Genomic DNA, 451,431 nt, shown 5'->3' on the forward strand with positions numbered 1-451,431 from the left:
GTGGTGCCGGCGGCGCATTAGTTTCGATTTGTTACCGGTCGGAACGAAGGGCGCCGCCACCGGGTCTGCTTTCTTTGACACGTAATTTGCCGAGGGGCCGCGCGATGAAGGCTCCCGGCACTCGGGAGAAATTCGTGAACCTGGATGTCGACCTGATCCGCCAGTTCCTGCTGGCCCATGACCAAACCATCATCACCTGGCTGGTGGCGGGATTGCTGATGATGCTGCTGGCGCGCTTCGAACTGCGCCGCGCCGTGCGCCGCTCGGCGCAGGCGATGTCCGAATCGGTGGCCACCACCGTGGCGGCGTGCGTGCCCGATATCGCCCACGCGGTGCAGTCGGCTGCGCCCGCGGCGGCGGCCGAGCCGGTGGAACAGCAGCGCGCCGATGCGCTGCGCCGGCTGGCGCTGGATACCGTCGGCGCGGTGATGACGCGCGGCCGCTGGCTCGACGAACTGGGCAACCTGCGGCTGGCCGATGACGCGCTGCTGCCCGGCCAGCGTGCCGGCGGCGCCGACCCGCTGCTGGTGGTAGCGCCGCAGCCGGTGGTGCAGGCCTACCTGGGCGCGCAGCGCGTGTTCGAGGACGAGGCCGCCCAAGTGCAGGGGCTGCGCCGCGACGCCCAGAGGCTGCAGGAATCTTTGCACGCCCTGGACGCCGAAGCCGCGCATATCGAGCACGAAACCGGCAGCATCGTGCTGCGTTTCGAGCAGGTCAACGCGCAGGCCGCGCAGGGTGTGGATGGCGGCGATTACCAGCGCTTCCTGATCCAGAAGTACAACACGCTGGGCCAGCGCGAGAAGGAGATCGCACAGGAGCGGGGCCGGCTGCAGGCCGAAGCCCGGCACCGCGCCGATGCACTGGCCGAGCAGGCCCATGCCGCATCGCAACGCTACCGCCGCGCGCTCGCGCCGCTGATGGACCAGTTGCGCGCCGCATGGGGCCATGGCGATTCGCCGCAGGTGTTCGATACCTGGCAACGCAGTACCGATCCTTTCTACATCCCACCACACAGCGCACCACACAGCGCACCACACAGCGCGCGCGACGCCGCATAAGGGAAGATGGAGCAGGGCAGCGCGGCGCTTTCGCGTGGCAAGCGGGCGCGGCTGCGCTATCCTTGGGTTTGTCCTATCGCCCAGTCCCATGCCCTACAAGATCCCGGAATCCGTGCTGGTGGTGATTTACACGCCAGATCTTCAAGTCCTGCTGCTGGAACGCGCCGACCGCCCCGGCTTCTGGCAATCCGTGACCGGCAGCCTCGATACCCTGGATGAACCGCTGGCACTGACCGCGGCGCGCGAAGTGGCCGAGGAAACCGGCATCATCGCCAGCGAGCACCAGCTCACCGACTGGGGCCATTCGATCCAGTACGAAATCTACCCGCAGTGGCGCCACCGCTACGCCGATGGCATCACGCGCAATACCGAACACTGGTTCGGCCTGCGCGTGCATGAGGTGCTGCCGGTGACGCTGGCGCCGCTCGAACACCTGCAATACCAGTGGCTGCCATGGGAGCAGGCCGCGCAGCAGTGCTTTTCCAGCAGCAATGCGGAAGCGATCCGCCAGCTCGCCTGGCGCGCTGAAGGGGCTGAAGGGTCCGGCGGGCGGCAGGCGGCGTGCGGAGCGCAGCCATGAAGCTGCGCGTGGTCACCTACAACATCCACAAGGGGGTGACCGGCATCTCGCGGCGACCGCGCATCCAGAACGTGCGCGCGGGCCTGCATGCGATGGATGCGGACATCGTGTTCCTGCAGGAAGTGCAGGACCGCAACGACCGGCTGGTGGCGGCGGCGCTGTTTGATCCCGAGCACACCCAGCTCAACTACCTGGCCACCGATGCCTACCCGCATTCCGTCTACGGGCGCAATGCGGTCTATGAGCACGGCCATCACGGCAACGCGATCCTGTCGCGCCATCCGATCCTGATGTCCGAAAACCTCGATATTTCCGATCACCGTTTCGAACAGCGCGGGCTGCTGCATGCGGTGGCCGATGTCCATGGCATCGAAACCCACCTGATCTGCGTGCACTTCGGCCTGTTCGCCCGCAGCCGCGCGCGCCAGGCCGAGGCGCTGGTCGAGCGCGTGCGCACCGTGGTGCCGAACGGCGTGCCGCTGGTCATCGCCGGCGATTTCAACGACTGGAACCACCGCCTCGACGCGCAGATCTGCAATACGCTTGGCGCAGTGGAGGCCTCGCACGCGCGCGGCGGGCGGCTGCACACTTTTCCCAGCCATATGCCGTGGTGGCAGCTCGACCGCATCTATGTGCGCGGCTACGAGATCGAGCGTGCACACGCCCTGACGGGCCGCGACTGGGCCCAGCGCTCGGACCACGTGCCGCTGGTGGCGGAGCTGGGCCATCCGCAGGGCGAAGGGGACGTAACGCCGGCACCGGCCGACAAGGCGGCCTGAAGCCGCGGCGTCAGCGTCCGACGGCCGGGTAGTCGCGGATAAAGGCGAACACCGCCTGCGTGTCGTTCAGATCCAGCACCGGCAGCGAGGTCATTGCCGAGACCGCCGCCGGCTCGTCGCTGGCCACGGCCACCACGCCCGGTACCTCGTCCCACAGCGGCGTGCGTCCCAGCGCCGGGCGGTAGACCTCCAGCTTCGGGAAATCACTGCGCTTGTAGCCCTCCACCAGCACCAGGTCGGTATCCGGCGGGAGCACCGCCAGCGCGTCGTCCAGTTCGGGCGAGGGCACCGCTTCCGGGTAGTGGCGCATCAGCGTCAGATGGCGCGCGCCGACCAGCACGACATTGGCGCAGCCGGCCTCGCGCATGCGCCAGGAATCCTTGCCGGGCGTGTCGGGATCGAAGCCGTGATGGGTGTGCTTGACGCCGGCCACGCGCAGGCCGGCGGCGACGAAGCAGGGAATGAGCTGGTCGAGCAGCGTAGTCTTGCCGCTGCCGGACGAGCCGGTAATGCCGAATACCTTCACGATCGGTTCCGTTGGGGCGTCTTTGGTCGGATGCCTGGCGAGATGGCCCGCCGGCAATGCATCGGCATCGACGATAGCAGAGATGCGAGGGCAATGTGCACGCGGCGCCTTCCGTCGGGAAATCTGTCCGATAATCTCGGCATGTCACGGATATCCCCCTCCGCCCCCGCCGCGCGTCCAGGGGCTCCGGCGGACCGTGCGGCCGGCCAGACCGCGCACGACCTCGCCGCCGCCGCCGATGCCGCCATGCGCGACCCGGCAGCCCATGGCGATCCCGCGCAGCGCCACCGCATGCTGCGCTGGACCTGGCGCCGCGGCAGGCCCACCTCCGGCAACACGGTGCGGCTGCTGCGCGGCGGCCAGGACTTCTTCCCGGCGCTGATCGCCGCGATCGACCAGGCCGTGTTCCAGGTGATCCTGGAAACCTACATCTATGCTGATGACGAGGTTGGCCGCGCGGTCAGCGACGCGCTGATCCGCGCCGCCGCGCGCGGCGTGTCGGTGCGCGTGACGGTGGACGGCTTCGGCGCCGGCGACATGCCCGCCGAGATGGCCGAGCGGCTGAGCGCCAGCGGCGTGCAGTTGCGCGTCTACCGCGTGCTGCGCGGCTTCCGGCTGGCGCGGCGCCACCTGCGTCGCCTGCACCGCAAGCTCGCGGTGATCGACCGGCGCGAGGCCTTTGTCGGCGGCATCAATATCATCGACGACCACAACCACGGCCCGTTCGAGGGAGCCAATCTCGGGCCGCGCTACGACTTCGCCGTGCAAGTGAGCGGGCCGCTGGTGGACCACATCGCGCTGACCGCCGAGCGGCTCTGGTGGCGGCTGTCGCTGCGCGACGTGCACGGCAGCGACCGCGCCGCCGCGGTGGCCGAATACCCTCTTGTCACCGACCTGCCGCCGCGACCGGAGCCGCAAGGCGGCGTGCGCGCGGCGCTGCTGCTGCGCGACAACCTGCGCAACCGCCGCACCATCGAGCGTGAATACCTGCGCGCGCTGGGCGCCGCGCGCCACGACGTGATCCTCGCCAACGCCTACTTCCTGCCCGGCCACAAGATGCGCCGCGCGCTGCTGGCCTGCCGCCGGCGCGGCGTGCGCGTGCGACTGCTGTTGCAGGGGATGGTCGAATACCGGCTGCAGCACTACGCCACGCACGCGCTGTACGCTTCGCTGCTCGAGGCCGGCGTCGAGATCTACGAATATGCCGACAGCTTCCTGCATGCCAAGGTCGGCGTGGTCGACGAAGCCTGGGCCACGGTGGGATCGAGCAATATGGACCCGTTCAGCCTGCTGCTGGCGCGCGAAGCCAATGTCGCCGTTTATGATGCGGCCTTTGCCGCGGAGCTGCGCGCGGCGCTGGAGCGCGCCATTGCGCACCGCAGTGTGCGCGTGATGCCCGAGGTGCATGCGCGCCGCTCGCCGCTGCACCGGTTCGCCAACTGGTCGGCCTATATGTTGTTGCGCCTGGGTGTCATCATTGCGGGCGTGACCGGCCGCTACTGAACGACGCCGCAGTGTGCGTTTGCTGCCATGCGACAACGGTTCCGCTGCGATGCGGCTGAAACCGGGTGCTGCGCAAGCGGTGACGGACATGCTGCATTGCAGTCCGTTTAGAAACACCGGTCTAATTAAAAGCTTGATGGTCGACTGCTGCGCCAGAATAATCTGAACGACCGTTCTTTTTTGGCTTAGACTGCGTGCATTCGCGGTATGCACCGGCAAATCCGCCGGTCGGCCGCAAGCAAGAAATGCAACGTCAGGGTCATACGCGATGCCGCAGCAGGGCACCGCAGAACGGAGAAAAAACATGCGACACCAGTCAGCCCGTCTCGAATCCGCCGCCGCTTCCCCCGCGCCCATGCGCAAGGGTGAGATGACGCGCGTGGCGATTTTGGATGCCGCACTGGAACTGTCGTCCCGCGACGGGCTCGAGGGTCTGACCATCGGCCTGCTCGCGGAACGCATGCAGATGAGCAAGAGCGGTGTCTTCGCGCACTTCGGTTCGCGCGAAGACCTGCAGGTGGAGGTGGTGCGGGAGTATCACCGCCGGTTCGAGCAGGAGGTCTTCTACCCTTCCTTGCAGGAACCGCGCGGACTGCCCCGGCTGTGGTCGATGGTGCGGCGCTGGATGGAGAAGCGCATCCAGGAAGTGACGACGGGATGCATCTACATCAGCGGCGCCGTGGAGTACGACGACCGCGCCGGCAGCCTGGTGCGTGACGAACTGGTCAAGAGCGTCACCATCTGGCGGGCAGCGATCACACGCGCCATCAACCAGGCCAAGGAAGAGGGGCACCTGCGCGCGGACTGCGATCCGCGCCTGATGCTGTTCGAGATGTACAGCCTTGAACTAGGCTTGCATCATGACGCCCGTTTCCTGCGCCTGCCTGACAGTGCCGAGCTTGCCATGGTCGCGCTCAACAAACTGATTCAGTCTTACCGTACCTGAGGTCGCCGGTCGGGCCGTCGCGCGCAAGCGGGGCGGGCGGGTGGCGGCATCGCACAACTCCAAGGAGTCTCAGATGGGCCAGTACACCGCACCGTTGCGCGACATGCAGTTCGTGCTCCATGAACTGCTCGGCGCCGAAGCCGAACTCAAGGCGATGCCGCCGCACGCGGACATCGACGCGGACACCATCAACCAGGTCATCGAGGAAGCCGGCAAGTTCTGCTCGGACGTCGTGTTCCCGCTCAACCAGGTGGGCGACCTTGAGGGCTGCACCTACGCCGGCGACGGCGTGGTCAAGGCCCCCACCGGCTTCAAGGAAGCCTATCAGCAGTACGTCGAGGCCGGCTGGCCTGCGCTGGCGTGCGACCCGGCCTTCGGCGGCCAGGGCCTGCCGATCGTGGTCAACAACGTGGTGTACGAGATGTTCAACTCGGCCAACCAGGCGTGGACCATGTACCCGGGCCTGTCGCACGGCGCGTATGAGGCGCTGCATGCGCACGGCACGCCCGAGCTGCAGCAGGCCTACCTGCCCAAGCTGGTGTCCGGCGTCTGGACCGGCACCATGTGCCTGACCGAGCCGCACTGCGGCACCGACCTGGGCATCCTGCGCACCAAGGCCGAGCCGCAGGCCGACGGCTCCTACCTGCTGACCGGCACCAAGATCTTCATCTCCGCGGGCGAGCACGACCTGGCCGAGAACATCATCCACCTGGTGCTGGCCCGCCTGCCGGACGCGCCGGGCGGCACCAAGGGCATCTCGCTGTTCGTCGTGCCCAAGTTCATTCCCGATGCCAGCGGCAACCCGGGCGAGCGCAACGGCATCAAGTGCGGCTCGATCGAGCACAAGATGGGCATCCACGGCAACGCCACCTGCGTGATGAACCTGGACGGCGCACGCGGCTGGCTGGTGGGCGAGCCTAACAAGGGCCTGAACGCCATGTTCGTGATGATGAACGCCGCCCGCCTGGGCGTGGGCGCGCAGGGCCTGGGCCTGACCGAGGTGGCGTACCAGAACTCGGTCACCTACGCCAAGGACCGCCTGCAGATGCGCGCGCTGACCGGCCCGAAGGCGCCGGAGAAGGCCGCCGACCCGATCATCGTGCACCCCGACGTGCGCCGCATGCTGCTGACGCAGAAGGCCTATGCCGAGGGCGGCCGCGCCTTCAGCTACTGGACCGCGCTGCAGATCGACCGCGAGCTGTCGCACCCGGACGAAGCCGTGCGCAAGCAGGCCGGCGACCTGGTCGCGCTGCTGACGCCGGTGATCAAGGCCTTCCTGACCGACAATGCCTTCACCTCGACCAATGAGGGCATGCAGGTGTTTGGTGGCCACGGCTACATCTCCGAATGGGGCATGGAGCAGTACGTGCGCGACGCCCGCATCAACATGATCTACGAAGGCACCAACACCATCCAGGCGCTGGACCTGCTGGGCCGCAAGATCCTGGGCGACATGGGCGCCAGGATGAAGGCCTTCGGCAAGATCGTGCAGGAGTTCGTGGAAGAAGAGGGCACCAACGAAGCCATGCAGGAGTTCGTCAACCCGCTGGCCGACCTGGGCGACAAGGTGCAGAAGCTCACCATGGAAATCGGCATGAAGGCGATGGGCAATGCCGACGAAGTGGGCGCCGCCGCGGTGCCGTACCTGCGCGTGGTGGGCCACCTGGTGTTCTCGTACTTCTGGGCCCGCATGGCCAAGATCGCGCTGGAGAAGGAAGGCAGCGGCGACAAGTTCTACACCGCCAAGCTGGCCACGGCGCGCTTCTATTTTGCCAAGCTGCTGCCGGAAACGGCCGCCGAGATCCGCAAGGCGCGCGCCGGCTCGGCCACGTTGATGGCGCTGGACGCAGACCTGTTCTGATCTGACCTGCATGGCCGACCCCTTCTGAGGGTTGCTCCCCTCTCCCAAAGGGAGAGGGGAGCAACCACCCAGCAATGGAAAAGCCCACACTCTCATCTCAACGCTCACTAATCTAGGAGCGCGCATGTCCAATTTCATCGTCAAGAAAGTCGCCGTGCTGGGTGCCGGCGTCATGGGGGCGCAGATCGCCGCCCACCTGATCAACGCGCGCGTGCCCGTGGTGCTGTTCGACCTGCCCGCCAAGGAAGGCCCGAAAAACGGCATCGCGCTGCGCGCCATCGAGAACCTGAAGAAGCTTTCGCCCGCGCCGCTGGGCATCAAGGACGAGGCCGGCCTGATCCAGGCGGCCAACTACGAAGACGACATCGCCCTGCTGAAGGAGTGCGACCTGGTGATCGAGGCGATCGCCGAGCGCATGGACTGGAAGCACGACCTGTACAAGAAGGTGGCGCCGCACCTGGCCACGCACGCGATTTTTGCGACCAACACCTCGGGCCTGTCGATCACGTCGTTGTCCGATGGGTTTGATGCGGACCTGAAGTCGCGCTTCTGCGGCGTGCACTTCTTCAACCCGCCGCGCTACATGCACCTGGTCGAACTGATTCCGACCGCGACCACGCAGCCGGAGATCCTCGACCAGCTGGAAGCCTTCCTGACCACCACGCTCGGCAAGGGTGTGGTGCGTGCCAAGGACACGCCAAACTTCATCGCCAACCGCGTCGGCATCTTCTCGATCCTGGCCGTGTTTGCCGAGGCTGACAAGTTCGGCATCCCGTTCGACGTGGTCGACGACCTGACCGGCTCCAAGCTGGGGCGCGCCAAGTCCGCCACTTTCCGCACCGCGGACGTGGTCGGCCTGGATACCATGGCGCACGTGATCAAGACCATGCAGGACAACCTGCACGACGACCCGTTCGCGCCGGTGTACAAGACCCCGGCCGTGCTCAAGGGCCTGGTCGATGCGGGCGCGCTGGGCCAGAAGACCGGCGCCGGCTTCTACAAGAAGGAAGGCAAGGCGATCAAGGTGCTCGACGCCAAGACCGGCCAGTACGTCGAGTCCGGCAAGAAGGCCGACGAGATCGTCGTGCGCATGCTGAAGAAGGAACCGGCCGAGCGCATCAGGCTGCTGCGTGAATCGACCAACCCGCAGGCACAGTTCCTGTGGTCGGTGTTCCGCGACGTGTTCCACTACATTGCCGTGTATCTGGAGCAGATCGCCGGTTCCGCCGCCGATATCGACCTGGCGATCCGCTGGGGCTTCGGCTGGAACTCGGGTCCGTTCGAGGACTGGCAAGCGGCCGGCTGGAAGCAGGTGGCCGAGTGGGTGAAGGAAGATGTGGAAGCCGGCAAGGCACTGTCCGCCGCGCCGCTGCCCGCATGGGTATTCGAAGGTCCCGTGGCCGAGAACGAGGGCGTGCATGCCGCCGCCGGCTCGTGGTCGCCGGCCACGCAGTCGTTCGTCGCGCGCAGCACGCTGCCGGTGTATCAGCGCCAGGCGTTCCGTGCCTCGCTCAAGGGCACGGCCGAGATGGATCCGCGCAAGGCCGGCCGCACCATCGAAGAGAACGACGCCGTGCGCATCTGGGTCAGCGAAGGCCAGGACGACGTGCTGGTGGTCTCGTTCAAAAGCAAGATGAACACCATCGGGCCGGACGTGATCGACGGCCTGACGCGCGCCATCGACCTCGCCGAGGCGGCCTACAAGGGCGTGGTGGTGTGGCAGCCGACCTCGCTGCAGCTCGGCGCGCCGGGCGGCCCGTTCTCCGCGGGTGCCAACCTGGAAGCGGCGATGCCCGCCTTCATGATGGGCGGTGCCAAGGGCATCGAACCGTTCGTCAAGAAGTTCCAGGACGGCATGATGCGCGTCAAGTACGCCTCGGTGCCGGTGGTGTCGGCGGCGTCCGGTATCGCGCTGGGTGGCGGCTGCGAGTTGATGCTGCACTCGGCTGCACGCGTGGCGGCGCTGGAAACGTACGTGGGCCTCGTCGAAGTTGGCGTAGGCCTGGTCCCGGCTGGCGGCGGCCTGAAGGAAGCCGCGCTGGCAGCCGCTCGTGCCGTACAGGCAGCGGGCAGCACCAACTACCTGCAGTTCCTGACCAGCCGCTTCCAGAGCGCGGCGATGGCCAAGGTCTCGGCCTCGGCGTTGGAAGCGCGCCAGATGGGCTACCTGCAGCCGTCCGACAAGATCACCTTCAATGTGCACGAACTGCTCTATGTGGCGCAGAACGAAGTGCGTGCGCTGGCCAACGCCGGCTACCGCGCGCCGCTGCCGACGTTGATCCCGGTGGCCGGCCGCTCCGGCGTCGCCACGATCAAGGCGTCGCTGGTCAATATGCGCGACGGCGGCTTTATCTCCGCCCACGACTTCCTGATCGCTACCCGCATCGCCGAAGTGGTCTGCGGCGGCGACGTCGAGGCAGGCTCGCTGGTGAGCGAGGAATGGCTGCTGGCGCTGGAGCGCAAGGCCTTCATCGACCTGCTCGGCACCGCCAAGACGCAGGAGCGCATCATGGGCATGCTGCAGACCGGCAAGCCGGTGCGCAACTAATCAGGCAAGCGAGGAACCGACATCATGAAACAACTGCAAGACGCATACATCGTTGCGGCCACCCGCTCGCCGATCGGCAAGGCCCCCAAGGGCGCGTTCAGGAACACGCGCCCGGACGACCTGCTGGCCACCATCCTGAAAGCCGCCGTGGCGCAGGTGCCCGACCTGGACCCCAAGCTGATCGAAGACGCCATCGTCGGCTGCGCGATTCCTGAAGCGCAGCAGGGCCTGAACGTGGCCCGTATCGGAGCGTTGCTGTCCGGCCTGCCCAACACCGTGGGCGGCATCACCGTCAACCGTTTCTGCGCCTCGGGCGTGAGCGCGGTGGCGATGGCGGCCGACCGCATCCGCGTGGGCGAGTCCGATGTGATGATCGCCGCCGGCGTGGAATCGATGAGCATGGTGCCGATGATGGGCAACACGCCGTCGATGTCGCCAGAGATCTTCACCCGCGACGAGAACGTGGGCATCGCCTACGGCATGGGCCTGACCGCCGAGAAAGTGGCGCAGCAATGGAAGGTCAGCCGCGAAGACCAGGACGCCTTCTCGCTGGCCTCGCACCAGAAGGCCATCGCCGCGCAGCAGGCGGGCGAGTTCAAGGACGAGATCACGCCGATCGAGATCGTCGAGCGCTTCCCCGACCTCGCCAGCGGCCAGGTCAGCGTGAAGACGCGCACCATCGCGCTGGACGAAGGCCCGCGCCCGGATACGTCGCTGGATGGCCTTGGCAAGCTGCGCCCGGTGTTTGCCAACAAGGGCAGCGTCACCGCCGGCAACAGCTCGCAGACCTCGGACGGCGCCGGCGCGCTGATCCTGGTTTCGGAAAAGATCCTCAAGCAGTTCAACCTGGTGCCGCTGGCGCGCTTTGTCTCGTTCGCGGTGCGCGGCGTGCCGCCGGAGATCATGGGTATTGGCCCCAAGGAAGCGATTCCGGCCGCGCTGAAGGCCGCGGGCCTGACCCAGGACCAGATCGACTGGATCGAGCTGAACGAGGCCTTTGCCGCGCAGTCGCTGGCGGTGATGCGCGACCTGGAGCTGGATCCGGCCAAGGTGAACCGCATGGGCGGCGCGATTGCGCTGGGCCACCCGCTGGGTGCGACCGGTGCGATCCGTTCGGCTACGGTGGTGCATGCGCTGCGCCGCCATAACCTGAAGTACGGCATGGTGACAATGTGCGTCGGCACGGGCATGGGCGCGGCAGGGATCTTCGAGCGCGTTTAAACGCGCCAGCGGGACGGCCGGGGGGCCGTTCCGCCCTTCTGTCAGGTGAGGAAAGCAGGACCGGGGCTGCCGCCCGCGACGCGGGTCACCAGGTAGGGGAGACAACAATATGCAGGAGACAGCTATCCTGGCCGATGCCGCGTGCGATCTGCCGTGCGACGTCATGGCCGAGCTGAAGGTCCACACCATTCCATTCCGCATCCGCGCCGGCGAGCATTTCGTCGCCGACACGCGCGATGAGGCGGCGCTGCCAACGCTCTACGAGCAATACCTGGTCGGCCGCCAGGACCACTACGCCGAATCGATCCCGCTGCTCGAGCGCGAGCTGGAAGAACACCTGCTGCGCAACGTGGTGGCCCACTGCGACCGCGCCATCCTGTTCACCATCGCCAGCGCGCGCAGCAAGCTGTATGCGCATGCGACCGGAGCGGTGATCGGCACTGTTGCGCGCAGCGTGCGCCTGCGCAAGGAAGCAGGGCGTTCAGGCCTATTCGACCTGACCGTGATCGATACCGGCGCGATTGGCCCGGGCCAGGCATTGATCGTACGCGAAGCCGCGCGCATGGCCGCCGCCGGCGCCAGCCCGCAGGCGGTGCAGGAAGCGGTTGAAACGCGCCTGCGCGATGCGGCGCACATGTTCCTGGTGCCCGACGAACTGCTCTACATGTACACGCGCGCGCGCCAGAAGGGCGAAGGCAGCATTACCTGGGGCCGCTACGTGATGGGCAGCGCCTTCAATATCCGCCCGGTGGTGCGCATGCACCGCGGGCATACCGAGGCGATCGCCAAGGCGCGCGGCTCGGAGGAGGGGGCGCGCCGCGTGTTGCAGCATGCCGAGCAGTGCCTCCGCGGCGGCGACTTGCTGGTGCCGGCGATCTCGGTCTGCTACGCCGGGCCGCTGGACGCGGTGCGCGCGATGCCGGCCTACCAGTCGCTGGAACGCACCGCGCGCAGCGGAGGCGTGGAACTGATGCTGGCGCCAATGAGCCTGACGGTGGCGCTCAACGTCGGTGCGCGCGCGTTCGCGCTGAGCTATCTTTCCGAGTCGCCGCCGCCTTTCGAATAACCCTCCAGCAATGCATCCACAGACGAGGTAACCATGAGCATCCTTACCAGCATCGAGCAGGGCATCCTGACGATCGAGTTCGACCGCATCGACAAGAAGAACGCCATTACCGCGGCCATGTACCAGGCCATGGCCGACGCGTTGCGCGCGGCCGAGACCGACCGCAACGTGCGCGCCATCCTGCTGAGCGGCAAGCCGGAGGTTTTCACCGCAGGCAACGACCTGGAAGACTTCATGCAGCGCCCGCCCACCACCGGCGCGGGCGCGGAATCGGCACCGGTATTCCAGTTCCTGTACCAGATCAGCCATGCCACCAAGCCCATCGTCGCGGCGGTAAGCGGTGCTGCGGTGGGCGTGGGCACCACCATGCTGCTGCATTGCGACCTGGTCTATGCGTCCGACACCGCCAAGCTGTCGCTGCCGTTCGTACAGCTCGGACTGTGCCCCGAGGCCGCGTCGAGCCTGCTGCTGCCGCGTCTGGTCGGCTACCAGCGTGCTGCCGAGAAGCTGCTGCTGGGCGAAGCGTTCAGCGCGCAGGAAGCACTGGAGATCGGGCTGGTCACGCGCGTGCTGCCGGTCGTCGAACTGCACGACTTTGCACGACAACAGGCGCGCAAGCTGGCGGCACTGCCGGCGTCTTCGCTTCGCGAGACGAAGCGGCTGATGAAGGCGGGCGATGTGGCCGAAGTGGAAAAGCAGATGGCCGATGAAGGCGCGGTGTTCCGGCGCATGCTGGTGGCGCCGGAAGCGAAAGAGGCGTTTGCGGCGTTCTTTGAGAAGCGGAGGCCGGATTTTACGAAGTTTGAGTAAGGCGCCCTGCGTCCATCCAATCTCGCTTGTTTTCTTCCCTCCCGCTTGCGGGAGGGAGGAGAAAACCGCTGGTGGTTTCAGGCTTGCCAGCCGCTTCCTCAAGCCGACGGCAACACCCTCGGCTGGCGCGACTCATCCGTCGCCACATAAGTCAACGTAGCCTCCGTCACCTTGACGATCTCGTTGCTATGACGCATCCGCTGCGCATACACCTCCACCGCAACCGTGATTGACGTGCGCCCGGTCTTGACGATATCGGCGTAGAAACTCACCAAGTCCCCAACAAACACCGGGTGCTTGAACAGGAACGAATTGACCGCCACGGTCGCCACGCGTCCTTGGGCGCGCTCCACCGCGGGGATCGACCCCGCAATATCCACCTGCGCCATGATCCACCCGCCAAACACATCGCCATGCACATTGGCATCGGCAGGCATCGGCACGACACGCAGGGCGGGGTTCTTGCCGGCAGGCAGGGCAGGGACGGTATGGGGAGCATTCATGGCGATGTGCGGGTGAACAGCGGAAGGAGGGAGGCGCGGGCCGGGGCGAAAAACCCTTCGCCTGCCGCGCAACGCGATCTCTGCGACAATCGCGCATTGGCCCGAATTCTAACGTATGCGCCGCTATTCCACGACCGCCGAGCAGGCCCCCGACCCCACTTCCGTCAAGCTGTTTCCCGGTCAGCGCGCCCCCCGCAGCGACTGGCAGACGGTGCGCAACCTGCTGCCCTACGTCTGGCACTACAAGTGGCGCGTGATGCTGGCGCTGGCGTTCCTGGTGGCCGCCAAGGTGGCCAACCTGGGCGTGCCGGTGCTGATGAAGCGCCTGATCGACAGCATGAACCTGCACGCGGGCGATCCGCGCGCGCTGCTGGTGGTGCCGGTGGGGCTGATCGTGGCCTACGGGATGTTGCGGCTGTCGGCGACGCTGTTCACCGAGTTGCGGGAGATCCTCTTTTCCAAGGTCACGCAGAGCGCCGTGCGCGAGATCGCGCTGCAGGTCTTCCGCCACTTGCACGCGCTGTCGCTGCGCTTCCACCTGGACCGGCAGACCGGCGGCATGAGCCGCGACATCGAGCGCGGCACGCGCGGGATCCAGTCGCTGATCTCGTATTCGCTGTACAGCATCCTGCCCACGCTGGTGGAGATGGGGCTGGTGATCGGCTTCTTCATCCTGCATTACGACATCTGGTTCGCGGCGATCACGGGCTGCGCATTGGCAGGCTACATCGTCTTCACCATCGTCGTGACGGAATGGCGCACGCATTTCCGCCGCAAGATGAACGAGCTGGATTCGCGCGCCAACCAGAAGGCGATCGATTCGCTGCTCAACTTCGAGACCGTCAAGTACTTCGGCAATGAAGAGTACGAAGCGCAGCGCTACGACGAGAACCTGCGCAAGTACCGCACCGCCGCGATCCGCTCGCAGAACTCGCTGTCGTTCCTCAACTTCGGCCAGCAGACCATCATCGCGGCCGGGCTGATCCTGATCCTTTGGCGCGCCACCGTGGGCGTGGTCGATGGCAAGCTGACGCTGGGCGACCTGGTGCTGGTCAACACGCTGATGATCCAGCTCTATATCCCGCTGAACTTCCTTGGCGTGATCTACCGCGAGATCAAGCAGGCCACCACCGACATGGACCGCATGTTCGTGCTGCTGGGGACGCACCAGGAGGTGGCCGACACGCCTGGCGCGCAGCCGCTGCAGGTCAACGGTGCGCAGGTGCGTTTCCGCGACGTGCGCTTCAGCTACGAGCCCGATCGCGTGATCCTGGATGGCGTGGATTTCACTATCGCGGCCGGCACCACCACCGCGGTGGTGGGGCACAGCGGTTCGGGCAAGTCGACGCTGGCGCGGCTGCTGTTCCGCTTCTACGACGTCAATGATGGCGCCATCGAGATCGATGGCCAGGATATCCGCGCGATCACGCAGGACAGCCTGCGCCGGGCCATCGGCATCGTGCCGCAGGACACGGTGCTGTTCAACGACAGCATCTTCTACAACATCGCCTACGGCCGGCCCGAGGCCAACCGCGACGAGGTCATTGCCGCCGCGAGTGCCGCGCAGATCGACAGCTTTATCCGCGAGCTACCGCAGGGCTACGACACGCCGGTGGGCGAGCGCGGCCTGAAGCTGTCCGGCGGCGAGAAGCAGCGCGTGGCGATCGCGCGCACGCTGCTGAAGAACCCGCCGGTGCTGGTGTTCGACGAGGCCACCTCGGCGCTGGACTCGCGCACCGAGCAGGCGATCCAGGCCGAGCTGATGCGGCTGGCGCAGAACCGTACCACGCTGCTGATCGCACACCGGCTTTCCACCGTGGTCCACGCCGACCAGATCCTGGTGATGGACCGCGGCCGCATCGTCGAGCGCGGCACGCATGCCGAGTTGATGCGCGCGCGCGGCCGCTACGCCGAGATGTGGGACATCCAGGCGCGCGCCGCGGCGCAGGGCGGCGAGGCCGTCGGCGCGGATGCGCTCGCGGTCGACGTGGGCGACGCGACGCAGGACGCCTGAGGGCATGGCCAGCCGTGCCGGCCGCGCCTGACAACGCGGCCAGGCAGGTGACGCACCCCCCGGCGCCGGTGGATAATCCGCGTCATGGAAATCAAATGGCTTGAAGACTTCGTCAGCCTGGCCGAGACGCACAGCTTCTCGCGCTCGGCCGAACTGCGCCACGTCACGCAGCCGGCGTTCTCGCGCCGGATCCAGTCGCTGGAGGCGTGGGTCGGCACCGAGCTGATCGATCGCTCGAGCTATCCCACCAGCCTGACGGCGGCCGGCAAGGTGTTCTACGAACAGGCGCTGGCGATGCTGGCGCAGGTCAGCGAGACCCGCGCGCTGATGCGCGGCCAGCGCTCGGCCAATGCGCAGGTGCTGGAATTCGCGGTGCCGCATACGCTGTCGCTGACCTTCTTCCCCGAATGGCTCAAGGCGCTGGAGCGCAAGATCGGCACGCTGCCGTGCCGGCTGCGCGCGCTCAACGTCCATGACGCGGTGCTGATGCTGGTGGAGGGCGGTTGCGACCTGGTGATGGTCTACCACCACGCGCGCCAGGCGATCCAGCTCGACCCGGCCCGCTACGACATGCTGGTGCTGGGTACCGAGCGGCTGTCGCCGTACAGCGTGCCGGACGCCGCCGGCAAGCCGCTGTTCCGGCTGCCGGGCACCGACAAGAAGCCGGTGCCGTTTCTCAGCTACACCCCCAACGCCTTCCTCGGCCGCATGGTCGAGCTGCTGCTGGCGGACACCTCGGAAGCGCTCAAGCTCGACAAATGCTACGAGACCGATATGGCCGAGGCGCTCAAGGTGATGGCGCTGGCCGGCCACGGCATGGCCTTCCTGCCTGAAAGCGCGGTGCGCGAGGACGTCGCCGCCGGCCGGCTGGTGCGGGCCGAGTCGGCGCGTGGGCTGCCGCTGTCGATCGACATGGAGATCCGGCTGTACCGGGAGCAGCCGGGCGAGAACGGCGGCGAGCGGCGCGGCGCCGGGGCACGGCGCAAGCGCCAGCTGGTCGACCAGGTGTGGTCGACCCTGTCGGCGGGCCAGATCACCCCGGGGGGCATTTCCCAAGGATGACAAGGTTATGCAGGTTTTGCATGACCGGATGAGCAAACGGCATTGGATTCGGGCCCGGCGCCAAGCCTAAGCTTGCGGGCATTCTCCACACCGGAACCAACTGATGTCTTCCGCTGCACCGACCAATCCCGCTATCGCCAAGCACGCACTCCCGTCTTACCTCAATGCCGACAATCTCGGCCCCTGGGGCATCTACCTGCAACAGGTCGACCGCGTCACGCCTTACCTGGGCTCGCTGGCACGCTGGGTGGAAACCCTGAAGCGCCCCAAGCGGGCGATGGTCGTCGACGTACCCATCGAGCTGGATAACGGCACCATCGCCCACTACGAGGGCTACCGCGTGCAGCACAACCTGTCGCGCGGCCCGGGCAAGGGCGGCGTGCGCTTCCACCAGGACGTGACCCTGTCCGAGGTGATGGCGCTGTCGGCCTGGATGTCGGTGAAGAACGCCGCGGTCAACGTGCCCTACGGTGGTGCCAAGGGCGGCATCCGCGTCGACCCGCGCACGCTGTCGCACGCCGAACTGGAACGCCTGACCCGCCGCTATACCAGCGAAATCAACATCATCATCGGGCCGAGCAAGGACATCCCGGCGCCGGACGTGAACACCAACGCCCAGGTCATGGCCTGGATGATGGACACGTACTCGATGAACTCCGGCAGCACGGCCACCGGCGTGGTGACCGGCAAGCCGATCTCGCTGGGCGGTTCGCTGGGCCGTCACGAAGCCACGGGCCGCGGCGTGTTCGTGGTCGGCTCGGAAGCCGCGCGCAACCTGGGCCTGGAGATCAAGGGCGCAAGCGTGGCGGTGCAGGGCTTCGGCAATGTGGGCGCCGTGGCCGCCAAGCTGTTCCATGAGGCCGGCGCCAAGGTGGTGGCGGTGCAGGACCACCGCACCACGCTGTTCGACCCGGCCGGCCTGGACGTGCCGGCGCTGATGGAATACACCTCGCACAGCGGCACCATCGAAGGCTTCCGCGGCGAAGTCCTGCGCACCGAGCAGTTCTGGGAAGTCGACTGCGACATCCTGATCCCGGCCGCGCTGGAAGGCCAGATCACGGCCAAGAACGCGCCGCTGATCAAGGCCCGCCTGGTGATCGAGGGCGCCAACGGCCCGACCACCCCGGAAGCGGACGACATCCTGCGCGAGCGCAATATCCTGGTGGCGCCGGACGTGATCGCCAACGCCGGCGGCGTGACCGTGTCCTACTTCGAGTGGGTGCAGGATTTCTCCTCCTTCTTCTGGACCGAGGAAGAAATCAACCAGCGCCTGGTACGGATCATGCAAGAGGCCTTCCGGGCAATCTGGCAAGTGGCACAGGACAACAAGGTGACGCTGCGCACGGCGGCGTTTATCGTGGCCTGTACGCGGATCCTGCAGGCGCGCGAGATGCGCGGCCTGTATCCCTGATAGCGGGATCGGGTCGAACCGGGATGCGATGCGGAGCACTGGCATGGTGCGTTGCAGCAATCCTCCCGGGTCGCCAGGAACATGACCGCCAGACGCGGCCTCCGGCATATGCCGGAGGCCGCGTTGTCGTATCCGGAAGCCGTGCACAGCTATTGCCCTGAATCGGGGTTCTAGGAGAAAACCCAGTTGTATTGCGGCGGATGCTGCGCAATACTGTTTCATCAGTGGGGGTTTTGTCTCTAGAATCCCGCTTTCTCTTCATGGTCAAGGAGATGTTATGAATTTTGCCAAGTTGGCTGCCCTGATGATTGCCGGGGGTGTGATGTGCGGGACGGCACAGGCAGCTGAACAACTGACGGGCACGCTCAAGAAAATCAAGGACACCGGCGTGATCACGCTGGGCGTGCGCGAGTCGTCGATCCCGTTCAACTACAACCTGGGCGGCGTGCGCCAGGTCGGCTATTCCTACGATATCAACACGAAGATCGTGGAAGCCGTCAAGGAACAGCTGAAGGTGCCGAACCTGCAGGTGAAGGAAATCCCGATCACTTCGCAGAACCGCATCACGCTGCTGCAGAACGGCACCATCGACATGGAGTGCGGTTCGACCACGAACAACGTCGAGCGCCAGAAGCAGGTCGCCTTCACCAACTCCATCTTCATCATCGGCACGCGCATCATGGTGAAGAAGGACGGCGGCATCAAGGACTGGGCCGACCTGAAGGGCAAGAACGTCGTCACCACCGCCGGCACCACGTCGGAGCGCCTGCTGCGCAAGATGAACGACGACCAGAAGCTGGGCGTGAACATCATCAGCACCAAGGACCACGGCCAGTCGTTCCTGACGCTGGAATCGGGCCGCGCGGTCGCGTTCATGATGGACGACGCGCTGCTGTACGGCGAGCGCGCCAAGGCCAAGAACCCGGCCGACTGGATCGTGGTGGGCAAGCCCCAGTCGCGCGAGTCCTATGGCTGCATGATCCGCAAGGATGATCCGCAGTTCAAGAAGCTGTCCGACACCGTGATCGCCGGCATGATGAAGGACGGCTCGATCAACACGCTGTACACCAAGTGGTTCATGCAACCGGTGCCGCCGAAGGGCCTCAACCTGGACTTCCCGCTGTCCGAAGACATGAAGGCGCTGTTCAAGACGCCGAACGACAAGGCGCTGGACTGACCTGACGGTGACAGCAGTGCGAAACGGAAGGCATGTCCTTCCGTTTCTTTTTGAGGACGCAACATGAACTACATCTGGCATTGGGAAGTATTCCTCGAACAGGCCGCCCAGAACGAGACCTACCTGGACTGGATGATTTCCGGGCTGAAGGTGACGCTCGCGCTGGGGCTCTCGTCCTGGGTCATTGCCCTGGTCATCGGCTCGGTGCTCGGCGTTTTGCGCACCGTGCCCAACAAGTGGCTGGCGGGCATCGCCGCCACCTATGTGGAAATCTTCCGCAACATCCCGCTGCTGGTGCAGCTGTTCATCTGGTATTTCGTCATGCCCGAGCTGCTGCCCGGCGGCGAGGCGATCAAGCAGATGAACCCCTTCGCCCAGCAGTTCATCGCGGCAATGCTGTGCCTGGGCACCTTTACCGCGGCGCGGGTCTGCGAGCAGGTGCGCTCGGGCATCAACTCGCTGGCGCGCGGGCAAAAGAACGCAGGCCTGGCGATGGGCTTCACGCTGCCGCAGACGTACCGGCACGTGCTGCTGCCGATGGCCTTCCGCGTGATCGTGCCGCCGCTGACTTCCGAGTTCCTGAATATCTTCAAGAACTCGGCAGTGGCGTCGACCATCGGCCTGCTGGAGCTGGCGGCGCAGGGCCGGCAGCTGGTGGACTACACCGCGCGCCCATATGAATCGTTCATCGCGGTGACGCTGATGTACGCGCTGATCAACGTGACGGTGATGCTGATCATGCGCTGGGTCGAGGCCCGCACCCGCGTGCCCGGCTTTATCGGCGGCAAGTAAGGGGGCGCCATGGCTTATTCATTCGATTTCACCTCCATCAACGTCAATACGCTCGAGGTGCTGGGCGAGGGCATGATGGTCTCGCTCAAGATCACCGTTACCGCGGTGGTGGTCGGGATCATCTGGGGCACCATCCTGGCGATGATGCGGCTGTCGTCGTTCAGGCTGCTGAACTGGTTTGCGCAGGGCTATGTGACCATCTTCCGCTCCATCCCGCTGGTGATGGTGCTGCTGTGGTTCTTCCTGATCATTCCGCAGGTGCTGCAGAACCTCTTCAACCTGTCGCCGGCCACTGACCTGCGTATGACCTCCGCGCTGGTGGCGTTCGCGCTGTTCGAGGCGGCGTACTACTCCGAGATTATCCGGGCGGGTATCCAGAGCGTGTCGCGCGGGCAGATGTTCGCCGCGCAGGCGCTGGGCATGACCTATGGACAGTCGATGCGGCTGGTGATCCTGCCGCAGGCGTTCCGCAACATGGTGCCGCTGCTGCTGACCCAGGGCATCATCCTGTTCCAGGATACGTCGCTCGTCTATGTCAGCGCGCTGGCCGACTTCTTTGGCCAGGCCTATGGCATCGGCGAGCGTGATGGCCGTATCGTCGAGTTGCTGCTGTTTGCCGGCCTGGTGTACTTCCTTATCTGCTTCTCCGCTTCGCTGCTGGTCAAGCGTTACCAGAAAAAGGTGGCTGTATGATCGAAATCAACAATGTCTCCAAGTGGTATGGCGCCTTCCAGGTGCTGACCGACTGCACCACCAAGGTTGCCAAGGGCGAAGTGGTGGTGGTGTGCGGCCCGTCCGGTTCGGGCAAGTCCACGCTGATCAAGACCGTCAATGCGCTCGAGCCGTTCCAGAAGGGCGACATCCTGGTCGACGGCACCTCGGTGGGCAATCCCAAGACCAACCTGCCCAAGCTGCGATCGCGCGTGGGCATGGTGTTCCAGAACTTCGAGCTGTTCCCGCACCTGTCGATCACCGAGAACCTGACCATCGCGCAGATGAAGGTGCTCGGCCGCTCCAAGGAAGAGGCCACCGCCAAGGGCCTGAAGTACCTGGAGCGCGTGGGCCTGAAGGACCAGGCGGCGAAGTATCCCGGCCAGTTGTCCGGCGGCCAGCAGCAGCGCGTGGCGATTGCGCGCGCGCTGTCAATGGACCCGATCTGCATGCTGTTCGACGAGCCGACCTCGGCGCTGGATCCCGAGATGGTCAACGAAGTGCTGGACGTGATGGTGCAGCTGGCGCACGAAGGCATGACCATGATGTGCGTGACCCACGAAATGGGCTTCGCGCGCAAGGTGGCCAACCGCGTGATCTTCATGGACCAGGGCAAGATCGTCGAAGACGCCGACAAGGAAGAGTTCTTCGGCAATATCGACGCGCGCTCGGATCGGGCGCGGCAGTTCCTGTCGAAGATCCTGCATCACTGACCGGCCTGGCCTTGCAAGCAAAAGGGACGCCTCGAGGCGTCCCTTTTTGCATGATCCAACCAGCGCCTCACGTGCAGGCCGTATTGGCCGCATTCTTCGCCTGCACCTCCGGCGGAATCGGCACCGTCAGCGTCATGGTCGGCCGGCCGTCCTCGAACATGATCAGCTCGCCCGGTGCGAAGCGGGTCCAGGTCTCGTTGTCGGTCAGCGGCTGGGTGGCGATCACCGCCACGCGGTCGTCCGGCGTGGTGACCTGGGCGAAGTCGATGGACAGGTCGGCGTCGATCAAATGCGCGGTCGAGAACGGCCACTGCCGCACGATGTAGTACAGGTGCGTGGAGCAGTGCGCGAACTGGGCCTGGCCGTTGCACAGCAGGTAGTTGAACACGCCGTGCAGCGTGATCTCGCGCGTGATGTCGGCCAGCGCGTGGCACAACTCGTTCAGCGGCGGCTGTGAGCCGGGGAAGCGCTTGCGCAGGCCCTGCATCAGCGTGCAGAAGGCGAGTTCGCTGTCGGTATCGCCCACCGGCTGGTAGACGCCGGACAGGAACGGGGAGAAACCTTTCAGGTCGCCGTTATGGGCGAAGATCCAGTGCCGGCCCCACAGCTCGCGCATGAAAGGGTGGCAGTTCTCCAGCAGCACGGTGCCCTGCGTGGCCTTGCGGATATGCGAGATGACGTTCTTGGACTTGATCGGGTAGCGCTTGATCAGGTCCGCCACCGGCGAGGTGCCGGCGGACTGGTTGTCGATAAACAGGCGGCAGGCCTTGTCTTCGAAGAACGCCACGCCGAAGCCGTCGGCGTGGTGGTCGGTCAGACCACCGCGGGCGGCGAAGCCGGTGAAGGAGAACGTCACGTCGGTTGGCGTGGCGCAGTTCATGCCTAGCAACTGACACATAGCGGGGCACCGGTCGGCAGCAGGCTGCCGCTTTGCAATAGAATGCAGACATTATCCCGCGCGTTCGGGCCGCTGCCAAGCGCGCTCCAGGCCGCGCGCGCCACGGCCATCTGCTCGTACCTCCCCAAAGAACTATGCGCCAATACAAGATTGCCGTGATTCCCGGAGACGGAATCGGCACGGAAGTCATGCCCGAGGGCATTCGCGTGATGGATGCCGCGGCACGCCGCTTCGGCATCGACTTCCAGTGGGACCACTTCGACTTTTCCAGCTGCGACTACTACGCGCGCCACGGCAAGATGCTGCCTGACGACTGGTTCGACACGCTGGTGAAGTACGACGCCATCTATTTCGGCGCGGTGGGCTGGCCCGATACCGTGCCTGACCACGTTTCGCTGTGGGGTTCGCTGCTGCAGTTCCGGCGCTCGTTCGACCAGTATGTGAACCTGCGCCCGGTGCGGCTGATGCCGGGCATCAGGAGCCCGCTCGCCGGCCGCCAGCCGGGCGACATCGACTTCTACGTGGTGCGCGAGAACACCGAGGGCGAGTACTCCAGCATCGGCGGGCGCATGTTCCCGGGCACCGAGCGCGAGATCGTGGTGCAGGAAACCGTGATGAGCCGGATCGGCGTCGATCGCATCCTGAAGTTCGCCTTCGAGTTGGCGCAGAAGCGCCCCAAGAAGCACCTGACTTCGGCCACCAAGTCCAACGGCATCTCGATCACGATGCCGTACTGGGACGAGCGTGTCGAGGCGATGGCGGCCAGCTATCCCGGCATCAAGGTCGACAAGTACCACATTGATATCCTGACCGCCCACTTCGTCCAGCACCCTGACTGGTTCGACGTGGTGGTGGCCAGCAACCTGTTTGGCGACATCCTGTCCGACCTGGGCCCGGCCTGTACCGGCACCATCGGCATCGCGCCGTCGGGCAATATTAACCCGGACCGCACCTTCCCCAGCCTGTTCGAGCCGGTGCATGGCTCGGCCCCGGACATTGCCGGGCGCGGCGTGGCCAACCCGATCGGCCAGATCTGGTGCGGCGCCATGATGCTGGAGCACCTGGGCCATGACGATGCCGGCGCCGCCGTGCTGGGCGCGATCGAGAAGGTGCTGGCCGCCGGGCCGGAGCATGCGCCGCTGACGCGCGATATCGGCGGCAAGGCCGGTACCGCCGACCTGGGCCGCGCCATCGCGGAGGCACTGTGAGCGCCGGTTTCGCGGGCGATCCCCGCGCCTTGCTGCTGGAAAGCTTCCGGGCCGCCGTGGCGGCGGCCGATCCGCTGCAGATCGTGGCACAGCACCTGCCGCCGCCCCATGCGGGCGGGCGCACGCTGGTGGTCGGCGCGGGCAAGGCCGCCGCGTCGATGGCCGCGGCGGTGGAGCGTGCCTATGACGGCAAGGCCACGCTGGAAGGGCTGGTGGTCACCCGCTACGCGCACGGCATGCCGACCGACCACGTGCGCGTGATCGAGGCGGGCCACCCGGTGCCCGACGAGTCCGGCGAGCAGGCCGCGGCCGAGATCCTGGCCAGCGTGCAGGCACTGACCGAGCACGACCGGCTGCTGGTGCTGGTCTCGGGCGGCGGATCCAGCCTGCTGTCGCTGCCGGCCGAAGGCATCCCGATGGCCGACCTGAAGGCCACCACCAAGGAACTGCTCCGTTGTGGCGCGCCGATCACCGAGATGAATATCGTGCGCAAGCACATCTCGCGCATCCAGGGCGGGCGGCTGGCACAGGCGAGCCGCGCGCCGGTGACCACTCTGATCGTCTCGGACGTGGCCGGCGACGATCCCAGCGCAATCGCCTCGGGCCCGACCGTGGCAGACCCCAGCACCTTTGCCGAGGCGCTGGAGATCCTGCGCCGCTACGGCGCGCAGGTGCCGGCCAGCGTGCAGTTGCACCTGGAGCGCGGTGCGCGCGGCGAGGTGCCGGAGACACCCAAGCCGGGCGATGCGCTGTTCGAGCGGGTCGACAACCGCATGATCGCGACCGCCCACGGCAGCCTGGAGGCGGCCGCGGCGCTGTTCCGCGAACGCGGCATCACCCCGGTGGTGCTTGGCGATACCGTGACCGGCGAAGCGCGCGAAGTGGCGCGGGTCTACGCCGCGCTGGTGCGTGAGATTCGCGCGTACAATGCCCCGTTTGCCGCGCCCGTGGTGCTGATTTCCGGGGGTGAGTGCACGGTCACTTTGCCTGCCGGTGGCGGCGCGAAGGCGCGCGGCGGGCGCTGCTCGGAGTTCCTGCTGTCGCTCGCGGTCGAACTGGGCGGCATGCCCGGCGTGCACGCGATCGCGGCCGACACCGACGGCATCGACGGCTCGGAAGACAACGCCGGCGCACTCGCCGACCCGACCACGCTGGCGCGCGCCGAAGCCGCCGGCCTGCCGGGGCAGCGCCAGCTCGACGCGCACGACGCCTGGGGCCTGTTCGACGCCATCGGCGACCTGGTGGTCACCGGACCGACCCGCACCAACGTGAACGACTACCGCGCCATCCTGATTCTCTGATTTCGACGAACGCCTGCCGCCGCCCGGCGGCCGGCCCAAGCAAGCCATGACCCAGAAGCTCACCATCACCCGCCCGGACGACTGGCACCTGCACCTGCGCGACGGCGCTGCGCTGGCCGCCGTGCTGCCCGACACCGCCCGCCAGTTCGCGCGCGCCATCATCATGCCCAACCTGAAGCCGCCGGTGACCACGGTGGCGCAGGCCCAGGCCTACCGGGCCCGCATCCTGGCCGCGCTGCCGGCCGGCATGCAGTTCGAGCCGCTGATGACGCTGTACCTGACCAACAACACCACGGCCGAAGAGATCGTCGCGGCCAAGGCGAGCGGCTTCGTGCACGGCGTCAAGCTGTATCCGGCTGGCGCCACCACCAACAGCGACGCCGGCGTGACCGATATCCGCCGCTGCTACGCCGCGCTGGAAGCGATGCAGCGCGAGGGCCTGCCGCTGCAGGTGCACGGCGAGGTGACCGATCCGAGCATCGATATCTTCGACCGCGAAGCCGTCTTTATCGAGCGCGTGATGACGCCGCTGCGCCGCGACATGCCCGAGCTCAAGGTGGTGTTCGAGCACATCACCACCAAGGATGCTGCCCAGTACGTGCTGGAAGCCAGCGGCCCGGTCGGCGCGACCATCACCGCGCACCATCTGCTGTACAACCGCAACGCCATCTTCACCGGCGGCATCCGCCCGCATTACTACTGCCTGCCGGTGCTCAAGCGCGAAACCCACCGCGAGGCGCTGGTGGCGGCCGCCGTCTCGGGCAGCCCGCGCTTCTTCCTTGGCACCGACAGCGCGCCGCACGCGCGCGGGCTGAAGGAACACGCCTGCGGCTGCGCCGGCTGCTATACCGCGCTGCATGCGATGGAGCTGTATGCCGAGGCCTTCGACGCCGCCGGCGCGCTCGACAAGCTGGAGGCTTTCGCCAGCTTCAACGGTCCCGCCTTCTACGGCCTGCCGCGCAACACCGGCACGCTGACGCTGGAGCGCGAGGACTGGGAACTGCCGGCCGAGTTGCCCTACGGCGACACCACGCTGGTGCCGCTGCGCGGCGGCGAGACGCTGCGCTGGAAGGCCCGCTGAGGCCTTGCGCATGCAGGCTTGCGCGGCGGACGAACCCTTCGCCGCTGCGCTGGCCGGGATCGACTGGTCCCGGCCGTGGTTCCAGCCTTTTGCCGTGCAAGGCGCCGCACTGGCCGCGGCGGTGCAGGGCGGCGCCGACCTGCGTGCGCTGCTCGACGCGCAGGCTGATGCGCTGGACCTGCGCAACGCGCGCGGGCTGCCACTGCGCTTTATCGCCCAGCAGGCCCTGCCGGATGGCAGCGCCTACGAGGCGCATATCCACGCCACCGGCGAAGTCCCGACCCGGGACAGTCTCCACGATTTCTTCAACGCGCTGATCTGGCTGCATTTCCCGCGGACCAAGCGTTTGCTCAACGAGGTCCAGGCCGAGGTCATCGCCCGCGAGGGCGTGCAGACCACGCGCGGCGGCGTGCGCGACGCGGCCACATTGTTCGATGAGAACGCGGTGCTGTTTGTCACTACCGACGCGGGACTGGCCGATGCGCTCAAGGGGTTTGCATGGCAGCGGCTCTTTGTCGAGAACCGGCCCGCGTGGGGTGAGTCCTGCGCGGTAGTGCCGTTCGGGCATGCGCTGCTCGAAAAGCTGGTGCAGCCATACAAGGCGGTAACGGCGCATGCGTGGGTACTGCCGCTTGCTCCGGGCGCGGTGGCAGACGCGACGCTGGACGGTGTGCTGACCGAATCACTGAAGACAGCAGTCCATGCCGGTGCGCTACGCGGCGGGCGCAGCTTCGCACCGCTGCCGGTCATGGGCGTCCCCGGCTGGTGCGACGCGAATGCAGCGCCGGATTTCTATGCCGACACCACGGTATTCCGCCCGGGACGGCGCCGCGACCTGGCCGCGGGCTGACGGCAGCGACCTTCGCCGTGATTCGGTGTTAGACTGCGGGCCGCAAAGCAGGCTAGGCAACCGCTGCCTGCACCGCAAGGTGCAGGGGGAGGAAAGTCCGGACTCCATAGGGCAGGGTGTTGGCTAACAGCCATCCACGGCAACGTGCGGAATAGGGCCACAGAGACGAGTCTTCCCACCGGGTACGCCCGGTAGGAAGGGTGAAACGCGGTAACCTCCACCTGGAGCAATCCCAAATAGGCAGGCGATGAAGCGGCCCGCTGAGCCTGCGGGTAGGGAGCTGGAGCCGGCTGGTAACAGCCGGCCTAGAGGAATGGTTGTCACGCGCCGCAAGCCGCAAGGCGGGCGGCGCGCACAGAATCCGGCTTATCGGCCTGCTTTGCTTCTGTCTTCGGCATGACCCGGCCGCCTGCGCGGCGCACCGGGTTTGCGACATCCCCTCAGCCTTCGACGATTTCCAGCGTGTGCGTGATCTCGGCCGTCTTGGCCAGCATGATCGACGCCGAGCAGTACTTCTCGTGCGACAGCTTGATCGCGCGCTCGACCGTGGCGGGGTTGAGATTCTTGCCGGTCACCACAAAATGGAAGTTGATGCGGGTGAAGACCTTGGGGTCCTCGCCGGCGCGCTCGGCCTGCAGCTGCACGCTGCAGCCGGTCACGTCCTGGCGGCCGCGCTTGAGGATCAGCACCACGTCGTAGGCGGTGCAGCCGCCGGTGCCGAGCAGCACCATCTCCATCGGCCGCGGCGCCAGGTTATGGCCGCCGCCCTCGGGCGCGCCGTCCATCGCAACGATATGGCCGCTGCCGGTCTGGGCGACGAAGCTCATGCCGTCCGCGCCCAGCCATGTTACTTTGCATTCCATTTTGTTCGTTCCTGTCGTTTGTATTGTGAGTTTCCGGTCACAAGCGAGTGATATCGAATCTTGCAATTCTGAGTATATGGCATCGTCAAGTTTGGGCCCGGGATGCCGATATCCTTAGGAAATCTGAGGGTTTCCTCTAATCTGACAGCTTGGTGATGCCGTCGCGATGTAGTTAGTTTGTTGATTTAAAACGGAATTCTAGTCTTTGGCAAAGATTGTCCCGCTTTCCGCAATATGGAATTGCATTTCGCAGTACAGATTTCACTTGCATCCGGGAAAACCCCATGTATAATTTCAATCATTGAACGACGGCGCTGACAGCGCGCCAGAGTGCGAAAGCGAAGCCTCCCGGCCAAGCCCTCCGCACCGCCCGCAGGCTCCCGTCGATCTCCAAGTGTCTCCTCCACCCTCCTCCTTTGGTGGATTCAAACCCAAGCTCAACGGCTTGGGTTTTTTTTCGCCCCTACGGTCCGGCTAGACGGCCGTCGGAAAGTGCCCGAGGCTGCCCAGGCGCGGCGCCAAGCCGCAACGATCTTGACGAAAAGATCAGTCTTTGCTTGTGCCACTCCGGCAGGCGCCAGTATAATCGACGGCTTTTCCGTCATGCCCGCGGAAGAAGAAAGCAGGACCAGGCCAGTCCCAGGGACCGGCCACAAGACTTGCAGGGGCGAGTACAAGCCTTCGCGAGTCGGATTACGGGCACGAACCAATAGTCAGGAAAAATCATGAAGACCTTTTCCGCCAAGCCTCATGAGGTAAAGCGCGACTGGTACGTGATTGACGCGACGGACAAAGTCCTCGGCCGTGTCGCCAGCGAAGTGGCACGCCGTCTGCGCGGCAAGCACAAGCCGGAATTCACTCCGCACGTCGACACGGGTGATTACATCATCATCGTCAATGCAGCCAAGCTGCGTGTCACGGGTACCAAGGAAACGGACAAGAAGTACTATCGCCATTCGGGTTACCCGGGCGGTATCTACGAAACGACGTTCGGCAAGATGCAGCAGCGTTTCCCGGGCCGTGCCCTGGAAAAGGCTGTGAAGGGCATGCTGCCGAAGGGTCCGCTGGGCTACGCGATGATCAAGAAGCTGAAGGTTTACGCCGAAGCCGAGCATCCGCACGAAGCGCAGCAGCCCAAGGCGCTGGAAATCTAAGGAGGCCAATCCATGATCGGTAACTGGAATTACGGTACTGGCCGCCGCAAGAGCGCTGTGGCTCGTGTCTTCATCAAGTCGGGCAAGGGCGACATCGTCGTCAACGGCAAGCCCATCAAAGAGTATTTCGCTCGCGAAACCTCGCTGATGATCGTGCGCCAACCCCTGGAACTGACCGCCCACGGCGAAACGTTCGACATCAAGGTCAACGTGACCGGCGGTGGCGAAACCGGCCAGGCCGGCGCAGTGCGCCATGGCATCACTCGTGCCCTGATCGACTACGATGCGACCCTGAAGTCGGCCCTGTCGAAGGCTGGCTACGTCACGCGCGATGCACGTGAAGTGGAACGTAAGAAGGTCGGTCTGCACAAGGCGCGTCGTCGCAAGCAGTTCTCGAAGCGCTGATGCGTTTTCGCGGATCCGGTACTGCCGGATCTTGCGAAGCCGGAAAAAACCGCACGCTGGTCGTGCGGTTTTTTTTCGTCCGTGTGGGTACGAAAACGCAACAGCCTGCTGAAATAGCGGATTGGCCGCCATACTTTTGTGGGGTATTCGCTGCACGCGGATACAATCACGCCCTGTCGCCAACGGCAAGCCGTCTGCCGCTGGCGATTGCGCCCCGGTCCGGAGGGCCCGGTACGAACCAGAGAGGAGTGAGAGCGATGCTGTTTTCGAAAAAGAAAGGCCTTTCGATCGATACGCTGCTCGGCGAAGACACCGCCATCGACGGCGACCTGATGTTTGCCGGCGGCCTGCGCCTGGACGGGCGCGTGCGCGGCAATATCACCGCGGCGCCCGGCAAGCCGAGCATGCTGGTGGTCAGCGAAAAGGGCATGGTCGAAGGCGAGATCAGCGTGGGACACCTGGTGCTGAACGGCACCGTCAAGGGTCCAGTGCAGGCCACCGACCTGCTTGAACTGCAGCCAAACGCCCGCGTACTGGGTGACGTGCGTTATGCGGCGCTGGAAATGCACCAGGGCGCGCTGGTGGAGGGCCGCCTGATGCCGCTGGCGCAAGGCGAGATCAAGGTGCTGCCGAACCTCGTCGAGGCGGGACCGGTGACCGATGTGACGGAAGCGGTGGATAGCGCTGCGGGCAAGGACAACGAAACTCCCACGGACGAGTCCAGTCCTACTGAAAAGGTCGCCTGAGCGGCTCCCGATACGCCGGGAATCCCTTGAAAACACAGGGTTTCGGCACGATCTTCCAGTAGCGCTTAGAATACAGTCGTATCTAAACAGGAGAACACCCCATGAACGCAGTCGCAGAGGCACCCGTTACCGAGGACGTGCCGGCACCGTTCGTCTTTACCGACAGCGCCGCCGACAAGGTCAAGCAGTTGATCGAGGAAGAGGGCAATGCCGAACTGAAACTGCGCGTGTTCGTGCAGGGCGGCGGCTGCTCTGGCTTCCAGTATGGCTTCACCTTCGACGAGGAAGTCAACGAAGACGACACCACCATGGTCAAGAATGGCGTCACCCTGCTGATCGACTCGATGAGCTACCAATACCTGGTTGGCGCCGAGATCGACTACAAGGAAGACATCAACGGCGCCCAGTTCGTGATCAAGAACCCGAATGCCTCGACCACCTGCGGTTGCGGCTCGTCGTTCTCGGTCTGACCCGCCCGGTCCCAGGAAAAACGCAGCTTCGGCTGCGTTTTTCTTTTGCGGCGGCGGATTACCGCGCGGCGCGCCAGACCACCGGGAACCAGTCCTCGCGCATGCGTTCGCCGGTCTGCTGGCCGATGCCGGGGAAAGGCGGTGAGGTGCGGCCGGGCCGCTGCATGAAACGCACGTCGTCGCCGAGGAAGCGTGCCGAGAACGCGCGCCGCCTGCCGGTGCCGGTGTTGCCCGCGGCGCCGTGCACGGTGCGGAAGTCGAACACCACCGCATCGCCTGGCTCCAGTTCGGGCGCGTGCAGCGTATGGCTGCCGTCCTCCACGTCGGGCATTTCCATAAAGGTATCGTCGCCACTGTAGAAGTTCTCATTGCTGGCCCAGCGCTTGGGCCGCACCAGCCGCGGCCAGCGGTGCGAGCCGGCCACCACGCGCAGCGTATTGGCCTGCGTCACCGGGTCCAGCGGGATCCAGTAGCTCGCGGTCTGGGTGCCATCAACGCAGTAATAGGGCAGGTCCTGGTGCCAAGGCGTGGGCTTGGCCGTGCCGGGCTCTTTGACCAGGATGTGTTCATGGAACATCTGCACCGCCTGTGACTGCATGATGCGGCCGGCGATCTCCGCCGCCGCTGACTGGCGGATAAAGGCATCGAACGGGGCGATGCGCTGCCAGTTGCAGTAGTCCTCGAAGAAGCGGCCGCTCTCGCCGGGCCGCACGTTCTCGATGGCAAAGGGACCGGGCTCGGCCAGGTTCTGTGCAAAGCCATCGCGCAGGCGCTCGACCCACTCCGCGAACACGCCGCGCAGCACCAGTACGCCGTCGCGCTGGTAGGTATCGATCTGTTCTTTTGTGATGTCCATGCCGGGGGCTCCGTGTGGGGATTCCGGTCAGTATCGACACCCGGCAAGGATAGGAAAAGCATATATTTCCTATGTTGCGATATAGGAAATCATGATTGCTTTCTCTTTCCGCCAGCTGGAATACTTCGTCGCCGCCGCCGAGCACGGCAGCATCAGCGCCGCGGCCCGCGCGCGCCATGTGTCGCAGCCGTCCGTGTCCACCGCGATCGCACAGCTCGAAGACACGCTGGGCGAGCCGCTGTTCAAGCGCCAGGTCAGCCGCGGGCTGGTCCTGACGCCGGCCGGCCAGCGCCTGCTGGGCCGTGCGCGCGACATCCTGGCGCTGGCGGCAGGCCTCACCGCCGACGATGCCGGCGCGGGCCTCAGCGGCCAGTTGTCGCTCACCTGCTTCCAGGACCTGGGGCCGTATTTCGTGCCGCGCCTGCTGGCGGGGTTCCGGCAGCGTCATCCAGGCGTATCGGTCACGCTGTTCGAAGCCGACCTTGCCACCGTGCACCGCTCGCTGCAGGCCGGCAAGGCCGAGCTGGCGCTGACCTATGACCTCGGCCTCGACGCGCGCACCGAGCGCCGCACGCTGGCGCAGTTGCCGCCCTATGCGCTGCTGCCCGCCAGCCATCGGCTGGCGCATGGCGCGGACGTGAGCTTGGCCGACCTCGCCGGCGAGCAGCTGATCCTTGAGGACATCCCCCAGACGCGCGAGTACTTCCTGTCGCTGTTCTGGGCGCACGACCTGCATCCGACCCTGCACCAGTACACGCAGACCTTCGAGATGCAACGCGGGCTGGTGGCGCACGGCTATGGCGTGGCGCTGTCGTGCACGCGCCCCGCCGGCGACCACAGCTACGACGGCATGCCGATCGCCTGCCTGCCGCTGCGCGAGCCGGTGACGCCGCAACGCGTGGTGCTGGCGCGCTCGCCGGCGATGCGGGCCTCGCCGCTGGCGCAGGCGTTCATGGATTGGGTGGAGATGGGCGGCGCAGCGCCGCAGGCGTAGCGCTCAGCGCGGATAGATCGCGCCCAGCACGCGCGGCCCGGCGGCGCCGGTCACGGTGGGCACGTTGCCCGGCAGGCGCAGCACGCACTGGCGCGCCAGCCAGGCAAAGGCGATGGCCTCGACCTGCGAGACGGGCACGCCGTAGTCTTCGGAAGTTTCGATGGCTACGCCCGGCAGCGCCTGCGCCAGCCGCACCATCACGTAGGCGTTGCGGGCCCCGCCGCCGCAGACGATCAGGCGGCGCGCCTCGGGCGCATGCGTGCGCACATCGCGCGCGATGGCCTCGGCGGTCAGTGCCGCCAGCGTGGCCTGCACGTCGGCGGGTGGGAGATGTTGGAACGATGCGAGACGGGCTTCGAGCCAGCCCGGATGGAACAGGTCACGCCCCGTGCTCTTGGGCGGCGGCGCGCTGAAATAAGGCTCCGCCAGGCACTGTGCCAGCAGCGCCGCGTCGACGCGGCCGCTGGCTGCCCAGTCGCCGTTGCTGTCGAACGGCAGCCCCTGGTGGCGTCCGATCCAGTAGTCGAGCAGCGCGTTGCCCGGGCCGCAGTCGAAGCCGCTGACGGCGCCGCCCGCAGCGGGCAGGATGCTGATGTTGGAAATGCCGCCGATATTGCACGCGACGCGGGTCTCGGCATCGCTGCCGAACAATGCGTGGTGCAGCGCCGGCACCAGCGGTGCGCCCTGGCCGCCGGCAGCCACGTCGCGGCTGCGGAAGTCCGCGACCACGTCGATGCCCGTCAGCTCGGCGAGTCGTGCCGGATGCTGGCTCTGGCGCGTGTAGCCGATGCCGTCGTACAGGCCCGGCCGGTGGCGGATGGTCTGCCCGTGCGCGCCGAGGGCGACGACCGTATCGGCCCCGACCCGCGCCTCGCGCAGCAGCATGGCCACGCAGTCTGCATAGACCTTTGCCAGCGCATTGGCGGCCAGCGCCTCGCGATGGATCTCGTCCTCGCCCGGCTGCTGCAGGGCGGAGAACGCCGCGCGCAGGGTTTCTGGAAACGGCTGGCTGGCAGCCGCCAGTACCGCAGGCCGTGCGCCGCTGAAATCCACCAGCACGGCATCGGCACCGTCCATGCTGGTGCCGGACATGATGCCGATGTAACGTTCGCTGCCAGTCGCGGCCAGGGTCACGGTCAGTTGGAGGCGGTCAGCACGTTGTAGGTGCGCAGCGCATTGATGCGGCTGAGCAGCCCGCTGGTGTAGGTCTGGAACTCCTGGCGCGACTTGCCGCTCAGCGCCGGCGATTCCATCAGCGTGATGGTCAGCGGGTTCTGCGGCACGTCGTTGAAGCGGAACTCATAGTGCAGGTGCGGGCCGGTGGCCCAGCCGGTCGAGCCGACATAGCCGATCAGCTGCCCCTGCCGCACCGGCTGGCCCTGGCGCATGCCGGCAAAGCCGGACAAATGCGCGTAGTAGGTCGAGTAGCCGTTGGCGTGGTTCAGGATGACGATATTGCCGTAGCCGTTCTGCTGGCCGACGAACTCGACCACGCCGTCGCCGGTGGCGAGCACCTTGGTGCCGGTCGGGGCCGCAAAGTCCACGCCCTTGTGCTGGGCCCAGTCGTGATGCAGCGGATGCTCGCGGCCGCCGAAGCCCGACGACACCCGCGAGAACTCCACCGGCGAACGCAGGAACGGCCGCTTCATGCTGCGCCCGTCGAAGGTGTAATAGGCGCCAGTGCCGTCCTTGCTGTCCTCGGGCGAGAACCACAGCGCCTGGTGCAGCTGGTTGCGGTTGATCAGCTCGACTGCGATCACGCGGCCGTTGCGCACGAAGGTGCCGTCGCGAAAGCCCGCTTCGTAGATGATGCGGAAGCGGTCGCCGCTGGCGATATCGTGGTGGAAGTCGATCACGCCGGAGAAGATCGACAGCATTTGCTGCACGACCTCGTCGGGCACGTTGGCCGCGTCCATGGCCTTGAAGAAGCCGCCGCCGGAAATTGCGCCGGAGGCCATCTCGTATTGCACGTCATTGTCCACGCGCAGGACCTTGGCCTTGTAGGTGGCGTTGGTGTTGTCGACGGCCGGGCGCACGCGTTCGATCACCAGCTCGCGCGAAGCCGCGGCGTCGCCGCCGAGGTTGGCCTGCAGCGACACCAGCATATTGCTTTCGTCGATCTCAGCCTGCACCGCCTGGCCCGGGTTCAGGTTGAACAGGCCGCGCGCGGTGGGGTTCTTGACGATAAAGGCCTGCGCATCGGGATCGTCCACGCCGAGACGGCGCAGCAGGCTGCCAATGGTGTCGCCGCGCTGCATGCGCTCTTCGCGCACGTAGACGGCCTCGGAATCGGTAAGCTGTTCGAGTTGCTCGCGCACGTCGGGCATGCGCAGCGTCTGCTGCGTGCGCGGGGCGAGCGGATCGTCAAAGGCGCTGCGTGGTGCAACGCCCATCGCCGCGGCCATGCCGAGCGTGAAGATCGCGCCCACCGAGGCCGTCAGTTGCTTGCGCCGGCGCGCATGCTGGGGGTTGGTCGGGTCAACGAGAACCACCAACTCGCGCGCGAAAACTTCGCGGAGTCTGGACCACATCACGTAAAATTCAACCTTGGTCTGAGCACCGCTGCCGGAACGATGTGTCTCGTCTGCCTTCCTCCCCCGAGGTGCGGCGCGTGCTGTTCACTTATTGGCCACCGGCATTACTGCAATGATTTCGCAGCAACAAGAAGTGGCGGGTGGCGCACTGGAAAGCCTTCCGCTGGCGCCCGGGAACGCGGATTATACCAAAATCCTGTCTTGGCGGCTGTCGGAATCTTTCCTAAAATTTCATGTTTTTCAAAGACTTACGTCATGACTGAAGTTTCCCAGGGCCCCGAGGCCAAATACCCCCTGACGCCGTCGGTGATGCAAGCCCTGGAAGTCTCCAGGCGTGGCTGCGACGAACTGCTGATCGAATCCGAATGGGCGCAGAAGCTGGCGCGCAGCGAAGCCACCGGCGTGCCGCTGCGCATCAAGCTGGGGCTGGACCCGACCGCGCCGGACATCCACATTGGCCATACCGTGGTGCTGAACAAGCTGCGCCAGCTGCAGGACCTCGGCCACCAGGTCATCTTCCTGATCGGCGATTTCACCTCGACCATCGGCGACCCGTCGGGCCGCAACAGCACGCGACCGCCGCTCACGCGCGAGCAGATCGAGGCCAACGCGCAGACCTACTACCGCCAGGCCAGCCTGGTGCTTGACCCCGCCAGGACCGAGATCCGCTACAACAGCGAATGGTGCGATCCGCTGGGCGCGCGCGGCATGATCCAGCTGGCCGCCAAGTACACCGTGGCGCGGATGATGGAGCGCGACGACTTCACCAAGCGCTTCCGCTCCGGGATCCCGATTTCCGTCCACGAGTTCCTCTACCCGCTGATGCAGGGCTACGACTCGGTCGCGCTGAAGTCGGACCTGGAGCTGGGCGGTACCGACCAGAAGTTCAACCTGCTGGTCGGGCGCGAGCTGCAGAAGGAATACGGCCAGGAGCCGCAGTGCATCCTGACCATGCCGCTGCTGGTGGGCCTGGACGGCGTCGAGAAGATGTCCAAGTCCAAGGGCAACTATGTCGGCGTGACCGAGGCGCCCAACGAGATGTTCGGCAAGCTGATGAGCATCTCGGACGACCTGATGTGGCAGTACTTCACGCTGCTGTCGTTCCGGCCGATGAACGAGATCGAGCTGATGAAGCAGGAAATCGCGCAGGGCCGCAACCCGCGCGACTGCAAGGTGATGCTGGCGCAGGAGATCGTGGCGCGCTTTCACAGCCAGGCCGATGCCGAAAAGGCGCTGGAAGACTTCAACCACCGCGCGCGCGGCGGCGTGCCGGACGATATCCCGGCGGTCAGCCTGACGGGCGCGCCGCTGGGCATCGCCCAGTTGCTCAAGCAGGCCAATCTGGTGCCGTCAACCTCGGAAGCCAACCGCAATATCGACCAGGGCGGCGTCAAGATCGACGGCGCCACGGTCAGCGACAAGGCCACCAAGGTTGCCGCTGGCACCTACGTCGTGCAGGTCGGCAAGCGCCGCTTCGCGCGCGTCACGCTGGCCTGAGGCGGTCGGGATGATCGCACTGATCCAGCGGGTGGCACAGGCTCGCGTGACGGTCGAGGGGCGCACCACCGGCGAGATCGGCGCCGGCCTGCTGGCGCTGGTCTGCGCCGAGCGCGGCGACACCGAGGCGCAGGCCGAGCGGCTGCTGGCCAAGATGCTGTCGTACCGGGTGTTTTCGGACGCGGCCGGCAAGATGAACCTGCCGGTGCAGAACATGGACGGCAACGGCAACCCGGGCGGGTTGCTGGTGGTGTCGCAGTTCACGCTGGCGGCCGATACCAACAGCGGCACGCGCCCGAGCTTCACGCCGGCGGCGTCGCCAGAAGACGGCAAGCGCCTGTACGAGCATTTCGTGGCGCAGGCGCGCGCTGCGCACCCGCACGTGCAGACTGGCGAGTTCGGCGCGATGATGCAGGTCAGCCTGGTCAACGACGGCCCGGTCACGTTCTGGCTGCGCGTAGCGCCGGCCGGGGCGGGCCAGGCGTAGCGGCGCGCGCGCCGCACGGATTCCAAGTTGCCGCGCCCTGGCGCGGCACCAAGACAGGAGAGACAAATGAAACTCTGGAGCAAGTCCTTCAACGACAACGCGCCGATTCCCGGCGAGTTCGCCTTCTGCGTGCCCGACGCTGCTGCCCATGTGGCCCTGTCGACCAACCGCAACCCCGACCTGCACTGGGAAGATGCGCCGGTTGAGACGCGCTCGTTCGTGCTGATCTGCCACGACCGCGACGTGCCCAGCAAGGGTGACGACGTCAACCAGGAAGGCCGCGAAGTGCCGGCCTCGTTGCCGCGCGTGGACTTCTTCCACTGGGTGCTGGTCGATATCCCGCCCGGCCTGACCTCGATCGCGGCCGGTTCGCACAGCGATGGCGTGATCGCGCGCGGCAAGCCCGGCCCCGAGGCCACCGGCGGCACCGCCACCGCGGGCGGCCTGCGCCATGGCATCAACGACTACACCGGCTGGTTCGCCAGCGACGCCGACATGAAGGGCGACTACTACGGCTATGACGGCCCGTGCCCCCCGTGGAACGACACGCTGCTGCACCACTACGTGTTCACGCTGTACGCGCTGGACATCGACCGCCTACCGCTGGACGGCACCTTCACCGGTGCGCAGGTGCGCGAGGCGATCCAGGGCCACGTGCTGGCGCAGGCCAGCCTGACCGGCACCTATACGCTGAACCCGAAGCTGGCGAAATAACGCCGGGCCGCCGCCGGCGCGAGCCGCGCGGCACAGGCCTCAAGGAAACCGAAGGAAACGGCATGTCGCAAAGCCCCGGGCTGCATTCACTGGCCTATACCCACCTGATCGTGATCCGCCATGGCGAGACGGCCTGGAACCGGGAGCGCCGGCTGCAGGGCCAGCTCGACATTCCGCTGAACGACACCGGCCGCGCCCAGGCGCGCGCGCTGGCCGCCGCGCTGGCGGGCGAGCCGATCGATGCGGTGTATTCGAGCGACCTGTCGCGCGCGATGGAGACCGCCACGCCGCTGGCCGAGGCGCTCGGCTTGCAGGTGCGGCCCGATCCGCGCCTGCGCGAGCGCAGCTATGGCACGCTGCAGGGCAAGACTTACGCCGAAGTGGCCGAGCACCTGCCCGAGGATTTCGCCCGCTGGCAGGCGCGCGTGCCGGACTACGCGCCGCCTCAAGGCGAGTCGCTATTGGGTTTCCACGAGCGCGCCGTCGAAGCCGCGCTGGCGCTGTCGCGCCGGCATCCGGGCGAGCGCATCGCGCTGGTGGCGCATGGCGGGGTGCTGGATTGCCTGTACCGCGAGGCCACGGGCATGACGCTGGAGGCGCCGCGTCAGCATGAGCTGCTTAACGCCAGTGTCAACCGGCTGCGCAGCGACAGTTCGCATCTGACGCTGGCGCAGTGGGGGGATGTCAGCCATCTGGAGAATCTGGCGCTGGATGAGGTGGATCGGCGGGTGCCGTAGGCGGCGGTGTCTCATGCACCGCGGGTTTGCTCCCCTCTCCCGCTTGCGGGAGAGGGAGAACACCTTGCTCAGGCTAGTTCGGGGGGCTTTGGCGCACCCAAAACCGCTGTCCTTTTCGGCGCTGGCGCCTCAAACCCTCACCCTGAACGGCGTGAAGTTCGTATTCCGGTCAAACCAGTCCTCGTTCTCCGCCCGCTTCAGAAACCCCACCACCTTGTACGTCACCGGCGTCATCACCACCTCCCAGCCGGTCTTCAGCACATACTGCGCCACCGCCACCTGGATCACCTTCTCCAGCGGCCAGATCCCATAGAAGGCGATCACATAGAACAGCGACGAATCTACCAGCTCCCCGGCCAGCGTGGAGCCGATCGTGCGCGTCCACAGCCAGCGCCCGCCGGTCCACAGCTTCATCTTCGCCAGCACGTAGCTGTTGGTAAAGCTGCCGCAGCAGAACGCGATCAGCGAGCCCAGCGCGATGCGCCAGGTGTTGCCGAACACGTCCTGCAGGCTCTTCTGGTAGTCCGCCATGAATGGCGCCACCGGCATGTTCAGCACCACCAGGCTCATGAAGGTGGCGAAGGCCAGCGCGGCAAAGCCGGCCCAGACCACGCGCCGGTCGCGGCCATAGCCGTAGACCTCGGTCAGCACGTCACCAAAGATGTATGAGATCGGGAAGAACAGCACCCCGGCGCCGAAGGTCACCGTCCCGATCAGCGGCAGCGTCACCTGCGCCGCCTTGGCCGCGCCGATCAGGTTGGAGCACAGCAGCACGGTGACGAACGCCACCATGACAAGGTCGTAGTAGCGGTAGACGCGCCCGGCCTGGGCCGTGCTGGCGGGTATGGCGGACATGGGGGCTCCCGGTCAGGTGCGCTGGAGCGCACGGTGTTTTGGGCGCGATTATGCCAGCGAGGGTCCGTTACTGTCGGCGGGAGGGCGCAGGACAAAAAAATCCCGGCCGCAGCCGGGAAACTCGTCCTTGGAGAAATCAGGTCAGGCCGGGCAGCCCCGCGGGCGCCCGCTGCCCGTATCAGATATTCAGCTTGGAGATCTTGGAACCGTTCAGCGACACATCGAACATCAGCCCCGCGTTGGTCTGCACGAAGCCGACCACCGGCTGCTGCGTGGTCAGCGTGTCGAGCTGGCCGTTTGCGCCAATCTTGGCCAGCGCCACGTTGGCATCGGCGCCAGCGGTCCAGCCTTTGCTGTTGAGGAATTTGTTGTACGCCTCCGGCGTCATGAACATGATGACGACGGACTTGGACTGGCCGCCGGCGGTCAGGCCTACCGAAGCCTGGGCGGTGCTGTAGTAGCCCACCGTCGAGCCTTGGGAGCGCAGCGCGCCCTCGCCATACTCGCCGCCGACCACGAGGCCGGCCGAGATCACGCGCGGGAACACCAGGACGCCCTGCGCGCGCTGAGCCAGCTCGCGCGAGCCGTTGGCCGAGGAATAGAGCCGGTTCAGCGCGCCATCGACGCCCGCATCGATCTCTTTCTTCTTGGCAGCCGGGTCGCTCGAGGCGCTGGTGCCGGTGGTGCTGCAGCCCGCGGCCATCACGGTGGCGACAAGCAGGCCCGAGCCGGCAACCCGGGTAACAAAATGGCGACGATTCATAGGTAACCTCCTGGTAGAAAAGTACCGCGCCCGGCGCGGCGGCTCAGTTGGCTGTGGCCGACGCCGGCGCCTTGACCGTAATGGCCACGACTTCGCGGTAGACGACCTTGGCCATCTGGCCGCGCTTGATCTTGTTGAGGTCGATCGCCGGGTCCTCGATCTTGACGGTGCGCAGGGTCTCGCGCGGGCCGCGGAAGGTGATGAGCTTCTTGGCCGGATCGATCTTGGTGATTTCCGCAGTCACGGTGGTGGTGACCTCGCGCATGATGCCGGGCTTGCCGCCTTCGGCCGCGCGCGAGGTGCGTTCGACCTGCTCGGCCAGCGCCGTGGCCTTGCTGTCGATCGGCTCCAGCGATGCCACCACGGCGGCGCCCCGAGCCACGGTGACGATGTCGCCCTTGCGCACCTGGCCGAAGTTGCGGGCTTCGTCGCCGGCGATCAGTTCCACCACGTTGCCACGCGGGCCCTGCACCAGCACGGCCTTGGAGTCGGGGTCGATATCGATGATCTTGCCGCTGATCACGGCCTCTTCCGCCACCATGACGGGGGCGGGCGTGCGCTGGGCATAGGCGCTGCCCATGGTCAGGACGGCGCCCGCGATGGCGGTGGCAAGGAGTGTGGAATGACGGCGGATGCTGCGGCTCATGACTTTCCTCAGGGTGGGAATCAGGTCATAACGGCACCGCTTACCAGCCGGCGCGGTCATCGGAGGCACCTGTCAGGTGCTGATGAAGCCATTGTGGACAATCGACCACGGCCCAGCAATCCACTTCGAAAAAATTTGGGGGGCGAAATTAAAACGTTTAATTGGCGCCCGCATGGCCTCTGGAAGGGGCGGGGGAGAGCAGTCGCCGCCGCGCCGCCGCTACCGCCGCGGCTGGCTTACTGGCCGTCGAACAGCTCGCCGGCGCCGCCGGCCTGGGGGGAGGCCAGCCCGAAATGCCGGTAGGCCGCGGCGGTGGCTACGCGCCCGCGCGGCGTGCGCTGCAGGTAGCCCTGCTGGATCAGGTAAGGCTCGAGCACGTCCTCGATGGTGTCGCGCTCCTCGCCGATGGCCGCGGCCAGGTTGTCCACCCCCACCGGGCCGCCGCCGAACTTGTGCAGCACGGCCTCCAGCAGCTTGCGGTCCATCAGGTCGAAACCCACGCGGTCCACGTCCAGCATTGCCAGTGCGGCGTCGGCCATCTCGCGCGTGATGGTGCCGTCGCCCTTGACCTCGGCGTAGTCGCGCACGCGGCGCAGCAGCCGGTTGGCGATACGGGGCGTGCCGCGCGCGCGGCGGGCGATTTCCAGCGCGCCGTGCGGGTCGATGCGGGCGTGCAGCAGTTGCGCCGAGCGCGTGACGATGCGCGCCAGCTCCTCGGCGGTATAGAACTCCAGCCGCGCCACGATGCCGAAGCGGTCGCGCAGCGGATTGGTCAGCATGCCGGCGCGGGTGGTCGCGCCCACCAGCGTGAACGGCTGCAGGTCCAGCTTGACCGAGCGGGCCGCCGGGCCTTCGCCGATCATGATGTCGATCTGGTAGTCCTCCAGCGCCGGGTACAGGATTTCCTCGACGACCGGCGAGAGCCGGTGGATCTCGTCGATGAACAGCACGTCGTTGGCTTCCAGGTTGGTCAGCAGCGCGGCCAGGTCGCCCGGGCGCTCCAGCACCGGGCCTGAGGTCTGGCGCAGGCTCACGCCCATTTCGCGCGCGATGATGTGGGCCAGCGTGGTCTTGCCCAGCCCGGGCGGGCCGAACAGCAGCACATGATCCAGCGCCTCGCGCCGGTTGCGCGCCGCGTGCATGAAGATATCGAGCTGCCCGCGCACCTTTTCCTGGCCGACATATTCGTCCAGCAGCTTGGGCCGCAGCGCGCGCTCGTACGCCTCCTCCTGCGACGAGGCGGGGGTGGCGGAGATCACGCGGGCGGGGGCGGAAAGCTTGTCGGTTTCGATCATGGCGGTCAGGGACCAAACAGCGGCAATAACCCCGTCATTCTACGCCTCAGCCCTTGGACAGCGACTTGAGCGCCAGCTTGATGCCCTCGGACACGCCGGTTCCGGCCGGCACTTGCTTGATCGCCAGGGCCGCTTCCTTCTCCGAATAGCCCAGCGCCAGCAGCGCATTGAGCACGTCGATGGCGCTGTCGGGCACCACCTGTGCCCCCGGCACGTGGCCAAGCTCAGCGCCCAGCTTGCCCTTGAGTTCCAGCATCAGCCGCTCGGCGGTCTTCTTGCCGATGCCGGGCACGCGCGTGAGCCGGCCTGCCTCCTGCAGCGTGATTGCCTGCGCCAACTCCGATACCGACATGCCCGACAGCACCGCCAGCGCCATGCGTGCGCCGATGCCGGTGATCTTGATCAGCTCGCGGAAGGTGTTGCGTTCCGAGGCGGTGCCGAAGCCGTACAGCAGGTGCGCGTCCTCGCGCACGATCAGCTGCGTCAGCAGCGTCACCGGCTGGCCCACCGCGGGCAGGTTGTAGAAGGTGCTCATCGGCACGTCGACCTCGTAGCCGACGCCGTGGCAGTCGACCAGCAGGTGCGGGGGATTCTTCTCGATTAGGGTGCCGGCGATGCGTCCGATCATGGTGCGGTGTGGTGTGTCAGGTAGGGGATGGGGCGGCCGCAAGTGTACCCCGCGGCCGCCTGCCGGCCTCAGCGCGCCGGCGTATCGACCGCGCGCCGGCCCAGCGCCGGGTCGTCGGTGAAGAAGCCGTCCACGCCGGCGGCGATGAAGGCCTGCACCTCGCGCACCATGCCGGCGGGGCTGCGCGTGGCGTCGTCCCCGCCGGTCTGCAGCGCCTTGGGCAGGAAGCTGTTTTCCGGGCGGAAAGTGTAGGGGTGGACGAAGAGGCCCGCCGCATGCGCGTTGCGGACTACCGCCGTTGGCGCAGCCAGCGCGCCTTGCGCATCGCGCGGTACCACGCTGCTCTTCTCCGGGCCAATGCCGTCGGCGTAGGCCGCCACTTCGCGCAGGCCAGTCGTGCTCAGCATGTCGTCGAAGGTGCGCGGGTCGCCGGCCAGCTTCCAGTCGGCGGGGCCCTTGCGCGGGTTGCCGACCAGTTGGACCAGCTTAACGTTGGGCAGCCCGCGGCCCAGCGTGCGCCGCATCGCGCGCAGGCTGCCGCTCTCGAAGCACTGGATAAAGACCGGTGCCTGACGCAGGTAGGGCTGCGCGCGTACGGCAGCCGCCAGCTTGTCTTCGAGCGGCAGGCCGATGCCGCGGAAATAGCTCGGATGCTTCAGCTCGGCATAGATGCCGATGGGTTTGCCGGTGCGCAGCGAGGCCTGCTCGGCCAGGCGCACGATCTCGTCGAAGGTCGGCACTTCGAACTGGTCGTTCAGCCGCGCATTGGCCGGCCGCACGCGCGGGATGCGCTCGCGTGCGCGCAATGTCTTGAGCTCGGCCAGCGTGAAGTCTTCGGTGAACCAGCCGGTCAGGCGCTCGCCGTCGATGACCTTGGTGCGCTTGCGCTCGGCAAACTGCGCCAGCTCGGCGACGTTGGTGGTACCGGTGATGTCATTCTCGTGGCGCGCCACCAGCACGCCGTCGCGGGTCATCACCAGGTCGGGCTCGATCACGTCGGCGCCGTCCTCGATCGCCTTGGTGTAGGCGGCGAGCGTGTGTTCGGGGCGCAGCGCGCTGGCGCCGCGGTGCGCGATCACCAGCGCCTTGGGCTTTTCCGCAGCGGGCGGCGGTGCGCTCGGGGTGGGTGCCGGAGCCGGTGCCGGCGGCGCGGGCTTGTGGCGCGGCGCGGTGGCGCAGCCGGCGAGCAGCACGGCGCAGGCCGCGGCGGCCGCGGCCGGGAACAGCCATCGTCGGGAAGCAGGGAAGATGAGGCCGGCGGCGCGCGAGCGCGGCGCGCTCAGTCGGGACTGGCTTGGCATGCAGCGTTCCTGTGGAAAGACGAATGCCCGATTGTAAGAGACGCGGGCCGGGCGACCCCGTAATCGGCCAATCAGCCGATCAGCCGGCCTCGGCGCACACGCATGCCCTTGCGCACCAGGTCGGGCGCCAGGCCCGCCAGCGTGCCCAGGGTATCGCCGCCATTGGCATGGCAGATCGCCACGCCGAGCGCATCGGCCGCATCGCTGCCGGGCTGGCCGGGCAGCATCAGCAGCCGCGTCACCATCTCCTGAACCTGCGCCTTGTTGGCGCGGCCATAGCCGACCACCGCCACCTTGAGCTGCAGCGCGGTGTACTCGAACACCGGCAACCCGTAACTGACCAGCCCGCAGATCGCCGCGCCGCGGGCCTGGCCGAGCAGCAGCGTCGATTGCGGGTTGACGTTGACGAACACCTTCTCGATCGCCGCGCAGTCGGGCGCGTAGGTACGGGACACTTCGCTGATGCCGTCGTACAGCGTCTTCAGTCGTTCCGGCAGCGGCGAATTGCCGTCGCTCCTGATCGTGCCCGAGGCTACGTAGGCAAGCTTGTTGCCGTGCTTCTCGATCACGCCGAAGCCGGTGGTGCGCAGGCCGGGGTCGATGCCTAGGATTCGCATGGGCTGGGTAGGGTGGATGCCGTCGCTAGTGTATTGCTTTTTGCGCCGGCACCTAATGCAAAAAGCGGTTTCGCTTTCCCTTGCAGGAGAACGAAACCGCTTCGGGAGCCGGCGGTCTTGCGCTGCAAGACCAGCGAGCTGGCCAGTGCTCAGTGGCGGAAGTGGCGCGTGCCGGTCACCACCATGGCGATGCCGCGCTCGTCGGCGGCGGCGATCACTTCGTCGTCGCGCATCGAGCCGCCCGGCTGGATCACGCAGGTCGCGCCCGCGTCGACCACCACGTCCAGGCCGTCACGGAACGGGAAGAACGCGTCCGAGGCCACCGCCGAGCCGGCCAGCGTCAGGCCGGCGTTCTGTGCCTTGATGCTGGCGATGCGGGCCGAATCCACACGGCTCATCTGGCCCGCGCCGACGCCCAGCGTCATGCCGCCGCCGCAGAACACGATGGCGTTGGACTTGACGAACTTGGCCACGCGCCAGGCGAACATCAGGTCGTCCATTTCCTTCGGGGTCGGGTGACGGCGCGTCACCACGCGCAGCTCGGACGGCTGCACGTTCTTGGCGTCCGGGCTCTGCACCAGCAGGCCGCCGCCGACGCGCTTGAAGTCAAACTGGTTGATGCCCTTGCCCAGCGGGATCTCGAGCAGGCGTACGTTCTGCTTGGCCGCGAACACGGCACGCGCGCCGGCGCTGAACGACGGGGCGATCAGCACTTCGACGAACTGCTTGGCCACGGCTTGCGCGGCGGCTTCGTCCAGTTCGACGTTGAAGGCGATGATGCCGCCGAAGGCCGAGGTCGAATCGGTCTTGAAGGCCTTGTCATACGCTTCGAGCGCGTTCGCGCCCAGCGCCACGCCGCACGGGTTGGCGTGCTTGATGATGACGCAGGCGGCGCCCGTGGCGGCATCGAACGACTTGACGCATTCCCAGGCGGCGTCGGCGTCGGCGATGTTGTTGTACGACAGCTCCTTGCCCTGCAGCTGCACGTAGTTGGCCAGTGCGCCGTCCACGGCCTTCAGGTCGCGGTAGAAGGCGGCCGACTGGTGCGGGTTCTCGCCGTAGCGCATTTCCTGCACCTTGTCGAAGGCCAGGTTCAGCGTCTGCGGGTAGGCGCTGCGGCCCTGGTGCGACTTGTCGGCACCCAGGCTGGTCAGGTAGTTGGTGATGGCGCCGTCGTACTGCGCGGTGTGCGCGAACACCTTGGTGGCCAGGCGGAAGTTGGTGTCATAGCCGACGCTGTTGCCGCTGGCGCGCATTTCGTCCAGCACCACCGCGTAGTCGGCCGGGTCGACGATCACGGTCACGTCGCGGTGGTTCTTGGCCGCCGAGCGCAGCATGGTCGGGCCGCCGATGTCGATGTTCTCGATCGCGTCGGGCAGCGTGCAGTCATCCTTGGCCACGGTCTGCTGGAACGGGTACAGGTTCACCACCAGCAGGTCGATCGTCGGGATGTTGTGCTCGGCCAGCGCAGCCATGTGCTCGGGCAGGTCGCGGCGCGCCAGGATGCCGCCGTGGACCTTGGGGTGCAGCGTCTTCACGCGGCCGTCGAGCATTTCCGGGAAGCCGGTGTAGTCGGCCACCTCCGTCACGGGCAGGCCGCTGTCGGCCAGCAGCTTGGCGGTGCCGCCGGTGGAAAGCAGCGTGACGCCGAGCGCATTCAGTTCGCGCGCGAAGTCGACGATACCGGTCTTGTCGGAAACAGAGAGTAGGGCTTGCTTGATCATGGCTGTGGGAGATGCTTCAAATTCAAAGTAAACCGTGCTGCTGCAGCTTCTTGCGCAGCGTATTGCGATTGATGCCGAGGTAGGCGGCAGCCAGCGACTGGTTGCGCTCGGCGCGCAGCATCACGGCCTCGAGCAGTGGCCTTTCCACCGCCTCGAGCACCATGTTGTACATATTGGACGGCTCTTCGCCGTCCAGGTCGCGAAAGTACGTGTCCAGGCTTTCCCGGATGCACTGGTCGATAGCGTTGCGGCTCATGCGGCAAGCAACTCCCCGTTTTTGTTGTTGTTCGCTTCGTCTTTTTCGTTTGCCTGCGGTGCGGCGTCGTCCACGTACACCAGCCGGTCCGAGAACTGCGCCTGCTCGTCGAAGAACGCGTTGACCGCTGCCAGTTGCTCGGTGGTGGATTCCAGCGTGTTCATGCGATGGCGGAACAGGTTCGCGCCGCGCAGCCCGCGCGTGTACCAGGCAATATGCTTGCGCGCGGTGCGCACGCCGGTGAACTCGCCGTAGAAGGCGTAGTGGTCCTCCAGGTGCGCGTTCATGATCGCGCGGATCTCGGCCACTTCCGGCGACGGCAGCAACTCACCGGTCTTCAGGAAGTGTTCGATCTCACGGAACAGCCACGGCCGGCCCTGCGCCGCGCGGCCGATCATGATCGCGTCCGCGCCGGTCAGTGCCAGCACCTCTTTGGCCTTGTGCGGCGTGGTGATGTCGCCGTTGGCGACCACCGGGATCGAGAGCGCTGCCTTGACCGCGGCAATGGTCTCGTACTCGGCGTCGCCGTGGTACAGGTCGGCGCGGGTGCGCCCGTGGATGGTGAGCATGCTGATGCCCGCGTCCTGCACCATGCGCGCGATGCGCAGCGCGTTGCGGTTCTCGCGGTTCCAGCCGGTGCGGATCTTCAGCGTGACCGGCACGCGCTCGCCGACGGCGGCGACCACCGCCTCGACGATGCGCACCACCAGCGGCTCGTTCTGCAGCAGCGCCGAGCCGGCGGCGACGTTGCACACCTTCTTGGCCGGGCAGCCCATGTTGATGTCGATGATCTGCGCGCCGCGGTCCACGTTGTAGCGTGCGGCCTCGGCCATCATCGACGGTTCGGCGCCGGCGATCTGCACGGCGATGGGCTCGACCTCGCCGGCATGGTTGGCGCGGCGCATGGTCTTCTCGCTCTTCCACAACTGTGCGTTGGACGCCACCATCTCCGAGACCGCATAGCCCGCACCGAGCTGCTTGCACAGCTGGCGGAACGGCCGGTCCGTCACGCCCGCCATCGGGGCGACGAACAGGTTATTGCGGAGTTGATGCGGTCCGATCTGCACGATTGGGCGGTGGTGGTGTGGCGATCCTGCGGGCCATGCCGTCCTTGCCGCGCGTTTTGCGCCATGAGGGAACCGGACAGCCTGCTTTGAAACGGAAGACGAAACGGTAAAACATGCCCCTGCCGAAACTGCGGCCGGCGGTGGATCGGGGCATGTGCGAGGGCAGGATTCTACCGCCAAACGGCCGCGACTGCCCAATATTTGAGCATCCATGACCGTTTTGCAGACAGAACGTGGCGCAAATGCCGCCGCATGGGCGGCGCCGGGGCAATGATGGCGGGGCGGGCGGGCGGACCGTTGCGCGGGGCGGGGCAATTCGCTTGCCCCTGGCGGAGCCACCCCGCGCGTGGCGCCCGCGCCACTGGCGCTGGCTCAGCGCCGCATGCCGAACATCATATGGCGCGCCAGTGCGTGCCGCAGCGGCGGCAGGCAGGCCAGCGCCGCCAGCGACGCGCCCCGGGCATGGGCGGCCAGCGGGTAGGAGACGCCGAACAGGCGCGGCAGCAGGTCGGTGACGCCGATCGTGACCGCGCGGTCCAGCCGGTGCCGGCTGGCAAAGGCCTGCAGCGCCTGCGGCGTACAGGCGGTGCGCAGCGAGTCGGCCAGCGCGAACGCATCGCGCAGGCCCAGGTTAAGCCCCTGGCCTGCCACCGGGTGCAGCGTCTGCGCCGCATTGCCGACCGCGGCCACGCGGCCGTTGACGGTGACCGGCGCGGCGTTCAGCCCCAGCGGAAAGGCATGGCGCTTGCCCGCCAGCGTGAAATGTCCCATGCGGTCGCCGAACGCCTTGCCCAACTCCTCGGCGAACTCGGCTTCGGGCAGCGCAATGCGGCGCGCCGCCTGTTCCGACGGGCAGCACCACACCAGCGCGTAGCCTTGCACGCCGTGCTCGTCGTGCGGCAGCAGCGCCAGCGGGCCTTCCTCGGTAAAGCGCTCCCAGGCCCAGCCCGGCTGCGGACGCGAGCAGGCGACATGGGCGATCACCGCGGTCTGGCGATAGTCGCGCGTGCGCGCGCCGCGCCCCTGGTGCGCGGCCTGCTCGTGGAACAGCCCGCCCTCGGCCTGCACCACCAGGCACGTGGCAAAGCGCGCCAGCTGGCCGTCGTGGGCGGTGCCGGTCAGGTGCACGTGGCCGGTATCGGCGTCATCCGCGGCGCGTGGCAGCGGATCCTGCTCGATCTGGTCGATGCGGGTCTCGAACACGCGCAGCAGACGGTCCTCCCCGGCGGCCTGCGCGGCGCGGCCGAGAGCGCGTTCCAGCACGTCGCAAAGCTCGCCATAGCGCACCACGTAGCCGAGCGCCGGCACGTCGTAGTCGTCATGGTGCAGCCGTACGTGGCCGAAGCGGCCGCGCTGCGACACATGGATATGTTCGATCGGGCTGCCGGCCACGGGCCAGGCGCCGATCTGCTCCAGCAGCTGGCGGCTGCCGTGCGACAGCGCGATTGCGCGCGGGTCGCGTGCGGCGCGTGCCGGCGTGGCGGCATCGATCAGCGTGACGCGCCAGTCGGTGGTGTGCAGCAGCTGGCAGGCCAGCGCCAGCCCGACCGGGCCGCCGCCGACGATGGCGATATCGCGGATATCAGCTTGCGCTGCCGGCATTGTTGCTGCCTCCTGCATCGCCTCCCGCATTTGCGCCTTCAGTGCCGGCCCCGGCGCCGCGCTTCCAGCAGATCGCGTCCGAGCGCGACTTGCCGGCCGCGGCATCGCGCAGCGCATTGTCGAGCTTCTGCTGGTTGAAGCCCGGCAGCGCGCGCAGCCGCTCGACCAGCTCAGCATGGTTGGCGGCATCGAGCGGCACCACGCAGCCCTGGCCGCTATCCTCCGCGCCGATCAGGATCAGCCAGGCGTTGCCGGCCCATGGCGCACGGTTCGACACGCGCACCACCGCGCGCTCGAGGATGTCCCACGCGACTTCCTCGCGCTGGCCGTCGGGGCGGTGCACCACCACGCGGTCGTCATACAGGTTGATGATGAAGGGGTCGGACGGATCGTGCCGGGTCCCGGCATTGCTGCCGGCGGTGTCCTGGCCGGGAAAGATCCTGCGCAGCCAGCCGATCATCGCGGGTCTCCGGAAGCAGGTTGTTGGTCGCGCATCAGCGCCTCGATTTCGTCGGCGCGCACCGGCACGCCGCGCGTGATCAGCTCGCAATCGCCGTCGGTGACGATGGCATCGTCCTCGATGCGGATGCCGATATGCCAGTAGCGCTCGGGCACGTCCTCGGCCGGGCGCACGTAAATGCCGGGCTCGATGGTCAGCACCATGCCGGGCTGCAGCGGGCGCCACGGGCGCTCGCCTTCACCGGTGTGGCTGGCCACGCGGTATTCGCCCACGTCGTGCACATCCATCCCGAGCCAGTGGCCGGTGCGGTGCATGTAGAAGCGGCGGTAGCTGCCGCTGGCGAGCACGTCGTCGAGCGTGCCTTCCTTGTTGCGGTCGAGCAGGCCGGTATCGAGCATGCCCTGCGCCAGCACGCGCACGGCGGCGTCGTGCGGCACGTTGTAGGGGACGCCCGCGCGGGTTTCGGCGATGGCGGCTTCCTGGGCGGCCACCACCAGGTCGTACAGCTCGCGCTGCGCCGGCGAGAAGCGGCCCGACACCGGGAATGTGCGGGTGATATCCGAGGCGTAGCCGTCCAGCTCGCAGCCGGCGTCGATCAGGCACAGGTCGCCGTCCTTCAGCTCGGCCGGGCCGGCGCGGTAGTGCAGCACGCAGGCGTTGGGGCCGGCCGCGACGATCGAGTTGTAGGCCACGCTCTGCGCGCCGTGGCGACGGAATTCATAGAGCAGCTCGGCTTCGAGGTGGTACTCGCGCAGCCCGGCGCGCGTGGCCTGCATCGCGCGCACATGGGCGCCGGCGGAGATTTCGCCGGCCCGGCGCATGATGGCCAGCTCGCCCGCGTCCTTGAACAGGCGCATCTCGTCGAGCAGCTTGCGGATATCGAGCGCGACCGAGGGCGCGGCCACGCCGGCGCGGCCCTGCATGCGCACGGCGTCCATCCAGCGGCGCATCTGCACGTCGGTGCGGGTCGAGTCGGCGAGCGGGTAGGCCAGCTGGGCGCGGTTGGCCAGCAGCGACGGCAGCGTGGCGTCGATCTCTTCGACCGAATGCGCTTCATCGAAGCCGAATGCGGCGCGCGCGCCTTCCGGGCCGAAGCGGAAACCGTCCCAGATCTCGCGCTCTTCGTGCTTGGGGCGGCAGAACAGGATGCTGCGGTCGGCGTCGGCGGGGTCGCCGGGCGCGCCGGCCACCAGCACCAGCACGGCCTCGGGCTCGGTAAAGCCGGTCAGGTAGTAGAAATAGCTGTCGTGCCGGTACGGGTAGTCGCTGTCGCGGTTGCGCATGGCTTCCGGCGCGGTGGGCAGGATCGCCACGCCACCGCCACCGGCGCGCAGGTGCTGCAGCACACGGGCGCGGCGGTCGCGACAGGCGGCGAGGAGGGCGTTGTCGGGTGCGGACATGTCAGGGCCTGGATGAGGAGGATCAGGCCGATTCTACCGCCGCTGGGCGTCCCGCTGCGTCGGTGGAGCGAAAGCCGTGTGGCGCGGCGGGGTCCTGGCGTGCGCGCTAGCGCCCTTGCGCGGCGGCGCGGGCGGGTACCAGCGAGGCATCCAGCTCGGCCAGCTGCCCCGGCGTCCCCACGTTCTCCCAGCGCCCGTCAAAACGCTCAGCGCTTGCGGTGCCGGCAGCGATGGCGGCGTGATAGGTCGGCGTCATCGCCACCCGGGTGCCGGGCGCGATGGCGGTGAAGAAGCGCGTGTCATACAGCCCGATGTTGCCGAAGGTGAGCCGTTCGCCATTTGCCGGATGCTCGTCCAGCGACAGCCGGCCTTGCGCATCCATCGCGAAGTCGCCGCGCGGATGGAACGGCGGGTTCGGCACCATCACCAGGTGCATGCGCGGCTCGGCCGCGCCGGCCAGCCCCGCGGCGCGCGGCAGCAGCGCGCGGAAGGCGTAGTCGCAGAAGATATCGCCGGACACGGCCAGGAAGATCTCGCCGCGCTCCGGGGCGTGCGACAGCAGCGGCAGGGCCTTGGCGATGCCGCCGGCGGTTTCCAGCGCCTCGCCTTCGGGCGAGTATGCAATGCGCACGCCGAAACGGCTGCCGTCGCCCAGCGCCGCCTCGATCTGCTCGCCCAGCCAGGCGTGGTTGATGACAATGTCGCGCAGGCCGGCACGCGCCAGCGCCTCGATCTTCCAGACGATCAGCGGCTTGCCGCCCACCGCCAGCAGCGGCTTGGGACGGCTATCGGTCAGCGGCCGCATGCGGTCGCCGCGGCCGGCGGCGAAGATCATGGTCTTTATCAAAACAGGGCCTCCAGGGCGAGCAGCGTGGCCATGCCGCCGGCAATGGTCCAGCCTACGCTGCGGGTACGTGCGGCAATCAGGATGGCGACCACGCCGGCCACCAGCCGCGCGTTGGTCGGGCTCAGGGCGAGCTCGCCGTGCTGCATCAGCAGGTCGGGCGCGATCAGCGCCGACAGCATGGCCGCCGGCACGAACTGCAGCGCGGTGCGGAACCACGACGGCAGCCGCACGCGGCCTTCCACGGCGATAAACGACAGGCGGATCAGGAAAGTGGCCAGGCCCGCGGCAAGGAAGACCCACAGCAGGGTCATCGAATTCATGCAGCCTCCTTGCCGGCCGACCCGGCATGGCTGGCTGCACGCGGACCCGGGCGGTTGCCGCGGCCCAGCACCAGCATGCCCACGGCAATGCCGCCAAGCGCAGCCACCATCAGGCCGAGCTTGTGCGGCAGGCTGTAGCAGGCCACCGCCAGCACAGTCGCAGCCAGCGCTGCGGCCACGTGCGAACGGTGCTTCAGGCCCGGCACGATGATGCCGATGAAGGTCAGCGGCAGGAAGAAGTCCAGCGGCCAGTCGCGCGGCACCTGCGCGCCGACCAGCACGCCTGCCAGCGTCGACAGCTGCCAGCTGGCCCACAGCGCAAAGCCGCCGCCAAAGTAATACCAGTGGCGATACTGCGCACGCGGGCCGGTATCACCCAGCCGGTGCGTCATCGCGGCGAAGGCTTCGTCGGTCAGCAGGTAGGCGATCAGCGCCTTCCAGCGCCGCGGCAGGTGCGCCAGCGTGGGCGCGATGGTGGCGGAATACAGCGCGTGGCGCAGGTTGACCATCGCCACCGTCAGCGTGATCACCACCGCCGGCGTGCCGGCGGTCCACAGCTGGGTCAGGATCATCTGCGAGGCGCCCCCGAACACGATCGCGCTCATGGCGCAGGCCAGCCAGGCGGGCATGCCGGCACCGACGGCCAGCACGCCGTAGATCAGCCCGAACGGCACCACGCCCAGCAGCATCGGGGCGAGGGCGCGCGCGCCGGCCAGCCATTCGCCGGCGGCGGTGATGGCGGGCGCGCCATCGGGGTTCGGGCGGTTGGCTTCAGGCACGGCGCGTCAGAAGGTGTAGCCGGCCGGGCTGGCCACGCCTTCGAGCGCGTCCAGCAGCCGGATCAGCTTGCGCAGCTCAGTGTAGCGGCCGGCCACCTGGCGCGTGTACTTGAGCACCAGCGGCAGGTTGGCCAGGTAGCCGTCCTTGCCGTCGCGATGGTACAGGCGCGCGAAGATGCCCAGCACCTTCAGATGGCGCTGCAGGCCCATCCACTCGAAGTCGCGGTAGAACTCGCCGAAGTCGGCATTGACCGGCAGGCCGGCCTTGCGCGCGCGCTCCCAGTAGCGGATCAGCCAGTCCAGCTGCTGCTCCTCGTCCCATTCGATATAGGCGTCGCGCCACAGCGAGACCGCGTCATAGGTAATCGGGCCGATCACCGCGTCCTGGAAGTCCAGCACGCCCGGGTTGGCGCCGCCGTCGAGCACCATCAGGTTGCGCGAGTGGTAATCCCGGTGCACGTAGACCTGCGGCTGCGCCAGGTTGTTGGCAAGCAGCGTGTCCATCACTTCGCGCAGGTCGGCCTGCTGACCGTCGCTCAGCGTGGCCCCCAAATGTCTGGCTATATACCACTGCGGGAACAGGTCGAGCTCGCGCTGCAGCAGGGCGCGGTCGTAGGCCGGCAGCTCGCCAGGGCGCGTGGCGGCCTGGATGCGCACCAGCGCGGCGGCGGCGTCGGCATACATGCCGTGGGCGGTGGAATCGTCCAGCCGCGACAGGTAAGTCTGGCTGCCCAGGTCGGCCAGCAGCAGGAAGCCCTGCTCCAGGTCCTGCGCCAGCACCGTCGGCACGCTCACGCCGGCATCGCCGAAGCGCTTGCACACATGGATGAACGGACGGCAGTCCTCGTGCGCCGGCGGCGCGTCCATCACGATGGCGGTGGGGTGCGCCGGATGGCCGGTGCTGACGCGGAAATAGCGCCGGAAGCTGGCGTCGGCCGAGGCGGGGGCGCAGGAGTCAGGATCGGCGGACCATGCCGGTCCGAGTCCGGACACCCAGGCCTTGAGCTGGTCCAGGCGCGGGTCGTGGGGGAGAGCTGCCATACAGGAGGGGCGCGGAAATAAAGAAATGAAACCGAACGTAAGCCGGAAGAGGAGCTTTGGTTGCCCCGTATAATACCCGACCAGACCCGGGCGCCGGGCGGCCCCCGGGAGGGGCCTTTCGGTGCCCCGCAGCCTGCTCCCGGCGGGAGCTGGCGGCTTGCAGGCGGGCCGCAGCCGACGCCGAGACTGACAACCCGTGCGAATGACCGAACAACGACGAACACCGAATAACAGGGCCTTGCCTTCGCCTGCCATCGGCGCCGCCCCCCGGGCCAGGCGCGCCGCCGGCCTGCACGCGGGCGCGCTGCGGCCGCTGGTGCTGGCCATGGCCGGCTTGTCGGCCGGGGCCCAGGCGCAGATGTCCAGCTCGGCGATCCCCGACCTGGACCAGGCCGAGCCGGTGTTCGAAGCCGCGCCGGCCGTGCCCCAACTGCCCGCGGTCTCCGGCGAAATCGTGCCGCGGCTTGCCGAGCCCCCCACGAAGAGCGAGCCCGATTCCAACGCTCCCGTCTTTATCGAGGGCGACCGCATGACCGGCTACAGCGAGCGCGGGGTCGAGCTCGAAGGCCATGCCGAGCTGCGCCGCGACGGCGGCGTGATCAAGGGCGACAAGCTCAGCTACGACCAGGACACCGACGAGGCCTTCGCCCAGGGCAACGTGCGCATGTCGCGCAGCGGCACGCTGGCGGTCGGCCCCGAGGCCCGGGTGAAAGTCGAGGCCAACGAAGGCTACATGCTGTCGCCGGACTATTACTTCCAGCAAACCGGCGGCACCGGCAAGGCCGAGCGCATCGACTTCCTGGACAAGGATCGCAGCACCATCAAGCGCGCGTCGTACACCACCTGCTCGCCGGACAATGCCGACTGGTACTTCAGCGCGAACCAGATCGACCTGGACAGCGACCGCCAGGTGGGCGTGGCTTACGGCGGCGTGCTGAATTTCTTCGGCGTGCCGGTCGCGGCGGCGCCGGTGTTCAGCTTCCCGCTCAACGACGATCGCCGCAGCGGTTTCCTGCCGCCGCTGATGGGCTACGGCTCGCGCTCGGGCTTCGACCTGACGACGCCGTACTACGTCAATATCGCGCCCAACCGCGACCTGACGATCTACCCGCGCCTGATGACCGAGCGCGGCCTGCAACTTGGCGGCGAGTACCGCTACCTGGGCCAGGGCTACTCCGGGCGCGTGCGCGCCGAGTTCCTGCCCGACGACCAGAAGACCAACTCGAACCGCTGGGCCTACTCGATCCAGCACAACCAGAACCTGGCCAAGGGGCTCAACGCCTACCTGAATATCAACCGGGTCTCCGACGACCAGTACCCGGACGATTTCAACCGCAGCGTGGCGCAGTCCGCGCAACGCCAGTACCTGCAGGAAGGCGGCGTCACCTACAACTGGCAGGATTTCTTCCTGATGGCGCGGGTGCAGAAGTTCCAGACCCTGCGCCCGAGCGAGCCGTCCTACGAGCGCGTGCCGCAGCTCAACGGCAAGTACCTGCGCTATGACCTGGGCGGCTTTGACGTGCAGGTCGAAGCGGACTACACGCGTTTCCGCATCCCGCTGACGTCCACCGGCTTCCAGCAGCCGCAGGGCGAGCGCATGTTCATCCAGCCGAGCATCAGCTACCCGATCGTGCGTGCGGGCTGGTACGTGACGCCGAAGGTCACCTTCAACGCGACCCAGTACCAGATGGAGTCGGCCACCAACACGCCGACCGCGCAGGACAACTTTTCGCGCGTGCTGCCGACCGTCAGCCTGGACTCGGGCATGACCTTCGAGCGCGATGCGCCCAGCATCAGCCGGATGTTCGGCGTGAACTACGTGCAGACGCTGGAACCGCGTTTGTTCTACGTCTACACGCCGTTCCGCGACCAGAGCCAGTTCCCGCTGTTCGATACGGTGCAGTCGGACTTCGGCTACGGGCAGATCTTCAGCGAGAACCCGTTCACCGGCTATGACCGCATCGCCGACAACAACAAGCTGACCGGCGGCCTGACCACGCGCCTGATCGAGGCCGATACCGGCATCGAACGCTTCCGCGGCACCATCGCGCAGCGCTACGACTTTACCGGGCAGCGCGTGCAGATCAACGGTACCGTCGCCGATCCGAAGCCGGGCGCCTCCGACCTGCTGGCGGCCACCACCATCCAGATGTTCCGTGGCTACTATCTGGACATGGGTGTGCAGTACAACCTGGATACGGACCGGATCAACTATGGCAACGTGGCGTTCGCGTACCGCCCGGAGCCGCGCAAGGTGATCAATGCGGGCTACCGCTATCGTCGCCCGACCACGGTGACGGACAATACCGCGATCGACCAGTTCGAGGTGTCGGGCCAGTGGCCGATCACGCGCCGGGCCTATGGCATCGCGCGCTTTGCCTTCGACCTGGCCGCCAGCCAGATGGTCGACACGCTGGCCGGCATCGAGTACGCGGCGGACTGCTGGGTCGGCCGCGTGGTCTACCAGCGTTTCCGCAACACCACGCAGGGTTACACCGGGCGGGTCTTCCTGCAGGTGGAGTTCCGTGGCCTTTCCAAGATCGGTTCCAACCCGTTGAATATCCTCCGCCTGAACGTGCCGGGCTACGAGCCCGTGACCGCCAAGCCGGTGCCAACGACCCAGTTCGATCACTATGAATGACGGATTAAGATGAAACGTCAAGAATTCGCTGTGTTTTCCTTTCTCCTGACGTCGTGGCACCGCCTGCTGCTGCCCGCCGTGCTGGCGGCGCTGGCCCTGCCCGCCGCCGCCCAGCTCAAGGCGCCCGGGGCGTCGCGCGCCACTGGCATCTTCGTGCCGCAGTCCTCCGACGTCACCGCGCCGGCGAGCCAGCCCAAGCTGGGCGTGCCGCAAGCCGGCGGCCAGAAGCGTTCGCAACTGGTCGACGAAGTGGTCGCGGTGGTCAATAACGGCGTGATCACGCGGCGCGAGCTGCTCGACCGCGCCGACGAGATCGAAGGCCAGCTGCGCGCCGCCGGCCGCCCGGTGCCGCAGCGCCCCGACCTGCTGGGTGAGGTGCTGGAGCGCCTGGTGATGGAGCGCGTGCAGATCCAGGCCGCGCAGGACGCCGGCATCCGCGTGACCGACCAGGAAATCGACCGCGCCATCGAATCGGTGGCGCAGCAGAACCGCATGAACGCCACCGAGCTGCGCCGCCGCGTGGAAGGCAGCGGCATGACCTGGACCAAGTACCGCGATGAGCTGCGCAAGCAGGTGCAGGTGATCCGCCTGCGCGAGCGCGAGGTCGATTCGAAGGTGCAGGTCTACGACGGCGAGATCGACAACTACCTGGCAGCCCGCGGCGGCCAGGGCGCCACCGGCGGCCCGACCGAGTACAACGTGGCGCAGATCCTCGTGCGCGTGCCCGAGAACGCCTCGGACGCGCAGAAGCAGGCACTGCGCGCCAAGGCCGAAGGGTTGCTCAAGCAGGCCCAGGGCGGCGCCGATTTCGCGCAGCTGGCGCAGGCCAATTCCGAAGGTGCAGAGGCCGCCCAGGGCGGTTCGATGGGCTTCCGCGAGATCGGCCGCCTGCCGACGCAGTTCGCCAATGCGGTGGTCGACCTGCAGGCCGGCGGCGTTGCGCCGCAGGTGGTGGAGAGCGCCGCCGGCTTCCACGTGGTCAAGCTGGTGGCCAAGCGCGCGGGCGCGCCATCCGACCCGGCCGCGGCAGGGAAGATCACCCAGACCCAGGTGCGCCATATCCTGATCCGCACCGGCCCCAACATGCCCGAGGCCGAGGCGCGCCGCCAGCTCAGCACGCTGCGCGACCGCATCACCCACGGCGGCGATTTTGCCGACGCGGCCAAGCGCTTCTCGCAGGACGGCTCTGCGCAGAACGGCGGCGACCTCGGCTGGGTCTCGCCGGGCGAGCTGGTGCCCGAGTTCGAGCAGGCCATGAGCCGCCTGCGCCCGAACGAGATCTCGGAGCCGGTGGTCACGCAGTTCGGCGTGCACCTGATCCAGGTGCTGAACCGCCGCGAGACCGAGCTCTCGCCCGAGAAGCAGCGCGACTTTGCCCGCGCGGAAGTCCGCGAACAGAAGCTGCGCGCCGCGTATGATGACTGGGTACGCCAGCTGCGCTCGCAGGCGTACGTGGAGTACCGCGTCAACCGCCAGCGCTGAAGCGCGCGCCGGATCTGCCCCGACCTGCCATGCCCGACCCCCTAGCCCTGGCCATCTCGACCGGTGAACCCGCCGGCATCGGCCCCGATATCACCATCGGGGCGTTGCTGCAGCTCACCGGCGCCAACAACGGCGGCAATGGCGGCAGCGGGCACTACCGCTTCCATGTGCTGGGCGATGCCCGCCTGCTGGCCGATCGCGCCGCGGCGCTGGGCGCCACCCACGCCTGGGAGCGGCGCATTGCCGACGGCGATGTGGTGATCGAGCACATCCCGCTGGCCGTGGCGTGCGAGCCCGGGCGGCTCGATGCGCGCAACGGCCGCTATGTGCTGGCGCTGCTGGATGCCGCCATCGCCGGCTGCCGCGCGCATGGCAAGCGCGCGCCCCGATATGCAGCGATGGTCACGGCGCCGGTGCAGAAGAGCACCATCAACGACGCCGGCGTGCCCTTCACCGGCCATACCGAATACCTGGCCGAGAGCGCCCGCGTGCCGCGCGTGGTGATGATGCTGGCCGGCCCGCAGCCCGCGCACGACGGCGCCATGCTGCGCGTGGCGCTGGCCACCACCCACCTGCCGCTGCGCGCGGTGCCCGACGCGCTTTCCATCCCGCTGCTGCGGCAGACGCTGACGATCGTCGACGCCGACCTGCGCCGCTACTTCGGCATCGGGCGTCCGCGCATCCTGGTGACGGGGCTGAACCCGCACGCCGGCGAAAGCGGCCATATGGGCCGCGAAGAGATCGACATCATCGAGCCGGCGCTGGCGCAGGCGCGGGACGCCGGCATCGACGCGCGCGGCCCGTACCCGGCCGACACGCTGTTCCAGCCGCGCCACCTGCGCGATGCCGACTGCGTGCTGGCGATGTACCATGACCAGGGGCTGGCGCCGCTGAAATACGGCACTTTCGGCCACGGCGTGAACATCACGCTGGGGCTGCCCTTTATCCGTACCTCGGTGGACCACGGCACCGCGCTGGACCTGGCCGGTACCGGCCAGGCCGAGCACGGCAGCATGATCGAGGCCATCCGCAGTGCGGTCACCATGGCCGGCCACGCCAACGGCCGGCACCCCGGCGGCAACGGCGCTACGGGCCATCCCGCCCATACCAGTTCCGGCATGCAGCCGCCATGCTGAAGCCGGACGAATAAACCCCATGCGTTCAAACGTGCACCAGGGCCATGTGGCCCGCAAACGATTCGGGCAGAACTTCCTGGTCGACGACACCATCATCCACGGCATCGTCAATGCCATCAGCCCGCAGGGCGACGACGTGCTGGTCGAGATCGGCCCCGGCCTGGGTGCGCTGACCACCCCGCTGCTCGAACGGATCCCGCAGATGCAGGTGGTGGAACTCGACCGCGACCTGGTCGAGCGCCTGCGCCGCCGCTACGGCGAGCGCCTGCAGGTCCACGCCGGCGATGCGCTGGACTTCGACTTCGGCAAGCTGGAGGTGCCCGGGCGGCCGCTGCGCATCGTCGGCAACCTGCCGTACAACATTTCCAGCCCGCTCCTGTTCCACCTGATGGAGTTCGCCGATCAGGTGCGCGACCAGCACTTCATGCTGCAGAAGGAAGTGGTGGAGCGCATGGTGGCCGAGCCCGGCAGCAAGGCCTTCGGGCGGCTGTCGATCATGCTGCAGGTCCGCTACTACATGGAGCATGTGCTCGACGTGCCGCCGGGCAGCTTCAACCCGCCGCCCAAGGTCGATTCCGCCGTGGTGCGCATGATCCCTTGGCCGCGCCACCCCGATGGCCGGCTGCGCTCGCCGCATGCCGATTGCGACATTACCGTGCTGGGCGACGTGGTTACCGCGGCGTTCTCGCAGCGGCGCAAGGTGCTGCGCAATACGCTGTCGTTCCTGCGCGACCAGGTCGACTTCGACGCGATGGGCTTCGACCTGGGCCGCCGTGCCGAGGAAGTGCCCGTCGGCGAGTATGTCGAACTGGCCCGGCGCCTTGGTGGTGCAGCGCCAGGACAGGCCGGACAGGCCGCCTGACGCATCCGAATTCCGAATTTCCCGCGACTCTTTCGTGCAAGACCGTCCCATGACAGCCCAGACCCAAACCAACCGGCGTCCCGTGATCCTGACCGGCGACCGTCCCACCGGCCCGCTGCACCTCGGCCACTATGTCGGCTCGCTGAAGAGCCGCTTGGCGCTGCAGGACTCGCATGAGCAGTACCTGCTGCTGGCCGACACCCAGGCCATGACCGACAACGCGCACGATCCCGACAAGGTGCGCCGCAACGTGCTGGAAGTGGCGCTGGACTACCTGGCCGTCGGCATCGACCCGGCCAAGACCACCATCACCGTGCAGTCGCACCTGCCCGCGCTGGCCGAGCTGACGCTGATGTACCTGAACTTCGTCACGGTGGCGCGGCTCGAGCGCAACCCGACCATCAAGGAAGAGATCCAGGCGCGTGGTTTCGGGCGCGATATCCCGGCCGGCTTCCTGTGCTACCCGGCCTCGCAGGCCGCGGACATCACCGCCTTCAAGGCCCACGTGGTGCCGGTGGGCGAAGACCAGGCGCCGCTGATCGAGCAGACCAACGAGATCGTGCGCCGCATCAACCACCAGGTCGGCCGCGACGTGCTGCCCGAGTGCAAGGCCCTGATCCCCGAGTTCGGCCGCCTGCCCGGCGTGGACGGCAAGGCCAAGATGAGCAAGTCGATGGGCAACGCGATCGCGTTGGGCGCCTCGCCCGAGCAGATCAAGGCCGCGGTGCACAGCATGTACACCGACCCCAACCACCTGCGCGTGTCGGATCCGGGCCAGGTCGAGGGCAACGTGGTCTTCACCTACCTGGATGCGTTCGATCCCAATACCGAGGAAGTCAAGGGGCTGAAGGAGCACTACCAGCGCGGCGGCCTGGGCGACATGGTGCTCAAGCGCCGCATCGAGGGCATCCTGCAGGACATGCTGGCCCCGATCCGCGCGCGTCGCGAAGAGCTGGCCAAGGATCCGGACTATATATTTGACATCCTGCGCACGGGCACCGAAAAGGCGCGTGCGCTGACCCAGCAGACGCTGGACGAGGTGCGCGACGCGCTGGGGATGTTCTCGTTCGAGGCGCGCCGCTGAGGCGCGAGCAGGGCGGCGGCCCACGGCCGCCGCGGTGATAGCAGTACCCGCGGCCGCTCAGGCGCGGCGGTTGACCAGCACGATCCCCGCTAGCACCAGCAAGGCCGCCACCGCAAAGCGCGGCCCCACCGCGTCGTGCATCAGCACCACGCCGAAGGCCACGCCAAACAGCGGCGTCAGGAAGGAAAACACCGACAGCCGCGACGCCAGGTAGCGCCGCAGCAGCCAGAACCAGGTCAGGTAGCTGGCAAAGGCGATCAGCACCGACTGGTAGAACAGGCTCGCCAGCACCACGCCATCGATCTGCACGGTCGCGGTCTGGCCCGCGGCCACCGCCATCGCCAGCAGCATCACCGCCGATACCGCCAGCTGGTACAGCAGCGTCTTGCTGGCCGGTGCGCTCGCCAGCGGGCTGGCGCGCACCACCACGGTGGTCGCCGCCCACAGCGCTCCCGCCAGGATGCCCAGCGCATCGCCCAGCAGCGTACCGCCATGCGCGGACGGCGTGGCGATGCCATCGGCAAACGCGAGCGCCATCCCCACGAAAGCCAGCGCCACGCCCAGCCATTGCCCGGTGTGCAGCCGCTCGCCGGGCACCACGAAATGCAGCCCCAGCGCGGTGAAGATCGGTGCGGTGTACAGGAACACCGCCATGCGCGAGGCCGTGGTATGCCCCAGCCCGACGAAGATGCAGAAAAACTCGGCGCCGAACAGCAGCCCGGCCAGCAGCCCGGCGTTGAACGTGCCGTCGCGCCGCCAGATCGGCGTGCCGCGCCAGGCGGCAAAGCCGAACACCAGCAGCGCCGCCACCGCCGAGCGCACGCCGGCCTGCAGCACCGCGCCCATTAGCGGCGCGGTCACCTTGATCACCACCTGTTGCAGGCCCCAGGCGGCGCACAGCACCACCATCAGGCCCACCGCCATGCCGTCAAGCGGCCGGCGGGTCAGGGTTTGGGCGTCCACGGCCGGGACGCTCAGGGACGGCTGGCGTCGCGGGTGGAGTGGCGCTCGATCAGCTCGATCTTGTAGCCGTCCGGGTCTTCGACGAAGGCGATCACGGTGGTGCCGCCCTTGACCGGACCGGCTTCGCGGGTGATCTTGCCGCCGGCAGCGCGGATGCGCTCGCAGGCTGCCGCGGCGTTGTCGGTTTCCAGCGCGATATGGCCGTAGGCGGTGCCCAGGTCGTACTTGTCGACGCCGTAGTTGTAGGTCAGCTCCAGCACCGCGGTCTCGCTCTCCGGGCCGTAGCCGACGAAGGCGAGGCGGTACTTGTATTCGGAATTGTCGCTCTCGCGCAGCAGCTGCATGCCGAGAATGCGGGTGTAGAAATCGATCGAGCGCTGCAGGTCGCCGACGCGCAGCATGGTGTGGAGGAGTCGCATTTGAGGGGCCTTCAGGCGTTGTACGTATATGAAGGCGCCATTTTAGTGCGTTTGCGGGAAACGCACCGGCGAGCGGGCGCGCGGCGCCCGGCTCGCTCAGAATGTCGGCAACAGCTCGGGCGGATGCGCACGCAGTTGCGCCCGCGCGTCGCGGAACTCCGGGAAGATCGATTCCACGGTCTCCCAGAAACGCGGCCCGTGGTTCATCTCTTTCAGGTGCGCCAGCTCGTGCGCCGCAACGTAGTCGATCATCGACAGCGGGAAATGCATCAGCCGCCAGTTCAGCCGGATCTTGCCATCGGCGGTGCAACTGCCCCAGCGCGTCGCGGCCGAGGTCAGTGCAAAGCCGGAATGACGTACGCCGAGCTTGTCGGCATAGACCTCCAGCCGCTCGGGCAGCAGCCGGCGCGCCTGCTGCTGCAGCCAGCCCTGCACGCGGTCCTTGATCTGCTGCTCGTCGGCATGCCCGGGCAGTGCCAGGTGCAGCATGCGGCGGTCGGCGTCGAACAGCAGCCCGCCGATCGGCGATTCCAGCGCCAGCGTCAGCGGCTGCCCGAGGAAGGGCAGGCTGGCGCCGTCGCGCCACTGCACCGTGGGCAGGATGCGGCGCGACTCGCGGTGGCGCCACTCGCCCATCTTGTTGAAGATCCAGCGCTGCTTTTCCAGGATGGCCGATTCGATGTCGGCCAGCGTGACCCAGCGCGGCGCGGTGATCGACAGCCCGCGGTCGTCGATGGTGAAGCCGATGGTGCGGCGCGACGAGCGCTTGAGCGTGTAGTGCAGCGGGCGCTCGCCGATATGCAGCAGGCGCGCGTTGGGTTGCGGCACCGGCCAGGCGGTCAGTTGCGGCGGTTCCTGGGCGAGCGGGGCAGCAGGCTGCGGCGCGTGGGCGGTTTCCGCCAGCGGCAGCTCCAGCTGTGCGCCGTCGGCGTCGGTGGCGGGGCGCAGCAGCTTCATGCGGCTGGCTCGCTCCGGAGTTCGCTACGGTAGCTCTCGGCGTCGATGCGGCGCATGTCGCGCTCGATCCATGCCGCGACTTCCTGGTTGAGCTGGTCGGCGGTCTTGTTGGCCGAGGCGATCGGCGGGCCGACCGAGATCGTCACCGTGCCCGGATACTTCAGGAACGAATTGCGCGGCCACATGCGGCCCGAGTTGACGGCCATCGGCAGCACCCAGGCACCGGTTTCCACTGCCAGGCGCGCGCCGCCGCTCTTGTAGCGCGGCCTTTCCTCGCCCGACCGCGTGCGCGTGCCCTCCGGGAACATGATGATCCAGGCGCCTTCGGCGAGCCGCTCGCGGCCCTGGCGCACGGCCGAGGCAAAGGCGCGCGTGCCTTCCTTGCGGTTGATATGGACCATCTTCAGCATGCCCAGCGCCCAGCCGAAGAACGGCACCAGCAGCAGCTCGCGCTTGAACACGAAGCACAGCGGCTTGGGCATCAGCGCCACGTAGGCTACCGTCTCCCAGGCCGACTGGTGCTTGGACAGCAGCACCACCGGCTTGTCGAGCATGCGGTCCATATGCTCATGCCCTTCGATGCGGTAATCGATGCCGCAGATGCCGCGCGCGGCCCGGATCACCATCCGCGGCCAGCCGCGCACGAAGCGGAAGCGCTGGTCGGCATTCATGAAGGGGAACACCAGGAAGCAGGCGCACGCGTAGGGCGGCGTCAGCACCAGCAGGTACAGCGCAAACAACAGGGAACGGAGAAACGTCATGCGGGGGGCGCAATTAGGGAAAAGGTGCGGGCGGTCAGCCGGCGTTCTGTGCGGGCGGGCGCTCGGCGCCGTCGTTGCCGGTCAGCCAGCGCGCGAACGCGCGCAGGTCGTCATGCACCCGCGTGCCGGGCGGCAGGCCGCCCTTGTCGAGGGTCTTGCGGCCCTTGCCGCTGAGCACCAGGTGCGGTGCGCAGCCGATCGCGACGCCGGCTTCCAGGTCGCGCAGCGAATCGCCCACGATCGGCACGCCCCGGAGCTCGATGCCGAAGCGCTCGCTGATCTCCTCGAGCATGCCCGGCTTGGGCTTGCGGCAGTCGCAGCCGTCGGCCGCCGTATGCGGGCAGAAAAACACCGCGTCGACACGCCCGCCCACGCGCGCGAGCGAGGTGTGCATCTTCTCGTGCATGGCGTTGAGCGCGCTCATCTCGAACAGCCCGCGGCCGATGCCGGACTGGTTGCTGGCGATCACCACGCGAAAGCCGGCCTGGTTGAGCGCGGCGACGGCTTCCAGGCTGCCGTCGATGGGCACCCATTCATCGGGCGTCTTGATGAACTGGTCGCTGTCGAGGTTGATCACCCCGTCGCGGTCCAGGATGACGAACTTGGGCGGCGTCTGCGGCATGTGCGGCTCCGGTGTGGCTGAGGCTGGCGCTGCTCAGGCGGCCAGCTTGGAGATGTCGGCCACGCGGTTGGCCAGCGTATGCAGCGAGGCCAGCAGCGCCAGGCGGTTGGCGCGCAGCTGCGCGTCCTCTGCCATCACCATCACGTCGTCGAAGAAGCGGTCGACCGCTTCGCGCAGCTGCGCCAGGTCGCGCAGCGCGGCGGTGAAGTCGCCGCTGGCAAAGGCAGCTTCCACCGCCGGCCGCACGCGCTCGATGGCGGCATGCAGCACGCCTTCAGCCTCTTCCTGGAGCAGCGCCGGGTTGACCGCGCCGACCGGCTCGGTGTTCTTGCGCAGGATGTTGGTGATGCGCTTGTTGGCGGCGGCCAGGGCTTCGGCCTCGGGCAGCGCGGCAAAGGTTCGCACCGCTTCCATGCGGCCGAGGATGTCGTGCAGCGTGTCGGGGCGCAGGCTGACCACGGCCTCGACCTCGTTGGTGGTGTAGCCCTTGTCCTTCAGGTAGCCGCGCACGCGGTCGTACAGGAAGTCGGTGATGGCCTCGGGCGCCGGCTTGACCGCGGCGACGCCGGCAAAGGACTGCTGCGTCAGCGCCAGCAGCGAGGCCATCGACAGCGCCAGCGGCTTCTCGATCAGCATGCGCAGGATGCCCAGCGCGTGGCGGCGCAGCGCGAATGGGTCTTTCTCGCCGGTGGGCTGCAGGCCGATGCCCCAGATCCCGACCAGGGTTTCGAGCTTGTCGGCCAGCGCCACGGCGGTGCTGACGGCGCCCTCGGGCAGCGCGTCGCCGGCAAAGCGGGGGCGGTAGTGTTCGGAGCAGGCCAGCGCCACGTCTTCGGCTTCGTCGTCGTGGCGGGCGTAGTAGGTGCCCATGGTGCCCTGCAGCTCGGGGAACTCGCCGACCATGTCGGTCAGCAGGTCGGCCTTGGCCAGCTCGGCGCCGCGCATCGCGGCGGCCTTGTCGGTCGGCACGCCGGCAGCGTTGAGCGCGTCGGCGATATGGCCGGCGATCTGCTGCAGGCGCTGCACCCGATCCAGCTGCGTGCCGATCTTGTTGTGGTAGACCACGCTGGCCAGTTGCGGCACGCGCGAGGCGAGCGTCTTCTTGCGGTCCTGGTCGAAGAAGAACTTGGCATCGGCCAGGCGCGGGCGCACCACGCGCTCGTTGCCGGTGATGATCGACTGCGGCGTCTCGGTGGCCAGGTTGGACACGATCAGGAAGCGGTTGCGCAGGTGCCCGTCGGCATCGGTCAGCGCAAAGTACTTCTGGTTGGTCTGCATGGTCAGGATCAGGCATTCCTGCGGCACTGCCAGGAAGGCTTCCTCGAAATGGCAGGCGTAGACCACCGGCCATTCCACCAGCGAATTGACCTCGTCCAGCAGCGACTCAGGCATGATCACCTGGTCGGCGCCGGCTTCGGCCAGCAGCGCGGTGCGCATGCGCTCGCGGCGCTCGGCATAACTGGCGACCACGCGGCCGGCGGACTCGAGCTGCCTGGCATAGTCGTTGGCATGGGCGATCTCGATCGCGCCATGCGACAGGAAGCGGTGGCCCTGGGTCAGGTTGCTCGCCTGCAGGCCCAGCACCGACACCGGCAGGATCTCGCTGCCGAACAGCGCGATCAGGCTGTGCGCCGGGCGCACGAAATTCACCGTGTTGCCGTCCGGGCGCTGGTAGCTCATTACCTTGGGGATCGGCAGTTTGGCGATGGTGTCTTCCAGCGCCGCCTGCAGCCCGGCGGCCAGCTCGGCGCCGCGCGCGGTGTAGCGGTAGAAGAAGGCCTCGGCCTTGCCGTCGGAGGCGCGCTCCAGCGACTGCCAGTCGATCTCGGCCACGCCGACGGACTTGGCCAGCGCGGCCAGTTTCTTGGCCAGCGGCGGGGTGGGCTCGCCGTTGGCGCCGAGTGCTACCGACAGCGGCAGGACCTTCTCGCGCTGCTCGCGGTCCGGCGCGTTGCGGCGCACGCCGGAAACCAGCGCGGCCAGCCGGCGCGGCGTGGCGAACGGCGTCACGGTGGCGCCCGTCTCAAGCAAGTCGCGCTCGCCCAGGCCTGCGAACAGGCCCTGCGCGAAGGCGTCGCCCAGACGCGCCAGCGCCTTGGGAGGCAGCTCTTCGGTGAACAGTTCGATCAGCAGCGAGTCGGTCATGGGTTGCGACATGAATCGTATCCAACAGGTTGTAGCGCGCGTCGCTGGATCAGCAGCGCGGCGAAAGATTAGGTTCCACTCCGGACAGCAGCCACAGGCCGTTCTGTTGCCGGAATTGCAGCGTGGTGTAGGCGCATTGCGCGGCCGCCGCGGCGCTAGCCGCGCCGTTGCTGCCGCCGCGGCTGCCCGCGGCCGGGAAGCGCGCATCGATGCGGCGCTGGCGTTTGTCGTAGCGGATCTCGTCGATGCGCCCGCCCACCCAGAAATCGATCTTCGGCGGCAGCTGCGCGGCCGAGTAGTACGTCTTGACCTTGCGGCGGGTGCGGCCGTCGCGCGTTTCCACCTCGACCCAGGTCAGCGGATAGCGGATCGCGCTCTCATAGGCGCGCAGCGGCACGCGGTGCCAGCCCAGGTCGCGCTGGCCGGACAGGTCGCACGAGAACGAGCGCACCAGCTGCGTCCACTGGTCGAGCGAATTCAGTGACGGACGCCAGTGGCGCGCCATGGCCAGTTGCAGCGCCTGCGGGTCGGCCTCGCACACATTGCTCAGTTCCGCCGGCAGCAGCAGCGCCTGCGGGGCGGGTGCGGCCTGCGCGCGCGCGCCGGCGGCATTGCCCGCGGCGGCCAGCGCGGCGAGCGCCATGGCGCAGCACAGCGCGCTGCGCGCCAGTTGCGTCATGCCTTGGCTCCGCCGTTGGCCCTGTTGCCGCCACACATCGGAAAGCCGAGGGCTTCGCGCGAGTCGTAGTAGGCCTGCGCCACCGCGCGCGACAGGTTGCGGATGCGGCCGATATACGCCGCGCGCTCGGTCACCGAGATCGCGCCGCGCGCATCCAGCAGGTTGAAGGTGTGCGCGGCCTTGAGCACCTGCTCGTAGGCGGGCAGCGCCAGGCGCGTGCCGGACGCGGCCTGGCCTTCCTCGCCGCCTTCGCCATTGCCCATCAGGCGCTTGGCCTCGCCTTCGTGCTCGGCGAAATGGCGGAACAGGATTTCGGTATTGCTGTGCTCAAAGTTGTAGGTCGACTGCTCGACCTCGTTCTGGTGGTACACGTCGCCGTACGTAAGGCGGCGCGTCTCGCCGTTCTCGACCCATTCGGTCCAGACCAGGTCGTAGACGTTCTCGACCTTCTGCAGGTACATCGCCAGGCGCTCGATGCCGTAGGTGATTTCGCCGGTGATGGGCTTGCAGTCGATGCCGCCGACCTGCTGGAAGTAGGTGAACTGGGTCACTTCCATGCCGTTGAGCCAGACTTCCCAGCCCAGGCCCCAGGCGCCCAGTGTGGGGTTCTCCCAGTCGTCCTCGACGAAGCGGATGTCGTTCTGCTTCAGGTCCAGGCCCAGCGCCTCGAGCGAGCCCAGGTACAGCTCCAGGATGTTCTCCGGCGCGGGCTTGAGCACCACCTGGTACTGGTAGTAGTGCTGCAGGCGGTTGGGGTTCTCGCCATAGCGCCCGTCCTTCGGGCGGCGCGACGGCTGCACGTAGGCGGCACGCCACGGCTCGGGGCCGATCGCGCGCAGGAAGGTGTGCACGTGCGAAGTCCCGGCGCCGACCTCCAGATCGATGGGTTGCAACAGCGCGCAGCCCTGCCGGTCCCAGTAGGCCTGCAGGGTCAGAATCATTTGTTGGAAGGTCAGCATATGAAGACTAGGTAGAGGCGCCCGGGGCGATGGCGCCGCCCGGCATGGTGGCCGCGCAGCGCGTGCCGTGGCCGCCGCATACGGATTTCGCCAAACCCTGAATTCTATCGGCTTTTTGGCCGGGCGCCCCGTTTGGCGGGGCCGGGGAGGGGGCCGATCGAACTTCCGGGAGCCCGCCGGATGTCGGCCTTACGCAACGCTTCGGGAAAATACCGACCCGTTTTTCAAGTGGATCGGGCGCTTGCCGATAAAGTTTTTGTATACAGTATGAGTAAGCAACCCGTTCGAGCGTTGCGATTGACATCCGTGCCGGCATGGCTGGCACGGCCGGCTGACTGCTTCAGGCAGCGGCCGGTTGTCGGTGACTGATTATCGATGGGGACTTTGACCATGACACTTCTTTCTCGCAAACCTTACCTGGTCGCAATCGCGGTCATGATCGCCGCGGCCGCCGTGTCGGTGGCGACCGGCCTGATGGGCTGAAGCGGCCCACGCGAGCCGCGCGAATTGCGCGCCTTGCGCCTATAGCGGACCCGGAAGCGCAGCGGCGATCCCGCCGCCTCCGGCGCCCTCAGCTTGCCCGGCGCACCCGCCAGGCAGCCACCCCCAGCACCAGCGCAAACAGCGCCAGCACCGGCGCATTCCCCCAGCGGATATAAGGCGTCAGCCCCTGCATGCCCTGCACCTCGGCAGTGAGCGTGCCGACCGTGAAGGTCGGCAGCCGCGCCTGCACCGTGCCGTCCGGGCGCACCACCGCGGTCATTCCGGTATTGGTCGAGCGCAGCATCGGCCGGCGCGTCTCCAGTGCGCGCATGCGCGAGATCTGCAGATGCTGGTCCAGCGCGATGGTGTCGCCGAACCAGGCCAGGTTGGTCAGGTTGGCCAGGATATTGGCCGGCGCCACCTGCTGGCGCAGGGTTTGCGCAATCTCCTCGCCGAACAAATCCTCATAACAGATATTGGGCGCCACGCGCACGCCGCGCACCGGCAGCGGCTCCTGGTCGAGCCCGCCGCGGCGGAAGTCGCCCAGCGGCATCTTCATCATGTCGACGAACCAGCGGAAGCCCAGCGGGATGAACTCGCCGAACGGCACCAGGTGGTGCTTGTTGTAGCGGTACAGCCGCTCGGTCTGCGGCCCGATGCCGAACACGCTGTTAGTGAAGTCCACCGGCGAATCCGCACCCGCCGCGCCGAACAGCACCGAGGTGCCGCTGCCCAGTGCGAAGTCGCGCACCGCCACCGCCACCTCGACCGGCAGCTCCTGCAGGATCACCGGGAAGGCGGTCTCGGGCGTCACCACCAGGTCGGCCGGCTGCGCGGTGATCATGTCGCGGTACAGCTCGAGCGAACGCTGGATGCCGGCGGCCTCGAACTTGATGTCCTGCGCCACATTGCCCTGCAGCAGCCGCACCGACAGCGGCTTGCCGGCGGGCGTGGTCCACGCCAGCGGTGCCAGTGCCGCGCCCGCCGCGGGCAGGATCAGCGCAAGCGCCAGCGCCGCCAGCGCGCGGCCGCGCGCGCCCTGGCCCAGGCTGCGCACCGCGGCTGCCAGCAGCGCCGCCACCGCGGCCGCCAGCGCGCCGATGCCGTAGACGCCGGCCAGCGGCGCAAAGCCCGCCAGCGGGCCGTCGGTATGGGCATAGCCGCCCGACAGCCACGGGAATCCGGTGAACACCACGCCGCGCAGCCATTCCGTCAGGCCCCAGGCGGCGCCGAACGCAAGCGCCGCCAGCAGCCCGGCCTGGGGCAGGCGCGCCGTCAGCCGGTGCCACAGCGCGCCGGCCAGCGCGGGCCACAGCGACAGGTAGCCCGAGAACAGCACCACTGCCAGCGCCGCCATCCACGCCGGCATCTCACCGTAGACGTGCATGCTGATATAGAGCCACCAGATGCCGGACAGGAACCAGCCCAGCCCGAAGGCAAAGCCGGTGGCCGCGGCCATGCGCGCGCGCGGCGCATCGGCCATCAGCGCGGCCAGGCCCGCCAGCGACAGGATCTGCAGCCACCACCAGTCATGCGGGGCAAAAGCTTGCGTATGGGCGATGCCGAGCACGCCGGCCAGCAGCAGCCGCGCCATGGCGGCGGCGCGCGACCGCGCTTGCGTGCCAGGCACGCCGGCAGTGTCGGCGTCGGCAGCGGCGGCGCCGTTGAGGATCGGGGCGGGACGCTTCATGCGCCGGCCACGCTCAAGCTGTCGGATTGGGATTCGCGGTGCACCTGCAGCAGGTGTACCTGCCGCGCGTCGGCGCGCAGCACTTCGAAGCGGATCGGCGGCAGGGTGATGATCTCGCCGCGGTGGGGCACATGGCCCACGTGGTTGGACAACAGCCCGCCCACGGTATCGACGTCGTGGTCGGAGAAGGCGGTGCCGAAGGCCTCGTTGAACTGGGCGATCTCGGTCAGGCCGTGCACGCGCCAGCTCCCGTCGGGCATCGGCAGGATATTGTCCTGGTCCTCGTCGAGGTCGAACTCGTCCTCGATATCGCCCACGATCTGCTCCAGCACGTCCTCGATCGTCACCAGCCCGGCCACGCCGCCGTACTCGTCCACGACGATGGCGATATGGTTGCGGTTGATGCGGAATTCGCGCAGCAGGATGTTCAGGCGCTTGGACTCGGGGATGAACACCGCCGGGCGCAGCGTTTCGCGCAGGTCGAAGGCGGGGTCGGTGTAGTAGCGCAGCAGGTCCTTGGCCAGCAGGATGCCGATGATGTTGTCACGGCTGCCTTCATAGACCGGGAAGCGCGAGTGCGCGGTCAGCTGCATGAACGGGATGAAGGTCTCCGGCGCGTCGGCGATGTTGACCATATCCATCTGCGCACGCGGCACCATGATGTCGCGCGCGGTCAGTTCGGAGACCTGGAATACGCCCTCGATCATGGAGAGCGAATCGGCATCGATCAGGTTGCGCTCGTGCGCTTCCTGGAGCACTTCAAGCAGTTCCGCTCGGGTGTCCGGTTCGGGGGAAATCAGGTCTGACAGGCGTTCGAGAAGCGATCTGGGACGATCGGTCTGCCTCAGATAGGCGGGCTTCGAACTGGGATAGGGGTCGTTCATTTCGCGGCGAGCGCGTGGTGGAGATCGTCTGAAGGATACACTAAAAGCCTGACCGTCCCGTGACGGTGGGCGGGCCGCCGACGCCGCAAGTGATGCAGGCAGCGCCCGTCAGGACGCCGCCTGTGCGGGCGGCATCACGCGGTCGCGATGCGCTCCGCAAGATAGGGATCGGCATAACCCAGCGCCTGCAGCGTTTCGGTCTCGATCGCCTCCATTTCCTCGGCCTCGGCCTCGTCCTCGTGCTCATACCCCTGCGCATGCAGCACGCCGTGCACGATCAGGTGCGCATAGTGCGCTTCCAGCGGCTTGTGCTGCTCGCGCGCCTCGGCTTCCACCACCGGGCAGCACAGCACGATATCGCCCGTGACCGGGTCCTCCTCGTTCTCCGCATAGGCAAAGGTCAGCACGTTGGTGGCGTAGTCCTTGCCGCGATAGGTGCGGTTCAGCGTGCGGCCTTCTTCCTCGCCGACAAAGCGGATGGTCAGCGTGGCGTCGGCGTACAGCGCCGACTTGACCCAGGTTTCGATCTTGCGGCGCGGCGGCAGGCCGGCGCGCTTGCCGACACCGTCGCCATTCTGGATCTCGAGTTCCAGGGCGGGCGGGGTGGCCGGGGTGCCCGTGGTGGTGACCACCGGCGTGGCGGTCACGGCCACCGACAGTGCGTCATGGTTGTCCGGGCGCACCAGCAGGCCGGCCTGCTGGTTGGTATCGGTATGCTCGGCCAGCAGCGCGAGCACGCCGTCGGCGGCCTGCGACAGGTCCAGGGTGATGCTGCGGCCGTCGGGCAACTGCACGCGCAGCGCGTGCGCGGCGCTCTTGCGCGCGCGGCCTTCGTTATCGAACAGGGTCAGGCTGACGCCGGAAGACTTGGATTTCTGGGATTTCAATTACGCGTCCTTGTGCTGGGCGTGGTATTCGTCATAGGCATCGACGATGCGCGCCACCAGCGGATGGCGCACCACGTCGATGCTGGTAAAGCGGGTGCAGGCGATGCCGCGCACGTCGCGCAGCACGTGCTGCGCCTCCACCAGGCCGCTCTTCTGGCCCTTGGGCAGGTCGATCTGCGTGATGTCGCCGGTGATCACCGCCTTCGAGCCGAAGCCGATGCGCGTGAGGAACATCTTCATCTGCTCGGGCGTGGTGTTCTGCGCCTCGTCCAGGATGATGAAGGCATGGTTCAGCGTGCGCCCGCGCATATAGGCCAGCGGCGCGATCTCGATCATCTGGCGCTCGAACATCTTCTGCGTGCGGTCGAAGCCGAGCAGGTCGTACAGCGCGTCATACAGGGGGCGCAGGTAGGGATCGACCTTCTGCGCCAGGTCGCCGGGCAGGAAGCCCAGGCGCTCGCCGGCTTCCACCGCCGGGCGCGTCAGCACGATGCGCTTGACCGCATCGCGCTCCAGCGCGTCGACCGCGCACGCCACCGCCAGGTAGGTCTTGCCGGTGCCGGCCGGGCCGATGCCCATGGTCAGGTCGTGCGACAGGATATTGCGCAGGTAGTCGCGCTGCGCCACGGTGCGGCCCTGCAGGCCGGGGCGGCGGGTGTGCAGCACCGGCGATTCGTCGCCGATCTCGCGCTCTTCGACATCGTCGCCGTTGCCGGGCAGGTAGCTGCCGTGGGCGGACAGCTGGCGCGTTTCCACCAGGCCTAGCTGCACGTCGTCGATCGACAGCGGCGTGCGCGCCTGGTTGTAGAAGCGCTCCAGCGCCGCCGCGGTGTCTTGCGCATTGTTGCCGCGCACCGTCATGCGGTGGCCGCGCCGCTGGATGGTCACGTCGAGCGCCTGCTCGATCTGGCGCAGGTTTTCGTCGAGCGGCCCGCACAGGTTTTGCAGCCGGGTGTTGTCGTCCCTGGGGGCGACGAATTCTGCGGAAGGGATCTTCATCGGTTGGCGATGGCCTCGCTGAAACCTGCGTGGATTACTGGCGTACCACGATCTCGCCGCGCAGAGAGTGCGGGAACGCCTGCGTGATGCTGACATCGACCAGCTGGCCGACCAGCCGGTCGCGGCCGGCCTGGGGCACGCCCGGCAGCGCGAAGTTGACCACGCGGTTGTTCTCGGTGCGTCCGTGCAGCTCGGTCGGGTCCTTGCGCGCGGGCCCTTCCACCAGGATGCGCTGCACCGAGCCGACCATGTTCCGGCTGATGCGCTGCACGTTTTCCTCGATCGTGGCCTGCAGCCGTTGCAGCCGTCGCAGCTTGACTTCGTGCGGGGTGTCGTCGTGCAGGTTGGCCGCGGGCGTGCCGGGGCGCGGGCTGAAGATAAACGAGAACGAGGTGTCGTAGCCGATCTCCTCGATCATCGCCATCAGCTTCTCGAAGTCGGCATCGGTCTCGCCGGGGAAGCCGACGATGAAGTCCGACGACATCGACATGTCCGGGCGCAGCACGCGCAGCTTGCGGATGATGCTCTTGTACTCCAGCACGCTGTAGCCGCGCTTCATCGCCATCAGGATGCGGTCGGACGCATGCTGCACCGGCAGGTGCAAATGGTTTACCAGCTTTCCGCAGCGGCCGTACAGCTCGACCAGGCGCGAGGTGAATTCCTTCGGGTGGCTGGTGGTGTAGCGGATGCGCTCGATGCCGGGGATCTCGGCCACGTACTCGATCAGCAGCGCAAAGTCGGCGATCTCGGTGGTATCGCCCATCTTGCCGCGATAGGCGTTGACGTTCTGGCCCAGCAGCGTGACTTCGCGCACGCCTTGCTCGGCCAGGCCGGCGACTTCAGCCAGCACGTCTTCGAACGGGCGCGACACTTCCTCGCCGCGGGTGTAGGGCACCACGCAGTAGCTGCAGTACTTGGAGCAGCCTTCCATGATCGAGACAAAGGCGCTCGGGCCATCGACGCGTGCCGGCGGCAGGTGGTCGAACTTCTCGATCTCGGGGAAGGAGATATCCACCTGCGACTGGCCGGTGCGCTGGCGCCGCGCGATCAGGTCGGGCAGGCGGTGCAGCGTCTGCGGGCCGAACACCACGTCGACATACGGCGCGCGCGAGACGATGCTGGCGCCTTCCTGGCTGGCCACGCAGCCGCCCACGCCGATCACCAGATCAGGCTTGACGGCCTTGAGTGCCTTCATCCGGCCCAGTTCCGAGAACACCTTCTCCTGCGCCTTCTCGCGCACCGAGCAGGTGTTGAACAGGATCACGTCGGCGTCTTCGACGTTGTCGGTGGGTTCCAGCCCCTGGCTGGCGTGGAGGACGTCGACCATCTTGTCCGAGTCGTACTCGTTCATCTGGCAGCCGTACGTCTTGACGAAAACTTTCTTCATATGCCGATCTCAGTGGTTGACCTGGGGGCATCAGGGTGTTGCAACAACGCGGCCGGCGCGTGGGGCACGCCGGTCGCACTTCTGGGGCGAACTTCAAGGGGGACTACGATTTTGCTTTCAGCGCCTTCTGTTCGGGCTCGCTCAGCACCCAGGCCGTCAGCAGTTGGCCGTACAGGTCCAGCTTGTACCGCACCGGCAGCTTCTGGCCCGCCACCGCGGTCTTGGCCAGCAGCTGGTTGTCGGTGCCGAACAGGCGCAGCCCCGGCGCCACGCCCACGGTCTTGCCGTCCAGCGTGGCCGTCTGCGGCGCGCCGGCCGACGGTGTGGCGATGACCAGCTTTGCCGCCTGCGCATCGTCCGGGATCACCCGCACCGGCTGGGCCGCCGCGCTGGCCGCGCCGAGCAGCAGGGCGCCGGCGCAGGCCAGCGCACGCCTCCGCCCGCGCGAGGGTTTGACAGACTCCGGCGCCTGGCGGCGCGCATCATGACCTGCTGGCATGGGGGGAACTCCGACAAAAAGGACGAAGCGTTGGCGGGATCGCCCGAAGGCGGGCGCAACCCGCCATTTTACCCGCTCTTTTCCCCGCTGACGGGCCTGGCGATGCGGGGATCGGGTTTGTGCTCAGAACAGGCAGGATGCCTCTTGCAGCACACGCTGCTTGGACACCGTGCCCATCAGTTCGCGGCTGGTGGTGTCGCGCACCAGCGGGATGCGGTTGATGCCGTGCTCGGCGAACACCGCCAGCGCGTCGCGCAGCCGCGAATCGGGTGTCAGCGCCGGAAAGTCGCGCTCGGCCAGTGCCAGTACGTCATCCGGCGCGCCCTCGCGCTGGGCGCGCTGCAAGGCATGGATCGACAACGCGCCCAGCAGGCGGCCGTCAGGTTCCACCAGATAGAGATAGCGCGTGCCGGTTTCGGCGAACTTGTCCGCCGCCGCGCCCAGCGTGGCGTTGGGGTCGAGCACGGTGTCGGTCGGGTCGCACAGGCCGGCCAGCGTCAGCGTGCGCGCATGCTCGGCCGCGGCCGAGGCTTGCGCGCGCTCGGCGATCACGCTGTACAGCGACAGCGTCTGGCAGCGCGACGCCGTGTAGTACGCCGCCACCGCGCCGATCATCGACGGCAGCAGCAGCGCCGGCGCCAGCGTCATCTCGAACACCATCAGCACCGACATCAGCGGCGCCTGGCTGGTGGCGGCCAGGAAGGCACTCATGCCGACCAGCGGCAGCAGCGGCGCCGCGCCGGCCGCCGTCCCCTGCATCCCGATCGCCAGCAACTGCCCGAGTGCCGCGCCGACGAACAGCGAGGGCGTGAACACGCCGCCGACCGCACCCGAGCCCATGCTGATCACGGTCGCCACCAGCTTGGCCAGCAGCACGCCGGCCACCGGCACGCTCAGCGGCTGCTCCTGCAGGATGGTCTGGATGGTGGAGTAGCCGTTGCCCACCACCTCCGGCACCGCCATCGCCAGCACGCCGACCAGCGCCCCGCCAAGCGCCAGCCGCGCCACCGGCCCGCCTGGCACGCCGGCGAAGCGGCTGCGCGCAAAGCCGGCCGCACGCATGAAGAGCGCGCCCGCGATGCCGGCGGCCACGCCCAGCGCGGCCGCGGCCAGCAGGATGTGGGGGCGAAGGTCGGGCGCGATGTCCAGGCCGGGATAGAGCGGCTGCAGGCCGCCGTGCCACTGGCTGACCATGGCGCCGGCCACCGACGCGAGGAACAACGGCATCAGCCGCTGCACCGCTAGTGCCCCGAACACCACTTCGGCAACGAAGACCGCGGCGGAAAAAGGGGTGTGATAGACGGTGGCGAGGCCCGCCGCGGCACCGCATGCGGTCAGCATGCGCCGCATATTGGAGCCGCCGCCGCGCTCCAGCCGCGTCGACGGGAACAGCGAGCCGCACAGCGCGGCCAGCTGGATCATCGCGCCTTCCTTGCCGACCGAGCTGCCGCTGACGATCGAGAAGAACGACGACAGCGCGCGCAGCAGCGTGATGCGCACCGGCAGGCGGCCGCTGCCATTGGCCACCGCCTCCATATAGTCAGTGGCGCCGCGGTGGCTGCCGGCCAGGCGGTTGGCCAGCACCAGCAGCGCCCCGGCGAGCGCGCCACCGACCGCCGGCACCACCACGCGCCACACCAGCGCCAGCGTGGCGAAGACGGCAACCACGTCGGCGTGGCTGGAAAACAGCACCACGCCGGCGCCTTCCAGCGCCTCCTTGAATAAAGTGGTGGCGATGGCCGCGACGATCCCGACCGGGATGGCCGCGAACAGGGTAACTTCCTGGTCTTCGAGGAATCGCAAGCGCATGGCGGCTTTCCGGGGCGCCGGGCAGGGCCGGGCAGGGGGCCGGGATAGTGGCCGGGGGAGGCAGCCATGATAGCGCAGCGCCACCCGCTCCGGACCAGTGTGCGCCGCCGTGCATACGGGCCTGGGCCATGTGCAGAACCGGCTCGCCCCGGGCTGGTACACTAGCGACCTTTCTTGCGCGGCCGGGCCCCGATGGTCCCGCCAGGCTGGCCCCCGGCCACTTTCGCCCTTTTCTGATCCGATAGCGCTATCGATTACACGAGCCATCCGGCGTTAGGCGCACCACGTGCGCAGCGATGGCCGAAGCAGCAATTCATGTCTTTCTCTGAACTCGGTTTGTCCGAAAAGATTGTGCGTGCCGTGGCCGAACAGGGCTACACCACGCCGACCCCCATCCAGGCCCAGGCGATCCCCGCCATCCTCAAGGGCGGCGACCTGCTCGCCGGCGCCCAGACCGGCACCGGCAAGACCGCCGGCTTTACGCTGCCGATGCTGCAGCTGCTGTCTGACACCGCCGCGGCCCGTGCCGCCAATGGCGCGCCGCGGCCGGCCCGGGTGCCGGTGCGCGCGCTGGTGTTGACGCCCACGCGGGAACTGGCCGCTCAGGTCGAGGAGAGCGTGCGCAACTACGGCAAGTACCTGCGCTTGCGCTCCATGGTGATGTTCGGCGGCGTCGGCATCAACCCGCAGATCGAGCAACTCAAGCGCGGCGTCGAGATCGTGGTGGCCACGCCCGGCCGCCTGCTGGACCACGTGTCCCAGCGCACCATCGACCTGTCGCAGGTGGAGCTGCTGGTGCTCGATGAAGCCGACCGCATGCTCGACATGGGCTTCATCCATGACATCCGCAAGATCCTCAACGTGCTGCCGGCCAAGCGCCAGAACCTGCTGTTCTCGGCGACGTTCTCGGACGATATCCGCGCGCTGGCCGACCGGCTGCTGAACAACCCGGCCTCGATCGAGGTGGCGCGCCGCAACACCACCGCCGAAACCGTGGACCAGCGCGTCTACCCGGTGGACCGCGAGCGCAAGCGCGAACTGCTGGCCCACCTGGTGCGCCAGCATGACTGGCACCAGGTGCTGGTGTTCACGCGCACCAAGCACGGCGCCAACCGCCTGGCCGAGCAGTTGACCAAGGATGGCCTGTCGGCGCTGGCGATCCACGGCAACAAGAGCCAGTCGGCGCGCACGCGCGCGCTGTCCGAGTTCAAGGCCGGCACGCTGCGCCTGCTGGTGGCGACCGATATCGCCGCGCGCGGCATCGATATCGACCAGCTGCCGCACGTGGTCAACTTCGACCTGCCCAACGTGCCGGAAGACTACGTGCACCGCATCGGCCGCACCGGCCGCGCCGGCGCCGAGGGCGAGGCGATCTCGCTGGTCTGCGTGGACGAGCATGCGCTGTTGCGCGATATCGAACGGCTGATCAAGCGCAAGCTTGAGCAGACCGCGCTGCCGGGCTTCGAAGTCGACCCCAGCATCGCGCCCGAGCCGATCCAGAAGGGCCGCCAGCAGCGCGGCGGTGGCGGCCAGGCACCAAGCCAGGGCCGCGGACGCGGCCAGGCACGTCCGGCCGGCAATGGCGCCGAAGGCGAGAGCGCCCCACGCCAGCGTCCTGCGCGCGAGCCGCGCCAGGGGCAGGGCGGCCAGCCGCAAGGCCAGCCGCGCACGCGCGCTGCCGAAGGCGGCTCGCGCGGCAACGGTTCCGGCAACGGCAACCGCACCGGCCAGCCCGCCGGCGCGCGTAGCCCCGCCCCGCGCCGCGACGGCCAGGACCCGGCGCGCGGCCAGCAGCGCGCCGCGGCCCAGCCCGCGCGCCCGGCGCACGACGCCGCGCCGGCTCCCGCACGCAACCGCCGCCCCGCGCCGCAGGCCGCGCTGCTCGGCGGCAACCGCAAGCCGGCGCGCTGAGCGGACCAGGCTGACACCATGCACGCGTCCGACGCCCCGGCCGACCCCGGCGTACCCTACGCTGGCCTGACGCCGGAGCTGATGCTGGACGCGCTCGAAGCCGCCGGCCTGCGCCCCGATGGGCGCCTGCTGGCGCTCAACAGCTACGAGAACCGCGTCTGGCAGATAGGCATCGAGGATGCCGCGCCGGTTGTCGCCAAGTTCTACCGCCCCGGCCGCTGGACTGACGCGGCCATCCTCGAAGAACACGCCTTGGTGCAGCAACTGGCCGATGCCGAGATCCCGGCCGTGCCCGCCATGGCGCTGGCGCCGGGCCAAGCCGGTACGCTGCTGCACCACGCCGGCTTCCGCTTCGCGGTATTTCCCCGCTGCGGCGGCCGTGATCCCGCGCTGGACCGCTCCGACACGCTGACCTGGCTCGGCCGCTTTATCGGCCGCATCCACGGGCTCGGCGCCGCGCAGCCTTACCAGGCCCGCCCCGCACTCGACCTCGACACCTTCGGCATCGCCCCGCGCGACTGGCTGCTGGCCAGCGGCTGCATCCCCGCCGACCTGCTGCCCGCGTGGCAGTCGGTGGCGGACCTGGCGCTGGACGGCGTGCGCCGCTGCTACGAGCGCGCCGGCGATGTGCGCCTGCTGCGCGTGCATGGCGACTGCCACCGCGGCAACGTGCTGTGGATCGACGAGGACGACGCGCGCGGCGGCACTCACGGTGCGCCGGGCCCGCATTTCGTGGATTTCGACGACAGCCGCATGGCACCGGCCATCCAGGACATCTGGATGCTGCTCGAAGGCGACCGCGCGGCCATGCAGGACCAGCTGGCCGATATCGTCGCCGGCTATGAAGACTTTGCCGAGTTCCGCGCGCGCGAGCTATGGCTGGTGGAAGCGCTGCGCACACTGCGGCTGCTGCACTACAGCGCCTGGCTTGCCAGCCGCTGGGCCGACCCGGCGTTTCCCGCCGCCTTCCCGTGGTTTGGCACGGCGCGCTACTGGCAGGACCGGATCCTGGAATTGCGCGAACAGGTGGCGCTGATGGACGAAGCGCCCCTCTGGGGCGCTTGAGGTTGAGTCGCTGGCACCTCTGACGGTGCCGGTTTTCCTGCCGCTCAGATCATCCCTTTTTTTCCGGCGCTTTCACCAGCAGCACCGGGCATTGCGCCTGCGCCAGCACGCGCCCCGCCACCGAACCAATCACCGCATCGAAGAACGAGCCGCGCCCATGCGTGCCCATCACGATGGCCTGCGCATCGACCGAGCGCGCATAGGCGACGATCTTCTCCGGCGCAAAGCCGTGTAGCGCGTGCCGCTCGAATGGCACATTGGCCGCCGCCAGGATGTCGCACACGCCGACCATCGCCTTGTCGCTGGCTTCCCTGTGCCAGTCGTCGATGGTTTCCTTGCTGACAAAGGCGCGCACCTGGCCGCTCACTTCCGGCGCCACATGCACGACATGCACGGTAAAACCGCTCTGCAGCAGCTTGCCTTCGGCGATAAAGCGCGCCGCGGCGTCGCTGAAGGCCGAGCCGTCGGTGGCGAGCACGATATTGGTCATGACGGAAATCTCCTGGATGGGGGCTGTCGGACGAGCCAGGTTAAGGAACACCGCCGCATGGCGGGGATCGGTGAATACGGGCGGCGCAGCGGTGCGGCGCCGCCGCCATCTGGAACCATCATGGCAGGTAGTTTCCTGCTCGGACACGATTTAGATCAAGTTGGTTCGGAAATCGGCGATGCGGCAGTGCGATAGCCGGACGCCGCCTTCGGCATGACAAATACGTCAACCTGCCTGAAACATTTGGCCATTGCCGCGCCGGCGCCGTGGCGCGTAGCATGCTCCCGAGCCCCCCGCGCCCGCTGGCGCGGCGCATCCGACCATCCAACCCATAGCGAATACAAGCCGCCACCGCGCCCATGGCGCGGGCGGACGGCGACCCTGGAGACAACGATCATGAGTGAGCAAGGCATGCTGCCCCTGCGCGGCATCAAGGTGGTGGAGTTCGAAGGCATCGGCCCCGGCCCCTTGTGCGGTGCGATGCTGGCCGGCCTGGGCGCCGAGGTCACGCTGGTGACGCGCCCGGTCGCGCCGGACGCGCGCCGCATCCTGCGCGGCCAGCCCGTGCCGGCCGAGATGGAACTCGAGCATGGCAAGCGCGTGGTGCAGTTGAACCTGAAGTCGCCCGAAGGCGTAGCCGCCGCGCTGGACCTGGTCGCCGGCGCCGATGCGCTGATCGAAGGGCTGCGCCCTGGCGCGATGGAACGGCTCGGCCTGGGCCCCAAGGCCTGCCACGCGCGCAACCCGCGCCTGGTCTACGGCCGCATGACCGGCTGGGGCCAGACCGGCCCGCTGTCGCAGAGCGCCGGCCATGACCTGAACTACATCGCGCTGACCGGGCTGCTGTCGATGGCCGCGCGCGACGACGCGCTGCCGATGGTGCCGCCGACGGTGATGGGCGATGCCACCGGTGCGCTCGGCCTTGCCTTCGGCCTGACCAGCGCGATCCTGAGCGCGCGCGCCAACGGCGAGGGCTGCGTGGTCGATGCGGCGATCACCGATATCGTCGCCATGCTGGGCTCGCTGGTGCAGGTCTCGCGCGCCGCGGGCACGCTGGGCGGTCCGCAGCCCAGTCCCTTCCACGATTCGCCGTTCTATGACGTCTACCGTTGCGCCGACGGCCGCGCCATCACGCTGGGCGCGCTCGAGCCGCAGTTCTACCGCGAGCTGCTCGAGCGGCTGGAGCTGACCGACATCGACCCGGCAGCGCAGTACGACCGCACCCTGTGGCCGGCGGTCAAGGCTCGCATTGCGGCTTGCATCGCGGCGCAGCCGAGCACGCACTGGGAAGCGGTGCTGGGCGGCACCGACGTGTGCTTCGCGCGCGTGCTGACCCTGGACGAGGCCGCACGCCATCCGCACAACCAGGCGCGCGGCACCTATCGCCTGTACCAGCAGGACGAGCGGGAGGTCCCGCGCTCGGCACCGGCGCCGCGCTTCCTGCCAGCCGGCACGGAGTGACCGCCGCGGCCATTCGCACCGGTTCGGCTACCATGCGCTATCCCCTTGCACCGGAGACACATGCCATGGCCGAACCCACCCAACCTTCCGCCTATACCCCGACGCCCGCCTTCGAGGCCGGCCTTGACGTGCGCACCGAGGTGCTCGGGCCCACCCACGTCCAGCGCGCGCTGGACGCCGCCGCGCAGCAGGGCGACACCAGCCTGCAGCAGCTCGTCACGGAATTCGCTTGGGGCACGGTCTGGACCCGCGAGGGCCTGGACCGCAAGCAGCGCAGCCTGGCCACGGTGTCGATGCTGATCGCGCTGAACCGGCCGCAGGAACTGGCCGGGCACCTGCGCGGCGCGCTTGCCAACGGCGTCACGCCACGGGAGCTGCGTGAGCTGATGGTGCACAGCGCGGTCTACTGCGGCTTCCCCGCGGCGCTGGACGCCAGCCGCAAGCTCACCGAGGTGCTCGACGCCGCCAACGGCTAGCCCATTGTCCGCTACGGAACCATCCGACGGCGGCGCAGAGATTGCTGCAACCGCGCAGCGAGGATTCGGCGCTTCAGGACTGGGGAGGGCCCTTAACCTTGGCAGCAAGCCACACTGTCAAGGAGCCCGAAATTGCATCACGCGCTGATCGTCGACGAACCCTCCAGCTTCCGCGCGACCTTGTCCGCCCGGCTCGCCACCGAGCTGGACGCCGACCGGGTGCTGGAAACGGAGGGCATGCCCGAAGCCTTCCGCCTGGTGCGCGAGCACCAGGCCGGGGCTGGTGCTGGTCGATGCGGAATGGTTCGGCTACCCCGGCACCGAGTTCGTGCGGCGCATCTCGGCGGCGTTTCCGATGGTGCATGTGCTGGTGCTGTCCGGCAGCGATACCACGCTGGCGCCGGTGCGCGCGCTGCGCGCCGGCGCGCACGGCTTCGTCGCCAAGCAGCGCGGGCTCGCCGAGGTGCTGCAGGCGGTGCGCGGCGTGCTAAGCGGCTACCTGGTGTTCCCGATGCAGACGCTGGAGGCCGCGCGCCAGATCGGCGAGGAGCAGGATGCCGGTGCCGCGCCTGAGCAACCGCGAGGTCACCATCCTGCAATACCTGGCGCGTGGCCATTCCAACAAGTCCATCGCGGCCGAGCTGCTGATCAGCAGCAAGACCGTCAGCACGCACAAGGCCAATATCATGGCCAAGCTCAATGTCGGCTCGCTGGTGGAGTTGGTCGACTATGCGCGCCGGCACCAGATGGTGTGGTGAGCAGCGCCCTGAGTCTGAGGTGCGCAAATTGCGTCGGCCCACGCCGTTTTGGGGGGTGGGCCTGGCAGCCGGCTGCGTGCCGGCGCAGCTCAGGAATACGTGATCGTGTACAGCACGCTGGAATTGGCGGCGCCGACGGTGGCGGCACCGGTGGCGACGTACCGCACGGTGCACTGGTTGCGCCCGCTGCCGCCGGGCATCGCGCTGGACGGTGCGCCGCGCCATCGCGCCAACGCGGGTAGACTGTGGTGGTGTACGACGAATGTGACCCGTCCGCTCGATGCCTCTGATCCTGACTGCGGCAGCACCCCACACCGGCGCCACCTCAGCGGCCACGGCTGCCCGAAAACCTTCCGTTCTGGCTGCGCACGAGGCCGCCATGCGTGGCCGCGGCGCGTGGCTCGCGCGCAGTCTTGCCGCCGCGGTGCTGGCCTGTGCAGCCGCGGCGCTGGTGCCGGTCGCATTCGCGCAAGCGCCGGCGCAGGCGCCGGCGACGGTGCAGGGGCCACTGTGGTTCGCCCAGGGACGCCCGGTGCCGGAAGCCCGCCAGGCGGTCGACGCGCTCGCCGGTGTCGCCGCCGATGGGCTGGATCCCCGCGACTACGATGCCGACGCGCTGCGCCAGGCGGTGACCCAGGCGGCCACCGGCCCCGTGCTGCCACCCGACGCCGCGGCGCGCCTCGATGCCGCGCTGACTGGCGCGATGGAGCGGATGCTGGCCGACCTGCACGCCGGCCGCGTCAACCCGCGCGCCGTCCACGCCAACTTCAGCCCGCAGGCCGACCGCCCCTTCGACGCCGCCATGGTGCTGCGCGATGCCGTGGCGCAGCACCGGCTCCCCGACGCCGTCCAGCAGGCCGCGCCGTCATTCCCGCTGTACGGCACGCTGCGCCAGGCGCTGGGCCGGTATCGCGAGATCGCCAGGCAGCCGGTCTGGTTGCAGCCACTGCCGGCGCTGCCCGGCAGCAAGCTCACGCCGGGCCAGCGGTGGGCTGGCAACGTGGCGCTGGCCGCCCGCCTGGCCGGACTGGGCGACCTGCCGGGGGGGACGCCGGTGCCGCCGCGCTATGAAGGCGCGCTGGTCGACGGCGTCAAGGCGTTCCAGTCGCGGCACGGCCTGCAGCCCGATGGCGTGATCGGGCAGGCCACGCTGGCGCAGCTCAACGCACCCATCGCCAGCCGTGTGCGGCAGATCGAACTGACCATGGAGCGCATGCGCTGGACGCCGCTGGACGGTCCGCGCATGATCGTGGTCAACGTCCCCGAGTTCATGCTGCGCGCCTATGAAGTGCGCGACGGCAAGCTCGATATCAAGCTGGAAATGAAGGTGATCGTCGGCAAGGCGCTCGATACGCGCACGCCGCTGTTCAGTGAAGACATGCGCTATATCGAGTTCAGCCCGTACTGGAACGTGCCGCCGTCGATTGCCAAACGCGAGACCATCCCGCGCCTGCGCCAGGACCCCGGCTACTTCGACCGGCAAGGGCTGGAGTTCGTGACCGGCGACGGCAAGGCGGTGACCACGCTGTCAGAGGAGAACCTGGACGCGGTGCTCAATGGCCGCATGCGCATCCGCCAGCGCCCCGGCCCGGCGAATGCGCTGGGCGACATCAAGTTCGCGTTCCCCAACAACGAGAACATCTACCTGCACCACACGCCCACGCCGCAGCTGTTCAAGCGCGACCGGCGCGACTTCAGCCACGGTTGCATCCGCGTCGAGACGCCGGTTGCGCTGGCGCAGTTCGTGATGCAGGACATGCCGGAGTGGACCGAAGCGCGCATCCGCGATGCGATGGCGAGCCGCAAGTCGAAAACCGTGCGCCTGCAACAGCCCTTGCCCGTGGTGCTGGCCTACGGCACGGTCATCGCGCGGGCCGATGGTCGTGTATCCTTTCTCCCTGACATCTACGGTCACGATAAATTGCTGGACAACGCGCTGCGGCAACGCACCGGGCGCGCCACGCCGCCGGCACTCGCACGCGCCAGGGGCTCGACGCCATGAGGCGCGACTCGCACATCTAGAGGAAGTACCATGACTGATGCGACGCGCAAGGCACGCCGCCGCTTTCTTCATACCACCGGGACTCTGGCGCTGGCCGCGGGCCTGATGCCGCTCGCGCCGCGCAACGCGCTGGCCAGCCTGCCGGATGGACGCTCGCTGGCAAGCCTGGCAGACGCCCGTAAGCTCACTTTCGACCATACCCACACCGGCGAGCATATTTCGCTGATCTACGCCGTGGGCGACCGCTTCCTGCCGGATGCGCTGAGTTCGCTCAACGGCTTCCTGCGCGACCATTATTCCGGCGCCGTAGGGGTGATCGATCCGCAGCTTTTCGAGGTGCTGTTCCGCGTGCGCCGCGAACTCGCCACCGACAAGCCGTTCCAGGTCATCTCCGGCTACCGCAGCCCGGCTACCAACTCGCGGCTGCGCACCTCGCGCGGCGGCGGCGTGGCGAAGCACAGCCTGCATATGGACGGCAAGGCCATCGATATCCGCGTGCCGGGCGTTGCCCTGTCCGATGTGCGCGATGCCGCCAAGTCGTTGCAGGCCGGCGGCGTCGGTTTCTACCAGGGCGAGCAGTTCGTCCACCTCGACACCGGCCGCGTGCGCTACTGGTAAGCCGGCAAGCCGGTCTTTGTCCCGGGCCCTTGTCGCGGCCTTTGTCCTCTCTTTGCTTCATTCGCCCGCATGCGCCGGGCGAACGCTGACCTGCCTCCAGGGCGGCTGACGCCGCCGCAATTCCCCTTCCTGCCTTCCCATTGACCTCGCCCGCGCAAGCGGCGGCGCAGCATTGCATTTGCTTACTCAACTAAATCATATATATGAGTTGGTTGACATGGATCATACCGTTACCTATGATCAGTTCACCGACGAACCATACCGAGGAGACAACGATGATTCATGTAGTGCTGCACGACGCGAAGGACACCGTGGCGGTAGCCGTGGTGGAGGGGATCCAGTCCGGCACCACGCTGAATGCCTGGATCATGGATGAAGACAAGATCGTGACCGTGAAGGCCCTGCAGCCGATCCCTATCGGGCACAAGGTGGCGCTGCGCGACATGGAGCCCAACGACACCGTCTACAAGTACGGCATCGACATCGGCAAGGTGGTGGCACCGATCAAGGCGGGCGAGCACGCCCATGTGCACAACATCAAGACCAAGCGCTGGTAAGCCGGCGCGCGCGCTTCCTCTCATCTCCCCACCAAATATCAGAGACCCAAGCCATGTCCGTGATCGACCAAAACACCACCTTCTGGGGCTACCGCCGCGACAACGGTCGCGTCGGTGTGCGCAACCACGTCATCATCCTGCCGCTGGATGACCTGTCCAACGCGGCCGCCGAGGCCGTCGCCGTCGCGATCAAGGGCACCATGGCGATCCCGCACCCGTATGGTCGCCTGCAGTTCGGCCCGGACCTCGACCTGCATTTCCGCACGCTGATCGGCGCGGGCAGCAACCCCAATGTCGCCGCGGTGGTGGTGATCGGCATCGAAGAGGGCTGGACCAAGAAGGTCGTCGATGGCATCGCCAGGACCGGCAAGCCGGTGGTCGGCTTCGGCATCGAAGGCCATGGCGATCACAACACCATCATGCGCGCCTCGAAGGCGGCGAAGGAATACGTGCAGTACGCCACGGCGCTGCACCGCGTGGAGTGCCCGATCAACGAGCTGTGGGTATCGACCAAGTGCGGCGAGTCCGATACCACCTCGGGCTGCGGCGCCAACCCCACCGTCGGCAATGCCTTCGACAAGCTCCATCCGCTCGGCACCACGCTGGTGTTCGGCGAGACCTCGGAGCTCACCGGCGGCGAGCATATCGTCGCCGCGCGCTGCGCCAACGACGAGGTGCGGCACCAGTTCATGGCCATGTTCGAGCGCTACCAGGGCATGATCGACCGCTGGAAGACCTCGGACCTGTCGGAATCGCAACCGACCAAGGGCAATATCGCCGGCGGCCTCACCACCATCGAAGAGAAGGCACTGGGCAACATCCAGAAGATCGGCAAGAAGTGCACGGTCGACGGGGTGCTGGACAAGGCCGAGGAGCCGACGCATCCGGGCCTGTGGTTCATGGATTCATCATCGGCCGCTGCCGAGATGGTGACCCTGTGCGCAGCCGCCGGGTACGTGGTGCATTTCTTCCCCACTGGTCAGGGCAACGTGATCGGCAACCCCATCCTGCCGGTGATCAAGCTGTGCGCCAATCCGCGCACGGTGCGGCTGATGAGCGAGCACATGGACGTGGATTGCTCCGGCCTGCTGCAGCGCGAGCAGACCCTGGACCAGACCGGCGACAAGCTGCTCGAGTGCATGCTCGCCACGATCAACGGTCGCTGGACGGCTGCGGAGGCGCTCGGCCACCGCGAGTTCGTGCTGACCCGCATCCACGAGTCGGCATGATGAAGCGCATCTGCATCAGCGAGTTCATGGACTCGGCCGCGGTGCAGGTGCTGCGCCCGGGCTTCGACCTGCAGTACGAGCCGGCCTGGGTGGAGCGCCGCGCCGAGCTGCTGGGTGCGTTGCCCGGAGCGCACGCGCTGATCGTGCGCAATCGCACCCAGGTCGACGCGGCGCTGCTCGAGCGTGCGCCAGCGCTGCGCGTGGTCGGGCGGCTCGGGGTCGGGCTCGACAATATCGACGTCGAGGCCTGCCGCGAGCGCGGCATCCGCGTGATACCCGCGGCCGGCGCCAACGCGCGCTCGGTTGCCGAGTATGTGGTCACCACCGCCGCGATGCTGCTGCGCGGCGCATACGCCAGCAGCGCCGAGCTGGCCGCCGGCCAGTGGCCGCGTGCGCGGTTGTCGGAGGGCAGGGAGGCGCTCGGCAAGACCCTGGGCCTGGTTGGCTTCGGCGACATCGGCAGGCAGGCGGCGGCGCTGGCGCAGGCCTTCGGCATGCAGGTGGTGGCCTGCGATCCGATGCTGGCGTCTGACGACCCGGTGTGGGCGCGCACAGGCGTGCGCAGCGTCTCGCTCGACACGCTGCTGGCGCAAGCCGATGCGGTCAGCCTGCATGTACCGCTGGTCGCCGCCACCCGGCACCTGATCGATGCGCAGCGGATCGCCGGCATGAAGCCGGGGGCCGTGCTGATCAATACCGCGCGCGGTGGCGTGGTCGACGAGGCGGCGCTGGCGCAGGCGCTTCGCGACGGGCACCTGGCCGGTGCGGCGCTCGATGTCTTCGAGCGCGAACCGTTGCCCGCGGACAGTGTGCTCGCGGGCGTGCCTAACCTGATCCTGACCCCGCATATCGGCGGCGTGACGCGCGAGGCCAATGTGCGGGTCTCGATGATGATCGCGCAGCAGGTGCGGCAGACGCTGGAGGCCCTGTCATGAGCCGCATGCCGATGACTGAACTGGGGCGGCTGGCCAACGCCGCATTGCGCCGCGCGGGAGCGAGCGAGCTGCAGGCCGGTGCCACGGCCACGGCGCTGGTGCGGGCCGATGCCGTAGGGCTGGCGTCGCACGGCGTGTCGCGCGTGCCGATGTACGTCGCGCACCTGCGCGAGGATCGTGTCGACGGCAGGGCCAGGCCCGCGGTGCGGTCCGCCCGGGCCAGCGCGGCGCTGGTCGATGCGGGCTGCGGTTTCGCCTTCCCCGCGTGCGACCTGGCTATCGCCGAGGCGATGCGCCGCGCCAGCGAAACCGGCGTGGGCGTCGCGGCTGTCACCAACAGCCACCATTTCGGCGCCGCGGCGCTACCGCTGGATGCCGTCGCGCGGGCCGGCATGGTGGGGATCGCGATGGGCAACTCGCCAGCGGCAATGCCCGCATGGGGCGGGCGGCGCCCGCTGTTCGGCACCAATCCGATTGCCGCCGCCTTTCCGCGCCGGGAACGCTCGCCGGTGGTGATCGACCTGTCGCTCTCGGAAGTGGCGCGCGGCAAGATCATGGTAGCGGCGAAGCAGGGCAAGCCGATCCCGCTCGGCTGGGCGCTGGACGAGGCTGGCCAGCCGACTACCGATGCGCAGGCCGCGCTGCGCGGCTCGATGCTGCCCGCAGGCGGCGTCAAGGGCGCGATGCTCGCGCTGATGGTGGAGTTGCTGGTGACATCTCTGGCGGGTGCGCAGTTCGGCGCCGAGGCCGATTCATTCTTCAGCGATGCCGGCAATCGCCCCCGCATCGGGCAACTGTTCATGGTGCTGGACCCTGGCGCCTTCGCCGGCACCGACGCGTATGCCGAGCGCGTCGAGGCGCTGCTGCAGGCGATGCTGGAAGACGAAGGCACACGCCTGCCCGGCGCGCGGCGCGATGCCGCACAGGCCGATGCCGGGGCCAATGGCATTGAGGTTCCCGACGCCTTGCTCACCGAATTGCGCGCGCTCGCAGGCGAGGAGGGCCGCGCCTAGAAATTCATTCCACAACGACAGCGGACCCGCGACGACGGGGCCGGCAACCACAAAACGGAGACACAGCATGTATCGAGGTTTGATTCGCACCGCGCTCAGGTACGGTACCGGCGCTCTGGTCGTGTTGTCCGCAGTATCCACGCTGGCCGGGCTGGCGTCCGCGCCCGCGGCGGCGCAGGGGAACGCGCAGGCCTCCGTGCCCGCCAGCGATTATCCCGGCAAGCCGATCCGCTATGTCGTGCCATTCTCGGCCGGCGGGCTGACCGATATCATGGCCCGGCTGGTGGGGCATCAGCTGTCCGAGGAGTGGAAGCGGCCCGTGGTCGTCGACAACAAGCCCGGCGGCAACGCCAATATCGGCGCCGACCAGGTCGCCAAGGCGCCGGCCGATGGCTACACCTGGCTGGCGGTCACGCTGACCCATGCGTCCAATGTCACGCTGTTCCCCAAACAGCCATTCAGCATGCAGAAGGACCTGGTGCCCGTGGCGCGCATTGCCTCGTCGCCGATGCTGGTGGTGGTGCCGGCCAGCTCGCCGATCAAGTCGATGAAGGACCTGGCCGCCGCGGCACAGAAGGGCAAGCTCAATGCCGGCTCCAGCGGCAACGGTACGCCGCCGCACCTGACCATGGCGCTGTTCGAAAGCCAGACCGGGACCAGCCTCACCCATGTGCCGTACAAGGGCGGCGCCCCGTCCATGACCGACCTGATCGGCGGGCAGATCGACGTGGTCTTCTCCAACTTCCCGGAGTCGCTGGCCTATGTGAAGGGCGGCAAGCTGCGCGCGCTGGCGGTGACGACGCGGGATCGGCATCCGCTGCTGCCCGATGTCCCCACCGTGGCCGAGGCGGGATTCCCCGACCTGATCGTCGAGAACTGGACCGGGCTGATGATGCCGGCGGGCACGCCCAGGCCGATTGTGGACAAGGTGTCGGCTTCGGTGGCGCGCATGCTGCAGGCCGACGCGCTGCGCGAGCGCATCGTCGCGGCGGGCTTCGCTCCGGCGCCGCAGACCAGCGGGCCCTTTGCCGAGTACTTCAACGGCGAGGTGACGCGCTGGGCGAAGCTGATCGAAGAGAAACATATCCGCGCGGAATGACAGCGGCTGGCCGCCCAGGCGCTCCGGTATGCTCCGGTATGATCTGGCTTATCTAGATGAATCGACCCGCGCAGCCAGCCCCGCGAGGCAGGTGGCGGCGCGGGAACTCGGACAAGGAATTCAAGGTGGGTGCCAGATTTGATGCCGGCAGTGCGATCGGCGGGATCCTGTACAAGGATGTGAAGCAGGCCATCCTGTCCGCGCTGGCGGAGGGCGAGTGGAAGCCGGGGGAGGCCATCCCCTCAGAGCGCAAGCTGATAGAGCGCTTTGGCGTTTCGATCGGCACCCTGCGCAAGGCGATCGACGAGCTGGTGGCCGAAGGCATCATGATCCGCCACCAGGGCCGCGGCACCTTCGTGGCCACCCATCGGCAGGAGGACCACTTCTTCCGATTCTTCCGGATCGTGCGCCAGGACGGGCATCGCGAATATCCCACGGTACGGCTGGCGAGGTTTCGCCGCGCCAGGGCGGACAAGGAAGAGGCGGCCGCACTGGCGCTGGCGGTGGGCGATCCCGTGTTCCGCTTCACCAATGTGCTGTCGCTGGAAGGCGCGCCGATGATGATCGACGCCATCACGGTGCCGGAGGAGCGCTTCAAGGGCCTGACCGAAAAGCAGCTGCGCGAGCGGCCCAATACGCTCTACAACTTCTACCAGGACGCCTTCGGCATCAATATCATCCGTACCGAAGAACGCCTGCGCTCAGCACTGGCCGACGAGGACGATCACGCCTTGCTGGGGGTCGCCGTCGGCAGCCCGCTGCTGAAGATCCTGCGCGTTGCCTCGTCGTATCACGACGAGCGGATCGAGTATCGCGTGTCGCGGCTGGATACGAGCCGGCACGAGTTCACGTTGTCGCAGCCGTAAAGCCATCATCGTCACGCGGCAGGCCAGCACCCTGCTGTGTGACACCTTCAGCGATTCGCCAAAGAAAAAAGCCGCGAACCCATGCGGGATCGCGGCTTTTTAAATAGATGGTGGCGAATCAGGGACTCGAACCCCGGACCTGCGGATTATGATTCCGTCGCTCTAACCGACTGAGCTAATTCGCCAACGAAGACTGAGATTATACCTGGCCTTTCTAGGCTGTCAACACCTTCTTGCAAGGTTTTTTGAAGCGCCGCGCGGCCGCAGGCAACCGCCTAAAAAAACGGCAGGCCGGATGGCCTGCCGTCGTCGTTGCCGGTCGAGCCGGCGTCAGTCGTTGGCGTAGATGTTCACGTCCTTGGTCTCACGGACGAACAGCGCGCCGATCACGAAGGTGATGGCCGCGATGATGATCGGGTACCAGAGGCCGTAGTAGATGTTGCCGTTCTGGGCCACCAGCGCGAACGAGATGGTGGGCAGCAGGCCGCCGAACCAGCCGTTGCCGATGTGATACGGCAGCGACATCGAGGTGTAGCGGATGCGGGTCGGGAACAGCTCAACCAGCATGGCGGCGATCGGGCCGTACACCATCGTGACGTAGATCACCAGGATGACCAGGATCACCAGCACCATGATCGTGTTCATCTGCGCCGGGTCGGCCTTGGCCGGGTAGCCGGCGGCGGACATGGCGCCGCTCACTTCCTTCTTGAACGCCGCGATCTGGGTCTTGCTGGCGTCGTCGAAGCTGTGGCCGTTGGCAAGCTTGGCGTCGAAGGCCTTGATCTCCTTGTCGCCGATCTTGACCGTTGCCACCGTGCCGGCCGGGGCTTCTACCACTTCATAGCTGGCCGAAGACTGGGCCAGGGTGCGCTTGGCGATATCGCACGAGCTGCGGAAGTCGATCTCGCGGGCGATCGGGCTGCCCTGGAACGAGCACTGCTTCGGATCCGCGGTCACCACGATCTGGGCGCTCTGCTGGGCGCGCTCCAGCGCCGGGTTGGCGTAGTGGGTCAGCGCCTTGAACAGCGGGAAGTAGGTCAGCACGGCCAGCGCGCAGCCTGCCATGATGATCCACTTGCGGCCGATCTTGTCGGACAGCGCCCCGAAGAAGATGAAGAACGGCGTGCCGATCACCAGTGCGCCGGCAATCAGCAGGTTGGCCGTCTTGGCATCGACCTTGAGTACCTGGGTCAGGAAGAACAGCGCGTAGAACTGGCCGGTGTACCAGACCACGGCCTGGCCGGCGGTCAGGCCGAGCAGGGCCAGGATCACGATCTTCAGGTTGCGCCACTGCGCGAAGGACTCGGTCAGCGGGGCCTTGGAGGTCTTGCCCTCTGCCTTCATGCGCTGGAACGCCGGCGATTCATTCATCGACAGGCGGATGTACACCGATACGCCGAGCAGCAGGATCGACAGCAGGAACGGGATGCGCCAGCCCCAGACTTCGAAGTTCGGGCCGGTCAGCTCGCGGCACAGCAGGATCACGATCAGCGACAGGAACAGCCCCAGCGTGGCGGTGGTCTGGATCCACGCGGTATAGGAGCCGCGCTTGCCGTGCGGCGCGTGCTCGGCCACGTAGGTGGCGGCACCGCCATACTCGCCGCCAAGCGCCAGGCCCTGCAGCATGCGCAGCGCGATCAGGATGATCGGAGCCGCCCAGCCGATCGTGGCATAGCCCGGCAGCAGGCCGACGATGAACGTCGACACGCCCATGATCAGGATCGTCACCAGGAAGGTGTACTTGCGCCCGATCATGTCGCCCAGGCGGCCGAACACCAGTGCGCCGAACGGCCGCACGATAAAGCCGGCGGCAAACGCGAGCAGCGCGAAGATGAAGGCCGAGGTCGGATCCAGTCCGGCGAAGAACTGCTTGGCGATGATCGCCGCCAGCGAGCCGTAGAGATAAAAGTCGTACCACTCGAACACCGTGCCCAGCGAAGAGGCAAGGATCACCTTGCGCTCTTCGTGGGTCATCGGTGCGTTCTGCGCGCCCCTTCCGGGCACCGCGACGTTCTGCACGTTTGCCATCTTGTCTCCTCCGTCTGGAATGAATCTCGGGCAAGGCGCGGCGACGCGGGAAAGGCCCGTGCCGCTGGCCGGGGAGCCTGAGTTGCAGTGGATTGTGGGAGGCGAAACTTACTGAGTTCTGACAGATTCGCGCGCAAAAAGGCCGAAATAATCGGGGTATACGCTAGCGGTGCGCGGTGCCTGGCATGCTGCGACGCACTCGCTTTCAGCCGTGCGATGGCTTCGGTGCGCGATTTACCGGCGTGCGGCTATGCAGCATCGATGCCTGCGCCGCGCGAAGCACCCTGCGAAGGGAGGGGGGCGGGCACGGCCTCGCTGTCGGTCGCCCTGTCAGCTTCGTCGTCGGCGCGGTTCATGCGCCAGGCATAGAGCGCGGCCATCAGCACGTACACCACCAGCGCGCCCTGGGCGCCGACCCAGAACGAGAACGGCCAGCCGAAGAAGTCGAAGCGCAGCTCGCGCGCGAACCATGCCACCACGAAGGTGACCACGAACCAGACGCACAGCAGCCCGGCGATCCAGCGCAGGTTGCGATGCCAGGCCTGGCGCTGGCGGGCATCGGGACGATAGGGGATCTGGCTCATTCTGCTGGCGGCTCGGTGGGGCGCCGCAGCGTCACGCGGAAATGCGCGCCCGCGAGCCGCGGCGATTGCTGGTAGACGTGGTCGGAAATCTGCACATCGCCGCCGTGCTGCTGCACGATCTCGCGCACGATGGCCAGGCCCAGGCCGCTGCCTTCGGTATTGGTGCCGAGCACGCGGTAGAAACGCTCCATCACGCGTTCGCGCTCGGCCGGCGGGATGCCCGGCCCGGTGTCTTCCACGTCCAGGTAGGCGAAGGGCTCGAATGCATCGGCGCTGACACGCACGGTGGCATGGCCGCCGCGCGGCGTGTAGCGGATGGCATTGTCGAGCAGGTTGTTCAGCATTTCGGTCAGCATCAGCCGGTTGCCCTGCACCATCACCGGATGGTCGCTCGCATCGAGCCCCAGGTCGATCTCGCGCGCCCAGGCCTGCGGCAGCCAGTCCTTGACCACCTCGCGCGCCAGCGCCGACAGGTCCAGCGCCGCCATGCCGCCGGAGCCGGCCAGGTTCTCCATGCGCGCCAGCGACAGCAGTTGCGTGACCAGGTGCGCGGTGCGCTCCGAGCTGCCGGCGATCTGCGCCAGCGAGCGCCGCAGCTCTTCCGGCGACTGCTCGCGCTGGGCCAGCTCGGCCTGCATGCGCAGCCCCGCGAGCGGGGTCTTCATCTGGTGCGCGGCATCGGCGATAAATCGCTTTTGCGTCTGCACCGACTGGTCCAGTCGCGCCAGCAACTCGTTGAACGAGCCCACCAGCGGCGTGATCTCCTGCGGCGCGGCGCGTTCGTCGATGGGGCTGGTGTCGCCCGGGTTGCGCGTGCGGATGCGCTGCTGGATCGCAGTGAGCGGCGCGAGGCCGCGCGACAGCCCGAACCACACCAGCACCACCGCCAGCGGCAGGATCACGAACTGCGGCAGGATCACGCCCTTGATGATTTCGTTGGCCAGCCGCGCGCGCTTGTCCAGGGTCTCGGCCACCTGTACCAGCACCGGCTGCGTGCCGCTGACGTGCTTGAGGTCGATATAGGTATAGGCCACGCGCACGTCGTTGCCCGCCACGCGGTCATCCCGCAGGGACACCAGGCCCGCATGGCCCTGGTCTTCCTCGGACGGCAGCGGCAGGTCGTGGTCGCCGGCGATGTACTCGCCGCGCTTGCCCACCACCTGGTAGTAGATGTTGTCGGTCTCGTCGGCGCGCAGGATCTCGCGCGCCGACAGTGGCAGCTGCAGCGTGACGCGGCCGTTCACCTCGCGCACCTGCTGCGACAGCACGATGGCGCTGGCCTCCAGCGCGCGGTCGAAGGGGCCGTTGGCGATCGACTTGGCCACCAGGTAGGTCACCGCGATGCTCATTGGCCAGAGCAGCAACAGCGGCGCCAGCATCCAGTCGAGGATCTCGCCGAAGAGCGAGCGCGGCGCCGGATGCGCGGTGCTTTCTTCCAGGTGCGGCAGCGCGTCGGCCAGTTCCTGGTCGGCGGCCTCGGCGTCGGGCGCCGCGGTGGGGGAGGGGGGCGGCGCCGCGCGGTGCGGGCGCCGCCAGGGCAGTCGCAGCAGGCTCATCTCGACGGTGTGGCCTCAGGTCCGGTCGCGGGTTCGCCTGCGGAGAAATGAAATCGGCGGACGGGGTTTGTCAGTGTTGGGCAGCGACGGCCGGCTGGAATTTCTCCAGGCAGTAGCCCAGCCCGCGCACCGTGGCGATGCGGATGCCGCCCACCTCGATTTTCTTGCGCAGCCGGTGCACGTAGACCTCGATCGCGTTGTTGCTGACTTCCTCGCCCCACTCGCACAGGTGGTCCACCAGCTGCTCCTTGGATACCAGCCGGCCGCTGCGGGTCAGCAGGATTTCCAGCAGGCCGGTCTCGCGCGCGGACAGGTCCAGCATCTGGTCGTTCAGGTAGGCGATGCGCCCGACCTGGTCGTAGGACAGCGGCCCGTGGCGCATCAGCGTGGCGCCGCCGCCGGCACCGCGCCGCACCAGCGCGCGCACGCGCGCCTCCAGCTCGGACAGCGCGAAGGGCTTGGCCATGTAGTCGTCGGCGCCCAGGTCCAGGCCCTTGACGCGCTCGTCGACGCTGTCGGCGGCGGTCAGGATCAGCACCGGCAGCATCGCGCCGCGCGCGCGCAGGCGCTTGAGCACCTCCAGCCCGGACATGCGCGGCAGGCCCAGGTCCAGGATCAGCAGGTCGAAGGTCTGGGTCGACAGCGCCGAATCGGCTTCGAGGCCATTGGCGACGTAGTCGACGGCATAACCCGAGTGGCGTAACGAGCGCGTCAGGCCATCGGCCAGCACGTCGTCATCTTCGGCGATCAGAATGCGCATGGTTTGTCTCCACCTGGCCGGCAGAGCCGGCGCCGGGAATCGGATGAACCGGGCGCGATGGGGCTTGCCAAGCATACTGTTTTTTTATACAGTACCCGCAATTCCGCACGGGCTGCCGGGCGCGTCATAATTTGCATGTCCGCAGCGTGGCCGCGCAGTTTGTCGGGCCCGCGGCGCTGACTCCGGAAAAGCCGGGGCCGCGCCACATGCGGCCTATTTATACACCATTGATTCAAGGACGACCATGGACGACAAGAAGGCAGGTGCCGGCGTGAGCGCCGAGAAGCAGAAGGCGCTTGCCGCCGCGCTCTCCCAGATCGAGAAGCAGTTCGGCAAGGGCTCGATCATGCGCCTGGGCGACGGCGAGGTCGAGAAGGACATCCAGGTGGTATCCACCGGCTCGCTCGGCCTGGACATCGCGCTGGGCGTCGGCGGCCTGCCGCGCGGCCGCGTGGTCGAGATCTATGGTCCGGAATCGTCGGGCAAGACCACGCTGACGCTGCAGGTCGTGGCCGAGATGCAGAAGCTGGGCGGCACCTGCGCCTTTATCGACGCCGAGCACGCGCTGGACGTCAGCTACGCCAACAAGCTGGGCGTCAACGTCGGCGAGCTGCTGATCTCGCAGCCGGACACCGGCGAGCAGGCGCTGGAAATCACCGACGCGCTGGTGCGCTCGGGCTCGATCGACCTGATCGTGATCGATTCGGTGGCCGCGCTGGTGCCCAAGGCCGAAATCGAAGGCGAAATGGGCGATTCGCTGCCCGGCCTGCAGGCCCGCCTGATGAGCCAGGCGCTGCGCAAGCTGACCGGCACCATCAAGCGCACCAACTGCCTGGTGATCTTCATCAACCAGATCCGCATGAAGATCGGCGTGATGTTCGGCTCGCCGGAAACCACTACCGGCGGCAACGCGCTCAAGTTCTACGCCTCGGTGCGCCTGGATATCCGCCGCATCGGCTCGATCAAGAAGGGCGACGACGTGATCGGCAACGAGACCAAGGTCAAGGTGGTCAAGAACAAGGTGTCGCCGCCGTTCCGCGAAGCCTTCTTCGACATCCTCTACGGCCAGGGCATTTCGCGGCAGGGCGAGATCATCGACCTGGGCGTGGACGCCAAGATCGTCGAGAAGTCCGGCGCCTGGTACAGCTACAACGGCGACAAGATCGGCCAGGGCAAGGACAACGCGCGCGAATACCTGCGCGAGAACCCGGACATTGCCGACGAGATCGAGAACAAGGTGCGCGCGGCGCTGGGCGTGGTGGCGATGAACCCCGTCGCGGCGGAAGTGGTGGAAGGCTGACCCCCGCCAGCGGCCGCTGCAGCAGCCGGAAGGCCGGAGCATCGCCGATGCGCCGGCCTTTTTGCTTTGGCTGCATGACGCAGTGCCAGCCCATGCCAATGCCCTGACCCCTCGATGGCAACCCGTCCCCCGCTTTCCCTCAAGGCCCGCGCCGTCGGCTACCTGTCGCGCCGCGAGCACAGCCGTACCGAGCTGGCACGCAAGTTGGCGCCGCATGCCGAGTCGCCCGAGCAGCTCGAGCAGTTGCTGGACGCGCTCGAGCGCGAGAACTGGCTGTCCAACCAGCGCTTTGCCGACAGCCTGGTGCACCGCCGCGGCGCCCGCTATGGCACCGCCCGGGTCATGCAGGAAGCCAAGACCCACAAGCTGGGCAGCGAACAGCTGGGCGAACTGCAGGACCGGCTGCGCGCGACCGAGGCCGAGCGCGCGCGCGAGGTCTGGCGCAAGCGCTTCGGCTCGCCGCCGGCCACGCCCGAGGAGCGGGCCAAGCAGGTCCGCTTCATGGTGGCGCGAGGGTTTTCGCGTTCCGTGGTCGGCAAGATTATCCAGGGGGCGGACGAAGAGTACGGGGACGAGACTTGATACGTCGGTGCTCAAAGCCTCTCATTTTTCTGCCCGATTACCTGCACGGGCGGAAGGGTGTTTTCGCTGCATTGCGCCATTAGTCGTGGCTCCGCAGCCACGCCGCTGTCGTGCGCGACACCACGTAAATCCCCGTTACGGCTGGTGCGTTGCGGAAATACCTCGCGCAATGGCGCGCGGCCCGTGGTCGGCCGACAATGCGGGGCGACAGTCGCCGCACAAGGATGTTCCCGGGCAACGCGGCGCGGCATGTTAAACTCCCCAGGTTATTCGGTGCTCCGGCACCGCCGTTCCCGAGCCCCCAGCGTTTCCGTTATTCCAGCCTGGCCATGCCTCTGTCCCAGCCCGTCAACCGCTCCCCGCGCCACCGCCGTGCCATCACGGCCGATGCGTACCAGAGGGAGGACGGCCTGTGGGATATCGAGGTGCGCCTGACCGACACCAAGCCCCGCGACATCGAACTTGCCGGCGACCGCATCCGCCCGCTGGGCCAGCCCCTGCACGACCTGTGGCTGCGCATCACGATCGACGAGGCAATGACGGTGCTGGATGCCGAGGCCTGCTCCGACTGGGTGCCGTACCCGTCGCAGTGCGACACCATCGGCCCGGCCTACCGCAAGCTGATCGGCCTGAACCTGCGCAAGGGCTTCCGCAAGGCGGTGCGCGAGCGCCTGGGCGGCATCAACGGCTGCTCGCACCTGACCGAGGCCGCCGGCGTGCTGCCCAGCACGGCGATCCAGGCCTTTGCCGGTGAAGTCATCAGTATCCGCGACAACGGCGAGGACGATCCGAATCCGGAGCCGCCCTATCAGTTGAACGGCTGCCACGCCCTGCGTTTCGATGGCGAGGTGGTACGAGAGTTTTACCCGCGCTGGTATGGTCACCAGCCGACGCCCAAGGCACGGGCCGAGGCAGCACCTGCCGTCGCAACCGCGCCTCAGGCGCAGACCGCGGCCAATGGCGACCGCGGCAATCACGGCAATGACGCTGTCCCGGCCGACCGGCCAACCGGCACCTCCGGCTGATTCTCAGGATCGGCCAGCCAGACGAGAGATTTCGTCTCCTTTTTCAGATTCTTCCCTTCTACCTTTTACGCCTACCCGAAAGGAAACACGCATGAATATCCATGAGTATCAAGGCAAGGAAATCCTGCGCAAATACAATGTGCCGGTTCCGCGCGGCATCCCCGCGTTCTCGGTTGACGAGGCCCTGAAGGCCGCAGAACAGCTCGGCGGCCCGGTGTGGGTTGTCAAGGCTCAGATTCATGCGGGTGGCCGCGGCAAGGGCGGCGGTGTCAAGGTTGCCAAGAGCATCGACGACGTCAAGACCTACGCTTCGAACATCCTGGGCATGCAACTGGTCACGCACCAGACCGGCCCGGAAGGCAAGAAGGTCAACCGCCTGCTGATCGAAGAAGGCGCCGACATCAAGAAGGAACTGTACGTTTCGCTGGTGGTGGACCGTGTTTCGCAGAAGGTCGCGCTGATGGCCTCGAGCGAAGGCGGCATGGACATTGAAGAAGTCGCTGCCCACACCCCGGAAAAGATCCACACCCTGATCATCGAGCCGTCGGTTGGCCTGACCGACGCTGAAGCCGACGACATCGCCCGCAAGATCGGCGTGCCCGACGCGAGCGTGGCGCAAGCCCGCCAGGCCCTGCAAGGCCTGTACAAGGCGTTCTATGAAACCGACGCTTCGCTGGCCGAAATCAACCCGCTGATCCTGACCGGCGACGGCAAGGTCATCGCCCTGGACGCCAAGTTCAACTTCGACTCGAACGCGCTGTTCCGTCACCCGGAAATCGTCGCCTACCGCGACCTGGATGAAGAAGACGCCAACGAAATCGAAGCCTCGAAGTTCGACCTGGCCTACATCTCGCTGGACGGCAACATCGGCTGCCTGGTGAACGGCGCCGGCCTGGCCATGGCCACCATGGACACCATCAAGCTGTTCGGCGGCGAGCCGGCCAACTTCCTCGACGTGGGCGGCGGTGCCACCACCGAGAAGGTGACCGAAGCCTTCAAGCTGATGCTGAGCAACCCGAACGTGCAGGCCATCCTGGTCAACATCTTCGGCGGCATCATGCGTTGCGACGTGATCGCCGAAGGCGTGATCTCCGCGTCCAAGGCCGTGCACCTGACGGTGCCGCTGGTCGTGCGCATGAAGGGCACCAACGAAGACCTCGGCAAGAAGATGCTGGCCGACTCGGGCCTGCCCATCATCTCGGCCGACACGATGGAAGAAGCCGCCCAGAAGGTGGTGGCCGCTGCCGCTGGCAAGTAAGCCGTCGCACGAACGCAACCATACGCGAACGCGAGCGGTGCGCAGGCGCTCCCTTGAGCCCTTGCGCGCGCCGCTCGTAGCCAAGCAAAGGATTACAGCATGTCGATTCTGATCAACAAAGACACCAAGGTCATCACCCAGGGCATCACCGGCAAGACCGGCCAGTTCCACACCCGTGGCTGCCGCGACTATGCCAACGGCAAGAACTGCTTCGTCGCAGGCGTGAACCCGAAGAAGGCCGGCGAAGACTTCGAAGGCATTCCCATCTACGCCAGCGTCAAGGACGCCAAGGCCCAGACCGGCGCCACCGTGTCGGTCATCTACGTGCCGCCCGCAGGCGCCGCCGCCGCGATCTGGGAAGCCGTTGACGCCGACCTGGAACTGGTGGTCTGCATTACCGAAGGCATCCCCGTGCGCGACATGATGGAAGTCAAGGACCGCATGCGCCGCGAGAAGAAGAAGACCCTGCTGCTGGGACCGAACTGCCCGGGCCTGATCACGCCGGACGAAATCAAGATCGGCATCATGCCGGGTCACATCCACCGCAAGGGCCGCATCGGCGTGGTGTCGCGCTCGGGCACGCTGACGTACGAAGCCGTGGGCCAGCTGACCGCGCTGGGCCTGGGCCAGTCGTCGGCTGTCGGCATCGGTGGCGACCCCATCAACGGCCTGAAGCACATCGACGTGATGAAGATGTTCAACGACGATCCGGAAACGGACGCCGTGGTCATGATCGGTGAGATCGGCGGTCCGGACGAAGCCAACGCGGCCAACTGGATCAAGGACAACATGAAGAAGCCGGTGGTCGGCTTCATCGCTGGCGTGACCGCGCCTCCGGGCAAGCGCATGGGCCACGCCGGCGCGCTGATCTCGGGCGGTGCCGATACCGCCCAGGCCAAGCTGGAAATCATGGAAGCCTGCGGTATCAAGGTGACCAAGAACCCGTCGGAGATGGGCCGCCTGCTGAAGGCGATGCTGTAAGTCGTACCTCGCCATTCCAGCGAGCGCTGGAATGACGAACCAGGCAAAGCCCCTGCCCGCGCGGGGGCTTTGTCTTTCTGGCGGACGTTTCAGCGTGGCTTCCGGCACGAAACATTACAGAATTGAAATCTAATCGAAAGGTTCGTGCGGTAAACAGTCATGTCCGTGTTTTGAGACATCCGAAACCCCGTCAGATGACGGGTTTGCCACCTATAAAATTCGAGGAGCCCTGCCGTGGAACTGCTGTCTTCCACCACATTCTGGATTGCGTTGGGATCGATCATCCTGACCAACATCGTCCTGTCCGGCGACAACGCGGTGGTGATCGCGCTCGCCTCGCGCAACCTGCCGCCCGCCCAGCAGAAGAAAGCCATCTTCTGGGGCAGCGCCGCCGCCATCATCATGCGCGTGGTGCTGACCGTGGCCGCGGTCAAGCTGCTGAGCCTGCCCTACCTGAAGATCGTGGGCGCAGTGCTGCTGGTCTACATCGGCGTGCAACTGCTGACCGGCGATGACGACGAGGAAGGCCACGACGGCAAAGACAATATCTGGGCCGCCATCCGCACCATCCTGATCGCCGACCTGGTGATGTCGCTGGACAACGTGGTCGCCGTGGCCGCCGCCGCGCAGAAGGGCCCCGAGGGCAGCCAGCTGATGCTGCTGATCATCGGCCTGGGCCTGTCGATCCCGCTGATCGTGTTCGGCAGCACGCTGCTGCTGAAGGTGATGGAACGTTTCCCGGTCATCATCGTGCTGGGCGCCGCGCTGCTGGGCTACCTGGCGGGTGAGATGCTGGTCAGCGATCCGGTTGACGCAGCCTGGTTCGAGGTCCACGTGCCGCATGCCCACCTGGTATTTGGCGCTGCGGGCGCGATGCTGGTGGTGATCATGGGCAAGCTGCTGAGCCGCCGGTCGGCGCAGGCGGCCTGACGGGGTCTTTGCCGAGGCGAGAAGGGCGGCCTGCTGGCCGCCCTTTTTGTTTGCGGTTGGCGAGGCCCCTGTCGGTGGGGTGGACAACTAACTCATGTGAGTGATCGCACATTTTGTCGCTTTGCCGGGTGGTAAGGGGCGCAGGTGACAAATTTTGGCGCTCGTGGCCGACAAGCCCCTGCCGGGTGACGAATTTTGTCGCTTTTCACCTCATACGGATGGGGATGCCGCTGGCACACTTACTGCTCAATGGTTCCCGCGTCACGAAACCGAAGACGTGCAACGCTCAACCAAAATCTCTTCGAGGGGTCAAATCATGCAACGGGTACAACAACTGAAGAAGCTGGGCCGTCGAGTCCAGAAGGGCTTTACGCTGATCGAACTGATGATCGTGGTGGCGATCATTGGTATTCTGGCGGCGATTGCGATTCCGCAGTATCAGGACTATGTGACGCGCTCACGTTGGTCGGACAACATTACGTCCGTTGCGGCGCTGAAGATGGCGATCGCACAGTGTCTGCAGGAGAATAGTGGCACGATTGCTTCTTGCGATACCGTCGCCCTTCTTACGACTGCTGTTGGTTATCCTGGCATCCAGAACCCGCCTAACGGCACTGTGGCTGTCACGCCGGCAACTGCGGCGATCGTTATTACTGGCGCTGCCGCCTTGGCTGGCTGCAACGTAACCTTTACCCCGGCCGTTGGCACCAACGCTGTGACGTGGACCGCCGGGAATAGCGCTGGCTGCACCAGGGCGCAGACTGGCGTCTAAGCGACGCAGGAACCTCCAGGAAAAAGCGCCTTCGGGCGCTTTTTCTTTATCCACGCCCCAAGCTATCATGCGCCTTTTCCCCTAAACAGGCGCCCCGATGCAGCCGTCCAGGCCCTTCCTACCGTCGGCCGCCCTCATCGCAGCAATCGTCGCCCCGCTGCTAGTCTCCCGGCACACTCTGCCGCTCGCGACGTTCTATGGCGAATGGATCGCAGCACTGTGTGCCATCGCCGTCTTCGCCGTCCATGCGATCCGCAAGCCCGCCGTTGCGACGGCGGAAGGCTTTGTGTCGTTACCGTGGGTCTCGTTTCTGTTCCTCTGGTTAACCGCCATCAGCCTCATTCTCGGCGCCCTCGGCCGCCCTGACATCACCGGCAGCCGCACCGTCACGGTCCTCACGCTGATCCTCGGCGCCACAGTGACCTGCGCCGCATGGTGGCACCGCCGCGCGACAGCAACGAGCACGCAGGATATCGGCGATGCCTTCGCCACCGCCTTCCTCATCGCCGGCCTGCTCGGCACCGTTACGCAGTGGGTGCAACTGTTCCATCTCGAGACCCGCGCCTTCGGCCTCGTCTCCACTTACTTCTACGACGACAACCGCCGCCTGTGGGGCAACCTGAACCAGCCCAACCACCAGGCCACGGTGCACGGGCTCGCGCTGGCGGCAACCGTGTGGCTCGCTTCGCGCGGCAAGCTTCGTTTTCCGATGTGGCTCACGGCAGTCGCACTGCTGGAGAGCGGAATCGTCTTGTCTGGCTCGCGCACCGGCGTGCTGCACGTCGGCCTGGCCGCAGTCTACGCGCTGGTCGCAGCCTGGCTGGCGCGCGGTACACCGCGCGAGGCGGACCCGATGCGGCGCGCGTCGGGACTGGTGGTGGCCGCGGTAGTAATCGTCGTGATGCTGCTGGTCCTGCAACCGGCGATCCGCGCAGCCGGCCAGCTGCTTGACTGGCGCCTGTTCGACACCATCGCGCAGCTCGAAGCCAAGGACCAGATGTCCGCACGCAGCGCACTGTGGTCGCATGCCGTGGCGATGTTCCGCGCGCACCCGTGGTTCGGCGTGGGCTGGGGCGAGTTCGGCTGGTCACAGTTCCTGCAGTTGCCGCAGGTCGGCATGAAGGTCGAGATGGCCCTGCATGCCCACAACGCCATGCTCGACCTGCTGGCAAAGACCGGTATCGCCGGGACGACCGGCGTCGCGGTCATTCTTGCCACCTGGCTGTGGCGCGTGGTGCGGGCGAGGCTGTGGAAGGCCGATGCCGACGAGCGCCGCCAGACCGTGCTGATGCTCGCCTGGCTGGCGATGCTGTGCGCACATTCGATGCTCGAATACCCGCTGCACTACCTGTATTTCTTCCTGCCGTTCTGCTTCCTGCTCGGCTGGCTGGAGCCATCGGGCTTCGGGTACTGGCGCATGCCGGTGCCGTTGGCGCGGGGACTCACGCTCGCGTTCGCCGTGGTCGCCGTGACAGTGCTGGCGACGATGTGGCAGGACTATCGCCGCGCCGAGGCCCGCGAATACGCGACCGGCGTGGCCCGCAACGCACTGCCAATGCCGCGCTTCTGGTTCCGCCAGCATGCGCAGGCCGATGCCGCGGGGCAGGCCGCCATCACGCCGGACAACGCGGCTGAACTGCTGCCCGCGCATATCGCCGCGGTGCACCTGCTGCCGACGCCGACGATGATCTCGCGCACCGCCTGGCTGCTGGCGCTGACCGGCGATCCCGCGCAGGGCCGCCTGTGGATGGAGCGGCTGCGCTGGTACTACCTCGGCGATGAAGTGGCGCAGTACGCGGCGATCGCGCAGGCGTGCCGCGAAGTGAAGCCGGAGCAGCGCCCGCAGGCGTTCTGCGCGTGGGTCAGCGACCGCTCGCGCCGGCTGTCGGAATGGAGCCGCCGGGACTAGTAGTACGGGGCGTAGTAGGCCGGCGGCGGGGGCGCGTAGTAGTAACGCGGCGCCGGAGCCGGAGCCGGCGCCGCGGCCACGCGACCGGCTACCGGCACGCGGTTGCCGCTGGCGTACATGCACTGCACGTAGGCGGCATCGTATTGCCGTTGCGTGCCGTAGCCTGCGTACTGCGCATTGCCGGCCCCGAACGCGGCGCCGGTCAGCAGGCCCAGGCCCGCGCCCACCGCCGCACCCGATCCGCCATCGAAGGCCGCGCCGGCCGCCGCGCCCAGCGCGGTGCCGACCACGGCGCTGCCGACAGCCGCATTGTTGGCGGCCTGCGACGACGAGACGCCGCCCACCTGGCCAAGCGCGAACTGGCGGCAGTTGTAGTCGTCGGCGCGGAACTGGTCGAAGCTCTTGCCGGTGCCCGGCAGCGCCATCACGCTGGGACCCGAGGGCATTACGACGCAGGCGCCGAGGGTCAGGGTGGCCACGGCCAGCGTGGCCCGGATCAGGGCATGCATGGTGTCACCCCGCGTCAGGAGTTGGGCGGCGGTTGGGCCGGTACGCGCTGCCAGCCGCCGGGACAGGACTGCACGTAGGGGTAGTAGCCTTCGGGCTGGTTGCAGTGGTACCACCAGCCCTGATCCTGCGGCACGGCGCTGTCCGGGCCGGGGGCCGGCACCGGGCCGTTCGGGCCCTGTTCGATGTACTGCGGTGGCGCCGCGGGCACGGCGACCATCGGGGGCGGGTAGTAGTAGGGAGCCGGGTAGGCGTAGGGGTAGCCGCCATAGAACACGCCGGGCCCGAAATAGAGGCCCACGCCGACGCGCGTGCGCGTCTGGACAAAGCCGCCGCGTGCGTCGCTATCGTGCCAAACGGCATCGTGGAAATCGGCCCGCCCGGCGAGGGCGGCGCCGCTCGCGGCCGTCGCCGCCAGTGCCAGGGCCAGCTGGCAGAGCATGCGCCCGTTCATGGTATTCACCTCATCCCCGCACGCGCCATATGGCGCGCCACGGGCAGAGACCGCCGGCCGCGAATTGCGCCGGCCCGCAATCGTATTGAATACCAAATTGTCACGCGCCGGCGCCGGCGCGGCGTACGTGGAAATGCGGCGTTACCTTTATTACCGGGGAACGACAGTGGCGTAAGACGGTGTGATACGGCGCAACGGGGCGCGTGAGTCTCGGGCCAATGGGAAGCATTGCTGGCGGCTGGTTTGTCCCCTGAATGCTTCCCACTGCCTTGCTGCTATTCAGCAAACAGGTCTGGGCCAAACACTTCGTAGTGAATGCGAGCCTCATGGATGCCCAGGCTCTTGAGCGCATCATGCTGCATGCGCATAAACGGGATCGGACCGCAGATGTAGTAGTCGGCATCGGGCAGGGAAACCGATTTCTCAATCAGCTTCACATCGACCAGTCCCGGGAAATCGTAATCCCGCCCTTGCGCATCCTGAGGCAGCGGCTGGTCGTAGAACACAAAGAGATCAAAGTTCTCGTATGCCTTAGCCGCCTCACGTAGTCGGTCGCGCATAGCGTGTACTACACTATTGCGTGCGCCATGAACGAACACCACGTGGCGCTGCGGGTCCTGTATGGCCCGCTTAAGCATGCTGATCATCGGTGTCAGCCCCACGCCGCCGCTGATCAGCACAATCGGTGTCTTGGCGTTGACATCGATATGGAAGCTCCCATACGGCGCCGCCAGCTTGACCTCATCCCCGACATTGACGTGATCATGCAGCAGGTTCGAGACATAGCCCGGTGGCTGCGTCCCGCCAGCTTCACGTTTGACGGAGATCCGATAGCTGCGCCCGTTTGGCATGTCCGACAGGCTGTACTGGCGAATCTGCTGCAACCCGAGCGCGGGCACATCCATCGCGACGCTGGTGTATTGGCCGGGTTCGAAGTTCAACACCGGACCACCATCGACCGGCTCAAGGATGAATGACGTGATCACGTCGCTTTCGGGGCGCTTCTCGCGAACCACAAAGGTGCGCCATCCCTTCCAGCCACCCGGTTGCTCCGAAGAACGCTCATATAGATCGCTCTCCATGCCCATCAGGACATCGGCCAGGTTCCCGTAGGCTTGCGCCCATGCCGAAATGATTTCCTCGTTTGCGGCGTCGCCCAGGACTTCCTTGATGGCCGCCAGCAGGTGTTCCCCAACAATGGGGTACTGTTCCGGCCTGACGCCGAGGCTCGCATGCTTGTTGGCAATGTTCTGCAGCACGGCCATCAGGCTGCTCGGGTCCTCGATATTCTCCGCATAGGCGTAGACCGCCCGTGCCAGCGCCTGCTGCTGCTGGCCCTGCTCCTGGTGGGCCATGTTGAACACGTTCTTCAGTTCGGGATGCGCTTCGAACATGCGTTTGTAGAAGCACTTGATGATGTCGAAGCCGTGTTCGGCCAGCACCGGTGCAGTGGCCTTTACGATGTCCTTCGTCTTCTGGGTCAACATGGTCGATCTCCTTTGCGCGGGCGTGGGGGGGCGCCAAATCGCGCGGGGCTGGACGGTGGCCTGCCTCGTCGGTTTGATCGATGTAGTCTAGGTGAGAGGTTCCTGACGGAGCAACGAAGCCGTGGTAATGGACGAGATCGAAGTCGGCTTCGCTGAAGCACTTCCGCGTCTCGCTATTACGATTTACCCCGATACGGGACGTAAGCCGGTTCTCGTAGACTGAGGCCTAAGTCGGAACGAACTTAGCCAAAGGCGGCCACCCATACGGGCCGCAACCCCACGTCTACTTCGTTCCGACCCCCTTTCCACCAACCCGCTTCGGCGGGTTTCCTGTTTGCGCTTCCTGGTTTTGCCGCGAGCCGGGGGATCGCCGGATCAACTACTTAGTGCCGCCCGCCACCCAGTCGCCCGACTTGCCGCCGTGCTTCTCCAGCAGCTTCACATTGCCCATCACCATGCCCCGGTCCACCGCCTTGCACATGTCGTAGATCGTCAGCAGCGCCACCTGCACGCCGGTCAGCGCCTCCATTTCCACGCCGGTCTGGCCGCGGGTCTCGGTGCGCACGGTGCAGGCGACGGTGGCGGCCGCTTCGTCCAGCGCGAACTCGACCGCGACCTTGGTCAGGCCGATCGGGTGGCACAGCGGGATCAGGTCGGCGGTGCGCTTGGTGGCCATGATCGCCGCCACGCGCGCGATGCCCAGCACGTCGCCCTTCTTGGCGCTGCCGTCGCGCACCAGCGCAAAGGTGGCGGGTTGCATGGTGATGGTGCCGGTGGCCACGGCCACGCGGTGCGTGCTGGCCTTGTCGCCGACGTCGACCATATGGGCTTGTCCGGCGGTATCGAAATGGGTGAGCTGGGACATGGCAGAATTTCCGGCGGGACTTCGGGCGGGTGGCCTTCGGTGTGTGAGAGAACCATCCGATGGGAACGGCTACTGGAGGCCGCTATCATAGCAACATGCCAAAACACCCTTCGCTTCGCAGGTCTGCCGCACGCGGCCGTGACGCCGCGGCGGACGCCGTTCCTGGCGGCTGTGCGTCACATCGTGGCGATGGCGGCGCATGGGCGCCCTGGCGGCGGCCGCTGGCGGCGCTGCTGGCGCTGACCTTCGCGGCGCCGGCATGGCCGCAGGGTACGCCCCGGACGCCGGCGGCAGCGGGCACGCCGGCCGCGACGACAGCCGTCAGCCGCCCACCGCCGGCACCGGCGCCGACGGTCTCGTCGGAGGCCAGCGACCAGGTCTACGACAACCTGAACCGCAGCATAAAGGCCGGCCAGAAATCCGAGTTCGGCCTGCGCACCAACAATCCCGTGGTGGAAGCCGGCGGCGTGCAGCTGCCGGACATGGGCGACCCGTCCACCGCCTCGCTGTCGCCGGATATGGAAAAGCGGCTGGGCGACCGCTTCATGCGCGATATCCGCCGCGACCCGCTGTACGTGTCGGACCCGCTGCTGTCCGACTACCTGAACGCGCTCGGCTACCGGCTGGTGCAGGCCGCGCGGCGCCAGAGTATTTCCGGCTCGACCGGTGCCGGCACCTTTGCCACCGGCTTCGACCTGTTCGCGGTGCGCGACCGCAGCATCAACGCCTTTGCCATGCCGGGTGGTTATATCGGCGTGCATACCGGGCTGCTGGTGCAGTCCGACACCGAGTCGGAACTGGCCTCGGTGCTCGGCCATGAAATCGGCCACGTGATGCAGCGCCATATCGCGCGCGGCATCACCTCGCAGGACCAGTCGATGTGGATCGCGCTGGCTTCGATGGTGCTGGCGGGGCTGGCCGCCACGCGCAGCCCCGATGCCGCGGCGGCGCTGGCGATGGGCGGGCAGGGCGCGGCCATCGCCAACAAGCTGTCGTTCTCGCGCGGTGCCGAGCGCGAGGCCGACCGCGTCGGCTTCCAGATCATGACCGCGGCGGCCTTCGACCCGCAGGGCATGCCGGACTTCTTCATGCGGCTGCAGCGCGTGTCCGGCACCGCCGAGAACTCGGTGCCGTCCTATGTGCGCACCCACCCGCTGACCTCGGAGCGGATCGCCGACATGCAGGACCGCGTCAGGCATGTCAGCGAACGCAAGGTCGCCAATACGCCGGAGTACGAGTTCGCGCGGATGCGCGCGCGCGTGATCCAGGAGTCGTCGCCGGGCGAGTTGCAGAACCTGCGTTCCGCGCTGCGCGCGCAGTTGCCGGGCGCGTCGGCGGTGCGGGCGCCGGCGCTGCACTACGGTATTGCCTTTGCCGAGCAGCGGCTGGGCCGCTACCCCGCCGGCGAGCAGGAGCTTGCCGAGGCCCGGCGGCTCTATGGCACCATCCCCGGCGCCAGTTCCGGCAGCCCGATGCTGGATGTGATGGCGGTCGAACTGGCCCGCGCGCAGGGCCGCGTGCCCGAGGCGCTCAGCCAGGCCAGCGCGTCGATGAAGGCCTTCCCGCTGTCGCACGCGGTGTCCGTGGTCTATGCCGAGACCCTGGTCGGCTCAGGCCGCTATGACGACGCGGTGCGCTTCCTGCGCGAACGCACGCGCCAGGAAACCACCCGCAGCGAATGGTGGGAGATGCTGGCGCGCGCCTACGCGGGCCAGGGCAAGCGGCTGCAGCAGCACCAGGCGTTGGCCGAGAAGTATGCGATGGACGGCGCCTACCAGGCCGCCATCGAGCAACTACAGATCGCGCGCAAGGCCGGCGACGGCGATTTCTATGCGCTGTCGGAAGTCGATGCGCGGCTGCACCAGTTGGAGCGCCAGTACCGCGAAGACAAGCAGGACAGCAAGGGCATACCGAACTGACAGCGGGTACCGCCGCCTTTCACACTGCATTCAGCACTGCGTTCAGGCCGCCGGCGGCTCCGGCTGGCGTACGAAGCCGAAGCGCTTCGGCACCTCGTCCTCGGCGATCGGCTCGATCGGCAGGTCACGGCCGGCGTGATGGAACACGCCCAGTTCGGTGCCGCAGGCCTCGCCGTGCCACGTGCTGGCGCCGCTGAACAGTTCCAGGTCGTGGTCGTGCAGCAGCGCGGCCTGCAGCGCCGGCGCGGCATCTGCCGCCATGCCTTCCACGGTGCCGGCCAGCACCACGTTGCCATGTTCGTCGGCGTAGCAGGCTTGCAGCGCAAACGGCTGCTGCGTGGTCGTGCGCAGCGTGCCCTCGTGCAGCCGCACGATCCACGGCGCATAGGCCAGCGACACGAACACCCGCTGCGGCCCGTTCTGGAAGAACCAGGCGCCGCGCTCGTCGCACAGGTAGTTGCGTTCGATGAAGGCGACCAGCGCCTCGTGGCGGATCGGATCGCCCGAGAGCCCGTGCTCCTGGGCGTACTCGTTGCGCAGGCGCCACTGGCCGCGCCGATCCAGCGCGAGCCAGCCGTAGGCGTTGGGCACGTTGGGCCAGCGCGCCATGGCTTGCCTGACGATCTCGTCCATGTTCTGTCTCCTCTGCGGGCGGGCGGCGGTACCGCGCCCGCCTCACATCATGCTGTCGAAAAAGCGCAGGATCCGCGCCGGCAGCCATTCGATATGGCCGCCGAACTGCCCGGCGGGCAGCAGCGGCAGGTGGCGTCGCCAGCTGGCGTCCGGGGTCATGAAGCCGACATGGCCACCGTGCTCGGGCTGCTCCAGCCACACCTGCGGGCTGACCTCGGCCGGGCCGGGCAGGTGCCGGGCCGGCATGAAGGGGTCATTGCGTGCGTTCAGCACCAGCGTGGGCACGGCGATCTCGCGCAGCACGGGTTTGCTGGCGGCGCGGCGCCAGTAGTCGTCGGTATCGACAAAGCCATGCAGCGGCGCGGTGACCACGTTGTCGAAGGCGTACAGGTCGCGGCTGGCCAGCATGGTGTCGCGGTCGAACAGGCCGGGGAACTGCTCCAGCTTGGCCAGCGACTTGCGCTTGAGCGTCTGCAGGAACATGCGCGTATAGACCATGTTGAAGCCCACCGACAGCGCCGCCCCGCCTGCCGCCAGGTCCAGCGGCGCGGAAATGGCCGCCGCCGCATGCACATGGCTGGCGGCGCCACCTTCCTCGCCCAGGAAGCGCAGCAGCGCGTTGCCGCCCAGCGAGATGCCCACCACCAGCAGTTTGCGCCCTTCGGCGCAGTGATGCCGGCGCATGCGCTCCAGCACCCAGCGGATCTCGGCGGAATCGCCCGAATGGTAGAAGCGCGGCGCCACGTTGAGCTCGCCCGAGCAGCCGCGGAAGTGCGGGATCACGCCCTGCCAGCCGCGCACGGACAGCGCATGCATCAGCGCCTGCGCATAGTGGCTGCCCGAGTCGCCCTCGAGGCCGTGGAACATCACTACCAGGGGCGAATCGGGCTCGACGGCGTGGGTGGTCCAGTCCAGGTCGATGAAATCCTGGTCTGGTGTGTCCCAGCGCTCGCGGCGGAATGTCACACGCGGCGGCCGGCGGGTGAAGCGGGCGGGGATGATGGTCTGGGCGTGGCTGCCGCGCAGCCACCAGGGCATCGTCATGCCGTCGCCGTAGCCATGCGCCGGCGTGAGGGAGGGAGAGGAATCCACCTGCACGGCGTGCGGCAGGCGGTGGTGCGGAAGCTGCGTCATGCCGGCTCGGTATTGCAGCAGGCCGCGGCGCGGCCGTGCGGGTTCAGTGCAGCGCCTGCCCCGGCGCGGCCGCCACCGCGGCGACCTGCACGGCGTTGGCCGGGCTGCAGTGGATATGCGCCAGGCGCCAGCCTTCGTGGTTCTGCATCAGCACATAGGTGGTGTGCACGAACAGGTCGGCCTCGACGCGGTCGCTGCCAAAGCGCAGCGCCTCGGTCACGTCGAAGATCGACACGGCCATCGAAGCATGGCTGCTGGTTTCGATGGCATCGACCAGCACCGGCTGCTCCTCGAGCAACTGCGAGAACGCCTGGCGCAGTTGTTCGTGGCCGATCAGGCGCTGGCCGTCGGGCAGCACGCAGGTGATCGAGTCCTCGTCCAGCCACAGGCGCAGCGCGCCGTCGGCATCGCGCAGCTTGAGCGCTTCGCGAAAGGCTTCGACGATGTCTTCGGCGGAATCGAACAGGCGGGCAAAACGAGGCATGGTGGCAGTGTCAGGGGTCTTCAGGGCTGCGGCCGGGGCCGGTGCAGCAGCGTGCGCAACTCGACGAACACCATTTCTGGTTCGATTTCTTTCAGGCAGCGCAGGTGCCCCAGCGGGCACTCGCGCTTGAAGCACGGACTGCACTCCAGCTGCAGCCACATGATACTCGCAGCCTGTGATAGCGGCGGCGTGTGGCGCGGATCGCTCGAGCCGAATACGGCCACCTGCGGCCGGTTCAGCGCCGCCGTGACGTGCATCAGGCCGGAGTCGTTGCAGACCGCGGCCTCGGACAGCGCCAGCAGGTCCACGGCGTCGTCCAGCGAAGTCTGGCCGCAGAGGTTGCGCACGAACGGCGCTTCCTTGACGATCTCGTTGGCGATCTCGGCGTCCTTGGCCGAGCCCAGGGTGATCATCTGCGCGTACGGGTAGGAGCGCCGCAGCATCTGCGCCAGCTTGGCAAAGTGGCCGGCCGGCCAGCGCTTGGCCGGGCCGAACTCGGCGCCCGGGCAGAACGCGATCACGCGTGCGTGCGGCGCGATGCCGAAGCGCTCGGCGGTGGCCGCCACGCGCGCCGGGTCGACGCGCAGGCGCGGCTCGGTCAGGTTTTCAGGCAGGCGCGCGCCGGGCTTGAGCGCCAGGCGGGCGTAATGCTCCACCATCGGCGGGCGCTTGTCGCGCGGCGGGTTGGCGTGGCGGATGTTGAGCATGCCGAAGCGCGCTTCGCCGCGATAGCCGATGCGCAGCGGGATGCCGGCCAGCCACGGGATCAGCGCCGACTTGAGCGAGTTCGGCAGCACATAGGCGAGATCGTAGCCTTCGTTCTTGAGCTGCTGGGCGAACATCAGCCGCGCAGACAGCTGCAGCTTGCCGTGCGCGAGGTCGGACGGGAACACGCGGCCGATCTCGGGCATGCGCGCTAGCACGGGCGCCACCCACTTGGGCGCGAGGGCGTCGATGACCAGGCGCGGATGGCGCGCCTTGAGCAGCGCGAACAGCGGCTGCGCCATCAGGGCGTCGCCGATCCAGTTGGGGGCGATGACGAGGGCTTTCTTCATGGGCGGGGCGCTTGGAGCCGGCACGCCGGCGCGGACGCCGGGAACGCCGACGCTCCGGGCCGCCTGTGGGCGGCGGCCCGGAGCGTCAGGGTAGTGCGAAAACCGGCGGCTCGGGTCAGTGGTGGCCCTTCAGCACGGTGCCCGGCTTGAGCTTGTAGACGGTACCGCAGTAGGGGCACTTGGCCTCGCCGGTGTCCGCCACGTCGAGGAACACGCGCGGATGGTAGTTCCATGCCGGGGTGTTGGCGGTGGGGCAGTGCAGCGGAATGTCTTCAGCGCCGATTTCGATGATGGTGGCGGTTTGCGTCATGGTGTTGCGGGGAGTCAAGCTTATTGTTCGATGAAACAGCGGGTGTGCCGCGCCCGCAATCACGGGCGCATGGCGCAAAAGGGCTGGAAGCCGGTGCTCAGACCAGCGTCAGCCACTTCTTGTACTTTTCTTCGGTGCCGCCCACGGCGGCAAAGAACGCGTCCTGGATCTGCTTGGTCACCGGGCCGCGGCGGCCTTCGCCGATGATGCGGTCGTCCAGTTCGCGGATCGGCGTGACTTCGGCGGCGGTGCCGGTGAAGAAGGCTTCGTCGGCGCAGTACATCTCGTCGCGGGTGATGCGCTTTTCACGCACCTCGATGCCCAGGTCGCGCGCGATGGTCAGCGTGGCGTCGCGGGTGATGCCGTCCAGGCATGAGGCCAGGTCCGGGGTGTAGATCACGCCGTTGCGCACGATAAACACGTTCTCGCCCGAGCCTTCGCTGACGTAGCCCTCGGTGTCGAGCAGCAGCGCTTCGTCGTAGCCCAGGCCGGTGGCTTCCTGGTTGGCCAGGATCGAGTTGATGTAGTAGCCGCTCGCCTTGGCGCGCACCAGCGACACGTTGACGTGGTGGCGGGTGAAGGAGGAGACCTTCACGCGGATGCCGCGCTCCATGCCTTCCTCGCCCAGGTAGGCGCCCCACGGCCAGGCCGCGATCGCCACGTGGATGGTGTTGCCCTTGGCCGACACGCCCAGCTTTTCCGAGCCGATCCACACCAGCGGGCGGATGTAGCAGGATTCCAGGTTGTTGGCGCGCACCACTTCGCGCTGGGCGGCTTCCAGGGTGGCCTCGTCGAAGGGCATGACCATCTGGAAGATCTTGGCCGAGTTGAACAGGCGGCGGGTGTGCTCCTTCAGGCGGAAGATGGCGGTGCCTTCGGGGGTCTTGTAGGCGCGCACGCCTTCGAACACGCCCATGCCGTAGTGCAGCGTATGCGTCAGCACGTGGATCTTGGCGTCGCGCCATTCGATCAGCTTGCCGTCCATCCAAATCTTGCCGTCGCGATCCGCCATCGACATGTCTATTCTCCCAGCGCCGTCAAATTAGCAAAAACGACATTGTAAGCCGCGGGGGCATGGGTCACAACGCGATGCAGGCGTTGCGGCGGTCTAGAATCCTCTTTTCCGGGCGTTTGCCGCATTTCGGACGCCATTTCTTGCTGTTCCCGCCGTTGTTGCACGTTCCCACATCCCAGAACCGCCGTGCCTTTGACCACACATCCCGGCCATGACGACCTGCCCGAACCCGGCGAGGACGGCGCCAGCCCAGCGCCGGGCCGCGACTGGCAGCAGGCGCTGGCAGCACTGCGGGCCCTGGCCGGCGCCGAACCCACAGCAGGCGCCGAGTCCCGGCGCCTGCTGTGGGCCCTGACGCTGGACGCCGACGGCGCGCCGGGCACGATCGAGCCGCTCGAGCAGGTGCGCGGCGCGCGCGGCTGGGGCAAGCCGAAGCCGGTGCCGCTGGCCCGGGTCGCCGAGGACGACCGGCTCGAGCCGTGGGATGCCCGCGTGGCGTGCGCCATCCGCCGCGACCAGTCGCACAACCGGCGCTATGTGCTGGACCGTGCCGCCGCGGTGATGGCGTTGGTGGGCCACCCGGGCGTGGTGCTGGCGCATGCGCCGTCGCAGACGCTGGAGATGGTGGAGGACGCGCCCGCGCTGGAAGCCGTCCACAGCGCCGGCCGCTACGTGCTGCGCATCTTCCCGCCGGTGCGCGAGGCGCCGGCGATGGAGGCCTACCTGCCCGCCGCCGCGCGCCAGGAGGCCGAGGCGCTGCGCCAGGTCACGGTGGTGCGCGACGGCCCGCACCGGCTGCGGGTGATCCGCTACACCCCGGCGCAGTTCGATGCCGCGCGGCTGGTCGGTGACGGCCTGGCGATCCCCGCGGACGGCCAGGCCCAGCTTGACCAGACCCTGCGCGCGCTGGCAGGCCACTTCCAGGTCCATGCCGACCAGGCAGTCGGCACGCGGGCGGTGGAGGCCGAGACGCGGCTGCGCGCCGAAGTGGCGCCCGTGGCCCGCGGCATCTCGCTGCGGCTGGTGGTGACGCCGCTGGGCCCGCTCGGGCCACGCCTGGCCCCCGGTGCGGGGCGCGAGCGCCTGATGGCCGCGGTGCGTGGCGAGACCCTGGCCACGCAGCGCGACCTCGAGGCCGAGCTGGCGAGCGTGGCCGAGGTCTTCGCCGCGCTGCCGGTGCTGGTGACCCAGTCGCCGCCGGGCGGCGAGTACACCTGGACCCTGGACGATCCCGAAGACGCGCTGTCCGTGCTGGAAGCACTGCCCGGACTGCCCGCGGTGCAGTCCGTGGAATGGCCGCGCGGCAAGGAGATCCGCGTGCTGCCGGCCGACCTGCCGCAACTCGGCGTGCAGATCGAAAGCCGCGGCGCGTGGTACCGGCTGGCGGGCGAGCTGCGCGTGGCCGAGGGGCTGGTGCTGGAATTGGGCAAGCTGATCGACTGGACCGGCAGCCAGGCCGGGCGCTTCGTGCCGATGGGGCAGGGCGTCTACGTGGCGCTGACGCGCGCGCTGCGCGGCCGGCTGCGCGACCTCGCCGGCGTCGGCGAGCGCGTCCCTGACGGCATCCGCGTGCCGCAGATGGCCACGCCGTGGCTGGACGACGTGCTGGCCGGCGTTGGCATCGACCCCGATGCGCACTTCCGCCAGCGCATCGCCCGCCTGCGCGCGGCGCGCGAAACCGAGATCGCGGTGCCGCCGACGCTGGCGGCCGAACTGCGCCCCTACCAGGAGGCCGGTTATCGCTGGGCCATGACGCTGGCCGCCTCGGGCCTGGGCGCCTGCCTGGCCGACGACATGGGTCTGGGCAAGACGCTGCAGGCGCTGGCGGTGCTGGTGGCGCGCGCCGGCGGCGGCGCCGCGCTGGTGATCGCGCCGACCTCGGTGTGCGGCAACTGGGCCGCCGAGGCGCGCCGCTTCGCGCCCACGCTCAACGTCCATGTCTACGCGGAAGGCGAACGCGAAACCCTGCTGGCCCAGGCCGGTCCGCATGACCTCGTGATCGTCTCGTACACGCTGCTGCAGCAGGCGCGCAAGGACTTCTGCGCGCGCGACTGGAACACCGTGGTCGCCGACGAGGCGCAGGCGTTCAAGAACGCGGTCACGCGGCGCGCGCAGGCGATGTACGAGCTGCCGTCAGGCTTCCGCATGGCGCTGACCGGCACGCCGGTGGAGAACCGGCTGGCCGAGCTGTGGTCGGTGATGCGCTTCTGCAACCCGGGTTTGCTGGGCTCGCTGGCGCGCTTCAACGAACACTTCGCCAACCCGATCGAGCGCGGCGGCGTGCGCGAGGCGCGCCAGCGGTTGCGCCGCATGATCGCGCCCTTCGTGCTGCGCCGGACCAAGGCGCAGGTGCTGGACGAACTGCCGCCACGCACGGAGCTGGTGATCCGGGTCGAGCCCGAGCCGGTCGAGGCTGCCCACTACGAGGCGCTGCGCCGCCAGGCCCAGACCGAAGCCGAGGCCGCGCTGGCGCGCGTGGAAGCCGCGCGCAAGGCCACCCAAGGCGCGCCGGCGGGAGCACGGGCGCGCGCCCTGGCGCAGGCCCAGCACCAGGCGCAGGCACGCATCCACGTGCTGGCGCAGCTGATGCGGCTGCGCCGCGCGGCCTGCGATCCGCGCCTGGTCACGCCCGAGATCAGCGGCCAGCTATCGGAGGGCGCCAAGCTGCGCGCCTTTGTCGACCTGGCCGGCGAGCTCGCCGCCAGTGGCCACAAGACGCTGGTGTTCAGCCAGTTCGTCGATTTCCTGCAGCTGCTGCGCCAGGGGCTTGAGTGCGCCGGGCTGGCGCTGCAATACCTGGACGGGGCCACCCCCGCGGCCGAGCGCACGCGCCGCGTGGCCGCCTTCCAGGCGGGCGAGGGCGATGTCTTCCTGATCAGCCTGAAGGCCGGCGGCTTCGGCCTGAACCTGACCGCGGCCGACTACGTGATCATCGCCGACCCGTGGTGGAACCCCGCCGCCGAAGACCAGGCCATGGGCCGCGCGCACCGCATCGGCCAGCAGCGCCCGGTGACGGTGTACCGGCTGATCAATGCCGGCACCATCGAGGAGCGCATCGTCGACCTGCACCGCGACAAGCGCGCGCTGGCCGACGGCCTGCTGGAAGCCGACGACGACAGCGCGGCGGGCACGGGCGCGCCGTTGCCGGAGATCGACGAACTGGTGGGGTTGCTGCGGCGCTGACCGGTGCGGTGCGGGACGCTGTGGTGCACCATATGCCCGCACGGCATACCCTCAAGCGAACTTGGTCGTTTGGTTTTGGCAGGAACCTTGCTATCTTGTGGCGCTGGCCCGGGGCTCAGATCCCGGCCGGCCCCTTGTTCAGTCCTGACTCTTTCCGACGGTGCCCCCATGCCTAATTCGTCCCGCCTGCTTCCGCGCTTGTCCTTCCGTTCCGCTTCCCGCCTGGGCGCCGGCCTGGCCGCGCTGTGCGCCGCCGCCGCCGTGACCGGTCCGGCGCGCGCCCAGGGCCCGGGCGAATGGCCGACGCAGCCGGTGACGATCCTGATGGGCTTTACCGCCGGCTCGGGCGTCGACATCGTCGGCCGCACGCTGCAGGAATCGCTGCAGAAGTCGCTCAAGACCACCATCATCTACGACTACCGGCCCGGTGCCGGCGGCAACGTCGCCTCCGAAGTGGTGGCGCACGCCAGGCCGGATGGCTACACGCTGCTGCTCGGCACCGCCGCCACTCACGGCATCAACCCGGCGCTGTACAAGAACCTGCCGTTTGATGCCGAAGCCGATTTCACCCCGGTCGCGCCGCTGGTCGAGGTTTCCAACGTGCTGACCGTCAACCCGGCCGTGATCGACGTGAAATCGGTCAAGGAATTCATCGAGAAGGTCAAGGCCAACCCCGGCAAGTACAACTTCGCGTCCACCGGCAACGGCACCGGCACGCACCTGGCGTTTGCCGAGTTCAACGCGCGCGCCGGACTCGACATGGTCCACGTGCCATACAAGGGCGGCCCCGATGCGCTGCAGGCGGTGGTGAAGGGCGAGGTCTGCTGCATCTTCAACCAGGTGCAGAGCGTGCTGCCGCAGTACCGCGCCGGCAAGGTGCGCCTGCTGGGCGTGACCACCAAACAGCGCGTGCAGGTGATCCCCGACGTGCCGACCATCGCCGAGAGCGGCGTGCCGGGCTTCAACAGCACCATCTGGTTCGGCTTCTTCGGCCCCAAGGGCCTGGACCCGAAGATCGCGCGCAAGATCAATGACGCGGTCAAGGTGGCGCTGGAAACGCCGGCGATTCGGCAGAAGCTGGTTGACGCCGGCAACACGCCGCGGGTTGAGACGGTGGATCAGTTCAAGGCTACGGTGAAGGCGGATCGGCAGAAGTGGGCGGGGGTGGTTAAGACGGTAGGGGCGTCGGTTGATTGAAGGGGGGGCCGTCGAGCATCTACCAGATGCCAACCGCAGAGGTGGCCGTCGCGCAGCTACGAGATGCCGGCCGCAGCGGAGGGCCGTCGAGCACCTACCAGATGCCTGCCACAGGCACAGCTTCAGCACGAAGACACCCCAACCCAATCCCCCCTTACCCCCTAACCCCCAACCGCGTCAACAAATGCGCCAACTGCGCCTGCGTCCCCGTCGCAGTCTTGGTAAAAATCGCCTTCAACTGCGTGCGCCCAGTCTCCCGCCGGATGCCGATCAACTCACACGCCTCGGGCAGCCCGATGCCCGATGACAACTGCATCGCCAGCCGCGTTTCCGCCGGCGTCAGCCCGTAGAGATCGCGCAGCACGGCCGGCAGCGTCACCGGCGCGATGCCGGGTTCGTGGATCGCCACCAGCACGGTCGGGCGCTGCCAGTCGATGGCCAGGTGATGGGCCGGCGGCAGTGGCAGCAGGATGATCTGCGCCTGGCGGCCGGCGCCGTCGACCGCGCGCAGCGCCTGCGCCGGCTGCGGGTTGGCCGGGTCGGACACGGCGCGCAGCGCCTCGGCGAACGGGCGCGACAGGCGCCATTCTTCCTGGCGCAGGCCCGTGGCAGACATCGCCGCGGCGCTGGTTTCGATCGACACCGCGGGCAGCAGCCGCCGCACCCAGGCTTCGCCGATGCTGTTGGTCAGCAAGGCCTTGCCGTCGTCCTGGAACACGATCACGCCAAAGGGCAACCGCTCCATCAGCTGGGACGAGGCATGCGCCAGCGCCGACACCTGGTGGGTGCGGTCGCGCAGCGCGATGGCGTGGCGCACGTGCGGGATCACCCAGTCGAGCGCGCGCGCATCCTCGGGCGAATAGTGGTCGCGGCCCTGCGGGCGCTGCAGCGACAGGAACACCTCGTAGTGCGGCTTGCGCTCAACCAGGCAGGCCATCAGCGATGACAGCCCGAACTGGCGGAAGAACTCGCCATAGAAGGGCGAATGCCGCATCGCATACGCGCCCAGCTCGCGCGAATCGATATACCAGGTGCCCACCGACATGCGCGGCGCGAACGGCAGCGCCGGGTCGATGGCTTCGTAGTACTCGTGATAGGCGGCCACTTCTTCCGGCACCTGGTTGATTACCTGGTTGACCAGCACGCGCTCGTGGACGGTGTCCAGCACCACCAGCGCGGCATGCACGCTGTCGCTGGCCTGGCACAGTGCGCCGAGGCTGCGCTGCCAGGCCTCGGCATCAAAGATTCCCTCGTACAGCGCGCGAATGGTCTCGTGCATCTGTGTGTCGCTCATGGGTTCCCTTCTTCTTTTTTGTATTTTTGGTACTTTTCGAGCCTGGTAACGTGCCGGGGGCCGGCCGCCGGATCGGCGCCGGCTGGCACGCCTGGCGTGCTCCAGACGGTGAGCTGGGGACGCCCGTCAGGCAGGCGGCGCGCCCCCCTCCAGCGCCGCACCCAGGCGCGCCAGCAGGTGGGTCAGCTGGGCCTGGCTGTTGGTGCCGGTCTTGTGGAACACGGCCTTGAGCTGCGTGCGCGCCGTTTCATGGCGGATGTTCAGCTGCTGGCTCGCTTCGGGCAGGCCCTGGCCGGTGGCCAGTTGCGTGGCCAGCCGGGTTTCCGCCCGCGTCAGGCCGTAGAGGTCGCGCAGCACGGGCGCCAGCAACAGCGGCGCGCTGTCCGCCTCATGCACCACCACCAGCGCCGCTGGCTCCTGCCACTGCTCGGCAAAGGCATGCGAGGGTGGCAGCGGCAGCACGATCACCTGCGCGGTGGTGCCGTTGCCGTCGCTGGCGCGCGCGGCCTGCGCGGCTACCGGGTGCTGCGGATCACAGGCGGCCTGCAGCATCTCGGCGAAGGGGCGCGACAGGGTCCATTCGGAGACCTTGCCGGCCGGGTCCAGCCGCCGCACCCAGCGCTCGCCGGCGCGGTTGCTCAGCAGCACCTGGCGCTGTGGCGAGAACACCAGCAGCGCAAAATTCAGGCGCTCCACCAGCTGCGTCGACAGGCGCGCCAGCACCGTCAGCCCCAGCGTGCGGTCGCGCATCGCCATGGCGCTGCGCATATGCGGGATGATCCAGTCCAGGCCGCCGGTATCGCCAGCAGAGAACAGCGGCTGCGTGCGCGCGCGCTGCATCGAGAAATAGACCTCATAGTGCGGCTGGCGCGCGACCAGGCAGGCCACGTAGGAGTGCAGGTCGAAGCGATGGAAGAAATCGCGGTAGAACGGGTGGCGCGCCATTGCGCCCTCGCCCAGTTCGCGCGCGTCGATATACCAGTCGCCCGGCCGCATGCGCGGTGCGAAATGCTTGGCCGGATCGATGGCCTGGTAGTCCGACTGGTATTCCGTAAACAGCTCCACCACCGGATTGACGATTTCGTTGACCGTGACCTGGTCGCGCACGGTGTCCCAGACCATCATCGAGGCGTGGGCCGTGCCGGCCAGTTCCGTCAGGGTGCGCAGGCTCTGCTGCCAGGCACCGGGATCGAGAATGCCCTCGTACAAGCCACGGATCGCTCCGTGCATGTCGGCTTCTTTCATCTGACTACCCCCTGCATTCGCGACAAAAATGCGCGGTCCCGGCGGTGCGCCCCCGCGCACGCCCGGATGATTATTGTTATTTCCGCTTTCTTTGTTCTTATGGCCGCTATCGGGGCGGCTCTGCATTGGCTACGTGTCTGATCTAGCAGACGTTGCATACATTACCGCACTCGGGGGAACACGGGGGTATCCCCAGGACCCTTCTTCGGTGGGGGTGGGATGCCCCGCGGTGCGGAAGGTCGTTACGGTTGTGCCGGTAGCGGCACACGGGAAGGCGATTCAGCCCGGAATCGGCAAAGCGTTGACCGCGATCAGGTAAAATGCCCGTTTCCCCGATTTTTCAGCGAAATCTCGCGCCAACCACCGCCATGACCTCTGTCCTGCGTCTTTCCGATCTGATTTCCCAAGGCAAAATCTCCGGCAAGCGGGTGTTTATCCGCGCCGACCTGAACGTGCCACAGGACGACGCCGGCAATATCACCGAGGACACCCGCATCCGCGCCTCGGTGCCCGCCATCCAGGCGTGCCTGGACGCCGGCGCGGCGGTGATGGTCACGTCCCACCTGGGCCGCCCGACCGAAGGCGAGCTCAAGCCCGAGGATTCGCTGGCACCGATCGCCACGCGCCTGTCCGAGCTGCTGGGCAAGCCGGTCAAGCTGGTGCAGGACTGGGTCGACGGCGTCGAAGTGGCGCCGGGCCAGGTGGTGCTACTGGAGAACTGCCGCGTGAACAAGGGCGAGAAGAAGAACAGCGACGAGCTGGCGCAGAAGATGGCCAAGCTGTGCGACGTCTACGTCAACGACGCTTTCGGCACCGCCCACCGCGCTGAAGCCACCACCCACGGCATCGCCAAATACGCCCCGAGCGCCTGCGCCGGCCCGCTGCTGGCCGCCGAGATCGACGCGCTGGGCAAGGCCCTGGGCCAGCCGGCGCGTCCGCTGGTGGCGATCGTGGCCGGTTCCAAGGTCTCGACCAAGCTGACCATCCTGAAGTCGCTGGCCGACAAGGTCGACAACCTGATCGTCGGCGGCGGCATCGCCAATACCTTCATGCTGGCTGCCGGCCTGAAGATCGGCAAGTCACTGGCCGAAGCCGACCTGATCGGCGACGCCAAGGCCATCATCGACATCATGGCCAGGCGCGGCGCCTCGGTGCCGATCCCGGTCGACGTGGTGTGCGCCAAGGAATTCAGCGCCACCGCCGCGGCCACCGTCAAGGACGTCAAGGACGTGGCCGACGACGACATGATCCTCGACATCGGCCCCAAGACCGCCGTGCAACTGGCCGAGCAGCTCAAGGCCGCCGGCACCATCGTCTGGAACGGCCCGGTAGGCGTGTTCGAGTTTGACCAGTTCGGCAACGGCACCAAGGTGCTGGCCGAGGCCATCGCCGATTCCAAGGCGTTCTCAATCGCCGGCGGCGGCGACACGCTGGCCGCCGTCGCCAAGTACGGCATTGCCGACCGCGTGGGCTATATCTCGACCGGCGGCGGTGCGTTCCTGGAATTCCTGGAAGGCAAGAAGCTGCCCGCGTTCGAAGTGCTGGAACAGCGCGCTGCAGGCTGACGCATCCGCCGGCCCCGGCGGCATGCCACATCCCCGCGCCTCCCGGGACATCGAGCTCTGAACAAGGAATTCCGCGCATGACTCGTTCTACCAAGATCGTTGCCACCATCGGCCCCGCCTCCAGCTCGCTGGAGGTGCTCACGCGCATGATCGCGGCGGGGGTCGACGTGGTGCGGCTGAATTTCTCGCACGGCACCGCCCAGGACCATATCGACCGGGCCAGCATGGTGCGCGAGGCCGCGCAGGCGTGCGGGCGCGAAGTCGCCATCATGGCCGACCTGCAAGGCCCCAAGATCCGCGTCGGCAAGTTCGAGCACGGCAAGATCACGCTGAAGCCGGGCGATCCCTTCATCCTCGATTCCAACTGCCAGCTCGGCAACGAGGAGCGCGCCGGTCTGGACTACCAGGACCTGCCGCGCGACGTCGGCCCGGGTGACCTGCTACTGCTCAATGACGGCCTGATCGTGCTGGTGGTGGACCGCGTGTTCGGCACCGAGATCTTCACCACCGTGCGCGTGGGCGGCGAGCTGTCCAACAACAAGGGCATCAACCGCCAGGGCGGCGGGCTGTCGGCGCCGGCGCTGACAGCCAAGGACATGGACGACATCAAGACCGCCATGGCCCTGGGCGCGGACTACGTTGCCGTCAGCTTCCCCAAGAACGCCACCGACATGGAAATGGCGCGCCAGCTCGTCGCCGTGGCCGGCCAGCCGCACGGCCACAAGGCCCGCATGATCGCCAAGATCGAGCGCGCCGAGGCCATCCATCCGGGCGTGCTGGAAGAGATCCTGCAGGCCTCCGACGGCATCATGGTGGCGCGCGGCGACCTGGCCGTGGAAGTGGGCAATGCCGCCGTGCCGGCGCTGCAGAAGCGCATGATCAAGCTGGCGCGCGAGGCCAACAAGCTGACCATCACCGCCACGCAGATGATGGAAAGCATGATCGTCAACCCGGTGCCGACGCGTGCTGAGGTCTCGGACGTGGCCAACGCCGTGCTGGACGGCACCGACGCCGTGATGCTGTCGGCCGAGACCGCCGCCGGGCGCTACCCGGTGGAGACCGTCGAAGCCATGGCCGCGGTCTGCGTCGAAGCCGAGAAGTCCGAGGTGGTGCAGCTCGACACCGATTTCCTGAACCAGACCTTTTCGCGCATCGACCAGTCGGTGGCGATGGGTGCGCTGTTCACGGCCTATCATTTGCAGGTGAAGGCGATTGCCGCGCTGACCGATTCCGGCGCCACCGCATTGTGGATGAGCCGGCACCGCATCCATGTGCCGATCTATGCGATGACGCCCAACCTGGCCTCGCAGCGCAAGATGCAGCTGTACCGCAACGTGGTGCCGCTGCCGTTGCAGTCCAGCGCCGACCGCGACACCGCGCTGGAGCAGGCGGAAGAACTGCTGCTGGCGCAGGGCGTGGTGCAGCGCGGCGATTTCATCGTGCTGACCATCGGCGAGCCGATGGGCCAGCCGGGCGGTACCAATACCCTGAAGATCGTCAGGGTAGGTAGCTGATGGTGATGGTGAAGCCGTGTGTGCCATGCCCGACTGAATGCCCGCGCGAGATGCGCGAACATGGCGCCGCCGGCAGGCTTGGGCAATAAGCGCCGACAGAAGAATACGCAGAGACACCCCATTTTTATTTAGGAGTTAGACATGCCACTCGTATCGATGCGCCAGCTGCTGGACCACGCTGCCGAGAACAGCTACGGCCTGCCGGCCTTCAACGTCAACAACCTCGAGCAAGTGCAGGCCATCATGCAGGCCGCCGACGAGGTCAACGCTCCGGTGATCATGCAAGCCTCGGCCGGCGCGCGCAAATACGCCGGCGAGCACTTCCTGCGCCACCTGATCGAGGCCGCGGTCGAGGCTTATCCTCATATCCCGGTGGTGATGCACCAGGACCACGGCCAGTCGCCGGCGATCTGCCAGGGCGCGATCGACCTGGGCTTCTCGTCGGTGATGATGGACGGTTCGCTGCGTGAAGACGGCAAGACCCCGGCCGAGTACGAGTACAACATCGACGTGACCCGCAAGGTGGTGCAACTGGCCCACGCCGTCGGCGTGACCGTCGAAGGCGAACTGGGCTGCCTGGGCTCGCTCGAAACCGGCGAAGCCGGCGAAGAAGACGGCATCGGCGCCGTAGGCGTGCTGGACCACTCCATGCTGCTGACCGATCCCGAGCAGGCCGCCGACTTCGTCAAGGCCACCCAGCTCGACGCCCTGGCGATCGCCATCGGCACCTCGCACGGCGCCTACAAGTTCACCCGCAAGCCGACCGGCGACATCCTGGCGATCAGCCGCATCAAGGAAATCCACGCCCGCATCCCCAACACCCACCTGGTGATGCACGGCTCGTCGTCCGTTCCGCAAGAGCTGCTGGAAGAGATCCGCAAGTTCGGCGGCGACATGAAGGAAACCTACGGCGTGCCGGTCGAGGAAATCCAGGAAGCGATCAAGTACGGCGTGCGCAAGATCAACATCGACACCGACATCCGCCTGGCCATGACCGGCGCGATCCGCCGCTTCTTCGCCGAGAACCCGAGCAAGTTCGACCCGCGCGAATACCTGAAGCCGGCCCGCGAGGCCGCCAAGCAGGTGTGCAAGGCCCGCTACATCGCCTTCGGCTGCGAAGGCCAGGCCAGCAAGATCAAGCCGATCGGCCTGACCGACGTCGCACAGCAGTACAAGTCGGGCAAGCTGGCGCAGGTCGTGCAGTAATGTCCCTTGTCCGCCTTCCACGCAAGCGGAAGGCGGATTGCAGTTCCGGCCGCCGCGGCACGCTTCCAGCGCCCGGCGGCTTCGCCGTTTTATCGGAACCATCATGTCCAACGCTCTCTACCAGTCCTCCATCAATTCGCTGCCGCTGCTGGGCCACGGCAAGGTGCGCGACAACTACGCCGTCGGCGACGGCAAGCTGCTGATCGTCACTACCGACCGGCTGTCGGCCTTCGACGTCATCTTGGGCGAACCGATTCCGGCCAAGGGCCGCGTGCTGAACCAGATGGCGAACTTCTGGTTCAAGAAGCTGGCGCACATCGTGCCGAACCACGAGACCGGCATCGCCCCGGAAACCGTGGTCGCGCCCGAGGAAGTGGAGCAGGTCAAGGGCCGCGCCGTGGTGGTCAAGCGCCTGAAGCCGATCCTGGTGGAAGCGGTGGTGCGCGGCTACCTCGCCGGCAGCGGCTGGAAGGACTACCAGGCCACCGGCAAGGTGTGCGGCATCCAGCTGCCGCCGGGCCTGCAGAACGCGCAGAAGCTGCCCGAGCCGATCTTCACCCCGGCCGCCAAGGCCGAGATGGGCGAGCACGACGAGAACATCTCGTTCGCCGAGGTCGAGGCCCGCATCGGCATCGCGCTGGCGCGCAAGATGCGCGAGATCTCGATCCGCCTGTACAAGGAAGCGGCCGAGTTCGCCGCCACGCGTGGCATCATCATCGCCGACACCAAGTTCGAGTTCGGCCTGGACGACAATGGCGTGCTGACGCTGATGGACGAGGTCCTGACCGCCGATTCGTCGCGCTTCTGGCCGGCCGATTCGTACCAGGTCGGCACCAACCCGCCGTCGTTCGACAAGCAGTTCGTGCGCGACTGGCTTGAGGCCGTGCGCATCGACGGCAAGCCGTGGCCGAAGACCGCGCCGGCGCCGAAGCTGCCGGACGACGTGGTCGAGAAGACCGCGGCCAAGTACCGTGAGGCGCTGACGCGGCTGACGGGCGAAGAACTGCAGTAAGCCATGGCCGTCGTTCCCGCGCGTGCGGGAGCGACCATCGAAGGAACAGATAAAGTGAGCAAGCAAGACAAGCCGCTGGTCGGCGTGGTGATGGGCAGCAGTTCCGACTGGGACGTGATGCAGCACGCGGTGGCCATGCTGAAGGATTTCGGCGTGCCGTTCGAGGCCCAGGTGGTGTCCGCGCACCGCATGGCCGACGACATGTTCCGCTATGCCGAGAGCGCGCGCAGCCGCGGCATCCGCGCCATCATCGCCGGTGCCGGCGGTGCCGCGCACCTGCCGGGCATGATCGCCGCCAAGACCATCGTGCCGGTGTTCGGCGTGCCGGTACCGTCCAAGTACCTGCGCGGCGAGGATTCGCTGCTGTCGATCGTGCAGATGCCCAAGGGCGTGCCGGTCGCCACCTTCGCCATTGGCGAGGCCGGTGCCGCAAACGCCGCGCTGCACGCGATCGCCACGCTGGCCACCACCGATGAAGCGCTGGCCGCCGCGCTGGAAGCCTTCCGCGCGAAGCAGACCGAAGCCGCGCGCGCGATGACGCTGCCGCTGTAATTCTTCGCGCAGTCCTTCTCCGCCCCATACGGAACCGAGCAATGCCCACCGATATCCATCCCTACCTCTCCGAAGCCCACACGCCGGAATCGCGCGCCGAGTTCGGCGTCGACCGTCCCGACGCGCCCATCCTGCCCGGCGCGTGGCTGGGCATGCTGGGCGGCGGCCAGCTTGGCCGCATGTTCACGCATGCGGCGCAGGCCATGGGCTATCGCGTGTGCGTGCTCGATCCGGACCAGGATAGCCCGGCGGGCGTGGTGGCGGACAAGCATATCTGCGCCCAGTACACCGACGAGGCCGCGCTGGCCGAGATGGGCAAGCTGTGCGAGGCGGTGAGCACCGAGTTCGAGAACGTGCCGTCGCTGTCGCTGGACCGCCTCGAGCAGCTCGGCGCCTTCGTCGCGCCGCGCGGCTATTGCGTGTCGATCGCGCAGAACCGCATCGGCGAGAAGAAGTTCTTCGCCGCCTGCGCCGAACGCACCGGCGTGCCCACGGCCCCGCACTGGGTGATCCAGCACGACGCCGACGTCGACCAGCTGCCCGACCACGTGCTGCCCGGCATCCTCAAGACCGCGCGCATGGGCTATGACGGCAAGGGCCAGGCGCGCGTGAAGACGCGCGACGACGTGCGCGCCGCCTGGAAGGCGATGCAGCACGTGCCATGCGTGCTGGAGCAGATGCTGCCGCTGGCCTATGAAGTGTCGGTGCTGGCCGCGCGTGCCGCGGACGGTTCCACCGCCACCTGGCCGCTCGCCGAGAATGTGCACCGCGACGGCATCCTGTTCTCGACGGAAATGCCGTCGACCAGCGTTTCGCCGGAAATCGCGGACCGCGCGCGCGCCGCCGCCGCGGCCATCGCCACCGAGATGGGCTACGTGGGCGTGCTGTGCATCGAGTTCTTCGTGCTGACCGACGGCTCGCTGGTCGCCAACGAGATGGCGCCGCGCCCGCACAACTCCGGCCACATCACCATGGACGCGTGCGAGACCAGCCAGTTCGAGCAGCAGGTGCGCGCGATGGCGCGTCTGCCGCTGGGCAACACGCGCCAGCACTCGGCCGGCAAGATGCTGAACCTGCTGGGCGATGTGTGGTTCGAGTTCGGCCTGGAACGCACCCCCGCCTGGGACGAGGTGGTGGCACAGCCCGGCGCCAAGCTGCACCTGTACGGCAAGAGCGACGCACGCCCGTCGCGCAAGATGGGCCATATCAACTGCGTGGGCGAGCATGCCGAAGCGGCCGACGCTGCCTTTGCCGCTGCGGCGCAGGCGCTGCATATCCCCCTCTGAAGCCAGACTCCAAGGAACACGATGTCGCCGCGCATACCCACGGCCGCTGAACTGGACGAAGCCGTCCGCCTGCTTGAGGCCGGGGAACTGGTCGCCTTTCCCACCGAAACCGTCTACGGCCTCGGCGCCGACGCGGAGAACCCCGAGGCGGTCGCCCGCATCTTCGCGCTCAAGGGCCGGCCCTCGAACCACCCGATGATCGTGCACGTGGTCGACGGCGCCGACATCGGCTACTGGACCGACGAGGTCCCCGAGGCCGCGCAGAAGCTGATCGACGCCTTCTGGCCCGGTCCGCTGACGCTGATCCTCAAGCGTGCCGCCCATATCCACGCGGCGGTGGCAGGGGGCCAGGACAGCATCGGCCTGCGCTGCCCGTCTCACCCGGTGGCGCAGACCCTGCTGTCGCGCTTCAAGCGCGGCCGTGGCGGCATCGCGGCGCCGTCGGCGAACAAGTTCGGGCAGGTCAGCCCGACTACGGCGCAGCATGTGCGCGACGAGTTTGGCGATGCGGTGTATGTGCTGGAAGGCGACGGCGTCGAAGTCGGGATCGAATCGACCATCGTCGACCTGTCGCGGCTGGACCAGGGGATTGGGCCGGTATTGCTGCGCCCTGGTGCGATTACTGCCGCGATGATGGCGGAGGTGTTGGGGGAGGCGCCGTTGCCGCCCGACGCCGCGGCGCCGCGTGCCTCCGGCACGCTCAAGGCCCACTACGCTCCGCATACGCCGTTGTTGCTGGCCGATGCGCAGTCCGCTTCCGCGCATCTCGCAGCGCTGCCGGAGGACGCCCGTGTGGCGTGGGTCGGGCGCGCGCCCTTGGCGGACCAGCGCTGTACCTGGGTGCAGGCGCCTGCGGATGCTGCGGCCTTTGCGCGGGAGTTGTATCGGCTGCTGCGCAAGCTGGATAAGCAGGGCTACACGCAGCTGATGTTCGAGCCGCTGCCGGAAGGGCCGGACTGGGCCGGCGTGCGCGACCGGCTGGAGCGGGCAGCTGCGGCGTTCGCAGGGTAGGGCCCCGGCACAGGCGTCACGCAAGCGAAAACGGCTTCGCGCTCCATCGGAGGCGAAGCCGTTCTATTTTTTCCCCGCAGGCTCGGCGGTATCAGCCGCCAAACAGCCGCAACCCCGTATAAACCGCCATCCCCACCGCAATCATCCCCACCATCTTCCTGGTCAGCAGGTAGAACAGCGTAGCCGCAACCCCCGCCATCAGCTTGTCGTTCGACAACGCCACCGTGAAGTGCCCTTGCCACGTCATCAGGTCCGGCAGGATGATCGCCGCCAGCGCCGCCGCCGGCGCATAACGCAACGCGCGCTGGAGCCGGTCCGGCACGGTGACATGCTCGCCGGCCATCAGGAACAGCGCCCGCGTCACCACGGTCACGACGCCCATGCCAACGATGGCAATCCAGATCTCGCCATGGCTCATGCGCGGTCTCCCGGTGTTGTCTGCGTCGAGGCTGCCCGCGCGATTGCCCTGGTCTTGCGCCGGCGGCGGATCCCCCGCAATGCCGCGCGCGCTGCAAGGTCATCACTGGCCATGCCGGCAGCAATCGCCCCCACCACCGCCACCACCAGCCCGAGCCGGTATGGCAAGTCGAAGCACAGCAGCGCCAGCACCGCCGAAATCACCACCGCCATCAGCGTCGAGCGCGAACTGATGGTGGCGATCATCACCGGGATCAGCGCCAGCGTGCCCGCCACGCCCAGCCCCCAGCTGTCGGGGAAGAGACTGGCCAGCACGATGCCGATGACCGACGACACCTGCCACATCGCGAAGTTGGTCAGCGCCATGCCCCAGAAGTAGCCTTCCTTGCCGGGCTCATAGCCCGGCGTGCTGTACTTCTGCATGAAGTAGACGAAATGCAGGTCGCCGTTGAAGAAGCCCAGCACCGTGCGCCGCGGCAGCGTCAGGTAGCTGAAGTGGGGCTGCATCGCCGCGCTGAAGATCACGAAGCGCAGGTTGACCATGGTCGCGGTCAGAAAGACCGTCCACAGCGGCAGCCCGGCCGCGAACAGCGGCAGCACCGCCAGCTGCGCCGAGCCGGCGTAGACCAGCAGCGACATGCCGATGGCTTCGGGCACGGTCATCACGGATTTGCTCATCGCCACGCCGGTGACCAGGCCCCAGGAAAACACCGCGGGCAGGGACGGGGCAAAGTAGTGTGCGCCGGCGATAAAGCCGGCGCGTTCGGCGGGTGCGAAGCGATGCCAGAGGCGCAACCACACCGAGGGTTGTCGGGAAGTCATGTCTGAGGAAGAGGGGGCAATGCGGGCCCGGGGCCGAGGGCCCGCCCGGAAGGCTGCCGCCGCAGGACGCGGTAGGCACCTTGCCATTATAGGGGGGGATCGCAGCGTGGTAAGTGGCCGCTTAACAAAATGCCGCCCGGCGTTGGCGGCAGGCCACGGCCATCCCCCGCGGCCTGTCATCGCGCGGCGTCAGGGTGCGCCGCGGTACACCCACTGCATCAGCGCGTCGTGCGCCTCCTGCGCCTGCGACGCGTTGGGGTGGTTGATCATGCTCACCACCACATAGCGGCCGCCCTCGGCCGAATCGACATAGCCGGCCAGGGCGCGCACGTCGGCCAGCGTGCCGGTCTTCAGGTAGCCGCTGCCGGCCGCGTCGGCGCGCGTCAGCCGGTTGCGCAGCGTGCCGTCGACGCCCAGGACCGGCAGCGAATCGATCAGCACCGGGCCCACGTTGCTGGCCGCGGCCTGCTGCAGCAGGCGCGCCATGTCATAGGCGCTGATGCGTTCCTCGCGCGACAGGCCCGAGCCGTTGTCTAGCACCAGGCCGGGCATTTCGAGGCCCTGGCGCGCCAGCCAGCGCCGCACCACGCGTACGGAGCGCTCGGTACTGGCCGGCCCGCCGCGGTCGATCTCGGCGCCGATGGTCAGGAACAGCTGGCGCGCCATCACGTTGTTCGAGAACTTGTTGATGTCGCGCACGATGTCGGCCAGCGGCAGCCCGTAGTGGCGCGCCAGCAGCGCCGCGCCGCGCGGCACCTGGCCGCTGCGCAGCGCGGGCACGTGGGTAAAGCGCCCGCCGGCGCGCTGCCATTCGGCGACGAAGCCGCCCCAGGTAAATTCCGCATGGGAGAGCGTGGCGATATTCAGCACCTGCTCGCCGCAGCCGCTGGAATAATCGCCGGCAAAGGACGCCAGCACGGTGCCGTCCGGCTGCGCCGCCACGGTCGGGCCGGCGCTCGATTGCCAGTCGCCGCAGCGGCCGTTGGTCAGCGTCAGCCGGTTGTCGAGCTTCAGTTGCGCCAGCGCGGGCGTGACGTTGACCGCCACGGTCTGGGTGGCCGGGTCCGGCGTCAGCGTGAACGACAGCGTCTTGAAGGCATAGAGCAGCGCATCCGGGCCGACGTTGTAGGCGCGCTGCACCTCGCCGTCGATGGTGCCGTTGCCGTCCAGGCCATCGGCAAAGTAGCTGCGGTCCAGCACCAGGTCGCCGTTGATGGTGGTGGCGCCGCCGGCGCGCGCGCTGGCCACCAGCTTGGCCATTTCCTCCGGCACCAGCTTGGGATCGCCGCGCCCGCGCAGGTAGACGTTGCCGTTGACGGTGCCGTCGCCGGTGGGCTGGGTGTCGGCGTAGAGCGAGGTCTGCCAGCGGTAATCCGGGCCTAGCAGCTGCAACCCGGCGAAGGTGGTGACCAGTTTCATGGTCGAGGCCGGGTTCATCGGCTGCTGGGCATTCCAGCTGGCGCGCGCGGCGGGCGCGCCCATCCGGATCACGTAGAAGCTGGCGGCCGAGGCCGGCACACCGGCGCGACGCAGCGCGGCGGCCACCTGCGCCGGCACGCCGGCTTGCACCAGCGCCGGGTCGGCGGCGCGGGCGGCTTTTCCTGTCTTGGTCGCCCGCTCTGCCTTGGCGGCTTTGGCGGCCTTGGTGGCACTAAGCGCCTTGGCCGGCGGCTTGGCCAGCGCCGGCGAGAGGGCGGGGCCCGCCGCCAGCAGCAGGGCAGCAGCAAGGAGGGGCGACAGGCGGCGCAGCAGCGCGCCAGGTCGCAATGCGGTTGGCGTGGCGGTTGTTCTTGGCATGGCGGCCATGTTAACGCATGCAAACCGCCAGCCGGATGACAGCAGGCTTGCCCGCTACGCCGTCAGCCGGCACGCGGCGGTGCCAGCCGTGCCAGCAGCGACTTCAGCGTAGCCTGTTCCGCCTCGGTCAGCGCCGAGCCGACATGCGCATCGTGCTCGACCACCGCCTGCGTGGCGGCTTCCAGCGTGCGGCGCCCGGCCGGGGTCAGCACCAGGCTGTAGGCGCGGCGGTCGCCCGGCGCCGGGCGGCGCGCCACCAGCTTCATCTCCTCCAGCGCATCGACCAGCAGCACCGCGCCCGAGCGCGCAATGCCGAGGATGCGAGCCAGCTCGGTCAGCTTCAGGTGCGGGTTGCGCGAGATGATCACCAGCGCCGAGAACCGCGGCGGCGTGATCTGCCACTGCCCCAGCGACACCACGAAGTCTTCGTAGATGCGGATCTGCGCGCGGCGGATGGCGTAGCCGACCAGGCTGTCGAGCACGCCATAGTCCACGTTCGGCACATGGGGATCGAAGCCGGTGTCGGCCCCCGTGCCCGCGGGATTGGGGGCGAGCGGGTCCTGCGCCTTGCGCCGCGTGCCGGCGGCGCCTGCGCCACTGTTGTTGCCTGCGGTGGCGGGTGGGTCGCCGGATGCGTCGGGATTCATTTGAGGAGCTTCCAGTTGCCGTTATCGATGGTCAGCATAACGCGGCCGCGCTGGTCAAAGCCATAGTGGTCTTGCGCGCTGAAGTTCAGCACGCCGTGCGAGACCACGATGTCCTTCTCGGTCTCCAGCGCGTGGCGCAGCGCCTGGCGGAACGCCGGCGTGCCCGGCTTGGCGTGCCTGAGCGCCACCGGCACGATCCGCTCCAGCACCAGTCCGGCATCGTAGGCGTGGGCGCCGAACTGGGTGCGGGTGTCGGCGCCGTACTGCTTCTCGTAGCGGGTGACGTAGTCCAGCCCCGGCTTGCGCACGGGGTCGCCCGCGGGCAGCTGCTCCGGCACGATCACCGGTCCGGCCGGCAGGATCGCACCGTTGACCATGCGCCCGCCGATGCGGATCAGGTCCTTGGTGGCCGCGCCGTGCGTGTGGTAGATGGTCCCGCCGTAGCCGCGCTCGCGCAGCGTGGTGTGCGGCAGCGCCGCGCCGGTGCCCGCGCCGGCGATCAGGATGGCGTCCGGCTTGACGGCGATCAGCTTGATCGCCTGCGCGGTCACGCTGGTATCGGCGCGGCCGTAGCGCTCGGTCGCGACCAGGCGGATGCCGTTGGCCGTGGCCGCGGCGGTGAAGTCCTTCAGCCAGGTCTCGCCATAGGCGTCGGCAAAGCCGATAAAGCCGATGGTCTTGACGCCGTTGTTCTTGGCGGTGGCGGCCACGGCATTGGCCATCAGCCGCACCGGCTGCGCCAGGCGGAAGGTCCAGGCGCCGCGGCCGGGCTTGAGTTCGATCGGCGAGAACGCGAGCTGCACGGTCCGGCTTTCGTCCGCGACCTCGGCGATGGCGATCGACGGTGCGACGGCCGACGAGCCGAGGATGATGTCGACCTTGTCCTCGGCGACGAAGCGGCGTGCGACCTTGGCGCCTTGCGTGGGGTCGGAGGCGTCGTCCAGCACGATGTAGCGCACCGCTTCGCCGCCGATGCGCTGGGGCAGGTAGGGCAGGGAGTTCTTTTGCGGGATGCCCAGCGATGCCGACGGGCCGGTGGTGGACAGGCTGATACCGACGGTGATGTCGGCCAGGGCGGTGCCGGTGCAAAAGGCGAGGGCGGCGGCGAGCGCCAGGCGGGTGAGCTTGGTAGGGGGCAGGGGCACCATGGTGTCTCCTCTGTCTGAATGGTCTTGTGTGTTTCTCAACCGCTTGTTTGCTCCCCTCTCCCGCTTGCGGTAGGGGCGGGGGAGAGGGAGAACACCTTGCTTAGGCTAGCTCGGGTGGCTTTGGAGCACCGGCCTATGTGTTGCCCTGCATCGACTGCCGGTCGAACCCCGCCAACTGCTTGTAGCGCAGCGAAATCGCCTCCAGCTCCGCACGCGGAATCACCTGCCCGATATCGGCAAAGCCCTGCGGCGCGCGTTCCTCGGCGAGCTGCATCACCTGCTCAGGCCCGTTCATCCGGTTGCGCAGCACGATACCCGCGGTGCGCGGCAGCCGCTCGGCCTCGTACTCGCGCAACGCGTAGCCGGTGTCGGGCGTGCCAAGCAGGCTGTCGACCAGGTAGCGCGCATCCAGGATCGCCTGCGCGCTGCCGTTCGAGCCGATCGGGTACATCGGGTGCGCGGCATCGCCCAGCAGCGTGACGCGGTCGAAGGTCCAGCGCGGCAGCGGGTCCTTGTCGACCATCGGGAATTCATAGATCGCTTCGGCGCCGTCGATCAGCGCGGGGATGTCGATCCAGTCCCATTGCCAGCCGGCGAAGGCGGCGCGGAACACGGATTTGTCGACCTGCTTGTTCCAGTCGCTGCGCGGCGGCGGGTTGGGCACACTGCCGGGCACGCTGTCGGGCACGCGCAGCTCGGCGATCCAGTTGACCAGCGAGCGGCCCTGGCGGCGCAGTGGTTCCGAGATCGGATAGGCAACGAACTTCTGGTCCTGGTGCCCGGCCATGAACATCGAGCGGCCGTCCAGGTAGGGCGGCGCCTCGGTGACCGCGCGCCACAGCATGCGGCGCGAGAAGCGGGGCGCGTCGCCGGTGGGATAGAAATGCCGACGCACCGCGGAGTGGATGCCGTCGGCGCCGACCAGCACGTCGGCGCTGGCCTCGATCTCGGCGTCGTCGTCGCGGCGGCGCAGCCCGAAGCGCACCGGCCCGCCCGCGCCGGTATCCAGCACGGTTTCGAACGCATGCCCGGTATGCACGGCGCCGTCACCGAGCCGTTCGACCACGGTGCGATGCAGCAGCATCTGGAACTCGCCGCGATGGATCGAGAACTGCGGCCAGTCGTAGCCGGCCGCGAGCCCGCGCGGCTCATGCCAGATGCGCTGGCCGAGCTTGTTGTAGTAGGACAGGGACGAGGTTTCGATGGCGAGTTCCGCCAGCGCATCGCGCAGCCCCAGCTCGGACAGGATGCGCACGGCGTGCGGCAGCAGGTTGATGCCCACGCCCAGCGGGCGCAGCGATTCGCTGGCTTCCCACACTTCGGCCTCGATGCCGTGGCGATGGCACAGCAGCGCCAGCGTCAGTCCGCCGATGCCGCCTCCGGCGATTGCGATCTTCATGGTGTCTCCTCGCTTGCAGGCGATGCCGGTGCGCGAGCGCAACGGCATCGAGTCCGGTCGAATCGAATTTTGTTATGGAGTATAACAATTCGACCGCGCGCAGCAAGGTGGGGAAAGCCCCGGAAGTGACCTGTCCGGGGTCAGGAAAAACCCGCGCTCAGCTCAGCGCCGCGCCGTCGGGCTTGGCCGTCGCGCGCTTCAGCGACGGCACCGGGAAGACGATGTCGTAGACCCAGTTGTACACCAGCGCATAGACCATATAGAAGCCGGCCACGGCGATATCCATGATCAGCGCGTCGAGCAGGCTGATATCGAGGTACCACGCCAACGACGGCAGGAACACTACCAGCAGGCCCAGTTCGAACAGGATCGCGTGCAGCACGCGCACCAGCACCGACTTGCGCAGCTGGCCGGTGATGCGCAGCATCGCCTTGTCGAACAGCAGGTTGTACAGGTAGTTCCAGCCGGTGGCGATCAGCGAGGCGACCGCGCCGATCAGGCCCATCTGGTGCAGATCGTAGCCGAACGCCCAGCTCGCCAGCGGAGCGAAGAGCAGCAGGCCGATCGCCTCAAAGCCGATGGCGTGGCGGATACGGTCCCGGGTGTTGCGCATTGGGTTCCTCCTTGCGGGGCAGAAGTACAGACCGGGCCAAGTCTATCTGCTGGGCAGGGATTGCCAAGTTGGATACTATCGGCATATCCGATAGATGCCCCGATGAGGCGCCGCATGAGTCTCTCACTCGATCAACTGCAGGCCTTCGTTGCCGCCGCCGATACCGGCTCTTTTTCCGCCGCCGCGCGCCGGCTGGGCAAGGCCCAGTCGGTGGTCAGCGCGGCCGTGTCCAACCTGGAGATCGACGCCGGCAATGCGCTGTTCGACCGCACTGGCCGCTACCCGGTGCTGACGCCCGCCGGCGAGCGCCTGCTGGCCGAGGCCCGTGTGATCCTGGAGCGATGCGAACACTTCCGCGGGGTCGCCAAGAGCCTGGGCGAGGGCGTGGAGACGCGGCTGGTGCTGGCGGTCGACGAGCTCTATCCCGAAGAGACGCTGGGCATGCTGCTGGAGGAGTTTTCCAGCCGCTTCCCCGCGGTCGAGCTGGAACTGCTGTTTCCGCTGATGGAGGACGTCAGCCGCCTGGTGCTGGAGGGCGGTGCCGATCTCGGCATCATGTGGCGGCAGGAGGTGCTGCCGCCCGCGCTGGGCTTCCATGCGCTGGGCTGGGTGCCGATGCAGATCCTGTGCGCGCCCGAGCATCCGCTGGCGGGGCAGCGCGTCGACTGGGAAGAGCTCAAGCGCTATCGCCAGCTGATGGTCGCGACCCGCACCGACAGCGAAGAGAAGATGCGCCTTCGCGTCGCTGCCGACGTGTGGTGGGTGGAAAGCCAGTGGGTGATCGTGGAGCTGGTCAAGCGCGGGCTGGGCTGGGCCTTCGTACCGTGGCACGTGGTGGCCAATTCGCCGGCCGCGGCGCGGCTGGTGTCGCCGCCGCTGGCGTTCCAGCAGCAGGACTGGCCGGTGGCGATGGAGTTGGTGTGGCACAAGCAGCGGCCGCTGGGCAAGGCCGCCACCTGGCTGCGCGAACGGATCTGCCGGCAGCCGCTGCCGCGCGCGCCGGCCGACGTCCCGGGAGAGAGCCCCGGCGCTTCCGCCTAGCGCTGGCCCACCGTGGCAGTGGCCGCGTCCCTGGTGCTTCCCGTGGTGGGGTCCCCCAGCGCCTGCGGATGCCAGCCGCCGCCCAGCGCCTTGATCAGCACCACTGCCGCCGTGTACTGGCGGCCGGTGATGGACAGCGCGGTGCGTTCGGCAGTGTAGGCGCTGGTCTGCGCGGTCAGCACGTCGAGCAGGCCGGCGGTGCCGGCGCGGTAGCGGTTGTTGACCAGCACCAGCGCCTCGCGCGCCGAGCGCAGCGCGTCGTTCTGCACCACCGCTTCCTGCTCCAGCAGCCGCTGCGCGGCGAGGTTGTCCTCGACTTCCTGGAACGCCGTCAGCACGGTCTGGCGGTAGTTGGCCACGGTCTGGTCGTAGACGGCCACCGCCTGCGCCTTGGCCGCGCTGCGCAATCCGCCGTCAAACAGCGTGCCTGCCAGCCCGCCGCCGATCGACCAGATGCGGTCGGGCAGCGACATCCAGCGCGCCAGCGTGCTGGCGGTCAGCCCGCCGCTGGCCGACAGCGACAGCGTCGGATAGTAGGCCGCCTGCGCCACGCCGATCTGCGCATTGGCCGAGGCCATGCGGCGCTCGGCCGCGCCGATGTCTGGGCGGCGCTCCAGCAGTTCCGACGGCACCGCCGCGGGAACGAGCGGCGGCGCGGCACGGAAGTCGTCGGCGGCCAGCGTCAGCGCCGCGGGCGGCTTGCCGACCAGGATGGCGATGGCGTGCTCGAGCTGCGCTCGCGTGATCTGGATATCGATCTGCTGCGCCTGCGCGCTCTTGAGCTGGGTTTCGGACTGCAGCACGTCCGAGCGCTGCGCGGTGCCGGCGGCGTACTGGTTCTGCACCAGTTGCAAGGACTTCGCGTAATCCGCCACGGTGCGGTCCAGCAACGCCTTCTGCGCATCGGCCACGCGTAGCAGGAAATAGCTCTGCGCCAGCGTCGCCTGGGTCGACAGCAGCGTCGATGCCAGGTCGGCCTGGCTGGCCTGCGCGCTCGCCTCGCTGCTTTCCACCTGGCGCCGCACGCGGCCCCACACGTCGATTTCCCAGGTCGCGCCCAGCGTCGCGCTCTGGCCGTTGAGCGTATTGCCGCCGGTGCCGCGCGCGCGCGAGGCCCCCGCCTGCGCGTCGACGATCGGGAAAAAGCCGGCGCGCGCCGCCTGCAGCGCGGCCACGGCCAGGCGGTACTGCGCCTCGGCGGCCTTGATGTTCTGGTTCGAGATCTGCACCTCGGACATCAGCGCATCGAGCTGGCTGTCGCCGAACACCGTCCACCAGTCGGCGCGCGTGGTCGCGTCCTGCGGCTCGGCAGTCTTCCAGTCGCCGCGCCAGGCGGTGGCGTCGGCCGTGCTGTCCGCAGTGCCTTCCTTGAACGCCTCCGGCACCGGCGCGTCCGGGCGCTTGTAGTCAGGGCCGACGGCACAGCCGGCCAGCAGCAGCGCGCACGCCAGCGGCACCGGCAGGGCATGGGTCAGCAGACGGGTAAAAACAGTCATAGCGAGAGTCTCTGCAAATCTAGACGGCGGCCGCCTGGTCCGGCGTGCCAGTGCCACGGCGGCGCTGGCGCCAGGCCTTGACCTTCAGGCGCCAGCGGTCCAGCGTCAGGTAAACCACCGGCGTGGTGTACAGGGTCAGCAGCTGGCTCACCACCAGCCCGCCGACAATGGAGATGCCCAGCGGCGCGCGCAGCTCGGCACCGTCGCCGCGGCCGATCGCCAGCGGCACCGCGCCCAGCAGGGCGGCCATGGTGGTCATCAGGATCGGGCGGAAGCGCAGCAGGCAGGCGCGGTAGATCGCGTCGCGCGGCGACAGCCCTTCGCGCCGTTCGGCGTCGATGGCGAAGTCGATCATCATGATCGCGTTCTTTTTCACGATGCCGATCAGCAGGATCACGCCGATCAGCGCGATGATGCTGAAGTCCGTTTTCGACGCCAGCAGCGCCAGCAGCGCGCCCACGCCCGCCGAGGGCAGCGTCGACAGGATCGTCAGCGGATGCACGTAGCTTTCATACAGCACGCCCAGCACGATATAGATCGTGATCAGCGCCGCCAGGATCAGGACCGGCTGGCTCTTGAGCGAGTCCTGGAACGCCTTGGCGCCGCCCTGGAAGTTGGCGCGCAAGGTCTCCGGCACGCCGATGCGCGCCATCTCGCGCGTGACGGCATCGGTCGCCTGCGACAGCGACATGCCCTCGGCCAGGTTGAACGAGATCGTCGACGCCGCGAACTGCCCCTGGTGGTTCACGCCCAGCGGCGTGCTGGTCGGCACCACGCGCGAGAACGCCGCCAGCGGCACGCGGTTGCCGTTGCCGGTAACCACGTAGATGTCCTTGAGCGCGTTCGGGCCCTGCAGGTATTCCTGGCTCAGCTCCATTACCACGCGGTACTGGTTGAGCGGGTGATAGATGGTCGACACCAGCCGCTGGCCGAAGGCATCGTTGAGCACCGCATCGATCTGCTGCGCGGTCACGCCCAGACGCGAGGCCGCATCGCGGTCGATGATCACCGAGGTCTGCAGGCCCTTGTCGTTGGTGTCGGTATCGATGTCCTCCAGCCCCTTCAGGTTGGATAGCGCTGCCCGCACCTTGGGCTCCCACACACGCAAGACCTCCAGATCGTCGGACTGCAGCGTGAACTGGTACTGCGAGCTGCTCTGCCGCCCGCCCACGCGGATATCCTGCACCGACTGCAGGAACAGTCTCGCGCCCGGCTCCTTGGCCAGCTTGTCGCGCAGTCGCGCAATGATCGCGTCGGCGGATTCCTTGCGCTCGGACAGCGGCTTGAGCGTGACGAACATCTGCCCCGTATTGCGCTGCGAACCGCCGGTAAAGCCGGTCACGTTCTCCACCGCCGGATCCGAGCGCACGATCGTGATAAAGCTGTCGAGCTTGCCGCGCATCGCCTGGAACGAGGTGGCCTGGTCGGCGCGGATAAAGCCGATCAGCCGGCCGGTGTCCTGCTGCGGGAAGAAGCCCTTGGGCACGATCACGTACAGGTACACGTTGAGCGCGATGGTGGCGATCAGCACCAGCCACACCAGCGGGCTCAGGCGCAGCGCCGTGGACAGCGAGCGCGCATAGCCGTCGTGCAGCCACTGGAACATGCGCTCGGTGGCGCGGAAGAAGCGGCCCTGCTTCTCCGGCTCGGGCGGACGCAGCAGCCGTGCGCACATCATCGGCGTGGTGGTCAGAGACACCACCAGCGAAACCAGGATCGCCACCGACAGCGTGATCGCGAACTCCTGGAACAGCCGGCCCACGATCCCGCCCATCATCAGCAGCGGAATGAATACCGCGATCAGCGACAGGCTCATCGACAGCACCGTGAAGCCGACCTCGCGCGCACCGCGCAGCGCCGCGGCGAGCGGCTTCATGCCTTCCTCGATGTGGCGAGAGATATTCTCCAGCACCACGATGGCATCGTCGACCACGAAGCCGGTGGCAATCGTCAGCGCCATCAGCGACAGGTTGTTCAGCGAGAACCCGGCCAGGTACATCACCGAGAAGGTGCCGATCAGCGACACCGGCACCGCCACACTGGGGATAAAGGTGGCGCGCACATTGCGCAGGAACACGAGCACCACCATGATCACCAGCGCCACCGAAATCATCAGCGTGTGCTCGACCTCGCGCAGCGAGGCGCGGATGGTGGGCGTGCGGTCCATCATCACGTCCATCGAGATCGCCGCCGGGATCATCTTCTGCAGTTGCGGCAGCATCTCGTTGACGCGGTCGACGGTCTCGATGATGTTGGCGCCCGGCGAGCGGTTCAGCACCAGCAGCACCGACGGCTTGCCGTTGGCCGAGCCTGCATTGCGGATGTCCTGCACCGAGTCGACCACATTGGCCACGTCGCGCAGCCGCACCGGCACCGCGAACGAATTGGGCCCGCTGGTGGCGCTGGTGCCGCCGGTGGCGCCGCTGGTAATGGTAGTGGTGCCGCTGCTGGTGGTCAGCGTGGTCACGGTCACGCCGTTGACCACCTTGGTGCTGACGCCGCCGCTGGCGGCGGCGTTGGCGGTGCTGGCAATCAGCGCACCCGCCGACGTCGACGAGAAGGTCCCCGGCGTGGCGTAGCGGATGATCAGCGGCATGTAGTCTTCCGCCTTCATTGCCTGGTCGTTGGCGTAGACCTGCCAGTTGCTGGTGGTGTTTTCCAGCGTGCCCAGGGGCCGGTTGGCGTTGGTCGCGCTGATGGTGTTGCGCACGTCCTCCAGCGAGATGCCGTAGTTGTTCAGCGCGGTGGGATTCAGTTCCACCCGCACAGCCGGCAGCGACGCGCCGCCGATAGTGACCTGGCCCACGCCCTCCACCTGCGACAGCTTCTGCGCCAGGATGGTCGAGGCCGCGTCATAGAGCTGCCCTCGTGTCATCGTCGGCGAGGTCAGTGCGATGATCATGATCGGCGCGTCGGCCGGGTTGACCTTGCGGTAGGTCGGGTTGTTGGGCAGGCTGGTCGGCAGCGTGGCGCGCGAGGCATTGATCGCCGCCTGCACGTCGCGCGCGGCGCCGTCGATATTGCGCGACAGGTCGAACTGCAGCGTCACGCGGGTCGAGCCGAGCGAGCTGCTCGACGTGATCTCGGTCACGCCAGCGATGGTGCCGAGCGCACGCTCAAGCGGCGTGGCCACGGTGGCGGCCATCGTTTCAGGACTCGCGCCCGGCAGCGAGGCCGACACCGAGATGGTGGGGAAGTCCACCTGCGGCAGCGGCGACACCGGCAGCAGCCGCAGCGCGGCAAGCCCCGCCAGCAGGATGCCGAGCGTCAGCAGCGCGGTCGCGACCGGCCGGTGGATAAAGGCAGCGGAGAGGTTCATCGCTGCACCGGCTCCTGCGGGCCAGGCGGTTCGTCACCCGTGCCGCCTTCCTCAGGATCGCCGAAGCGCCGCTTGCGCCAGCCCTTCACGCGCGTGGCCACGCGGTCGAACGCCAGGTAGATCACCGGCGTGGTGAACAGCGTCAGCACCTGGCTGACCAGCAGGCCGCCCACCATGGTCACACCGAGCGGCCGGCGCAGCTCGCTGCCGATGCCGGAGCCCAGCATCAGCGGCAGTGCCGCCAGCAGGGCCGCCATGGTGGTCATCAGGATCGGGCGGAAACGCAGCAGGCAGGCCTGGAAGATCGCGTCGCGCGGGCGCATGCCGCCCTCGCGCTCGGCCTCGAGCGCGAAGTCGATCATCATGATCGCGTTCTTCTTGACGATACCGATCAGCAGGATGATGCCGATGATGGCAATGATGCCCAGGTCCTGCCCCGCCACCAGCAGCGCCAGCAGCGCGCCCACGCCCGCCGACGGCAGCGTCGACAGGATGGTGACGGGATGGATGGTGCTTTCATACAGCACGCCCAGCACGATATACATCGTCACCACCGCGGCCAGGATCAGCCACAGCGTGTTCGACAGCGAGGCGCGGAACGCCAGCGCGGCGCCCTGGAAGCTGGTCTGCATCGAGATCGGCAGGCCCAGCTCCTGTTCGACCTTGGTGATCTTGTCGACCGCGGCGCCCAGCGATTCGCCGTGCGCCAGGTTGAACGAGATCGTCGCCGCCGGGAACTGCCCCTGGTGGTTGATCACCAGCGGGCCGGTGCGCTCGGTGATGCGCGCGAACGCGCCCAGCGGTACCTGGCCGCCCGAGGAGGAGGGCAGGCGCAGGTCGGCCAGCGACTGCGGGCTCTTGCGGAACTCGGGCATGGTCTCCAGCACCACGCGGTACTGGCTCGACTGCGTGAAGATGGTCGACACCAGGCGCTGGCCGAAGGCACTGTACAGTGCGCTGTCGATCACCGCGGTGGTGATGCCGAAGCGCGCCGCGGCGTCGCGGTCGATATCGACATAGGCGCGCAGGCCGTTGTTCCGCTGGTCGCTGGTGACGTCGCGCAGCTCGGGTTCCTGGCGCAGGCGTTCCACCAGGTTCGGTACCCACGTGGCCAGCGTCTCGGGATCGGGATCTTCCACCGTGAACTGGTACTGCGTGCGCGACACCTTGTCTTCGATGGTCAGGTCCTGCACCGGCTGCGTGAACAGCGACACGCCGCCCAGGTCGTGCACCGCCTGCTGCAGCCGCTGCGTGACCACTTCGATGGGGTCGCGCTCGCCCTTGGGCTTGAGGTTGATCAGCATGCGCCCGGCGTTGAGCGTGGTGTTGGTGCCATCCACGCCGATAAACGACGACAGGCTTGCCACGGCCGGATCCTGCATCACCACCTTGGCCACCGCGTGCTGCTTGCGCGCCATGGCGTCGAACGAGGTGGTCTGCGCGGCCTCGGTGATGCCCTGGATCACGCCGGTGTCCTGCACCGGGAAGAAGCCCTTGGGCACCAGCAGGTACAGCAGTCCGGTCAGCACCAGCGTGGCCACGGCCACGACCAGCGTCGCCTTCTGGCGATCGAGCACCCACTCCAGCGCGCGGCCGTAGCGCTCGATCACGTTGTCGAAGAAGCGGCCGGTGGAGCGGTGGAAGCGCGACAGCTTTTCTTCCGGCACGTGGTGCAGCAGGCGCGCGCACATCATCGGCGTGAGCGTCAGCGACACCACCGCCGAGATCAGGATCGACACCGCCAGCGTGATCGCGAACTCGCGGAACAGGCGTCCGACCACGTCGCCCATGAACAGCAGCGGGATCAGCACCGCCACCAGCGAGAAGGTCAGCGAGATGATGGTGAAGCCAATTTGTTTAGAACCCTTCAGCGCCGCCTCCATCGGCGAATCGCCTTTCTCGATGTAGCGCATGATGTTCTCGATCATCACGATCGCATCGTCGACCACGAAGCCGGTGGCGATGGTCAGCGCCATCAGCGTCAGGTTGTTGATCGAGAATCCGGCCATGTACATCACGCCGAAGGTGCCGACCAGCGACAGCGGCACCGCCACGCCCGGGATGATGGTGGCGGGGATGTTGCGCAGGAACAGGAAGATCACCAGAACCACCAGCGCGATCGCCAGCAGCAGTTCGAACTGCACGTCCTCGACCGAGGCGCGGATGGTGGTGGTGCGGTCGGTCAGCAGCTGCACGTGGACCGAGGCCGGCAGCGCGTTCTGCAGCTGCGGCAGCAGCGTCTTGATGCGGTCCACCACCTCGATCACGTTGGCACCCGGCTGGCGCTGGATATTCAGCACGATCGCGGGCTTGTCGTTGGCCCATGCGGCCAGGCGGCTGTTCTCGGGGCCGTCGACGATCTCGGCCACGTCGGTGATGCGGATCGGCGCGCCGTTCTTGTAGCCCAGGATGATCTGGCGGTACTCGTCGGCCGAGCGCAGCTGGTCGTTGGCGTCGATGGTGGAGGCGCGCGCGGGCCCGTCGAAGCTGCCCTTGGCGCCGTTGACGTTGGACGACCCGATCGCGGTGCGCAGGTCGTCGATCGACATGTCCAGGGAAGCCAGTGCGGTCGGGTTGGCCTGGATGCGCACCGCGGGGCGCTGGCCGCCGCTGATGGTGACCAGCCCCACGCCCTGGATCTGCGAGATCTTCTGCGCCACGCGCGTGTCGACCATGTCCTGCAGCTTGGGCAGCGGCATGGTGTCGGAGGTCATGGCGATGGTCATGATCGGCGCGTCGGCCGGGTTGACCTTGCTGTAGACCGGCGGCATCGGCAGGTCGGACGGCAGCAGGTTGCTGCCGGCATTGATCGCGGCCTGGACCTCCTGCTCGGCCACGTCCAGCGGCAGCGTCAGCTCGAACTGCAGCGTGATCACCGAGGCGCCGCCCGACGAGGACGACGACATCTGCTTCAGGCCCGGCATCTGGCCGAACTGGCGCTCCAGTGGCGCGGTCACCGACGAGGTCATCACGTCCGGGCTGGCGCCGGGGTAGAGCGTGGTGACCTGGATGGTCGGGTAGTCCACTTCGGGCAGCGCCGACAGCGGCAGCAGCCGGTAGGCCACCAGCCCGGACAGCAGGATGGCCAGCATCAGCAGCGCCGTGGCGACCGGGCGCTCGATGAAGAGGCGTGAGGGGTTCATGCGGCGTCCTTACTGCTGCGTGCCGCTGGCGGGCGGGGCGCTGGCGCCGGCCTGGCGGTGGCGGCGGTGTTCCGCCGCCGCGCCCGACGCTGCCGCGCCGCTGGCATCGCCGTGCGCACCGCTGGCGCCGCCAGCGCCGCCACCATCGCGGCGCCGGCCGCGTGCGCGCGGCTGGCTGGCCGGCACCACCGCGGCGGCGCGCGCGGCCGGGTCCACGGCTTCGACCGTCATGCCTTCCTTGAGTCGGTCGGCGCCGTCGATGACCACGCGCTGGCCCGGCTCCAGGCCCTTGAGCACCGCATTGCGGCTGCCATCGCCCGGCCCGAGCGTGATCACCTGCACCTTGACCTTGCCGCTGTCGTCGACCGTGTAGACGAACGTGCCCTGCTGGCCGCGCTGGATCGCCGCCACCGGGATCACGGTGGCGTCCTTGAGCGTATCCACGCGCGTGCGCACGTTGACGAACTGGTTCGGGAACAGCATGCCGTCGGCATTGGGGAAGACCGCCTTGAGCTTGACCGTGCCGGTGGTGGTGTCGATCTGGTTGTCGGTGGTCAGCAGCGTGCCTTCTCCCAGCTGGTTGCGCACCTGGCGGTCCCACGCCTGCACCGGCAGTTCTTCGCCGGCATTGAGCTTCTTCAGTACCGACGGCAGGTTGTCCTCGGGGATGGTGTACATCACGGCGATCGGCTGGATCTGCGTGATCAGCGCGATGCCGTTGGTGTCGCTGGTGTTGACGATATTGCCCGGGTCGACCTGGCGCAGGCCGATGCGGCCCGACACCGGCGCCACGATCTTCGTATAGCCCAGCTGCAGGCGCGCGTTGGCGACATTGCCCTGGTCGGTCTTGACCACGCCCTCGTACTGGCGCACCAGCGCGTCCTGGGTATCGACCTGCTGCTTGGAGATCGAGTCCTGGCCCAGCAGCGTGCGGTAGCGCTGCTGGTCGAGCCTGGCGTTCTGCAGCAGCGCCTGGTCGCGCGCGAGCTGGCCCACGGCCTGGTCCAGTGCCGCCTGGAACGGGCGCGGGTCGATCTCGGCCAGCACGTCGCCGGCCTTGACCATCTGGCCTTCCTTGAACAGCACCTTCAGCAGCGGCCCCGACACCTGCGCGCGCACGGTGACGTTGGACACCGGCGTGACGTTGCCCAGGCCGTTGAGCACCACGTCCATGTCGCGCCTGGCTACCTCGGCCACCACCACCGGCGAGCGCGGCATGCCGGCGCCGCCTGGGCCCCCGCGTGCGCCGGGCCCGCTGGCGCCACCCGGCGCGCCCGCCGTGCCGGCCGGGGCCGGGCTGCGGTGGGCGTACCAGTACCAGGCGCCGCCGGCCAGCAGCAGCACCAGCAGGCCAATATAGAGCCCACGCCGGGCCGGGCGCCGGGGCGGCTTGCCTTCGGGCGGGCGCGAAGACGGAGGAGGCGAAGCGGGGGAGGGAGTAGGTTGGCCTTGTTCGGGGTTGGACATATCCGCAAATCCTGGGAGCGGCGCGCGCGGCGCGCCGGCAGTGTTCGGCTGGCAAGTGGCGATGCAGCAGTATGCCGCAACGCAAACAGCACCGGCCCGGGAGCGCGCCTGGGTGCTGCGCGGGGCCGGCGGCGGGCCGCCAAGTGCCGTGCGGCGCGCATACGCGTGGCGCCGAAGGCAAGTCATGCCGCAAGGATAATGTGCGGGGCCGGGCGCCCGTATTTCCGCGCCTGGCGGTTTTATTACAGCGGATTACCAGCGCCCCGGGTGTAACCTCCGGAAACAAAACCGCCCGGCCAATCCGGCGTGTGCGCCGCCCGGGCTGACTATCATGTGCCTATGCGAACGAACCAGCCTACCCAGATCCTCGTCGTCGACGACGATCCCGAACTCCGCGACCTGCTGCGCGAATACCTGACCCAGCAAGGTTTTGCCGTCTCGGTGATGCATGACGGCGACGGCCTGCAGGCGCGCCTGGAGCGCGAGCGCCCGGCGCTGATCGTGCTGGACCTGATGATGCCCAAGGTCGACGGCCTGACCGCGCTGCGCAACCTGCGCGCCAAGAACGACGATATCCCGGTGATCCTGCTGACCGCGCGCAGCGACGAGATCGACCGCATCGTCGGCCTGGAGATCGGCGCCGATGACTACCTGGGCAAGCCGTTCTCGCCGCGCGAGCTGCTGGCGCGCATCAACGCCGTGCTGCGCCGCAAGCTGGCGCGTCCCGCGGCCGCGCCCGAGGACCGCGAATCGGTCGCCTTCGGCCCCTTCCGCGTCAATTTCCGCCAGCGCACGCTGCAGCGCGCGGGCCAGCCGCTGTCGATCAGCGATACCGAGTTCGCGCTGCTCAAGCTGCTGCTGATGCATCCGCTCGAAGTGCTGTCGCGCGAGCGCATCGTCGAGCTGATGTACGGCAGCGCCAGCGGCATTAGCGACCGCGGCATCGACGTGCAGATCTGGCGCCTGCGCCGGCTGCTCGATGAAGACGCGCAGCGCCCGCGCTATATCCAGACCGTGCGCGGGCGTGGCTACACCTTCGTGCCCGACGAAGCGGAAGAGATGTCCGCGGGGCTCCCCGAATAAAAGCCGCGGCGCCCGCCCCCTGGCGCCGCGTGCCACCAGACCCTGCTACCCGATGAAGTTGCGACGTATCGACACCCTGTTCGGCCGCATTGCCCTGCTGATTGCTGCCGTGCTCGTGATCAGCCATTTCTCCTGGCTCGCCATCCTGCGCATGGACCGCCGCCAGCAGCAGGTCGACTACTCCGTCGAGCAGATGCTGTTCCAGCTCGACAGCATCGAGCGCGCGCTCGATGCGCGCCCGCCGGCGAAGCTGCCCAGCCTGGTGGAGACCGCCAGCACCGCCAGCGCCGAGGAGCTCGCCACTGTGCCCAAGGGCGGGCGCTCGCGCCGGCTGGTCGAGCAGTTCATCTCGCGGCTGCCGCAAGGCACCGAGATCCGCCTCGAGGACGAGACCACGCCGCGCATCTGGATCAAGCTGCCGGACCGCGCCAACTGGATCGCCATGCCGATCCTGTGGGTTCACAACCCGCCGCCGGACAACCGGCTGGTGCCGGGCGTGATGCTGGTGGTGGGCGTGGCAATCGTGTTTGCGGTGCTGATCGCGTGGCAGATCCAGCGGCCGGTGCGCGACATGGCCAATGCGGCCGAGCTACTGTCGCGCCAGCACGCGGTGCCGCCCTTGCGCGAGCGTGGACCGCACGAGCTGCGCCAGCTGATCGAGCGCTTCAACCGCATGGTGGCCGACCTGGCGCGCATCGACCAGGAGCGCAACACCATGCTGGCCGGCATCGCGCATGATTTGAAGACGCCGCTGGCGCGGCTGCGGCTGCGCGCGGAGATGCTGGCCGATCCCAAGGCTGCGGCAGGGGTCACGCGCGACGTTGAGTCCATGTCGGCGATCGTCGAGCAGTTCCTGAGCTTTGCGCAGACCAGCGAATCGACCGCGCGGCCGGTGCCGGTGGACAAGCGTGTCAACGAGCTGGCCGCGTCGCTGGCGGAGCAGGAGCGGCAGGTGGTCCTGTCATTGGGCGCGGGCGAAGGCTTCCGCATGATCGCCACGCAGCTCGACCGCATCGTCGGCAACCTGGTCGACAACGCCTATGCGTATGGCAAGCCGCCGGTGTGTATTGCCACTACGCGCACGCCCGAGGGCTACCTGCTGGTGGTGGAGGACCATGGGGCAGGCATCCCGGACGAGGACAAGGAGCGCGTTACGTTGCCCTTCGTGCGGCTGGACCCGGCACGCGGGGGGAACGCGCATTCCGGGTTGGGCCTGGCGATCGTGGACCGGCTCGTGCGGCAGGCAGGGGGGAAGCTGAACCTGGTGAATGCCGACGGTGGCGGGTTCCGGGTGGAGATGCTGTTCGGGGGAGCCGAAGCGTAAGGCTCAGACCTTCTTCTTCTCACCGATCCGGCTTTCCTTCCCAGCCAGCAGCTTGGCGATATTCTGCCGATGCCGCGCGATCAGTAGCACGCTGATCAGGGAGATCGCCCCGGCCATGATGTCGACGCCGTTCATCAGCACATGGAAGAACGGCGCGAAGATCGCCGCCACCAGTGCCGCCAGCGACGAATAGCGGAAGAAGAACGCAATGATCAGCCACGTGGCCAGCGTGCCCAGGCCCAGGATCGGGTTGATCGCCAGCAGGATGCCGGCCGCGGTGGCCACGCCCTTGCCGCCGGCAAAGCGGTGGTACACCGGGAACAGGTGACCCAGGAATACCGCCAGCGCCACCATGGCCAGGCCGGTCTCGTTCAGGCCGTAGGCAGGGCCGAAGCGCGCCGCCAGCCACACTGCCAGCCATCCCTTCAGTGCATCCCCGATCAGCGTGAAAATCGCGGCCTTCTTGTTGCCGGTGCGCAGCACATTGGTGGCGCCGGGATTGCCTGAGCCGTACGAGTGCGGGTCGGGCAGGCCCATCAGCTTGCTGACAACGACAGCGAAGGAAATGGATCCGATCAGGTAGGCGGCGAGGGCGAAAAGCAGGTTGGCCATGTGTAGTGGGGTGTTTTCGGGCTGGCGCGATTGTAGCGCGGCGGCGGGGTCGCTATGTCCGTGTCTTCCCGGATTTGCATCGAGGGACCCTTCGAATGTCTGGCGGCAGCGCCGTACCCCGCTGGATGTCCTGTACTCCGGAGTGGTGTGGCGTTCACTCGCGCGGTGGCTTGCGAGATATCGCTGACAAACGTCAAACATTCAAACCATAGCATCTGATATTTCCGCATCCCGGCTATTGGCGGCCGTTTCATCATGTGCGCCGCTGTATGGCCCGTGTGCCCTGTGCGAAGTCTCGCATCGGTGCCGGTTCCTTTTCCTGATTGTTCCCAGAAATCCCCAGCATGAATCACGCCTTACGCCGGCTTGCCAGTCGGTCCCCGGCATGTCGCGCCCTGGCCGCGCGGCCCATTCCGCTACTGTCCATCAATGCCCGGTTCGGCCGGCGCACGCTGGCCCTGTCTGCCGCCACCACCTTGCTCGCCTCCGGCTACGCAGTGGCCGGCGCCGTGGATGGCGGCACCGTCAGCGGCAACAACACCAATATCGCCATCGGCACCGGCGCGAGTTCGACCAACGCCACCAGCGAGCCGAGCATCGCCATCGGCGTAGACAGCAGGTCTACCGATGAGGCCACCGTAGCCATCGGCTACGACGCCTGGGCGATCGGCCAGCGCGGCCTCGCCCTGGGCGGCAACACCACGGCAGCCATGGATGCCGTAGCCATCGGCAGCGGTGCGCAGGCCAACTACAACAATTCGCTGATCATCGGTTCGAACACCTATGACACCAATTCCTGGGCCACGGCTTTCGGTAGCGGTTCGCGCGCGGGCCAGTTCGGGCTGGCGCTTGGCATCGAGGCGGATGCGACGGCCACGCATAGCATCGCTATCGGCCGGCAGACCGTCGCGGCGGAAGAAGCGGTCTCCCTTGGCAACCAGTCGGGGGCGACGGCGAAGGATGCGGTGGCGGTCGGCTTCAGCGCAAGGGCCGACGCTGTCAACAGCGTGGCGCTGGGCGCGTATTCCGTGGCCACGCCGATGACCAATGCCACGGCGTTCAACCCCAACCCCGGCTTTGCGCTCGCCGGCCTGGTGCCGGTGGGCCAGGTGTCGGTCGGCGCGCCCGGCGCGGAACGCCGGCTGACCAATGTCGCGGCAGGCGCCGCGCTCACCGATGCGGTCAATGTGAGCCAGCTGCAGTCGGCGTTGAGCACAATCACCCCGGTCGCCGATATCTATGCACAGTTCAACAGCCAGATCAGCGCGCTGGAACAGCAGATCACCAACGTAAGCACCGCCCAGGGCGTCGATGCCCTGTATTTCCGTGCGGATGGCAGCCAGACCAGCGCCGATGCGGCCCACGCCGCGCCGGGCACGCACGGCGTGGCGGCAGGCGCGAATGCGGTGGCCGCTGCAGACCGCAGCGTCGCCGTCGGCAACGGTGCCAGCGCCAACGCCGCGGGCGCGGTCGCGCTGGGCGCGGGCGCTTCCGCCACGGCCGCTGGCAGCGTGGCGCTGGGGGCCGACTCTGTCGCCACCCGCGAGAACACCGTATCGGTGGGCGCGGCCGGCAACGAACGCCAGATCACCAACGTGGCAGCCGGCACGGCGCCGACGGATGCGGTCAATGTGTCGCAGCTGCAGTCGGCGCAGGCCGATACGATCAACGCGGCCAACACCTATGCCGACCGCCAGGTCGCCGATGTGCGCCGCGACAGCTACGCCGGCATCGCGTCGGCCATGGCGATGGCCAGCCTGCCGCAGGCGGTGCTGCCGGGCCGGGGCATGCTCGCCATGGCGGGCAGTACCTATGGCGGACAGTCCGCGATGGCGTTGGGGCAAGTGAGCAGCCCCTTGTAAACTGCTTATAGGTGTGCAATTATTATCACTCATGAGCATACTTGCTAAAGTTACGATGAAGGAGGCGTGCGCGATGCTGGGCATCCACCCTGGCACGCTTCGCCGATGGGAGTCCGACGGGAAGATCTCCGCCGATCGGACTCCGGGTGGTCATCGTCGCTATAATTTGACCGCTCTAATGGAGTTGGCCGGCAAGAAGGTCGAGGAAGCAGAGCGCGGGCGTACTACGCTCGCCTATGCGCGCGTTTCCAGCCACGACCAGAAGGCCGATCTGGAGCGTCAGTGCCAGGTGCTGGAGTCGTTCTGCGCTGCGAAGGGATGGCCCTTCGAACTCATCCGGGATCTCGGCTCCGGCATGAACTATGAGAAGAAGGGCCTCAAGCAACTGCTCAAACGTATCTGCGCCGGAGGCGTTGATCGGCTTGTCATCACACACAAGGACCGGCTCTTGCGATTTGGTGCAGAGCTCGTTTTTGCTCTGTGCGAGCAATTCGGAACGGAAGTCGTCATCATCAATGCCAAAGGCGATTCGACGTATGAGGAGGATCTTGCCTGCGACGTGCTTGAGATCATTACCGTCTTTTCGGCGCGCCTCTATGGCAGCCGTTCCCACAAGAATCGTCACGCCATGAAAGCCCTGAAAGAGGCTGCAGATGCCATTCAAGAGGGCTGATCCCACCACTATCCAGTTCGCGAGGAAGGTCCGTCTGGTGGTGGACGCTGATGCTGCGGGCAAGCTCGACGGGCAATCCAAAATCTGCAACTGGCTATGGAATCGACTCAAGGACGAAGTCGAGACGCGCATGGCGGAGTTGTCCATCGTCGGCGGCTATGGCTATCTTGATGAGGCGCGAACCAAGAAGCTCCTGTCGGAGGTCTATTCCGAGATCGGGCTTCGCAACCTCGTGCCGCCGCTCAAGGAGCGTCATCCGTTCTTGCGCTGTGTGTTTTCTTCACCGCTGAAGAATGTCGCGCTGCGCATGGCCAAGGCCATTGCCTCGCATCGAAAGTCGAAGAATGGACAGCGCTGCGGCCCAGACGTGGGCTGGGTCAAGTACAAGGCATGGGCCAAGCACTGGATGAGCCTGGAATACGACGAGCCAGGCAAAGGCTGGAATGTTTCCCAGTTCGGTTGGCTCAACCTATCGTTCGGCGCGAACGCGCAAGGACAGCGGCTGTCGCTGCGCCTGAAGATGGAGAAGACACCCAAGGAGATCGCGAGCGCTCGCACTTGCCGGATCGTCCGCGAGGGCCGCGACCGCTATTTCGCTGTGTTCACGCTCAAGGGGCAGAAGAAGGCCAGGCAACGCGGCACGCGCGTGGTCTACATCGATCCGAACCTGAAGAACTTTGGCTACGCTCTGGATACTGAGGGGCGCGCCTTCGAATTGTCCAATCTTGAGAAGTTGAAGGAGTCGGAGCGCATTCTCGATCGGCTAACGAGTCTGCGTGACCGGTGCATAGCAAAGTCGCTGTGGGTAGATACCGTCCACGGCGATGGCACGGTGTCGACGCATTGGCGTCCCAGTCGCCGCTGGAAGCGTTTGGACGACGCTGTGGAGCGAATGCAAACCAAAGTGCGAGAACAGAAAAAGCACTTCATGTATTCGCTGGCGAACCAGCTCTGCAGGCACTACGACGTGATTGGGATCGGCAACTACGTGCCGGAGAACACCAACCACGGCAAGGGCCGCAAATACAACCGTGCGGTAAGAAACAGAACGATGCACGGTGCATTCAAGGACATTCTCTCGTGGGTCGCGACGCGCTCCAGAAAGCATGCGCTGGTGCTGGATGAAACCGGCACCACGCGAACGTGCCATGCGTGTGGTCACGTTGTCGAGGGCGGGATAGCGCCCGCAATTCGGGAGTGGGATTGCCCGGGCTGCGGCACCTGCCACCTGCGCGACGAGAATGCCTGTCAAAACGGTCTGCGGCGGCTGCTGACGCAAGTCGGCGACGCTGTGGACTGCTCCCATCTGCCCTGCTCGGGCCCCGTTCAGATTATCGGGCGGTGTGATTGGCGATTCCATCCGCAAGGATGGACGGGAGTCCCGAGAGGGGGCGCCAATGTGAATTCAATGCGCCTGCCGGAGTACCGGCAGCGAATGCGCGCGTTACCGCGCGCTCGGGTTGGTGACCGCGCGTCCAAATCTGCAAAGACGTCGCCATCAGCGATGCGTAGGCTTGCTTAGATTTGGAAGAGCGGCTTCGCGCATGTCAGACAGCGGTAACTGGGTCTACAAGGCCAACGCCACCGCGGCTACGCACGGCAGGTATGGCGTCGGGGTCGGGGCCGGCTTTCACTGGTAGCGCGCCGGCCGGGCGGCAGCTCAGTCAGGCAGCGCGCATTGCACGGGTTTGGCATCGACCAGCCCCGGCAGCAGCTTTGGGTCCAGGCTGACCAGGTAGCCGCGCCGGCCGCCGTTGATGTAGATGCGTTCCAGCTCCAGCACGGTCGCTTCCACATACACCGGCATGCGCTTGCGCGTGCCGAACGGCGAGGTGCCGCCCACCATGTAGCCGCTGTGGCGCTGCGCCACCTCGGGTTTGCACGGCTGCACGCTCTTGCAGCCGATCTGGCGCGCCAGGTTCTTGGTCGAGACCGAGCAGTCGCCGTGCATCAGCACCACCAGCGGCTGCGCGCGCTCGTCTTCCATCACCAGCGTCTTGATGACATCGTGCTCGGGTACGCCGAGCTGGCGGGCCGATTCGCCGGTGCCGCCATGCTCGACGTATTCATAGGGATGCTCGCCGAAGGCCACGCCGTGCTTGCGCAGGGATTGCGTGGCCGGGGTTTCGGAGACGTGCTTGTTTTTGCTCATGTCCTGGATGCCGCTCAGCCGCGCGGGTGGTGCTGCTGGTGCAGCTCGCGCAGGCGTTCGCGCGCGACGTGCGTGTAGATCTGGGTGGTGGAGATGTCGGCGTGGCCCAGCAGCAGCTGCACCACGCGCAGGTCGGCGCCGTGGTTGAGCAGGTGCGTGGCAAAGGCGTGCCGCAGCGTATGCGGCGACAGTGGCGCATGCACCCCGGCATCGCGCGCATGGCGCTTGATCAGGTGCCAGAACGCCTGCCGCGTCATGCCTTCGCCGCGTTGCGTGACGAAGAGGGCGTCGCAGGCGCGCCCGGCGAGCAGCGCGGGGCGCGCGCTCGCCAGGTAGCGGCGCAGCCAGTCGCCGGCCTGCTGGCCGAACGGCACCAGCCGCTCCTTGTCGCCCTTGCCGCCGACCACACGGGCCACGCCTTCGTTCAGGCCGATCTCGATGGTCTTCATCTGCGTCAGCTCCGACACGCGCAGGCCGCTGGCGTACATCAATTCGAGCATGGTGCGGTCGCGCAGGCCCAGCGGCGTGCCGGTGTCGGGCGCTTCGAGCAGCGCGTCGACCTGGGCCTCGGTCAGCGTCTTGGGGTAGCGCGGCGGCTGCTTGGCCGGGCGCAACAGCAGGCAGGGATCGGCCTCGATCATGTGCTCGCGCAGTGCCCACTGGTAGAAGCGGCGGAACACCGCCAGGCGCCGGTTGGCCGATGACGCGCGCGTCTGTGTGTGGCGCGCGTTGAAGTAGGCCGACAGCACGCTGTCGTCCACGCCCAGCAGCTCGCCACGGCCTTCATGCTGCAGCCAGCGCGCCAGCAGCGTCAGGTCGCGCCGGTAGGCGTCGATGGTGTTGCGCGACAGGCCGTCTTCCAGCCACAGCGCGTCGCAGAAGCGGCCGACCAGCGCCACGTCGGCGTCGCTGGGGGCGGCGGTACTGTCTGGCTGTATCGCGTGGGCGCCGCTCATATCAGCATGGCGCCCTCATGGCGCAGCAGCCAGCGTTTGACGTCGAGGTAGAAGCCGTCTTCGGCATGATGGGAGAAACCGCCGATGCCGCGCGCGGATACCACGCGATGACAGGGGATCACGATCGGGAAAGGGTTCTGCCCGCAGGCCTGGCCCACCGCGCGCGGCATCGCGCCGATGGCGTCGGCGATGGTGCCGTAGGTGGTCACCGCGCCGCGCGGCACCGCGGCAATGGCTTGCCAGACGCGCTGCTGGAAGTCACTGCCGGCCGGGGCCAGCGGCAGGTCGAAGCGGGCGTCGGGATCGGCGTAGTAGGCCTCGAGCTGCACCGCCAGCCGTTGTGTCAGTGCGTCGGCGGGCGCGCGGGCCTCGACGTGCTCCGGCAGGTACACGATCGCACGGATGCGTTCGCCGTCCGTGCGCACGCCGATCTTGCCGAACGGGGCAGGGAGGATGGCGTCGTAGGTGGCGGGCATGGTGGTCGGGCTGGGGCGAATGCTGGATTTTAGTGCTTTTTGGCCGGACAAGAAAAAAGGGCCGCCTTGCGGCGGGCCCTTCTGCGGTGAGATCACACCAGCCTGATCATTGCTCCAGCTTGATGTTCTGTACCTTCACAAGATTCTTCATCTTGTCGAATTCCTTCTTGATCTCCGCCGCGTGCTGCGCCGGCGTATTGCCCGACGGCTCGGCGCCGGCGGTGCGCAGGCGCTGCTGGAAGTCCTTGTCCTGCAGCGCCTTGACGGCGGCGTCGTTGAGCTTCTTGATGACGTCGTCAGGCGTGCCGGCAGGCGCCACCAGGCCGTACCAGGCCGGGTCGTTCGGCTCCTTCAGGCCCATTTCGCCGAAGGTCGGCACGTTCGGCAGCGACTCCAGGCGCTTGTTCCATGCCACCACGATCGGGCGCAGCTTGCCGGCCTTGATGTAAGGCATCGATGACGGCAGGTTGTCCACCATGATCGGCACCTGGCCGGCGAGCACGTCGTTCAGCGCCGGGCCCGCGCCACGGTAGGGGATATGGACCATGAAGGTCTTGGTCGAGACCTTGAACTGCTCGCCCAGCATATGGCCGAAGCCGCAGGTGCCCGACGAGGCGAACGAGTACTTGCCCGGGTTGGCCTTCAGCACGGCCAGGAACTCTTTGTAGTCCTTGGCCGGGAAGTTCGGGTTCACCGCGATCACGTTGGCCACGTTGGCCAGGTTGGTGATGGGCTTGAAGTCCTTGATCGGGTCGTACGACAGCTTGGGGTTGCAGGCCGGGTTCACGGCCATGGTCGACACCGTCGAGATGCCGATGGTGTAGCCGTCCGGCGCCGCCTTGGCAATCGCGTCGGCACCGATCGAACCGCCCCCGCCGGCGCGGTTTTCCACCACCACCGGCTGGCCCAGGATGCGGCTCATCTGGTCCGCCGCGCCGCGGCCGACGATGTCGGTGGTGCCGCCGGGTGCGAACGGAATGATCAGGCGGATGGGCTTGGTGGGGTAGCTCTGCGCGTGCGCCGCGCCAGCGGCGGCCGCCAGGGCCAGGGTCAGTGCGAGTTTGCCAGCTTGCATGAGATCATGTCTCCCGTCAGGAAATCCGGGCAGGGTGCCGCCCGGAAGCAAAAAAACCGTCGCAGTGCCACAGGTGGGGCAGTGCGTCGGCAGCGTAATCGAAAGGGGGGCGCCGCGCCCGGGTCAGCCGCCCGCTTATCAGCCGCCCAGCAGCCCGCGCTTGACGTCCGGATCGACCGGCCGCTCGCCCAGGAACACCCGCAGCACGGCCTGGTAGAAGTCTTCGCCCGGGATCGGACGGCCGCGCGGCGTGCCGTTGATGGCGATCACGGTACCCGTCTGCGGTGAAAAATCGAGGTTGATCACGTCGCCCTTGTGCGCGGTGCCGAGCTCTACCAGCGTGCGCTCGAACTGTGCCAGCCGCGCGGCGAGCCCCTGTACCTGCGTTTCGCTGTGGTTGTCGCTGATGCCCTGGCGCAGCGAACGCACGATCGCCGGCGGCTCGGTCTCGCGCAGCATGCGCAACTGTAGCCGCTTGGCCCCGGAGGTGCCCAATACCACGGTCGCGTTGCGGGCCTTTTCCTGCAGGTACAACGCGGCCACGTAGCCTTTGGCGAGGAAGCCGGCGCGCAGCGCGGTGCCGTTGAGCAGTAGTTCCTTGCCGCCCACTCGCGCGGCATCGTCAAAGCGCATGCCCTCGACCTCCACCGCGCGCGCCGGCGACGGCACGGCGCCCGCCGCGGTGGTGGCGCACAGTGCGACCAGCAGGGCAGCCAGGTGCAGGCGCATACCGTGCGGCAAGCCAGGGCGGGAACGGGAGCGGAGGTGGGTGTCCGGGCGCGGCGGCGCGGAACGGGTGCGGGACAACATGGCGGCGGACGTACAACTAGGCATGCCATGCTGGCGCAAATCTGGAAAAATACCTATCCGTATCTGCCCTAGTCCGCACATTACGGTTTTTTCGCCTTTATCTTCCCCAGCCTCGCTCTCGCTACAGGATGGCGGCGGCCGGATGGCACCATAGGGCACCTCAGGGCGGCGTGGGCGGATGCCGCGCCATGCTGCCATCCTCACTACAACAACGACAATGTCTCCTGCCCTGCTGCTGGTGCCGGATTTCAGCCTGATTCTGATCGGCTGGCTGCTGGTGCGCTATTCCCCTTTCGATCGCGCCTTCTGGTCCGGCGTGGAACGGCTGGTGTACTTCGTGCTGTTCCCGGCGCTGCTGCTGCAGTCGACCAACAGCGCGGTGTTCGATTTCTCGTCGACCTCGGCCATGCTCGGGCTGGCGCTGCTGGTGCTGGCCTGCGGCATGGCCGGCGGCTACGCCGTCAAATGGGTGTTGCGGCCCGACGCGATAAGCTTTGCCTCCGGCGTGCAGACTGCGTTCCGCTTCAACTCCTATATCGGGCTGGCGCTGGCCTCGCGCCTGGGCGGCACCGAGGGGCTGGCCATGATGGCGGTGATCGTCGGCTGTACCGTGCCGCTGTGTAACGTCGCGGCGGTGTGGGCGCTGGCGCGCCACGGCGAGACCGCGCTGTGGAAGGAGCTGGCGCGCAACCCGCTGATCCTGGCCACCGCGGGTGGCCTGCTGACCAACCTGATGGGGCTGCACGCGCCCGAGGTCTTGGCGATGACGCTGAACCGGCTGGGCTCGGCCTCCACCGCGCTGGGGCTGATGACGGTGGGCGCGGGCCTGCAGATGAGCGGCGCCACGGGCACGGTCGGGCCGGTGGCCTGGTGGACCGGCGTCAAGCTGCTGGCGATGCCGTGTGTGGCGTGGCTGGTGGGGCGCCACCTGCCGCTGACCACCCTGCAGTACCAGATCGTGGTGCTGTACGCTTCGCTGCCAACGGCGTCGAGCGCCTATATCCTGGCGGTGCGCATGGGCGGCAACGGGCCGATGGTGGCGGCGACGATCTCGGTGATGACGGTGGCGGCGATCGTGACCACGCCGCTGTGGCTGGCGCTGGTCAGCTAGCCACCATTGTTTGCCGCTGCCGGCGGCGGCTGGCCCTGCGCCAGCGCCCAGTCAATATGCTCGCGCACCAGCGGCGTAGCGGTTTCGCGCTGCGCCAGCAGCGCCGTGCGGATGCGCGCGGCCAATGCGGCATCCTCCGGGCGCGTGCCGGAAACCGCCGCGCGCAGGCTGTTGCCCAGCCCGACCGCCAGGTTGCGCAGCCAGCGCTCATGGCCGATGCGCCGGATCGGGCTGCCTTCCAGCCGCTGGTTGAATGCTTCCTCGGTCCATTCGAACAGGCCGACCATATCGGGCGCATCCAGCCCGTTGCGCACGTCGAAGTCCGGCACCGTGGCCACGTGCGCGAACTTGTTCCAGGGGCAGGCGAGCTGGCAGTCGTCGCAGCCGTAGACGCGGTTGCCCATCGGCGCACGGAACTCGACCGGGATTGGCCCCTTGTGCTCGATGGTCAGGTAGGAAATGCAGCGGCGCGCATCCAGCCGATAGGGCGCCACGATGGCGCGCGTGGGGCAGATATCGAGACAGCGGTGGCAGTTGCCGCAGTGGTTGGATTCGGGCGGATCGGCGGGCAGCGGGATGTCGACCAGGATCTCGCCGAGGAAGAACATCGAGCCGCCGTCGCGGTCCAGCAGCAGCGTATGCTTGCCGCGCCAGCCGAGTCCGCCCTGGCTGGCCAGCGCCACTTCCATCACCGGCGCGGAATCGGTAAAGACGCGGTAGCCGAACTTTCCGATTTCGGCCTCGATCCGGCTGGCCAGTTGCTGGAGACGGCTGCGCAGCACCTTGTGATAATCGCGGCCGCGCGCGTACAGCGACACCACCGCGGTGGCCGGATCGTCCAGCCGGGCCAGTTCATGGCGGCGCCAGTCGCCGGCATCCGCCGCCGCCCCGGCGGCGGGAACGTACGGCATGCGCGCCACGATGGCGCGCACCGTCCCGGGCACCAGTTCGGCCGGACGGGCGCGCCGCAGGCCGTGGTTCGCCATATAATCCATGTCGCCGTGGTAACCCTGCTCGAGCCAAGCCATCAGCCCCGGCTCGGCATGGCTCAGATCGACATCGGCAATGCGCACCGACGCAAAACCCAGCGCAGCGCCCCATGCGCGGATCGATGCCGCGAGCGCCGCCAGCTCCCCCGGGCCCGCGGCCGGCTGGCCGGCGTGGCTGGAGGTGGGGGCGCTTGTGGGCACGCCTGGGGGCACGTCCGTGGGCACACTGGGCGCGCCTGGCGCGCTGGCCGGCGGCTTGACTGCTGGGTCGATCATCCCTGAATTGTACGCAATGCCCTTGCTCCAAGAACGCACCCTGACGTTGCCCGACGAAGCCGCCACCGCGCGCCTGGGCGCCGCGCTGGCCTCCGCCGTGCAGGCCATGCCGCCACGCACGGTACATGTGCAGCTGTCCGGCGACCTGGGCGCCGGCAAGACCACGCTGTCGCGCGCCATCCTGCGCGCGCTGGGCCATGCGGGCAAGGTCCGCAGCCCCACCTATACGCTGTGCGAGCCCTATGAGGTCGCCCGCGCCGACGGCTCGCCGCTGACCGTCTACCACTTCGACCTGTACCGCTTTGCCGACCCGGAGGAGTGGATCGACGCGGGGTTTCGCGACTGCTTTGCCGAACCGGCCTTCAACCTGGTCGAATGGCCCGAGAAGGCCGGCAGGCTGCTCGGGGAACCGGACCTGCATGTGTTGCTCCAATCGGACATGGCCGGGCCGGATGACATGGAAAGCGATACCGGCGAGCGCCGTATCGCCGCCATGCGCGCCTATACTCACACTGGACTTACCCTGCTGAACGCATGCTGATCAAGCGACTTGCCACCGACCGCCCTGATGGACCCGACGGACTGCTGCAGGCGCGCCGCAAATGGATGGCGCAAGCACTGAAGCTGGGCGCCGGCACGGCGGTACTGACCCTCGCCGGCCCACAGATCGTGTTCGGCGCGGGCATTGTCGCGGTGCGCGTCTGGCCCGCCGAGGAATACACGCGCGTCACCATCGAGTCCGATGCGCCGCTGGCCGCGGTCCACCAGATCATCCGCGACCCCGACCGGCTGGTGGTGGACATTGACGGCCTGGACCTGTCGCCCACGCTGCGCGAGCTGGTCGCCAAGATCACCCCCAATGACCCCTATATCCAGACCGTGCGCGTTGGCCAGAACCGCCCACGCGTGGTCCGCATGGTGTTCGACCTGAAGGAAAACGTGGCGCCGCAGGTGTTCACGCTGTTGCCGATCGGCAGCTACCGCAACCGGCTGGTGTTCGACCTGTATCCGGTCAACCCGCCCGACCCGCTGTGGAAGCTGGTGCGCGAGACCGAGGAAAAGCAGCGCCGCTTCGCCACCACCGATCCCGAGCCGGGCGCCGAAGGCGTGGCCGGCGCGCCGGCCGGTGCCGAGGAAGACGCGATCGGCGCCCTGGTGCGCAGGTTCGACGAGAAGGGCGAGGTGCCCCCGACCACCGCGCCACCGCCGGTGGTCGCGGCCCGGCCCAAGCCGTCCGCACCCGTGGTGCCCACGCCCAGCGCCCCCGTGGTGCCCCCTGTGGCGCGCGACAATCCTACCGCCGAGCGCCCGTTCAAGATGCGCCGGCTGCTGACCGTGGCGATCGATCCCGGCCACGGCGGCGAAGACCCGGGCGCGATCGGCGCGGCGGGCTCGCGCGAGAAGGACGTGGTGCTGCAGATCGCGCACCGGCTGCGCGCCAAGATCGATGCCCAGCCCAATATGCGCGCGATGATGACGCGCGACGCCGACTTCTTCGTGCCGCTGAACGTGCGCGTGCAGAAGGCGCGGCGGGTGCAGGCCGACCTGTTCGTGTCGATCCACGCCGATGCCTTCCTGTCGCCGGAGGCGAAGGGCGCGTCGGTGTTCGCGCTGTCCGAGCGCGGCGCGTCGAGTACCGCGGCGCGCTGGCTGGCCAACAAGGAAAACGCCTCCGACCTGATCGGCGGCGCCAATATGGGCAACAAGGATGCGCAGGTCGCGCGCGTGCTGCTGGACCTGTCCACGACCGCGCAGATCAATGACAGCCTGCAGGTCGGCAAGGCTGTGCTGGGCGAGATCGGCGGCATCAACAAGCTGCACAAGGGCAGCGTCGAGCAGGCGGGGTTTGCCGTGCTGAAGGCGCCGGACATCCCGTCGATCCTGATCGAGACCGCCTTCATCAGCAACCCGGAAGAGGAGCGCAAGCTCAACGACAACGCGCACCAGGAGCAGCTGGCCAACGCGATCCTGAAGGGAATCCGGGCGTATTTTGCGCGCAACCCGCCGCTGTCGAAGAATCCGTCGGTCTGAGCGCCGGCAACGCATGAAAAAAACCCGGGGCACGCCCCGGGTTTTTTATCGCCGCGCGGTTCAGGCCCGCGCCGCGGCGCGATCCTCCAGCAACGCATCGCGGTTGGCATAGCGCGACGCCATCACCGAACACACGATCAGCTGCAACTGGTGGTAGACCATCAGCGGCAGCACCAGCAGCCCCAGCGCGGGATGCCCGGCGAACAGGATCTTGGCCATCGGGATGCCGTTGGCCAGGCTCTTCTTGGAGCCGCAGAACACCGCGGTGATCTCGTCCTCGACCGAGAACCCGAGCCGGCGCGCGGTGAGGGTGGTGATGCCCAGCACCACGAACAGCAGGATCGCGGCGATCAGCATCACCGCGCCGATGGTCTGCCACTGGTACTGGTGCCACAGGCCTTCCGCGGTGGCGTCGCAGAACGAGGAATAGACGATCAGCACGATCACGCCGCGGTCGATCTTGGTGGTGATGTGCTTCTTCTTCGCCAGCCAGTTGCCGATCAGCGGACGCAGCAGCTGGCCCAGCGCGAACGGCAGCAGCAGCTGCAGCGCCACGCCGGTAAGCGCCTTGCCCAGCGGCATCGACGCGCCGCTGGCGCTGATCACCAGGCCCATCAGCAGCGGCGTGACCAGCATGCCGATCAGGCCCGAGATGGTGGCGTTGAAGATCGCGCCCGACACATTGCCGCGCGCCATCGAGGTCATCGCCACCGACGACGACACCGTCGACGGCAGCGCGCACAGGAAGAACACGCCCAGCAGCAGGTCGGCCGGCAGCTGGTTGCGCAGCGACAGCATCAGCAGCACGCCGACGATCGGGAAGACCACGTAGGTGAAGGCCTGCACGAACACATGCAGGCGCCAGTGCTTGGCGCCCGCCACCAGCTTGTCGCGCGACAGCGCCGCGCCGTGCAGGAAGAAGACCAGCGCCACGCCCACGCTGGTGACCACGCCCAGGTGCAGCGGCCCGTCGCCGGCGCCGAGTTCAGGGGCCGCCAGCGCGATGGCGATGGCGGTCAGCATGATGAGGACGAAGCCGTCGATCAGGTCAAAGAGTTTCTTGAGATTGCGGACAATGCGAGACATGACTGCTGGTGGGTTAGGGTTTTGCCTAGTATTGGACGCCAGCCGGGTCTAGAATGCAAATTCATTTATAGAATCTATTTATCCGGCCGTTGCATGAATTACACACTGCGCCAGTTGCGCGTCTTCCTGGCAGTGGCGAATACCGGCGGGTTCAGCCGGGCCGCCGACACAGTCGGCCTGACCCAGCCTGCGGTGAGTCGGGGCGTCGCAGAGCTTGAGGAATCACTTGGCGTACGCCTGCTGGACCGGACCACGCGCGAAGTGGTGCTGACCGAAGCCGGCCACGCGCTGGCGCCCGCGCTGGAGCGGCTGCTGGGGCAGCTGGACGACACGCTCGAAGAAACGCGGCAGCTGGGAGAACGCTATAGCGGCCGCGTGGTGATCGCCGGCGCGCCGACCATCTCCGCCCGGCTGATGCCGATGTACGTCGCCGCCTGTGCCGCCCAATACCCGGAAATCCGCCTGACCGTGCGCGACAACGTGCAGGCCGACGGCCTGGAACAGGTGCGCGCGGGTGCGGTGGACTTCGGCGTGGTGATCGATCCGCTGGTGCGCGACGGGCTGGTGGTCGAACCGGTGGCGACCGACCCGTTCTGCTTTGTCTGCCGGCGCGACCATCCGCTGGCGCAGTCGGCCTCGGTGCCCTGGTCGGCCCTGGACGGCATGCGACTGGTGCTGCTGGACTTTGCGTCCGGCAGCCGGCCGCTGATCGACCGCGTGTTCGGACGGCACGGCGTGGTGCCGCAGGTGGTGCAGGAGTTGGGCCACTCGGCCAGCGTGTTCGGCATGGTCGAGGCCGGCATCGGCGCCTCGGTGCTGCCGTCGTTCGCGCTGCCGCTGCCGGCGGCGTCGCCGCTGGTGTGGCGCCCGCTGGTGCCGCGCGAGGAGCGCAGCATCGTCATGGTCCGGCGCGAGGATCGTTCGCTGTCGCCCGCCGCGGCGGCGGTGTGGGAGCTGGTGCGGCGCCTGACCGTGCGCGCCGAGGCGCCCGCGATGGGCGCCGCGGCCTGACCTGGCCCCATCAACCTCAGCGCGCGGTGACCATCACCGCTTCCAGTTCGAAGCTGCCGTCTGCCTGTACGCGATAGTGCTCGCGCACTTCGGCGGGCGCGACCTGCCACAGGTGGCGGATCGCCTCGATCGCCACCGGCGGGGTGCGCATGCGCTTGACCCAGCTGTCGAACTCGATGCCGATGCGCCAGATATCGGACACGTTGATGCCCTCGGCAGCAAAGCCCGCCGCCTCGAACATCGCGTGCCAGCCAGCCGGCGTGTAGTCGCGCACGTGCGAGGGATCGCGCAGCAACTCGACCGACTGCAGCCAGGTATCGCGCAACGGGTCTGGCGCACCGGCGATATCGATCAGTATCACCTTGCCGCCCGGCCGCAGCACGCGGCGGATCTCGGCCAGCGCCGCCGGCACGTCGCGCCAGTGGTGCGCGCTCATGCGCGAAACCACCGCGCAGAAGCTGGCATCCTCGAACGGCAACTGCTCCGCCGCGCCCTGGCGCGTGCGCACATTGGCCAGCCCGCGCGCTTGCGCCGCGGCGTCGACCACGGCCAGCATCTCGGCCGACAGATCGTAAGCCGTCACTTCGCCCACGACCGCTGCCGCGGCAAAGCTGGCGTGGCCGGCGCCACAGCCCAGGTCCAGCACCCGGCTGCGTGGGCGTTTGGCCTCGGGGATCAGTGCCGCCAGTTCATCCTTCAGCTGCTGCAGGTCCGCGCCCTGGGCATGGACGGCGCTGGTGAGGTAGGCGCTGGCGGTGGCGCCGAACTGGGCGGCAACGAGTTGCTGTTGTTGCATGGTGCTGGCTCCTTGGGCCGGAAGTCAGGCCTTCTTGTCGGGAGGTTGAAGGGTGGGGACTTGCCCGCGAGGCGGGTTCGGCCTACTGTAGGCGGGCTGTTTTCCCGGTACAAGTCAGCGATTTATCCTGGTATAACCGCCACCAGCCTGCCATGCCTCTGTCTGCCGATCTCTCCGATTCCTTGCCCGCATCGCCATCTTCGCGCGAAGCCGTGCTCGGCGCCTTCCTGCGCGCGCACCGCGAACGGCTGGTGCCGGCCGACGTCGGCCTCGCACCCGGACGCCGCCGCCGCACGCCAGGGCTGCGCCGCGAGGAGGTGGCGCAGCTGGCGGGCTTGAGCACGACCTGGGTGACCTGGCTGGAGCAGGGCCGGCCGGTCTCGCTGTCGGCCCGCGCGCTGGCCAGCCTGGCCGCGGCGCTGCGCCTGTCGCGGGCCGAGCGCGCCTACCTGTTCGAACTGGCCGGCAGGCGCGATCCACAGCAGGCCGCCGACGAGACCGTGCCGCCCACGGTCCTGGCCAGCGTGCACGCGGTGGCGGGGCCATCCTACCTGCTCGACCGCCAATGGACCGCGCTGGCCTGGAACGACGCCGCCGCGCGCCTGTTCACCGGCTGGCTCGACGCCGCCGGCAACGAGCGCAACCTGCTGCGCGCCATGTTCCTGTCGCCGGCGCTGCAGGTGCTGGTGGAAGACTGGCCCCACCGCGCCGCGCGCCTGGTGGCCGAATTCCGCGCGCACAGCATCCGTCACGCCGACGAGGCGCCGACGCGCGCATTGATCGATGGACTGATGGAAGAGAGCGCGGCCTTCCGCGATGCCTGGCTGTCGCAGGACGTGGAAGACCGCGAGGGCGGCCGTCGCGGCTTTCGCCATCCGGTGCTGGGCGCGCTGCAGTTCGAGCAGTTGACGCTGGTGCCGGCGGCGGCGCCGGGCCTGATGCTGGTGATGCTGCTGCCCGGCTGAGCGGGCAGCGCCTGGCAATTACTTGGGCTGCATCCGGATCGCGCCGTCCAGGCGAATCACTTCGCCGTTGAGCATGGTGTTCTCGATGATCGAGCGGGCCAGCTTGGCATACTCCGCCGGGCGGCCAAGGCGCGGCGGGAACGGCACCATATTGCCGAGCGCGTCCTGCACCTCCTGCGGCATGCCCAGCAGCATCGGCGTCTCGAAGATGCCCGGTGCAATCGTCATGCAGCGCACGCCGTCGCGCGACAGGTCGCGCGCGATCGCCAGCGTCATCGCCACCACGCCGCCCTTGGACGCGGCATAGGCCGCCTGCCCGATCTGGCCGTCGAAGGCCGCCACCGACGCGGTATTGATGATCACGCCGCGCTCGCCCTCGCCGTCGGGCGTGTTCTGCACCATCGCCGCGGCCGCCAGCCGGATCATGTTGAAGGTGCCGATCAGGTTGATGCGGATGGTCTTGTCGAAGGCATCGAGCGGATGCGGGCCGTTCTTGCCGACGGTCTTGTTGGCCGTGGCGATGCCGGCGCAGTTGACGATGCCCGACAGCCGGCCCAGCGCCTGGGCAGCCGCAACCACGGCCTGGCCATCGGCCTCCGAGGTGACATCGCAGCGCATGAACTGTCCGCCCAGTTCGGCGGCCAGCGCCTGGCCGACCGACTCGTTCAGGTCGGCGATCACGACCTTGCCGCCGGCTTCGGCCAGCATGCGCGCGGTGCCCGCGCCGAGCCCGGAGGCGCCGCCGGTGACGATGAATACGTTGCCCTGGATCTGCATTGCTTGTCTCCTCGGTGTCAGGTGGTTTTTGTTGCCGTTTACGTAAACGTCAATTCGATCGACCGTATTTTACGGAGTGACAGCGGATGTGCAAGGGGAACGGGTAAGGGGATCAAAAACAAAAAGCGGCCCGAAGGCCGCTTTCCACGTCGCGAGAAGGCGAGATGATTACTTCAACGCCTCAAATACCCGCGCGGTAATCTCATCCACATTGCCCAGCCCGGCGATCTTCCGATACTTCGGCGGCGAAACCTTTGCCGACGGGTCACCCTTGGCCGCCCAGTCCGAGTAGTAATCGACCAGCGGCCGGGTTTGTTGCGAGTACACGTCCAGGCGCTTCTTGACGGTCTCTTCCTTGTCGTCGTCGCGCTGGATCAGCGGCTCGCCGGTCTCGTCGTCCACGCCTTCCGCCTTGGGCGGGTTGTACTTGACGTGGTAGGTACGGCCCGACGCCACGTGCACGCGACGACCGCTCATGCGCTCGATGATGGCGTCGAACGGCACATCGATCTCCAGCACGTAATCGATCGCCACGCCCGCTTCCTTCATCGCCTCGGCTTGGGGAATCGTGCGCGGGAAGCCGTCGAACAGGTAGCCGTTCTTGCAGTCGTCTTCCTTAAGCCGGTCTTTCACCAGGCCGATAATGATGTCATCCGACACCAGTCCGCCCGCGTCCATGACCTTCTTGGCCTCCACGCCCAGGGGCGTGCCGGCCTTCACCGCGGCGCGCAGCATGTCGCCGGTGGAGATTTGCGGAATGCCGAACTTCTCGCAGATGAACTTGGCTTGCGTGCCTTTGCCGGCGCCAGGCGCGCCCAACAGGATCAAACGCATTTACGGGTCCTCAGAGTTTTGAATCTGGTGTGGCGGGAGATCTAGAAGGAGGGTAACGCCGTAACTTGACGCAAGACTTACTGCTGTCCTGATGCGTTCTGACTGCGTTCAACGCGGGCATTGCTCACGCATGCCTCACGCATACGGCCGGCGGCGGCTGCCAGGGGGATGGCGGCGCGGCGCACCGGACGGGCTCTATCTTTATCTCCCCACCGAGCCTTGGCCAGGCGGCGCGTTGCTTCGCGCCTGCCGGGCGGCTCTGTATCGGCAAGCATTATGCCATGAGGCGGCGCGAAATCGGCCCGAAATCCGCCCCCCTGTTCAGGTTGCAGCAGTATGAACCTGAGCGGGCAGGCGTCTTTCGGGTGTCGCATGGGCCTGGCCGTCAGGGCCCTTCCTGCGCCATCGACTGTGCCCACAACACGCGCACGCGCTCCAGGTCGGCCTGGGTGTCGACACCCGGCGCGGGCGCCGCATTGGTTTCGAGCACGGCAATGCGCTCGCCATGCCACATGGCGCGCAGCTGCTCCAGCGCCTCGACCTGCTCCAGCGGCGCCGCCGCCAGCGTCGGGAAGCGGCGCAGGAAGCCCGCGCGGTAGGCGTACAGCCCGATATGGCGCAGCACCGGCATGGCCGGCAGCGGCACCTGTGCCATCGAGGCGGGCACGGCCGGCACGCCCGACCAGGCATCGCGCGCCCACGGGATCGGCGCGCGCGAGAAATACAGCGCGCGGCCGGCGGCGTCGCACACCACCTTGACCACGTTGGGATTGAAGACCTCGGCGATCTCGTGCAGCGGGTGCGCAGCGGTGGCGATGGCGCAGTCGGCGTGGTGCGCCAGGTGCAGCGCCACCTCGTCGATCAGCGCCGGCTCGATCAGGGGCTCGTCGCCCTGCACGTTGACGACGATGACGTCGTCTGCCAGGCCCAGCTGCGCGGCCACTTCGGCCAGGCGGTCGGTGCCGGAAGGGTGGTCGGCGCGCGTCAGCACGGCTTCGACGCCGTGCGCGGCACAGGCCTGCGCGACCGCCGGCGCGTCGGTCGCGACCACGGTGCGCTGCGCCGACGACGCATGCGCGCGCTCGGCCACGCGCACGATCATCGGACGCCCGCCGATATCGGCCAGCGGCTTGTCAGGCAGCCTGGTCGAAGCCAGCCGCGCGGGAATGACGACGGTAAACGCCGGGACAGTCATGGCGCCCCCGCTCAGTTGCCGGCAGGGGCGTCGGGCTCGGGATTGACCACGCGGCCGGGGACTGACTGGCGTGCCTCGTCGGCCAGCATCACGGGGATGCCGTCGCGGATCGGGTATGCCAGCTTGTCGGCGTGGCAGATCAGTTCCTGCGCGGCGCGGTCGTATTCCAGCTTGCCCTTGCACAGCGGGCAGACCAGGATTTCAAGCAGCCGGTTGTCCATCTCGGTGTTCCTCGTTGCGTCCGGCGGCGCCGGGCGTGGCGGCCGCAGCGGCCGGCGCGGGTTTGACTTGCGCCAGCACGGCGCTGCGGATTTTGTCGATCAGGCCCGCGTCGATCACGGGCCTGGTGGGCACGACCCAGATGCGCGGGTCGTCGAAGCGCTCGCATTTTACGGCATCCTTCTCGGTGATCAGGATCACGTCGGCATCGAGCGCGTCGGGGTGGTCGGCGAACGGGTCGACGACAAAGTCATAGTGGTCGGGCAGCGGCAGCGTCTTCGGCGACAGCCCCGCGGCGCGCAGGCTGGCGAAGAAGCGTTCGGGATTGCCGATACCTGCCGCGGCCAGCACGCGGCGGCCGGCAAAGGCGCTGACCGGGCGCGCCATGGTCGGGTCGTTCAGCTGCCAGGCGTCGTCCAGTTCCAGCCGCATGCCATAGACACCGGGGCGGTCCGGCGTGGCGCGGAAGTTGGGGTCGTTGATCAGCGTGGCGTCGCGCGGGCGCGTCAGCGGTTCGCGCAGCGGGCCCGCTGGCAGCATCAGGCCATTGCCGCCCATGCGCGAGTCGAACATCACGATTTCAAAGTCGCGCTGCAGCTTGTAGTGCTGCAGCCCGTCGTCGAGCAGCAGCACGTTGACGCCGGGGTGTGAGACCAGCATGGTCTGCGCGCACAGCGCGCGGTCGGGGAAGACCCACACCGGCACGTCGGCGGCGCGCGCGATCAGCAGCGGCTCGTCGCCCACGTCGCTGGCCTGCGAGGTCGGCTTGACGCGGCGCGGGTGCCTGAGCTCGACGCCGTAGCCGCGCGATACCACGCCCGGCCGCAGCCCGGCTTCGGTCAGCGCCTGCGCCAGCGCGATCACCGCCGGCGTCTTGCCGGTGCCACCCACGGTCACGTTGCCGACCACCACCACCGGCATCGGCATCCGCGTCGACTTGAACCAGCCGCGCTGGTAGCCATGGCGGCGCACACGCGCCACCAGCCCGAACAACAGCGAAAACGGCAGCATCACCCACGCGAACCAGCCGCGGCGCTGCCACTGGGCGGTGACGAAGTCGGCAAGGGCGTGGCGGGGAACGGGCATGGATGCGGCGGGCGGTGAGTCGTGGTTGGGATGGGATTGTAGTGCGCTGGGGATCTCGCCCCCGGGCTCGCGGAGGCTCAACCATTATGGGCACTGCGCAGCGCATGCGGCAAGCCAGCCTGCCGCGTGCGCTCCAACGCGGACGCCGCTCAGCGCGGCTGGGCGCTCTGCGTGGCGAAGGTCAGGCGCGACAGCCCGGCCAGCCGCGCGGCCTCCATCACGTTGACCACGGCCTGGTGCGAGGCCTGCGCATCGGCGTTGACGATCACCACCGGCGGCTGGCCGCTGCCGGCGTCGCCGGAGGCCGCACGCAGCTGGTCCGCCAGGCTGGTGACGTCCTTCTGCTCCAGCACGTGCTTGTTGACCGAGTACACGCCGCGCGCCGACACCGACACCACGATCTCCCGCGGCCGCTGCTGGGCGCGCTCGGCGTCGGCGGTGGGCAGCTGGATCTGCAGCTCGGTATAGCGCGAGTACGTGGTCGTGATCATCAGGAAGATCAGGATCACGAGCAGCACGTCGATCAGCGGGATCAGGTTGATCTCAGGCTCTTCGCGCCGCTGGCGGGAACGGAAATGCATGGCGATGGCGTTCCGGGATCAGGCGCGCCGCTGCGGCAGGATCGCGTCCAGGAACGCGGTGGCGCGGAATTCCAGCTCGGCCACGTAGTCGTCCACGCGGCGGCGGAAGTAGCGCCAGAAGATCAGCGCCGGGATCGCCACGATCAGGCCGAAGGCGGTGTTGTACAGCGCCACCGAGATGCCGTGCGCCAGCTGTTCCGGGCTGGCGCCGGTGCCGCCCTGGCTGCCGAAGATCTCGATCATGCCAATCACCGTGCCCAGCAGCCCCATCAGCGGCGCCACCGAGGCAATCGTGCCGAGCGCGTTCAGGTAGCGCTCCAGTTCATGCGCGACCGCGCGGCCGGCTTCCTCGACCACGTCCTTGGCGGCATCGCGCGAGGTATGCGGCTGCAGCACCACGTGGCGCAGGCCGGCGGCCAGCACGCGGCCCAGCGGCGAGTTCTGCTCCAGCGTATTGACCACTTCCGGCGTGGCGCGGCGTTGCTGCGCGGCGGCCAGGGCCTCTTCATAGAGGCGGGCGGGCAGCACCTTGCTGCGCTTGAGGGTAAGGAAACGTTCGACGATCAGCGCCAGCGCGATGACCGAGGCGAGCAACAGCGGCCAGATCGGCCAGCCAGCCGCTTGAATGATGGAAAACAATTGGACCCCCGGGATCGACAAGCAATAACAAAACCCCAACCACCTGGTCGGCATGCCTTGATGCGCAGCTGGCACGCTAGCGCGGCGCGCGCTCCGGCATTGCTCTGAAAAATCAGGCGCCACTCTAACCTGCGCCCTGTCGCGCGGCAAGCGACGGCGTGCGCCGGTGTCTCGGGCGCGCATCGCCGCGCGGGGTTGCGGCGCCGTCTTTCCACAGCGCGGCGGGACAGTGTTGTGGATCGATTGTGGACAGCTGCCTGACAAGCGTGCTAACCCCTTGATCCGAAAGGCCTATGCGAGGAGTGCTTAAATCTTGTGCAAACACCTGCCATGGGCACGGCGGCGTATTGCGCACTCCCGCCGTATCCGCTTTCCCCCGGCCTGGTCTGTGCGTCGGCGCACAGTCGCGCTGCGGGTGTCCACACAGGAGCGGGACAGTACTGTGGAGGGCTTGTGGAAAGCTATCTGAGAAAGTGCCTAAGTCGTTGATTTCAAAGACGCGAGTGACCGCTGCTTAAAAAACAGGCAGAAGGGCGTGGCGGAGTGGCGCGGGCCCGGCCTGAGGCCTGGCTTGGGTAAACACGGGTTTTTCCACAATCCGCAGGGAGAGCGTTGTGGATGCCCTGTGGACAATGTCGGGAGAAGCGAGATAACCCATTGATTTGTATGGCCAGATGACCTATTGCCTACAAAATATGCAGGTATGGCGGGCGTCTCTTTGGGGGCATGAGACAAAGCTGAGGACATGCTCTACGCGCAGAGAGCGCCGCTTTGCGAGTGATGCCGAAACGTCTAACGGCTTTTTCCGGCCGAAAAGTGAGGTATACGAGCCTTTTTATCCAGAGTTTCTGTGGATAACTTTGTGAACAAGCGCATCCGGGGTTCTGTAAGTGATTGATGCATAAGAGAATCAGTTACATTGCCTAATTTTTATTGCGAACACAATCCACATAAAAATCAAAGAGTTGCACGGGCCTATGCGGCTTCCGGGGCAGGCTGCGCGCATCAGCGCAACCCCCTTGACAGACCAGTTATGCTGTGGACATGTCCCATTCACGCCGCTTGCCAGCGCCGCACCATGCCCGATCTGTCGAACTTTTCGCGTGACTCTTCCTCCACCGCGTTGCGCAGCGGCCGGGACGTTATCGCTGTTGGTGAGCTAAACCACACAATCGCCAAGTTGCTCGAACGCAGCTTCCCGCTCGCGTGGGTGCGCGGCGAGATCTCCAACTTCACGCGCGCGGCCAGCGGGCACTGGTATTTCTCGCTGAAGGATGCGCGCGCACAGATCCGCTGCGTGATGTTCCGCGGCCGTAACCAGCATGTCGACTTCCAGCCACGCGAGGGCGAGGCGGTGGAGGTGCGCGCCGTGGTCACCATGTACGAGGCGCGTGGCGAACTGCAGCTGGGCGTGGAGGCGATGCGCCGCGCCGGCCTGGGCAACCTGTACGAGGCCTTCCTGCGGCTCAAGGAAAAGCTGGCGCAGGCGGGGCTGTTCGCGCCCGAGCGCAAGCGCCCGGTGCCGGCGCATCCGTGCACCATCGGCGTGGTCACGTCGCTGCAGGCCGCCGCGCTGCGCGACGTGCTGACTACGCTGCGCCGGCGCGCGCCACACGTGCCGGTGGTGGTCTACCCGGTGCCGGTACAGGGTGCGGGCGCGGCGCAGAAGATCGCCGACATGATCGACGCCGCCGATGCGCGGCGCGAGTGCGACGTGCTGATCCTGTGCCGCGGCGGGGGCAGCATCGAAGACCTGTGGTCGTTCAATGAAGAGGTGGTGGCGCACGCGATCGCGCGCTGCGCGCTGCCCGTCATTTCCGGCGTGGGCCACGAAACCGACTTCACCATTGCCGACTTCGTTGCCGACGTGCGCGCGCCCACGCCCACCGGCGCGGCCGAACTGGTCAGCCCCGACCGCGCCCACCTGCTGGAGCAGGCCAACCGCGCCCGCGACGCCCTGGCGCAATGCATGCGGCGCGGCCTGGACCTGCGCGCCCAGCACCTGGACTGGCTCGCGCGCCGGCTGCGCAGCCCGCAGGCGCAGCTGCAGGAGCGGCGCGCGCGCGTGGACAATCTGGCCCGACACTTGCGGTCGGCATTGCGCGACACCGTGGTGTCGCAGCGCCATCGCCAACAACTGCTGGCGATGCGCTGGAACGCATGCCGTCCCGACACCGCCGCCGAACACGCCCATGTGGCACGGCTGTGGCAGCGCCTGCAGAACGCCGCCGTGCGCCAGCAGGAGCGTGCCGGCCAGCGCCTGGCGCGCGCCGCCGGCGCGCTCGAACTGCTGGCGCCGCAGCGCACGCTCGAACGCGGCTACGCGGTGCTGCTCGACCAGCGCGGGCGCGCACTGCGCTCGCCCACCGAGATCCGCCCGGGCAGCGTGGTCGAAGCCCACCTGGCCGAGGGCGTGGCCGACCTGGCGATCGCCGGCGTGCAGGCCAAGCTGGCGGATTTCTGAAGCGTTGCGACGGTGCCGCGGCCGCGCCAGGAATCGCTTGCGAGACCTGCGGGAAATCCCCCGGAAACCCCCGCCCGGACAAACTAACATCGGACTTGGGGGCATTGCCCCGCGGTTTGCGCGGGTGTGGCAAGTCCCCTACAATCGGCAATTCCGGACCCCACAACCCCAACCCACAGAGACAGAACAATGGAACACAAGCTCCCCCCGCTCCCGTACGCGCATGATGCCCTGGCTCCGCACATCTCCAAGGAGACGCTGGAGTTCCATCATGACAAGCACCACCAGACCTACGTCACCAACCTGAACAACCTGATCAAGGGCACCGAGTTCGAGAACTCGACCCTCGAGGAAATCGTCAAGAAGTCGTCGGGCGGCATCTTCAACAACGCTGCCCAGGTGTGGAACCACACCTTCTACTGGGACTCGATGAAGCCGAACGGCGGCGGCCAGCCGACCGGCGCGCTGGCTGACGCCATCAACGCCAAGTGGGGCTCGTTCGACAAGTTCAAGGAAGAGTTCACCAAGACCGCCGTGGGCACCTTCGGTTCGGGCTGGGCCTGGCTGGTCAAGAAGACCGACGGTTCGCTGGACCTGGTCTCGACCTCCAACGCCGCCACCCCGCTGACCACCGACGCCAAGGCGCTGCTGACCTGCGACGTGTGGGAACACGCCTACTACATCGACTACCGCAATGCCCGTCCGAAATACGTCGAAGCATTCTGGAACGTCGTGAACTGGGACTTCGCCGGCAAGAATTTCGCTGGCTGACCGACGGTTCAGCGCGAATCGACAGCAAGGAAGCCCTCCAGCGCGAGGGCTTTCTTTCTTTTCGCCTTACTCCTTACCTGGCCATCGCGCCAGCCTGGCAGGCGGGGTTGCGGCCCGTCAGGAACCACGTATGCAGCGTGCCGATTCCTTTCGCCTCGATTGCGCCGCGCTCTTCGAACAGGAACGACTTGCCCAGCAGCTGCCTGGTCGCGTCGGTGACCTGCACCCGTCCGGCCACGCCGTGGGATTCCATCCGGCTGGCGATGTTGACCGCCGCACCCCACAAGTCGTAGATGAACTTGCGCTTGCCGATGACTCCGGCGACCACTGGCCCGCTATTGATGCCAATGCGCATCTGCAGGTTAAAGCCGGTGCGCTGGTTGAAGTGCATGAACGCTTCTGTCATGTCCAGTGCCATCTGCGCTGCCCGCACCGCGTGATCAGGCGCCGGCTCCGGCAGCCCCGCGGCTGCCATGTAGGCGTCGCCGATGGTCTTGATCTTCTCGAGGCCGCGATGGTCGGCAATGGTGTCGAACTCGGTGAAGATCTCATTGAGGACGGCAACCAGCTGCTCGGGGCTCATGCCCGCTGAAAACCGCGTGAAGGCCACGATGTCCGCGAACAGGACCGTCACGTCCGGAAAGCTGTCGGCGATGAGTTCCGGATCGCCGCTGGCGATCAGGTCAGGACGCGCTTTGAGCCGTTCAGCGATCGAGCAGGGCAGCAGATTGAGCAGCAGCCGCTCCGACAATTCCTGCTCGGCCAGAAGCCTGTCATAGAGGCTCCGGAGCTCGTCGTGCTGGCGGCGGATCAATTCCCAGCTTGCCTGCAGTTCCTCGTTCTTCCGCGCCAGCGCGGCCTCGGCGCGCTTCTTCTCGGTGATATTGCGGCCTTCCGGGAGCAGGAATACAACGTTCCCGTTCGCATCCCGGATCGGCAGCAGCGAGAAGTCGACAATGATCGTCTCCTCGCCCTCGGCCTGGACGTAGTTTTCGAAGTCGCAACGGACAAATTCGCCCTGGCTGGCGCGCTGGATCATTTCTCGCAGCAACGCCTGGGTCTCGGGCGAGACAACCCACCAGCGGGCCTCCCAGAACGGCTTCCCCCGAATGTCGTCCATCCGTATGCCAATCGCCTCGAGCGCGGCACGGTTGATCTCGAGCATCGTTCCGTGCACATCCAGCAGTCCCACGAACTGGTACATCGCGTCCAGCATGATGCGCGCGAGCTTGTCCCGCTGGGCCTGGAAATCGTCGCTCGCAGAAAGCGTGACATCTCGCACCCGGAGTTCCAGGGGGGCGGGGAACACCCGGCGGTGAATGGTAGCCATGCTTCACCTCCCGCGCCTCGGGCACCGCGACGAGCGTGGGCCCATTTTCGTCAGAAGACCGTGACTACCTTGAACCATAGTTTGTGGCCGCCAAACCGGTTCTTTTAATGCGCTGCAACCGTGCGAGGCCGTGGCTCACTCATGGTTGTCTCCCGTCAGGTGATTTTTCCTTGAGATGGATGTCGCCCGCTTCCTGGCGAGCGCATTGGCGACGTGGTATCCGGACGTGCCGCCGAGACCCGGCCCCGGATGGGTAGACGCGCCGATATGGTGGAGATGCCTGACCGGGGTCGCGTGATCCTTGACGCCCGGGACCGGCCGCCAGAACATGAACTGATCGATGCTGCATTCGCCGGAATAGGGATCGCCGCCGACGAGATTGATGTTCATCGCTTCGAGGTCTGCCGGCGACAGGACAGTCCGCCCGACGATGCTCGCCTTCAGGTTGGGAACCTGGCGCGCAATGCGGTCGATGATGCGGTCGGCGTAGCGTTCCCTGAGTTCCGGCGTCCAGCGACCGTCCGCGGGCACCGCAATCTCTCCCAGGGCATCGCCCTTGACCTGCCGCGGGCACTCGGGGACCTGGATCCAGAGCACCCAGCCACCGGCCGGGCTGCGGGATGGATCGACCGCGCACGGCTGGGCAACGCAGATCGTGCCTTCGGCCGGAAGCAGCCCTCGCTCTGCTTCGCTGACAGCCCTGGAGACGCCGTCCAGGCCCGAGCTAAGGTGCAGGTAGATGACATCCCTGAGATGGTCCTGGGGCCAGTCCGGTGGGGCGGACAGCGCCAGGTGGATCTGCATATTGCCCTTGCCATAGCGGTACTCCGCAGCCTGCTGGCGCAGGCCCGGCGGGACGTGCGCGGGGGCGAGCAGCTTGCCGTAGAGCTGGCCGGGCGTGACGTTGCAGACGATCTCCTTGCCCATGAATACGCGATCGTCCCGCGTCCGCACGCCACGCGCCGAGCCGCCTTCGACCAGGATGTCCTCGACGTCGGCATTGACATGGAAAGCGCCGCCCCGGCTCTCGACGATCCGGCGGAATGCATCGACGGTGCGGGCGTTGCCGCCCTGGACGATCGGCAGCCCCACCGCCTCCAGCGTGAACGCGACCACTTTCCCCATCAGGGCCGACATCGCGCTCTCAGGGCCCAGGCCGGTATGCAAGACCCAGGGTGCCAGCAGCGCCCGGACCAGGTCGGACCTGACCCGGGTCTCCAGCCAGCTCCGGCAACTCATCAGGGCAGGGGAGAAGAAGGCAACCGTGTCGTGCACGCCCTGCTTCCACAGACGGCCGGCCACGGTCTTTGCGACGCCGGCACTCCACAGTTTGTTGCCGAGGAGCGAGAACACCAGGCCGGCATTCTGCTCGACCTCCTGCATCGCGGCCAGATACGCATCGCCGTCGCCGTTTGCCAGGGCATTGAAGGCGCTGACATTGCGGTCGCGGGAGGTACTCAGGATCAGCGAACGGTTGTCGGGCAACAAGACGCCGGTGGGCGTGTCGTTGTTGCCATAGCTGAGTCCTGCGTGATGGAGATCGTCCTTCAGTTCGGCGTAGCCGGGCGAGGTGACAAACAACGGGTGCGCCGTCGACAACGTATCGTGCAGATAGCCGGGGGCGTTCAAGGCCTCGGTGCGAATGCATCCGCCCAGGGTGCTGTTCCGTTCCAGCACGCAGACGCGCTTGCCGCGCCTGGCGAGGACGGCGGCACAGACGAGCGAATTGATACCACTGCCGACAATGACGGCGTCATACGTATTCATGGAATATCCCGGGGGCAAGGATGAGAGGGGGGCCAGACGCTGGCATGCATATGCCATCTGCGTCTGGCCGCCGGCAGTAGCGGAATCAGGTCGCGGCAGCGTATTCGCCGCGGATCAGGTCGGCGAGATCGCTCAGGTCATTCGCGGCCCGGGCATAGCCGCCTTTGTAGAAGAGCAGGGCTTCGCGGTCCGACGTGTCGTAATGCTGGACCTCGCCAATGAAGATGACGTGGTCGCCGCCGTCGTACTGGTGCGTGTTCCGGCATTGGAACACCGCCGCGCATCCTGGCAGGACGGGAGAGCCGTCGATGCCGTCCGTGCACGGGACACCAGCGAACTTGCCGTCCGCGCCGCGTGCAAAGCGGTTGGAGACGTGCTCCTGGTCGGCTGCCAGGACGTGAATCACGAAACTGCCGGCCGTCTGGAATGCCTCGAGGCTGTAGGACTTCTTGGCGAGGCTCCACAGCACCAGGCGAGGCTCCAGCGATACCGAGCTGAAACTATTGACGGTCACGCCCCACGGCTCTCCGTCGAGGGTGCGGGTGGTGACGATGGTTACGCCCGTGGCAAAACGGCCGAGGGCATTCCGAAAATCGCGAACGTCGGTCATGGTTGTCTCCTGTGGCCTGCTTCACCAGCGATGAGGCGAGCAGGCGGCTTGTTTTCGTGTGGCTGTGGTGCTGTCTCAGGCAGCCCGGGACTGCGACTCTTGCGCGATCCAGGCCTCGGTGGCTTCCTCGTTGAACCAGTAGCTGCCGTAGTCGCGTGGATCGTTGAAGCCGTTGGCGATGCGCTGGGCGATGCGCGGTGCGTGCTGCGCAGTGGCCAGGAGCTTGACGATGTGGTCGGGCGGCGGGAACAGCAGGGAGTTGGTCCAGCGGATGACCGGCTCGGCGTAGCCTTCGTAAAGGCCGTCGAAGGTCTTCTGCATCCATGCCTTGTCGAAGGGCTGGTCGCCATGGCGCAGGATGGCTTCGAAATAGTGAAGGGCGCCCTTGGTAGCGTTGTTCGAGCCCTGGCCCGTGATCGGATCGTTGACCATGACGGCGTCGCCGAGACCCATCACCAGCCGGCCGGAGGGCAGCGTAAGGCTGGGATTGCGCACGGTCGGCGTGACGCGCCCGCTCAGGATCCCGTTGGCATCAGTGAGCTGTACGCCGGCGCAGCGCTCGCTTTCCCAGGGAAGGTAGTCGCGCAGAATGCCCAGGCAGACCTCCAGATGCTGGTCGGCGGACCTGACGTCGGCCCAGCGGTCCATCGGGCCGCCCGGAATGGCTTCGAAGACCATGATGTCGCAGGCCTGTGTTTCGCTGCTGCCCTTGGTGGTCAGGGCCGGAAACACGAAGTACTCGCCGACGCCGGGAATCAGGTTGAAATTGACGCACTCAAAGGGGCCGCTGCGCTGCATGCCGGTCACGTAGGCCAGTGCCAGCTGGCGCTGCGGTTGGCGCACGGGAGAGCGCGCATCGTTGCGGGTCAGCAGGTTGACGATCTCCCCCTTCCCGCCTGCCAGCAGGACCAGGTCATGGCTTTCGGCCAACGTTTCAAGCTCGGCGATCTCGACGTTCTCGATCCGCAAGGTGCCGCCGCGACGTTCGAACTCCGCCATCCAGCCGGGCATCTTGACGCGCTGGTCCACCGACTGCGCATAGGCATTCAGGCGGGCGCGCCAATGGATGGCCATCTCGCCTTTGCCATCTGGCGTAGGGATGGTGAGGCCGATGCCGTCCACCGTGGGGCAAAGCGCTTCCCATTGATTCATGCTCCAGTTGCGCTCGATCTGCAGGGACTGGTCGAAGATGCACTGCGAGGACATGACCTTGCCGCTCCAGACTTCCTCCGCCGTGCGGTTGGTCACCAGCGTGACCTCGTAGCCTTGATCCAGCAAGGCGCATCCGAGCAACAGGCCGGCCTGGCCTGCGCCAACAATGGCAATCTTGCGCGGCGTGATCCTGGCAATGGGATGGGTTGTCATGCGTCTCTCCAGTGGGGGGTCTTGTGCGTGTTTGGCGCAGGGCTGGCGCCAACCTGGTTGCCTGCGCGAGGGTTTGGCGGACAGCGTTATGCCGTGAGCCGGTGGATGGCTGCCTGCCGGCCCTCCGGGCCCAGGGCGCCATAGCCGCCGTCGCAGGCGTAGTCGGTACCGGTGACGAAGGCCGACGCATCGGACAGGAGAAAGAGCACCACTTGCGCAACTTCCTCAGGCTTGCCGAGACGTCCGAGCGGGTGGAAGTCGGCGGCAACGCTGTCGGCCTTTGCCTTGTCGCCGCCGCTGAGCGCGCTGATGACCGACGACCACGTCCATCCTGGCGAGACCGAGTTCACACGGATGTTGTCGGGGGCAAGGTCAAGCGCGGCGCCGCGGGTGAACTGCTGCATCGCCGCCTTGGTAATCGGGTACAGCCAGCGCCCCGACTGCGCCACGCCCGCGGAGATCGAGGCAAAGTTGACGACCGCTCCGCCGCCGCGCTTTTTCATCTCCGGCACGCATGCCTTCAGCATCATCGCCGCGCCGACGACATTGACGTTGTAGGACTCAAGCCATTGCTCGCGTGTGGAATCGGCGCCGTTGTCCACATAGGTGCAGGCGCAGTTGACGAGCAGGTCGATGCCGCGGAAGGCATCGACCGTGTCGCCGATACAGGCAGCGATGTCGGCATCGCTGGTCACGTCCACGGCGATATAGCGGCAGCGCCCCGGATGGCGCTCAGCCACATTGCGGCCGCCTTGCTGGTCGATGTCGACGACAACGACGTTGGCGCCTGCCGAGACCAGGGCCGAGACCACCGCCTCGCCAATCATCGTCGCGCCGCCGGTCACGATCGCTGTCTTGCCTTCGATTCCTTGCATGTCCGTCTCCACTTGTTGTGTTGGCTCGCACGTAGCCATGTGCAACGTAGTTTGGTGTAGCGGTGATGACGCTGCTATCCACAATCCGCCGTCCGATATCCAGATAACGAGCCGTTGCTGGCGGGCCGGGAAAAGGGGGGCGGTGGCGTCAGGAGAGAGCGGGGCGGTAGCCTTGCCGGCTGGCTGGGCGTGAAGGTATCGATTCATCCGCGAGCGCGGGGCTGAATTTGATGTATCAACGACTACGAGGAAGGGGAATGCCGCTCTGTTGCCGCCCGGCGCAGGGTCGCCGACGGAGACACGCCGAAGCGCTTCTTGTAGTAAGCCGCAAACCGGCCGAGATGCGTAAAGCCAAAGCGATATGCAATATCCGTGATGGAGGCCTGCTCCGCTCCGGCGGCGGCAATCAACGCCTGTCGCACGCAGTCCAGCCTGACGTCCCGCAGGTATGCGACCGGCGTCGTATTGAGATGGCGGCGAAAGCCTTCCTCCAGCGCCCGGATGCTCACACAGGCGACTTGCGCAAGGTCGGCGACGGTCAGCGGTGTGTCGGCATTGGCGCGGACATAATCGATCACCCGCTGCATATGACGCGGCCTGGCGGGTTCGGCGCTGCGCGCCAGGAGATAGGTGTAGGAGTGCGGCTGAAGCAGCAGCAGCGTCCGCAACAGGTAGTCCTCCATCGACGCCACCGCGGCCGGGAACTGGAGCCAGTGGGTGCCGTGCTGGTCGATATTCCTGGCAAGGTCGAGCACGGCCTGGCTCCATGGACTTGAAAGCCCTGCGTGCTGGGGCAGCGCCGGATCGAATGAAAGAGGACCGCCGGGATCGCGCCCGGTCAGCAAGGCGAAGCGGTGCTCGATCGCTTCCTTCTGGATCCACAGCAAGACTTGCGCACAATCCTCGTGCCAGTGCATCCGGGTCGGAGTATTGGGACTCAGCAGGCTGGCCGTGCGGACGTCAGAGAGTATCTGCTGCGGTCCACACTGGATTTCCGCATGCCCCGCTACCGGGATCTGGGCGAGATAGAAGTGCCCCAGGCAGCCAGGGTCGATTTCTACGTGGGCGCCATAGGCAAGGAAGTTGATGGCAGTCTCATGCAGCCGCACCAGGTTGTGCTGGACGTGCAACTGCTGCAGCGCGCCGACCACGCGCAGTTCATGCGGGCAAAAGACCGCAGCGATCTTGCCCTGGGCCTCCTCTACATCCTCGGAGCGGAAAGAGGGGTAGTTCGCCAGCATGGCTTGCGGCGAGCAGTTGTCATCACTCGCCGGGGAAGACGGTAGCTCGGCGGGTGACTGGGGGGCGGTCTGCATCGTCTCGCTCCTGGAGGATTGCAGCGTGTCTGGCTCGCCTGCGCAGCGAGAGAAGCCTGCGCAATCAGTTGCTTTATACTTAAAGTTCCTGCGGGCAGCAAGAAGGGCGCCACCCTGCCGGGCTGCCTTGCCGTGGACGAACGCTCCCGCCGTGGTATGTTCTGCCCGCGCGGCCGACGAGGCCGCTTCCCGCCACCGGACCGCATGAACCAGCCCATCGACACCGCCGACGACGATTTCGTCGACAACTACACCCCGGCCCTGCTGGCCCAGGCCAGTCAGCTGATTTCGGGGGAATTCCACGTGATCGTGCAGGCCAACGGTTTCACCATTTCGGACTGGCGCGTCCTGTCCACGCTGTCCGGCGGCAAGCCAATCAGCATCGGGGAACTGGCGCAAATCTCGGTGACCAAGCAGCCCACCGTGACGCGCCTCCTCGACCGCATGGAGGCGCAGGGCTACGTCAAGCGCATCCCCCACGAGACCGACCGGCGCATCACGCTGGTACGCATCACGCCGCGCGGGCAGAAGCTGACCTCCAGCCTGATCGCACAGGCCCGGGCTCATGAAGACCACGTGCTGGCGCCGCTCGGCAAGAAAAAGGCCGACGAACTGCGCACCACGCTGAAGCTGCTGATCGACCTGCACCGCCCGGCCAACTGAGACCAGAACTGAGCCCGGCTTCGCGCCTCAGGCCGGCCGGCGCATCTGGAACAGCGTCGATTTGCTGACCTCGTAGTAGTCGGCCGGGCCGCCACCGCGCAGGATGGGACGTGCGGCGGCGGTGTCATAGACCCCGTCCGGCAGGAAGGCGCGGTCGATATGCACGCCGACTACCTCGCCCAGCACCATCCATGTCTGGAGCATGGCGCCGTCGGCCTGGTTCAGTTGCATGACCCTGGTCGCGCGGCACTCGAACGATACCGGGCTCTCCTGCACGCGGGGCGCCGACACCAGGCGCGACGGCGTTGGCGTCAGGCCCGCCAGGCCGAATTCGTCGACCTCGGGTGCCACGCCGGCGCTGGTCATGTTCATGCGCTCGGCCAGCGGGCGCGTCACCAGGTTCCAGACAAAGTCGCCGGTGTCCTCGACGTTGCGCACGGTGTCCTTGTAGCCGACGCTGGAGAACGCCACCACCGGCGGCGTGTAGTTGAAGACGTTGAAGAATGCGTAGGGAGCCAGGTTGGCGCGCCCGGCCTTGTCAACCGTCGAAATCCAGCCGATCGGGCGCGGACCGACAATGGCGGCCAGCGGATCGTGCCGCAGCCCGTGGCCACGCGTGGGCTCGTAGAAGTGAATGTCGTCCATGTGCATATGCGCGACGTCGTCCCCGCACGGGCAGGGACGACGGAAGCGTTGGATGGCGCTCAGTACTTGCCGCTCAGCAGCTCGCCGCAACCGGCGACCTCGGTGCGCAGGTTCAGCTTGCGCAGCATCTGCCAGGTGGTGGCCACGGCGGCCGAGACGGTCGGAATGCCCGACTCGTCCTGCACCTTCTGGATCGACGGCAGCGACTGCATCTGCACGCAGGCCGACAGCACGATGGCGTCGACACCGGTGGTGTCGATGCGCTTGTAGATCTCCAGCAGGTTGGCCGGGTCCTGCGCGGCGACCTGCAGGTTGTCGGGGATCTCCAGCGCGGCGTAGTCCTTGACCTCGATGCCTTCGCTCTCGATGTACTCGACCACCATCTTCGTCAGCGGCTTCATATACGGGCACACCACCGAGACGCGCTTCGCGCCCATGGCGTGCAGGCCGTCCACCAGCGCGCCGGCGCTGGTCACCACCGGCGCGGGGTTGCCGTTGTCGACGGTGCGCTGCGTCAGGCGCGCCTCGGAGACGCGGTGATAGCCCTTGCCCATGCTCATGATGGCCACCAGGCAGGCATAGCCCAGCACATCCACGCGCGCGTCGGACAGTTCTATGGCGCAGCGGTCGCTATCGCGGTCCATGGCTTCCAGCTCTTCCTTCACCACCTTCTTCATGCGCATGCGGCTGGAGTGGAAGGTGAAGCGCTCGGCGAAGTCCTTCTCGCGCTCGCGGAACATGGCGGGGATTTCCGTCTCCATGGTGGTATTGGAAGACGGCACGATCTGCCCGATGCGCAGCGGCTTCTGGGGCGTCAGCAGGAAAGACATTTACTTGCTCTCGGAAAGGTCGAATGCGTTGAGTTCCGCTTCCTCGGCAGCGAGGTCGAAGGCCTGGCTGGCGCCGTCCAGGAACTGGGCGGGCTGCAGCGGCCGGCGGTCGACGCGCAGGTCGAAGATGTCGAAGCGGTTGTAGTGGCCGGTGATGTCGTGCATCTGGCGCGGCTGGATGCAGCGCGACAGGTCGATGTCGGCGTAGACGATGCCTTCCGCGTCGATCAGCGGCTCGCCGATGACGCGGCCGTCCGGCCCCAGGAAGCCGGAGAAGGCGCTGTTGCGGCGCGACAGCAGTTCGCGTGCCTTGGGATTCAGCGGGCTCATGGCCTCGATGATTTCCTCCGACACCGTCGAGCATGAGACCGCGGTGAACACCTTGCCCTCGAAGCAGTGAGCGGCGGCGCGCACCTTGATGGCCTCGGCCATGTCGTAGTCGGCCGGGGCCACCGGCAGCGCGATGTAGCTGGCCACGTGCATCAGCTCCCCCTGCGACAGCAGCGAAAAGCGCGCCAGCGTGTTGGTGTTCTCGCCGCAGGCCAGCGAGCCGAGCGGGCCGACGCTGGTCTGGTGCACGCGCAGCGCCGAGGCGTCGCCGTTGGCCCAGGTCAGCTTCTCGGCCCAGGTCGGCACCAGCTTGCGGTGGCGGCCCAGGATGCGGCCTTCGTGGCTGATGGTCACCAGCGTATTGAAGAGGGTGCCGACGCCGGTGCGGCTGCGTTCGTTGACGCCGACGATCACGTTGATGTGGTTGGCCTGCGCCGCCTGCGCGATCTTGCGGATCTCGGGGCCGGGGATCTCGATGGAAGCCTTGACCAGCCGCTCGAACCAGGGGCTGGCGTCGACCGGGTTGGTCAGCCAGCTCCAGTAGGGGTAGCCGGCCACGAATACCTCGGGGAAGGCGACCAGGCTGGCGCCGTTGTCGGCGGCTTCCCTGATCAGCCGGCAGACCTTGTCGACCGTGGCATCGGCATCGAGGAAGACGGGGGCGGCCTGTACGGCCGCGGCCTTGAACTTGGGCAGGTTGAGCATGTGTGTGCCTCGCTTGCAGCGGTCATCCCCGCTTGCGCGGGGACGACGGGGTTTAGACGGCCACCACCGGGTGGCGCAGCTCGCCGATGCCTTCCACCGTGGCCACCACGGTGTCGCCCGGCCACAGCCACTCCTGCGGGGTGCGGCCCGCGCCCACGCCGTCCGGCGTGCCGGTGGCGATGACGTCGCCGGGTTCCAGTGCCATGCCCTTGCTGATGTCGGCGATCAGTGCGGGCACCTTGAACAGCATGTGGCGGGTGTTGGAGCTCTGCTTGGTCACGCCGTTGACGGTCAGCGACAGGTCCAGCGTGTGCGGGTCGGGGATTTCATCGGCGGTGACGATGACCGGGCCGAACGGGGCATAGGTGTCCTGGCCCTTGGAATAGATCCACTGGCCGGCGCGGCGGCAGTCGCGCGCCGAGATGTCGATCATCACGCTGTAGCCGAACACGTAGTTGAGTGCGTCGGCTTCCTTCACGCCCTTGCCGCGCGTGCCGATGATGACGGCCAGCTCGACTTCCCAGTCCATCTGCTGGGTGATTTCCTTGTTGTGCTCGATGGCGTCGCCCGGGCCGATCACGGTGGTGGGGGGCTTGGAGAAAATCACCGGCTCCTTCGGCAGCTCCTTCGAGGTGTCCAGGCTGCGGCTGGATTCGGCGACGTGCTCGACGTAGTTCAGGCCGATGCCCCAGATGTTCTTGCGCGGACGCGGGATCGGCGCCAGCAGCTTCACGTTGGAAGCCGGCACGGCCACGCCGAACGGGAGCTTGCCGCGACATTCGTTCAGCAGCGCGCTGGTCGAGCGGACTGCCTCGGGGCCCAGGTCGATGAATTCGAGCATGGTGGAGGGAATGTCCACGCCGACGGCGGCGCCGAAGCGGGCGAGGTCAACGACATTGCCGTCGACGATGGCGCCCAGGCGGGCGGCGGCAGCGACTTCAGCGCGATAGGTTACGAGACGCATGGTTTGATGACTCCGTAAATGCCGCGTGCTTGCGGCTGCATAAGTTGGACGGTTTTCTCCCCTCTCCCATTGCATGGGAGAGGGGAGAAAACCGTCAGGAAATAATCGCCTGATGCCCGCCGTTCTCTGCCAGCGCCTGCTCGCGATACAGGCCAAGCGAATGCATCACCGGCAGGTCGTTGAAGCAGAACAGCACGGCGTCATCGCTGGCCGACGCGTTCGCGTGCTCATGGAAGGCCCACGACGGCACGCAGAAGATGTCGCGCTCGGTCCAGTCGAAGCGCTGGCCGTTGATGACCGAGTAGCCACTGCCCTTGGCGACCTGGTAGATAAAGCTGCCGGTGTGGCGGTGGGCCTTGGTGGCTTCGCCCGGACGCAGCAGCTGCATGCTGGCGCCGATGGTCGGCATCACCGGGCCGCCGGTGACCGGATTGACGTAGTGCATCAGCACGCCGTCGTAAGGGCTGCCATCGGTGACCTTGCTGTGGCGCACCAGCGCCTCGTAGGTCGGCGCCCATTCGTACTTGTAGAGCGGCGAATACGGCTTGGTCCAGTTGCCTTCATGCGGGCGCAGGCCCTTGCCGCCCCAGATCGCCGGCATGTCATCGACCGGGTGTGTCACGGCCTGCTGCAGGTCCGGGTGCACGGCATAGAAGCCGGCTTCCATGGCGTTGACCAGCGGAATATCCAGGCCGTCCTGCCAGATACAGGTGGTGCCTTCGGCCGCCACGCCATGCTCGTGCCAGGTGCCGTTGGGCGTGAGCACGAAGTCGTTGGCGTTCAGCGTCATCTTGTGGCCGTCGACGATGGTGTAGGCGCCGCTGCCTTCCATGATGAAGCGCAGCGCCGACGACGAGTGCGCATGCGCAGACGCGGCTTCGCCGGGATGCATCACCTGCAGGCCCGAGTAGAGCCAGCCCACCGCTGCCGAAACGTCCTGGCGGCCCGGGTTGTTCAGGTAGATCACGCGACGGCCGGCCTTCTCCGGCGTTACCAGGTCGACCGAACGCAGCACGTGATCCCGAAGGTCGCGGTAGCGCCATAGCACCGGCACCGATTCGGACTTCGGTTGCCACGGTTCGATCTTGTTAGCCACCGTCCAGAGCGCGCCGGTCTTGAGCGCATCGAGCTCCTTGTAGTAGGCGACCAGCTCGGGCGTGTCTTCCACGTCGGCGCGGCCGGCTACGTTCTCGCGGTAGGTGTCATACGAGGTATTCGACATCGTCTTCCTCTTGGTCTGGTTTTCTCCTCTCCCGTGGAGCGAGAGAGGGACGAGCCATCGTCAGGCGGCCGCGCGCTTGATGTTGCGCTCCAGCTGATCCTTGGCGAACAGGTACTGCTTGGGCCATTCCACGCGGCGGTAGCCCAGTTGCGCGGTCTCGCGCAGCAGCCAGGCCGGATCGGCCAGGTACGGGCGCGACAGCGCGCACAGGTCGGCGCGGCCCGAGGCGATGATCCCGTTGACGTGGTCGGCTTCGGTGATCGCGCCCACGGCGATGGTCGGCACGCCTGCCTCGTTGCGCACGCGGTCGGCGAACGGGGTCTGGAACATGCGGCCGTAGACCGGCTTCTGCTCCGGCGTGACTTCGCCGGAAGAGCAGTCGATCATGTCGGCGCCAGCTGCCTTGAACAGGCGTGCCATGGCCACCGCGTCATCGGCGCTGTTGCCGCCTTCGACCCAGTCAGTGGCGGAAATGCGCACCGACACGGGCTTGTCCTGCGGCCATGCTGCGCGCACCGCGCGCAGCACTTCCAGCGGGAAGGCCATGCGGTTTTCCAGCGAGCCGCCGTATTCGTCGCTGCGCTGGTTGGTCACAGGCGAGAGGAAGTTCGACAGCAGGTAGCCGTGGCCGGCCTGCAGCTCCAGCCAGTCAAAGCCGGCGGCTGCGGCACGCAGGGTGGCGGCGACGAAGTCATCGCGCACGCGGTCCATGTCTGCGCGGGTCATGGCGCGCGGCGTCTGCGAAACGCCCGGCAGGTACGGCAGTGCGGAGGCCGAGATCAGCGGCCAGTTGCCCTCGGCCAGCGGGTGGTCCATCTGTTCCCAGCCCAGTTGCGTCGAGCCACGGCGCCCGGCGTGGCCGATCTGCACGCCGATGCGCGCGCTGGTGTGCTCATGCACGAAGCCGACGATGCCGGCGAATGCCGCGGCCTGCTGGTCATTCCACAGGCCCGGGCAACCCTGCGTGATGCGGCCCTCCGGCGACACCGCCGTCATTTCCACCATCACCAGGCCGGCACCGCCCAGTGCGCGGCTGCCAAGGTGCACCATGTGGAAATTGCCCGGCACGCCCATCTGGCACGAGTACATGGCGGTGGGCGACACCACCACCCGGTTCTTCAGTTCCACGCCGCGCACGGTGTACGGCGTCAGCATCGGCGGCACGGCGGCGGCATCCGTGCCGGCGCGTTCGGCCAGCCACGACTCGTAGCCTTCCAGCCAGGCCTTGTCGCGCACGCGCAGGTTCTCGTGCGAGATGCGCTGCGAGCGGGTCAGCAGCGAGTAGGCGAACTGCTCGGGCTCCAGGTCTTCATAGCGCCTGACGTTCTCGAACCATTCGGTCGAATTGCGCGCGGCGTTCTGGATCTTGAGCACTTCCACCGAGCGCACGGCTTCGTAGTGCTTCAGTGCATCTTCCAGCGGGCCGTCGGTGTTGCGAAGGGCGCGCGCCAGCTCGATGGCATCTTCCAGCGCCAGCTTGGTGCCGGAGCCGATCGAGAAGTGCGCGGTGTGGGCGGCATCGCCCATCAGCACCACGGGCACCTTCTTCTCCAGGCCGCTGTCGTCGGTCAGGTTGTTCCAGTGCACCCACTTCTCGCAGATCACGCGCGGGAACTGGATCCAGATCGCCGAGCCGCGCAGGTGGCCAGCGTTGCTGATCAGCGGGTTGCCATCCAGGTACGGGGCGAACAGCTTCTCGCAGTAGGCGATGCCCTCTTCCTGGCTCATCTGGTCGATGCCGGCGGCCTTCCAGGTTTCTTCCGGGGTCTCGACGATGAAGGTTGAGGTGCCGTCCTCGAAACGATAGGCGTGTGCCTGGAACCAGCCATGCTCGGTCGGCAAGAAGATGAAGTTGAAGGCGTCGAACACCTTTTTCGTGCCCAGCCAGACAAAGCGGCAGTTGCGCGTGTCGATGTCGGGGCGGAAGGTGTCGGCATAGCGCTTGCGAACCACGCTGTTGAGGCCGTCGGAAGCCAGCACCAGGTCGGCGTTGTACTTGCGCGCGATGGCCTGGTCGTCCTCGACGTAGTTCTCGAACACCAGCTCCACACCGACTTCCTCGCAGCGCGCCTGCAGGATGTTCAGCAGCTTCTTGCGGCCGATACCGATAAAGCCGTGGCCGCCACTGCGCACCGCGCGGCCCTTGAAGTGGACTTCGACATCGTCCCAGCGGTTGAACGCATCGCCGATGGTCTCGGCCGAGACCGGGTCGGCCTCGCGCAGGTTGTCCATGGTGGCGTCGGAGAACACCACGCCCCAGCCGAAGGTGTCATAGGGGCGGTTGCGCTCGACCACCACGACCTTGTTGGCGGGATCCTGGAGCTTCATCAACAGGCCGAAATACAGGCCGGCGGGGCCACCGCCGATACATACAATGTTCATGGCTGCTTCCAATGAGGTTACTACCGGAGCCTTCGGCACCCGCGCTGCGGGTACGTCGGCATTCAGACGGTGGTTTCGGGAAAAGGCCGGTCTGCGAGGGCAGGGCCGTGTTCGATGGCGGCCCGCAGGTCGTCGGGCACCGGAATCGCCAGGTGCGTGTCCAGCGAGGTCATCACGATGGTCTGCGTGGCCGCCATGCGCAGCTCGCCGTCTGCGCCGGTGCAGCGCCAGGCCAGCGTGATCGACTTGCCCCCAAGGCGCACCAGTTCCAGCTCCAGCCAGACCTGGTCGCCAAAGCGGCTGATCGCCTTGAAGTCCACCTCCAGGTGCACGGTCGGCATGCCCAGCCGGCGCGCGCCGATCACGCCGTGGTAGCCGTCCGGCAACAGGGTGTCGACCCAGCGTTCGATCAGGTCGTTGAACAGCACGAAGTACTGCGGGTAGAAGACGATGCCGGCCGGGTCGCATTCCGAGAAATGGATCTTGTGCCGGCGCCGGAAGGTATGCGTAGTGCTCATGGTCTGCGGTATCTGCTATGGGGCTGGCACGTGAAGGTCACGCCAGCGCATGGCGGAGGAGGGCTTCCTTCAGCTTCTTGCCGTGCTCGTCTGCCAGCGCCGCCTCGCGCAACTCGCGCAGCGTGGCCGGGGCCAGGCGGGCACCCGCCCGCATCACGGCGTTCATCAGGGTCTGGTAGTTGGTCAGGCCGCGCACATGGGTGTCGCTGTAGCCTTTCACCAGCCGCTGGCACTGCACCACTTCCAGCGCCAGCGCCGGGTTGAGGCGCGCGGCGGCCAGTACCTGGGCCAGCCAGCTTTCGATACGCTCGGTTTCCAGCGCATAGCGCAGCGTGCTGCGGCGGATGCCGCGCAGGCGCGACACGGCCCACAGCATCAGGTAGCCGCGCAGCGAGCTGGTGGTGACCACGCGACCCGAGGTGGTGAAGCGGCGCACCAGGTGGTGCAAGAAATGCGGCTTCATCAGCCAGCGGCCGAGTCCGGCCGGCAGCGTCTCGCAGATTTCTTCCAGGCGCGGGTGCATGAACTCGTTGATCGCCAGCAGCTGCTTGTCGCCGGCGCGCACCTCGCCCCGCACGCGCGCGAAGCGCGAGTCGCGGGTCTTGAGGTCGGCCACGCGAATGGTGTCTTCGTACGACATCCACAGCGCCAGGTGGCGCGCGGTTTCGCGCAGCAGCGCGATGTCGTTGTTGCCGACGGCCCGGTGCACGGCCGCCAGCCGATCCAGGTACAGGCCGGCGTAGGCCACGTCCTGGTAGTCGATCATGCGGCGCACGCCTTCGATCACGACGGGCCAGTTCTCGGCCGGTTGTTCGACGCGGGCGCGCTGCAGTAACTGCGCAACCCTGGGATCCTGCGGCTTGAGTTCGCCCAGCGGCTTTGCAGCTTCCGCGGCGGGCGTCTCAGCGGCCTCGGCTGTGGCGAACGCCGCGCCAAAGGCGCGCAGGCTGGGCTTCACGCCCACGCCGCCGCGCTCGATGGTGGCTTCGAACTGCGCACGGCTGAACGGCAGCACGCCGGTACCCGCCAGCGCGCCGAACAGCACGGCGCTGATGACGCTGCCGCTGGCTTCGGCGGCCTGCGCCATGTCGAAGCGTACAAAGCGTTTGGCGGCCTTGCCGGCATGGGCGATCAGCTCATTGCTGTCGACCCGCCCGTCGCCCATCGCGGATTTCTCCGCAATGGAATACACGCGGTGGGTGGAAGACACCAGCGTGGTGCGCTCCGGCGTCACCAGTCCGCGCTGCACGGCGCGGCCGGCTTCCATCAGTTCGGAGGCGAGTACCACATCGACATCGCCAGGGGTGGGCATCAGCGCCAGCACCGGCTGGCGGCCGGCCTGCTCGGCCAGGTCGCGCGGGAACAGCTCGACGTAATAGATGGTGGCGCCGGTGCGCTGCGCCACGCCGGGCACCGACGTGGTTTGCGCGATATAGCCGTTGTGCTCGCCCAGATCCACGATCCAGTCGGCCAGCACACCGCCGCCCTCGCCACCCATGGCTAGGATGGCGACCTTGATCGGCTTGGCGCTGAGGTTGTTGGGTGCGTTCACGATTGAACCTCTCGAAACTTGGTGTTCAGAATGCAAGGCGGGTGCGGCGCGCGGCATCGCGACGCTGCAGGAAGCCGATCACGCCGTCGCGCAGGCGCTGGCGCAGCTTGTCGATGCGGGTCGGGTTGGTGACGATCTGCGCGCGATAAAACGACGGACACAGCACCGCTGCGTGCGAGACCTCGCCACACAGGCCGCAGCCCACGCAGCTGTCCAGCACGGAGGCGATTGGATCGGTGCGCAGCGGGTCCGGATTGGGCTTGATCGTCAGCGAAGGGCAGCCGGATAGCCGGATGCACGAGTGATCGCCGGTGCAGGTGTCCGAATCCACGCCAAAGCGCTCGCGCACCACGCGCTGGCCGTCGGCGATCGCCTTGCGCGCCTTCGGCTTCTCGCGGCGCTGCTTGTTCAGCATGCATTCGCTCTGCGCGATCAGCACCTTGGGACCCTTGGCGCCGGTGGTCAGCGCTTCCTTGAGGGTGGCCTTCATCGCCTTCAGGTCATAGGTGTGGCGGATGGTGCGCACCCACTTGACACCCACGCCCTTGACCGCGTCCTCGATGGCGTGGCCGGTGCTGCGGGTGTCGTTCAGCGCGGTCGAGGACAGGATGTCCTGCCCGCCGGTGGCCGACGTGTAGCTGTTGTCGACCACGATGGTCAGGTTGTCGCTCTTGTTGAAGACTGCGTTGGCGATGCCGCTGGTCAGGCCGTTGTGCCAGAAGCCGCCGTCGCCCATCACGGAGATGGCGCGCTTGCCGCCGGGCGCGTTCAGGGCCGCGGCGCTGGCGCTGCCCAGGCCGTAGCCCATGGTGGTGTTGCCCAGGTTGAACGGTGGCAGGATCGAGAACAGGTGGCAGCCGATGTCGGCGCTCACGTGGTGCTCGCCGATCTCGCGCTCGACCAGCTTCATCGCGGTGAAGATCGGGCGCTCCGGGCAGCCGGTACAGAAGCCGGGCGGGCGCGCATGCACGCTCTCGTCGACGAGCTTCTGCGGTTCCAGCAATTCGGCGGCCACGGCATCGACGGTGGCGGCCGGGGCCTGCACAAGCGGGATCACCTTGCGGGCAGGCTTCGGCTCAGGCAGCGGATCAATCTTGCCGTACTGCTCCAGGAAGGCGCGCAGCCCCTTGAGCACGGTCGCGGTGTTGTACTCGCCAGCCAGCGGCAACAGGTCCTTGCCATGCAGCGCCGCGGTGGCACCGGCCATGCGCAGGATGTTGGCGGCGTTCTGCTCGATAAAGTTGGGCTGGCCTTCTTCCAGCACCAGCACCGCGCGCTTGCCCGCGCAGAAGCGTTCCCACTCCGAATCGATCAGCGGGTAGGCCACGTTCATCACGTACAGGGGGATCTTCGACTCGCCGAACACATCGGCCAGGCCGAGCTGCTCCAGTGCGCGGATCAGCGTGTTGTAGCTGCCACCCTGCACGGCGATGCCGATGTCATCCATCTCGCCGTGGAAGAACTCATTGAGCTGGCGTTCCTCGATGAACTTCACGGCGGCGGGCCAGCGCTGCTTGATCTTCTCATGCTCGTGCACGAAGCTCGCCGGGGGCAGCACGATGCGGCTGAGGTCGCGCGTGGGATGGTCCAGCGCGTCCTGGATCGAGAAGCGGCTGCGGCGGTTGTCGGAGGCGACGAACTGGCCATGTACATGGCACGAGCGCACGCGCAGCTGGAGCATCACCGGCGTATTGGAAGCTTCGGACAAGTCAAAGCCGTCCTTCACCGCCTGCACGATGCACGGCAGGTTGGGGCGCGGATCGAGCAGCCACATCTGGGACTTCATCGCGAAGGCATGGCTGCGTTCCTGCATGATCGAGGAACCTTCGCCGTAGTCCTCGCCGACGATGATCAGCGCGCCGCCGGTGACGCCGCCCGAAGCCAGGTTGGCCAGCGCGTCCGACGCCACGTTGGTGCCCACAGTGGCCTTGAACGTTACCGCGCCGCGCAGCGGGTAGTTGACCGAGGCCGCCAGCGACGCGGCCGCGGTGGCTTCGCTCGCGCTGTTCTCGAAGCGGATGCCATGCTCGGCAAGGATGTCCTGCGCATCGGCCAGCACGTCCATCAGGTGCGAGATCGGCGAGCCCTGGTAGCCGGCCACGTAGGCGACGCCAGACTCCAGCAGCGCCTTGGTGACCGCAAGGATGCCCTCGCCGCTGAATACCTCGCCGGAACCCAGGCGCAACTTCTTGACCTCTTCGACAAACGAACGCTCAGCCATGGCTTTTCTTCCTGATGCTCACGTTGGGGTGAGACGGATATCGTTTAAACATAAACATTTCCATAATCATATATATGTGCGGAGCTAGGGGTCACTGGGACGGCTTCCGCGGAAGCCGAAGCCCCTCCTCAGGCGATTTCTGCGTTGCTTTGCTGGCCGCCGCGAGTCACGACGACTGGTTCCCTTGCCGATGGCAGCAGCGCCACAGCCAGCGCAGCGGCGAGGCCGGCAATGGAGAACGTGATGAAATTCCAGCCGAAACTCAGGCCTGAGCCGGCGACGTAGCCGCCGACGAGCGGGCCGCTCATGGCGCCGAATCGCGCGAAGCTCAGGGCCCATCCTGTTGCCGCGGCCCGTGCGTGTGCCGGGTAGTATCCGGCCAGGTAGCCGGTGAGGATCAGGGATGCCGAGACGCTGCCCACGCCTGCCAGAGCGACCAGCAGGTAGTTGACGGCAACGGAGTTGCGGAACATCAGCGCGCCGATGGCGAGAGCGCCGATCAGGTAGAAGAGCGCAACGGTGCCACGTGCGCCCATCCTGTCGGCCGCGCCGCCCAGGAAGAGGCCGCCCACCGCGGAAGCAAGGCTGAAGATAACCAGGAAGGAAAGACTGGAGCCGAGGTCGTAGCCATTCTTGCGCATGATGGTTGGCAACCACGTATTGAGGCCGTAGACCAGCAGCAAGCCGAAGAACAGTGCGATCCAGAAGCACGCCGTCGCGCGTAGCTGCTTGCGGGCGAACATGCTCGACATCACGTCGCGCCAGGCGGCGCGGGCGGCGCTGTTGGCGGGCCGGGCTTGTGACGGCAGCCGGCCATGGCCAGTGCGATCGGCCAATGCCTGCGCTTCAGCGATTCGCCCTTGCCCCACCAGGTACTCCAGCGACTCAGGCAGCATCCACGCCATCAGGGGTATCAACACCATGGGCACGGCACCCAGGCCAATCACGCCACGCCAGCCAAGACTGGGCAACAGCCACATCGCAATGAGCGCGGCGCAGAGGATGCCCACCGAATACCCCGAGTACATCAGCCCATAGTTGAAGCTGCGGCGGTGCGGCGGCGAGTACTCGATGGTCAAGGCGGCGGCGACGGGAATGACGCCACCGAGGCCGAGCCCGCCGATGAATCGCAAGACGCCGAAGATGGCGGGCGTCGGTGCATAGGACGCGCCCAGCATGGTCAGCGAGAACAAGGAAACGCAGAGCAGCAGCATGCGGCGGCGGCCGATCATCTCGCTCAGCGTGCCGATCAGGAAGGCGCCAAAGAACATGCCGACCAGGGCATAGCTGCTGAGGGCGCCGAGTTCCAGCGGCGTCAGGTTCCAGTTGCGGTCGTCGGCGAGTGCGGGCAGTACCGCTCCCATGACGCCGACGTCATAGCCTTCAAAGAGAATCGCAAGGAAGCATACGAAAAGTACGGTATAGGTCGCGCGGGAAGCGGGGCGCCAGGGCTGAACGGTGCCAGTTGGGATCATTGTCTGTCTCCTGATGGGTGGCGGATATGGAACCGGAGAAGCCGCCAGGGAACCTGTTTCGCGCGATCGTCGCCACGCGCTCGTTGTTGTTCCACATAGTTTAGGCATAAATATATGATTGTGGAAATAGTTTTTTGAGGCGACGAAGGGAGTCTGGTCGGCGCCTCGAAGGGAGGCGCCGAGGCCGCAACTAGAACTTGTGGCGCAGGCCCAGGCCGAAGGTGTTGCCCGGGTTCAGGTCGGTTACCTTGTCATAGCGCCAGGCGGCGTAAAGGTCAGTGCGCTTGGAGAACGGGTAGTCGTAGGCCAGCGTGGTGGTATCGCGGCGGGCCGAGCCCAGCGTCTCGTTGCCGCCCTGCCAGGTACGCACCCACGTTGCCATCAGCGAGCCCGGTCCCAGCGGCGCGCTCGCGCCCACCTGCATGGTGCGGTTGCGCTGGCGGCTCAGCGTGCTGAAGCTGTTGTCCGACTGCGCGTACTGGCCGAACAGCTTGACCACCTTGAAGTCGTAGGACACGCCCGCCAGGTAGGCCATCTGGTAGCTGGCGCCGCTGGCCGCGAACTCCGGCGCATTGACCCCCACCCGCTGCACCGCCAGCGTGGCGCCAAAGTTGCCGTTGAAATAGGTGGCATTGCCGCCGTAGTTCTGCTTGCCCTGGTGGCCGGTGCTCTCCCCGGTCGCGTAGATCGCATTGAAGCGCAGCCCGCCGAAGCCCGGACTCTGGTACAGCACCGAGTTGCCCCAGGCGGTGTCGCCCGCCACCGAGTTGCCCACCGGCGCGCCCGGCGGCGTGGTGTAGGTGTGCAGGAACATCGGCGAGAACACCGCCGAGTCGGCCAGCGGGTTGAACAACAGCATGGACAAGAACCACGGCGTGGTGTTGCGTCCCAGCTTGATCGCGCCGAAGCCGCCATTCAGGCCGACAAAGGCATTGCGCCCGAACATGACGTCGCCGTCGAAGCGGCCGACCTTGCCATTGTCCGTACGGAAAAAGCTCTCCAGCGTGAACTCGGCGTTCAGGCCGTTGCCCAGCGCCTCCTGCCCCCCAATGCCCCAGTACGAGGTGGTCAGGCCGGAACTGTCGACGATCGCGGTGCCGTGGGCATCGCCACTGGCGCGCACGGAGCCGGCAAAGGCGTCGATCGTGCCGTAGAGCTGCACGGCGCTCTGGGCATGTGCGGCGCCGGAGACGAGGCTGCCGGCGGCCGCCACGGCGGCGAGGATCCTGCGTTGGTACTTCATTGTCTTCCCTTCTCTCTCTCTTCTCTTGTGGACGTCTGCGGTTCTGTCAGGTGGCCGCGATCGCCAGTACCCGTAACGGACTACCCGACCCGTTCTGGATCTTCAGCGGTGCCGCCACGATCAACGCGCCGGTAGGCGGCAGCTGGTCCAGGTTCTTCAGGCATTGCAGGCCGTACTTGTTCGCGCCGTGCATCAGCGTGTGGCAGGGGTACGGCAGCGGCCAGGCGTAGGACTGGCCGGCATCGGTGTTGATGGTTTCGACGCCGAAGCCGTGGACGTTGCGTTCATGGATCAGCCACTCGACCGTGGCCTGTTCCGGGCCGGGCGTATGGGCGCCGTCCTCGCGCAGGCCGAGGAACTCGGCAGGGTCGGTCTTCTTGCTCCAGTCGGTGCGCAGCAGCACCCAGGCGCCGGCGGGAATGCGGCCGTGTTCGGCTTCCCAGCGCTGCAGGTGCGAGACCGTCAGCACCCAGTCGGGGTTCTCCGCCACTTCGGCGCTGGCATCGACCACTACCGCGGGGGCGATGAAGTTGGCCGGGTCGATGGTGTCCACGGTGTTGTTGGCGTGGTCCTTGCCCGAGATCCAGTGCACCGGCGCGTCGAAATGCGTGCCGGTATGCTCGCCACAGGAGAAGTTGTTCCAGTACCAGCCCGGTCCCTTGTCGTCGTACTGGCTGATGCGTTCCATCTTGAACGCCCACACCTGCCCGAATTCGGGGGGCAGCACCAGCGCGGGGAAGTCCGGCGACAGGGTCTGGGTCAGGTCGATGATCCTTGCCTTGCCGCCGGAAAGGTCCGCGGCAAGCTGTTGCAGGGTGTTGCTCATGGGGTCTCCTTGTTGTATTCGCCGTGTCAGGCCGACGCGTGCGCCAGCCGCGTGTACCGTCCCTGCCAGTAGAGCAGCGGCGCCGGGGCCTGCTCGGCCACATGTACCGCCCGCACCCGCCCGATGATCAGGATGTGCCCGTGGCGCTCCAGCAGTTCCTCCGCCTCGCAATCCATGGCCACCACGGCATCGGCCAGCACCGGGGCACCGTCGCGGGTGAGCTGGGTCCAGGCGTCGCTGCCGTAGCGCGCGGCGCCGGCCTCGCCGCCAAAACCGGTGAAGCGCTGCGCGATCGCCTGCTGCTCCACGCGCAGCAGGTTCACGCCGAAGCGCCGCGTGCGCTGCAGCAGCCCGGCCGACGAGCTGGTCGCCTTCATCGACGCCACCAGCATCGGCGGCTCGGCCGAGAACGACGACACCGAGGTTGCGGTGAAGCCGCTGCGCTCTTCGCCTTCGGCCACCGTCACCACGGTCACCGCGCCGGCGAAGCCGCGCATCGCCTGCTTGAACTGCTGCTGTAGCGCCGCCAGCGGATCGTGCTTACTGGCCGCCATGTTTCGACCCTCCGGGCTGGCGCAGGCCGCGTGCCTCCAGGATCGGCAGCACCGTGTCGCGGAAGTACGGGAACTCCTTCACGTAGTCGACGAACGACAGCGTGGTGCCCTTGAAGCCGGCTTCGGCAAGCGCACAGATGCCGTCGGCCACCTGCTCGGGCGTGCCCACCAGCGGGAAGCCGCCGTGGCCCGCCGCCATGCGGTCGCGGATCAGTGCCAGCAGGTCGTGCGGGAACGACTGCGCGTTGGCAAACTGCAGCGCCACCAGGTTGTCCACCGCGGCCCAGTCGGCGTTGTCCTGCGCAAAGTGGCGCAGGTAGTCGCGCGCTTCCTGTTCGGTCGGGCGGCACACCACGTGCGAGAAGGTCAGCACTTGCACCGGCTTGTTTGCCGCACGGGCCTTGGCTTTCAGTTCGGCCACTTCCACTTTGGACCGCGCCAGGTCGATCGCCGGCGTGAACAGGAAGTTGGCGTTCTGGATGGCGAAGTCGCGGCCTTCGCCGGAACCCGCGGCGTTCAGGATCGGCGGGCGCTCGCCGTGCCACGGCTTGGGCAGGCCGTAGATGCCCTTCAGGTGGAAGTTCTCGCCGTCATAGTTGAAGGCGCCGTCGCGCTCCCAGATCTGCTTGATGACGTCGAACCACTCCTGCGCATAGCTGTAGCGCTTGTCGTGACCGGCGGCCAGCGGCAGGCCCAGGGCCTCGTACTCGGGGCGGTTCCAGCCCGCCACGATGTTCAGGCCCGCGCGGCCCTGGCCGATCTGATCCAGCGTCGCGATCTGCTTGGCCACCACCGCCGGGTGGTTGGCCGCGGTGTGGATGGTCGCGAATACCGTCAGGTTCTTCGTCTGCGCCAGCAAGCCGGCAGCCCACGTGATCGTTTCCAGCACCGAGCCGTGGAAGTCGGTCTCGCCGCCGTAGCCGATCCAGCGCGCGATCGGCAGCATGAAATCGATGCCGGCTTCGTCCAGCATCTGCGCCAGCTTCGCGTTGTTTTCCCACGAGTTGTCCCAGCGCTCGCCGATCTTGGTCACCGACATGCCACCCGAGCAATTGGTCGCAAACGTGCCCAGTACAAAGTCCTTCGTGTTCAGAATTTTTCTCATGCGTATCTCCCGGCCAAGTAGAATCCCTGAAGCAGGCGCCGCCCGCGGATAATGCGGCGCCCGTACTGCCCTGAAAAACCCACGCACGCAACGTGCGTCGAGCTGACAATGCCCAAGACCTCGAGTAACTCCACGCCATCCGCGAAAATCGACCGCACTGCCGAGCAACATCGCTGGCACCTGGCGACGGATGATTTCAGCGTCGAGATCACCGACCTCGAATACGCCGTCATGCGGGCTTATCAGTCGTTCCTGCGGTGGCAGTCCGAATGCCTGGCGGCCGTGACCGGGATTACGCTGAGCGGGCAGGAAAATACCCTGCTGCACATCATCCGGATGCACGAGCGGCCCAAGACCATCAAGGACCTGCTGCACATGACCAATCGCCAGGACGTGCCCAACATGCAATATGAGTTGCGCAAGCTGCTCAAGGCCGAACTGGTCGACAAATACGGCAGCGCACGCACGGGCATTTACTACTTCGCCACTGACGAAGGCATAAGGGTGTGCGACGAATTCGCCCGGTTGCGGCGCGAGACACTGCTCGAGACCGCGCAAGGCGAATTCGGCCCTAAATCCGGCGCCCTGAAGGCTGCCGGACAGCTGGAACAACTGGAAAAGGTCTACGAGATCGCTACGCGTGAAATCGCGACCTATCACCGCCGTCGCTAGAAGGAGTGGTTTTGGAAACTCATCGGGGGGCGCTGTCTCCTGGTGGCGCGTGACGTACCGCGCGCATCGAATAAATAATCAAATAGAAGATTTATTTGATGCAAATGTAGCGCACTGCGGCGGGCTTCGCCACGGTTTTTACACTAGGGGAAACACTAGGGGGCTGACGGTTGCGTGTGCGCCGGTTCGGCCACAATCCTGGCGCCGACATCGCGCAGCAGCCGCTGGAAATCGGGCGACGCCAGGATGATCTTGCCCGCCGCCGCGCGCAGCCGGTCGACGGCCTCGGGAGGCAGGGAGAACGAGGTGGGCAGCTCGTTCAGGTAGGCCAGTTCCGCCTTGTCCGCCAACTGGGCGAACGAGACATCGATGGCGTAGATGGTCGAGTCCGGCGTGCGCAGCGTGGCGGCGACCGCGGCATCCTTGTTCGCCTTGAAGGCAGAGGACTGCCGGACCTGGCCCATGGAGTGCCAGCGCGCCTGGCTGTCCCTGAGCAGCTCGGTCGCCTCGTAGGAGTAGTGGTCGATGGGAACGCCCGTCGCCTTGACCAGGATCTCCAGCGTACCGGGCGCGGACTCCGATTTATCCCATGCCGTCTTTGGCGTGGACAGCGAGTTGACGACAAAGACCACGATCCTACGCGTATGGTCGAGCGGGGTAGGCTGGCCGACCAGGTGCAGCGCTTCCATCAGCTCCAGCGCGTCCAGCACGCTGCGCATGCCCAGGTTGTCGGAAACACCGCCATCCACGAGATGGATGTAGGGCCGGTTGATGCTGTCTCCGAGTTCCGCCTCTTCCTTCAGGTGCCGGGTCGCACGCGCAGCCGGCCTGGGCGGGTCGGCGGCATCGATAAAAGGCTGGACCCAGTCGGGTGGTGCGTAGCCACAGTTGCCGCCGTAGTTATTGAGTGTAATGGGCGTCAGCACGACCGGCACGGCAGACGATGCGGCAGCGGCGCGGGACAGCCGTACCGCGTTCAGGTCCGAGCAGAGTACGTCGAAGGCGCCCTGGGTGAAAGGCAGGCGGGCGCCTGTGGAAATATCCGTGGCGGATGCAATGATGAAGGGGCCTTGCCCGCGGTTCAGGTCGCCGAAAGTCGCCCCGTTGAACAGGATCTCGTCATACAGATCGGCCGCCAGTTCGGAGCGGCCCCAGCCGCCCGACCACAGGGACGGCCAGTAGGCGGGGTTGAGCGTGCGGAACGTAATCTCGCCCTGTACGTCGCGCTTGAGAAAGCGCTGCTCGTAGTCGTCGAAGAGCTTGTCGCCATAAAGGCCATAGGCGAGCGCGGTGAAGCTCCCGCCGGACACGCCGGTAATGACGCCGACATGGTCGAGCAGGCGCGACTTGACGCCTCTGGGGCCGACCACTTCCGTATTGCGCAGGAATTCCAGCACGCCGTATGAGAAGGCGGCGGCGCGTGTCCCGCCGCCCGAGAAAGCCAGGATCACCAGGTTTTCGCTGGTCTTCGCATAGTGGGGGCGCGTCGTGTATCGATAGCCGGTAGCCGGATCGGCGTGGGCAAGCGGCGGGTTGACAGGCCGGCTGGCGCAGCCGCCGAGCAGAAGCAGCAACGAAACGGCGATTACCCATGCTGGCGTCGGCAATCTGGCCATAGGTCCTCCGCAGCGAATTAGGACGAGCAAGACCGGACGTGTCGGCGTCCTTTGGCTATCACCATACTAGGCGGCTTATGTGGCGGCAGGCGCAACTTTCGAGGTTGTCCCGGCCAGCGCCGATGGACTAGACTAGATTTCACCGGTCCAAGAGACCAGTAATTAACCTCGTTGAGCTGATGCGCGGCGGTGAGATTGCCAGGGCCGTGCGTTGGCGTGGATGACACGGCGGGCGCGCCTTTTGCAGGCGGGACTCGGCCGCCCGTTGAGCCAGCAAGTGGCTTACCGATCCGATACCTTTGCGGCGATCTGCAAGGAGGCAATCGATGTTGCCCACGCCCACTTCCGAGAGAGCGCTGTCCCGGGGACTGCTCGACGTACTGATCCGTGCCGGGCTGATCGCCGTGCTGGCGATTTTCTGCTTCCAGATATTCAACCCCTTTCTCGATCTCATCGTCTGGTCCGTGATCCTGGCGATTACGATCTATCCGCTGCAGGTCAGGCTCAGGCGCAGGCTGGGCAACAATGACGGCCGTGCCGCCACGCTGATCGTCGTGATCGCGATCGCCATCATCGCGGTGCCGGCCTATCTGTTGGGCTCCGCCATGGTCGATTCGGTGGAGAATGCCATGGCCATGGTCAAGAGCGAGGGCATTCATATTCCGCCGCCGGCAGAGTCGGTAGCCGCCTGGCCGTTGATTGGCCAACGCGTGTACGACTTGTGGCAGTACGCCGCCACGGACCTGACCGGCCTGGCACAGAAGTATGCGCCGCAGATCAAGGACATCAGCCTTGCCCTGCTGGTCGCGATCGCCGGCATTGGCAAGGGTTTGCTGATCTTCATCTTCGCGCTGATCATCGGGGGCATCTTCATGGCCTACGGCGAGGCCGGCAGCCGCAGCGCCGAGCAGATTGCCTCGCGCATCTTCAGTCCGGCCAGAGGCCCGCACATCGCCAGGCTATGCACCGCGACCATCCGCGCGGTGGCGCAGGGCGTGGTCGGCATCGCCTTTATCCAGATGCTGTTGATCGGTGTCGCCTTCGTGATCAAGGGTGTTCCCGCGGCGGGCGTGCTGGCCTTACTTGTGCTGCTCCTGGGGATCGCGCAGTTGCCGGCCACGCTGATCACCATCCCGGTGATTATTTATGTCCTGGCCACGGAGGGCGCCAACGTTGCCACCATTGTCTTCTCCATCTATGTCTTCATCGCGGGGCTGGCCGATAACGTGCTCAAGCCGCTGCTGCTGGGGCGTGGCGTCGATGTGCCGATGCCGGTGGTGTTGATCGGGGCCCTGGGCGGCATGGTCACCGGCGGCGTGATTGGCCTGTTTATCGGCCCGGTGGTGCTCGCGGTCGGCTACCAGCTGTTCTGGCAATGGGTGGAAGACCAGCCGCAGGTGCAGGCGCAGGAGCAGGAGGGAGACCTGGCAAACCGGCAGCAGGTCTGAGGTGGTCCGGGGCGCCCATGTCGCGCTGGCATCTTCCGTTCCGCGTCTTGCTGACCGGCGCATTCTGCCTCAGCGGCTGCGCGCGCGTGGGACCGGACTTCCAGCCGCAGCGTGAGCCCTGGGCGCAGCAGTGGCGCAGCCCGGCGCTCGACCAGGCGACCGAAATGCGTACGCAGCCGGACATCCGCGAGTGGTGGCAGGTGTTCGCCGACCCGACCCTCGAACGCCTGATTGCCGAAGCCGATGCGAACAACGCCGGCCTCAGGATCGCGGGCCTGCGGGTGATGGAAGCCCGCGCGCAGCTGGGCATTGCCCAGAGCGGGCGCTACCCTCAGCTGCAGCAGGCCAGGGCCGATGTCCTGTACACGGATAGCCGGCAGGCCGGCGGCCGCAACCCGCAAAACAATCGCTTCTGGCAATACAGCGCCGGTTTCGACATCGGCTGGGAACTGGATTTCTGGGGGCGCTTCAGCCGCGCCATCGAGTCTGCCGATGCCGCCTATTTTGCGGCCCGCGCTAACCATGAAGACGTGCTGGTACTGCTGCGGGCCCAGATGGCGGAAACCTACTTCGCGCTGCGCACGGCCGAGGCGCGGCTGCGCATCGCCCGCGACAATGCCAGGCTGCAGAAGCGCAGCTTTGAGATCACCGAGCGGCTGTTCAAGAGCGGCGAGACCGACGAGCTCGACCTGCAGCAAGCCAAGACGCAATACCTGGGCACGCTGAGCAGCATTCCTGAGTTTGAAAGCCAGATCATGCGCACGCGCAATGCGCTGGCGGTGCTGGTGGGCCGCCCCCCCGGCCCGATGCCCGAACTGTCGGAGCTGGCGGAAAAGGAAGGTGAGATCCCCCTGATCGACCGGGCCGTGCTGCAGGACGTGCCCGCCAACCTGCTGCTGCGCCGCCCGGATATCCGCGCCGCCGAGCTGCAGATTGCCGCGCAATCGGCGCTGATCGGCGTGGCGCAAGCCGAGCTCTATCCGTCGCTGACACTGCTGGGCAGCATTGTCTGGTCCGCCACCACGCTGGCCGGCACGCCCAACAGCCTGGCCCTGGTCGGCGGCCCCAGCCTGCGCTGGAACGTGTTCGACTATGGCCGGATCCGCAACAACGTGCGCGTCCAGGACTCCCGCCTGCAGCAACTGATCGTCGCCTACCAGGACGCCGTGCGACAGGCCGCGCGCGAGGCCGACGATGCCGCCAGCGGCCTGGTCAAGGCGCTGGAGCGCGAGGAAATCCTGCGCGACGGGACGGTCGCTGCCAATCGCTCGCTGACGCTGGCCAACGCGCTGTACCGCGAAGGCTATTCGGACTTCCAGCGCGTACTGGATGCCCAGCGCGCGCTTGCCACCCAGCAGGACGCCTACCTGCTCAATCGCAGCAGTGCCGTGAGCAACCTGATTGCCTTGTACAGGGCCCTGGGCGGCGGGTGGTACAGCGAGCGGCCGCTGGTCGACGCGGCCACCCGTGAACAGATGCAGCAACGCACCAACTGGGGGGACCTGCTGAATGAGCCGGGTCCCAGACCCGTCGATGCCAGCCTGCCTGCAGACCAGAGGCAGGTTCCTGTCAGCGAGCAACGATGAGCAACGACACGCCGAAGCCAGCCGAAGCGCCTGCGCCGCCCGCGCCAGCGGCGCCACCCGCGCCTGAATCCGCCGCCGCCGATCCGGCAAGGAAGGGGATCAGGTGGGTCCTGCTGGTGATCCTCATCAGCCTGGCCTGGTACCTCCTGGCCGACCGGCTGACCCCCTACACGCAGCAGGCACGGGTGCAGACTTTTGTCGTGCCGGTCGCGTCTGAAGTGTCCGGGCGCGTGACCCGGGTGTATGTGCGCAACAACCAGGACGTTGCGGCAGGCGCGGTCCTGTTCGAGGTCGATCCGCAGCACTACAAGATTGCCGTCGACCGCGCCCGTGCCGATCTCGAGTCGACACGCCGGCAGATCGGCGCCAGCACCGCCGGCATCGAGTCGGCGCAGGCCTCCCTGCGTGCCGCGCGCGCCAACGAGCTCAAGGCACGCCAGGACAGCGAACGCCTGGAACGCCTGTACCGCGAGGATCCCGGCACCATTTCACTGCGCCGCCTCGAAATCGCGCGCGCCAGCCTGGAGGCAGCCACCAGCCAGGTGGCCGCGGCCAAAGCCGAGGTGCAGCGCGCGCGCGAGCAGCAGGGGGGCAGCGAGGAAGAGAATGCCAAGCTGCGCAGCGCCGCCACGGCGCTGGAGAAGGCCGAGCTGGACCTTGCCAATACCCGGGTGCGGGCACGCTCGGCCGGCCTGGTCACCGACCTGCGCACCGATGCCGGCCAGTTTGCTGCTGCCGGCAACCCGGTCATGACGCTGATCACGATCCACGATATGTGGATCAATGCGGAAATGACCGAGAACAACCTAGGCCACGTCGAGCCTGGCACACCGGTTGCCATCGTGCTGGACGCACTGCCAGGCAGGATCTTCGAAGGCCGCGTGCGCAGCGTCGGCTACGGCGTCAACACCGGCCCCAGCACGCCGCCCGGCAGCCTGCCGACGGTGCAGAACAGCCGCGACTGGCTGCGCCCGGCCCAACGCTTCCCGGTGATCGTCGAGTTCAACCCGGGCGAACTGACCACGCTGCGCGGCATCCGCGTAGGCGGACAGGCCGAGGTCATGGCGTTCCCGCTGCATGGCAATCCGCTCAATCCGCTCGGCCGCGTGTTCCTGTTCCTGATGAGCTGGCTTTCCTATGTCTACTGACAGCACTGCGCCCCTGTCCGGCGCGCGCTCGCGCTCGCCCCGCGCGCAGCGCGCGCAGCGCGCGCTGCGGCTGGCCAGCGGCACCGCGCTGTGCCTGGCGGCCAGCTTCGGCCTGCAGCTGCCGATCCCCATGGTCGCCCCGGTCCTCGCCGTGTTCCTGCTTGCCAGCCTCAACCGGCCGATGTCGCTCAAGGCCGGGCTGGGCCTGGCGCTGGTCGTGATGCTGACCACCGGCAGTGGGCTGCTGCTGATTCCCTTGCTGCGCCACTACGGCTTGAGCGGCGTGCTGCTGATCGGCCTCGGCCTGTTCCTGGCCTTCCGCCTTGGTCTGAGCGGCGGCAACAACCTGGTCTCCACTTTCCTGGTGGTCGGCCTGACCATGATCTCGGCCGCCGGCACTTTCGATTTCGGACTGGCGGTCACGGTCATCGAGGCGCTGGTCAAGGGACTGCTGGTCGCGGTGGCAGTGCTGGCGATCGGCCATTGGCTGTTTCCCGAACCCGCCGGTGCGCCGGCAGCGCCCGCGGCCCCGGCCTTGCCGGCTGACCAGGCTGCCTGGATCGCGCTACGCGCTACCCTGGTGGTGATGCCGGCCTACCTGCTGGCGCTGAACGATCCGGCCGGCTACATGCCGATCATCATGAAAGCGGTCAGCCTCGGCCGGCAAAGCTGCACCACCACGGCTCGCAACGCCGGCCGCGAACTCATCGGCTCGACGCTGCTCGGCGGCGCGCTGGCGATACTGTTCTGGGGCGCGCTCAGCCTGTTCGTGCACCTGTGGATGTTCTTCCTGTGGATGCTGCTGTTCGGCCTGCTGGTCGCGCGCAAGCTCTATGGCCTCAGCCCGACGCGGCAGCCGCCGAGCTTCTGGCTGAATACCCTAGTGACCCTGATTATCCTGCTGGGGCAGTCGGTGCAGGACAGCGCCGCCGGCAAGGATGTCTACACGGCATTCGCCGTGCGCATGGCACTGTTTATCGGCGTTACCCTGTATGCCTGGATGATGCTCCAGTTGCTCGATCAACCCCGCCGTGTGCGCCGACACGGCACCTGAACCGGCCCATCATGCTGCGCAATCTGCTAATCGGCCTTCCCGTGATGATGCTTTGCCTGCTGCTGCAGGCCGTCTTCATCACCATTTGCCTGCGCTACTACGTACGCTTCGACAATGTCCGGCGAAACCGCGCAGCGCTGTCGCTGGATATCCTGATGCTGGCGATGGTGATGCTGGTGACCTTGCTCGGCAATTTCGTGCAGATGGCGATCTGGGCGGTCCTGTTTATGCTGCTTGGCGAATTCAGCGACTACGCCACCGCGCTGTACCACTCCGGTGTCAACTTCGCCACGCTGGGCTACGGCGATATCGTCATGTCCGCGGACCGGCGTTTGCTGGGGCCGCTGGAGGCGGCCAACGGGATCCTGATGTTCGGCGTCTCCACCTCGGTGATGACCGCCGCGGTGCTGGACGTGATCAAGCACAACCTCGCCGGACTGCGTGGCAGCGAGCAGCCATAACCTCAGGCAAGCGGGACTCGCCGGGCTTCAGACGCCCGCCGCGCCGGACAAGACGCAAGGAGACACCATGACAATCCGAGTTGGACGATGGCTGAGCCGCAACGGCGGCGGGCTCGAGATTCTTTCCATCGGGCCGGGTGCCCATTTCACCGGGCGCTACCAGACCAAGGTGGGAAAGCCCGACCCCAATGCCTGGTTCGATACCCACGGCATGACCGACGGCGCGCTGATCGGCTTCACGGTGCTTTGGAAGAACCAGTCGGAGCAGCATGCCTCGCTGACCACCTTTGCCGGCCGCTACCTGGCCCAGGGCGAACAGGATGGCCTGGGCGATCCATCGCGCGAGCGCATCGAGGCCCAATGGGTGCTGGCCCGCCGCTACGAGGACGATGATCCCGGCAAGCCGCACGCGATGTGGGAGACTTTTATCTCCAACTCCGCCATCTGGTACTGGACGCCCTGACCGGTCATCCCAGCGCGAGGCCGGCATGGACCAGCAACTGGCGGAACACCGCCAGTCGCGCCTCGCCGGTCTGCGCCAGCCTCTGGCAGACGTGGACGTGCGCGGTCCTGTCGCTGTGGCCTAGCAAGGCGTCCTTGCACTCGCGCTCCGAGATCTCCAGGTGGACGCCGGTCAGGATCGCGCTGCCCTTGCCCACGCGTGAGCTCACGATCGCGGGCGGGTCGCCTTCGATGCCGGTATAGACGGCCAGCACCTCGGCCTCGGGCCCCGGGGCATGGCCGAAATCGAAGCGGCAGCCGCCGTGGTAGTGCGTGTAAAGCGACACCGGGGCAGTGGTCAGCCGGTCCGTCGTCCGGATCTCCACCGCGGCGGTGCTGCGCGGCGTGCCGTCATAGGCGACGCCTCCCGTGAGTTCGGGCAAGGAGCCAACCGCGACCGCATCCACGAAGCTCAGCTCCCGCGTGCCGCAAATCTCGCCCGCGCTGCCGGCGTGAAAGGCGAGTTCCCTGCACGCGTAGTACGCACCCGCGCAGATGCCAAGGTAGACCCCGCCTTGTTCGACAAAGCGCCGGATACGCGCGTTGGGGGCACCGTTCAGCGCCGCGCAATAGGGCAGGTCGGCACCGCCCGGCATGACGAACAGCACCGCGTCATCGAAGAGCGATGCGTCATGCCGGATGTCATCGGCCATGACCGCACGGATTTCGTACGCACCGGAACGAAGCTGCTGCCCGATGGTGCGCATCAGGCGCGCGGTGCCGTCGGAGGTGCCGGCATCGATATAGGTCAGGATCTGGGGCTTTGACATGATGGTTCGTCGTGATTCAGCGCAGTCTCTCGCTGTGGCTCGTGATCTTCCCCACGCAGTTGTGGTCTAATCTCATGCTTACATTGCGTTTGTCTACAATCGTAGTTCCTGAATTGCGCAGTTTCGAGTTTTCGACATGACCACACAATCCAATCGTCCCGCCAGCCGCCAACTGAGGACACTGCCTGAGCAGATCGCCGATAGCATCTTCACCGCCATCGCGAACGGCGAGTACGCCCCGGGCGAGCGCATCCGCGAAGAAGGGCTGGCCGAGCAGTTCGCAGTCAGCCGCGGACCGGTGCGCGAGGCCTTGCGCATCCTTGAGAAGGATTCGGTGGTGAACATCCTGCCCAACAAGGGCGCCCACGTCACCCAGCTCTCGATCAAGGAAGTCGCCGATATCTTTGAGATCCGCGGCAAGCTGTCCGGCACCATGATCAGCCGGCTGAGCACGGAAGAGGCGGCGCAGCTTGCGGCGACCATCGAAGCCGACGTGCGCGCGCTGGAAACGCTGGCGCAGGAGCCGGACGGCGCCGCCGCCTTCATCGAAACCTCGTTCCGCCTGGGGCGCATCCTGCGCGAGGCTTGCACCAATGAGCGCCTGGCCGAGATCCTGGGTTCGCTGGCGCGGCAGACGCTGCGCTACACCCAGCTTGGCCTGTCCACGCCGGCACGGCGCAAGGAATCGGCACGCAACTGGCGCACGCTGCAGAAGGGCCTCAAGTCGGGCAACCTCGATGCCGCGGCGGAAGCGGTCGAAAAGCTGATCGGCGATTCGATGCGCGAGGCGATCAGGCAGCTCGAAGCGCAGCGGGATGCCGCGCCGCGCGCCGCCGGAAACTGAGCGGCGGGCACAGGCTGGCAGACTGGCTTCTGGTGTCATGGCATAACCCGCTAAGCCGTGCCCAGCACCATCACCATATACGCGGACATGACCAGGCCGCCTGCCTGCACCAGGCAGTTGCGAGCGCCAGGCACCTGGCGCTCCCCGCAATCCCCGCGTAGCTGACGGACCGACTCGATCATCAGCGGCATGCCGAACATGCCGCCGTGATTGAAGGACAAGCCGCCGCCCGAGGTATTCAGCGGGAACGCTCCTCCCGGCGCGATGCGTCCCCCTTGCACGAAGGCGCCACTTTCGCCGCGCCCGCAGAATCCCAGCGCCTCCAGGCCGATCAGCACGTTGCTGGTGAACGCGTCGTAGATCTGCACGATGTCGATCTCGCTACGGCTCAGGCCGGCGCGCTCCAAGGCCAGCCGGCCCATCTCCGCGAGCACGCCGTTGTCGATCCAGTCGTCCATGCCAAACGGCGTGGCGTGCTGGATATATTGCTCCGCGAACCCTTGCACCAGCACCGGCGGGCGGCGCAAGTCGCGCGCGCGCCTGGTCCGCACCAGCACCATGGCGCCGGCGCTGTCGGTGACCTGGCAGATATCGAGCTTGCGCAGCGGGTCGGCAACCATGGGCGAGGCCAGGTAGTCGGCCATGGTCAACGGCTCGCGCGCCACCGCATGCGGATTGAGCTGCGCCCAGCGCCTGGCCGCCAGCGCGACTTCCCCAAGGTCTTCGGCGCGCGTGCCGTAGCGGTGCATGTGCAGGCGTGCCTGCATCGCGTAGAAGCCGATCGGGCTCAGCATGCCATACGGCTGCACGAACTGGCCGTTCGGCACGCGGGCATCCTGCGCGTGGCCGCCGCGCGCGCGGCTGCGGTCCAGGCGCTGTGTGCTGCCATAGGTGATCAGCGCAACATTGCACAGGCCCGCCTCCATCGCCGCCATCGCGTGGACGATATGCGTCAGGTTGGATTGCCCGCCGACCACGGTGCTGTCGACATAGCGCGGTTGTAGCCCCATGTACTCGGTCACCAGCAAGCCGGCGGCGCGGTCATCCCAGTGCGCGAAAACGGCGTCGATGTCAGAGGGCTTCAGCCCCGCGTCCAGGATCGCGAGCCGCGCCGCTTCGCATTGCAGCGACAACGCGGTGTCGCCCGGCTGGGCCTTGCCCATGCCCGCCTCGCCGACGCCCGCGATGGCATAGCGGCCACTCAGTGCTTTCGGGTCCATGTCCATCCATTCAAACCGGCTTTGATGCAGCCGTAAGCTGCGATCGCACATCCTTCTTCAGCACCTTGCCGACCGGGCTGCGTGGCAGCGTGGGCCAGAATTCCACCTGCTTGGGCGTCTTCAGGCTGCCGAAGCGCTTGCGGCACAGATCGACGATCTCGTCGGCGGTGGCATTGCAGCCGGGTTTGAGCTCGATCACGGCGGTCAGGCGCTCGCCCCAGTCGGCGTCGGGTACGCCAACCACGGCGCAGTCCTGCACCGCGGGATGTCCCCAGATCACCTGCTCGATCTCGCTCGGGTAGATGTTGAAGCCGCCGGAGATGACCATGTCCTTCTTGCGATCGACCACATACAGGTAGCCGTTCTCGTCGAACACGCCGATGTCGCCGGTATGGTGCCAGCCGAACGCGCGCGCCTCGGCGGTGGCCTTGGGGTTGTTGTAATAGCCGGGCGAAACGAGGTCGCCGCGGGCCACGATCTCGCCGCGTTCGCCCGTGCCCACGATATTGCCCTCGTCGTCCATCAGCGCAACCTCGCAGGCGCCTGACGGGCGGCCGGCGGAGGCGAGATGCTTGTCGAGCTCGGGGTCGTTGTGCACGAAATGGTCCTTGCGCGACAGGCAGGTGATGACTCCGGGCACTTCCGACTGGCCATAGCTCTGCATGAACACCTGGCCCCAGAGGGCAATGCCTTCGCGCAGCTTGTCGACCGACATCGGCGCGGCACCATACAGCACGTACTCGAGGGAGGAGCAGTCGCGCGTGCGCGCATCGGGGTGGGCGAGCAGGCGATAGATCATGGTGGGCGGCAGGAAGATATGCGTCACGCGTTCGCGCTCGATCGCTTCGAGGATCACGCCCGGATCGGCCGACGGCGCGATCACGTTGCGCGCGCCGATTCGTGCCAGTGCCACCATCGTAGCGCCCGCGGCATGCGTGAGCGGCGCCACCACCAGGTGCACGGGGTCCTTGCGCGGCGGCATGAACTGGTTGCTGATCCGGTACGCCGTCTCGAGCGAGCGGTGGCTCTGCATGATCGCCTTCGGGCGGCCGGTGGTGCCGCCGGAGGACTTGATGATCGCGATGTCGTCGGCTTCGCGCCGCACCGTCACGCGTTTCCCGGCGAAGTCCTTCACCCATTGCGCGATGTAGTGGCCGTTCGGTTCCAGCGGCTCGGTCAGCCCGATGACGCGTCCGAGCGTCGGGATTTCCCGCTTCAGGCGTTCGAGATGGGGCGCATATTGTGCGTGGCAGATCAGCACCGTGATCTCGCAGAAACTGGCGAACCAGATGATGTCCTCGATGGGATCGCGCGCGTTGAGCGGTACGAACACCGCGCCGCTGCGCATCACGCCCAGCATCGCCGGCAGCACCATCGGATGATTGGGCGAGAGCACGCCGACATGCGTGCCCGGTTGTACGTCGCGCACCAGCGCGGCGGCAACCGCATGCGATGCGCCGGCCGCGTCCTGGTAGCTCATGCGCACGTCGCCACCCTGGACGAAGATGCGGTCTGGAAATGCCGTGGCGCCGGCGTCGAAGGAATCGATGATCATGGTTTGTCTCCGGTATCGGGAATGGGCCGGGCGCTGGCGCTGCCCGTGAGCCGGAACATTGGCAGTGCGATGTCGTCGCTGATGCGTTCAAAGCACACTTCAACCGGCGCGCCGACGGCAAGGCAATCGGGGTCGGCATCGACAATGCCTGCCAGCATGCGCACGCCCTCGTCGAGCTCGATCATGCCGATCGCATAGGGCACGTGCGACGCAAAAGCGGGATGCGCGGCGACATGGCACACGGTGTAGGTGTAGATCCGCCCGCGGCCGCTGGCCTGCACCCACTCGAGCTGGTCGGACAGGCATTGCGTGCAGAAGCGGCGCGGGTAGAACTGGTGGCGCGAACAGGCGCGGCAGTACTGGAGCTCGAGCCGGCCTTCGCCCGCCGCCCGCCAGTAGTGGACGGTTTCGACGGTGGGAATCGGCTGCGGCCTTGCGAGGGAAACGTTCATGTGGCTCTCCTCAGTTCGCGCTCAGCGAGAAATCGCTGCCGGAGACCTGCACCTTCGCCTTGCTCTGGCGCTGTGCCAGGCCGGCCACGAGATCGACGACCGGGTGGTGGACGCTGAAGCTGTCGCCCGTGCCCGTCGGCGCCAGGCCGTTCACCTTCTCGTCGCCGTACATATAGCGCAGCAGCAGTTCGTCGTCGCCGATATTCTTGTAGCGCTTGCGCAAGCCCGGCAGTACCGGTTCGATCACGGGCGGCGTCAGGCTCACATCCTTCGAGCCGTTGGCAATGACCTTGTCTTTCACGTTCGCGTTGACCGGCAGCGGCAGGGCACCGAAGTACCCGCAGACATACTTCTTCACTTCGTCGGGCACGACCTTGTAGCGCTCGCCGTTGATCACGTTCATCACCGCCTGCGCGCCGATGATGGCGGGATAAGGCGTGACCATGATCGGCGAGCCGAGCTCCACGCGCACCCGCCCGATCTCTTCCAGCACGGCAGGCAGCTTGTCGGAAATGCCGGCGAGCTTGAGTTGCGATTCCAGGTTGCTCATCGCACCGCCCGCGTACTGGGTGATGTAGTGGCTGGGCTCGTATTCGGCAGGCACGCCGACCGGATGGCCTTCGCGCTCGGCCAGCGCGCCAAGATACGCGCCCACTTCGTCGAGCAAGCCGTCATTGACCACCACGTCGAAGCCGATCTCGCGCAGGTTGCGCGCAATCATCTGGCTGGCCGGCAGCGAATTGCCGTTGGCCATCGGGTCCACCGCCGTCAGGATGCTGTCGGCGCCGTGCACCGCGGCCTCGAGCGCGAGCAAGGGCCCGAGTCCGGTCAGGCAGTGGGTGTTGAATTCCAGTCGTGCCTTATCACCGATGGCCTGCTTCATTGCCGGCACCAGGGTGCGTACGCGGTCGATCGTCAGGATGCCGGCCGCATCGGCCAGCGTGACGGTCTGCACGCCAAAGCGTTCGACGGCCTCGCGCGCCTTGCGCACATACAAGGCGTCGTCATAGCCGGGCGCGATGTTGTAGCCGAGCAAGAGCGTCACGTTGGCGCCGAGCCGGCGCGCCATGGCGATGCTGGGGGCGAGGTTGTCCGAGCACATCAGCGCATCGAAGATGCCGATGTCGCGGACGCCGTTGGCGATCTGCCGCTCGACGAAGAGCTCGGTGATGTCGTCGGCCACCGGGAAGAAGCCACGCATCAGGTTGCTGCGGATGGCGGCGCGCAGCGGCGTGCGCGTGAACCGCTCGCGCAGCAGGCGGATGCGCTCGAACGGGTCCTGGTTCAGGAACAGCACGCTGGCATCGAACTGCACCAGCGCGATCGCCTGCAGCGACAGGAAGCCGGCCTGGTCCATGCGTTCCGCGATCGGCAGCATGTGCTCGGTGCGCATGCGGGTGGCCCACAGGCATTGCTGGCCGTCGCGCAGGGTGTCGTCGGTCAGGCGGATGGTGCGGCGCTTGCCGGTGCGCGCGGTTTCCGCGGCAACGAGTTTCTTGAGGTCTTCGAGCATGAGTTCAGCCCTCCGTGCCCTGGAGTTGAATCGAAACGCCGGGCCCCTGCACGCTGAGCTGTGCATAGCGGGCGGCGCGTGCCGTGAGTCCGGCGAGGAGTGCATCCGCTGGCGTGGTGGGTACATAACGCAGCGCTTCCAGCGAAGCCGGTGCGGGAAGCCCCTCCGGTGCGACGCCGCAGGCCAGGAAAAGCACCAGCGCCGCGTCATTCGACGTGGGATGTGCCGCGCGCAATGCGGCGAGCGATGGTGCCGCTGCTTTGGGCACCGCACCGACACGCTGGAGCAACGTGGCGTCGACGTTGCCTGCCGCCGCGCCGTGAACCTGTTGCAAGGCGCGGCGGACGCCGGGCCGAAGCTCGGCATAGCGCGGCAGGCCCTGCAGATGCTGCAGCGCCTGTTCCGCGATCGGCCGCGCGAACGGCGCCAGCATCGGTGGCATACCGATCTCGCTGCGGATCAGCGCGCACTCGTTGGCAAAGGCGTGCAGCTTGTGCGTCAGCCCCAGTTCGGCCAGCCGTTGCATGCACTGCGCGGCGACTTCGCCCGGCAACTGGTGCGCGTAGGGGGCGATGTCAAAGACCCAGGGGCGTGCCGGCGCAAAGCCGTGGCGATCGGCCAGTTCCGCGAGCAGCCGGTCGGCTTCGCCGACGGCATGCAGCGTCTGCTCGCTGGCTGGTGTTCCCAGTGCCAGCATGCGCAGCGATTTCAGCAGCGTGCCCAGCGCCGGCACCGAGGCGCCGTTGCCCAGTGGCGCGAACGCGGTGTCGAGCCCGTCGATGCCGAGCCGTACCGCCTCCAGCGCAACCATGGGGCCGAGCGCGGTCTGGCAGCGCAGATGGAGATCAAGAGGTGTGGCACCCGGTCCCGTGCCCAGTCCTGCGCGCAGCGCGGGCAGCAGCGTGGCCAGCCGGTCCGGGGTCAGCAGGCCGGCCTCGTCGCGCAGCATCACGCGGGTGGCGCCTGCCTCGGCCAGTGCCGCGGCCTGCTCCTGCAGCGCATCGTCGCTGTGCGTGGAGCCGTGCGCAAACGGCAGGGCGGCGATCATGGTCAGGCCAAGCGCCTTGCCGGCCTTCAGCACCGGCGCGATGCGCGCGATCTCCACCATCGGGTCGATCAGCACGATCTCGGACACGCCGCGCTGCACCAGTTCGCGCAACCACAGCGTGGCGGCCTCGGTCGGGATCACGTCGATGCCGCGCCTGCCGTGTTCCGTCAGCAGCGCAATGGCGGCGCGCAGTGCAATGCCGGGGCAGCGTTCGCGCAACAGCTCGACGCGCTGCCAGGGGTCTTCGCCCCTCGCCACGCATTGCTGCAGCGTGGCCGGGGAAGCGACTTCGATCGCCGCGGGGGCGACTGCCGCCAGCCGGGTGGCAACGGCAAGCATCATCGGCGTCGTCATGGCGCCGGCCCAGCGCGCGCTCTGGCCGTCGGTCAGGCTGACGTCTGTGTAACGCAGGGCGGGCTTGCTCATGACTTCACCTCGGCGGCAGCCTGCGCATCCTTGGCAGCCTGTTTGGCGGCGTCCTTGGCGGCCTTTTGCTCCGCCTTGCGCTGCGGCAGGAAGGTCTCTTCGACCCAGCGCGTCGTGACCCGGCCGCCGACGAAGTCTTCATGCGCCAGCACGGCGTCATGGAAGCGCGCGGTCGTGGTCGGGCCTTCGACCTGCAGGCCCTCCAGTGCAGCGCGCATGCGTGCGATGGCTTGCTCGCGCGTGGCTGCGTGGACGATCAGCTTGCCGAGCAGCGAATCGTAGTAGGGCGGCACGGTGTAGCCAGCATAGCAATGCGTATCGACGCGGATGCCTTCGCCGCTGGGCACGTCCCAGCGCGAGATCACCCCCGGACGCGGCAGGAAGTTGCGGTCCGGGTCCTCGGCGTTGATACGGCATTCAATGGCATGACCCTGCAGCTGGACGTCGTCCTGTGTGAACGACAGCGGCAACCCGGCCGCAACCCGGATCTGCTCGGCGACCAGGTCAAAGCCGGTAATCATCTCCGTCACCGGGTGCTCGACCTGGATGCGCGTGTTCATCTCGAGAAAGAAGTACTTGTTGTCGCGCTGGTCGACCACGAACTCGATCGTGCCCGCGCCGCAGTAGCCGGCGTTGCGCGTCAGGCTCACCGCGCATTCGCCCATGGCCTGGCGCATTTCCGCATCGACCGCCGGGGAGGGTGCCTCTTCGATCAGCTTCTGGTGGCGGCGCTGGGTCGAGCACTCGCGCTCGCCCAGGTAGACCACGTTGCCGTGCGCATCGGCCATCACCTGGATCTCGATGTGGCGCGCATGCTCAATGAATTTCTCCATATACAGCGTGGCGTCGCCGAACGCGGACTGGGCTTCGTTGGCGGCCGAGCGCATCAGCGATTCGAGTTCGCTCTCATCCCTGACCACCCGCATGCCGCGCCCGCCGCCGCCAGCGGTGGCCTTGATCAGCACCGGGTAGCCGATCTGCGCCCCGACGTGGCGCGCATGCGCCACATCGGCCAGCGCGCCGGAGCCGGGTACCCGCGGTACGCCAGCCTGTTCGGCCAGGCCCACGGCGGTGATCTTGTCACCCATCGCATCGATGGCTTCGGCGGACGGCCCGACGAACACCAGCCCGGCCTTGAGGCAGGCGCGCACGAACGACGAGCGCTCGGACAGGAAGCCGTAGCCGGGATGCACCGCGTCGCAGCCAGTGCGCAATGCCGCCTCGACGATCTTGTCGGCACGCAGGTAGCTCTCGGCAGCGAGCGGCGGACCGAGCACTACTACTTCGTCGGCCAGTCTGGCGGCCAGCGTATCGGTGTCCGCTTCGGAAACACCTACCACCGCCTCGATGCCCAGGGTGCGGCAGGCGCGGATCACGCGCACGGCGATCTCGCCACGGTTGGCGACGAACACGCGCCGGATATTGCGCTTTGCCACGGGGGCTTGTGCATTGTTGTGCATATTCAGCCCTCCTGTGCCGGCTTGATCAGCATCACGATCTGGCCGTGCTGCACCGGCTTGCCGTCCTCGACCGCGATGCGCTCGACGGTGCCAGCCACTTCGGCCTTGACCGAGTTGAACATCTTCATCACCTCGACCAGGCACACCGTGTCGCCGATGTTGACCGTGCTGCCCACCGCGACAAAGGCCGGCTGCTCGGGGCTGGGGTGCAGATAGAAGGTGCCGACCATCGGCGCGCGTACTGCGATCAGGCCCGCAGGCACATCTTCAAGGGGGGGCGGGCTGGCGGCCACGTCAGTCGTGGCGGGGGCTTGAGCCGGCGCGGCGGCTCGCGTTGCCGCAGGCATAGGCGCCAGCTGGGAAGCGCCTGAAGCGGCCCCGGGCTTGCGCGCATGCAGCGCGAACTCGCCGACCGTCACGTCCAGCGATTCCAGGTGTTCAGCGCTGTCGAGGATTTCGAGGATACGACGTACGTCGGTATGGGATAGGGGCATGGCTTTGTCTCCATCTACGGAAGTGTGCGCGTCTTCGTCAGCGCATGGATTCATTAAATCATGCTCACATTACTATTGTCAACAATCACAATGTAGAATAAAGTTCAGTCATCCGACGTAGGGTCGGGCTAATTCAGGAACTCGACATGACGACAGAGACGATTCGATCCGAGATCACCGGCACCGTGTGGAAGGTAGTCGTGGAGCCAGGCACCGCGCTGCAGGCCGACGACACCATCATGATTCTCGAATCCATGAAGATGGAGATCCCGGTGCTGGCGCCCGAAGACGGCCGGGTGCTCAGGCTACTGATCGCCGAGGGCGAGCCGGTGCGCGAAGGGCAGGAAATCGCGGTCTTCGAGGAAGAGTGAGCGCCATGAAGCACCCGGACGCGGAAGGAGACTGGCAAGGGGCGCCGATGCGCGTCTGTGCCGGGCATCACTTGCAAACGGTGCCGGAGCAGATCGCAGAGCGCATCTTCGCGGCCATCGAACGGGGCGAGTACGCGCCGGGCGAACGTATCCGCGAAGAAACGCTCGCCGAGCAGTTCGCGGTCAGCCGCGGACCGGTGCGCGAAGCGCTGCGCATCCTGGAGAAGGACTCGGTCGTGCGCATCCTGCCTAATCGTGGCGCGCACGTCACGCAGCTCTCCATCAAGGAGGTCTGCGACATCTTCGATATCCGCCGCGACCTGGTGGCAGCGATGATCCGCCGGCTTGGCCGCCGCAACGAAGCGGTCATTGCCTGGCTCGACGCGGAAGTGCGCGAGCTTGAAACGGTGGTACAGGGCTCCGGCCCGGGCGACGCCTATCTCGCCATCACCGACCGACTGGGGCGCATGCTGGCCGACAGTTCCGGGAACGAGCGGCTGGCGGAAATCCTGGGCTCGCTGGCGCGGCAGACGCGGCGCTACACAAAGCTCGGGCTGGCCACCGCGGCGCGGCGCGAAGAATCGGCACGCACCTGGCGGGCGCTGCTGAACGACCTGAAGGCCGGCGACGTGAACCGCGCGGCCAATGCCGTCGAACACCTGATCGACGCTTCGCGCCACGAAGCCGTCAGGCAACTGGAGGCGGACACGGCGAGCGCCGGACACGAAGCCACCGGACACGAAAGGGCGAATGCCGCCCTCCGAACAAAGGACTTGCTTCAATGAGTGCAAAGAGAATCGCAGGCCATGCCTTGTCATGGGCCGCTGGGCAGTTTCGCGACCGGCCCGCGGTCGTGTTCCGCGACCGCAGGTTCAGCTATACGCAGATCGAACGGCGCAGCAACCAGCTCGCCAACGCGCTGATCGGCCTGGGACTGCGTCCCGGCGAACGGCTCGCCGTGCTGCTCAACAACTCGGTGGAGAGCATCGACAGCCAGTTCGGCGCCGAGAAGGCGGCGCAGACCTACGTGGCCCTGAACGCGCGCCACACCTTGCGCGAACAGGCGGCGATCCTCAACGACGCCGAGGCTTCGGTGCTGATCGCCGGCGCCGAGTTTCGCGAGATTGCGCAGCAGGTGCGCCATCTCGTGCCGTCGCTGCGCCACGTGATCGGCGTGGGCTGGCAGGGCGCCGGTGTGCTCGGGTTCGATGCGCTGCTCGCCTGCGCTTCGGACCGTTTCCCGGGTCTTGAGGTGCCGGCCGACCTGCTGCTGCGTATCGCCTACACCTCGGGAACGACCGGCCAGCCGAAGGGCGTTGCCTACAGCATCGAACGCTGGGAGGCACGCCTGGCCAACCAGTTTGGTGCCATGGAATACGGCCTCGGCATCGACGACGCGATGCTTCACGTCGGCCCGCTCACCCATGCGGCCGGGGTGCACCTGCTGCCGTGCTACTTGCGTGGGGCACGCAATATCGTGGCCGACCGCTTCGATGCCGGGCAGGTGCTGGCGCAGATCGCCAGCGATCGCATCACCCAGTTGATGGTGGTGCCTACCATGCTGAGCCGCCTGCTTGAAGCGCTGGCCGCCAACCCCGCAGCCGACGTGTCTGCCCTGCGGCGCGTGCACTACGGCACCGCGCCGACGCCAACCAGCACGATCCACGAGGCGTTGCAGCGGCTGGGTCCGATCCTGCGCCAGCAATACGGCATGACCGAAGCGGTCCAGCCCTTGTCCGTGCTCTACCCGCACGAGCACCTGGAGCACGGCCAGCCCTCGGCGCGCATCGCCTCGTGCGGCCGGCCGACCACGAATGTCCGGATCACGGTGCGCGATGCCGACGGGCAAGCCTTGCCGACCGGTGAAGTAGGCGAGATCGCGCTCGCGCACCAGGGCATCGGCGCAGTGGCGTTCTGGCGCCGGCCAGACCTGGAGCGCGAATCCATCCGTGACGGCTGGTACTACAGCGGCGACCTTGGCCGCTTCGACGACGAAGGCTTTCTCTACATCGTCGGCCGCAACAAGGACATGATGATCAGCGGCGGCTTCAACGTCTATGCGCGCGAAGTCGAGGACGCGCTGCACGCGCATCCGGCAGTAGCCGAGGTGGCGGTGCTGGGCCTGCCCGACGCCGAGTGGGGCGAGGTGGTCGCCGCATTCGTGGTGCGCCGGCCCGGACAAAGCGGCGACGCCGATGCGCTCGGCCGGCATTGCGCCGGGCTGATCGCCGGCTACAAGAAACCACGCGTGATCGAGTTTGTCGACGCGCTGCCGCGCAACCATGCCGGCAAGGTGACCAAGAACGACTTGCGCGACGCCTATCTGGCGCGCCATGCAGAAGGAGCGATTTCCAAATGAACACGACTCAGGCAACCCAGCCCGCAACGCAGCCCGCAACCCAGCCTGTTACGGGCGAATGGACGGACGAACTCCATGAGCTGACACAGCGCCGCGCCATCGCGCATGCACTCGGCGGCGAGGAACAGGTCGTGCGCCATCACGCACAAGGCAAGCTCACGGCGCGCGAACGTATCGATTACTTGCTCGACGCCGGCAGCTTCGCCGAGATCGGCGTGCTGGCCGGTTCCGTCAAGTACGGTGCAGATCGCAAGCGCGAGCAATTCACGCCCAGCAATGCGGTGGTCGGCATCGGCAAGATCGATGCGCGGCGCACGGTGGTGGCGGCCGACGACTTCACGATCCGCGCCGGCTCGTCCGAAGGTTCGGTGTCGGAAAAGTGGATCTATGCCGACCGCTACGCGTGGGAGTACAAGCTGCCGATCGTGCGCATGGTCGACAGCGCCGGCGGCAGCGTCAAGCTGCTCGACAAGCTCGGCCATACCAAGATTCCGGGCTATGCCATGTTGCCGATGACGCAGCTGCTCGGCGCCGTGCCTGTGGTCGGCATCGCGCTGGGCGCCTGCGCGGGGCTCGGCGCCGTGCGGGTCGGTTCCGCCCATCTGTCCATCATGATTCGTGGCAAGAGCCAGGTCTTCGCCGGCGGGCCGCCGGTGGTGAAGCAGGCGTTGGGCCTCGACATCGACAAGGAGGGGCTCGGCGGCTACGACGCGATGCACCGTTTCAGCGGCGCGGTGAGCCTGGCCGTTGAAACCGAAGAGCAGGCCCTGGAGGCCACGCGGCGTTTCCTTTCGTACCTTCCCGGCAATGTGTGGGAACAGCCGCCGCGCGTGGCCTGCGAGGATCCGGTCGATCGCTGCGACGAGTGGCTCAACCGGGCGATCCCCGCCGACAAGCGCAAGGTCTTCCAGGCACGCAAGATCCTAAAGGCGATCTTCGACGAAGGCTCGTTGTTCGAGATGTCGCCGGACTTCGGCGGCTCGACCATCACCTGCCTGGCGCGCCTGAACGGCCATGCCGTGGGCGTGATGACCAACAACCCGATGGTGATGGGCGGCGCCCTGACGCGCGCCGCCGCGCTGAAGATGGCGCGCTTCGTCGACCTGTGCGACACCTTCCACCTGCCCATCGTCAACCTGGCCGATCAGCCGGGCGTGATGACCGGCCCCGACGCCGAACGCGAAGGCACGCTGTCCGCCGCGCTGCAGGCCATGCATGCGATCGAGCAGTCTGGCGTGCCTTGGCTGGCGATCGTGCTGCGGCGTTGCGTGGGCCTGGCCGGCGCCATGCTGAGCCCGTGGCACGGGCCGTCGGGCACCGCGCTGCCGAACCGCTATGCGTGGCCGTCGGCACGCTGGGGCTCGATTCCGGTTGAGGGCGGCGTCGCCGCGGCCTACAAGCAGGATATCGCCGCCGCCGCCGACCCGGTCGCGCACCGCCTGGACCTTGAAGCGCACTACCACGCGATCTCGTCGCCGCTGCGCACCGCCGAGCGCTTCGGTGTGCTCGACATCATCGAACCGGCGAGCACGCGGCCGCTGCTTTGCGCCTGGGTCGAAGACGCCTACCAGGCCACCGCCCGCCGCCTCGGCCCGGTCGGCCGCACGATGCGCTGAGCGAGGAGACCGTACATGACAATCACATCCGCAGTATCCGCAACATCCGCACAATCCAGCCCCGCCACCAACGTCGCGGGGGCAGGCCTCTCCACCTACGAAGAACAACGCGCCCAACTCGACGCCCGCGTCCTTGACGCTCTCGCGATGGGCGGCGAAGCCAAGCTCGCGAAGCGCCGCGCCAGCGGCCACCTGAATGCGCGTGAGCGTGTCGAGCAACTGCTGGACGCAGACTCGTTCAGCGAAACCGGGATGCTGGCCGTCTCGCTCCTGCCCGCCGATCGCGACAGCTCACCGGCCGACGCCAAGATCACCGGCACCGGCCGCATCGAAGGGCGGCGCGTGGCCGTGGTGTCGAACGACATGACGGTCATGGGCGCGTCGTCCTCTGCGATCAACATGCGCAAGATCGCCCGCTTGAAGGAGACGGCCACGCGCAGCGGCATGCCGCTGATCTTCCTGGGCGAGTCGAGCGGTTCGCGGGTGCCTGACAGCCTGGGCGCGGAAGCGATGGCCGGTGCCGGCCAGGACCCGCAGCAGTACTGCCGCCGGCGTGAAATCCCTTGGGTGAGCGCCGTGCTCGGGCCCTGCCTGGGCTCGTCGACCTGGTACACCTGCCTTTCCGATTTCGTGGTGATGCGCAAGGGCGCGTTCCTCGCGGTGTCGAGCGCGCGTGTCACGTCGCTCGCCATCGGCGAAGCGGTCGATCCCGAGGAACTCGGCGGCTGGAAGCTGCATGCCGAGCAGACCGGGCTGGTGGACGTGATTGTCAACAGCGACGAGGAAGCGCTCGCGGCGATCCGCCGCTTCCTCAGCTACCTGCCCTCGCACGCCGGTGCCCGCCCGCCGAGCGTTCCGGCTGCCGAGGCGATCGCGCCCGACGCGGACAAGCTCCTCGAACTGGTGCCGTCCGCGCGCAGCAAGACCTACGACATGCGCAAGGTCATCGCTGGCATCGTCGACGAAGGCAGCTTCCTCAACCTGAAGGATCGCTTCGGTCGTGCCGCGGTGACCGGCCTGGCGCGGCTGAATGGCGAGAGCGTCGGCATCGTCGCCTCGAATCCGATGTTCAAGGGCGGCGCGATGGACCCCGAGGCTTGCCGCAAGGTCACGTCGTTCCTGGTGATGTGCGATTCGTTCAACATTCCTGTCCTCTTCCTGGTCGACACGCCGGGCTTCCTGGTTGGCATCGAGGGCGAGCGCAAGGCTGCACCCGCGCACATCATGAACATGATTCACGCCGTGCAGCTGTGCAGCGTGCCTAAGCTGTCAGTAATCCTGCGCAAGAGCTACGGCCAGGCCTATATCAACATGGGCGGCGGCCGCAACAGCGACGAGGTGGCGGCCTGGACCAGCGCCGACACCAGCTTCATGGACCCGCAGATCGGTGTCAGCGTGCTCCACGGCATCAAGCGCGAGGACGACCCGGCGCGCTTTGACCAACTGAAGGCCGAACTGGCACGCGATACCTCGGCCTACGCACTGGCCGGCGCCTTCGGCGTGCAGGCCGTGATTGCCCCGCAGCAGACCCGCGCCTGGCTGATCGAAGCATTGGCCACCCATCGCCGCGAACGCAACGGCGGCATCGGCCAGCACGAGATGCGCTCGTGGCCGACGTACATCTGAGCGCACTTCGACCAGAAGGCTTAACCCAAGGGATGCCAGACGTGAAAACCACTACCCTGTCGGCCGTAACGGCCAACACCCCCCTGAACGCGCCCACCGGGCTGTCGCGTGCCTATGCATGGGCCGTGTTCGCGCTCACCTTTGGCCTGATGCTGTCCGACTACCTGTCGCGCCAGGTCATCGGCGCGGTCTTCCCAGCCCTGAAAGCCGAATGGGCGCTGTCCGACTCGCAGCTCGGGATGCTGGTGAGCGTGGTCTCGCTCGCCGTGGGCGTGCTGTGCGTGCCGATTTCCCTGGTCTCGGACCGCTGGGGACGCGTCAAAAGCATCACGCTGATGGCCTTCGTGTGGTGTCTTGCGACCATCGCCTGCGGCCTGGCGCAGAGCTATGGCCAGTTGCTGTTGGCGCGGATGTTCGTCGGCCTCGGCGAGGCGGCCTACGGTGCAGCGGGGGCCGCGTTGCTGGCCCATGTATTTCCCGCCAGGCAGCGCGCCGCGGTGCTGGGCGCGTTCCTGTCGGCCGGCTTGTTCGGGTCCGTACTCGGCGTGGTCGTCGGGGGCGCTGTGGCGGCCCAGGCGGGGTGGCGCATGGCGTTCTTTGCCGTGGGTGCGCCGGGCCTGCTGCTGGCCGTGATCTATCCCTTCGTCGTGCGCGACTACAAGACCGTCGCGTTGAGCGCCGAGGGGCAGGGCGATGCCGCGCCGGCCCGGCTGCGCATCGGCCAGATCGCGCGCGAAGTGTTTGCCGCGCGCTCGGGCAATCTCACCTACATCGCGAGCGGATTGCAAATGGCAATACCCGCGATCCTCATTGCATGGCTGCCGACATACCTCGGCCGCTACCAGGGCATGGATGTGAAGCAGGCCGGGCTGATGGCCGGCGTGGCCGTATTGGCTTCCGGCATCGGCATGATCTTTGGCGGCGGTCTGGCGGACCGGCTCAGCGCCAGGCACCCGCGGCGCCGGGTGCTGGTGCCCGCCGCCTATGCGGTGCTGTCGGCCCTGGTGCTAATCACCGCGTTCGCGCTGCCGCCCGGTCCGTTGGCCCTGGGCCTGATCTTCCTTGGCGCATTGTTCGCCGCGGCGCACGGCGGCTGTTCCGGGGCCATCGTTTGCGATGTCACCCATCCCGGCGTGCGCGCGACGGTGACGGCGACCATCGCCCTGGCCAACAACCTGATTGGGCTTGCGCCAGGCCCGCTGCTCGTCGGGGCGTTCTCGGACGTTCTCGGCCTGAAGCTGGCACTGACGCTGGCGCCGGTGTTTGCGCTGGCGGCTGCGGTCTTCTTCGTCCTGGCTTCGCGCAGCTACGAGGCAGACGCCGCACGCCATCGCACAAGCGGGACGCAGGAGCCGGCCTGATCGTATTCCACGACCGTTCGACCCAAATCACTGACATCAAAAGACAGGAGCGAGACATGACCATTTCCCTTTCCCCCCGCAGCCTCGGCGTCGTCCTGGGCATGGCGGTCGCCATGCTGGCGCCAACTGCGGCGTTTGCGCAGGTGCAGTCCGACAAGCCGCTTCGCATCATCGCAGCCGGGCCTGCCGGCGGTTCCCTCGACATCGTGTCGCGCCTGCTGGCCGAAGGCATGCAGAAGGAACTGCACCAGCCGGTGATCGTCGAGCCGAAGCCGGGCTCCGGCGGTGCGCTCGCGGTCAACGACCTGACGCAGGCGGCGCACGACGGCAACACGATGCTGGTTGCGCTCGATGCGCTGGTCAGCGAGATCCCCCATATCGTCAAGCTGCGTTTCGACATGTTCAGGGAGGTCAAGCCGATCGCCGAACTCGCGCGCGGCGGGCTGGTGATGGTGGGAAATCCGTCGTTGCCTGCAAAGAACCTCGCCGAGGTGATTGCCTACGTGAAGGCGAATCCGGGCAAGGTCAACTACGCCTCCTACAGCCCCGGCACCGTCTCGCACGTGATGGGGTTGCAGCTGAATCGCGCCGTCGGCATCGACATGTCGCACATCGGCTATAAGGGCACGCCCCCGGCGCTCGCCGACGTGATGGGCGGGCACGTGCAGCTGATGTTCGCAGGCATACCGAACGCGATTCCCCTGATCAAGAGCGGGAAGATCGTGCCCTTCGCCGTCAGCCTGCCCCAGCGTTCGCCGATGCTGCCCAATGTGCCGACCTTCTCCGAACTCGGCTACCCCCAGCTCGAGGCGCTGGTCTGGCTGGGCCTGTGGGTCACGCCAGACGTCCCGGCCGCGGCGCAGGCCAGGTTGCGCGAAGCCGCGCTGAAGGTCATGGCGCAGCCGGCCACGCGTGAGCGCCTGAGAGAGTTCGGCCTCGACGCGGGCCAGCCGCGCACGCCCGAAGAGATGACGAAATCGCTGCGCAGCGACTACGCGCGCATCGGCGCCGTGCTGAAGTCGATCGACTTCAAGCCGGAATGAGCGGCGTGTCATTTCCTTGGGAGGGCTCTTATATCGGAAATCGAAATAACTGAATTCCCCAATCACTGAAAGCCGACGATGATCTCAGGCAGGGCCCGGGAAGTCATTGCCCCCCGATCTCTGCAAATACTGGCCCGTTGCGGACGACCGTCAGGCCGACTGCACTCGCCATCCAAATATCCAGGGAGACTCTGATGATTGCACGACAGCTTTCGCTTGCCGGCCTGGCGCTGGCCGCATGCTTCGCCTCCGGAACCATCGGCGCCCAGCAACAGCCAATGAATCCCAAGGAAGCCATGGCGAAATTCTCCGAGAAGTTCAAGGCGGCGGACGCCAACCACGATGGCAAGCTGACCCGTGACGAAGCGCAGGCCGGTATGCCGGAGGTCTACAAGCAGTTCGACCTGATCGACACAAAAAAGAAGGGCGAGGTGACCGAGCGGCAGGTTGGCGCGTACTGGGCGGCCAAGGCGAAGCAGCGCGGTGCGGCGCAGAACCCGGGTGGGTTGAACTGAGCAACTGGTGTCGGCGGGGAACGCGCGCGGCAGTCGCGATTCCTTGCACGGCGCTGTCGGTATGCCTTGAAAGTTCGCTGACGCGATCGATCTTCAAATCGCCGGACGTGGCACATCTGCTGTCCGCCATCGCGCCGAATGATGTGAGGGCGTTGCAGCGCCCTCACGTAGCGACTGCCGCCCAGTGACCAAAGCCGCTATTCATCCCCCCTGCCTGCGTTGAACAAGCGCCCGCCACGCTCCTGCAAGAGCGCCATCAGGCGATGCGCCGCAGGCGACAGGTAGCCTTCGCGCCGGTATGTCACGCCGAGCCGGCGTTTCAGCGTTGCCTCCTTCAGCGGCACTTCGCGCAGCGGGTGCTGGCTGCCGTTCCCGGCAGCCAGCGTGTGGCGGGACAGGAAGCTGAGCAGCTCGCTCTTCGCAATGAGGCGTGGCAGCAGGGGGATCGAGTTCGCATCGATCTGCGCCGTGGGCGGCGGCAAGCCATGCGACTGGAAGGCCGCATCGAGCCATTGCCGGCTGGGGATGGACCGGGCCGGCAATACCCAGCGCCACGACAGCAGTGATTTCATCGTGATGCGGGGCAGGTCGAAGACCGGGTGATTGCGGCTCGCCGCAACGACGACCACGTCCTCGACGATGGCGCAACTGACGAAGGCGTCGTCGGACTCGGGCATGAGGCCGATCAGCAGGTCGATCGCACCTTCCCTGAGGCGCTCCCGCAAAACCAGGCTCGGTGCGACGGTGATCTCGATCGTGGTCTCCGGCGCTTCGGCGAGAAGGAGATTGCAGATCTCCGGCAACACATGTTCGGCGGCAATCGGTCCGCTGCCGATGCGGACGTGTCCCGCGTTCCCCCTGGCGAAGTCGCCAACCTCCCTGAGCGCCTCTTCCGTTGCGCCGCGCAGCATGCGCGCCCGCGCGAGCAGCACCTCGCCCACCGCGGTGAGGTGTATGCCGCGGCCTTTGCGCTCGAACAGGGCGCTGCCGAACGCATCTTCCAGCCGCTGTACCGCCTTCGTGATCGCAGGCTGCGTTCGCCCCAACTGGTCGGCAGCCTTGCCGACGTGGCCGAGTTCGGCGACTGCCTCAAAGTACCTGAGGTCCCGAAGCTGGATGTCCATCGATAACTTCCAGGAATGAAAACATGAACATTATCAAATGGACGGAATGATTTGGCCAGCCAACAATACAAGCCATAACACAGGAGACATGATGACGAAAACGCGATTCCTCGCGGCTGCCGCCGCGCTTGCCATGCTCGCGGGCAGTGCGTTCGCGCAAGCCTGGCCAGCCAGGCCGATCCGGCTGGTGGTCCCGTTTCCGCCCGGCGGCGGCACCGACACGGTTGCGCGGCTGGTGGCGGAGAAGCTGACGTCGCAGGCGGGCTGGGTCGTCGTGGTGGAGAACCGGCCCGGTGCCGGTGGCAACGTTGGTCTCGACGCGGTGGCGAAGGCGCCGGCCGACGGCTACACGATCGGTCTGGGCCAGACCGCCAACCTCGCGATCAACCCGGCGCTCTATCCGAAGATGCCGTTCGATCCGCTGAAGGACTTCGCACCCATCACGACGGTTGCCTCCCAGCCCGTCGTGCTGGTGGTCAATGCCGCGTCTTCGTTCAGGACGCTGGCAGACGTCGTTACGGCATCGAAGAGCAAGCCAGAGTCCCTGCGCATCGGCCTTGCCGGCAACGGCACGGTAGGCCATCTTGCCGGCGAGATGCTGGAGCGGCGCGCGGGCATCCGGATGCTGAACGTGCCGTACAAGGGCGCCGGCCCGGCCATGGTGGATCTGCTCGGCAACCAGGTGGACCTCAATTTCGCCAATACCGCGGCAGCGATTCCGCAACTCGCGGGGAAGAAAGTTCGCGCGTTGGCGGTGAGCTCCGCGCAACGTGTAAAAAACGTACCTGAGCTGGCGAACGTGCCCACGGTTGCCGAATCGGGGTACCCCGGCTTTGATGCGATCACCTGGACCGGCCTGATCGCGCCGGCAGGCACGCCTCAGGCCGTGGTTGACCGCATCAACGCCGAGGTGCAGAAGGCGCTGAAGAACCCTGACGTGCAAGGCAAGCTGGCCGCCGAGGGCAGTACGCCCATGGGTGGAACGCCCAGGCAGTTCGCCGAATACATCCGTACCGAGCATCAGAAGTGGGGCGCGCTGATCCGCGAGGCGAATATCAGGCTCGAATGAGCTTCCGAACGAATTCTCTGCACCCACCCGGCAAAAGCTCCACGGATCCGTCCCCCGTCTGAATGCTTGCGCTTCAACATTGAAATGTCATGACTACCATCTTCGTCACCGCTCCCAAGCTGGCGCCAGCCGGCGTGGAACTGCTCGCCCAGGCCGGCGCCCGCGTGCTCTATCTGTCCCAGCCTGACAGCGTGGAGGAAGTGGAGCGCGTCATGGCATCGGAGCCCATCGACGCGGTGATCTCGAGGACGGTCCGGCTATCGGCGAAGGCCATCGAATCCTGTCCGACGCTCAAGGTGATTTCGAAGCACGGTGTTGGGGTCAGCAATATCGATGTGGACGCGGCCACGCGCCGAGGCATTCCGGTCTACGTCACGCCGGGGGCAAACGCGCAGTCGGTGGCCGAGATGACGCTGGGCCTGATGTTCGCCGCCGCGCGGCGCATCGGCTGGATGGATGCCGAGTTGCACGGGGGCCGCTGGTCGCGCGCGCAGGACGGCGTGGAACTGCGCGGAAAGACCATCGGCCTGGCCGGTTTCGGGCAGGTCGGCCAGCGCGTGGCGACGGTATGCCTTGCGTTGGGCATGAAGGTCGTGGCGTTTGATCCGGCGCTGACGGACGGTCCCAGCCCGGTCGATGGCGCGCAACTGCTGCCGTCGCTGGCCGAACTCCTGCCGCGTGCCGACGTGTTGAGCCTGCACGTGCCGCTCAACCAACACACGCGCAACATGCTCGGTGAAGCCGCGTTCAGCCGGATGCCGCGCGGCGCGATCCTGGTCAACACGGCGCGCGGTGAGGTGGTGGACGAGGCTGCGCTGATCGCCGCCCTCCAGAGTGGCCAGCTCTATGCCGCCGGGCTGGACACCATGGCTGTCGAGCCGCTGCCTGCCGACAGCCCGCTTTCGACACTGCCGAACGTTGTGCTCACACCGCATGTGGGCGGCTCCACGCCCGCAGCGCTGGCCGCCATGGCGAGCGCCGCCGCCCGCAATGTACTGGGATGTCTGGACGGCGTTCCGGCAGAACGCTCCGCTTGTGCCAACCCGCAAGTCTTTTCCTGACCGCCCGATTACCGTTGATCCCTGGAGACCCTGATGACCACTTCCGAAACCACCGCGCCAGTGCAATGGCCCGCCGGTTACCGCATCAACCCGCGTGTCGACGGACCCGCTCCGGATATCGTGGAGGCTTTCCGCGACATGCCGGTCGCAGCCATCGGCGACTCGATGAGCCGCAACATCGGCACGGTCGGCTTGCGGCAATACCATGCCCGCCTGGACACCGTGCTGTGCGGACCCGCCGTGACGGTCCGGGTGCGCCCCGGGGACAACCTGATGATCCACAAGGCCCTGATGATGGTGCAGCCTGGCGACGTCCTGGTGATCGACGGCGGCGGCGATGTCACGCAGGCGATCGTCGGCGGCCTGATGCGGACGACGTGCATGGCGAAGAAGCTGGGCGGACTGGTCATCGACGGGGCCGTCCGCGACCTGTGCGAATGGGCGCAGGACGGCATGCCCATCTTCGCCAGGGGGCACACCCATCGCGGACCGGGCAAGGATGGCCCCGGGGAGATCAACATTGCCCTTGCCTGCGCGGGTCTGGCGGTGTTGCCCGGTGATCTCGTCGTCGGCGATGCGGATGGGGTGATCGCAGTGCCCGCCGCCGAGGCTGCCGACGTTCTCGAACGCTGCCGGGCACACCTGAAGAAAGAAGCCAGGATTCGCGCGGATAACGCGGCCGGCACATCGGATCCGGAGCGCTTCGATGCAGCGCTGCGCGCGAAGGGCCTGCCGGTCTGAAACGCCTTCCGCAACGCCTGGTGCGGCTGTCCGTTCGAGGCCATCAGCCCGCCGTCGACCGGCGGGACCTTGTCCGCAAAGCGTTGCATCGGGTTCGCCATCCGTAGGATGGCGAGTCTGCGCCCGCGGGGCTCAGCGCCCCTTCGCGTTAGGCACGCGGGTCTGGTCGATGGACGCGCCGCCGGTGCCCTTGCGCGGTTGGCCGTGCAGGCCGTCGCGGGCCGCCTTGCCCGCGCTCTCGGAGGCACTTGACCGCATTGGTCATGAAGAGCTTGTCACGGTCCAGGCCGGCCTTGCCCAGCGCCTCGTCCAGCAGGTGGCCCGCCGGGCCGACAAAGGGAGAGCCCTGCAGGTCCTCCTGCGCGCCGGGCTGCTCGCCCACCAGCATGATGCGCGCGTGCGCGGCCCCCTCGCCGGGCACGCCCTGGGTGGCGTTGCGCTACAGCGGCCGCGTGCGCGGCCCCCTCGCCGGGCACGCCCTGGGTGGCGTTGCGCTACAGCGGGCAACGACGGCATTGGTTCAGCTCAGTGCGGCTGACGGGGGGCTTCTTGCGCTCGGGCATGACGTCGGCGGCGCGGCCGCTGCCGGGTTCATGCTCGATATCCGGACGCAGCGGGCGCAGCGCGCAGCCGCACACGCGTGCCGGCCGAGGCCGTGCAGCAGACCAGGTAGTACGCGCGCTTGAACTGCTGCGCGGCTTCCAGCCTGCGCCCCGCGGCGGCTTCGGCGAACGCCGCGTGCAGGCAGCGCGCGATGCTCTCAGCCGTGCCGCCGTGCTCGAACAGGCCGGGCGGGCGTTCCTGCCACAGCTGCATCAGCACCGCCTGGCGCCGCGCTAGGGTGTGTGGTGGCCAGGCCTGGTCGCGGCTCAGCAACTCCAGCCGCGTGGCCAGCAGCGTTTCAAGCAGCACGGTCGGGCGCGCGAAGTGCCGCGGCCCGCCGGGGCGGGCATGCAATGACGGCGGGGACGAGGGGGTAGAGGGTGTGGAAGCAAGTTGCGCGTGCGTCAGCGCACTGCCGCCGCCGGCCGGATCGGCCAGGGCCGGCGGCATGCCCACGGCTTTCTGCAGTCGGATAGTCATGTCGATGCGCCAAGGGCCGCGTCGGGCGGCGTCGCATGACGGGGCTGCGCGGTTGCCTTGCAAAGGTGGTTCGGGTGCCGGTCCCGCGGCGGCGGGGCTGTGTTCAGCAGGACTTCGTTGCCGGGGACGTTCTGCTCAGACTACTTTCGCAAGGAACGTTCCAAGCCGCGGGCGGCGCCAGGTGGGCGCGCGCGGCCCGGCAACGCATGGGATTCTTGCAACGGTGCGCGTAAATACGTCGACCCACGGCCAGCCCGAGGCTGGTCAGCGTCAGTCGTCGGCAGTTTCCGCTTCCGGTTCCGTGGCCGGCGCAGCAGAGGGCCGCGTGTCGTGCCGCGCCGGCTGCACGGCCGGTTCCGCGGCGCGGATGCGCAGCACCGTCTGGCGCGAGGTATTGAACTGGCGCGCGATCTCGCTGACCGAATGGCCGGCGCGCAGCGCATGCAGGATGGCGCTGCGCTGCTCGGGCGTGTGCTTGGGCGGACGGCCGACCTGCCGCCCCATCGCCTTGGCCGCGGCGAGGCTTTCGCGCACGCGCACGCTGCGCGTGGTGCCTTCCAGCGCTGCTACGGCGCGCAACACCTCCACCGCTTCGGGTGGCGAGGCGCTGGACAGGTTCGTGCGCGACAGCTGCGCGCAATGGAGCGCCACGCCCAGCAGGCGGAAGCGCCGGATGGTGGCCAGCACCTCCTGCACGCTCCAGCCCATGCTGCACAGGCGCAGCATGACCACGGCATCGCCGGCCTGCACCTGCTGCTGCAGTGCGCGCAGGCGGGGGCGCTGCAAAGCCGGCACCGAGGCCGGCTCGCACTCCCAGAAGGCGTGGCGCGCGTCCACGTTGTAGCCGGCTTCAGCAGCGGCTTGTAGTTCTTCGTCGATGGCCTCGGGGCCAACGGCGCGATTCGAATATATGAATGTTGACGGCATGGCGGGATCTCGCACGGCAGTCTGCAATAAACGTCTGCGGCGAACGCGGAGCAAACGCAGCTGTCGCGTTTCAGTCCTTCAGTCAAAGCATTGAGCAGCCCTGCACCGGCAGCCGCATAGTGTGCGGGAAAAACGCATTAAATGCGGCTGTGCATAAGCGGGTGCTTTCGGACAGGGGGCCTGGGCTTGACGGTGGGCACTAACGCGGCTCACTCAAGCGGCTCACTGAAGCGACGCACTGACGACGCACCAACGCGACACCTCGGAGGCCATCGTCCTGGCTGCTCCAGGCGATGCTCCGGCGTGGGCAATGTCGTCGCGAACTCGCGCACATCGCTGTCGCGCGCTCCCGTCGCGATGCCTTGTGGAACAGCAAGCCGGCCAGCGCGGGGCCGGCATGGCGTTTCAGGGACCTGCGTTTGCGGATCCTGGTGCGGGCTTCTGCGATCACGGTTGTCTCCTGTCTGGAATATGCGCGGCGGCGGGGACCGCACGGATGACCGACCCGCGCAACTTTCATGCCGCGCCGCGCACGCCCGCATTGCGTCCCACGCTGCCCTCGCCGGCGCGGCGCCGCGGGCACAATTACAAGCCTTCGCGCAGGAATTGCAATGCGGCATGCGGCGCGGGTGCGCACGCTGCCCACACACGTCCTGCGGGCGTCGTGCGGTGGGCGGCAGTTGTACGGGCACGGAACCTGCCTCCCACGTAGCGAAGCCGGAACACCGCACCCCAGCCAAGGAGAACATCGTGGACAAGTCGAAGATCCCCGCAGACCAGGCCGAAGCCCTCGGCGCACTGATGGACGAGCACCGTGCGGTCAAGAAGCAGTTCAAGGCGTTCAAGGACACCGAGAACCGCGACGAGAAGGAGTCGATCGCGCTGGACGTTTGCCACCAGCTCACGGTGCATGCCACGGTCGAGGAAGAGATCTTCTACCCGGCGCTGCGCGGCGCCAGCGACGAGATCGATGACATGCTGGACGAGGCCCAGGTCGAGCACCAGGTGGCAAAGGACCTGCTCGCCGCGATCGAGGAGGACCCCGCCGGGGACCTGCTGGAAGCCAATTTCACGGTGCTTTCGGAATACGTCTCCCACCATATCGAGGAAGAGGAAGGCGAACTGTTCAAGAACGTGATCAAGGAAAAGGTCAACCTGCGCGAGGTGGCCAAGACCATGGCCGCGCGCAAGGACGAGCTGATGCGCGCAACCGCCTGATCCGCCGCGGGTGGTGGCGGGCGGACCGGTGGGCGGCCGCTGCAATGGCGGCCGCCCTTGCGCCATCACCCGCGTCTTCTTCGATGGCCTTCGTCCGCGAGGCCTTCATGCCAGCCCGGCGCAGCCGGCGCCGATAACGGGCTGCGCCCACGCAATGCCATCCCGCGCGATCTCCCGCGCCGCTCTCCCGCTTTGCGGCCCTGCGCACCTGTGGCGCCGCTACCACTGATCCTCGCTGCCAACTCGCCGCCGTGACCTGCGTCGCCCACAATGCGGTGTCGCCAGCTTGCCTGCCTACCACCTGCAGGTAGGGTCAAGCGTTGCGGTTTTGCTGCCGTTATCGTCGGATACCGCCGCAAACCGCCCGCTGTCTTGGCCGTTGCCCTGGCTGCGGCCGGCGGCCCTGACGTTTCAGATCCTGATTACCACCTTCAACGGAGTTGCGCGGAAATGCCCCGGATTGCCGATGGACTGCACCTGCCCCTGAACCTGCTCGCCGCCGCCATGGCGGCGGCCGTGCTTGCCGCCTGCGGCGGCGGTGGCGGTGATGACGCGGCATCGTCGCAGCCGCCCGCGACCACGACCACCACCACGGACAGCGAGCCCGTCACGGTCGCGCAGCCGCTGGTGATCAACGGCCTGGAGCAGGCCTGCACCGGCTGCGGCGCGGCCACCGGCTCGACCTATGCGGGCAGCGGCACCGGCATCTGGCAGCAGCGAAACGCGGGCAGTGCCGATATCGACGTCAGGTTTTCGATCAGCGGGCTGGGCGGCCAGTCGCTGTCGCTGATGCTGACCAATACCAGCGGCACCAGCCTGACGCTGCCGTCGATCAAGCCCTCGGTGCTGAGCGAGTCGGTGACCGGCCTGTCGATGCGCTCGCTCGCAAGCGTCAGCGACCCGGCTGCGTCAGCCAGCGCCGACGCCGAAGCCACGCGCCGCGAGATCGCCGGTTTCAACCGCAGCGGCTGGGCCGAGCGCGTCGCGGCGGCAGCGCCGCTGCGCAGCGTGATGAGCGCGCCCGCGCCGCAAGCCGCGTCGATGGCCACCACCCGAGGGTGGTACCACACCGACGCGACCACGCGCACCGCCAGCGTGGTACAGCAAGTCACCACCAAGGATGGCGTGACGGTCAGGCTGTGGGTGGAAGACGCGGAATACACCACGGGCAAGGTCGATGCCGCGCTGGTCGGCGCGCTGGCCAATGCCTTTGTCGGTGCCGGCAGCGCCCAGGGCGTCTACGACATGCTGAAGTCCGTGGGCGGCCCGCTGTGGGGCGCGCACAACTACCCGACCACGCTGATCGCCGGCAGTGCCCAGCCGATCGATATCGTGATCCTGAACTTCGACCGCAACAACAAGCCGTTCGGCATGGTCGGCTACTTCTGGGGGCTGCACAACCTGCTGCGCTCGGTCGATCCCACCAGCAATGAATCGGTGTCGCTGTACCTGGACGCCGAGACGCTCTACCTCGGCGGCGCCGACGGCATTCAGTCGATGAAGATGGTGATGGCGCATGAAGGCATGCACATGCAGAACTTCTACCGTCGCAGCGTGCGGATGGGGCCGTCTTACTCGTTCGACGACTGGCTCGAGGAAATGACCGCGATGATGATGGAAGATTTTGCCAGTCACACCATCGACGCCAGCTTCAACAATATCCGCGACGTGCGCATGCCCGACTATGTGCGCACCAACAGCAGCAACTGCAATCTGTTCTCGTTCACCGGCTTCGGCGCGTTCTGCGAAAGCTATTCGGTGTCCGGCACCTTCGGTGGCTTCCTGAACCGGCACCTGGGCCTGGCCTTCTTCAAGGACCTGCTGGCGCGCGGTACTACCACCGATTCCAAGACGGCGCTGGAGCAGTCCATTGCCAGTGCGCAGGTTGGCGTGACGCTGGCCGAGCAGATGCGTCGCTGGGCAGTCAGCACCAATACGCTGATGCCGAGCACGGGCCTGCCAGCCGGCTATGGCTACCCGGCGCGCACGGACAGCGGCTTTACGCTGCCGGCGATCGACCTCCAGAGCTACGCCGCGATCAAGACGGCGGCATCGACGCTGCCGTACCTGTCCGCCTACGGCAGCTACCTGGTCCGCACCGGCGCGGTCACGGGCACCTACAGCAACACCGTGCGCGTGCCGGCCAGCACCACCTTGTCGGTGGTGGCGTACTGACGCAAGAAAGATGCCGCTTCAGGCGATTTGAACGAGTCGCACAAGGCGGCCCGCCCCGCGCGGCAGGGCGGGCCGCTACGATCGATAGGTCTTTACCGCCGTACTGCCGTACCGCCCCCGCCCCATGACCTTTGTCGTAACGGATGCCTGCATCCAGTGCCGCCATACCGACTGCGTGGAAGTCTGCCCGATGTCGTGCTTCCACGAAGGGCCCAACTTCCTCTCCATCGATCCTGACCAGTGCATCGATTGCTCGATGTGCGTCCCGCTTTGCCCCGTCGGCGCGATCTACTCGGAGCACGACCTGCCCGAGGACAAGCGCCATTTCATCGCGCTGAACGCCGAGCTGTCGCGCCGGCCCGACTGGCCGCCGCTGCTGCAGGCCAAGGGCCCGATCCCCGGCCATGAGCAATGGGCCGATCATCCTGACCGGCTTGCGCTGCTGCAACGCTAGCGCACACGCGCGCCCGCGTAATCCGGGAACGCCTCCGCCAGCGTCAGCACCGTGCCGGTCAGCGCGCCGTCATAGCCCGGCAGCGCATTGACGCGCTGGCGGAAGGCCTCGCTGGTGAGCGCGCCCACCGCGCCGGCCAGCGCGGCGCTGCGCAGCATGGTCTTCTCGATCGCAAAGAAGTAGCGCTCCTTGATCACCGGCACGAACCCCAGGCCGAAGCGCCGCGCCGCCGTTTCCACGCCGAAGCCCACGTCGGCCATGCCGCTGCCGATATACGCCGCCACCGCGGCGTGGGTGAACTCGCCGTTGCTGTAGCCTTCGATGCGCGCCGGGTCGATGCCGCGCGCGGCCAGCATCAGGTCCAGCAGCAGGCGCGTGCCCGAGCCCACCTGACGGTTGACGAAGCGCACCTCGCGCCGCGTCAGGTCTTCCAGCGTGTGGATGCCGAGCGGGTTGCCCTGCCGCACGAACAGCCCCTGGCTGCGCACCGCCAGGTGCACCAGGCAGTGCGTGTCGGGTTTCAGCCACGTGGTGAAGTGACGCCACATGCCGTGTTCAAACTCGCCCACCGGCACGTGGAAGCCGGCGATATCGCACGCGCCCTCGGCCAGCGCCGCAACCGCTTCGACGCTGCCGCAGTACTTCAGGTCGTGCCGCACCTGCTGCTCGTCGAGGAAATCGCGCAGCGCCGCGACCGCAAAGCCGTGGCTGGCATGCAGCCGCACCGCCGCCTCGGACTGGTCCATTAGCTTCTTCAACTCGATTTCCAGCTCGGAAGCCAGGCTATCCAGCGTCGGCGACAGGCGCGCGCCGATCCGCTTGCTGGCCCACACCAGTTGCTGCGCCAGCGGCGTGAGGGCGCTGCCGCGGCCGCGGGTCTTGTCGATCAGCGGGCCGCCGAACAAAGCCTCGGCGTCGCGCAGGATGCCCCAGGCATAGCGGTAGGACAAGGACACGGCCTGCGCCGACTGGCTGATGCTGCCCGATTCCCCGATATGGCCGAGCAGGGCCACCAGCCGGGAAACGTCCAGGGCCTCGTCGCCAGGGCTGGCGTCGTCCCGGATCTGCAGGTGGGGAAGGATCGAGATGCGAATCATATGTAGAAAATAGCTTATTGAAGGGGCGCTGTCACTCTCATATAGTCGCTTCAACGGGCAGCCAGGCCAGATCGCAAGCCCGGAAATAGGAAAAAAATAGCATATAACGGCCCGCGCAGCCCGCTCCGTGCGGCCCCCACAGGAGACGCCATGCCAGAAACCGCTCCCATCGCACCGGCATCCGCCGACGCCGCGCGCACTGCTGCGATCGCGGCGATCGTGGCGGCACGGCAGGACCTGCCGGGCGCCTTGTTGCCGATCCTGCACGAGATCCAGGACACGCAGGGCTACATTCCCGACGACGCCGTACCCGTGATCGCCCGCGCACTCAGCCTGTCGCGTGCCGAGGTGCATGGCGTGATCACCTTCTACCACCACTTCCGCCAGCAGCCGGCGGGCCGGCACGTGGTCCAGGTCTGCCGCGCCGAAGCCTGCCAGGCGGTCGGCGCCGAAGCACTGGCCGAGCATGCGAAGCGGGCGCTGGGTTGCGGCTTCCATGAAACCAGCGCGGACGGCCAGGTGACGCTTGAGCCGGTCTATTGCCTGGGCCAGTGCGCCTGCGGCCCGGCCGTGATGGTGGGCGAGCAGCTGCACGGCTATGTCGATGCGAAGCGCTTCGATGCGCTGATCCGGTCGCTGCGCGAGGCGCAGGCCTCCAACGAAACCACGGAGGCCCAGGCATGAGCGCCACTACCACCATCTTCGTGCCGCGCGATTCCACCGCGCTGGCGCTCGGCGCGGACGATGTCGCCCGCGCCATTGCCCGCGAAGCCGCGGCTCGCGGCGACGACGTACGCATCGTGCGCAACGGCTCTCGCGGCATGTTCTGGCTGGAGCCGCTGGTCGAGGTGCAGACCGACGCCGGGCGCGTGGCCTACGGCCCGGTTGGGGTGGCGGACGTGCCCGCGTTGTTCGACGCCGGCCTGCTGCAAGGCGGCGCGCATGCGCTGGCGCACGGCCTGACCGATGAGATTCCGTTCCTGAGGAAGCAGGAGCGCCTGACCTTTGCCCGCGTTGGCATCACCGATCCGCTGTCGCTGGAGGACTACCGCGCGCATGAAGGCTTTGCCGGCCTGGAACGCGCGCTGTCCATGCAGCCCGCCGACATCGTGCAGGAAGTCACCGACTCCGGCCTGCGCGGCCGCGGCGGCGCAGCGTTCCCCACTGGCATCAAGTGGAAGACCGTGCTGGGCGCGCAGTCCGCAGTCAAGTACATCGTCTGCAATGCCGACGAAGGCGATTCGGGCACGTTCTCCGACCGCATGGTGATGGAAGACGATCCCTTCATGCTGATCGAAGGCATGACGATTGCCGGCCTCGCGGTGGGCGCGGAGCAGGGCTACATCTACTGCCGCTCCGAATACCCGCATGCCATCGCGGTGCTGGAAAGCGCGATCGGCATCGCGCGCGCGGCCAGCTGGCTGGGCGACGATATCCGCGGCAGCGGTAAGCGCTTCCACCTCGAAGTGCGCAAGGGTGCCGGCGCCTACGTCTGTGGCGAGGAAACCGCGCTGCTCGAAAGCCTGGAAGGCCGGCGCGGCGTGGTGCGCGCCAAGCCGCCGCTGCCTGCGCTGGAAGGGCTGTTCGGCAAGCCCACCGTGATCAACAACGTGATCTCGCTGGCCACCGTGCCGGTGATCCTGGCGCGCGGCGCGCAGTACTACCGCGACTACGGCATGGGCCGTTCGCGCGGCACGCTGCCGTTCCAGCTCGCAGGCAATATCAAGCAGGGCGGACTGGTCGAGAAGGCATTCGGCGTCACGCTGCGCGAACTGCTGGTCGACTACGGCGGCGGCACCCGCAGCGGCCGCGCCATCCGCGCGGTGCAGGTTGGCGGCCCGCTGGGCGCCTACCTGCCCGAGTCGCGCTTCGACGTGCCGCTGGACTACGAGGCCTATGCCGCCTTCGGCGGCGTGGTCGGCCACGGCGGCATCGTGGTGTTCGACGAGACCGTCGACATGGCAAAGCAGGCGCGCTACGCGATGGAGTTCTGCGCGGTCGAATCCTGCGGCAAATGCACGCCGTGCCGGATCGGCTCGACCCGCGGCGTCGAGGTGATGGACCGCATCATCGCCGGCGAGCAGCCCGTGAAACACGTGGCGCTGGTGCGCGACCTGTGCGACACCATGCTCAACGGCTCGCTGTGCGCGATGGGCGGCATGACGCCGTACCCGGTGCTGTCCGCGCTGAACGAATTCCCCGAGGACTTCGGCCTCGCCTCCAACCCTGCCAAGGCCGCCTGAGCGTCAACTGAGCCGCCAGGTCCCACAAGAATCGGGAGACAGATCGCCATGAATGCCCGCAACGAGATCGACTTCGGCACACCCGCCAGCGAATCCACCGAACTGGTCACCCTGGAGGTCGACGGCGTCAGCGTCACCGTGCCCGCCGGCACCTCGGTGATGCGTGCCGCGATGGAAGCCCAGATCGCCGTGCCGAAGCTGTGCGCCACCGACAGCCTCAAATCCTTCGGCTCGTGCCGCTTGTGCCTGGTCGAGATCGAGGGGCGCCGCGGTTATCCGGCATCGTGCACCACGCCGGTCGAAGCCGGCATGAAAGTGAAGACCCAGAGCGACAAGCTGGCCGACCTGCGCCGCGGCGTGATGGAGCTCTATATCTCCGACCACCCGCTCGACTGCCTGACCTGCCCGACCAACGGCAACTGCGAGCTGCAGGACATGGCCGGCGTGGTGGGACTGCGCGAAGTGCGCTACAACGACGGCGGCCCGGAAGCAAAGCCGATTGCCACGCACACAGAGATGAAGAAGGACGAATCCAATCCTTACTTCACCTACGACCCGTCCAAGTGCATCGTCTGCAATCGCTGCGTGCGCGCCTGCGAAGAAACGCAGGGCACCTTCGCGCTGACCATCAGCGGCCGCGGCTTTGACTCGCGCGTCTCGCCCGGCACCAGCCAGTCGTTCATGGAATCGGACTGCGTCTCGTGCGGCGCCTGCGTGCAGGCCTGCCCGACCGCGACGCTGACCGAGACCTCCGTCATCAAGCTCGGCCAGGCTTCGCACAGCACCGTGACCACTTGCGCCTACTGCGGCGTGGGCTGCTCGTTCAAGGCCGAGATGAAGGGCAACGAGGTGGTGCGCATGGTGCCGTACAAGGACGGCAAGGCCAACGAAGGCCACGCCTGCGTCAAGGGCCGCTTTGCCTGGGGCTATGCCACGCACAAGGACCGCATCCTCAAGCCGATGATCCGCGCGAAGATCACCGATCCGTGGCGCGAAGTGTCGTGGGAAGAAGCGATCGACTACGCCGCGTCGCAGTTCAAGCGCATCCAGGCGGAGCACGGCAAGGATTCCATCGGCGGCATCGTGTCGTCGCGCTGCACGAATGAAGAGGGCTACCTGGTCCAGAAGCTGGTGCGCGCCGCCTTCGGCAACAACAACGTCGACACCTGCGCACGCGTATGCCATTCGCCGACCGGCTACGGCCTGAAGCAGACGCTGGGCGAATCGGCCGGCACGCAGACCTTCAAGTCGGTCGAGAAGGCCGACGTGATCATGGTGATCGGGGCCAACCCGACCGACGGCCACCCGGTGTTCGCCTCGCGCATGAAGAAGCGCCTGCGCGCCGGCGCCAGGCTGATCGTGGTCGATCCGCGCCGTATCGACCTGGTCGATTCCCCGCACATCCGCGCCGACTATCACCTGCAGCTGCGCCCTGGCACCAACGTGGCGCTGGTGACGTCGCTGGCGCACGTGATCGTGACCGAAGGCCTGCTCAACGAAGCCTTCATCGCCGAGCGCTGCGAGGACCGCGCGTTCCAGCAATGGCGCGACTTTGTCGCGCTGCCGGAGAACTCGCCGGAGGCAATGGAATCCGTCACCGGCATCCCCGCTGAACAACTGCGCGGTGCCGCCCGCCTGTACGCCACCGGCGGCAACGCGGCCATCTACTACGGCCTGGGCGTGACCGAGCATGCGCAGGGCTCCACCACCGTGATGGGCATCGCCAACCTCGCCATGGCCACCGGCAATATCGGCCGCGAAGGCGTGGGCGTGAATCCGCTGCGTGGTCAGAACAACGTGCAGGGTTCGTGCGATATCGGTTCGTTCCCGCATGAACTGCCGGGCTACCGCCACGTGTCGGACTCGACCACGCGCGGCCTGTTCGAAGCCGCGTGGAATGTCGAGATCAGCCCCGAGCCGGGCCTGCGCATCCCCAATATGTTCGAGGCCGCGCTGGCCGGCAGCTTCAAGGGCCTGTACTGCCAGGGCGAGGACATCGTCCAGTCCGACCCGAACACGCAGCACGTGTCCGAAGCGCTGTCGTCGATGGAATGCATCGTGGTGCAGGACATCTTCCTGAACGAAACTGCCAAGTACGCGCATGTGTTCCTGCCGGGTTCGTCGTTCCTGGAGAAGGACGGCACCTTCACCAATGCCGAGCGCCGCATCTCGCGCGTGCGCAAGGTGATGCCGCCCAAGGCGCGCTATGCCGACTGGGAAGCGACCGTCCTGCTGGCCAATGCGCTGGGCTATCCGATGCACTACAAGCACCCGTCGGAGATCATGGACGAGATCGCGCGCCTGACGCCGACGTTCTCGGGCGTCAACTACAAGCGCCTGGACCAGCTCGGCAGCATCCAGTGGCCGTGCAACGCCGACGCGCCGGAAGGCACGCCGACCATGCATATCGACACCTTCGTGCGTGGCAAGGGTAAGTTCATCATCACCAAGTACGTGCCGACCACCGAGAAGATCACGCGCGCATTCCCGCTGATCCTGACCACCGGGCGCATCCTGTCGCAATACAACGTCGGCGCGCAGACGCGCCGGACCGAGAACGTCCACTGGCACTCCGAAGACCGGCTCGAGATCCATCCGCACGATGCAGAGGAACGCGGCATCAAGGACGGCGACTGGGTCGGCGTGCAGAGCCGGGCCGGCGATACCGTGCTGCGCGCCATCGTCAGCGAGCGCATGCAGCCGGGCGTGGTCTACACCACCTTCCACTTCCCGGAATCCGGCGCCAACGTGATTACCACCGACAACTCGGACTGGGCTACCAACTGTCCGGAATACAAGGTGACCGCGGTGCAGGTGATGCCGGTGGCGCAACCGTCGGCGTGGCAGCAGCAGTACCACGACTTCAATACGCAGCAGCTGCAGTTGCTGGAAGCGGCCAGCGCCGATCCGGCGCAAGCCGCGGCGAACTGAGCGGAGGGTGAAATCATGATGCGCTGCATGCAGTCACCGGAGATTGATCCGGCCGCGTCGGAAGACGCCGTGCCGGCTACGCACAGCACCTTTGCGGTCAACCGCTGGCGCCAGGGCGAAATCATGCTGAGCCCGGACGAAGTGGCCGAGGAAGTGCCAGTCGCGCTGGAGTACAACGGCATCTCGCACGCGGTGATGCTGGCGACGCCGGCCGACCTGGAGGACTTTGCGCTGGGCTTCAGCCTGAGCGAGGGCATTGTGTCCGCGCCGCGCGATGTCTATGACATCGAGGTCGAGATGCGCCAGCACGGTATCGCGGTGCGGCTGGAGATTGCGTCGGAAGCCTTCATGCAGCTCAAGGACCGCCGCCGCTCGCTCGCGGGTCGCACCGGCTGCGGGCTGTGCGGCACCGAGTCGCTGGAGCAGGTGATGCGCATGCCGGCACCGGTGCAGAGCGATGTCAGCTTCCACACCGACGTGATCCAGGCTGCATTTGTGCAGCTGCAGCTGCGGCAGGAGCTGCAGCGCCACACCGGCGCCACGCACGCCGCGGCGTGGCTGCGCGCAGACGGCCATGTCTCGCTGGTGCGCGAGGATGTGGGGCGCCACAACGCGCTGGACAAGCTGGCGGGCGCGCTCGCGCGCAGTGGCGAGGATATCGCCAGCGGCGCGGTGCTGGTCACCAGCCGCGCCAGCTATGAAATGGTGCTGAAGACCGCAGCCATCGGCGCCGGCCTGCTGGCGGCCGTGTCCGCGCCCACCGCGCTGGCTGTACGGCTGGCGGAGCAGTCCAACATCACGCTGGCCGGCTTCGTGCGCGCTGGTGCGCACGTGGTGTACGCCCATCCCCAACGTTTGCAACACGAAGCGAGCCTGGCATGAATGTCGACAACCTGATTACCATGGCCAACCAGATTGGCAGCTTCTTTGAGGCGATGCCGGATCGGGAGGAGGCTGTTTCGGATATTGCCGGGCATATCAAGCGGTTTTGGGAGCCGCGGATGCGGAAGGCGTTGCTTGGGCATGTGGATGCCGAGGCCGGCAATGGGCTGCTTGAGATTGTGCAGGAGGCGGTGGGGAGGTATCGGGGGATGTTGGAGTGAGAAACATCTTTTGGGATGATCGACGGCCCGGCGCTGCTGGTGACATGTTGTCGCTGTTGAAGCGCTGGGTTCAAACATCGACAACATGTCACAAGCAGCGACCAGCCGTCGAGCATCTACCAGCCCCCTTCACCTAAGCCTCAACGGCTCCAACAACGCACCGTCATACTCCCCTCGCGAAATCCTCCCAAGCTCCAGCATCCGATGCAGGATATAAGCCTGCCGCTGCCGCGCCCGCCTGGGATTAGCCACCGGATTGTTCGCCGACGGCGCCTTTGGTAACCCCGCCAACATCGCGCACTCCGCCAACGTCAGCTGATCCAGCGGCTTGCCGAAATAAGTCCGCGCCGCATCGGCGAATCCATACGCCCCCTGTCCCAGGTAGATCTTGTTCATATACAGCTCAAGGATCTCATCCTTGCTCAGCGCCTTCTCGATGCGGTAGGACAGCAGCACCTCATAGAGCTTGCGCGTATAGGTCTTGTCGCGCGACAGGTAGAAATTCCGCGCCACCTGCATGGTGATGGTCGACGCCCCCTGCGACAGGTCATCCGACAGGTTGGCAATCCCCGCTCGAATCACGCCGACATAGTCGATCCCGTCATGCACATAGAACCGCTCATCCTCGATCGCGATCACCGCGTCCGTCAGTTCGCGCGGGATCTTGTCGAAGGGCACGTAGTCGGGCGTGCGGCGGAACGCAGTGAGCGCATCGAGCGACGGCAATTGCCGGTCGACAGCCAGGATGGCGATGGTGGCGAGCAACGTGCCGCCGATCACGGCGAGCACCAGCAGCTTGATGAAGGCGGACCAGAGGCTTTTCATGCCGCATATTGTGCCAGCGCGCGGCGGCGAGGTCGCCAAACCGCCGCCGCCGCTCCCTACACCCAGCCCAGCCAGCGCCAGTACGTCGCCGCGAACAGCAGCATCATGGCGTAGCCCACGATCGTCACCGGGATGCCGATGCGCGCGAACTGCCGGCCGTTGAAGGTCTCGGTGCCCAGGCACACCATGTTCTGCGGCGCGTTGATCGGCAGGATAAACCCGAAGCTCACCGTGTAGCCCAGCAGCATGGTCATGCCGACGCGGTTGATGTCGCCCGGCAGCGTCTGCAGCACCGAGATCAGGATCGGCAGCATCGCCGCGGTCAGCGCGGTGGCGCTGGCAAAGCCCAGGTGGATCAGGATCAGGAAGGCGGCAAGGATGGCGAACACCATCACCGGACCCTGCGTGGCCAGGCCTGAATGCGCGACCACGAACTTGCCGAGCCACTGGCCGGCCTGCGTGCTCAGCAGCGCGGTGCCCAGGCTGATGCCGACGCCGAACACGATCAGCGTGCCCCACGGCGTGCGTTGCTGCATGGTCTTCCAGTCCATCACGCCGATGCGCGGCAGCATCAGGATCACCAGGCCGACGAAGGTCACGGTGGCGGTGTCGAAGCTGTGGAGCTTGCCTTCAGTCGCCCAGAACAGCAGCAGGCCGATCGAGACCGCGGCCAGCCGCTTCTGCGGCCCGGTCATGGGGCCGAGCGCGGACAGTTCGCGCTGCACCGCTTCCTTGCCGCCGGGGATGGCGTCGGTCTCGGCAGGCAGCAGGAAGCGCACCAGGAAGTACAGCACAACGGACATCACGATGGCCCACGGCGCGCCGGCGATCAGCCATTGCAGCCAGGTGATGCGCTCGCCCAGCAGCTTGTCCATGAAGCCCACCGTCAGCAGGTTCTGCGCCGCGGCGGTCTGGATGCCGACGTTCCAGATGCTGGTGGCCTGCGCCACGGTGATCATGATGCCGGCGGCGATATTGGATTTCTTGTCGACCCCGAAGGCAGCGATCACGCCCATCATGATCGGCACCACGCAGGCGCTGCGCGCGGTGGCGCTCGGCACCACCAGGCTCAGCGCGATGGTGACGGCAATGGTGCCGACCAGGATGCGGCGCGTGCTGGTGCCGATGGCCGACAGCGTGACCAGCGCGATGCGGCGGTCCAGCCCCGTCACGGTCATCGCCGCCGAGATAAACAGCGCCGCGGCGACTAGCGCCAGCGCGGTATTGGAGAAGCCGGCCAGCGCCATGCCCAACGCGCGCGAGGTGCCGTACAGCACGTTGGGGTCGTTGACGGTCGGCGCAAAGCCGATCAGCCCCGCCATCAGCGAGGTGATCATGATCGCGCTGGTCTCGTACGAGACCGCTTCGGTGATCCACACCACGATGGCAAAGGCCAGGATCGCGAGCATGCGGTGGCCGGCGACGGTCAGGCCTTCAGGCAGCGGGATCGCCAGCACGCCGATCAGCACGGTGACGGCGACATAGAGGCCCCAGTGCAGCGTCACCTTGGGCGCGGCTGGAACGACTGCTGCAGTGGGCGGGGCGGGCGGCGTGGGAGTGGCCGCGGAGGCGGTGGAGGAAGTGTCGGGCATCGCCATCATCCTTGTGGTTGATGATCCTCGTTGGACACCACGGCACGGACTGCTCTCGGCGATCGGGCGGCGCACCGGCGCGAAGTACCGGCGGGTTGCCGGCGCGGCGGGCAATGTCGGTCGCGAGATGGCATCCGCGTTGTGCGTGCTGCTAGCGGCCGGGCTTTTGACGCGGCCGCCGCGTCGACTAGGAATTCTCTGATGTGACGAGGAGGCTGTCGAGGCCGTGCGGCGCCTGTTTGCGCCGGCCATGACGTAGATCAAGTTTTGCTATAGGTGACGGATTTCTGAGCCGCTTCCGGCATCCCAACCTGTAAACGCAGGCGCTGCAACGCCTCGCGGCGGTTGCCGGACACCATGCGCACCGCCGCCTCGCGCGGGTGATGCATGCGTCGGGGTGATCTGAAATAATTGGAGCCGATGATGAAGGTTTTAGTACGCGGGCTGAAGGCAGGACTCAGTGCAGCGGCGCTGCACAAGGCACTCGCACGGTACGCCAGCATCCGCTCGGTGGAACTGGTGGAGGCCGGTGACCCGAAGCATCCGTGGGCTTGGGTCGATATCGACGCCAGCGCACTCGCGGTGTGGAAGCTGGTGGCGAAGCTGGACCGGCGCTATATCGCCGGGTGCCATCTGCGCTGGCATGTGCCGGCCTACCGGAGCCGCTGAACTTGCTGCAGCGCACGAGCCCGCCTCGACAAGAACAGTCAGGGAACAACAATGACCAAGTGGATTCACCGGGCGGGCTTGCTGCACGCCCATGCGGTCGTGCCGCCGGCACCGGCGGCAGGCATCGACGGGGCTGTCAGCGAAATCAGCAACGGCACTGCCAGCAACGCCATTCAGGCAGAGCTTATTTTCGACACCATCAGCAACGCGCGCGACCTCGGCGGCCTGGCCGGCGCCGATGGCCACCGGGTGCGCCACGGCCGGCTGTACCGCAGCGGCAACCCGGCGCTGGCCAGCGCCGCGGATCTTGACCGGCTGCATGCGCTGGCACTCGACATGGTGGTGGACTTCCGCTCGCCCGGCGAGAAATCGCCCGACGAGGCTGCCTTCGGCCAGCGCTTCCGCTGGATGGCGGTGCCGGTGCTGGACGGCAGCATGGCGATGGATGTGCTGATGCCGCGCCTGCGCGCCAGCACGCCGGCGCAGATGGATGCCTTCATGCTGGAGGTCTACCGCGACTTCCCGGGGCGCTACCGCGACGCCTTCGCCGGCTTTATGCGCACCGCGCAGGGCGGCAAGACGCTGCTGTTCCACTGCACCGCGGGCAAGGACCGCACCGGCTTTGCCTCGCTGCTGCTGCTGGCGGCGCTGGGCGTGGCGCAGGACGACATCCTGGCCAACTACCTGGAATCGAACCGGCGCAACGCGCAGTTCAATGAGACGGCGCTGGCGCGCATGGGGCAGCTCGGTGTGCCGGCTGAAGTGATGATGCCGCTGCTGGAAGTCCGCGCCAGCTATCTCGATGCCTCGGTGCAGGCCATCGAGCAGGGGTGGGGCAGCCTGGACAACTACCTGCGCGACGCGCTGGAGGTCGACGTCGCGCAGCTGCGCGAACACTACCTGGCCGGCTGAAGCGCGGCCAGTTCCCCGTCTTGCTGCAACGCGCAAGCGCAATGGGCCAGTATAGGCGACGAATTTATCGCTGCGATGACGGGCTCGGGCGGCCCGCCGTGCGGCTTCACGCACACCCGTTCGCGGCTTGCAGCACTCCCAGGCGGCTGCTAGGCTTGTTTTAGTTGCAATGCAACATGCGTCACTCCGGCTGCGCCGACAGCGCGCAAACGCCCGGCAGCGGCGCCAATCGGGGGAAGTGGAATGACCGCACGCATACCCGCCGGGCCGCCGCAGGGCGGCTCCGCACAAGCACCCTCCACCAGCCAGCCCGCAGGCGCCGCCAATCCGTTCGCGGCATTGGGCCAGCCGGCGCTGGAATACTTCACCGACGCCTGGCAGCGCACCGTGCTGCTGCTCGATATCCTGCGCCAGCGCGGCAACGAGTCCGCCGAGCATGAGCGCGAGGGCATGCCGGCCGTGCTGGTGTTCGAACACGAACTGCTGGCCGACGGCCGCGAACTGCCCGAGCCCGTCAACTACGCGCTGCTGCGCATCGTGCCGCCGGCCGACAGCCCGACCGATCCCGCCAAGCGCGCCTTCGTGGTGATTGACCCGCGCGCGGGCCACGGCCCCGGCATCGGCGGCTTCAAGACCGACAGCGAGATCGGCATCGCGCTGCGCAGCGGGCATCCGTGCTACTTCGTCACCTTCTTCCAGGAGCCCTGCCCGGGGCAGACCATCGAATCGGTGGCGCGCGCCGAGGCCGCCTTCCTGAAGATTGTCGGCGAGCGCCACCCGGACGCACCGGGCAAGCCCTTCGTGGTCGGCAACTGCCAGGCCGGCTGGGCGCTGATGATCCTGGCCGCGGTCGCGCCCGAGCGCACCGGGCCGCTGCTGGTGGCGGGCGCGCCGCTGGCGTACTGGTCGGGCGTGCGCGGGCGCAACCCGATGCGCTACAGCGGCGGGCTGCTGGGCGGCTCGTGGCTGGCCTCGCTGACCGCCGACATGGGCAACGGCCGCTTCGACGGTGCCTGGCTGGTGCAGAACTTCGAGCAGCTCAATCCTGCCAACACGCTGTGGCAGAAGCTTTACGACGTCTACGCCAAGGCCGATACCGAAGGCCCTCGCTTTCTCGAGTTCGAGCGCTGGTGGGGCGGCCACTTCCTGATGAACCGCGACGAGATCGACTGGATCGTGCAGAACCTGTTCGTCGGCAACCGGCTGACCGCGGGCGAGGTGCACAGCAGCGACGGCAAGACCGTAGTGGACCTGCGCAACATACGCTCGCCGGTAATCGTCTTCGCGTCCTGGGGAGACAACATCACGCCGCCGCAGCAGGCGCTGAACTGGATTCCGGACCTGTACCCCACCGACGAGGAACTGGTCGCCAACGACCAGGTGATCGTCTACTGCCTGCACCCGACCGTGGGCCACCTGGGCATCTTCGTGTCCGCCGGCGTGGCCAACCGCGAGCACAGCGAGCTGTTCTGCGCGCTGGACCTGATCGACGTGCTGCCGCCGGGCCTGTACGAGGCCAGGATCGAGGATGTCGCCCCCGACCTGCCGCACCGCGACCTGGTCGAAGGGCGCTACCTGATCCGCTTCGAGCGCCGTAGCGTGGCCGACATCCTGGCGCTGGACGATGGCCGTGACGATGAGCGCCCCTTCGAGGTGGTGCGCCGCGTGGCCGAGATCAACCAGCATATCTACGACACCTTCGTTTCGCCGTGGGTGCGCGCGATGTCCAATGAATTCAGCGCGCAATGGATGCGCGCGCTGCACCCCGCGCGGCTGGAGCGCGCGGTGGCGACCGACATGAACCCGTGGATGTCCTGGATCGGCGCGATGGCGCCGATGGTGCGCGCGAACCGCACGCCGGTATCGCCGGACAACCCGTTGCTGACGATGGAGAAGGCGGCCTCGGCGCAGATCATCAGCGCGCTCGATCAGTTCCGCGATGCACGCGACGCGTGGTACGAGCGGGCCTTCGAGGCGATCTACGGCTCGCCGGTGATGGCGGCGCTGGTGGGCCTGCGCGCGCAGGCGCCGGTCAACGTGGAATCGCCCGTCACCGTGGCGCTGCGCAGGGAGCTGGCGGAGCGCCGGCTGAGCGATGCCGAGGCGTCGATCGGGCAGGGCGGCCCGCTGGAAGCCTTCGTGCGCGTGCTGGCCTATGTGGCCGACCGCCCGAGTTCCATCGAGGAACGCCCCTTCAACCTGCTGCGCCGCATGGCACGCGAGCAGCCCGAGGGCGCGTGGCATGCCGACCTGGTGACCTTCAAGGCAGCAGTGCGCCAGCAGAGCTTTATCGTGCGGCTCGATCCGAAGCGGGCGATCCAGGCGTTGCCGGCGCTGGTGCCGGATCGCGACACGCGCCGCAGGCTGATGATGGCGGCGCATCGCGTGATGACGGTCAACGGCCCGCTGGATGGCGAGCGGCTGGCGCGCTATCGCGAGGTCGCCGAGGTGATGGGCACCGGGCATGCGCCGGAGGTTGCGGATAATGCCGGGCGTGCCGACGCAGCGGAGGGCGCGCAGGATGGGGTGCTGCCCGACGAGCACCCGCAGGCCGGCAAGCCGCAGGCCTCGCGCGCGGTGCCGCCGCGCAAGCCGGCTGCGGGCACACCGCCACGGCCACGCAATTGAGCGCCTGCAAATGCTTACTCATCGCGCCTGATGTCATCCCGGAGCCAGCCATGGTCAACGTATCCAATCCGCCGCTTGACGGCGCCCGTGTGCTGGTGGTCGGCGTGGCCAATGCCGAGTCGATCGCGTGGGGCTGCGCAAAAGCGTTTCGCGAACTCGGCGCGCAGGTCGCCATGACCTATCTGAACGACAAGGCCTATCCGCACGTGGCGCCGCTGGCCGAGGCCGTGCAGGCGCCGATCCTGATGCCGCTCAATGTGGAAGACGCCGGGCAGATGGAGGCGCTGTTCGCACGCATCCAAAGCGTGTGGGGCGGCCTCGACTCGGTGGTGCATTCGGTCGCGTTCGCGCCCAGGGCCGACCTGCAGGGCGGCCTGCTGAACTCGTCGGCCGAGGGATTCGCGCGCGCCATGGATATCTCGTGCCACTCGTTCATCCGCATGGCGCGCCATGCGGTGCCGCTGATGAAGGAAGGCGGCACGCTGTTCGCAATGAGCTATGAAGGCGCCAACCGCGTGGTGCCCAACTACGACCTGATGGGGCCGGTCAAGGCCGCGCTGGAAGCGAGCTGCCGCTACCTGGCGCATGAGCTGGGACCGAAGGGCATCCGCGTCCACGCGATCTCGCCGGGGCCGCTGAAGACCCGCGCGGCGTCGGGGCTGAAGGACTTCGACCTGCTGCTGGCCGAAGCCGCCGGCCGCGCGCCGCTGGGCGAGCTGGTCGACATCATGGATGTGGGCTTCGCCACCGCCTATCTGGCCACGCCGTATGCACGCCGCATCTCCGGCAATACGGTGTATGTGGATGGCGGCGTGCACATCATGGCATAGGGCCTCGAACCAACGCGGAATCGGATTACCATAGCCGCGTTTCCCACTTCTTCGCGGCGCCTGCGGGCGCCTCGCAACCATGCTCGAACTCCAGGGAGCCATCTGGTTCCGCTCCGGCTCGCAAGACTGGGGCGGCAAGGACCGCATCGCGCTGCTCGCCGCGATCGGCGAACAAGGCTCGATCACCGCGGCCGCGCGCGCCGTCGGCATCAGCTACAAGGCCGCATGGGATGCCATCGACGCGATGAACAACAGCGCCGGCGAGCCGCTGGTGGTGCGCGCCGCCGGCGGCAAGGGCGGCGGCGGCACGCGGCTGACCGCGCGCGGCGAGCAACTGATCCGCACCTATCGTGCGCTCGAGGATGAGCACCGGCGCTTTCTTGCGCAGCTGTCCCGGCTGGGCGAAGGTGCGGCCGAAGATGTCCATCTGATGAGGAGGATGATGATCAAGACCAGTGCGAGGAACAAGCTGTTCGGGCGCGTTGCCAGCGTGCGCGGCGGCGCGGTCAATGACGAGGTTGTGCTGGAGTTGCCTGGCGGGCAGCGGGTGGTTGCCACCATTACGCATGAGAGTGTCGAGACGCTGGAACTGGCTGAAGGTGTCGAAGCGTTTGCGCTGATCAAGGCGTCTTCGGTGCTGGTGGGGTTGCCGGATCCGGGGATGCGGTTGTCGGCGCGCAATCAGTTGCCTGGGGTGGTGTCGCGGGTGATGCCGGGGGCAGTGAATGCCGAGGTGGTGATCGAGCTGGATGGTGGCGGGACGATTGCGGCGATCGTGACCAATGGGAGCGTGGAGGCGTTGGGGCTGCAGGTGGGTTTGCCTGCGGTGGCGTTGTTCAAGGCCTCTAGTGTGATTCTGGGCGTGGTGGGGTAGCGCGCCGAGTCGAGCCCAGAGTCATCGCCTGCCGGCGGTTTGCTCCCCTCTCCCGCATGCGGGGAGAAGGGCAGGGGGAGAGGGCAGGCCTTAGGGAAGCACGACAAGCGTCAAGATGCTGCAACGAGCGGCGCAAGGGTTGCATGCAATAATAAGCACCCAAAAAAACAGCCGTTCCACAACCAATGCATGCCGCCCTGGCCGGCTTCTCCCTCGGCCTTTCCCTGATCCTTGCCATCGGTTCCCAGAATGCCTTCGTACTGCGGCAAGGGCTGCGGCGCGAGCATGTGTTCTGGGTAAGCCTGGTGTGCGCACTCTCGGATGCGCTGCTGATCCTGCTGGGCGTGTCCGGCTTTGCCGTGATGATCCGCAAGCTGCCGTGGCTGGATACGGCGATGCGCTATGGCGGCGCGGCCTTCCTGATCTGGTATGGCGCGCGCAGTTTCCTGGCTGCGTGGCGCTCGAACGCGGTGCTGGACCCGAGCGATGCCGCACCGCGCCCGCTGGGCGCGACGCTGGCGGTGTGCCTGGCATTCACCTGGCTCAATCCCCACGTGTACCTCGACACGGTGATGCTGATCGGCTCGGTGTCGACGCAGTTCGCCGGACATGCGACGGAATTCGCCGCGGGCGCGATGACCGCCTCGTTCCTGTTCTTCTTTTCGCTGGGCTATGGCGCGGCGCTGCTGCGGCCGGTGTTTGCGCGGCCGCGCGCGTGGCAGGTGCTGGAAGTGGTGATCGGCGTCACCATGTGGGTGATTGCCGCGCGCCTGCTGCTCGGCTGATTGCACGGAGACCTGTATGCCAAGAAACGTAGAGATCAAGGCCCGCATCGACAGCGTAGAGACCGTGCTACCTCGCGCTGCGGCACTGGCCGATCAAGGTCCCGAATACATCCGCCAGGATGATACCTTCTTCCAGTGCGCCAACGGGCGGCTCAAACTGCGCGAGTTCGCGCCCGACCATGGCGAGCTGATCTTCTACGCGCGCGCTGACGAGGCTGGCCCCAAGGAGAGCTTCTACATCCTGTCGCCGACGCGTTCCCCCGATACGTTGCGCGCCGCGCTGGCCGCCGCGCATGGCGAAGGCGGACGCGTGCGCAAGCTGCGCACGCTCTACCTGGCCGGCCGCACGCGCGTCCACCTGGACCGGGTCGAGGCGCTGGGCGATTTCCTGGAGCTGGAAGTGGTGCTGGCCGACGAGGAACGCGTGGAGGACGGCGTGGCCGAGGCGCACGCGCTGCTGGCGCGGCTCGGCATCCCGGCGTCGAACCTGATCGAAGGCGCCTACGTCGACCTGCTGCGCGCTCAGGCCATGCGCGCCGACACCGGCGCGTAGACCGGCGGATGTTGGCGGCTGGTGCCGCTGCCGAAGATGCGGCCTTCGCGGATTTCCAGCACGTGGTCGCCCAGGGCCTCCACGTCGGCGGGATCGTGCGAGATCACCAGCATCGGCACATCGAGGCTGGCCTGCAGCGCGCGCAGCTCGGCGCGCATGCGTGCGCGCAGTGCGGGATCCAGCGCGGAGAAGGGTTCGTCCAGCAGCACGATATCCGGCTGCGCCACCAGCGCGCGCGCCAGCGCCACGCGCTGTTTCTGGCCGCCGGAGATCTCGGCGGGATAGTTGCCGACGATATCGGCCAGGCCGAAGGCATCGATCCAGCGCTGTGCTTCCGGGTGCATCGCAGCGCGGCGCGGGTTGCGCCAGCCGCGCGACAGGCCGAAGGCGATGTTCTGCCCGACGGTCAGGTGCGGGAACAGCGCATATTCCTGGAACAGGTAGGCCACGCGGCGGTCTTGCGGCCGTATGTCGATGCCCGCCTCAGCATCGAACAGCGTGCGTCCGTTCAGCACGATGCGGCCGCTGTCGGGCGCCAGCAGGCCGGCAATGGCGCGCAGCGTCAGGCTCTTGCCCGCTCCCGAGGGGCCGAACAGCGCGATGCGGTGGCTCGCCGAATCGAAATCGATATCCAGCGCGAAATGCCGGTCGGCCGACACCATCTGCTTGCGGATGCTGACATGCATGCTCATGGTGCGGCTCAGCGGAAGACACGAGGGCGCAGGCGCCGGCGTTCGTAAAGGTGGGCGGGATTGCGCGCGGCCGCCGGCACCAGCCGCCCCGCGACCACCAGCAAGAGCACGCAGGTGACCGAGGTCACCAGTACCAGCAGGTTGGCGGTGTTGTCGTCGCCGGCCTGCACGGCTTCATAGATGGCCACCGACAGCGTCTGCGTGCGCCCGGGCAGGTTGCCCGCGATCATCAGCGTCGCGCCGAACTCGCCCAGCGCCCGCGCAAAGGCCAGCAGCACGCCGGCGATGATGCCGCGCGCGGCCAGCGGCAGCGTGACGCGGAAGAAGATGCCGGCCTCGGGCACGCCCAGGACGCGTGCGGCATTTTCCAATTGATGATCCACGCCTTCAAACGCGGCGCGCGCGGACTTGAGCACCAGCGGGAAGGCGACGATGGTGGAGGCCAGCACCGCGCCCTGCCAGGTGAAGACCAGTTCGATGCCCAGCCGCGCCAGCCACTCGCCAAATACGCCACGCCGGCCCACCAGCACCAGCAGGTAGTAGCCCAGCACGGTGGGCGGCAGCACCAGCGGCAGCGTCAGCACCGCATCGACCACGTCGCGCAGGGGCGAGCGCCAGCGCGCCAGCGCCCACGCCGCGCCGACGCCGAGCACGGCGTTCAGCGCGGTGGCCCAGCCAGCCACCTTCAGCGACAGCAGCAGCGGTACCCAGACGGCGTCCATGGTGCGCGGGTTGCGTGGTCAGGGCTTCTGGAAGCCGTAGCGCGACAGGATCGCCTGGCCTTCGGGCGAGGCGACGTAGTCGACGAACTGCGCGGCTTCCTTCTGCTGGCGCGACTGGCTGGTGACGGCGATGGGATAGGTCACCGGCGTGCGGCTCGGCACGCGCACGGCGACCCTGACCTTGTCCGGCATCACCGCTGCATCGGTGGCGAAGACAAAGCCGGCTTCGACCTCGCCGCGCGCCACGTAGTCCAGGCTCTGGCGCACGTTCTGCGCCGGCACGCCCTTGGCGGTGACGGCATCCCACAGCCCGGCCGCTTCCAGCGCGCCGCGCGTGTAGCGGCCCACCGGCACCGATGCCGGGTTGCCATAGGCGATGCGCTTGACCTCGGGGCGCATCAGGTCCTGCAGCGAGCCGATCGCCAGCTTGCTGTCCGATGGCACGATCAGTACCACCTGGTTGGCGGCAAAGTTGCGGCGCGAGGCCGGGGCGATCACCTTCTCGGCCTCGGCCTTGTTCATCGCTTCCTGGTCGGCGGAGGCGAACACATCGGCCGGCGCGCCCTTGACGATCTGCTGCATCAGCACGTCCGAGGCGCCGAAGTTGAGCACCACCTGCGTGCCGGGATGGGCGCGCTGGTACGACTCGGCCAGCGACTTGAAGGCGTTGGTCAGGCTGGAGGCGGCGGAGACCACCAGGTCGGCGCCGAAGGCGGGCGGGGCGGCGAGGGCCAGCGCGGCGGCGGCGCCCGCCAGCAGGCGCGGCAGCATCCCGCAGCGGCGGGAACGGAAAGCGGACATCGGGAATCCTTGGGAAGCTCTGGCCAGCGGCGCCGTGGGGGCGGCCGCTGGAGTGTCAGGCGCAATATAAGTCTGTATATAGCGCTGCGTCAATGATGCGCCATGACGGCTGTCATGGGTATTCGGCCTGACTCAAGTGCTGTATCAGGAGCTGCGAATGAGCCCCAGGGCGGGGGCCGGCGCCCGCGCGGGCGCCAGCCTTGCCGGCTTCATGCCGGCGGGGTGCCTTCCTTGAACAACGATTTCAACTGAGTGCGCAGTTCAGGGGTGTCCTGATGCTTGTGCACCGCCACCGCATGCTGGACCGCGGCTTCGAGCAGTTCGTCCTCGCTGTCGGCGCTCAGCGCAACCGTGCAGTTGGTTTCGCTCGGGAACTCGCGGCAATCGATAAATTTGCGTGCCATATTGCCCTCCAGACCCCGGCCCGCAGGGTGAAATGAAGCCGGTGCATCCAGTATAGGCAGGGCGACAGGTCGCTACAGCACCGGCGTCAGCACCTTGCCGTTCGTGAGGAATGCATCCAGGTTCTGCAGCGTCAGCGCGGTCATGGCGGCGCGCGTCTCGTGCGTGCCGCTGGCCATGTGCGGGGCCATCACGACATTGTCCAGCGCCAGCAGCGCGGGCGGTACCTTGGGCTCGTCCTGGAACACGTCCAGCCCCGCGCCGCCCAGGCGGCCTTCGACCAGCGCCGCCACCAGCGCCGCTTCGTCGATCACGCTGCCGCGCGAGACATTGACCAGGATGCCTTTGGGCCCGAGCGCGTCGATAACCTCGCGCGACACCAGACCGGCGGTTGCCGGGCCGCCGACGCAGGTCACCACCAGGAAGTCGGCCCACGTGGCCAGCGCCTTCAGGTCGGGCTCGAAGCGCCACGGTGCACCCTCGCGCGGGCGGCGGTTGTTGTAGGCGATCTCCATGTCGAAGCCCTGCGCGCGGCGCGCCACGATCTCGCCGATACGGCCGAGCCCGAGGATGCCGAGTTTCTTGCCCGACGCGCGCGTCGTCAGCGGGAAGCCGCCCTGCGGCCAACGCCCCGCGCGCACGAAGCGGTCGCCATATGCAATGCCGCGCGCGGCGTCGAGCAGCAGGCCGAAGGCCAGGTCGGCCACGCAATCGTTGAGCACGTCGGGCGTGTTGCTGACCTGGATGCCGCGCGCACGGGCCGCGTCCAGCGCAATCGAGTCATAGCCCACGCCGAAGCTGACGATGGCCTCCAGCCGCGGCAGCGCATCGATCAGCGCGGCGCTGCAGCCATGGCGCGCCGAGGTCACCACCACGCGCACCTGCTGCCCCTCGCTGCCCGCCCAGGCCAGCGGATCGGCCTGTTGCCACAGCGCGGCGACGCCGTATTGCTGCTGGAGGGTGGCGTTGGTCTGCGGCGCGAGCGGGCCGACCTGGAGGATCTGGGGAGCGGACATGGGAAGAGCGGAAGTCGTTGGGATAGGCGGGCAGGGCGTCGGCCCTGACGGGCAATGGTAGCGCAGGGTCACGTGCCGCGCAGGCGGCGGCAAAGCGCAGCGGACTTGCGCGCGTGCAAGATTGTGCGATGTTCGGGCACGCGGGGCGGCACCGCCGGGTTATGCTGCGGGCGTCCTCTTTTCCTGCCTCCCACGTGCCATGAAAACCATCTACCTTGCTGGCTTTGACGTCTTTCGCAAGGATGCGCTCGCCTGGGGCGAGCATCTCAAGGCGCTGTGCGCCGCGCACGGTTTCACCGGCCTGTACCCGCTCGACAAGTCCGCGCCACAGGGCCTGTCGGGCCAGGACACCGCGCGCTGGGTCTATGACGCCAATATCGCGCTGCTGCGCCGCGCCGACATGGTGGTGGCCAACCTCGACGATTTCCGCGGGCCGGGCGAGCCGGATTCCGGCACGGCGTTCGAGGTGGGTTTTGCGGTGGCGCTGCAGAAGCCGGTGTGGGGCTACAGCGCGGATGCGGGCACGCTGCGCGAGCGGGTCACGGTGGTGACCGATGAAGCAGGGCGGCCGCTGGATGCGCGCGGGTTTGTGGTGGAAGATTTCGGGTTCGGCAAGAACCTGATGCTGGCGTGTTCCGTGAAGCTGGTGCAGGGCGGGGCGGCGGAGTGCCTGGCGGCGATGGCCGCGGCGGACCGGCGTCGCGCCGCTGAAGCCGCCGCGCGGCGGGAGCGGGATCTGGCGGCCTGGGGGGATGACTGACGGCGCTGTCGTTTCTCTCCTTTGGCCAGCCCGGGCACTCCCGGCTTACCGCAGCGACTGCACGCCGGCGGCAATATCCGCCGCCGTACTCGCCACGATCTCGCGATACGCCGCCACCACCCCATCCACCGCGCCCGGTGCCGGCAGCTCAGCCTGCGTCCGCCCGCTGACCACCTTGCCATCCGGCAGCCGCCGCACCGTCCAGTTGATGGTGGCACCCGCCCGCTGCCCCACATCCGCATCGAGCCGCAGCACTTCGGTCGTGATGCGATACAGCGGCTGCACGTCTGACAACCCCTGCTGGTAGGTATCGACCGCACCCAGCGTAGCCTGTAGCCGCTGCGACAGCGCATCGCGCAGTTCATCCGGCAGCGGCGACGACCAGCGCGCCAGGTCCAGCAAGCGCAGGCTGGCGTCGCCGCCCGCGCCATCGCGCACCACCAGCTGCGGGCGGTTGAGCCGCTCCGGCACGCGCACCGGCGCGACTTCCAGCCAGAGCGTATTGGTGGAGGCCGCCGGCGTCGCCGGCGGCAACGTCGCCACCGCGGCGGGCCCCTGGGCCAGCGTGTAGTAGCGCGGTTCGGGCGAGGCACAACCGGCCACGGCGGCAGCAGCCAGCGCGCCCGCCAGAAGGCTGGTGAGAGGAAGTCGCTTCATCAATCTTTCTCCGGCTTGCCGCGCACCAGCGCTTCGGGATGGCGTTCGAGGTAATCGGTCAGGGTGCGCAGCGAGGTCGCGGTGCGCGTCAGTTCCTGCAGCATGCGGCGCGTGTCCTGCTGCAGCGGCGCGTCGGACGCGAGCGTGCCGTTGGCCGTGGTCAGCGTCTTGCGCGCGTCCTGCAGCGCCGCCAGCACCTGCGGCGCGACGTCGCCGTTGAGCTGCTGCACCAGCTTGTCGGCCGTGGCCAGCGTCTGGTTCAGGCTCGCCACCGTCTTGCGCAGGTCCTGGCCGATCTGGTCGAACGGCACCTTGTCGATGCGGTTGACGATATCGCCAACCTGCGCCTGCAGCTGGTCGAAGGTGCCCGGGGTGGTGGCGAATTCCGGGATCGGCGCGTCCAGGTCGACCTTGGCCGGCTCCGCCTTCGGAAAGAAGTCGAGCGCCACGTAGAGCTGGCCGGTGAGCAGGTTGCCGGTGCGCAGCTGTGCGCGCATGCCGCGCTTGAGCAGCCCCTCGAGGATCTGGCGCGCGCGCACGCGGTCCTCTACGTCGCGCTCGCGGAAGCCCATGCGCGAGGGATAGAGCTCAACCACCACCGGCATGCGGAATGCCTTCTTGTCGCGCTGGTACTCGATCCCAATCGAGCGCACCTGCCCCACGTTCACGCCGCGGAAGTCCACCGGCGCGCCTGGCGACAGCCCGCGCACCGACTGGTCGAAGTTGAGCACGGCCAGCGTCGGCGCCAGTTCATCCGGTTCCTTCATCGCCTCGGCCTGGTCGCCGGCCAGCAGGAACTGCGTGTTCTCGGCGGCGGCCTCGGTGGCGGAAGTGCGGTCCGGCGCCTGGAAGGCGACGCCGCCCAGCAGCACCGTCACCAGCGACTGCGTCGACAGCTTGAGCCCGCCGGCATCGAGTTTCAGGTCCACGCCGCTGGCATGCCAGAAGCGCGAATCGGCGGTGACGAGCTTGTCATAAGGCTTGTTGACGAACACGCGCAGCGTGATGTCGCGCCCGTTGGGCTCAAGCTGGTACGCCACCACCTGGCCCACCTGCACGCGGCGGTAGTACACCGGCGAGCCGATATCGAGCGAGCCCAGTTCCGAGGCACGCAGCACAAACTGCTTGCCGGAGGCGTCGGTGGTCACCACCGGCGGCACTTCCAGGCCCTTGAAGTCGCGCGTGGATTCGCCCGACTTGCCAGCATCGACACCGATATAGGCGCCAGAGAGCAGCGTTTCCAGCCCCGACACGCCGCTGGCCGCAAAGCGCGGACGCACCACCCAGAAGCGCGTATCGGCCACGGCGAAGTTCTCGGCGTCCTTGGTCAGGTCGATCACGGCCACCACGTGCGAGCGGTCGCGCGCCAGGCGCACCGACTTGACCAGGCCGATATCGACATCCTTGTAGCGCACCGCGGTCTTGCCGGGCGTCAGGCCCTCGGCGGTGCGGAAGGTGATGGTGATCTCGGGCCCGCGCGAGGCTAGCGTATGCACCAGCAGCGAGACGCCGACCACGGCGGCGACGATCGGGATCAGCCAGACCAGCGAGGGGATCCAGCGCGCGCGGCGCCGGCGCTCGGGCCGCGGCAGGCCCGGCGGTGGGGTGCCGCCGGGCGTGGAGGGTTGGTTGTCAGTGTCGGGCATTGTTATCTTCCAGCGAATCCCACAGCAGGCGCGGATCAAAGCTCAGCGAAGCCAGCATGGTCAGGACCACGACCGCGCCAAAGGCGAGAGCGCCGCCGCCGGGGATGATGGTGGCCAGCGCCCCGGCCCGCACCAGCGAGGCCAGCAGTGCCACCACGAAAATATCGAGCATGGACCAGCGGCCGATCACCTCGACCAGGCCATAGAGCCGGGTCTGCTGCCGGATCCGCCAGCGCGAGCGGAAATGTACCGAAAGCAGCAGGAAGGTCAGGATCACCATCTTCAGCAGCGGCACGATGATGCTGGCGATCAGCACCACCACGGCCAGCAGGTGCGAGCCGGACAACCACAGGTAGATCACGCCGGACAGGATGGTGTCCTGCTGCGTGCCGAGGATGGAGCGGGTGACCATCACCGGCAGCAGGTTGGCCGGAATATAGAGGATATAGGCCGCCAGCAGGAAGGCCCAGGTGCGCGCCAGGCTCTCGGGCTTGCGATGGTGCAGCGTGGCGCCGCAGCGCGGGCAGGGCTCGCCTTCGAGCGTGCTCGGGCTGACCAGGTCGCAGGCGTGGCAGGACACCAGGCCCAGGCGGCTGGCGGTGGGCACCAGCGGCAGCGGGGTGCGTTCGTCGTCGTCGGTGAGTTCGGCCACGACCTCGCGCGCGAGCTGGCGCGGGCGAGCCAGCCGAACCGGCTGCCGGGGCGGTTGCGGGGTGCCCGTCATCGGCCTTCCTCGTCCGGGGTGCCGGGGTCGCTGGCCGGGGCCTGTGCGTCGCCGTCCGGCGATTCCAGGTGGCGCCACAGGTCGCGCGGGTCGAATGACAGCATCGCCGCCAGGACGATCACCAGCGCCCCGAACGACCACAGCGCAATGCCGGGCAGCACGCGCGCCATGGTGGAGAGCTTCACCAGCGTGACCAGTACGCCGATCATGAAGACTTCGATCATGCCCCACGGCCGCGTCTGGCGGATGCCGCGCACGATGCGGTCGAAGCCGGCGGGCATGCGGTGCTGCGCCATCGGCACCAGCAGGTAGGCCATCATCAGCAGCTCGGACAGCGGGAACAGGATGGTGGTCGCGAACACCAGCGCCGCCACCAGCGCCATTTGGTCGTCGTTGAGCGCCTGTACCGCGCCCAACAGCGTGGTCTGGGTGCGCACGCCCTTGAGGTCCATCTCCACGATCGGGAAGGCGTTGGAGATCAGGAACAGGACCAGCGCGGTGATGACCAGCGGCAGCAGGCGGCGGTAGTGGCGGCGGCTCTCGCGGTAGAGCTCGCCGCCGCAGCGCAGGCACAGCGCGCGTTCGCCCGGCGAGATCGGGGTGCGTTCGTAGATGGCGTCACAGTATTCGCACGCCACCAGCCGGTGCAGCGCGGCGGGCGAGGTGTCGGGCGAGGGGTCGGCCGCCGGGGGCGCGTCATGTACTGCCATCAGCCGGGATGCTTGCCGGTGGCGGCCGGCGGGACGTCGGGGTTGTCGACCACGGCCGGTGCGGAAGGGCTCGCCGGCACGGCCGAGATGGTGGGAGGGGCCGCGGCCGGGGTCGCGGCGATCGCATCGCCGGCCATCAGGTCTTGCTTCAGCTCGCCCTCCGAGCCGATGGTCCAGTCGCGCAGCAGCGCATAGGCCACTGCCAGCAGCGTCGGCCCGATAAACACGCCCAGGAAGCCGAACGCCAGCGCGCCGCCGAGCACGCCCAGCATGATCCAGATCAGCGGCAAGCCGGTGCCCTTGCTGATCAGCAGCGGCTTGACGATGTTGTCCGCCATGCTGACCACCGCCACGCCCCACACCACCAGAAAAATGGCCCAGCCGGTGGAGCCGGTGTGGTACAGCCACAGCGCCGCCGGCAGCCACACCAGCGGCGGCCCGACGGGGATCACCGACAGGAAGAAGGTGATGAAGCCCAGGATGGCCGCGCCCGGCACGCCCGCGATCCACAGGCCGATGCCGGCCAGCACGGCCTGGATAAAAGCGGTGCCCAGCACGCCGTAGACCACGCCCTTGACGGTGCTGCCGGCCAGCTCCAGCAGGTGGTCGGCACGCTCGCCGGCAATGCGGCGCATGCCCGCGCGCAGCCAGGCGATGGCGAACTCGCCGCCGGTATAGAAGAAGAAGGCCAGGATGATCGACAGGGCCAGTTGGCCCAAGCCAGCGCCGATCGAGAGCCCGGCGCCGAGCAATACATGGCCCACCGGCGCGATCAGCTTGCGCAGGTTGGCGACCATCTCGGAGTCGGCGTGGATCACGCTCTCCCAGGAACTGTGCAGGTAGGAGCCGACGAAGGGCAGGCTGCTCAGCCAATCGGGCAGCTGTGGCAGGCCCTGTTCCACATAGCGGTCGACCAGCGCGGACAGTTCGTCCAGGTGCGCGGAGAAGCTGGCGCCGGCGTAGACGAACGGGCCCAGCACGATCACGGTTGCCACCAGCACGCAGATCAGCGCCGCCAGGCCGCGCCGGTTGCCCAGCCAACGCGACAGCACTGTGTACGGGTACCACGAACTGAAGGCCAGGATGGCGCCCCACAGCAGCGCAGTGGTGAACGGCGCGAGCACCAGCAGGGAACCGCCGATCAGCACGATCAGGGCGAAAACCGCTGCGATTTTCTCGATTAACTGGCCGGAACTCATTGATGGGTCTCCCTAGGTTCCGTCCGGGTGACGGAAACGGCGTAAATATAGCTTACGGCGGGGCGGGACATCTGAAAGGGGGTGATTCAGGCGTCACTGCGGTGCGGTATGTCCGGTGGGTCCACAGTGCCATAGGATTGTGATGTTGAACAGGTTGGGGGATATGGCATGGTTGGGGTGGCTGCGGCAGGCAGTCGATGATCGACGACCTGGTCGCGGCTGGTGACATGCTGCAGCTGTTGAACCGCTTGGTTCCGCCCTCCTGGGCGGGTCACTTAGGACGGTACGGTTCACCGACGTAGGGGACAAAACAGTTCAAGCACATAGGTAACAGGTTTCTAATTTGGCTAGCCAAGCCTCAGCGTGTTACCCATGTGATTGAACTCGTTTGTCACCCATGAGGGTGTCACAGGCAGGCGCATCCCAGCCATTAGGACCCGGACGCCGCGCGCAGCGCAGCCGAAGGCGTTGATGCGATACGGTGGTTAGAAGGCGGCCTACACCCTGCATGGGGATCGTTCAAAAGTCGGTGTACGTAGGCACCGTCACTGACTCACCTGGCGTAGCAGGCTCGAACCGCGGCCACGCCAAAACGGAAATCACCGCCGCCCGAACCACCCACGCCGCCTCCTTGATAAAAGGCCAGCCGCAGGCGACGCGCTTTTTGGTTACTTTTTGTCGCTCGGACAAAAAGTGACCCGCCCAGGAGGGCGGAACCAGGCGGTTCAAACAACGACAACATGTCACCAGCCGCGACAACATGTCACCAGCAGCGAGAGCCGCCGATCATCGACATACAAGACCGCAGCCCAGAGCCCACCTTCAACCCGGAACCGCCATCACGCCGCTCTTGAGCAGCGCGGCAACCAGGTCGGACTGGGTGACCATGCCGACCACGCGGCGGTGGTCGTCGATCACCGGCGCATGATGCAAGCCGCCGTCCGAAAACGCCTGCGCCAACTCCACCATCGGCTGTTCCGCCCGAGCAGTGACCACCGCACGCGTCATCAGATCCCGCACAGTCCCGGCCAGCCGCCGCGCCCCGGTATCCCGCTGCGCCGCAAAGAAATCACTCTGGGTGATGATCCCCTCCAACCGCCGGTTGGCGTCCACCACCGGCAAGGCCTTGATGCGGTGCCGCGACAGCAGGTGGCCGGCTTCATGGGCGGGCTGGTCGGGCCGCACCATGACCACGTCGCGCGACATGATCTCGCCGCACAGCACGTTGCCGAAGTGACGGCGGTAGGCGCGCAACTGCGCGGCCACCAGGATCTGCTCGAGGTCGTCTTCTTCGATGTCGAGGAATTCGCCACGCTGCTGCAGTGCCGCGTCCAGGTCGGCACGGGTGAAACCCACGCGCTGGGTTGGCGGCACGTCCTTGGTGCCATGCTGCATCGCAGGCTCCGGCGGGCGGTGCGGGTAGCGCCGCTGCGACAGGTTGTTGAAGGCCAGCGCCATCAACAACAGCAGCATCGAATTGAACAGCACCGGCACCACCACGAAGCCGAAGCCCAGCGCACTGACCGCCGGCCCGCCGAACACCGCGGTGATCGCGACGGCGCCGCTGGGCGGATGCACGCAGCGGAACTGGAACATCAGCGCGATCGCCACCGCCACGGCGGTCGCGGCGGCCAGCCCGGGATCCGGGATCCAGCGCGCGCAGGCCACGCCGACCAGCGCAGCCAGCAGATTGCCGCCGATGATCGACCACGGCTGCGCCAGCGGACTCGACGGCACCGCGAACAGCAGCACTGCCGAGGCGCCCATCGGCGCGACGAACCAGGGGTTGAAGCCACCCAGGGTCTGGTGGCTGATCCACTCTGTGCAGAACAGGCCGAGCAGGGCGCCAATGCAACTCTTGAGGCGCTCATGGCGGTTCGCGGCGACCGGCAGCGGGACGAAAGTGCGTAACCAGGCACGGGCATTCTGCGCCAGGGCGGAGACGGCGGGGGCGGTTGGCATTCTTGTGACGGGGGGCGCTTGGGAATGGTGCACGTAATATATCACGGGGTGATATATTCGGTCGCCTTTGGTGCAGCGCATCCCAACATTGGCGCATTTTGCACCGCACAAGAACAAGGAGCCCGCCAATGTCGTCCGCCGCACCGTCCGAAAAGCGCGACTACGCCGTCAACCGCCGCCTGCTGATGCTGTCCGTCATCGCGCTCGGCATCGGTGCGCTCAGCACCGTCGCGGCTGACGTGCTGGTCAACCTGATCCGCTTCTTCACCAACCTGTTTTTCTACCAGACGCTGTCGCTGGCCGAGCGCTCGCCGGCCGGCCATGCGCTCGGTGCGTGGGTGATCGCGGTGCCGGTGCTGGGCGGGCTGATCGTCGGGCTGATGGCCCGCTACGGCAGCGACAAGATCCGCGGCCACGGCATCCCCGAGGCGATCGAGGCGGTGCTGTTCGGCAAGAGCAAGATGTCGCCGCGCGTGGCGGTGCTCAAGCCGCTGTCTTCGGGCATCGTGATCGGCAGCGGCGGGCCGTTCGGCGCCGAGGGGCCGATCATCATGACCGGCGGTTCGCTGGCGTCATTGCTGGCGCAGTACCTGCACCTGACGGCGGGCGAGCGCAAGGCGCTGCTGGTGGCAGGCGCGTGCGCCGGCATGACGGCGATCTTCGGCACGCCGGTGGCGGCGGTGCTGCTGGCGGTCGAGCTGCTGCTGTTCGAGCTGCGCCCGCGCAGCCTGCTGCCGGTGGCGCTGGCGTGCGCAGTGGCGGGCTTCCTGCGCCCGCTGTTCTTCGAGGCGGGCCCGCTGTTCCCGCTCCAGACCGCCGCGGCCGGCACGCCGGCGCTGGCCTCGTGCGTGCTGGCCGGACTGCTGTGCGGCGCGCTGGGCGCGGCACTGACGCTGGCGCTGTACCGCACTGAAGACGCGTTCTCGCGCCTGCCGGTGCACTGGATGTGGTGGCCGGCGCTCGGCGGGCTGGTGGTCGGCATCGGCGGCTATTTCGAGCCGCGCGCGCTGGGGGTGGGCTATGACGTGATCGGCGACCTGCTGAACAACCGCATCGCCATCGAGATCGCCGTGGCGCTGCTGGCCGTCAAGGCCCTGATCTGGATCGCGGCGCTGGGCTCGGGCACTTCGGGCGGGGTGCTGGCGCCGCTGCTGATGCTGGGCGCGGGACTGGGCGTGGTGCTGGCCCCGTGGCTGCCGGGCGGCTCGCCGCAGCTATGGGCGCTGGTGTGCATGGCCGGCGTGCTCGGCAGCGTGCTGGGTGCGCCGCTGACCGCGATCGTCTTTGCCTTCGGCCTGACCCATGACACGCAGGCGCTGCTGCCGCTGCTACTGACCACGGCGGTGGCGTACGGCTTCTCGGTGCTGACCATGAAGCGCTCGATCATGACCGAGAAGATCGCGCGGCGCGGCCTGCATATCTATCGCGAGTACGGCGTCGATCCGCTCGAGCGCGCGCACGTGGGCGAGCTGATGACGCGCGAGGTGGTCGCCATCGACGCCGACCTGCCGGTGGCCGAGGCCATGGCGCGCTATTTCGGCGAGCATGCCGCGCATCGCGCCTATCCGGTGGTGGCGGACGGGCGCGTGCTCGGCATGCTGGAGCGGAGCGCGATCCGGGGCCTGGCGGCGGGCGAGGTGCCGCAAGGCATGCGCTGCCGCGACCTGCTGACCACCCCAGCCCATGTGCTGCTGCCCGGCCAGACCGCGCGCGCCGCCGCCGGCAGCATGGCGGCGCTGAGCGTGGCGCGGCTGCCGGTGGTGGAGAGCGTGGAGACCATGCGCCTGGCCGGGATCCTGTCGTTGCGCGACCTGCTGCGCCCCAGCGGTCATGTGCACCATGAGGAATCGCGGCGCGAGCGCCTGCGCGGGCGCGTAGCGGCCTGAGCGTCGCCTACAGCTTGTAGGTCGACAGCAGGATGCTGGTCTCGGTGGCGCTGATGCCGTCGATCAGCCGGATCCGGTCCAGCGTGCGGTCAAAGGCCTCCAGGTTGTCGGCGCGCAGCTCGGCAATGATGTCCCAGCGCCCGTTGGTAGTGTGCAGCGCCTGCACGTTGGGCTCGCCGCGCAGCGCCTGCAGCACGGCGCGGGCCTTGTTGCCTTCCACGGCGATCGTCATCCATGCGCGGATCCGGTGTGCCTCGGCCTCGGGCCGCAGGCGCACCGTATAGCCGACGATCACCCCTTCCTTTTCCAGCTTGTCGATCCGGTTCTGCACGGTCGCGCGCGACACGCGCAGCGCCTGGGCCAGCGCGGTGACGGGCGTGCGCGCGTTGTCGCGCAGGAGTGACAGGAGCTGGTGATCGGTGGCATCCATGGCAGGCGAAAAGGGGTTGTTGGCGATTTGCCAAAGTGATCTGGCGATTTGCTGAATGGTAGGCGCAAATTGCGCATATTGCTGGCTATTAGTTAGCGCCAGCCTGCCCGAGAATTCAATCGACCGAATTCTTTCCCAACCGCCATCACGAAAAAAGGAGCCACCGTGATCAACACCCCCACGATCCTGCTTGTCGAGCCGACTTTCTACGACGTGTCGTACAGCATCAATCCGTGGATGGACCCGGCCGCCTGGGCGCGCGACCCGCGCGGCATGCACCGCAGCGCCATGGAGTCCTTCGATGCGCTGCGCGAGGCGCTGGCCCGGGCCGGCTTTGCGGTGGAGGTGGCCGCCGGCGCGCCGGGGCTGCCCGACATGGTGTTCCCGGCCAACGCCGCGGTGGTGCTCGACGGCCGCGCGCTGCTGGCGCGCTTCCGCTACCCGCAGCGGCGCGGCGAAGAAGCCCCGTTCGGCACGATCTTTGGCGCATTGCGCGAGCGCGGCCTGCTCGACGAGGTCGCGCTGCTGCCCGAAGGCTGTTTCCAGGAAGGCGCGGGCGACTGCATCTGGGACGCCAGCCGCGGCCATTTCTGGGCCGGCTTCGGGCCACGCTCGTCGCACGAGGCGGCCACCGCCGTATCGAACTACTTCGGCAAGGACGTGGTGGCACTGGAACTGGCCACCGAGCAGAGCTACCACCTCGACGTGTGCTTCTGCCCGCTGTCCGGCGGCGAAGTGCTGTACTACCCGCCCGCCTTCAGCGAAGCCGCGCTGCGCGAGCTGCGCGCACGCGTGCCGGCACGGCTGCGCATCGAGGCCACCGCGGACGACCTGCGCCACTTCAGCGTCAATGCGGTCAACCTGAACGACCAGGTGGTGATGACCCGTACCACGCCGCACCTGCGCACGGAACTGGGCCGGCGCGGCTACACGCTGCACGAGGTCGACCTGTCGCCCTTCATGCTGTCCGGCGGTGGCGCGTATTGCATGACGCTGCGGCTGGACCGCAGCAGCGGTCCGGGCATCGCCGCGGTGGCCGCCTGAAAACCACGCACGGCACAGACAGCCCATGGAGACAATTATGAAAGATTCCGCCCGGTCGCTGTTCCTCGACGCCAATGACGTGGCCCGCCTGGTGGCCGCCATCGGCGCGCAGGCCGCCATCGTGCAGATGGCCGAGCAGGTCCGGCAGGACTTCCTGCGCTGGCATGCCTTTGACAAGTCCGCGCGCCTGGCCAGCCATTCAGCGCGTGGCGTGATTGAGCTGATGCCCGTCAGCGACGGCATCCAGTACGCGTTCAAGTACGTCAACGGCCATCCGCGCAACGCGCAGCACGGCATGCCCACGGTGATGGCGTGCGGCCTGCTGGCCGAAGTGGAAACCGGCTTTCCGCTGATGCTGGCCGATCTGACGCTGGCCACCGCGCTGCGCACCGCGGCTACCTCGGCCCTGGCCGCGCGCGCCATGGCCCGGCCCGGCGCGCACAGCATGGCGCTGATCGGTAACGGGGCGCAGGCGGAATTCCAGGTACTGGCGTTTCACGCCATGCTGGGTGTGCGCGAGATTGTCGCCTATGACATCGATCCGGCCGCCACGGCACGGTTGATGCGCAACCTGTCAGGTGTTCCGGGGCTGGTGATCCGTCCGGCCGCGTCGACAGAGGCGGCGCTGGCCGGCGCCGACATCGTCTCCACCGTCACTGCCGACAAGACCCGCGCCACCATCCTGACGCCGGCTATGGTCCGTCCGGGCATGCACCTGAACGCGGTCGGCGGCGACTGCCCTGGCAAGACCGAGCTGCATCCGGATATCCTGCGTCACGCGCGCATCGTGGTGGAGTACGAACCGCAGACCCGCATCGAAGGCGAGATCCAGCAGCTGGCGGCGGAGTCGCCGGTGACCGAGCTGTGGCAGGTGCTGGCCGGTCATGCGCCCGGACGCGCCACAGCGGAGGAGGTGACGGTGTTCGATTCAGTGGGGTTTGCGCTGGAAGACTATGCCGCGCTGCGCTGGCTTTACGCCGCGGCGCACGCGCACCGCGTGGGCAGGGCGGTGGAGCTGGTGGCGATGCCGCCCGACCCGCGCAACCTGTACGGCTGGATGATGGCACAGGCCGACGGGCAAGCGGGGCTGGCACCGCCGCGCCACGTGGCGGTGGCCTGAGGCCAACGGCAAACAGGGGCCTGCGTGGCCCCTGGTCTCTTCTTGTTGACCGATGGCGCTGCGCAGCCTCAGGGGGCGCGCCCCATCATCAGCTGTGCGCGCAGGAAGCCCTTGACCTCTTCCAGCGACGGCGTCTTCAGGAACACCATGATGCCCCAGTGCTGCAGCGCGTCGGCCACGCCGTCATAGGCCTGCCGGTTGGTGATCACCGCAAAGATCACGTGCTGGCTGGCAAAGAAGTTCTGCAGCTTCTCGATGGTGGCCGACTCGTTGTCGTTCAGTTCGTCGACGTAGTAGAGCACCACGCGCGGATGCTCGCTGACTGAGGTGATGACGGTGTCGAGCACGTCATCGACCACCACGCTCTTGAGCGGCAGCCCCCACTTGCCGAGCTGGCCGTGGATGCGTTGCGCTTCCTGGTGGTTGGGATGGAACACCACCAGGTCCAGGCCGTGCGGCGATGCCGGTTCGTGGCCGATGCGCGTCGCCAGCAGGCGATGCACGGTTTCCTTGTGGATGCGCCGATGGCCGCCGTTGGTTTTCCACGCGCCGAGTTCGCCGCGTTCGACCATCTTTTGTACGGTGCCCAATGAGACATTGAGCAGTTTTGCCGCTGTTCGCGTGCTGTAGTAAGGCTTTTCAGCCAGTGCCGGATCCAGTTTCATCCAATCACCCGTAGTCCTGAAGGCAGTCGCGCCGGGAGGGCGCGCGTGGCGCCAGGCACCTGCGCCGCGTGTTCGTTACTGCCAATGGTTGACTGACCCTGTGTCCTGGCCCGCTCCCCGCCGGCCGGACGGCTGTTTATTTTTGATTTGACGTTTTTGTCATTTCCCGGGGTTGCAGCTATTTCCGCAACTTGCATTGCCTCGGGTCCGGATTTGCCGGAAGCCCATAATATGCCGCAAAGGCAAGTCTATTAGTAAGAAAAAACTATATTCCGTCGCACCTTTGTACTTCACCGCACATTTGTACCGAGGGGGTGTGGGGCAGCGACAGTAACGCAGACACCGGCGTGCCGAGGTGGTTCCCCGGCGCGCCGCAACGCCCGCGGCCGCTGTCCGAAATTCAGCAGTCGCTTCAGAAATGTCTTGTCATGCCGTGATGGATCGCCGGCAGCGAGGATGCAGGGCCAGGTTTACTGTTGGCTTACAACCCGTGCAACCCATATTTGCGCACCTTGTCGAACAGCGTGGTCTTGGCCACCCCCAGCGCTTCGCTGGCGCGGCTCAGGTTGCCGTCGTGGCGCCGCATGGCGTCGGCGATCAGCGCGCGCTCGAACTGCTCGACCGCCTGCGCCAGCGGCAGGGCCTCGGGTGCGGTGGTGCCGTGGCCCGGGTTGCAGCCCAGCCCCAGTACGTGGCGCTCGGCCAGGTTGCGCAGCTCGCGCACATTGCCTGGCCACGGGTAGGCCACCAGCGCGGCCAGCTCGGCTGGGGTGGCCGGCACCGCCTCGCGCCCGAAGCGCAGCGCGGCCTGCGCGACAAAGTGTTCGAACAGCGCCGGCACGTCTTCGCGCCGCTCGCGCAGCGGCGGCAGTTCCAGCGTGATCACGTTCAGGCGGTAGTACAGGTCCGCGCGGAACTGGCCGGCATCGGACAGCAAGCGCAGGTCAGCCTTGGTGGCGGCCACTACGCGTGCGTTGACCGGCACCGGCTGGTTGGAGCCGAGCCGTTCCACCACGCGCTCCTGCAACACGCGCAGCAGCTTGATCTGCAACGGCATCGGCATGCTCTCGATTTCATCGAGGAACAGGGTGCCGCCCTCGGCATGCTCGATCTTGCCGATGCGCCGTCGCGCAGCGCCGGTGAACGAGCCCGCCTCGTGTCCGAAAATCTCGCTTTCGAACAGCTGCTCGGGCAGCCCGCCGCAGTTGATCGCGACAAAGTTGCGCGCCTGGCGCTGGCTGGACTCGTGCAGGCAGCGCGCCACCAGTTCCTTGCCGGTGCCGGTCTCGCCGTGGATCAGCACGTTGGCGTCGGTGCCGCCGAGGTCGGCGATCAGGCGGCGCAGCCGCTCGACCGCAGGCGAATGGCCGATCAGGCGAGTTTCGAGTTTCTCGCGTCCGGCCAGGCGATCGCGCAGTTCTGATACTTCCAGCGCCAGGCGGCGCTGTTCCAGCGCGCGCCGGGTGGCGTCCACCAGTTGCTCGGGCGAGAATGGTTTTTCCAGGAAGTCGTAGGCGCCTTGCTTCATCGCCTGCACCGCCAGGCCGACGTCGCCGTGGCCGGTGATCATGATCACCGGCAGCGCCGGGTCGCGCTCGCGCAGTTGCGCCAGCAGCGCCATGCCATCCTGGCCGGGCAGGCGGATGTCGCTGACGACCACGCCCGCATAGCCGGGGCCGACCTCGCGCAGCGCGGCCTCGGCGCTGCCGACGCCGCGCGTGGCGATGCCTTCCAGGCGCAGCGCCTGCTCGCAGCCCAGGCGCACGTCGGCATCGTCCTCGACGATCAGTACGGTCAGCTCAGCCGGCATGGGATGCGTCCTTGGAGGTGGCGTCCTGCGGCGCCAGCGGCAGCACCAGCGTAAAGCAGGCGCCGCCGTCGGGGTGGTTGGTGGCGGACAGGCTGCCGCCGCTTTCATTGAGGATGCCGGCCGACAGCGTCAGGCCCAGCCCCAGTCCCTGCCCGGCGGGCTTGGTGGTGAAGAACGGTTCGAACAGCCGCGCGAAGGCGTCTTCCGACAGGCCCGAACCGTTGTCGCGCACGGTCAGGTGGACCATGCCTCCGCCGATGTGCGCGTGCAGCGCGATGCGTGGCCCGGGCTTGCCGGAGACGGCATCGAGCGCATTGCCGAGCAGGTTGACCAGCACCTGCTCGAGGCGGTTGGGATCGCACACCACCGCCAGCGTCGGGTCGATATCGCGCTGCAGCTCGGGCTGGACCGCGTCCACGCGGGTCTGCAGCAGGAACAGCGCGTTGTCCACCGCCTCGGCCAGCCGGGCCTGGCGCTTGCCATTGCCGGACTTGCGCGCGAACGACTTGAGCGCGCCGGTGATGCGGCCCATGCGTTCGACCAGGCCGATGATGGTGTCGAGGTTGGCGCGCACCGTGCCATAGTCGCCACGCTCGAGAAATTTGCCGGTATTGCCGGAAATGGTGCGCAGCGCCGCCAGCGGCTGGTTCAGCTCATGCGCGATGCCGGTCGACATCTGGCCCACCGCGGCCAGCTTGCCGGCCTGCAGCAGCCCGTCCTGCGCCTGGCGCAGCACGGTCTCGGCGCGGATGCGCTCGGCCACCTCGGCCTGCAGGCGCTGGTTGGTGGCGGACAGGTCGGCGGTGCGCTCGGCCACCTTGCGCTCCAGCTCGCTGTTGGCCGCTTCCAGCGCCGCGCGCGCCGCCAGCCGTTCGTTGACGATGCGCCGGCGCACGTTCCAGGCCGCGCCCAGCAGCAGCACGAAGGCGGTCAGCACGCCCGCCAGCGCGGCGGTGTTGAGCGCGGCCACGCGCGCCTGCGAGGTATTGGTCAGCAGCGTCAGTTGCCAGTCGGTGCCGGGCAGCGCGGCGTGCTGCGCCAGCATCGGCGGGCCGCGGCGCAGGCGCACCAGTTCATCGCTGCTGCCGCCATTGCCATTGGCGAGCTTGCGCACTGTCTCCAGCGGCAGTTGCGGCAGCGGGGCGCGGTTGTATTGCAGGCTGCGCGACAGCCGCTCGCGCGCTTCGGCCGACAGCGGGCGCAGCGCGGCCAGCTTCCACGACGGGTCCGAGGCCAGGATCACCACGCCGTTCTCGTCGGTCAGCAGCATCTGGCTGTCGGCGCCCTGCCAGCGGTTCTCCAGCGGCTCCAGGCCGATCTTGACCACCGCCACGCCGGCCGGATTGTCGCGCTCGCCCAGCGGCGCCGACAGGTAGTAGCCGGATTCGCTGCGCGTGGTGCCCACGCCGTAGAAGCGCCCCAGCTGGCCGTCCATGGCCGCGCGGAAGTAGGGGCGGAAGCTCAGGTCCTCGCCCAGGTAGCTGTCGGGGCGCTGCCAGTTGCTGGTGGCCAGCACCTTGCCGTGCGCATCCAGCACGTAGACCACGCGCGTGCCGGCGCGGGTATTGAGGGCGGCGAGATAGTCATTGGCGCGCGCCGCGCGCGCGGGGTCGTCCGGGCGCAGCAGCAGCGCGGCAATGCGCTCGTCCAGCGACAGCAGGCCGGGTACGTAGTCGTAGTGCGCCAGTTCGCTCTCCAGCGCCTGGGTGTACAGGCGCAGCTGCACCTGGCCACGCTCGGCCTGGCGCGCCAGCGCGGTGTCATAGCTGTAGCGGTAGCCGAGCGCGCCCGCCAGGCCCACCAGCAACGCCAGCGCCAGCAAGGCCAGCAGCGGGGCAGCGCCGCGCAGGCCGTGGGGCAGGCGCGCCAGGCCCGGGGCGCCGGCAGTGCCGGCAGCGGACGCTGCATCGGAGGAGGGCGAGCGGGTGGTGCCGCCGGGAGGGTGTAGCGGGCCGGTCATCAGGTGTTGGGTAAGGCAGGTGGCATAGCCGCCGCGCCGCAAGCAGGTGGCGAGGGGGCCGGCGCGGGTGCCTACTTTTACCACACCGAAGCGGCCAGTTCCTGCGCGCGAATGCAAAAAGGCCCGGTTGCCTCGTCGGCAACCGGGCCCTGGCACGCCTGGCGGACGCTGTTACTTGCCCGCCACGACCTGGACAGATGCCAGGCCGGTGGTGGTATCCGCGACGGGTTCATCCTCCTCGGACGGTACCGGCGCGCCGATGGCGCCTTCGCTTTTGGCGACGACGGCGGTGGCAATCGCATTGCCCAGCACATTGGTCACGGTGCGACCCATGTCGAGTACGTGGTCGATGCCCAGCACCAGCAGGATGCCGGCTTCCGGCAGGCCGAACATCGGCAGCACGGCGGCGACCACCACCAGCGAAGCACGCGGCACGCCGGCGATGCCCTTGCTGGTGATAAGCAGGACCAGCAGCATGGTGATCTGCTGGGTCAGCGACAGCTCGATGCCATACACCTGCGCCACGAACAGCGCGGCGAACGAGGTGTACATGATCGAGCCGTCCAGGTTGAACGAGTAGCCCAGCGGCAGCACGAAGTTGGTGATGCGCTCCTTGACGCCGAAACGGGTCAGCTGGTCGATCACCTTCGGGTAGGCCGATTCGCTGCTGGCGGTGGCGAAGCCGATCATCAGCGGGGTGCGCATCTGCTTGAGCAGGCGGAACACGTCACGGCCCAGGAAGAAGTAGCCGCCGGCGATCAGCGCCACCCACAGCAGCGCCAGCGCCAGGTACAGGCTGCCCAGCAGCTTGGCGTACACGGCCAGCACGCCCAGGCCCTGCGCGGTGATCACCGCAGCGATCGCGCCGAACACGCCCACCGGCGCGAACGCCATCACGTAGTTGGTGACCTTCAGCATCACCTCGGCCAGGCCCTCGATGGCTTGCAGCACGGGCTTGCCCACGCCGTCCTTGACGGTGCCCAGCGCGAAGCCGAAGAACAGCGAGAACACCACGATCTGCAGGATCTCGTTGTGCGCCATCGCCTCGGCGAAGCTCTTGGGGAACATGTGGGCGATGAAGTCGCGCAGGTTCAGCGCGCCGGTCTTCAGGTTCGAGGCGGCGTCAGCGGCCGGCAACGGCAGGTTCATGCCGTGGCCCGGTTGCAGCAGGTTGGCCATCACCAGGCCGAGCAGCAGCGAGGTGATCGAGGCCGCGATAAACCACATCATCGCCTTCAGGCCGATGCGGCCCACGGCGCGGCCGTCGCCCATGCTGGCGATGCCGGCCACCAGCGTGGCGAACACCAGCGGCCCGATGATCATCTTGATCATCCGCAGGAACACGTCGGTCAGGATGGACAGGTGGTCCGCAATCGATTTGGCGGTGGCGGCGTCCGGCGCCATGTTGTGCGCGGCGGTGCCGACCAGCACGCCGAGCAGCATCGCAATGAAGATCAGGGTGGGCAGTCGATTCAGTTTCATCGTGGATCAGGCCTGTGCGTCCGTTCCCTCGCGAGTGTTGATGCAGGGGCGGGCGTCTGTATTGCGGGAAGGCTGGACGGCGTTTGGGGCGCCGGGCCGGCCGTGTGTTTTGTCAGCGCGGCAACAGGTGCCTGCGGTTCGCCGGGGCGGCGATCTGGGGGGTGGGCAAGGCGGGGTCAGTCATGTGTTTCCTCCATTGTTTTTTGGCATGGGCCGGGACGCTGGGAAACGTGCCGGCCGACCTGTTGGGCGCTGTTAGCGGCGGCCTATATTGCACGCGCCGTGCCAGCTGGGAGGGGTCTCGGCTGCCCTGCAACTCGTTGAATCAAAAGGAGAAAATGATGTGCTTCCGGCGCACAGTTCGGGAATCCGGACTGTCTTGCGAGGTTGGCGTTCGGAAACCCGAACGGCGTTCTAGGTGTTAACCCGTGGATTTGCGCAAGTCTGGCACGCAAGATTACCTGTTGGGGCGGAGCGGGAAGTGACGGGTGAGGCGCCCCCGCCGGGGCCGCCGGAGGGCGGTGGCGAGGGGCTTTGGGACGGCTGAAAAGGAGGGGTTTGCGCTAGCCGCCGAGCAGCCGATAACACAGCCGCGCCGCCACGCGCGCACCGCAGCCGTCGCGGTCATAGAGGGGATTGAATTCGGCGATATCCGCCACGCGCAGCTTGCCGCTGTCGCGCAACCGCGTGGTAATGGCCTCGACCACGGCGAGCGGCACGCCATAGGCAGCCGGGGCCGAGACCCCGGGCATCACGGCCGCCGGCAGCACGTCGAGGTCGATGGTGAGGTAGACGTGGTCGGCGTCGGCCACCCACTCGTCCAGCGCGGCCAGGCGTGCTTCGAGGTGGCGTTCCTGCATGTCGACATCCTCGACATAGCGCACGCCCAGCGCGTTGGCGCGTGCGAACAGCGAGGCGGTATTGCCGAGCCGGCTCACACCCAGGCAGGCATAGTCGAAGCGGTCGCCGCGGCGCAGGCAGTCGGTGGCAATCTGGTCGAACGGCGTGCCCGAGCTGCCGGGCCGGCTGCTGCGCAGGTCGAAGTGGGCATCCAGGTTGACGATCAGCACGCGGCCGCGGTCAGCCCGCGCATCCAGGTGCGCGCGCAGCCCTTGCCACGTGCCCCAAGCCACTTCATGACCACCGCCCAGCACCAGCGGGAACGCGCCCGCGGCCAGTTCGGCGGCGACCGCTGCGCCCAGCCGCTGCTGCGCGTCTTCCAGCGCATCGCCTTCGCAGTCGATATCGCCACCGTCGATAAAGCGGCCGATGCCGTGGGCCGGCACGCCGGCGAGCGCGCGGCGGATTTCGCGCGGACCGCCGGCGGCGCCGGGGCGGCCCTGGTTGCGCAGCACGCCGGCATCGCAGCAGAAGCCGAGCAGCACCGGCACGCCTGCCTCGCGCGCCGTGGCGCACCCCGCGACGATCTCGAACAGGCGGCGGGTGTCGCCCGCCTCGCCAGCATCGCGGCGGCCGCGCCAGACCGTATCCGGTGCCAGCGGCGCCGCCAGTGTTGCAAGCTCGCTCATTTCAAGCGGCGCCCCAGCGTTTCCGGCACCATCGCCAGCCCGATCAGCGACACCAGCCCGCAGCCGATCACGTACAGAGCCGGCGCATTGGCATCACCGGTGACCTGGATCAGCCGGGTCGAGAAATACTGCGCAAAGCCGCCGAAAATCGCGATCGCCACGCAATAGGCGATCGACAGCCCGGTGGCGCGCAGCCGCTGCGGCAGCACCTCGCTGACCAGCACCATCGAGGCCGGCGCGGTCATCGACATCGGCACCGACAGGCAGCCCACCACCACGAGCAGGCGCGTGAGCGACGGCTCGGCATTGATCAGCACGAAGGCCGGGTAGATCATCACCAGCAGCGCCACGCGCGACCACAGCACCACGGTCTTGCGGCCGATGCGGTCGCTCAGCCAGCCGGCGAACGGCGACAGCACCACCTGCACCAGCGCCGCGACGCACGCCGCCCAGATGCCCAGCGATAGCGGCATCTTCAGCACGCTGACCGCGTAGTTGCTGAGGTAGTACACGACGATATAGGTCGACGAGGCCAGGCCGATCATCAGCAGGATGCTGGCGATGATCTCGCGCCCGTGGCGGCGCAGCAGCGGCCATTGTGCGGCGTGCTCGCCGTGGCGCACGGGCGTGGCGGTTTCTTCCAGCCGGCGGCGGATGACGAGGCCGACCGGGATGACGAGGATGCCGATCAGGAAGGCGAGGCGCCAGCCCCAGGCTTCCAGTTCCGCCGGCGCCAGCAGATTGCTCAGCACCAGCCCGGTAATCGCGCCCAGCAGTGCAGCAAGTCCCTGGCTGAACGGCTGCCACGCGGTATAGAAGCCGCGCGTGCGGTCATCGGCGTATTCCAGCAGCAGCGCGGTCGATGCGCCCATCTCGCCACCGATGGCAAAGCCTTGCACCAGTCGCGCCACCACCACCATGATCGGCGCCAGGATGCCGATCTGCGCGTACGGCGGCGTCACCACGAAGATCAGCGAACTCAGGCCCATCAGCCACAGCGTCAGCGCCACCGCCGGCTTGCGCCCCGCGCGGTCGGCGTACATGCCGATCAGCAGGCCACCGAGCGGGCGCATCAGGAAGCCGACGCCGAAGGTGGCGAAGGACATCAGCAGTTGCCCGGTGGGATTGTCGACGGGGAAATAGAGGCGGCCGATCAGCGTCGCAAAGAAGCTGTAGACCACGAAATCGTAGAACTCCAGGCCATTGCCGATGGTGATGGCGGCAATGGCGCGCGTGCGTGACAGCTGCGGCTGCGGCGCCGCGACCGCCACGCCGGCGGTGGTGTCGATGGACATGGGTGTCTCCGTAATCCTAAAAGGGGGGAATGGAGTTGGCCGGGCGCGCTCAGCGGCCCGGCTCGGCACAACGGCTCTTGTCGGCCGCGGGGGTCAGTCGCGCAACATCGGCAGGTCCAGGCCCTGCTCGCGTGCGCAGTCGACGGCGATCTGGTAGCCGGCGTCGGCATGGCGCATCACGCCGGTGGCAGGGTCGTTGTGCAGCACGCGGGCGATGCGGGCGGCAGCTTCATCGGTGCCGTCGCACACGATCACCACACCGGAATGCTGCGAGAAGCCCATGCCGACGCCGCCGCCGTGGTGCAGCGAGACCCAGGTCGCGCCGCTGGCGGTATTGAGCAGCGCGTTCAGCAGCGGCCAGTCGGACACGGCATCCGAGCCGTCCTGCATGGCCTCGGTCTCGCGGTTGGGGCTGGCGACCGAGCCGGAGTCCAGGTGGTCGCGGCCGATCACGACCGGCGCCGACAGCTCGCCACTGCGCACCATCTCGTTGAACGCCAGGCCCAGCTTGGCGCGCAGGCCCAGTCCCACCCAGCAGATGCGCGCCGGCAGGCCCTGGAAGCTGATGCGCTCGCGCGCCATGTCGAGCCAGCGGTGCAGGTGCTCGTCATCGGGGATCAGTTCCTTGACCTTGGCGTCGGTCTTGTAGATGTCCTGCGGATCGCCCGACAGCGCGGCCCAGCGGAACGGGCCGATGCCGCGGCAGAACAGCGGGCGGATATACGCGGGCACGAAGCCGGGGAAGTCAAAGGCATTGGCCACGCCTTCTTCCTTGGCCATCTGGCGGATGTTGTTGCCGTAGTCGAAGGTGGGCACGCCCATCTTCTGGAACGCGAGCATGGCTTGCACGTGCGCGGCCATCGAGGCCTTGGCGGCCTTGACTACCACCGCCGGCTCGCGCTGCGCGCGCTCGCGATATTCGTCCCAGCTCCAGCCTGCCGGCAGGTAGCCGTTGAGCGGGTCATGGGCGCTGGTCTGGTCAGTGACCATGTCCGGGCGCACGCCGCGGCGCACCAGCTCGGGCAGGACTTCGGCGGCGTTGGCGCACAGGGCGATCGAGATGGCCTTGCCTTGCGAGGTGTAGCGGTCGATGCGGGCGAGGGCGTCGTCCAGGTCGGTGGCTTGCTCGTCGACGTAGCGGGTCTTCAGGCGGAAATCGATGCGGCTTTGCTGGCATTCGATGTTGAGCGAGCAGGCGCCGGCCAGCGTCGCGGCCAGCGGCTGCGCGCCGCCCATGCCGCCGAGGCCAGCGGTCAGCACCCAGCGGCCCTTCAGGTCGCCGTTGTAGTGCTGGCGGCCGGCTTCGACAAAGGTTTCATACGTGCCTTGCACGATGCCCTGGCTGCCGATGTAGATCCAGCTGCCGGCGGTCATCTGGCCGTACATGGCCAGGCCCTTGGCGTCGAGTTCGTTGAAGTGTTCCCAGTTGGCCCAGTGGGGGACCAGGTTGGAGTTGGCGATCAGCACGCGGGGGGCATCGCGGTGGGTCTGGAACACGCCGACGGGTTTGCCGGACTGGACCAGCAGGGTCTGGTTGTCTTCCAGGCGGGTGAGGGCTTCGACGATGCGGTCGTAGCATTCCCAGTTGCGGGCAGCGCGGCCGATGCCGCCGTAGACGACGAGTTCTTTCGGGTTTTCTGCGACCTCGGGGTCGAGGTTGTTCATCAGCATGCGCAAGGGGGCTTCGGTGAGCCAGCTCTTGGCGGTGAGTTTGGTGCCGCGGGGGGCGCGGATTTCGGTGTCGCGGAAGCGGGTGGGGGTGGTCACGGGGTGCTCCTTTGGGGCCTAGCTTTGGACGGGGCGGCGCACTGGGTTTTATCGGCGACGCATAGGCATGTATAGTCTTGTATATACAAGTATGGATGAATTGGGGTATTCCCGGATTTGGGGGTGGATTGGGGTGGTTTTTGGGTAGAGGTGGGAAGAGGTGTGCGCTACGGGTTACGTCTTGTCGATGCTCGACGGCCCGGCGCTGCTGGTGGTTCGGGCGGCGGTGATTTCCGCTTCTATGTGAGTGAGTGACAGTGCCTTGCGAAGGCCCACTTTTGAACGATCCCCATGCAGGGCGTAGGCCGCCTGCTGACTGGGGCATCGCGTCAACGCCTACGGCTGCGCTGCGCGCGGCGCATCAGCTGGGGCGAGGCGCGCGCGCCGGGAAGTGCGTCGCTGCGCTCGCACAGCGACGACGCCGGTGACGGGCTCAAGAACACTCGCGGAGTAGAACGCAGTCGGTGGGCGCCGCACGGAAACCAAAGCCCTCCGACCAGAAGCGCCCCCTTGATAGCCAGCCGCTCAGGCGACGCGCTTTTGGTCACTTTTGTCGCTCGGACAAAAGTGACCCGCCCAGGAGGGCGGAACCAAGCGGTTCAACAACGACAACATGTCACCAGCAACACGTGCCATCGATTATCGACATCCAAGCCCGCAAAACCGCTAAGACGTAAACCTCCCCTCCAACCTATGCAACGACCCCGGATGCACCAACCGCACCGACGTCACCACTCGCCCCGCAGACCACGTCCGCCGCCGAATCAGCAAACAAGGCTCGCCCCGCTCAATATTCAGCAACCCGCATTCCTCAGGCAACGCCAACACCGCCTCAACCACATGCTCGCCTTCAGTCAAAGGCGCCACGCGCGAGAGATATTGATAGGGCGTGTCCCGAGTGAAATCCTGCTCCAGATAATCCGGCGCCACCGCAGCATTGACATACCGATCCTCCAACTGAATCGCCACATCATCCTCGTAATGCACGATCACCGAATGAAACACCCGCTGATCCAGCGCCACATCCAAAGCCGCCGCCTGCGCCGGCCCGGCGCGCTCCTCACCCAGACTGATTACCCGCGCCCGATGCCGATGCCCGCGTGAAGCAATGTCATCGGCAATATTGTTGACCGCATACAGCGCAGTCCCCCGCTTGGGTTCGGCCACAAACGTCCCAACCCCCTGCAACCGCACCAACATCCCCTCCGCCGTCAACTCCCGCAACGCGCGATGCACCGTCATCCGGCTCACCCCAAGCGCCTCCACCAGCTCCGTCTCCGACGGCACACGATGATGGGGCGGCCAGCTACCATCAGCAATCTTGCTGCTGATGTGCTGCTTGACGCGCGCATAAAGCGGCGCCGGCATAGAGTCGGACACGAGCGACAACAGGTTCCCCTTAGATAGGCGAGGTGAGAGCCGCCGAATTTATCACGCCGCGCCAGCAGGCCCGCCGCCGTCAGGACATCTCCACATCCCGCGGCCCGCACGACTGCAGGAACGCATCCAGCGGCTCCGGCCGCCCGATCGCATACCCCTGCGCATAATCCACGCCGATCGCGCGCAGCGCGTCGAGCGTGCGTTCATCCTCCACCCACTCCGCCACCGTCAGCACCCCGAGCCGGTGTCCGATATCGTTGATCGAGCTGACGATCTCCCGGTCCACCGCGTTGTCGGCGAGCTGCCGGATAAAACTGCCGTCGATCTTCAGGTAGTCCACCGGGAACTGCTTCAGGTACGCGAACGACGACAGCCCCGAGCCGAAATCATCCAGCGACACCGTGCAGCCCGCGCGCCGCATCTCCAGCACCAGCCGGTTGGCCGCGGACATGTTGTTGATCAGTGCGGTCTCGGTGATCTCCAGCCGGATGCGGCTGGCGGGCAGCGCGCTCGCTTCCAGCTCGGCATGCAGGAAGGGTAGCAGGAACGGCTCGCCCAGCGAGTTGGCCGACAGGTTGATCGACACCGACAGCCCCGGCACCGCGCGCAGCCGCTCGCCGTAGCCGCGCAGCACGTGGTGGATCACCCAGCGGTCGATATGGCCCATCAGGTCGTAGCGCTCGGCCGCGGGGATAAAGGCGCCGGGCATGATCAGCTCGCCGTGCTCGTCGACCATGCGCACCAGGATCTCGATGTGGCGGGGCTCGCTGCCCTCATCGGCATCCTCGGGCTGCAGCGCCCGGATCTCCTGCGCGAACAGGCGGAAGCGGTTGGCTTCCAGCGCGGAATGGATGCCGGCGGCGATTTCCAGCTCGCGGTGGTGACGGCGCGCGTCGCTCTCGCCGCGGCGGTAGACCGAGACGCGGCTGCGGCCGGCGGCCTTGGCGGCGTAGCAGGCCACGTCGGCGCGGCTCATCAGTTCGCTGACCGGCGGCACGTCGAGGTCGATCGCGGCGATGCCGATGCTGGCGCCCACGTCGTAGACGCGCCCCTCCCACGGGAAGCGGCGGCCGCGGATGGCGTCGATCACGTCCTGGCACACCTGCTCGGCCTGGTCCACGGTGCAGTCCTTGAGCAGCAGCGCGAACTCGTCGCCGCCCAGGCGCGCCAGCACGTCGTCGGGCCGCACGTGGTTGCGGATCAGGTAGCCCAGCTCGCGCAGCAGCACGTCGCCGGCGCCGTGGCCGGCGGTGTCGTTGACGATCTTGAAGCGGTCCAGGTCGATAAAGCACAGCGCAGCGCGGTGGCCCTGCAGCCGCGCGGCATCGCAGGCCTCTCTCAGTCGCTTCTCGAACCAGGTGCGGTTGGGCAGGCCGGTCAGCGCATCGTGCATGGCCGAGCGCGCCAGTTCGCGCTGCAGCGCGCGCGCGGTGGTGATGTCCTGGAACACCAGCACCGCGCCCAGCACCTCGCCGCGCGCGGTCAGCACCGGCGCGGCCGAGTCCTGCACGTCGTGGCGCTCGCCGGTCAGGCTCTGCAGCACCGCGCCGTCCTGCAGGTAGGCGGGCACGAGCGTGCGCAGGCAGGCCTCGACCGGGCTGGGTATCGGGTTGCCGGTGGATTCGTCGACGATGCGGAAGACCTGCTCCAGCGGCAGGCCGGTGGCGCTGGCCATGGTCCAGCCGGTCAGCTGCTCCGCGATCGGGTTCATGAAGGTCACGCGCATGGCCGCATCGGTGCAGATCACCGCATCGCCGATCGAGCGCAGCGTGATGTGCAGGCGTTCCTTCTCTTCGAACAACGCCTCGGTCAGGTGCCGCTGCTCGGTGATGTCCCAGTTGGTGCCGACCAGCGCGTAGGCGATGCCGTCGGGGTTGCGGGTAACAGTCGCCATCGCGCGCACGTGGCGCACCTCGCCGCCGGGACGCACGATGCGGTATTCGGTGTCAAACGGGGCGTCGCCGCGGATGGTCTGGCGCATCTCGGCCCTGACGCGGTTGACGTCCTCCGGATGCAGCATCTCGATCCACTGGTCCACCACCGGCGCGCCCGCGGCGGGGTCGGTGCCGTGCAGTGCATGCATGCGTGCGTCCCAGGTAATGCCGGCGCTGGTGAAGTCCCACTCCCAGATGCCCACGCCGCCGGCTTCCACCGCCAGCTGGATGCGACGCGTCAGCCGTTCCAGTTCTTGCTGCGCCAACTTGCGGGTGTGGATGTCCTCGACCTGCGTGATGAAGTGCTGCGGCTCGCCGCTGTGCTCGTCGCGCACCACCGATACCGCCAGCAGCGCCCAGCGGTACTCGCCGTCCTTGTGGCGGTAGCGCTTTTCCCGGCGGTAGGACTCGACCTCGCCCGCCAGCAGGCTGCGGGCCGCGCGCAGGTCGTCGTCCAGGTCGTCGGGGTGGGTGATCTGCTGGAAGCTGAGTTCGCACAGTTCGTCCGCGCTATAGCCGAGCAGCTCGGTCAAGGCGCGGTTGACGGTCTGCCAGCGGCCGTCCCTGCCGACCAGCGCCATGCCGATCGCCGAATGCTCCATCGCCTGACGGAAGCGCTTGTCGCTGCGGCGCAGGCTGGCGGCGCCGTGCCGGTTCTGCTCGGTGAGGTAGGCGATGCAGACCGGGAACACCATGATCACCGCCGCCGACAGCGGCACCGGCTCATGGCCGTGGGCGGCAAGCATCAGCACCTCCATGCCCAGCGTGACCACCAGCGTCAGCAGCGCAGTGGCGAACGGGTTGCCGGCCAGCGCCACCAGCACCAGCGGCAGCGACATCGCCGCGAACGGGTCGTGGCCCTGCCACTGGGCGAAGGCGCCGAAGCCAAGGCTCAGCGCCAGCAGGCCCGCCTGCGGCGCCAGCAGCGGCCGCGCGAAGGCGGCACGCACGCGCGCGGCCGTCATCGACAGCATCATCGGCAGCAGCACCGCCATACCCAGCGTGCTCGACTGCCACCAGGTCCACCACACCGGCGCAACGGGGCTGCCATAGGCATGCGCGATGATTACGGCGCCGGCGCTGGCGCCCAGCGCCGGTGCCAGGATGCCGGCCACCGCCAGCATCACCGCGAAGGCGGCCAGCGGGCCATGGCGATCGAGCCCGGCATGCCGGTCCAGCAGGCGCAGCAGCCCGGCGGCGCACAGGATCTCGAACAGGTTGGCGCCGGACAGCATCAGCGCGGTGCCGAGGCTGTCGCCGGCGGCATGGTTGGCCAGCACGCCGGCGGCCAGTATGCCCGCCAGCAGCCAGGGCCCCTCCCCGCGCGGGCGATGCAAGAGCAGCCCCAGCCCGAAGGCATTGGCCAGCCAGATCGCCGCTACGGTGCCGGGCAGTCGCGCCAGCCAGAGGCCCGCCGCCGCCAGCACGAAAAAGCCGGTGCCCGCCAGCAGCAAGGGCTGCCAGCGGCGGCGCGGCGGAGCGGGGAGGGCGGTGGCGGCCTGGTGGCTCGGTGGGGCCGTGTCGGGCGTCATGGACGGGAGTGGTGCGAAGGCGGTGATGATGGGTTGGGAGGATGTCGGCAGCGTCGGCGCGCCCCGGGCGGCTTAGGCCGCCGGCCGCGCGCGGACGCACTGCCGGCCAGCGTAGAGCGGAATGTAACGGAGGTGGGGGGCTCGCCATAACAGGGACAGCGGGCAGGTGGGGGCGTTATTTGCCACTGGTGTTCAGGGCGATTTTTTGGTAGGAGGTGTCCGCAAGCTGGGCTTCGAGCTTCGCTGTTCCCCCCGGTAACCCCACCAATAACCTCACGGGTAATCGCGCCGCGGCGGCGCCGCGACCATCATGCAGCCATGGCCTGACGCCAGCCTTTCAGGATTCCCAACCAAGACCAGGAGAACGCCATGTCCGCTGCCATCCAAGCCCAAGCCACCCCCGCTGCCGACCTCGCCACCCTCGCCGACCGCTACCTCGCCGCCTGGAATGAAACCGATGCCGCGCGCCGGCGCGAGCTGATCGCGCTGGCGTGGACGGAATCGGCAAGCTATGTCGATCCGCTGATGCGCGGCGACGGCCATGCCGGCATCGACGCCATGATCGCCGCGGTGCAGGCGAAATTCCCCGGGTTCCGCTTCACCCGCGTAAGCCCGGTCGACGCGCACGGCGAGCACCTGCGCTTTACCTGGGAACTGGGCCCGGCTGGCGAGCCCGCGCTGGTGGTCGGCACGGACTTCGCCACCGTGTCGGCCGACGGCCGGCTGGCGCGCATGACCGGCTTTATCGACCGCGCCCCGGCCGGGCTGGCCTGATCGGAGCGATCCCCGCCGCTTGGTGTCCTTCCCCACAGACAGCCCCCCGGTCCCTGGCCGCAAGCTGCTGAATCCAGGGCGGCGGACAGGGGAAGGCAAATGGCGCGTTTTCTGCGAGTGGCGGCGTTGGGGCTGGCCGGCACGGCCGTGGTGGTCGCCGCGGTGGCTTATGCCGCGGTGTGGGTGGGCGAGCGCAAGGCGGCGCGTATCGTGCCGGTCAAGGTGACGCCCGTGGCCGTGCGCGAGGACGCCGCCGCGATCGCCCACGGCAAGTACCTGTATGAGTCGCGCGGCTGCATGGAGTGCCATGGCGCCGGCGCCGGCGGCAAGCAGGTGTTCGACGATCCCAGCGGCCTGAGCGTGCGCGCGCCCGACCTGACGCAGGGCAACCCGGACATCGCCGGCTACCGGAACGTGGACTGGGTAAGGAGCATCCGGCACGGCGTGGCGCCTTCGGGCCGCCCGCTGCTGATCATGCCGAGCGAGGACTACAACCGCCTGAGCGACGAAGACCTGGGAGCGCTCGTGGGATATCTGCGCAGCCTGCCGCCGGGCATGGGCGCGCCGGCCGATATCCGCCTGTCGTGGATGGTGCGCGCGCTGTACGGCGTAGGCGTGGTGCGGGATGCGGCGTCCAAGATCGACCACAGCCTGCCGGCGCAGCCTGCCATGGTGCCGACGGCCTCGGCGCAGTACGGCGGCTATGTCGCCAATGCCTGCCTGGGTTGCCACGGGCACGATTTCAGCGGTGGCAAGATCCCCGGGGCGCCACCGGACTGGCCGCCCGCGGCGGACCTGCGACCGGTCTCGGGCGGGGCGATGTCGCGCTACGGCCAGGCCTCGGCCTTTATCGAGATGATGCGCAGCGGCAAGCGGCCCGACGGCACGCAGCTGAGCCGCGTCATGCCTTTCGATTCGTTCGGGCGCATGAACGATACCGAGCTGACGGCGCTGTACCTCTACCTTGCCGGCATGCCGCGCAAGTAAGGCTCAGCCGCGCGCCAGCCGCCGGCCGGCGGCGATGCCGGGCAGCTCGACCCAGCGGTGCAGCAGCAGCGCCAGGCCCAGCGCCAGCGCCGCGTCGATGGCAAAGCGCAGCAGCTGCAGGCCGGTCTGGTCCGGCGTCAGTTGCGGCATCAGCCGCTTGACGCCCTCGATCACCGTGGGGTGGGTCAGGTAGAGCGCGAACGACAGCTCGCCCAGCCATACCAGCGCCCGCGGCACGCGCAGCACGCCGGCGTGCTCGGCCGCCACCACGCCGGCCAGTAGCAGCGCTGCGGGCAGGCCACGGCCGATCAGGCTGAAGTCCGGCCCGACCAGCGGCAGCGACAGCGCGAACGCCGCGCCGCCGATCGCCAGCATGCCCAGCGCGATCGCGGGCGTCAGCAGGTGGCGCCAGCGCGCATAGGCCCACGCCAGCCCGCAGCCCAGCAGGAACTCCAGCACCAGCGGATTGCTCGCCATCGCCAGCCACGGCGAGGCTAACGGATAGCCCTGCGCGGGATCGGCCACCAACGTGCCGAAGCGCCACCACGGCAGCACCAGCGTGGCCAGCGCGAACAGCGCCAGCACCACCAGCAGCGCGCGCCGCCCGGCCAGCAGCAGGCCGAGCGCAAAGGCCCCGTAGAACGCCAGCTCATAGTTGAGCGACCAGCCCACATACAGCACCGGATAACCGTAATAGGGCGCCTGCGCGGTGGAAGTCGGCAGGAAGACCAGCGATGCGGCGAACGCCGCCGGCGTCACCGGGTTGAGCAGCAGCGCATGGATCGCCGACATGGTCCAGTACGGCGGCGCCAGCCGGAAACCGCGGCGGATGAGGAAGCTGAGCGGGCGCTCCGGCCTGGGCCGGGCCAGCACCGCGACCCACGCGATGATGAAGCCGCTGATGACGAAGAACACATCGACGCCGACATGGCCGCGCTTGATCACGTTGTCGGTCAGCCAGCCGAGCACCGGCGCGTCCGGGCCGCCGAGCGCAAGGCCCGAGTGGAAGACCACCACGAAGGCAGCGGCCAGTCCGCGCAGGGCCTGGATGCTGTCGAGCCGGGTGAGGGTGGGGGACTGGGTCGCGTGTGCCCGGACTGCAGATCGGGCCGGCGGTGATGAGGCCCGTGGCGTTGATGCGGTGCCGGCCCGGGGAAGGTGGTGTTCTGGAATAGTCGACGGCACTGTTTCAGCGTAGCGAATCGAAAAGCGATGAATCCATGACTGACAGCGGCCCGTTGCACAAAGTTCGTGCAAAACGGATCGGGGCGCAGGGTAGAGCGCACCGCGTCCGGCAAGGTGACCGGAATTGCACTATCCTCACCTGTCCCTTGCGCCAGGCTGCGGCGCTCGGGCCGTGCCCCCGCCACACTTGCGCAGCCGTCAGCGCCGCTTGTCGGCGCCGATTGCGGTGGCCGGAGCACCCGTAGGAACAAGCGGGCAACGTACCCAAGGAGTGTCCCCCCATGACCACCCTCAATATCAACGTCAACGGCAAGACCCGTGAAGTCGACGTGGACCCGTCCACGCCACTGCTGTGGGCGCTGCGTGACAACCTCGACATGACCGGCACCAAGTTCGGCTGCGGCATGGCCGCGTGCGGTGCCTGCACCGTGCATGTCAACGGCCAGGCCACGCGCAGCTGCGTGACGCCGGTATCCGCCGCCGCCGGCGCGCGCATCACCACCATCGAGGGCATCGCCACCGACAAGGTCGGGCGCGCCGTGCTCGACGCGTGGATCAAGCACGATGTCGCGCAATGCGGCTACTGCCAGAACGGCCAGGTGATGAGCGCCATCGGCCTGCTGCGCACCAAGAAGCGCCCCACCGATGCCGACATCGACCAGGCCATGGCCGGCAACCTGTGCCGCTGCGGCACGTACCAGCGCATCCGCGCGGCGATCAAAGACGCCGCCCGTGCGCTGGCCTGAGCGGGAGAACTGACTATGCGAATCCGAGGCATCGAGGCACTGGCCGGCGGCCAGGGCGGCAATGATGGCGAAGCGCGTCAACACGGCGGCATCGCCACGCTGGACCGCCGCAGTTTCCTGAAGCTGACCGGCCTGGCCGGCGGCGGGCTGGCACTGGGCGTGGCGCCGCTGGCGCAGGCGCAGGACGCGGCCAGGCCCAGGACCACAGCGCCGCCGCCGCAGGCGTTCCTGATCATCGCGCCGGACAACACCGTCACCGTGGCCGTGAACCGGCTTGAGTTCGGCCAGGGCGTGCACACCGCGCTGCCGATGGCGCTGGCCGAGGAGCTGGACGCCGACTGGCGCAACGTGCGCGCCACGCTGGCACCGGCCGGCGACCCGTACAAGGACCCCGCCTTCGGCATGCAGATGACCGGCGGCTCCACGGCGCTGAACCACTCGTTCGAGCAATACCGTGAACTGGGCGCGCGCCCCCGCGCCATGCTGGTGGCGGCGGCCGCGCAGCAGTGGAAGGTCGATCCGGCCAGCTGCAAGGTGGAGCAGGGCGTCATCACGTCCGGCAGTCATCGCGCCACCTTCGGCGAACTGGCGCCCGCGGCGATGGAGCTGCCCGTGCCGCAGCGGGTCACGCTGAAAGACCCGTCGCAGTTCCGCATCGTCGGCAAGCCCACGCCGCGGCTGGACTCGCGCGGCAAGATGGAGGCGACCACGCCGTTCGGCATTGATACCCGCCTGGACAAGATGGTGGTGGCGGTGGTGGCGCGCCCGCCGCGCTTCGGCGGCAAGGTCAAGAGCTTCAACGCCGACAAGGCGCGCGCGGTGCAGGGCGTGCGCGGCGTGATGCAGGTGCCGGTCGATCGCGGCGGCAGCGGCGTGGCGGTGATCGCCAGCGGCTACTGGCCGGCCAAGATGGGCCGCGATGCGCTCGATATCCAGTGGGAAGACGCGGGCTCGAAGGTGTCGTCGCAGGCGCTGTTCGACGAGTACGCGAAGCTTGCCGCGCAACCGGGCACGGTGGCGCGCCCGGGTGAGGGTGATATCGGTGCCGCCATCAACGGCGCGGCGCGCAAGATCGAGGCGGACTATCGCTTCCCATACCTCGCGCACGCGCCGATGGAGCCGCTCAACTGCACGCTGCAGCCCGAGGTTGCCGGCGGCAAGGTGCAGGCGGTCAAGGTATGGGTGGGCTCGCAGTTCCAGACCGTCGACCAGGCCGCGATCGCGCGCACGCTGGGCCTCGCGCCGGACAAGGTCGTGCTCAACACCATGATGGCCGGCGGCGGCTTCGGCCGGCGTGCGGTGCCGACCTCCGACTACATCGTGGAAGCCGCCAACGTACTCAAAGCCTGGGTCGCGGCGGGCCACGCCGAGCCGCTCAAGGTGATCTGGAGTCGCGAGGACGATATCCGCGGCGGCTACTACCGCCCGCTGCACCTGCACCGCGCCCGCATCGGGCTGGATGCGCAGGGCAAGGTGGTGGGCTGGCAGCATACCATCGTCGGCCAGTCGATCCTGAAGGGCACGCCGTTCGAGGCCTTCATGGTCAAGAACGGCGTCGACGCCACCATGACCGAAGGCATCGTCGAGAACGACTACGACCTGCCCCTGCAGATGTCGGTGCACCACCCGCAGGTGGACGTGCCGGTGCTGTGGTGGCGCTCGGTGGGCAATACGCATACCGCCTTCGTCAAGGAAACGCTGGCCGACGAAATGGCCGCCGCCGCCAAGCAGGATCCGGTGGCATTCCGCCTGGCCCGGCTCGACGAGAAGAAGCACGCGCGCCACCGCGCCGCGCTGCAGCTGGCGGTGGACAAGTCCGGCTACGGCAAGCGCAAGCTGCCCAAGGGCCATGCCTGGGGCGTGGCCGTGCACGAGTCGTTCAACACCGTGGTAGCCTACGTGGTCGACGTCTCGGTGGTGAAGGGCGAGCCGCGCGTGCACCGCGTCACCGCCGGCGTGCATGCCAACCGCGTGGTCAACCCGATGTCGGCCGAAGCCCAGATCCAGGGCGCGTGCATCTTCGGGCTGGCCATGACCAAGCCGGGGTTTGCCATCGAGATCGAATACGGCGCCGTGAAGAACAGCAACTTCCCGGACTATCCGCCGCCGCGCATCACCGATGCGCCGGTGGTGGACGTGTTCTTCGTGCCCTCGCAGGAGAATCCCACCGGCCTGGGCGAGCCCGGTGTGCCGCCGCTCGCGCCGGCGGTGGCCAACGCGCTGTTCACGCTGACGGGCAAGCGCCAGCGGCAATTGCCGTTCGTGATGGCGTAGGCGGAGCGGGCAGTATGACCGGCGGCGGTGCGCACGTCATTGCGTGCTGCCGCCGGCCATTCGCCATGCCTTGCTGAAGCGTTGCAGGTCGGCCCCCGAGGCATCGGTCACGGCCCAGTAGTCCATGCCGCCTGCCTGCCAGTGCGCGATCTGGTAGCCCTGTCGGGTCAGGGTGCCGTCAAGGTCCAGCGCTGCCTCGCGCGTGCCCGCGCCGCGCAGCACGAACACATCGATCGGATGCTGGTTGCGTCGATAGACCAGCACCGCCACCCGCTGCCCATGGATGTAGTCGAGCCGTCCGCCGACGAGCGGAAAGCCCTCGGCCGCCATGTCATGGACCGGCGGCGCGTAGTCGAGCCGCCCGTTGAACCACGGCTTGACCGTGTGGCGATCCGTCGATGCCACGTCGACGGCGTGGTCGGCGATCAGCGCGCGCACGTGGCTGCTGACCACCTCCCGGGCCAGGGCGTCTTGCGGGGAATCCCGCAACATGAACAAAGTCAGCCCGAACGCCATCGATGCCACGGTCAGTGCCGCCAGCCCGGCGTTAACGGCCGGGCGCCAGGCAAACCACTCAAGCCAGCGTCGGCGTGATGCCTCACCACCTGCCGGAAGGCCGGCCGCAGGCAGCGCGGCAGCGATCCGGGCGCGCAGGGCGGGATTTGCGCGATGATAAGTCGCGCCTTCCCGTACGGCAGTGCGCAGCGCGCGCAGGCGTCCCAGTTCGGCCGAGCACGCGGCACATTGCGCCAGGTGCTGCTCCAGGCGCAGGCTTTCCGCCGCGCCGAGTTCGTCGTCGGCGCACGCGGGGAGCAGTTCGCAAACCTCATTGCAGTCCATGACCTGTCTCCCTGGCGGGGTGCGGTGCCGGCGCCAGCCCAGCGGATGGCGGGCGTGCGTGTGCCGGCGCTTGCGCCGTGCCCTGCTGCTGCAGCGCCGTCACAGCCGCCGCCAGCATCCGCCGCCCGCGCGCCAGCCGCGACATGACCGTGCCGATGGCGATATCCGCGACGCGAGCAATGTCGCGGTAGGGCAGTTCCTCCAGTTCGCGCAGCACCAGCACTTCGCGGTAGGCCACCGGAAGCTGCTCCAGCGCACGGTGCACCAGACGCACGTCTTCCTGCCGCAGCAGCCACTGCTCGGGGCTGTCCTGGCCATCGTGCCAGGCCGGCAAGGGCTGGTTCTCGTGCAGGTCGTCATAGCTGCACACCTCGCCGGCGGACTTGCGCTTCTGGCAGGCGGTGAACCACGTATTGCGCACGATGGCCAGCAGCCACGGGCGCGGCTGGTCGCCGTGGAAACTGCCAAAGAGCCGGTAAGCGCGCAGGAAGGCTTCCTGAACCACGTCGTCGGCCTCGCTGGCGCTGCCCGACAACCAGCGCGCGAGGTTGTAGGCGGCGTCCAGTTGCGGGAGCACCAGTTCATCGAAGCGGCGGCGATCGTCGGATGCGTGCTGCATGCGTGCCTCGGTCGGTTTGTGCGCCGGCGCCGGTGGCGCACGTCCCGGGTATACCGGGGTTCCACTCAGTTTATTCCCGGTGCGGACGGATTTTTGCCGGATCGGCATTACCGGGAATAAAGCCTCCCGCAAGCCGGTATGACAGGCACATCCCTGCAACCATGCGACGGAGGCACCATGGACACACTGAAGCGACGCGATTTCCTGAGGCTGGCAGGCGCCGCCGGCGGCGCGGTCTTTGCATCGGGCCTGCCGGGCTGGGCCTTTGGGCGCGATGAGGATTTCTACTTTGTCCAGCTTTCGGATGCGCACTGGGGCTTCCAGGGGCCGGCCAACCCCGATGCGCGGGGCACGCTGCCCAAGGCCATCGCCGCCGTCAATGCGCTGCGCCAGCCGCCGGACTTCATCATGTTTACCGGCGATCTCACGCACACTACTGACGACCCGCAGGAGCGCAGGCGCCGCCTGCGCGAGTTCCAGTCGGTCATTGCCGGCCTGGGCGTCAGCACGATCCACCTGATGCCGGGCGAGCACGACGCCAGCCTCGATGCGGGTGCGGCCTACCAGGAGCTGTTCGGGCCGACGCACTACACCTTCGATCACAAAGGCGTGCATTTTGTCGTACTCGACAACGTGTCCGATCCGGCGGGGCGGGTCGGGGATGCGCAACGCGCGTGGCTGGCGGCGGACCTGGCGCGGCAACCAAAGGGCGCGCGCATCGTGGTGTTCACGCACCGCCCGCTGTTCGACCTGTATCCGCAATGGGACTGGGCCACGCGCGACGGTGCGCAGGTGATCGACACGCTGATGCCCTATCCGAACGTGACCGTGTTCTACGGCCATATCCATCAGGAGCATCACCACATGACGCGCCACATTGCGCACCACGCCGCGCGCTCGCTGATGTTCCCGCTGCCGCCGCCGGGCTCGCAGCCGCAGCGCCTGCCGGTGCCATGGGACGCCGCGCAGCCCTATCGCGGACTGGGCTGGCGCGAGGTCGAAGCGAAACCGGCGCCGGGCGCGTTCGCGCTGGCCGAGCAACCGATCGCGACCTGAGCCGGAGCCCGCCATGAATTCATCGCTGCTCGGCCGGCGCACGGCGCTGGGCTGGATGCTTGGCCTCGGCGCGGCCATGCTGGCCGGTGCCGGCCGGGGCGATGCGGCTGCGCCGCGCGTTATCCGCATCCATGCGCGCAAGTTCGTCTTTACCCCGGATCACATCCCGCTGCGTGCCGGCGAGCCGGTCGTATTCGAACTCACGGCACAGGACGTGATCATGGGCTTCAGCGTGCCGGATTTCGGCGTGCGTGCCGACGTGGCGCCGGGCGTGACCGTGCGTTTACCGGCAACGGCGCGCGGCCGCGGCAACTACGGCTTCCTGTGCGACATCTTTTGCGGATCGGGGCATGAGACGATGAACGGCATTATCGAGGTCACATAGGCGAGATCACACCGGCGGATCACACAGGCGCCGCCTGCCGACCGCCCTGGCCGGCCTGCGGGCCTGCGGCAGCGTGTTGTAATCGCGCAGCCCATAGGCTGCTCTATTGCCTTTGCCCCGCGAGCCGCGTAGAACGTAGGAAAACGGCGCCTGGAGAGGGCCGGCAGCCGCCCGTCATGCGCGGCAAAGCACAATGCCAGAGGATCGAGGTGTGGCCATGGAGACCCAAGAGAGCGCGCTGACGCTTGCCCTGATGACCCAGCCCGCGCGGGCCACGATCTGCCGCGCGCTGCTGGAAGCCGGCGAGGACGGGCTGCCCGCCGCCGAGCTGGCGCGACTGGCCGGGCTGAGCCTGCCGCGCGCCGCGCACGTGTTCCAGGAACTGATGCAGGCTGAAGTGGTGGCACTGTCCATCCGCGAGCGCCAGGTCTGCTACGTGCTCAAGGCCCGGCGCGCGGTACGCGACGCGCTGGGCTATATCGACGGCAGCGGCCTGGCTGACTGATCCTCGCGACCTGACCGGACGCATGTTGCTGCGGCCAGGCTCCACATCCTTCACGCCAGCGCGGGCGCCAGCTCGGTTGCCTACTGCTGGACCTGCTTCAGTGCCCGCTCACGCGCGGCCTGCCTTTCCTGCATGAGCCGGTATGCCGCGTAGTACTTGAAGATGTTGCGCACATAGGTGGTGGTTTCGATGCCGATCTTCTCCGCCACCACGATCTCGACATTGTTGAACCACTTGTCGGGATCCAGCCCGCGCGCCGCTGCCTCCTTGCGCATCTTGGCAATATTGCCCGGCCCGGCGTTGTAGCTGGCGAAGGCGAACAGGGGGCGGTTGGATTCCGAGAAGTGCGCGTCGGGGAAGTACTTTGTCATCAGCCGGTCCATATACTTGGCGCCGGCGTGGATGTTGGACTCGACCATCTGGATGTTGCCCACGTTCAATTCCTTGCCGGTGGCGGGCATGATCTGCATGATGCCGACGGCGCCCACACGGCTGCGCGCCTGCTGGTTGAGCTGTGATTCCTGGAAGCCCTGTGCCGCCAGCATCAGCGGGTCGAAGCCATAGTCCTTGCCGTACTTCTCGAAGAAGGCAACGGTCTGCTGGAAGCGCTTGTATTCGGCGTCGTCGGTGTTGTTCTTGATCTGCTTGATCCGGCGCATGGATTGCTTGAGCAGGTATTCCGCCACGCCCTGCTTCTTGACGTGGTTGACATAGAAATCGTCGATCGCCTGCCGCAACTGTGGACTGTTCTTGCGGAAGGCCCAGCCGACATAGCCGCCTTCGCGCACGGCGAGGTCCTGGTGCACCTTGATGTCAGGCAGGATCTGCGCCCACATTGCCGCCTTCCAGTCATCGACCACGACGATCGCCAGCAGTCCCGCATTGACCATCTCGAGCACGTCTTCGTCTTCGAGGGCATCGGGCAGCATCACCAGCTGCATTGGAGCCTTGCCGGACTCGCGCAGGCGATTGTTCAGTGCGGTCAGGCTTTCGTAATAGCTGCTCGCGCGGCGCACGTGGACGGTCTTGCCCGCCAGGTCGTCCAGGCTCTTCAGCGCCGGTGACTTCGGGCCGGTCACGATCAGCTCGCGCACCGGCTTGCGGTCACGCGGCGCGGCAAAGTCGACCAGCTTCAGCCGCGCTTCGGTCTCGGTCAGGTTGCCGGCGGCGATATCGCCCAGGCCCGCCGCCAGGTCGGGCAGCAGGCGGTCGCGTGTGGTGGGGATGATGATGACGGTGAGGGGGCGCTTGCCAAGGCGGTCGGCGTAGGTCTTGTTCAGGTAGCGCTCGAAGGCACGCACCAGCTCTGCCGTCAGTCCGCGCTCATGGCCTTTGTCGCTGAAGTAGAGCGTGCGGCTGTATGGCACCAGCACGCGGATGACGCGGCTGTTGAGCATCGTGTCGAAATCGCCCGTGCGCGGCTTGTTGGCCAGACTGAGGCCGCGCGGGGCCGCGGGAGCTGCCGTGCCGGCCGCGGCTTTCGCAGCGGGTGCGGACGCCGGTGCCGGCTTCTGCTGCGCTACGGCATACGTGCTGCACAGGCTGAACGCGCCCATCAGGCCGGACAGGAGCAGGCCTGCTAACCAGTGGTGCGGGCGAACGACGGGCATGGCGGAGATGGCAAGCCGGGCGGAAAGACGCGCGACTCCCTCATATCGAGTCTAGGCGCGATCCTGCCTGTTACAAGCCGCCAGCATCCGGAAGCTGCCGAGGGGGCAATGGAGGGGGAGGGAACAAAAGGCGAAGGGCGATAATGAAAAGTGGCCGGCTGATGCCGGCCACTAGTTCCGCGGCGGCTGGCGCTATTGCTTTGGCGCAGCCATTTCCTGCTTGGCGGTAGCGTCCGCAGCCTTGTTTTCGGTCTTGCGCTCCTGCTTGGCCGCGCCGACGTCCTGCTTGTACTCGCCCTTGGCCGCCTTCTTCTTGGCCTTGTACTCGGCCGAGGCTTTCTGGCGTGCCTCACGGCGCTCGACCAGTGGATCCTTTGGCGGTTCGATCTGGGTCACGCCGGGCGATGCGCCTTGGGAGCCTGCCGCGGCGGCAGGGACGGCCGGGGTTGCCGGGGTGGCCGGCATGCCCTGGGCGGCCGGGGTTGCCGGCGTGGCAGGGCTGGCCGGCGTCTGGGCAATCGCCGTGGCGCAAGTGAGGCCTGCCAGTCCAGCGGCAATCGCGCCGACGATCTTGGGAAGGCGAGCGGGCTGTTTTCGATTCATGGAGAACCTCCAGAGTTGTTGTCGTAGGCGCCGACAGCGGTTGTCCGGCACGACTTCTGCCGCACATTCCTGGTGGAGCCGGAATGTCACGGTTGCCCTCAGTCTAGGCAGTGCTGCGGTGTTGTGCTGTCCGTGTCGTGCCGATGCGACGTAGGGAGAATTCCTACAAAGAAACCGCCTTTCCGCCTATGGGCTCCATTATGTCTAGCCATTCGGTGTGAGCAATTTATGAGAATCTCACACCATATTTAAGCGTTCGCTGATTGCGGGCGGCCGAAACCAGCGTTGCATCCCGTTCAGTCGCATTGCATCGATTACTGCCGCTAGGCTTTCCACTTTCGGCATCACGCCGAGCCATACCATCGTCCATTGTGTCTTCCTTATTAAATCCGTGCGCGGCGATGCAGGTCACGGCCGCCGCCCCGGGCAGGTATACGCAGGAAAATCTCGACTGAATTCATGATGATCGCATTTGTGCAATTTTTTTCGCGATCTTGCCCGCAAGCGTGGCAAGCAAGACTGGTGAGTTGGCTGGCGGCAGCATTCATGGGAGCGGGTATTTTCATGTCAGCTCTCCCGTCGGCGTGGGCATCCTGCACTTATGCGGACGGCTTTGAATTGCTGAACATCACGGTTCCCTTGAGCGGGGCCATTGTTGTACCAATCCACCCAAGATAAGCCGTCAAATAGAATCGCAATTTGCCACGCGCACGCTTGACAGATGACGAGGTTCGAGCGGCCGCCGCCCTGCTTGCGCTGGCTGTTTAGCGCAAGCAGGGCGGCGGCCAATAGAGGATCGTTTCTCGATCTTCGCTTGGCTCTCATGCCCCTGTCCGATCTGTTCGCTACGCTTACCCAATATCTGCACACCAAGGTCTTTCACGATCTTGCCCGTCATCCCGAATATCCAGCCGCATTCACCCGTCAGCGCAAGCTCACCCTGCCCACACTGATCGCGTTCATGCTTGGCAACTTGCGCATGGGCGTTCAAGCCGAACTCGATCAATTCTTCGCCGCGCTCGCCCGCCAAAACACCTTGTGCCGGCGAGTCAGTGAACAAGCCTTCGCCCAGGCTCGCAGCAAACTCAGCGGCGATGTCTTTGCTCACCTCAATGACTGGCTGCTTCAGCAGGTGTCCAACCATTTGCCGCGCTGGCATGGCTTTCGGCTGGTCGCAGCCGACGCCTCGCACCTGCGTTTTGCCATCCGCCACAGCCATCTGCCTCGAGCCGCCACCCGTGATCAACTCGCTTTCGGCCTGTACCTCCCCGGGGCCGAGATGATGCTCGCCGCCTCACTGCACAGCGTGCTCGAGAACGAACGCCAGATCCTGTTCGAGCATCTGGACCGCCTGCAATCCGACGACTTGCTGTTGCTCGACCGCGGCTACCCGGCCCGCTGGCTGGTAGCCGTACTCAACCAACGAAACATCCCTTTCTGCATGCGCGCCGACGGTAGCGGCTTTGCTGCCCTGCGGGACTTCGTCCGCTCCGGCCGCGCCGAGACCGTCGTCACGCTCCCGGCTCCAGCCCGCAATGACGCGCGCGACTATGAATGTGCGTCCGTCCCGCAGACCGTCCGGCTCATCCGGCAGATCTCGCCAGCCGCCAAGGTTCGCGTGCTCATCACCAATCTGCTCGACAGGCACCGCCATCCGGCTGCCACCTTCCGCGATCTCTATCACCAGCGCTGGCGTCTCGAGGAGGCCTTCAAACGCCTCAAACACCGCATGGCACTCGAACACCTGTCCGGCCTCTCACAGTTGGCCGCCAGGCAGGACTTCGGAGCCAAAGTCCTGTGCGATAACCTGCACGCCCTGTGCTGTCTTGCGGCCGCGCAGGAACATGACATTGACTCGGATCATCGGATCAACCGTGCCTACGCCATCACCGCCCTTAAACGTGTCCTGCCTGCACTGCTGCTCGGCCTGCGCTGGGCCAAGGCTGCCCTGAACGAGACCTTGACCTTGATCGCAACACGTCTCCAGCGCGTGCGACCAGATCGCGCCAAGCCCCGTCCACCACGCCACAAGCCTCATCGACATGCCGCTTATAAGGCTTGTTGATGCTGCTTATCTTGGGTGGATTGATTGTTGTACCCCGTGATGCGCCCGTCGGTGCAATGCTGGCGACATTCAAGTGGGCCCCAGCGAATACCAGCCAGTTCTATGCGTCCTGTTCCGGGTCGTTCACCCGTAGCTGGACGCTTCCGGTCACGCCATACCCGGCGGGTGCGGACAAGGTCTTCCCCACCAACGTCCCCGGTATCGGGGTGAAAATCACCAACCAACAGACACCGTTTCCCATCACATCCACGGGCACAGGGTCGGTGCATTTTTATTGGGGCGGCCAGAACCTGAATTATGTTTTTGTGAAGACCGGTCCGATTTCCTATGGGACGATATCCGCTGCCAGCCTCCCGACAGTCAGGTACGATTTTGACAATTCCCTGGTTATTTATATTGCCACCGCGGCGGGAAGTATTTCGTTTAGCGCCTTCCTGTCAGACCCCGGATGTCCTGGTCGATCTTGGCGTGCATCGCACTTCGGAATTCACTGGCGTGGGAGCCTATTCTGCCTCGAAAGGATTCAATATCGCCCTGAATAATTGCCCGCCCGGGATCAATAACATCCGATACCAGATTGATGCCCTGACAAACGTGCTTGGCGGTAACGGCTCGGTCGTGGCACTCGATGGTGCATCGACGGTGACGGGAGTCGGCGTCCAGTTGCTGGATGGCTCGGACAAGCCCTTTGCGCTGGGTAGCACGGTGAGCCTGGCTGGCTTTAATGGCAGCACCGGCGGCAACTATACGATCCCCCTCCGGGCTCGCTACTACCAGACCGGCAGCAAGGTGACCAGCGGAACCGCCAACACGCTGATGACGTTCACCATGGTGTACCAATAACAATCACTATCCGCTTCGGTTGCACGACGAAGTGACGCCGCCCCGGCATCTGGGTAGCCCTGCCGACGCCTGCGGATTGTCATGGCGGCTTTGGCCTGCAGGTCAGCTCACCAGATCTGTGGGATTTGGCCGCAGTGGAGTGGCTTATTCGCCATACGGAAGCGACTGGCCGGGCGTTGTTCCCAGCAGAATGCACCCGCTTCGGGAAAACCCGCATCAAGTCCCTGTCTTGAAATGCCCCTACCCCGTCCCTATAATTAGCACTCGCCGGGGGTGAGTGCTAACAGCATGAACAGCCCCTTGCGGCACCTGAACATTTCAGACGGCCGTCGCCTCGGTAGCCGGCCGATTTGTGAATAGAAACTCACTTTTGCATCTAGGAGTCCGTATGAATCTGCGTCCTTTGCACGACCGCGTGATCGTGAAGCGTCTGGACAACGAAACCAAGACCGCGTCCGGTATCGTGATTCCCGACAACGCTGCCGAGAAGCCCGATCAAGGCGAAGTACTGGCAATCGGTCCTGGCAAGAAGGATGACAAGGGCAACAACATCGCCCTCGACGTCAAGGTCGGCGACCGTGTGCTGTTCGGCAAGTACGCCGGCCAGGCCGTGAAGGTGGAAGGCCAGGAACTGCTGGTCATGCGCGAAGAAGACATCATGGCCGTGGTGAACAAGTAATTCACCGACTGACCGCCACCCGTACAGATTTCAGGAGATTCAAGAATGGCAGCTAAAGACGTAGTGTTCGGCGACGCCGCACGTGCCAAGATGGTCGAAGGCGTGAACATCCTCGCCAACGCAGTCAAGGTGACCCTGGGCCCGAAGGGCCGCAATGTGGTGCTGGAGCGCAGCTTCGGCGGCCCGACCGTGACCAAGGACGGCGTGTCCGTGGCCAAGGAAATCGAGCTGAAGGACAAGCTGCAGAACATGGGCGCCCAGATGGTCAAGGAAGTGGCTTCCAAGACCAGCGATAACGCCGGTGACGGTACCACCACCGCAACCGTGCTGGCCCAGTCGATCGTGCGCGAAGGCATGAAGTACGTTGCCGCCGGCATGAACCCGATGGACCTGAAGCGCGGCATCGACAAGGCTGTTACCGCTGCCGTGGAAGAGCTGAAGAAGGTCAGCAAGCCCACGACCACCAGCAAGGAAATCGCCCAGGTTGGCGCGATCTCGGCCAACAGCGACACCTCGATTGGTGAGCGCATCGCCGAAGCCATGGACAAGGTCGGCAAGGAAGGCGTGATCACCGTCGAAGACGGCAAGTCGCTGGCCGACGAGCTGGAAGTCGTGGAAGGCATGCAGTTCGACCGCGGCTACCTGTCGCCGTACTTCATCAACAACCCGGAAAAGCAGGTGGTCCAGCTGGACAGCCCGTTCGTGCTGCTGTTCGACAAGAAGGTTTCGAACATCCGCGACCTGCTGCCGGTGCTGGAGCAAGTGGCCAAGGCCGGCCGCCCGCTGCTGATCATCGCTGAAGACGTCGAGGGCGAAGCCCTGGCGACCCTGGTGGTCAACAACATCCGTGGCATCCTGAAGACCGCCGCCGTCAAGGCCCCGGGCTTCGGCGACCGCCGCAAGGCCATGCTGGAAGACATCGCCATCCTGACCGGCGGCACCGTGATCGCTGAAGAGATCGGCCTGACGCTGGAAAAGGCCGGCCTGAACGACCTGGGCCAGGCCAAGCGCATCGAGATCGGCAAGGAAAACACCATCATCATCGACGGCGCCGGCGACGCAGCGGCGATCGAAGGCCGCGTGAAGCAAATCCGCGCCCAGATCGAAGAAGCGACCTCGGACTACGACCGTGAGAAGCTGCAAGAGCGCGTGGCCAAGCTGGCCGGCGGTGTTGCCGTGATCAAGGTTGGCGCTGCCACCGAAGTCGAAATGAAGGAAAAGAAGGCCCGCGTGGAAGACGCCCTGCACGCCACCCGCGCTGCGGTGGAAGAAGGCATCGTCCCCGGCGGTGGTGTGGCCCTGCTGCGTGCCCGCGCTGCGATCTCGGCACTGACCGGCGAAAACGCCGACCAGAACGCCGGTATCAAGATCGTGCTGCGCGCGATGGAAGAGCCGCTGCGCCAGATCGTGCTGAACGCCGGTGAAGAAGCGTCGGTCGTCGTTGCCAAGGTCATCGAAGGCAAGGGCAACTACGGCTACAACGCGGCTTCGGGCGAGTACGGCGACCTGGTGGAAATGGGCGTGCTGGACCCGACCAAGGTCACCCGCACCGCACTGCAGAACGCCGCTTCGGTGGCTTCGCTGATGCTGACCACCGACTGCGCCGTGGCCGAATCGCCGAAGGAAGAGTCGGCTCCGGCAATGCCGGGCGGCATGGGCGGCATGGGTGGCATGGAAGGCATGATGTAATTTGTGCCGACCGACTGCCGGTGATTGCCGGCAGGCTGTCAGACAAGAACCCCCGCGGGTGCGAGCCCGCGGGGGTTTTTATTTTGAACGGTGCCCGCTGAAGGCGCGCGCCGCGGCGTCAGACTTCGACCACGCAACACCAGTCGAAGCGCTGATTCTCCAGCTCGCCGGTACGCCGGCTGACATAGCCGCGCGGATTGCACACCACGCGCGAATCGTCGATGCAGTAGTCGAAGCTGGTGTGGGTATGGCCGTGTATCCACAGGTCGGCCTGCGCCACCAGGTCGGGCCGGCGCGAGAGGAAGCCGCCGGAAACCAGGTCATGCGAATAGCGCGGGTCCAGGCTGCCGAGGTCGGGGCCGTGATGGGTGACTACTATCGTCTTGCCGTCGAAGGGCTGCGCCAACTGGGCGGCAAGCCAGGCCGATGCGGCCTGGTGGCGCGCCAGCGCGTCCTCCGGCGTGAAGTGCCGCGCGCGGCCGTCGTCGCCGGCCAGCTCGATCAGGCGGTGGTCCAGCATCACTGCGGCGCAGGCCTGCATCGCGTCCTCGCGCCGGTCGTTGCCGAACAGCGTGTAGTCGGTCCACCAGGTGGTGCCGAGGATGCGCACGCGCCCGCGCGCGCCGCTGAACTCGGCCACCGAACCGTTGAGAACTTGCATGCCGGAGTGATCGGCGGCGGCTTCCGCCATCAACCGGTCGACGGTGTCGAAATTGCTTTCGTAGTACTCGTGGTTGCCGGGGACATAGACCACCGGCTGGCTGAAGGTGCGTGCCGCCCAGTCGATGCCGTCGCGGCCGTTGGCGATGTCGCCGGCCAGTACCACGATGTCTGCGTCGCAGTCCGGTACCGACTGCGGCATGTTGTGCTCGATATGCAGGTCGCTCAGGATGCGTAGCTTCATGGGGACTCCGGGGCGAGGTCGGCGGGGGAATTGCTTGCATTCTTTAGAAGCCTGCCGCTCCGGTCAAGTCCCGTGCCGGTTTGGCCCGTAAACAAAAAAGCCCGGAACCAGGTCCGGGCAAGGGACTGTCTGGCCGGCATTGCGCCGGGAGACAGCCGGGGGAACCGCAATTGGTTACCCGTGAGTACTATCCACCCTGTCCTGCCATCGTCGGCAACAGGACGCGATAGATCTGGATAAACGCCGGTCCCAGCAGCACCAGCAGCAGTGAGGGAAATATGGTGAAGATCAGCGGGAACAGCAGCTTGAGTGCGATCTTGGCCGCCTGCTCCTCGGCCCGCATGCGACGCTTGGTGCGCAGCATGTCCGACAGCACCCGCAGCGACTCGCCCAGGCTGGTGCCGAAGCGGTCGGCCTGGATCAGCATCGAGGCGAACTTGTCGACGTCCTCCACCCCGGTGCGCAGCGACAGGTTCGAAAGCGCCTTTTCCTTGGAGAAGCCGGAGCGCAACTCCAGCAGCATCAGTTGCAGCTCGTCGGCCAGCACCGGGCAGCGCAGCGCCAGCTCGTCGGCCACGCGCATCAGCGCCGCATCGAGCCCGAGGCCGGCTTCCACGCACACGGTCAGCAGGTCGATCACGTCGGGGAATTCTTCGAACACGGTGCGCTGCCGTTGTGACACCTTGCGCGCCAGCACCACGTTCGGCAGGTAGTAGCCGATGGCGCCCAGCACCGCCAGCAGCGCGAACATAATGTTGCGCTCCTGCATGGCCGGCTGGCCGCTGAGCGCCATCAGCCCGATCATCGGCAGCGCCACCGCCAGCACCGTCTTGGCGGCAAAGTACAGCGGCGCGGCGCTGGTGTTGCGCCAGCCGGCGTTCATGAAGCGCACGCGCAGCTGCGAGTTCTCCCAGCCTTCCTTGGGCAGCGACAGCCGCGACACGGGCTTGGACCACTGCACCAGCTTGTCGACCCAGGCCTGCACCTTGCCCGCGTCCGGCGCGACGCTCCCCGCCTGGCCCGCGAGCTGCTCCATGCGCCCCCGCATGCGGTCGGGCGAAAACACGTGCAGCACGCCGAACACCATGCCGAACGCCGCCACGAATATCAGCCCAAGCAAGATCAGCTGATCTGCCTGAAACCCCTGGATAATGCCTTGCATGATGGACTCCCGTCAGGATGGCTGTCCCTGCTTGTTATAGCGCCGCCGCTTGTGACGTTGCACGGTGCCGCCTCATACCCGGATACGGATGATCTTGCGCATCCACAGCACGCCCATGACCATCGAGAACAGCGCGCCGCCGATCATGCGCACCCCCAGCGGGTCTTCCCACAGCACCCGCATGAAGCCCGGGTTGACAACCAGGATCAGCCCGGCGGTGCAGAACGGCAGCAGCCCCAGGATCCACGCCGACAGCCGGCCCTCGGCCGACAGCACGCGGATCTTGTCGAACAGCTTCAGGCGGTCGCGCACCAGGTTGCCGATGGTGTCGAGGATCTCGGCCAGGTTGCCGCCGCTCTCGCGCTGGATCAGCACCGCGATGACGAAGTAGCGAAGGTCGTTGATCGGCACACGGATGGCGAGGTTGGTCATGGCCTCGTCCAGCGCCACGCCGTAGTTGATCTCTTCGAAGGTGGTGCGGAACTCCGGCCCGATCGGCGCCTTCATCTCTTGCCCGACCATGCCCAGCGCGCCGCTGAACGCGTGGCCCGCGCGCAGTGCGCGGCTGATCATGTCGACCGCATCCGGCAGCTGCGCTTCCATCTGCGTGAGCCGCTTATGGCGCTGCCGGATTACATGCAGCACGGGCAGCAAGCCCGCCAGCGCGGCGCCGGCCAGGATGAACGGCACGGGAACCGGGAGCAGCGGTATCAGCGCCACCGCGCACAGCACCACCAGACCGCAGTAGCCCAGCAGCTGCGCCACCGACCAGGTGCTGCCGGACTGTTCCAGCCAGCGGTCGAGCATACCGATGCGCGGCACGCTCATCAGCCACCGCTGCATGCGCGGCGAGTTGCTGAGCATGCGCTTCTTCAGGATCGACAGGCGTTCGGCGCTGACGTGGCCGCCCGCGGACAGCGCCCGCAGCCGTGCCTCGATGCGCTTGGCCGCCGGGCCGTGGGCGTTGTTCCACCACAGGTAGATGCCCTCGACGCAGAGCACCACGGCAACAAACAGCAGAATGCCGAAGGCGTAGAAGATCGTACTCATGTGTATCTCCCCGGGGTTGCTTGTCGTTGTATCTGGGCAGCCGGATTAGACTTCGTAGCGCTTGGCGGGGTCAAAGGTCTCGTCCGGCAGACCCACGCCGAACACCCGCAGCCGCTCGGAGAACTTGGGATACACGCCGGTGGCGCGGAAATGCCCGCGGACCGTGCCGTCCTTGTCCACGCCGGTACGCTGGAAGGTGAAGATCTCCTGCATGTTGATGATGTCGCCCTCCATGCCGGTGATCTCCGAGATGCTGATGATCTTGCGCCGCCCGTCGGTCATGCGCGCCGCTTGCACGATCACGGTGATGGCCGAGGCGATCTGCTGGCGCATGGCTTTTGCAGGCATGGTCAGGCCGGCCATGCTGACCATGTTCTCCAGCCGCGTCAGCGCGTCGCGCGGGGTGTTGGCGTGGATGGTGGTGAGCGAGCCTTCATGGCCGGTATTCATCGCGTTGAGCATGTCCAGCGCCTCGCCGCCGCGCACTTCGCCCAGGATGATGCGGTCCGGGCGCATGCGCAGCGCGTTGCGCACCAGCGCGCGCTGGTTGATCTCGCCCTTGCCCTCAATATTGGGCGGGCGCGTCTCCAGGCGCAGCACGTGGGGCTGGCGCATCTGCAGCTCGGCCGCGTCCTCGATGGTGATGACGCGCTCGTCCTCGGGGATAAAGCCCGACAGGATGTTCAGCAGCGTGGTCTTGCCGCTGCCGGTGCCACCCGACACCAGCACGTTGACCTTGGCCGTCGACAGCGCCTGCAGCATCTGTGCCATCGGCGGCGTCAGGCTGCGCAGGTTGACCAGGTCGGACACTTGCAGCGGATTGACCGCGAAGCGCCGGATCGACAGCAGCGGGCCGTCGATGGCCGAGGGCGGGATGATGGCATTGACGCGCGAGCCATCGGGCAGGCGCGCGTCCACCATCGGGCTGGTTTCGTCGATGCGGCGGCCCATGCGCGAGACGATCTTCTCGATCACCTTCATCAGGTGCGCGTCGTCGTAGAACACCACGTCGGTCAGCTCCAGCTTGCCGCGCCGCTCCACGTAAGTCTGGCGTGCGGTGTTGACCAGGATGTCGGACACCGTGGGATCCTTCAGCAGCGGCTCGAGCGGGCCGAAGCCGAACATCTCGTCGTAGATCTCGACGGTGAGCTGGCGGCGCTCATTGTCGTTGAGCAGTACCTTCTGTTCGTCGACGATCAGGTTGACCAGCGTGCCGATCTCCTGCCTGACCTGTTCCTGCGGAAAGCGCGCCAGGCGCTCCAGCTCGACGCGATCCAGCACGGTCTCGTGCACGTCGCGCTTGAGCGCGTGGTAGCCGGGCGAGGCGGAGGCGGTGGCCTGCCCGCCGAACTGGATCGCGGCGTGGCCGTTGGCATTGAAGGCAGGGCCGGCACCGGCCAGTTGTTCGCGGATGGACATGATGGGTTCCCCTCGTTATCTGTTTCTGTTCGGATGGATTCCGCCGGACGCTCAGGCGCTCCTGGCGCGCAGCATCAGCCGGCGCAACGGTGACACCGCCTCGGGCCGCGGGCGCCGTTCGGCTTCGGGCGAGGCCGCCAGTTGCGTGGCCATGGCCTGCAGGGCGCGTGCAATGGCGCTGCGCCGGCTCAGCTTGGCCACGGGCTCGCCGTGGCTGACGGCCTCGTCCACGACAGCAGGGTCGTCGGGCAGGGCAAAGGCCACCTTCATGCCGAAGATCTCCTCCACCGTCGCGAGCGGAATCTCGGTCTTGCGGCCAGTGCGGTTCAGCACCAGGCGGATCTTGTCGGCGGGGTAGTGCAGCGCGCGCAGGATGTCGATCAGCCGGCGGCCCGGGCGCCCGTAGGCAATGGCCGGCTCGGCCACCACGCAGATGCGGTCGCTGTGGTCCAGCATGCCGATCGACAGCGGATCGATGCTCTGGCCGATATCGAAGATCACGAAGTCGTAGTTCGGCTGCATCACCGACAGGATCCACTCCAGCTTGTCCTTCTGGATCTGGCTGGCCTTGACCGGGTCGGTGGCGCCGGCGAGCACATCGAAGCCGTTGTCCACGTGCACCAGGCAGGCATCGAGAAAGCCCGCGTCCAGCCGGTCGATCTGGCTGCAGATGTCGGGCAGCGTGGACGGCGGCGCCTTGTCGCTGACCAGGTGGGTGAGGTCGCCGAAATGCCGGTTCAGGTCCACCACCAGCACGCGCTTGGTCAGGTGGCGCGCCAGCGCATCGCCCAGGTTGGCGGCGACGAAGCTGGTGCCGGCACCGCCCTTGCACGAGATCACCGAGATCACCTGCGCGGCTTCGCGTGCGCGCGGCACATGCGTGGCCTCCACGCGCTTGAGCGCTTCGGCCAGCTGGCCCTTGTCCAGCGGCCACGACAGCACGTCGCGGATGCCGGCGCGCATGGCCTTGATCAGCACCTCGGAGCCGGGCGCCGGCGTGACCAGGATGCAGGGCAGGTCAGGGTGCTGCTGGCGCAGGGTCTCGATGGCCAGCATCTGTCCCGTGCCGATGGCCGGCAGCTCCAGGATCAGCAGGTCGGCCATGCGCAGGCGGCTGGCGTGATACGGGAAGCGCGCCAGGCCTTCCTGCAGCGACATGGCCTGGAAGTTGCCGACCGCGGCGCTAAGCCGGTTGATCTCGGCCAGCCGTTCGGCGTCTTCGGATGCGATCAGGATCTTCAGCATGATGTCCTCGCAATGCTCTGGTCGATGCTCGGGTGCGATGTAAGGGGGCGGATGGCGTCGTGGCCGCCGTTTGTCAGCTGCATACCGTGCCACCGGTCGACGTGCGCAGGCTTTCGCGCGTCATGGTGGTCGTGAACGGCGGCATGCCCAGGCTCAGCGGCACCAGCGGGATCACCGTGGCCACCGTGACGTTGGCGACGCTGACGGTGACGCTCTGGCAGGTGGAGCGGGCGGTGGCGGCGTCCGAATCGCAGCCGGCGGGCTCGTAGGCCACACTGATGTTCGAGTTCTGCAGCAGCGGCAGCAGGTCGCGCATGCGGTTCTTGATGACGGCGTCACCGGCGTCGCACACCACCGCCATGCGCGCACCCAGGCGCGTCACTTCGGCGGCGGTGTTCCAGTAGAACAGCACGCGCGAGAACTCGGCGATGCCGATCAGCAGCGTGAAGAACACGGCCGCGATCAGGCCGAATTCCACGATCGCGGCGCCACGCTGGCGCGCCCTGGCGCGGCGGGGGAGGGCGAGCGGTCTCATAGCACTTGCCTCATGACGGTGGAGATATCGCTGAAGGTCAGCCCGGCCACATTGATATAGGACTGCATCGGCGAATACGCGAAGCCGGTGATCCTGACGGCGACCAGGTTCACCGTGCCCGCCGGGGTGCCGGTGCCGCCCGGGTTGTCGTAGGTACTGACGTTGTTGAACGACTGGCCGGGGCAACCGCTGGCATCCACGCGGTCGCAGATCACGACCATGGAGGTGGTCAGCCCCGGCGCCAGCGGGGTGCCGGAGCAGGCGCTGTTGCCATACACCGCCAGGCACTTGGCCTCCGCGGCCGGATAGGTGACGTCCTCCGGCGAGAATTGCGACAGGTACCGCGTTGCGGTGCGCGTGGCCTTGGTCAGCGTGTCGTATTGGTAGATCGCGCGCCCGAACTCGGCCACGCCACAGGCCATCAGCACCATCGGCGCGAGCAGGATGCCGAATTCCACGGCGGCCACGCCGCGCTGGCGCTTGTGTGATGTCAAGAGCCGTTTCATCGTCGTCTCCTATTGCACCAGCACCGGCACCAGCGGCCCGACACCGGTGCCTGCGCCCGGCATCCCTTGCGTGGCGCAGGGGCTGCCCGCCATGCTCGAATCGCCGCGGTACTCCAGCCGCACCGTGCTGTTGTTCCCGCCTTTCTGCATGGGCTCGACCATCAGCAGGCAGGCCCAGCCGGTGACCGGGATCTTGTGGGCGCCCGGCGTGGCGAGTGTGGTGCAGTCCACGATCGGCGCCAGCACCAGGCGGCGGTCGGCGCCGGCCTCGTAGACGGACTTGGCGGCGGCACTGCCCTGCGTGTCGAGCTTCGTGGTGGCGTCGCCCTGGTAGGCGTTGTAGGCCTTGCGCGCGGCCAGGAAGTTGGGCTGCGCGTTGCCCAGGCTGTCGGTCGAGCTGCCGTCGTAGGCGTTGCTCTTGGCGATCCAGGTGGCGTCGGTATAGGTAAAGCCGGTGAAGTCAGTCACGCCCAGCGTCTTGCCAGACTTGATGATGCCGAAGCGGCTGTTCCATTCGTCGGACAGCGAGGCCTTCTCCCCGGTCGTGCCGATCTGCGCGCCCAGCGCGGGCAGGTTGCACTGGCCCGCGCCCTTGAGCTGGTTGGCCATCTCCTTGGCGCTGGTGCCGCCGGTCAGGTCGGCCCAGCCGAAGTTGCCGCCGCCATAGGCCACGCTGTCCTTGTCCTCGGTGCCGGCCTTGGTGGTCAGCCACTGGCCGATGGTGTAGCCGCCGGGCACGGGCGGGGTGGCGGTGTCGGGGCGGCACACGAACACCGGGATCGCGCAGGCAGTCTGTGCGGACGTGGTGGTCGCGACCGCGAAGGCAGCCACCGTGCTCGGCCCGATATTGACGCCGGGCAGGGCGTTGAGCACCTGCGCGAACCAGTGGGCGATGCCTGTGCGCGACACGTCGCAGCGCACGTACTTGATGGTGTCCAGCGGGTAGGTGGCCGAGTCCTTGTCGAGGAAGGGGTTGTCGAGCGAATCGGTGTAGGTGACGCTGTCGCTGGCCACCAGTTGCACCTGCTCCTTCTGGAACAGGGCCTGGTTGCGGGAGCCGGCAGTGATGCCGGCCGCTTCCGACACCATCAGCGGCGTGGCACCAGTCAGGTCGCGCGCCGCCGCCAGCGCGCAGGAATCGGCGCTGTTCTGCAGCTCGCTCTTGGCCACGTACAGCTTGCCCAGATCGAGCGCCAGGCCGATAAAGCCGACCAGCACCACGATCATGAGCCCCATGATGATGGCGACGGCGCCGCGCTGCCGCGCGTGGCGGCGCGCCAGCGTGGTGCCCTGAAGCCTGGGTCTGGTCATGATGGCGCTCCCCCGTGATCTGCTAGCGCGAACCGTTGCCGCCCATGCCCACGCCGCCGTAGCCGCCGGCGCCGAAGTCGATGGTCATGGCGGGCGTGCCGTTTTGCTGATTCCTGGACAGTGAGCGGTCGAAGTTCCTCATCGCCGCTACCGCGGTCTTGCCGTCGGTGCCGGTGACTGTGGGAAGGCCGGCCGGCGCGTCGGGGTTGATGATCTGCAGCTGCGTGACCGTGGCCAGCGCCACGCCGCGCTGGCTGTCCCAGACCGGCGTCGAGGTCATGCAGGCCGACAGCGTCAGGCAGGTCAGGCTGCCGAGCACCAGGGCGGCGGCGCCGCGCGAAAGCTTGAGGGTCTTGCTCATGATGGTTCTCCTGTGGGCGCGGCGGATCAGTTGCCGCCCGAGGCGGTGTGGCTGCCGGTGCCGGCGGTCCGTGCCTGCGCGAGACGCGCGGCGGTGGCTTCGATGCGGGCGATGCGCGCGGCGGCGGCGTCGTCGGCTGGCGGGGCGGCCGCGATGCTGCGGACGGGCGCCTGGGCTGGTGTCGGCACTTCGGCGACCGGCGGCATTGCTGTCGCGGCTGCCGGCGCCGCTGCAGGTGCGGCGGGCTCATCCAGCGGCCGTCCCGTCGGCACCGGCCCCATCGAGACCGAGGTGCCGGTCGCGGTTTCGCTGCGCGGTGCCGACGGCGCCGTGGCGGGCGCTGCGGCCGGCGCGGCGGGCTGCGACGGCGCCGGTGCGGGGATGGGGAGGGGCTTGCCGCGGCCTTCCATATTGCCCATGAAGTAGAGCGACAGCGGGTTCGGCGTGGAGAAGCTGTCGGTCGGCAGCGGGTAGTTGTTGGTCTGCATCGGCTTGACCAGGCGCGGCGTGATGATGAACACCAGCTCGGTCAGGTCCTGCTGGTACTGCGTGCTGCGGAACAGCGTGCCCAGCACCGGCACTTCGCCCGCACCCGGCAGTGCCTTCAGCGAGCCGCGTGCGCTGTCCTGCAGCAGGCCGCCGATGGCAAAGCTCTCGCCGTCGCGCATCTGCACGGTGGTGGAGGCGCGCCGCGTGGTGATCACCGGCAGCACGGTCTGGCCGGTCAGGCTGCTGCCGCGCACGGTGGCGCCGGTGGGCGACAGCTCGGACACTTCCGGTGCCACCTTCAGGTGGATGCGGCCGTTGGCCAGCACGGTGGGGGTGAACTTCAGCCCCACGCCGAACTCTTCCTCCTGCAGCGTGACGGTGCCGGCCCCGTTCAGCACATTGGCCTGCGCCACCGGGATATAGATCTTGCCGCCGGCGAGGAAGCTGGCTTCCTGGCCGCTGATGGTGACCAGGTTGGGCTCGGCCAGGATCTTGACCAGGCTATCGTTCTTCTGCGCATCGAGGGCGATATCGAAGGGCCGGTTATTGGCCTTGCTGGCGAAAATCGCGGTCGAGGCGCCGGTCAGCAGCGAGGTCACCAGGCCGCCGGTCCACGAACCGAAGCCGCCCTGCAGGTTCACCGTCGAGCCGAGCTGGTTCAGCAGCGTCTTGGAGACCTCGGCGACCTTCACTTCCAGCATCACCTGCTGCGGCGTATCGACCGACATCATGTTGAGCACGCCGCCCTTCTTGCTGCCTTCGGCCTGCGCGGCGTTGACGTAGGCCTGGGCGATGTCCATGGCCATCTGCGCGGACTGGGCGTTGGTGACGCTGCCGGTCAGCACCAGGTTGTCCGCGGCGGTCATCACGCGGATGCCGGGCTCGCCGGGCAGCAGCTGGCCGAGCGAGGTCTGCAGCCCGCCGGCATCGGCATTGACCACCACGTTGATGATGCTGCAGGAGCCGCTGCGGCCCTGCACGATCATGTTGGTGGTGCCCACGCTGCGGCCCAGCACGTAGAGCGTCTGCGGCGACACCATGGTGGCCTGCACCACGTTCGGGTTGCCCAGCGTGCGGTTGCGCACGGCCTCGGGCAGCGGGATCAGCTGCGACTTGCCGACCGGCACCACCACGCTGGATTCGTTGCGGATCGCGCCGGTGCAGTTCGGCCCGCGCGCCTCGGCGGCCGGGATGGGCGCCGGGGCGGAGTTCTGCGCGACGGTGGCGGGCGCCCCGGGCGTCATGCTGATGGTCATCTGCATCGGGCCCGCGGGCGCCTTGGCGGCGGCCGGCGTGGTCGTCTTGGTCAGGTTGCCCGCCTCCATGGCGACCTGCGCGGCGACGGCCAGCGGGGTGCAGAGGATCACGGCCAGCACCAGGGTGCGGGTGCTGCCGGCGGCTTCGGTCATTTTCTGTTTCATTTTGAATCTCCCCCCGGAGAGGTGATGCTGATCAGGATTCGTTGTCCGTCATGTCAGTCAGGGTCACGGGCTGGTCAGAAGCACTCGAGACCGCCCTGCATCCCGGCCAGCACGCCAATGCAGTTGCCGCGGGCGGGCTGTGCTGCCACCGTGCGGGTCTTGACCACGGTGCGCGTGGCGGTCTGGGTGATGACCTTGACCGGCGCCGGTTCCGGGACCTTGCCCAGCAACGTGCCCTTGGTGGCGCCGCCGGTGTTGATGTCGGCCACGTCCATCTGGTTGCGCAGCACCAGCGACAGCGTGCCTACGCTGCGCGCCACGTCCAGCTTCTCGGCCTGCTCGGGCGTGACTTCCAGCGTCACGGCGTTGACCACCTTGGGCTGGGTGTCGTCGCGGCTGACCTGCTGCGCCACTGCCAGCACCAGGATCTTCTCCAGCACGATCTTGGAGATGCTGCCGTTCTGGGTGCTCTTGGCCTCTTCGTTGGTATTGACGATCACGTCGACGTGGTTGCCCGGCAGCGCGAAGCCGGCCACGCCGACTACGTCATTGACGCGCACGGTGATGGCCCGTTTGCCGTCGTTGATCACGGCGGACAGGCCGCCCTTGGTGCCGATCGGCGCAAGCTTGGCGTCGAGGATGGGCTCGCCGCGCTGCAGGCTGGTGCGCACCACGCGGCCTTCCAGCTCCTTGAGGTCTTCGAACGCGCCCGGCGGCACGCTGCCCGAGGGCCAGCTCACCAGGCGCAGCTGGCTGCCATTGAGCGGCTGCCCCAGGTTCAGGTCGGCGGCGGCAACGGCCACCTGCCGCACCGAGCTGGACGATTGCTGGACCAGCCAGCGCGATGCCGACACCACCGCCGCCACGCCGGCGACGAGGGCAATCAGCAGCATCAGGATTGCGCGTGTGTTTTTCATGATGACTCTCCCTGCAGTGATCGGTGTGTGGTGGTTGCCGTGTCAGCCCGCGGTGCGGTGCCCGCCCGGCCAGCGATGTCCCATGCCGGGGATGTCGGGTGCCGGCCGCAGCCCGTAGTAGCTCTGCCAGGCAATCAGCAAGGCTTCTTCGGTGACGTGCGCGGCGTGGCCGTGGTAGCGCACGCCGGACGCGACCAGCCGCAACAAGTCGCGCGGGATGCAGGCCAGCAGCGGCGTGTCGCCCTCGTAGTGCAGGCTCTGCACCAGGAAGTCGAAGACAGCTTCGGTGCTGGACAGGCCAAAGTCGGCGGCGGTGCGGTGGTACACCTCGCGGTAGTCGTCGATCGTCAGCGGCCCCACATAGAGCTTGCTGCCGAGCCGGCGCAGGAAGGCATCGTCGCCCAGATCGGCGGGCTCCAGGTTGCTGGAAAACACCGGCCACACATCGAAAGACACCGAGAAGCGCACGCCGGTGCGCAGCGAGAACATGTCGACGTTGCGGTCCAGCGGCACGATCCAGCGGTTGAGCAGCTCGGTCACGCCTACCAGCTGGCGGCCCAGGTCGTCAATGATGTAGATGCCGTTGTTGGCCTTCATGTGCGGCGGCGCCTGGTAGAAGCCGGAGGTGCTGTCATAGCGCAGGTCCAGCATCGACAGGGTCAGTTCGCCGCCGGACAGAACCACCGGGCGGTGGCACAGGATCCAGCGACGGTCCAGCGAGCGGTGCGCCAGCGACGCCTCGCTGTCGTCGAACGGCTTATGCACCAGCGGATCGAACACCTGGATGATTTCGCCTGCCACGGTGATCGCGTGCGGCACCGGCACCGCGCCGGGCAACAGCGCGCCCAGGCGCTGCGCCAGGTAGGTCTTGCCGCTGCCGGCCGGGCCGTAGATCATCAGCGCGCGGCAGGTGTTCAGCGCCATGCCGATCGCGTCGAGCAGGTGCAGCGGGATGACCAGGTCATGGAAGGCCGCGGTCACATCGGCCTTGGTCACCGACGCGTGGCTGACCGAATGGCGCTGCACCGCGTCGAGGTAGGCGTCCAGCGTGACCGGCGCCGCGCCGGTGTAGCTGCTGCGCGCCATGGCGTCAGCCGCGCGGGTGTAGCCCGCGTCGGTCAGGCGGAAGCGCACGTCCAGGTCGCTGGCGCCGCGGTGCGCGATCTCCAGCAGGCGCTCGCGCACTGCCACGGCGGCCACTTCGTTGACGACGGTGGCGGGCAGCTTCAGCGTATCGGTCAGCACCGCCAGCGTGACGCTGCGGTGCAGGTAGGCGGCCTTGAGCAGCAGGCCGAGCAGCAGCGAGATGTCGAGCCCCGTATCGGCGATGCTCCGGGGCAGCACGTGCCACGGCGGTACCGGCGCGCCGCGATCGGCGTGCGCGCTCCTGGCGCTTGACGGCACCGGCTCGAGATGCCGCGCTGCCTGGGCTGTTTCGTGATGCTCGATCATTGCTGTTCCCCGTTCGCTTTCTGGTGTGCGTTCTCGTTGTTCAGGCAGCAGCCTCTGGCTGCCACGGTACCGTGTCCCGCGTCATGCGCTGGCAAAGAGCAGGGCCAGCGTGCCGGCGGCGATGGCAACCCCGTAGGGCATGGAGCCGACCGAAGGACCGTGCGCTTTGCCGCGAACAATCCCGGCGATATTGCGCACCACCTGGCTGCCGTGGCGGAACCAGCAGACATGTGCCAGCGCCCAGGCCCCTCCCAGCAGGAAAGCCATCAGCGCGATCTGCAGCGCCATGGACGGCCCGAGCCATGCGCCCACGGCCGCCATCAGCTTGACGTCGCCGGCGGCCATGCCGCGCAGCGCATACAGCGGCAGGAATACGGTCAGGCCGGTGAGCCAGCCCAGCGCCCAGCCAGATAGCCCGCTGCCCAGGCCATGAATTACCAGCTGTGCCGGCAGGGCAAGCAGCCACGCACCGAACGTCAGCCAGTTCGGGATGCGACGGTGCTGCAGGTCGATGGCTGCCGCGGCAAGCACGATCGCGATGGCGATCGGGCCGATATACGGTGAGAGCGCCGAGGTGGTGTGCATGGCGTTCCTCTTGATTCAGGGCATGGCGGGCATGACTGCCACGACCATTTCGTAGAGCGCCTTGACTCTTGTGCCCAGGGTGCCGACAGCGGTAACAATGGCCATGGCAATCAGCGCAGCGATCAGCGCGTACTCGATTGCGCTCACGCCCTGTTCATCGCGTTGAAAAGCCCTCCACAGTGCAATCAGGCCCGGCATGGCAGTCTCCGAACTGGGTCTACTTGAAATCCGGGCAGGGTGTAGGGCGACGGGCTTCGCCGCCCACACCCGCACGGACCGTGCTGCTTCGATCAGGCCGGCAGCTTGAGCTTGTCGCCGATGAAGCTGAAGACCGAACTCAGGTTGGTGCCCACGGTCTGCACCGTGGTGATGATCACGACAGCGATCAGCGCAGCGATCAGGCCGTACTCGATGGCGGTAACGCCTTCTTCGTCGCGGACAAACTGCTTCAGGGTATGGGTCAGGGTTTGCATGACATTCTCCTTCTGTGGAAAAGCGCCCTCGCGGGCTTCTGGACTTGCTTGAAACACAACTACGGGTTCAGGGTCGGGTAAAGCGGCTGCTCGGGGGCGCGCAGGTGGCGCAGGCATGGAAGGGCCAGCGCCCGGCGCCGGCGCGTGCGCCGCGCGGGCTGCGTGCCTGCAGCCGGCGTTCGGCGGAGGCATGCATGCAGCGTGCGGCGTGATGGCTGTTGCCGGTGGATGCTAAGGCGCGTGGTTGCACGCTGCCGCCGCGGCGCGCACAGGCGGCCTGTGCGGCATAGCGGCGCGGAATCGCGGGCTGGCGGTCAGCTGGCATGGTTAATTTCCCCTTGTGTACGTCTGCTGTCGGCAATCGCTGTGTCGGCAGTTGCGGTGCTCCTGGCGGTGCGCCGCATGCCTGGCATAGGCAAAGCGTGGGCCAGCCTGGCGGAAACCGTTGCGGCATAAGGCTTTGCGGGCAGCGGTGCAAGCTGGCCGGCGCCGGCGCAAGGCCAAAAGCGGGGTTTCGGCCGGCGCTCGTTGCCACCTGGAAACGCTTGTGCGGCAACGGATTTCGGATGACGCGACTTTTGGCTTAGGGCTGATTGGAGCCGACACGGTGCGCAAGGCCGGCGGCCGGGTGCGCGGCTCAACCATAAGCATGAGGATCGCTGCGACGCCTACCGCGCCTGGATGAGCGCGAGGGATGGGCAGTGGTGGGTCACGCGCCACCGGCCGACAGATGGACGAGCCGCCTGCCTGGGGGACCGACGTTTCCGGATAGAAACGTCAGCCTCTCACGTGCTGCGTCGCGATGCCTCCTTCCGGCCCCCGGTGGCATCCCGCAATCCCTTGCCCGCGGCGGCTTCCGGGCATGCGCCGGGGTCGTGATTCAGAAGCGAAACGTCGGTGGCCCACACCGTGTTTCATTTCACGCCAGCCGGGCTGCGGGCTCTCCCCGTGTCTTGCGTTAATGCCTTGGCGCAACAAGACTAAGCGAAAACAGGGCGTCCCCATTGCCGCCGGTAGCGGCTGCGCAATGCGTACACAGACAGCCCGCACGGACAAGAGAACGGGGGCCTTCCATGACGCAGATATCCATGCAGCCGGTCACGCCCGGGCAGGGCACGCGCCGCGCGCCCGCCGCCCACTGGCTCGACCTCGGCCGCCTGCGCCTGTACTCGCGTGTGGCGCTGGTCTGCTATGCACTGTATTTCGGCATCTGGAGCTTCCGCGCCTGCGCACTGCAGGTGCCAGGCGTGTTCGCTCCCGGCGGCGATTTCGTCGTGTTCTGGAGCGCAGCCAAGCTGGCGCTGGCCAACGGCGCTGCCGCGCCCTACGACTACGCCATGCTGTGGCAGGTAGAACTTGCTACCGTGCCCAACCTTGCCCTCGGCTACGGTGTACTGCCGTGGCTGTATCCGCCGACCTTTCTGTTGTTTGTGCTGGCCTTCGGGCTGCTGCCGTACGGGCTGGCGACGTTCCTTTTCCTCGCCGGCGGCGCCGGCTGGTATGCGTGGGCGCTGTGCCGCACGCTTCCGCGCGAGGCATGGCTGGCCGGCATGGCCTTCCCTGGAATCGCCGTCGTGCTCGCCTGCGGCCAGAACGCGCTATGGCTGGCGGGTTGCGCCGGCCTGGCGCTGGCCTGCCTGCGCTCGCGCCCGGTGCTAGCCGGCGTGTTGCTCGGGCTGGTCACGGTGAAGCCGCACCTTGCGCTGATGTTCCCGGTGGCACTGCTGTGCGCGCGCAACTGGCGTGCGCTGGGCGCGATGGCGGCCACGGCGCTGGCGCTTGCGCTGGCAGCGCTGCTGGCATTCGGCACCGAGCCCTTCGTCGCCTTCCTGGGCAACGCCGGCCGTGCCGCCGCTGAACTGGAGAAGGGCGCCGTGCTATTCGAACGCATGCCGACCGTGTTCGTGGCGGTGAAGGCGCTGTCGGGCAGCCTGGCATTGTCCTACGCGCTGCACGCCATGGTCGCGGCAGCGGCGCTGGCTGCGGTGATCTATGCCTGGTCGCGGCCGTGCAGCTTCGCGCTGCGCGCCGCGGTACTGGCCTGCGCCGGGCTGCTGGTGCCAGCCTATCTCTGGGACTACGACCTCGCCTTCCTCGGCCTGGCCATTGCCTGGCTGGGAACGCATGGCCACCGCAATGGCTGGTTGCGCGGCGAGCGCGAACTGCTGGTGCTGCTGTGGCTGCTGCCGCTGTACGGCATGTCGCTGGGCGGGTGGATCGGCTTCCAGCCGATGCCGCTGGGCCTGATGCTGGCGCTGGCGCTGGGCGTATGGCGAATCCGGCAGGAACGGACGGGCAAGGCATCGTGTGATGCCTGATGACGAGGCGCGCGGCATCGCGCGCCGTGGAGGAAGCAGATCATGGCCAACTTTGAATCCAAGCTGCTGTCGCTGGTGGTGCCGTTCTACAACGAGGAGGCCGCGCTGCATGCGTTCTTCACCCGTGTGGTGCCGATCCTGGAAGCGATTCCGGCGACTGACTTCGAGATCGTCTGCGTCAATGACGGCAGCACGGACGATACGCTTGCCCGGCTGCTGGTCGAGACGCGGCGCGACGCGCGCATCCGCGTCATCGACCTGACGCGCAACTTCGGCAAGGAAGCCGCGCTGACCGTCGGTATCGATGAAGCGGCCGGGGATGCCGTGATCCCGTTCGACGCTGACTTGCAGGATCCTCCCGAGCTGATCCCCACGCTGGTCCAGCGCTGGCGGCAAGGCGCCGAGGTGGTCCTGGCGCAGCGCACCAGCCGGGCCAGCGACTCGTTCCTGAAGCGGGTGAGCGCGGCTGCCTACTACCGCGTGCACAACTGCCTGTCTGACCTGAAGATCCCCGAGAACGTCGGCGACTTCCGCCTGATGGACCGCGCCGTGATCAATGCGCTGAAGCAACTGCCGGAACGGCATCGCTTCATGAAGGGCCTGTTCGCGTGGGTAGGCTTCCGGACCGTGATCGTGCCCTATGAGCGCGCAGTGCGCAGCGCGGGGCGTTCCAAGTTCTCTGGCTGGCGCTTGTGGAATCTTGCGCTCGAGGGCATTACTAGCTTCAGCACCATGCCGTTGCGCAGCTGGACCTATATCGGCATCGTGATCGCGCTTGGCGCTTTCGGTTACGGCGGCTTTATCGTGGCGCGGACCCTGATCCTTGGGGTCGATGTCCCGGGCTATGCATCGCTGCTGTCAGTGCTGCTGTTCCTGGGGGGCATACAGCTGATCGGCCTGGGGGTGGTCGGCGAGTATGTCGGCCGCATCTATGATGAAGCCAAGGGACGGCCGATCTACCTGGTGCGGCGTCGCTACCAGGAAACCGGTCAGGACCGGCTGATCGCTTCCGGCAGGCGCGTGATCCGGATCGACCGCGGGAAAGTGGGCAGCGGCCGCTGATGCCGCTGATGCATTGCGGCCTGGCCGCGTGGCGATGCCTAATCCCGGTACGTCCAGGCCCGGTGCGCAAGGTAGGTGAAGACCGGCACCGTCACCACGACGCAGGCCAGGCCCACCCAATAGCTGGCCCCCACGTACTGGGCGGTCCAGGAAATGCCCATGGTCTGGCACAGCCCGAGCAGGGATACGCCGGCAAAGCGGCCCAGGGTCCGGTGGCGCAGCTGTGAAGAGAAACTCCACAGGGTGTTGAGCAGATAGGAGCAGGCTGTCGCGCACACAAAGGCCACGCAGTTTGCCGTGACCGGTGAGGTCGCCAGCGCGGTGACCAGCGTCGCGGTGATGGCGACATGCACGCCCGTCGAGGTGGCGCCCGATACCAGGAAGCGTGTGACCCGGCGCAGTTCGGGCGCGGCGGTGCTGGCGTTCACGATGCGCGCATGACGGCCATCAGGGAAATGCCGAACGGCAGCGATCCGCGTGCCAGCCAGTGGCGTTCCGTGCTGAACAGGCGGTGCAAGGCGTGGTTGACGGGTTGGGGCGGGAGGCCCGCTCCCGTTGCCTTCTGGTTGCCGCTTAGCCGGTCGCCGACGCGGGCAGCAACCGCAAGCGGAAACAGCAGCGTATTGAAATAGGACATCCGTTGCACGCGCATGCCGCAGCGCGTGGCCAGCGCATGCAGCGAGCGCCTGCTGTAGCGGCGCTGGTGATGCAGGAAAACGTCGTGGGCGCTCCATAGCCATTGGTAGGCCGGCACGGTGATGAGCACGGCTCCGCCTGGCTTTAGCATCCTTGCCGCGCAGTCCAGCGACCCGGCGTCGTCGGCAATGTGTTCAAGGCAGTCCAGCAGGCAAACCAGGTCGAAGCTGTGCTCCGCGAATGGCATGTCGTCAGGGCATCTGCCGCTGCGGATGTCGCAGGCGCCGAGGGCCTTCTCGCGTGCCAGCCGCAGGGCAGTGCCATCCATTTCCACAGCGCTGACATTGCCGAAGCGCGAGAGCATCTCAAGGTTTCCGCCGGTGCCTGCCCCGATTTCCAGGATGGAAGCGTTGCGCGGCAACGCCAGGCCGGACAGAATCGTGGCGACGATTTCGCGCCGCCCCCGGAACCACCAGTGACAGGCTTCGGTTTCGGCCATCTCAAGGTAGGCATCAGGTGACATCGGTCGGCTCCTCCGCGATGGATCGGCTAGCCCTGCACGCAGATCAACCCCAGATCCCCCTTCTTCACCTGCAGCTTGTAATCCCGCATCAGCCGGAACAGCGTCACGCGCGAGATGCCAAGCTCTGCCGCTACATCGATCAGCCGCTCATGATGTCGCTGCAGCGCCTCGATGATGGCATGCTGCTCGGCCGCCTCGCGGATCGCCGCGAGCGTCATCGGGCGTTCCTCCACGGGCGCGGCCAGTTCCAGGTCGGCGGGCTGGATCACGCCGTCCTCGCACATCGCGGCGGCATGGCGGATCCGGTTGATCAGCTCGCGCACATTGCCCGGCCAGTTGTGCAGCTGGATCGCGCGCAGCGCGGTGGGCGAGAAGCCGCGGATGCGGGCCGGCGACTGCTTGCGCACGCCCTCCAGCACGTGCTCGGCGATAAGCATGATGTCGCTGCCGCGTTCGCGCAGTGGGGGCTGGCGCACGCGCAGTACGCACAGGCGGTGGTAGAGGTCGCCGCGGAAGCGTTCGGCGGCGATCGCCGCTTCCAGGTCCACGTGCGTGGCCGAGATGATGCGCACGTCCACCTCCACCGATTCGGTGCCGCCCAGCCGTTCGATGCGCCCGGTCTCCAGGAAGCGCAGCAGGCTGGTCTGGCTCTCCAGCGGCATGTCGCCGATTTCATCGAGGAACAGCGTGCCGCCCTGGGCCATCTCGATTCGGCCGGGCTTGCGCTTGGTCGCGCCGGTGAAGGCACCGCGCTCGTAGCCGAACAGCTCGGACATCAGCAGCGTGGGCGGGATGGCGGCGCAGTTGACCGCGACGAAGGGCTTCTGCGCGCGTTCGGAGGCGCGGTGGATCGCCTGCGCGGCCAGTTCCTTGCCGGTGCCGGACTCGCCCGAGATCAGCACCGGGGTATCCCAGCGCGACACCTTCTCGATGCCGCGGAACAGTGTCTGCATGGCAGAGCAGTTGCCGATCATGCCGTCGGCGCGCGTGGTGCCGGCCACCGGGCGCTGCACGCCGGGTCGCAGCTGCGCCATGCCCTGCGCATGGCCGAGCGAGTGCGCCAGGTCGGCGGGCTCGAACGGCGCGGTGTAGTAGTCGACGAAGTACAGCCCGAGCAGGCGGCGCGCCGCGTCGGTCAGCGCATCGCGGCTGGCGACGATGCCGATCCAGCCGATCTGGGGTTGCGAGAGCCAGGGTTCGAACGACTCCAGCTCGGCATCGCTGAAGCCACAGTGCAGGTCGAGCAGGGCGGCGATGGGCTGGGCGCCGTGTGGCAGCGCATTGAGGTCGTGCAGGTTCGACGCGAAGCTGATCTTCCAGCCCCGCTGTGCGAGTAGCCTGCATAGCATGGCGTCATGGTGCTGCGACAGGTACAGCAGCGGACGATTGGCATATGCGCTCATACGATTTCCCCGGATTTTTTTTGACGAAGCCGGCGCCGGCGGATGCCGTCACTGGCTTCGGTACTGCTAAGGCTTGCGCCGGCCGCATCGTTACGTTGCCACGGCCCGGCACCCTCCCGAAAACTTGTTCTCTTGCCGCCCGGGCGCCGCGCTGCACGGGCTGACCGGCCCGTTCCCTCCGCCGTCGCGGCCTCGCCCCTGATGATGGCGTCGGTCGCGACGGCGGCTGCTTCGCTGCGCCTGCATGGCAGGCCTTCGCTACACCCCGTTTTGTCAGGCGCTCCGGCGATGCCGGGCGGCTGTCTTGTTTTCTGCATGCCGCCCGGCTTGCCGTGGCGACGCGCAGTTTCCAGGCTTCACGGGCCGCTCACGCAAGCTTGCGGCCCGTGTCCCTGAAAGACCTCCTTCTGACCTTGCCGGCGGCCACGGCAAGGTGTCCACCGATGCGGGCCAGTCCCTGCCGCGTGACCCCTCGCTTACAGCGCCAGCCCGAATCCCGCCCTGGGAGTTTGCGGGGATCGTACTGAAACTGATCTTCGGCGACCCCGTGCCACTGTGTTGCCGCTTCGGTTCCAGTCGTCCCCCTGTTCCGGGCTTCTGTTCGCGCGGACATAAGTGCGACGAACGTGCCAGAGCGGGCTAAATCGTTGATAGCAAAGGAAAAGGCGAATTTCCGGCCAGTTGTGGCCAGGCCTCGGCGAGTTATTACGTTCCGTTTTTGATACGTCGACTGGCCATTTTGTGTTGCGATGCAGCATCTGTCCGAATTGTTATGGGACGTGTTACGCACGCTCAGCGCGCCGTAGGTGCGTCATACGATACTTAGCGCCGCTGAAGGCCATCCTAAAGAGGGGAGGCCGGATTTCAAAGGTTAGGGCGCCAGGGCTCTGATGCTGCACGCGGGTGATCTCGTCCAGGAGTTTCATCCTCGTTACAACGGCGTGAAGCGTGTACCCCGGCCACAGCCCCGGCGCAGCGGGAAAGACCTCAGCCTTTTGGCGCCGCGCGCCCCGCGCAGGCGTGGTCGGGCTGAGATAAACGCCACGTTGACAGGCCTTTGCACGAATCGAGGCACGACGGCCCCAGCCGTTTCTCATCTGTTTGGATGGGGTGGGCAGATTTTTCAAGGCGGTGGGCCCGGCGTGAAATATGGTTGCATTTGTGAAACTCGGGGCCAGTAGGCGCCCTTGATGTGCACGCCGCTGACACACCGCCGCTCAGCTCGCGTAAGACGCCAACCCGTTGATTTTGCTTGCGTGGACGAAAATGATTCGTATTGCCAACATCGGCGGGCGAATCAATTTCAGGAATGAAACTGCCCGCCACTGTCAGCGCCGGCAGCGTTCGTTGGCAGCGCTTCCCTGGCGCACCTGTTCCTGCAACCACGCGTGGAATTGCTGGATCGCTTTCTCGCGCGGATTGCCCTCGCGCCAGGTGACCCAGTACTGCAGGCTCGACGGGATGCGGGTGGGCCCGATCTGCACCAGCTCGCGGCTGGCCAGATAGTCGTGCGCCAGCTGCGCGCGCGCGGTCGCCACGCCCAGCCCGGCGACCGCGGACTGCAGCATCAGCCCGGCGTCCTGGAAGATCGGGCCGCGCTCGGGCTCGTCGCCGGGCAGGCCGGCGGCTTCGAGCCAGTCGCGCCAGGGCCGCAGCGCAAAGCGCAGCATCGGCGTGCGCGGCACGTCGGCCAGCGTGAAGCCGGGGTAGCGCGCCAGCAGCGCCGGGCTGGCCACCGCGATCACATGATCCTCGATCAGGTTGTGGCACTCGAAGCCGGGCAGGTCGATGCGCTGGTGCCAGATACCCACGTCTACGCTGTACGGGTCCGGCGGCGTGATCTCGGCGTGCAGGCGCAGGTGCAGGTCCAGCGACGGCACCTGCGCGTGCAGGCTGGGCAGCCGGCGGATCAGCCAGGCATTGGCGAGGTCGGCCATCACGCTGACCTGCAGCCGCACCACCGGCGGGGCGGCGCTGTTGCCGGCCTCGCGCAGCGCGCTTTCGAGGCTGTCGAGCGCGCCGCGCACCTGCTCGGCCAGCCGCGCGCCGGCGCTGGTCGGCGTCATCTGGTTGCCGGTGCGCTGGAACAGCTTGGTGCCCAGGCTGGTCTCCAGCCCGCGGATATGGTGGCTGATGGCGCTGTGGGTGAGTGCCAGCTCTTCCGCCGCGCGCGAGAAGCTGCGGTGGCGCGTGGCGGCCTCGAGCGCGCGTAGCGCTTGCAGGGGCGGCAGGTGGACGGGGCGACCGGCTCGACTGCCGGGAGAATTGGCCATGGCCGTCAAATTCTACTCACAATTGCGGCGGGTATCTTTCGTTGGCCTTGCACCGGAATGGGGAAGACAATGCAGGCCATGACGACCACCACGACGCCTGACTTGTCTTCCGCGCCGCCGGACCTGCAACCCGCTGCGCAGCCCGCCCGGGCCCGCTGGCGCGTGCTGGCGGTGTTCTCGCTGGGCTTTCTCGTCTCCTATGTGTTCCGCGGGGTCAACCTCGGCTTTGCGCCGTACCTGACGCGCGAGCTGGGCCTGAATGCCGGCGACCTGGGCCTGCTCACCAGCTTCTACTTCCTCGGCTTTGCCTGCGCCCAGCTGCCGGCGGGCATCCTGCTGGACCGCTACGGCCCGCGCCGCACCGAGGCGGCGATGCTGCTGGTGGCGGTGGCCGGCTCGCTGGTGTTCGCGATGGCGCCCGGCATGGCCGGGTTGGCCGCTGGCCGGCTGCTGATTGGCGTGGGCGTATCGGTGTGCCTGGGCGCGGCCATCCAGGCGTTGTCGATGTGGTTCCCGCTGTCGCGCATGCCGCTGCTCAATGGCGTGGTGATGGCCATCGGCGGGCTGGGCGCAGTGCTGGTCGGCACGCCACTGTCGTGGCTGCTGTCGCTCACCGACTGGCGCACGGTCAGCGCCGGGCTGGCGGGCGTCTCGCTGGCGATGGCGGTGCTGCTGTGGTTCGGCGTGCCCGACAAGCCGCGCGCCGGCAAGGAAAGCCTGCGCGAACAGCTGCGCGGCACGCGCCAGATCCTGGCGAGCGAGCGCTTCTGGCGCGTGGTGCCGCTGACGCTGCTCAACCAGGGCGTGTTCCTGGCGGTGCAGACGCTGTGGGTCGGGGCCTTTATGCGCGACGTGGCTGGCTTCGGCCCCGCCACCAGCGCGCGACTGGTCTCGGTGATCGGCTTTGCGATGATGGCCGGCTGCGTCGGCGCGGGCTGGGCCGCGCGCCACCTGGAGCGGATTGGCGTGAGCCTGTACGCCTTTGCCGGTGCGGGCATGACCGGCTTTATCGTGGTCCAGGTGCTACTGATGGCACAGGTGCCGCTGCCGCCGGCGCTGCTGTGGGCGGCCTATGGCGTGTTCGGCTCGAGCGGCATCCTGACCTATGCGGTGCTGGCGCGCAGCTTCCCGGACGCGCTGATCGGCCGCGCCACCACGGCGCTGACGCTGACGGTGTTCCTCGCGACCTTTGCCTGCCAGGTCGGGGTCGGCTTCGTGCTGGATTTGTGGCCGGCTACCGGTGGCCAATATCCGAAGGCAGCGCACCTGGCGGCATGGAGCGGACTGGTGGTGCTGCAGGCGCTGGCGGCGGTTTGGTATCTGATGGGCGCGCGCCGCCCCCGCTGACGATTGGGCAGGGGCCGCTCAGTAAACGCCCGGCAATGCGCGAAACCGTACAGTTTCGCGATACCGGCGGTACTCGGGATCATCGGACAGCAGCTTTTCTTCCCGATTTATCCGCACCGCCTGCAGGGCATACAGGCCGGCGTAGACAAGCAAGTTCTGCAACCCGAAGTTCGTTAGCAAAAAGCCGACGTCGGCGATGAAGTAGCCCAGGTAGATCGGATGTCGCACAAATCGGTAAGCGCCGTGCGACACAATCCCACGATTGGCAGGCAGTATCCCGAACGAGAAACGCAGCGAGACCTTTGCATAGATTTGCCACGAAATCCCGAGGATCTGCAGGCCAGCCCCGAACAGTTCGGGTACCAGGCTGTTCCCTGGCCCCAGGTTTACTCCAATGAAGTAGTACGAAGCTCCCAATGAGCAGAGTACTGTGACGGGATTCCAGTCTCGCTTCTTCGGAACCCGGACAAACAGGGACAGGCCAACCGTCAGGCAATTTGCCAATACGAGCAGCAGCAAGGTGATTCGCGTTGGGTCAGCAATCCACTGCCGGATTGCCGCGTATGCGAATAATGCGAACACCAAGGCGGTGGCAGCTCTGAGACCAGCCTCCAACAGCAATTCTCGAAGGTCTATTTTGGGCGCAGGTGCCCGCCGGTCTTTCTCCGCTGCGATTTCCAACATGGTCCTCCCCTTATTCAGCGGAGTCTGAATGCTCTACCTCTCTCGCTGTGATGCAGTTGTTCACCAAGCGTAGCCCTTGAGCGCTGGAGGTCATATCGGGCAAAAGTATGTTTCGCGCATGAAAAGCTCCCCTCTCACGCAAATGCTGGCACTGGCACTTGCGAGCTGATTCGGGAGAATGGGGAAATCGCGAAGAGAGCTGGGACACCGAAGGTCGGAACGGCAATCAGCGAGGCGGGCTCGCCGGCGCATCGCTCGCCATTGTGTTCAGGACCGATGGTGAAACCATAGACAGGCCCTAGAGCACGATCGGCCGGTCGTCCAGTTCGTTAGGGTTATACCCATCATCCGACGGGAAGTGCGTGGCCAGCAGGTCGTGGATGCGCGCCACCGTGGCCAGCACCGGCTCCACCGACAGGTTCTTCCTGAGTCCGCGCGCCAGCTCGTCGCACAGCTCGCGCCAGGTGTCGGCACCCACGCGGGCGTCGATGCCGCGGTCGGCCAGCAGCTCGACCGCATGGTCGGCCAGGTTGATATAGAGCAGCACGCCGGTATGGTCTTCGGTATTCCAGACTTCCAGCGCGCCGAACAGGAAGCGGGCGCGCTCGCGCGGCGTGACCCCGGCCCAGGCATCGCCGACTGGCATGCTGGCCTCGATTACCACGCGGATCTCGCCGCGGTGGCGGGCTTCACCGGCATGCACGGCCTGGTGCAGCTGCTTCTGCGCGTCAGGCGGGAAGTGCCGGCGCGCGGCGCTGGCCGTGGTGGCGATGTGGTGCAGTGCGCGTCGCAGATTCGGCATCGTCTGTATTCCTTGCTGTCACCAGTTGCCGGAGGCGCCGCCGCCATCGAAGCCGCCGCCGCCCCCGCCGCCAAAGCCGCCACCACCGCTGCCGCCGCCAAATCCACCACCACCGCCCCAGCCGCCACCGCGACGGCCCCAGTCCTGTCCCATGCCATAGCCGCCCAGCCCACCCAGGCCGCCGGCGATCACATCGCGGCCGCGCCGGGTGGTGACGATCTGCGGGCCGCGCCGGCGCAGGATTGCACTGAGGAAGAAGAACACGATGATTGCCAGCGGGAACAGCACCGGCAGCAAGTCGGCCAGCGCGGACGCCTGCTGCACCTTGCGTGCCTGCGGGCCCGGCAGGCCTTCCTTGTCGATGGTGGCCTGGATCGCGGAGATGCCCGCCGCCAGTCCGCCGTAGAAGTCGTTCTGGCGGAAGTGCGGCGCCATGATGTCCTGCAGGATGCGCTTGGACATGGCGTCGGTCAGCGAGCCCTGCACGCCACGGCCCACTTCCAGCCGCATCTTGCGCAGCCCCGGCGGGTTGTCCTTGGCGATCAGCACGATCACGCCGTCGTCGATGCCCTTGCGCCCGGCGCGCCAGGCGTCGGCCACGCGGATGCTGTAGGCGTCGATGGGCTCGGGGTCGGTGGTGGGGACCATCAGCACGAAGATCTGGCTGCCGCGCTGCTGCTCGTATTCCGCCAGTACGTTTTCCAGCGCGCCGCGCTGCTGCGGCGTCAGTGTGCCGGTCAGGTCGGTGACGCGCTGGGTGAGCGGCGGCACCGGCACGAACCCGTCAGCCGCCAGCGCCGGGCCGGACAAGATCGTCGCCAGCCACAGCAGGGCGACGGCCAGCCAGCCCAGCCGCAGGCGCGAGCGCAGGGTGTGGCCCATGTGTGCAGCCTCAGAACTTGACTGCGGGCGGCGTCGAGATGGCCTTCTCGTTTTCCACCGTGAACGACGGCTTGACCGGATACTTGAAGATCATCGCCGTCAGGTTGGTCGGGAAGCTGCGCGCCAGGATATTGAAGTCCTGCACCGCGGCGATATAGCGCTGGCGTGCCACGGTGATGCGGTTCTCGGTGCCTTCGAGCTGCGACTGCAGGTCGCGGAACGAGGCGTCGGCCTTCAGTTGCGGGTAGTTCTCGGACACCGCCAGCAGGCGCGACAGCGCGCCGGACAGTTCGCCCTGCGCCTGCTGGAAGCGCTTGAAGGCTTCCGGGTCGTTCAGGGTCTCGGGCGAGACCTGGATGCTGGTGGCGGCGGCGCGGGCCTTGGTCACCGCTTCGAGGGTCTCGCGCTCGTGCGACGCGTAGCCCTTGACGGTGTTGACCAGGTTGGGGATCAGGTCGGCGCGGCGCTGGTACTGGTTGATGACTTCGCTCCAGGCCGCCTTGACCGCCTCGTCCTTGGACTGGAAGTCGTTGTAGCCGCACGCGGACAGCAGGCTGGCCATGACCGCCAGCAGCAGCCAGCGGAAGACGGACAGCGGCGAGGACAGGGACGAAGAGGCGCGCATCGGGAAACTCCGCGGGTTAGACATGGATTAAGCGAATCCCAAGTGTAGCGCACCGCCCATGTGGCAGGCGGCGCACCGGGCGCCGCCTGCCTGACGGGGCGCTCAGCCTGCCGCGAACGCCTTGCGCGCGGCGTCGAGCGTGGCCGCCAGGATGGCGTCGTCGTGCTGCGCCGAAACAAAGCCGGCCTCAAATGCCGACGGCGCCAGGTAGACGCCCTGGTCCAGCATGGCGTGGAAGAAGCGGTTGAAGCGCGCGGTGTCGCTCTTGGTCACCTCGGCAAAGCTGCCGGGCACGCCGTCGCGGAAGTAGATGCCGAACATACCGCCGACCGCATCGGCCGCGAACGGCACGCCGGCGGCCTTGGCGGCTTCGGCCAGGCCATCGGCCAGCTTGCGCGTCTGCGCCGCCAGCCGGTCGTGGAAGCCCGGCGCCTGGATCAGCTTGAGCGTGGTCAGGCCCGCGGCCACCGCCAGTGGGTTGCCCGACAGCGTGCCGGCCTGGTAGACGCCGCCCAGTGGCGCCAGTTTGGCCATGATGTCGCGCCGCCCGCCGAAGGCCGCGGCCGGCATGCCGCCGCCGATCACTTTGCCCAGGCAGGTCATGTCCGGCTTGATGCCGTAGTGCGCCTGCGCACCGCCCAGCGCCACGCGGAAGCCAGTCATCACTTCGTCAAAGATCAGCACCGCGCCGTCGCGCGTGCACAGCTCGCGCATGGCCTTCAGGAACGCATCGGTGGCGCGCACCAGGTTCATGTTGCCGGCCACCGGCTCGACGATCACCGCGGCGATCTCGCCGGCATGCTTGGCAAAGGCTTGCTCGAGCTGCTCGACGTTGTTGTACTCCAGCACCATGGTGTGGCGCGTCACGTCCGCCGGCACGCCGGCCGAAGAGGGCGCATTCTGCGTGGTGTCGGCAAAGGTCAGCAGGCCCGAGCCGGCCTTGACCAGCAGGCTGTCGGCATGGCCGTGGTAGCAGCCCTCGAACTTGATGATCAGGTCGCGGCCGGTAAAGCCACGCGCCAGGCGCAGCGCGCTCATGGTGGCCTCGGTGCCGGAGGAGACCAGGCGCACCTGCTCGATCGACGGCACCAGCTTGCAGATTTCCTCGGCCATCACGATCTCGGCCTCGGTCGGCGCGCCGAACGAGAAGCTGTGCGTGGCGGTTTCCTGGATGGCACGCACCACCTCGGGGTGGGCGTGGCCGACGATCATCGGGCCCCAGGAGCCGATGTAGTCGATATAGCGCTGGCCGTCGGCGTCCCACATATAGGCTCCCTCGGCGCGCGTGATAAAGCGCGGCGTGCCGCCCACCGAGCGGAAGGCGCGCACGGGCGAGTTGACGCCGCCCGGGATGGTCTGCTGGGCGCGGTCGAAGAGCTGCTGATTACGGGACATGGCGTTGAGGTGGGAATCAAGTCTGCGGAGAACGTGTCCGGCTGGGCCCAGGACTTGTCGTTGACATGCGGCAAGAACAGCTGAATTTCGCTGCAATTGACTGCCAATCATGCGCTAACAGGGCGCTAACAGGCGCGAACACGGCGGAACTGGCACGATTCCGGCGGTCGCCGGCTGGCGTCGGCGTCACGGTTTCGGTACCATCTGCGCTGGATTTTAATGGAGAGTGGCCAGAGCCTGTTATGGACGAAGAATTCAAGACTTGGATGTGCCTGATCTGCGGCTGGATCTACGACGAAGCCACAGGCGCGCCGGAAGACGGCATCGCCCCCGGGACCCGGTGGGAAGACGTGCCCATCAACTGGACCTGCCCGGAGTGCGGCGCGCGCAAGGAAGATTTCGAGATGGTTGCCATCTGACGAGCCCGGCGGGGCGGCAGGCGCCATGTCGGCTGCACGCCATCGAGGCTTCACAGAAAAGCCGCATACTGGCCGCGCGCGTCGCGCCAATGCGACAGAACGCCGGCAAGGGCCCGCCGGACCGGATTGACGGCCCCCCGGCGTCTTGTCACACTCTGTTGCAAAATGACTGGCCGTCCATCCGCCATCGGTGAGGAAGACGGCAGGCAGGTGCGGGTTCCACGCACCGCCGCTGCCGGGCACAGCCCGGCCTTGAAGGGAAATAAGAATTTGTCGGGGGTCCGTCGGGGCGCGCATGGGTCGCGCTGCTTCGCACGGGTGTTCTCAAGTGATTGCCGGCGCTCCGCATGGGGCAGCTGGTCGCGGGAACAACATGCGGGTCGCTCAAACAGAAGAAAACCAGCGGGTCACTGCCGCCGGCGTCCACGCGACGCCTGGCAATTCCACACCAGACGCCACGGCGCCGCCGCGCCGCAAGGTGCTGGTGATCGACGATTCCAGCACCATCCGCCGCACGGCGGAGATATTCCTGTCGCAGGCGGGATACCAGGTGACGTTGGCCGAAGACGGCTTTGAGGCGCTGGCCAAGGTCGGCGATCTGCATCCGGACCTGGTCTTCTGCGACATCCTGATGCCCCGGCTCGACGGGTATCAGACCTGCTCCCTGATCAAGAAAAGCCCCCGGTTCCATGCCATCCCCGTGATCATGCTGTCCTCGCGCGACGGCGTGTTCGACCGCTCGCGCGGCCGCCTGGTCGGCGCGCATGACCACCTGGCCAAGCCGTTCACCCGTGAAGCGCTGCTGCAGGCCGTGCAGGGCTGCCTGCCGTGCCAGTCCGCGGGTGCCGTGCTGCCGGCCTGAGTGAACCGAACTGCATCGAAGGAAAACCTCATGACTGCCATCAACAAGATCCTGATCGTCGACGATTCCCCGACCGAAGCCCTGTTCATGTCCGACCTGCTCGGCAAGCGCGGCTTCAAGGTCGCGGTCGCCGGCAACAGCGACCAGGCCTTCGCGCGCCTGGAAGCCGAGAATTTCGACCTGATCCTCATGGACGTGGTGATGCCCGGCCAGAACGGCTACCAGGCCACCCGCGCGATCAAGCGCGACGACCGCTTCAAGGACATCCCCGTGATCATGTGCACCAGCAAGGGCCTGGACACCGACCGCATCTGGGGCATGCGCCAGGGCGCGTCCGACTACATCGTCAAGCCCGTCGACGGCGAAGAGCTGCTGGGCAAGATCGCCGCGCTGTCGCACTGAATTCGCGCGCGCATGCCGTACGGGATGCCGCCGCCACCTGTTCCGGGGACCGCCAGATGAACGCGCCACGCCAAGACCTCCGTGCCCGCCAGACCCGCTTGCAGGACTACCAGGCCATGCTGGCCCGGCGCCTGCGCGAGGCGCGCAGCCTGCCCGCGGCCGACAGCTACCTGGCGCTGCAGGTCGGGCCGCGCAACTGGTTGCTGCCGCTGGCCGACACCGGCGAGGTGCTGGACATGCGCGCGCCCAGCCGCGTGCCGCTGACACAGCCGTGGTACAGCGGGCTGGTCAACGCGCGCGGCAGCCTGCTTGGGGTGATCGATTTCAGCCTGTTCTGCGGCGGCGCGCCGACGCCGGTGCAGCCGGGCAGCAAGATCGTGGTGCTGTCGCGCCAGGTCGAGCGCGCCTGCGCCATCCTGGCCACGCGCGTGGCGGGTTTGCGCCATGCCGCCGACCTGAGCCTGCCGCACGGCGACGCGACGACGCCGTCCGCCGCCACGCGGGCCTGGGAGGGCCAGCGCTTTGCCGACCGCGACGGGCGTGACTGGCAGGTGCTGGACGTGCGCGCGCTGCTGGACGCCCCGGCGTTCCTGCAGGTAGGACGGGGCGCGGCCTGAGGTCCCGCAACAAAACAAATAACAATAACGAAGCGCAGGCCACGGCCTGCCGCACCCGGCAACGAGCCGCCGGGCACGACAACGAATAAAACGGAAGAGGGTGCTATGGGTTTCAAGAAAATCAGCCTGGGCCGGCGCAAACCGGCAGCGGATGCGGCCGCCGGCCTGGTGACCGAGCCGGGCATGGCCTATGCCGGCGGCCCGGAGCCCGCACCCGTCCCATCCGCCGCCGCCAGGGGGCTTGGCGCCACGCCGCTGGAGCAGGTCACGGCCTGGCTCGGGCGCATGCCGTTCTCGTCCCAGCAGCGGGCGCTGACGGTGGGCGTGGTGGTGTCGCTGGTGGCGCTGCTGGGCTCGGTGTACATGGACAACCGCATCGCCAACAACGCCGCGGCGCAGATCGAGATCGCCGGCGACATGCTGATGCACTCGCAGCGCCTGGGCAAGGCGGTGCCGGTGGCGCTGCTGGGCAATGCGCAGGCCTTCACGCAGCTGCGCCAGTCCAAGGACGCGCTCGCCGGGGACCTGAAGGCGCTGCAGGACGGCAGCGACGAGAAGCGCGTGCGCGCCAGCTCCGGCGCGGCCGCGCCGCTGTTGGAAACCGCGATGCAATCGTGGAAGCGCTCCGAGAAGAGCGCGGCTGACGTGCTGGCGCAGCAGCCGGTGCTGACCACCATCGGCCAGACGCTGCAGATCTTCAACGCCTCCAACCCGGAGCTGCTCGAATCCGCCGAACAGGTGGCCGCGATCAAGCTGCAGTCCGGCGCCAACGCGCGCGAGGTGGCTGCTTCCGCGCAGCTGGTGATGCTGACGCAGCGCCTGGGCAAGAACCTGAACGAGTTCCTGGCCGGCGAAGGCGTCAATCCCGAGACCGCGTTCCTGCTGGGCAAGGACACCAACACCTTCCGCGAGACGCTGGACGGCCTGCTCAACGGCAGCGAGGCGCTGCGATTGTCCGCGGCCGCGGACGAAGAGACGCGCGGCTACCTGCAGCAGCTGTTGCAGCGTTTCGAGGCGGTGCAGAAGACCACCCAGACCATCCTGCAGAACCTGCCCGGCCTGATTGCGGCAAAGCGCGCGCAGCAGCAGATCTTCAACGACAACGAGGCGCTGCGCGGCGAGCTGTCGACGCTGCAGCGCGCCTATGCCGAGTCGGCGCGCTTCCGCCCGGTGACGCTGGGCGCGACCGTGGTGTCGGCGCTGATGACGCTGCTGTGCCTGGTTGGCCTGGCGGCGCTGTACCTGCGCGATTCGCGCACGCGCGCGCTGGAAGCCGAGGCGCGCGAACGCGAGGCCGAATCGCGCCGCCTGGAAGAAAAGCGCAACAACGACAACACCCAGAAGGCAATTCTGCAGCTGATGAACGAGCTGCAGGACATCGCCGACGGCGACCTGACGCGCCAGGCCACCGTGACCGAGGACATCACCGGCGCCATTGCCGACTCGGTCAACTACACCGTGGAAGAACTGCGCGAGCTGGTCGGCCGGGTGCAGCAGACCGCCGGCGAGGTGACGCAGGCCTCGGGGCAGGTGCAGTCCACCTCGACCCAGCTGGTATCGACCACCGAAGAGCAGTCGCGCCAGATCCGCCAGACCGGCGAATCGGTGGTGGAGATGGCCGACCGCATCACGCAGGTATCGCGCGGCGCTGCCGAGTCGGCCAACGTGGCGCGCGCCTCGCTGTCTGCTGCCGAGCAAGGCCAGCAGGCGGTGCAGAACGCCATCACCGGCATGAACGACATCCGCGAGCAGATCCAGGAAACCTCCAAGCGGATCAAGCGCCTGGGCGAGTCGTCGCAGGAGATCGGTGAAATCGTCGAGCTGATCTCGGACATTACCGAGCAGACCAACGTGCTGGCACTGAACGCCGCGATCCAGGCCGCGTCGGCCGGCGAGGCCGGGCGCGGTTTCTCGGTGGTGGCAGAAGAAGTGCAGCGGCTGGCCGAGCGCTCCGGCGAGGCGACCAAGCAGATCGGCGCGCTGATCCGCACCATCCAGACCGATACCCAGGATGCGGTGCACGCGATGGAGCGCAGCACCCAGGGCGTGGTCGAAGGGGCGCGGCTGTCTGACAACGCTGGCGCCGCGCTGGTCGAGATCGGCCGCGTGTCGCGCCAGCTCGCCGAGCTGATCGAGCAGATCTCGCAATCGACCTCGCATGAGGCCGACCTGGCCACCACCGTGGCCCGCCATATCGAGCGCATCCTGCAGGTCACCGAGCAGACCACCACCGGCACGCGCCAGACCGCGCAGTCGGTGCGCCAGCTGACGCTGCTGACCGAAGAGCTGCGCAACTCCGTGTCGCGATTCAAGATCGTCTGAGTGGCCGGATGACGCCTGCGACCGCTTCCGCGCATAGCGGCCCCCGCTTTGGCCACGCCTGCAAAGCCAACTCAGCGCCGGCCCGGCCCCGCCGTGGCCGGCCGCCCGCGGCCGCCCCCGTGGCGCCGCAATGGAAGCCGTCATGTCCCTGAATTTCCCTGTTCCGCGCGATGCCGCCGAAGGCGGTGCCTCGGCCGCCGGTCCCTCCGTCCCTTCCGGCCCGGCATGGCCGCAACCGGAGCCTGCGCCGCAACCTGGCGCGGCGCACGCGCTGCAAGATGCCCCCGCGGCGCCGCCGGCGCGCGACCTGTCCGGCCTGGCGTGGCTTGCCCCCAGCCTGCGCAGCGCGCTGGAAGATGCCGCCACCGAGCTGGGCCACTATGTCGATGAGGTACGCCAGGCGCCCGAGGCGCTGGGCGCGCGCGACACCACCTCGCTGCGGCTGGCCGGCCAGCACCTGCACCAGGCCGCCGGCGCGGTGCATATCGTCGGGCTGCGCGGCACCGACCCGTATTGCCAGGCCTTGCGCCGCCTGCTGGATGCCATCGACGCCGGCACGGTCGCCGCGGGCCCCGAAGCGCTGGCGGTGTTCCGCGCCGGCGTGCAGGCGCTGGCCGAGTATGTCGACGACCTGATGGCCGGCGACGACGAAGCGCCGCTGCGGCTGTTCCAGCCCTATGCGGGCGTGCTCGGGCTGCTCGCAGAAGAGCGCGTGCACCCGGCTGACCTGTGGCTCGATGAGCTGCAGATGCTCCCCGGCATGCTGCTGCCGGCAAAGAGCCCAACCGCGGTCACGCGCGCGCGCCAGCAGTTCGAAGCAGCCCTGCTCAAGGCGCTGCGGCTCCCCCCGGCGTGCGCTGACGGCGCGCTGCTGCGCGAAGCCTGGCTGCCGCTGCGTGCGGCACTGGACGCGGTACGCACCAACGAGCAGGAGGCGCGGCGCGCCACCGACCACCCTGACCGCGACGTCTGGCATGTGCTGGGGCTGGCCTTCGCGGCGCTGGCGCATGGCCTGCTGCCATCCGACCTGCTGGCCAAGCGCTTTGCCGGGCGTGTCAACCTGCTGCTGCGCCAATACCTGCAAGGGCAGGTGCGCGTGCCGCAGGCGCTGCTGAACGACGCGATGTTCCTGCTGGTGTGCACCGGCCTGGCGGGAATCCATGCGCAGGATGATGCGGCCGTGGCGGCATTGCACGCGGACATCGCGCGCACGCTCGAGGCCTTCCGCCTCGATGCCGCGCACGCCGTCGCCAATGCCGACTTCCGGCTGCGCTACTACGGCTGGCTCGACCTGATCGATACGCGCAACCTGCAGCAAGCCGCTGCTGGGCTGGAACGCGCGGCCGCCGGCGACCAGGCCGCCTGGGAAATCGCGCTGGCCGCGCTCGCCGAGGCCGCGCTGCCGCTGGCGCAGCCTGCGTTGCAGCGTTGCCTGGCGCAGGCCGTGACCCAGGGCTGGGAACGCGCGCGGGGCGAGGCGCTGGGCGCCACCGGTATCGCGCTGTTCCTGTCGCGCGCGCTGGCGCTGCCGTGGCGCGTGCACGGGCAATCCGCGCATCCCGCGGCGGCGCGCTTTGCCGCGCAGTGCGATGCGCTCGCCGACTGCCTGGCCGATCCCGGCGCGCTCGCGCCGGCGTGGCTGGCGCGCATGGTCGAGGAGGCGCGCGCGCAGGCGCTGCGCAGCGAGGCCGTGGCGCAGCTGCGCGCGCAGCTCGACAGCGGCGAATCGTGGCTCGACAGCTACGACCGCAATGCCGCGCGTGCCGACGGCGCCGGGCACCTGCGTGATGCGCGCGAGGCGTTCGCCGCGCTCGGCGCCACGCTGTCACAGCTCCCAGGTTCCGCGGCGCTGCCCGAGGCGCTTGCCGCCGACGCCGCGCAGGCCGCCGCCGCGGTACAGGCCGTCAATGCGCGCCTGGCGGAGCCCGGCGATCTTGCCGACGCCGGCGCACGCGCCGCGCTGCTGGGCGCGGTGGCGGCGGAACTCGGCGTGGTCCATGCCTTTGCCGATACCCTCGAATTCGGCCGCATGCGCCGTGCCGACGCGCTCACCGAAGCCGGCGCCAGCGACGACGCGCAGGCCCCCCAGCATCCGCTGGACGCCGCGCGTGCCGCCGCCGAGGAAGCGATCCGCACCGGTGCTATCCCCGATGCGGCGCCGGTACAGCGGCTGCGCTCAGCGCTGCAGGCCCTGGCCGACCAGGCTGCCATCGACGACGATGCCGCGCTGCGCCGCCAGGCCGCCGACGCCATCACGCAGTGCAATGCGTGGCTGGCGGGCAGCGACGAGGCGGGCGGGCGCCTGGTGGTCGCGCTGGCCGCTGCGATGCCCGAGCCCGCGCCCGCACCGACCCCGCCGGCCGCGCAGGGCATGCCCGCCGCGGGCGACAGCGCGGCCATCGACGCCGAACTGCTCGATATCTTCCTGAACGAGGCCGACGAGGTGCTGGGCGGCATTGCCGGCGACCTCGGCTCGGGCCTGGAGATACTGCGCGAGGCCGACACGCTCAGCCGCGTGCGGCGCGCCTTCCATACGCTCAAGGGCTCCAGCCGCATGGTCGGCCTGCATCGCTATGGCGAAGCCGCGTGGGCGGTGGAGCAGGTGATGAACCTGTGGATCGCCGAAGCGCGCGAGCCGGTGCCGGCACTGTTGTCGCTGCTGCGCCGCGCGCATGCCGAGCTGTCGGCGTGGGTCGCGCAGCTGCACCGCGACGCGGCCGCGTGGCACGACATCGCGCCGCTGGTGGCAGCCGCCGCAGCGGTGCGCGATCCGGCCGCGCCGCCGGCCGGAGATGGCGCTGCGGGCTTGCCTGAAGCCGAGGCGCCGGCTGCCGAAGCGCCGCTGGCGGATGCCCCGGCCGATGCGGTGGAAAACGTGCCGGCCGAGCTCTCAACCGAGCCGTTGACCGAGCCGTCAACCGATAGCGGCGACGACAACGTCATCCCGTTCCGCCTGTCCGGCGGGCTGTCGAGCGAGGACGACCACTACAAGGTGATCGGGCCGGTGCGCATCGGCCTGGCGCTGTACAACGTCTACCTGCAGGAGGCCGACGACCTGCTGCGCCAGTTCACCACCGACCTGTCCGAGTGGCGCCACGAGGGGCATCCGTGCCCGAGCGAATTGGCACTGCGCGTGGCCCACACGCTGCAAGGCAGCGCCTCGACCGTGGGGCTGGAGCCGGTGCGCGAGATTGCCGAGGCGCTGGAAGCGCTGCTGCTGCAGCTCGGCTCCCACCCGGTGGTGATGCATCCGGGCGACTTCCGCCTGCTCGAGCAGGCAGTCGAGCGCCTGCGCGGCATGCTGCACCAGTTCGCCGCGGGCGTCTGGCCCGATGCCGACGCCGGCTTGCGCCGCAGCCTGGTGGAGTTCGGCGAACGGGCGCTGCTGCGCCCGCGCGTGGCCGTGCCCGCGCCGCAGGCACCGGCTGACGCCGATGGCTCGGTGGCACAGCTGTTCGGGCAGCCGCCGGTGCAGCAGGATGAGCCGCCGCAAACGCCACCGGCGCCGCCGCCCACCCCGCACGATGCTGTGGTGATCGCGCTGCCGACCGCGCACCGCTTGCCGGTTGCGCCGGCGCAGCATGAAGACGGCGCGGAAGGCGCACCCGATCCGGTGCTGGTGCAGATTTTCCTGGAAGAGGCGCAGGGCACGCTGCCCGAGCTGGGCAAGCTGGTGCGCACCTGGGAAGCCGCACCTGACGAGGCCAGCCATGGCGGCCTGGTGCTGCGCGCGCTGCATACGCTCAAGGGCAGCGCGCGCATGGCCGGCGCGATGGCGCTGGGGCAGGCCGCGCATGAGATGGAAACGCTGCTGGACGCCAGCCTGCGCGGCCAGGGGCCGTTGGGTGTGGGGCCGCAGCTGTTCCAGCGGCTCTATGCCTGGTACGACCGCATCCTCGCGCATGCCGAGGCGCTGCAGGCGGGCCGCCTGCTGCCGGCCGACGATCCGGATGTGGTCAATGGACTGGCCGAGGCGGCGCAGGACGCAGAGACCGAGGCCGCTGCCCCGCAGGCAACCGAAACCGTGGCCCCGGCGGCCAACCTGCCGGCCGTGCCGGGACCCTCCGACGTGATGGTCACGCTGCCGGCAACGCCCCTGGCGCCCGCAGAACCGCCACGCGCGCTGGTGCGCGTGCAGGCGCGCGCGCTCGACACACTGATCAACGAGGCCGGCGAAGTCGGCGCCACGCGCGCGCGGCTCGACAGCGAACTGGAGGCGATGCGCGCCTACCTGGGCGAACTGAACGACAACGTCGCGCGCCTGCGTGGCCAGCTGCGCGAGATCGAGATCCAGGCCGAGTCGCAGATGGCCTCGCGCATCGCCGATGCGCAGCACAAGCAGGAATTCGATCCGCTCGAGTTCGACCGCTTCACCCGCTTCCAGGAACTGACGCGGATGATGGCCGAGTCCGTCAACGACGTGGCCACCGTCGAGCAGAACCTGCAGCGCGGCTTCGACCGCGCCGCCGGCGACCTGGCCGCGCAGGCACGGCTGACGCGCGGGCTGCAGCGCGGCCTGATGCAGGCGCGCATGGTGCAGTTCGACGCGCTGGCCGAGCGGCTCTATCGCGTGGCGCGCCAGGCCGCGGCGGAGACCGGCAAGGAAGTGCGGCTGCTGATCAAGGGCGGTACGGTGGAAATCGACCGCTCGGTGCTCGACCGCATGGCCGGCCCGATCGAACACCTGATCCGCAACGCGGTGGTGCACGGCATCGAATCGGCCGCGCAGCGCCGCGCCGCGGGCAAGCCCGTTACCGGCGCACTGACGCTGGAGGTGCAGCAGGAAGGCAATGAGGTGGTGCTGCATTTCGTCGACGACGGCGGCGGGCTGGACCTGGCGCGCATTCATGCGCGCGCGGTCGAGCGCCGGCTGCTGGCGGCCGATGACGAGGGCAGCGAAGCGCGTCTCACCGAGATGATCTTTACGCCCGGCTTCTCCACCGCCGAGGCCGTGTCGGAACTTGCCGGCCGCGGCGTGGGCATGGATGTGGTGCGCGCCGAGACCGTCGCATTGGGTGGGCGCATCTCGCTGGATTCAAAGGCCGGTCAGGGCACTACCTTCACCGTGCACCTGCCGCTGACCACGGCGATCACGCAGGTGCTGGTGATCTCGCTGGGCGGGCGGCTCTATGCGGTGCCCAGCGGCATGATCGACCAGGTCCAGCAGCTGCGCACGCAGGCGCTGCTGGAGGCGTACAACCAGGGCCGCCTGCCCTTCTCCGGCGCCGAGGTCCCGTTCTACTACTTCGGCGCGCTGCTGGAAGAAGGCAACGCCGTCACCGCGGGCCGCAAGTACTCGCCGGTGGTGGTTGTACGCAGCGGCGCGGAACGCGTGGCGGTGCATGTCGATGAGGTGGTCGGCAACCGCGAAGTGGTGGTCAAGCATATCGGCCCGCACCTGGCGCGGCTGGAAGGCATTGCCGGCGCGACCACGCTGGGCGATGGCGAGATCGTGCTGATCTACAACCCGGTGGTGCTGGCGCAGCGCTTCGTGCGCGAGCGCGGTCCGCAGGCACTGCCGGCAGTGCCCACGCAGGCCGCCCCGGCGCAGCTTGGCGCGGTGGCGGAACTGGGTGGCGATGGCAGCGCCAAGCCGGTGCCGGGCCTGGCCATGCAGCCGACGGTGATGGTGGTGGACGACTCGCTGACCGTGCGCAAGGCCACCCAGCGCCTGCTGAGCCGCGCCGGCTACCAGGTGGTGCTGGCGCGCGATGGCGTGGACGCGCTCAAGCAGCTGCAAGACGTGATGCCGGATGCGATGCTGGTGGATATCGAGATGCCGAACATGGACGGCTTCGACCTGACCCGCAACGTGCGTTCCGATTCGCGCACCGCGCATATGCCGCTGGTGATGATCACCTCGCGCACGGCGGACAAGCATCGCCGCTATGCGGAGGAGATCGGCGTCAACGTGTATCTGGGCAAGCCTTATAACGAGGATGAACTGCTGGGGACGTTGCACCGGTTGCTGGGTGAGCGGGCGGCGGGGACGGCGGGGTCGGTGGCGCAGATGCTGGGGGATGGGCCGGCGGCTTGAGTCGCGCTGCGTAGTGCGCGCTGGCGGTTTGCTCCCTCTCCCGCAAGCGGGAGAGGGAGCCTGTTACTAGCAATTAATAGCCCGTCGTCCTACCAAGGGCCCTAAACACAAAAAAGCGCGACATCCAAGATGCCGCGCCTTCCTTCCTCCTCCATCGGCCGCGCCGCGAACGGCGCGCGCCATTACCAGCGCATCTGCGCGTTCTTGCCACCAGTACTGACCGTCGCCGTCTTGGTCAGGCCCTTGTAAGTCGCCCGCACGTTATACGTGCCCTGCGGCGCCTTCACCAGGCAACGCGGCCCGTCGGCGACAAAGCTGGCGACTTCCTTGCTGCCGCGCATCAGCTTGACGTCGACATCGGACAGGTATTCACCGCGCTCGCCCTGCGTGAAGAGCAGGCTCATGTTGTAGTTGCGCGCCTGTGACTGCAGCTTGACCTGTTCATCCTCGGCCACGCCGCCGCAGATATAGGTGACCGCACCAGCGGTACGCTGCACCATCGCATCACGCGGCGGCGGGGGTGCCGGCGTGGCCAGCGGCGGGCGCGGCTGGGCCGGGGCGGCGGTAGGCGGTGGCGCCGGTACGGTCGGCGGCGTGCCGCTTGGCGCCGGCAGCGGCGATGCCGTCGGCGGCGGGGCTGCCGTGCCCGGCGCAGTCATGCCCGGAGCGGGCTGCGCAGTAGCCGGCGGCATGGTGGTGGCCGGGGCAGGGGCCGGCATCGTGGCACCCGGTGTCGGCGCCATGGTGCTGTCCGGTGCAGTCGCAGCGGGGGCTGGCGTCACGGGCGCAGGCGTGGCCGGCGTCGGCGCAGGGGTGGCTTCCACCACCGGCGCCTGCGCATGGCTGGCGGCCGGCATGAAAGCGAGCAGCGCTACTACGCCGGCACCGAGCGCGATCACCAGGCGCTTGACGCGCGAGCGTCGCGCCAGGCGGGCTTCAACGCGCTCGAGCGAACGGGTAGGGGCAAACGGGGGACGTTGCGGCATCGTGGCCTCCTTGGCGTATCTCGGAATCAGATGCCCCGGAGGACCCCGTGGGGATCACTCCGGGTGTCTTCTTTTCCATGCTAGCGCGCAAGGTGGGGCGACACTGCCCGTTTTGGTCCTACATCCGCGTCAGCGGACGGCGCGTTGTGGCTCGCAAGCGGCGGGGGAGAGACTTCACGAGATCCCAAATGGAAAACCGGCCGTTTCCCCGCAGGAACGGCCGGTTTCAGGCCTTCTCAGCGGTCGCTGCGCCTACTTGCGGCCCACCACGCGCGGAGGCACCGACAACGTCAGCGCGGCGCCCACCACCAGGCACGCCGCCAGCAGGTACATGCCGGAATCGGTGCTGTGCGTCAGATCCTTGAGCCAGCCCACCGCGTACGGGCTCAGGAAGCCGGCCAGGTTACCCAGCGAATTGATCAGCGCAATGCCCGCGGCCGCGCCGGTGCCGGCGAGGAATGCGGTCGGCAGGCTCCAGAACAGGGGCAGCGTGGTCAGGATGCCGATCGTTGCCAGCGTCAGCGCCACCATGGCCAGCGTGGTGTCGCCGTGCCATTGCACCGACAGCAGCAGCCCGAGCGACCCGAGCAGCGCGGGGATCGCGATATGCCAGCGGCGTTCGCCGCTGCGGTCGGCGCTGTGGGCCACCAGCACCATGCCGACCACCGCGCAGCCGTAGGGGATCGCCGTCAGCAGGCCGATATCGAGGGCGCTCTTCACGCCGGTCTGCTTGATGATCGTGGGCAGCCAGAAGCTGACGCCGTACAGGCCCATGACGAAGCAGAAGTAGATCGCGCTCATCAGCCATACGCGCGGGCTGAACATCACGGTGCGGATCGGCGGGTCTTCCTTGTGCGCGTCCTCGCTGGCGATATTGCGCTCCAGCAGCGCCTTTTCTTCCGGCGTGAGCCACTTGGCGTGCGTGATGCGGTCGTCCAGGTAGGCCAGCACCCACAGCCCCACCAGGATCGACGGGATGCCTTCCAACAGGAACATCCACTGCCAGCCGGCCCAGCCGTTATGGCCGTCGAAGGCCTGCATCACCCAGCCGGACAGCGGCCCGCCGATTACGCCCGAGAGCGCGATCGCGGTCATGAAGAAGGTGGTGGTGCGGCCGCGCCGGTTGGCCGGGTACCAGTACGTCAGGTACAGGATGATGCCGGGGAAGAAGCCCGCCTCGGCGATGCCCAGCAGGAAGCGCAGCACGTAGAACATGGTCGGCGTGGTGACGAACATCATCGCCGCCGAGATCGCGCCCCAGGTGATCATGATGCGCGCGATCCAGATGCGCGCGCCGACCTTGTGCAGGATCACGTTGCTCGGTACTTCGAACAGGAAGTAGCCGATGAAGAAGATGCCCGCGCCCAGGCCGTAGACGGTCTCGCTGAACTTCAGGTCGTTGAGCATCTGCAGCTTGGCGAAGCCCACGTTGACGCGGTCGAGATAGGCGACCACGTAGCACAGCAAGAGGAAGGGCACCAGGCGCCAGCTCACCTTGCGGTAGGTGGCGTCTTCAAAGGCGGCGCCGCTGACGCCGGGGTTTACTGCGGTCGTTGTCATGCTGTCTCCTGAGGATGTTTGCGCTTCTGCGACGCGGTACAGCTGTATTACGACAAAGCCTGGCGGGCGGTGCTTACACGCAGCGTCCGCCGTCGACTTCGATGCAGGTGCCGGTGATAAAGGCTGCTTCATCCGACGCCAGGTACAGGCAGGCGTTGGCCACGTCTTGCGGCGTCGACATGCGGCCCATCGGGATGGTGGCGAGGAATCTGGCGCGGTTCTCGGGCGTGTCAGGCATGCCCATGAACTCTTCCAGCAAGGCGGTTGCGCCGATCACCGGATTGACGCAGTTGACGCGGATATTGTCCTTGCCGAGCTCGGCCGCCATCGCCTTGCTCGCGGTAATCACCGCGCCCTTGCTGCCGTTGTACCAGACCAGCCCAGGACGCGGCCGGATGCCGGCGGTCGAGGCGATATTGACGAACACGCCGCCGCCGCGCTGGCGGAAGTGCGGGATAAAGGCGCGCGCCGACCAGTAGATGCTCTTGACGTTGACGGCGTAGACGCGATCGAACTCGTCCTCGGTGACTTCCAGGATGGGCTTGTTGCGATGGGTGGTGCCGGCGTTGTTGACGACGATATGCACGTCGCCGAAGGCGGCCAGCGCGGCCTCGCGCATGGCCTCGGTGTCGTCGCCGCGCGCAACGTCGGCGCGCACCGCGCGCGCCTGGCCACCGGCATCGCGGATCGCGGCCGCCACGCGCTCGGCGGCGTCTTCGCGCAGGTCGGCCACCAGCACGCTGGCGCCTTCGCGCGCGAAGGTGTGGGCGATGCCTTCGCCGAAGCCCGAACCGCCGCCGGTGACGATCGCTACCTTGTTGGCCAGTCTCATCGCGTGTCTCCTTGTGTTGTGGTTGTCGGTGATCTGTTGGCTGTGCTTAGGTACTCAATGCGAGAACGGCCCCCGCCCACGCAGCGCGTTGGCCGTCATCATCAGCGCCAGCAAAAACGGCAGCGCGACATACAGGCACCAGTGCACGCGATCGCCCACGACGTCGCCCCACTTGCGCTTGAACACCTGCAGCCGCGGCATGCCGGAGGGATTGGTGGCGCGCTTGTTCCGCACATGCCATGCCATCCAGAAAAAGAAGATGGCAAAGGCGACGGACAGGAAATTGATGTTACCCATGTTGAATGGCGATGGTTTTCAGTGTGGTGAATCCGTACAGGGCCTCGAAGCCCTTCTCGCGGCCGTAGCCGGACTGGCCGGTGCCGCCGAAAGGCAGCTCGACACCGCCGCCGGCACCGTAGTTGTTGATAAAGACCTGGCCCGCCCGCAGCTTGTGCGCCAGGCGCAGCTGGCGCCCGCCGTCGCGGGTCCAGACGCCGGCGACGAGCCCGTACGGCGTGCCGTTGGCGAGTGCGATGGCCTCGGCCTCGGTGTCGAAAGGCATCGCCGCAAGCAGCGGGCCGAACACTTCTTCCTGCGCCAGCCGGTGCGCGGGCGGTACGTCGCGGAACAGCATCGGCACCTGGTAGTAGCCGGCCTCCGGCGCCTCGGCCACGATCTGGCCCTGCGCCATCACCGACACGCCGGCGTGCTGCGCATCGGAAACGAAGTCCCACACGCGCTGCTGCTGTTTGCGGCTGATCAGCGGGCCGCATTCCAGGTCCAGCTCCGACGGACCCACGCGCAGCGATTCGAACACCGACGCCAGCCGGTCGAGCAGGGCGTCGTAGACCGGCCGCTCCACCAGCAGCCGGCTGCCCGCCGAGCAGGTCTGGCCGGCATTCTGCACGATGCCGTTGACCACCACCGGCACCAGCGCATCCAGGTCGGCATCGGCAAAGACGATCTGCGGCGACTTGCCGCCGAGTTCCAGCGTGACCGGCACATGGTTTTCGGCGGCGAGCTGGGCCACCTGCTTGCCGGTCTGGGGCGAGCCGGTGAACGAGATATGGTTGATGCCCGGGTGGCGCGCCAGCGCAGCGCCGGCTTCATGGCCGTAGCCGGTGATGATGTTGAGCGCACCTTCGGGCAGGCCGGCCTCGGCGGCGATCTCGGCCACGCGCAGCAAGGACAGGCAGGCGTCTTCGGCCGGCTTGACCACGCAGGCGTTGCCGGTGGCCAGTGCCGCGCCCACGCTACGCCCGAAGATCTGCAGCGGGTAGTTCCACGGGATGATGTGGCCGGTCACCCCGTGCGGCTCGCGCACGGTCAGCACGGTGTAGCCGGGGTTGTAGGGGATGGTCTGGCCGTGCAGCTTGTCCACCGCGCCGGCGTAGAACTCGAAGTAGCGCGCCACGGCGCGGGCGTCGGCGCGCGCCTGGCGCAGCGGCTTGCCGGTGTCGCGGGCCTCGAGCGTGGCCAGCTCGTCCTCATGGGCGATCAGCGCCACGGCGACGCGGTTGAGCAGGCGCACTCGCTCGGCCGGCGCCATCTGGCCCCAGGCGCCTTCGGCGGCCTGGCGCGCCGCATGGACGGCGACGTTGATGTCGGTGGCGTTGCCGCGGGCGATCTCGGCGAACGGCTCGCCGCTGGACGGATCGAATACCTTGATGCGCAGGCCGTTGTCAGGCGCGATCAGGCGGTTGGCGACGAAGTGCTGGGCGTGCATGGGTGGCTCCGAAGCGGCTAGAGGGCAGCACGGGGGCTGCGCAATTCAGTGACGGCTGAAGAATGCGCCATTATCGCCGACGGCGGGCGACCTGCAATGCGGCGGCTGTCAGCGTCCGGTCAGGCATGAGCCGCTATAATGCCCGCCATCCAACAACACCGCGCAGGCATCTGGAGAACCGCATGAGCTTCAACCTCGTAACCCCGGGCAAGGACATCCCCAACGATTTCAACGTCATTATCGAGATCTCGGCCCAGAGCGATCCGGTGAAGTACGAGGCCGACAAGGAAACCGGCCTGCTGTTCGTCGACCGCTTTATCGGCACCGGCATGCGCTATCCGGCCAACTACGGCTACATCCCGCAGACGCTGTCGGGCGATGGCGACCCGGTGGACGTGCTGGTGCTGTCGCCGTTCCCGATCCTGGCCGGTGCCGTGGTGCGCTGCCGTGCACTCGGCATGCTGAAGATGACCGACGAGTCGGGCGTGGACGCCAAGCTGGTCGCCGTGCCGCTGGACAAGCTGTCGCCGGCCACCGCCTACATGAAGGGCCTGTCGGACGTGCCGCAGAACACGCTGGACCAGATCAAGCACTTCTTTGAGCACTACAAGGCACTGGAAGCCGGCAAGTGGGTCAAGGTCGAAGGCTGGGCCGGCATCGAGGAAGCCCACAAGGAAATCACCGACGGCGTGGCGAACTACAAGAAGTGAGCTGCAAGAAAAATCAGCTGAATGCCGGCTGAAGCAACCCCGCTGTGGCGGGGTTTTTTGTTGCCTGCCGCTTGATGGTGGTTAGCACCCAGGCAAGTGGCTTGCGCTACGCTAGGGCGGTGCTGACGATAAGGAGAACCCACCATGGACCGCATCACGGAAATCCAGGCCTTGCCGGAGGTGTTGTCGCCGTCGCGCCGCTATGACCGGCTGGCGGTATGGCTGCACTGGGCGGTATTCCTGCTGGTAGCGCTCGCTTACGCCGCCATCGAACTGAAGGGCAACTTCGCCAAGGGCACACCGCCACGCAACTTGGCGATGCTGGTGCACGAATGGGCGGGGCTGGTGGTACTGGGACTGGCGGTGCCACGCCTGCTGTGGCGCCTGGTGCGCGGCGCGCCCATGCCGGAGCCGGGGTGGCGCCTGATGCAGCTGGCCGGGTCGGCCATGCACTGGGTGCTGTACCTGTTTATCCTGGCCCAGCCGCTGCTGGGGCTGCTGACAATCAATGCCGGCGGGCACCTGCTGGCGTTGCCGCAGCTGGGTATCGAGATTCCCGCGCTGGTGGGGCCGGATCCCGCGCTGAAGGACACCGTCAAGGAGACCCACGAGACCCTGGGCACCGCCTTCTACCTGGTGATCGGCCTGCATGCGATGGCGGCGCTGTTCCACCACTACATGCTGGGCGACAACACGCTGCGGCGGATGCTGCGCTGAGCGCAGCGATCAGGAGCGCGCGAACGGATTGCGTTCACCCAGCTCGTCCAGGTAGGCGTCGATGCCCTGGCGCTCGCGTACCAGGAAGCGCTCGACCGCATCGGCAAAATCCGGATGCGCCAGCCAGTGCGCCGAACGCGTGGCCACCGGCAGGAAGCCGCGCGCCATCTTGTGCTCGCCCTGCGCGCCGCCTTCGAAGGTGCGGATGCCTTGCGCGATGCAGAACTCCAGCGGCTGGTAGTAGGCCGTCTCGAAGTGCAGGCACGGCTGGTATTCGAGCGCGCCCCAGTAGCGGCCGTACAGCGTGCTGACCCCGGGCGCGTCGTCGTACACCAGCAGCGAGGACGCGATGCGCCGGCCCTCGCGCTCGGCCACCACCAGCAGCAGATGCTGCGGCATGGCCGCGCCGATGCGCCGGAAGAAATCCAGGTTCAGGTAGGGCGTGGAATGGTGCTCGCGGTAGGTCTGGCGATAGCAGCGGTTGAAGAAGCGCCACGCATCGTCGTCGATCTCGGCCCCGCGCAGGTGGCGGAAGGTGATGCCGGCCTGCGCCACCTGGCGCCGCTCGGCGCGGATGTTCTTGCGCTTCTTCTGCGACAGCGTGGCAAGGAAATCGTCGAAGCTGGCATAGCGTTCGCCGCCCGGGCCTGGATCTGCGCCTTCGCCACCGTTGGTCCAGTGGAACTGCACGCCATGGCGCATCAGCATGCCGGCCTCCTGCATCAGGTCGGCCTCGGCATCGTCGGGGAACAGGATATGCAGCGACGACATCTTGCTTTCCGCCGCCAGCGTCAGGGCCACCTGCAGCAGCAGCCGGCGCGCCGACTCGTCCTCTGCAATCAGCCGAGCCCCGCGCACCGGCGTGAACGGGATTGCCGACAGCCACTTGGGGTAGTACTCGATGCCGTGGCGCGCGTAGGCGTCGGCCCAGGCCCAGTCAAACACATACTCGCCATACGAATGCGCCTTGGCATAGAGCGGCATCGCCCCGGCCAGCCGCTCGCCGGCCCACAGCGTCAGGTAGCGCGGATGCCAGCCGGTTTCTCCGCATGCGCTGCCGCTGGCGTGCAGCGCATGCAGGAAGGCGTGGCGCAGGAAGGGCGTGGCTTCGGGCTGGCGTGACAGCAGCGCGTCCCAGGCGGCCGGGTCGATCCCGGCCAGGTCGGAGACGATCTCTGTGCGATAGCCCGGGGCGTCCGGTTGGCTGGCGTTCTGGCTGTCTGCGGCCGCGGTATTGCCGGAATCCGACTGCATTGGCAAGGGTCCGTGATCGAGAATGAGGGAGGGGTAGGGCGCGGCGGCCCTGGTCTGGCGGCCGGCCCGGTCGAGTCTACCGGAAACGGCCCACGGGCGCTGCGGAGTGCCTTGACGGCAGCGCAGGGATTGGCGACGTAGAATGGCGAGTATGCGTCACGCCACCACTTCCTGCTGAATCGCACCCGGCTGTGCCACGCGCGCCGGTGCCGCACCCCAGGTTCCCGATCATGAAGCCATCCTTCTTCAACCTCTATTCCCACGGTTTCGCGCGCGTGGCGGTCGGCGTGCCGGTCTGCCGCGTCGCCGATCCCGCCTTCAACGCGCGCGAGACGCTGGCGCTCGCCACGCAGGCCGCGCAGCAGGGCGCCGTGCTAGCTGCCTTCCCTGAACTGGGCCTGTCGGCCTACACCTGCGACGACCTGTTCCACCAGCGCACGCTGCTCGACGCCTGTGAAACGGCGCTGGGCACCATCGTCGAAGCCTCGCGCAAGCTGCCGCTGGCGATGGTGGTGGGCATGCCGTTGCGCGTGCAGCACCAGCTGTTCAACTGCGCCGTGGTGGTGGCGGCGGGCCGGGTGCAGGGCGTGGTGCCCAAGTCCTACCTGCCGAATTACTGGGAATTCTATGAAGGGCGCCAGTTCAGCGCGGCCGACTGTGCCAACGCCGACAGCGTGCGGCTGCTGGGCCAGGACGTGCCGTTCGGCGCCGGGCTGCTGTTCGATATCGAAGGGCTGCCGTTCTTCCGCTTCCACGCCGAGATCTGCGAAGACGTGTGGGTGCCGATTCCGCCGTCGTCGTTCGCCGCGCTGGCCGGCGCGACCGTGCTGGTGAACCTGTCCGCATCGAATATCGTGGTCGGCAAGTCCGGCTACCGGCACCAGCTGGTGTCGCAGCAATCGGCGCGCTGCCTGGCGGCGTACCTGTACACCTCCGCCGGCAAGGGCGAATCGTCGACCGACCTGGCCTGGGACGGCCAGGCACTGATCTGCGAGAACGGCGAACTGCTGGCGGAGTCCGAGCGCTTCTCCGATGACTCGCACCTGCTGTTCGCCGATGTCGACGTCGAGCGCCTGTCGCGCGAACGCATGCACCAGGTGACCTTCGGCCATTCAGTGCGCCGGCACAAGGAAGAGGCCGGGCGCTTCCGCGTGATCAGCTTCCCGCTGGACCTGCCGCGCGACAAGACCCTGCCGCTGTCGCGCAACGTGGCGCGCTTCCCGTACGTGCCGGCCGACCCGCGCCAGCGTGACGAGCGCTGCAACGAGGTCTACAACATCCAGGTGCAGGCGCTGGTGCAGCGGCTTTCGGCCAGCAAGATCAGCAAGGTGGTGATCGGCGTGTCCGGCGGGCTCGATTCCACGCACGCGCTGCTGGTCTGCGCCAAGGCGATGGATCGCCTCGGCCTGCCGCGCGCCAATATCCTCGCCTACACCATGCCAGGCTTCGCCACCAGCGACCGCACGCTGCAGCAGGCGCGCCAGCTGATGCAGGTGGTGGGCTGCACCGCCACCGAGATCGATATCCGCCCGAGTTGCATGGCGATGCTGAAGGACCTTGGCCACCCCTACGCCGCCGGCGAGAAGGTCTACGACGTGACCTTCGAAAACGTGCAGGCCGGCGAGCGCACCAACCACCTGTTCCGGCTGGCCAACTTCCACCATGCCATCGTGATCGGCACCGGCGACCTGAGCGAGCTGGCGCTGGGCTGGTGCACTTATGGCGTGGGCGACCACATGTCGCACTACAACGTCAACGCCAGCGTGCCCAAGACGCTGATCTCGCACCTGGTGCGCTGGGTGGCGGAAACCGGGCAGGTGGGCGAGGGCGGCTCGGATGTGCTGCTGGCGGTGTTGGGCACCGATATCAGCCCCGAGTTGGTGCCGGGCGATACCAACCACGGCCCGGAGCAGAAGACCGAGAGCACCATCGGCCCTTACGAGCTACAGGATTTCAACCTCTACTACACGCTGCGCTTCGGCTTCACGCCGTCGAAGATCGCCTTCCTGGCGCAGCACGCCTGGGGCGACCGCGAGCGCGGGGTCTGGCCCTACGGGCCGGAGGTGGCGCGCAATGAGTACGGGCTGGCGGAGATCAAGCGAAACCTGGCGATCTTCCTGGACCGGTTCTTCCGCACCAGCCAGTTCAAGCGCTCCTGCGTGCCGAATGCGCCCAAGGTGGGCTCGGGTGGCTCGCTGTCGCCGCGTGGCGACTGGCGGGCGCCGAGCGATTCGGAGTCTGTGGTGTGGCTGGCGGATCTGGAGAAAGTCCCGGACTGACAGGGCGACCCTTTTGCCGATGAGCATGGCCCGCGTGTGCGGGCCATTTTTCTTGGGAATTTCAGGCTGCAGGGCCCGACACCAGCTTGAGCCCGACCACGCCACTCAGGATCAGCCCGATGCAAGCCACGCGCGCCAGCGACACCGGCTCGCCCAGCCACAGCATGCCCAGCATCGCGGTGCCCGCGGCACCGATGCCGGTCCACACCGCATAGGCCGTGCCGACCGGCAGCACGCGCAGCGACAGTGTCAGCAGCACGATGCTGGCCAGCCCGGTGGCCACGGCATAGACACTCGGCCACAGCCGGCTGAAGCCGGCCGACCACTTCATGCCGAAGGCAAAGGCGATTTCAAGCAGGCCGGCCACGCCCAACAATATCCACGACATCGCTCAGGCGGCCAGCAGGCGCTGCGTGAAGAGGCCATGCAGCGTGCGCACGAACAGCACCGCGATCGCCACCGTCAGCACCAGCAGGATCAGGCCCGCCACCCACGCCAGCACGCCGGTTTGCACATGCGCCGCATACTTCAGCGCCGCGTTCGACAGCGCCGCCATCGGGAAGCTGATGGCCCACCACGACGGCGCGAACGGCGCCGGGCGGCGGAACACGCGCCACGACAGCAGCAGGAACAGGAACAGGCCGAAGTAGAACAGCATGCCGGCGAACATGTCGATGTGCCCGGTCACGTTGACGTAGGCCAGGAAGCCCACCTCGAACGGCGCGATCAGGATGATCAGCGACGGCACCATGCCGGCCGGCAGCGGATCGTGGTGGACCAGGCGCGACAAGATCATGGTGAAGAACACCAGCGCCATCATCGTGCCGACCGCAATCGCAATCAGGTTGACCTCGTGCGCCCACGCCATCGGCATGGTGCCCCCGGCCACGGCGATGTCGAGCGTGGCCACGCCCGGGATCAGCCACGCCGGCACGACGTGCGTCGGATCGCCCTTGCCGCGGAAGAGGCGGCCAGCAATGACGAAGGTCAGCGCGATGGTCAGCACGGTGCCCAGCGTCCAGATCGCCTGGCCCAGCGCCTGATGGTGCACGCCGACGACCGATGACAGCAGCAGGATGGCAATGGTGATGGTGCCGAAGAAATTCCCGGCCACCGGATGGTTGAACTCGGCCCGGACCGCATCCCGGTAGCGCAGCCACTTGGCCAGGTAGCCGGCGGCCAGCGCCAGGAAGGCGAGCACGGCGACCACGCCGACGGCGTCGCCGACGGCGTCGCCGATGGCGGGGCTGGTGCCGAAGACCGGGCCCGCGCCGCGCCATGCCATCGACAGGCCGGACAGGCCCATCACGGCGCCGAACAGGTTGACGGGGAGATTCTTCACCGAGCTGCGCGGCGCCGGCAGGCTGGCCGCGGGGTTGGCTGCAAAAGTCATAGGGGTGCGTCTGCTTCAGTGGATCGGCCGGCACGCCGTGTGCCTGGCGGGAGGGTTGCCGGGGCCGCGTCCCATGAAGGGCCCGGGCCTGGTGGAAGGAATTATGGTTGGCGCTCTCGTTGGCCGAAAGGATAAATACACGTCAGATTCGGCCAATCGAATCGCGGCCTCGGCCAGTGATGCCGCAGGGCCGTATTTCCTCCCTAGACTGCGCCCCGGTTCGATTGCGTAGCAGAGGAAAGACAGCAATGACGAGACGAATGACGAGGGGCGCCGCCCGTGCCGCCTGGCTGCTGGCCTGTTGCCTGGGCCTGGCCGCGTGCATCCAGGCGCCGATCCGGCCTCATGAAGGCGCGCCTGTTGTGCGGCACGGGCAGGGCGGTGCGCGCGAGCACGTGGACGGCGTCGATATTTGGCTGCGGGGCGAGCCGCCCCGGCCCTATGAAGTGCTGGCCTATACCAGCGTGGAAACGCCGGAAGGCTGGATCGGCGAGCGCATCCTGCTGTCGCGGGTGGCCAGCCGCGTTCGCGAGGCGGGCGGCGACGCCGCGCTGCTGGATGCACAGCGCACGCGGCTGTCCACGCTACATCGCGCTGGTGGCAACACGGCGTTGGCGGAGTCCCGGCGCGTCGTCGACATCACCATCGTGCGTTATCGCTAGGGCGCCGCGCCGGGCAGGGAGTGCCGGCAAATCCAGCCGGACCGGCATCAGTCTCGGCCATGCGCCTGCCATTCTGGCCGGATTTGCCTAGACTTGCGGTATCCAGCCATCATCCATGCCCCTTGCCTTGCTGCCATGAAGATCGCAGTCCTTGCTTTCCCCGGCGTCCAGATGCTCGATCTGGCCGGTCCCCTCGACGTGTTCCATGAAGGGGCCCGGCAGGCCGGCCAACCGGACGCCTACCAGTTCGAGATCGTCTCCCCATCGCCCGGTATGCTGACCGCTGCCAATGGCATGCGCATCATGCCGGACGCGACGCTGGAGACTGCCAGCGCCGATATCGACACGCTGCTGGTCGCTGGCGGCCCCAGACTCAACCTGCTCGAACAGGACCAGGCGATCCGCGACTGGCTCGCGCGCCAGGCCCGCACCGTGCGGCGCATCGGCTCGGTGTGCTCGGGCGCGATGCTGCTGGCGCATGCCGGGCTGCTGGACGGCCGCAGCGCGACCACGCACTGGAATGCCACCGAGCGCCTGGCGCGGAAGTTCCCGGGCGTCAGGGTCGAGCCGGACCGGATCTTCGTGAAGGACGGCAACCTGTACACCTCGGCCGGCGTGACCGCCGGGCTGGACCTGGCGCTGGCACTGGTCGAGGAGGATTTCGGTCGGGTGGTGGCGCTGCGCGTGGCGCGCGAGCTGGTGATGTTCCTCAAGCGCCCTGGCGGGCAGTCACAGTTCAGCGCCCATCTGGCGGCGCAGACGGCTGAGCGCAACGCCATCCGCGAGGTGCAGGGATGGGTGGTGGAGAACCTGGCCTGCAACCTGTCGGTCGAGGCGCTGGCCGCTCAGGCCGGCATGAGCACGCGCAATTTCTCGCGCATCTTCAAACAGGAATGCCAGGTGACGCCGGCGGATTTCGTCGAGGGGGCGCGCATCGACGCGGCGCGCCGGCTGCTGGAAGGCTCGCGCCATCCGCTCAAGCGCGTCGCCGCGCTGACCGGATTCGGCGACACGAACAACCTGCGCCGCGCCTTCCTGCGGCGGCTGGGCGTGCCGCCGGCGGACTACAGGCGGCGCTTTCGCAGCGCCGCCTGAACAAAGTGCTGTACACAGCCTGTGCACAGCATTTGCACAGGTTTTCCGGGGTCCTTTCCACAGGGTTGTCCACAGTGCGCCCGGCGCGGCCTTGCGGGGAATGCGGGCGGCCAATGACTGGTAAAATGCTCGCCGGAGAGCGCCGCCAGGCGTGTGAACAAACGATAAACAGGGGCCAGTCATGAAGCAGATTACCGCCATCATCAAACCGTTCAAGCTCGACGAGGTGCGTGAAGCGCTGGCTGACGTCGGCGTGACCGGGCTGACGGTGACCGAGGTGAAGGGATTTGGCCGCCAGAAGGGGCATACCGAGCTCTATCGCGGCGCCGAGTACGTGGTCGACTTCCTGCCCAAGATCAAGATTGAAGTGGTGGTGGCCGAGAACCAGCTCGACACCGTGCTGGACGCCATCGTCAAGGCCGCCCATACCGGCAAGATCGGCGACGGCAAGATCTTCGTCACCGAAATCGAGCGCGTGATCCGCATCCGTACCGGCGAACAGGACGAAGCCGCGGTCTGAGCCGCCGGCCAGAAACAAGAAAAACGCCGCCTCGCAGGGCTAGGCGGTCGCTTAAAGTGTTGATGAAATTCTCAATGGCCATCTCTGTACCAGCAGACTTGGCCATTCTCTTAGGCAAAATTTCTTCCACAAGAGAACACGAGCGACAAAACGCAGTTTTCACCGCGCCGCTCGAGGTCCTAGAGGCCTCGAGCTGAAAACCACACTTCTATCCCGTTGGCAATGACGCCACATCAGGCTCGCAGACGGTCTGCGGGGAAGGGGTTTCGACCTGGCAGAGGAACCAATTGCGGAGGTTTTCACCCCATCGCTTCCGGTTCTTGCCTAGAGCCCGAGCGACATCTCTCCATTGAGCCCCTGCCAGGGCCGTCTTGCTCTGCTTCGGGGTGGCTGGCAGGTGCGAAAAGACGAGTCGCTCGTTGTGCCTCTTGACGAAGCACTGGGCACCCACTGTCTTCCAGGGGATACCGTACAAAGCTTGCCGGCCCAACCAAAGAGCGGCGGACTCATCCGCGCCGATTCGATTGGGACGGCCATATTTGGTGAAGCCTCCGACCGAACTGTACGAAGGGTTCACCAAATAGAGCCGAACATGAGCTTTTTCACAGGCACGGGTCATCAGCTCTGCGAACTGTGAGCTTGCAAACGAACTTAGCATCTCGTTATATCGCTTGTTGACGCCGCCGGCGCGCAAGCCGGCCTTCTTCGTCGCGAAATCCAGGTTCTCGATGGCCACTGCGAGGCCTAGGCGCTTGCCCAGGCGGGCAAGCTCTGCAACGGTTGTTCCGATGACTTGCTTGCGTACAGCGTCGGAAAGGCCTTTTAGGTCCCAGCCGAGAAAGCCGCTCTGCGGATGACCCTCCCGCAACCGGTTCCCATCGGGCTTCACCACAGCCCAGGCAACGCCCCGGGCATTCAAATCCAGTCCAAGGACACCAGCCTCTCTAGTGCGAGCGGTCTCTGGGTTGAAACCGGTGGGAACGTCAACGCTCGCTTGCAGATACCAAATGCGCTCGCCGGCCGGTGATAGCCTTTGCAAGAGCCGCATTGTGACAGGCCGCTTTCCAAACGCGTCAATCAGCGCTGCGCGGGCCGCGCCCCGATGCGAGGCAAAGTCGACCCCGTCAATCACAATGAATCGGCATTTCATGCGAAGGGGCATCACCTTTTGCGGCCCTCCGCTGCGAGGAATGCCCAAAGCGTCCATGCGTTCATGCGCAAGCTTGTCCGTCAACCGGACGCGCAACTGGTTGGTATCCGGCAGCCACTGTAGTTCGCTATTGCCGCTGGGCTTAGCCGTATGTCCTATCGACCAGACCTGACCGTTTCGGGCTGTGTCCCAGGCCTCGTGCCAATCCTCGACAGAGGCGAATGGAGTGGTCTCGGTGTTGTGTTCGCCGGGCCGCTGCTGAAGCAGCTTCTTCGAGCCAAAACAGAGACTGTAGCGGCCTTCATCAATAGCTTTAAGCAGCGCGGACAGCTTGCCGCGCTTGGCAGTAAGAACGCGTTCTTTTTGTGCAACCCAGTTGCGGCAAAATTCGAGTTCGGTATCGACTTCCCGTAGGCGGGCTAGCGTCGTAAGGTAGCGGTTTGAACGGGCTTTCCCCGGCTTCGGTGCTACTTTATCGCGTTGAGCGCGTAGCTTATCTTGCCGTTTTGACAGGGCCTGAATTTTCTTGCCTTTGTCGGCTAGTGCGCATTCGCGTCGCTGAATGGCCAGCTCAAGCTGACCTCGTTCGTACTTTTTGAGTTCGACCAAGCCTGCATGGCGCATTTCAGCTTGCGTCAGCATGGAATCGACTTGATGCGAGGTAAAGCCTTCCCTCGTTAAGGTGGCGTAGGCGGTCGTTCGAGTGAGGTTTTGTCGATACAGAAGACTCCAAGCCTTACGCGCGCCCCACGACCAGCGTTCCGAGTTAGCCGCCAACAAGGCGGCTAACTCGGGGGTCAGATTGAGGCGGGCTTCAAAGGTGTGGAGCAAAGGCTTACCTAGAGCACTGTATGAATATACAGCACTCTATGCTTTTCTCGTTACCCCCGTCAACACTTTAAGCGACCCCCTTGCCTCGCAGGGCGGCGTTTTTGTTTGCGCCGGCGGTTTCAGCTCGGCAGCTTCCAGCCGTAGCGCACCGACACCAGCCGCATGGCGATGATCGCCACCGCCCCGGTCAGCAGCGCCGCCTCCTGCTGCACCGCCAGCCAGGTCATGCCGACATAGATCCAGCAGCCGATGAACGAGCAGGTGGCGTAGGGCGAGCGGTCGCGCAGGATCATCGGCACTTCATTGCACAGCACGTCGCGCACCACGCCGCCGAACACGGCCGAGATGATGCCCATCATCACGGCCACGGTCGGCGTCATCTGCGCCACCAGCGCCAGCGAGGCGCCGGTCACCGAGAACAGCCCCAGGCCGATCGCATCGGCCACGATGAGGGTGCGTTCGGAGGCCACCCGGCTCAACACGCGCAGCATCAGCGACGCGCCGAACGACATCGCGAAGATCAGCAGCACATAGCCTTCGTGGTCGACCCAGTAGAACGGGCGCCGGTCCAGCAGCACGTCGCGTACGGTGCCGCCGCCGAAGGCGGTGGCAAACGCCACCACGAAGGTGCCGACCACGTCCAGGCGCTGCTTGCGCGCATCGACCACGCCCGAGACGGCAAAGGCGAGCACCCCGATCACCTCCATGATGTGGAGGATCAGGGGCAGCGGCCCCATCAGCAATTCGAGGGGAAGGTGCATCCGGTGCCGGGTTGGCCGTGGATCAGGTGCGCGGCTGGCGTAGCAGCACCATCAGCGCGCCGGCGCCGCCCTCGGCCTCGCGGGCCTGCACGAAGGCGAGCACTTCTTCCTTCTGCACCAGCCAGCTGCGCACCTTGCCCTTGAGCACCGGCAGCTTGTCGGGCGAGCCCAGGCCCTTGCCGTGGATCACGCGCACGCAGCGCACGCCGTTGCGCACCGAGCGGCGCAGGAACTCCGCCAGCGCCTCGCGCGCCTCGTCGCTGCGCAGGCCGTGCAGGTCGACCTTGTCCTGCGGCACCCATTCGCCGCGGCGCAGCTTGCGGATCACGTCCATGCCGATGCCGGGGCGGCGGAACGACAGCGACTCGTCGGTTTCCAGCAGGCTTTCGACATCGAAATCATCTGACAGGGAGGCGGCCAGCACGGCCTCGTCGTTGCGGCGCGACTGCACCGGCACGGGGGCGGGCTTGCTGCCGGGCAGCGGGACGCGGTTGCGGTCGCGCAGCTGGCTGACCTGGCCAACGCTGGCGCGGAACACATCGGCTTCCTCGCGGGCGCGCTGCGCGGCCTGCTCGGCGGCCAGGCGCTCGGCTTCGCGCCGCTCGGTGTCGGCCTTGAGGGTGTCGCGCAACTTGGCCAGGTCGTTCAGGCCGAAGCGTTGGGGCGGTCGGTCGGGTTTGCGGGCGCCGTGCGTCATGAAAAATCTCCGGAGGCTCGCCGGGATTATATCGACTGGGGAGGGGTCAGGCGGTGGCGAAAAGCGGGGCGGGCGCCGGCGGGCCAGCGCGGCCCGCCGTCAGGCATCCGGCCGCGGCGGGCCGGATTGCGTTTACTTCAGGTCTTCGACAAAGCGCTGCGCATCCAGCGCGGCCATGCAGCCCGTGCCGGCGCTGGTGATGGCCTGGCGGTAGACGTGGTCCTGCACGTCGCCGGCGGCGAACACGCCCGGCACGCTGGTGGCGGTGGCATCGCCCTGCAGGCCGGACTTGGTCACCAGGTAGCCGTTCTGCATCGCCAGCTGGCCTTCGAACAGGTCAGTGTTCGGCTTGTGGCCGATGGCGATGAACACGCCCGCCAGCTTCAGTTCCTCGGTCTGGTCGCTCTTGGCGTTGCGGATGCGGATGCCGGTCACGCCGGAGTCGTCGCCCAGCACTTCGTCCAGCACGCTGTCGTAGCGGACCACGATGCGGCCTTCCTTCTCGCGCTGCAGCAGGCGGTCGACCAGGATCGGCTCGGCGCGGAAGCTGTTGCGGCGGTGGATCAGGGTGACCTTGCTGGCGATGTGCGACAGGTACAGCGCCTCTTCCACGGCGGTATTGCCGCCGCCGACCACGGCCACTTCCTGGTTCTTGTAGAAGAAGCCGTCGCAGGTGGCGCAGGCCGACACGCCGCGGCCCATGAAGGCCTCTTCCGACGGCAGGCCCAGGTACTGGGCCGAGGCGCCGGTGGCGATGATCAGTGCGTCGCAGGTGTATTCGCCGGCGTCGCCGATCAGGCGGAAGGGGCGGGCCGGCTGGCCGTTCTCGTCCACCAGCTTGGCCGTATGGATGTGATCGAAGATGATTTCAGTCTTGAATTCTTCTGCATGCGCCAGCAGGCGCTGCATCAGTTCCGGACCCTGCACGCCCTTGGCATCGCCTGGCCAGTTCTCGACGTCGGTGGTGGTCATCAGCTGGCCGCCCTGTGCCAGGCCGGTGATCAGTACCGGCTCCAGGTTGGCGCGGGCCGCGTAGACCGCGGCGGTATAGCCGGCGGGACCGGAACCGAGAATCAGCACTTTTGCGTGTTTTGCCATGATGCGTTCCTGTGGCCGGTGCGGCATGAGGCCCACCGGCATTGCTCGAAAGCGACATTATAAGAGGAGCCGCATTTGCTCACTGTTGCAAATTCCAATGGGTGCGATAGTCCCTGCCCACGTTAAAATGGCCGCCACGATGACCGTGAGTCACCCAGGTCAGTCAGTACTGACTTAGGCCGGCATCGGCTTGAGACGGATCCGAGTCAAGCATTCGGAATCACCTAAAACGCGAGTCTTATCCAGGCATGGCCCGAGCTACCACGACGACCACCCGAACCGATCCCTCAGCCTTGCCATCCCGCATCGGCAAACTGCTGGGCGAGGTGCGCTGGTTCCTGCTGCTGGCTGTCACGCTGGGCTTCCTGTGCGTGCTGGCCAGCTACAGCAAGACCGATCCCGGCTGGTCGCATGCCAACCAGGTCGCCGACATCCATAACCTGGGCGGCCGCGTCGGCGCCTGGGTCGCAGATGTGCTGTTCTTTATCTTCGGCTTCTCCGCCTACTGGCTGGCTGTGCTGCTGGTGCGCCGCTGCTGGCGCGGCTGGCGCACGCTGACGGCCGAGTTGCCCGAGCACGAGGACCACCGCCAGGGCGTGGCGGTGAGCTGGATCGGCTTCGGGCTGACGCTGTTCTCCAGCATGGGGCTGGAGGCGATCCGCATGTACCCGCTGCGCGCCGCGCTGCCGCGCGCCCCGGGCGGGGTGCTGGGCGACCTGCTGGGCGGCTGGCTGCAGGTGGCGCTGGGCTTCACCGGCGCGACGCTGCTGCTGCTGTTGCTGCTGGCGATCGGGCTGTCGCTGTTCTTCCATTTCTCGTGGCTGACGGTGGCCGAGCAGATCGGCGGCTTTGTCGAGACGCTCTTCCTCGGCTTCAAGAAGCGCCGCGAGAGCAAGCAGGACCGCATCATCGGCGAGGCCGCCAAGGTCGAGCGCAAGGAAACCGTCGAGGTGCAGCGCGTGCGCATCGAGGAGGCGGCGCCGGTGCAGATCGTGCGCCCGCAGGCGGTGCCCAAGCACGAGCGCGTCGAGCGCGAGAAGCAGCAGCCGCTGTTTGCCGATATCCAGGACTCGGACCTGCCGCCGCTGGCGCTGCTGGACCCGATCCCGCCGCACCAGGAAACCGTCAGCGCCGAGACGCTGGAATTCACCTCGCGCCTGATTGAGAAGAAGCTCAAGGACTTCGGCGTCGAGGTCAAGGTCGTGGCCGCCTACCCGGGCCCGGTCATCACCCGCTATGAGATCGAGCCGGCCACCGGCGTCAAGGGCAGCCAGGTGGTCAACCTCGCGCGCGACCTGGCGCGGTCGCTGTCGCTGGTGTCAATCCGCGTGGTCGAGACCATCCCGGGCAAGAATTACATGGGGCTGGAACTGCCCAACCCCAAGCGCCAGACCGTGCGCCTGTCAGAAATCCTCGGCTCGCAGATCTACAACGAGAGCGCGTCCAGCCTGACCATGGCGCTGGGCAAGGACATCGCCGGCAAGCCGATGGTGGCCGACCTGGCCAAGATGCCGCACTGCATGGTGGCCGGTACCACCGGCTCGGGCAAGTCGGTCGGCATCAACGCGATGATCCTGTCGCTGCTGTACAAGGCCAAGGCCGAGAGTGTGCGGCTGATCCTGATCGACCCGAAGATGCTCGAAATGAGCGTCTACGAAGGCATCCCGCACCTGCTGTGCCCGGTGGTGACCGATATGCGCCAGGCCGGCAATGCGCTGAACTGGGCGGTCGGCGAGATGGAGCGACGCTACAAGCTGATGAGCAAGCTGGGCGTGCGCAACCTGGCCGGCTACAACAAGAAGATCGACGAAGCCGCGGCCCGGGAAGAGAAGATCCCGAATCCGTTCAGCCTGACCCCGGACGCACCGGAACCGCTGGAAAGGCTGCCCACCATCGTCATCGTGATCGACGAACTGGCCGACCTGATGATGGTGGTCGGCAAGAAGGTCGAGGAGCTGATCGCGCGCATCGCGCAGAAGGCACGCGCGGCCGGCCTGCACCTGGTGCTGGCGACGCAGCGGCCGTCGGTGGACGTGATCACCGGCCTGATCAAGGCCAACGTGCCGACCCGGATCGCGTTCCAGGTCAGCAGCAAGATCGATTCGCGCACCATCCTCGACCAGCAGGGCGCCGAGGCGCTGCTGGGCATGGGCGACATGCTCTACCTGGCGCCGGGCACCGGCTTGCCGGTGCGCGTGCACGGCGCCTTTGTGTCGGACGAGGAAGTCCACCGCGTGGTGGACAAGCTCAAGGAGTCCGGCGAGGCCAACTACATCGAGGGCATCCTCGAAGGCGGGCTGACCGATGACGCCGGCGGCGGAGATGGTTTTGGCGGCGGTGCCGGCATCGGCGGTGGCGGCGGCGAGGCTGACCCGCTGTACGACCAGGCGGTCGAGGTGGTGCTGAAGAACCGGCGCGCGTCGATCTCGCTGGTGCAGCGGCATCTGCGCATCGGTTACAACCGGGCTGCGCGGCTGCTGGAGGATATGGAGAAGGCAGGGCTGGTGTCGGCGATGTCGGGCAACGGTAATCGCGACATCCTGGCGCAGGGCGGCGGTGGCGGCGATGATTGACTGCAGGGACGGTAGGGGCGATACAGGTGCCGCCCACCTCCCGTAGCGGACGGAAGGCCGCCGTGCCTGTGAGGCGTACTAGCGCCGCTTGAGCAGCAGATTGAGCTTTGCGTCGATGGATTCGAAGTGCTTGTCGACGGCATCGAAGCGTGCATCGACGGCATCAAAGCGGGCGTGGACGGCATCAAAGCGGGCGTCGACCCGGTCCAGGCGCGATTCGATACGCGACAGACGTTCTTCCACCTTGTCGACACGCCCATCCAGGCGCTCCATGCGCTTGTCCACGGCATCGAAGCGGTCCGTGACCCGCTTGTCCATCTCGGAAATCCGGGCGGAGAGCGGCCCAGTCGCCTTATCGACCTTGTCCTGCGCGGACTCGTTCAGCAACGTCATCACGGAAAAGTTGAATGCCACGCCGGCCAGGATGCCTGTGCCGACCATGGCGGGGGTGAGAGTCTTCGTGTCGGCCATTTTTTTCTGTTGTGCCTCCAGTTCGATCCTGACCCGGCGCCTGGCGATCTTGTCGACCTCGTCCCGGTCCAGCCGTCGGGAGCCGTGGCCGAGCGCCCACCGACCCTCGGTGGGCTTGTCTGGATAAGCGTTGGATGTGGTTGTGTGCACCGGTGCGAACGGCCGCTTGATAGCAGAGGAGCATGCGGCCCGACGTGGAGATAGCGCTACGTGCCTTGCCCTGCTTTGTGCTCCGCGCGCGAAAGGGAAGTGTGTCGCTCGCAGTCACCATTCGCCTTGCCTCCCCATTTCGGAGGATTCGCTGACGCATGAGCGCAGTTCGTGCAGTATCTGCCGTAATATCCGGTTACCCGGCGGCGCGCGCCGTGCGGAATCCTCTGGCTGCCGCCTGCTCTAACCAGACAAGTAGCCCGTGCGGCGGCCTTCAGCTTTGGATGCCGCGCGCGGCAACGCACCCTACAACAACCAGGACCCGATCCATGCGCAACCGCATTTTCGTGTCGGCCTGCGCCGCGCTGGCGATGTTCGCCATCCAGGCGCCGGCCCATGCCGCAGCCACCGACCAGTTGCAGAGCTTTGTCACCGGCGTGAAGAGTGCGCGCGGTGAATTCACGCAGCGCCAGGTCAAGGGGCAGGGCGCCAATACCAAGGTGACCGGCACATCCAGCGGCACCTTCGTGTTCTCGCGCCCGGGCAAGTTCACCTGGCGCTATACCAAGCCCTACGAACAACTGCTGCAGGCCGACGGCCAGACGCTCTACATCTACGACAAGGACCTCAACCAGGTCACCGAGCGCAAGCTCGACGGAGCGCTCGGCTCCAGCCCCGCGGCGATCCTGTTCGGCAGCAATGACCTGGAAAAGAACTTCGTCGTGAAGAACGGTCCGACGCGCGATGGCGTGGAATGGCTGGAGCTGACGCCGAAGGCCAAGGACACGCAGTTCGAGCGCATCGGCATCGGCTTCAAGGGCGGCAACCTTGATGCCATGGAGCTGCGCGACGCGTTCGGCAACACCACGCTGCTGACCTTCTCGGGCATGCAGAAAAACCCGCCGCTGGCGGCCGATGCATTCCGGTTCACGGTGCCCAAGGGCGCCGACGTGATGAAGCAATGAGGCCCGCCATGAACGAATCCCAGGAAGGTTCAACAGGTGCCGTAGGCGCGTATCGCCGCCCCGGCTTCGCGCTGCTGGCCGGTGCCGGCGCGCTGGCGCTGGCGGCGTGCGCCAGCAGCGGTGGTGGCGCCAGCAAGTTCGATGTCGATTCCTTCCTGCGCGCGCCGGACAGCGCCTTGCCGGAAGTGCTGGGCAACCCGGCCTTCCTGCAGGCCACGCGCGTGTCCGCAAACGAATGCGCGGTGATGCTGCAATCGGCCAGCACTGGTGTGCTGGAAGACCTGCCGCCCAGCAGCAATGCGCGTGGGCCGGCGTGGTTGCTGCATCCCAAGGGCAAGCCGGAGCAGGTGTGGTTGGTGGTTAGTGAGGCGGGTGGGGAGCGGACCTGTCATGGGCCGTTGCCGGCGGATGCGATGAAGACGCTGGCGGCAAGGGCTAAGGGTTAAGGCTTCTGTGGCTGCGGGTTGCATCTTGTCGATGCTCGATGGCTTTCGCAACGCGTGCCATCGAGCAGCAAAAAGAAACTGAACCCTCCAGATCACCATGTGTCCCAGAATCCTCATGCCACGCCATACCCCTCAGGAGAACAACATGCCTGCGATGCAAACCATGATCCGTAGCCGTACCCGTCAACTGCTCTGGCTGGCAGTCGGCGGAGCGCTGCTGGCCGGTTGCGCAGCCCAGCCCGCCGAACCGTCAGCACCCGCACCGATGCCCGGCCCGCAGGGCTCGCGCGGAACCCCCGCCGGCTGCGCCGCAGACAAGGTGCCCGACGACACCCTGGTCGGCAAGCCCGAAGCCGAGGTCATCGCCCTGCTGCAAGGCTGCGCCTGGCGCCTGGGCGAGCGCGACGGCCAGCAGTTTCCCGGCACGATGGACTACAATCCCCAGCGCCGCACGCTGGGCATCATGGCCGGCAAGGTGGTGTGGGTGCGCCGCGGCTGACTGACGTATACGGCAAGCCGCTCGCGGGCATGCAGCGCGCAGGCGGCAACCCCGGGGTACCGGGCAGGCCATTTGACCCCGCTCAACCGGCCGTCAACATGACAGAAATGTAATTTGACCGCCTGAACAAGAATCAATATTGTTTCCCGCTATCCGGAATCCAATAACCGGGCGGCACCGGATGCAGGCGGCTGCCCAAAACATGCTGGGGAGCCATCCGCGTGAAGACCACTATCCGAACCTTGCTGCCGCGCGCCGCGGCACTTGCCATCCTGGCGCTGCCGCTTGCCGCCGCCGCCCAGGAAAAGGTGCTCAACCTCTATACCGCCCGGCACTACCAGACGGACGAGGCGCTGTACAACAACTTCACCAAGCAGACCGGCATCAAGATCAACCGCATCGAAGGCCAGGAAGACCCGCTGCTGGAGCGCATCCGCAATGAAGGCGCCAACAGCCCGGCGGACGTGTTCATCACCGTCGATATCGGCCGCCTGTGGCGCGCCCAGCAGGCCGGCGTGTTCGCTCCGGTCAAGTCGAAGGTGCTGGAATCGCGCATCCCGGCCAACTACCGCGATCCCAATGGCGAGTGGTTCGGCTTCTCGGCGCGCGGTCGCGTGATCGCGTACAACAAGACCGCGGTCAAGGCGGGCGATATCGCCAGCTATGAAGACCTGGCCGACCCCAAGTGGAAGGGCAAGGTCTGCACGCGTTCCAGCGGCCATGTCTACAACCTGTCGCTGGTGTCGAGCCTGATCGCCCACGACGGCGAGGCGCGCACCGAGCAATGGGCACGTGGCGTGGCCGCCAACCTGGCGCGCGTGCCCAAGGGCGGCGATACCGACCAGTTGAAGGCCGTGGCCGCCGGGGAGTGCGACGTGGCCATCTCCAACACCTACTACATCGCGCGCCTGCTGAAGTCGACCAAGCCGGAAGACAAGGCCGTGGCCGACAAGCTGGGCGTGCTGTGGCCGAACCAGTCGAGCCAGGGCGTGCACATGAACATCTCCGGCGGCGGCATGCTCAAGCATGCGCCGAACAAGGAAGCGGCGGTCAAGTTCCTGGAGTACCTGGCCAGCGACGAGGCGCAGCGCTACTTTGCCGACGGCAACAACGAATGGCCGGTGGTGCAGGGCGTCAAGGTCAGCAACCCCGCGCTGGAAGCGCTGGGCACGTTCAAGGCCGACAGCATCAACGTGGCCGAGCTGGGCAAGTACCAGCCGCAGGCGCAGAAGCTGGTGGACCGCGCCGGTTTCAAGTAAGCACACAAGTCCCGCGGTAACGCGGTTCCTGCTACAGCAGGAACCGCTTGTTCCCCGTCACCTGGGTCGGCTCGATCTTGCGGAAGGTCAGCTTCACGCTGCTGTTGAGCCGCCGACCGGCCTGCCGCCGCACCAGCGCCCGGTGCAGCAGGCCCTTGTGCCCGACCGTGCCCTCCGCATAGGGCTGGTCCGAGGCCAAGCCCAGTGTCATCGCCGCCAGCGCCTGGTTGCGCTCGGCCGCACTCATTTCCAGCAGCTTGTCCAGGGCCATGCGCGCACGCACCTGCGCGGCCAGCGCGGTGTCGCCCGGATTGGCGCGGGCGCGCTCGGCGTCCCACGGCAGCTGCACCTTGCCGGCCAGGCGGCGCAGCGCGGCGCGCAACTCGGCACCATCCATGCGGGTTTCCTGCACGATCCAGACCGCGTCATGGCGCACGGCCGCTTCGGCATCGGCCATGCGGCGCACCAGCGCGGGCAGCAGCTCGGGGGATGAGAACTGCCGCGAACGCCGGATCGCATTCAGCGCGATGCGGCGCACCTGCGGGTTGGCGTGCTCCGCCAGGTCGGCGATGACGCGCGCGGCGGCATCGGCAGAGTGGATCATCTCGGCCAGTTGGCCGGCGAGCGAGATTTCTTCCACGCCGCTCAGCTTGTTGCGGCTGACCAGCCGGTTCAACTTGAACAGCAGGATGTGGTATCGCAGCATAGGCCCCCGTCATGCGTTCTGGCGCGGCAGGCATGCCGCTGTTCTTATCCCGGGCGAGCGCCGGGCCATGAAAGGCTATCGGCGCAGCACGGCGGGACTTTAGGGCGAACGGTTCCGGACCCGGGGAGCGTGCGATCAGCGTTGCGCTTCGCGCCGGATCGTGCGCGACAGCACGATCACTGGCAGCAGGCCGACCGCCACGATCACCAGCGAGGCGGTGGCGGCTTCGGTCAGGCGCTCGTCGGCGGCAAGGTTGTAGGCCTGCACCGCCAGCGTGTCGAAGTTGAACGGGCGCATCACGAAAGTGGCCGGCAGTTCCTTCATCACGTCGACAAAGACGATCAGCGCCGCGGTCAGCAGGCTGCCGCGCAGCATCGGGAAATGCACGCGCCGCAGCGTGGCACCAGGGCCGTGGCCAAGGCTGCGTGCGGCAGCGTCCATGCTGGGCGTGATCTTGCCCAGCCCGGCGTTGACGGTCTGCAGCGCGACGCCGAGAAAACGCACCAGCAGCGCATAGACGAGCGCCGCAATGCCGCCGGTCAGCAGCAGCCCGACGGACAGTCCGAAGTGCTGCTGCAGCCAGGCCGACATCGCATTGTCCAACCGCGCCACCGGCACCAGCACGCCCACGGCGATGACTGAACCGGGCAGGGCATAGCCCATGCCGCACAGCCGCGTCAGTCCGCGCATCAGCCAGCCCCGCCGGCCGTTGGCCGCGCGCGCGGCGTAGCCGACCGCCAGCGCGACCACCACCGCCGTAAATGCCGTGGCACTGGCCAGCAGGAAGCTGTTGCGCACCAGCCCGACAAAGCGCGGGCCGAACTGCGCGTCGCCGTCGGTGAAGGCCATGCGGCACAGCATCAGTGCGGGAATCAGGAAGCCCAGCAGCACGGGCACCGCGCACACCGCCAGCGCCAGCCAGCCGCGTGCACCATCCAGTCTCCAGGCCGCAGCCCGCCGCTGGTTGCCGTAGACCTGCGCGCGGCCGCGGCTGGCGCGTTCCATCAGCAGGATGGCAGCGACGAACAGCAGCATGCACGCCGACAACTGCGCGGCGGCGTTCTTGTCGCCGAGCGAGAACCAGGCGCGGTAGATGCCCGTGGAAAAGGTAGGGATGGCGAAGTAGGCCACCGTGCCGAAGTCGGCCAGCGTCTCCATCATTGCCAGCGCGGTGCCGGCGACGATGCCGGGACGCGCCAGCGGCAGCACCACGCGCCAGAGCCGGCTCCACGTACCGTGGCCGAGCAGCTGCGCGGCTTCGAGCGTGTTCTGGGTTTGCTGCAGGAAGGCGGCGCGTGCAGTCAGGTAGACGTACGGGTACAGCACCAGCGAAAACAGCGCGATCGCCCCGCCCAGCGAGCGAATTTCCGGGAACCAGTATTCGCGTGCCTTCCAGCCGGTCAGTTCGCGCAGCCAGCCCTGTACCGGCCCGGCGAACTGCAGCACATCGGTGTAGGCGTAGGCGATGACATAGGCTGGCATCGCCATCGGCAGCACCAGCGCCCATTCCATCACCGAGTACCCGGGGAAGCGATAGGTCGACACCAGCCAGCCGGTGGTCACGCCCAGCAGCAGCACGCCCGCGGCCACCCCCAGCAGCAACCAGACCGTATTGAGCACGTATTCCGCCAGCACGGTGTCGATCAGGTGGCGCCAGGTGTCTCCGGCCGGCAGCAGCACAGCCGACGCGATCACCAGCACCGGCACGGCGATCAGCAACGCCATCGCCAGCGTGGCGAGGGTCAGGGGATGGAAGCGGCGGCGGCTGGACAGGAGCATGCGTCGGAAAGTAAGCGGAAATGCGTCGCGCAGCGCACGGCGTGGCGCCGGCGCCGCGTGCGGGCTGCCGCATTCTAGCAATGCGGGGCATACTGCGGCCGCGTGCGGGGGCGCGGTGTCCGCACTGTATCCCTATAATGCGCACATGCGAACCGATTCCTATTCCCGATTACCCGGGGCCCAGGCCCGCAGCCGGCCGGCCACCCGCGCCGGCGCGGCCGGGGCAGCCGATAGCGCCACCAACGCCGCCGTCATCGAGGTGGACCATATCCGCCACGCCTTCGGCCGCCAAGCGGTGGTCAAGGGGCTGTCGTTCTCGGTGCCGCGGGGCAATATCGCCTGCCTGCTCGGGCCGAGCGGCTGCGGCAAGACCACGGTGCTGCGCGCCATTGCCGGCTTCGAACCGCTGCAGGACGGGTGCATCGTGCTGGACGGGCAGACGGTGTCCTCGTCCGGATTGATGCTGGCGCCGGAACAGCGCCGCATCGGCATGGTGTTCCAGGACTATGCGTTGTTTCCGCACCTGGACGTGGCTGGCAACGTCGGCTTCGGGCTGACGCAGGCGAGCCGCGCCGAGCGCGCGGCGCGGGTCGACGAGGTGCTGCAGCTGGTCGGCCTCGCCGGCGCGGGCCCCAAGTATCCGCATGAGCTCTCTGGCGGCCAGCAGCAGCGCGTGGCGCTGGCGCGCGCCATGGCGCCGCGGCCGGAGTTGCTGCTGCTCGACGAGCCGTTCTCCAACCTCGACGTCGACCTGCGCGAGCGCCTGAGCCTGGAGGTGCGCGCGATCCTGAAGGCGCAGGGCACCACCGCGATCCTGGTCACGCACGACCAGTACGAGGCCTTTGCCATGGCCGACGAGATCGGCGTGATGCACGACGGCGTGATCGAGCAGTGGGGCAGCGCGCACGACCTGTACCACCGGCCGACGTCGCGCTTTGTCGCGGGCTTTATCGGGCAGGGCGTGCTGATGCCGGGCCGCCTGCGCGCCGGCTCCGAGATCGACCTTGAGTTGGGCCTGCTGCGCCCCATTGCGCCGCTGGCGCTGCCCGAAGGCGCCGCCGTCGATGTGCTGGTGCGCCCGGACGACATCGTCCATGACGACGCCAGCCCGATGCGCGCCGAGGTGGTCCACAAGGCTTTCCGCGGTGCCGAGATTCTGTACACGCTGCGCCTGGCCAGCGGCGGCCGCGTGCTGGCGCTGGTGCCGTCACACCACAACCACGCGGTGGGAGAGCTGATCGGCATCCGCGTCGAGATTGAAGACGTGGTGGCGTTTGCCGCGTAGCAGGCACGGGAGCCTTGGGGTGCCGATGGTCTACACTGTGGCGTTCTGCATTCACAAGGCTTGATTACCGTGGCGGACACGCTGTTTTCCGATACTCCCGACCGTTCCCGGCAACCGCTGGCCGAGCGCCTGCGCCCGCGCACCATCGACGAGGTGATCGGGCAGCAGCACTTGCTGGGTCCCGGCAAGCCGCTGCGCGTGGCGTTCGAGTCGGGCGAGCCACATTCGATGATTCTGTGGGGCCCGCCCGGCGTGGGCAAGACCACGCTGGCGCGGCTGATGGCCGATGCCTTCGACGCCGAGTTCATCGCGCTGTCGGCGGTGCTGTCGGGCGTCAAGGACATCCGCGAGGCGGTCGAGCGCGCCGAGCAGTTCCGCGCACACGGCCGGCGCACGCTGGTGTTCGTCGACGAAGTCCACCGCTTCAACAAGAGCCAGCAGGACGCGTTCCTGCCGCATGTGGAAAGCGGGCTGTTCACCTTTATCGGCGCCACCACCGAGAACCCCTCGTTCGAGGTCAACGGCGCTTTGCTGTCGCGCGCGGCGGTCTACGTGCTCAAGAGCCTGGACGATGCCGAGCTGACCCAGCTCGCCACGCGTGCGAGCGAAGAGCTGGGCGGCCTGAGCTGGCAGGACGAAGCGCTGCAGCTGATCGTGGCCTCGGCCGATGGCGACGGGCGCAAGCTGCTGAACAATATCGAGATCGTGGCGCGCGCCGCGCGCACCGCCGGCGCCGCGCAGATCGATACCGCGCTGCTGGGCAGCGCGCTGTCGGAAAACCTGCGCCGCTTCGACAAGGGCGGCGATGCCTTCTACGACCAGATCAGCGCACTGCACAAGTCCGTGCGCGGCTCCGACCCCGACGCCGCGCTGTACTGGTTTTGCCGCATGATCGACGGCGGCGCCGACGCGCGCTACCTGGCGCGGCGCATCGTGCGCATGGCGTGGGAAGACATCGGCCTGGCCGATCCCCGTGCCGCGCGCATCACGCTGGACGCGGCGGAAACGTATGAGCGTCTCGGCTCCCCGGAAGGCGAACTGGCGCTGGCGCAGGCGCTGATCTACCTGGCGGTGGCGCCCAAGTCCAACGCCGGCTACAACGCCTACAACGCGGCGCGCGCCTTTGTCGGCAAGGACAAGTCGCGCGCGGTGCCGGTGCACCTGCGCAATGCGCCGACCAAGCTGATGAAGGAACTCGGCTACGGCCACGCCTACCGCTATGCGCATGACGAGCCCGAAGCCTACGCCGCCGGCGAGCACTACTTTCCGGACGACCTGAAAGCCCAGGGCTGGTACCAGCCGGTGCCGCGAGGCCTGGAGGGCAAGATTGCCGAGAAGCTGCGCCACCTGCGCGAACTGGACGATGCCTGGCACCGCGAGCAGCGCGCCGCCAAGGCCAGGGACGGTGGCAAGGGCGGCAAGGCGGGCGAGTAGGCCCTGACTGAATAGCGGCGGCATCCCGCCGCAGTTTGCTCGTGTGCGGCCATGCGGGTGCAGTAAAATGGCGGGTCCGCCGGCATGTCGCTGGCCCTGCACTTCACCAAAGCAACATGCTCGACATCCAGCTGTTCCGCAAAGACATCGACGCCGTGGCGCAACGCCTTGCCACGCGCGGCTACCAACTCGACGTGGCGGCGTTCCAGGCACTCGAGGCCGAACGCAAGCAACTGCAGACCCAGACCGAAGAACTGCAGGCGCGTCGCAACAGCCTGTCCAAGCAGATCGGCATGCTCAAGGGCAAGGGCGAGGACGCCTCGGCTGTGATGACGGAAGTCGGCGGCATCGGCGACACGCTCAAGGCCTCGGCCGCGCGGCTCGACGAGATCCAGGCGCACCTGTCCGAACTGATGCTGTCGATCCCAAACCTGCCGCACGAAAGCGTGCCGGTGGGCAACGACGAAACCCAGAACGTCGAGGTGCGCCGCGTGGGCGAGCCGCGCCAGTTCGACTTCGAAGTGCGCGACCACGTCGACGTGGGCGAGAAGCTGGGCCTGGACTTCGACACCGCGGTCAAGGTGACCGGCTCGCGCTTTTCGATGCTGCGCGGCGGCCTCGCGCGCATGAACCGCGCCCTGGTGCAGCTGATGCTTGACACCCATACGCAGGAACACGGCTACACCGAGATGTACGTGCCGTACATGGTCAACGCCGCGTCGATGCGCGGCACCGGCCAGCTGCCCAAGTTCGAGGAAGACCTGTTCAAGGTGCCGCGCAAGGTCGGCAGCGAGGAAGGCGAGCGCATCGAGAACTTCTACCTGATCCCGACCGCCGAGGTGCCGCTGACCAATATCGTGCGCGACGCCATCGTCGCGGGCGAGAAGCTGCCGCTGCGCTTCGTCGCGCATACGCCGTGCTTCCGCTCGGAAGCGGGCTCGTACGGCAAGGACACGCGCGGCATGATCCGCCAGCACCAGTTCGACAAGGTCGAGCTGGTCCACGTGGTGCCGGCCGGGCAATCGTTCGAGGCGCTGGAGGAACTGACCGGCCATGCCGAGGCAATCCTGAAAAAGTTGGAACTGCCGTTCCGCACCATCGTGCTGTGCACCGGCGACATGGGCTTCGGCAGCACCAAGACCTATGACCTGGAAGTGTGGATCCCCGCGCAGAACACCTACCGCGAGATCAGCTCGTGCTCGAACATGGGCGACTTCCAGGCGCGCCGCATGCAGGCGCGCATGCGCGTAGGGCAGGGCAAGCCGGAGCTGGTGCATACGCTCAACGGTTCGGGCCTGGCGGTGGGCCGCACGCTGGTGGCGATCCTGGAGAACTACCAGAACGCCGACGGCTCGGTCACGGTGCCGACTGCGCTGCAGTCGTACATGGGCGGCATCACGCGGCTGGAGCCTGAGGCGTAAAAAATCCGTTGTCAGCCTCTTGCATCGGCCTGCAGGACATGGCTATAATCTTGGTTTCGCCACAAGGCAACAAGTTACCGGAGAGGTGGCAGAGTGGTCGAATGTACCTGACTCGAAATCAGGCGTACCGGCGACGGTACCGTGGGTTCGAATCCCACCCTCTCCGCCATTGATAAGAAGCTGCCCGGTTCGCCGGGCAAGCAACAACCTGTAGTTACACTCGGACCGACGCACTGTGAAAGCAGGCGTCGGTTTTGTTTTTTTGCGGCCGGCAAAGCGCCGCAGCGCTCACCCCAACCGCGGGCGCGCAAGCGGCATGACGTAGTGCCGGTGCACTATCATGGCGATCCGCCATGCAGGATGCCGCACGATGACACAGCCGCCCGCCAACAACCCCTTCGCACCGGTCTTCCACGGCGATCCCGCCGAGCTTCCAACCGACTCCGCCCTGATCGCCGGCATGCCGTACCGCCACTACAAGGGTGGCGCCTATGCCGTATTCGGCATCGGCCGGCTCGAGGCCGACCTGGCGCCGGTGGTGGTCTATCGCGCGATGCGCGACCCGTCCTTGCTGTGGGTGCGCCGCGCCGATGTGTTCACCGAACCGGTTGCCACGCCGCAGGGCGAAGTGCCGCGCTTTGCGCCGGACTGGCCGGCTGCGCTGGCGTGCCTGCATTTCCTGCCGCGCAAGTCGGTGCTGGACGTGCTGGCGCTGCACGACACGCCGTACCGGCACTATCACGACCGCCGGCATATCCTTGAGATGTTCGATGCCGCCCACGCGCGCGGCATTGTGCTCGACCGCGCGCAGGCGCTGGCGGTGCTGTGCCATGACGCGGTCTATGTAGCCGGGTGCGAGCACAACGAGGCAGCGTCGGCCGCCCTGATCGAAACGGTGGCGCCCGACGTGGGCCGCGCCGTGCTGGACCGCGCCGCGCAGATCGTGCTCGACACCCGCGCGCATACCGCCAGCATTGCCGAATCCGCGACCGTGCTCGACCTCGACCTGCTCAGGCTGGCCGCGGCGCCGGACGTGTTCGATGCGCATAGCCAGGACGTGTTCGCCGAGAACCGCGCGCTGCTGGCCGCGCGCACCGGCCTGCAAGGCGAGGCGCTGCAGGCCGAATTTCTGCGCCGCCGCGCCGCATTCCTGAACCAGCTGGCGCAGCGCCCGCAGCTCTTCCTGACCGATGACTTCGCCGATTGCGAGGCGCCGGCACGCGCCAATATCGCGCGCATCGTCAGCGCGGCCGGGGGCGTCCGATGATTGACGTACCGGCGCGCGCGAGCGCTTTCGCTGACGCATGGCTGACGCCAGGCACGGCGCTCGGGCTGCTGGCGCTGTTCACGCTGGTCACGGTGTTGCTGCTGAGCCTGGTGCCGCTGCTGGTCGCGTTGCTGCGGCCGGTGGTGCGCCGGCTCGACCAGTGGCGCCTGTGGGGCGCCGGCGCTTTGTCGGGGCGGCCGCGGCGCACGCGGCTGACCAACCTCACGCTGCGCGTGCTGGAACGCGAGGTTGCGGAGTTGCTGGTGGTGGTGCTGGCCGGCGCCGCGCTGCTGGCCAGCGGCGGCGCGTTGTTCTGGCTCGCCGGTGCCGTGGCCGAAGGCGATGAGGTGGTGCATATCGATCAGATGGTGTTCGCGCAACTGCGCGCATGGCGCACCGACTGGCTCGATATCGCGATGGTCGCCGTGACCGAACTCGGCGGTGCGCGCATTTCCGTGACCGTGGGCGTGGCGGTGTTTGCCTGGCTTTGGTGGCGGCGTGCGTGGACCGCGGCGCTGTACTGGGCCGCCGCGCTGCTGGGCGCGCGTGCCTGCGTGATGGCGCTGAAGCTGGGCATGGCGCGCGTGCGCCCGGCCAGCATCTATACCGGGCTGGAGTCGTATTCCTTCCCTAGCGGCCATGCCACCAGCAGCATGGTGACATACGGCTTCCTGGCCTTCCTGATGTGCCTGCGCCAGCCGTGGCGCGTGCGCATCCCGGTACTGGCGCTGACTGTGGTGGCGGTGGCGGCGATCGGGGTGTCACGGCTGTACCTGGGCATGCACTGGCTGTCGGACGTGGCCGCTGGCTATGCGCTGGGACTGGCGTGGATCGCGCTGCTCGGCACCGCGTACCACACGCTGCACGTGCCGGCGCCGAAGGAGTCGGTGGCGCCGTGGCGGCTGGGCGTGGTGGCAGCGGCAGCGGTGGTGATCTCGGGCAGCTACGTGGCGTGGTTCAGGATGCCGGATACGCTGGAGCGCTACCGCCAGGCAGAGTCAGCTACGCCAGCGGTGCTGGCGCTGCACCTTCCTGCCCATCCGGCAGGCGCGACACCAGCAGCTGGTCGATCTTGTGATGGTCGATGTCCAGCACTTCGAAGCGATAGCCCGCCACGGTGATCGACTCCGATTTCTTCGGAATGCGCTTGAGCGCGTAGATTACCAGCCCGCCCGCGGTATCGACATAGTCTTCGCCCGGCAGGGTGTCGAGCTCCAGCGCCTTTTTCAGGTCCACCAGCGGCGTCAGGCCGTCGACCAGCCATGAGCTGTCGTCGCGCCGCACGATCTGCTCGTCTTCGTTGGAATAGAGGATGTCGCCCATCAGCGCGCCGACGATATCGTCCAGCGTGACGATGCCCACCACCAGCCCGTACTCGTTCATCACCACGGCAAAGTTCTGGTGCATCTCGCGGAAGCGCGTCAGCGCCTCGGACAGGGTCAGCGTGTCGGGGATCACCAGCACGTTCTTGTCGTGGTGGCGGCCGATATTGTTGATCACGGTGGCGCTCTCGTCCGCCAGCAGCAGCTGCAGGATGTCCTTGGAATCGATATAGCCCTGCACGTCGTCCAGGTCGTGCCCGCACACCGGGTATTGCGCGTGCGGCTGGTTGACCAGCTTGCGGCGCACGCTGTCGGCGGGTTCGTCGAGACTCAGGTAGACCACGTCGTCGCGCGGCGTCATGATCGCCGTAATGCTCTTGAACTCGAGCTCGAACACATTCTCGATCAGATGGAGTTCGTGCTTGTGCAGCACGCCCGCCTCGGCCCCGGCATCGACCATCGCGGCGATGTCCTCGGTGGTGATCTGGTCGACCGGCTTGGTCGGCAGTCGCAGCAGCCGCAGCGTGGCATCGGCGGCGGCGTTGAAGATCCACACCAGCGGCTTGAGCACGCGCAGCAGCGTCAGCATCGGGTCGATCACCGCCACCGCGCACCGCTCAGGGAAGGTCATGGCGATGCGCTTGGGGATCAGGTCGGCAAACTGGATAAACAGCAGCGTCACGATCAGGAACGAGCCGATATTGGCCACGCGCTGGGCGTGGACCACCTGCATATAGGGCGACAGCGCTTCCAGCAGCAGGTCCGACACATGCTTCTCGCCCAGGATACCGGCGAGGATGGCCACGCTGTTGACGCCGATCTGCACGATGGTGAAGAAATTCCCGGGCTCTTCCTTGAGCAGCAGTACGCGCGTGGCGCGGCCATCGCCGCGCTCGGACAGGACTTGCAGCTTGGTGCGGCGTGCGGCGGTCAGCGCGATCTCGGAGACCGAGAAGAAGGCGCTGACTAGGACGAGGGCGAGCAGGGTCAGGATGAACATAGGATTGGCGCGTGCAAGCTGTACTTGCAGGCGGCTTGATGATGGTGCACGGCGCGCGGGGCTGTCAAATCGGCTGTCAGATCGGCTGTAAAGCGCGGCTTCTGGTGCCGGCCGGTGCGTCAAAGCTGACGGCCGGCGCTTCCAGCCGCTGCGGCAGCGTCGCGGCCAGTTCCTGCGCGGCGAGGGCGAACTGCGTGCGCAGGTCGTCGGCCAGGCTGGAACCGGCGCGGTGGCTGGCGCGCAGCAGCTGGATCTCGAACGGCAGCACCGGCGTCACCTCGTGCAGCGCCACGCGCTCCGGGCTGGCGCTGAGCGCCGTGTACTGGTCCAGCAGCGTCATGCCCAGCCCGGCGTCGACCAATGCCAGCGCCAGCGAGTAGGTCTGCACCTCCAGCGTCGAGCGCGGCTCCAGTGCGTGCCGCGCCAGGGTCTGGCGCACCAGCAGGCCGAGCGAGCTGTTGTCGTCATAGCCGATAAAGGGGCGTTCCATCAACCGCTGCATCGGCACTAGTTGGCGGCGACCGCCGGCGGGCAGCGGCTGGCCGCGCGGCACCGCCAGCAGCATGCGGCCGCTGGCCACCGGCTCGCTTGAAATCGCCTCATGGCGCGGCGGGGAAAAGGCAAAGCCCAGGTCGATCTGGTTGGCCAGCAGCGCGCCGACGATCTCGTCGGTATGGTGGGTCAGCACCTGCACCTGGGTGTCGGGGTGGCGCGCGCAGAAGCGCCGCACCGCCGGCACCAGCAGCGGGTTGGCCAGGCTGGGCGTGGCGGCCACGCGCAGGCGCCCGGCGCCCTTGTGGCGCAGGCTCTCCGAGACGCGGCGCACGCGCTCGATCTCGCCATATAGCCTTTCGACATCGCCATACAGCGCGGTCGCCTCCTGCGTGGCCTGCAGCCGGCCGCGCACGCGCTCGAACAGCCGGAAGCCGAGCGAGGCCTCGGCATGCTGCAGCACGCGCGTGACCACCGGCTGCGACACATGCAGCAGGCGCGCGGCCTCGCTGACGGTGCCGGTCAGCATCACGGCGCGGAAGACTTCGATCTGGCGCAAGCGCATGGGTTTGAAGTGTCAGGAAAGGCCATCCATAGCCTGATGACATATTCTGACACGTATTCGCATTGGGCAAGCCGGCGCCGCTGCTCTACGCTCTGGCCCATCGGTTTCAATGCACAAGGATGGCAATGCGGGTAGTGATCGTGGGCGCCGGGGTGGTCGGCATGACGACGGCGTGGCGCCTGGCCGAGGACGGCCATGAGGTGACGGTGCTGGAGCGTCACAACGGGCCGGGCGAGGAGACCAGCTTTGCCAACGGCGGCCAGCTCAGCTACAGCTATGTGGCGCCGCTGGCGGGCCCGGGCGTGATGTCCAAGGTGCCGGGCTGGCTGCTGCGGCGCGATTCGCCGATGCGCTTCCGCCCCGCAGCCGACCCGGCGCAGTGGCGCTGGCTGGCGGCCTTCATGGGCGCCTGCAACGCCGCCACCAGCGAGGCCACCACGCGCAAGCTGCTGCGGCTGGGGTTCTATTCGCGCGACCTGATGCAGGCTTTCGTCGAACAGCACCAACATCGGCACCAGCACGACGGCGGCGGCGCCGGCTTCGATTTTGCGCGGCGCGGCAAGCTGGTGGTGCACCGGGATGCGGCCGCGTTCGCCTCGGCTTGCCGGCTGCTCGATTACCAGGCCAGCCTGGGCTGCGAGCAGCAGGCGCTGGACCGTGACGCCTGCGTGGCGCTGGAGCCCGCGCTGGCCGGCATCCGCGCCGGTATTGCGGGCGCCATCTACACGCCTAGCGAGGAAGTCGGCGACTGCCACCGCTTCTGCGTATCGCTGGCACGGTTGCTGCAAGACAGCGGCGCCCGGCCGGGCGTGTCGATGCGCTTCGGCACCAGCGTGCAGGGGCTGGTGCAACAGGGCGGCCGCGTCACCGGCGTGCACACCGACACCGGCGTGGTGCCGGCCGACGTGGTCGTGGTGGCGGGCGGTATCGGCAGCGTGCCGCTGCTGCGGCCGCTGGGCGTGCGGCCGATGCTGTGGCCGCTCAAGGGTTACAGCATCACGGTGCCGATCGCCAGCGGCGCGCGCGCACCGCATATCAGCGTGACCGATTTCGCCAACAAGATCGTTTATGCCCGCATCGGCAATACACTGCGGGTGGCGGGCATGGCCGACCTGGTGCGCGGCGGTACCCGCATCGACCCGGAGCGGGTCGGCACCCTGGTGGCGCAGACGCGCGCGCTCTTCGACGGCATCGTGCCCGACCTGCCGCTGGCGCAGCTGCAGCCCTGGGCCGGGCTGCGCCCGGCGACGCCCGACGGCCTGCCGCTGGTCGGGCCGTCGCGGGTGTCCGGCCTGTGGCTGAACCTTGGCCACGGCGCGCTGGGCTTTACGCTGGCCATGGGCAGTGCCGGCCTGCTGGCCGACCGGCTGGCTGGGCGGCGCCCCACCATCGACGCAGGGGATTTCGATGCCGCACGCGCCTAGCGCCGCCGGCATGCATCGGTTTTTGCAGTACCCGTGAGTTCGCAACTCATGACGCAGTAAGCGAAGCAGTCCACAAAACGAGCCTCAATGAACAAGCCCCACTACAAGGAGCGCGACATGAAACCACTGCACACCCGACGACCCGCCACCCGCCGCACGCTCGCGGCCGCCGCCCTGTTGCTGGCTGCCGGCGCCGCCCAGGCCGCCGACGGCGACACGCTGAAGAAGATCAAGGACAGCGGCGTGATCTCGCTGGGCTATCGCGAATCGTCGATCCCATTCTCGTACACCGACGGCAAGGAGGTGATGGGCTACTCGCACGAGATCCTGCTGCAGATCGTCGAGAAGGTGAAGAGCGATCTCAAGATGCCCAACCTGCAGGTGCGCATGACGCCGATCACTTCGCAGAACCGCATCCCGCTGGTGCAGAACGGCACCATCGATATCGAATGCGGCAGCACCACCAACAACCTGGAGCGCCAGAAGCAGGTGGCATTCTCCAACAGCCTGTTCGTCTACGGCATCAAGATGCTGACCAAGAAGGATTCGGGCGTGAAGGAGTTCACCGACCTGAAGGACCGCAACGTGGTCACCACCGCCGGCACCACCGGCGAGCGTCTCCTGGTCAAGATGAATGGCGAGAAGGCCATGAACATGAACCTGATCAGCACCAAGGACCATGGCCAGTCCTTCCTGATCCTGGAAACCAACCGCGCCGCGGCCTTCGTCATGGACGAGCCGCTGCTGTACGGCGAGCGCACCAAGGCCAAGAGCGCGGGCGACTGGGTGGTGGTCGGCGCACCACTGCAGACGGAGAACTACGCCTGCATGTTCCGCAAGGACGATCCTTCGTTCAAGAAGCTGGCCGATGGCGTGATCGCCGAGCTGCAGACCAGCGGCCGCGCCGAGAAGCTCTACAACAAGTGGTTCATGGCACCGATCCCGCCGCGCGGCATCAATATGAATTACCCGCTCTCGGCCGACATGAAGGCGCTGTTCGCGGCGCCGAACGACAAGGCCTACCAGTAAGGGCAGGGCGGTGCCGCCGTGGCGCTGACTCGGCCCGGCGGTTATTTAGCCATAATGAATCGTTATTTCCTCGTTGATAGTGTTTGCGGTAGTGTTGAGCCCGATATAGGCTCATAGCAGCACAACCGGCCGGCGGCCCTTCACGAGAGGTCGTCGGCGCTGTCTGCATACTTACTGCTTATCCGCATCCACTGGAGAACATATGCGATCGATTCGAACTGGCTGGCTCAAATCCCTGCTGGCCGCCTCGCTGCTTGCCGGCGCCGGCCTCACCGCTACCGCGGCAAATGCCGCCGACCTGCTCGACACCGTCAAGCAGGCCGGCGTGCTGAAGATCGGCCTGGAGGGCACGTATCCCCCGTTCGGCTTCCGCGGCGCGAAGAACGAGCTGGAAGGGTTCGACGTCGACGTGGCGCGCGCGGTCGCGGGCAAGCTGGGCGTCAAGCCGGAGTTCGTCACCACCGAATGGAGCGGCATCATCGCCGGCCTGCAGGCGGGCAAGTTCGATGTGATCGTCAACCAGGTCGCCGCCACGCCGCAGCGCAAGCAGGCGCTGGATTTCTCCAAGCCCTACGTTTACTCCGAAGCGCAGCTGATCCAGCGCAAGGATGACAAGCGAGAGTTCAAGTCGCTGGAAGCGCTCAAGGGCCACAAGCTCGGCGTGAGCCTGGGCAGCAACTACAATGACCTGGCCAAGTCGGTGCCCGGCATCGACGTCAAGACCTATCCGGGCGCGCCCGAATACCTGCGCGACCTGGCGGCGCAGCGCGTCGACGCCGCGCTCAATGACCGCCTGATGGTCGCTTACCTGATCAAGACGGCCAACCTGCCGCTGCGCCCGGGCGCGGTGGTGCCGGGCGCCAGCTCGGAAGTCGCGATCCCGTTCCGCAAGGACAACCCCAAGTTTGCCCAAGCGATCGACCGCGCGCTGGATGACCTGCGCAAGGATGGCACGCTGACCAAGCTGTCGGCGAAGTGGTTCGGCACTGACGTGACCAAGCCAGCCAAGTAAGCAGGGGCGGTATCATGTCGCGGCGCGGCGGCCCCGGAGGGCTGCCGCGCCGCTTGCCATTTGCGCCGTCCGTTCATCTTCCTACGTCTCCGCCGCCTTCATGTCCGCTCTCCAGCTCGTCATCGATTCCCTGCCTGTGCTGCTGCAGGGCACGCTGCTGACCATCAAGTTCGCGTTGTGGTCGATGGTCTTCGGGCTGATGCTGGGGACGGTGGTGGCGCTGATGGGCATCAGCCACAGCCGCGTGCTCAAGGCAGTGGCGCGCACCTATGTCAGCATCATGCGCGGCACGCCGCTGCTGGTGCAGATCTTTGTCGTCTACTACGGGCTGCCCGGTGTTGGCATCGCGCTGGAACCCACCCCGGCGGGCGTGCTGACGCTCAGCCTGAACGTCGGCGCCTACCTGTCCGAGAGCATGCGCGGCGCAATCCTGGGCGTGGCGCGCGGTCAATGGCTGGCGGCCTACAGCCTGGGGCTGACGCCGGCGCAGGCGTTGCGCTACGTGGTCGGGCCGCAGGCGCTGCGGCTGGCAGTGCCGAGCCTGTCCAACAGCCTGATCAGCCTGATCAAGGACACCTCGCTGGTGTCGGTGATCACCGTGACTGAGCTGCTGCGCACGGCGCAGGAGGTGATCGCGGCCACTTACCAGCCATTGCCGCTGTACCTGGCGGTGGCGGCGATCTACTGGGTGTTAAGCACGGGCTTGTCCGGGTTGCAGCATATGCTGGAGCGGCGCTTGTCGCTGCCGGGGCGGCACTGAGCGCCGCCGCACCAAAGCAAAAGGCCAGCTCCGGGGAGCTGGCCTTTTTTGTCGCCGGTGTGCGATCAGCCCTGCGTGATGCGCCCGGCGATATGCCCCAGCGCTTCTTCCACCTGGTCCACCAGGACCAGGCACAGGTCGCCCGCCTGCAGGTGCGATAGCGCGGTGTCGATGGCGAGGAACTCGCCACGGATCTCCTCGACCTTGCCGGCGCGTTGCGCGCCTTGCAGGCCCTCGCGCAGCAGCGCCAGCACCTCGCCGTCGGCGCGGCCGCGCTGGCACTGGTCCTGGTACAGGATCACCTCGTCGAACACGCCGCCCAGGATCTGGGTCTGTCGGCGGATATCGTCGTCGCGGCGGTCGCCTGCACCGCTGATCACCACCACGCGCCGTTTGGCGGTGATGGTCTCGACCGCGTTGCACAGCGCCTGGATCGCATCCGGATTGTGGCCGTAGTCGGCGATCAGCGTGGCACCGCGGTAGTCGAACACGTTGAAGCGTCCGGGCGCGGTCTGCGCGTCACTGACGAAGGTGGCCAGGCCGCGGCGGATGATGGTCCAGTCGATGCCCAGCGCCCACGCGGCGGCGATCGACGACATCGCGTTCTCGACCTGGAAGCCGATGGTGCCGTTGCGCGTCAGCGGGATCTCTGCCAGCGCGATGCGTACCTCGGTATCGCCCTCGGAGGCAACGATCTCGGCGCCGTCGACGAACACCACGCGTTTGCCCTGCGCACGGTGCGTGGCCATGGCCGGCTGGTTGGGATCGTGCGCGAAGAAGGTGACGCTGCCAGGGCAGGCGTCGGCCATGCGCACCACCATCGGGTCGGCGGCATTGAGCACGGCCATGCCGTGCGGCGCGACGTTCTGCACGATCACGCTCTTGAGCACCGCCAGGTCTTCCACCGAGTTGATGAAGGAGAGCCCCAGGTGGTCACCTTCGCCGACGTTAGTCACCACCGCCACGTCGCAGCGGTCGAAGGCCAGGCCTTCGCGCAGCAGGCCGCCGCGCGCGGTCTCGAACACGGCGGCGTCCACGTCCGGGTGCAGCAGCACGTTGCGCGCGCTGCGCGGGCCGCTGCAGTCGCCGGTGTCGATACGCTCGCCCCGGATATACACGCCGTCGGTGCCGGTCATGCCCATGCGCAGGCCGCTGGCGGCCATGATATGGGTGATCAGGCGCACGGTCGTGGTTTTGCCGTTGGTGCCGGAGACCGCCACCACCGGGATGCGGCCATCGTTGCCATCGGCGAACATGGTCGAGACGATCGCCTCGCCGACCGCGCGGCCCTTGCCGTACGACGGCTGCAGGTGCATGCGCAAGCCCGGCGCGGCGTTGACCTCGACGATGCCGCCGGCCTGTTCCTCGAACGGCTTGAGCATGGTCTCGCACACCGCGTCGACGCCGGCGATATCCAGGCCCACCATCTGCGCCGCGGCCACGGCGCGCGCGGCGATGTCCGGGTGGACGTCGTCGGTCACGTCGGTGGCGCTGCCGCCGGTGGACAGGTTGGCGTTGTTGCGCAGCACCACGCGCGTGCCCTTTGCCGGCACGGAGTCAGCGGTCAGGTTCTGTTTGGCCAGCACGGCCAGCGCGATATCGTCGAAGCGGATTTTGGTCAGCGAGGTCGCATGGCCTTCGCCGCGGCGCGGGTCGCGGTTCACTTCCTCGACCAGCTGGCGCACGGTATGCACGCCGTCGCCGGTGACCTGCGGCGGGTCGCGGCGCGCGGCTGCCACCAGGTGCTTGCCGACCACCAGCAGGCGGAAATCATGGCCCGGGATATAGCGCTCGACGATCACGTCGGTGCTGATGTCCGAGGCGACCTCATAGGCCGTCATCACTTCCTCGCGGGTGCGGATGCGCACGGCCACGCCCTTGCCCTGGTTGCCGTCGCGCGGCTTGACCACCACCGGGGCGTCGATTTCCTGCGCGGCGGCCCAGGCTTCCTCGGCGCTGCGCACCGAGCGGCCGAGCGGCACCGGCACGCCGGCGGCGTGCAGCAGGCTCTTGGTCAGTTCCTTGTCCTGCGCGATCGATTCGGCCACGGCGCTGGTGCGGTCGGTTTCTGCGGCCTGGATGCGGCGCTGCTTGCTGCCCCAGCCGAACTGAACCATCGAACCTTGCGTCAGGCGCCGGTAGGGAATGCCGCGCGCCATGGCAGCATAGACGATCGAGCCGGTGCTCGGTCCCAGGCGCACGTCCTCGTCCAGCTCGCGCAGGCGGTGCAGCGCGTCGGCCAGGTCAAAGGCGGTGTCGGCGCGCGCGGCCAGGCACAGGGCCTCTGCCAGTTCGAAGGCGAGCCGGCCGACTTCTTCCTCGCTGTATTGCACGATGACCTGGTAGGTGCCGGGCTCGACCGTCTGTGCGGTGCGGCTGAACGTGACCGGGCAGCCGGCGGCGGCCTGCAGGCGCAGCGCCGTCATTTCCAGCACGTGGGCCAGCGACATCTCGCCGGCTTCCTCGTCCGGGTGCAGCGGCCCGACTTCCGGGAAACGGGCGCGCAGCCGGTCTTCAAAGCCGGGCAGCGCCGACAGCATGTCGGTGGCATCCTGGCAGGCCACGATGGCCTCGATGGCGGTGTGGCGGCACCACAGGTTCGGGCCCCGCAGGGCCCGGATACGTGAGACTTCCATAGAACGGTTTCCGTGTTCTTCTGTGCGCGGTTCAGCTTGGGGCCGCGCTCAGGCGCGGCGCGCAGGCTGCCCCATCCAGTGGTGCACCAGGTCGACGGTGGCGCCGGTGGCGGCCTCGTCGCACTGCAGTACCAGCAGGTCGCCCGGCACCAGCTGGCCGAGCGCGGTTTCGATGGCGCTGGCGCGCGTGCCTTCGTCGATGATCTTGGTCACGCGGCGCCCTTCATACAGGCCTTGCTTGAGCAGCGCGCGCGCTTCAGCATCGGGCAGGGCGCGCTTGACGCTGCGGTCTTCGCACAGGAAGACGCGGTCGAAATGCCGGCCCAGCACCTTGCCCTGGCGCACCAGGTCTTCATCGCGGCGCTGCACGCCGGCACCGTAGACCACCATGCGGCGATCGGCCGGGAAACGCTCCAGCGCGGCAGCCAGCGCTTCCAGCGCGGGGGCGTTGTGGGCGTCGTCGACCACCACGGTGGCGCCGTTGCGCTCGAACAGCGTGAAGCGGCCCGGCACGTCGACCTGGCCGACGTCGAAGGTCACCACGCCGGCGCGGATCAGGTCGTTGGAGATGCCCAGCGCCCAGCCTGCGGCCACGGCCGCCAGCACGTTCTCGATCTGGAACGCGACGCGGCCGGCATAGGTCAGCGGCACCGCGGTCACGTCGACCAGTGGGGTCTCGCTGTTGCCGCTGTTCCCGTTAGCCAGCACGATCTTGCCCTCGCGCAGGTACACCGCGCGCTTGCCGGCGGCGCGGTGCGACACGATCGCGGGCAGCTCCGGCGTCAGGCCGAAGAAGATCACGTCGCCGTCGCACAGTTCGGCCATTTCCACCAGGCGTTCGTCGCGCGCGTTGAGCACGGCGGCGCCGTCCTTGAGCACCACGTCGACCTGCGTGCGCAGCACGTTGTACATGCGGTCTTCGTCCTCGACGTAGTAGTCGCCGAGGTGGTCAGGCTGGTCGAAGTTGGTGACCACGCCGACCTGGCAGCGGTCATAGGGCAGGCCTTCAGACAGGATGCTGCCGCTGTCGCTCTCGAACACGGCGGCTTCTACTGCGCGATTCATCAGGATGCGGTGGCTCGCTTCCCAGTTGGCGCGGTCGCCGCCTTCCACCTGGCGGCGGTCCAGGTACAGGCCGTCGCTGCAGGCCAGGCCGGTGTGCTTGCCCGACAGCTGCAGCAGGCGCGCCACCAGACGTGCGACCACGGTCTTGCCGTTGGTGCCGGTCACGCCCACCACCGGGATGCGGCCCTGGTCGTCCTCGGGGAACAGGTGATCGACGATGGCGCGGCCCACCGGGCGAGGCGTGCCTTCGGCCGGCTTGATATGCATCAGCAGGCCGGGGCCGGCGTTGACCTCGACGATGGCGCCGCGTTGTTCGGCCAGCGGGCGCGAGATGTCCTCGGCCACCAGGTCGACGCCGGCGATGTCCAGGCCGACCACGCGCGCGGCCAGTGCGGCATGCGCAGCGACGCTCGGGTGCACGCGGTCGGTCACGTCGAAGGCGACGTTGCCATTGCGCTGGATCAGCACATTCTTGCCTTCCGGTGGCACCGAGCTGCCATCCATGCCCTGGCGCTTCAGTTCCAGGCGCGCGGCCGAATCGAGGCGCACGCGGTTCAGCGGATGGTCTTCGGTGTTGCCGCGGCGCGGATCGGAATTGATCTGCAGTTCGATCAGCTCGTCGATGGTCGACTTGCCGTCGCCGACGACGCTGGCGGTCTCGCCCATCGCGGCGGCGACCAGGCGGCCGCCGACCACCAGCAGGCGGTGTTCGTTGCCGGGGATAAAGCGCTCGACGATCACGCCGCTGCCTTCGTCGATGGCCACGCCGTAGGCGGTCTCGACTTCCTCGCGGGCCACCAGGTTGGTGAACACGCCGCGGCCGTGATTGCCGTCATAGGGCTTGACCACCACCGGCACGCCGATGTCCTCGGCAGCGTCCCAGGCATCTTCCGGCGAATCGACCATGCGGCCTTCCGGCACCGGCACGCCGCAGGATTCCAGCAGGCTCTTGGTCAGGTCCTTGTCGCGCGAGATGCTTTCGCCGATGGCGCTGGTGCGGTCGGTCTCGGCGGTCCAGATGCGGCGCTGGCGTGCGCCGTAGCCGAGCTGGACCAGGTTGCCGTCGGACAGGCGCAGCGCCGGGATGTCGCGGTCGTCCGCGGCATCGACGATGCAGGCGGTGCTCGGGCCCAGGCAGTGCTCGTCGACCAGGCGGCGCAGGTTGTCCACGGCGGCGGGGACGTCGAAGGGACGATCCTCGATCGCAGCCATGACCAGGTCGCGGGCGGTGAACAGTGCGGCGCGGGTTACTTCTTCGTGCCAGGCGCGTACGATGACCTTGTAGACGCCGCGCACCGGGGTCTCCCGGGCCTTGCCGAAGCCGCCCGGCATGCCCGCCAGGTTCTGCAGCTCAAGCGTCACGTGTTCCAGGATATGGCCCGGCCAGGTGCCTTCCTTCAGGCGTTGCAGGAAGCCGCCGCGCTCGCCGATGCTGCAGCGATGCTCGACCAGCGACGGCAGCCAGGCCGACAGGCGCTCGTAGAACCCCGGAATCGTGTTGGAGGGAAAGTCCTCCAGTTCCCCGATATCGACCCATGCCTCCAGAACGGGCCGATATGTCCACATATTCGGGCCGCGCAGCGACATGACATCGAAAATCTCAATGTCCTTCTTTTTCATTGAATTAGCTTGAGGCAGTGGGCGGAACCGCCCGAGAAATGGAAGCCTAACCTTTCAGTAACGTTACAGCGTTGTACGGGTTGACTTTCTTGGCTTAAAAGAGTTTGTGCAATGCATCAGGACCACCCGCTCGTTCGTCGTTATGTATACTGCGGGCGAATTCGCGGGCCGCCAGCGCGTGCCCGGCTTAAATTGTTTCAAGTTATGTCCGTACCCCCTGGACGCACGCCGCGCCTTACATGACCCAGTCCTCCCTGCCTGCCCTCAACACCCCCGTGGCCGAAGAGCCCTGGCGAACCGATTCCGGATCGTGGCTCCGACCCGGCGAGTCCGTCCTGGCCGGACTGGAACTGGACCTCGACGCGAGGCTGCATTTTACCCAAGGGTGGCTGGTTGTGACGGACCAGCGCATCGTTGCCCGGGCTCCCGGTGAAAAAAATGTGCGGGAATGGAACATCGGGCCTTCCCTGCGCCTGACCCACGCTGACCATGCCGGCGTCGGCACGCTGGAACTGAGCGGGCCGGGGGGGCGGTTGGCCACCTGGCGATATACGCTTGGTTACAATCCGTCCGCCTTGCGGCTGGCCGACCAGTTCCAGGCCCGCCGCGACGCCGCCAGCGCCCGCGCCACGCCCGACGCCGGCGAAGTGCCGTGCCCGACCTGCAAGGCGCCGCTGCCGCCGGAGGAGGAGCAGTGTCCGCAATGCAGCCGTGAGCTGGAAACGCCGCCTTCCACCTGGGCGCTGCTGCGCCTGTGGCGCTTCGCCCGGCCGTACCAATGGCAGTTGCTGGCCGGTTTCCTGCTCACCGTGCTGTCCACCGCCGCCACGCTGGTGCCGCCGTACCTGACCATGCCGCTGATGGACAAGGTGCTGATCCCGTTCCAGAACGGCGTGCCGATCGACTACGACCTGGTGCGGATGTACCTGGCAGGCCTCTTTGGCGCGGCGCTGGTGGCGTGGAGCCTGGGCTGGGCACGCACCTACCTGCTGGCGCGCGTATCGGAGCGCATCGGCGCCGACTTGCGTACAACTACCTATGAACACCTGCTAAAGCTTTCGCTAGAGTATTTCGGCGGCAAGCGCACCGGTGACTTGATGGCGCGTATCGGCTCGGAAAGCGACCGCATCTGTGTGTTCCTGTCGCTGCACCTGCTGGACTTCGCCACCGACGTGCTGATGATCGTGATGACCGCGGCGATCCTGGTGTCGATCAACCCGTGGCTGGCGCTGGTGACGCTGGTGCCGCTACCGTTTATCGCCTGGATGATCCACCTGGTGCGCGACCGTCTGCGCCACGGCTTCGAGAAGATCGACCGGATCTGGTCGGAGATCACCAACGTGCTGGCCGACACCATCCCGGGCATCCGCGTGGTCAAGGCGTTTGCACAGGAGAAGCGTGAAGTGGCGCGCTTCCGCGAGGCCAACAAGCACAACCTGGCGATCAACGACCGCGTCAATGCGGTGTGGTCGCTGTTCACGCCGACGGTGACGTTGCTGACTGAAATCGGCCTGCTGATCGTGTGGGTGTTCGGCATCTGGCAGGTGTCGCACAGCGCCATTACGGTGGGCGTGCTGGTGGCGTTCCTGACCTATATCAGCCGCTTCTACACGCGGCTGGATTCGATGAGCCGCATCGTCTCGGTGACACAGAAGGCCGCGGCCGGCGCCAAGCGTATCTTCGACATCCTCGACCACGTGTCGAGCGTGCCGGAGCCGGTGCGGCCCGCGAAGCTCGACAAGGTCGAGGGCGCTATCGACATGCGCGACCTGGGCTTCCGCTATGGCAACCGCGCGGTGATCCGCGGGCTGGATTTGTCGATCGCGCCGGGCGAGATGATCGGCCTGGTGGGGCACAGCGGCTCGGGCAAGAGCACGCTGGTCAACCTGATCTGCCGTTTCTACGACGTGTCAGAGGGCGCGATCCGCGTCGACGGAGTCGATATCCGTTCGTTGCCGGTGTCCGAGTACCGCCGCCATATCGGGCTGGTGCTGCAGGAGCCGTTCCTGTTCTTTGGCACCATCGCCGACAACATCGCCTACGGCAAGCCCGATGCCACGCGCGAGGAGATCATCGCCGCCGCGCGCGCCGCGCATGCGCACGAATTCATCCTGCGCCTGCCGCATGGTTACGACTCGCTGGTCGGTGAGCGCGGCCAGGCGCTGTCGGGCGGCGAGCGCCAGCGCATCTCGATCGCGCGCGCGCTGCTGATCAACCCGCGCATCCTGATCATGGACGAGGCCACCTCGTCGGTCGACACCGCTACGGAGAAGGAAATCCAGAAGGCGCTCGACAACCTGGTACAGGGCCGCACCACCATCGCCATCGCGCACCGGCTGTCGACGCTGCGCAAGGCCGATCGTCTGGTGGTGATGGACCGCGGCCAGATCGTAGAGGTCGGCAGCCACGACGAGCTGCTCCTGCGAGAAGGTGCCTATTACAAGCTTTACCAGGCGCAAGCGCGCAATGTCGATACCGAAGACGACATCGAAGAAGACAAAGCCCTGATGGAAACGCCGGAGGCAGCCAATGCCTGATGACATCCAAGCGGCCACGCAGACAGCCGTGTTCACTCTTGACCGCAATGCATTCGGCCGCCTGGTGCTGACCGACGCCGACGGCACCGTCCACGAAGGCGTGGTGCCGGTGCGCGCCTTCCCGATTTCCGCGCCGCAGGGCGGCATCGGCCTGATGAGCACGGACGGGCATGAAGTGGTGTGGATTCCGCGCCTGGAAGACCTGCCACAGGCCGAGCGCAGCCTGATCGAAGAAGAGCTCGCGTCGCGCGAGTTCATGCCCGAGATCCGCCACATCGTCAGCGTGTCGACCTACGCCACACCCAGTGTGTGGACGGTGCAGACCGACCGCGGCCAGACCTCGCTGGTGCTGCGTGGAGAAGAGGCTATCCGGCGCCTGACCGGCAGCACGCTGCTGGTGTCGGACAGCCATGGCATCCACTACCTGATCCGCGACCTGATGGCGCTGGACAAGCACAGCCGCAAGATCCTGGACCGCTTCCTCTGAAGCGGCGCGGAACGGAATAGCTCATGTCCGGATTGACGTAGCCAAGGTTCGCCGCGCGCGTATCGCAGTTGACACCGACGGCATTGGTCATTGGTTGGCAAGGTTGACTGCCACCGCCATGTTGTTCATGGTTTGCAGGTACGGCATGGCTGGAGTCGATGTGCACGCGGCATGCACGAAGTGCGGTGCAGCCAGGCATGCAAACGCCAGGAGCCAGCGCCTGCGTGCGCGAGGGAAGCGGATTCGGATCATAGGTCGTAGAGTCGCGGCATGCCGGATCTGGCCCGGCAAGGGCGCCCGGATGCGCCCGATGAACAGGTTCACCGAGCCTGTTGAGGACGAAACAACTCTAGGCCGACTGCGCTACGCCTGTGCTCGGAAAATTCCTAATGCGGTGGGGAAGGTTGGGGAATCGTGCAGGCAAGCTGACTTCCTGCGTCCCAGTCACTGCGATCTGCGCCGAGATGCGCGATGGTGTGTGGGGATTAGTGCAGGAGGTCGGGCGAGTCGTCGTCCTCGTCCCAGTCCTCGTGCATGACCGGCACATCGGGCACCATGTCGAACACCATCGAGTGGTAGCGTACGCTGAACCACGCGCGGAACATCTGCAGCGTCAGCGTCTCGGGCCACATCGAGTCGTCGAACCACTCGCCCAGCATGAATTCGAAGAACGCCTGCCAGCGTTTCTCGACCCAGCGCACCGCATTCTCATGCGTGTCGGCCAGTTCTTCGGGCACCAGGAACACGCTCTGGTCTTCGCGCACGTGTTCGAGCGTGAGGCCGGCGACCGGCTGCGGATCAACGGCCTGGATCCAGTCCAGGAACGGCTGTTCCGGGACCAGGGCAACCATGGAACGGTTGATGGTGAAGCGGGGATGGTCTGACATGGCGAAGGGCGTGGAGGACGGCAACCGGGTATTGTAGTCGCTCGCGGTCTCGGTGCAGTGCCAGACTGTAGACCCGCTACTGATAATCCAGTGCAAAGATCATCGCGCTCGGCACCGTCCCCGCGCGATGGCGGCGGCGCAGTTGGCCGCACAGCCGGTAAACGAAAAAACGGACCAGAAGGTCCGTTGATTCGCGACCCTGGCGCAGCGGACGCCAGGGTGAGGTGAAACTGGTGGAGCCGGCGGGAATCGAACCCGCGTCCGCAAGCCCTCCACAGAGAGTTCTACATACTTAGTTCTGTCATTTGATTTAACCGGCGCATCGCGGACGAACACGCTCTACGACGGCGAGTCACTAAATTTTCGTCTCCGGACCCGTGACACTTCCGGAGCTTATCTGACGTAAATGACCTCGCGTGGTCTTGCGACCCTAGCCCGTCAGCGAGCCAGTGCGAGGACGGCCGCAATTAAGCGGCCAGTGCGTAACGTTCGTCGTTAGCAGTTATTGCATTCCCATTGATTAACGAGGTGACGGGTCCTCGGTATGCCCTCCACTGCTTTGTAACCCACGTCGAAACCAGGTCGGCCCCAGTGAGGAAGCTGGATTGTACCCGGTTGGACGCACGCTGTCTCGAGGAGTTCCAGCCGGGGCTCGCATGTCCCATGCGGCGCACTCAGGCGACCGCGGCGGGTACCAGCAAGGGGATCAGCTCGGCGGGGTGGCGCACCAGGTGGTCGGCGCCCCACGTCTCGGGCGGTTCGCCGTCGCCGCAATAGCCATAAGCGGCGGTCACCGTGATCATCCCCGCGGCCTTGCCGGCCTGGATGTCGCGCAGGTCGTCGCCGACGTAGACGCAGCGGCGCGGATCGACGCCGGCGCTAGCGGCGGCGTGCAGCAGCGGGGCGGGGTGGGGCTTGGCATGCGGCGTAGTGTCGCCGCTGACCACGGCGCTGGCGCGCGGCGCCAGGCCGATGGCGGCCACCAGTGGCACCGTGAAGCGGGCGATCTTGTTGGTGACGATGCCCCACGGGATGCCCGCCGCCTCCAGCGCCGACAGCACCTGCGGCATGCCGTCGAACAGGTGCGTGTGAACTGCAATGTCGGCCTCGTAGTAGTCCAGGAAGATATCGCGTAGCGCGGGGAACTCCGCGTCCTCCGGGCGCAGCCCGAAGGCCGCGCCGAGCAGGCCGCGCGCGCCGTGCGAGGCGACCGGGCGCAGCTTCTCATAGGCCACCGGCGGGTTGCCGCGCTCGACCACCAGCCGGTTGGCCGCTGCCGCGAGATCCGGGGCCGTGTCCGCGAGGGTGCCGTCCAGGTCGAAAAAGACGCCTGCGATGCCCCCCGTCATGCCGCCACCCGGCGGAACGCCATCATGTAGTTCACATCGGTGTCGCGGTTCAGCGAATAGACCTGCGACAACGGGTTGTAGGTCATGCCACGCATCTCGACCAGGTCCAGGCCGGCCTGGCGGGCGAAGCGCGCCAGCTCGGACGGGGTGATGAACTTGTCGTAGTCGTGCGTGCCGCGCGGCAGCATGTTGAGCACGTACTCGGCGCCGACGATGGCCATCAGGTAGGCCTTCAGGTTGCGATTGATGGTCGAGAAGAACACATGGCCGCCGGGCTTCACCAGCGTGGCGCAGGCGCGGACGATCGAAGCGGGATCGGGCACGTGTTCCAGCATCTCCATGCAAGTCACGACATCCACGCTGGCCGGCTCACGGGCGGCCAGCGTTTCAGCGGCGATCTCCTCGTAGTTGACCACTACGCCGGACTCGAGGCTGTGCAGGTCTGCCACCTTGAGCGCCTTGGTCGAGAGATCGATGCCGCGCACGGTGGCGCCCAGGCGCGCCATGCTCTCGGACAGGATGCCACCGCCGCAGCCCACGTCGACCACGCGCTTGCCCGCAAGGCCGGCGAGGCCGTCGATCCAGCCCAGGCGCAGCGGGTTCAGCTCATGCAGCGGCTTGAATTCGCTTTCCGGGTCCCACCAGCGGTGGGCCAGCTCGCTGAACTTGTCGATTTCCTTGGGGTCGGCGTTCCGGCGCAGCGGATCCGGCGTGGCGGCGGACGGGGTTTGCGATTGCAGCGTCATCGTATGGGGGCCGGCGGCTGGCTGCCTGCGCCGGCGAATGTGAAGGGGAGGTCGGGGCAACTGTACCAAAAAAACGGTACCAAAAAAAAGCCCAGCTTGCGCTGGGCTTTTCTTCATCGGAAAGGATCCGATTAACGCGCGCTGCGGGTGCCGACCACTTCGACTTCCACGCGGCGGTTCGGCTGCTGGCAGCCGATCTGGGCCTTGCGGTTGCCCTTGCACGACTTCGGATCGACCTTCAGCTGGCGCTTGCCCTTGCCTTCGGTGTAGACACGGTTGGCTTCAACGCCCTTGCTCACCAGGTAAGCCTTGACCGATTCAGCACGACGGATCGACAGGCGATCGTTGTACTTGTCCGAACCGAACGAGTCGGTGTGGCCCACGGCGATAATGACTTCCAGGGTGATGCCTTGCAGCTTCGAGACCAGGTCGTCCAGCTTGGCCTTGCCTTCGGGCTTCAGCACGGCCTTGTCGAAGTCGAACAGGGTGTCAGCAGCGAAAGTGACCTTCTCGCTCGACACAACCGGCGGTGCCACCGGAGCCGGCGCCGGTGCGGCCGGGGCTGCGGGGGCCAGGGCGCCGTCGCACAGGGCGTTGGCGGTGGCCGGAGTCCAGGAGCTGTCGCGCCAGCAGAGCTCGTTCGTGCCATTCTTCCACACGTACTCGCTCGTACCGTTGCCCCAGTTGTCGTTCACTGCCTTTTTTTCATAGGGGACGGACTGGGCTTGAGCGGATGCAGCCATTACTGCGGTAGCTGCAACGAGCGCGAGCTTGGCAAATTTTTTCATATTTCTCCTCTCAGGATGAGATCACCGCAGGGTTACTGCGAGCAAATGGACGAAAACAAGTCATACATTCTTCGGAGTATAACATTCTCGATGTGGCTGATGCTCCACTTCGAACAATGTCTGGCTCTTCGCTGGGGAATTGTGCCACAAGGGTCGTTTCCTAAGAAGTAAATATATTCGATTCGCCCCATGGGTTTTGGGCCTGTGGTGTTTGTGCAACATGGGTCTTGTGTCGCCCGCAAAGCCTTGTGGCATCAGGGTTTCAGGGTTTTCGCAGGGGCCCGCGGGCGCCTTCCGGGAAGCTGTCCGGAGGGGGCGAGGCGGGGGTGTCGGCATGTTAGAATGGCGTGTTGCCCCGCTGTCAGGCGCCGCCCGGCGCCACCCGCAAAAGGGCCCTGACATTCGCTTAAACCTGCCGCATAAACCACGCCGCAATGGATCCATTCGCAAAAGAAACCCTTCCGGTCTCCCTAGAAGAGGAAATGCGCCGCTCCTATCTCGATTACGCCATGAGCGTGATTGTCGGACGCGCGCTTCCCGATGTGCGGGACGGCCTGAAACCGGTACACCGGCGCGTGCTGTTTGCGATGCACGAGCTTAACAACGACTGGAACCGTCCGTACAAAAAGTCGGCCCGTATCGTCGGGGATGTGATCGGTAAATATCACCCGCACGGTGACACCGCAGTCTACGACACCATCGTGCGCATGGCGCAAGACTTCTCGCTGCGCTACATGCTGGTCGACGGCCAGGGCAATTTCGGTTCTGTCGACGGCGATAACGCCGCGGCCATGCGATATACCGAAATCCGCCTGGCGAAAATCGCCCACGAGATGCTGCACGACATCGACAAGGAAACCGTCGATTTCGACAGCAACTACGACGGCTCTGAAAAAGAGCCCACAATTCTGCCGGCCCGTATTCCCAATCTGCTAATCAATGGTTCATCCGGTATTGCGGTGGGCATGGCCACCAATATCCCGCCGCATAACCTGAATGAAATCGTCGACGGCTGTCTGCACCTGCTGCGCAACCCGCAGGCGACGGTGGATGAACTGATTGAATTGATTCCGGCTCCGGATTTTCCGACCGCCGGGATTATCTATGGCATCCAGGGCGTGCGCGAAGGCTACCGCACCGGCCGCGGCCGGGTGGTGATGCGGGCCAAGACGCACTTCGAGGACATCGACCGCGGCCAGCGCCAGGCGATCATCGTCGACGAGCTGCCCTACCAGGTGAACAAGCGCACCCTGCTCGAGCGCATCGCCGAGCTGGTCACCGAGAAGAAGGTCGAGGGCATTTCCGACATCCGCGACGAGTCGGACAAGTCCGGCATGCGCGTGGTGATCGAGCTCAAGCGTAACGAGGTGCCCGAGGTCGTCCTCAACAACCTATATAAGAACACCCAGCTGCAGGACACCTTCGGCATGAACATGGTGGCGCTGGTCGACCGCCAGCCGCGCCTGCTGAACCTGCGCCAGATGCTGGAGTACTTCCTTGCGCACCGCCGCGAGGTCGTCACCCGCCGCACGGTGTTCGAACTGCGCAAGGCGCGCGAGCGCGGCCATGTGCTGGAAGGCCTGGCCGTGGCGCTGGCCAATATCGACGAGTTCATCGCGATCATCAAGGCCGCGCCGACCCCGCCGATCGCCAAGCAGGAACTGATGGCCAAGGCCTGGGATTCGGGCCTGGTGCGCGACATGCTGGCACGTGCCGAAAACGACACCCCGGGCGGGCGCGCTTCCTATCGCCCGGACGGCCTCCCGGCCGTATTCGGCATGCAGCCGGACGGCCTGTACAAGCTGTCCGACGCCCAGGCGCAGGAAATCCTGCAAATGCGCCTGCAACGCCTCACTGGTCTCGAGCAGGATAAGATCGTCCAGGAATATCGCGACATCATGGCGGAAATCGCCGATCTGCTCGATATCCTGGCGCGCCCGGAACGCATTACCACCATCATCTCCGACGAACTCACCGCCATCCGCGCTGAATTCGGCGACGAGCGCCGCTCGCAGATCGAGCTCAACGCGACCGAACTGGACACGGAAGACCTGATCACCCCGCAGGACATGGTGGTCACGCTGTCGCACAGTGGCTATATGAAGAGCCAGCCGATTTCCGAGTACCGCGCACAGAAGCGCGGCGGACGCGGCAAGCAGGCGGCGGCGACCAAGGAAGACGACTGGATCGACACGCTGTTCGTGGCCAATACCCACGACTACATCCTGTGCTTCTCCAACCGCGGCCGCTTGTACTGGCTGAAGGTCTATGAAGTGCCGCAGGGCTCGCGCAATTCGCGCGGTCGCCCGATCGTCAATATGTTCCCGCTGTCCGAAGGCGAGAAGATCAATGTGATCCTGCCGGTGCGCCAGTTCGACGCCGAGCACTTCATCTTCATGGCCACCGCCCGCGGTACGGTCAAGAAGACAGCGCTGACCGAGTTCTCCAACCCGCGCAAGGCCGGCATCATCGCGGTCGACCTGGACGAGGGCGACTACCTGATCGGCGCCGCAGTCACCGACGGTCAGCACGACGTGATGCTGTTCTCCGACGCCGGCAAGGCGGTGCGTTTCGACGAGAACGACGTGCGCCCGATGGGTCGCCAGGCGCGCGGCGTGCGCGGCATGAACCTGGAAGACGGGCAGACCGTGATCGCCATGCTGGTGGCGCCGGCCGAGACGGCCGAAGAGGCCGAAGCCGGCACCCGCGGCAGCGTGCTGACCGCGACCGAGAACGGCTACGGCAAGCGCACTCCGATCGCCGAGTACACTCGACATGGCCGCGGCACCAAGGGGATGATTGCGATCCAGACGAGCGAGCGCAACGGCCGCGTGGTGGCTGCGGCACTGGTTTCACCTGAAGACGAGATCATGCTGATCACCACCGGTGGCGTGCTGATCCGTACCCGCGTGGGCGAAATCCGCGAAATGGGCCGCGCCACCCAGGGCGTGACGCTGATCAACGTGGACGAGGGCACCAAGCTGTCCGGGTTGCAGCGCATCGTGGAAAGTGATGCCGACAACGGCACCGGCTCCGAAGAGGCGGAAGAGGCGGACGGCGCCGCCGGGGCCGACGCCAATCCGTAGCCATTCCGTGGCCAATCTGTAGCCAATCTGTAGCCAATCGTAAATTGTTGCAACATTAGGACGCCGGCCGGAACTCGTTTCGCGGCTGTCCGGACTAAAACGGACGTATTTACCAGGGAGTCACAATGCTCAAAACCTTTCGACGTATCGCTGTTCTGACTGCTTTCGTTCCGACCTTCATGGTGGCGCAGCATGCTCACGCCCAGGGGGACGCGGAAAAGACCGCAGCCATCAAGGAACTGCTTTCCGTCATGCAGGCCGACCAGGCCGTCAAGGGCCAGGCCGAGAACTGGCAGCAGGGCGCCAAGCAGGAAGCCCCGCTGGTGCTGGAGCAAGTGCTGGTCGAGAACAAGACCATGAACGACAAGCAGAAGCAGGCCGCGGTCGAAAAGCTGAAGAAGAACGGCGCGGTACAGCGCATGGTCGACGGCGCCGGCTCGGCGTTCAACACCGATGGCTTCCGTAAGGATGCGATCCAGGCGCACTATGATGCCTTCGGCAAGTACTACTCGACGCAGGAACTGAAGGACCTGACCACGTTCCTGAAGTCGCCCACCGGCCAGAAGTTCATGGCCAACCAGGGCAAGGCCACCCAGGAGATCTGGGGTTCGATGATGCAGAAGTACGGCCCGCAGGTCGGCAAGTCGATGCGCGACGCCGCGGAGAAGGAAATCACCGCCGCTTCGAAGTAAGCGTGTGAGCGAACCGCCGCACTGGTCCGCAACCTTGCGGACCAGTGCGGCACTGGGGCACGGCCCCGGGTGCCCAACGGGGCGCGGGTTTGAGGGATAATGGCTGCTTGGGTAACACCGGCAGCCATTTTTCCATTCCCCCGTCTCATGAACGATCCCCAGAATCCCGCTCTTGCCGGCATGATGCAGCGTGCATTGGCCGAACGCGTCTACAACTTCTCCCCAGGCCCGGCGGCGCTGCCCGCCGAAGTGCTGCAACAGGCCGCCGAGGAGATGCTGTCATGGCACGGGACCGGGGTTTCGGTGATGGAGATGAGCCACCGCAGCCGCGAATTCGAAAGCATCCATAACGAAGCGATCGCCGACCTGCGCGAGCTGCTGCACATCCCTTCCAATTTCAAGGTGCTGTTCCTGCAAGGCGGCGCCATCGGCGAGAACGCCATCGTGCCGCTGAACCTGATGCGGCTGCGCAGCACCGAGCAGCCCAAGGCCGATTTCGTCGTGACCGGCACCTGGTCGATCAAGACCGAGCAGGAAGCGCGTCGCTATGGCACGGTCAATATCGCGGCGTCCAACGAGGCAGAGAAATTCCACCGCATCCCCGCCGTTGCAGACTGGAAGCTGTCCGATGATGCCGCTTACGTGCACTTGTGCACCAACGAGACCATCGTCGGCGTCGAGTTCCAGGAGATCCCCGACATCGGCCAGGTCAAGGGTAATCGCGTCGTGGTGGCCGATGCCTCCAGCCATATCCTGTCCCGCCCGATCGACTGGTCGCACGTGCAGGTGGTCTACGGCGGCGCGCAGAAGAATATCGGCCCGGCCGGCGTCACCATCGTGATCGTGCGCGAAGACCTGATCGGGCATGCGCATCCTCTGTGCCCGTCGGCGTTCAACTGGCGCATGGTGGCCGAGCACAACTCGATGTACAACACGCCACCGACCTATGCGATCTATATCGCCGGGTTGGTGTTCAAATGGCTCAAGCGCCAGGGCGGCGTGCAGGGGATCGAACAGAGCAATATCGCCAAGGCGGCGGCGCTGTACGACTTCCTGGACCAGAGCGATTTCTACCGCAACGAGATTCATCTGAGCTGCCGTTCGCGCATGAACGTGCCGTTCTTCCTGGGCGACGAATCGCGCAATGACGCGTTCCTCGCGCAGGCGCGGGCCAACGGCCTAGTGCAGCTCAAGGGCCATAAGACCGTGGGCGGCATGCGTGCCAGCATCTACAACGCGATGCCGCTGGAAGGCGTGATGGCGCTGGTCGATTTCATGCGCGAGTTCGAACGCACGTCCGCCTGACAGGCAACTCGCGCCCTGCCGCGCGCGACACCGCGCCGGTCGGCGCGGACAGTTTTTCTCCGGCCGCCGCGCTCCGGCGGCCCACCGGATTCATACAATGACAAGCCAAGACAGCACCCCTGCGCGCGAGGAGACGCAGCCAAACGAGCAGCCCAACGGCAACCACCTGAGCGAGGCCGAGCGCAAGCTGTCGGTTGAGCTGGCGCCGCTGCGCGAGCAGATTGACACGGTGGACCGCGAACTGCTGGCCATGCTGAACCACCGCGCCAAGCTGGCGCTCGACGTCGGCGAGGTCAAGAAGAAGTACGGCGCGCCGGTGTTCCGCCCAGAGCGCGAGCTGCAGGTGATCCGCAAGGTGCAGGGTGCCAACCCGGGCCCGCTGCTCGGCGAAAGCGTGGCAGCGATCTGGCGCGAGGTGATGTCCGCCTGCCGCGGGCTGGAAAAGCCGCTGGAAGTCGCGTTCCTGGGCCCGGTCGGCACGTTCTCCGAGCAGGCGCTGTACGCGCATTTCGGCCATGAGGTGTCGGGAGTGGCTTGCCCGAGCATCGATGAAGTGTTCCGCGCGGTGGAGGCGGGCACGGTCGAATACGGCGTGGTGCCCGTGGAAAATTCGACCGAAGGCGCGGTGTCGCGCACGCTCGACCTGTTCCTGCAGACCTCGCTGAAAATCAGCGGCGAGATCGCGCTGAAGGTGCACCACAACCTGATGGCATCCACGCCCGACATGCAGGGCGTAACGGTGGTGCGCGCCCATGCGCAGGCGCTGGCGCAGTGCCAGCACTGGCTGACGGCCAACTATCCGCACCTGGAGCGCCAGGCTGTATCGAGCAATGCCGAGGCTGCCCGCATGGCCAGCGAAGACCCGACCGTGGCCGCGATTGCCGGCGAGTCCGCCGCCAACCGCTACCACCTGCATATGGTGCGCACCCATATCCAGGACGATCCGCACAACCGCACGCGCTTTGCCGTGATCGGCCGCTACGAGACCGAGCCGTCGGGCAGCGACCAGACCTCGATGATCCTGTCCGTGCCCAACAAGGCGGGCGCGGTGTACCAGCTGCTCGCGCCGCTGGCGGAGAACGGCGTGTCGATGTGCCGCTTCGAGTCGCGCCCGGCGCGCAGCGGCGCGTGGGAGTACTACTTCTACGTCGACGTGGAAGGGCACCAGCATGAGCCGGCAGTGGCGCGCGCCATCGACGAGCTGCGCCGCAACGCGGCCTACCTGAAGGTGCTGGGGTCGTATCCGTCGAGCAAGTAAGCCGCCAAGGCACGGTAAGCAAGAACAAGGAGACGAGATGGCAGAGCAGGGTAAGCAAGGCCGCGTAGTGTTCGGACCCGACTATGTGCGTGCGATCTCGCCGTACGTGGCCGGCAAGCCGATTTCCGAAGTCGCGCGCGAGGTCGGCCTGGACGAGGCCGGCATCGTCAAGCTCGCTTCCAACGAGAATCCGCTGGGCATGCCGGCATCCGCGCAGCGCGCGGTGGCGGACGCCGTGGCCGAGCTCGGCCGCTACCCCGATTCCAACGGCTTTGCGCTGAAGGCCGCGCTGTCCGCGCGCTTCGGCGTGCCGGAGGAATGGCTGACGCTCGGCAACGGCAGCAACGACATCTTGGAGCTGGCCGCGCATGCGCTGGTCGAGCCCGGCCAGTCGATCGTCTATGCCGAATATTCGTTCGCGGTCTACGCGCTGGCCACGCAGGAAATCGGCGCGCGCGCCATCGAAGTGCCCGCCCGCGACTATGGTCATGACCTGGGCGCGATGGCCGCGGCGATTGCGCCGGACACGCGCCTGGTGTTTATCGCCAACCCGAACAACCCGACTGGCACCTTCGTGCCCGCCGCGCAGATCGAGGCCTTCCTGCAGCAGGTGCCGGCGCACGTGGTGGTGGTGCTGGACGAGGCGTACAACGAATACCTCGATGCCGATCAGCAATACGATTCGGTCGCCTGGGTGCGCCGCTATCCCAACCTGCTGGTGTCGCGCACGTTCTCCAAGGCCTATGGCCTGGCCGGGCTGCGCGTCGGCTACGCGGTGGCGCAGCCGGAACTGGCCGACCTGCTCAACCGCGTGCGCCAGCCGTTCAACGTCAACAGCGTGGCGCAGGCAGCGGCTGTCGCCGCGCTCGGTGACAGCGAGTTCTTGCGCCGCAGCGCCGAACTGAACCGCGCCGGGAAGGCGCAGCTGACGGAGGCCTTCGATCGCCTCGGGCTGGAATATGTGCCGTCGTCGGGCAACTTCGTGCTGGTGCGCGTCGGCGACGACGACGGGGCTGGTGCGCGCGTCAACCTGGCGCTGCTCAAGCAGGGCGTGATCGTGCGCCCGGTCGGCAACTACAACCTGCCGCGCTGGCTGCGCGTGACCATCGGCCTGCCCGAGGAGAACGCAGCCTTTGTCGCGGCGCTGGAGCGGGCGCTCGCGTGAGCGCGGCTACAATCGCGGCTATTACCGCGGCGTTCCCCGGCCGGCATGGCGCCGGCCGGTCTGCCAGTCATCGAATTACCTCGGTCCGGACCGAGCCACTGCCCGTTGCGGCCTGAGATTGTGAGTGCATTGCATTTTTCCCGTGTTGTCATTGTCGGCGTCGGCCTGATCGGCGGTTCGCTCGCGCTCGCGCTCAAGCGCGCAGGTGTGGCGGGCACGGTGGTTGGCGTGGGGCGCTCCCCCGCGTCCCTGCAGAGGGCGCTGGACCTTGGCGTGATCGACCAGGCCGCAACGCTGGAGGACGCCGCGCGCGGCGCCAGCGTGATCGTGCTGTGCGCGCCGGTGGCGCAGAACTTCGCGCTGCTGCACGCGCTGGAGCCACACCTGCAGCCCGGCACTATCGTCACCGATGCGGGCAGCACCAAGTCCGACGTGATCATGGCCGCAAAGACCGCGCTGGGCGACAAGGTCGCGCAGTTCGTGCCGGCGCACCCGATCGCCGGGCGCGAGCTCAATGGCGTCGGGGCCGCGCTGGCGGACCTCTACGTCGGCAAGAAGACCGTGCTGTGTCCGCTGCAGGAAAACGCGCGTGCCGATGTGGCCGCGGTGCGTGCCATGTGGGAAAGCGCCGGCGCGCACTGCCACGTGATGTCGGCGGTGCAGCACGACGCAGTGTTCGCCGCGGTCAGCCACCTGCCGCATGTGCTGTCGTACGCGCTGGTGGCGCAGGTCGCCAATGCAGAAGACGCGGCGCTGAAGCTGGATTTTGCCGGCGGTGGTTTTCGCGATTTCACGCGCATCGCGGCGTCTTCGCCGGAGATGTGGCGCGACATCTGCGTGGCCAACCGCGAAGCGCTGCTGCGTGAGCTGAACACCTACCAGTCGGTGCTGGCGCACCTGAAGGAGAAGATCGAGAAGGGCGACGGCGACGCGCTCGAACGCGTCTTCACACGCGCCAGCAACACCCGACTTGCCTGGGGCGCCGAGCGTGCCGCGGGCAACGGCAACAATATCGAACCCTGAGCGGCATAGTGCCGCAGCCTGATCGAATCGCCTTACCGCGGCGCCCCGGCGCCCACCAAGACATGGAACACCTGACGCTAGGCCCCCTGACCCGCGCCACCGGCACCGTCCGGTTGCCGGGCTCGAAGAGCATCTCCAACCGCGTGCTGCTGCTGGCTGCGCTGGCCACCGGCGAAACCCGCGTGCGCGACCTGCTCGATTCCGACGACACCCGCGTCATGCTGCAGGCGCTGCGCACGCTGGGCGTGGGGTGGCGGCAAGAGGACGCCGACTATATCGTCACCGGCGCCGGCGGCAATTTCCCGAACAAGGCGGCTGAGCTGTTCATGGGTAACGCCGGCACCGCGATTCGCCCGCTGACGGCCGCGCTCGCGCTGCAGGACGGCAGCTACAAGCTGTCGGGCGTGCCGCGCATGCACGAGCGGCCGATCGGCGACCTGGTCGACGGCCTGCGCCAGGTCGGGGCCGTGATCGACTATCTCGGCAACGAAGGCTTCCCGCCGCTGCATATCCAGCCGGCCAGCATCCGCATCGATGCGCCGATCCGTGTGCGCGGCGATGTGTCGAGCCAGTTCCTGACGGCGCTGCTGATGAGCCTGCCGATGGCGCAGAGCGACAGCGGTCGGATCGAGATTGAGGTGGTGGGCGAGCTGATCTCCAAGCCGTATATCGAGATCACGCTGAACCTGCTGGCGCGTTTCGGCATCCAGGTGGAGCGGCAGGGCTGGGAGCGCTTCGTGCTGCCGGCCGGCGCGGCCTACCGTTCGCCGGGCGAGATCTTTGTGGAAGGCGATGCGTCGTCGGCGTCGTATTTCCTCGCCGCCGGTGCGATCGGCGGCGGCCCGGTGCGGGTCGAAGGCGTGGGCATGGCCAGCATCCAGGGTGACGTGCGCTTTGCCGAGGCGCTTAATCGCATGGGCGCCAATGTGATGGCGGGCGACAACTGGATCGAAGTGCGTGGCACGGAACGCGACGACGGCCGCCTGCACGGCATCGAGCTGGACTGCAACCACATCCCGGATGCGGCGATGACGCTGGCGGTGGCGGCACTTTTCGCCGAAGGCACCACCACGCTGACCAATATCGCCAGCTGGCGCGTCAAGGAAACCGACCGCATCGCGGCGATGGCAACGGAACTGCGCAAGCTGGGCGCAGTCGTGGAAGAAGGGGCGGACTTCCTGCGTGTGACGCCGCCGCAACCATGGCAGACTCCGGCCGACGGCATTGGCACCTATGATGACCATCGCATGGCGATGTGTTTCTCGTTGGCCGCATTCGGGCCGCTGCCGGTGCGGATCAACGATCCGGGTTGCGTGGCGAAGACGTTCCCGGACTACTTCAGCGTGTTCGCGGGCGTTACGCGCTAACGAGGTTAGTGCTGGCGCGCGGGTTGGCAGCGCTGTCGCGAGCCGCCGCCTGGCGGCGCTCGTGCTTTTCCCAGTAGCGGTCGAAGAAGTAGTGGGCCACCGTGTTGACGGCCGGTTCGATGAAGGTGATGGCACCGCTGATGGCAAGGCTGCCGGTTAGCGCATACGTCACGCTGAACGCAATGCCGAGGTGCATGATGCCGAAGGTCAGGGTTTTTGCCATGGTAGATTGCCTCGCGACCGATACTTTAGTGTTGGCTTCGCCCGTCGCGTCAGGCGAAGCATCATGAATTAAATGATAATGATTCTCAATAGAATTAACAATCAATCGTTTCTGTGGGTGTCATAAGTAATGACTATCGTCAACGTCATCACCATTGACGGGCCGACAGCCTCGGGCAAGGGCACCGTCGCGCACAAGGTTGCCGATGCCGTGGGCTTCCACCTGCTCGACAGCGGCGCCCTGTACCGGCTGGTGGCGCTGGCCAGCGACCGTGCGGGCGTTGACCCGGCGGATATCGGCACCCTTGCAAGAATCGCTGCCCGCCTCGATGTGAAGTTCGGCCCGGACCGGGTGTGGCTGCAGGGAGAGGAAGTGAGCCGGGCGATCCGGGCCGAGGCGATCGGCAACCGGGCCTCCGCCATCGCCGTGCACCAGCCGGTGCGCGACGCGCTGACCCAGCTGCAGCGCAGCTTCCGCAAGCTGCCGGGTCTGGTGGCCGACGGCCGCGACATGGGCACCGTGATCTTCCCGGATGCCCAGCTGAAAGTGTTCCTCACGGCAAGTGTTGAAGCGCGTGCGCGCAGGCGCTATAAACAATTGATTGATAAGGGAATTTCTGCTAATATCGAAGACCTTTTGCGTGACCTCGAGACGCGCGATGCACGGGATCGCACCCGCACCGCCGCGCCGCTACGTCCCGCCGAGGATGCAAAGCTGCTGGATACCTCCGACATGACGGTGGACCAGGCAGTGGCGCAGGTGCTGGAGTGGTTTGCCGCTGTGCGGTCCGATGCATGAGATGCATGCGGACGCATAGGTAAAGCGGCGCACCCCGACAGCACCGGATGGAGCCAGCCCGGGCTTGCCCGAAGCTGGTATTTGTAAAACCTGACCCCGCTGCACTGGCAGACTGAGCGCGATAGTCGCGCCGGCCAGCGTACTGCGGATTTCACCTTACGTTTATGTCCGACCTGCAAACTAACGAATCCTTTGCCGCACTGTTCGAGGAATCGATCGCCCGCTCCAATATGAAGGCTGGCGAAGTGATTTCCGCTGAAGTCGTGCGCATCGACCACAACTTCGTGGTCGTCAACGCCGGCCTCAAGTCCGAAGCATTTGTGCCGGTAGAGGAGTTCCTGAACGACCAGGGCGAACTCGAAGTGCAGGCCGGCGACTATGTCTCCGTGGCCATCGATGCGCTCGAGAACGGCTATGGCGACACTATCCTTTCCCGCGACAAGGCCAAGCGCCTGGCATCGTGGCTGAACCTCGAGAAGGCGCTGGAAGACGGCGAGATCATCTCGGGTACCGTGACCGGCAAGGTCAAGGGCGGCCTGACGGTGATGGTCAACGGCATCCGCGCGTTCCTGCCGGGCTCGCTGGTTGACGTGCGCCCGATCAAGGACACCACCCCGTACGAAGGCAAGACCCTGGAATTCAAGGTCATCAAGCTGGATCGCAAGCGCAACAACGTGGTGCTGTCGCGCCGCGCCGTGGTCGAAGCGACCCTGGGCGAAGAGCGCCAGAAGCTGATGGAAACCCTGAAGGAAGGCGCCATCGTCAACGGTATCGTCAAGAACATCACCGACTACGGTGCGTTCGTTGACCTGGGCGGTATCGACGGCCTGCTGCACATCACCGACCTGGCCTGGCGCCGTGTCCGCCACCCCAGCGAAGTGCTGTCGGTTGGCCAGGAAATCACCGCCAAGATCCTCAAGTTCGACCAGGAAAAGAACCGCGTCTCGCTGGGCGTGAAGCAGCTGGGCGAAGATCCGTGGGTCGGCATCTCGCGCCGCTACCCGCAAGGCACCCGCCTGTTCGGCAAGGTGACCAACCTGACCGACTACGGCGCGTTCGTCGAGATCGAAGCCGGCATCGAAGGCCTGGTGCACGTGTCGGAAATGGACTGGACCAACAAGAACGTTGCCCCGTCCAAGGTTGTCCAGCTGGGCGACGAAGTCGAAGTCATGGTGCTGGATATCGACGAAGACAAGCGTCGTATCAGCCTGGGCATGAAGCAGTGCAAGGCCAATCCGTGGGACGATTTCTCGCGTAACCACAAGAAGGGCGACAAGCTGAGCGGCCAGATCAAGTCGATCACCGACTTCGGCGTGTTCATCGGCCTGCCTGGTGGCATCGACGGCCTGGTGCACCTGTCCGACCTGTCCTGGCAAGAGTCCGGCGAAGAGGCCGTGCGCAAGTACAAGAAGGGCGACGAAGTCGAAGCCGTGGTTCTGGGCATCGACGTCGACAAGGAACGCATCTCGCTGGGCATCAAGCAGCTGTCGGGCGATCCGTTCAACAACTTCATCTCGGCCAACGACAAGGGTTCGCTGGTTCAGGGCACCATCAAGGCCGTTGACGCCAAGGGCGCCGTGGTCCAGCTGGCTGACGACGTGGAAGGCTACCTGCGTGCATCGGAAATCTCCGCTGACCGCGTGGAAGATGCCCGCAATGTGCTGAAGGAAGGCGAGCAGATCACCGCCCTGGTGGTGAACGTCGACCGCAAGTCGCGCAACATCAACCTGTCGATCAAGGCCAAGGACAGCGCAGAGCAGCAAGAAGCGATGCAGAAGTTCCAGGCTGACACCGGCACGGCTGGCACGACCAACCTCGGCGCCCTGCTGAAGGCCAAGCTCGGCCAGGACAACCAGTAATCGCAGGCCCCCGCGCTTGCGCGTATGCCCATGACCAAGTCGGAGCTCGTCGAAAAACTGGCTGCCCGCTTCCCCCAGCTGCTGCTGCGGGACGCGGACATCTCGGTCAAAACGATACTCGACGCGATGTCCGAGGCGCTGGCCGATGGCCACCGCATTGAGATCCGCGGATTCGGCAGTTTTGGTCTGAACCGGCGTCCGCCTCGCGTGGGGCGCAATCCCAAGTCCGGCGAGCGTGTGCTGGTGCCCGAAAAACGGGTGCCGCACTTCAAGGCGGGCAAGGAATTGCGCGAACGGGTTGACCGCAGCCAGCCGGCGCCTCCGGGCGCCAATGGCAACGGCCATTCCGCCGCCGGCAATGGCCATGCCGCCGGCGCGGCTCAGGCCGTGCCGGGCAAGGTAGGCCAGGGCAGTGCGCCCGCCGCACCGGCGGGACTGCACGAGGGTGGATTGAATTTCGTCCGCTCCTGATTGCCCAGGCTTAGCCTGCTGCTTGTGTTGTCTGTAAGAAAGCGTCCTTCGGGGCGCTTTTTTTTGTTGGTGCCGGCGTCGAGTGGCCTTGGCACGCGCGTCGATACAGGTGCTGCATTCGTGCGCAGGCGCTTGTCAGCGGCCGCTGCCGGCGGCGCGTTAGACCCCCGGCAGGGCTGCATTACCGCCCGGTTACCGAATAGGTTAAGTGATTCCGCTACAATGCCGGGGTCTTTGCCGGACCTCGCGCGAGTGCGCCGGTGCCGCTTCCACGTCACGCTGCCACGCTGCCCAACCGCATGAAACTGTTCGCCTGGATCGTCCGCATCGTCGTTTTCGTGCTGCTGTTCGTGCTGGCGCTGCGCAATACCGCCGAAGCCTCGCTGCAGCTGTTCTTCAACGCCGTCTGGCATGCCCCGCTGATCCTGATCCTGTTCGCCGCCTTCGTGCTCGGCGCGGTGGCGGCGCTGGCCTCGGTGGCGCCCAACCTGATGCGCCAGCGCATGGAGCTTGCCCGGCTGCGCCGCGCGCTGGCCGATGCCGGCGCGCAGGCGAGCGCGTCCGCGGCAACGCCGCCGTCGCCCGCGGCAGCCGTGCCGCGCGACGGCAAGCCTGTTCCCTATAACGTAGTCGGCCCGAAAGTCTGATCCATGATGTTTGAAACCTGGTGGCTGCTGGCGCTGCCACTTGTCTTTGGCCTTGGCTGGATGGCGGCGCGCTTCGATGTGCGCCAGCTCATCAGCGAGCAGGGCGCCTTGCCACGCTCGTACTTCAAGGGCCTCAATTTCCTGCTCAACGAGCAGCCCGACAAGGCCATCGACGCCTTTATCGAGGTCGCCCGGCTCGACCCCGAAACCACCGAGCTGCACTTCGCGCTGGGCGCACTGTTCCGCCGCCGCGGTGAAACCGAGCGCGCCATCCGCGTGCACCAGAACCTGGCCACCCGGCCCGACCTGCCCGAGCCCGAGCGCGAGCATGCGCTGTACGAGCTGGGTCAGGACTTCCTGCGCGCGGGCTTGCTGGACCGCGCCGAGGAGTCGCTGCGCCGGCTGATGTCGGGACCGTACGCGGCCTCGGCCAAGCGCGTGCTGCTCGAGCTCTACGAGGTCGAGAAGGAGTGGCAGAAGGCCATCGATGCCGCGCGCGAACTGCAGACGCTGGAGCAGACGAGCTACAGCGTGCAGATCGCCCAGTTCTGCTGCGAGCTGGCGCAGGACGCGCTGCAGCGCAAGCGGCCCGAGGATGCGGTGAAGTGGCTGAACCAGGCCGTCGCCGAGAATCCCGCCAATGTGCGCGCCCCGATCCTGCTGGGCGACGTGGCCGCGGCGGCCGGCGATGCGCGTGCCGCGCTCGGCCACTGGCTCGGCATCGAACGGCAGGACGCTTCTTTCCTGCCGCTGGTGGCCGACCGCGTGGTCAAGGCCTATGCCAGCCTGCAGCAGGAGGGGACCGCGCTGGAATGGCTGCACGGCCTGCTCAAGGGCAAGCTGGCGCCAGAGCTGCTCGATACGGCGTACAAGGCCGAGCTCGACGTGAATGGCCCCGAAGCCGCGGCACGGCTGATGCGCGACCAGCTGCGCCGCCAGCCCACGTTGCTGGCGCTGACCAGGTATTTCGAGGCGCAGACAGCCGTGGCCGAGGCCGAAGCCACGGCGGGCGATGCCCCGGTGGCCGCAGAGGCGGACAGCGACGAGGACGCGAAGGAAACCACCGCTATCCGCGATCTGCTGCAGCTGCGCACCCGCAACCTGGCGCGCTACACCTGCCGCGAGTGCGGCTTCCGGGCCCGCTTGTTCTACTGGCAGTGCCCGGGCTGCAACCGCTGGGAAACCTACGCCCCGCGGCGTTCCGAGACGCTCGGCTGATCCCGGCGGACGGTGCAACAGATCTTGAACTGAAGCTATGAAAGTCACCATTATCGGCAGCGGTTATGTGGGCCTTGTCACCGGCGCCTGCCTGGCGGAACTGGGCAACGATGTGTTCTGCCTGGACCTGGACGAACAGAAGATCGCACTGCTCAATGCGGGCGGGGTGCCGATCTACGAGCCGGGCTTGCAGGAACTGATCCAGCGCAATCGCGCCGCCGGCCGACTGACCTTCTCCACCGACGTGGCCGCCAGCGTCGAGCACGCCGACGTGCAGTTCATCGCCGTGGGCACGCCGCCCGATGAAGACGGCTCGGCCGACCTGAAGTACGTACTGGCCGCGGCACGCAATATCGGCCGCCATATGACCGGCTTCAAGGTGGTGGTGGACAAGTCGACCGTGCCGGTCGGCACCGGCGACCGCGTCGCCGCCACGATCCGCGAGGAACTCGCCGCGCGTGGGCTGGAAGACCTGCAGTTCTCGGTGGTGTCCAACCCTGAGTTCCTGAAGGAAGGCGCCGCGGTCGAGGACTTCATGCGTCCGGATCGCATCGTGCTGGGCTGCAACCCTGACGTGGCGGGCCGCCACGCGCAGGCCACCATGCGCCAGCTCTACGCGCCGTTCAACCGCCACCACGAACGCACTTTCTACATGGACGTGCGCTCGGCCGAGTTCACCAAGTACGCCGCCAACTCGATGCTGGCCACCCGCATCTCGTTCATGAACGAGCTGGCCAACCTCGCCGACGAAGTGGGCGCCGATATCGAGCTGGTGCGCATGGGCATCGGCTCGGACCCGCGCATCGGCTACAGTTTCCTGTATGCCGGAGCCGGTTACGGTGGCTCGTGCTTTCCCAAGGACGTGCAGGCGCTGATGCGCACCGCCGCCGACCACGGCAAGCCGATGCGCGTGCTGGAGGCGGTGGAAGCCGTCAACGGCGCGCAGAAGCGCGTGCTAGGCGACAAGATCGTGCGCCGCTTCGGCGAGGACCTCGCCGGGCGCACCTTCGCGGTGTGGGGCCTGGCGTTCAAGCCCAATACCGACGACATGCGCGAGGCGCCGTCGCGGATCCTGGCGCGCGAGCTGGTGGCGCGCGGCGCGTCGCTGCGCATGCATGACCCGGTGTCGATGGCCGAAGCGCGGCGCGTGCTGGATGCCGACCTGGCCGACCTGCCGGGCGGCGCCGCGCGCGTGAGCTTCCACGACCACCAGATGGATGTCCTCGACGGCGCCGACGCGCTGGTGATCGTGACCGAGTGGAAGGTGTTCCGTAGCCCCGACTTCGCGCAGATCAAGCGGCGCCTGAAGACGCCGGTGATCTTCGACGGGCGCAACCTGTATGAGCCCGAGGCGATGGTCGAGAGCGGCGTGGAGTACCACGCCATCGGCCGCCCGACCAGGGCGCGGCAACGTGCCGCGAACGAATGAAGCGCGGGCGGGTCAACGGACACATCAACCGATAAGATGACAAGGCGGCCGCGGCCGCCGCGATATTGCCAAGGATCGTCATGAACAAGACCGTCATTTCGCAAGAACAGATCCGGCAGTCCCATATCCTGGTGGTTGGCGACATGATGCTGGACCGCTATTGGTTCGGCGACGTGGAGCGCATCTCGCCGGAAGCGCCGGTGCCGGTGGTGCAGGTAAAGCGCAGCGACGAGCGCCTAGGTGGCGCCGCCAACGTGGCGCGCAACGCCGCCGCGCTGGGCGCGCGCGTGGGCATGCTGGGCGTGGTCGGCGACGACGAGCCGGCGCGCACGCTCGAGGCTCTGCTGGCGGAAAGCCACGTGGAGCCCTACCTGCACCGCGATGCCAAGCTCAATACCACCATCAAGCTACGCGTGGTGGCGCACCAGCAGCAGCTGCTGCGCGTGGACTTCGAGAACGCGCCCGCGCACGAAGTGCTGGCCGCGGTACAGGACCGCTTCGTCAGCCTGATCAACGACTACCAGGTGCTGGTGCTGTCCGACTACGGCAAGGGCGGCCTGACGCACGTCACGCGCATGGTCGACGCCGGCCGCGCTGCCGGGCGCAAGGTGCTGATCGATCCCAAGGGCGAGGACTACTCGCGCTATCGTGGCGCCACACTGATCACGCCCAACCGGGCCGAGATGCGTGCCGTGGTCGGCGCCTGGAAGACCGAGGCCGACCTGACCATCCGCGCCCAGAACCTGCGCCGCGAACTGCAGCTCGAGGCACTGCTGCTGACGCGCTCGGAAGAGGGCATGACACTCTACACCGAGGCCGAGGTGCTGCACGTGTCCGCCCAGGCGCGCGAGGTCTATGATGTATCCGGTGCGGGGGATACAGTGATCGCCACGCTCGCCACCATGCTGGGCGCCGGCTTGACGCTCAAGGAAGCCGTGCAGCATGCCAACCGTGCCGGCGGCATCGTGGTGGGCAAGCTCGGCACCGCCGTCGTCACCTATCCCGAATTGTTCGGCGCCGCCCCGTGAAGCGCGGCACCACCAGACTGAAGTGACCATGACCATCATCGTGACCGGCGCTGCCGGCTTTATCGGCAGCAACCTCGTCAAGGGACTGAATGACCGCGGCGAGACCAACGTCATCGCCGTCGACAACCTGACCCGTGCGGACAAGTTCCACAACCTGGTCGACTGCGAAATCTCCGACTACCTGGACAAGCAGGACTTCCTCGAGCGCTTTGCCCGTGGCGAGTTCGGCAAGGTGCGCGCGGTGTTCCATGAAGGTGCCTGCTCCGACACCATGGAGACCGACGGCCGCTACATGATGGAGAACAACTACCGCTACACGCTGTCGCTGATGGAGAGCTGCCTGGAGCAGGGCGCGCAGTTCCTGTATGCGTCGTCGGCGGCCACCTACGGCGCCTCGCAGGTATTTCGCGAAGACCGCGAGTTCGAGCGTCCGCTGAACGTGTATGGCTACTCCAAGTTCCTGTTCGACCAGATCGTGCGGCGCCGGCTGCCGTCGGCGCTGTCGCAGATCGTCGGCTTCCGCTACTTCAACGTGTATGGCCCGCGCGAGACCCACAAGGGCCGCATGGCCTCGGTCGCGTTCCACAACTTCAACCAGTTCCGCGCCGACGGCACGGTGAAGCTGTTCGGCGAGTACAACGGCTACGGTCCGGGCATGCAGAGCCGCGACTTCATCTCGGTCGAGGACGTGGTCAAGGTCAACCTGTATTTCTTCGACCATCCGGAAAAATCCGGCATCTTCAACCTCGGCACCGGTCGCGCGCAGCCGTTCAACGACATCGCCACCACCGTGGTCAACACGCTGCGCGAGGCCGACGGCAAGCCGCGCCTGTCGCTGGAGGAACTGGTGCAGGAAGGCCTGGTCGAGTACGTCAAGTTCCCCGATGCACTGCGCGGCAAGTACCAGTGCTTTACGCAGTCGGATGTGTCCAAGCTGCGCAGTGCCGGCTATAACGAGCCCTTCCTGACCGTCGAGGAAGGCGTGGCGCGCTACTGCCGCTGGCTGCTCGAACGCGCTGGCTGACCGCCTCGCTTTTCCGCTGTTGCCGAGCCGGCCGACAGGTTTTCGTGCGGCCGGTGTCAACTTGTGTTGCCGTATGCGCCGCCGCGGCAGACTGCCCCTATCCTGACCTGGCCTCGCCGCAATGGCGGGGTGGTACCCGAGGGTACCTCCAACCATCCACAGGAAAGGAGCTTCCATGTTCAAGCACTGGGTCTGGCAATTTGTCCGGCGTTTCTCCCTGATTGCAGCCATCTGCCTGTCCGGCGGCGGCATCGCGAAAGCGGCGATCGACGTCAACACGGCGGACGAGGCGGCGCTGACCTCCATCAAGGGCGGGGGCCCCGCCACCGCCCGCAACATCGTCGACGAACGCAACAAGCGCGGGCCCTACAAGGATGCCGTGGACCTGGCCGAGCGCGTCAGTGGCGTGGGGCCCAAGTCGGTGGCAAAGCTGCAGGAGGCGGGGCTCACCTTTGGCGCCGCCGCTGCGGCGCCGGCCGCGTCTGCCAAGCCGGCGAAGGCGGCTGCCGCAGCGCCGGCAGGCGCAGCCAAGGCATCGCGCTGAGCGGCCGGCTGACTTGTACACAAGCCTGTGCCCGGTACCGTTGCGTCTGGGCATCTCCCTGTTGGTACGCCTCGTGCTACACCTCTGCGGCTTCGCACGCCTGCGGGCGCGGAGTATCATGCGGACGCCGCGCCGGCAGGATCTGCCGCGCGCGGCAGCTGACAGGCAATAAGCAGCCAGTCAGCGCCGGATCACCAACCACAATCGCGGCGGCTGCTGACTGCGCGGCCCGCCCGGAGCACAGGGAGCAGAACACATGGCGAATGGCGAGGACGCGGGATTCCTGCCTAAATGGCGGCTCAAGACCGAAGGCGTGATCGGGCCCGATGAGCGGCTGCCGGCCGGGCAGACGCTGCTGGCCGGCATCCAGCACGTGGTGGCGATGTTCGGCTCGACCGCCATCGCGCCGATCCTGATGGGCTTCAACCCCAATATCGCCATCCTGTTCTCGGGCATCGGCACGCTGATCTTCTTCCTGTGCGTGCGCGGCCGGGTGCCCAGCTACCTGGGTTCCAGCTTCGCCTTTATCGCCGTGGTGATCGCAGCCACCGGCTATGCGGGCAGCGGTCCCAACCCCAATATCCCGGTGGCGCTGGGCGGCATCATTGCCGCGGGCGCGCTGTACACGGTGATCGGGCTGGTGGTGCAGGCGGCCGGCTACGCCTGGGTGGAAAAGCTGATGCCGCCGGTGGTGACCGGTGCCGTCGTCGCGGCCATCGGCCTGAACCTGGCGCCGGTGGCCGTCAAGGCGGTCAGCGGCGCGGCGCTCGATACCTGGGTGGGCCTGCTGACGGTGGTGGCCGTTGGCCTGGTGGCGGTGCGCGCGCCCGGCATGCTCGGGCGCCTGCCGGTGCTGATCGGCGGCCTGGCCGGCTACCTGGCCTACTACCTGGGCACCAATGTGATGGGGCTGGGCAAGCCGATCGATTTCTCCGGCGTGGCTGCGGCCAGCTGGTTCGGCACGCCGGCGTTCACCGCACCGGTCTTCGAGGCTAGCGCGATGCTGCTGATCGCCCCGGTGGCGATCGTGCTGGTGGCCGAGAACCTGGGCCATATCAAGGCCATCGGGGTAATGACGGGGCGCAACCTCGACCCGTATATCGGCCGCGCCTTTATTGGCGACGGCATCGCCACCATGCTGTCGGCCGGCGGCGGCGGCACCGGCGTGACCACCTACGCCGAGAACATGGGCGTGATGGCGGTCACCAAGATCTATTCGACGCTGATCTTCGTAGTCGCGGCGGCGGTGGCCATCCTGCTGGGCTTCTCGCCCAAGTTCGGTGCACTGATCCTGACAATCCCGGGCCCCGTGATCGGCGGGCTGACCATCGTCGTGTTCGGCCTGATCGCGGCCACGGCAGGGCGGATCTGGGTGCAGAACAAGGTGGACTTTTCCAGTTCGCGCAACCTGATCACCGTGGGTGCCACGCTGACCGTGGCTGCCGGCGACCTGACGCTGAAGCTGGGCGGCATGACGCTGGGCGGCATCGGCACCGCTACCTTCGGCTGCATCCTGCTGTACCACCTGCTGGGCGAAGGCAACCACGAGGAAGGCTGAGCGGCTGCCAGGTTACGGCAGGCGGCGCGCCCGGCGCAAAGCCCGCCTGCCGGCGAGGGAAAGGTGTCTGGATTACAATGGCCGGCGACATCGATCCCCGACACCCATGGCCTACAAGACTATTGAAGACACCATCGGCAATACGCCGCTGGTCAGACTGCAGCGCATTCCCGGTGCCGCCAACGACGCGCGCGGCAATGTGATCCTCGGCAAGCTCGAAGGCAACAACCCCGCCGGTTCGGTCAAGGACCGCCCGGCGGTGTCGATGATCGCCCGAGCCGAAGCCCGCGGGCGCATCAAGCCGGGCGATACGCTGATCGAGGCGACCTCCGGCAACACCGGCATCGCGCTGGCCATGGCGGCCGCCGTGCGCGGCTACAAGATGGTGCTGATCATGCCCGAGGACCTGAGCCTCGAGCGCCGCCAGAGCATGGCGGCCTATGGTGCCGAAATCGTCCTGACCCCGGTCAAGGGCGGCATGGAATACGCCCGCGACCTGGCCGATTCGATGGAGCGCGACGGCAAGGGCGTGATCCTCGACCAGTTTGCCAATCCGGACAACCCGCAGGCGCACTACGAGGGCACCGGCCCGGAGATCTGGCGCGATACCGACGGGCGCGTCACCCACTTCGTGTCGGCGATGGGGACCACCGGCACCATCACTGGCGTGTCGCGCTACCTCAAGGAGCAGAACCCGGCGATCCAGGTCATCGGCGCACAGCCGGCCGAAGGCTCGCGCATCCCGGGCATCCGCAAGTGGCCTGAAGCGTATCTGCCCAAGATCTACGATCCCAGCCATATCGACCGCACCGAGCCGGTAAGCCAGTCCGATGCCGAGCATATGGCGCGCCGCATGGCGGCCGAAGAGGGCATCTTCTGCGGCGTTTCCGCTGCGGGCGCGCTCTGCGTGGCGCTGCGCATTGCCGAGGAAGTGGAGAACGCTACCATCGTGTTCGTGGTGTGCGACCGCGGCGACCGCTACCTGTCGACCGGCGTGTTCCCGGCCTGATCCGGACAACGCCGCAAGCAAGAAGGCCTCGCGCGTGCGAGGCCTTCTTGCTTTGTGAGGGCGCGCCGGCGTCAGCCCATCGCCGCCTTCACCGCCTCGCCCAACTGGTACACCGCAAGCGCATAGAAGAAGCTGCGGTTGTAGCGTGTCAGCACATAGAAGTTGCGCAGCCCAAGCAGGTACTCCGTCGGCAGGTCCGGCGTCGGCAGGTCCACCACCAGCACGCCGGTCTCGCCTTCGCGCGCCGGGTCGATGGGCTCGTCCACGCGCAGTCCGGCGCGGGTCAGCTGGTTGAGCGTGCGTGTCGGCCAAGGCTCGCCGTCCGCGGCCGCGGTGGCGACGCCAAGGCTGCCGGCATCGCCGGCAATGCGCCACACCACCGGGCGGCCCGGTTCCCAGCCATGCAGCTGCAGGAAGCGCGCCACGCTGCCAATCGCGTCGGTGGGGCTGTTGCGCAGGTCGGTGCGGCCGTTGTTGTCGTAGTCAACGGCGTATTCGCGCAGGCTGGTCGGCATGAACTGCGGGATGCCGATCGCGCCCGCATACGAGCCCAGCACCGAGTACACGTCAGTGCGCGTGTCGCGGCACCACAGCAGGTAGTCCGCCAGCTGGTTGCGGAACAGCGCGCTGCGCGCGTCGCGGTTGGGCGTGTCCGGGTAGTCGAAGGCCAGCGTGGACAGCGAGTCGAGCACACGGAAGGTGCCCATGTCGCGGCCGTAGATGGTTTCCACGCCGATGATGCCGACGATGACCGAGGCCGGCACGCCGAATTCGGCTTCGGCGCGGCGCAGTGTGTCGCGGTTGTCCTGCCAGAAGCGCACGCCTGCATTGATGCGGATCGGCTCGATAAAGCGCGAGCGGTAGGTACGCCAGCTTTTGCGGCCGGTGGTCGCGGGCGGCATGATCAGCCGCACCACGGTCGACGAATAGACCGCCTGGCCGAACCAGTCCTGAAGCGCGCCGCGGTCAAACTTGTGGCGCGCCACCATTTCGTCGATAAAGGCGCGGGCTTGCGGGTTGTCGCGGTAACGGCCGGGTTCGATTTCTTCCTCGCGCACGCTGACGCGGCGCTTGCCGGCGGCGAGCAGGCTGGGGGAGAGGCCGCAGAGTCCGAGTGCGGCAGCGGAAAGCGCGGCGCCCAGCAGGGGGCGTCGCAGTGAGCGCTGGGTGTCGGTCATGGTGTCCTTTGCAAGTCGCACCGAGTATAGCGGATGCCACTAAAGCAGCAGTCCGCACCGCAAGCCTGTGGGGTGGCGCGCGGTGGCTGGCCCTTGCCTGTGCTAACGTAGCGAGTGGAGACAACATTGCGACGATAAGAGATGCCGACAGGCTATTACACGCACCCGGAGTTCCAGCGGCACGAGATGGGGCATTTCCATCCCGAGTGCCCGGAACGCCTGCAGGCGATCGAGGATCACCTGATTTCGCACGGCCTGGACGGCCTGCTGGAGCGGCGCGAGCCCACGCCCGCCACGCGCGAGCAGCTCGAGCGCGTGCACCGGCCCGACTATGTCGATTCGCTGGAAAGCGCCAGCCCCGCGAGCGGCTACTACCCGATCGACCCGGATACCTCGATGAACAGCCATACGCTCGCCGCGGCAAAGCTGGCCGCGGGCGCGGCGGTGGCGGCCACCGACGCCGTGATCGCGGGCGAGCTGGAAAACGCGTTCTGCTGCGTGCGCCCGCCCGGCCACCACGCCGAACCCGACCACGCCATGGGTTTCTGCTTCTTCAACAACGTCGCCATCGCCGCGCGCCACGCGCTGCAGGCGCACGGGCTGGAGCGCGTGGCGATCATCGATTTCGACGTGCACCATGGCAACGGCACCGAAGCGGCCTTCCGCGGCGACGAGCGCGTGCTGATGTGCAGCATCTTCCAGCACCCGTTCTACCCGTACAGCGGCACCGAGCATATCGCGCCCAATATGGTGAACATCCCGCTGCCGGCGTACACCAACGGCATGGCCGTGCGCGAGGTGGTCGAGACCATCTGGCTGCCGCGGCTGAACGAGTTCCGCCCGCAGATGCTGTTTATCTCGGCCGGCTTCGACGCACACCGCGAGGACGACCTCGGGCAGATGGGGCTGGTGGAGCAGGACTACGCCTGGATCACCGGCCAGCTGGTCAACGTGGCGCGTACGCATGCGCAGGGCCGCATCGTCAGCTGCCTGGAGGGCGGCTACAACCTGAGTGCACTGGGCCGCAGCGTGCTGGCGCACCTGAAGGTCCTGATGGAACATTAGGAGACCGTCGCCATGGCCGAGAACGATGCACGCGTGGATGCGCCGCTGCTGACCGAATCGCGCGATGCCGCTGGCGTGGCGCGCCTGACCATGAACCGCCCGCAGGCGTTCAATGCCTTGTCCGAAGGGCTGTTGGATGCGCTGACCGGGGCGCTGGCGCGGATCGCTGCGGACGACTCCGTGCGCGTGGTGGTGCTGGCCGGCGCCGGCAAGGCGTTCTGCGCCGGGCACGACCTGCGCGAGATGCGGGCCTCGCCCTCGCACGACTACTACCGCCGGCTGTTCGACCGCTGCACGCGCATGATGATGGCGATCCAGAAGATGCCGCAGCCGGTGATCGCGCGCGTGCAGGGCATCGCCACCGCGGCCGGCTGCCAGCTGGTGGCGATGTGCGACCTGGCGGTGGCGGCCGATGACGCGCGCTTTGCGGTATCCGGCGTCAACCTGGGGCTGTTCTGCTCGACGCCCGGCGTGGCGCTGTCGCGCAACCTGCTGCGCAAGCAGGCGATGGAGATGCTTCTGACCGGCGACATGATCGATGCTGCGACCGCGCGCGAGCGCGGGCTGGTCAACCGGGTGGTGCCCGCCGACCAGCTGGACGACGAGGTGGCGCGCCTGGCCGCCAGCATCTGCGCCAAGCCGGTCGCCGCGGTGGCAGCCGGCAAGGGGCTGTTCTACCGCCAGCTCGAGATGGGAATTGAAGCTGCCTACCAGCTTGCCGGGCAGACCATGGCCTGCAACATGATGGCCGACTCGGCGCTGGAGGGTGTGCAGGCCTTTATTGACAAACGCGCGCCCTCGTGGCGTGGATCATAAGCAACTTCCAGGGTCTTTATATGCCGGGAACGTATAAAGACATCGGTAAAAAGTCGTTTATGGTATGAAGCGAATCGCTTAAAATACGCGCTTCACAAAAATAACGTGCGGCAACAGCGCTGGAGACCTCCGCGACTGTTGCCGTTTTCTTTTGGTCACCTTTCCATGATCGAACTGCAAGGACTGTCGCAGCGCTTCCCGGGCGCGTCAGGCGACGTGCATGCATTGCGAGACGTCAGCCTGTCGATTGCGGCGGGCGAGGTCTTCGGCATCATCGGCCGCAGCGGCGCCGGCAAGAGCACGCTGGTCCGTGCCATCAACCTGCTGAACCGGCCCACCAGCGGCCGCGTGATCGTTGCCGGCCAGGACCTGACCGCGCTGGACAACGGCGCGCTGCGCCTGGCACGCCGCGAGATCGGCATGATCTTCCAGCACTTCAACCTGCTGTCGTCGCGCACCGTGTATGACAACGTGGCGCTGCCGCTGGAACTGGCCGGCAAGCCCAAGGCGGAAATTGCCGCGACCGTGCTGCCGCTGCTGGACCTGGTCGGTCTGTCGGCGCTCAAGGACCGCTTCCCGGCGCAGATCAGCGGCGGGCAGAAGCAGCGCGTGGGCATCGCGCGCGCACTGGCGAGCAAACCGAAAGTGCTGCTGTCGGACGAAGCGACTTCCGCGCTCGACCCTGAAACCACCCGCTCCATCCTCGACCTGCTCAAGCAGATCAACCGCGACCTCGGCCTGACCGTGGTGATGATCACGCACCAGATGGAAGTCATCAAACAGGTCTGCGACCGCGTGGCCGTGCTCGAAGCGGGCGAGGTGGTGGAGACCGGGCGCGTGATCGATGTGTTCCTGCGCCCGCAGCATGACGTCACCCGCGCCATGATTGGCGATGTCATTTCGCAGGAACTGCCGGCGAGCGTGCTCAAGCGCGTGGAGAGCCGGCTCGGCAACGGCCGCGACCACGTCTACCGCCTCGCCTTCACCGGCGAGGGCGTCGACCAGCCGGTGCTGGCCCAGGCGATCCGCCGCTACGGGCTGGACTTCAATATCCTGCACGGCCATATCGACGAGATCCAGGGCCAGGCCTTTGGCTCGCTGGCGATCATGGCCACCGGCGAGCTTGCCGACGTGAAGGCGGCGATGGAATACCTGCAGGCGCAAGGCGTCGTGGTGGAGGAGTTCGAGCATGTGGTCTGAGATGTCTGACCTGTTCCTGACCTCGTTCAATGAGACGCTGCTGATGGTGGCGATCTCGGGCGTGGTCGGCTCGCTGCTGGGCGTGCCGCTGGGCGTGCTGCTGCACCTGACCAACCGCGGCGGCGTGCTGTCGCACCCGCTGTTCAACCGCGGCATCGGCGTGGTGGTCAACGCGGTGCGCTCGATCCCGTTCATCATCCTGCTGGTGGTGGTGATCCCGTTCACGCGCTTTATCGTGGGTTCGTCGATCGGCACTACCGCGGCGATCGTGCCGCTGACCATCGCGGCGATCCCGTTTATCGCGCGCCTGGTGGAAAGCGCGCTGCGCGAGGTCGACAAGGGCCTGGTCGAGGCGGCCCAGTCGATGGGCGCTACCACCGGCCAGATCGTGTGGAAGGTGCTGCTGCCCGAGGCTATGCCCGGCATCGTCGCCGGCCTGACCATCACCTTCGTCAGCCTGGTCGGCTATTCGGCCATGGCCGGCGCGATCGGCGGCGGTGGCCTGGGCGACCTGGGCATCCGCTATGGCTACCAGCGCTACATCACCGAAGTGATGGTGGCGGTGGTGGTGATCCTGATCGTCTTCGTGCAGGCGGTGCAAAGCTTCGGCGACTGGCTCGTCCGGCGCATCAGCCACCGTTAAGCTCCTTATTTTGTGAAACAGGAAACACACATCATGCAACGTCGCAACCTGCTGCAATGGATTCTCGGCGCCGCGCTCGGCGCCTCGCTGGCTACTGGTGCCGTGGCCCAGGAAAAGCCGATCAAGATCGGCGTGACCGGCGGCCCGCACGCCCAGATCATGGAACAGGTGAAGAAGGTCGCCGCCAAGGACGGCCTGAACATCCAGGTGGTTGAATTCAGCGACTACATCCAGCCCAATGCCGCGCTCGCCGCCGGCGACCTGGATGCCAACAGCTACCAGCACCTGCCGTACCTGGAAGCCCAGATCAAGGACCGCGGCTACAAGTTCGCGCATATCGCCTATACCGTCACTTTCCCGATGGGCGTGTACTCCAAGAAGATCAAGTCGCTCGACCAGCTCAAGCAGGGCGCGCGCGTGGGCGTTCCCAACGACCCGACTAACGGCGGCCGCGGCCTGCTGCTGCTGCAGAGCAAGGGCGTGATCAAGCTCAAGCCCAACGCCGGCCTGAAGGCTACGCCGCTGGATATCGCCGAGAACCCCAAGAAGATCCGCATCGTCGAGCTGGACGCCGCGCAACTGCCGCGCTCGCTCGATGACCTGGACGCCGCCGCCATCAACGGCAACTACGCGGAATCGGCCGGCCTGTCGCCGACCAAGGACGCGATCGCCATGGAAGGCCCGAAAGGCCCGTACGCCAACCTGATCGCCATCCGCGAGGTCGACAAGAACAAGCCCTGGGTGGCCAAGCTGGTGAAGGCCTACCACTCGCCGGAAATCAAGCAATACGTCACTTCGACCTACAAGGAGTCCGTGATTACCGCCTGGTAAGTCGAAGGTTTCATCCAATCCGACGAGCCCCGCAAGCCCCGGTTTGCGGCAAAATCGTCGGACGGCTGGGGTCTGCCGGGCTATGCCCGGCATCATTTTGCCGATAAAATAGTACGATCGTTCGAAAAACAGGGAAGCCGCCAGCCCGGTGGTTATAATGACGAGCGAACAAAATTTCTGACTATCAGTGGAGTGAGCGCATGAAAGTACTCGTCGCAGTCAAGCGGGTGGTGGATTACAACGTCAAGGTCCGTGTCAAGGCGGACGGCACCGGCGTCGATCTGGCCAACGTCAAGATGAGCATGAACCCCTTCGACGAAATCGCCGTCGAAGAGGCCGTGCGCCTGAAGGAAGCCGGCGTTGCCACCGAAGTCGTCGCCGTGTCGTGCGGCGTCACGCAGTGCCAGGAAACCCTGCGCACCGCGATGGCCATCGGTGCCGACCGCGGCATCCTGGTGGAATCGAATGAAGACCTGCAACCGCTGGCCGTGGCCAAGCTGCTGAAGGCGCTGATCGACAAGGAACAGCCGCAACTGGTGATCCTGGGCAAGCAGGCCATCGATGATGACTCCAACCAGACCGGCCAGATGGTGGCCGCGCTGGCTGGCCTGCCGCAAGCCACGTTCGCCTCGAAGGTGGTGGTTGCCGACGGCAAGGCTTCGGTGACCCGTGAAGTGGATGGCGGCCTGGAAACGCTGTCGATCAAGCTGCCGGCCGTGGTGACCACCGACCTGCGCCTGAACGAGCCGCGCTACGTCACGCTGCCGAACATCATGAAGGCCAAGAAGAAGCCGCTCGATATCGTCAAGCCGGAAGACCTCGGCGTGGACGTGAAGCCGCGCCTGTCGACCGTGAAGGTGGTCGAGCCTGCCAAGCGCAGCGCGGGTGTGATGGTGCCGGACGTCGCGACGCTGGTGCAGAAGCTGAAGAACGAAGCCAAGGTTATCTGAGAGCGCGGGGGAGAAATAACATGACTGCACTCGTCATTGCTGAACACGACAATCAATCCATCAAGGGCGCCACGCTGAACACCGTGACCGCCGCAGCCCAATGCGGCGGCGACGTGCACGTGCTGGTGGCCGGTTCCAACGCCAAGGCCGCGGCCGACGCCGCCGCCAAGATCGCCGGCGTGACCAAGGTGCTGCTGGCCGACGCCCCGTACTTCGGTGACGGCCTGGCCGAGAACGTGGCCGAGCAGGCGCTGGCCATCGCCAACGACTACTCGCACATCCTGGCCCCGGCCACCCCGTACGGCAAGAACATCCTGCCGCGCGTGGCCGCCAAGCTGGACGTGGCCCAGATCTCGGAAATCTCCAGGGTCGACGCCCCGGACACCTTCGAGCGTCCGATCTACGCCGGCAACGCCATCGCCATCGTCAAGTCGTCCGACAAGGTCAAGGTCATCACCGTGCGCGGCACGGCCTTCGACGCCGCCGCCGCCGAAGGTGGCTCGGCCGCCGTCGAGACCCTGCCGGCCGTGGCCGACCAGGGCATCTCGCAGTTCGTCTCGCGCGAAGTGGCCAAGAGCGACCGTCCGGAACTGACCGCCGCCAAGATCATCGTCTCGGGTGGCCGTGGCGTGGGTTCGGGCGAGAACTACACCAAGGTGCTGACGCCGCTGGCCGACAAGCTGGGCGCCGCACTGGGTGCCTCGCGCGCCGCCGTGGACGCCGGCTTCGTGCCGAACGACTACCAGGTCGGCCAGACCGGCAAGATCGTCGCGCCGCAGCTGTATATCGCCGTCGGTATCTCCGGCGCGATCCAGCACCTGGCCGGCATGAAGGACTCCAAGGTGATCGTCGCGATCAACAAGGACGCCGAAGCCCCGATCTTCTCCGTGGCCGACTACGGCCTGGTGGGCGATCTGAACACCGTGGTGCCGGAGCTGGTTGCCGCACTGGGCTGATGCTGCTGCGCCGGCCACCGCCTCGCGCGGCGGCCGGCAAGGATGCACATAGAGCCGTTCCGGGGCAACCCGTGAACGGCTTTTTTATACACATTGGGAGACATCGATGACCTACCGTGCTCCGCTCAAGGACATGCTGTTCGTCATGAACGAGCTGGCTGGCCTTGAAGCCGTCAGCCAGCTGCCCGGCTTCGAGGAAGCCACGCCGGAAACGGCCGAGGCCGTGCTCGAGGAAGCCGCCAAGTTCAACGAGCAGGTCGTCGCACCGCTCAACCGTGCCGGCGACCTGGACCCGAGCAGCTGGAAGGACGGCGTCGTCACCACCACGCCAGGCTTCAAGGATGCGTTCCGCCAGTTCGGCGAGGGCGGCTGGCAGGGCGTGCTGCATCCGCAGGAGTTCGGCGGGCAGGGCCTGCCCAAGCTGATCGCCACTGCCTGCAACGAGATGCTGAACACCGCGAACCTGTCGTTCGCGCTGTGCCCGCTGCTGACCGACGGTGCCATCGAGGCGCTGCTGACGGCAGGCACGGATAAGCAGAAGGCCACCTTCCTGCCCAAGCTGATCTCGGGCGAGTGGACCGGCACCATGAACCTGACTGAGCCGCAGGCCGGCTCTGACCTGGCCGCGGTCCGCACCCGCGCCGAGCCGCAGGGCGACGGGACCTTCAAGCTGTTCGGCACCAAGATCTTCATTACCTACGGCGAGCACGACATGGCGAAGAACATCGTCCATCTCGTGCTGGCGCGCACGCCCACCGCGCCCGAGGGCGTCAAGGGCATCTCGCTGTTCATCGTGCCGAAGTTCCTGGTCAATGCCGACGGCAGCCCGGGCGAGCGCAACGACGTGCACTGCGTGTCGATCGAGCACAAGCTGGGCATCAAGGCCAGTCCTACGGCGGTGCTGCAGTTCGGCGACCACGGCGGCGCCATCGGCACGCTGGTGGGCGAAGAAAACCGCGGCCTCGAGTACATGTTCATCATGATGAACTCGGCGCGCTTCTCGGTCGGCATGCAGGGTGTGGCGGTGTCCGAGCGCGCCTACCAGCAGGCCGTGGCGTACGCGCGCGAACGCGTGCAGAGCCGCCCGGTCGACGGTTCGGCGCGCGAGGCGGTGACCATCATCCACCACCCCGACGTCAAGCGCATGCTGATGACGATGCGCGCGCTGACCGAAGGCGCACGCGCGGTCGCCTACGTGGCCGCGGCCGCGAGCGACGCGGCGCACCAGCATCCGGACGAGGCCGTGCGCCAGCAGAACCAGGACTTCTACGAGTTCCTGGTGCCGGTGGTGAAGGGCTGGAGCACCGAGCTGTCGATCGATGTCACCAGCCTGGGCGTGCAGGTGCACGGCGGCATGGGCTTTATCGAGGAAACCGGCGCGGCGCAGCACTACCGCGACGCCCGCATCCTGCCGATCTACGAAGGCACCACCGCGATCCAGGCCAACGACCTGGTCGGCCGCAAGACCGTGCGCGACGGCGGCGCGGTGGCGCGCGCGATCTGCGCGCAGATCGCCGAGACCGAGGCGGCGCTGGGCAAGCACAGCTGCGCCGGGTTCACCGCGGTGCAGGCGCAGCTGGCCAAGGGCCGCGCGGCGCTGGAAGACGTGGTGGCGTTTGTCGTGGCCAATGCCAAGTCGGACCCGAACGCCGTCTTTGCGGGCAGCGTGCCTTACCTGAAGCTGTGTGGCATCGTGTTCTCTGGCTGGCAGTTTGGCCGTGCCATGCTGGCCGCCGACGCGAAGCGTGCCGAGGATCCGGGCTTTTATGACGCCAAGATCGCCACCGCGCATTTCTTCGCGGAGCACATCCTGTCGCAGGCATCGGCATTGCGCGATGCCATCGTCAGCGGTGCGGCACCGGTGAATACGATGACGGCCGAGCAGTTCTGAGCGGCCTGTCGGTAGCTAGGGACGAAGAAGGGCGACCCCGCGGGGTCGCCCTTTTTGCTTATCGAGGCTGCGCCTGCTTCAGGCCGTGGCCGGCCGCGGTGCCAGGCGATGGCGGGCCGGCTTCAGGTAGCGGCCCACTGACAGGTCATCGGCCCGGATTGCCGGCGACGTACCCGACACCAGGTCCGACAGCAGCTTGCCCGAGCCGCAGGCCATGGTCCAGCCGAGTGTGCCGTGGCCAGTGTTCAGCCACAGGCCGCGCACCTGGGTCGGACCGACGATCGGCGTACCGTCCGGCGTCATCGGCCGCAGGCCGGTCCAGAAGGTGGCCTGGCTGACATCGCCGGCGCCCGGGAACAGGTCGGTGACCACGTGCTCGAGCGTGCGGCGCTTGGCCGGGTCCAGGCTGCGGTCGTAGCCGACGATCTGCGCCATGCCGCCCACGCGGATGCGGTCGTCGAAGCGGGTGATGGCAACCTTGTAGGTTTCGTCCAGCACCGTGGACACGGGGCTGCGCGACGGGTCGCTCAGCGGAACCGTGATCGAGAAGCCCTTGAGCGGGTACACCGGCAGGTTGGACATGCCGTGCAAGAACGGCTTCACCAGTTGCGTGGTCCAGCTGCCCAGCGCCACCACTACCAGGTCGGCGTCCATCGGCTCGCCATCGACCACGGCGCCGGTGACGGCATCGCCCTGGGTCATCAGGCTGTCGATCGAGCGGTTGTACAGGAATTTCACGCCCAGCATCTCGGCCATGCCTGCCAGCCGATGGGTAAAAAGCGCGCAGTCGCCGGTTTCATCGTTGGGAAGGCGCAGGCCGCCGGCCAGCTTGTGGCGGACGGCGGCCAGCGCCGGTTCGCTCGCCGCGAGTTCGTCGCGCGAAAGCAACTGGTAGGGCACGCCCGCTTCTTCCAGCACGGCGATGTCCTTGGCCGCGCCCTGCAGCTGCTCGTCGGTGCGGAACACCTGCAGCGTGCCTTGCTGGCGGCCTTCGTAAGCGATGCCCGTCTCGGCGCGCAGCGCGCGGATGCAATCGCGACTGTATTCGGCCAGCCGCACCATGCGCTCCTTGTTGACGGCGTAGCGCTCGGCGCTGCAGTTCAGCAGCATCTGCCACATCCACTGCAGCTGAAACAGCGTGCCGTCGGGACGGATGCTGAGCGGGGCATGTTCCTGGAACATCCACTTGATCGCCTTCAGCGGCACGCCCGGCGCTGCCCACGGCGACGCATAGCCGGGCGAGATCTGCCCCGCGTTGGCAAAACTGGTGCCGAGCGCGGGGCCCGCCTCGCGATCGACAACGGTCACTTCGTGACCGGCCTTGGCCAGGTACCACGCACTGGTGACGCCAATAACTCCGCTGCCAAGTACGAGAACGCGCATGTCCGGGGGCTCCAACTGCGATGACAAGTTGATGAAGTATTTATCTCTATACTATTGAATACAATCCAGTCATAGTTATCGAATTTTTCAGGAAAACAGGAAAAACTCATGAGAACGAGTCGCCAGCCCGTGCGTTCCCTCGATCGGCTCGACCGCAGGATCCTGACTGCGCTGCAGAGTGACGGCAGGATGTCGATGAAGGAACTGGCCGAGGCGGTCGGCCTGACCATCACGCCCTGTATCGAGCGCGTCAAGCGCCTGGAGCGCGATGGTGTCATCATGGGCTACTACGCCCGGCTGAACCCGGCGCTGCTAGGCAGCGCGCTGCTGGTGTTTGTGGAGATCTCGCTTGGCAACAAGTCGGGCAATATGTTCGAGCAGTTCCGGCGCGAGGTGCTGCGCATCCCGGAAGTGCTGGAATGTCACCTGGTGTCGGGCGATTTCGACTACCTGATCAAGGCGCGCATCCGCGAGATCGGCGAATACCGGAGGCTGCTGGGCGACATCCTGCTGCAGCTGCCCGGCGCAGCGCAGTCGAAGAGCTATGTAGTGATGGAAGAAATCAAGGAGACGCTGGCCATCTCGGTCGAAGAGAAGAGCCAGCCGGGTTGACGAAGTACACGATGGGGCGCCCCGCACACGAACCGAAGGATCATGACCGCCGCAATGCGTGGCACGATGCCGAGGCCGAACCGGAATGGCCACAGGCAGGCACGCGGCCGCCCGTTGTTGCCCGCAAGGGGCGCGGCGCTGTCAGCAACCTGCAGGGGCGTTTCGAGCGCGACCAGCGAGAGGCGTTCGACGATGGCTGGGACAGTGGGCCTGCTGACGAACCCGTGGTGGCGGATGAGACGAATGGACCAGCGCAACCCGACGCTACCTTGCCTGCACCGGAGGCGCCACTGCCGCCACTGCGCACCACGGTACGCATCGAACGCGCCCGCTCGATCCTGACGCGCAACGCCTCGCCCGACATCCCGTTCGATGTCTCGCTCAATCCCTATCGCGGCTGCGAACATGGCTGCATCTACTGCTTCGCGCGGCCGACGCACGCCTACCTCGACCTGTCGCCGGGACTTGATTTCGAAACCAAGCTATTTGCCAAGGCCAACGCAGCCGAGCGCTTGCGCGAGGCGCTGGCGCGCCCCTCATACCGCTGCGAGACCATCGCGCTGGGCGTCAACACCGACGCCTACCAGCCGATCGAGCGCGAGCAGCGCATCACGCGCGGCATCCTGGAAGTCCTGAGCGAGCACGACCATCCGGTCGCGCTGATCACCAAGTCGTCACTGATCGAGCGTGATATCGACCTGCTGGCGCCGATGGCGGCAAAGAAACTGGCAGTGGCGGCGGTCACCATTACCACGCTCGACGCCGGCATCGCGCGCACGCTGGAGCCGCGCGCGGCAACGCCGTCGCGCCGGCTGCGCACAATCCGCACGCTGACCGACGCGGGCATCCCGGTGGGCGTGAGCATCGCCCCGGTGATTCCTTTCATCACCGAGCCTGACCTGGAGCGTGTACTGGAAGCGGCGCGCGAGGCGGGCGCCGTCTATGCGAACTACATCGTGCTGCGGCTACCGTGGGAAGTGCGGCCGCTGTTTGAAGAATGGCTGCAGGCCCATTTCCCCGACCGCGCCGAGCGGGTCATGAATCGCGTGCGCGAAATGCGCGAGGGCAAAGCCTACGATGCCAGCTTTGCCACGCGCATGCGGGGGACGGGCGTGTGGGCGGACTTGCTGCGACAGCGCGTCTACAAGGCCGCCGAACGGCTCGGCTTCCGCTACAACCGGTTCGAACTGGATACTTCTCGTTTTCGCCCCCCAGCCAGGGGTCCCCGCGGCAAGGACGATCCGCAAGGTTCGCTTTTCTGAGCCCTCAGAGCCGCTTCGGTGGCCTGCTGGTCGCTGATCATGCTGCTAGCGAGATCCAGAGCGGCCTTGGCGCTCGATGGCGACAGTCCTGAGGACAGCGCCAGCCGGACGGCGATCGCCGCCAGGCGTCCTTCCTCATAGGTTGGCATGTCGGTCTGTGCTCCTTTGCGCCGCCGAAGCCATGCTTCGCCGGGCGTAGTGCCGCCGGGAGTGGGCGGTCTTTCCAGTATGGGCGATTTGCGCCAAAGCGGAGCTATCGATTGCGCCCGCCTTGATCGCGCGCAAATGTGCTTTGCACAAGGTGTCAGGTCGTATCCAATCGGTCCCAGTACGGCGGATTGCCGAAGCGCGCCGCAAAGAAATCGACAAAGGCGCGCGTCTTGGCCGGCACTAGGTGGCGGCTCGGAAACACAGCCCAGATCGACACGGCCGGCAGCACCGGGTATTCGTCCAGCACCGTCACCAGTTCGCCGCTGCGCAACAGCGGCCCCACGTCCCAGGTCGACTTGAGCGCGATGCCGACACCGGCCACCAGCGCATCGCGAATCACTTCGCCGTTGTCCACGCGCAGGTTGCCGTGCACGTTGACCACGGTCTCGCCCAGCGGCGTATCGAAGCGCCACGCCGACTGGTCGGCCAGCACCAGGCAGTTGTGCTGGCGCAGGTCGTCGGGATGGCGCGGCACGCCGTGGCGTTGCAGATAGCCGGGCGCGGCGCAGATCACGCGCCGGCTGGGCGCGAGCGGACGTGCCACCAGCGTGGAGTCCGGTAGCACGCCCATGCGCAGCGCGACGTCGATGCTGGCATCGACCAGCCCGATCACCTGATCGGTCAGGCGCAGGTCGAGCGAGATGTCGGGGTAGGCGGCCAGGAAGTCGGGCAGGGCGGGCGATACATGCTGGCGCCCGAACGAGGCAGGCGCAGTCACGCGCAGTTGCCCGCGCGGGTGCTCGGCACTGGTGCCGACCGATTGGCCGGCCAGTTCCGCCGTAGCCAGTAGTTGTTCTGCATGCAGAAGGAAACGGTCGCCATCCGCGGTCAGCGCCAGCCGGCGCGTGGTGCGATGCAGCAGCCGGCAGCCGAGGGACTGTTCGAGCCGGGCCAGCCTGGCACTGGCGGTCGAGGTGGACAGGCCGAGATCGCGCGCCGCCGCCGACAGGTTGCCCAGTGCCGCGGCGCGGGCGAAGACGGCGACGTCGAGCAGGTCGAAGTGCATCGAGCGCGCTTTGCCGCCGCCGTTGTTATTGCGAAAGGGCTCGAGCGGCCTCGACCTGCGATTCGAAGAAGGTCTGGAAGCTGATCGCCAGCCCGGCCATCAGCAGGCCGGTACCGATCAGCAGCGACAGGATCACCAGGATCACCACCGGCCAGCCGGAGCGCGTGGGTTTACCGTGCGGGTTGAAGCGCGCGTCCCATTTGTCGTCGGGGCGCAGCCCATAGACGATGGCTGCCAGGAAGGCGCTGATCACGGACACGCCGCCGGCGACGGCGAAGGTCCAGTTCAGCGCAGGGGATCCCGCATCGGCCGCCATCGAGGCAACGCCGATGACGCCCGCCAGCAGCGCCAGCAGATGGGCCCAGCCGTACAGGTCGCGCAGCCCGCCCAGGTAGAAGCGATGCGCACCGAGGCTGCCGAACAGGAACGCCAGCGCCACGGTCAGCAGCTTCGATTTGCCGCGGGTGGGCGGCGACGCGAGCGTAGAGGCATGGCGGGCGGGCGTGGCTACTGGCATGGTCGGATATCGGGCGGTTGCAGGCCGGCAGTGCACCGGCACAAGAACGGCGGCACACGGGTACCGGCCGGCACACATTGTACGCCGGCAGTCAGCGTAAGGAAGGGAGGTGCGTCAGAAGACGCGCAAGGCGGCGCTAATGCCAGCCGTCAAGCAGGATCTTGATGAAAGGGGCCGCATGCTCGCTGATATGCGTCTCGCCGTAGAGGACCAGGGTCAGGATGCCCATGAACAGGATTGATAGCGATAACTGGCCTGCGTGTTCGGCCAGGTCGCTAAAGAGGGGTGACATGACAAACCTCACAGAATTATTGTCGTTCTGGAGGCTGCGCCCGAGCCGTCTTGATCGGGTCCGACAGGAGGTGTCGGGCAGAGGCAGGTCAGTTCGATTGCCGTCTGCACTGGACGGCACGCTGTTAGCCCCGGGCAGCGCCGGGCGGCAGCCTGTGCGTCGCACCCGGAAAGCGGGGCACACACTTATATAGAGACACGGAAAGCGAGGGCGGAGTTCCGCGGAATCGGGAAAGTCGCGCGGGGGCGGCCACCGCGCTCAGCTAGCGGCCACCTTCGCGGCCACGCGCCTGCCAGCCGGGGCCGACGTTGTTCGTGCGGACGTCGTTGCGGGCTTCGTTGGGAGGAGTGGCGCGCTCCGGCGGTCGGCCGCGGTTGTCGTCGCGCGCGCCGGACAGCGCCGCGCGGCGTCCATTCAGGCGGTCGTCAGCACGAGCGCGGGCCTCCATCCGGTCGATTTGGGCCTGCACGTGGTCACGGCTTTCGGCGCGCACGCTGGCCACTTGCCAGCCGTCGCTTGATTGCAGGCGCGCGGGGCGCGCTTCGGGGCGGATTTTTTGCCAGAACGCGACCTGGGCATGACTGGCGGCTACCGCGCCGACCAGGCCCGAGGCCACCAGGATGCCAGCCACCAGGTCGCGCAGGAGAGAGCGGGTGAGCATGCGAATTCCCAGGTTCCTGTCGCGCTGTGATGCTGTTGGAAGATGGGTTCATGGTACGCATGGGCCATCAGGCCGCCTATGCCAATCCCGTTACCGGTGTAACGGATTGTTTCGGCCCCGCTGGCCCCCTTCAGGCCCCGCGCCGCGCGGGTTTCCGGGGAACTCAGGACGCTTCACGGCGTATAGCGAATCCGGTAGATCGCACCGGCCAGGTCGTCGCTGACGAGCAGCGAACCGTCGGGCGCAACCAGGACATCGGCGGGCCTTCCCCACGGCTTGCCGCCACGCAGCCAGCCCTGTGCGAACACCTCCTGCCGCACCGCCTTGCCGGACCCATCCAGCGCCACAGTGACCACGCGGTAGCCGGACGGCTTGCTGCGGTCCCAACTGCCGTGCTCGGCGATAAAGACGCTGTTGCGGTAGGCCGGCGGGAACTGCGTGCCTGTGTAGAAGCGCATGCCCAGCGCGGCCACATGCGCGCCCAGGCGGGCCACCGGCGGCACGAATTCCGAGCACGGGCGCTTGCTGCCATATTCCGGATCGGCAACGTTGCCGGCATGGCAGTACGGGTAGCCGAAATGCTGGCCGGCGGCGGTGGCGCGGTTCAGTTCGTCGTCCGGCACGTCGTCGCCCATGCGGTCGCGGCCGTTGTCGGTGAACCACAGCTCGCGGGTGGCCGGGTGCCAGTCGAAGCCGACGGTATTGCGTACGCCGCGCGCCACCACCTGCAGGTCGCTGCCGTCGGGCTTCATCTTCATGATGTTGGCGTAGCGGTTCTCGTCCGGCGCGCAGACATTGCACGGCGCGCCGACCGGCACGTACAGGTAGCCGTCCGGCCCGAAGGCGATGAATTTCCAGCCGTGGTGCGATTCGGTCGGGAAGCGATCGCTCACCACCACCGGCGCGGGCGGATTGTCGAGGCGGGACTCGATATTGTCCAGCCGCACGATCTTCGAGACCGAGGACGCGTACAGGTTGCCGTCGCGCAGCGCCACGCCGGCCGGCATGCGCAGGCCCGTGGCGACTACGCGCACCCGAGGCCTGGTGCCCAGCGCATCGGTCACCGCATAGACCTTGCCTTCGCCGCGCGAGCCGACGAAGAGCGTGCCGGACGGCGACAAGGCCATGGCGCGCGCGCCGGGCACGTCCTCTGTCACTACCTCGATGCGGAACCCGGGCGGCAGCCGGACCTGGTCCAGCGGCAAGGCGGCCCGGGCGGGGGCCGTGGCGGCGAGCAGTACAATGCCGGGCAGTACCGTACGCAGTACGGCGCGAACCATGAAGTGCAGAGCCGGGCGCATGTGGGCCTCCTGTCGCGGTTTTTGCCACGATGCCCGCACCGCCTGCGCGCGTCAATCACCTAAGTGTTTGTTTGGCCTCGGGAATTGGGCTATACTCTTGCGTTTCGTGTTCGAACGCCCTCGAACACCCCGTTTTCTGAGGAATCATTCCATGGTCGTTATCCGTCTGGCTCGCGGCGGCAGCAAGAAGCGCCCGTTCTTCAACATCGTCGCCACCGACTCGCGCAACCGTCGCGATGGTCGTTTCATTGAGCGCGTTGGTTTCTACAACCCGCTGGCTTCGGAAGGTGAAGAAGGTCTGCGCCTGGTGCAAGATCGCCTGGCCTACTGGCAAGGTGTTGGCGCCCAGCTGTCGCCGACCGTTGCCCGCCTGGTCAAGCAAGGCGCCAAGGCTGCTGCCTGATCGCCCGATAGCTGCTTGTAACGCGGCTGGCCTCTCCCGTTGGTGAGGCCAGGCGCGTTCTCGTTGCACACGTGACTGAACGCAAACAAGGCGCCGCCAAGCCGCTGAACCGACCGTTGGTTCAGCCCCAGGGCGAGCCGCAAAAGGCTCACAAACTGCCGGCGGCGCTGCTGTATGCCGAGCCCCTGCCTGAAGACCTGGTAGAGGTCGGCTACGTCGGCGCGGCCTACGGCATTCGCGGCTGGATCAAGGTCCAGCCGCATGCCGATGACGCTTCCGCGCTGCTGCATGCCCGCCGCTGGTGGCTGCTGGCGCCGCCGCAGGCGGGGCTGGTTAGTGCCAATGTCGCAGCTGACGCGGCGCATGCCCGGCCGCTCTGCGTGAAGATCGCGCAGTCGCGCGAGCACAGCGGCACGGTGGTGGCGCAAGCGACCGGCGTTGCCGACCGCAATCTTGCGGAAGCGCTCAAGGGCCGTCGCGTGTGGATCCGGCGCGCGGATTTTCCGGCGCCGGAAGAGGATGAGTTCTACTGGGTCGACCTGATCGGGTGCACCGTCAGCAACGAGCAAGGCGAGTTGCTGGGCGAGGTGTCCGGCCTGATCGACAACGGTGCCCACCAGATCCTGCAGGTGGCCTTTGTGCAGCCTGACGGCAAGACCGGTGAGCGGCTGATCCCGTTTGTCGATGCGTTCCTGCGCTCGGTCGATGCCGCGGGCAAGCGCATCGTGGTCGACTGGGGGCTCGATTACTGAACCCGTGCCTCCGCGGTGCAGGGTTAGCAAGGGAGAGAGCGGATGCAGTTCGATGTGATCACGCTGTTTCCCGAGATGTTTCGCGCGCTGACCGACTGGGGTATTACCAGCCGGGCAGCCAAGCAGCAGCGGTATGCGTTGCGCACGTGGAATCCGCGCGATTTCACCGTCGACAACTATCGCACCATCGACGATCGGCCTTATGGCGGTGGCCCTGGCATGGTGATGCTGGCCAAGCCGCTGGACGATGCGATCGATGCCGCGGTGGCAGCGCAGGCGCAAGCCGGCGTGCCCAAGCCGCATGTGGTGCTGATGTCGCCGCAGGGCAAGACGCTGTCGCATGCCAAGGTGATGGAACTGGCCGAACGGCCGGGCCTGGTCCTGCTGTGCGGCAGGTATGAGGCCATCGACCAGCGGCTGATCGACCGCCGCGTGGACGAGGAAGTCAGCCTCGGCGACTTCGTGCTGTCGGGCGGCGAACTGCCGGCGATGGCGCTGATCGATGCCGTGGTGCGGCATCTGCCCGGCGTGCTGGGCGATGCGCAGTCCGCAGTGCAGGACAGTTTCGTCAACGGCCTGCTGGATTGTCCGCACTACACGCGGCCGGAAGAATATGAAGGCGTGAGGGTGCCCGAGATCCTGCTCGGGGGCCATCACGCCGAAATCGAGAAATGGCGGCGCCAGCAGGCGCTGGCCAATACCGCGAGCAAGCGCCCCGACCTGATCGAGGCTGCTCGCGAACAAGGTTTGCTGTCCCGCGCCGACGAGAAGTTCTTGTCGGAATGGGCGGCGAAGGAAGGGCGGGGGGAAACTCCCGCCAGGTAAAACCCCATCCTCTGCCGGGGCCCGGGCAATGCCTGGGGCATACAACGCCGGCACGATGGTTATGGAGAAAAAACGATGAACATCATCGAGCAGATCGAGAAGGAAGAGATCGCGCGTCTGACCGCGAACAAGACCATCCCCGCATTCGCACCTGGCGACACCGTGATCGTCAACGTGAACGTGGTGGAAGGTACCCGCAAGCGCGTGCAGGCCTACGAAGGCGTGGTGATCGCCAAGCGTAACCGCGGCCTGAATTCGTCCTTCATCGTGCGCAAGATCTCGTCGGGTGAAGGCGTGGAACGTACGTTCCAGCTGTACTCGCCGCTGATCGCCGGCATCGAAGTGAAGCGTCGCGGCGACGTGCGTCGCGCGAAGCTGTACTACCTGCGCCAGCGTTCGGGCAAGTCCGCACGTATCAAGGAAAAGCTGGTGTCGAAGGCTGCTGTCGCTGCCAAGGCTGCGCAGTAAGCTGGACGTGCCGGCCGGGGCAGCCCGGCCAGCGTTTCCTCAGGAAGGGCACCTCACGGTGCCCTTTTTGCATTGTGTCAGCGCGGCCACGGGTGCGGCGGATTTTGCTGCGGCGCCGAAACGCGCGCTTCTGTCATACTTGCGCTTGTTATGCGTCCCGCCTTCGATCCCGAATCCCTCCCCGTCATCGACACCGACCTGCGCAACGGCGCCCTGAGCGCGCCGCGGCTGCAGGTGGACTTTATCCGGCACCGCTTCGAGGTGCCGCCGGCCTGGGCGCCGGAGCTGACCGATGAATCGCGCGTCTACGACAGCAGCCGGGGGCTGCGCGACGCCGCCGTGCTGGTGCCGCTGGTGGAGCGGCGCGATGGCCTGACGGTTCTGCTGACGCAGCGCAATGCCAACCTGAGCGCGCATGCCGGCCAGATCAGCTTCCCGGGCGGACGCCAGGAGGAGTGGGATGCCAACCGCATCGACACGGCACTGCGCGAGACGGAAGAAGAGGTGGGACTGGCGCGCGATTACGTGGAAGTGCTGGGTGCGCTGCCGGACTACATCACCGGCACCGGCTTCCACGTAAGCCCGGTGGTGGGGCTGGTGCGCGACGGCTTTACGCTGCGCCCGGACGCGTCGGAAGTGGCCGATGTCTTTGAAGTGCCGCTGGCCTTCCTGATGGATCCCTCGCATCATGAGCGGCGCCTGTTCCGCTGGGTCGACGGCGAACGGATCTTCTACGCCATGCCCTATCCGCGCGAGGACGGCGGCCACCGCTTTATCTGGGGCGCCACCGCGGGCATGCTGCGCAATCTCTACCACCTGCTGGCGGCCTGAGCCGCCTGTCTGCCCTGGACCTTAAGCCGCGGCCTGGTCCTTGCCGCCGATGCAGTGCGGGCAGCTCTTGCCGATCACGTAGTGCGGGCTTTGCTGCTCCTCTGGCGTGACCACCGCGCGGCAGGCAAAGCACTGCTTGGGGCCGGCCGGCTCCAGGTTCGGATTCAGCGCGGTGCGATAGTCGAAGACAAAGCAGTCGCCGCGATAGTGGCTGCCGCCCACTTCCTCGAAATACTTCAGGATGCCGCCCTCGAGCTGGTACACGCGCTCGACGCCGACTTCCTGCATATGGATCGCCGCCTTCTCGCAGCGGATGCCGCCGGTGCAGAATGACACCACGGTCTTGCCCTCCAGCTCCGCCTTGTGCGCGGCGACGGCCTCGGGAAATTCGCTGAACTTGGCGATGTCGTACTCGACCGCCGCCTCGAAAGTGCCGACCGCGACCTCGAAATCATTGCGCGTATCGAGCATCACCACCGGGCGGCCCTCGTCGTCGTGCCCCTGGTCCAGCCAGCGCTTCAGGTCGACCGGCCGCACCGAAGGCGCGCGGCCCGCCTCGGGGCGGATCAGCGGCATCTTCATGGTGATGATTTCCTTCTTGGCGCGCACCAGCGTGCGCTTGAAGGGCTGGTTCTCCGACAGGCTCTCCTTGGGCGCGATATCGGCAAAGCGCGCATCGGCATGCAGCCACGCCATGAAGCCGTCGATGGCTTCGCGCGGGCCGGCCAGGAACATGTTGATGCCCTCGGGCGCGAGCAGGATCGTGCCTTTCAGGCCGGCCGCTTCGCAGCGCTCGCGCATGGCCGGGCGCAGGGTCTCGATGTCGTCCAGCGAGACGAATTTGTAAGCGGAAATATTGACGATCTGCATGAGAGACTGTGCCTGCTCGGCCGCGTCCGGGAGGGCGCCGACGGCTTGCGATAACTGCCTGATTGGAAAGACGAAATTATAACGCGCCCGGGCGCTCCTGCCGCGCATTCCCAAGCACCCCGATCAGCTTTGCGATGCGGCCTCCACGCGGCGCCTGCACGGAATATTGGAGGCCGGCAAGCGGGCCGAGCCGGTACAATGTCGCCCATGTCTGCACCCCGCTTCGTACACCTCCGCCTGCATTCCGAATACTCCATCGTGGACGGCATCGTCCGCCTGGAAGACGCCGTCAAGGCCGCCGCCGCCGATGGCATGGGCGCGCTCGCCCTGACGGACCTTGCCAACGCCTTCGGGCTGATCCGTTACTACAAGGAGGCGCGCGGCAAGGGCGTGAAGCCGGTGGTCGGTGCCGACGTCTGGCTCACCAACGCCGAGGATCGCGACAAGCCGTCGCGCCTGCTGCTGCTGGTGCAGGACCGCCGCGGCTACCTGAACCTGTGCATGTTGCTGTCACGCGCGTGGCTGGGCAACCAGCACCGCGGCCGCGCCGAGATCGACCCGGCCTGGTTCCTCGAGCCCGGCGAGGATGACCTGCCGCTGGCAACCGGCCTGATTGCGCTGTCGGGGGCGATGGGCGGCGATATCGGCATGGCGCTGGCCAACGGCAATGCCGACGGCGCACGCCGAGCCGCGCAGCATTGGGCGAGCGTATTCCCGCAGCGCTTCTATATCGAGCTGCAGCGTGCCGGCCACGCGGGCACCGATGCCTACGTGCAGCACGCCGTGCAGCTGGCGGCCGAGCTGCAGCTGCCGGTGGTGGCCACGCATCCGGTGCAGTTCATGACGCCGGACGACTACACCGCGCACGAGGCGCGCGTGTGCATCGCCGAGGGCGAGCTGCTGGCCAATCCGCGCCGCACCCGGCGGTTTACCACCGACCAGTACTTCAAGACCCAGGACGAGATGTGCGCGCTGTACGCGGACATCCCCTCGGCGCTGGAGAACGCGGTCGAGATCGCGCGCCGCTGCAACCTGACGCTGGAGCTGGGCAAGCCGCGCCTGCCGCTGTTCCCGACGCCCGACAGCATGTCGCTGGACGACTATCTCGTGTTCATGGCCAAGGACGGACTGGAGAAGCGCCTGGCGGTACTGTTCCCCGACGAGGCGGCGCGCGAGGCCAAGCGGCCCGAATACTACGCACGGCTGGAATTCGAGACCGGCACCATCATCAAGATGGGCTTCCCCGGCTACTTCCTGATCGTGGCCGACTTTATCAACTGGGCCAAGAACAACGGCGTGCCGGTGGGCCCGGGCCGCGGTTCGGGTGCCGGTTCGCTGGTGGCGTATGCGCTCGGCATTACCGATCTTGATCCGCTCAAGTACGCGCTGCTGTTCGAGCGTTTCCTGAACCCGGAACGGGTCTCGATGCCCGACTTCGACATCGACTTCTGCCAGCACGGCCGCGATCGCGTGATCACGTACGTGAAGGAGAAGTACGGCAAGGACGCGGTATCGCAGATCGCCACCTTCGGCACCATGGCGGCCAAGGCCGCGGTGCGCGACGTGGGCCGCGTGCTCGACCTTGGCTACGGCTTTGTCGATGGCATCGCCAAGCTGATCCCGTTCAAGCCGGGCAAGCTGGTCACCATCGAGGAGGCCAAGAAGGAAGAGCCGCTGCTCACCGAGCGCGAGAACAACGAAGAAGAAGTGCGCCAGCTGCTGGAACTGGCGCAGCGCGTCGAAGGCATGACCCGCAACGTCGGCATGCACGCCGGCGGCGTGCTGATCGCACCCGGCAGGCTGACGGACTTCTGCCCCCTGTACACGCAGGGCGCGCAGAACGACGGCATGAGCGGCGTGGTCAGCCAGTACGACAAGGACGACGTCGAGGCCGCCGGCCTGGTCAAGTTCGACTTCCTGGGCCTGACCACGCTGACCATCCTGGACTGGGCCGAGCGCTATATCCGCCGCCTCGACCCGAGCAAGGCCGACTGGAACTGCAGCCATATCCCGCTCGACGACAGCCCCGCCTTCGACATCCTGAAGACGGCCAACACCGTCGCCGTGTTCCAGCTGGAAAGCCGCGGCATGCAGGGCATGCTGAAGGACGCCAAGCCTGACCGCTTCGAGGACATCATCGCGCTGGTGGCGCTGTACCGCCCGGGCCCGATGGACCTGATCCCCAGCTTCTGCGCGCGCAAGCACGGCCGCGAGAAGGTGGAGTACCCCGATCCGCGCGTCGAACCCGTCCTGAAAGAGACCTACGGAATCATGGTCTACCAGGAACAGGTGATGCAGATGGCGCAGATCATCGGCGGCTACTCGCTCGGTGGCGCCGACCTGCTGCGCCGCGCCATGGGCAAGAAGAAGCCTGAGGAGATGGCCCAGCATCGCGTGATGTTCCGCGAGGGCGCCGACAAGAACGGCCTGAGCTCGCAGCAGGCCGACGACATCTTCGACCTGATGGAGAAGTTCGCGGGCTACGGCTTCAACAAGTCGCACGCGGCCGCGTATGCGCTGCTGGCGTACTACACCGCCTGGCTCAAGGCCCACCATCCGGCCGAATTCATGGCAGCCAACATGTCGCTGGCCATGGACGACACCGACAAGGTCAAGATCCTCTACGAGGACTGCAAGCTCAACAAGCTCGCGGTGCTGCCACCGGACGTCAACGCCAGTGAATACCGCTTCGCGCCGACCGATGCCAAGACCATCCGCTATGGCCTGGGCGGCATCAAGGGCAGCGGCCAGGGCGCCATCGAAGACATCTTGCGCGCGCGCGAGGAGCGGCCCTTCACGGATCTCTTCGACTTCTGCGAGCGTGTCGACCGCCGCCAGGTCAACCGCCGCACCATCGAGGCGCTGATCCGTGCCGGCGCCTTCGACAGCCTGAATGACAACCGCGCCCAGCTGTTGGCCTCGGTGCCGATCGCGATGGAGGCGGCCGAGCAGAAAGCCGAATCCGCCAACCAGGTGTCGCTGTTCGACCTGATGGGCGATGGCGGCGAGGCGCACCGCCCCGAGCTGCTCGACGAACCGCGCTGGAGCCCCAAGCGCACGCTGCAGGAAGAAAAGCAGGCGCTCGGCTACTACTTCTCAGGCCACCTGTTCGATGCCTACCGCGACGAGGTGCGCCGCTTCAACAAGGGCACGCTGGCCGCGCTGGAAAAGGAAGTGCAGGGCAACGGCGGCGGCTTCGGCCGCGACGTGCGCGGCAAGACCATCGCCGGCGTGATCAGCGGCATCCGCACGCAGATGACCCAGCGCGGCAAGATGCTGATCGTGACGCTGGACGACGGCACCGGGCTGGTCGAGATGACGGTGTTCAACGAGCTGTTCGACGCCAACCGGAATATGTTCCGCGAGGACGAGCTGCTGATCGCCACGGGGAATGCGCGGCATGATACATTCACCGGCGGGGTGCGGTTTACGGCGGAGTCGGTGATGGACCTGGTGGCGGCGCGCACCCGGTTTGCCAGCGCCGTGCGGCTGGCGATGAACGGCAATTCTTCGACCGGAATGCTCCGCGAACTGCTGACGCCGCACCTGGCCCGCGCCAGCGGTGTACAGGGTTTGCCGGTGCGCATCCACTACCAGGCCACGGCAGCTTCGTGCGAGGCCATGCTCGGTCCGGACTGGAAGGTGGTGCCGTCCGACGAGGCGCTGACCGCGCTGCGGCTGGCGCTCGCGCCGGACAGCGTCAGCACCGTCTACGAATAAACCGATGCCAGCGGCGATATCAGGCCGCCTGCCGGGCGGCGCGCGCGCTGGCTGCCAGCGATAGCAGCGCGTCGACGTGGGCCTCGATGCCTGGATCGTAGTTGAGCATCGCCATCGGATCCGCCAGCCGGCCCTGGCCGCTGCGTGCCGCGTCGACCGCGGCGCGAATCGCGCGGTCGAGCGTATCGGCGCGATCGCGTGCGAACGCATGCACCGCCTGCGGCCGGATCACCTCAAGGCAGGCGATATTGTCGGCAAACACCAGCGGCGTGCCGCACAGCACCGATTCCACCCCGACCAGCCCGAACGGTTCATAGCCCGACGCCAGGATAGTGACGTCCGCGGCGCGGTAGAGCGCGTCGATCCGGCTGCTGTAGCCCAGCTCCCGTACCCGCGGGATGGTGCGCCCGACCGGGCGGCCGGCCACGGCAAGCGTGATCGGGAGGTCCGATTTCGAGAAATAGTCGGCGAGCAGGTCGAAACCCTTGCGGGCATGGCCTGAAGACGGGAACAGGAACACCACCTCGTCGTGGCCGAAACCGAACTCGCGGCGCAACGCGGCGCGCGCCTCGGCATCCACCGGCGTGAAGCGCTGCGTGTCGACCGGAGGGTAGATCAGTTCCACGCGGTCCGGCGGCATCCCGTACAACTCGATTACCTCGCGCCGCATCAGCGCGGAATGGGCCACCACGCGATGCGCGCCGGCGTACTGCGCACTCTCCAGGTCGATCTGCCACTGGTCGGAGCGCCGCGGCGGCGTGCCGCGCGCGGCCAGGTAGCCGCGGTGGGTGCCACCGCAAATGGCGATGTCCGAGCCGCGCACGCGGTTGCAGCCGATCAGCACCTCGTCGGCGGGCACGCGCGTCTGCAGGCGCCATGAGAAATAGCGGTCGCGCAGCTTGCCGGGCAGCCATGACACCACGATGCGATGCGGCGCGACGCCGGCCGACTGCGCCACGCCCGCGTCGAAGCGGCGCGCGTAGACCGACACCTCGGTACCGGCGCGAGCCGCCATTGCGCGGCTGATGTCGAGGGCATAGCGCTCCAGGCCGCCGCCGGCGCCGAAGCGATTGCAGGAGATGCCAACTTTCATCGATGGAGGGAATGGAGGATGGAGGCGGCCGCGTCAGGGGGCGGGCTTTGCGTCCGCGGCACTGGCAGCGGCAGCGTGCAGCTGCGCCAGCTTGGCGTACTTGTAGTAGCTGGCCTGCGCATTCATCAGCGCCACGCCGAAGCCCGCGCTGCCGTCCAGGAAGCCTCGCTTCAGGAAATAGGTACGGATAAAGGCCCACAGGCCGTGGCCGGCGGCCGAGGCGACCGAGCTGCGCTTGCCGCGGGCGTAGGCCTGCTGCGCACCGGCGCTGGAATAGGCGTCGATCTTGCGCAGCACGTCCGACAGCGAACGGTAGCTGTAGTGGACCAGCGGTTCTTTCAGATGAACGAGAGGATCGTCGACCTTGAGATGCTCGTGGACCAGGTCATCGGTGAAGCGGCCGCGGCCCTTGCGGAAGACGCGGGTCACGTAGTCCGGATACCAGCCTGCGTGGCGCACGAAGGTGCCGCAGAACGCGGACAGGCGGGGCAGGGCGAGGGCCTGCGCGCCCGGCTGCTGCAGCTGTGCCAGGATTTCTTCGCGCAGGGCCGGCGTTACGCGTTCGTCCGCATCCAGGCTCAGGATCCAGTCGCCGCTGGCGGCGTCCACCGCGCGGTTCTTCTGCGGACCGAAGCCCGGCCACGTCTCGGTCTGGATCACTGTGGCGCCGGCTGCACGCGCAATGGCCACGGTGTCATCCGTGCTAGCCCAATCCACTATAATCGCCTCTTCGCACCAGGACACGCTGTCGAGGCATGGCCCGATATTGTGAGCTTCATTCCTGGTGATGATGACGGCCGAGACTCTCATGGAACGTAAGGGCGGCGCACAGGTCGGACAAACCGACGGGCCGCCGGCGTTGCCCACGGCGCCAGGCGGTGGATGTTGACCGCGCATTCTACCGCACCGGCGCAGTGCCCCTGGAGACGCCTGGCAGCTTCCTGCCAGCCTCCCCGGGCAGTTTTCTCAATCACGAACTTGATGATAAGAGCACATTTGTCCCAATTTACAGGGATGGAAAAGGTTTTGTCCCTGGTGGCGTGTGCCGCATTGATCTCCTTTCCGCTCCTGCTGCTGACCTATCCCTCCGCAGCCAATACCGGTTTCACCCTGTTGCTGATGTGGTGCCTGATTGCCCTCGCGCTGCAGCGCCGGGCCGGCCTGGCGTCATGGGGGACGATGCTGCGCACCCACTGGGTCATGGTGGCCGCGATGGCGTCGCTGCCGGCCGCGCTGCTGCTGCGCCAGGTCCTCAGTGGCGAGCCGCCTGACGTGCCATATCTCTATCTGCGCTTTGCGCTGTTCGCGCTGCTGGCATGGGGCCTGGCCCAGCTCGGCAGGCGCGCGCTGCAAGGCGTGCAGTGGGGGCTGGTGGCTGGCGCGATCGTGTCCGCGGTCTGGATCCACACGCTGGCGGAACACGGCCGGCCGATCCATGTCGGCATCAGTAACGTGATTCCGTTTGCCAACCTGTCGCTGCTAATGGGCATGCTGGCCCTGATCTCGGTAGGCTGGGACCGCCGCCGCCACCGCCTGGCCGTCGGCGCCAAGCTGCTGGCGGGGGTGGCCGGGCTGTACACCTCGTATATCAGCGCCACGCGCGGCGGCTGGATTGCCATTCCCGTACTGCTGCTGTTCGTGCTGATGGTCATGCGCGGGCTGAACTGGCGCAGCCGCGCGGCACTGCTGGCCGCGCTAGTCGGCAGCATGGCGGTCGGCGGTTATTGCAGCAGCATCGTCAGGACGCGCGTGACCGAGGCATTCTCAAATATCGCGGCCTTCTCTTCGCAAACCGGCCTGGACACCTCGGAGGGCTGGCGGCTGCAATTGTGGAAGGCGTCGCTCAACATGCTGCAATCGCACCCGCTGACCGGCGTGGGTCCGGAAGGCTTCTCGTCCACCCTGCATGCGCTCGCGGCCAGCGGCTTTATCACGCCGGCCACGACCCAGTTCTCGCACTCGCACAACGACATCCTGTATCTGGGCGCCACGATGGGGCTGCCCGGCATGCTGGCGGTACTCGCCGCCTACCTGGTGCCGGCCGTTTTCTTCCTGCGCCATGTACGTAACCGCGATGCGGTGGTGCGCGTGGCTGCCACCATGGGCCTTGCCACCAGCGTCGGCTTTCTGCTGTTCGGCCTGACCGAAGCCATGTTCTTCATTGCGATGACCAACGCGTTCTACACGCTGATGATCTCCACCTGCTTTGCCATTGTGGTGGCCAGGGATCACCAGCCCGAGCCGCTGGCGCGGCCGGATGCGCAGGCGGTGGCGGCATGATCGGCGCCTACGTGATCAACCTGGCAAGCGCGCAGCCACGCCGGCAGCGCATTTCCGGCCAGCTGGAACGGCTCGGCGTTCCTTTCCAGGTGTTCCCCGCCGTGGACGGGCGCGCCCTGCCCGAAGACGAAGTAGCGCGGCGCTATGATGCGGCCGCCGCTGCGGTCAGCTACCGGCCCATGAGCCGCGGCGAGGTCGGGTGCGCGCTGAGCCATCTCGGCGTGTACCGGAAAGTGCTGGACGACGGTGCGGAGTTCGCGCTGGTGCTGGAGGACGATGCACTGCTGGGCGACGACTTGCCGGCGGTGCTCGCCGACCTGCAGCAGCATCTCGATCCGGCCCGGCCCGACGTTGTGCTGCTGTCCCATATCGACAAATACACGCGCTGGGGCACGCGCCAGCTCGGCAGCGACCGCAAGCTGGTCAGGCGCTATGGCGAGTGGTGGCGCGCACATGGCTATGTGGTCACCCGCGCCGCGGCGCAGCGGCTGCTCGACGGCCTGCAGCCGCTGTGGTGCGCGGCCGACTACTGGTCCGCATTCGAGAAGCGCGGCCTGGTCTCGGTCCGCGCCGTGGTGCCGTATTGCATCGGCCTGACCGAGCTGGCGGACGAATCGGCGCTGGAGGGCCATCGCGCCGACCTCGACGCCACCGACAAGGCCCGGCGCAGCATCGGCTATTATCTGCGCCGCTACGTTTATCAGCGCTTCCTGTTCCAGTTCCTCGTCAGGCCCTTCCTGCGGGTGGCCCGGCAGAAGCGTCCGGGCTAGCGTGCGCGCCCGGGCCAACGCATCTACACAGAAGACACTTCAGTGACCAAATCCAAACCGCCCATTTCGCCGGGTTCTACCGTGCCGTCCAGCATGTCGGCCCGGCTCTGGTCTTACCTGCGCCCCGAGCTTCGCGTCTTTGTCGGCGCCATCCTTGCCATGGCGGTGGTCGCAGCCAGTGAAGGGGTGATTCCCAAGGTCGTCAACGACCTGCTCGACAAAGGCTTCGGCGGCGAATACGCCGGCACGCTGTGGCATGTGCCCGCGCTCCTGACCGGCGTGGCGCTGATCCGCGGCGTGGCGCAGTTTGCCTCGGGCTACCTGCTGAACCTGATCTCGAACCGTGTGCTGCTGAAGATGCGCATGCAGATGTTCGAGCGCCTGCTGCATGCGCCGGCAGCGTTCTTCCACCGCAACACTGCGGCATCGCTGATCAATGCGGTGATCTTCGAGGTCAACCAGGTGCTGCAGATCCTGACCAGCGTGTTCATCACGCTGGTGCGCGATTCGCTGACGGTCGTGGCGCTGCTGATCTACCTGTTCTATACGAACTGGCGTCTGACGCTGATCGTCGCGGTAATCCTGCCGGTGATCGGCTACCTGATGTCGAAGATCAACCGCCGGCTGCGCAAGCTCAACCGCGACCACCAGACCTACACCAACAACGCCGCGTACGTGGTGGAAGAGGCCGTGGGCGGCTTCAAGGTGGTCAAGCTGCACGGCGGCGAGTTGTATGAGCTGTCGCGCTTCCGCACCGTGGCCGAGCGGCTGAAGAACTACTCGATGCGTATGGCGGTGGCCGGCGGGCTGAACCAGCCGGTCACGGCCTTCCTGGCTGCGCTGGCGCTGTCGGTCATCATCACCATCGCGATGGTGCAGGCGCAGGGCAACCAGACCACGGTGGGCGGCTTCACCGGCTTCGTGATGGCGATGCTGCTGCTGATCTCGCCGCTCAAGCACCTGACCGACATCAACCAGCCGCTGACGCGCGGCATCACCGCGGCGGAGATGATCTTCCGCCTGATCGACGAACCGGTCGAGCCGCAGGACGGCGGCAAGGCGCTCGGCCGGGCCCGCGGCGAGCTGGCGTTCGAGAACGTCGGCTTCCGCTATGGCGAAGCGCCGCGCGCCGCGCTGGAGGGCATCAATCTGCGCGTCAGCCCCGGCGAGGTGGTGGCGTTGGTGGGTCCGTCGGGCAGCGGCAAGACCACGCTGGTGAACCTGGTGCCGCGCTTCTTCGACCCCACGCAGGGACGGATCCTGTTGGACGGCATGGCGCTGCCCGAGCTGGCGCTGAAGGACCTGCGCAACCAGATCGCCTTCGTCAGCCAGGACGTGGTGCTGTTCAACGACACGGTGGCGGCCAATGTGGCGTATGGCGCGCAATCCGAGGACGCGATCGACATGGCGCGGGTGGAGCGCGCACTGGCGGCGGCCTATCTGACGGACACGGTCAAGGGGCTGCCGGAGGGCGTCAACACCAATATCGGCGACAACGGCATGAAGCTGTCAGGCGGCCAGCGCCAGCGCCTGGCGATCGCCCGCGCCCTGTACAAGGATGCGCCGATCCTGATCCTGGACGAGGCCACTTCGGCACTGGATTCGGAGTCCGAGCGCCAGGTGCAGGCGGCGCTGGAAGAACTGATGAAGGGCCGGACCACGCTGGTGATCGCGCACCGGCTGTCGACCATCGAGAACGCCGACCGTATCGCCGTGCTGGACCACGGCCGGCTGGCGGAACTGGGCACGCATGAGGAACTGCTGGCCGCCAACGGCCTCTACGCCGGGCTGCACCGGATCCAGTTCGCGACTCACCAGTAAGACGCCGGGGGAGCTCCCCGGACTGCAGGCCGGCGCCGAGCGCCGGCCTTTTTTATTTCTGCCCGGTGTGCTGTGAAGCGACCGGCGGCTGCACGCCCAGCACCTCGTCGATGGCGGCCAGCACTTCGGCCCGCTGCGGCACCACGCCGCCCCCGCCCAGCGATACCGCGCGCGCCGGCGCATCGACACCGTACAGGTGGCGCGAAGTCGTCGTGAACAGGATCACCGTCGGGCGGCGCAGCGCGTCGGCAATATGCACGAAGCCGGTATCCATGCCGACCACCAGCGAGGCCTTGCCAACCATCTGCGCCACGCCGGTGATGCTCAGGCGCGGCATGACTTCGGCGCCGGGCACGCTGGCGGCGATGGTCTCGGCTTCCTTGCGCTCCGCCTCGTTGCCCCAGGGCACCAGTACGCGCAACCCGCGTGCCGAGATCGCGCTGCCGACGCTGATCCAGTCGGCTACCGGCCACTTCTTCTCTTCACTCGAGGTGGCATGGAACAGCATCGCGTACGGACCCTTGGCCGCAGGGGCCGGCGTATCCGCAGGCATCTGCAGGCCGTAGTCCATCTCCTTGGTCAGCTCGAAGCCGAGCGCGCGGCTGACCGCGCGGCGCATCCGCTGCCGCGCGCAGTCCTCTTCGACGAACGGCGCAAAGATATGGTTGTAGGCAAAGCTGGCCCCGCTCTCGCCCAGTTCCTGCACCGGATAGCCATAGCGGTGGCGCGTGCGCGCCAGGAACGAGACGATGGCGCTCTTGTAGACGCCGTGGACGTCGAGCACGGCATCGTATTTCTCGCGGCGCAGCTCACGCAGCGCGCTGAAGATGGCGCGCAGGTCGGACCATTTGCGCGACTTTTTCAGCGCACGCAGCGGCGCGGCGATCACCCGGTCGATATTCGGGTTCCAGCGCGGCACATCGGCACAATAGGAGTCGGCAATCCAGTCGATCTTCACGCCGGGAAAAGCCCGCTGCAGGTCCGCGACCAGCGGCTGGGTGAAAACCATGTCGCCCAGGGATGTCAGCTTGACGATGAGAATGCGTTTCATCGGGAAGAGTATGGCGGCTCGGAGGGGGCGCTCGCCTTGTTCAGAAGGTGCGTAGTATGCCTGATCCGGTGGACATCAGTACGTGCGATCCATGCGCAACATGGCCGGCGCCGAACCCGCGCCGATCCGTTAGTATCTGAAGCAGAAGAACACCATGTGACAGACGCACAACTACAGGAGACCACCATGCCCGACCCGGCATTCCCCATCAGCCGCTACCCCGTCCCGGCCGTCGCCAACCTGCCCGACGACATCCGCGCCCGCATCCTCGAAGTCCAGGAAAAAGCCGGCTTCGTCCCCAACGTCTTCCTCGCGCTGGCGCACCGCCCGGATGAATTCCGCGCCTTCTTCGCCTATCACGACGCGCTGATGCTCAAGGAGGGCGGGCTGACCAAGGGCGAGCGCGAGATGATCGTGGTGGCGACCTCGGGCGCCAACCAGTGCCTGTATTGCGTGGTGGCGCATGGCGCGATCCTGCGCATCTACGAGAAGAAGCCGCTGGTGGCCGACCAGGTGGCGGTGAACTACCTGAAGGCGGACATCCCGCCGCGCCAGCGCGCGATGCTCGACTTTGCGATGAAGGTGTGTAAGGCGTCGCATGAAGTCGACGAGGCGGACTTTGCGGCGCTGCGCGAGCACGGCTTCTCTGACGAGGACGCCTGGGACATCGCCGCCATCACCGCGTTCTTCGGCCTGTCGAACCGGATGGCCAACTCCATCAGCATGCGCCCGAACGACGAGTTCTACCTGATGGGGCGGGTGCCGAAAGCGAAATAGCGCGCCGTTTGCCGTGACGGCTCAGCGTATCTCGGCGCATTTCCCATTGTTGGGATCGAACAGCACCGGCCACGCCTGCTCATAGATGCCGGGCGTGCAGTGCTTCTCGCAGCGGGCATGGGCCAGCGTCACGCGGCGCGGGTCCTGCCACACCAGCAGCTTGCACTGGCTGCCGTCGATGGCTTGCAGTTCGATGTGGGGCGTGTCGGCGACCTGGCGGAAGTCGGCCAGGTTGAATTCGCAACTGCCGCGCCGCGACACCCACAGCTTCCACTTCAGCGCCCGCACTTCGTTGCCCCTGACATCCATCTGCGCATCTTCGCGGAAGCCGTCTTCCTCGGTGCGCTTGCAGGTGGCGACGATATTGATGGTCTTTTGCGCGATCGGGGTGGCACGCGGCGCCTTCTTGGGTGGCGGCGCTTCGGCGATCACTGCGGGCGGCAGTGAGGGTGGGCTGGGGCGTCTTGCAATAACAGGAAACTCGATGCAGCCAGCAAGCAGCAGGACGGCCAGCAGACAGGCCCCATGGTTCGTGGCGTTCATGCCGGACTCCTCCTCGCCGACCGGCGCAGCCGTGTCCCGCTGTGTCACACCGGGACGCTGCGCGCCGGGCGCGGCATCGGTCACGATGCCGCTGACTTCCCTCGCTTAGTTATAGCGGATCGAAGCGCGAACAGGAGGAAGAGGGAGCTAGGGCGACTACCGAGGCGGGAAGGCATGCGAACCGGCAGCGCTTGCCAGCGGCCGCGCAGCCCCTTCTCCATCTGGCTTCACATCAGGATGATGTCGTACTGTTCCTGGTGGAAGGTCGATTCCACCTGCAGAGAGATCGGCTTGCCGATAAAGTCACCGAGCATGGCCAGGTGCTGGCTTTCTTCTTCCAGGAACAGGTCGATGACTTCCTGCGAGGCCAGGATGCGGAACTCGCGCGGATTGAACTGGCGCGATTCGCGCATGATCTCGCGCAGGATGTCGTAGCAGACCGTGCGCGGCGTCTTGACCTGCCCCTTGCCCTGGCATACCGGGCATTGTTCGCACAATACGTGCGCCAGCGATTCGCGCGTGCGCTTGCGCGTCATCTCCACCAGCCCGAGCTGCGAGAAGCTGTTGACCGTGATCCGGGTGCGGTCGCGCGACAGCGCGCGCTTCAGTTCAGACAGCACCGCGTCGCGGTGCTCGACATTCTCCATGTCGATGAAGTCGATGATGATGATGCCGCCGAGGTTGCGCAGCCGCAGCTGCCGCGCGATGGTGTGGGCTGCCTCCAGGTTGGTCTTGAAGATGGTGTCGTCGAAGTTGCGCGCGCCCACGTAGCCGCCGGTGTTGACGTCGATGGTCGTCATCGCCTCGGTCTGGTCGATCATCAGGTAGCCGCCTGACTTCAGGTCGACCCGGCGCGACAGCGCCTTCTCGATCTCCGCGTCGATATTGAACAGGTCGAAGATCGGGCGCTCGCCGGTGTAGTGCGACAGCCGCGGCAGCACCGCCGGCGTGTATTCCTTGGCGAACTCCACCAGCATCTGGTAGTTCTCGCGCGAGTCGATCTGGATCACGCCGGTGGCGTCGTTGATGAAGTCGCGCAGCACGCGTTGCGCCAGGTTCAGGTCCTGGTAGAGCAGGGTGGGTGCGGGCTGCGTGGTGGCGTTCTGGCGGATCGCGCCCCAGATCTTGCGCAGGTAGGCGATGTCGTTGCCAAGTTCCTCGTCGGTCGCTTCCTCGGCGATGGTGCGGACGATAAAGCCGCCGCGCTCGTCGGTGGGCACCAGGCCCTGCACGCGGCTGCGCAGCGCCTCGCGGTCCACTTCGCCTTCGATGCGCTGCGAGATGCCGATATGCGGATCCTGCGGCAGGTACACCAGCGTGCGCCCGGCAATGCTCACCTGCGTGGACAGGCGCGCGCCCTTGGTGCCGATCGGGTCCTTGATCACCTGCACCATCAGCGCCTGGCCTTCGAACAGGGTCTTCTCGATCGCCAGTTGCGGCGTGGTGCCATTGCGGTCGGCGTCGCGCGGATGCCAGATGTCGGCCACGTGCAGGAAGGCGGCGCGCTCCAGGCCGATGTCGATAAAGGCCGACTGCATGCCGGGCAGCACGCGCACGACCTTGCCCAGGTAGATATTGCCGACCAGCCCGCGCGTGAGCGTGCGTTCGACATGTAGTTCCTGGACGGCGGCCTGCTGCACGATGGCAACGCGCGTCTCTTGGGGCGTGATGTTGACGAGGATGTCTTCAGTCATAGCGGTGAAACGCGGCGCCGGTGGCCCGGCTGTATAGGGTGGCCCGGCGCGCAGGCCGGGTCTTGTCTGGGCGCGGGGGCGGGCCGCTCAGAATTGCAGGCGGGCCTGGCGAAGTAACGCCGCCGTCTCAAACAAAGGCAAGCCCATGATACCTGAATAGCTGCCCGCGATCCGCTCGACGAACTCGGCCGCGCGGCCCTGGATGCCGTAGGCGCCGGCCTTGCCGAGCGGCTCGCCGCTGGCGACATAGCGCTCGATCTCGGCGGGCTGCATCAGGCGGAAGCTGACTTCGGAAACCGACAGTGCATGGCACATCCCGGTGGTCGATACCACCGTCACGGCGGTCAGCACGCGGTGCGTGGTACCTGACAGCGAGTCAAGCATGGCCGCGGCGTCGGCGTCGTCGGCAGGCTTGCCCAGGATGCGGCCGCCCAGGCACACCGTGGTGTCGGAGGTCAGCACCGGCGCGTCGGGCAGTGCCCGGCGCTCGCGTCGGCGCAGCGCGGCTTCGGCCTTCAGCGCGCACACGCGCTGCACGTAATCGTCGGGGGTCTCGCCGGGCAGCACGACTTCGAGCGCTTCAGCGTCCTCGTCGTCATCGGCAAGCAGCAGTTCATAGCGCACGCCGAGCTGGGTCAGCAATTCGCGGCGGCGCGGGCTCTGGGAGGCGAGGTAGAGGTAGTCGTGCATCGCGGGGGCGAAGATCCCGCCCGTGAAACCGGGCGGCGGAATCGGCATGGATGGAGAGCGTGCCGGTAGCCCGGCGGTGGCCCGCATTGTACCGCCAGCGGCGATAGCGACCGCCGGTGAGCGGCGGGCTCAGGCCCGGTGGTAAGGATGGTTCTGCGTGACCGACCAGGCCCGGTACAGCTGCTCGGCCAGCAGCACGCGCACCATGCCGTGCGGCAGCGTCAGGCTGGACAGGCGGATCAGGGTGCTGGCGCGCGCCTTCAGCGCCGGGTCGAGCCCGTCGGCGCCGCCGATCAGGAAGGCGACGTCGCCACCCTCGCGCTGCCAGTCGGTCAGTTGCGCAGCCAGTTGCACGGTGGTGAAGTCACGGCCGCGCTCGTCCAGCGCGACGATGCGGCACTGCTTCGACAGCGAGCCCAGCACCGTCTCGATCCGCGCGGCTTCGCGCTGCATCACCGTGGCGGCGTTGTTGCTGGAGGAGCGGGTTTCCGGCTTGACCTCGCGCAGTTCGATGCGCAACTCGGGCGGCATGCGCTTGGCATACTCGCTGAAGCCGGTTTCGATCCAGCCGGGCATCTTGTGGCCGACGGCCACGATCACCAGTTGCATGAGGACTTGTCTGCTGCGCGGCCAGCAGGCAGCCGCGCGCCCGGGAATCAGGCCGAGCGGGTGGTGCGCTTGCGGGCCGCCGGCTTGGCTGCGGCGGACTTGCTGGCTGCAGCCTTCGTTGCGGTCTTGGTAGCCGTCTTGGTGGCGGTCTTGCGTGCCGTGGTGCCGGCGGCGGTCTTGCGCGGTGCCGCGGCGTGGGTGCCGGTCGTCTTGGCGGGGGTCTTGGTGGCCGTCTTGGTTGCCGTGGTCTTGGTGGCGGTCTTGCGGGCCGGCTTGCGGATGGTGGCGATCGCGTCCGGGTCGGTGTCCTCGTGGCCCATCGGCGGCGACGGCTCCTTCATGCCTTCCGGCAGGCGGGCCAGCGCCGGGCGCAGGCTGCTGGCGCGGCGCGTGCCGCGCACGGCGGGGACGTCGTCCTCGTCTTCTTCCATCGGCTCGCTGGCCTTGGCCAGGCCGCGGGCGCCGGTGGCGAGCTTCATGCGCACCGGCTTGTCGCCCCAGATCTCTTCCAGGTTGTAGTACATGCGCAACTGGGGTTGCAGGATGTGGACCACGGCGTCGCCGCAATCGACCAGCACCCATTCGCCGGTTTCCAGTCCCTCGACCGCCACGATATGGCCGCCGGCTTCCTTGACCGTATCCCGCACCGAAGCTGCCAGCGCCTTGGTCTGGCGATTGGACGTCCCGCTGGCAATCACCACCCGGTCGAACAGCTCGGTCAGGTGGCTGGTGTCGTACACCTTGATGTCCTGCGCTTTGACATCCTCGAGGCCGTCGACGATGGCGCGTTGCAGTTTACGAATATCCATGGTGTCTTCTTGTTCAGCTGAGATCGGTTGGGTGGTGGGCGCCGGGCCTGGTCAGACCCCGGTCACGCCCTGGCCGGGGGGTCACGTCCTCGCAGGAACGTCGCGGTACAGCCCGTGGCTTGCGATGTAGTGTGCCACGCCCGGCGGCAGTTGGTCATCTGCCGGCTGGCCGGTTGCCAGGCGCTGGCGCAGATGGGTGGAAGACAGGTCGACGGCGAGCGTCTGGTCGATCCACATCCGGCCGGAGGGCGTGCATTGTATCAGGTGTGTGTCGGCCTGGCGCTCGGCCAGCGCTTCCAGCACCGGGCCCTCCAGCGCGGCCAGCTCGAAGCGCGGGCGCGTGGCGGTGCACAGGTGCACATGTGCGAACAGTTCCTGCCAGCCGTGCCAGGTGTGCAGGCGCAGCAACTGGTCGGCGCCCATCAGCCAGCACAGCGAGGCCTCGG

At 67.2% G+C, this 451,431-nt stretch carries 411 protein-coding genes, 2 tRNA genes, 2 other RNA genes and 3 pseudogenes (1 of these 418 cut by a window edge); 203 read left to right on the plus strand and 215 right to left on the minus strand.

The features are described from left to right. The first annotated feature begins 134 nt into the window (after positions 1-134). The 3 genes from ABNX08_RS02200 to ABNX08_RS02210 all read left to right on the plus strand — a co-directional run bounded on the left by ABNX08_RS02200 (position 135) and on the right by ABNX08_RS02210 (position 2,417). Complete coding sequence (locus ABNX08_RS02200) at positions 135-1,058, plus strand: hypothetical protein (protein ID WP_349605496.1); 924 nt, start codon at positions 135-137, stop codon at positions 1,056-1,058. Between the two features lie 88 nt (positions 1,059-1,146). Then, on the plus strand, positions 1,147-1,638 hold the full coding sequence (gene nudB, locus ABNX08_RS02205; protein WP_022533537.1) for a dihydroneopterin triphosphate diphosphatase: 492 nt from the start codon (positions 1,147-1,149) through the stop codon (positions 1,636-1,638). After that, positions 1,635-2,417 (plus strand): endonuclease/exonuclease/phosphatase family protein, encoded by a 783-nt coding sequence (locus tag ABNX08_RS02210; RefSeq protein ID WP_022533538.1) that lies wholly within the window; start codon positions 1,635-1,637, stop codon positions 2,415-2,417. Before nudB ends, ABNX08_RS02210 begins: the two co-directional genes overlap by 4 nt. A gap of 10 nt (positions 2,418-2,427) precedes the next feature. On the opposite strand, the gene mobB is transcribed toward ABNX08_RS02210, so the two are convergent. Next, positions 2,428-2,943, minus strand: a complete 516-nt coding sequence (gene mobB / locus ABNX08_RS02215) for a molybdopterin-guanine dinucleotide biosynthesis protein B (protein WP_022533539.1) — start codon at positions 2,941-2,943, stop codon at positions 2,428-2,430. Positions 2,944-3,036: 93 nt separating this feature from the next. Between mobB and clsB the strand changes: the two genes are divergently transcribed. The 7 genes from clsB (at position 3,037) to ABNX08_RS02250 (ending at position 12,898) form a co-directional block, all read left to right on the plus strand. Beyond that, positions 3,037-4,446, plus strand: coding sequence for a cardiolipin synthase ClsB (clsB, locus tag ABNX08_RS02220; RefSeq protein ID WP_022533540.1), 1,410 nt, complete (start codon positions 3,037-3,039; stop codon positions 4,444-4,446). A gap of 355 nt (positions 4,447-4,801) precedes the next feature. Next, positions 4,802-5,392, plus strand: a complete 591-nt coding sequence (locus tag ABNX08_RS02225) for a TetR/AcrR family transcriptional regulator (RefSeq protein ID WP_041680939.1) — start codon at positions 4,802-4,804, stop codon at positions 5,390-5,392. A gap of 73 nt (positions 5,393-5,465) precedes the next feature. Next, on the plus strand, positions 5,466-7,253 hold the full coding sequence (locus tag ABNX08_RS02230) for an acyl-CoA dehydrogenase C-terminal domain-containing protein (protein ID WP_022533542.1): 1,788 nt from the start codon (positions 5,466-5,468) through the stop codon (positions 7,251-7,253). A gap of 124 nt (positions 7,254-7,377) precedes the next feature. Then, positions 7,378-9,801, plus strand: coding sequence for a 3-hydroxyacyl-CoA dehydrogenase/enoyl-CoA hydratase family protein (locus ABNX08_RS02235; RefSeq protein WP_349605498.1), 2,424 nt, complete (start codon positions 7,378-7,380; stop codon positions 9,799-9,801). A gap of 21 nt (positions 9,802-9,822) precedes the next feature. Then, a complete protein-coding gene (locus ABNX08_RS02240) occupies positions 9,823-11,022 on the plus strand; it encodes an acetyl-CoA C-acyltransferase (RefSeq protein ID WP_041680940.1) in 1,200 nt (399 codons plus the stop codon). Between the two features lie 109 nt (positions 11,023-11,131). After that, positions 11,132-12,088 carry a DegV family protein gene (locus ABNX08_RS02245; RefSeq protein ID WP_349605499.1) on the plus strand — a complete coding sequence of 319 codons (957 nt, stop codon included), beginning with the start codon at positions 11,132-11,134 and terminating at the stop codon, positions 12,086-12,088. 33 nt (positions 12,089-12,121) lie between these two features. Next, on the plus strand, positions 12,122-12,898 hold the full coding sequence (locus ABNX08_RS02250; protein WP_022533546.1) for an enoyl-CoA hydratase: 777 nt from the start codon (positions 12,122-12,124) through the stop codon (positions 12,896-12,898). Between the two features lie 98 nt (positions 12,899-12,996). On the opposite strand, the gene ABNX08_RS02255 is transcribed toward ABNX08_RS02250, so the two are convergent. After that, on the minus strand, positions 12,997-13,401 hold the full coding sequence (locus ABNX08_RS02255; RefSeq protein WP_022533547.1) for an acyl-CoA thioesterase: 405 nt from the start codon (positions 13,399-13,401) through the stop codon (positions 12,997-12,999). A gap of 115 nt (positions 13,402-13,516) precedes the next feature. Between ABNX08_RS02255 and ABNX08_RS02260 the strand changes: the two genes are divergently transcribed. The 7 genes from ABNX08_RS02260 (at position 13,517) to ABNX08_RS02290 (ending at position 21,281) form a co-directional block, all read left to right on the plus strand. Then, positions 13,517-15,415: an ABC transporter ATP-binding protein/permease gene (locus ABNX08_RS02260; RefSeq protein WP_022533548.1), complete on the plus strand. Its 1,899-nt coding sequence runs from the start codon at positions 13,517-13,519 to the stop codon at positions 15,413-15,415. An 84-nt stretch (positions 15,416-15,499) separates the two neighbouring features. Further along, positions 15,500-16,477 carry a LysR family transcriptional regulator gene (locus tag ABNX08_RS02265; protein ID WP_022533549.1) on the plus strand — a complete coding sequence of 326 codons (978 nt, stop codon included), beginning with the start codon at positions 15,500-15,502 and terminating at the stop codon, positions 16,475-16,477. A 103-nt stretch (positions 16,478-16,580) separates the two neighbouring features. Then, entirely contained in the window at positions 16,581-17,888 is a 1,308-nt protein-coding gene (locus ABNX08_RS02270; protein WP_022533550.1) for a Glu/Leu/Phe/Val dehydrogenase, read from the plus strand. A gap of 277 nt (positions 17,889-18,165) precedes the next feature. After that, on the plus strand, positions 18,166-19,065 hold the full coding sequence (locus ABNX08_RS02275) for a glutamate/aspartate ABC transporter substrate-binding protein (protein WP_349605502.1): 900 nt from the start codon (positions 18,166-18,168) through the stop codon (positions 19,063-19,065). Positions 19,066-19,128: 63 nt separating this feature from the next. After that, positions 19,129-19,857, plus strand: coding sequence for an amino acid ABC transporter permease (locus tag ABNX08_RS02280; protein WP_022533552.1), 729 nt, complete (start codon positions 19,129-19,131; stop codon positions 19,855-19,857). A 9-nt stretch (positions 19,858-19,866) separates the two neighbouring features. Next, on the plus strand, positions 19,867-20,550 hold the full coding sequence (gltK, locus tag ABNX08_RS02285) for a glutamate/aspartate ABC transporter permease GltK (RefSeq protein ID WP_022533553.1): 684 nt from the start codon (positions 19,867-19,869) through the stop codon (positions 20,548-20,550). Continuing rightward, positions 20,547-21,281 carry an amino acid ABC transporter ATP-binding protein gene (locus tag ABNX08_RS02290; protein ID WP_042884079.1) on the plus strand — a complete coding sequence of 245 codons (735 nt, stop codon included), beginning with the start codon at positions 20,547-20,549 and terminating at the stop codon, positions 21,279-21,281. Before gltK ends, ABNX08_RS02290 begins: the two co-directional genes overlap by 4 nt. Positions 21,282-21,348: 67 nt before the next feature. Here the strand turns inward: ABNX08_RS02290 and ABNX08_RS02295 are convergent, their stop codons facing one another. After that, positions 21,349-22,179 carry a class II glutamine amidotransferase gene (locus ABNX08_RS02295; RefSeq protein WP_022533555.1) on the minus strand — a complete coding sequence of 277 codons (831 nt, stop codon included), beginning with the start codon at positions 22,177-22,179 and terminating at the stop codon, positions 21,349-21,351. A 134-nt stretch (positions 22,180-22,313) separates the two neighbouring features. On the opposite strand from ABNX08_RS02295, the gene ABNX08_RS02300 reads away from it, so the two are divergent. The 5 genes from ABNX08_RS02300 (at position 22,314) to rnpB (ending at position 27,004) form a co-directional block, all read left to right on the plus strand. Next, positions 22,314-23,387, plus strand: a complete 1,074-nt coding sequence (locus ABNX08_RS02300) for a tartrate dehydrogenase (RefSeq protein ID WP_022533556.1) — start codon at positions 22,314-22,316, stop codon at positions 23,385-23,387. After that, complete coding sequence (locus tag ABNX08_RS02305) at positions 23,384-24,688, plus strand: glycerate kinase (RefSeq protein ID WP_349605503.1); 1,305 nt, start codon at positions 23,384-23,386, stop codon at positions 24,686-24,688. Before ABNX08_RS02300 ends, ABNX08_RS02305 begins: the two co-directional genes overlap by 4 nt. 46 nt (positions 24,689-24,734) lie before the next feature. Continuing rightward, positions 24,735-25,769 carry a dihydroorotase gene (gene pyrC, locus ABNX08_RS02310; protein ID WP_349605504.1) on the plus strand — a complete coding sequence of 345 codons (1,035 nt, stop codon included), beginning with the start codon at positions 24,735-24,737 and terminating at the stop codon, positions 25,767-25,769. A gap of 10 nt (positions 25,770-25,779) precedes the next feature. After that, positions 25,780-26,619 carry a DUF3025 domain-containing protein gene (locus ABNX08_RS02315; protein ID WP_349605505.1) on the plus strand — a complete coding sequence of 280 codons (840 nt, stop codon included), beginning with the start codon at positions 25,780-25,782 and terminating at the stop codon, positions 26,617-26,619. Between the two features lie 44 nt (positions 26,620-26,663). Beyond that, positions 26,664-27,004, plus strand: an RNA gene (gene rnpB, locus ABNX08_RS02320) — RNase P RNA component class A. A 55-nt stretch (positions 27,005-27,059) separates the two neighbouring features. Here the strand turns inward: rnpB and ABNX08_RS02325 are convergent. Continuing rightward, positions 27,060-27,482 (minus strand): OsmC family protein, encoded by a 423-nt coding sequence (locus tag ABNX08_RS02325; RefSeq protein ID WP_349605507.1) that lies wholly within the window; start codon positions 27,480-27,482, stop codon positions 27,060-27,062. Between the two features lie 725 nt (positions 27,483-28,207). Here ABNX08_RS02325 and rplM point away from each other — a divergent pair. The 4 genes from rplM (at position 28,208) to erpA (ending at position 30,257) form a co-directional block, all read left to right on the plus strand. Further along, positions 28,208-28,636 carry a 50S ribosomal protein L13 gene (gene rplM / locus ABNX08_RS02330; protein WP_010813907.1) on the plus strand — a complete coding sequence of 143 codons (429 nt, stop codon included), beginning with the start codon at positions 28,208-28,210 and terminating at the stop codon, positions 28,634-28,636. Positions 28,637-28,648: 12 nt separating this feature from the next. Then, positions 28,649-29,041, plus strand: a complete 393-nt coding sequence (gene rpsI / locus ABNX08_RS02335; protein WP_019447061.1) for a 30S ribosomal protein S9 — start codon at positions 28,649-28,651, stop codon at positions 29,039-29,041. A 257-nt stretch (positions 29,042-29,298) separates the two neighbouring features. Further along, positions 29,299-29,787 (plus strand): polymer-forming cytoskeletal protein, encoded by a 489-nt coding sequence (locus ABNX08_RS02340; RefSeq protein ID WP_349605509.1) that lies wholly within the window; start codon positions 29,299-29,301, stop codon positions 29,785-29,787. A 101-nt stretch (positions 29,788-29,888) separates the two neighbouring features. Next, positions 29,889-30,257 (plus strand): iron-sulfur cluster insertion protein ErpA, encoded by a 369-nt coding sequence (gene erpA / locus ABNX08_RS02345; RefSeq protein ID WP_010813904.1) that lies wholly within the window; start codon positions 29,889-29,891, stop codon positions 30,255-30,257. 58 nt (positions 30,258-30,315) lie between these two features. Here the strand turns inward: erpA and ABNX08_RS02350 are convergent, their stop codons facing one another. Next, the gene (locus ABNX08_RS02350; RefSeq protein WP_349605510.1) at positions 30,316-31,113 is read right to left on the minus strand and encodes a phytanoyl-CoA dioxygenase family protein; all 798 of its coding nucleotides are present in this window, start codon (positions 31,111-31,113) and stop codon (positions 30,316-30,318) included. A 91-nt stretch (positions 31,114-31,204) separates the two neighbouring features. On the opposite strand from ABNX08_RS02350, the gene ABNX08_RS02355 reads away from it, so the two are divergent. Continuing rightward, positions 31,205-32,107, plus strand: a complete 903-nt coding sequence (locus ABNX08_RS02355) for a LysR family transcriptional regulator (protein WP_349605511.1) — start codon at positions 31,205-31,207, stop codon at positions 32,105-32,107. A gap of 3 nt (positions 32,108-32,110) precedes the next feature. On the opposite strand, the gene ABNX08_RS02360 is transcribed toward ABNX08_RS02355, so the two are convergent. Then, a complete protein-coding gene (locus ABNX08_RS02360) occupies positions 32,111-33,199 on the minus strand; it encodes an anhydro-N-acetylmuramic acid kinase (RefSeq protein WP_051369851.1) in 1,089 nt (362 codons plus the stop codon). Positions 33,200-33,243: 44 nt separating this feature from the next. After that, positions 33,244-34,638: a M23 family metallopeptidase gene (locus ABNX08_RS02365; protein WP_022533564.1), complete on the minus strand. Its 1,395-nt coding sequence runs from the start codon at positions 34,636-34,638 to the stop codon at positions 33,244-33,246. 258 nt (positions 34,639-34,896) lie between these two features. Here ABNX08_RS02365 and tyrS point away from each other — a divergent pair, with 258 nt between their 5' ends. The 4 genes from tyrS to ABNX08_RS02385 all read left to right on the plus strand — a co-directional run bounded on the left by tyrS (position 34,897) and on the right by ABNX08_RS02385 (position 38,076). Beyond that, on the plus strand, positions 34,897-36,138 hold the full coding sequence (gene tyrS, locus ABNX08_RS02370; RefSeq protein WP_022533565.1) for a tyrosine--tRNA ligase: 1,242 nt from the start codon (positions 34,897-34,899) through the stop codon (positions 36,136-36,138). A gap of 10 nt (positions 36,139-36,148) precedes the next feature. Continuing rightward, a complete protein-coding gene (gene dtd, locus ABNX08_RS02375; RefSeq protein WP_042884091.1) occupies positions 36,149-36,625 on the plus strand; it encodes a D-aminoacyl-tRNA deacylase in 477 nt (158 codons plus the stop codon). Positions 36,626-36,691: 66 nt separating this feature from the next. Continuing rightward, positions 36,692-37,339 (plus strand): YbhB/YbcL family Raf kinase inhibitor-like protein, encoded by a 648-nt coding sequence (locus ABNX08_RS02380; protein WP_022533567.1) that lies wholly within the window; start codon positions 36,692-36,694, stop codon positions 37,337-37,339. A gap of 62 nt (positions 37,340-37,401) precedes the next feature. After that, on the plus strand, positions 37,402-38,076 hold the full coding sequence (locus ABNX08_RS02385) for a histidine phosphatase family protein (RefSeq protein WP_022533568.1): 675 nt from the start codon (positions 37,402-37,404) through the stop codon (positions 38,074-38,076). Positions 38,077-38,205: 129 nt separating this feature from the next. Here ABNX08_RS02385 and ABNX08_RS02390 read toward each other — a convergent pair whose 3' ends face one another. The 17 genes from ABNX08_RS02390 to ABNX08_RS02470 all read right to left on the minus strand — a co-directional run bounded on the left by ABNX08_RS02390 (position 38,206) and on the right by ABNX08_RS02470 (position 53,677). Then, the gene (locus tag ABNX08_RS02390; protein ID WP_022533569.1) at positions 38,206-38,931 is read right to left on the minus strand and encodes a queuosine precursor transporter; all 726 of its coding nucleotides are present in this window, start codon (positions 38,929-38,931) and stop codon (positions 38,206-38,208) included. Positions 38,932-39,109: 178 nt separating this feature from the next. Then, the gene (locus ABNX08_RS02395) at positions 39,110-39,694 is read right to left on the minus strand and encodes a YSC84-related protein (RefSeq protein ID WP_022533570.1); all 585 of its coding nucleotides are present in this window, start codon (positions 39,692-39,694) and stop codon (positions 39,110-39,112) included. 43 nt (positions 39,695-39,737) lie between these two features. Beyond that, positions 39,738-40,340: a hypothetical protein gene (locus ABNX08_RS02400; RefSeq protein WP_022533571.1), complete on the minus strand. Its 603-nt coding sequence runs from the start codon at positions 40,338-40,340 to the stop codon at positions 39,738-39,740. 236 nt (positions 40,341-40,576) lie between these two features. After that, positions 40,577-41,635, minus strand: coding sequence for a Holliday junction branch migration DNA helicase RuvB (gene ruvB / locus ABNX08_RS02405; RefSeq protein WP_022533572.1), 1,059 nt, complete (start codon positions 41,633-41,635; stop codon positions 40,577-40,579). A 46-nt stretch (positions 41,636-41,681) separates the two neighbouring features. Next, the gene (gene ruvA / locus ABNX08_RS02410; RefSeq protein ID WP_022533573.1) at positions 41,682-42,263 is read right to left on the minus strand and encodes a Holliday junction branch migration protein RuvA; all 582 of its coding nucleotides are present in this window, start codon (positions 42,261-42,263) and stop codon (positions 41,682-41,684) included. 68 nt (positions 42,264-42,331) lie between these two features. After that, entirely contained in the window at positions 42,332-43,564 is a 1,233-nt protein-coding gene (locus ABNX08_RS02415; protein WP_022533574.1) for a glycerophosphodiester phosphodiesterase, read from the minus strand. Positions 43,565-43,635: 71 nt separating this feature from the next. Then, a complete protein-coding gene (gene ruvC / locus ABNX08_RS02420; RefSeq protein WP_022533575.1) occupies positions 43,636-44,181 on the minus strand; it encodes a crossover junction endodeoxyribonuclease RuvC in 546 nt (181 codons plus the stop codon). Positions 44,182-44,330: 149 nt separating this feature from the next. Continuing rightward, positions 44,331-45,905: a bifunctional phosphoribosylaminoimidazolecarboxamide formyltransferase/IMP cyclohydrolase gene (gene purH / locus ABNX08_RS02425; RefSeq protein WP_349605514.1), complete on the minus strand. Its 1,575-nt coding sequence runs from the start codon at positions 45,903-45,905 to the stop codon at positions 44,331-44,333. 22 nt (positions 45,906-45,927) lie between these two features. Further along, positions 45,928-46,161 (minus strand): Fis family transcriptional regulator, encoded by a 234-nt coding sequence (locus tag ABNX08_RS02430; RefSeq protein ID WP_022533577.1) that lies wholly within the window; start codon positions 46,159-46,161, stop codon positions 45,928-45,930. After that, complete coding sequence (gene dusB / locus ABNX08_RS02435; protein WP_349605516.1) at positions 46,158-47,228, minus strand: tRNA dihydrouridine synthase DusB; 1,071 nt, start codon at positions 47,226-47,228, stop codon at positions 46,158-46,160. The genes ABNX08_RS02430 and dusB overlap by 4 nt, the downstream gene beginning before the upstream one ends. 372 nt (positions 47,229-47,600) lie before the next feature. After that, positions 47,601-48,830 carry a UbiH/UbiF/VisC/COQ6 family ubiquinone biosynthesis hydroxylase gene (locus tag ABNX08_RS02440; RefSeq protein ID WP_022533579.1) on the minus strand — a complete coding sequence of 410 codons (1,230 nt, stop codon included), beginning with the start codon at positions 48,828-48,830 and terminating at the stop codon, positions 47,601-47,603. After that, positions 48,811-49,290 (minus strand): hypothetical protein, encoded by a 480-nt coding sequence (locus ABNX08_RS02445; RefSeq protein WP_349605518.1) that lies wholly within the window; start codon positions 49,288-49,290, stop codon positions 48,811-48,813. Before ABNX08_RS02445 ends, ABNX08_RS02440 begins: the two co-directional genes overlap by 20 nt. Then, positions 49,287-50,690 carry an aminopeptidase P N-terminal domain-containing protein gene (locus ABNX08_RS02450; protein ID WP_349605519.1) on the minus strand — a complete coding sequence of 468 codons (1,404 nt, stop codon included), beginning with the start codon at positions 50,688-50,690 and terminating at the stop codon, positions 49,287-49,289. Before ABNX08_RS02450 ends, ABNX08_RS02445 begins: the two co-directional genes overlap by 4 nt. 106 nt (positions 50,691-50,796) lie before the next feature. Continuing rightward, positions 50,797-51,534, minus strand: a complete 738-nt coding sequence (gene murU / locus ABNX08_RS02455) for an N-acetylmuramate alpha-1-phosphate uridylyltransferase MurU (protein WP_349605702.1) — start codon at positions 51,532-51,534, stop codon at positions 50,797-50,799. Then, on the minus strand, positions 51,534-51,857 hold the full coding sequence (locus tag ABNX08_RS02460; protein ID WP_022533583.1) for an AzlD domain-containing protein: 324 nt from the start codon (positions 51,855-51,857) through the stop codon (positions 51,534-51,536). The genes murU and ABNX08_RS02460 overlap by 1 nt, the downstream gene beginning before the upstream one ends. Next, a complete protein-coding gene (locus ABNX08_RS02465; RefSeq protein WP_349605703.1) occupies positions 51,854-52,546 on the minus strand; it encodes an AzlC family ABC transporter permease in 693 nt (230 codons plus the stop codon). The genes ABNX08_RS02460 and ABNX08_RS02465 overlap by 4 nt, the downstream gene beginning before the upstream one ends. 96 nt (positions 52,547-52,642) lie before the next feature. Continuing rightward, positions 52,643-53,677, minus strand: coding sequence for a phosphotransferase (locus ABNX08_RS02470; RefSeq protein ID WP_349605521.1), 1,035 nt, complete (start codon positions 53,675-53,677; stop codon positions 52,643-52,645). Positions 53,678-53,879: 202 nt separating this feature from the next. On the opposite strand from ABNX08_RS02470, the gene ABNX08_RS02475 reads away from it, so the two are divergent. Genes ABNX08_RS02475 through trpS form a run of 5 tightly spaced genes read left to right on the plus strand, consistent with a single transcriptional unit; the run spans position 53,880 to position 60,882 of the window. Beyond that, the gene (locus ABNX08_RS02475) at positions 53,880-56,318 is read left to right on the plus strand and encodes an LPS-assembly protein LptD (RefSeq protein WP_349605522.1); all 2,439 of its coding nucleotides are present in this window, start codon (positions 53,880-53,882) and stop codon (positions 56,316-56,318) included. A 9-nt stretch (positions 56,319-56,327) separates the two neighbouring features. Next, a complete protein-coding gene (locus ABNX08_RS02480) occupies positions 56,328-57,800 on the plus strand; it encodes a peptidylprolyl isomerase (protein ID WP_022533587.1) in 1,473 nt (490 codons plus the stop codon). Positions 57,801-57,829: 29 nt separating this feature from the next. Then, positions 57,830-58,936 carry a 4-hydroxythreonine-4-phosphate dehydrogenase PdxA gene (gene pdxA / locus ABNX08_RS02485; protein WP_022533588.1) on the plus strand — a complete coding sequence of 369 codons (1,107 nt, stop codon included), beginning with the start codon at positions 57,830-57,832 and terminating at the stop codon, positions 58,934-58,936. A gap of 19 nt (positions 58,937-58,955) precedes the next feature. After that, positions 58,956-59,798 (plus strand): 16S rRNA (adenine(1518)-N(6)/adenine(1519)-N(6))-dimethyltransferase RsmA, encoded by an 843-nt coding sequence (gene rsmA / locus ABNX08_RS02490; protein WP_022533589.1) that lies wholly within the window; start codon positions 58,956-58,958, stop codon positions 59,796-59,798. Positions 59,799-59,847: 49 nt separating this feature from the next. Beyond that, positions 59,848-60,882, plus strand: a complete 1,035-nt coding sequence (gene trpS / locus ABNX08_RS02495) for a tryptophan--tRNA ligase (protein ID WP_022533590.1) — start codon at positions 59,848-59,850, stop codon at positions 60,880-60,882. 57 nt (positions 60,883-60,939) lie between these two features. On the opposite strand, the gene ABNX08_RS02500 is transcribed toward trpS, so the two are convergent. The 15 genes from ABNX08_RS02500 to ABNX08_RS02570 all read right to left on the minus strand — a co-directional run bounded on the left by ABNX08_RS02500 (position 60,940) and on the right by ABNX08_RS02570 (position 77,025). Beyond that, positions 60,940-61,806, minus strand: a complete 867-nt coding sequence (locus ABNX08_RS02500; RefSeq protein ID WP_051369852.1) for a DMT family transporter — start codon at positions 61,804-61,806, stop codon at positions 60,940-60,942. A 50-nt stretch (positions 61,807-61,856) separates the two neighbouring features. After that, positions 61,857-62,264, minus strand: a complete 408-nt coding sequence (gloA, locus tag ABNX08_RS02505; RefSeq protein ID WP_022533592.1) for a lactoylglutathione lyase — start codon at positions 62,262-62,264, stop codon at positions 61,857-61,859. Positions 62,265-62,360: 96 nt separating this feature from the next. Then, positions 62,361-63,221, minus strand: coding sequence for a M48 family metallopeptidase (locus tag ABNX08_RS02510; protein WP_022533593.1), 861 nt, complete (start codon positions 63,219-63,221; stop codon positions 62,361-62,363). Beyond that, the gene (locus ABNX08_RS02515) at positions 63,218-63,982 is read right to left on the minus strand and encodes a 1-acyl-sn-glycerol-3-phosphate acyltransferase (RefSeq protein WP_022533594.1); all 765 of its coding nucleotides are present in this window, start codon (positions 63,980-63,982) and stop codon (positions 63,218-63,220) included. Before ABNX08_RS02515 ends, ABNX08_RS02510 begins: the two co-directional genes overlap by 4 nt. A 34-nt stretch (positions 63,983-64,016) precedes the next feature. After that, the gene (gene gmhB, locus ABNX08_RS02520; protein ID WP_022533595.1) at positions 64,017-64,604 is read right to left on the minus strand and encodes a D-glycero-beta-D-manno-heptose 1,7-bisphosphate 7-phosphatase; all 588 of its coding nucleotides are present in this window, start codon (positions 64,602-64,604) and stop codon (positions 64,017-64,019) included. Positions 64,605-64,637: 33 nt separating this feature from the next. Then, positions 64,638-66,761 (minus strand): glycine--tRNA ligase subunit beta, encoded by a 2,124-nt coding sequence (gene glyS, locus ABNX08_RS02525; protein ID WP_022533596.1) that lies wholly within the window; start codon positions 66,759-66,761, stop codon positions 64,638-64,640. Between the two features lie 37 nt (positions 66,762-66,798). Beyond that, the gene (locus ABNX08_RS02530; RefSeq protein WP_022533597.1) at positions 66,799-67,428 is read right to left on the minus strand and encodes a hypothetical protein; all 630 of its coding nucleotides are present in this window, start codon (positions 67,426-67,428) and stop codon (positions 66,799-66,801) included. Further along, complete coding sequence (gene glyQ / locus ABNX08_RS02535) at positions 67,425-68,387, minus strand: glycine--tRNA ligase subunit alpha (RefSeq protein WP_022533598.1); 963 nt, start codon at positions 68,385-68,387, stop codon at positions 67,425-67,427. The genes ABNX08_RS02530 and glyQ overlap by 4 nt, the downstream gene beginning before the upstream one ends. A 571-nt stretch (positions 68,388-68,958) precedes the next feature. Continuing rightward, positions 68,959-70,560 (minus strand): apolipoprotein N-acyltransferase, encoded by a 1,602-nt coding sequence (lnt, locus tag ABNX08_RS02540; protein ID WP_349605525.1) that lies wholly within the window; start codon positions 70,558-70,560, stop codon positions 68,959-68,961. Further along, positions 70,557-71,444 (minus strand): HlyC/CorC family transporter, encoded by an 888-nt coding sequence (locus ABNX08_RS02545; RefSeq protein ID WP_022533601.1) that lies wholly within the window; start codon positions 71,442-71,444, stop codon positions 70,557-70,559. Before ABNX08_RS02545 ends, lnt begins: the two co-directional genes overlap by 4 nt. Positions 71,445-71,578: 134 nt before the next feature. Then, on the minus strand, positions 71,579-72,331 hold the full coding sequence (gene ybeY, locus ABNX08_RS02550; protein ID WP_349605526.1) for an rRNA maturation RNase YbeY: 753 nt from the start codon (positions 72,329-72,331) through the stop codon (positions 71,579-71,581). Continuing rightward, positions 72,332-73,330 (minus strand): PhoH family protein, encoded by a 999-nt coding sequence (locus tag ABNX08_RS02555; protein WP_022533603.1) that lies wholly within the window; start codon positions 73,328-73,330, stop codon positions 72,332-72,334. A 34-nt stretch (positions 73,331-73,364) separates the two neighbouring features. After that, positions 73,365-74,717 (minus strand): tRNA (N6-isopentenyl adenosine(37)-C2)-methylthiotransferase MiaB, encoded by a 1,353-nt coding sequence (gene miaB, locus ABNX08_RS02560; RefSeq protein WP_349605527.1) that lies wholly within the window; start codon positions 74,715-74,717, stop codon positions 73,365-73,367. Between the two features lie 103 nt (positions 74,718-74,820). Further along, on the minus strand, positions 74,821-75,216 hold the full coding sequence (locus ABNX08_RS02565; protein ID WP_022533605.1) for a hypothetical protein: 396 nt from the start codon (positions 75,214-75,216) through the stop codon (positions 74,821-74,823). Between the two features lie 123 nt (positions 75,217-75,339). Next, complete coding sequence (locus ABNX08_RS02570) at positions 75,340-77,025, minus strand: ClcB-like voltage-gated chloride channel protein (RefSeq protein WP_041680941.1); 1,686 nt, start codon at positions 77,023-77,025, stop codon at positions 75,340-75,342. A 315-nt stretch (positions 77,026-77,340) separates the two neighbouring features. Here ABNX08_RS02570 and ABNX08_RS02575 point away from each other — a divergent pair, with 315 nt between their 5' ends. Further along, positions 77,341-78,936 carry a DEAD/DEAH box helicase gene (locus ABNX08_RS02575; protein ID WP_374063641.1) on the plus strand — a complete coding sequence of 532 codons (1,596 nt, stop codon included), beginning with the start codon at positions 77,341-77,343 and terminating at the stop codon, positions 78,934-78,936. Positions 78,937-78,954: 18 nt separating this feature from the next. Beyond that, complete coding sequence (locus ABNX08_RS02580; RefSeq protein ID WP_022533608.1) at positions 78,955-80,001, plus strand: serine/threonine protein kinase; 1,047 nt, start codon at positions 78,955-78,957, stop codon at positions 79,999-80,001. Between the two features lie 49 nt (positions 80,002-80,050). Here ABNX08_RS02580 and ABNX08_RS02585 read toward each other — a convergent pair whose 3' ends face one another. After that, positions 80,051-80,491, minus strand: a complete 441-nt coding sequence (locus tag ABNX08_RS02585) for a universal stress protein (RefSeq protein ID WP_022533609.1) — start codon at positions 80,489-80,491, stop codon at positions 80,051-80,053. Between the two features lie 396 nt (positions 80,492-80,887). On the opposite strand from ABNX08_RS02585, the gene ABNX08_RS02590 reads away from it, so the two are divergent. The 12 genes and pseudogenes from ABNX08_RS02590 to ABNX08_RS02645 all read left to right on the plus strand — a co-directional run bounded on the left by ABNX08_RS02590 (position 80,888) and on the right by ABNX08_RS02645 (position 91,505). Then, positions 80,888-81,952: a CaiB/BaiF CoA-transferase family protein gene (locus ABNX08_RS02590; protein ID WP_349605529.1), complete on the plus strand. Its 1,065-nt coding sequence runs from the start codon at positions 80,888-80,890 to the stop codon at positions 81,950-81,952. A 65-nt stretch (positions 81,953-82,017) separates the two neighbouring features. Continuing rightward, positions 82,018-82,428: a carboxymuconolactone decarboxylase family protein gene (locus tag ABNX08_RS02595; RefSeq protein ID WP_349605530.1), complete on the plus strand. Its 411-nt coding sequence runs from the start codon at positions 82,018-82,020 to the stop codon at positions 82,426-82,428. A 283-nt stretch (positions 82,429-82,711) separates the two neighbouring features. Next, positions 82,712-82,849, plus strand: a pseudogene (locus ABNX08_RS02600) (DNA-binding response regulator); the annotation flags it as partial. Positions 82,850-82,988: 139 nt separating this feature from the next. After that, a complete protein-coding gene (locus tag ABNX08_RS02605) occupies positions 82,989-83,186 on the plus strand; it encodes a response regulator transcription factor (RefSeq protein WP_349605532.1) in 198 nt (65 codons plus the stop codon). Positions 83,187-83,565: 379 nt separating this feature from the next. Beyond that, complete coding sequence (locus ABNX08_RS02610; RefSeq protein WP_349605533.1) at positions 83,566-85,188, plus strand: L,D-transpeptidase family protein; 1,623 nt, start codon at positions 83,566-83,568, stop codon at positions 85,186-85,188. 30 nt (positions 85,189-85,218) lie between these two features. Next, entirely contained in the window at positions 85,219-85,806 is a 588-nt protein-coding gene (locus tag ABNX08_RS02615; protein WP_349605534.1) for a DUF882 domain-containing protein, read from the plus strand. 275 nt (positions 85,807-86,081) lie between these two features. Next, complete coding sequence (locus tag ABNX08_RS02620; protein ID WP_022533617.1) at positions 86,082-86,363, plus strand: UxaA family hydrolase; 282 nt, start codon at positions 86,082-86,084, stop codon at positions 86,361-86,363. Between the two features lie 53 nt (positions 86,364-86,416). Then, a complete protein-coding gene (locus ABNX08_RS02625) occupies positions 86,417-87,592 on the plus strand; it encodes a UxaA family hydrolase (RefSeq protein WP_349605536.1) in 1,176 nt (391 codons plus the stop codon). Further along, positions 87,592-88,527, plus strand: a complete 936-nt coding sequence (locus ABNX08_RS02630) for a hydroxyacid dehydrogenase (RefSeq protein WP_022533619.1) — start codon at positions 87,592-87,594, stop codon at positions 88,525-88,527. Before ABNX08_RS02625 ends, ABNX08_RS02630 begins: the two co-directional genes overlap by 1 nt. Then, positions 88,524-89,540, plus strand: a complete 1,017-nt coding sequence (locus ABNX08_RS02635; protein ID WP_349605538.1) for an Ldh family oxidoreductase — start codon at positions 88,524-88,526, stop codon at positions 89,538-89,540. Before ABNX08_RS02630 ends, ABNX08_RS02635 begins: the two co-directional genes overlap by 4 nt. Before the next feature lie 67 nt (positions 89,541-89,607). After that, positions 89,608-90,639, plus strand: coding sequence for a tripartite tricarboxylate transporter substrate binding protein (locus ABNX08_RS02640; protein ID WP_349605539.1), 1,032 nt, complete (start codon positions 89,608-89,610; stop codon positions 90,637-90,639). A gap of 125 nt (positions 90,640-90,764) precedes the next feature. After that, positions 90,765-91,505, plus strand: a complete 741-nt coding sequence (locus ABNX08_RS02645; RefSeq protein ID WP_349605540.1) for a GntR family transcriptional regulator — start codon at positions 90,765-90,767, stop codon at positions 91,503-91,505. 108 nt (positions 91,506-91,613) lie between these two features. On the opposite strand, the gene ABNX08_RS02650 is transcribed toward ABNX08_RS02645, so the two are convergent. The 5 genes from ABNX08_RS02650 to ABNX08_RS02670 form a co-directional block, all read right to left on the minus strand. Next, positions 91,614-91,690 (minus strand) — tRNA-Met (locus tag ABNX08_RS02650). A gap of 145 nt (positions 91,691-91,835) precedes the next feature. Beyond that, positions 91,836-93,533 carry an MFS transporter gene (locus tag ABNX08_RS02655; protein ID WP_349605541.1) on the minus strand — a complete coding sequence of 566 codons (1,698 nt, stop codon included), beginning with the start codon at positions 93,531-93,533 and terminating at the stop codon, positions 91,836-91,838. 248 nt (positions 93,534-93,781) lie between these two features. After that, a complete protein-coding gene (locus ABNX08_RS02660; protein WP_349605543.1) occupies positions 93,782-94,117 on the minus strand; it encodes a DUF4212 domain-containing protein in 336 nt (111 codons plus the stop codon). Further along, positions 94,114-95,673: a sensor histidine kinase N-terminal domain-containing protein gene (locus tag ABNX08_RS02665; protein ID WP_349605545.1), complete on the minus strand. Its 1,560-nt coding sequence runs from the start codon at positions 95,671-95,673 to the stop codon at positions 94,114-94,116. The genes ABNX08_RS02660 and ABNX08_RS02665 overlap by 4 nt, the downstream gene beginning before the upstream one ends. A 70-nt stretch (positions 95,674-95,743) precedes the next feature. Next, entirely contained in the window at positions 95,744-96,433 is a 690-nt protein-coding gene (locus tag ABNX08_RS02670) for a response regulator transcription factor (protein ID WP_349605546.1), read from the minus strand. Positions 96,434-96,677: 244 nt separating this feature from the next. On the opposite strand from ABNX08_RS02670, the gene recA reads away from it, so the two are divergent. The 8 genes from recA to ABNX08_RS02710 all read left to right on the plus strand — a co-directional run bounded on the left by recA (position 96,678) and on the right by ABNX08_RS02710 (position 105,190). Continuing rightward, positions 96,678-97,733 carry a recombinase RecA gene (recA, locus tag ABNX08_RS02675; RefSeq protein WP_349605548.1) on the plus strand — a complete coding sequence of 352 codons (1,056 nt, stop codon included), beginning with the start codon at positions 96,678-96,680 and terminating at the stop codon, positions 97,731-97,733. Positions 97,734-97,847: 114 nt separating this feature from the next. Then, a complete protein-coding gene (gene recX, locus ABNX08_RS02680) occupies positions 97,848-98,315 on the plus strand; it encodes a recombination regulator RecX (protein ID WP_022533628.1) in 468 nt (155 codons plus the stop codon). A gap of 329 nt (positions 98,316-98,644) precedes the next feature. Further along, complete coding sequence (locus tag ABNX08_RS02685; RefSeq protein WP_022533629.1) at positions 98,645-99,340, plus strand: DUF2889 domain-containing protein; 696 nt, start codon at positions 98,645-98,647, stop codon at positions 99,338-99,340. Between the two features lie 91 nt (positions 99,341-99,431). Continuing rightward, positions 99,432-100,598 carry an ADP-forming succinate--CoA ligase subunit beta gene (gene sucC / locus ABNX08_RS02690; protein ID WP_022533630.1) on the plus strand — a complete coding sequence of 389 codons (1,167 nt, stop codon included), beginning with the start codon at positions 99,432-99,434 and terminating at the stop codon, positions 100,596-100,598. Positions 100,599-100,697: 99 nt separating this feature from the next. Then, entirely contained in the window at positions 100,698-101,579 is an 882-nt protein-coding gene (gene sucD / locus ABNX08_RS02695; protein ID WP_349605549.1) for a succinate--CoA ligase subunit alpha, read from the plus strand. 234 nt (positions 101,580-101,813) lie between these two features. Next, positions 101,814-102,509, plus strand: a complete 696-nt coding sequence (locus tag ABNX08_RS02700; protein WP_349605550.1) for a TerC family protein — start codon at positions 101,814-101,816, stop codon at positions 102,507-102,509. Between the two features lie 163 nt (positions 102,510-102,672). Continuing rightward, positions 102,673-103,281 carry a prepilin-type N-terminal cleavage/methylation domain-containing protein gene (locus ABNX08_RS02705; RefSeq protein ID WP_374063642.1) on the plus strand — a complete coding sequence of 203 codons (609 nt, stop codon included), beginning with the start codon at positions 102,673-102,675 and terminating at the stop codon, positions 103,279-103,281. A gap of 97 nt (positions 103,282-103,378) precedes the next feature. Next, positions 103,379-105,190: a Wzy polymerase domain-containing protein gene (locus ABNX08_RS02710; protein WP_349605551.1), complete on the plus strand. Its 1,812-nt coding sequence runs from the start codon at positions 103,379-103,381 to the stop codon at positions 105,188-105,190. Here the strand turns inward: ABNX08_RS02710 and ABNX08_RS02715 are convergent. The 4 genes from ABNX08_RS02715 to moaC form a co-directional block, all read right to left on the minus strand. Beyond that, entirely contained in the window at positions 105,187-105,699 is a 513-nt protein-coding gene (locus ABNX08_RS02715) for a hypothetical protein (protein ID WP_349605552.1), read from the minus strand. The genes ABNX08_RS02710 and ABNX08_RS02715 overlap by 4 nt on opposite strands. 14 nt (positions 105,700-105,713) lie before the next feature. After that, complete coding sequence (locus tag ABNX08_RS02720; RefSeq protein WP_349605707.1) at positions 105,714-106,151, minus strand: hypothetical protein; 438 nt, start codon at positions 106,149-106,151, stop codon at positions 105,714-105,716. Positions 106,152-106,426: 275 nt separating this feature from the next. Next, positions 106,427-107,638 carry an NO-inducible flavohemoprotein gene (hmpA, locus tag ABNX08_RS02725; protein ID WP_349605554.1) on the minus strand — a complete coding sequence of 404 codons (1,212 nt, stop codon included), beginning with the start codon at positions 107,636-107,638 and terminating at the stop codon, positions 106,427-106,429. A 379-nt stretch (positions 107,639-108,017) separates the two neighbouring features. Beyond that, positions 108,018-108,503: a cyclic pyranopterin monophosphate synthase MoaC gene (moaC, locus tag ABNX08_RS02730; RefSeq protein ID WP_022533638.1), complete on the minus strand. Its 486-nt coding sequence runs from the start codon at positions 108,501-108,503 to the stop codon at positions 108,018-108,020. A 95-nt stretch (positions 108,504-108,598) separates the two neighbouring features. Between moaC and ABNX08_RS02735 the strand changes: the two genes are divergently transcribed. Beyond that, positions 108,599-110,422, plus strand: coding sequence for a M48 family metalloprotease (locus ABNX08_RS02735; protein ID WP_349605555.1), 1,824 nt, complete (start codon positions 108,599-108,601; stop codon positions 110,420-110,422). Positions 110,423-110,464: 42 nt separating this feature from the next. On the opposite strand, the gene ABNX08_RS02740 is transcribed toward ABNX08_RS02735, so the two are convergent. The 6 genes from ABNX08_RS02740 to ABNX08_RS02765 form a co-directional block, all read right to left on the minus strand. After that, the gene (locus tag ABNX08_RS02740; protein WP_022533640.1) at positions 110,465-111,055 is read right to left on the minus strand and encodes a DUF2946 family protein; all 591 of its coding nucleotides are present in this window, start codon (positions 111,053-111,055) and stop codon (positions 110,465-110,467) included. 42 nt (positions 111,056-111,097) lie between these two features. Beyond that, on the minus strand, positions 111,098-112,189 hold the full coding sequence (locus ABNX08_RS02745; RefSeq protein WP_349605556.1) for an alpha/beta fold hydrolase: 1,092 nt from the start codon (positions 112,187-112,189) through the stop codon (positions 111,098-111,100). 43 nt (positions 112,190-112,232) lie between these two features. Beyond that, positions 112,233-112,673 (minus strand): nuclear transport factor 2 family protein, encoded by a 441-nt coding sequence (locus ABNX08_RS02750; protein WP_022533642.1) that lies wholly within the window; start codon positions 112,671-112,673, stop codon positions 112,233-112,235. A gap of 20 nt (positions 112,674-112,693) precedes the next feature. Then, positions 112,694-113,728 (minus strand): lipopolysaccharide heptosyltransferase II, encoded by a 1,035-nt coding sequence (gene waaF, locus ABNX08_RS02755; protein WP_022533643.1) that lies wholly within the window; start codon positions 113,726-113,728, stop codon positions 112,694-112,696. 115 nt (positions 113,729-113,843) lie between these two features. Continuing rightward, entirely contained in the window at positions 113,844-114,038 is a 195-nt protein-coding gene (locus ABNX08_RS02760; protein ID WP_010812205.1) for a zinc-finger domain-containing protein, read from the minus strand. Between the two features lie 97 nt (positions 114,039-114,135). Continuing rightward, a complete protein-coding gene (locus ABNX08_RS02765; protein WP_022533644.1) occupies positions 114,136-115,056 on the minus strand; it encodes a branched-chain amino acid transaminase in 921 nt (306 codons plus the stop codon). A gap of 183 nt (positions 115,057-115,239) precedes the next feature. On the opposite strand from ABNX08_RS02765, the gene ABNX08_RS02770 reads away from it, so the two are divergent. Together ABNX08_RS02770 and ABNX08_RS02775 are read left to right on the plus strand one after the other, a co-directional pair. Then, positions 115,240-118,236, plus strand: coding sequence for a DEAD/DEAH box helicase (locus tag ABNX08_RS02770; protein WP_374063643.1), 2,997 nt, complete (start codon positions 115,240-115,242; stop codon positions 118,234-118,236). Between the two features lie 168 nt (positions 118,237-118,404). Continuing rightward, positions 118,405-119,433 carry a tripartite tricarboxylate transporter substrate binding protein gene (locus ABNX08_RS02775; RefSeq protein WP_022533646.1) on the plus strand — a complete coding sequence of 343 codons (1,029 nt, stop codon included), beginning with the start codon at positions 118,405-118,407 and terminating at the stop codon, positions 119,431-119,433. A gap of 154 nt (positions 119,434-119,587) precedes the next feature. Here ABNX08_RS02775 and ABNX08_RS02780 read toward each other — a convergent pair whose 3' ends face one another. Together ABNX08_RS02780 and ABNX08_RS02785 are read right to left on the minus strand one after the other, a co-directional pair. Then, positions 119,588-120,727 (minus strand): helix-turn-helix transcriptional regulator, encoded by a 1,140-nt coding sequence (locus tag ABNX08_RS02780; RefSeq protein WP_349605560.1) that lies wholly within the window; start codon positions 120,725-120,727, stop codon positions 119,588-119,590. A 126-nt stretch (positions 120,728-120,853) separates the two neighbouring features. Then, positions 120,854-121,972: a helix-turn-helix transcriptional regulator gene (locus ABNX08_RS02785; protein WP_349605561.1), complete on the minus strand. Its 1,119-nt coding sequence runs from the start codon at positions 121,970-121,972 to the stop codon at positions 120,854-120,856. A gap of 368 nt (positions 121,973-122,340) precedes the next feature. Between ABNX08_RS02785 and ABNX08_RS02790 the strand changes: the two genes are divergently transcribed. From ABNX08_RS02790 to ABNX08_RS02820, 7 genes are all read left to right on the plus strand, one after another. Continuing rightward, positions 122,341-123,537, plus strand: coding sequence for a phosphoglycerate kinase (locus ABNX08_RS02790; protein WP_349605562.1), 1,197 nt, complete (start codon positions 122,341-122,343; stop codon positions 123,535-123,537). 77 nt (positions 123,538-123,614) lie between these two features. Then, positions 123,615-125,051 carry a pyruvate kinase gene (gene pyk, locus ABNX08_RS02795; protein ID WP_022533650.1) on the plus strand — a complete coding sequence of 479 codons (1,437 nt, stop codon included), beginning with the start codon at positions 123,615-123,617 and terminating at the stop codon, positions 125,049-125,051. A 141-nt stretch (positions 125,052-125,192) separates the two neighbouring features. Continuing rightward, positions 125,193-126,257, plus strand: a complete 1,065-nt coding sequence (gene fba / locus ABNX08_RS02800; RefSeq protein WP_022533651.1) for a class II fructose-bisphosphate aldolase — start codon at positions 125,193-125,195, stop codon at positions 126,255-126,257. 103 nt (positions 126,258-126,360) lie between these two features. Next, entirely contained in the window at positions 126,361-127,269 is a 909-nt protein-coding gene (locus tag ABNX08_RS02805; protein WP_349605563.1) for a phosphoribosylaminoimidazolesuccinocarboxamide synthase, read from the plus strand. Between the two features lie 54 nt (positions 127,270-127,323). Next, positions 127,324-127,821, plus strand: a complete 498-nt coding sequence (gene purE, locus ABNX08_RS02810) for a 5-(carboxyamino)imidazole ribonucleotide mutase (protein WP_022533653.1) — start codon at positions 127,324-127,326, stop codon at positions 127,819-127,821. Positions 127,822-127,862: 41 nt separating this feature from the next. Continuing rightward, positions 127,863-129,107, plus strand: coding sequence for a 5-(carboxyamino)imidazole ribonucleotide synthase (locus tag ABNX08_RS02815; protein WP_349605565.1), 1,245 nt, complete (start codon positions 127,863-127,865; stop codon positions 129,105-129,107). Between the two features lie 21 nt (positions 129,108-129,128). Continuing rightward, a complete protein-coding gene (locus ABNX08_RS02820) occupies positions 129,129-130,118 on the plus strand; it encodes an L-threonylcarbamoyladenylate synthase (protein WP_349605567.1) in 990 nt (329 codons plus the stop codon). Positions 130,119-130,209: 91 nt separating this feature from the next. On the opposite strand, the gene ABNX08_RS02825 is transcribed toward ABNX08_RS02820, so the two are convergent. The 7 genes from ABNX08_RS02825 to ABNX08_RS02855 all read right to left on the minus strand — a co-directional run bounded on the left by ABNX08_RS02825 (position 130,210) and on the right by ABNX08_RS02855 (position 136,961). Continuing rightward, on the minus strand, positions 130,210-130,536 hold the full coding sequence (locus ABNX08_RS02825) for an AzlD domain-containing protein (RefSeq protein ID WP_022533656.1): 327 nt from the start codon (positions 130,534-130,536) through the stop codon (positions 130,210-130,212). After that, positions 130,533-131,357: an AzlC family ABC transporter permease gene (locus ABNX08_RS02830; RefSeq protein ID WP_349605569.1), complete on the minus strand. Its 825-nt coding sequence runs from the start codon at positions 131,355-131,357 to the stop codon at positions 130,533-130,535. The genes ABNX08_RS02825 and ABNX08_RS02830 overlap by 4 nt, the downstream gene beginning before the upstream one ends. Before the next feature lie 189 nt (positions 131,358-131,546). Further along, positions 131,547-133,163: a D-alanyl-D-alanine carboxypeptidase/D-alanyl-D-alanine-endopeptidase gene (gene dacB / locus ABNX08_RS02835; protein ID WP_022533658.1), complete on the minus strand. Its 1,617-nt coding sequence runs from the start codon at positions 133,161-133,163 to the stop codon at positions 131,547-131,549. Between the two features lie 53 nt (positions 133,164-133,216). Then, complete coding sequence (locus ABNX08_RS02840) at positions 133,217-133,801, minus strand: MarR family winged helix-turn-helix transcriptional regulator (protein WP_349605570.1); 585 nt, start codon at positions 133,799-133,801, stop codon at positions 133,217-133,219. Beyond that, complete coding sequence (locus ABNX08_RS02845; protein WP_349605571.1) at positions 133,798-134,949, minus strand: ABC transporter substrate-binding protein; 1,152 nt, start codon at positions 134,947-134,949, stop codon at positions 133,798-133,800. Before ABNX08_RS02845 ends, ABNX08_RS02840 begins: the two co-directional genes overlap by 4 nt. A gap of 133 nt (positions 134,950-135,082) precedes the next feature. Further along, a complete protein-coding gene (locus tag ABNX08_RS02850; protein ID WP_022533661.1) occupies positions 135,083-136,348 on the minus strand; it encodes a flavin-dependent oxidoreductase in 1,266 nt (421 codons plus the stop codon). A 157-nt stretch (positions 136,349-136,505) separates the two neighbouring features. Beyond that, positions 136,506-136,961, minus strand: a complete 456-nt coding sequence (locus ABNX08_RS02855) for a PACE efflux transporter (protein ID WP_022533662.1) — start codon at positions 136,959-136,961, stop codon at positions 136,506-136,508. 114 nt (positions 136,962-137,075) lie between these two features. Between ABNX08_RS02855 and ABNX08_RS02860 the strand changes: the two genes are divergently transcribed. Further along, positions 137,076-138,002, plus strand: coding sequence for a LysR family transcriptional regulator (locus tag ABNX08_RS02860; RefSeq protein ID WP_349605572.1), 927 nt, complete (start codon positions 137,076-137,078; stop codon positions 138,000-138,002). On the opposite strand, the gene ABNX08_RS02865 is transcribed toward ABNX08_RS02860, so the two are convergent. From ABNX08_RS02865 to ABNX08_RS02880, 4 genes are read right to left on the minus strand one after another with little or no spacing between them, the layout of a single operon-like run. Further along, positions 137,999-139,498 (minus strand): efflux transporter outer membrane subunit, encoded by a 1,500-nt coding sequence (locus ABNX08_RS02865; RefSeq protein ID WP_349605574.1) that lies wholly within the window; start codon positions 139,496-139,498, stop codon positions 137,999-138,001. The two genes, ABNX08_RS02860 and ABNX08_RS02865, sit on opposite strands and share 4 nt — an antisense overlap. Positions 139,499-139,517: 19 nt before the next feature. Continuing rightward, the gene (locus tag ABNX08_RS02870) at positions 139,518-142,817 is read right to left on the minus strand and encodes an efflux RND transporter permease subunit (RefSeq protein WP_349605576.1); all 3,300 of its coding nucleotides are present in this window, start codon (positions 142,815-142,817) and stop codon (positions 139,518-139,520) included. Beyond that, positions 142,814-145,960, minus strand: a complete 3,147-nt coding sequence (locus ABNX08_RS02875; protein WP_349605577.1) for an MdtB/MuxB family multidrug efflux RND transporter permease subunit — start codon at positions 145,958-145,960, stop codon at positions 142,814-142,816. Before ABNX08_RS02875 ends, ABNX08_RS02870 begins: the two co-directional genes overlap by 4 nt. Positions 145,961-145,969: 9 nt before the next feature. Continuing rightward, positions 145,970-147,427: an MdtA/MuxA family multidrug efflux RND transporter periplasmic adaptor subunit gene (locus tag ABNX08_RS02880; protein ID WP_349605578.1), complete on the minus strand. Its 1,458-nt coding sequence runs from the start codon at positions 147,425-147,427 to the stop codon at positions 145,970-145,972. Between the two features lie 339 nt (positions 147,428-147,766). On the opposite strand from ABNX08_RS02880, the gene ABNX08_RS02885 reads away from it, so the two are divergent. Continuing rightward, a complete protein-coding gene (locus ABNX08_RS02885; protein ID WP_022533669.1) occupies positions 147,767-148,510 on the plus strand; it encodes a response regulator in 744 nt (247 codons plus the stop codon). A 52-nt stretch (positions 148,511-148,562) separates the two neighbouring features. Further along, positions 148,563-149,834 carry an ATP-binding protein gene (locus ABNX08_RS02890; RefSeq protein WP_022533670.1) on the plus strand — a complete coding sequence of 424 codons (1,272 nt, stop codon included), beginning with the start codon at positions 148,563-148,565 and terminating at the stop codon, positions 149,832-149,834. Positions 149,835-149,837: 3 nt separating this feature from the next. Here the strand turns inward: ABNX08_RS02890 and plsY are convergent, their stop codons facing one another. Continuing rightward, the gene (gene plsY / locus ABNX08_RS02895) at positions 149,838-150,446 is read right to left on the minus strand and encodes a glycerol-3-phosphate 1-O-acyltransferase PlsY (protein ID WP_349605580.1); all 609 of its coding nucleotides are present in this window, start codon (positions 150,444-150,446) and stop codon (positions 149,838-149,840) included. Between the two features lie 344 nt (positions 150,447-150,790). Between plsY and ABNX08_RS02900 the strand changes: the two genes are divergently transcribed. Genes ABNX08_RS02900 through ABNX08_RS02915 form a run of 4 tightly spaced genes read left to right on the plus strand, consistent with a single transcriptional unit; the run spans position 150,791 to position 154,621 of the window. Next, the gene (locus tag ABNX08_RS02900) at positions 150,791-152,308 is read left to right on the plus strand and encodes a hypothetical protein (RefSeq protein WP_349605581.1); all 1,518 of its coding nucleotides are present in this window, start codon (positions 150,791-150,793) and stop codon (positions 152,306-152,308) included. Between the two features lie 31 nt (positions 152,309-152,339). Next, on the plus strand, positions 152,340-152,981 hold the full coding sequence (locus ABNX08_RS02905) for an IS607 family transposase (RefSeq protein ID WP_041680944.1): 642 nt from the start codon (positions 152,340-152,342) through the stop codon (positions 152,979-152,981). Continuing rightward, complete coding sequence (locus ABNX08_RS02910; RefSeq protein ID WP_022533674.1) at positions 152,962-154,503, plus strand: RNA-guided endonuclease TnpB family protein; 1,542 nt, start codon at positions 152,962-152,964, stop codon at positions 154,501-154,503. Before ABNX08_RS02905 ends, ABNX08_RS02910 begins: the two co-directional genes overlap by 20 nt. Before the next feature lie 22 nt (positions 154,504-154,525). Beyond that, on the plus strand, positions 154,526-154,621 hold the full coding sequence (locus ABNX08_RS02915; protein ID WP_367576161.1) for a YadA-like family protein: 96 nt from the start codon (positions 154,526-154,528) through the stop codon (positions 154,619-154,621). Between the two features lie 20 nt (positions 154,622-154,641). Here ABNX08_RS02915 and ABNX08_RS02920 read toward each other — a convergent pair whose 3' ends face one another. From ABNX08_RS02920 to ABNX08_RS02940, 5 genes are all read right to left on the minus strand, one after another. Continuing rightward, the gene (locus ABNX08_RS02920) at positions 154,642-155,133 is read right to left on the minus strand and encodes an aminoacyl-tRNA deacylase (RefSeq protein ID WP_349605582.1); all 492 of its coding nucleotides are present in this window, start codon (positions 155,131-155,133) and stop codon (positions 154,642-154,644) included. 14 nt (positions 155,134-155,147) lie between these two features. Further along, positions 155,148-156,089, minus strand: a complete 942-nt coding sequence (gene xerD, locus ABNX08_RS02925; RefSeq protein WP_022533676.1) for a site-specific tyrosine recombinase XerD — start codon at positions 156,087-156,089, stop codon at positions 155,148-155,150. Further along, positions 156,086-156,565 (minus strand): methylated-DNA--[protein]-cysteine S-methyltransferase, encoded by a 480-nt coding sequence (locus ABNX08_RS02930; protein ID WP_041680945.1) that lies wholly within the window; start codon positions 156,563-156,565, stop codon positions 156,086-156,088. Before ABNX08_RS02930 ends, xerD begins: the two co-directional genes overlap by 4 nt. Before the next feature lie 106 nt (positions 156,566-156,671). After that, positions 156,672-157,640 (minus strand): tripartite tricarboxylate transporter substrate binding protein BugE, encoded by a 969-nt coding sequence (locus tag ABNX08_RS02935; protein WP_349605583.1) that lies wholly within the window; start codon positions 157,638-157,640, stop codon positions 156,672-156,674. A 138-nt stretch (positions 157,641-157,778) separates the two neighbouring features. Next, positions 157,779-158,369: a chalcone isomerase family protein gene (locus ABNX08_RS02940; RefSeq protein ID WP_022533679.1), complete on the minus strand. Its 591-nt coding sequence runs from the start codon at positions 158,367-158,369 to the stop codon at positions 157,779-157,781. A 298-nt stretch (positions 158,370-158,667) separates the two neighbouring features. Here ABNX08_RS02940 and ABNX08_RS02945 point away from each other — a divergent pair, with 298 nt between their 5' ends. Further along, on the plus strand, positions 158,668-159,561 hold the full coding sequence (locus tag ABNX08_RS02945; protein ID WP_022533680.1) for an AEC family transporter: 894 nt from the start codon (positions 158,668-158,670) through the stop codon (positions 159,559-159,561). Here the strand turns inward: ABNX08_RS02945 and queG are convergent. Next, positions 159,558-160,826, minus strand: coding sequence for a tRNA epoxyqueuosine(34) reductase QueG (queG, locus tag ABNX08_RS02950; RefSeq protein WP_374063644.1), 1,269 nt, complete (start codon positions 160,824-160,826; stop codon positions 159,558-159,560). The two genes, ABNX08_RS02945 and queG, sit on opposite strands and share 4 nt — an antisense overlap. Positions 160,827-160,842: 16 nt before the next feature. On the opposite strand from queG, the gene tsaE reads away from it, so the two are divergent. Further along, complete coding sequence (gene tsaE / locus ABNX08_RS02955) at positions 160,843-161,367, plus strand: tRNA (adenosine(37)-N6)-threonylcarbamoyltransferase complex ATPase subunit type 1 TsaE (protein ID WP_349605585.1); 525 nt, start codon at positions 160,843-160,845, stop codon at positions 161,365-161,367. Continuing rightward, positions 161,361-162,857 (plus strand): N-acetylmuramoyl-L-alanine amidase, encoded by a 1,497-nt coding sequence (locus tag ABNX08_RS02960; RefSeq protein ID WP_022533683.1) that lies wholly within the window; start codon positions 161,361-161,363, stop codon positions 162,855-162,857. The genes tsaE and ABNX08_RS02960 overlap by 7 nt, the downstream gene beginning before the upstream one ends. 60 nt (positions 162,858-162,917) lie before the next feature. Here ABNX08_RS02960 and ABNX08_RS02965 read toward each other — a convergent pair whose 3' ends face one another. Further along, a complete protein-coding gene (locus ABNX08_RS02965; protein ID WP_349605586.1) occupies positions 162,918-163,943 on the minus strand; it encodes a bile acid:sodium symporter family protein in 1,026 nt (341 codons plus the stop codon). A 93-nt stretch (positions 163,944-164,036) separates the two neighbouring features. Here ABNX08_RS02965 and ABNX08_RS02970 point away from each other — a divergent pair, with 93 nt between their 5' ends. After that, a complete protein-coding gene (locus ABNX08_RS02970; RefSeq protein WP_022533685.1) occupies positions 164,037-164,954 on the plus strand; it encodes a LysR family transcriptional regulator in 918 nt (305 codons plus the stop codon). A 16-nt stretch (positions 164,955-164,970) separates the two neighbouring features. On the opposite strand, the gene ABNX08_RS02975 is transcribed toward ABNX08_RS02970, so the two are convergent. Beyond that, positions 164,971-165,750: a class I SAM-dependent methyltransferase gene (locus ABNX08_RS02975; protein ID WP_349605588.1), complete on the minus strand. Its 780-nt coding sequence runs from the start codon at positions 165,748-165,750 to the stop codon at positions 164,971-164,973. Between the two features lie 152 nt (positions 165,751-165,902). On the opposite strand from ABNX08_RS02975, the gene ABNX08_RS02980 reads away from it, so the two are divergent. Beyond that, positions 165,903-166,715: a helix-turn-helix domain-containing protein gene (locus ABNX08_RS02980; protein ID WP_349605590.1), complete on the plus strand. Its 813-nt coding sequence runs from the start codon at positions 165,903-165,905 to the stop codon at positions 166,713-166,715. A gap of 18 nt (positions 166,716-166,733) precedes the next feature. Here the strand turns inward: ABNX08_RS02980 and ABNX08_RS02985 are convergent, their stop codons facing one another. The 7 genes from ABNX08_RS02985 to ABNX08_RS03015 form a co-directional block, all read right to left on the minus strand. After that, positions 166,734-167,492: a 3-hydroxyacyl-CoA dehydrogenase gene (locus ABNX08_RS02985; protein ID WP_022533688.1), complete on the minus strand. Its 759-nt coding sequence runs from the start codon at positions 167,490-167,492 to the stop codon at positions 166,734-166,736. Positions 167,493-167,660: 168 nt separating this feature from the next. Continuing rightward, positions 167,661-168,326: an adenylate kinase gene (gene adk / locus ABNX08_RS02990; protein ID WP_349605591.1), complete on the minus strand. Its 666-nt coding sequence runs from the start codon at positions 168,324-168,326 to the stop codon at positions 167,661-167,663. Between the two features lie 385 nt (positions 168,327-168,711). Next, positions 168,712-169,521 carry a 3-deoxy-manno-octulosonate cytidylyltransferase gene (kdsB, locus tag ABNX08_RS02995; protein ID WP_349605592.1) on the minus strand — a complete coding sequence of 270 codons (810 nt, stop codon included), beginning with the start codon at positions 169,519-169,521 and terminating at the stop codon, positions 168,712-168,714. A gap of 11 nt (positions 169,522-169,532) precedes the next feature. Then, positions 169,533-169,742: a Trm112 family protein gene (locus ABNX08_RS03000; RefSeq protein WP_022533691.1), complete on the minus strand. Its 210-nt coding sequence runs from the start codon at positions 169,740-169,742 to the stop codon at positions 169,533-169,535. Beyond that, a complete protein-coding gene (gene lpxK, locus ABNX08_RS03005; protein WP_022533692.1) occupies positions 169,723-170,826 on the minus strand; it encodes a tetraacyldisaccharide 4'-kinase in 1,104 nt (367 codons plus the stop codon). Before lpxK ends, ABNX08_RS03000 begins: the two co-directional genes overlap by 20 nt. A 149-nt stretch (positions 170,827-170,975) precedes the next feature. After that, positions 170,976-171,407 (minus strand): biopolymer transporter ExbD, encoded by a 432-nt coding sequence (locus ABNX08_RS03010; RefSeq protein ID WP_349605593.1) that lies wholly within the window; start codon positions 171,405-171,407, stop codon positions 170,976-170,978. Between the two features lie 18 nt (positions 171,408-171,425). Then, positions 171,426-172,046, minus strand: a complete 621-nt coding sequence (locus tag ABNX08_RS03015; RefSeq protein WP_041681241.1) for a MotA/TolQ/ExbB proton channel family protein — start codon at positions 172,044-172,046, stop codon at positions 171,426-171,428. A gap of 1,078 nt (positions 172,047-173,124) precedes the next feature. Here ABNX08_RS03015 and xseA point away from each other — a divergent pair. Together xseA and sodB are read left to right on the plus strand one after the other, a co-directional pair. Beyond that, complete coding sequence (xseA, locus tag ABNX08_RS03020) at positions 173,125-174,510, plus strand: exodeoxyribonuclease VII large subunit (protein ID WP_349605594.1); 1,386 nt, start codon at positions 173,125-173,127, stop codon at positions 174,508-174,510. A 189-nt stretch (positions 174,511-174,699) separates the two neighbouring features. After that, complete coding sequence (sodB, locus tag ABNX08_RS03025; RefSeq protein WP_013955690.1) at positions 174,700-175,281, plus strand: superoxide dismutase [Fe]; 582 nt, start codon at positions 174,700-174,702, stop codon at positions 175,279-175,281. A gap of 73 nt (positions 175,282-175,354) precedes the next feature. On the opposite strand, the gene ABNX08_RS03030 is transcribed toward sodB, so the two are convergent. From ABNX08_RS03030 to ABNX08_RS03055, 6 genes are all read right to left on the minus strand, one after another. Beyond that, a complete protein-coding gene (locus ABNX08_RS03030; protein ID WP_349605595.1) occupies positions 175,355-176,611 on the minus strand; it encodes an adenylate/guanylate cyclase domain-containing protein in 1,257 nt (418 codons plus the stop codon). Positions 176,612-176,746: 135 nt separating this feature from the next. Beyond that, complete coding sequence (locus tag ABNX08_RS03035) at positions 176,747-178,378, minus strand: NAD(P)/FAD-dependent oxidoreductase (protein ID WP_349605596.1); 1,632 nt, start codon at positions 178,376-178,378, stop codon at positions 176,747-176,749. Positions 178,379-178,463: 85 nt separating this feature from the next. Next, complete coding sequence (locus ABNX08_RS03040) at positions 178,464-178,988, minus strand: flavin reductase family protein (RefSeq protein ID WP_022533698.1); 525 nt, start codon at positions 178,986-178,988, stop codon at positions 178,464-178,466. A 75-nt stretch (positions 178,989-179,063) separates the two neighbouring features. Next, complete coding sequence (locus ABNX08_RS03045; RefSeq protein WP_349605597.1) at positions 179,064-180,353, minus strand: styrene monooxygenase/indole monooxygenase family protein; 1,290 nt, start codon at positions 180,351-180,353, stop codon at positions 179,064-179,066. An 86-nt stretch (positions 180,354-180,439) separates the two neighbouring features. Next, complete coding sequence (locus ABNX08_RS03050) at positions 180,440-181,228, minus strand: SDR family oxidoreductase (RefSeq protein ID WP_349605598.1); 789 nt, start codon at positions 181,226-181,228, stop codon at positions 180,440-180,442. A gap of 242 nt (positions 181,229-181,470) precedes the next feature. Then, positions 181,471-182,544, minus strand: a complete 1,074-nt coding sequence (locus ABNX08_RS03055) for an AraC family transcriptional regulator (protein ID WP_349605599.1) — start codon at positions 182,542-182,544, stop codon at positions 181,471-181,473. Between the two features lie 204 nt (positions 182,545-182,748). Here ABNX08_RS03055 and ABNX08_RS03060 point away from each other — a divergent pair, with 204 nt between their 5' ends. Next, positions 182,749-183,207, plus strand: a complete 459-nt coding sequence (locus ABNX08_RS03060) for a MarR family winged helix-turn-helix transcriptional regulator (protein ID WP_022533702.1) — start codon at positions 182,749-182,751, stop codon at positions 183,205-183,207. 27 nt (positions 183,208-183,234) lie between these two features. On the opposite strand, the gene ABNX08_RS03065 is transcribed toward ABNX08_RS03060, so the two are convergent. The 14 genes from ABNX08_RS03065 to ABNX08_RS03130 all read right to left on the minus strand — a co-directional run bounded on the left by ABNX08_RS03065 (position 183,235) and on the right by ABNX08_RS03130 (position 199,779). Beyond that, on the minus strand, positions 183,235-183,858 hold the full coding sequence (locus ABNX08_RS03065; RefSeq protein ID WP_022533703.1) for a flavin reductase family protein: 624 nt from the start codon (positions 183,856-183,858) through the stop codon (positions 183,235-183,237). A gap of 53 nt (positions 183,859-183,911) precedes the next feature. After that, positions 183,912-184,670, minus strand: coding sequence for an Asp/Glu racemase (locus ABNX08_RS03070; protein WP_374063667.1), 759 nt, complete (start codon positions 184,668-184,670; stop codon positions 183,912-183,914). Positions 184,671-184,682: 12 nt separating this feature from the next. Then, entirely contained in the window at positions 184,683-185,717 is a 1,035-nt protein-coding gene (locus tag ABNX08_RS03075; RefSeq protein ID WP_349605600.1) for a carbon-nitrogen hydrolase family protein, read from the minus strand. Between the two features lie 52 nt (positions 185,718-185,769). Continuing rightward, on the minus strand, positions 185,770-186,681 hold the full coding sequence (locus ABNX08_RS03080; protein WP_022533706.1) for a fumarylacetoacetate hydrolase family protein: 912 nt from the start codon (positions 186,679-186,681) through the stop codon (positions 185,770-185,772). Between the two features lie 94 nt (positions 186,682-186,775). Beyond that, positions 186,776-187,903 carry a cupin domain-containing protein gene (locus tag ABNX08_RS03085; protein WP_022533707.1) on the minus strand — a complete coding sequence of 376 codons (1,128 nt, stop codon included), beginning with the start codon at positions 187,901-187,903 and terminating at the stop codon, positions 186,776-186,778. Positions 187,904-187,963: 60 nt separating this feature from the next. Continuing rightward, positions 187,964-190,285 (minus strand): bifunctional salicylyl-CoA 5-hydroxylase/oxidoreductase, encoded by a 2,322-nt coding sequence (locus ABNX08_RS03090; protein ID WP_349605602.1) that lies wholly within the window; start codon positions 190,283-190,285, stop codon positions 187,964-187,966. 62 nt (positions 190,286-190,347) lie between these two features. Further along, positions 190,348-190,803 carry a thioesterase family protein gene (locus ABNX08_RS03095; protein WP_022533709.1) on the minus strand — a complete coding sequence of 152 codons (456 nt, stop codon included), beginning with the start codon at positions 190,801-190,803 and terminating at the stop codon, positions 190,348-190,350. 37 nt (positions 190,804-190,840) lie between these two features. Beyond that, positions 190,841-192,301: an indolepyruvate oxidoreductase subunit beta family protein gene (locus ABNX08_RS03100; RefSeq protein ID WP_051369854.1), complete on the minus strand. Its 1,461-nt coding sequence runs from the start codon at positions 192,299-192,301 to the stop codon at positions 190,841-190,843. Between the two features lie 79 nt (positions 192,302-192,380). Then, positions 192,381-194,576: an indolepyruvate ferredoxin oxidoreductase subunit alpha gene (locus ABNX08_RS03105; RefSeq protein ID WP_349605603.1), complete on the minus strand. Its 2,196-nt coding sequence runs from the start codon at positions 194,574-194,576 to the stop codon at positions 192,381-192,383. Positions 194,577-194,704: 128 nt separating this feature from the next. Beyond that, the gene (locus ABNX08_RS03110; RefSeq protein ID WP_349605604.1) at positions 194,705-196,051 is read right to left on the minus strand and encodes an MFS transporter; all 1,347 of its coding nucleotides are present in this window, start codon (positions 196,049-196,051) and stop codon (positions 194,705-194,707) included. 190 nt (positions 196,052-196,241) lie between these two features. Next, positions 196,242-197,294: a porin gene (locus ABNX08_RS03115; protein ID WP_349605606.1), complete on the minus strand. Its 1,053-nt coding sequence runs from the start codon at positions 197,292-197,294 to the stop codon at positions 196,242-196,244. Between the two features lie 46 nt (positions 197,295-197,340). Then, positions 197,341-198,120 carry a cyclase family protein gene (locus tag ABNX08_RS03120; RefSeq protein ID WP_349605608.1) on the minus strand — a complete coding sequence of 260 codons (780 nt, stop codon included), beginning with the start codon at positions 198,118-198,120 and terminating at the stop codon, positions 197,341-197,343. 26 nt (positions 198,121-198,146) lie between these two features. Beyond that, positions 198,147-198,674 (minus strand): flavin reductase family protein, encoded by a 528-nt coding sequence (locus ABNX08_RS03125; protein ID WP_022533715.1) that lies wholly within the window; start codon positions 198,672-198,674, stop codon positions 198,147-198,149. After that, complete coding sequence (locus ABNX08_RS03130; protein WP_022533716.1) at positions 198,661-199,779, minus strand: LLM class flavin-dependent oxidoreductase; 1,119 nt, start codon at positions 199,777-199,779, stop codon at positions 198,661-198,663. Before ABNX08_RS03130 ends, ABNX08_RS03125 begins: the two co-directional genes overlap by 14 nt. Before the next feature lie 108 nt (positions 199,780-199,887). Between ABNX08_RS03130 and ABNX08_RS03135 the strand changes: the two genes are divergently transcribed. After that, positions 199,888-200,451 carry a winged helix DNA-binding protein gene (locus ABNX08_RS03135; protein ID WP_022533717.1) on the plus strand — a complete coding sequence of 188 codons (564 nt, stop codon included), beginning with the start codon at positions 199,888-199,890 and terminating at the stop codon, positions 200,449-200,451. A 155-nt stretch (positions 200,452-200,606) separates the two neighbouring features. Here the strand turns inward: ABNX08_RS03135 and ABNX08_RS03140 are convergent, their stop codons facing one another. Next, entirely contained in the window at positions 200,607-202,067 is a 1,461-nt protein-coding gene (locus ABNX08_RS03140; RefSeq protein WP_349605610.1) for a patatin-like phospholipase family protein, read from the minus strand. A 326-nt stretch (positions 202,068-202,393) separates the two neighbouring features. On the opposite strand from ABNX08_RS03140, the gene ABNX08_RS03145 reads away from it, so the two are divergent. The 6 genes from ABNX08_RS03145 to ABNX08_RS03170 all read left to right on the plus strand — a co-directional run bounded on the left by ABNX08_RS03145 (position 202,394) and on the right by ABNX08_RS03170 (position 208,227). Beyond that, positions 202,394-203,515 (plus strand): AI-2E family transporter, encoded by a 1,122-nt coding sequence (locus ABNX08_RS03145; protein WP_349605612.1) that lies wholly within the window; start codon positions 202,394-202,396, stop codon positions 203,513-203,515. 17 nt (positions 203,516-203,532) lie between these two features. After that, positions 203,533-205,101 carry a TolC family protein gene (locus ABNX08_RS03150; RefSeq protein WP_349605613.1) on the plus strand — a complete coding sequence of 523 codons (1,569 nt, stop codon included), beginning with the start codon at positions 203,533-203,535 and terminating at the stop codon, positions 205,099-205,101. Then, complete coding sequence (locus ABNX08_RS03155) at positions 205,098-206,249, plus strand: HlyD family secretion protein (RefSeq protein ID WP_349605614.1); 1,152 nt, start codon at positions 205,098-205,100, stop codon at positions 206,247-206,249. The genes ABNX08_RS03150 and ABNX08_RS03155 overlap by 4 nt, the downstream gene beginning before the upstream one ends. Further along, positions 206,239-207,303 carry a DUF2955 domain-containing protein gene (locus ABNX08_RS03160; protein WP_349605615.1) on the plus strand — a complete coding sequence of 355 codons (1,065 nt, stop codon included), beginning with the start codon at positions 206,239-206,241 and terminating at the stop codon, positions 207,301-207,303. The genes ABNX08_RS03155 and ABNX08_RS03160 overlap by 11 nt, the downstream gene beginning before the upstream one ends. Before the next feature lie 11 nt (positions 207,304-207,314). Further along, positions 207,315-207,764: an ion channel gene (locus tag ABNX08_RS03165; protein ID WP_349605616.1), complete on the plus strand. Its 450-nt coding sequence runs from the start codon at positions 207,315-207,317 to the stop codon at positions 207,762-207,764. A gap of 67 nt (positions 207,765-207,831) precedes the next feature. Continuing rightward, the gene (locus tag ABNX08_RS03170) at positions 207,832-208,227 is read left to right on the plus strand and encodes an avidin/streptavidin family protein (RefSeq protein WP_349605618.1); all 396 of its coding nucleotides are present in this window, start codon (positions 207,832-207,834) and stop codon (positions 208,225-208,227) included. Between the two features lie 4 nt (positions 208,228-208,231). On the opposite strand, the gene ABNX08_RS03175 is transcribed toward ABNX08_RS03170, so the two are convergent. Next, on the minus strand, positions 208,232-209,035 hold the full coding sequence (locus ABNX08_RS03175; protein ID WP_022533725.1) for a BPL-N domain-containing protein: 804 nt from the start codon (positions 209,033-209,035) through the stop codon (positions 208,232-208,234). A 136-nt stretch (positions 209,036-209,171) separates the two neighbouring features. Here ABNX08_RS03175 and ABNX08_RS03180 point away from each other — a divergent pair, with 136 nt between their 5' ends. Further along, a complete protein-coding gene (locus tag ABNX08_RS03180) occupies positions 209,172-209,879 on the plus strand; it encodes a GntR family transcriptional regulator (protein ID WP_022533726.1) in 708 nt (235 codons plus the stop codon). 50 nt (positions 209,880-209,929) lie between these two features. Here the strand turns inward: ABNX08_RS03180 and ABNX08_RS03185 are convergent, their stop codons facing one another. Genes ABNX08_RS03185 through accB form a run of 7 tightly spaced genes read right to left on the minus strand, consistent with a single transcriptional unit; the run spans position 209,930 to position 218,047 of the window. Next, a complete protein-coding gene (locus tag ABNX08_RS03185; RefSeq protein ID WP_349605620.1) occupies positions 209,930-211,099 on the minus strand; it encodes an acetyl-CoA acetyltransferase in 1,170 nt (389 codons plus the stop codon). A 10-nt stretch (positions 211,100-211,109) separates the two neighbouring features. Then, a complete protein-coding gene (locus tag ABNX08_RS03190; protein WP_349605621.1) occupies positions 211,110-212,654 on the minus strand; it encodes an AMP-binding protein in 1,545 nt (514 codons plus the stop codon). Continuing rightward, a complete protein-coding gene (locus ABNX08_RS03195; RefSeq protein WP_349605622.1) occupies positions 212,651-213,106 on the minus strand; it encodes a Zn-ribbon domain-containing OB-fold protein in 456 nt (151 codons plus the stop codon). The genes ABNX08_RS03190 and ABNX08_RS03195 overlap by 4 nt, the downstream gene beginning before the upstream one ends. Before the next feature lie 10 nt (positions 213,107-213,116). Further along, positions 213,117-214,619, minus strand: a complete 1,503-nt coding sequence (locus ABNX08_RS03200; protein WP_349605623.1) for a carboxylase — start codon at positions 214,617-214,619, stop codon at positions 213,117-213,119. Positions 214,620-214,623: 4 nt separating this feature from the next. Beyond that, positions 214,624-216,093: a hypothetical protein gene (locus ABNX08_RS03205; protein ID WP_349605624.1), complete on the minus strand. Its 1,470-nt coding sequence runs from the start codon at positions 216,091-216,093 to the stop codon at positions 214,624-214,626. Further along, positions 216,090-217,553: an acetyl-CoA carboxylase biotin carboxylase subunit gene (gene accC, locus ABNX08_RS03210; RefSeq protein WP_349605626.1), complete on the minus strand. Its 1,464-nt coding sequence runs from the start codon at positions 217,551-217,553 to the stop codon at positions 216,090-216,092. The genes ABNX08_RS03205 and accC overlap by 4 nt, the downstream gene beginning before the upstream one ends. A gap of 2 nt (positions 217,554-217,555) precedes the next feature. Further along, the gene (gene accB, locus ABNX08_RS03215) at positions 217,556-218,047 is read right to left on the minus strand and encodes an acetyl-CoA carboxylase biotin carboxyl carrier protein (protein WP_349605627.1); all 492 of its coding nucleotides are present in this window, start codon (positions 218,045-218,047) and stop codon (positions 217,556-217,558) included. Positions 218,048-218,193: 146 nt separating this feature from the next. On the opposite strand from accB, the gene ABNX08_RS03220 reads away from it, so the two are divergent. The 8 genes from ABNX08_RS03220 (at position 218,194) to ABNX08_RS03255 (ending at position 226,938) form a co-directional block, all read left to right on the plus strand. Further along, positions 218,194-218,418, plus strand: a complete 225-nt coding sequence (locus tag ABNX08_RS03220) for a biotin/lipoyl-binding carrier protein (RefSeq protein ID WP_022533734.1) — start codon at positions 218,194-218,196, stop codon at positions 218,416-218,418. 5 nt (positions 218,419-218,423) lie between these two features. Then, entirely contained in the window at positions 218,424-219,203 is a 780-nt protein-coding gene (locus ABNX08_RS03225; RefSeq protein WP_349605628.1) for a GntR family transcriptional regulator, read from the plus strand. Further along, positions 219,200-220,777 carry an AMP-binding protein gene (locus tag ABNX08_RS03230; protein ID WP_349605629.1) on the plus strand — a complete coding sequence of 526 codons (1,578 nt, stop codon included), beginning with the start codon at positions 219,200-219,202 and terminating at the stop codon, positions 220,775-220,777. Before ABNX08_RS03225 ends, ABNX08_RS03230 begins: the two co-directional genes overlap by 4 nt. Continuing rightward, the gene (locus ABNX08_RS03235) at positions 220,774-222,393 is read left to right on the plus strand and encodes a carboxyl transferase domain-containing protein (protein ID WP_349605630.1); all 1,620 of its coding nucleotides are present in this window, start codon (positions 220,774-220,776) and stop codon (positions 222,391-222,393) included. The genes ABNX08_RS03230 and ABNX08_RS03235 overlap by 4 nt, the downstream gene beginning before the upstream one ends. Before the next feature lie 15 nt (positions 222,394-222,408). Continuing rightward, the gene (locus tag ABNX08_RS03240) at positions 222,409-224,019 is read left to right on the plus strand and encodes a carboxyl transferase domain-containing protein (protein ID WP_349605632.1); all 1,611 of its coding nucleotides are present in this window, start codon (positions 222,409-222,411) and stop codon (positions 224,017-224,019) included. Between the two features lie 41 nt (positions 224,020-224,060). Further along, on the plus strand, positions 224,061-225,380 hold the full coding sequence (locus tag ABNX08_RS03245; protein WP_349605634.1) for an MFS transporter: 1,320 nt from the start codon (positions 224,061-224,063) through the stop codon (positions 225,378-225,380). 56 nt (positions 225,381-225,436) lie between these two features. After that, on the plus strand, positions 225,437-226,423 hold the full coding sequence (locus ABNX08_RS03250; protein WP_349605636.1) for a tripartite tricarboxylate transporter substrate binding protein: 987 nt from the start codon (positions 225,437-225,439) through the stop codon (positions 226,421-226,423). Positions 226,424-226,617: 194 nt separating this feature from the next. Continuing rightward, positions 226,618-226,938, plus strand: coding sequence for an EF-hand domain-containing protein (locus ABNX08_RS03255; protein WP_349605638.1), 321 nt, complete (start codon positions 226,618-226,620; stop codon positions 226,936-226,938). 197 nt (positions 226,939-227,135) lie between these two features. On the opposite strand, the gene ABNX08_RS03260 is transcribed toward ABNX08_RS03255, so the two are convergent. Then, positions 227,136-228,062, minus strand: a complete 927-nt coding sequence (locus ABNX08_RS03260) for a LysR family transcriptional regulator (protein ID WP_349605639.1) — start codon at positions 228,060-228,062, stop codon at positions 227,136-227,138. Positions 228,063-228,153: 91 nt separating this feature from the next. Between ABNX08_RS03260 and ABNX08_RS03265 the strand changes: the two genes are divergently transcribed. From ABNX08_RS03265 to ABNX08_RS03275, 3 genes are all read left to right on the plus strand, one after another. Continuing rightward, complete coding sequence (locus ABNX08_RS03265; protein ID WP_022533742.1) at positions 228,154-229,131, plus strand: tripartite tricarboxylate transporter substrate binding protein; 978 nt, start codon at positions 228,154-228,156, stop codon at positions 229,129-229,131. Between the two features lie 89 nt (positions 229,132-229,220). Beyond that, positions 229,221-230,192 (plus strand): hydroxyacid dehydrogenase, encoded by a 972-nt coding sequence (locus ABNX08_RS03270; protein ID WP_349605641.1) that lies wholly within the window; start codon positions 229,221-229,223, stop codon positions 230,190-230,192. Positions 230,193-230,225: 33 nt separating this feature from the next. Continuing rightward, positions 230,226-230,933, plus strand: a complete 708-nt coding sequence (locus ABNX08_RS03275) for an RraA family protein (RefSeq protein WP_349605642.1) — start codon at positions 230,226-230,228, stop codon at positions 230,931-230,933. A gap of 148 nt (positions 230,934-231,081) precedes the next feature. Here the strand turns inward: ABNX08_RS03275 and ABNX08_RS03280 are convergent, their stop codons facing one another. The 3 genes from ABNX08_RS03280 to ABNX08_RS03290 form a co-directional block, all read right to left on the minus strand. After that, a complete protein-coding gene (locus ABNX08_RS03280; protein WP_349605643.1) occupies positions 231,082-231,354 on the minus strand; it encodes a uracil-DNA glycosylase family protein in 273 nt (90 codons plus the stop codon). Between the two features lie 170 nt (positions 231,355-231,524). Beyond that, complete coding sequence (locus tag ABNX08_RS03285; protein WP_349605645.1) at positions 231,525-232,016, minus strand: hypothetical protein; 492 nt, start codon at positions 232,014-232,016, stop codon at positions 231,525-231,527. Between the two features lie 270 nt (positions 232,017-232,286). Continuing rightward, on the minus strand, positions 232,287-232,943 hold the full coding sequence (locus ABNX08_RS03290; RefSeq protein ID WP_349605647.1) for a recombinase family protein: 657 nt from the start codon (positions 232,941-232,943) through the stop codon (positions 232,287-232,289). Positions 232,944-233,693: 750 nt separating this feature from the next. On the opposite strand from ABNX08_RS03290, the gene ABNX08_RS03295 reads away from it, so the two are divergent. The 3 genes from ABNX08_RS03295 (at position 233,694) to fdxA (ending at position 236,790) form a co-directional block, all read left to right on the plus strand. Further along, entirely contained in the window at positions 233,694-234,161 is a 468-nt protein-coding gene (locus tag ABNX08_RS03295; protein ID WP_022533748.1) for a hemerythrin domain-containing protein, read from the plus strand. Between the two features lie 450 nt (positions 234,162-234,611). Beyond that, a complete protein-coding gene (locus ABNX08_RS03300) occupies positions 234,612-236,336 on the plus strand; it encodes a hemagglutinin (protein WP_349605649.1) in 1,725 nt (574 codons plus the stop codon). 124 nt (positions 236,337-236,460) lie between these two features. Next, the gene (fdxA, locus tag ABNX08_RS03305) at positions 236,461-236,790 is read left to right on the plus strand and encodes a ferredoxin FdxA (RefSeq protein ID WP_349605650.1); all 330 of its coding nucleotides are present in this window, start codon (positions 236,461-236,463) and stop codon (positions 236,788-236,790) included. Here fdxA and ABNX08_RS03310 read toward each other — a convergent pair. Beyond that, complete coding sequence (locus ABNX08_RS03310; protein WP_022533751.1) at positions 236,787-237,887, minus strand: substrate-binding domain-containing protein; 1,101 nt, start codon at positions 237,885-237,887, stop codon at positions 236,787-236,789. The genes fdxA and ABNX08_RS03310 overlap by 4 nt on opposite strands. 150 nt (positions 237,888-238,037) lie before the next feature. On the opposite strand from ABNX08_RS03310, the gene ABNX08_RS03315 reads away from it, so the two are divergent. From ABNX08_RS03315 to ABNX08_RS03335, 5 genes are read left to right on the plus strand one after another with little or no spacing between them, the layout of a single operon-like run. After that, on the plus strand, positions 238,038-238,571 hold the full coding sequence (locus ABNX08_RS03315; RefSeq protein WP_022533752.1) for a formate dehydrogenase subunit gamma: 534 nt from the start codon (positions 238,038-238,040) through the stop codon (positions 238,569-238,571). After that, entirely contained in the window at positions 238,568-240,130 is a 1,563-nt protein-coding gene (locus ABNX08_RS03320) for an NADH-quinone oxidoreductase subunit NuoF (RefSeq protein WP_022533753.1), read from the plus strand. Before ABNX08_RS03315 ends, ABNX08_RS03320 begins: the two co-directional genes overlap by 4 nt. A gap of 48 nt (positions 240,131-240,178) precedes the next feature. After that, positions 240,179-243,061: a formate dehydrogenase subunit alpha gene (gene fdhF / locus ABNX08_RS03325; protein ID WP_022533754.1), complete on the plus strand. Its 2,883-nt coding sequence runs from the start codon at positions 240,179-240,181 to the stop codon at positions 243,059-243,061. Between the two features lie 15 nt (positions 243,062-243,076). Further along, positions 243,077-243,943 (plus strand): formate dehydrogenase accessory sulfurtransferase FdhD, encoded by an 867-nt coding sequence (gene fdhD / locus ABNX08_RS03330; RefSeq protein WP_349605652.1) that lies wholly within the window; start codon positions 243,077-243,079, stop codon positions 243,941-243,943. Then, positions 243,940-244,164: a formate dehydrogenase subunit delta gene (locus ABNX08_RS03335; RefSeq protein WP_349605654.1), complete on the plus strand. Its 225-nt coding sequence runs from the start codon at positions 243,940-243,942 to the stop codon at positions 244,162-244,164. The genes fdhD and ABNX08_RS03335 overlap by 4 nt, the downstream gene beginning before the upstream one ends. 129 nt (positions 244,165-244,293) lie before the next feature. Here the strand turns inward: ABNX08_RS03335 and ABNX08_RS03340 are convergent, their stop codons facing one another. The 3 genes from ABNX08_RS03340 to ABNX08_RS03350 all read right to left on the minus strand — a co-directional run bounded on the left by ABNX08_RS03340 (position 244,294) and on the right by ABNX08_RS03350 (position 246,970). Continuing rightward, complete coding sequence (locus tag ABNX08_RS03340) at positions 244,294-244,989, minus strand: transglycosylase domain-containing protein (protein WP_349605656.1); 696 nt, start codon at positions 244,987-244,989, stop codon at positions 244,294-244,296. 56 nt (positions 244,990-245,045) lie between these two features. Further along, positions 245,046-246,581: an anion permease gene (locus tag ABNX08_RS03345; RefSeq protein ID WP_022533758.1), complete on the minus strand. Its 1,536-nt coding sequence runs from the start codon at positions 246,579-246,581 to the stop codon at positions 245,046-245,048. Between the two features lie 260 nt (positions 246,582-246,841). Further along, positions 246,842-246,970 carry a hypothetical protein gene (locus ABNX08_RS03350; protein WP_349605658.1) on the minus strand — a complete coding sequence of 43 codons (129 nt, stop codon included), beginning with the start codon at positions 246,968-246,970 and terminating at the stop codon, positions 246,842-246,844. Positions 246,971-247,004: 34 nt separating this feature from the next. Between ABNX08_RS03350 and ABNX08_RS03355 the strand changes: the two genes are divergently transcribed. The 7 genes from ABNX08_RS03355 to ABNX08_RS03385 all read left to right on the plus strand — a co-directional run bounded on the left by ABNX08_RS03355 (position 247,005) and on the right by ABNX08_RS03385 (position 253,832). Beyond that, positions 247,005-247,250 carry an RNA-binding protein gene (locus ABNX08_RS03355; protein ID WP_022533759.1) on the plus strand — a complete coding sequence of 82 codons (246 nt, stop codon included), beginning with the start codon at positions 247,005-247,007 and terminating at the stop codon, positions 247,248-247,250. A 51-nt stretch (positions 247,251-247,301) separates the two neighbouring features. Next, a complete protein-coding gene (locus ABNX08_RS03360) occupies positions 247,302-248,162 on the plus strand; it encodes a tyrosine-protein phosphatase (RefSeq protein WP_349605660.1) in 861 nt (286 codons plus the stop codon). A gap of 243 nt (positions 248,163-248,405) precedes the next feature. Continuing rightward, positions 248,406-250,790, plus strand: a complete 2,385-nt coding sequence (locus tag ABNX08_RS03365; protein ID WP_349605662.1) for a DUF3141 domain-containing protein — start codon at positions 248,406-248,408, stop codon at positions 250,788-250,790. Positions 250,791-250,840: 50 nt separating this feature from the next. After that, positions 250,841-251,620 (plus strand): enoyl-ACP reductase FabI, encoded by a 780-nt coding sequence (gene fabI, locus ABNX08_RS03370; RefSeq protein WP_022533762.1) that lies wholly within the window; start codon positions 250,841-250,843, stop codon positions 251,618-251,620. 79 nt (positions 251,621-251,699) lie between these two features. Next, positions 251,700-252,494, plus strand: a complete 795-nt coding sequence (locus tag ABNX08_RS03375; protein ID WP_349605663.1) for a TOBE domain-containing protein — start codon at positions 251,700-251,702, stop codon at positions 252,492-252,494. A gap of 185 nt (positions 252,495-252,679) precedes the next feature. Beyond that, positions 252,680-253,279, plus strand: coding sequence for a LysE/ArgO family amino acid transporter (locus tag ABNX08_RS03380; RefSeq protein ID WP_349605664.1), 600 nt, complete (start codon positions 252,680-252,682; stop codon positions 253,277-253,279). 16 nt (positions 253,280-253,295) lie between these two features. After that, positions 253,296-253,832, plus strand: coding sequence for a class IV adenylate cyclase (locus ABNX08_RS03385; RefSeq protein ID WP_022533765.1), 537 nt, complete (start codon positions 253,296-253,298; stop codon positions 253,830-253,832). Here the strand turns inward: ABNX08_RS03385 and ABNX08_RS03390 are convergent. The 5 genes from ABNX08_RS03390 to ABNX08_RS03410 all read right to left on the minus strand — a co-directional run bounded on the left by ABNX08_RS03390 (position 253,802) and on the right by ABNX08_RS03410 (position 257,465). Next, on the minus strand, positions 253,802-254,524 hold the full coding sequence (locus tag ABNX08_RS03390) for an ATP-binding cassette domain-containing protein (RefSeq protein ID WP_349605666.1): 723 nt from the start codon (positions 254,522-254,524) through the stop codon (positions 253,802-253,804). The genes ABNX08_RS03385 and ABNX08_RS03390 overlap by 31 nt on opposite strands. Positions 254,525-254,532: 8 nt before the next feature. Then, positions 254,533-255,246, minus strand: a complete 714-nt coding sequence (modB, locus tag ABNX08_RS03395) for a molybdate ABC transporter permease subunit (RefSeq protein WP_022533767.1) — start codon at positions 255,244-255,246, stop codon at positions 254,533-254,535. A gap of 18 nt (positions 255,247-255,264) precedes the next feature. Beyond that, positions 255,265-256,047, minus strand: coding sequence for a molybdate ABC transporter substrate-binding protein (gene modA, locus ABNX08_RS03400; RefSeq protein ID WP_349605667.1), 783 nt, complete (start codon positions 256,045-256,047; stop codon positions 255,265-255,267). Positions 256,048-256,256: 209 nt separating this feature from the next. Then, the gene (locus tag ABNX08_RS03405; RefSeq protein WP_022533769.1) at positions 256,257-256,451 is read right to left on the minus strand and encodes a DUF1059 domain-containing protein; all 195 of its coding nucleotides are present in this window, start codon (positions 256,449-256,451) and stop codon (positions 256,257-256,259) included. A gap of 72 nt (positions 256,452-256,523) precedes the next feature. Then, positions 256,524-257,465 (minus strand): 2-hydroxyacid dehydrogenase, encoded by a 942-nt coding sequence (locus tag ABNX08_RS03410; RefSeq protein ID WP_022533770.1) that lies wholly within the window; start codon positions 257,463-257,465, stop codon positions 256,524-256,526. Between the two features lie 199 nt (positions 257,466-257,664). Between ABNX08_RS03410 and ABNX08_RS03415 the strand changes: the two genes are divergently transcribed. Beyond that, entirely contained in the window at positions 257,665-258,225 is a 561-nt protein-coding gene (locus ABNX08_RS03415) for a nucleoside 2-deoxyribosyltransferase (protein WP_349605669.1), read from the plus strand. Positions 258,226-258,270: 45 nt separating this feature from the next. Here ABNX08_RS03415 and ABNX08_RS03420 read toward each other — a convergent pair whose 3' ends face one another. The 6 genes from ABNX08_RS03420 to ABNX08_RS03445 all read right to left on the minus strand — a co-directional run bounded on the left by ABNX08_RS03420 (position 258,271) and on the right by ABNX08_RS03445 (position 265,123). Beyond that, positions 258,271-258,885 (minus strand): PqiC family protein, encoded by a 615-nt coding sequence (locus ABNX08_RS03420; protein WP_349605670.1) that lies wholly within the window; start codon positions 258,883-258,885, stop codon positions 258,271-258,273. Further along, positions 258,882-260,528, minus strand: coding sequence for an intermembrane transport protein PqiB (locus tag ABNX08_RS03425; RefSeq protein WP_022533773.1), 1,647 nt, complete (start codon positions 260,526-260,528; stop codon positions 258,882-258,884). Before ABNX08_RS03425 ends, ABNX08_RS03420 begins: the two co-directional genes overlap by 4 nt. Next, entirely contained in the window at positions 260,515-261,252 is a 738-nt protein-coding gene (locus ABNX08_RS03430) for a paraquat-inducible protein A (protein WP_022533774.1), read from the minus strand. Before ABNX08_RS03430 ends, ABNX08_RS03425 begins: the two co-directional genes overlap by 14 nt. Further along, positions 261,249-261,962 carry a paraquat-inducible protein A gene (locus tag ABNX08_RS03435; RefSeq protein ID WP_022533775.1) on the minus strand — a complete coding sequence of 238 codons (714 nt, stop codon included), beginning with the start codon at positions 261,960-261,962 and terminating at the stop codon, positions 261,249-261,251. Before ABNX08_RS03435 ends, ABNX08_RS03430 begins: the two co-directional genes overlap by 4 nt. After that, positions 261,962-263,161, minus strand: coding sequence for an AI-2E family transporter (locus tag ABNX08_RS03440; RefSeq protein WP_349605672.1), 1,200 nt, complete (start codon positions 263,159-263,161; stop codon positions 261,962-261,964). Before ABNX08_RS03440 ends, ABNX08_RS03435 begins: the two co-directional genes overlap by 1 nt. 822 nt (positions 263,162-263,983) lie before the next feature. Beyond that, positions 263,984-265,123: an HPP family protein gene (locus ABNX08_RS03445; RefSeq protein ID WP_022533777.1), complete on the minus strand. Its 1,140-nt coding sequence runs from the start codon at positions 265,121-265,123 to the stop codon at positions 263,984-263,986. A 128-nt stretch (positions 265,124-265,251) separates the two neighbouring features. On the opposite strand from ABNX08_RS03445, the gene ABNX08_RS03450 reads away from it, so the two are divergent. Next, the gene (locus ABNX08_RS03450; RefSeq protein ID WP_022533778.1) at positions 265,252-267,009 is read left to right on the plus strand and encodes a chloride channel protein; all 1,758 of its coding nucleotides are present in this window, start codon (positions 265,252-265,254) and stop codon (positions 267,007-267,009) included. 7 nt (positions 267,010-267,016) lie between these two features. On the opposite strand, the gene ABNX08_RS03455 is transcribed toward ABNX08_RS03450, so the two are convergent. Next, positions 267,017-267,439, minus strand: coding sequence for an Lrp/AsnC family transcriptional regulator (locus ABNX08_RS03455; RefSeq protein ID WP_022533779.1), 423 nt, complete (start codon positions 267,437-267,439; stop codon positions 267,017-267,019). A gap of 165 nt (positions 267,440-267,604) precedes the next feature. Here ABNX08_RS03455 and ABNX08_RS03460 point away from each other — a divergent pair, with 165 nt between their 5' ends. After that, positions 267,605-268,483 carry an arginine deiminase-related protein gene (locus ABNX08_RS03460; RefSeq protein ID WP_349605673.1) on the plus strand — a complete coding sequence of 293 codons (879 nt, stop codon included), beginning with the start codon at positions 267,605-267,607 and terminating at the stop codon, positions 268,481-268,483. Between the two features lie 37 nt (positions 268,484-268,520). After that, positions 268,521-269,603: an ornithine cyclodeaminase gene (locus ABNX08_RS03465; protein WP_022533781.1), complete on the plus strand. Its 1,083-nt coding sequence runs from the start codon at positions 268,521-268,523 to the stop codon at positions 269,601-269,603. 68 nt (positions 269,604-269,671) lie between these two features. Here the strand turns inward: ABNX08_RS03465 and ABNX08_RS03470 are convergent, their stop codons facing one another. The 9 genes from ABNX08_RS03470 to ABNX08_RS03510 all read right to left on the minus strand — a co-directional run bounded on the left by ABNX08_RS03470 (position 269,672) and on the right by ABNX08_RS03510 (position 284,957). Then, positions 269,672-270,268 (minus strand): helix-turn-helix domain-containing protein, encoded by a 597-nt coding sequence (locus tag ABNX08_RS03470; RefSeq protein ID WP_022533782.1) that lies wholly within the window; start codon positions 270,266-270,268, stop codon positions 269,672-269,674. 481 nt (positions 270,269-270,749) lie between these two features. Then, positions 270,750-272,078 carry a sigma-54 dependent transcriptional regulator gene (locus tag ABNX08_RS03475; RefSeq protein ID WP_349605675.1) on the minus strand — a complete coding sequence of 443 codons (1,329 nt, stop codon included), beginning with the start codon at positions 272,076-272,078 and terminating at the stop codon, positions 270,750-270,752. Then, a complete protein-coding gene (locus ABNX08_RS03480) occupies positions 272,068-274,038 on the minus strand; it encodes an ATP-binding protein (RefSeq protein ID WP_022533784.1) in 1,971 nt (656 codons plus the stop codon). Before ABNX08_RS03480 ends, ABNX08_RS03475 begins: the two co-directional genes overlap by 11 nt. Positions 274,039-274,209: 171 nt before the next feature. After that, a complete protein-coding gene (locus tag ABNX08_RS03485) occupies positions 274,210-275,520 on the minus strand; it encodes a dicarboxylate/amino acid:cation symporter (RefSeq protein ID WP_349605677.1) in 1,311 nt (436 codons plus the stop codon). 563 nt (positions 275,521-276,083) lie between these two features. Continuing rightward, positions 276,084-277,049 (minus strand): formimidoylglutamase, encoded by a 966-nt coding sequence (gene hutG, locus ABNX08_RS03490; RefSeq protein WP_022533786.1) that lies wholly within the window; start codon positions 277,047-277,049, stop codon positions 276,084-276,086. Beyond that, a complete protein-coding gene (locus ABNX08_RS03495) occupies positions 277,046-278,344 on the minus strand; it encodes an MFS transporter (protein WP_349605678.1) in 1,299 nt (432 codons plus the stop codon). Before ABNX08_RS03495 ends, hutG begins: the two co-directional genes overlap by 4 nt. Before the next feature lie 93 nt (positions 278,345-278,437). Further along, positions 278,438-280,111, minus strand: coding sequence for a urocanate hydratase (gene hutU, locus ABNX08_RS03500; protein ID WP_349605679.1), 1,674 nt, complete (start codon positions 280,109-280,111; stop codon positions 278,438-278,440). Between the two features lie 666 nt (positions 280,112-280,777). Next, entirely contained in the window at positions 280,778-281,479 is a 702-nt protein-coding gene (gene hutC / locus ABNX08_RS03505) for a histidine utilization repressor (RefSeq protein WP_374063668.1), read from the minus strand. A 91-nt stretch (positions 281,480-281,570) separates the two neighbouring features. Then, positions 281,571-284,957 carry a diguanylate cyclase gene (locus tag ABNX08_RS03510; RefSeq protein ID WP_349605681.1) on the minus strand — a complete coding sequence of 1,129 codons (3,387 nt, stop codon included), beginning with the start codon at positions 284,955-284,957 and terminating at the stop codon, positions 281,571-281,573. Positions 284,958-285,326: 369 nt separating this feature from the next. On the opposite strand from ABNX08_RS03510, the gene ABNX08_RS03515 reads away from it, so the two are divergent. Further along, the gene (locus ABNX08_RS03515) at positions 285,327-285,731 is read left to right on the plus strand and encodes a nuclear transport factor 2 family protein (RefSeq protein ID WP_349605682.1); all 405 of its coding nucleotides are present in this window, start codon (positions 285,327-285,329) and stop codon (positions 285,729-285,731) included. Positions 285,732-285,830: 99 nt separating this feature from the next. Next, positions 285,831-286,718, plus strand: a complete 888-nt coding sequence (locus tag ABNX08_RS03520) for a c-type cytochrome (RefSeq protein ID WP_349605683.1) — start codon at positions 285,831-285,833, stop codon at positions 286,716-286,718. A 3-nt stretch (positions 286,719-286,721) separates the two neighbouring features. On the opposite strand, the gene ABNX08_RS03525 is transcribed toward ABNX08_RS03520, so the two are convergent. Further along, on the minus strand, positions 286,722-287,768 hold the full coding sequence (locus ABNX08_RS03525) for an acyltransferase (protein ID WP_041681257.1): 1,047 nt from the start codon (positions 287,766-287,768) through the stop codon (positions 286,722-286,724). A 416-nt stretch (positions 287,769-288,184) separates the two neighbouring features. Between ABNX08_RS03525 and ABNX08_RS03530 the strand changes: the two genes are divergently transcribed. Further along, positions 288,185-288,649 (plus strand): (2Fe-2S)-binding protein, encoded by a 465-nt coding sequence (locus ABNX08_RS03530; protein WP_022533794.1) that lies wholly within the window; start codon positions 288,185-288,187, stop codon positions 288,647-288,649. Positions 288,650-288,664: 15 nt separating this feature from the next. After that, the gene (locus ABNX08_RS03535) at positions 288,665-290,923 is read left to right on the plus strand and encodes a molybdopterin cofactor-binding domain-containing protein (protein WP_374063645.1); all 2,259 of its coding nucleotides are present in this window, start codon (positions 288,665-288,667) and stop codon (positions 290,921-290,923) included. A gap of 36 nt (positions 290,924-290,959) precedes the next feature. Here the strand turns inward: ABNX08_RS03535 and ABNX08_RS03540 are convergent, their stop codons facing one another. Then, positions 290,960-291,763, minus strand: a complete 804-nt coding sequence (locus ABNX08_RS03540; RefSeq protein ID WP_022533796.1) for an anti-sigma factor — start codon at positions 291,761-291,763, stop codon at positions 290,960-290,962. After that, a complete protein-coding gene (locus tag ABNX08_RS03545) occupies positions 291,750-292,382 on the minus strand; it encodes an RNA polymerase sigma factor (protein ID WP_022533797.1) in 633 nt (210 codons plus the stop codon). The genes ABNX08_RS03540 and ABNX08_RS03545 overlap by 14 nt, the downstream gene beginning before the upstream one ends. Before the next feature lie 177 nt (positions 292,383-292,559). Here ABNX08_RS03545 and ABNX08_RS03550 point away from each other — a divergent pair. From ABNX08_RS03550 to ABNX08_RS03560, 3 genes and pseudogenes are all read left to right on the plus strand, one after another. Further along, positions 292,560-293,448 (plus strand): annotated as a pseudogene (locus ABNX08_RS03550) (metallophosphoesterase); the annotation flags it as partial. Between the two features lie 3 nt (positions 293,449-293,451). After that, on the plus strand, positions 293,452-293,823 hold the full coding sequence (locus ABNX08_RS03555) for a cupredoxin domain-containing protein (RefSeq protein WP_022533799.1): 372 nt from the start codon (positions 293,452-293,454) through the stop codon (positions 293,821-293,823). Positions 293,824-294,040: 217 nt separating this feature from the next. Then, positions 294,041-294,328: a winged helix-turn-helix domain-containing protein gene (locus tag ABNX08_RS03560; RefSeq protein ID WP_022533800.1), complete on the plus strand. Its 288-nt coding sequence runs from the start codon at positions 294,041-294,043 to the stop codon at positions 294,326-294,328. 80 nt (positions 294,329-294,408) lie between these two features. Here the strand turns inward: ABNX08_RS03560 and ABNX08_RS03565 are convergent, their stop codons facing one another. From ABNX08_RS03565 to ABNX08_RS03575, 3 genes are all read right to left on the minus strand, one after another. Next, positions 294,409-295,938 (minus strand): transglycosylase SLT domain-containing protein, encoded by a 1,530-nt coding sequence (locus tag ABNX08_RS03565; RefSeq protein ID WP_349605685.1) that lies wholly within the window; start codon positions 295,936-295,938, stop codon positions 294,409-294,411. Between the two features lie 192 nt (positions 295,939-296,130). Beyond that, positions 296,131-296,541 (minus strand): hypothetical protein, encoded by a 411-nt coding sequence (locus ABNX08_RS03570; protein ID WP_349605686.1) that lies wholly within the window; start codon positions 296,539-296,541, stop codon positions 296,131-296,133. 383 nt (positions 296,542-296,924) lie between these two features. Then, positions 296,925-297,107 (minus strand): hypothetical protein, encoded by a 183-nt coding sequence (locus tag ABNX08_RS03575; RefSeq protein WP_349605688.1) that lies wholly within the window; start codon positions 297,105-297,107, stop codon positions 296,925-296,927. Between the two features lie 257 nt (positions 297,108-297,364). Between ABNX08_RS03575 and ABNX08_RS03580 the strand changes: the two genes are divergently transcribed. From ABNX08_RS03580 to groL, 5 genes and pseudogenes are all read left to right on the plus strand, one after another. After that, complete coding sequence (locus tag ABNX08_RS03580) at positions 297,365-298,606, plus strand: IS4 family transposase (protein WP_051370080.1); 1,242 nt, start codon at positions 297,365-297,367, stop codon at positions 298,604-298,606. A 56-nt stretch (positions 298,607-298,662) separates the two neighbouring features. Next, positions 298,663-298,797 (plus strand): annotated as a pseudogene (locus ABNX08_RS03585) (hypothetical protein); the annotation flags it as partial. 181 nt (positions 298,798-298,978) lie between these two features. Further along, complete coding sequence (locus ABNX08_RS03590; protein ID WP_349608904.1) at positions 298,979-299,449, plus strand: fimbrial protein; 471 nt, start codon at positions 298,979-298,981, stop codon at positions 299,447-299,449. Positions 299,450-299,837: 388 nt separating this feature from the next. After that, entirely contained in the window at positions 299,838-300,128 is a 291-nt protein-coding gene (gene groES, locus ABNX08_RS03595; protein ID WP_010813047.1) for a co-chaperone GroES, read from the plus strand. A 45-nt stretch (positions 300,129-300,173) separates the two neighbouring features. Then, positions 300,174-301,817: a chaperonin GroEL gene (groL, locus tag ABNX08_RS03600; protein WP_349608907.1), complete on the plus strand. Its 1,644-nt coding sequence runs from the start codon at positions 300,174-300,176 to the stop codon at positions 301,815-301,817. A gap of 118 nt (positions 301,818-301,935) precedes the next feature. Here the strand turns inward: groL and ABNX08_RS03605 are convergent, their stop codons facing one another. The 16 genes from ABNX08_RS03605 to ABNX08_RS03680 form a co-directional block, all read right to left on the minus strand. After that, positions 301,936-302,721, minus strand: a complete 786-nt coding sequence (locus ABNX08_RS03605; RefSeq protein ID WP_349608908.1) for a metallophosphoesterase — start codon at positions 302,719-302,721, stop codon at positions 301,936-301,938. Positions 302,722-302,908: 187 nt separating this feature from the next. Next, positions 302,909-303,883, minus strand: a complete 975-nt coding sequence (locus tag ABNX08_RS03610; protein WP_349608910.1) for a type II secretion system F family protein — start codon at positions 303,881-303,883, stop codon at positions 302,909-302,911. A gap of 72 nt (positions 303,884-303,955) precedes the next feature. Beyond that, the gene (locus ABNX08_RS03615) at positions 303,956-304,933 is read right to left on the minus strand and encodes a type II secretion system F family protein (RefSeq protein WP_349608912.1); all 978 of its coding nucleotides are present in this window, start codon (positions 304,931-304,933) and stop codon (positions 303,956-303,958) included. Between the two features lie 45 nt (positions 304,934-304,978). After that, positions 304,979-306,352 (minus strand): CpaF family protein, encoded by a 1,374-nt coding sequence (locus tag ABNX08_RS03620; RefSeq protein WP_349608913.1) that lies wholly within the window; start codon positions 306,350-306,352, stop codon positions 304,979-304,981. 51 nt (positions 306,353-306,403) lie between these two features. Continuing rightward, positions 306,404-307,597, minus strand: coding sequence for an AAA family ATPase (locus ABNX08_RS03625; protein ID WP_349608915.1), 1,194 nt, complete (start codon positions 307,595-307,597; stop codon positions 306,404-306,406). Positions 307,598-307,670: 73 nt separating this feature from the next. After that, complete coding sequence (locus tag ABNX08_RS03630; RefSeq protein ID WP_349608917.1) at positions 307,671-308,132, minus strand: TadE family protein; 462 nt, start codon at positions 308,130-308,132, stop codon at positions 307,671-307,673. Further along, positions 308,129-308,638 (minus strand): TadE/TadG family type IV pilus assembly protein, encoded by a 510-nt coding sequence (locus ABNX08_RS03635; RefSeq protein ID WP_349608919.1) that lies wholly within the window; start codon positions 308,636-308,638, stop codon positions 308,129-308,131. The genes ABNX08_RS03630 and ABNX08_RS03635 overlap by 4 nt, the downstream gene beginning before the upstream one ends. Positions 308,639-308,647: 9 nt before the next feature. Further along, positions 308,648-309,949 (minus strand): pilus assembly protein TadG-related protein, encoded by a 1,302-nt coding sequence (locus ABNX08_RS03640; RefSeq protein WP_349608921.1) that lies wholly within the window; start codon positions 309,947-309,949, stop codon positions 308,648-308,650. A 22-nt stretch (positions 309,950-309,971) separates the two neighbouring features. Next, complete coding sequence (locus ABNX08_RS03645) at positions 309,972-310,310, minus strand: hypothetical protein (protein ID WP_349608923.1); 339 nt, start codon at positions 310,308-310,310, stop codon at positions 309,972-309,974. A 26-nt stretch (positions 310,311-310,336) separates the two neighbouring features. Beyond that, positions 310,337-312,220, minus strand: coding sequence for a type II and III secretion system protein family protein (locus tag ABNX08_RS03650; RefSeq protein ID WP_349608925.1), 1,884 nt, complete (start codon positions 312,218-312,220; stop codon positions 310,337-310,339). A gap of 74 nt (positions 312,221-312,294) precedes the next feature. Then, positions 312,295-313,137: a Flp pilus assembly protein CpaB gene (cpaB, locus tag ABNX08_RS03655; RefSeq protein WP_349608927.1), complete on the minus strand. Its 843-nt coding sequence runs from the start codon at positions 313,135-313,137 to the stop codon at positions 312,295-312,297. A gap of 42 nt (positions 313,138-313,179) precedes the next feature. Beyond that, the gene (locus tag ABNX08_RS03660) at positions 313,180-314,589 is read right to left on the minus strand and encodes an ATP-binding protein (protein ID WP_349608929.1); all 1,410 of its coding nucleotides are present in this window, start codon (positions 314,587-314,589) and stop codon (positions 313,180-313,182) included. 81 nt (positions 314,590-314,670) lie between these two features. Continuing rightward, on the minus strand, positions 314,671-315,174 hold the full coding sequence (locus tag ABNX08_RS03665) for a prepilin peptidase (RefSeq protein WP_349608931.1): 504 nt from the start codon (positions 315,172-315,174) through the stop codon (positions 314,671-314,673). Positions 315,175-315,189: 15 nt separating this feature from the next. Beyond that, a complete protein-coding gene (locus ABNX08_RS03670) occupies positions 315,190-315,372 on the minus strand; it encodes a Flp family type IVb pilin (protein WP_349608933.1) in 183 nt (60 codons plus the stop codon). A gap of 92 nt (positions 315,373-315,464) precedes the next feature. Beyond that, the gene (locus ABNX08_RS03675) at positions 315,465-315,647 is read right to left on the minus strand and encodes a Flp family type IVb pilin (RefSeq protein WP_349608935.1); all 183 of its coding nucleotides are present in this window, start codon (positions 315,645-315,647) and stop codon (positions 315,465-315,467) included. A 67-nt stretch (positions 315,648-315,714) separates the two neighbouring features. Further along, a complete protein-coding gene (locus ABNX08_RS03680; RefSeq protein WP_349608937.1) occupies positions 315,715-315,972 on the minus strand; it encodes a hypothetical protein in 258 nt (85 codons plus the stop codon). A gap of 748 nt (positions 315,973-316,720) precedes the next feature. Between ABNX08_RS03680 and ABNX08_RS03685 the strand changes: the two genes are divergently transcribed. Continuing rightward, complete coding sequence (locus tag ABNX08_RS03685; RefSeq protein ID WP_349608939.1) at positions 316,721-317,965, plus strand: glycosyltransferase family 87 protein; 1,245 nt, start codon at positions 316,721-316,723, stop codon at positions 317,963-317,965. A 42-nt stretch (positions 317,966-318,007) separates the two neighbouring features. Continuing rightward, positions 318,008-319,027, plus strand: coding sequence for a glycosyltransferase family 2 protein (locus ABNX08_RS03690; RefSeq protein WP_349608941.1), 1,020 nt, complete (start codon positions 318,008-318,010; stop codon positions 319,025-319,027). Between the two features lie 38 nt (positions 319,028-319,065). Here the strand turns inward: ABNX08_RS03690 and ABNX08_RS03695 are convergent, their stop codons facing one another. The 4 genes from ABNX08_RS03695 to ABNX08_RS03710 form a co-directional block, all read right to left on the minus strand. Then, positions 319,066-319,455 carry a GtrA family protein gene (locus tag ABNX08_RS03695; protein WP_349608943.1) on the minus strand — a complete coding sequence of 130 codons (390 nt, stop codon included), beginning with the start codon at positions 319,453-319,455 and terminating at the stop codon, positions 319,066-319,068. Beyond that, entirely contained in the window at positions 319,452-320,186 is a 735-nt protein-coding gene (locus ABNX08_RS03700) for a class I SAM-dependent methyltransferase (RefSeq protein ID WP_349608945.1), read from the minus strand. The genes ABNX08_RS03695 and ABNX08_RS03700 overlap by 4 nt, the downstream gene beginning before the upstream one ends. Positions 320,187-320,212: 26 nt before the next feature. Then, positions 320,213-321,589, minus strand: a complete 1,377-nt coding sequence (locus ABNX08_RS03705; protein WP_349608947.1) for a sigma-54 dependent transcriptional regulator — start codon at positions 321,587-321,589, stop codon at positions 320,213-320,215. 1,328 nt (positions 321,590-322,917) lie between these two features. Then, positions 322,918-323,862 (minus strand): LysR substrate-binding domain-containing protein, encoded by a 945-nt coding sequence (locus ABNX08_RS03710; RefSeq protein WP_349608949.1) that lies wholly within the window; start codon positions 323,860-323,862, stop codon positions 322,918-322,920. Between the two features lie 69 nt (positions 323,863-323,931). Here ABNX08_RS03710 and ABNX08_RS03715 point away from each other — a divergent pair, with 69 nt between their 5' ends. Further along, positions 323,932-325,209 carry an MFS transporter gene (locus tag ABNX08_RS03715; protein WP_349608951.1) on the plus strand — a complete coding sequence of 426 codons (1,278 nt, stop codon included), beginning with the start codon at positions 323,932-323,934 and terminating at the stop codon, positions 325,207-325,209. A gap of 18 nt (positions 325,210-325,227) precedes the next feature. Here ABNX08_RS03715 and ABNX08_RS03720 read toward each other — a convergent pair whose 3' ends face one another. The 5 genes from ABNX08_RS03720 to hemL form a co-directional block, all read right to left on the minus strand. After that, a complete protein-coding gene (locus tag ABNX08_RS03720; protein ID WP_349608953.1) occupies positions 325,228-325,893 on the minus strand; it encodes an isoprenylcysteine carboxylmethyltransferase family protein in 666 nt (221 codons plus the stop codon). A 298-nt stretch (positions 325,894-326,191) separates the two neighbouring features. Continuing rightward, positions 326,192-326,695, minus strand: coding sequence for a TPM domain-containing protein (locus ABNX08_RS03725; protein WP_349608955.1), 504 nt, complete (start codon positions 326,693-326,695; stop codon positions 326,192-326,194). An 18-nt stretch (positions 326,696-326,713) separates the two neighbouring features. Beyond that, positions 326,714-327,577 (minus strand): YgcG family protein, encoded by an 864-nt coding sequence (locus ABNX08_RS03730; protein ID WP_349608957.1) that lies wholly within the window; start codon positions 327,575-327,577, stop codon positions 326,714-326,716. A gap of 10 nt (positions 327,578-327,587) precedes the next feature. Beyond that, entirely contained in the window at positions 327,588-328,202 is a 615-nt protein-coding gene (locus ABNX08_RS03735) for a LemA family protein (protein ID WP_022533829.1), read from the minus strand. 102 nt (positions 328,203-328,304) lie between these two features. Continuing rightward, entirely contained in the window at positions 328,305-329,597 is a 1,293-nt protein-coding gene (hemL, locus tag ABNX08_RS03740; protein WP_349608959.1) for a glutamate-1-semialdehyde 2,1-aminomutase, read from the minus strand. Between the two features lie 242 nt (positions 329,598-329,839). On the opposite strand from hemL, the gene ABNX08_RS03745 reads away from it, so the two are divergent. The 6 genes from ABNX08_RS03745 to ABNX08_RS03770 all read left to right on the plus strand — a co-directional run bounded on the left by ABNX08_RS03745 (position 329,840) and on the right by ABNX08_RS03770 (position 340,256). Further along, positions 329,840-330,016, plus strand: a complete 177-nt coding sequence (locus ABNX08_RS03745; protein ID WP_022533831.1) for a rubredoxin — start codon at positions 329,840-329,842, stop codon at positions 330,014-330,016. A 373-nt stretch (positions 330,017-330,389) separates the two neighbouring features. Next, a complete protein-coding gene (locus ABNX08_RS03750) occupies positions 330,390-330,878 on the plus strand; it encodes a response regulator (RefSeq protein WP_349608961.1) in 489 nt (162 codons plus the stop codon). Positions 330,879-330,908: 30 nt separating this feature from the next. After that, positions 330,909-331,280 carry a PleD family two-component system response regulator gene (locus tag ABNX08_RS03755; protein ID WP_022533833.1) on the plus strand — a complete coding sequence of 124 codons (372 nt, stop codon included), beginning with the start codon at positions 330,909-330,911 and terminating at the stop codon, positions 331,278-331,280. Positions 331,281-331,336: 56 nt separating this feature from the next. Further along, entirely contained in the window at positions 331,337-331,897 is a 561-nt protein-coding gene (locus tag ABNX08_RS03760) for a chemotaxis protein CheW (protein WP_022533834.1), read from the plus strand. A 105-nt stretch (positions 331,898-332,002) separates the two neighbouring features. After that, on the plus strand, positions 332,003-334,219 hold the full coding sequence (locus tag ABNX08_RS03765; protein WP_349608964.1) for a methyl-accepting chemotaxis protein: 2,217 nt from the start codon (positions 332,003-332,005) through the stop codon (positions 334,217-334,219). 142 nt (positions 334,220-334,361) lie between these two features. After that, on the plus strand, positions 334,362-340,256 hold the full coding sequence (locus ABNX08_RS03770; RefSeq protein ID WP_349608966.1) for an Hpt domain-containing protein: 5,895 nt from the start codon (positions 334,362-334,364) through the stop codon (positions 340,254-340,256). Positions 340,257-340,438: 182 nt separating this feature from the next. On the opposite strand, the gene ABNX08_RS03775 is transcribed toward ABNX08_RS03770, so the two are convergent. The 5 genes from ABNX08_RS03775 to ABNX08_RS03795 form a co-directional block, all read right to left on the minus strand. After that, positions 340,439-341,242: a hypothetical protein gene (locus tag ABNX08_RS03775; RefSeq protein WP_022533837.1), complete on the minus strand. Its 804-nt coding sequence runs from the start codon at positions 341,240-341,242 to the stop codon at positions 340,439-340,441. A gap of 252 nt (positions 341,243-341,494) precedes the next feature. Next, a complete protein-coding gene (locus ABNX08_RS03780) occupies positions 341,495-342,802 on the minus strand; it encodes an MFS transporter (RefSeq protein WP_022533838.1) in 1,308 nt (435 codons plus the stop codon). Between the two features lie 73 nt (positions 342,803-342,875). Then, complete coding sequence (locus ABNX08_RS03785) at positions 342,876-343,634, minus strand: SDR family oxidoreductase (protein ID WP_022533839.1); 759 nt, start codon at positions 343,632-343,634, stop codon at positions 342,876-342,878. Positions 343,635-343,688: 54 nt separating this feature from the next. Further along, a complete protein-coding gene (locus ABNX08_RS03790; protein WP_022533840.1) occupies positions 343,689-343,931 on the minus strand; it encodes a hypothetical protein in 243 nt (80 codons plus the stop codon). Continuing rightward, complete coding sequence (locus tag ABNX08_RS03795; RefSeq protein WP_022533841.1) at positions 343,924-345,360, minus strand: aldehyde dehydrogenase family protein; 1,437 nt, start codon at positions 345,358-345,360, stop codon at positions 343,924-343,926. The genes ABNX08_RS03790 and ABNX08_RS03795 overlap by 8 nt, the downstream gene beginning before the upstream one ends. 182 nt (positions 345,361-345,542) lie before the next feature. On the opposite strand from ABNX08_RS03795, the gene ppa reads away from it, so the two are divergent. Both ppa and ABNX08_RS03805 read left to right on the plus strand, forming a co-directional pair. Then, positions 345,543-346,070: an inorganic diphosphatase gene (gene ppa / locus ABNX08_RS03800; RefSeq protein ID WP_022533842.1), complete on the plus strand. Its 528-nt coding sequence runs from the start codon at positions 345,543-345,545 to the stop codon at positions 346,068-346,070. Positions 346,071-346,214: 144 nt separating this feature from the next. Beyond that, the gene (locus ABNX08_RS03805) at positions 346,215-346,787 is read left to right on the plus strand and encodes a cytochrome b (protein WP_349608969.1); all 573 of its coding nucleotides are present in this window, start codon (positions 346,215-346,217) and stop codon (positions 346,785-346,787) included. A gap of 9 nt (positions 346,788-346,796) precedes the next feature. Here ABNX08_RS03805 and ABNX08_RS03810 read toward each other — a convergent pair whose 3' ends face one another. Next, positions 346,797-348,041 (minus strand): GNAT family N-acetyltransferase, encoded by a 1,245-nt coding sequence (locus tag ABNX08_RS03810; protein ID WP_022533844.1) that lies wholly within the window; start codon positions 348,039-348,041, stop codon positions 346,797-346,799. Positions 348,042-348,271: 230 nt separating this feature from the next. On the opposite strand from ABNX08_RS03810, the gene ABNX08_RS03815 reads away from it, so the two are divergent. Then, on the plus strand, positions 348,272-350,320 hold the full coding sequence (locus ABNX08_RS03815) for an NAD(+) synthase (protein ID WP_022533845.1): 2,049 nt from the start codon (positions 348,272-348,274) through the stop codon (positions 350,318-350,320). Between the two features lie 61 nt (positions 350,321-350,381). Here the strand turns inward: ABNX08_RS03815 and ABNX08_RS03820 are convergent, their stop codons facing one another. Further along, on the minus strand, positions 350,382-350,708 hold the full coding sequence (locus ABNX08_RS03820) for a multidrug efflux SMR transporter (protein WP_022533846.1): 327 nt from the start codon (positions 350,706-350,708) through the stop codon (positions 350,382-350,384). Positions 350,709-350,711: 3 nt separating this feature from the next. Continuing rightward, positions 350,712-351,713 (minus strand): SLAC1 anion channel family protein, encoded by a 1,002-nt coding sequence (locus tag ABNX08_RS03825; protein ID WP_022533847.1) that lies wholly within the window; start codon positions 351,711-351,713, stop codon positions 350,712-350,714. 248 nt (positions 351,714-351,961) lie between these two features. Between ABNX08_RS03825 and ABNX08_RS03830 the strand changes: the two genes are divergently transcribed. The 3 genes from ABNX08_RS03830 to glnK all read left to right on the plus strand — a co-directional run bounded on the left by ABNX08_RS03830 (position 351,962) and on the right by glnK (position 353,990). Then, positions 351,962-352,375: a hypothetical protein gene (locus tag ABNX08_RS03830; RefSeq protein ID WP_041680956.1), complete on the plus strand. Its 414-nt coding sequence runs from the start codon at positions 351,962-351,964 to the stop codon at positions 352,373-352,375. A gap of 135 nt (positions 352,376-352,510) precedes the next feature. Next, positions 352,511-353,470 (plus strand): GlxA family transcriptional regulator, encoded by a 960-nt coding sequence (locus ABNX08_RS03835; protein ID WP_022533849.1) that lies wholly within the window; start codon positions 352,511-352,513, stop codon positions 353,468-353,470. Between the two features lie 181 nt (positions 353,471-353,651). After that, the gene (gene glnK / locus ABNX08_RS03840) at positions 353,652-353,990 is read left to right on the plus strand and encodes a P-II family nitrogen regulator (protein ID WP_006162803.1); all 339 of its coding nucleotides are present in this window, start codon (positions 353,652-353,654) and stop codon (positions 353,988-353,990) included. A gap of 208 nt (positions 353,991-354,198) precedes the next feature. On the opposite strand, the gene ABNX08_RS03845 is transcribed toward glnK, so the two are convergent. From ABNX08_RS03845 to trxB, 4 genes are all read right to left on the minus strand, one after another. Continuing rightward, entirely contained in the window at positions 354,199-355,971 is a 1,773-nt protein-coding gene (locus ABNX08_RS03845) for a hypothetical protein (protein ID WP_374063646.1), read from the minus strand. A 119-nt stretch (positions 355,972-356,090) separates the two neighbouring features. Next, the gene (locus tag ABNX08_RS03850; RefSeq protein ID WP_022533851.1) at positions 356,091-356,732 is read right to left on the minus strand and encodes a trimeric intracellular cation channel family protein; all 642 of its coding nucleotides are present in this window, start codon (positions 356,730-356,732) and stop codon (positions 356,091-356,093) included. Positions 356,733-356,754: 22 nt separating this feature from the next. After that, a complete protein-coding gene (locus ABNX08_RS03855; protein ID WP_022533852.1) occupies positions 356,755-357,429 on the minus strand; it encodes a Smr/MutS family protein in 675 nt (224 codons plus the stop codon). 132 nt (positions 357,430-357,561) lie between these two features. Further along, positions 357,562-358,527 (minus strand): thioredoxin-disulfide reductase, encoded by a 966-nt coding sequence (trxB, locus tag ABNX08_RS03860; protein ID WP_041681261.1) that lies wholly within the window; start codon positions 358,525-358,527, stop codon positions 357,562-357,564. 248 nt (positions 358,528-358,775) lie between these two features. On the opposite strand from trxB, the gene ABNX08_RS03865 reads away from it, so the two are divergent. Next, complete coding sequence (locus tag ABNX08_RS03865; RefSeq protein WP_022533854.1) at positions 358,776-361,100, plus strand: DNA translocase FtsK; 2,325 nt, start codon at positions 358,776-358,778, stop codon at positions 361,098-361,100. A gap of 78 nt (positions 361,101-361,178) precedes the next feature. Here ABNX08_RS03865 and ABNX08_RS03870 read toward each other — a convergent pair whose 3' ends face one another. After that, positions 361,179-361,721, minus strand: a complete 543-nt coding sequence (locus ABNX08_RS03870; RefSeq protein ID WP_349609629.1) for a hypothetical protein — start codon at positions 361,719-361,721, stop codon at positions 361,179-361,181. Between the two features lie 329 nt (positions 361,722-362,050). Here ABNX08_RS03870 and lolA point away from each other — a divergent pair, with 329 nt between their 5' ends. The 4 genes from lolA to ABNX08_RS03890 all read left to right on the plus strand — a co-directional run bounded on the left by lolA (position 362,051) and on the right by ABNX08_RS03890 (position 364,890). After that, entirely contained in the window at positions 362,051-362,686 is a 636-nt protein-coding gene (lolA, locus tag ABNX08_RS03875; RefSeq protein ID WP_022533856.1) for an outer membrane lipoprotein chaperone LolA, read from the plus strand. Positions 362,687-362,694: 8 nt separating this feature from the next. Beyond that, positions 362,695-363,132 (plus strand): hypothetical protein, encoded by a 438-nt coding sequence (locus ABNX08_RS03880; protein ID WP_022533857.1) that lies wholly within the window; start codon positions 362,695-362,697, stop codon positions 363,130-363,132. A gap of 145 nt (positions 363,133-363,277) precedes the next feature. After that, the gene (locus ABNX08_RS03885) at positions 363,278-363,631 is read left to right on the plus strand and encodes a hypothetical protein (protein ID WP_022533858.1); all 354 of its coding nucleotides are present in this window, start codon (positions 363,278-363,280) and stop codon (positions 363,629-363,631) included. Between the two features lie 221 nt (positions 363,632-363,852). Further along, positions 363,853-364,890 carry a Fe(3+) ABC transporter substrate-binding protein gene (locus ABNX08_RS03890; RefSeq protein WP_022533859.1) on the plus strand — a complete coding sequence of 346 codons (1,038 nt, stop codon included), beginning with the start codon at positions 363,853-363,855 and terminating at the stop codon, positions 364,888-364,890. A gap of 31 nt (positions 364,891-364,921) precedes the next feature. On the opposite strand, the gene ABNX08_RS03895 is transcribed toward ABNX08_RS03890, so the two are convergent. Both ABNX08_RS03895 and ABNX08_RS03900 read right to left on the minus strand, forming a co-directional pair. Further along, entirely contained in the window at positions 364,922-365,596 is a 675-nt protein-coding gene (locus ABNX08_RS03895; protein WP_022533860.1) for a HEAT repeat domain-containing protein, read from the minus strand. 135 nt (positions 365,597-365,731) lie between these two features. Then, positions 365,732-367,375, minus strand: coding sequence for an iron ABC transporter permease (locus ABNX08_RS03900; RefSeq protein WP_022533861.1), 1,644 nt, complete (start codon positions 367,373-367,375; stop codon positions 365,732-365,734). Positions 367,376-367,520: 145 nt separating this feature from the next. Between ABNX08_RS03900 and ABNX08_RS03905 the strand changes: the two genes are divergently transcribed. From ABNX08_RS03905 to ABNX08_RS03930, 6 genes are all read left to right on the plus strand, one after another. After that, complete coding sequence (locus tag ABNX08_RS03905; RefSeq protein ID WP_022533862.1) at positions 367,521-368,660, plus strand: ABC transporter ATP-binding protein; 1,140 nt, start codon at positions 367,521-367,523, stop codon at positions 368,658-368,660. 69 nt (positions 368,661-368,729) lie between these two features. Then, positions 368,730-370,094, plus strand: coding sequence for a replication-associated recombination protein A (locus ABNX08_RS03910; RefSeq protein WP_022533863.1), 1,365 nt, complete (start codon positions 368,730-368,732; stop codon positions 370,092-370,094). A 116-nt stretch (positions 370,095-370,210) separates the two neighbouring features. Continuing rightward, positions 370,211-371,515, plus strand: a complete 1,305-nt coding sequence (serS, locus tag ABNX08_RS03915; RefSeq protein ID WP_022533864.1) for a serine--tRNA ligase — start codon at positions 370,211-370,213, stop codon at positions 371,513-371,515. A gap of 79 nt (positions 371,516-371,594) precedes the next feature. Next, positions 371,595-371,684: transfer RNA gene (locus ABNX08_RS03920), tRNA-Ser, on the plus strand. Positions 371,685-371,855: 171 nt separating this feature from the next. After that, positions 371,856-372,782 carry a DUF1653 domain-containing protein gene (locus ABNX08_RS03925; protein WP_022533865.1) on the plus strand — a complete coding sequence of 309 codons (927 nt, stop codon included), beginning with the start codon at positions 371,856-371,858 and terminating at the stop codon, positions 372,780-372,782. Next, a complete protein-coding gene (locus ABNX08_RS03930) occupies positions 372,779-373,903 on the plus strand; it encodes a phosphatase PAP2 family protein (RefSeq protein ID WP_022533866.1) in 1,125 nt (374 codons plus the stop codon). The genes ABNX08_RS03925 and ABNX08_RS03930 overlap by 4 nt, the downstream gene beginning before the upstream one ends. On the opposite strand, the gene ABNX08_RS03935 is transcribed toward ABNX08_RS03930, so the two are convergent. Together ABNX08_RS03935 and ABNX08_RS03940 are read right to left on the minus strand one after the other, a co-directional pair. Beyond that, positions 373,785-375,104: a hemolysin family protein gene (locus ABNX08_RS03935; RefSeq protein ID WP_022533867.1), complete on the minus strand. Its 1,320-nt coding sequence runs from the start codon at positions 375,102-375,104 to the stop codon at positions 373,785-373,787. The two genes, ABNX08_RS03930 and ABNX08_RS03935, sit on opposite strands and share 119 nt — an antisense overlap. Positions 375,105-375,180: 76 nt before the next feature. Then, the gene (locus ABNX08_RS03940; RefSeq protein WP_022533868.1) at positions 375,181-376,161 is read right to left on the minus strand and encodes a LysR family transcriptional regulator; all 981 of its coding nucleotides are present in this window, start codon (positions 376,159-376,161) and stop codon (positions 375,181-375,183) included. A gap of 125 nt (positions 376,162-376,286) precedes the next feature. Here ABNX08_RS03940 and ABNX08_RS03945 point away from each other — a divergent pair, with 125 nt between their 5' ends. From ABNX08_RS03945 to ABNX08_RS03960, 4 genes are all read left to right on the plus strand, one after another. Then, a complete protein-coding gene (locus ABNX08_RS03945) occupies positions 376,287-377,585 on the plus strand; it encodes a D-amino acid dehydrogenase (RefSeq protein WP_349609623.1) in 1,299 nt (432 codons plus the stop codon). Positions 377,586-377,702: 117 nt separating this feature from the next. After that, complete coding sequence (locus ABNX08_RS03950; protein WP_022533870.1) at positions 377,703-378,614, plus strand: glutamate/aspartate ABC transporter substrate-binding protein; 912 nt, start codon at positions 377,703-377,705, stop codon at positions 378,612-378,614. A 202-nt stretch (positions 378,615-378,816) separates the two neighbouring features. Next, the gene (locus ABNX08_RS03955) at positions 378,817-379,626 is read left to right on the plus strand and encodes a transporter substrate-binding domain-containing protein (protein ID WP_349609621.1); all 810 of its coding nucleotides are present in this window, start codon (positions 378,817-378,819) and stop codon (positions 379,624-379,626) included. A 100-nt stretch (positions 379,627-379,726) separates the two neighbouring features. Next, complete coding sequence (locus ABNX08_RS03960) at positions 379,727-380,386, plus strand: amino acid ABC transporter permease (protein ID WP_022533872.1); 660 nt, start codon at positions 379,727-379,729, stop codon at positions 380,384-380,386. Positions 380,387-380,451: 65 nt separating this feature from the next. On the opposite strand, the gene cphA (ABNX08_RS03965) is transcribed toward ABNX08_RS03960, so the two are convergent. Both cphA (ABNX08_RS03965) and cphA (ABNX08_RS03970) read right to left on the minus strand, forming a co-directional pair. Next, the gene (gene cphA / locus ABNX08_RS03965; RefSeq protein ID WP_022533873.1) at positions 380,452-383,022 is read right to left on the minus strand and encodes a cyanophycin synthetase; all 2,571 of its coding nucleotides are present in this window, start codon (positions 383,020-383,022) and stop codon (positions 380,452-380,454) included. A gap of 48 nt (positions 383,023-383,070) precedes the next feature. Continuing rightward, positions 383,071-385,707, minus strand: coding sequence for a cyanophycin synthetase (gene cphA, locus ABNX08_RS03970; protein ID WP_349609618.1), 2,637 nt, complete (start codon positions 385,705-385,707; stop codon positions 383,071-383,073). 239 nt (positions 385,708-385,946) lie between these two features. On the opposite strand from cphA (ABNX08_RS03970), the gene ABNX08_RS03975 reads away from it, so the two are divergent. Both ABNX08_RS03975 and ABNX08_RS03980 read left to right on the plus strand, forming a co-directional pair. Continuing rightward, positions 385,947-388,244, plus strand: coding sequence for an ABC transporter ATP-binding protein (locus ABNX08_RS03975; RefSeq protein ID WP_349609616.1), 2,298 nt, complete (start codon positions 385,947-385,949; stop codon positions 388,242-388,244). After that, a complete protein-coding gene (locus ABNX08_RS03980; protein WP_022533876.1) occupies positions 388,237-388,731 on the plus strand; it encodes a DUF1854 domain-containing protein in 495 nt (164 codons plus the stop codon). Before ABNX08_RS03975 ends, ABNX08_RS03980 begins: the two co-directional genes overlap by 8 nt. A 485-nt stretch (positions 388,732-389,216) precedes the next feature. On the opposite strand, the gene ABNX08_RS03985 is transcribed toward ABNX08_RS03980, so the two are convergent. From ABNX08_RS03985 to ompA, 5 genes are all read right to left on the minus strand, one after another. Further along, complete coding sequence (locus ABNX08_RS03985) at positions 389,217-389,618, minus strand: hypothetical protein (RefSeq protein ID WP_022533878.1); 402 nt, start codon at positions 389,616-389,618, stop codon at positions 389,217-389,219. A 231-nt stretch (positions 389,619-389,849) separates the two neighbouring features. Then, positions 389,850-390,208: a transfer-messenger RNA gene (gene ssrA / locus ABNX08_RS03990) on the minus strand. An 84-nt stretch (positions 390,209-390,292) separates the two neighbouring features. Continuing rightward, on the minus strand, positions 390,293-390,967 hold the full coding sequence (gene gph / locus ABNX08_RS03995; RefSeq protein ID WP_022533879.1) for a phosphoglycolate phosphatase: 675 nt from the start codon (positions 390,965-390,967) through the stop codon (positions 390,293-390,295). After that, positions 390,964-391,713: a bifunctional 2-polyprenyl-6-hydroxyphenol methylase/3-demethylubiquinol 3-O-methyltransferase UbiG gene (gene ubiG / locus ABNX08_RS04000; protein WP_349609613.1), complete on the minus strand. Its 750-nt coding sequence runs from the start codon at positions 391,711-391,713 to the stop codon at positions 390,964-390,966. Before ubiG ends, gph begins: the two co-directional genes overlap by 4 nt. Before the next feature lie 131 nt (positions 391,714-391,844). Further along, positions 391,845-392,501, minus strand: a complete 657-nt coding sequence (gene ompA / locus ABNX08_RS04005; RefSeq protein WP_022533881.1) for an outer membrane protein OmpA — start codon at positions 392,499-392,501, stop codon at positions 391,845-391,847. Between the two features lie 434 nt (positions 392,502-392,935). Between ompA and gyrA the strand changes: the two genes are divergently transcribed. The 7 genes from gyrA to aroA all read left to right on the plus strand — a co-directional run bounded on the left by gyrA (position 392,936) and on the right by aroA (position 402,397). Beyond that, positions 392,936-395,587: a DNA gyrase subunit A gene (gene gyrA, locus ABNX08_RS04010; RefSeq protein WP_022533882.1), complete on the plus strand. Its 2,652-nt coding sequence runs from the start codon at positions 392,936-392,938 to the stop codon at positions 395,585-395,587. A gap of 125 nt (positions 395,588-395,712) precedes the next feature. Continuing rightward, positions 395,713-396,279, plus strand: coding sequence for a DUF2059 domain-containing protein (locus tag ABNX08_RS04015; RefSeq protein ID WP_022533883.1), 567 nt, complete (start codon positions 395,713-395,715; stop codon positions 396,277-396,279). Between the two features lie 147 nt (positions 396,280-396,426). After that, positions 396,427-397,584: a 3-phosphoserine/phosphohydroxythreonine transaminase gene (serC, locus tag ABNX08_RS04020; protein ID WP_349609610.1), complete on the plus strand. Its 1,158-nt coding sequence runs from the start codon at positions 396,427-396,429 to the stop codon at positions 397,582-397,584. A 97-nt stretch (positions 397,585-397,681) separates the two neighbouring features. Continuing rightward, a complete protein-coding gene (gene pheA / locus ABNX08_RS04025; RefSeq protein WP_022533885.1) occupies positions 397,682-398,842 on the plus strand; it encodes a prephenate dehydratase in 1,161 nt (386 codons plus the stop codon). A 37-nt stretch (positions 398,843-398,879) separates the two neighbouring features. Then, positions 398,880-400,007: a histidinol-phosphate transaminase gene (gene hisC / locus ABNX08_RS04030; RefSeq protein WP_349609608.1), complete on the plus strand. Its 1,128-nt coding sequence runs from the start codon at positions 398,880-398,882 to the stop codon at positions 400,005-400,007. 120 nt (positions 400,008-400,127) lie between these two features. Beyond that, positions 400,128-401,030: a prephenate dehydrogenase/arogenate dehydrogenase family protein gene (locus tag ABNX08_RS04035; RefSeq protein WP_022533887.1), complete on the plus strand. Its 903-nt coding sequence runs from the start codon at positions 400,128-400,130 to the stop codon at positions 401,028-401,030. 62 nt (positions 401,031-401,092) lie between these two features. Further along, complete coding sequence (gene aroA, locus ABNX08_RS04040; RefSeq protein ID WP_022533888.1) at positions 401,093-402,397, plus strand: 3-phosphoshikimate 1-carboxyvinyltransferase; 1,305 nt, start codon at positions 401,093-401,095, stop codon at positions 402,395-402,397. On the opposite strand, the gene ABNX08_RS04045 is transcribed toward aroA, so the two are convergent. Beyond that, positions 402,387-402,620, minus strand: a complete 234-nt coding sequence (locus ABNX08_RS04045) for a DUF2061 domain-containing protein (protein WP_022533889.1) — start codon at positions 402,618-402,620, stop codon at positions 402,387-402,389. The genes aroA and ABNX08_RS04045 overlap by 11 nt on opposite strands. Before the next feature lie 129 nt (positions 402,621-402,749). Here ABNX08_RS04045 and cmk point away from each other — a divergent pair, with 129 nt between their 5' ends. The 11 genes from cmk to cysM all read left to right on the plus strand — a co-directional run bounded on the left by cmk (position 402,750) and on the right by cysM (position 414,205). Then, positions 402,750-403,418, plus strand: a complete 669-nt coding sequence (cmk, locus tag ABNX08_RS04050) for a (d)CMP kinase (RefSeq protein ID WP_022533890.1) — start codon at positions 402,750-402,752, stop codon at positions 403,416-403,418. Positions 403,419-403,582: 164 nt separating this feature from the next. Continuing rightward, positions 403,583-405,277, plus strand: coding sequence for a 30S ribosomal protein S1 (gene rpsA / locus ABNX08_RS04055; RefSeq protein WP_012352088.1), 1,695 nt, complete (start codon positions 403,583-403,585; stop codon positions 405,275-405,277). A 30-nt stretch (positions 405,278-405,307) separates the two neighbouring features. Further along, positions 405,308-405,748 (plus strand): integration host factor subunit beta, encoded by a 441-nt coding sequence (locus ABNX08_RS04060; RefSeq protein WP_022533891.1) that lies wholly within the window; start codon positions 405,308-405,310, stop codon positions 405,746-405,748. Positions 405,749-406,047: 299 nt separating this feature from the next. Continuing rightward, positions 406,048-406,395 carry a lipopolysaccharide assembly protein LapA domain-containing protein gene (locus tag ABNX08_RS04065; protein WP_041680959.1) on the plus strand — a complete coding sequence of 116 codons (348 nt, stop codon included), beginning with the start codon at positions 406,048-406,050 and terminating at the stop codon, positions 406,393-406,395. A 3-nt stretch (positions 406,396-406,398) separates the two neighbouring features. Then, positions 406,399-407,613: a lipopolysaccharide assembly protein LapB gene (gene lapB / locus ABNX08_RS04070; protein ID WP_349609604.1), complete on the plus strand. Its 1,215-nt coding sequence runs from the start codon at positions 406,399-406,401 to the stop codon at positions 407,611-407,613. A 37-nt stretch (positions 407,614-407,650) separates the two neighbouring features. Further along, complete coding sequence (locus tag ABNX08_RS04075; RefSeq protein WP_022533894.1) at positions 407,651-409,042, plus strand: UDP-glucose/GDP-mannose dehydrogenase family protein; 1,392 nt, start codon at positions 407,651-407,653, stop codon at positions 409,040-409,042. An 80-nt stretch (positions 409,043-409,122) separates the two neighbouring features. Further along, complete coding sequence (gene rfaE1, locus ABNX08_RS04080) at positions 409,123-410,070, plus strand: D-glycero-beta-D-manno-heptose-7-phosphate kinase (protein WP_022533895.1); 948 nt, start codon at positions 409,123-409,125, stop codon at positions 410,068-410,070. 28 nt (positions 410,071-410,098) lie between these two features. Next, the gene (gene rfaD, locus ABNX08_RS04085) at positions 410,099-411,094 is read left to right on the plus strand and encodes an ADP-glyceromanno-heptose 6-epimerase (protein WP_022533896.1); all 996 of its coding nucleotides are present in this window, start codon (positions 410,099-410,101) and stop codon (positions 411,092-411,094) included. A gap of 175 nt (positions 411,095-411,269) precedes the next feature. Then, a complete protein-coding gene (locus ABNX08_RS04090; protein ID WP_349609602.1) occupies positions 411,270-411,638 on the plus strand; it encodes a helix-hairpin-helix domain-containing protein in 369 nt (122 codons plus the stop codon). Between the two features lie 256 nt (positions 411,639-411,894). Next, positions 411,895-413,196 carry a solute carrier family 23 protein gene (locus ABNX08_RS04095; protein ID WP_022533898.1) on the plus strand — a complete coding sequence of 434 codons (1,302 nt, stop codon included), beginning with the start codon at positions 411,895-411,897 and terminating at the stop codon, positions 413,194-413,196. A gap of 106 nt (positions 413,197-413,302) precedes the next feature. Further along, positions 413,303-414,205, plus strand: a complete 903-nt coding sequence (cysM, locus tag ABNX08_RS04100) for a cysteine synthase CysM (RefSeq protein WP_022533899.1) — start codon at positions 413,303-413,305, stop codon at positions 414,203-414,205. Between the two features lie 71 nt (positions 414,206-414,276). Here the strand turns inward: cysM and mltB are convergent, their stop codons facing one another. Next, on the minus strand, positions 414,277-415,383 hold the full coding sequence (gene mltB, locus ABNX08_RS04105; RefSeq protein WP_022533900.1) for a lytic murein transglycosylase B: 1,107 nt from the start codon (positions 415,381-415,383) through the stop codon (positions 414,277-414,279). A 141-nt stretch (positions 415,384-415,524) separates the two neighbouring features. On the opposite strand from mltB, the gene ABNX08_RS04110 reads away from it, so the two are divergent. The 8 genes from ABNX08_RS04110 to ABNX08_RS04145 all read left to right on the plus strand — a co-directional run bounded on the left by ABNX08_RS04110 (position 415,525) and on the right by ABNX08_RS04145 (position 423,735). Beyond that, entirely contained in the window at positions 415,525-416,448 is a 924-nt protein-coding gene (locus ABNX08_RS04110) for a histone deacetylase family protein (RefSeq protein WP_022533901.1), read from the plus strand. 12 nt (positions 416,449-416,460) lie between these two features. Beyond that, the gene (locus ABNX08_RS04115) at positions 416,461-417,264 is read left to right on the plus strand and encodes an enoyl-CoA hydratase (protein WP_022533902.1); all 804 of its coding nucleotides are present in this window, start codon (positions 416,461-416,463) and stop codon (positions 417,262-417,264) included. 165 nt (positions 417,265-417,429) lie between these two features. Continuing rightward, entirely contained in the window at positions 417,430-418,464 is a 1,035-nt protein-coding gene (locus tag ABNX08_RS04120; protein WP_022533903.1) for a methionine ABC transporter ATP-binding protein, read from the plus strand. Beyond that, on the plus strand, positions 418,454-419,107 hold the full coding sequence (locus ABNX08_RS04125) for a methionine ABC transporter permease (protein ID WP_018312424.1): 654 nt from the start codon (positions 418,454-418,456) through the stop codon (positions 419,105-419,107). The genes ABNX08_RS04120 and ABNX08_RS04125 overlap by 11 nt, the downstream gene beginning before the upstream one ends. Before the next feature lie 33 nt (positions 419,108-419,140). After that, complete coding sequence (locus ABNX08_RS04130) at positions 419,141-419,938, plus strand: MetQ/NlpA family ABC transporter substrate-binding protein (RefSeq protein ID WP_022533904.1); 798 nt, start codon at positions 419,141-419,143, stop codon at positions 419,936-419,938. A 200-nt stretch (positions 419,939-420,138) separates the two neighbouring features. Then, positions 420,139-420,888: an electron transfer flavoprotein subunit beta/FixA family protein gene (locus ABNX08_RS04135; RefSeq protein WP_022533905.1), complete on the plus strand. Its 750-nt coding sequence runs from the start codon at positions 420,139-420,141 to the stop codon at positions 420,886-420,888. 20 nt (positions 420,889-420,908) lie between these two features. Next, on the plus strand, positions 420,909-421,844 hold the full coding sequence (locus ABNX08_RS04140) for an electron transfer flavoprotein subunit alpha/FixB family protein (RefSeq protein WP_022533906.1): 936 nt from the start codon (positions 420,909-420,911) through the stop codon (positions 421,842-421,844). Positions 421,845-421,950: 106 nt separating this feature from the next. Next, on the plus strand, positions 421,951-423,735 hold the full coding sequence (locus ABNX08_RS04145; protein ID WP_022533907.1) for an acyl-CoA dehydrogenase: 1,785 nt from the start codon (positions 421,951-421,953) through the stop codon (positions 423,733-423,735). A 78-nt stretch (positions 423,736-423,813) separates the two neighbouring features. On the opposite strand, the gene ABNX08_RS04150 is transcribed toward ABNX08_RS04145, so the two are convergent. Beyond that, positions 423,814-425,118 (minus strand): D-amino acid dehydrogenase, encoded by a 1,305-nt coding sequence (locus ABNX08_RS04150; protein WP_022533908.1) that lies wholly within the window; start codon positions 425,116-425,118, stop codon positions 423,814-423,816. Between the two features lie 108 nt (positions 425,119-425,226). Between ABNX08_RS04150 and ABNX08_RS04155 the strand changes: the two genes are divergently transcribed. Both ABNX08_RS04155 and ABNX08_RS04160 read left to right on the plus strand, forming a co-directional pair. Beyond that, positions 425,227-425,730 (plus strand): Lrp/AsnC ligand binding domain-containing protein, encoded by a 504-nt coding sequence (locus ABNX08_RS04155; protein ID WP_349609596.1) that lies wholly within the window; start codon positions 425,227-425,229, stop codon positions 425,728-425,730. Positions 425,731-425,741: 11 nt separating this feature from the next. Further along, positions 425,742-426,992: a PA0069 family radical SAM protein gene (locus ABNX08_RS04160; protein WP_022533910.1), complete on the plus strand. Its 1,251-nt coding sequence runs from the start codon at positions 425,742-425,744 to the stop codon at positions 426,990-426,992. 304 nt (positions 426,993-427,296) lie between these two features. Here the strand turns inward: ABNX08_RS04160 and ABNX08_RS04165 are convergent, their stop codons facing one another. The 5 genes from ABNX08_RS04165 to ABNX08_RS04185 all read right to left on the minus strand — a co-directional run bounded on the left by ABNX08_RS04165 (position 427,297) and on the right by ABNX08_RS04185 (position 430,979). Beyond that, positions 427,297-428,208 carry a LysR family transcriptional regulator gene (locus ABNX08_RS04165; protein WP_022533911.1) on the minus strand — a complete coding sequence of 304 codons (912 nt, stop codon included), beginning with the start codon at positions 428,206-428,208 and terminating at the stop codon, positions 427,297-427,299. Between the two features lie 25 nt (positions 428,209-428,233). Then, on the minus strand, positions 428,234-428,725 hold the full coding sequence (locus tag ABNX08_RS04170; protein ID WP_022533912.1) for an NINE protein: 492 nt from the start codon (positions 428,723-428,725) through the stop codon (positions 428,234-428,236). A gap of 136 nt (positions 428,726-428,861) precedes the next feature. After that, positions 428,862-429,017 carry a hypothetical protein gene (locus ABNX08_RS04175; RefSeq protein WP_022533913.1) on the minus strand — a complete coding sequence of 52 codons (156 nt, stop codon included), beginning with the start codon at positions 429,015-429,017 and terminating at the stop codon, positions 428,862-428,864. Between the two features lie 262 nt (positions 429,018-429,279). Then, on the minus strand, positions 429,280-429,678 hold the full coding sequence (locus ABNX08_RS04180; protein ID WP_022533914.1) for a hypothetical protein: 399 nt from the start codon (positions 429,676-429,678) through the stop codon (positions 429,280-429,282). A gap of 173 nt (positions 429,679-429,851) precedes the next feature. Beyond that, entirely contained in the window at positions 429,852-430,979 is a 1,128-nt protein-coding gene (locus tag ABNX08_RS04185; protein WP_022533915.1) for a sorbosone dehydrogenase family protein, read from the minus strand. A gap of 151 nt (positions 430,980-431,130) precedes the next feature. Between ABNX08_RS04185 and rpsP the strand changes: the two genes are divergently transcribed. The 5 genes from rpsP to ABNX08_RS04210 all read left to right on the plus strand — a co-directional run bounded on the left by rpsP (position 431,131) and on the right by ABNX08_RS04210 (position 434,258). Then, complete coding sequence (gene rpsP / locus ABNX08_RS04190; protein ID WP_022533916.1) at positions 431,131-431,382, plus strand: 30S ribosomal protein S16; 252 nt, start codon at positions 431,131-431,133, stop codon at positions 431,380-431,382. A 71-nt stretch (positions 431,383-431,453) separates the two neighbouring features. Next, the gene (gene rimM / locus ABNX08_RS04195) at positions 431,454-432,134 is read left to right on the plus strand and encodes a ribosome maturation factor RimM (protein ID WP_022533917.1); all 681 of its coding nucleotides are present in this window, start codon (positions 431,454-431,456) and stop codon (positions 432,132-432,134) included. 42 nt (positions 432,135-432,176) lie between these two features. Further along, positions 432,177-432,959, plus strand: a complete 783-nt coding sequence (gene trmD, locus ABNX08_RS04200) for a tRNA (guanosine(37)-N1)-methyltransferase TrmD (protein ID WP_022533918.1) — start codon at positions 432,177-432,179, stop codon at positions 432,957-432,959. Between the two features lie 75 nt (positions 432,960-433,034). After that, positions 433,035-433,427: a 50S ribosomal protein L19 gene (gene rplS / locus ABNX08_RS04205; protein ID WP_013955882.1), complete on the plus strand. Its 393-nt coding sequence runs from the start codon at positions 433,035-433,037 to the stop codon at positions 433,425-433,427. Positions 433,428-433,577: 150 nt separating this feature from the next. Further along, the gene (locus tag ABNX08_RS04210) at positions 433,578-434,258 is read left to right on the plus strand and encodes a CoA pyrophosphatase (RefSeq protein ID WP_022533919.1); all 681 of its coding nucleotides are present in this window, start codon (positions 433,578-433,580) and stop codon (positions 434,256-434,258) included. Positions 434,259-434,279: 21 nt separating this feature from the next. On the opposite strand, the gene ABNX08_RS04215 is transcribed toward ABNX08_RS04210, so the two are convergent. Continuing rightward, positions 434,280-435,128 carry a sulfurtransferase gene (locus ABNX08_RS04215; protein WP_022533920.1) on the minus strand — a complete coding sequence of 283 codons (849 nt, stop codon included), beginning with the start codon at positions 435,126-435,128 and terminating at the stop codon, positions 434,280-434,282. A gap of 207 nt (positions 435,129-435,335) precedes the next feature. Here ABNX08_RS04215 and dnaE point away from each other — a divergent pair, with 207 nt between their 5' ends. Continuing rightward, a complete protein-coding gene (gene dnaE / locus ABNX08_RS04220) occupies positions 435,336-438,848 on the plus strand; it encodes a DNA polymerase III subunit alpha (protein ID WP_349609591.1) in 3,513 nt (1,170 codons plus the stop codon). 19 nt (positions 438,849-438,867) lie between these two features. Here the strand turns inward: dnaE and ABNX08_RS04225 are convergent, their stop codons facing one another. Together ABNX08_RS04225 and ABNX08_RS04230 are read right to left on the minus strand one after the other, a co-directional pair. Beyond that, positions 438,868-439,941 (minus strand): glycosyltransferase family 4 protein, encoded by a 1,074-nt coding sequence (locus ABNX08_RS04225; protein ID WP_349609589.1) that lies wholly within the window; start codon positions 439,939-439,941, stop codon positions 438,868-438,870. Positions 439,942-439,974: 33 nt separating this feature from the next. Next, the gene (locus tag ABNX08_RS04230) at positions 439,975-440,751 is read right to left on the minus strand and encodes a glycosyltransferase family 2 protein (RefSeq protein ID WP_349609587.1); all 777 of its coding nucleotides are present in this window, start codon (positions 440,749-440,751) and stop codon (positions 439,975-439,977) included. Positions 440,752-440,937: 186 nt separating this feature from the next. On the opposite strand from ABNX08_RS04230, the gene ABNX08_RS04235 reads away from it, so the two are divergent. The 3 genes from ABNX08_RS04235 to msbA all read left to right on the plus strand — a co-directional run bounded on the left by ABNX08_RS04235 (position 440,938) and on the right by msbA (position 444,812). Continuing rightward, complete coding sequence (locus ABNX08_RS04235) at positions 440,938-442,221, plus strand: O-antigen ligase family protein (protein WP_349609585.1); 1,284 nt, start codon at positions 440,938-440,940, stop codon at positions 442,219-442,221. Then, complete coding sequence (locus ABNX08_RS04240; protein WP_349609583.1) at positions 442,218-442,991, plus strand: glycosyltransferase family 25 protein; 774 nt, start codon at positions 442,218-442,220, stop codon at positions 442,989-442,991. The genes ABNX08_RS04235 and ABNX08_RS04240 overlap by 4 nt, the downstream gene beginning before the upstream one ends. 93 nt (positions 442,992-443,084) lie before the next feature. After that, entirely contained in the window at positions 443,085-444,812 is a 1,728-nt protein-coding gene (msbA, locus tag ABNX08_RS04245; RefSeq protein WP_349609649.1) for a lipid A export permease/ATP-binding protein MsbA, read from the plus strand. Between the two features lie 52 nt (positions 444,813-444,864). On the opposite strand, the gene waaC is transcribed toward msbA, so the two are convergent. Further along, positions 444,865-445,863, minus strand: coding sequence for a lipopolysaccharide heptosyltransferase I (gene waaC / locus ABNX08_RS04250; protein WP_349609581.1), 999 nt, complete (start codon positions 445,861-445,863; stop codon positions 444,865-444,867). Positions 445,864-446,049: 186 nt separating this feature from the next. On the opposite strand from waaC, the gene ABNX08_RS04255 reads away from it, so the two are divergent. Further along, the gene (locus tag ABNX08_RS04255; protein WP_022533928.1) at positions 446,050-446,640 is read left to right on the plus strand and encodes a peroxidase-related enzyme; all 591 of its coding nucleotides are present in this window, start codon (positions 446,050-446,052) and stop codon (positions 446,638-446,640) included. Between the two features lie 21 nt (positions 446,641-446,661). On the opposite strand, the gene ABNX08_RS04260 is transcribed toward ABNX08_RS04255, so the two are convergent. From ABNX08_RS04260 to ABNX08_RS04285, 6 genes are all read right to left on the minus strand, one after another. Beyond that, complete coding sequence (locus ABNX08_RS04260; RefSeq protein ID WP_041680962.1) at positions 446,662-447,183, minus strand: hypothetical protein; 522 nt, start codon at positions 447,181-447,183, stop codon at positions 446,662-446,664. A gap of 227 nt (positions 447,184-447,410) precedes the next feature. Next, the gene (gene rng / locus ABNX08_RS04265; RefSeq protein ID WP_022533930.1) at positions 447,411-448,877 is read right to left on the minus strand and encodes a ribonuclease G; all 1,467 of its coding nucleotides are present in this window, start codon (positions 448,875-448,877) and stop codon (positions 447,411-447,413) included. A gap of 87 nt (positions 448,878-448,964) precedes the next feature. After that, on the minus strand, positions 448,965-449,567 hold the full coding sequence (locus ABNX08_RS04270) for a Maf-like protein (RefSeq protein WP_041681268.1): 603 nt from the start codon (positions 449,565-449,567) through the stop codon (positions 448,965-448,967). A gap of 129 nt (positions 449,568-449,696) precedes the next feature. Further along, positions 449,697-450,176, minus strand: a complete 480-nt coding sequence (gene rlmH / locus ABNX08_RS04275; RefSeq protein WP_022533932.1) for a 23S rRNA (pseudouridine(1915)-N(3))-methyltransferase RlmH — start codon at positions 450,174-450,176, stop codon at positions 449,697-449,699. Positions 450,177-450,223: 47 nt separating this feature from the next. Further along, positions 450,224-450,985, minus strand: a complete 762-nt coding sequence (rsfS, locus tag ABNX08_RS04280; protein ID WP_022533933.1) for a ribosome silencing factor — start codon at positions 450,983-450,985, stop codon at positions 450,224-450,226. Between the two features lie 81 nt (positions 450,986-451,066). Continuing rightward, positions 451,067-451,431, minus strand: partial view of a nicotinate-nucleotide adenylyltransferase gene (locus tag ABNX08_RS04285; protein ID WP_022533934.1) — the final stretch only. Its footprint extends 367 nt past the window's final position; only the last 365 of its 732 coding nucleotides appear in the window; the start codon falls outside the window, past its right edge; its stop codon occupies positions 451,067-451,069.

This window comes from Cupriavidus sp. DF5525 (assembly GCF_040149425.2).
GTDB classification, from domain to species: Bacteria; Pseudomonadota; Gammaproteobacteria; order Burkholderiales; family Burkholderiaceae; genus Cupriavidus; species Cupriavidus pickettii_A.

Bases quoted from the DNA above. Each gene is read 5' to 3' on its own strand.
- nudB (WP_022533537.1), top strand. From the start codon at position 1,147: ATGCCCTACAAGATCCCGGAATCCGTGCTGGTGGTGATTTACACGCCA.
- ABNX08_RS02210 (WP_022533538.1), top strand. From the start codon at position 1,635: ATGAAGCTGCGCGTGGTCACCTACAACATCCACAAGGGGGTGACCGGC.
- clsB (WP_022533540.1), top strand. From the start codon at position 3,037: ATGTGCACGCGGCGCCTTCCGTCGGGAAATCTGTCCGATAATCTCGGC.
- ABNX08_RS02225 (WP_041680939.1), top strand. From the start codon at position 4,802: ATGCGCAAGGGTGAGATGACGCGCGTGGCGATTTTGGATGCCGCACTG.
- ABNX08_RS02230 (WP_022533542.1), top strand. From the start codon at position 5,466: ATGGGCCAGTACACCGCACCGTTGCGCGACATGCAGTTCGTGCTCCAT.
- ABNX08_RS02235 (WP_349605498.1), top strand. From the start codon at position 7,378: ATGTCCAATTTCATCGTCAAGAAAGTCGCCGTGCTGGGTGCCGGCGTC.
- ABNX08_RS02245 (WP_349605499.1), top strand. From the start codon at position 11,132: ATGCAGGAGACAGCTATCCTGGCCGATGCCGCGTGCGATCTGCCGTGC.
- ABNX08_RS02250 (WP_022533546.1), top strand. From the start codon at position 12,122: ATGAGCATCCTTACCAGCATCGAGCAGGGCATCCTGACGATCGAGTTC.
- ABNX08_RS02255 (WP_022533547.1), bottom strand. From the start codon at position 13,401: ATGAATGCTCCCCATACCGTCCCTGCCCTGCCTGCCGGCAAGAACCCC.
- ABNX08_RS02260 (WP_022533548.1), top strand. From the start codon at position 13,517: ATGCGCCGCTATTCCACGACCGCCGAGCAGGCCCCCGACCCCACTTCC.
- ABNX08_RS02265 (WP_022533549.1), top strand. From the start codon at position 15,500: ATGGAAATCAAATGGCTTGAAGACTTCGTCAGCCTGGCCGAGACGCAC.
- ABNX08_RS02270 (WP_022533550.1), top strand. From the start codon at position 16,581: ATGTCTTCCGCTGCACCGACCAATCCCGCTATCGCCAAGCACGCACTC.
- ABNX08_RS02275 (WP_349605502.1), top strand. From the start codon at position 18,166: ATGAATTTTGCCAAGTTGGCTGCCCTGATGATTGCCGGGGGTGTGATG.
- ABNX08_RS02280 (WP_022533552.1), top strand. From the start codon at position 19,129: ATGAACTACATCTGGCATTGGGAAGTATTCCTCGAACAGGCCGCCCAG.
- gltK (WP_022533553.1), top strand. From the start codon at position 19,867: ATGGCTTATTCATTCGATTTCACCTCCATCAACGTCAATACGCTCGAG.
- ABNX08_RS02290 (WP_042884079.1), top strand. From the start codon at position 20,547: ATGATCGAAATCAACAATGTCTCCAAGTGGTATGGCGCCTTCCAGGTG.
- ABNX08_RS02295 (WP_022533555.1), bottom strand. From the start codon at position 22,179: ATGTGTCAGTTGCTAGGCATGAACTGCGCCACGCCAACCGACGTGACG.
- ABNX08_RS02300 (WP_022533556.1), top strand. From the start codon at position 22,314: ATGCGCCAATACAAGATTGCCGTGATTCCCGGAGACGGAATCGGCACG.
- pyrC (WP_349605504.1), top strand. From the start codon at position 24,735: ATGACCCAGAAGCTCACCATCACCCGCCCGGACGACTGGCACCTGCAC.
- ABNX08_RS02315 (WP_349605505.1), top strand. From the start codon at position 25,780: ATGCAGGCTTGCGCGGCGGACGAACCCTTCGCCGCTGCGCTGGCCGGG.
- ABNX08_RS02325 (WP_349605507.1), bottom strand. From the start codon at position 27,482: ATGGAATGCAAAGTAACATGGCTGGGCGCGGACGGCATGAGCTTCGTC.
- rplM (WP_010813907.1), top strand. From the start codon at position 28,208: ATGAAGACCTTTTCCGCCAAGCCTCATGAGGTAAAGCGCGACTGGTAC.
- rpsI (WP_019447061.1), top strand. From the start codon at position 28,649: ATGATCGGTAACTGGAATTACGGTACTGGCCGCCGCAAGAGCGCTGTG.
- ABNX08_RS02340 (WP_349605509.1), top strand. From the start codon at position 29,299: ATGCTGTTTTCGAAAAAGAAAGGCCTTTCGATCGATACGCTGCTCGGC.
- erpA (WP_010813904.1), top strand. From the start codon at position 29,889: ATGAACGCAGTCGCAGAGGCACCCGTTACCGAGGACGTGCCGGCACCG.
- ABNX08_RS02350 (WP_349605510.1), bottom strand. From the start codon at position 31,113: ATGGACATCACAAAAGAACAGATCGATACCTACCAGCGCGACGGCGTA.
- ABNX08_RS02355 (WP_349605511.1), top strand. From the start codon at position 31,205: ATGATTGCTTTCTCTTTCCGCCAGCTGGAATACTTCGTCGCCGCCGCC.
- ABNX08_RS02360 (WP_051369851.1), bottom strand. From the start codon at position 33,199: ATGTCCGGCACCAGCATGGACGGTGCCGATGCCGTGCTGGTGGATTTC.
- ABNX08_RS02365 (WP_022533564.1), bottom strand. From the start codon at position 34,638: ATGTGGTCCAGACTCCGCGAAGTTTTCGCGCGCGAGTTGGTGGTTCTC.
- tyrS (WP_022533565.1), top strand. From the start codon at position 34,897: ATGACTGAAGTTTCCCAGGGCCCCGAGGCCAAATACCCCCTGACGCCG.
- dtd (WP_042884091.1), top strand. From the start codon at position 36,149: ATGATCGCACTGATCCAGCGGGTGGCACAGGCTCGCGTGACGGTCGAG.
- ABNX08_RS02380 (WP_022533567.1), top strand. From the start codon at position 36,692: ATGAAACTCTGGAGCAAGTCCTTCAACGACAACGCGCCGATTCCCGGC.
- ABNX08_RS02385 (WP_022533568.1), top strand. From the start codon at position 37,402: ATGTCGCAAAGCCCCGGGCTGCATTCACTGGCCTATACCCACCTGATC.
- ABNX08_RS02390 (WP_022533569.1), bottom strand. From the start codon at position 38,931: ATGTCCGCCATACCCGCCAGCACGGCCCAGGCCGGGCGCGTCTACCGC.
- ABNX08_RS02395 (WP_022533570.1), bottom strand. From the start codon at position 39,694: ATGAATCGTCGCCATTTTGTTACCCGGGTTGCCGGCTCGGGCCTGCTT.
- ABNX08_RS02400 (WP_022533571.1), bottom strand. From the start codon at position 40,340: ATGAGCCGCAGCATCCGCCGTCATTCCACACTCCTTGCCACCGCCATC.
- ruvB (WP_022533572.1), bottom strand. From the start codon at position 41,635: ATGATCGAAACCGACAAGCTTTCCGCCCCCGCCCGCGTGATCTCCGCC.
- ruvA (WP_022533573.1), bottom strand. From the start codon at position 42,263: ATGATCGGACGCATCGCCGGCACCCTAATCGAGAAGAATCCCCCGCAC.
- ABNX08_RS02415 (WP_022533574.1), bottom strand. From the start codon at position 43,564: ATGCCAAGCCAGTCCCGACTGAGCGCGCCGCGCTCGCGCGCCGCCGGC.
- ruvC (WP_022533575.1), bottom strand. From the start codon at position 44,181: ATGCGAATCCTAGGCATCGACCCCGGCCTGCGCACCACCGGCTTCGGC.
- purH (WP_349605514.1), bottom strand. From the start codon at position 45,905: ATGATCAAGCAAGCCCTACTCTCTGTTTCCGACAAGACCGGTATCGTC.
- ABNX08_RS02430 (WP_022533577.1), bottom strand. From the start codon at position 46,161: ATGAGCCGCAACGCTATCGACCAGTGCATCCGGGAAAGCCTGGACACG.
- ABNX08_RS02440 (WP_022533579.1), bottom strand. From the start codon at position 48,830: ATGCCGGCAGCGCAAGCTGATATCCGCGATATCGCCATCGTCGGCGGC.
- ABNX08_RS02445 (WP_349605518.1), bottom strand. From the start codon at position 49,290: ATGATCGGCTGGCTGCGCAGGATCTTTCCCGGCCAGGACACCGCCGGC.
- ABNX08_RS02450 (WP_349605519.1), bottom strand. From the start codon at position 50,690: ATGTCCGCACCCGACAACGCCCTCCTCGCCGCCTGTCGCGACCGCCGC.
- ABNX08_RS02460 (WP_022533583.1), bottom strand. From the start codon at position 51,857: ATGAATTCGATGACCCTGCTGTGGGTCTTCCTTGCCGCGGGCCTGGCC.
- ABNX08_RS02465 (WP_349605703.1), bottom strand. From the start codon at position 52,546: ATGCTGCTGGGCGTGGTGCCGTTCGGGCTGATCTACGGCGTGCTGGCC.
- ABNX08_RS02470 (WP_349605521.1), bottom strand. From the start codon at position 53,677: ATGGCAGCTCTCCCCCACGACCCGCGCCTGGACCAGCTCAAGGCCTGG.
- ABNX08_RS02475 (WP_349605522.1), top strand. From the start codon at position 53,880: ATGACCGAACAACGACGAACACCGAATAACAGGGCCTTGCCTTCGCCT.
- ABNX08_RS02480 (WP_022533587.1), top strand. From the start codon at position 56,328: ATGAAACGTCAAGAATTCGCTGTGTTTTCCTTTCTCCTGACGTCGTGG.
- pdxA (WP_022533588.1), top strand. From the start codon at position 57,830: ATGCCCGACCCCCTAGCCCTGGCCATCTCGACCGGTGAACCCGCCGGC.
- rsmA (WP_022533589.1), top strand. From the start codon at position 58,956: ATGCGTTCAAACGTGCACCAGGGCCATGTGGCCCGCAAACGATTCGGG.
- trpS (WP_022533590.1), top strand. From the start codon at position 59,848: ATGACAGCCCAGACCCAAACCAACCGGCGTCCCGTGATCCTGACCGGC.
- ABNX08_RS02500 (WP_051369852.1), bottom strand. From the start codon at position 61,806: ATGGCGGTGGGCCTGATGGTGGTGCTGTGCGCCGCCTGGGGCCTGCAA.
- gloA (WP_022533592.1), bottom strand. From the start codon at position 62,264: ATGCGACTCCTCCACACCATGCTGCGCGTCGGCGACCTGCAGCGCTCG.
- ABNX08_RS02510 (WP_022533593.1), bottom strand. From the start codon at position 63,221: ATGAAGCTGCTGCGCCCCGCCACCGACGCCGACGGCGCACAGCTGGAG.
- ABNX08_RS02515 (WP_022533594.1), bottom strand. From the start codon at position 63,982: ATGACGTTTCTCCGTTCCCTGTTGTTTGCGCTGTACCTGCTGGTGCTG.
- gmhB (WP_022533595.1), bottom strand. From the start codon at position 64,604: ATGCCGCAGACGCCGCCCAAGTTCGTCATCCTGGACCGCGACGGGGTG.
- glyS (WP_022533596.1), bottom strand. From the start codon at position 66,761: ATGTCGCAACCCATGACCGACTCGCTGCTGATCGAACTGTTCACCGAA.
- ABNX08_RS02530 (WP_022533597.1), bottom strand. From the start codon at position 67,428: ATGACGCAACTGGCGCGCAGCGCGCTGTGCTGCGCCATGGCGCTCGCC.
- glyQ (WP_022533598.1), bottom strand. From the start codon at position 68,387: ATGCTGACCTTCCAACAAATGATTCTGACCCTGCAGGCCTACTGGGAC.
- lnt (WP_349605525.1), bottom strand. From the start codon at position 70,560: ATGAAGCGTCCCGCCCCGATCCTCAACGGCGCCGCCGCTGCCGACGCC.
- ABNX08_RS02545 (WP_022533601.1), bottom strand. From the start codon at position 71,444: ATGAACGACCCCTATCCCAGTTCGAAGCCCGCCTATCTGAGGCAGACC.
- ABNX08_RS02555 (WP_022533603.1), bottom strand. From the start codon at position 73,330: ATGAAGATCCCTTCCGCAGAATTCGTCGCCCCCAGGGACGACAACACC.
- miaB (WP_349605527.1), bottom strand. From the start codon at position 74,717: ATGAAGAAAGTTTTCGTCAAGACGTACGGCTGCCAGATGAACGAGTAC.
- ABNX08_RS02565 (WP_022533605.1), bottom strand. From the start codon at position 75,216: ATGCCAGCAGGTCATGATGCGCGCCGCCAGGCGCCGGAGTCTGTCAAA.
- ABNX08_RS02570 (WP_041680941.1), bottom strand. From the start codon at position 77,025: ATGCGCTTGCGATTCCTCGAAGACCAGGAAGTTACCCTGTTCGCGGCC.
- ABNX08_RS02575 (WP_374063641.1), top strand. From the start codon at position 77,341: ATGTCTTTCTCTGAACTCGGTTTGTCCGAAAAGATTGTGCGTGCCGTG.
- ABNX08_RS02580 (WP_022533608.1), top strand. From the start codon at position 78,955: ATGCACGCGTCCGACGCCCCGGCCGACCCCGGCGTACCCTACGCTGGC.
- ABNX08_RS02585 (WP_022533609.1), bottom strand. From the start codon at position 80,491: ATGACCAATATCGTGCTCGCCACCGACGGCTCGGCCTTCAGCGACGCC.
- ABNX08_RS02590 (WP_349605529.1), top strand. From the start codon at position 80,888: ATGAGTGAGCAAGGCATGCTGCCCCTGCGCGGCATCAAGGTGGTGGAG.
- ABNX08_RS02595 (WP_349605530.1), top strand. From the start codon at position 82,018: ATGGCCGAACCCACCCAACCTTCCGCCTATACCCCGACGCCCGCCTTC.
- ABNX08_RS02610 (WP_349605533.1), top strand. From the start codon at position 83,566: ATGCGTGGCCGCGGCGCGTGGCTCGCGCGCAGTCTTGCCGCCGCGGTG.
- ABNX08_RS02615 (WP_349605534.1), top strand. From the start codon at position 85,219: ATGACTGATGCGACGCGCAAGGCACGCCGCCGCTTTCTTCATACCACC.
- ABNX08_RS02620 (WP_022533617.1), top strand. From the start codon at position 86,082: ATGATTCATGTAGTGCTGCACGACGCGAAGGACACCGTGGCGGTAGCC.
- ABNX08_RS02625 (WP_349605536.1), top strand. From the start codon at position 86,417: ATGTCCGTGATCGACCAAAACACCACCTTCTGGGGCTACCGCCGCGAC.
- ABNX08_RS02630 (WP_022533619.1), top strand. From the start codon at position 87,592: ATGAAGCGCATCTGCATCAGCGAGTTCATGGACTCGGCCGCGGTGCAG.
- ABNX08_RS02635 (WP_349605538.1), top strand. From the start codon at position 88,524: ATGAGCCGCATGCCGATGACTGAACTGGGGCGGCTGGCCAACGCCGCA.
- ABNX08_RS02640 (WP_349605539.1), top strand. From the start codon at position 89,608: ATGTATCGAGGTTTGATTCGCACCGCGCTCAGGTACGGTACCGGCGCT.
- ABNX08_RS02655 (WP_349605541.1), bottom strand. From the start codon at position 93,533: ATGGCAAACGTGCAGAACGTCGCGGTGCCCGGAAGGGGCGCGCAGAAC.
- ABNX08_RS02660 (WP_349605543.1), bottom strand. From the start codon at position 94,117: ATGAGCCAGATCCCCTATCGTCCCGATGCCCGCCAGCGCCAGGCCTGG.
- ABNX08_RS02665 (WP_349605545.1), bottom strand. From the start codon at position 95,673: ATGAGCCTGCTGCGACTGCCCTGGCGGCGCCCGCACCGCGCGGCGCCG.
- ABNX08_RS02670 (WP_349605546.1), bottom strand. From the start codon at position 96,433: ATGCGCATTCTGATCGCCGAAGATGACGACGTGCTGGCCGATGGCCTG.
- recA (WP_349605548.1), top strand. From the start codon at position 96,678: ATGGACGACAAGAAGGCAGGTGCCGGCGTGAGCGCCGAGAAGCAGAAG.
- recX (WP_022533628.1), top strand. From the start codon at position 97,848: ATGGCAACCCGTCCCCCGCTTTCCCTCAAGGCCCGCGCCGTCGGCTAC.
- ABNX08_RS02685 (WP_022533629.1), top strand. From the start codon at position 98,645: ATGCCTCTGTCCCAGCCCGTCAACCGCTCCCCGCGCCACCGCCGTGCC.
- sucC (WP_022533630.1), top strand. From the start codon at position 99,432: ATGAATATCCATGAGTATCAAGGCAAGGAAATCCTGCGCAAATACAAT.
- sucD (WP_349605549.1), top strand. From the start codon at position 100,698: ATGTCGATTCTGATCAACAAAGACACCAAGGTCATCACCCAGGGCATC.
- ABNX08_RS02710 (WP_349605551.1), top strand. From the start codon at position 103,379: ATGCAGCCGTCCAGGCCCTTCCTACCGTCGGCCGCCCTCATCGCAGCA.
- ABNX08_RS02715 (WP_349605552.1), bottom strand. From the start codon at position 105,699: ATGCATGCCCTGATCCGGGCCACGCTGGCCGTGGCCACCCTGACCCTC.
- ABNX08_RS02720 (WP_349605707.1), bottom strand. From the start codon at position 106,151: ATGAACGGGCGCATGCTCTGCCAGCTGGCCCTGGCACTGGCGGCGACG.
- hmpA (WP_349605554.1), bottom strand. From the start codon at position 107,638: ATGTTGACCCAGAAGACGAAGGACATCGTAAAGGCCACTGCACCGGTG.
- moaC (WP_022533638.1), bottom strand. From the start codon at position 108,503: ATGTCCCAGCTCACCCATTTCGATACCGCCGGACAAGCCCATATGGTC.
- ABNX08_RS02735 (WP_349605555.1), top strand. From the start codon at position 108,599: ATGCCAAAACACCCTTCGCTTCGCAGGTCTGCCGCACGCGGCCGTGAC.
- ABNX08_RS02740 (WP_022533640.1), bottom strand. From the start codon at position 111,055: ATGGACGAGATCGTCAGGCAAGCCATGGCGCGCTGGCCCAACGTGCCC.
- ABNX08_RS02745 (WP_349605556.1), bottom strand. From the start codon at position 112,189: ATGACGCAGCTTCCGCACCACCGCCTGCCGCACGCCGTGCAGGTGGAT.
- ABNX08_RS02750 (WP_022533642.1), bottom strand. From the start codon at position 112,673: ATGCCTCGTTTTGCCCGCCTGTTCGATTCCGCCGAAGACATCGTCGAA.
- waaF (WP_022533643.1), bottom strand. From the start codon at position 113,728: ATGAAGAAAGCCCTCGTCATCGCCCCCAACTGGATCGGCGACGCCCTG.
- ABNX08_RS02760 (WP_010812205.1), bottom strand. From the start codon at position 114,038: ATGACGCAAACCGCCACCATCATCGAAATCGGCGCTGAAGACATTCCG.
- ABNX08_RS02765 (WP_022533644.1), bottom strand. From the start codon at position 115,056: ATGTCGATGGCGGATCGCGACGGCAAGATTTGGATGGACGGCAAGCTG.
- ABNX08_RS02775 (WP_022533646.1), top strand. From the start codon at position 118,405: ATGCCTAATTCGTCCCGCCTGCTTCCGCGCTTGTCCTTCCGTTCCGCT.
- ABNX08_RS02780 (WP_349605560.1), bottom strand. From the start codon at position 120,727: ATGAGCGACACACAGATGCACGAGACCATTCGCGCGCTGTACGAGGGA.
- ABNX08_RS02785 (WP_349605561.1), bottom strand. From the start codon at position 121,972: ATGAAAGAAGCCGACATGCACGGAGCGATCCGTGGCTTGTACGAGGGC.
- ABNX08_RS02790 (WP_349605562.1), top strand. From the start codon at position 122,341: ATGACCTCTGTCCTGCGTCTTTCCGATCTGATTTCCCAAGGCAAAATC.
- pyk (WP_022533650.1), top strand. From the start codon at position 123,615: ATGACTCGTTCTACCAAGATCGTTGCCACCATCGGCCCCGCCTCCAGC.
- fba (WP_022533651.1), top strand. From the start codon at position 125,193: ATGCCACTCGTATCGATGCGCCAGCTGCTGGACCACGCTGCCGAGAAC.
- ABNX08_RS02805 (WP_349605563.1), top strand. From the start codon at position 126,361: ATGTCCAACGCTCTCTACCAGTCCTCCATCAATTCGCTGCCGCTGCTG.
- ABNX08_RS02815 (WP_349605565.1), top strand. From the start codon at position 127,863: ATGCCCACCGATATCCATCCCTACCTCTCCGAAGCCCACACGCCGGAA.
- ABNX08_RS02820 (WP_349605567.1), top strand. From the start codon at position 129,129: ATGTCGCCGCGCATACCCACGGCCGCTGAACTGGACGAAGCCGTCCGC.
- ABNX08_RS02825 (WP_022533656.1), bottom strand. From the start codon at position 130,536: ATGAGCCATGGCGAGATCTGGATTGCCATCGTTGGCATGGGCGTCGTG.
- ABNX08_RS02830 (WP_349605569.1), bottom strand. From the start codon at position 131,357: ATGACTTCCCGACAACCCTCGGTGTGGTTGCGCCTCTGGCATCGCTTC.
- dacB (WP_022533658.1), bottom strand. From the start codon at position 133,163: ATGGCCGCCATGCCAAGAACAACCGCCACGCCAACCGCATTGCGACCT.
- ABNX08_RS02840 (WP_349605570.1), bottom strand. From the start codon at position 133,801: ATGAATCCCGACGCATCCGGCGACCCACCCGCCACCGCAGGCAACAAC.
- ABNX08_RS02845 (WP_349605571.1), bottom strand. From the start codon at position 134,949: ATGGTGCCCCTGCCCCCTACCAAGCTCACCCGCCTGGCGCTCGCCGCC.
- ABNX08_RS02850 (WP_022533661.1), bottom strand. From the start codon at position 136,348: ATGAAGATCGCAATCGCCGGAGGCGGCATCGGCGGACTGACGCTGGCG.
- ABNX08_RS02855 (WP_022533662.1), bottom strand. From the start codon at position 136,961: ATGCGCAACACCCGGGACCGTATCCGCCACGCCATCGGCTTTGAGGCG.
- ABNX08_RS02860 (WP_349605572.1), top strand. From the start codon at position 137,076: ATGAGTCTCTCACTCGATCAACTGCAGGCCTTCGTTGCCGCCGCCGAT.
- ABNX08_RS02865 (WP_349605574.1), bottom strand. From the start codon at position 139,498: ATGACTGTTTTTACCCGTCTGCTGACCCATGCCCTGCCGGTGCCGCTG.
- ABNX08_RS02870 (WP_349605576.1), bottom strand. From the start codon at position 142,817: ATGAACCTCTCCGCTGCCTTTATCCACCGGCCGGTCGCGACCGCGCTG.
- ABNX08_RS02875 (WP_349605577.1), bottom strand. From the start codon at position 145,960: ATGAACCCCTCACGCCTCTTCATCGAGCGCCCGGTCGCCACGGCGCTG.
- ABNX08_RS02880 (WP_349605578.1), bottom strand. From the start codon at position 147,427: ATGTCCAACCCCGAACAAGGCCAACCTACTCCCTCCCCCGCTTCGCCT.
- ABNX08_RS02885 (WP_022533669.1), top strand. From the start codon at position 147,767: ATGCGAACGAACCAGCCTACCCAGATCCTCGTCGTCGACGACGATCCC.
- ABNX08_RS02890 (WP_022533670.1), top strand. From the start codon at position 148,563: ATGAAGTTGCGACGTATCGACACCCTGTTCGGCCGCATTGCCCTGCTG.
- plsY (WP_349605580.1), bottom strand. From the start codon at position 150,446: ATGGCCAACCTGCTTTTCGCCCTCGCCGCCTACCTGATCGGATCCATT.
- ABNX08_RS02900 (WP_349605581.1), top strand. From the start codon at position 150,791: ATGAATCACGCCTTACGCCGGCTTGCCAGTCGGTCCCCGGCATGTCGC.
- ABNX08_RS02905 (WP_041680944.1), top strand. From the start codon at position 152,340: ATGAGCATACTTGCTAAAGTTACGATGAAGGAGGCGTGCGCGATGCTG.
- ABNX08_RS02910 (WP_022533674.1), top strand. From the start codon at position 152,962: ATGCCATTCAAGAGGGCTGATCCCACCACTATCCAGTTCGCGAGGAAG.
- ABNX08_RS02915 (WP_367576161.1), top strand. From the start codon at position 154,526: ATGTCAGACAGCGGTAACTGGGTCTACAAGGCCAACGCCACCGCGGCT.
- ABNX08_RS02920 (WP_349605582.1), bottom strand. From the start codon at position 155,133: ATGAGCAAAAACAAGCACGTCTCCGAAACCCCGGCCACGCAATCCCTG.
- xerD (WP_022533676.1), bottom strand. From the start codon at position 156,089: ATGAGCGGCGCCCACGCGATACAGCCAGACAGTACCGCCGCCCCCAGC.
- ABNX08_RS02930 (WP_041680945.1), bottom strand. From the start codon at position 156,565: ATGCCCGCCACCTACGACGCCATCCTCCCTGCCCCGTTCGGCAAGATC.
- ABNX08_RS02935 (WP_349605583.1), bottom strand. From the start codon at position 157,640: ATGCAAGCTGGCAAACTCGCACTGACCCTGGCCCTGGCGGCCGCCGCT.
- ABNX08_RS02940 (WP_022533679.1), bottom strand. From the start codon at position 158,369: ATGCGCCTGCACCTGGCTGCCCTGCTGGTCGCACTGTGCGCCACCACC.
- ABNX08_RS02945 (WP_022533680.1), top strand. From the start codon at position 158,668: ATGTCTCCTGCCCTGCTGCTGGTGCCGGATTTCAGCCTGATTCTGATC.
- queG (WP_374063644.1), bottom strand. From the start codon at position 160,826: ATGATCGACCCAGCAGTCAAGCCGCCGGCCAGCGCGCCAGGCGCGCCC.
- tsaE (WP_349605585.1), top strand. From the start codon at position 160,843: ATGCCCTTGCTCCAAGAACGCACCCTGACGTTGCCCGACGAAGCCGCC.
- ABNX08_RS02960 (WP_022533683.1), top strand. From the start codon at position 161,361: ATGCTGATCAAGCGACTTGCCACCGACCGCCCTGATGGACCCGACGGA.
- ABNX08_RS02965 (WP_349605586.1), bottom strand. From the start codon at position 163,943: ATGTCTCGCATTGTCCGCAATCTCAAGAAACTCTTTGACCTGATCGAC.
- ABNX08_RS02970 (WP_022533685.1), top strand. From the start codon at position 164,037: ATGAATTACACACTGCGCCAGTTGCGCGTCTTCCTGGCAGTGGCGAAT.
- ABNX08_RS02975 (WP_349605588.1), bottom strand. From the start codon at position 165,750: ATGCAACAACAGCAACTCGTTGCCGCCCAGTTCGGCGCCACCGCCAGC.
- ABNX08_RS02980 (WP_349605590.1), top strand. From the start codon at position 165,903: ATGCCTCTGTCTGCCGATCTCTCCGATTCCTTGCCCGCATCGCCATCT.
- ABNX08_RS02985 (WP_022533688.1), bottom strand. From the start codon at position 167,492: ATGCAGATCCAGGGCAACGTATTCATCGTCACCGGCGGCGCCTCCGGG.
- adk (WP_349605591.1), bottom strand. From the start codon at position 168,326: ATGCGTTTGATCCTGTTGGGCGCGCCTGGCGCCGGCAAAGGCACGCAA.
- kdsB (WP_349605592.1), bottom strand. From the start codon at position 169,521: ATGACTGTCCCGGCGTTTACCGTCGTCATTCCCGCGCGGCTGGCTTCG.
- ABNX08_RS03000 (WP_022533691.1), bottom strand. From the start codon at position 169,742: ATGGACAACCGGCTGCTTGAAATCCTGGTCTGCCCGCTGTGCAAGGGC.
- lpxK (WP_022533692.1), bottom strand. From the start codon at position 170,826: ATGCCCGTTCCCCGCCACGCCCTTGCCGACTTCGTCACCGCCCAGTGG.
- ABNX08_RS03010 (WP_349605593.1), bottom strand. From the start codon at position 171,407: ATGCATTTCCGTTCCCGCCAGCGGCGCGAAGAGCCTGAGATCAACCTG.
- xseA (WP_349605594.1), top strand. From the start codon at position 173,125: ATGCCCGATCTGTCGAACTTTTCGCGTGACTCTTCCTCCACCGCGTTG.
- sodB (WP_013955690.1), top strand. From the start codon at position 174,700: ATGGAACACAAGCTCCCCCCGCTCCCGTACGCGCATGATGCCCTGGCT.
- ABNX08_RS03030 (WP_349605595.1), bottom strand. From the start codon at position 176,611: ATGGCTACCATTCACCGCCGGGTGTTCCCCGCCCCCCTGGAACTCCGG.
- ABNX08_RS03035 (WP_349605596.1), bottom strand. From the start codon at position 178,378: ATGAATACGTATGACGCCGTCATTGTCGGCAGTGGTATCAATTCGCTC.
- ABNX08_RS03040 (WP_022533698.1), bottom strand. From the start codon at position 178,988: ATGACCGACGTTCGCGATTTTCGGAATGCCCTCGGCCGTTTTGCCACG.
- ABNX08_RS03045 (WP_349605597.1), bottom strand. From the start codon at position 180,353: ATGACAACCCATCCCATTGCCAGGATCACGCCGCGCAAGATTGCCATT.
- ABNX08_RS03050 (WP_349605598.1), bottom strand. From the start codon at position 181,228: ATGCAAGGAATCGAAGGCAAGACAGCGATCGTGACCGGCGGCGCGACG.
- ABNX08_RS03055 (WP_349605599.1), bottom strand. From the start codon at position 182,544: ATGCAGACCGCCCCCCAGTCACCCGCCGAGCTACCGTCTTCCCCGGCG.
- ABNX08_RS03060 (WP_022533702.1), top strand. From the start codon at position 182,749: ATGAACCAGCCCATCGACACCGCCGACGACGATTTCGTCGACAACTAC.
- ABNX08_RS03065 (WP_022533703.1), bottom strand. From the start codon at position 183,858: ATGCACATGGACGACATTCACTTCTACGAGCCCACGCGTGGCCACGGG.
- ABNX08_RS03075 (WP_349605600.1), bottom strand. From the start codon at position 185,717: ATGCTCAACCTGCCCAAGTTCAAGGCCGCGGCCGTACAGGCCGCCCCC.
- ABNX08_RS03080 (WP_022533706.1), bottom strand. From the start codon at position 186,681: ATGCGTCTCGTAACCTATCGCGCTGAAGTCGCTGCCGCCGCCCGCCTG.
- ABNX08_RS03085 (WP_022533707.1), bottom strand. From the start codon at position 187,903: ATGTCGAATACCTCGTATGACACCTACCGCGAGAACGTAGCCGGCCGC.
- ABNX08_RS03090 (WP_349605602.1), bottom strand. From the start codon at position 190,285: ATGAACATTGTATGTATCGGCGGTGGCCCCGCCGGCCTGTATTTCGGC.
- ABNX08_RS03095 (WP_022533709.1), bottom strand. From the start codon at position 190,803: ATGAGCACTACGCATACCTTCCGGCGCCGGCACAAGATCCATTTCTCG.
- ABNX08_RS03100 (WP_051369854.1), bottom strand. From the start codon at position 192,301: ATGGGTGGCGAGGGCGGCGGTGTGCTGGCCGACTGGATCGTGGATCTG.
- ABNX08_RS03105 (WP_349605603.1), bottom strand. From the start codon at position 194,576: ATGGCTGAGCGTTCGTTTGTCGAAGAGGTCAAGAAGTTGCGCCTGGGT.
- ABNX08_RS03110 (WP_349605604.1), bottom strand. From the start codon at position 196,051: ATGATCCCAACTGGCACCGTTCAGCCCTGGCGCCCCGCTTCCCGCGCG.
- ABNX08_RS03115 (WP_349605606.1), bottom strand. From the start codon at position 197,294: ATGAAGTACCAACGCAGGATCCTCGCCGCCGTGGCGGCCGCCGGCAGC.
- ABNX08_RS03120 (WP_349605608.1), bottom strand. From the start codon at position 198,120: ATGAGCAACACCCTGCAACAGCTTGCCGCGGACCTTTCCGGCGGCAAG.
- ABNX08_RS03125 (WP_022533715.1), bottom strand. From the start codon at position 198,674: ATGGCGGCCAGTAAGCACGATCCGCTGGCGGCGCTACAGCAGCAGTTC.
- ABNX08_RS03130 (WP_022533716.1), bottom strand. From the start codon at position 199,779: ATGAGAAAAATTCTGAACACGAAGGACTTTGTACTGGGCACGTTTGCG.
- ABNX08_RS03135 (WP_022533717.1), top strand. From the start codon at position 199,888: ATGCCCAAGACCTCGAGTAACTCCACGCCATCCGCGAAAATCGACCGC.
- ABNX08_RS03140 (WP_349605610.1), bottom strand. From the start codon at position 202,067: ATGGCCAGATTGCCGACGCCAGCATGGGTAATCGCCGTTTCGTTGCTG.
- ABNX08_RS03145 (WP_349605612.1), top strand. From the start codon at position 202,394: ATGTTGCCCACGCCCACTTCCGAGAGAGCGCTGTCCCGGGGACTGCTC.
- ABNX08_RS03150 (WP_349605613.1), top strand. From the start codon at position 203,533: ATGTCGCGCTGGCATCTTCCGTTCCGCGTCTTGCTGACCGGCGCATTC.
- ABNX08_RS03155 (WP_349605614.1), top strand. From the start codon at position 205,098: ATGAGCAACGACACGCCGAAGCCAGCCGAAGCGCCTGCGCCGCCCGCG.
- ABNX08_RS03160 (WP_349605615.1), top strand. From the start codon at position 206,239: ATGTCTACTGACAGCACTGCGCCCCTGTCCGGCGCGCGCTCGCGCTCG.
- ABNX08_RS03165 (WP_349605616.1), top strand. From the start codon at position 207,315: ATGCTGCGCAATCTGCTAATCGGCCTTCCCGTGATGATGCTTTGCCTG.
- ABNX08_RS03170 (WP_349605618.1), top strand. From the start codon at position 207,832: ATGACAATCCGAGTTGGACGATGGCTGAGCCGCAACGGCGGCGGGCTC.
- ABNX08_RS03175 (WP_022533725.1), bottom strand. From the start codon at position 209,035: ATGTCAAAGCCCCAGATCCTGACCTATATCGATGCCGGCACCTCCGAC.
- ABNX08_RS03180 (WP_022533726.1), top strand. From the start codon at position 209,172: ATGACCACACAATCCAATCGTCCCGCCAGCCGCCAACTGAGGACACTG.
- ABNX08_RS03185 (WP_349605620.1), bottom strand. From the start codon at position 211,099: ATGGACCCGAAAGCACTGAGTGGCCGCTATGCCATCGCGGGCGTCGGC.
- ABNX08_RS03190 (WP_349605621.1), bottom strand. From the start codon at position 212,654: ATGATCATCGATTCCTTCGACGCCGGCGCCACGGCATTTCCAGACCGC.
- ABNX08_RS03195 (WP_349605622.1), bottom strand. From the start codon at position 213,106: ATGAACGTTTCCCTCGCAAGGCCGCAGCCGATTCCCACCGTCGAAACC.
- ABNX08_RS03200 (WP_349605623.1), bottom strand. From the start codon at position 214,619: ATGCTCGAAGACCTCAAGAAACTCGTTGCCGCGGAAACCGCGCGCACC.
- ABNX08_RS03205 (WP_349605624.1), bottom strand. From the start codon at position 216,093: ATGAGCAAGCCCGCCCTGCGTTACACAGACGTCAGCCTGACCGACGGC.
- accC (WP_349605626.1), bottom strand. From the start codon at position 217,553: ATGCACAACAATGCACAAGCCCCCGTGGCAAAGCGCAATATCCGGCGC.
- accB (WP_349605627.1), bottom strand. From the start codon at position 218,047: ATGCCCCTATCCCATACCGACGTACGTCGTATCCTCGAAATCCTCGAC.
- ABNX08_RS03220 (WP_022533734.1), top strand. From the start codon at position 218,194: ATGACGACAGAGACGATTCGATCCGAGATCACCGGCACCGTGTGGAAG.
- ABNX08_RS03225 (WP_349605628.1), top strand. From the start codon at position 218,424: ATGAAGCACCCGGACGCGGAAGGAGACTGGCAAGGGGCGCCGATGCGC.
- ABNX08_RS03230 (WP_349605629.1), top strand. From the start codon at position 219,200: ATGAGTGCAAAGAGAATCGCAGGCCATGCCTTGTCATGGGCCGCTGGG.
- ABNX08_RS03235 (WP_349605630.1), top strand. From the start codon at position 220,774: ATGAACACGACTCAGGCAACCCAGCCCGCAACGCAGCCCGCAACCCAG.
- ABNX08_RS03240 (WP_349605632.1), top strand. From the start codon at position 222,409: ATGACAATCACATCCGCAGTATCCGCAACATCCGCACAATCCAGCCCC.
- ABNX08_RS03250 (WP_349605636.1), top strand. From the start codon at position 225,437: ATGACCATTTCCCTTTCCCCCCGCAGCCTCGGCGTCGTCCTGGGCATG.
- ABNX08_RS03255 (WP_349605638.1), top strand. From the start codon at position 226,618: ATGATTGCACGACAGCTTTCGCTTGCCGGCCTGGCGCTGGCCGCATGC.
- ABNX08_RS03260 (WP_349605639.1), bottom strand. From the start codon at position 228,062: ATGGACATCCAGCTTCGGGACCTCAGGTACTTTGAGGCAGTCGCCGAA.
- ABNX08_RS03265 (WP_022533742.1), top strand. From the start codon at position 228,154: ATGACGAAAACGCGATTCCTCGCGGCTGCCGCCGCGCTTGCCATGCTC.
- ABNX08_RS03270 (WP_349605641.1), top strand. From the start codon at position 229,221: ATGACTACCATCTTCGTCACCGCTCCCAAGCTGGCGCCAGCCGGCGTG.
- ABNX08_RS03275 (WP_349605642.1), top strand. From the start codon at position 230,226: ATGACCACTTCCGAAACCACCGCGCCAGTGCAATGGCCCGCCGGTTAC.
- ABNX08_RS03285 (WP_349605645.1), bottom strand. From the start codon at position 232,016: ATGACTATCCGACTGCAGAAAGCCGTGGGCATGCCGCCGGCCCTGGCC.
- ABNX08_RS03290 (WP_349605647.1), bottom strand. From the start codon at position 232,943: ATGCCGTCAACATTCATATATTCGAATCGCGCCGTTGGCCCCGAGGCC.
- ABNX08_RS03300 (WP_349605649.1), top strand. From the start codon at position 234,612: ATGCCCCGGATTGCCGATGGACTGCACCTGCCCCTGAACCTGCTCGCC.
- fdxA (WP_349605650.1), top strand. From the start codon at position 236,461: ATGACCTTTGTCGTAACGGATGCCTGCATCCAGTGCCGCCATACCGAC.
- ABNX08_RS03310 (WP_022533751.1), bottom strand. From the start codon at position 237,887: ATGATTCGCATCTCGATCCTTCCCCACCTGCAGATCCGGGACGACGCC.
- ABNX08_RS03315 (WP_022533752.1), top strand. From the start codon at position 238,038: ATGCCAGAAACCGCTCCCATCGCACCGGCATCCGCCGACGCCGCGCGC.
- ABNX08_RS03320 (WP_022533753.1), top strand. From the start codon at position 238,568: ATGAGCGCCACTACCACCATCTTCGTGCCGCGCGATTCCACCGCGCTG.
- fdhF (WP_022533754.1), top strand. From the start codon at position 240,179: ATGAATGCCCGCAACGAGATCGACTTCGGCACACCCGCCAGCGAATCC.
- fdhD (WP_349605652.1), top strand. From the start codon at position 243,077: ATGATGCGCTGCATGCAGTCACCGGAGATTGATCCGGCCGCGTCGGAA.
- ABNX08_RS03335 (WP_349605654.1), top strand. From the start codon at position 243,940: ATGAATGTCGACAACCTGATTACCATGGCCAACCAGATTGGCAGCTTC.
- ABNX08_RS03340 (WP_349605656.1), bottom strand. From the start codon at position 244,989: ATGAAAAGCCTCTGGTCCGCCTTCATCAAGCTGCTGGTGCTCGCCGTG.
- ABNX08_RS03345 (WP_022533758.1), bottom strand. From the start codon at position 246,581: ATGCCCGACACTTCCTCCACCGCCTCCGCGGCCACTCCCACGCCGCCC.
- ABNX08_RS03350 (WP_349605658.1), bottom strand. From the start codon at position 246,970: ATGCATCACCCGCGCGAGGCGGCGGTGCGCATGGTGTCCGGCAACCGC.
- ABNX08_RS03355 (WP_022533759.1), top strand. From the start codon at position 247,005: ATGAAGGTTTTAGTACGCGGGCTGAAGGCAGGACTCAGTGCAGCGGCG.
- ABNX08_RS03360 (WP_349605660.1), top strand. From the start codon at position 247,302: ATGACCAAGTGGATTCACCGGGCGGGCTTGCTGCACGCCCATGCGGTC.
- ABNX08_RS03365 (WP_349605662.1), top strand. From the start codon at position 248,406: ATGACCGCACGCATACCCGCCGGGCCGCCGCAGGGCGGCTCCGCACAA.
- fabI (WP_022533762.1), top strand. From the start codon at position 250,841: ATGGTCAACGTATCCAATCCGCCGCTTGACGGCGCCCGTGTGCTGGTG.
- ABNX08_RS03375 (WP_349605663.1), top strand. From the start codon at position 251,700: ATGCTCGAACTCCAGGGAGCCATCTGGTTCCGCTCCGGCTCGCAAGAC.
- ABNX08_RS03380 (WP_349605664.1), top strand. From the start codon at position 252,680: ATGCATGCCGCCCTGGCCGGCTTCTCCCTCGGCCTTTCCCTGATCCTT.
- ABNX08_RS03385 (WP_022533765.1), top strand. From the start codon at position 253,296: ATGCCAAGAAACGTAGAGATCAAGGCCCGCATCGACAGCGTAGAGACC.
- ABNX08_RS03390 (WP_349605666.1), bottom strand. From the start codon at position 254,524: ATGAGCATGCATGTCAGCATCCGCAAGCAGATGGTGTCGGCCGACCGG.
- modB (WP_022533767.1), bottom strand. From the start codon at position 255,246: ATGGACGCCGTCTGGGTACCGCTGCTGCTGTCGCTGAAGGTGGCTGGC.
- modA (WP_349605667.1), bottom strand. From the start codon at position 256,047: ATGTCCGCTTTCCGTTCCCGCCGCTGCGGGATGCTGCCGCGCCTGCTG.
- ABNX08_RS03405 (WP_022533769.1), bottom strand. From the start codon at position 256,451: ATGGCACGCAAATTTATCGATTGCCGCGAGTTCCCGAGCGAAACCAAC.
- ABNX08_RS03410 (WP_022533770.1), bottom strand. From the start codon at position 257,465: ATGTCCGCTCCCCAGATCCTCCAGGTCGGCCCGCTCGCGCCGCAGACC.
- ABNX08_RS03415 (WP_349605669.1), top strand. From the start codon at position 257,665: ATGAAAACCATCTACCTTGCTGGCTTTGACGTCTTTCGCAAGGATGCG.
- ABNX08_RS03425 (WP_022533773.1), bottom strand. From the start codon at position 260,528: ATGCCCGACACTGACAACCAACCCTCCACGCCCGGCGGCACCCCACCG.
- ABNX08_RS03430 (WP_022533774.1), bottom strand. From the start codon at position 261,252: ATGACGGGCACCCCGCAACCGCCCCGGCAGCCGGTTCGGCTGGCTCGC.
- ABNX08_RS03435 (WP_022533775.1), bottom strand. From the start codon at position 261,962: ATGGCAGTACATGACGCGCCCCCGGCGGCCGACCCCTCGCCCGACACC.
- ABNX08_RS03440 (WP_349605672.1), bottom strand. From the start codon at position 263,161: ATGAGTTCCGGCCAGTTAATCGAGAAAATCGCAGCGGTTTTCGCCCTG.
- ABNX08_RS03445 (WP_022533777.1), bottom strand. From the start codon at position 265,123: ATGCCAACCGCCCCCGCCGTCTCCGCCCTGGCGCAGAATGCCCGTGCC.
- ABNX08_RS03450 (WP_022533778.1), top strand. From the start codon at position 265,252: ATGTCGTCCGCCGCACCGTCCGAAAAGCGCGACTACGCCGTCAACCGC.
- ABNX08_RS03455 (WP_022533779.1), bottom strand. From the start codon at position 267,439: ATGGATGCCACCGATCACCAGCTCCTGTCACTCCTGCGCGACAACGCG.
- ABNX08_RS03465 (WP_022533781.1), top strand. From the start codon at position 268,521: ATGAAAGATTCCGCCCGGTCGCTGTTCCTCGACGCCAATGACGTGGCC.
- ABNX08_RS03470 (WP_022533782.1), bottom strand. From the start codon at position 270,268: ATGAAACTGGATCCGGCACTGGCTGAAAAGCCTTACTACAGCACGCGA.
- ABNX08_RS03475 (WP_349605675.1), bottom strand. From the start codon at position 272,078: ATGCCGGCTGAGCTGACCGTACTGATCGTCGAGGACGATGCCGACGTG.
- ABNX08_RS03480 (WP_022533784.1), bottom strand. From the start codon at position 274,038: ATGACCGGCCCGCTACACCCTCCCGGCGGCACCACCCGCTCGCCCTCC.
- ABNX08_RS03485 (WP_349605677.1), bottom strand. From the start codon at position 275,520: ATGAAACTGAATCGACTGCCCACCCTGATCTTCATTGCGATGCTGCTC.
- hutG (WP_022533786.1), bottom strand. From the start codon at position 277,049: ATGAGCGAGCTTGCAACACTGGCGGCGCCGCTGGCACCGGATACGGTC.
- ABNX08_RS03495 (WP_349605678.1), bottom strand. From the start codon at position 278,344: ATGTCCATCGACACCACCGCCGGCGTGGCGGTCGCGGCGCCGCAGCCG.
- hutC (WP_374063668.1), bottom strand. From the start codon at position 281,479: ATGCCGGCGCCGCTTTATGCGCGCGTCAAGCAGCACATCAGCAGCAAG.
- ABNX08_RS03510 (WP_349605681.1), bottom strand. From the start codon at position 284,957: ATGACGCCCGACACGGCCCCACCGAGCCACCAGGCCGCCACCGCCCTC.
- ABNX08_RS03515 (WP_349605682.1), top strand. From the start codon at position 285,327: ATGTCCGCTGCCATCCAAGCCCAAGCCACCCCCGCTGCCGACCTCGCC.
- ABNX08_RS03520 (WP_349605683.1), top strand. From the start codon at position 285,831: ATGGCGCGTTTTCTGCGAGTGGCGGCGTTGGGGCTGGCCGGCACGGCC.
- ABNX08_RS03530 (WP_022533794.1), top strand. From the start codon at position 288,185: ATGACCACCCTCAATATCAACGTCAACGGCAAGACCCGTGAAGTCGAC.
- ABNX08_RS03535 (WP_374063645.1), top strand. From the start codon at position 288,665: ATGCGAATCCGAGGCATCGAGGCACTGGCCGGCGGCCAGGGCGGCAAT.
- ABNX08_RS03540 (WP_022533796.1), bottom strand. From the start codon at position 291,763: ATGGACTGCAATGAGGTTTGCGAACTGCTCCCCGCGTGCGCCGACGAC.
- ABNX08_RS03545 (WP_022533797.1), bottom strand. From the start codon at position 292,382: ATGCAGCACGCATCCGACGATCGCCGCCGCTTCGATGAACTGGTGCTC.
- ABNX08_RS03555 (WP_022533799.1), top strand. From the start codon at position 293,452: ATGAATTCATCGCTGCTCGGCCGGCGCACGGCGCTGGGCTGGATGCTT.
- ABNX08_RS03560 (WP_022533800.1), top strand. From the start codon at position 294,041: ATGGAGACCCAAGAGAGCGCGCTGACGCTTGCCCTGATGACCCAGCCC.
- ABNX08_RS03565 (WP_349605685.1), bottom strand. From the start codon at position 295,938: ATGCCCGTCGTTCGCCCGCACCACTGGTTAGCAGGCCTGCTCCTGTCC.
- ABNX08_RS03570 (WP_349605686.1), bottom strand. From the start codon at position 296,541: ATGAATCGAAAACAGCCCGCTCGCCTTCCCAAGATCGTCGGCGCGATT.
- ABNX08_RS03575 (WP_349605688.1), bottom strand. From the start codon at position 297,107: ATGAAAATACCCGCTCCCATGAATGCTGCCGCCAGCCAACTCACCAGT.
- ABNX08_RS03580 (WP_051370080.1), top strand. From the start codon at position 297,365: ATGCCCCTGTCCGATCTGTTCGCTACGCTTACCCAATATCTGCACACC.
- groES (WP_010813047.1), top strand. From the start codon at position 299,838: ATGAATCTGCGTCCTTTGCACGACCGCGTGATCGTGAAGCGTCTGGAC.
- groL (WP_349608907.1), top strand. From the start codon at position 300,174: ATGGCAGCTAAAGACGTAGTGTTCGGCGACGCCGCACGTGCCAAGATG.
- ABNX08_RS03605 (WP_349608908.1), bottom strand. From the start codon at position 302,721: ATGAAGCTACGCATCCTGAGCGACCTGCATATCGAGCACAACATGCCG.
- ABNX08_RS03610 (WP_349608910.1), bottom strand. From the start codon at position 303,883: ATGCAAGGCATTATCCAGGGGTTTCAGGCAGATCAGCTGATCTTGCTT.
- ABNX08_RS03615 (WP_349608912.1), bottom strand. From the start codon at position 304,933: ATGAGTACGATCTTCTACGCCTTCGGCATTCTGCTGTTTGTTGCCGTG.
- ABNX08_RS03620 (WP_349608913.1), bottom strand. From the start codon at position 306,352: ATGTCCATCCGCGAACAACTGGCCGGTGCCGGCCCTGCCTTCAATGCC.
- ABNX08_RS03625 (WP_349608915.1), bottom strand. From the start codon at position 307,597: ATGCTGAAGATCCTGATCGCATCCGAAGACGCCGAACGGCTGGCCGAG.
- ABNX08_RS03630 (WP_349608917.1), bottom strand. From the start codon at position 308,132: ATGAGACCGCTCGCCCTCCCCCGCCGCGCCAGGGCGCGCCAGCGTGGC.
- ABNX08_RS03635 (WP_349608919.1), bottom strand. From the start codon at position 308,638: ATGAAACGGCTCTTGACATCACACAAGCGCCAGCGCGGCGTGGCCGCC.
- ABNX08_RS03640 (WP_349608921.1), bottom strand. From the start codon at position 309,949: ATGACCAGACCCAGGCTTCAGGGCACCACGCTGGCGCGCCGCCACGCG.
- ABNX08_RS03645 (WP_349608923.1), bottom strand. From the start codon at position 310,310: ATGAGCAAGACCCTCAAGCTTTCGCGCGGCGCCGCCGCCCTGGTGCTC.
- ABNX08_RS03650 (WP_349608925.1), bottom strand. From the start codon at position 312,220: ATGAAACAGAAAATGACCGAAGCCGCCGGCAGCACCCGCACCCTGGTG.
- cpaB (WP_349608927.1), bottom strand. From the start codon at position 313,137: ATGAAAAACACACGCGCAATCCTGATGCTGCTGATTGCCCTCGTCGCC.
- ABNX08_RS03660 (WP_349608929.1), bottom strand. From the start codon at position 314,589: ATGATCGAGCATCACGAAACAGCCCAGGCAGCGCGGCATCTCGAGCCG.
- ABNX08_RS03665 (WP_349608931.1), bottom strand. From the start codon at position 315,174: ATGCACACCACCTCGGCGCTCTCACCGTATATCGGCCCGATCGCCATC.
- ABNX08_RS03670 (WP_349608933.1), bottom strand. From the start codon at position 315,372: ATGCCGGGCCTGATTGCACTGTGGAGGGCTTTTCAACGCGATGAACAG.
- ABNX08_RS03675 (WP_349608935.1), bottom strand. From the start codon at position 315,647: ATGCAAACCCTGACCCATACCCTGAAGCAGTTTGTCCGCGACGAAGAA.
- ABNX08_RS03680 (WP_349608937.1), bottom strand. From the start codon at position 315,972: ATGCCAGCTGACCGCCAGCCCGCGATTCCGCGCCGCTATGCCGCACAG.
- ABNX08_RS03685 (WP_349608939.1), top strand. From the start codon at position 316,721: ATGACGCAGATATCCATGCAGCCGGTCACGCCCGGGCAGGGCACGCGC.
- ABNX08_RS03690 (WP_349608941.1), top strand. From the start codon at position 318,008: ATGGCCAACTTTGAATCCAAGCTGCTGTCGCTGGTGGTGCCGTTCTAC.
- ABNX08_RS03700 (WP_349608945.1), bottom strand. From the start codon at position 320,186: ATGTCACCTGATGCCTACCTTGAGATGGCCGAAACCGAAGCCTGTCAC.
- ABNX08_RS03705 (WP_349608947.1), bottom strand. From the start codon at position 321,589: ATGAGCGCATATGCCAATCGTCCGCTGCTGTACCTGTCGCAGCACCAT.
- ABNX08_RS03710 (WP_349608949.1), bottom strand. From the start codon at position 323,862: ATGGCCAATTCTCCCGGCAGTCGAGCCGGTCGCCCCGTCCACCTGCCG.
- ABNX08_RS03715 (WP_349608951.1), top strand. From the start codon at position 323,932: ATGCAGGCCATGACGACCACCACGACGCCTGACTTGTCTTCCGCGCCG.
- ABNX08_RS03720 (WP_349608953.1), bottom strand. From the start codon at position 325,893: ATGTTGGAAATCGCAGCGGAGAAAGACCGGCGGGCACCTGCGCCCAAA.
- ABNX08_RS03725 (WP_349608955.1), bottom strand. From the start codon at position 326,695: ATGCCGAATCTGCGACGCGCACTGCACCACATCGCCACCACGGCCAGC.
- ABNX08_RS03730 (WP_349608957.1), bottom strand. From the start codon at position 327,577: ATGGGCCACACCCTGCGCTCGCGCCTGCGGCTGGGCTGGCTGGCCGTC.
- ABNX08_RS03735 (WP_022533829.1), bottom strand. From the start codon at position 328,202: ATGCGCGCCTCTTCGTCCCTGTCCTCGCCGCTGTCCGTCTTCCGCTGG.
- hemL (WP_349608959.1), bottom strand. From the start codon at position 329,597: ATGTCCCGTAATCAGCAGCTCTTCGACCGCGCCCAGCAGACCATCCCG.
- ABNX08_RS03745 (WP_022533831.1), top strand. From the start codon at position 329,840: ATGGACGAAGAATTCAAGACTTGGATGTGCCTGATCTGCGGCTGGATC.
- ABNX08_RS03750 (WP_349608961.1), top strand. From the start codon at position 330,390: ATGCGGGTCGCTCAAACAGAAGAAAACCAGCGGGTCACTGCCGCCGGC.
- ABNX08_RS03755 (WP_022533833.1), top strand. From the start codon at position 330,909: ATGACTGCCATCAACAAGATCCTGATCGTCGACGATTCCCCGACCGAA.
- ABNX08_RS03760 (WP_022533834.1), top strand. From the start codon at position 331,337: ATGAACGCGCCACGCCAAGACCTCCGTGCCCGCCAGACCCGCTTGCAG.
- ABNX08_RS03765 (WP_349608964.1), top strand. From the start codon at position 332,003: ATGGGTTTCAAGAAAATCAGCCTGGGCCGGCGCAAACCGGCAGCGGAT.
- ABNX08_RS03770 (WP_349608966.1), top strand. From the start codon at position 334,362: ATGTCCCTGAATTTCCCTGTTCCGCGCGATGCCGCCGAAGGCGGTGCC.
- ABNX08_RS03775 (WP_022533837.1), bottom strand. From the start codon at position 341,242: ATGCCGCAACGTCCCCCGTTTGCCCCTACCCGTTCGCTCGAGCGCGTT.
- ABNX08_RS03780 (WP_022533838.1), bottom strand. From the start codon at position 342,802: ATGACAACGACCGCAGTAAACCCCGGCGTCAGCGGCGCCGCCTTTGAA.
- ABNX08_RS03785 (WP_022533839.1), bottom strand. From the start codon at position 343,634: ATGAGACTGGCCAACAAGGTAGCGATCGTCACCGGCGGCGGTTCGGGC.
- ABNX08_RS03790 (WP_022533840.1), bottom strand. From the start codon at position 343,931: ATGGGTAACATCAATTTCCTGTCCGTCGCCTTTGCCATCTTCTTTTTC.
- ABNX08_RS03795 (WP_022533841.1), bottom strand. From the start codon at position 345,360: ATGCACGCCCAGCACTTCGTCGCCAACCGCCTGATCGCGCCTGACAAC.
- ppa (WP_022533842.1), top strand. From the start codon at position 345,543: ATGAGCTTCAACCTCGTAACCCCGGGCAAGGACATCCCCAACGATTTC.
- ABNX08_RS03805 (WP_349608969.1), top strand. From the start codon at position 346,215: ATGGACCGCATCACGGAAATCCAGGCCTTGCCGGAGGTGTTGTCGCCG.
- ABNX08_RS03810 (WP_022533844.1), bottom strand. From the start codon at position 348,041: ATGCAGTCGGATTCCGGCAATACCGCGGCCGCAGACAGCCAGAACGCC.
- ABNX08_RS03815 (WP_022533845.1), top strand. From the start codon at position 348,272: ATGAAGCCATCCTTCTTCAACCTCTATTCCCACGGTTTCGCGCGCGTG.
- ABNX08_RS03820 (WP_022533846.1), bottom strand. From the start codon at position 350,708: ATGTCGTGGATATTGTTGGGCGTGGCCGGCCTGCTTGAAATCGCCTTT.
- ABNX08_RS03825 (WP_022533847.1), bottom strand. From the start codon at position 351,713: ATGACTTTTGCAGCCAACCCCGCGGCCAGCCTGCCGGCGCCGCGCAGC.
- ABNX08_RS03830 (WP_041680956.1), top strand. From the start codon at position 351,962: ATGACGAGACGAATGACGAGGGGCGCCGCCCGTGCCGCCTGGCTGCTG.
- ABNX08_RS03835 (WP_022533849.1), top strand. From the start codon at position 352,511: ATGAAGATCGCAGTCCTTGCTTTCCCCGGCGTCCAGATGCTCGATCTG.
- glnK (WP_006162803.1), top strand. From the start codon at position 353,652: ATGAAGCAGATTACCGCCATCATCAAACCGTTCAAGCTCGACGAGGTG.
- ABNX08_RS03850 (WP_022533851.1), bottom strand. From the start codon at position 356,732: ATGCACCTTCCCCTCGAATTGCTGATGGGGCCGCTGCCCCTGATCCTC.
- ABNX08_RS03855 (WP_022533852.1), bottom strand. From the start codon at position 357,429: ATGACGCACGGCGCCCGCAAACCCGACCGACCGCCCCAACGCTTCGGC.
- trxB (WP_041681261.1), bottom strand. From the start codon at position 358,527: ATGGCAAAACACGCAAAAGTGCTGATTCTCGGTTCCGGTCCCGCCGGC.
- ABNX08_RS03865 (WP_022533854.1), top strand. From the start codon at position 358,776: ATGGCCCGAGCTACCACGACGACCACCCGAACCGATCCCTCAGCCTTG.
- lolA (WP_022533856.1), top strand. From the start codon at position 362,051: ATGCGCAACCGCATTTTCGTGTCGGCCTGCGCCGCGCTGGCGATGTTC.
- ABNX08_RS03880 (WP_022533857.1), top strand. From the start codon at position 362,695: ATGAACGAATCCCAGGAAGGTTCAACAGGTGCCGTAGGCGCGTATCGC.
- ABNX08_RS03885 (WP_022533858.1), top strand. From the start codon at position 363,278: ATGCCTGCGATGCAAACCATGATCCGTAGCCGTACCCGTCAACTGCTC.
- ABNX08_RS03895 (WP_022533860.1), bottom strand. From the start codon at position 365,596: ATGCTGCGATACCACATCCTGCTGTTCAAGTTGAACCGGCTGGTCAGC.
- ABNX08_RS03900 (WP_022533861.1), bottom strand. From the start codon at position 367,375: ATGCTCCTGTCCAGCCGCCGCCGCTTCCATCCCCTGACCCTCGCCACG.
- ABNX08_RS03905 (WP_022533862.1), top strand. From the start codon at position 367,521: ATGCGAACCGATTCCTATTCCCGATTACCCGGGGCCCAGGCCCGCAGC.
- serS (WP_022533864.1), top strand. From the start codon at position 370,211: ATGCTCGACATCCAGCTGTTCCGCAAAGACATCGACGCCGTGGCGCAA.
- ABNX08_RS03925 (WP_022533865.1), top strand. From the start codon at position 371,856: ATGGCGATCCGCCATGCAGGATGCCGCACGATGACACAGCCGCCCGCC.
- ABNX08_RS03930 (WP_022533866.1), top strand. From the start codon at position 372,779: ATGATTGACGTACCGGCGCGCGCGAGCGCTTTCGCTGACGCATGGCTG.
- ABNX08_RS03935 (WP_022533867.1), bottom strand. From the start codon at position 375,104: ATGTTCATCCTGACCCTGCTCGCCCTCGTCCTAGTCAGCGCCTTCTTC.
- ABNX08_RS03940 (WP_022533868.1), bottom strand. From the start codon at position 376,161: ATGCGCTTGCGCCAGATCGAAGTCTTCCGCGCCGTGATGCTGACCGGC.
- ABNX08_RS03945 (WP_349609623.1), top strand. From the start codon at position 376,287: ATGCGGGTAGTGATCGTGGGCGCCGGGGTGGTCGGCATGACGACGGCG.
- ABNX08_RS03950 (WP_022533870.1), top strand. From the start codon at position 377,703: ATGAAACCACTGCACACCCGACGACCCGCCACCCGCCGCACGCTCGCG.
- ABNX08_RS03955 (WP_349609621.1), top strand. From the start codon at position 378,817: ATGCGATCGATTCGAACTGGCTGGCTCAAATCCCTGCTGGCCGCCTCG.
- ABNX08_RS03960 (WP_022533872.1), top strand. From the start codon at position 379,727: ATGTCCGCTCTCCAGCTCGTCATCGATTCCCTGCCTGTGCTGCTGCAG.
- cphA (WP_022533873.1), bottom strand. From the start codon at position 383,022: ATGGAAGTCTCACGTATCCGGGCCCTGCGGGGCCCGAACCTGTGGTGC.
- cphA (WP_349609618.1), bottom strand. From the start codon at position 385,707: ATGAAAAAGAAGGACATTGAGATTTTCGATGTCATGTCGCTGCGCGGC.
- ABNX08_RS03975 (WP_349609616.1), top strand. From the start codon at position 385,947: ATGACCCAGTCCTCCCTGCCTGCCCTCAACACCCCCGTGGCCGAAGAG.
- ABNX08_RS03980 (WP_022533876.1), top strand. From the start codon at position 388,237: ATGCCTGATGACATCCAAGCGGCCACGCAGACAGCCGTGTTCACTCTT.
- ABNX08_RS03985 (WP_022533878.1), bottom strand. From the start codon at position 389,618: ATGTCAGACCATCCCCGCTTCACCATCAACCGTTCCATGGTTGCCCTG.
- gph (WP_022533879.1), bottom strand. From the start codon at position 390,967: ATGACGGGGGGCATCGCAGGCGTCTTTTTCGACCTGGACGGCACCCTC.
- ubiG (WP_349609613.1), bottom strand. From the start codon at position 391,713: ATGACGCTGCAATCGCAAACCCCGTCCGCCGCCACGCCGGATCCGCTG.
- ompA (WP_022533881.1), bottom strand. From the start codon at position 392,501: ATGAAAAAATTTGCCAAGCTCGCGCTCGTTGCAGCTACCGCAGTAATG.
- gyrA (WP_022533882.1), top strand. From the start codon at position 392,936: ATGGATCCATTCGCAAAAGAAACCCTTCCGGTCTCCCTAGAAGAGGAA.
- ABNX08_RS04015 (WP_022533883.1), top strand. From the start codon at position 395,713: ATGCTCAAAACCTTTCGACGTATCGCTGTTCTGACTGCTTTCGTTCCG.
- serC (WP_349609610.1), top strand. From the start codon at position 396,427: ATGAACGATCCCCAGAATCCCGCTCTTGCCGGCATGATGCAGCGTGCA.
- pheA (WP_022533885.1), top strand. From the start codon at position 397,682: ATGACAAGCCAAGACAGCACCCCTGCGCGCGAGGAGACGCAGCCAAAC.
- hisC (WP_349609608.1), top strand. From the start codon at position 398,880: ATGGCAGAGCAGGGTAAGCAAGGCCGCGTAGTGTTCGGACCCGACTAT.
- aroA (WP_022533888.1), top strand. From the start codon at position 401,093: ATGGAACACCTGACGCTAGGCCCCCTGACCCGCGCCACCGGCACCGTC.
- ABNX08_RS04045 (WP_022533889.1), bottom strand. From the start codon at position 402,620: ATGGCAAAAACCCTGACCTTCGGCATCATGCACCTCGGCATTGCGTTC.
- cmk (WP_022533890.1), top strand. From the start codon at position 402,750: ATGACTATCGTCAACGTCATCACCATTGACGGGCCGACAGCCTCGGGC.
- rpsA (WP_012352088.1), top strand. From the start codon at position 403,583: ATGTCCGACCTGCAAACTAACGAATCCTTTGCCGCACTGTTCGAGGAA.
- ABNX08_RS04060 (WP_022533891.1), top strand. From the start codon at position 405,308: ATGACCAAGTCGGAGCTCGTCGAAAAACTGGCTGCCCGCTTCCCCCAG.
- ABNX08_RS04065 (WP_041680959.1), top strand. From the start codon at position 406,048: ATGAAACTGTTCGCCTGGATCGTCCGCATCGTCGTTTTCGTGCTGCTG.
- lapB (WP_349609604.1), top strand. From the start codon at position 406,399: ATGATGTTTGAAACCTGGTGGCTGCTGGCGCTGCCACTTGTCTTTGGC.
- ABNX08_RS04075 (WP_022533894.1), top strand. From the start codon at position 407,651: ATGAAAGTCACCATTATCGGCAGCGGTTATGTGGGCCTTGTCACCGGC.
- rfaE1 (WP_022533895.1), top strand. From the start codon at position 409,123: ATGAACAAGACCGTCATTTCGCAAGAACAGATCCGGCAGTCCCATATC.
- rfaD (WP_022533896.1), top strand. From the start codon at position 410,099: ATGACCATCATCGTGACCGGCGCTGCCGGCTTTATCGGCAGCAACCTC.
- ABNX08_RS04090 (WP_349609602.1), top strand. From the start codon at position 411,270: ATGTTCAAGCACTGGGTCTGGCAATTTGTCCGGCGTTTCTCCCTGATT.
- ABNX08_RS04095 (WP_022533898.1), top strand. From the start codon at position 411,895: ATGGCGAATGGCGAGGACGCGGGATTCCTGCCTAAATGGCGGCTCAAG.
- cysM (WP_022533899.1), top strand. From the start codon at position 413,303: ATGGCCTACAAGACTATTGAAGACACCATCGGCAATACGCCGCTGGTC.
- mltB (WP_022533900.1), bottom strand. From the start codon at position 415,383: ATGACCGACACCCAGCGCTCACTGCGACGCCCCCTGCTGGGCGCCGCG.
- ABNX08_RS04110 (WP_022533901.1), top strand. From the start codon at position 415,525: ATGCCGACAGGCTATTACACGCACCCGGAGTTCCAGCGGCACGAGATG.
- ABNX08_RS04115 (WP_022533902.1), top strand. From the start codon at position 416,461: ATGGCCGAGAACGATGCACGCGTGGATGCGCCGCTGCTGACCGAATCG.
- ABNX08_RS04120 (WP_022533903.1), top strand. From the start codon at position 417,430: ATGATCGAACTGCAAGGACTGTCGCAGCGCTTCCCGGGCGCGTCAGGC.
- ABNX08_RS04125 (WP_018312424.1), top strand. From the start codon at position 418,454: ATGTGGTCTGAGATGTCTGACCTGTTCCTGACCTCGTTCAATGAGACG.
- ABNX08_RS04130 (WP_022533904.1), top strand. From the start codon at position 419,141: ATGCAACGTCGCAACCTGCTGCAATGGATTCTCGGCGCCGCGCTCGGC.
- ABNX08_RS04135 (WP_022533905.1), top strand. From the start codon at position 420,139: ATGAAAGTACTCGTCGCAGTCAAGCGGGTGGTGGATTACAACGTCAAG.
- ABNX08_RS04140 (WP_022533906.1), top strand. From the start codon at position 420,909: ATGACTGCACTCGTCATTGCTGAACACGACAATCAATCCATCAAGGGC.
- ABNX08_RS04145 (WP_022533907.1), top strand. From the start codon at position 421,951: ATGACCTACCGTGCTCCGCTCAAGGACATGCTGTTCGTCATGAACGAG.
- ABNX08_RS04150 (WP_022533908.1), bottom strand. From the start codon at position 425,118: ATGCGCGTTCTCGTACTTGGCAGCGGAGTTATTGGCGTCACCAGTGCG.
- ABNX08_RS04155 (WP_349609596.1), top strand. From the start codon at position 425,227: ATGAGAACGAGTCGCCAGCCCGTGCGTTCCCTCGATCGGCTCGACCGC.
- ABNX08_RS04160 (WP_022533910.1), top strand. From the start codon at position 425,742: ATGGGGCGCCCCGCACACGAACCGAAGGATCATGACCGCCGCAATGCG.
- ABNX08_RS04165 (WP_022533911.1), bottom strand. From the start codon at position 428,208: ATGCACTTCGACCTGCTCGACGTCGCCGTCTTCGCCCGCGCCGCGGCA.
- ABNX08_RS04170 (WP_022533912.1), bottom strand. From the start codon at position 428,725: ATGCCAGTAGCCACGCCCGCCCGCCATGCCTCTACGCTCGCGTCGCCG.
- ABNX08_RS04175 (WP_022533913.1), bottom strand. From the start codon at position 429,017: ATGTCACCCCTCTTTAGCGACCTGGCCGAACACGCAGGCCAGTTATCG.
- ABNX08_RS04180 (WP_022533914.1), bottom strand. From the start codon at position 429,678: ATGCTCACCCGCTCTCTCCTGCGCGACCTGGTGGCTGGCATCCTGGTG.
- ABNX08_RS04185 (WP_022533915.1), bottom strand. From the start codon at position 430,979: ATGCGCCCGGCTCTGCACTTCATGGTTCGCGCCGTACTGCGTACGGTA.
- rpsP (WP_022533916.1), top strand. From the start codon at position 431,131: ATGGTCGTTATCCGTCTGGCTCGCGGCGGCAGCAAGAAGCGCCCGTTC.
- trmD (WP_022533918.1), top strand. From the start codon at position 432,177: ATGCAGTTCGATGTGATCACGCTGTTTCCCGAGATGTTTCGCGCGCTG.
- rplS (WP_013955882.1), top strand. From the start codon at position 433,035: ATGAACATCATCGAGCAGATCGAGAAGGAAGAGATCGCGCGTCTGACC.
- ABNX08_RS04210 (WP_022533919.1), top strand. From the start codon at position 433,578: ATGCGTCCCGCCTTCGATCCCGAATCCCTCCCCGTCATCGACACCGAC.
- ABNX08_RS04215 (WP_022533920.1), bottom strand. From the start codon at position 435,128: ATGCAGATCGTCAATATTTCCGCTTACAAATTCGTCTCGCTGGACGAC.
- dnaE (WP_349609591.1), top strand. From the start codon at position 435,336: ATGTCTGCACCCCGCTTCGTACACCTCCGCCTGCATTCCGAATACTCC.
- ABNX08_RS04225 (WP_349609589.1), bottom strand. From the start codon at position 439,941: ATGAAAGTTGGCATCTCCTGCAATCGCTTCGGCGCCGGCGGCGGCCTG.
- ABNX08_RS04230 (WP_349609587.1), bottom strand. From the start codon at position 440,751: ATGAGAGTCTCGGCCGTCATCATCACCAGGAATGAAGCTCACAATATC.
- ABNX08_RS04240 (WP_349609583.1), top strand. From the start codon at position 442,218: ATGATCGGCGCCTACGTGATCAACCTGGCAAGCGCGCAGCCACGCCGG.
- msbA (WP_349609649.1), top strand. From the start codon at position 443,085: ATGTCGGCCCGGCTCTGGTCTTACCTGCGCCCCGAGCTTCGCGTCTTT.
- waaC (WP_349609581.1), bottom strand. From the start codon at position 445,863: ATGAAACGCATTCTCATCGTCAAGCTGACATCCCTGGGCGACATGGTT.
- ABNX08_RS04255 (WP_022533928.1), top strand. From the start codon at position 446,050: ATGCCCGACCCGGCATTCCCCATCAGCCGCTACCCCGTCCCGGCCGTC.
- ABNX08_RS04260 (WP_041680962.1), bottom strand. From the start codon at position 447,183: ATGAACGCCACGAACCATGGGGCCTGTCTGCTGGCCGTCCTGCTGCTT.
- rng (WP_022533930.1), bottom strand. From the start codon at position 448,877: ATGACTGAAGACATCCTCGTCAACATCACGCCCCAAGAGACGCGCGTT.
- ABNX08_RS04270 (WP_041681268.1), bottom strand. From the start codon at position 449,567: ATGCACGACTACCTCTACCTCGCCTCCCAGAGCCCGCGCCGCCGCGAA.
- rlmH (WP_022533932.1), bottom strand. From the start codon at position 450,176: ATGCAACTGGTGATCGTGGCCGTCGGCCACAAGATGCCCGGCTGGATC.
- rsfS (WP_022533933.1), bottom strand. From the start codon at position 450,985: ATGGATATTCGTAAACTGCAACGCGCCATCGTCGACGGCCTCGAGGAT.